Raw genomic sequence first — 447,288 nt, forward strand, 5'->3', positions numbered from 1 at the left:
GTGCCTATCATGGCGGGGCATTCGAGGCACTCGCTTGTCGGGCGTTGCCGGTCGATTGGGTCGCCGGCTCGTCGGCGGGCGCGATCAGCGCGGCGCTGATCGCGGGAAGCCCCGGGCCCGATCGCCTCAAGGGCTTGCGCAGCTACTGGCATGGTGCCGGTGAGATCTCGACATGGGCCAATGTCAGTCGGCATCCGTTCGCCTGGCTAAGTTCGATCAGCACGCGGCTGTTCGGCCATCCCGGCTTCTTTCATCCGAGGCTTCCAATTCCGACGGCTCATTTCGGCGGCCTCTATGATCTCGGCCCGACGCGCGAGCGGCTGAAAAGGCTGATCGATTTCGAACGGCTGAACGCGGGCGAGCCGCGCATCACCGTCTGTGCCACGGACGTCGAAAGCGGAGATGCCGTGCTCTTCGACTCGTCGTCCGACCGGATCGAAATGGATCACATCCTGGCCAGCTGCGGATTTCTGCCGGAGTTCGCGCCGGTCCAAATCAACGGCCGCTGGCTCGTCGACGGCGGCTTCTCGTTGAACGCGCCATTCGAGCCGATGCTCGAAAGCGAGGATCCACTCAGCATCTTTATCATCGATCTCTTCGCCCGTGACGGCAAGGTCCCTGACGGCCTCGAATCCGCAGCTGAACGCAAGAGCGATCTCACCTTCGGCAACCAGACCTTCCAGCGGCTGCGCCACGCGCTGGAAGCTCGCCAGCTTCGCGCCGAGCTCCAGGGACTGGCGCGCGAAGACTTCGTCCATCTCCTGAGCTACCGGCCGGGCCTGGAAGAGGCCGGCCCCGAGAAATCCTTCGATCTGTCGGAGTCCGCGATGGCCCAAAGATGGCAAGCTGGCTTCCAGGACATGCAGCATGCCGCGAGCCTTTCTGACAGCCGGGGCGGCATCTGCAGCGTGCGCCGGGCAAAGTGATGCGGTCTCGTGCGAACGGCGTCAGCCGTCAGTATCGAGCACTGATGGATGTCGCGGAGAAACTTGATCAGGCCTCATCGGCGCAACGCCATCAGCCGGGGCAATGGTGGCCCCACCGCCATCGAGGCGCCCGCACCGGCAAAGCGGATCGCACAACGCCGCCTGATCGCAGCGGACTTCGTGTGGCGGGCGCTCTTCGGATACGAGACCGGTCGGCCGCTGGTTCATCTAAGCTTGAACGACGGGATCGTCCGCGCGTTCCTAATGCCCTGCCGCTGATGGGCTCAGGACACGAGCCCGCCCTTCTCCGTTTGCGCCGCGAAGCGCTTGATCAGCTGCCGCAGCTCGGCCTTGTGCACCAGACGCGCCGCCATCTCGGCCGAGACCCAGATCGCCTCGCGCTCGCCCTTCTCCGGCCACCAGCGCTCGCGCCCATGCACTTTCATCGGGAAGACGGCGACGTCCACGGTCCGCGTGCGCTCGCCCTTGCGTTTGCGGTGCTTGAAGCTGCCCAACGCGCGCTTTGCGATGACGCCCATCACGCCCGCCTCCTCGTAGGCTTCGAGCGCGGCCGTGCGATGTGGCGACGTATTGCGGATCAGTGAGCCCTTTGGGACGCTCCACCTGCGCTTGCGTCTGGTCGTGATCAGCATCACGCGGAGCTCGGAATTGTCCAGACGAAACGGCAAAGCGGCGAACTGTTTGTTTCCCATCGGACCTCTCCAACGGGTTGACAAGTCGACGCATTGGCCATGGTTCCTGCGGTGGATCGTGGCCGCCGCAATCAGAACTTCCGCTCCACCATCTTGAGGCGGAGGGCGGAAATTGCTTCTCCGGGATTGAGCCCCTTCGGACAAGCCTTGGCGCAGTTGAGGATGGTGTGACAGCGATAGATCCTGAAGGGGTCTTCGAGCATGTCGAGGCGCTCGCCCGTCGCCTCGTCGCGGCTGTCGTTGATCCAGCGTGCAGCCTGGATCAGAGCCGCCGGGCCGAGAAAGCGCTCGGAATTCCACCAGTAGCTGGGACACGACGTCGAGCAGCAGGCGCAGAGGATACATTCGTAGAGACCATCCAGCTTGGCCCTGTCCTCGTGGCTCTGCCGCCATTCCTTCGGCGGCGCCGGCGAGGTGGTCTGCAGCCAGGGTTCGACCAGGGCGAGCTGCGCATAGAAATTCGTCAGGTCCGGTACAAGATCCTTCACCACCGGCTGATGCGGCAAGGGCAGCACGCGCAGCGGCTCGCCGTGTACAACGTCCTCGCTCATGGATTTGGTGCAGGCGAGCGTGTTCTGGCCCGCGATGTTCATCGAGCAGGAGCCGCAAACGCCCTCCCGACAGGAGCGCCTGAACGTCAAGGTCGAGTCGATGTTGTTCTTGATCCAGATCAGGCCATCCAGCACCATCGGCCCGCAATCCGACGTGTCCACGAAATAGGTGTCGAGCCTGGGATTGCGGCCATCGTCCGGATTCCAGCGATAGACCTGAAATTCGCGCAGCGCCTTTCCGGCGGGCCTGGGCCACACCGTTCCTTTTTCAATACGCGAATGTTTCGGAAGCCTGAACTCAACCATCGGTTATCTCCGGCACGCTTGAGGACGACGATGGCCAGGCGGTGCTCGAGGACGATTTGAAAATCGGCCGTGCGCTCCTGATCGTGAACCTCACGACGACACAGACCTGGATTGGACGCCGGAGCAGCCGGCGTCCTGAACTTGCCCTTAGCACCCCTTGCAGATGCTCTTGATCTTGCGATCGACCTTGGAGTTCTGCGAGTTCTCGGAGCGAATCTGATCGTCGCCCTGCAGCGCCGGACCGGGCGTCGTCGTCCCGTCGATGCGGCCGCTGCTCGCGCCGCCTGCCAGGTTGCCGGGCCGACCGACGGTGGTCGATCCCCTGGGGCCGCTGCCGCCGCCCGACTGAGCCGTTCCGGCGCCGTTGGTGCCAGGCGCCGTCGTGCCCCGTGCCGCGTCGGCAGGATTTGTGGAATTAACCGTGCCTGATGTGGTGCCGCTGCTTTGGTTCGCGGCTCCCGAGGTGCCGCCGCTGGCAGCGTTTCCGGTTCCCGCTGTGCCGCTCGCGCTCCCGGCGCCACCGGATCCGCCCGAACCTCCCCCGCCTCCTCCACCCTGCCCGGAAGCAGGACCGATGGAAGCGTTCAAGAGGATAGCAATCAGCGCGAGTCCCAGGCTGGTCATCCGCATCGTCTCTCTCCGTTCTCGTCCGCCTGTGGCAGGTCGCGGCCATCAACGCCCGTGGCGGTCGTCATGCGTGTGGTGCTGATCGCGCTCTCCCGCCTCCGCCGGAGACCTGCGTTCCCGGAGTGTTGGCTGGAGCTCTCGGCACCGCTGCATCGGGCTCGCGCCGTCCCTTTCCAGGGCTTGCGATCCTGCGCGTTCACCGGAGGAAATGAGCCGGCGCGGCGGTCGTTCCTGCAATCGTTGGCTGCAGTTCGCACGAGCTGGAACGACTGACTTTTCGGACGGTTGGTCAGAACTTGACCGCTCTCCAACACAATCGATGAGGAACACATGCCAAAGGCAGCCGAGAACGACCCGAGAGAGACGCCGCTCGACGATCCGCGCCAGCAGACGGACATGCCCACCCACAGGCAGACCGATAAGCCATGGCACGGCAACCCGGAGAAGGACCAGATCGATCCTAAGCGGCCGCCGCTCGATCTCGAGAAATGGCAGAAATCGAACACGCACTAGGCGTCGCCGACTGGAGCTGCACCTTCCGTGGAGCTCTCAGCGCGCGGCGAGGCGATGCCCTAATTCGTCCACGGGACTAACCTGTGACAATGCCAGCCTGACGACATTGGAATTATAAGGGGGCGATGGCAAAGCCGCCCGCACCGGAACTTACCTGCCCACACTGCCGCGACAGCTTGCTGACGGTGGTCAAGGTGTTTGACCCCCATAAGGACTGCCACGTTCGTTACCTCCAATGTCAAGGATGCCGCCGGCGCATATGGGAAGATGAACTCCCGTAATCAATCTGGCGATGAACACTTAAGCCGAACGGACATATCGATAGCCACAAGGCGGCCGCGGCTGTGGATGGGGTCGACGCTCAGCACGCTCCCATGGTTTCGTGCATGACCCGCGCGAGGTCCTGCTCATCAAAGGGCTTCCTGATCATGGGATACCCATCGCGCCGTCGCTCCCGGCCGGACAGTTGCAAGATCTTGAGTTCGGGTCGCAAACGCCTGGCCCTTTCGGCCAGCTCATGACCGTCCATGCCGGGCATGTTGATATCGGTGATGAGTATCGAGATTTCGTTGTTGAATTTTAGAGTGTGCAACGCCTCGTCGCCGCTCTTCGCGCTGACCGTTTCGCAGCCCAGGTCTTCCAACATGCTGACGATCACGTGGAGCACGTCCGGGTCATCATCCACGACCAATACTGCATGGGGCACGGCAAGAATCCTTGATTGCAAAAATCTAGAACGTCTGCACCGGCCAACAGTTCATCAACTCGAGCGTCATGGCGTCCACTGCAGCACTGCCGTTGCTGTGGGTGATCACGGGGCTTTTTCAGTTGCGGAAGGCCCCAACTCGGGCCGGAGGGAGCGAGCTGGGGCCAAAGTTCCCGGGCCAGGCACGGCTGAATGCGAGCCCAGGCGCAACAACCTGCACCACAGAAAGGTCACCGGCGATGGAGCAACCGGCGTACCTCGGACGGGAGTGCCCTCACTCCGGATGCAACCGAGCGCTCGCGGCGCTGTTCGTTGGCGGCCTTTGGCGCAATCTGCGCAACTGTTCCAGCCCCTCCTCGATCAACTTGAGATCACGTTGGATGTGCTCCAACGCAGAGGCGGAAGCAACCTGGAGCAATTCACGCCGAAGACGTCGCATATCTTCGAGCGCCTGCTGGTTCCTCAAACGTACATAAGCCGAGACGAGTGCTTTACAGGACATGGGCGTTCCAAATGCGTTTGCAAAATGAGCTCTCAAAAACAGACTGAACTGCAATGACCCAGCGAGCACATAATCGCGGGTCCCAACTCTCAATATCACGTGCCTCAAGGCACGGGGAGATTGTAACGCGGGGCAGCAATATATTGCAAGCAGCACGAGTTGGTGCGCCCGGAGGACACCGGGCGGAATTGAACCCCGGCGGGATGTCATTGCACTCGGCTGGCTTGCCGCCGAGCCGCCCCGGCCATTACTGCCCCTGTGAGCGGCGGCCGCCTCGCCGGGGGACCACATCGGCCCCAGCCTGGAGGTTTTTCCGGATCGAAAAACGAGCTGGGACCGAGGGGTCTGCCGCTGTCTGGTCGGCAAACGTCGGCAAACACCGCTTCATCCCAAAAAACGATCCCGGAGGGATTCACATTTGTGAATCCGACACAAAAAGCGAACGCCCCGGCCCGCCGGGGGCGCTCGCTGGAGCTTAGTCGCGGCAACAAGGGACGGCACCGAAGACTGATCACTGACCCCATCGACGGGGGTAGGGTCGTTCCTGACGAGCGATGGCCGAACGGCCTCCTCACCGGCCGAGGCGCCGCTCAACCTTCTTGCGGCTGCTGCCTACCTTCTTGACCGCTTTTTTCACCGCGGACGCCGAGCGGCCAGTCTTCTTCGCCTCGTAGCGAACCTCGTAAGGCTGTCCGCCCGCGACCCGTGCCCGGTCCTGCTTGCGGCCGCGCGTCGTCTGCTTTTTCGACTTTGCCATGCTGATTCCTCCATGTTGGCACCGCGGCAACGCCAGGAAGGATTCGCAGGTTCCGCTTCGCCATTCGGCCAGAGGCGCCCGGGTGACCGAACTTTAGGCGAGAGGTGGCGTTGAACGACATCATGTCGGACGCGTTTGACTACTTTCGGGGCTACGTCGTTCGAGTTCCTTGGCTCGATGGATGCCGCAGGGCAGAATGAAGCATCTGCAGCTGGTCGCCAGCCGAATTGAGATTCTCCTCGATAAAGAGGCAGCCCATGGCCACGCAGCACCTTGAGGACTTCCGGGCGGCGCAGAAGCTCGAGAGATCTCTGGATCCCGAAGACGCCCCCACTGCTCAAAGTCGGTCCGCCCTGTCGGGGCCGCAGAGCGCGCGACGGGAGGCTCGCTGAGTGCCTTCCCTCGATTCGCGCGCCGTAGCAGGTCTCCTGCGAGAGTACGCACAGCGCGCCGCGTTGCGTGGCGGCAACCCCTACAGGGCGAAGGCCTATGCGCGCGCCGCCGACAGTTTGGCAGCCCTCGCGGTCCCACTCCATGTGCTCGTCGCCGAAGGCCGGCTGACGGAGATTCCCGGCGTCGGCGAGGCGATCGCCGACATCATCACCAAGCTTCACAAGACGGGTACTCATCCAAGCCTTGAAAAGCTGCGGAAGGAGACACCCGCGGGCGTGCTCGAGATGCTTGGCGTGCCCGGTCTGCGCCCAGAAAAAGTGCTGCGTCTCTACAGGGATCTCGGGATCGCCTCGCTCGCCGAATTGGAGGCAGCCGCCAAAGACGACCGCATCAAGAAGGCCAAAGGACTGGGCGCTGCGCTGCAGAGCAAGATTCTGCAGAACCTGGCTATCGCGAAAAGCGGAGAGGGCCGCCTCCACCTTCACCGTGCCGCCGCCCTGCTCGCGCACGCAGAGAAGTCGGTGCGCAAGGCTCGGCCGGAACTCAGGCGCGTGACGATCGCTGGCGATTTCCGCCGAGGCTGCGAGCTCGTTGGCGACCTCACGATCGTTGCGGAAGCTCCCAAGGCCGCCAAGACGCCGAAAGCGACCGCAGCGGACGGACTGCAGATCCGCCTGTCCGACCGCAGACATTTCGGCGCCACCCTTCTCTTCGCCACCGGCTCCGCTGCTCACATCGAGAAACTTCAATCTTTGGCCGCGGAGAAAGGAATGCGGTTGGAGGCCGACGGCTTGCACGAGGGCCGCACCCTGGTCGCCGGCGAGGAGGCCGATATCTATCGCGCCCTCGGTTTGCCATTCATCGACCCCGAACTCAGGGAGGGGCGCGGCGAGGTCGAACTGGCTCTGAAGGGCAAGCTGCCGAAGCTCGTCACCGACGAGGATCTCCGCGGAATAATCCACTGCCACACCGATGCTTCCGACGGCACCGAGACGCTTGAAACCATGGCCGAAGCAACCCGCCAGCGCGGCTTCGACTATTTCGGCGTCGCCGACCACTCCAAGTCCGCGCACTATGCGGGCGGTCTCTCCGTGGACGAGATCACGCAGCAGCATCGTGATGCCGACCGGTTGAACAAGCGCTTCGGCGAGGATTTCCGGATCCTCAAAGGTATCGAATCCGACATTCTGGCGGACGGGTCGCTGGACTATGCGGACGACGTGCTGCGGCGCTTCGATTTCGTGGTCGCGAGCATCCACGGCCGTTTCAAGCTGGACCGCAAGGCACAGACGCAGCGCCTGCTTCGGGCCATCTCCAATCCTCACGCTACCATCATCGGCCACATGACCGGACGGCAGCTCCAGCGGCGGCCCGGCTACGAAATCGACATCGAGAAGATCCTTCGCGCATGCGCCAAGCATGACGTTGTCGTCGAGATCAATGCCCATCCGTGGCGCCTCGACCTCGACTGGCGTTGGCACCAAGCGGCCCTTGAGTTCGGCTGCATGATGAGCATCAACCCGGACGCCCACTCGATCCCCGAGCTTGACCACATGCACTGGGGCGTTGAGATGGCGCGCAAGGGCGGGGTGCCTCCGGACAGGGTGCTGAACGCGATGCCGCTCCCGGAGATCACACGTTACCTCCGCCAGAAGCGCCGCTCGCTCCTTCGCGCCGCCTGACGCCGTCGGCGCACGATCTCACGCTACGGGATAAGTCGTGTCGCGGCCGTTCGCGGTCACCCCTTCAGCAAGTCGCCGCAGAACCAAATCGTGCTTTTGGAAGACCACGGCGTCGACGTCGATGCACACGCCGGCGCGGTCTACAAACGCCGGCGGCTTTTTTCTTGTTCGCAAATTTATCTTACGAGGCGTTCGCCCTAGCCCGCTCGCGCGCCTCCCGACGCCGTTCGTGGCGTTCGCGGCGCCTGGCACGATCGGCCGGCTGCGGCAGCGGCGGCACGGGCGCCGACGCCAATATCGTTGCCGGAGGCTCCCCGACGAAAGGCGCTTGGACCGGTTCGGGCGCGGCCGGGCGGGCTTCCATCAATTCGAGCACTTCCCGCCCCTTGAACGTCAGCCTCCACCCGCCGCTTATGCGTTCGACCAGTCCTTGTGAAAAGATGTCGAGATCCGGCACCCGTGCCGCGAGGCGCCTGGTCCGGTCAGCCCAATCGCGGCCGCTGGTCGCCAGGATGGCCATGTCCCGCTTGAGATCCTCCATGACGGCGAAGCCATCCGGATAGCTCGCCAGGATCTTCAGGACCGTCACCTGGAAATTCACGCGCCCGCTCCGGATCAATCAGCGCCACATCGTGGGCGCGTGCGAGAGAGCGTCACGGCCGATCTGCCTGAGCCCCTCGGGACGGACCTCGCCCCTTTTTGCAGCCTCCAGGATCTTCGAGGCGACGTGCGTACGTGTTCCGATCTCGCGCTGCGAGACCTCTTCGCAGACTTCATCAAGGACCGCGCGCAAAAGCGCGGTGGTGGCCGTGTCGAACATAAGATGCCCCCATGCTGGAAAGCCCCAGTTTATCGTGGTTCTTTCGGCTTTGCGATTCAGGAATGTTAAGCTTTTCAGAGAAAGCGGCGGTAATTGTTGCGGCCTGGGGGCAGAGGCCCCGCGGGCGGGCGGGATGTGCGACATTGCTGCAATGCGGCAGTCATGCGTTGCACGCTTCGCAGCCCGAGCCTTCGATATCCCGAGCCGACTTGAGCCAGCGCGGGGTACCCGCTCAACCGAGGCGGATTACGAAGGACGAAGCTCCCGAAAGGCGATCTCCGAGATCGCGACAGCATTGGTCACGCCCGTGGCTCCGACCTCAATGACCTTGCGCGCGACGATCTCGCAGATCGGATCGTTGCGATCTACCAAGTTAAGCTTGCGTAGAGTGCGCCTGAAGGCGAGTTCGAGAACGTGCCGCTGCTCTGGAGTCAAATCGACACTCCCGGAAATGAGCGAGTTGATGGGCAAGGTGCGACTCCCTGTTTGATGGTGCGGAAGCGCAACTGGCGATCTCATCACCGAGAACAAAACGACTCTCCTGGCCGACTACTCAATCATGGAAACTTCGAGAGACATTCCGAGTTTAGATCGGCGAGGACCGCGCCGTCGTATCAGGTGATACGGGTCCGGAGGAAAAGTTTGGAGAGCAATGGACCGCCCACACGAGACGCTGATACGTAACCTGAAGGAGCATTCACGGCTCCGGGAGGAAGACATTGCGGAAATCGGCAGCTTCTCGTTGACCACCAAGGAGCTGTCACCCGATGAAGACTTCATTCATCAGGGAGACCATCCGAAACACGCGGTTCTGGTGGTATCTGGAATGATCGCCCGCTATCACCTCCTCAAAGGAGGGCATCGACAATACTTGTCGTTTCACATGTCGGGCGATCTGCCCGATGCACAGGGGCTTTTCATCGAGAGAATGGATCATGCACTTTGCTCGATTGGTCCCGCGTGCGTCGCCTTCATACCGCACAAGGAAATCCTGAAGGCTTTCGAACGACGTCCCTCGCTCGGTATCGCCATCTGGAGAGAAACGCTGCTGGATGCCGCAATCTTTCGGGAAGCCATCACGAACAACAGCGCGAGGCTCAAGCCGACCCGAATGGCGCATCTGTTCTGCGAACTCTTCTATCGGGCACGCCTCTCCAAGCTCAACGACGGGAACAGATGCTCGATTCCGCTGACGTTGCCCCAGCTCGGCGAGACACTCGCCATGGCGATCGCCTCGGTCAACCGCGCACTTCAACAATTGCGTTCGTCGGGTAGCATGGATTTCCGCGACGGCAAGTTGATCGTTCTGAACTGGGGAGAGCTCAAGCGACTTGGTGACTTCAATCCAGATTATTTGCACATGAAGAGCCGTTGAAGGTTCGTGCGGGCATCTGCGAATCTCGGACGCGAACACTTCCAGGCGCCGATACCACGGCGTGGGACCGATATGAAATCTCGGGTTTCCGCCGTGCGTTTGACCGCGTCGATCACTCCAAGGGTCTTCAGCCCTTCATGCCCGCTCACCACGGGCCGCGGCCGCGAGCCACGATGCAATCCATGCCGTTGGCCGCGTGCATCTGGTTGGGGGCGACAGCCACCCCTTCCGGCCGTTTCCGGAGAGCATGTCAAGGACGGAAACCAGTCCACCTTGTGCGAAACTGCCAGCTCTCGGGCCGCGGGCGCCGGATCGACGATCGACGATCGACGACAGTGCCGCCTCCGCCGCGCGAGAATGTGTTCGATATGTCGCTTGCCGATGAGGCCCGCTCCCATCACCGAGAGGCGGACGGGTACACTCATCCGATGCTATCCCTTGTTCTCATCAAGCAGCTTGGCCACGCGGCGCAGGCCGAGCAGATAACCTTGCGTGCCGAAGCCTGCGATGACCCCATCGGCCCGTTTGGAGACAAACGAGTGGTGACGGAATTCCTCGCGTTTGTGCACGTTGGAGATATGGACCTCGATCACTGTCCCCTCGAACGTGTTCAAAGCATCCAGGATGGCGACTGACGTATGGGTGAAAGCCGCAGGATTCATCACGATCCCGGCAGCCGTCTCGCGCGCCTCGTGGATCCAGTCGATCAGCTCGTATTCCCGGTTGGATTGATGGAAGCGAATCTCCAGGCCAAGCTCTTTAGCCAACGCTAGACAGTCCCGCTCCACGTCCGCAAGCGTCTCGTGACCATAGATGTGGGGCTGGCGCTTGCCGAGCAAGTTGAGATTTGGTCCGTTGAGGACGTAGACAAGGCGACTCATCGAAGAACTCCGTTCAGTGATGGGCGAGGATCTCGCCAAGGAATTGCCTGGTGCGGGCGTGTTGGGGATTGCGGAAGAAAGCGTCGGGCGCGCCTTCTTCGATGATCTGGCCTTCCGCCATGAAGATGACCCGGTCGGCAACCTGGCGGGCAAAGCCCATCTCGTGGGTGACGCAAATCATGGTCATACCGTCGTTGGCAAGGCCTATCATCGTATCGAGCACCTCCTTGACCATCTCGGGATCGAGCGCCGAGGTCGGCTCGTCAAACAGCATCACCTTGGGCTGCATGCAGAGCGCGCGCGCGATCGCGACGCGCTGTTGCTGACCGCCCGAAAGCTGAGCCGGATACTTCTCGGCCTGGTCACCGATGCGCACGCGCTCGAGGTATTTCCGCGCAATCGTTTCCGCCTCGGTCTTGCCGATGCGGCGCGCGCGAATGGGCGCGAGCATGCAATTCTGCAAGACCGTCATATGCGGAAACAGGTTGAAGCTCTGAAAGACCATGCCGACGTCCTGGCGTACGACATCAATAGCCTTGATGCTGTCGTCAAGCCGATGACCGTTCACCACGATGCTGCCCTGCTGGATCGCCTCGAGGCGGTTGATACAGCGGATCAGCGTCGATTTGCCCGACCCGGATGGACCGCAGAGCACGATCTTCTCGCCCTTGCGCACGGTGAGATCGACGTCGCGGAGAGCCTGGTACGCGCCGTACCACTTCTGCACGCCCTTCATTTCGATCAGGATCTGGTCCTGCATGCTGGTCTCCGCCGATGGGCGGCAGCCAACGCGGATCGCGTCGGCCGCTCGCGGTGGTTACTGGACGGTGAAGGGAACGCCGGGGAGGGAGTCCGGGAAGACAGGGACCGGGACCTTCATCCATTTGGCGTAGAAACGGGCCAACTTGCCGTTCGACTTGATCTCGTCGATGAACTTGTTGGCTGCCTCGTTCCACTCCCTGTCGCCCAGTCGTGTGCAAGCGCCGTTGTAAAGAGCGGTGAAGTGAAGCTTGGGCTCGAACCCCAGTTCCGGCTTTGCCGCGTTGAGGCGCTGCGGATAAAACAGATTGGCGCCGACTGCCTGGACTTGGCCAGAGAGCAGCGCCTGGATGGTGGCGGCGTCATCGTCGAATCTGCGGATCTCGGTCCCGGGCGGGGCGTTGTTGGTCACCTGAGTATCCTGCGTGGAAGACCTCGGAACGCCGATGACGAACTTGGCCATATCGGCGTTGCTGTTGATCGGGGTTGCCTGGGCGGCGACAAGCGTAATCTCGTTGGCAACATACGGCTTGGAATACTGGACCGCCTTCGCACGCTCGGGCAGCATGGCCATGGTTGCAAACAGAATGTCGACCCGGCCTGTGGTCAGCGCCGGAATTCGATTGGCCACCGCCAGCGGGACGAACTCGGCTTTCACGCCGAGATATTCAGCAAAGGCGCGCCCCATGTCGGCATCGATGCCGTCCTGCTTTCCCGAGCTATCGACATAGCCCCAGGGAGGATTGTCGCCCTGAATGCCGATGACGACGACGCCCTTCTTCTTCACGTCTTCCAGGGTGCCCGCCTGCGATTGGCCTGCGACGGCAATTGCCCCGAGCGTCAGCAGCGCCATGCCGAAACGGCGACGATTGAGTGAAAACAACATTGGGGTTCCTCCTCCTGGTGATGGCTGTATTTGACTGGGCAGGTGCGCCATACTACCTTTGACTGGCCAGGGCCAGCCGGGCCTCCATCCGACTGCCCCACCACGAGAGTGGCCAGCAGAGGACGAAATACATTGCGCCGACCACGCCGAAGACGAGCAACGGCTGGAAAGTCTGGTTCGAAACGATCTGACCGGCGCGGGCGAGTTCGATGAAGCCGACGATGGCCGCGAGCGACGTGCCCTTGATGAGTTGCACGAGATAGCCGATGGTCGCCGGCAGCGAGATGCGAATCGCCTGCGGCAGCACGATGTCGCGCATGCGGGACGAATAGTGCAGGCCAAGCGCCATCGCCGCTTCGGTCTGGCCGCGCGGCACGGCCTGGATCGCGCCGCGCCAGATCTCACCCAGGAAGGCGGAGGCATTCACGGTGAAACCGATCGCCACCGCGACGAAGGCGTCGAGCTTCAGCCCGGTGAGCGCCAATCCGTAATACACGACGAAGAGCTGCAGCAGCAGCGGCGTGCCCTGGAATATCCCGATGTAGATGCGGGTGACCCATTCCACGCCCTTGTGACCACAGGTGCGGAGCAATGCGACGGCCAGCCCAGCCGTGCAGCCGCCCACAAAGGCGACCAGCGTCAGCAGCACCGTCCATTGCAGCCCACGCAGCAGGAAGCCGAACTCGGCAAGACCAAAATGCGGTGTCATGATCGCTCCCTCAGCGTGTCGGATAGGAGAAGAAGCGGTGGGAGACGGCCGCGAAGCCCAGCATCAGCAGCCAGGAGATCGCGAGATAGAGGAAGGTGACGGAGAAATAGACCTCGAAGCTGCGGAACGTGTCGCTTTCGATGCGCTGCGCAACCGACGTCAATTCGTAGGCCGATACCGCCGAACAGATCGATGAGGTCAGCGTCAGCATGATGAACTGCCCCGTGAGCGATGGGTAGATCGCGCGAAGCGCGGGCTTGAGCACGATGAACCGGAATACCTGCCCTTTGTGCAGGCCGAGCGCGTAACCGGCTTCTATTTGTCCCTTGTGAATGGATTGCACCCCGCCGCGGATGATCTCGATGGCGTAGGCACCGCCATTGACACCGAGCGCGATGACGGCCGTGGCCGTCGGATTGAGCTTCAATCCGATCAGCGGCAGGGCGAAGAACAGGAAGAATATCTGCACCAGGAAAGGCGTATTGCGCACGATCTCGACGAAGCCGATTACGAGAGCACGCAACCAAGCCGCCTTGGCATCGCGTGCTGCGACGCCGGCGACACCGATCACCATTGCGAGTGCCATGCCGGCCAGCGCCAGGGCCAACGTGCCCACGCACCCCCACAGCAAGGCGGGCATCGCATGCCAAACCACCGAGAAATCGAGCGTATAGCCCATCTTGCGTTTCCTCTGGGGCGTTGTGCGTGCCGCTCGCCCAACGGCCGGGTGTCACCCGCCCAAGGACGCAAAGGTGGCGAAGAAGACGGCTGGATCAGGTGAGATGCCCGTGAACAGGCGAAATGCTTCGGTCCCCTGGAAGATCGCCATGCCACCACCATCGACGGTGCGGCAGCCGAGGGCGCGCGCCGCGCGCAGCAGGGCGGTTTCCAGCGGGAAGTAGACGATCTCGGCGACCCACAGATCGGGACGCAGCAACGCCGTCGGCAGCGGCGTGCCCGGATATTTGTCCATGCCGATCGGCGTCGCGTTGACAATTCCGTCTGCGGCAGCAACGGCGGCCGCGACATCCTGGCCGACGTTCAAGCGCGCTTCTGCAAATCGGGGGGACAAGCTATCCACCAAACTCTGCGCCTTGGCCGAGTCGACGTCGATGATGGTTAGTTCCCGCACGCCGAGCTTCATGAGCCCGAAAGCGACCGCCGCGCCTGCCCCGCCGGCGCCGAATTGGACGACACGACCGAGCGATGCACCCTGCATGTTGCGGCGAAAGTTCTCGGCGAAGCCGAACCAGTCGGTGTTGTGGCCGATCATTCGGCCATTCCTCACGACCACGGTGTTCACGGCACCAAGCGCCTCCGCGTCAGGCGAAAGCTCATCCAGGAGTGGAATGATCGCCTGCTTGCAGGGATGGGTCACGTTCAGCCCGTCAAAGCCCATCCGCTTTGCCGCCGTCAGCAATTCCGGCAGCGCTTCGGCACCAAGTTTCAACTCGGTCAGGTCAATCTTCCTGTAGAGATAGCGGATGCCCGCAGCGTCAGCGGCCGCCTCATGCATGGGCGGAGTGCGTGACGCGGCGATGCCGCTCCCGATCAGGCCGACGAGAAAGCTGGACTTCTGATGCATGGCGCCGTCAGCTCAAAGGGACAGTCAGCTCGGCGATGACCTCAGCCGTGCTCGGTCGAACGCCGCGCCACCAGGAAAAAGCTTCGGCCGCCTGCTCGACCAGCATGCCGACGCCGTCGGCCAGCTTGGCTACACCTTCGGCGCGGGCCGCTCGCAGAAAGGGGGTCAATCCCTTGCCGTAGGCAAGTTCGTACGCCAGCTCCGCACCGCGGAAGACATTGCCTGGAAGCGGCGGCACTTCACCGCGCAGGCTGGCCGATGTCGCGTTGACCACGACGTCGTAGCCCTCGGCAAGATCGGCCAGCTCGGCATAGCCGCTGACGATCAGGGGACCACAACCGGCAAACTCTTCAGCCAATGCAATTGCTTTCGACAGTGTTCGGTTGACGAGAACCAGCTCGGACGGCTCCTGGCGCAGGAACGGCAGCAGCGCGCCACGCGCCGCGCCCCCGGCACCGAGGATCAGGACGCGCTGGCCGGCCATTTTTACACCGAGATTGGTGGTGATGTCACGCACAAGGCCGATCCCGTCAAAATTCTCGCCGATGATCCGATCGCCGTCGAACTTCAGGCAGTTTACGGCGCCAGCTCGGTCGGCGCTCTCTGAAAGCTCGTTTGCGTAGGCGAAGGCATCGAGCTTGAACGGGGCAGTGATGTTCAGCCCCTTGGCGCCCTCCGTCCGGAATTGATCAACCCGTTCTCTGAAGCCATTGAGGGGACCCTCAATCGCCTCATAGACGAGGTCCTGCCCCGTCATTCTGGCGAAAGTGCCGTGGATGAGAGGTGATTTGCTGAAGCCGATCGGATTGCCGATCACCGCGTAACGATCGCTCATGGCTCACTCCTGCACTGCGGCTTCGTTGTAGAGAACGCCGTCACGCACCATCGCCTCGATAGTTTCGGCCGGCACTCCCAGCGAGGCGGCAATGCGGCGATTGTCCTGGCCTAGCAGCGGCGCCGGAGTACGCACGGTGGTGTCGCAATCGGAGAACCGGAACGGCAGGTTCGGCAACGTCACCTTGCCGAGCACAGGATGCTCCTGCTCCACCAGCATGCCACGCGCGTGGATCTGCGGATCCTTCACGACCTCTTCGATCGTCTGCACGGGAGCCGACGGCACACCTGCCTCCTCGAGTGCCGCAAGACAGGCGTCCCGAGATGGTTGCGACAGCGTCCAGCTGCGCACAATCTCCATCGCTTCGGCATAATGGTCGTTGCGCCCGGCAGGCGTGGTGAAGCGTTCGTCGGATACCAACGCGCTTCCTCCGATCAACGTCGCCAAGCGCCGCCACGCATCATCGACTTGCGCGGCGATGACGAGATTGCCGTCCTTGGCCGGAAAGACGCCGTAGACGGTCGAGTCCGGCTGTCCGCTGCCGGTCTGCTTCGGCAGGTCGGTCCCGCCGGAGAGAAAGTAGCGCTGCACCGCATAGTCGTGCATCGAGACCATGCAGTCGTACAGCGCCAGATCGATGTGTTGACCGCGCCGGGACGACGCGCGGCCGACCAGCGCGGCATTGATGGCAGCCACGCCGTGAATGCCGGTATACATGTCGGCGAGTGGCATGTGCAGCAGCGGCGGCGCTTCGCCGGGATTGCCCAGTTGCGCCAGAGCGCCCGACATCGCCTCTGCGATCAGACCGAAGCCCGGACGGTCGGCATAGGGACCCGTGTGACCATAGGCGGAGACCGAGCAGTAGATCAGCCCGGGATTGCGTGCCGAGAGCGCCTTATAGCCAAGCCCGAGGCGCTCGAGTGCGCCGGGGCGGTAGTTCTCGATGAAGACGTCGGCCGTGTCGACCAGCTTCATCATCAGGTCGAGGCCACGCGTATCGCGCAGGTCGATGCACAACCCCTGCTTGCCCATGTTCTGCTGCAGGAAGTAACCGGATTGTCCCTCCTTGAAATAGCCATGGGCGCGGCCCGCATCGCCTGCCTTCGGACGCTCCACCTTGATGACGTCCGCACCCATTGCGGCGAGGCAACGGCCCATGAACGGGCCTGCCAGGAAATGGCTGTAGTCGATGACGCGAATGCCCTTGAGCGGCAGATCTTGCACGGTCATGCCTGCTCTCCTGCGGCGCTGGTCTTCGGGCGCATCGGGATCATCAGCCGGTGCTCGCCGAGCTGCACAACTTCGCCGCGCTGGTTGATCAACTCGGAGGGCAGCACCACGATGCCCCACCCTTCCCGCTTCGTGGCGCGCATTGAACCAACGCGGAACTTCACATGGACGGTATCGCCGAGCTTGATCGGCAGCTTGAAATCCCAAGTCCAGCCCAGCGACATTCCAGGAAGGAAGCGGTAGTCGGCACGGGTCTTCAAACCATCTGCCAGCGACAGACCAAACAGCCCGTGCGCGACGCGCGTGCCGAATGGTGTGGTCTTGGCGTATTCCTCGTCGACATGGACCGGCGTGAAATCGCCCGTCAGCTCGGCGTAGGCATTCACCATCGTTTCGGTAACCGTCACTGAGGGAGTGACGCATTCGTCCCCGACCTTGGCATCGTCCCAGTAGCGCTCATCCGTCATGTCGCGTGTTCCTTAGGCCCGTGGATTGATCGCCAGCGCCGCTTCCACGGCACCAGCACTGGCTTGCAAGATTTCGACGTTCAGGCCGCCCGGCAGCTCGAGCCAGTTCGGCCCGGCGGGGAGTGCCTTGGCTCCCCACGCCGCAGCACGGGCGAGCACACCTTCGTAATCGTCGACCATGATGCCGAGATGAGCGAGGCGCCCCTCTGGCCCGGCAAAATGTGGATCCTCGATCAGCTGCACGCTTCCGAGCACCCATACCTGACGCGGGCGGGCACCATCGGCGGGTTGCTCGTCGCGGATAGTGAGACCAAGCACCTCACGAAAGAAGTCGACGTGACGATCGACGTCCGGCACACGGATCGCGACGTGTTCGACATAGGCGCGCGGCAGCGACATCGTCTCAGGCCTTTCCTGGATAATCGCTGCGGGCGTATTCGAGCCCCTTGATCAACGCGACGAGGGTCGAGTTGACGGGAGTCGGGACATTGAACTTCGCCCCCCAACGCACGACGGAGCCGTGAATGTAATCGACCTCGGTCAGATTGCCGGCCTGCAAGCTCTGCAACATCGAGGTCTTGAACTCGGGCGGCAGCCCAGCGGATGCCATCGTCCAGGCCCGGCGCGGATCGGCGATCGAGATCTTCACGCCGGCGGCCTGCGCGACCGCGATGCCCTCCGAGATTGCGGCCAGCGCGCAATCCTCCAGGATCGGCAGCGAATAGAGACCACCATAAGTCAGCCCGGTAATGGCGGTGATTCCGCCTCCGGCGACGTTGATGAACAACTTGTCCCACATCGTGCCCAGGATGTTGTCGCTGAGCAGCGTGAGAATGCCGGCACGATTGAACGTCTCGGAAATCCGCTGTGCGCGTTCCGTCAAGCGTCCATCAAGCTCGCCGACGATGGTTTCCTTGCCGACCACTCCGGAGCGAACATGACCGGGGCCGAGCAGCACGCCGCCAACATAGGTCTTGCCCGCCATGACCCTGTGACGACCGACTTCCTCCGCGAGGATGTCCTCGTGACCAAGACCGTTTTGAAGCGACATCACGACCGTCTGCGGCCCGATGATCGGCGCTGCCGCCCGGATCGCATCGCGCGTGTGATAGGATTTGACGAGGACGATGACGAGGTCCGCCACGACGCCGACCTGGTCCGCGGAGATACAGGCAGAGACCTTCACCACGGTCTCGGCGTCACCTTCGAGCATCCGCAGACCAGCAGCATTGATCGCGTCGATATGAGCCTGAAACGGGTCGATCAACCAAACCTCGGCACCACCGCGCGCCAGCGTGCCGCCGATGGTCGAGCCCAGGGCTCCCGCGCCGATAAAGCAGATCCTCATCCGAACGCTCCTCCCTCGCCCATCTTGGCATTGGAGGCGTGCTAGCAGGCTGCTCCGTATTTGGATATGCTATGGTCCTTATATCCATTATTGAAGATCGCAATGAAGCACCGGGACCTCTCCGAGACCAACCTGCTGGAGCCGCGCCTTCTCCGGCTGTTTGACGCATTGTTCTCCTCGGGCAGCGTCACCAAGGCAGCCGAAAAGCTCGGTCAAAGCCAGCCGACCATTTCGATCTGGCTGGCGCGCCTGCGAAAGGAGCTGGATGATCCGCTCTTCATTCGGTCTGCGGAGGGAATGCTGCCGACCCCGCGTGCCGAAGCTCTCATCGGCACGGCCAGGCAGGCGTTGGAGATGCTGCGTCGTCTTGCGGAGCTTCGTCCTGAGTTCGACCCGGCGACAGCAAAGCGCCGCTTCGTCATCTGCATGACGGATGCGAGCCATATCACGCTCCTTCCGGCCATCCTCGGCTACGTTCGCCGCGTTGCTCCGGGCATCCGCATCGAGGCAGCGCAGATCGGCGGCGATACGCCACGAATGCTGCAGTCCGGCGAGGCCGATCTGGCGCTCGGCTACATCTCGGACCTCGACGCCGGGCACTTCCAACAGGCACTCTTTCCGCAGGATTGGGTCTGCCTGGCGAACGCAAAACATGCCCGAATCCGCGACCGCATCACCGCAAAGGATTTCAGGCATGAGGCGCACGTCCTCATTCGATCGGGTACCGGACATCAGTTGCTCGCGGACGCGCTACAGGAGCAGCGGATAGTCCTCGACGTTGCGCTCGAGCTACCCGGCTTTTTGGGGTTACCCGCAATCATCGGGACGACCGACCTGATCGCCACCCTTCCAAGGCACATCGGCGAAACGCTGGCTCACTACTACGGACTGCGCGTGCTCGACTGCCCGCTGGCGATCGCCGGCTTCACGGTGAAGCAATATTGGCATGCCCGCTTCCATCACGACCCGGCAAGCCAATGGTTGCGAGACGTATGCGGGGAGCTTTTTCAACAGCAGAAAGTGCGGGGTCTGCATCGTTCCGGTCGGCCAAGAAAACGAAGGCCACGCGATGTGCAGCCGTAATTGTCCCCGATGGAAGGGGCAACGACCGTCGCCCGAGGCCGCCGGCTGGGCGGAGTGCGGCACGGCTGCAATTCCGCAGAAGCGCATCTCGAGCGGTCGTCCGCTTCGTTCGCCGTGGCGGCCCATTCTACGATGAGGGCAAAACAGACCTGCCCGGACGGCTTCCGCGTTATAGGTTGGGATGGAAGCCTCGCAACCAGCACGGCCAGGCCGGTTAGCTCCAGCCTGGACCGCGCCCTAGAATCTCTGTTTCCAAACGCGCCCAAAAGACCTGACCGGGATGAAACTGCTTAACGAATGAAACGCAACAGCTTGAGCCGCTGGCTGGGGCGGGAGGGATCGAACCTCCGAATGGCGGAATCAAAATCAGTTTGATTATTCAACGATTTCAACGCGCATTTGGAAAAAAATGACGGAAATGCCGTCTAGCCAACTCAATAGCTTACCGGCCGTTTCCAAACAAAGCCCGCACGGATACCGCCTTGCGCAACACCGGGCGCCGCGCCTCTTCATCGACCACTGATCTCCAGGTTCTCTGTGGAGCAAGTACCTCGGATGGCGATCGCTGTCGGCCGCAGGGATCAGCACCTCGTCCACCCCTCGCTTTGAAAGCGAATAGCAGTCGCGCTCATCTGCCTTTGCCCAGCGCATTTGTTACCCGTCTCAAACGAAATTTGGAATGGCAAAGCCCTTCCATTTCGCTTCTCCTGTCGATTGAAGATAACTGGCACGTCCAGAACCGACAGGAGTATTCGTGACCGAACGCTTTTCTTTGCTCGCGCTGTCCCGACGCCGCCTGTTGATCACAACGTTTGCACTGGGAGCCGGCGCGCTGGTGGCGCTGGCAGACATCACTTCCGCGCGAAGCGCCGACACTCCACCAACAGGCGGTGACATCACCTTCCTCATCGACTCGCTCGGCAGCACCTGGATTCCGAACAACAGTGCGATCTCCAGCTTCCAGGGCCACATCTGGGGCCATGTCACCGACAAGCTCGTCTATGTCGACGCCGACGGCAAGGTCAGCCCCTGGATCGCCGAGCGCTGGGAGCAGAACGGCGAGGCCACCCAGTTCACCCTGCACCTCAAAAAGGGCGTGACCTTCTCCGACGGCACTCCGCTCGATGCGTCGGCCGTCGTTGCCAATCTCGACATCTGGTATGCCGGCCGCAAGAACGATGGCATCAACCCGATTGGACTGTTTCCGAAGACCTACGAGCGCGCCGAGGCTGTCGACGCGGCCACTGTGAAGGTCTTCTTCAAGGCGCCGACGCTCGGCTTCATCCCGACGCTCGGGTACCATGGCTCGATCCTGATCTCACCGAAAACCATCGCGCAGCCTGCGGCCCAGCAGGCCGACCTCTCCAAGACATCCGGCAGCGGACCGTACGTGGTCGCCTCCTGGAAGGAGGGCGATTTCGTCAAGTTGGTCAAGCGCAAGGACTACAATTGGGGTCCCGCCGCCGTCGGCCACACCGGCCCGGCCTATCTCAATTCGATCACCTATAAGCTTGTATCGGAGCCGTCGCTGCGGGTCGCCGCTGTCCAGTCGGGACAGGCCGATGTTGCCTACAGCCCCTCACCGCAGGAATTGAAGTCTCTCAAGGAGGCCGGGTTCACGATCGCGACGCCGCGCTATCTCGGCTTCGTCAACGGCCTCGCCATCAACACCAAGCTGGAGCCGTACAATGACTTGAAGGTGCGACAGGCGCTCCAGGCCGGCATCGACCGGAAGGAGATCATCGACACGGTCTATACGCCTGACTGGAAGCTGGCGACGTCTTTCATCCAGAGTAACGTGCCCGGTGCGACCGACCACAGCGACCTCCTGGCCTACAACCCCGGCAAGGCCGAGAAGCTTCTCGACGAAGCTGGCTGGATCAAGGGGGCCAATGGCATCCGCACCAAGGACGGCAAGCAGCTGTCGCTGACGCTTCACTCCAACCCCTACCTCGCGACGGCGAAGTCGATCGACGAGCTCATCGCCCAGCAACTTGGCAAGATCGGATGGAAGGTCACCATCCGGGCCTACGACGTCGTGACGTTCGGCGAGAAGGTCCGGTTCGGCGGCCCGGCGGTGCCGGCCTACGAGGTGACGCGCAGTTTCATCGATGCCGGCACGGTCGCCAGCATCCTCACCGATGCCAACAACGGCGAGAATTGGTTCAATCTCGGCGACAGTGACGCGAAGCTCAACTCGCTGCGCGACAAGATCGCGGGCGCGGCCACTCTCGACATCCGCAATCCACTGCTCGACGAGTTGCAGACCTACGTTCTCGAGCAAGGCTACTTCATTCCGCGCACGCAGATCGTCCAGCGGATCTACGCGCAATCCCCAAAGCTCAAGGGAGAGGTCTACAACGGCATCGCCTATGCCAGCTATTACACGGCGACGATCGGCGAATAGGGCGCCGTGCAACCGAGCAATGTGAGGAGTCGACCGGCATGAGAGGCGCCTACCTGTCCTATGCCGCAAAGCGTTTCGCTCAGGCCGTCGTGGTCATTCTCCTGGCTTACGTCTTCACCTTCGTTGTCGTCAGCATCCTCCCCGGCGATCCCATCACCAACGTGCTACGCGACCCGCAGAACGGGTTCAGTGAGGAGCAGATCAGGCAGATCATCGCCGCGCAGGGTTTAGACAGGCCGATTCCAGTCCAGCTCTGGACGTCCTTGTCCAACTTCGTGACAGGCGACCTCGGCCTGTCGATGCGGTCCAGCCGGCCGGTGACAACCCTGATCGCCGAGGTTCTCCCTTCGACGCTGATCCTTGCGTCAGCGGCGTTCGCCATCGCGCTGCTGCTGGCCCTGACGATCGCCTACGGCACGCAGTTTGTTCCCAAACGCTTCGGCCAGGGCTTGCTGCGTGGTTTCCCCTCGTTGTTCCTGTCAGTGCCCAATTTCGTGATCGGCCTGGTGCTGATCCATATTTTCGGGTTTCAGCTCGGGCTGTTTCGCGTGATTGCGCCTGATAGCTTCTGGGCAACCTTTTTCGCCGCGATCGCGCTCGGAGTGCCCATCTCCGCGCGGATCACCGAGGTGTTGATCGCGAACCTCGATAAGGAGTCCGAGCAGGAATACGCCGCCGTTGCGCGCAGCCGTGGACTCGGACAGGCGCGTCTGTTTGCCAGGCATTTGCTCAAGCCCTCTTCGCTCCCGGTCGTCACCGTCATTGCACTCGCCATCGGTGAACTGCTGGGCGGTTCGCTGATCACCGAGACGGTGTTCGGACGCACCGGCATCGGCAGCCTGGTGCAGCGCTCGGTGAGCACGCAGGACCTGCCTGTGCTGCAGGCGGTCGTCTCGCTCGCCGCAGTCGTGTTCGTGCTGGTCAATTTGATCGCCGACCTCGTCTACCCGCTGCTCGATCCGCGCGTGAAGCTGATCGGTGGTCGCAGGGTGCGACCGACCACCGCTGACGACAGCGCGACTGCCACATCAGCGGCGGTGACATCATGACCCTCGCCTCCTTCTCCTCTGCTTCGCGCGTCACGTCGATCGGCCGGCTGGCTGCTCTTCGGCTGCCGCCGACCGTCGCCCTTTCTTTCGTGGTCATCGCGCTCGTGATCGCATGGTCGCTGGCGCCGGGCTTGTTCACGAGTCATAGCCCGATCGTCGGTGTTCCCGCTGAGAAACTGCTCAGCCCGAGCGCCGCGCACTGGTTCGGCACCGATCACCTCGGCCGCGACCTCTATACCCGCGTCGTCTACGGCACCGCGTCCTCGGTGACGAGCGCGCTCATCGCCGTCGGCATTGCCGCTGTTGCAGGCGGACTCATCGGCCTCGTGGCAGGCTTCCTTGGCGGCTGGGTGGACATCGTGCTCGCCCGCCTGGTCGACGTGCTGCTGGCGATCCCGAACTTCCTGCTGGCGGTCATCGTCGTCACCGCGATCGGTTTCGACACGACGAACGCCGCCATTGCGACCGGCGTCTCGGCAGTGGCCGTGTTCGCGCGGGTGATGCGCTCTGAAGTGATCAAGACCCGGCAGGCGATTTTCGTCGAGGCGGCGTTCCTGATGGGCGGCTCGCGCTGGCACATCCTGCTGCGGCACGTGCTGCCGAACGCGTCGCGCTCGGTGCTCCCGCTCGCGGTCTTGCAATTCGGCCTGTCGATCCTGGTGATCGCGAGCCTTGCCTTCCTCGGCTACGGCGATCCGCCGCCCGCCTCCGATTGGGGCCTGCTGATCTCGATCGGCAAGGACTACCTCAAATGGCCGTGGCTGGTCTACGCGCCCGCCTTCGTCACGATCGCGACCGTCCTCTCCGTGAACAGGATCAGCCGATGGCTGCGCAAGACAGACTGACCGCCAACACATTCACGCGCGCCGAGCTCACCGCGCCAGTGCCGCTGCGCCCGCTTCCGCTGCTCCAGGTCGGTGGTCTCTCGGTCTCCTACGGGCCGCACGAGGTCGTGACCAATGTCGGGTTTGAACTCGGTCGCGGCGACAGCCTCGCCCTCATCGGGGAGTCCGGCTCCGGCAAATCGACGATCGCCCGCGCGGTGCTGCGGCTGCTCCCGACCGGAGGGCGCGCCACCGGCCGCGTCGCGTTCGACGGCCAGGAGGTGCTTGATATCTCCGAGCGCGGCTTCCGGCCGCTGCGGGGACGCGCCATCGGGTTCGTGCCGCAGGACCCCGCCAACTCGCTCAACCCGGTGCGGACGATCGGCGCCCAGGCACACGAGGCCGCCGCGCTGCTCGACGAGCCCGACAGGGCTGTCCGCAAGCAGCTCATCCTGGAGACCTTCGCCGAGGTTGGGCTCGACAACCCGCAGCGTGTCTACGGCTCCTATCCGCACCAGCTCTCCGGCGGCATGCTCCAGCGCGTGCTGATCGGCCTCGCAATCCTTCCGCGGCCGGCCCTGCTGGTGGCGGACGAACCGACCTCGGCGCTCGACGTCACGATCCAGAAGCGCATCCTCGACCTGCTCACGCGGCTGCAGCAGGACCTCAAGGTCAGCCTGCTGCTCATCACCCACGATCTGGCGATCGCCGCCGAACGGGCGAACGCACTGGTGGTGCTCAAAGACGGCGTCGTCCAGGAAGCCGGCCGGACCGCTTCCGTCTTCTCCTCGCCGGCGTCGGCCTACGCGAGAAAGCTGCGCGCCGACGTTCCGGCCCTCAATCCTGACCGCTACGCCGCCCTGCGCGACGTCGGCTGTCGAACCGTCAGGACCGGCGACGCTGCGACACCAAAGATCGAGATCAGTGCCGTCACGAAGACCTTCACCGTCGACGGCAAGACGCTGACGGCTGCCAGCGATCTGTCGTTCACCGTTCCGGCCGGCACCACGCACGCGCTGGTCGGCGAGTCCGGCTCGGGCAAGACGACGGCGGTCCGCCTGCTGCTCGGTCTCGAGCAACCCGACAGCGGGACCATCTCGGTCGCAGGCGAGCAGATCACCGGTCGCTCGCCGCAGGCGCTACGCTCAGCGTGGCGCCACCTTCAACTGGTCTACCAGAACCCGTTCACTTCTCTGGATCCGACCTGGACGGTCGAGCAGCTGGTGCGCGAACCACTCGACCGCTTCAAGATCGGAACGCGCAAGGAGCGCGACGAGCGGGTACGCGAAGCTTTTGCCGACATCGGTCTAGGCGAACATCTGTTGTCCCGCAAGCCAGGAGCCCTCTCGGGCGGCCAGCGCCAGCGCGTTGCCATCGCCCGGTCGCTGGTCCTCAAGCCTGACGTGATCGTGCTCGACGAGCCCACCTCCGCACTCGATGTCAGCGTCCAGGCCGGCATCGTTGAGGTCCTGCTCACGCTACAGGCCAATCTCGGCCTCACCTATGTCTTCGTCTCGCACGACCTGGCGCTGGTGCGCCAGCTCGCTCACACCGTCTCGGTGATGCACCGTGGGCGCATTGTTGAGCACGGGACCGTCGCCAAGATTTTCGACAATCCACGGCAGCCCTATACGAGGTCGTTGCTGGAATCGATCCCGTCGGGTGGCGCTGCTGTTCCGCTGGCGACGCACGCGCGTCCGCGCGTGACCGCGGGCTGAAGTCCGCCGAGCGGATGTGCCGCGATCGCCGCACTCCGCGGGATGCGCTGCTCGTAACACGATACCATCGACGATCATCGTGCCTGCCGGCGCGGCGGCAAGGAATTGTCCCACACATGGCCAATACCGAAATGTCGTTCTCGAGAATTTGTCGCGCTCGCAGAGATCCTGCCAAACTCGATTCCGACGCGAGTATCCTGTGTCCGGCACGGCGTTGACCGTGATATTTGCTGGCGCAGCGCATGTTGTACATGCCTCGTCGGCAAGAAGAGAGATACCGTGACAGTCCAGACATCGCAGCGCACGAACCGTGTCGCTGACCACCCGGCCGAGCGCGTCTTCGTCGATCGCTGGTCCCCCCGGGGATTTTCCCAGGAGCAGATCCCGGAAAGCGAATTGCGGACGTTGTTCGAGGCGGCCAGGTGGGCGCCCTCCGCCTACAACTCACAGCCCTGGCATTTTCTCTACGCGCTCAGAGGCGAGACGGAATTTGATACCTTTCTTGCTCCATTGATCGAGTTCAATCGCGGATGGGCTCAACATGCGGCGGCCCTGATCTACCTTCTCTCCAAAAAGGAGTTCACGCCGCCCGGCAAGACCGAGGCACAATTCTCGCAGACCCACTCCTTCGATGCAGGCGCCGCATGGGCCAATTTCGCCAACCAGGCTGCAATCGGCGGCTGGGCTGCTCATGGCATGAGCGGGTTCGACGTCGAGAAGGCGCGCACGCTTCTCGGCGTCCCCCAGGGATTTGACGTGGAGATTGTGGTCGCGCTCGGTCGCAAGGGCGATGGAGCGCATCTGGCGCCCGCCCTGCTTCAACGCGAGCAGCCGAGTCCGCGCGCATCCGTCGACGAATTCGCCGCGCGCGGTCTGTTTCCAAAGCGGTTCGAGGCCGCACGATGACTGGCCTGCCCAAGCTCCGAACCTTCGTCGCCGAGGTCGCACGGGTCGTCGATGCGAAGCTGGATGAGCGCGCCACCCTTGCTCGCCTTGTGCCGAAGCTCAAGGAACTGGTCACCACGGACGACTGGCTGCCGGACGCCTACGCTGCAGCTGATGGCAAGGCCTATCGGCAATACCTGCTCTACGCCGATCCGCTCGACCGTTTCTCCATCATCAGCTTCGTCTGGGGACCCGGACAGGGCACCCCGATCCACGACCATCGTGTCTGGGGACTGGTCGGCGTATTGCGGGGAGAAGAGCTCTCGGTGAGCTACGCGCGGCAACCCGATGGCTCGTTGCGGCCCGGCGCCACCGAGCGCCTGGCGAAAGGCACCGTGGCCGCCGTCTCGCCCGATATCGGCGACATTCATGCGATTTCGAATGGCTTGGCGGACAAGTCGTCGATCAGCATTCACGTCTATGGCGGCAACATCGGCAGGATCCACCGCTCCGTCTTCGATGCTACGACCGGGGCCGAGCACGAGTTCGTCTCCGGATATTCAAACGAATTCGTGCCCAATCTCTGGGTCTGAAGCCCGCCAACAGCCTCGGCAGATCTGTTCCGCCGCTCTGACGGCGGTCTTCTGCGTCCGCAGGGACGCTCTCGACACGATGCGATCACCCCGGATCGCCGGAGAAGAAAATACCATGCTTGTCTGACTATCAACGCATTTGGCCTGTAGAACTTCCCCGTCCTGCGACGTTGACCGAGCGACCAGAACGGGGGCGGCACGATGGGTCCGGAGGGGCGGCACGCGATCGTCATCGGGGGAGGCGCCAGCGGCGTCATCCTCGCCTTTCAGCTCCTGAAGAACAATCCATCTGATCTCCGCGTGACCCTGATTGAAAAGCGGCCCGAGATCGGACGCGGACTTGCCTATCATGCAGGCAATCCCGAACATCTCCTCAATGTGCGCGTGACGAATATGAGCGCGCTTCCCGACGATTCCGAACATTTCTGGAACTGGCTGTGTGCGCGGCCCGGCGGACCACTATGTCCCGATCCCTATTGCTTCATTCCACGGCAGACCTACGGGGACTATCTCGCCGATCTGATCGCGCCCCTGAGATCGCGCGACGGGACGCAAGGCCTGACCATCGTGCGCGGCGAGTGCGCGGCGATCCGGGAAAATCCGTCCGACGTCGCAGTCACCCTTGCAGACGGAACATGCATCAGCGGGAGCACGGCCATTCTCGCGACCGGCCACGACGCCGCAGCCCCGCTGCTAGCCGGCCATGCCGAACCCTGGGCCTCACCCGCCGAGGCCGGCATCGACACAAACGCCACCGTGCTCATCCTTGGCACCGGCCTCTCGATGGTCGACTATGTCTTGTCGCTGCTTCGCTACGGACACCAGGGGCGGATCGTTGCCATGTCGCGGCGCGGCCTGCTGCCGAGAGCTCACCGACGCGTCGATCCGATGCGCTTCGCCGAGAACGAGATTCCGTTCGGCGCCGAGATCGGGCCCCTGCTGCGCTGGTTTCGCCGCCGCATCGAGTTGCACGTCGCCGAGGGCGGCGACTGGCGCAGTGCCATCGATGCGATCAGGCCTTTCACCCAGCGGCTTTGGCAGGAACTGCCGTTGAGCTCCAGGCGCCGCTTCCTGGAACACGCCCGCGCCTGGTGGGACGTCCATCGCCACCGCACCGCGCCGGAGGTCGAGGCTCGCATTGCGGAGGCTCTCGCGACGAAGCGGCTGACGGTCATTGCCGGCAAGCTCGCTACCATCGCCCCGAACTCCGGCGGCGCTATTGTTCGCTACCGCAGGCGCGGCCAGAGCGAGACGTCCGAGCTGCAGGTCGGAGCCATCGTCGACTGCACCGGCATCGTCCGGGATCCCGGTGCCAGCACCAACCCGGCCGTCCGCAGTCTGCTCGACCAAGGCCTTGCCCGCATCGATCCGCTGCGGATCGGCATCGACGTCACACGCGAGTGCGCGATCGTCAATCGTGACGGATCTCCCTCTCGCCGCCTCTACGCCGTCGGCCCACTCACGCGGGCGGCGTTCTGGGAGATCATTGCCGTTCCGGACATCCGCCAGCAATGTGCGGAGCTAGCGACGCGCCTCCGGGGCCGAGATCCCTAATTAGTTGAACAGGTCCGGCTCCGCTGCGGTGATCCAGTCCCACAGCGGCTGGAAGCTGAAATAGCCGCCCTTGTGCGTGCCGACCTGCCGCGCAGTCAGGCTGGCGATCTCATGCGGGATCGGCTTCGGCGCGCCCGCGGCCTCGGCAAGCAGCTGGGCGCGCGCGGCATTGTCCATCGCGATGTACCACCAGGCTGCCGCCTCGATGGTCGGCCCGACCGTGAGCAGGCCGTGGTTTTGCAAGATGGCGGCCTTCTTCGATCCCAGCGCTTGCGCGATCTTGCGGCCCTCTTCCGCTTCCAGCACGACGCCGGAGAAGGGATCGAACAGCACGTGATCGTCGTAGAATGCGCAGGAATCCTGCGTTAGCGGATCGAGCAGGCGGCCGAGCGCCGACCAGGCCTTGCCGTAGGTCGAATGGGTGTGGGCGGCCGCGATCACCTCCGGATGCGCGGCGTGGATCGCCGAGTGAATCACGAAGCCGGCCTGGTTGATCGGCTTGTCGCCGATCAGGATGTTGCCGTCGTGGTCGACTAGCTGAAGGTCGGACACCTTGATCTGGCTGAAATGCTTCGCGAGCGGGTTGATCCAGAACCGATCAGGAAACTCCGGATCACGCACGGTGACATGGCCCGCGAGACCCTGGTCGAAACCGTAGCGCGAAAACAGCCGGAACGTCGCAGCAAGCCGCTGCTTGCGGTGCAGCCGCTCTTCCTCGAACGTCGCTGCCGGCGTGCGCTCGACCAGGGAGTACTTCTTGGGTTTCTCGACGACCTTGTTCATTGTTGCGGCTCCTTTTCTAGTATTCGAGGTTCTTGTCGAAGACATCGGCCAGCGCCACGCCATGCGCATAGGCGTCGAGATTGACCAGCGTCTTGTCGGCCAGCCGCTTGGCATCCTCGCCACCCGTCCATGACACGTGCGGGGTCAGGACGACCTTGGGATGGCCAAAGATCGGATCGCCTTCCGGCGGCGGCTCGGGATCGGTGACATCGAGCGTCGCCCCGGCAATCCGTCCCTCGTCGAGCGCTTGCAACAGCGCGACCTGATCGACGATCCGGCCGCGCGCGACATTGATCAGGTGCAGCGATGGCTTGGCGCGTGCCAGCAGGTCGGCGTTGATCAGACGCGCCGTCTTCGTCGTCGCCGGCAGGGCGAGGACGAGATGATCGGAGACTTCGACCAGCTGCTCGATGCTGTCAACCGGCTGGATGCCCGGAAGGACATAGGGCCAGGCCGAGCGCCGCAAGACTCTGATGTCGACGTCGAAGGGCTTGACGCGCTCGACGACGGCGCGGCCGATGGCACCGAAGCCCGCGATTCCGATTGTCTTGCCGCTCAGCGAGCCCAGCGGCGTGATCTTCCATTCTGCACGGCTGCGCGGCCGGACGTCGTGGATGCGCTTCTCGAAGCCGAGGATCGCCGCAACGACATACTCCGCGATCGGATCGGCCGAGATGCCCCGGCCGACCGTGACCACGGGACCGTCGAGCAGCCAGGCCGGAAAGAAATCGACGCCCGTCGAAGCGGTCTGGATCCAGCGCAGGCCGAACGGCCAGCCGGCCGGCTTCTCCGCGGGCGCCTTGTGCCAGCCCGCCAGCGGCCGCGTCAACAGCACGTCCGCCTCCGGAGCAACCTCCCATGGCGCGCGATCGGCAGGATGATCGATGATCAGCGGACGCGACCAGTGATCGGCCAGGACGGCACGAACCTCCGCGCCGAGCTGATTGACGATGATCGGCGACCGCACGCTGGTTGAGGCGCGCCTGCTTTCAATTCGCGGAGTGTTCATGTCCGGCCGCTTTGCGATGGCAATAACGAGGACATGCTAGGCGCTCGGACCAAGATAGTCTTTTCAAAGATCGCCGCTGTCCTGCAACAACAGGACGACGCATCTCGGCACGACAAAAGAGTTTGTCTCTCCGGACTCACCTGGTGCGGACAATTTCAGCCGACGTCACCTTGGCCTGCGCCGCGGCCTCGCCGGCGCGGCGGAACACGGTTTCCATCAGCCATTGCTCGTTGGGAAAGCGGTCGGACCATTCGTCCCAACCGGAATGCTTGCGGTATTGGCCGAGCCGGCCGGAGGCCACGACATCCTCGGCTTTCACGGCGACGCGACGGTCACAATCGGGCGCGACGTAGATCGCATCCGCTTGGCAATAGAGCTCGCACATGAAGCAGGTCTGGCAATCCTCCACACGCGCCAGAATTGGCAGACCGTCCTGCCCGGGATCGAGCACATTGGCCGGACAGACCTCGATACATTTCCCACAATCCGTGCAGCGGTCCGCGACGATCAGCTCGATCATGATGCTGTCTCGAGTTGCGCGGTGTTGGCGCCCGCAGCTTCACCGTCGGCCGTGACCCAGACCTGGTCCAGACCGCCGCTGAGCAGACGGACTGCAAGTCCGGGATCCCGCGAGGAAAAGTCCTCGCGGCGGTGCAGGCCCCTGCTCTCCTTGCGCGCCGCCGCCGTGGCGACGGACCAGCGTGCCGTTGCCAGCAGCGCCGCCGTCTCGCGCGAGGCGATCGTGCCTGTGGCGGCGTGATCGGCCAACTCGGTCCACAGATGGCCGAGGGCGCGCGCGGATGCTGCAAGTCCTTGTCCGGTGCGGAACAGATTCTTGTCGAACGGATGCATCTCGGCGCGCGCGCCGTCCCGAAGCGCGGCGAGATCGATGGTCCGTGCGCCCTTTCGCGGCTGGTGCCCGACGCGGCCCAGTGGCCGCAACCGGTCTGCACGGCTCTTCCCGCTACGCGCGAGACGCGCGGCTGCGCGTCCGGCGAACACACCGGACGAAAGTGCCCAGGCCGAGTTGACATTGCCGCCGCCGGAGATCGCTCCCGCCACCTTCTCGCGCGAGGCGTTGTCGCCGGCCACGAACAGTCCCGGAACCGATGTCGTGCCATCCACATCGTGCACCCGCACCCCGCCGATGCCGCGGATGGTGCCGTCATTGTGCAGCGTGACCTCGAAGCGGTCGCGATAGGAATCGATACCCCAGCGATCGAACACCAATGGCACGTTCGGCGAGATCGTGTGCAGCCGCGCCTTGATGTCGTCGGGCAAACGATGCAGCGAGCAATAGACCGGCCCGCGCTGAAGCGCGCGCGCCAGGCGGATGGTCTGATCGGGCCCGAACGGAAGATCGAGCTCGTGTCCTTCAGCGTCGTAATAGGTCGCGAACGCATAGGCCATGCTTCGCGTCATCGTCGAATGCGCCGGCGCAATGGTGTAGGCCGCCGTGAACTCCATGCCGGACATCTCTGCGCCGGCCTCGGCTGCCATGAGATAGCCGTCGCCCGTATTGGTGCGCGATCCCAGCAGATGAGATAGGAAGCTGGTCCCGCCGGCCGCGAGGATCACCGCCCCGGCCTCGATCCGATAGGCTCTTCCGCCGTCCTGCCGGCGCTGACCGCGGGCACCGCCGATCGAGCCGTCGGAGCGCGCCAGGAGTTCGAGGACGGGTGAATGATCGAGGATGGTGACGCCGTGGTCCAGCACCTGCTGCCGCAGGGCGCGCATATATTCGGGCCCGCGGACGGCGCGGTAGTTCACCCGTCCCTCATCGTCAGCGCCGAACTTGTAGTAGCGCGCAAGCGTCGGCAGCGTGCGCCAGGTCTGGTCGAGGATGCGATACATCCAGTCTGCTTCGCCGAGGCCGAGCCCGGCGGCAATCCGATTGGCGACGGCCGCCTCGCGCGCCGCAGGAGGATCCGGCGGCACCCACCAATGGCCCGGCCCCGCAGCCGCCGTAACACCGCTGGTGCCGCAATAGCCCTTGTCAGCCAGGACCACCGTGGCCCCCGCCTGCGCCGCCGAGGTCGCCGCCCAGGCGCCCGCCATCCCGCCGCCGACGATCAACACATCGGCCGTCAGCGACAGTTCTTCGAGCGACGACGAAATCACATTTGCCTCACTTTATCTCCAATCCCAAAACATGCGGGAAAGAGTAGCGATGGGCCAGATAGCGGAGTATTCGCTCCGCGGAATCGATGAAGCGCCGGCCGTTGGCGACGCCTGCGTCCTCAGGCACCGGCCGGCTCTCATCAAAGACCAGAACCGGAAGCGATTGATGCTGCTCGCCCAGGATGTCGACCAGCGCCGTTCGCGGACGCGCGAAGGGCAGGCGGTGCACCTCGATCTGCGTCGCCAGCCCGGGAAAGGACGCCAGCAATCCCTCGATTGCATTGCAGTCCGGGCAGACGAAGAAGCGGCCCGGCTGCTCGGGATCTTCAAATCCCGGCTTCAACAGAAAGAGGCGATCTCCGCTCATGGTCGGCCTCCAAAGACGACATGATTTTCAATGGCCGAACAGCCGGAAGCTTCGATCCGCCGCCCGCAGGTGGCGGCTGTCCTCGACCCAACCCACCGCTCGCCTATAACTGCCCAGCAGGGTCGCCTCCTTCAACGCCGCGACGTCGACCGCTTGGGGCACATCGGCGAACGGCGAGACGAACAGCGCATCCTCGGGACAATAGAGCTCGCACAGGAAGCAGGTCTGGCAATCGCTCTGGCGCGCGATCCTGGGAATGCCGTCGGTCTTGTCGAAGACATTGGTCGGGCACACGCTCACGCAGATGTCGCAGGCCGTGCACTGTTCCGCATCGATGACCTCGATCATTCCGCGGCCTCCGCATATTGCTTAGACGCCAACGGGCGCGCCGATGTCCAGACGTCGTCAAGCCCGCCGGTCGTCACGAAATGGAGGTAACTGTCGTCCTGTTCGGGGTAGTCGTCGCGACGGTGCATGCCCCGGCTTTCCTGACGCGCCAGGGCGCTGCGATACATCCAGCGTGCGGTCGCCAGCATGGCAGCCGCTTCGCGTACACGCAGCAGTTCCTGCTCGTCCGGCGCATCGGCGGCGGAGGCATCCGACCACAACGCATCCAGCCGGCGGAGCGACTCGTCCAGTCGCCCGGCCTCGCGGAAGTAGTTCAGCTCGTAGGGGAACACCTCGTCCTGAACGCTCCGCGCGAGCGCGCCGCCCTGCAATGGCCGACCATTGCCGGAGCGCAGACCAACAGTGCCGCGCCGGAAAGCCTGACGCCCGATGGTTGCGCCCAATTGTCGCGTGAATTCCGCGGCGCCCTGGCCTGCCCAGTACCCCGAGGACATCGCCCAGGCGGCGTTGTGGCTGCCGCCACCGGTGAAGCCGCCGCAGATCAGTTCGCGCGTCGCGGCATCGCCTGCGGCGTAGAGACCCGGCACGGTGGTCGCGCAGCTGTCGTCGATGATCCGCAGGCCCCCCGTGCCGCGAACGGTCCCCTCGAGGCGCAACGTGATCGGAAAACGTTGCGTGAAGGGATCGATTCCGGTGCGATCGAACGGAAGAAAGAAGTTCGGCTGGGACGCGCGCATGTGCCGCCGGGTCTCGCCGTCGGCCTGGTCAAGCTGCGCGTATACGGGGCCCTTGCGGAGCGCGCGCGCGATCACCGAGCGTCCGCCCTTCGAGGATGCCCCCGGGATGACGCTGCCCTCTTCATCGGTGAAGCTCGCCCAGCTGTAGAACAGGGTCTTGGTCACCGATCCGAACGCCGGCGAGATGGCGTAGGCGTTGGAGAACTCCATGCTGGTGAATTCCGCACCTGCTTCCCCGGCAAGAAGATAGCCGTCGCCGGTCAGCACGTTCGAACCGAGTGTCTTGCTGAGGAACGCGCATCCGCCGGTGGCGATCACCACGGCCTTGGCGTTCACGACCCAGCGGTCTCCTTTTTGCCGGCGCAAGCCTGCCGCACCGGCCACGACGCCATTCCCGTCGACCAGCAGCTCCAGCGCCGGCGAATGATCGAGGATGGTCACGCCGGCCTGCTTGGTCCGCTTGCGCATGAGGCGCATATATTCCGGGCCCTGGAGCGAATTTCGCTGCGGCCTGCCGTCGTCATCGCTGGGGTAAGGATAGCCCCAATCAGCAAGCCGGTTGCTCTGGGCATAGGTCTGGTCCAGCACGCGCGCCATCCAGCGGCGATCCTGGAGATATCCGCCCAGCTTTTCGCGGCTGGCCATCGCGGCCTCGCGGCGTTCGGGATTTGGGTCGACGTACCACACACCCGTGCCGGCCGCCGCCGTCGCGCCGGAGGTGCCGCAAAAACCCTTGTCCGCGAGCACGACGCGGGCGCCATGCTCGGCGGCACTGACCGCAGCCCATGTGCCGGCAGGACCACCGCCGAGCACCAGCACGTCAGCGTCGAACACGACTGATCCTGCCGAACTCGACAGTTTCTCGGCACGACCAGGTGAGTTTGTCATCGCTCGTCTCCGGATTGAAGCTGTTCGTTTGATTCAGCCAGCTACCCGATACGGGCAACCAGGATATCGGCCGTTGAATCCGCGAATTCGGCGGACACATAGTAGAAGGCGACACGTTCCTGAACCGTCGCGACGCGCGGCTGATAGTTTGAACTCTCGGCGCCACGTCGATCCGGGCAGGACCGGCTGATCGCGCGGGCAAACTGCCGTGAGCCCGCAATCTCAGCAGCCTGCATCTCGCTTCCAGCCACGAACGCAAGGCTCATGTGGTCGACGTCGACGACATAGATCATGACGCGATGTCCCGCGCAGGGCGCTTGCCTGACTGCCGAATGCCTCTCAGGCCGCCTTGCGCGCACCGGCGTCGGCCTGCGCCAGCGCCTGACCGAGATCCGCCAGGATATCGTCGGAATGCTCGATCCCGACGGACAGACGAACGTAGCCGGGTGTGACGCCGGCAGCGAGCTGCTCGGCTGCGGTCAGTTGCTGATGCGTCGTCGAGGCCGGGTGGATTGCCAGCGAGCGGGCGTCGCCGATATTGGCGACGTGATAGAACAGCTTTAGCGCATCGATGAAGCGACGGCCGGCCTCGATGCCCCCTTTAAGCTCGAAGCCGACCAGCCCGCCAAAGCCGCCCTTCAGATAAGCGTCCGCCCTGCGCCGGTTCTCCCCGCTTTGCAGGCCGGGGAAGATCACGTTCGAGACCGAGCTGTGCTTGGCCAGGAAGTTCGCGACCTTCACCGCGTTCTCGTTGTGCTGGCGGATGCGCAGCGGCAAGGTCTCGAGACCCTGGATGAATTGGAAGGCATTTTGTGGTGCGATCGACGCGCCAAGGTCACGCAGCAGCTTGACGCGGGCGCGCAGGATATAGGCGATCGGACCAAGCGGCTTGGCCGCCTCGGTCCAGATCGCACCGTGATAGGCCTCGTCAGGTTTGTTCAGCAGCGGGAAGCGCTCGGCATGCGCGGTCCAATCGAAATTGCCGCCGTCGACGATGGCGCCACCGATCGCGGTGCCATGGCCGCCGATATACTTGGTCGTGGAATAGACCACCACCGCTGCGCCGTGCTCGAACGGGCGCGCGATCAGCGGCGAGGCCGTGTTGTCGAGAATGAGCGGCACGCCCAGCGAGCGGCCGATATCCGCGACCTCCTTGATCGGGAACACGTTCAGCTTGGGATTCGGCAGCGTCTCGCCGAAATAGGCCCGCGTCTTTGCGTCGGTCGCGCGGCGGAAGTTTTCGGGATCGGCAGGATCGACGAACCGCACCTCGATGCCGAACTGCTTCAGGGTTTGCGAGAGCAGCGTCCAGGTTCCGCCGTAGAGGTCGGTCGAGGACACGATGTTGTCGCCGGCCTGCGCGATGTTGAAGATCGCGAAGGCGGAGGCAGTTTGTCCCGAGGCGACTGCAAGGGCGGCCGCCCCACCCTCCAATGCGGCAAGCCGCGTCTCGAACGCCTCCTGCGTCGGATTGCCGATGCGGGTATAGATCGGGCCCAGTTGCTCCAGCGCGAACAGGCGCGAGGCGTGATCGGTGTTCTCGAACTGGAATGACGTGGTCTGATAGATCGGAACCGCTACGGCGCCAGTCGCGGGATCGGTGCGGTACGATCCGCCATGCAACGCGAGTGTCTCGAAGTTCCGCGTCTCCAAGGCCATCTGCAATTCCCCTATCATCTCGAGAGCGCGCATCGTGCGCGGCAAGCCATGCTTGGCGACGAAAATGATGCGGTCGGATTCTGCCTCTGTCGAGCGGTTCAGGAAAATAGCGATGCGCGTGCTGCTACGTCATCGCCGCGCAACGCGTTTGTTTCCACGCCCTCACTGAATTGGAAACAAACTCGCTCTGGCAAAATACCAATAACGGTCACGCGCAGCGGATCTGCTTCGCAATAGGCAATCGGCCCCGGTCATGACGAGACCGCGCGAGCTGGGCTTCAACACCTTCAACTCGACCCCGTCCAGCCATAACAGGGCTGGAGAAACTCCGTTCTCAGATTGAAGCCGACTGGAGAATGTTCGTGCCGCGCGGAGCGATACCTTGAAATTGCAAGGTGGCGTCGATTGCCGGCACATTGCGGGCATACCGCCTTGTCCATATGAGCTGCTCAAGGCGGCTGAGCCCAAAGGATAGCCCTTCATGCCTCGCCCCATCTCCCGCCTGCGAACCCTCGCCGCGGTTGCGCTCGGCTTCTTCACCATGGCGTTCGTTCAGCCCGCGATGTCCGAGGAGCTTCGCATTGGCTATCAAAAATCCTCGACGCTGACGGCGATCCTGAAGACCAATGGCGAGCTGGAAAAGGCGCTCGCGCCACTTGGCGTCACCATCTCCTGGCACGAGTTCACCAGCGGCTTGCCCCTGCTCGAAGCCATCAACATCGGCAGCATCGATTTCGGCGCTGATGTCGCCGACACCGTGCCGATCTTTGCGCAGGCCGCCGGCGCCAAGCTCGCTTATGTCGCCGAGGAAGCCGCCTCGCCGGCAGCGCAGGCGATCGTCGTTCCGCAGTCTACAACCATCAAGACCGTTGCCGATCTCAAGGGCAAGAAGATCGCGGTGACCAAGGGTGCCGGCAGCCACTATCTACTGCTTGCGGCGCTGGCGAAATCCGGGCTCAGCTTCAAGGACATCACGCCCGCCTATCTGACGCCGGCGGACGGCCGTGCGGCGTTTGTCAGCAACAATGTCGATGCCTGGGTCGCCTGGGATCCGTTCCTGACCAGCGCCCTGCATCAGACCAAGGGCCGCATCCTGTCCGACGGCAGTAACGGGCTCGCCAGCTACAAGCGTTACTATCTCGCCTCGGCCGCCTATGCGGACAAGCACGCCGAAGTGCTCAATGTGATCTTCGCAAAACTCTCCGCGACCGGAAAATGGGTGAAGGCCCAGCCGAAGGACGCCGCCACATTGCTGGCGGGCCTCTGGGGTATCGATGCGGCCATCGTCGAGGAAGCCAACAGCCATCGTTCCTATCAGGTGGGCGCGGTCACCGGAACGGGCCTGTCGGAGCAGCAGCGCATTGCGGACGCATTCCACGCCGAGGGTCTGATCCCCGTGAAGATCGACACCACGGCCATCAAGATCTGGTCCCCGAAGGGGTCCTGATCTCCACTACTGCGGCTTTGGCCGCCGACTTTCGGAATGCCCATGCCGCCACGCCAATTGCACCTGAACGTCAACCTGCTTCACTCCGGCGTCTATCCGTCGGCCTGGCGTCTGCCGGACAGCGATCCGCGCGCCTTCTTCGATCTCGGTCACTACGTGCGCGTGGCCCAGATTGCCGAGCGAGGGAAGTTCGACGCGATCTTCCTGGCGGACTCGCCGGCCGTGAACGACCGCATCGACTACCGGTCGTTCACATCATTGGAGCCGACCATCGTGCTGGCAACAGTTGCAGCCGCGACCCGGCACGTCGGCCTGATCGGCACGGTATCCACGACCTATAACGAACCCTACAATATCGCGCGCCGCTTCGTGACGCTCGACCACGCGAGCGGTGGCCGCTCGGGATGGAACGCGGTCACCACCGCAGATGCCGCTTCAAGCCGCAATTTCGGCCTCTCGGGTGCGGTGGAGCACAAGGCCCGCTACGAGCGGGCCAAGGAATTCACGGAGGTCGTCCACGCGCTGTTCGACAGTTGGGAGGACGACGCCTTCGTCGGCGACAAGGCCAGCGCGCAATTTGTCGACACGTCCAAAGTGCACCCGATCGCCCACCGCGGCCCGCATTATTCAGTCGCCGGCCCCCTGAACGTACCACGCTCGCCGCAGGGGCGACCGGTGACGGTGCAGGCGGGCGGCTCAAATGACGGCCGCGACTTCGCCGCCGCCTATGCGGAAGCCGTGTTCACACTGGCGCAGTCGATCGAGGAAGGCGTCGCCTACGCGCGCGATCTGCGCACGCGCGCTGCGGCTTACGGCCGCTCCGGTGATTCCATCGTGATTCTGCCGGGACTTGCGACCGTCATCGGCAGCACGGAAGCCGAAGCAAAACGGCGGCAGGATGAGCTTTGGGAACTGGTCCCGATCGAATACAGCCTGGCGCGTCTCGCCGGCACGCTTCAGATCGACCCTGCCCTGCTCGAACTCGACAAGCCGCTTCCCGATCCCTTGCCGCTTCCGGCGAATGCCAATCACACCATGTTCCAGGGCACCGTGAGCCTTGCCCGCCGCGGAAATCTCACTGTCCGCCAGTTGATCCGCGCGCTCGGCGGCGGCGTTGGCCATCGCATCATCGTCGGGACGCCGGAGCAGATCGCGGACGATATCGAGGCCTGGTTCAAAGCCGGTGCCGCGGACGGCTTCAACCTGATGCCGGATGTTCTGCCCACGGGCCTTGAGACCTTCGTCGATACCGTCGTGCCGATCTTGCAGAAGCGCGGGCTGTTCCGGACCGAATACGCTGGCACGACACTGCGCGATCATTTTGGCCTGCAGCGGCCGACCAGCCGCTTCGCCAAGCGGGCGCCGGAGGTTGCGCCCGCCTGACTTACCCGAGGGACTGGGCCAGCCTCTCGGAAGGCCCAGTCGATTGCCTCGCCCGCACACGGGGGATCACCTCGAGCGCAAATTGCCGCATCTCGGCCTCGAACGGCTGGAATTGCAGCATGAACAGCTCGATACCAGCGGCATGGAACGCTTCGATGCGTGCGGCGACCTCGTCGTAACTGCCGACCAGGCCCGCGGCCGTGCCGCCATTGCTGCCGACCCGCGGCGTCTTCTGCATGGTCTGCATCATCACCACCTTGGGGTCGGTGTTCTGCTTCTGGATCGCCTTCATCGGCGCGTCCTTGGCCGCAAGGCTGAGCAGCCGCTCATAGGCGACCTGCGCCTGCTCCCGGGTCTCGCGTGCCACGACGAAGGCGGACAGACCGAAGCGCAATGGCGGCGCTGAACCGCGCGGCCGCGCCGCGACATCCGCAATCAGGCCGGCCACATCTTCCAACGGTTGACCGTTGATGAACCAGACGTCGCCATGACCCGCAACCAGATCGCGTGCCGGCTCGGACTCGCCGCCGACATAGATGGCCGGACGCTTGCGGTAGAGGCTGGTCGGCCGCAGCGCATAGTCCGTGACGTTGAAGTGATCGCCTTTGTAGTTGAGGCGTTCACCCTCCATCAGGCGCGAGACGACGGAGATCCATTCCTTGCCGTAAGCATAGCGCGCATCGTGCTCGGGAAAGCCGATCCCCGCCTTCTCCAGCTCCGGACGATTCCAGGCATTGACCAGATTGATCGCAAACCGGCCGCGGCTGATGTTCTCGATGCCGAGCGCCAGCTTCGCCAGCACGACCGGGTGATAGAGATACGGCTTGATCGCGGCGATGATCTCGATGCGCTTGGTCAGCGCCGCAATCGCTGCGGCAGCGCTCCAGGCTTCGAGCTGATCGAGATCCTCCTGATGCGGATTGATCGTGTGCTGCGCGATCAGCGTCGAATCGTAGCCGAGCTCCTCGGCGGCAAGAATGAGATCACGATTGCGCTCCCAGGAGGCATCATAGGGCTCTTCCGGGTCCTGATGCGCCGCACGCGGGCCATGCACCAGCGCCCAGATGCCGAAGCGAAGAGGTCCAGTCGTCATCGTGCTCTCCCGTAACTCTCTCGACTTTGAGCGTTCTCGCCAATGGCTGGCGCAAGTTCAAGCAGACCTGCATCAAAAGATTTTATTTGTCGCGCATCCACGCTGCGACGACTGCAGATCACTCCGGATCTGACGACAATTGAAATACGGCTCTATTTCTGTCGGCCCGATTTCGTGGGACATTTTGTGGAGACGGCAGGTGATTGCCGTCACGCCTCCTGCATCAAATGCAGTGCGTGAAACGAGGTCTCGCGTCTTGAGCAATGTGGAACTGAGCGGCATCGACCGCACCGTGATCGGTGCGGACAGCGCGCAATCGTCGCAAAAAGGCGGCAACGCACTCGGTCCGACCGCAGCGAAAAGCAAGCTTGGCACGCGCGGCCTTCAGTTGCTGTCGTGGCTGGCGCCGGTGGTTCTGGTCGTCGTCTGGGAATGGCTGGCGCAGGCGGGATGGCTCTCGCCGCAAGTTCTGCCCGCACCGAGCAAGGTGATCAGCACGGCTCTCAAGCTTGCAACCACGGGCACTTTGCTCAACGATCTCGGTGTGAGCCTGCTAAGGGCGGCGGCGGGATTCGCGATCGGCACGGCCGTTGGTGGTGGCCTCGGCATTCTCGTCGGCTTCTCCCGCACCGCCGAAGCTCTGATCGACCGCAGCGTGCAGATGATCAGGGCCATCCCGTTTCTGGCAGCGCTCCCCCTGGTCATCGTCTGGCTTGGGGTCGGTGAGACGCAAAAAATCTTCCTTGTCGCACTGGGCGTCACCTTCCCGATCTACATCAACACGGTCCTCGGTATTCGCCAGGTCGACCCAAAGCTGCTCGAGCTCGGCCGCGTCCAGGGCCTGAGTTCCATTCAATTGATCCGCAGGATCATCCTTCCCGGCGCGTTGCCGTCGATCCTGACCGGCGTCCGCTATGCGCTGGCGACGGCATGGCTTGCGCTGGTCGTGGCCGAAACCATCGGCGCTCAGTCGGGCATCGGCTTTCTCGCCATGGACGCGCGTGAGTTCCTGCGCACCGACGTGATCGTGCTGACCATCGTGATCTATGCGCTCATTGGCGTCGCAGCCGATGGCATCGCTCGCTTCCTCGAACGGCGCCTGCTTGCCTGGCATCCGAACTACGGGGCTGCACGATGAACGCCCACGTGGCTCCACTGTCGCCCGCTCCATTTGAAGCCGGCCCCGCTGTCGTCGTCAGCAATCTCGTGCGCAGCTACGGCAGCCGCGTGGTCATCGAGAAGCTCAACCTGCGCATCGAACGGGGCGAGTTCGTTGCCTTGCTGGGCGAGAGTGGCTGCGGCAAGACCACATTGCTGCGGGCGCTTGCGGGTCTGGACTCCATCCAGGGCGGGCGCATCGCCGCGCCGCGGCGGCCGGCGGTAGTGTTCCAGGAGCACCGGCTCCTGCCCTGGGACAGTCTCTGGCGCAACGTCTCGCTTGGCCTGCAGGTGCCGGACGCCCGCGAACGCGCCGCCGAAGCGCTGACCGAGGTCGGCCTCGGCGACCGTCTCGACGACTGGCCGCGCAATCTTTCCGGCGGACAGGCCCAGCGCGTCGCGCTTGCCCGCGCGCTGGTCCAGCAGCCCGAGCTTCTGCTCCTCGACGAGCCGTTTGCCGCACTCGATGCGCTGACCCGCATCCGCATGCATGAGCTCGTCCGCGAGCTTGTCGCCAATCATCAGCCGGGCGTTCTACTCGTCACGCATGACGTCGACGAAGCGATTGCTCTGGCGGACCGCATCCTGGTGATGCGGAACGGCGCCATCGCCTACGAGCACCGCGCGGCGCGCAACGGCTCGACACCCATCTCGCGTCGCGAGCTCCTTGCCGAGCTCGGCGTGAATTCGCGCTCCACCCACTAATTCAACGGAAGGCCATCATGTCCGAATCTTCAATCGCCAAGCCGTCCCGCCGCAGCTTCCTCGGCACCGCGGCCTTCGGCGTGGGCGCCCTCGCCGGCCTGAACATCGGCGACTTTGCCGAGGCCGCAACTGGCCGTACGACCGACACCGTGCGCCTGACCTGGGGCATGAGCGGCCTCAATCTGATCGCCAAGGAACGCGGCGAGTTCGAGAAGGTGCTGGCCAAGGACGGTATCAAGGTCGAATGGCTCGGGCCTTTCCCGAACCACGCCCCGACCCTGCAGGCGGTAACCGGCGGCAGCGCCGATTTCAGCTTCGGCGGCAGCACGACACCGGCGCTGGCCGCCATCATCGCGGGCTCGCCGCTGGTGTTCACCCAGTTCGTGGTCTACGAGCCCCGCACCACGGCGATCATCGCCAAGGACGGCTCCGGCATCGACAAGATCGAGGATCTCGTCGGCAAGTCTGTCGCGGTGAACCGCTCCGGCCTCGGCGAGTTCCTGCTGGTCGCCGCGCTCGAGAAGCACAAGGTTGACCGCTCGGCGGTGAAATTCGTCTACCTCAATCCTCCGGATGCGGCGCCCGCACTCGCCTCGGGCAAGGTGGACGCATGGTCGATGTGGAGCCCCGGCGTCGACATCGCGCGGCTCGAATTCAAGGCGCACGACATCTTCCTTGAGGGTCGCGATCTCGACTTCCAGATCGACTACACGTCTTACCTCACCACCCGCAAATTCGCGGCCGACAACCCTGCCCTCGTCCGCGCCGTGAACGATGCGTTCCGCGCCGAAGGCAAGTGGATCTCTGAGAATGGGAAGGAGGCGGAGTACATCGCCCAGAAAGCCGGCAAGTACAGCGACGAGGTGCGCGACCAGTTCATCGCGCTGAAGCGCCAGTACCGCTACTTCGCCGTCAACGACGAGCGCTTCATCAGCGAGCTGCAAAAGGCCGCCGACTGGCTTGTCGCCCGCAAGGTTTTGCCCGAGCCGGTCAAGGTGACTGACCATCTCGCCCAGCTCTAAGAACGTGACCAACAGGCCAATGATGAACAAGACCGTATCCGCCCCCTCCCTCGGCACATCGGAGCCGCTCAAGACCGGCTCGCCGGAGCTGGAGGCGCTGCTCAACCAGATCGCCGAGGGCGCAAGCGCGCGGGAACGCGACCGCGTGCTACCCTTCGAGGTCATCGACCTCATCCGCCGCGCCCGCCTCGGTGCGTTGCGGCTTCCAGTGAGCGCCGGCGGCGCCGGCAGCACCATCCGCGATCTCTTCGCTTTCGTGATCCGCCTCGGCGAGGCCGACGCCAATGTCGCTCATATCCTGCGCAACCATTTCAGCGTGGTGGAGCGGCTGGTTCGCACGCCCAGGGACGAGCAGAGCCGCGACTGGCAGAAGGCGGTCGCCGAAGGCGCCATCATCGGGCTCGCCACCACCGAACTCGAAAGTCCCCGCGTCGGCAATGTCACGCCGGGTACGACCTTCACGCCCGACGGGCAGGGCGACTACCTGTTGAACGGCACCAAATACTACAGCACCGGCACGCTGTACTCGGATTACGTCCTCGTCCGCGCCGCCGATCCTGATGGCACCAGCGGCGCGACCATCGTTCCGATCAGGCGCGACGGCATCGAGCTGGTCGACGACTGGGATGGGCTCGGACAGCGGCTCACCGCAACCGGCACGACGCATTTCCGCAACGTCAAGGTCAAGCGCCAGGAGATCGTCTTCGACACCCCTGAGACGGGCTACGGCGTGCCTTACTCCAACACGTTCGCCCAGCTGTTCCTGACCGCGATCGTTGCCGGTATCGCGCGCGCGACCCTGCGTGACGCCACTGCGCTCGTCCATTCGCGCAAGCGCACCTTCTATTATGCGCCCGCCGAAGTTCCGACCGATGATCCCCTGCTTCAGCAGACCGTCGGCCAGATCGCCAGCGGCGCTTTCGCGGCTGAAACCGTGGTTCTGGCAGCTGCCGAGGCGCTCGACGTCGCGACCGATGCTTTCGACGCGGGCGCATCGAGCGCCGCGGAGGCCGCCCACACCGCCGCGCTGCTCTCGGCCAAGGCCAAGATCATCGCCGACGATTTCGCCATCCGCGGCGGCAGCCTGCTGTTCGACGTCGGCGGCGCGTCGGCGACCAAGAAGGTCACCAATTTCGACCGGCACTGGCGCAATGCGCGGACGCTGTCCTCGCACAATCCGACCACCTACAAGGCGCGCTCTATCGGTCAGTACGAAATCAGCGGCACGCCGTTGCCGGCGAAGGGCTTCTTCTAGGCAGATGGCGCCTTCATTCGACGGTCCGATGCAAGGAGAGACAGACATGGGAAGGTCGGACATCCATCTCGTCACTGACAGCAATGAGATCGAGCACCAGTTCCGCGCCGTGATGCGACGCCTCGCCGGCGGCGTCAGCATCATCACGGCCGGGCGCGATGACGACATCACGGGGATGACGGTCACGTCCCTGACCTCCCTGAGCGCGAGCCCGCCGCGTGTGCTGGTCAGCGTCAATCGGCAGGCCTCGTCTTTTGCCCCGATCGAGCGTCACAGGGTGTTCGGGGTCAACATCCTCGGATCCGACCAGCAAGAGCTCGCGAGCCGATTCAGCAATGGCAGGCTGAAGGGGGCCCAGCGCTATGACGGCATCGCCTGGACGGCCGGGCTATCCGGCGTCCCCCTGCTTGGCAATTCATTGGCGAGGATCGAGTGCCAGGTGGAGGAGATCATCGAGCGACACTCGCATGGGATCGTCGTCGGAAGTATCTTGAGCTTCGAACTGTCGCCCCAGCTGTCGGGACTGGTATACTGGAACGGTCAATACATCGAGATAAAGCACGATTTCGACCTAGATTTGCTCGCCGAGATCAGCATCCCCCTGGCGCATGTCAGGTAGGAGCGCTCCTGCAGCTTCTCGATCTCCGGCATAAAACGAGGGCAGCATGAAACGCGAAATCCCGACATCGGACCTGGAGCCGACTGCCAGGCGGTGGCAGCTCGACCGGATCGTGGCCGAGCTACGCGTCTCCAGGGAGGAGACACACAGCATTCGCAGGGACGGCGAAGCACGCCAGGCCCCATCGCGCGAAGCGCTGGAGGCGGTCCTCGATGGCCTCACGGCAGCACTGTTTCCACGGCATTACGGTCGCTCCGAGCTCGACGGCGAGAATATCGACTATTTCGTCGGAAACACCCTCAGCGTCGCCCTGGACTCGTTATGCGACCAGATTCATCGCGGTGCCCTCTTCATCGGCGACGAGCTCACCGCCGGCTTCCGCCGCGAGGACGCCGTCGAACTGACCCGGACCTTCGGCTCGCGACTGCCGATCGTGCGCGGGCTCCTCATCAATGACCTCAGGGCCGCCTTCGTCGGTGACCCGGCCGCCCGAAATTTTCCTGAGATCCTGATCGGCTATCCCGGGATGACGGCAATCATTCATCACCGCCTCGCCCATATCCTGCACGGGCTGGGCGCCCGGCTTATCGCTCGCCTGATCGCCGAGATCGCGCATACCCGCACCGGGATCGACATTCACCCCGGCGCCAGCATCGGCTCGGGCTTCTTCATCGACCACGGCACCGGCGTGGTGATCGGCGAGACCGCAATCATAGGCGACAACGTCCGCGTCTATCAGGCCGTCACGCTCGGCGCCCGTCACTTTCCGACCGACGACGATGGCAGTTTGATCAAGGGCGACGCCCGCCATCCGATCGTTGAGGACGACGTCGTCATCTATGCCGGTGCTACGATTTTGGGCCGGATCACCATCGGTCGCGGATCGACGATCGGCGGCAATGTCTGGCTGACCCACAGTGTGCCGCCGAACAGCATCGTGACGCAGGCGACCGCCCGCAACAAGCAGGGTTAGGCGGTCGCTGGGCTCTTCCATCGCATCAGACGACGCTCCAGCGCCTCGAGGATTGTGTTGAAGGCGAGACCTATCACGGTGATTCCGAGGATGCCGAAATACATCTGCGGGATCAGGAAGCTGTACTGGCTGTTGATGATGAGATAGCCGAGCCCTGATTTCGCACCGACCATCTCGGATGCCACCAACACCAGCATCGCCGAGGCGCTCGCCAGGCGAATGCCGACGAAGATCGTCGGCAGCGACGCCGGCAGGATCACTTTTCGGAACAGCTGGCTGGGCGTCGCGCCCATCGTCCGTGCCGACTTGACCAGAAGCGGATCGACCTGGCGGACCGCGGCGATCGTGTTCAGCAGCAGCGGCCAGGCGCAGCTGTAGACCACCATCGTGACTTTCGAGAGCTCGCCGATGCCGAGCAGCAGGATGAAGACCGGCAGCAGCGCCAGCGGCGCCGTGTTGCGCGCGATTTCGATGATCTGGTTCAGGAGATTGCCCAACCCGACATACCATCCTGTCAACACACCCAACGGCACGAACAGGGCAATGGCGATCAGGAAGCCACTCAGGGCTCGAAGCAGGCTTGCGCCGACGTCGTCGTAGAGCTCTCCCGATTGGGCAAGCTGCCAGCCTGCGGCGATCACCTCGGAGAACGGCGGCAGGAACGTCACGTCGATGAGACCGAAGCGCGGCGCCGTTTCCCAGACGGCCAGGAACAGCAGCAGCAGCAGGGATCGTTGCCCGAAGATGGCGAACCATCGCACCAAGCTGCCCGTCGCCGCGGCAACTACGCCGGCGCGTTGCCTGGCCCGGTCTTTCGGGCTCCCCTCGGCGAGCTCCAGCAGCGTCAGGATCTCCAGATTAGACATGAGCCAGCTCCTTCGCCTTTGCCACGTGCTCGCCGTCCGATACAGCGGCTTGGGAGCCTTGCGCTTTCAAGACCTCGTCGCGCAGCAAGGACCACACTTCGTGCCTGACATGCCCGAACCCGGGCAGCGAGCGGACGTCCTCGGTCTCGCTGTGCAACTCATCGGGAATTTCGATGACCTGCTTGATGCGGCCGGCGCGCGAGGTCATCACCGCCACGCGCTGACCCAGGACCACGGCTTCGTCGATGCCGTGGGTGATGAACAGGATGGTCTTTCCCGTGCGGCGCCAGATCCGCAACAGCTCGCCCTGCAGTGTCTCCCGCGTCTGCGCATCGAGCGCCGCAAACGGCTCGTCCATCAGCAGCACCTCCGGATCGTAGGCAAGGCTGCGGGCGATCGCGACGCGCTGCTTCATGCCGCCGGAGAGCTCGTGAGGGTACCGATCGGCAAAGCCGGAGAGACCGACGAGATCGAGATAGTGCAGCGCCCTCTCACGCCGCTCCCTGGCTTTCAGGCCGGCAATGTCGAGCCCGAACTCGACATTCTGCGCAGCCGTGCGCCATGGAAACAGCGCATATTGCTGGAACACGATGCCGCGGTCGCGCGCTGGGCCCTTGATGACCTTGCCATCGAGCAGGATGCGACCGCTGCTCGGCGTCGTGAGGCCGCCAACCAAGTCCAGCAGAGTGGACTTGCCGCAGCCGCTCGGCCCGACCAGCGCCAGGAATTCGCCGGTCCGAACATCCAGCGTGATATCGTCGAGCGCGGTGAAGCGCTGCGCCGGCCCGCCATCCTTGCCGCGGACCAGGAATTCCTTGCGTACGTGCTCGAAGCGGATCTTGGCCGTCGTCATTTGGCCTCCGCAGTCTTGCCCGGGCGGAAATAGTTGAACGCGTTGGTGTAGACGTCCGACGGCTTGAGCTGGTCCTGCTTCAACAGACCATCCCTGACCAGCCAGTCGATCCACACCTGCAGCTCGGCATCGCCGATCACGCCGCCCTTGGTCGCGACGCCCGTGCTCTTCCAGTATTTGATCGGGGTGGCGTCCTCATTGCGCTTGCGCTCGGCGATGACGCGCTCGAAGCGGGCACGGACCTCCTCCGGAGGCGTCGTCTGAGCCCAGGCAATGGCACGAGACACGCCCTCGATCAGCTTCCGGGACGTGTTCGGATTGTCCTTGATGAACTTGTCCCGCAACACATAGGCCCCTCCGGTAAAGTTCCCGAAGACGTCCGTATCCGCAAACAGCCGCCGAATGCCGCCGCGCTCGAGTGCCTTGTCACGCAGGACGCCGCCGAGCGTGCTGAGCTCGACCTGGCCCTGCCGCAGCGCCTGCTCACCGGTGACCGGCGGGATCGCAACCAAGGTCACTTGCTTCGCCTCCGCCGGCGTCAAGCCGTTGCGAGCCAGGTACTCGCGCAGCACGAATTCATGGTGCGCTCCCAGCGTATTGACCGCCACCTTCTTGCCGATCAGGTCCCGCGCGGTCTTGATCGGACTATCCTCCTTCACGTAGTAGCCGCTGTAGGTGTTCTCGTCCGAACCGTAATAACCGATCACGGCCTTGATCGGTGCCTTGGCGGCGATCAGCTTGATGATCGCGCCGTAGAAGGCGCCACCGATGTCGATATCGCCGGTGACCACGGTCTGGATGTCCTGCGGACCGCTGATGGTGTTGCCGATCCATTTGAGCTCGAGCGGAGCGAGATAGCCGAGATCATCGGCCAGCTCGATGAAGGTCACCTGACCTGCCCACCCCTGGTAGCGGATCTCGGTCTTCTCGAGCTGCGGGTCGGCCGCAGCGCTCCCGACCAGGCTCGTCAGACCTAGAGCCGCAAGGCCAAGTTGCCGGCTTCTTGCACGGAGCCCGGCAACCAGCCGGCGCAGAGCGGAGATAGCAATTCTCATTGTATTCACTCCCTTGCTTATTTCAGGCGGCTTTTGCTTGCGGCTTGGTCGACTTGATCCGGGTGACGCTCTGGCGGCCGTCGATGCCGACCGGCACCTCGCCATCAATGGTCGCGCGCCGCACGACGCGATGCTGATCGCCGTAATCATTGACGGCGTAATGCTGGGTTGCGCGGTTGTCCCAGACGACGACATCCCCCTGCCGCCAGCTCCAGCGAACCGTGTTCTCCGGCGCCGTGATGTGCGACTGGAACAGGTCGAACAGCTTCTGGCCGTCGTACTTCGACAGTCCGACGAAGCGCTGGACGAAATTGCCGAGCACCAGTGTGCGCTCGCCGGTTTCGGGATGAACGCGGACGACGGGATGCTCGGTCTCGTAGACCGTCGCAGTGAAGACCTCCTCGAATTGCTTCCGGTCGGCTTCGCTCGCGCGGGTCTTGACCGCATAGTCATAGGCATTGCTGTGCACCGCCCAGAGCTCGTCGGCGAGCTTTCGCAACGGAGCAGGCAGGTCGAGATAGGCGGCAGCCGTGTTCGACCAGATCGTGTCGCCGCCGAACTCGGGGATCACGACGCCGCGCAGAACCGATATCTTCGGATAAGCGTCGACGAACGTGACGTCGGTGTGCCACTGATCGGCGCGCCCACCTCCGCGCGCAGAGTCGAGTTCGAGGATCGAGGCCGTGCCTTTGGTGGCGCCGACCGTCGGATGCGGCACCAGCTTGCCGAGCCGATGGGCAAAACGCTCCTGCTCGGCATCGTCGAGATGATTCTGGTCACGGAAGAAGATGACCTTGTGCTCGAGCAGCACCTGGTTGATGGCGGCAATCGTCCGATCCGGCAGATCGCCGGAAAGCTTGATGTTCCTGATCTCCGCGCCAATACGCGCCGACCGCTTGACGATATCCGCACGCGGAATGACGTTGTCGATGGTGATTCCGTCAGTCATGTCATCTTCCCCGAGACCGCGATCCGTTTGGACAAGGCTCCGCCGTTCGCCGATCGCAGTTGCGATGACGGAGTGAAGGACAGTGATGGTGCGATCGATCCTCTTGCGAGACTGCCGTCCGCTCTGGCGGCAATCCCGTCTGGCGGGACCTTTCCGTGGAGGCTGCATCGGTGCAGCCTCTTGTTCAGTCACACGATGCTAGCTCAAGGACTTCGGAAATAGCTTCCAAAGTTCGACGCAGTTGAGAAACGGACGCATCCGCGGTCATGGCGTCTCCAGTGGCAACTTATGCTTTTGCTCTATTCCGCAGCGATGATGTTGGGCGAACGCCAGACGGCCGACGCATAGAGCGAGGGCTCGAAGTCGTCGGCGATCGGCCCGTTGATCCGGGCCTCATGTGCCGGAAGGTCGTCAAGGAACAGATCCCTGCTGATCCGCGCGACGACGCCCGGAATGTCGCGCTTGAAGCTCGGCACATCCCCAATCGGCAGGCCGAAGCTGACGAATGCCGCGGGATTGAACACGTGGATGTTCCGCAAGTGAGGCGCGCGGCCGGGCTCCTTCTCCATGAATTCGTGGCCCGCACCGAGGTAGGGATGCGCGCCAAGGGTTTCGTCTTGCTCATCCGCATTCGGCGTATAGCGGTCGCGCCATAGCAGGATCGCGTCCGCGAAGCCGGCGAGCTCGGCGCGCTTTGCGAGATCGACCTGATAGCCCGTCCCGGCGATGACGAAATCGAAGGCGATGTCGCCTTGCGGCGTGGTTGCAAGCAGCCGCCGCCCGAACGGCTTGGCTGAGGTCCACGGCGCCCCCAGATGGAGGTGGAAGTTGGGGAACTTGACCGCGCACACGATCGCATCGGGCGGCGGCGTCGACCCCGCGCGACGGAAGCGGATCGCCTGATGCCAGCGGACGGCGTCCGGGAGCGCCCCATAATTGTCATATGCCCCCGGATATCCGCGCGTCCTGATCACGGGCTCCGAAGCAATCTTGTCGCGGCGTGCAAACAGGTGCACCTCCCTCGCCCCGGCCTCGAGCGCAACCGCCGCCGCATCGAACGCGGAGGCCGCGCTGCCCAGCACCGCGACCGATTTGTCGCGCAGCTTGCCGAAATCGATCGCCTCCAATGTATGCGCGTAAAGCTGCTTTGGCAGATTGCGCGAGAGCACATCGGGGACGGACGGACCGCCATTGCTTGGAAAACCGCTGGCGAGGATGATCTTGCGAGCGGTTTCGGTCCTTGCCTCGCCCGCGACGTCGAGATGAAGCCGCAAGTGATCGGCCGCCGGCTCGATACGGAGTAGCTTCGTCCGGTAGCGCACCTCGATGCCGAGCGTCTTGCGGTACCAATCGAGATAGGCCGCCCAATCGATGCGGGAAATACGATCGATCGCTTCATATGCGGCCGCGCCATTCCGCGCTTCATACCAGGCCTGAAAGCTCAATCCGGGCAAGCCAAGCTCGGGTCCGGGCAGGCTTTTCGGCGTCCGCAGCCTGTGCATGCGCGCGCTGCTGAGCCAAGGGCCGGACGACGCCGCATCCTGCGCCGCATCGATCACCGTGACCCTGCCGATGCCGGCACGGCGCAGTGCAAAGGCGAAAGCGCTTCCGGATTGACCGCCGCCGATGATTGCGACGTTGTGGTCGACCCCGTGACGATCCGGCACCCAGTTCTGGGGATCCGGCCCAATCAGACGCAAGGTCTCGCGCGCTACGGCGTCGATATCGGACTGAAACATGTTGCACCCGGATTTCTCTGCATCAGATGCGACCAAATCGTAGAAGCCAGCGACATTCAGTCAATGAAATGGAATGGGTTTTGTTTTGCGGCACGAACAACGAACCCACCGCGGGGTCACGGCGCGTTGAAAGATTTGCTTCGACTGCGCGAAGTGAGCCAGGACGGGCGACGGGACACCCGATCGCCACGTCGGTTATCAGTTGAGCCGATCGGTTCGCGACATCATCTCCTTAATGCGCTCCCGTCGCTAGATTCATGCTCGCGTGGCACCGAACAACGCAAATCCATTTCATCGACTTTTCTCGCCCCGACAACATAGAGTTCGTCTCGATCAAGCCGCCTCGGCGGCGCGTTGGAGATTTTGGAAAGCACGATGTCGACCGCCGGCGTCATCAGCCTCGAACGGGACACGCCCGAGCTTGCACGCAGCTACGAGCAGGCTGGCATCCTCCAGTTTCACCATGGCAAATTCCTCATCGGACCGCTGGCTTTGAAGTCCGGGGATCACGTGCTCGATATCGGCGCCGGCACCGGCCGCCTGACCGAATTCGTCGCGGGACTCGTCGGTCCGGCCGGCCGCGTGATCGGCATCGATCCGCTTGAGAACCGGATCGCCATCGCGCGCCTGCGCGCCTCGGAGACACTGACCTTCGATGTCGGTCGTGCCGAAGACCTTTCACGCTTTGGACCTGCGCAATTCGATGCCGTCTACCTCAACAGCGTCTTCCACTGGATCGCGGACAAGCAGCAGGCGCTGCGTGAAATCGAACGCGTCCTCAAGCCGGGCGGCCGGATCGGGCTGAACGTTCAGGACCCGACCAAACCTCACGAGTCGCGAACCCTGCTCCGCAAGGCGATCGAACAGGCCGGCTTCGGCGAGAGAAGCAGCGAGTCGCATCGCGTGCTCGGAGCCACCGACGACGAGCTCAGGGCGCTGTTCGCCGAGACCGGTTTCGTCGAATACCGGAGCGACCTGCGCTCGCTCGTCGATCTCCACGGCGACGTAAGATCGGTGCTCGGCTGGTCCGAAGCCAGCGCATTCGGCAATTTCCTCGGCGGCTTTTCGCAAGCGGAAAGGGCAGCGATCGACGCGGCCTTTGCCGCGCTGATCGAGACGAAGCGCACCCCCGAGGGGCTGCGTCTCGAACGATATCTGCGTTTCGCTTTCGCGCGCAAGCCGGGATCGCACCCCACCCCTTCCGTCTCGTAGCCGCCCCCCCGACCATCGCATCTGGACATCGAACCATGAGCAACCCACGGCAGCTTGTTCTCAACCTCTTCATCTATCCCGGCGGTCATCACGAAGCTGCGTGGCGCTACAAGGGATCGTCGGCGGAGCGCATTCTCGACATCACCTTTTACCAGGAGCTGGCACAGCGCGCTGAGGCCAGCAAGTTCGACGCCATCTTTTTCGCTGACGGGCCGGCGCTGGCCGACAACGTCCGCTACGCCCAGCGTTTTCGTTTCGAGCCGATCACCTGGCTGGCCGCGATTGCCGCAGTGACCAAGCGCATCGGCCTGATTGCGACGGCATCGACCACCTATACCGAGCCCTACAATCTCGCGCGTATGTTCGCCTCGCTCGACCATCTGAGCAAGGGCCGCGCCGGCTGGAATATCGTGACGACCAGCGCGCCACAGGCCGCGCAAAACTTTGGATTACCCGAGCACCCGCCTCACCACGAGCGCTACGAGCGCGCCCGCGAATATCTCGACGTGATCTCGCGGCTCTGGGACAGCTGGGAGGACGACGCACTCGTCAACGATCCCGCTTCCGGCGTCTTCGCCGAGACCAGTAAGATCCACACGCTCGACCATGTCGGCAAGCATTTTCGGGTGCGCGGCCCGTTGAATATCTCGCGCACGCCGCAGGGCCGGCCGGTCTATGTGCAGGCCGGCTCCTCCGACGATGGCCGCGCCTTCGCCGCGCGCTTTGCGGAAGCCATCTTCACCGCGCACCAGACGCTGGACTCCGCCAAGTCCTTCTATGCGGACATCAAGCGGCAGGCCCGCACCTTCGATCGCGGCCCCGACGAGATCAAGATCCTGCCCGGAATCAGCCCCTTCATCGGCAGCACGCAAGCCGAGGCGGACCGCCTCCAGGACGAGTTCAATGAGCTGATCCAGCCGGAATATTCCCTGACGCAGCTGCGCCAGATGATCGGAATCGATCTCACCGGCTACGATCTCGACGGTCCCGTGCCGCGCCATCTGATCGACACCGCCAGTGCGCGCGGCGTCGCCAGCCGTTTCAAGCTCGTTGTCGACATCGTCGACCGCGAGAAACCGACGATCCGCCAACTCGTCCAGCGCCTCGCCGGCGCGCGCGGCCATTGGGTCATCGCCGGCACGCCGGAGAAGATCGCCGACAACATCCAGACCTGGTTCGAGGGCGGTGCCGCGGACGGCTTCAACGTGATGCCGCCCTGGCTGCCCGGCGGGTTCGATGTCTTTGCCGAGCAGGTCGTCCCGATCCTGCGCAAGCGCGGCTTGTTCCGCGAGGACTACACCGGCACGACGCTGCGCGAGCATTACGGCCTCGCTCGCCCGGCCAGCATCTACTCCAAACAGGTCAAGGCGATCGCCTGACACCGTTCTCCCTCCAAACTGGAACCGTAAGAAGACATGAAGACCGCATTGTTTCTCCTCTCCGGCCTTTTGGCTCTCTCGCCGCTCGCCGCCGGAAACTCCCTGGCGCAGCAGCCCCCGAAGCCCGAGTTGCGGGTCGGTTTCGTGCCAGGTCCGTACATCGACGAGTTCAAGATCGGCGTCGAGCCCGAGCTGAAGCAGAAGGGCTACAAGATCCGCTACGTCGAATTCTCGACCGGCCTTGAAGCCAACAACGCGGTGTTCAAGTCCGAGATCGATGCCAATGTGATGCAGCACACGGTCTTTCTCGACTCCTACAACGAGCGCCAGAAGACCGATCTCGTCGGCATCGTCCACGTCCCGACGCCCCCGATGGGCCTCTATTCGAAGAAGCACCCGCTGGGCACGCCGATCAAGCCGGGCTCCAGCGTGGCGGTGCCGAACGATCCGGTCAATCTACAGCGCGCGCTGTGGGTGCTGCGCGATCTCGGCCTGATCGAGATACGCGACAGCAAGCCGGTCGATGTCACCGAGCTCGATGTCATCAAGAATCCCGGCGGTATCAAGCTGGTGCCGCTGGAGGCCGCGCAGGCCCCGCGGGCGCTCGACGACGTCGACTTCGCCGCCATCCAGGGCAACTTTGCGATCTTCAGCGGGCTGAAGCTGACCAACGCCTTTGCACTGGAGAAGATGACGACGCCCTATGTCAACGTGCTCGCGGTGAAGAAGGCGAACGCCAACGCCGATTGGGCCCAGGACATCGTCGCCGGCTACAAGTCCCCGGCGTTCAAGACGGCGATCAAGGCCGATCATTTCTATGACGGCTTCACCTTGCCCGACTACATGAAGTGAAGGATCCACGAAGCAGCAGCGGCACACAGGTCCACCATGTTCGAATTCACACTGGAATGGATCGGCCTTCGCTCTCCCGCTGAGCGGGCGACCTACGCGCGAGCGGTGACCGATCGCATGGGAAGGCATGAGGCATTGATCCTCCCTTTGATGCTGCTGATCGCGTTCCTGTTCGTGCTTGGCCTGTTGACGGGCGCGCACCTGCACGAGCGCGCCGACCGGACCCTTCTGTATGCCTCGTTCGGCAGCATGGGAATGCCCATGCTACCGTTGCTGGCGGACTCCTGCCGCAGGCCGCTGAACGCCGGTTCCACACGGCAGCTTCGGCACGCCGACGTTCTCGCGCTGCTCGCCAACGGCTGATCCAACGCCTCCGCACTCCCTACACCGCATGAAAATCATTCCTCGCGAAACAGCGCCATGGAATTTTCTGCTCGAACAGATGACGGTCTCAGTGCGATCCAACCAAACTGATCGTGGCCAACGGCTGGCGATGTTCAACATGTTACCGCTCGTGATAGCGTTGTCGGGTTCTCGCCCTACAATGTTGTCCGGAGTGAACATGAGCTACGTCATCTCGCTGCATTCAAGCTTCGCCAGCTGGCTCGAACAGGCACGCGGATGGTTCCGGCGCTCGCTGCGGCCGCAGACGGGCGGCCCGAACGATGACCAAGGCGGCCATCAGGATGACCTTTACGAGATCTTCCTGTTCGGACCTCACGGCTGAGAACTCTACGCAAGCGCCGGCCCCGAGCTTCCCCTGACACAAAGGTAATCAGACAATGACCGACGCTGCGTTGCAGCTCGCCGAGACTGGCCGCCGCCTCGACGCCATCGACCGCAAGATCCTGACAGTGCTTCAGGAGGACGCCTCACTCTCGGTGGCCGAAATCGGCGACCGGGTCGGCCTGTCCTCCACGCCCTGCTGGAAGCGCATCCAGCGCCTTGAGGCCGACGGCGTGATCCTGAAGCGCGTTGCGCTGGTCGACCAGAACAAGATCGGCCTCGGCCTTTCGGTGTTCGTCTCGGTGGAAAGCTCCGATCACTCCGATGCCTGGCTGAAGCGTTTCGCCACGGCGGTCAGCGCCATGCCCGAGGTGATGGAATTCTACCGCATGGCCGGCGACGTCGACTACATGCTCCGCGTCGTCATTCCGGACATGCCGAGCTACGACGTGTTCTACAAGAAGTTGATCCACGCCGTCCCGCTCAAGAACGTCACCTCGCGTTTCGCGATGGAGAAGATCAAGTCGATCACGGCTCTGCCGGTGCCAGCGGCGGTGGCGGACTAGGGCGATAGTGGGAAGCGACTCCACCCCAACGCAGCGGTTGGGCGAACTACAGCACGGTGCCGTTCCGCACACATGCATAATGCCTACCGGTGATCCGATGTGTTCGCCGCAGTACCCGATTCTACGATGAGATTGCGGCAGACCTGCTCGAGTGGGCCTCCGGGATCTATATTGGGACGAAAGCGGAAGGAAACTATTTCCAAACGCGCCAAAAGATCTCGTGGGAATGGAGCCGCTTATATAGCGAACTCAGCAGCTTAGGCGCTGGCTGGGGCGGGAGGGATCGAACCTCCGAATGGCGGAATCAAAATCCGCTGCCTTACCGCTTGGCTACGCCCCATCAGGCGACCTCGAGACGGCGGAAGAACCGGCTACCGCAGATTCCCTCGGGTCGCAGTCGGTCTATAGGGTGCGGCACGCCATTTCAACCGCCTGGAGGGGCAAACTACCACAGCCTCGGGATCGGCGGCGCCACACTCTATTATGTAGCATTATATAGGGTCCAGACGGGAGACCCCCTGTCCGGAGCCGATCCGTCCGGCGTCCGGACAGTTGAGACCGCCGGCATTTCATGGGAATACCGCGGCCCAGACCAGTCTCCGGGGAGTGAACCATGACATACCGCGTGCCGATCTCTGACATGCTGCTGTCGCTCAACCATGGCGCCGGCCTGAAGGCGGCGGTGGACGCCGGCCATTACGGCGATTTCGACGCCGACATTGCGGCCGCCGTGCTCGAGGAAGCCGGCAAGTTCGCCACCGACGTGCTGGCGCCGCTCAACAAGGTCGGCGACGAGCACGGCATCAAGCTCGACGACGGCAAGGTCACGACCGCGCCGGGCTGGCCCGACGCCTACAAGCGCTGGACCGAGGGCGGCTGGAACGCGGTCTCGGGCCCTGAGGATTTCGGCGGCCAAGGCCTGCCGCTGGCGATCAACGCCGCCTGCACCGAGATCTGGAGCGCCGCCAACGTCGCCTTCGGCCTCTGTCCGCTGCTGACGGCCTCGGCGATCGAGGCGCTGGATGCCCACGGCAGCGACGAGCTGAAGAAAATCTATCTCGAAAAGCTCGTCTCCGGCGAATGGACCGGCACCATGCAGCTGACCGAGCCGCAGGCCGGCTCCGACGTCGGCGCGCTGCGCACCCGCGCCGAAAAGCAGGCCGACGGCACCTATCGCATCAAGGGAACGAAGATCTTCATCACCTATGGCGAGCACGACATGACCGACAACATCGTGCATTTCGTGCTCGCGCGCCTGCCCGACGCGCCCGCCGGCACCAAGGGAATCTCGCTCTTCCTCGTGCCGAAATTCATGGTCAATGCAGACGGATCGCTCGGAGCACGCAACGATATTTTCGCCAGCGGCGTCGAGCACAAGCTCGGCATGCATGCCTCGCCCACCTGCACCATGACGATGGGCGACCATGGCGGCGCGATCGGCTTTTTGGTGGGCGAAGAGAACCAGGGCATGCGCTGCATGTTCACGATGATGAACCAGGCGCGGCTCGGCGTTGGCCTCGAGGGCGTCGGCGTCGCCGACCGCGCCTATCAGCAGGCGCTCGCCTATGCGCAGGAGCGCAAGCAGGGCCGCGCCATCGGCAAGAAGGGCGAAGGCTCGGACGCGATCTTCGTGCATCCCGACGTCAAGCGGATGCTGATGCGGATGCGGGCGCAGACCGCTGCCGCGCGCACCATCTGCTACGCCACCGCCGTCGCGCTCGACGTCTCCATCCGCGCGACGGATCCGAAGGTGCGCGCCGACGCGGCCGCGCGCGCGGCGCTGCTGACGCCGATGGCCAAGGGCTATTCCACCGACATTGGCAACGAGGTCGCCTATCTCGGCGTGCAGGTGCACGGCGGCATGGGTTTCATCGAGGAAACGGGCGCCGCGCAGCATTATCGCGACGCGCGCATCACCGCGATCTACGAGGGCACCAACGGCATCCAGGCGATCGACCTCGTCACGCGCAAGCTCGCCGCCAATGGCGGCGCTGCCGTGTGTGCCCTGCTCGACGAGCTCTCGGCCATCGTCAAGCAGGTCGAAGCTTCCAACGATCCCGCTTTCGGCACCACCGGCACCAAGTTGCGCGAGGCGCTGGAGGCGTTGACGCGCACCAGCAAATGGCTGCTGGAGCGCGTGACGTCCGCACCGAACGAGGCGCTGGCCGGCGCGACGCCTTACTTGCAGCAGTTCGGCGCGACGCTCGGCGGCTGCATGCTGGCCTCCGAAGCTCTCGCCGCGAAGGCTGACGGCAATACGGACGCAGCGCGCTACGTCTCGCTCGCGCGTTTCTTCGCCGAGAACATCACTGTGCAGGCCGGTGCGCTCGAGCGCACCGTGACGGAGAGCGCGGAGTCGGTCGCGGCGGCGGATGCGGTGTTGCTGGGATAAGGGGCCAACTGCCAACCCGACATCCTGAGGTGCGAGCAATGCGACGCAAAGCGTCGGGTGGGGAGCCTCGAAGGATGCACGGCCGAGATGCAGCAGCCGGGCCGTCGCCCTTCGAGGCCTCCGCTTCGCTCCGGCACCTCAGGGCGACGGTGACAGAGTGTGCGAATCTTCCGGCCTCTTCCCCGGCCGCCACAGCACGATTCCCGCGGCGACGAGATCCAGCATCACGCACATCGCAAACGCGGTCGTGTAGTTGCCCTCAAAGCTGCGCACGAGGCCGACGATGCCTGGGCCGAAGGCGCTGACGATGCCGCTGATCGAGGTGCCCAATCCCATCGCGGCGGCAAAGGCAGCGGAGCCGAGCTCGCGCTGGATGATCAGCGGCGGGAACGTGATCATGTTGCCGATCGAGAAGCCGTAGACGGCGCAGCACGCCAGCAGCACGGTCGGATTAGTGCTTTGAAGAAGCACGAACAGCGCCGCCGCCTGGCTCGTCATCGAGGCCGCACAGGTGAGCCGCGGATCGAGCCGGTCGACGAACAGGCCGAGCGACAGGCGCCCGACCACCGCCATCGCGGCCATGATCGTCACCGCAAGGCCCGCGTTGGCGCGACCGATCAGCGGTTCGAGGAACGTCACCTGGTGGATGATGAACCCCATCTGCGCCAGCAGCGCGACGGCGATCGGCAGCACCATGGTCCAGAACGCCGCATTGGCGAGCAGCGCCTTGCGCGAACGGGCCGGCGTCACCGTGCCCGCACCGGACGGTCGTCTGCCCGATGCCAGTGAGGTCCCGGCCGGCCAGCCGATGAAGCCGACGACCACCGGCAGCACCAGCACCACCATGATGATCGTTGCCGCCAGCATCGCCGAGCGGAAGCCGATGCTGCCGGTGAGCGACAGCAGCAGCGGAACGAGGATGATCCCGCCGCAGGTGGCCCCGTTGAAGGCGAGGCTGAGCGCGAGGCCGCGGCGGCGGTCGAACCAGGAATTCAGCACGGTCGCAATCACCACGGTGCCCATGCCGGTCCAGCCGACCGACATCAGCGCATAGGCGAGATAAAGCTGCCAGGGCGTCTCCATCACTGCCAGCAGCACGGTCGAAGCTCCCAGCGCGGACAGCCCGCACAGGATCAGCGAGCGCAGCCCGACGCGGGCGAGGAGATCGTCGGTGAAGATGACGAGGACGGAGGTCAGGAGAAACGAGAAGGTGCTGGCCGCGGAGACCAGCGTGCCCGGCCAGCCATGGGCGCGCTGGAGCTCGGCGAGATAGACGCCCTGGCCGTAGAGGCCGAAGCCGAACATGAAGAAGGCCATCAGGAAGCAGGCCAGCACGACGCGCCAGCCGCGGTAGGACAGCGAAGATTCGTCAACGCTCGTTGCGGCAACCATCAATCGCGCAATCGGCCAGATGGAACGGCAGAAGGCACGATCGTGCCTCACAACCAATGGTCTTTCAAACAAAACATTGTAGCCATTTGTTGCAGCGCGCAATGGAGCGTGCAAGACAATACAACCGGCGCGATCTGACGCGATGGGGCGGACGGAAGAGAGTTATGGCAGCGGTGTCATCCGCCGGGCTCACGGAATAGCTTTCGAAAAGGTCGCGCGGGCGGATTGGCACGCCTGCAAGATGATGTAGGCTGATGTTTGCGAGACTCGCCAAGGTCAAGCGTCTCGGCGAGCCCAGGGGGTCCTTATGCCGAACGGCAATATCATCGTCACTGAAGAGCGTGGAACGCGCGTGATCACGCTGCGCCGCCCTGGCAAGAAGAATGCGATCACGCAGGACATGTACCGGGAGATGAGCCACGCGATCGACACCGCGCAGAACAATCCCGACATCCGCTGCATGATCATCACCGGCGGCTCCGGCGTATTCACGGCCGGTGACGATATCGACGATTTTCTCCACGCCGATACGGCGCGCCCGGAGACGCTGTCGAACGGCGCCAAGTTTCTCTATTCGCTCGCCCTCAACACCAAGCCGATCATCGCAGCCGTGGATGGTGCGTCGATCGGAATGGGCACCGTGATGCTGTTTCATTGCGACTACGTGCTCGCCTCGACGGCCGCGACGTTCTCCGCGCCCTACATCAAGCTCGGGCTCGTTCCGGTCGGCGCGGCCAGCCTCCTGATGCCGAACACGATGGGGTACCAGCGTGCCTTCGCGATGCTGGTGATGGGGCGAACCTTCACCGCCGCGGAAGCCGAAGCCGCAGGCTTCGTCAACAGCGTGGTCTCGCCGGGACATACCGAGGTCGAGGCGCGCAAGGTGGCGCGCGAGATCTGCCGGCTGCCGGCCGAGGCCGTCGCGACCTCGCGCAAACTGCTGCGCACCCCGCCGGAAGGATTGACCCGCCGCATCGACCAGGAGGCCCATCTGTTCGGCGAGCGGCTGAAATCGGACGATGCCGTGGCTGCGTTCAACGCGTTCGCGAACAGGAAGAAGCGGTGAGCTGTTCCCTCTGCCCTAGCGGGAGAGGGTGGCTCGCCGCGTAGCGGCGAGACTGGTGAGGGGTTCTACCCGCGAGCACCTCTCTCACATTGGTACTCGCGGAGAGATACCCCTCATCCGGCGCCATAGCCGAAGCTTCGCTTCGGCGTTCCCAAGAACGGCGGCCGAAGGCCGCCTATGCCACCTTCTCCCACAAGGGGAGAAGGAAGAAAGTGCGGCACGTTCACGATAATGCATCGTGAACTCCTCGCGCGGAACGACTAGTCTCGATGCCATGCAATACCGATCCATCCTTGCTGCGCTCGCCCTCGCGCTAGCCCCCCTGCCCTCCTCCGCCCAGCCCGCCGCACCCGTCGAGCTGCGCATTCTCGCGATCAACGATTTCCACGGCAATCTGCGGCCGCCGCCGGGCGGGATCCGCATCAATGACCCCGAGGACAAGGCCAGGAAGGTGATGGTCGCGGCCGGCGGCGCCGAGTACATGGCGACGCTGGTCAAGCAGCTGCGCGAGGGGCACAAGAACACGATCTTCGTTGCCGCCGGCGATCTGATCGGGGCGAGCCCGTTCCTGTCCGCGATGTTTCACGACGAGCCCTCGATCGAGTCGCTCTCGATGATGGGCCTTGCGATCACCTCGGTCGGCAATCACGAGTTCGACGAGGGCAGGACCGAGCTCTTGCGGATGCAGAACGGCGGCTGCCATCCGGTCGACGGCTGCCAGGGGCCGCATCCGTTCCTAGGTGCCAAATTCCATTATCTCGCGGCCTCCACGGTGGAGACGGCAACCGGCAAGACCGTGCTGCCGCCTTACGAGATCAGGGAGTACGAGGGCATTCCCGTTGCCTTCATCGGACTGACGCTGAAGGAGACAGCGGGCATCGTGTCGCCATCAGGCATCGCAGGACTCGAATTCCGCGACGAGGCCGAGACGGTGAATGCGCTGGTGCCGCAATTGAAGGCGGGTGGCGTCGAGGCGATCGTGGTGCTGATCCACCAGGGCGGCGAGCCCTCGGGCGACTACAATGAATGCCCTGCGATTACCGGGCCCATCGTCGACATCGTGAGAAAGTTCGATCGCGCGGTCGACGTCGTCGTCAGCGGCCACACCCACCGCGCCTATGTCTGCGATATCGACGGCCGGCTCGTCACCAGCGGCGACAAATACGGCACGCTGGTCACGGCGATCGACCTCGAGCTCGATCCTGTGACCCGCGACATCGTCGGCGCGAAGGCCGAGAACGTCATCGTGGCCAATGCCCCGCTCGCGAAGGACCCCGAACAGACCGCGCTGATCGAGGCCTATGACAAGCTGTCCGCGCCGATCGCCAACCGGCCGGCCGGATCGGTGACGCAGACGTTGTCGCGCGTTCCGAACGAGGCCGGCGAAAGCGCGCTCGGCGATGTCATCGCGGATGCGCAGCTCGCCGCGACCAGGGACGGCAAGGATGGCGGCGCCGTCATCGCGCTCACCAATCCCGGCGGCATCCGCACCGATATCGTCCCGAAGGAGAACGGCGCGATAACTTTCGGCGATGTCTTCGCCAGCCAGCCGTTTCGCAACCGCCTTGTCACCATGACGCTGACCGGCAGCCAGCTCAAGGACATGCTGGAACAGCAATGGCTCGATCCGAAGCGGCCGCGGATCCTGCAGGTGTCGAACGGGTTCCGCTACACCTGGGACAGCGCGAAGCCGTTCGGCGAGCGCGTGATCGCAGAGAAGATGACGCTCAACGGCAGGCCGATCGAGCAGGCCAGCGGCTACCGCGTCACCCTCAATGATTATCTCGCCGTCGGCGGCGACGGCTTCACGGTCGCCAAGCAGGGCTCGGCGCCACAATATGGCGGCTACGACGCCGACGCACTGTTCGCCTTTTTCCGGGCGCACGGGCCGATCGGCCCGCTGCCTCCGACTCGCATCCTGCGCGTGAATTGATCCGGATCAAACCGGCCGGAACGGGACAACCCTTTGCCATTTGTAACCAAGCGCATAGATTGGTTTGGCATTGCGTTTTGGCGCGAGATGCGCCAAGCGACGGCAAGAGCCCGCATCCCATGAGGCCGACCTGATGAGCACGCTTCTTCTTTCCCACAAGGCCTGCCTCGACCACGTCACGCCGCCTGGACACCCCGAACGACCGGACCGCCTGCGCGCGGTGGAGGAAGCGCTGTCGCACGAGCGTTTCCAGTTTCTCGTGCGCGATCAGGCGCCGGAGGGCGATCTCGACCTCGTCTCGCTCTGCCACAACGAGCACTACGTCACAGAGCTGCGCCACATCGCGCCGACCAGCGGCCAGGTCTATATCGATGGCGACACCTCGATGTCGCCGGGCACATGGGAAGCGGTGATGCGTGGCGTCGGCGGTGCGGTGGCGGCGACCGAAGCGGTGATGGCGGGCGAGCACCGCAACGCCTTCGTCGCGGTGCGCCCGCCGGGCCATCACGCCGAGATCGGCAAGCCGATGGGCTTCTGCTTCTTCGACAACGTCGCGATCGCCGCGCGCCATGCGCAGCGCAAATACGGCATCAAGCGCGCGGCCATCGTCGATTTCGACGTGCATCACGGTAACGGCACGCAGGACATCTTCTGGTCCGACCCGACCGTGATGTACTGCTCGACGCACCAGATGCCGCTGTTTCCGGGCACCGGCGCGAAGAGCGAGCGCGGCGACCACGACACCATCGTCAACGCGCCGCTGGCCTCGGAAGACGGCGGCCCCGAGTTCCGCTCCGCGTTCGAGAATTTGATTTTGCCGCAGCTCGAAAAATTCAGCCCCGAGCTGCTCATCATCTCGGCCGGCTTCGATGCGCATTACCGCGATCCGCTGGCGTCGCTGAACCTGCGCGCGGAGGATTATGCCTGGGTGACGCGCAAGCTGATGGACCTCGCCGACAAGTCTGCCGGGGGGCGCATTGTTTCGGTGCTCGAGGGCGGCTATGACCTGCAAGGATTGAAAGAATCTGTTACGGCGCATGTCGGCGCCCTGATGGGCGCCTGAAAGCACTCGCCACATTAAGCCCGCAAAACCCGCCTTCACTCCGGGGAAAGCGAATCGGGCGATCGGAAGCGGATATGGCCGAAAGTACCCAAGTCGACGTCTCCAGGCTCACCTTCGAGCGCGCGATCGAGGAACTCGAAACGATCGTGAAGCGGCTCGAGGACGGCAAGGTGCCGCTCGAGGAATCCGTGACGATCTACGAGCGCGGCGAGGCCTTGAAGCGCCGCTGCGAGGAACTGTTGCGCCAGGCCGAGGCCCGTGTCGACAAGATCACCACCGATGCCAGTGGCCAGCCCACCGGCACCGCGCCGCTCGACGTCCAGTAACGTCGAGGGCCCCCCGCTCCAGATCTGAAGCCTGCATTTTTCATGATCGCACGCTGTTGGATTCCCGGGCGCGGCGGACCGACCGGGACAAGGATCCGGGAACCCTCTCCGGAGGGCCTCCGCCCCTGGAATCCGCCGCAAAAGCCCTTGCTTGCGGCCGAAATCCAGCCGCGGAACCGGACGAGAATGGAACCCCTCACCCGGTGCTGCGATTAACCACTTCTGGCCCGGGGGTTGCACGTGCATGCCCGTAATCGGCCCAGCGGGTTGGCTTTGGCCCAAGCTTTGGTGTAAAGCTGCGCGGAGTGTGGCTTTTTGTAAGCCTTGCGTAGGCACTGATTACCAACGACAAGCGCTTCAAATTGCTAATGAAATTGGCTGGGACGGACGAAGCCGATCTAAGTGACAGGGGTCACAGAGACTGAACCGGAGCGTACCAAAGCTCACCTAAGCTTGACGACGGGGCCTTGCCCCATGCAGGTGGCTCCGACGGTTTGAGGACTCGCGCTGCGCCGATATTGTGCAAACCCATCGCGCACCGGAACGATCTTCCGGCGCTGACAAATTGGAAATCGCCGTGAACGCATACAGTAAGACGCCGCTTCTCGACACCATCCGGACGCCGGAAGACCTGCGCAAGCTCAAGATCGAGCAGGTTCGCCAGGTCGCCGACGAGCTGCGGCAGGAGACGATCGACGCCGTCTCGGTGACCGGCGGTCACTTCGGCGCGGGCCTCGGCGTGGTCGAGCTCACGACCGCGATCCATTACGTCTTCGATACGCCGCGGGACCGCCTGATCTGGGACGTCGGCCACCAGGCCTATCCCCACAAGATCCTCACCGGCCGGCGCGACCGCATCCGCACCCTGCGCACCGGCGGCGGCCTGTCCGGCTTCACCAAGCGCAGCGAGAGCGACTACGATCCGTTCGGCGCGGCACATTCCTCGACCTCGATCTCTGCCGGCCTCGGCATGGCCGTGGCGCGCGACCTCTCCGGCGGCAAGAACAACGTTATCGCCGTGATCGGTGACGGTGCGATGTCGGCGGGCATGGCCTATGAGGCCATGAACAATGCGGGTGCGATGAACTCGCGCCTGATCGTCATCCTCAACGACAACGACATGTCGATCGCCCCGCCGGTCGGCGCCATGAGCGCCTATCTGTCGCGGCTCTACTCAGGCAAGACCTATCGCACGCTGCGCGAGGCGGCCAAGCAGATCAACAAGCGCCTGCCCAAGATCATCGCCAACCGCGCCAACCGGGTCGAGGAATATTCGCGCGGCTTCATGATGGACGGCGGCACGCTGTTCGAGGAGCTCGGCTTCTACTACGTCGGCCCGATCGACGGCCATAACCTCGACCACCTCCTGCCCGTGCTGAAGAACGTGCGCGACATGGAGGAAGGCCCGATCCTGGTTCACGTCGTGACGCAGAAGGGCAAGGGTTACGGCCCGGCGGAAGCTTCCGCGGACAAGTACCATGCCGTCGTCAAGTTCGACGTCGCGACCGGCACGCAGGCCAAGGCCAAGCCGAATGCTCCGGCCTACCAGAACGTGTTCGGCCAGAGCCTCGTCAAGGAAGCGCAGAAGGACGACAAGATCGTCGCCATCACGGCGGCGATGCCGTCCGGCACCGGCGTCGATATCTTCAACAAGGCGTTCCCGGACCGCACCTTCGACGTCGGTATCGCCGAGCAGCACGCGGTGACCTTCGCCGCCGGTCTTGCCAGCGAAGGTTACAAGCCGTTCTGCGCGATCTACTCGACCTTCCTGCAGCGCGGCTACGACCAGATCGTGCATGACGTCGCGATCCAGAATCTGCCCGTCCGCTTCGCCATCGACCGCGCCGGCCTGGTCGGCGCCGACGGCGCGACGCATGCCGGCTCGTTCGACAACGCCTATCTCGGCTGTCTGCCCAATATGGTGATCATGGCGGCGGCGGACGAGGCCGAATTGGTGCACATGGTGGCGACCCAGGTCGCGATCAACGACCGTCCGAGCTCGCTGCGCTACCCACGCGGCGAAGGCCGCGGCATCGAGATGCCAGAAGTCGGCATTCCGCTCGAGATCGGCAAGGGCCGCATGATCCGCCAGGGCAGCAAGATCGCCCTGCTCTCGTTCGGCACCCGCCTCGCCGAATGCGAGAAGGCCGCCGACGAGCTCGCCGCCCACGGCCTGTCGACCACGATCGCGGATGCGCGCTTCATGAAGCCGCTCGACACCGAGCTGGTGCTCAAGCTCGCCCGCGACCACGAAATCCTGATCACGATCGAGGAAGGCTCGATCGGCGGCTTCGGCTCGCATGTCGCGCAGTTCCTGACCGATCAGGGCGTGCTCGACACCGGCATGGTCAAGTTCCGCTCGATGGTGCTGCCGGACGTGTTCCAGGACCACGACACGCCCGCCGCGATGTACGCCCGCGCCGGCCTCGACGCCAAGGGTATCGTCGCCAAGGTGTTCGAAGCGCTCGGCAAGGACGTGAAGGCCGAGACGGTCAAGCTGGCTTGATACGTCCTAGAGGGGCACTGGACCCACCTCTCCCATAGGGAGAGGTCGGTCGCGCAAGCGATCCGGGTGAGGGGTTCAGGTCCCACGTGAGAGCGTAACCCCTCACCCGCGCCTTCGGCGCGACCTCTCCCTCCTGGAGAGGTTTTGCACCGCCGACGCCGCGGCAACTCGATGCCTCCTTGGTCGGTGGTCCCATGAAAATCTATCTGGCAGGTCCTGACGTGTTCCTGCCGGATGCGGTCGAGATCGGCCGGCGCAAGGTCGATATCTGCGCGGCGCACGGGCACACCGGCCTCTATCCCCTCGACAACGCGATCGACCTCACCGCGCCCGACGTCTCGCGGCAGATCTTTTGCGGCAACGAGGCGATGATGGATGCGGCCGATGCCATCATCGCCAACCTCACCCCGTTCCGCGGCGCCGGCGCCGATCCCGGCACCGTCTACGAGCTCGGCTACATGGCCGGCCGCCGCAAATTCTGCCTAGCCTATTCCAACGACGGCGCCGTCTATGCCGACCGCGTCGGCCGGTTCATGGAGGTCACGTCCGAAGACGGGCGGCTGCTCGATGCCCAGGGGTTGACGGTCGAGGATTTCGGCCTCGTCGACAACCTCATGATGATCCACGCGCTGGAGCTGCACGGCTGCCCGCTGGTGACGCCGGCCACGATGCCCATCGACGTCTGGCACGATCTTGCCGCGTTCGAGACTTGCGTCCGGATCGCGGCCGCGCGATTGATCGCTAAATAAGCGCAAATTCTCGTTGGAGAGCCAATGTCCCCTGCCCGCAAGCGCGCGGATGTATTGCTGGTCGAGCGCGGCCTGTTCGAGAGCCGGGCACGGGCGCGCGCGGCGATCGAGGCCGGCCTCGTCACCGCCGATGAGAAGAAGGTTTCAAGACCGTCGGAGACCATCGCCGAGGACGCAGTGATCCAGGCTGATCCCGCGCACCCCTACGTCTCGCGCGGCGGCGTCAAGCTCGCGGGCGCGCTGGAGCGTTATCCGATCGAGATCGAGGATCATGTCTGCCTCGACGTCGGTGCCTCCACCGGCGGCTTCACCGAAGTGCTGCTGGCGAACGGCGCAAGCCTGGTGTTCGCGATCGATGTCGGAACCGGCCAGCTGCATCCCTCGCTGCGCGGTCATCCCAAGATCGTGTCGATGGAGGAGACGGATATCCGCGCCTATGACGGCAGGCGCCTGCCGGCGCGGCCGGACGTCGTGGTGATCGACGTCAGCTTCATCTCGCTCAAGAGCGTGCTGCCGGTGGCGCTGTCGCTCGCGGCCGCGCCCATGAGCCTGCTGGCGCTGATCAAGCCGCAATTCGAGGCTGACAGGAAGCACAACAAGAAGGGCATCATCCGCGACGCCGCCGTGCACAAGGAGATCTGCGACGACATCGCGGCGTTTGCGGCCTCGCTCGGCTGCACCGACGTCGAGGTGTTCCCCTCCTCGATCGCGGGCGGCGACGGCAACATCGAATTCTTCCTGGGCGCGCGCCGTGGTTGAGCGCTTGACCATCGATCATGTCGGCCATCGCGGCGACGGCGTCTCGCTCACCACGCGCGATGCGGTCTATGTGCCCTATACGCTTGCCGGCGAGACCGTCGAGGTCGACCACGTCGCGGGGCACCATCCCGACCGCCGCAAGCTGCTGGCGGTGGACGTCGCCAGCCCCGAGCGCATCGAACCGTTCTGTCCGCATTTCGGCGTCTGCGGCGGCTGCGCCATCCAGCACTGGGCCGCGGAGCCGTATCATGCCTGGAAGCGCCGCATCGTGGTGGAGACGCTGGCGCAGGCCGGCCTCGACTGCGAGGTGGCACCGCTGGTCGATGCCCATGGCGCGGGGCGCAGGCGCATCACGCTGCATGGCCGCTTCGGCACGCATGACGTCCTCAAGGTCGGCTTCTCGGCGACGAGCTCGCATGACGTCATCCCGATCCATCGCTGCCCGATCCTCGATCCCGCACTCGAGGGCGCGCTCGATGCGGCCTGGGCGATCGCAGAGCCACTGACGTCGAAAATGCCGGTGACGAAGCCGCTCGACATCCAGGTCACGGCCACCATCAACGGCCTCGACGTCGACGTGCGCGGCTCCGGCCCACTGCCGACGCCGCTGGTCACCGCGCTGTCGCGCATCGCCGGACAGCATCGCCTCGCACGGCTGACGCGCCATGGCGAGTTGGTGCTGCAACGCCTCGCGCCGACGGTGCGAATGGGCCGCGCCGAGGTGACGCTGCCGCCCGGCTCGTTCCTGCAGGCCACCGTCGCCGGCGAAGAGACGCTGGCCGCGCTCGTCGCAGAGCGCGTCGGCAAGGCCAAGGAGGTCCTCGATCTCTTCTGCGGCGTCGGACCGTTTGCGTTGCGGCTCGCCGAGAAGGCGCGTGTCACCGCCTGTGACAGCGACCCCGGCGCGATCGCAGCGCTCGCAAAGGCAGCGCGCACGCCGGGGCTCAAGCCAATCAAGGCCGAGCCGCGCGACCTGTTCCGCCGCCCGCTGGTGCCGCCGGAGCTGCGCGACTTCGATGCCGTGGTGTTCGATCCCCCGCGCCAGGGCGCGCAGGCGCAGGCGCTGAAGCTTGCCGCGAGCAAAGTGCCGGCGGTGGTCGCCGTCTCCTGCAACGTCGCCACCTTCGCCCGCGACGCACGAATCCTGATCGACGGCGGCTACAGGATCGAGAGCGTGGTGCCGGTCGACCAGTTCCGGCACACGCCGCATGTGGAGCTGGTGGCGAAGTTCACACGCTGATTTTGCTAGCGGCGCAGCCCGCTCAGCGCCGGCGACTCGCCGGGCAGCATGTTCGACCTGATATCGCTGTCCATGCGGCCCGAGTCCTGCTGGATGAACCCGGCCCCGAACGACAGGCTGAGGTTGGAGGTCGGCTTGAACTCGACACCCGCGAATGCGCTGTATCCCGGTGCGGCGCCGGATGTCAGCGGCGCAATCGAGCTGCCGATGCCGTTGCCGAATTTCAGCGTGTCGAACCCGGCAAAGAACGTGACGGGCATGCCGCCCGCGGTCTTGGTGTTGTAGCCGAACTGCGTGCTGTCATAGGAGAGCGCGCTGAAATTGCCGGCGAGGCCAGTCTGGCTGAGGCCGCTCCAATTCAGGTTGCCACGCTGGCTGCCGACGAAGAAGCCGTTGGCAAAGCTGGTACGTCCACCTGCGTCACCGGCATTGAAGCCCGGATAATTGGCGTAAGCCTCGGAGCTCTGGCCATCGCTGCCGCCATAGCCGAAGGCCCCACCCGGGATCCAATATCTGAGGGGTGCGACTTGCGCATGAGCGGGCGCTCCGCAATAGCAGAGCATGGCGAAGAGAGTGGCGAGAACACAGGAACGAGCAGGGCTAGGCATTCAGGCGACCGTCAAAAAGCGCGCGAATTATACGCCCGGGAGCGTGCGAATACCAGCGACGCGGTGCCACTGATGCGGCCTCCAGTTCCCGATCACCTCTTCCTGACGCGTTGAACCTCCTCCACGTCGGATTGACCCATTTAAGGAACGCGCGCAAGCTCCCGCCCGCGCTTTGAATGCGCAGACCTGTGAAAATGCCCGTCATTGCATGGAGGCTATCATGGAGGTCAATTCCGACAGGTTGAATGCCTTTATGGGCAAGATGATCACCGAGGTGGGGGCGGCAATGAACGCCTCGCTGGTCCTGCTCGGCGACAAGCTGGGCCTTTACCGCGCCCTCGCCGCCAAGGGGCCGATGAACTCCGCCGAGCTCGCCAGCGCCACCGGGACGACCGAGCGTTATGTCCGCGAATGGCTCTCGAGCCAGGCGGCATCCGGCTACGTCGAATACGACACTGCTTCAGGAAAATTCTCGATGCTGCCGGAGCAGGCGATGGCGCTTGCGGATCAGGACAGCCCGGTATTCCTCGGCGCGGTCGGCAATGTCATTGCCGCGGCGTTTCTCGACGAGCCGAAGGTCACCGACGCGTTCAAGACCGGCAAGGGTGTCGGCTGGAACCGGCGCAGCGAGTGCCTGTTCTGCGGCACCGCCCGCTTCTTCCGCACCGGCTATATGCATCATCTCGTGCAGGAGTGGCTGCCGGCGCTCGACGGCGTCGTGGACAAGCTGACGCGCGGCGCCAAGGTCGCCGATGTCGGCTGCGGCCACGGCGTCTCGACGCGGCTGATGGCGGAAGCCTTCCCGAACTCGCGCTTCTACGGCTTCGACTATCACGAGGGCTCGATCGAGGCGGCACGGAAAGCGGCCAACGAGGCAAAGCTGGGCGACCGGGTCTCCTTCGCCGTTCACTCCGCCAAGTCCTATCCGGCCGAAGGCTACGATCTCGTCTGCTTTTTCGATTGCCTGCACGACATGGGCGATCCCGTCGGCGCCATCAGCCACGTGCGCGAGACCATGGCCAAGGACGGCACCTGCATGCTGGTCGAGCCGTTTGCAGGCGATCGCCTCGAAGACAATCTCAATCCGGTCGGGCGCGTCTACTATGCGGCCTCGACCATGATCTGCACGCCGGCCTCGCTCGACCAGGAGGTGGGCCTCGCGCTGGGCGCGCAGGCCGGCGAAGCGCGGCTGCGCAAGGTCGCGCGCGAAGGCGGCCTGTCGCGCTTCCGCCGCGCCGCGGAGACGCCGTTCAATCTGATCCTCGAAGCGCGGATCTGACGTTTCTCACACGGCCCGTGGAGGCGGCATACGGCCATGCCGATGCCGCAGCCTCGCTGCACACCGACCCTCGCGCTGCAACGTAAGCTGGCGGCCGAAGCGCCGAACGGCGGCGTGCCCCCGTTGCCGCCGCTTGCGGCGAAACCGTCGACTTGGCGCGATTCCATCATCGCTCCCCGAGGTGGCCGCCTTAGGATGACGGTGTTCTCGCCAGGGCGGCGCGTTCAGGCGGTCTTGTCGACAGAGGACGACGAATCCGCCGGCGGATATTTCGTCACGGGCACCATGAAGGACTTGCTGCCAACCCGATAGATGATCTTGCCGTTCTTGCCGTCGTCGGTCGCGATCTGCGCCTGGCCGAACATGATGGCGTTCTTGTACACGTAGCCGGTACCCTGACGGGTGACGCCGTCGGTGGTGACGATGACCTGCGCTTCCTTGCCGTTGACCGAGAGCACCTTGAAGCTCGCGCTCTTGCCGTTGTCGCTGGAATAGCCGCCCCAGCTGCCCATCAGGCGGCTGTCGGACGCCGGCGGGTCCTGCTTCTGGAGATTCGCGGTCTGCCTGCCGGCACCACTCACCGAGAACAGCAGCACCATGTTCTTGCCGTCCTTGGTGCCGACCGTGACCCCGCCGTAGGTGATGAGAGACCCGTTGACCTCGCCAAAGCCGCGCTCGGTGTGGCCGTTATGGGTGTACTCGACCTGCGCCCGGGCACCGCGGATGTTCACGACCTTGAAGCTGACATCCCGGTTGTTGCCGACCCAATTGCCCTTCCACTCACCGAGCAGCCTGCTCTGGTGAAAGACTCGCTCGTTGGCGGGCGAAATCTGGCTGGTGCTCGACGTGACGATAGCCATCGGGTTGCTCGGATACGGGTCTGACACCCCGCTTTCGTTTGCGCGCCGACCGGCCAGGATGACGGCCGGACCTGCAGAAACAATTCGATTAGGCCCGCGCCCAGTTAACGAGCGGTTAAATTCAACCGTCGGCTGAGGCGGACAAAGAGTCTGATCCAGGGCGGCTTTAGCGGCCCCAGCGGTCCGACCAGATCTTCTCGCCGATCAGGCAGTTGACGCGCGGCTCCTTGTCGGCAACGCGCACCACGGGGCGCTCCGGCGTGCGGCCGGCAACCTCCATCAGCAGCTTGGTTCGGATCGCCTCCTTGAACTTCTCGCGGTCCTTGATCGCGATCACGAAGGAGCCGGGACCGCCGACGACGCAGTCCTCGTAGTAATAGTCGAGATTGTCGATATCCATGGTCGAATAGGAGGGCTCCTTGACCATGATCGGCAGGCCGTTGATGACGATGCCCTTCTCGAGCGCGGCATCGCGCGCCACCGTCACCGGGCTGCCATTATTGTTGGGACCGTCGCCCGAGATGTCGATGACGCGGCGCAGGCCCCGATAGGGATCCTCCTCGAACAGCGGCATCGCAAAGGTGATCGCGCCGGAGATCGAGGTGCGCGAGGCGCGCCGGATCGGCGTCTTCATGATTTCGGCGGCGACCGCATCCGCGGTCTCCGGTCCGTCGATCAGCCGCCAGGGAATGATGATCTTCTGGTCGGTGGAGGCGGCCCACTCGAAATAGGTCACCGCGATCCGTCCATTCGGACCCAGCTTCAGCGCCTGCAAGAACTCCTTCGACTGGATCGCCTGCGCATAGCCTTCGCGCTGGATCGCAAGCTCGTCCATGTCCATGGAGTAGGACACGTCGACGGCGAGGATGAGCTCGACATCGACCGTCTGCGCATCCTTGTCGGCCGCCAGCCGCTGCGGCTGATTCCCGGGCGGTTCAAACTTTGGCCCTGGTGCAGCCAAGCCCGCGACGTCCCCCCCGGCGAGCACGCCGGCCACCAGCACAGCCCCGATCGAGAACAGCAAGCGCATCGCAGCAGTCTCCGTCGTATGGCGCGATGGTGACATGCAATCGCCTTGCCGCAAAGTGCGAAGATCGCCTGCGCTTCACATTCAAGTGCATCGCCGCCGCGCGTTGCCGCCGTCTGGCCATAACGCTGACACGGGAACACGCGATCGCTCGCGCAGCCATTCCGGGGCGCGCGAAGCACGAACTCCGGCGCGCCCGGCGCGCCTGACAATCTCGAGCTTCCGGGTTCGATGCTGTGCACCGCCCCGGAATGACGGCGTTAGTGGAGACACGCACCCCGCCCACTTGTCCGGCGCGATTTCCATGCTAGGCTGGCCGCACAGATGGGGATGGAGTCCCCCGACAACCGCCCGGCGGATTGACCGTAGTGGGCTGACGACTCCTGCTTGAGGTGGGGCAATCATTGAGCCTCCGCCTTTGGCGGGAGCATGGACAAACCCGCCGATGGCGGGTTTTTTGTTGCCTGAAAAGCGGAAGAAGGAGAAGGCGTGGCGACGACGACACCGAGTGCTGCACGCAGCGGACTGCCCCGGGGAATCTGGGTGCTCGGCTTCGTCTCGATGCTGATGGACATCTCCTCCGAGATGATCCATGCGCTGCTGCCGGTCTATCTCGTCACCGTGCTTGGCGCATCCACGCTCGCGGTCGGCTTCATCGAGGGCATTGCGGAGGCCACCGCCTCGATCACCAAGATCTTCTCCGGTGCGCTGTCGGACTGGCTCGGCCGCCGCAAGCTGCTTGCTGCCCTGGGCTACGGACTAGCCGCGCTGACAAAACCGCTGTTCCCGCTCGCGCCGAGCGTCGGATGGCTGGTGGCGGCGCGCTTCATCGACCGAGTCGGCAAGGGCATCCGCGGCGCACCGCGCGATGCACTGATCGCCGATATCGCACCTCGCGGCCTGCGCGGCGCGAGCTTCGGCCTGCGGCAATCGCTCGACACCATCGGCGCCTTCGTCGGCCCGCTGCTCGCGATCGGCCTGATGTGGTGGACGGCGGGCAATTTTGCCCTCGTGTTCTGGTTCGCCGTGCTGCCGGCCTTCTTCTCGTTCGGCCTGATCGCCTTTGCCGTAAGTGAGCCGGAGCCTGACGCCAGCCGGGAGCGTACCGGCAATCCGCTCAAGTTCACGGCAATGCGGCAACTCGGATCGGTGTACTGGCGCGCGGTCGCGGTCGGCGTCGTGTTCACGCTCGCACGCTTCAGCGAGGCCTTCCTGATCCTGCGCGCGCAGAACATCGGGCTCAATGCGATGTGGGTCCCGGCCGTGCTGGTGCTGATGAACATCGCCTACGCACTCTCGGCCTATCCGGCCGGCGTGCTGTCGGACCGCATCAACCGCACCGGCCTGCTCGCGCTCGGCCTCGTCTTCCTCGCCGGCGCCGACCTTGCGCTCGCGCTGCTGCCGAACCTTGGCGGCCTCGCGCTCGGCGTCCTGCTGTGGGGACTGCATATGGGATTGACGCAGGGCCTGCTCTCGGCGCTCGTCGCCGATGCTGCGCCGCCGAGCCTGCGCGGCACGGCATTCGGCTATTTCAACCTGTTCACGGGCCTTGCCCTGCTGGCGGCGAGCGTGATCGCCGGGGCGCTGTGGGATGCCTATGGCCCGGCCGGCACGTTCCTGGCCGGGCTCGGGTTTGCACTGGTGTCGCTCGCGGGCTTGCTCGCCATCGGCAACGGGCTCGCAACGGAGGGCAAATGATGACGGAAGGCGGTTCATCGTGCTGAGCGGAGTGCTTGCGATCATGATCGGCAGCGTGCTGGGCGGCTGCGCGCGCTACTTCGTCTCCGGCGCGATCGCGCGGCGGCTCGGCGAGACGTTTCCGTGGGGCACCATGACCATCAACATCACCGGCGCCTTCCTGATCGGTATCTTTGGCGCGCTGGCGACGCATCCGGGCTCGGTCTTCGCCGCGCCCAATCCCTGGCTGTTCGCGGTGACCGGGTTCCTCGGCTGCTACACCACGGTGTCCTCGTTCAGCCTGCAAACGCTGACGCTCGCCCGTAACGGCGAGCCGATCCACGCGCTCGGCAATATCGTGGCCTCGGTCGGGCTGTGCCTCACGGCCGTGACTTGCGGCTTCCTGCTTGCGGATCGTTTGGGAGGCTAGAGGCTGATGGGCTCCCCTCCCACCGAGCGCTGGCGCAGTGCGGTTCTCTATGCCTGGGTGTCCGCGGGCAGCATCGTCGGCGGGCTGACGCGCTATCTGGTCGGGCTTGCGCTCGACACCGGGCCCGGCTTTCCCACCGCGACGCTGTTCATCAACGCCACCGGCTCGCTGATCATCGGCTTTTACGCAACGCTGACCGGCCCGGACGGCCGCGTGCTGGCGCGGCCCGAGCACCGGCAATTCGTCATGACCGGGTTCTGCGGCGGCTACACCACCTTCTCGGCCTTCAGCCTGGAGACCTTCCGCCTGTTCCATGGCGGCATGAAATACACTGCGCTCGCCTATGTCGTGGCCTCCGTCGTCTGCTGGCTGGTGTCGGTGTGGGCCGGGCATATGCTGGCGAGCCGCTACAACCGCTTGACCAGGAGCTGACCATGCAAATCCCCAACCAGGCAGTTTCGCTCCGCATCTTCATCGGCGAGAGCGACCATTATGACGGCAAACCGCTTTATGAAGCGATCGTGATGAGGGCGCGCGAGCTGCACCTCGCCGGCGCCACCGTGCTGCGCGGTCCCATGGGATTCGGCAAGTCGAGCCGGCTGCACACCGCGAAAATCCTGCGTCTCTCGGAAGACCTGCCGTTGCTGATCGAGATCGTCGACAGCGAGGACAACATCAATGCATTCCTGCCCATCCTGGACGGCATGATGTCGAGCGGGCTGATCACCTTGGAGAAGGTGCAGGTCCTGCAATATGGTGCGAAGGCCGCGGGCTGACCGCTCCGGCGCAAAACCCGAGCCCGCCGTGTCCAGGAGGCGGAATGAACGACACCGTCATCAAGCCGAAAACCAGGACCAAGACCAGGGTCGAGCGACCGAAGCTGCACAAGGTCATCCTGATCAACGACGACTACACGCCGCGCGAATTCGTCACCATGGTGCTGAAGGCCGAATTCCGCATGACGGAGGATCAGGCCTACAAGGTGATGATCACCGCGCACAAGCTCGGGGCCTGCGTGGTCGCCGTGTTCACCAAGGACGTCGCCGAAACCAAGGCGACGCGCGCCACGGACGCCGGTCGTGCCAAGGGCTATCCGCTGCTGTTCACGACCGAGCCGGAAGAATAGGCCGCAGGCGTCTTTCGACTGCCATAGATCATCAGCAACACCGTGAAACCGATGCGGGCCGGACAGCGCAGCAACGCCCGCTAGGCGCCCGCCGGCGTGTCGCGCACGTTGATACGCACGCCGTCCGGCTTGCTGACATAGAGATGGCTCTCCAATACGGATTGCATGTTCTCAAACATCGAATAGAGATCGTCGCAATAGACGGACGGATTGTCGTAGCCGTTTTTCTTGGAGAAGCGATGCGGAAGATAGCCTCCCCCGCAGGCGTCCATGAACTTGCATTGGCGACACTTCGCACAAAGATTGATTGAGGCATGGCGCGCGGCTTTCCAGCGCGGCTCATTCCTGACCTCATCGATCGCGTGATCGAAGATGTTGAACCCGGTGTTGGTGAATCCGTCGCCTGCGATCCGCAGCACATCGTGGGCCTCCACGGTGCCGTCGGTCATCACGGTGCAAAGCTCGACAGGCTTGTGGCCCACGCCCTCCGTCGGTGAATTGTTGCCAAGCAGGGCGGTGATCATGTCCGAGATGATGCGGATATCGGTCGTCGGCGTCGCGCGATTTGCCTCCAGCCACAGCTCGAACAGCCCCTTGTAGAAAGCGGCGATGGATGGCGGACTCTCATCCACCGTCGCGTCGGGAATCATGATGTCGTAGTTGGAGATTCCACAGGCGGCGAAAAAATCGGCGTATTGCTGCGGCGGGTAAGCGGGATTGCAGACGGCCAGGGCAATGACGCCAATGTTGCGCGACACCAGCATGCGAACGGCACGTTCCACGGCGGCATGGGTGCCCGTCCCCTGAAACGTCCTGCGATGAAGGTCGTGAATATGTGCCGGTCCGTCCACGCTGATCGCAACCGAAATGTTGCGGGCCTCGAAGCAGGCCAGCCATTCATCGTCGATCAACACACCATTGGTCGTGACCGCGATCGGTATGCTGCATCCGGTCCGCGATGAAATGGCCTCGCAGGATTCGGCAAAGCCGTGGAAATTCTCGACGCCCCACAGCAACGGCTCACCGCCGTGCAGGATGACGGGAAACTCGGCGAGCGAGAATCTGACAACGTGCTCCTCGATGCGCTGCAGCAGACGACGCTGCACGTCAGGGCTCATCAGCTTCGGCTTGGTGTAAACGGACGCGTCGCGAAACCAGTAACAATAGGAGCAGTCGATGTTACATCTCGTTGCGACCTTGACCAGCAACTGCGTGATCGGCTGATCCTGGAAAGCGACACAATCTGAATCGTCAGCCGACATGCCGACACCGCGACGAGCTGGAAGAATTGTCGTCTAGTACCCTCGAACGAATCCACCTCGGCGGAACGCGCCGACACCCGGAGCGACCGCCCCCCTGCGGAAGGCGCCTGCGTTGGCGCCCTTGGCAAAAGCGCCTCGCCTGAAAGCAGCCTGGGTCGCCACCGGGTCGTCGGAGACGACGCCCTGCTCCGCACGCTGTCCTCGCAGATCGTTCAGCAACGCGTCGATACCCTGATGGTCGCTCTGAATGGTAGCGCCAGGCCCATGCAATTGGATGAGGCTTGCAAAAACCTTCAGCGTCGTAATCGGCATGATTATGCTCCCCTTTTCGCGACGCAAATGCAGGGACCGAACGAAAGGCCGGACGATCGGGCCGGCTGAGCAATGACGAATACTATACCTTTTCCATTGTTGCGGCAATGTGTCGGGACCGGCCGGTCTGCTCGACGTCCTCAGGGAGCAGACATCGCTCCTGGAACGACGCCCTCACGCCATCACAACCGGCGTCTCCTCGCCGAGCCCGTAAACGCGCTGCGCCTTCGAAAAGCCCGCGATCGGAAATTCGCCGAGCGCGCGCCAGTCGTGGCGGCAGGCATGGGCAAAGACTTCCGAGACCACGACGGTGCGGCCGAGCCTCCCTGCGATCTTCTCCAGCCTTGCGGCGAGATTGACGGCGGGGCCGATGCAGGTGAAGTCGAGGCGGTTGCCGCCGCCGATATTGCCGTAGAGGATGTTGCCGACATGCAGCGCGACGCCGAAGCGGAAGCGCTCGATGATGTCGCCGACCGGATAGGCGAGCGCCTCCACGCTGGCGCGGGATTCGCGCGCGGCCTCGAGCACGCGCGAACAGACATGGGCCGCATCGCCGACATATTCGTCGATCGGGAACACCGCGAGCAGGCCGTCGCCCATGAATTTCAGCACTTCGCCGCCGTGACCGCGGATCGCGGTGACCTGGCAGTCGAAATACTGGTTGAGGATCTCGACCACGGTCTCGGCCGGCAGCCGGTCGGACAGCGCGGTGAAGCCGCGAAGGTCCGAGAGCCAGATCGCGGCCTGCATGGTGTCGGTGTGGCCGCGGCGGATCTGGCCGCCGAGGATGCGCGCGCCGGCGCGGTTGCCGACATAGGTGTCGAGCAGCATCTCGGCGGTGCGGCGCAGGCTGATGATCTCGGCGACGCGCGCGAGCGGCGTCACGATGGAGCGGATTGCCGCGATGTTGTCGTCGCTGAAGCCGCCGGGATGCCGCGTCACCCAGCTGGTCGCATGGACAGAGCCGTCGAGAAACGGCATCGGCACCGCGATATAGTCGGTCGCCCCTTCGGCCCGCATGTCGTCGAGGAACGGAAACCGCTGGTTGTCGCGATCGCCGATGCGCCCCCGGACCTCCAGCCCCCGCTCGAACACGATCCGAAGCGGGCTCTTGGCGAATTCGGGCGTCTCCAGGATCTCGAAATCGACGGTGCCGATCTCGACCTCCTCGCCCTGCCGCCAGATGAAGTTGCGGCCGAAGATCTCCGGATGCAGCGTGCGGATGAAGATGCCGAACCGCCACAGCGGCAGGCCGGCCTCGACCAGATGCTCGCAGACGTCGGCGATCATCTCGGCCGGGGTTCCGGACGACCTCGCGCCGTCGATCAGCCAGTTGGTGATGCGCTGGAGCTCGGAGGTTTCCATGCGCGCATTTGCGGACGAAGTTGTGCGGACGTCAAGCTGCGCGGTGGGAGAGTACCGCGACATTAAAGTGTCACCGCAGTGTCTTCACCTCTCCCCGGCGGGGAGATGAAGAACTCAACGCCCGACCTGGCCGCGATCCCGGATGAAGTGATCCGCCAGAACGCAGGCCATCATGGCTTCGCCGACCGGAACGGCACGAATGCCGACGCAGGGATCGTGGCGGCCCTTGGTGAAGATCTCGGTGTCCGCCCCCTTGCGGTCGATGGTGAGGCGCGGCTGCAGGATCGACGAGGTCGGCTTCACCGCAAAGCGCACCACGATCGGCTGCCCCGTAGAGATGCCGCCCAGAATGCCGCCAGCATGATTGGAGAGGAAGCGCGTGCCGTCATTGCCGGTGCGCATCTCGTCGGCGTTCTCCTCGCCGGTAAGCTCGGCGGCGCCGAAGCCGGCGCCGATCTCGACGCCCTTCACCGCGTTGATCGTCATCATCGCGCCCGCCAGATCGGAATCGAGCTTGGCGTAGATCGGTGCGCCAAGACCTGCCGGTACGCCCTCGGCGACGATCTCGAGCACCGCGCCGATCGAGGAGCCGCTCTTGCGGATGCCGTCGAGATAGGTCTCGAAGAACGCGGCCTTGTCCTTGTCCGGGCAGAAGAACGGATTTTTCGCAATCTCGTCCCAGTCCCACTTCTCGCGGTCGATCTTGTGCGGACCGATCTGCACAAGCGCGCCGCGCACCTTCACGTCGGGCAGCACCTTTCGCGCGATCGCACCGGCAGCAACGCGCATCGCGGTCTCGCGCGCCGAGGAGCGGCCGCCGCCGCGATAGTCCCGCAGGCCGTATTTGGCTTCATAGGTGAAGTCGGCGTGGCCCGGGCGAAACTTGTCCTTGATCTCGGAATAGTCCTTCGAGCGCTGGTCGGTGTTCTCGATCAGAAGGCCGATCGGCGTGCCCGTCGTCACCTGCACGCCGGTCTCCGGATGCGCCATCACCCCGGACAGGATCTTCACCTGGTCCGGCTCCTGGCGCTGGGTCGTGAAGCGCGACTGGCCGGGCCGGCGGCGGTCGAGATCTCTCTGGATGTCGGCTTCGGTGAGCGGGATCATCGGCGGGCAGCCGTCGACCACGCAGCCGATCGCCACCCCATGGCTTTCGCCGAAGGTGGTGACGCGGAACATGTGGCCGAAGGTGTTGAAGGACATCCGTCTCTAGCTCGCAAGTCAGTTCTGACTTTTGGTGGTAACGCGGGGGACCACCGGGGTCAAACACACTCGGTCATTCCGGGGCGCCTGAACGGCTTAACTGAACTTCTCCAGCCGCCCGTCGCGGAACACGTAGACGGTGCCCTGCTCGATATAGAGCTCGGCGGCGCTGGCGGGGGTCTCCAGCCCCAGGGACACCATCAGGGCCCGGCAGGTCCCGCCATGGGCGACCGCGACGGTATCGGTCCGGAGCTGGTCGTACCAGGCGCGCACGCGGACCTGCACGTCCGCGTAGGTCTCCGCGCCCGCCGGCGCCACCGTCCATTTGTCGGCGAGGCGCCTGGCATAGATGTCGGGATCGGCGGCCTCGCTCTCGGCGAGCGTCAGCCCTTCCCATTTGCCATAGCCGATCTCGCGCAGGCGGTCGTCGAGCGCATAGTCGGCAGGTGGCAGCCCGAGCTTGCCCCGCGCGAGTTCCATGGTCTGGCGGGCGCGGCCGAGCGGGCTCGACACGTAGGGCAGCGCGGCCTTGTCGCGGCTGTCACCCCTGAACAGATCGGCCAGCACGAGGCCTGCCTGCACGGCCTGACTGCGGCCGCGCGCATTCAGCGGAATGTCCCTGGTGCCCTGAAGCCTGCCGAGCGCATTCCACTCGGTCTCGCCGTGGCGAAGGTAATAGATCGTGGGCCCGGGCATTGCAGGTCAGAACTAGTCCTTGCCCCCCAGCGAAATGTCCGGCGCGTCCGGCCGCTTCATGCCGAGCACGTGGTAGCCGGAATCGACGTGGTGCACCTCGCCGGTGACGCCGCGCGAGAGGTCGGAGAGGAAATACAGCGCGCTGCCGCCGACGTCCTCGGTGGAGACGTTGCGCCGCATCGGCGCATTGTACTCGTTCCACTTCAGGATATAGCGGAAGTCGCCGATGCCGGACGCCGCGAGCGTCTTGATCGGCCCCGCCGAGATCGCGTTGACGCGGATGTTCTTCTCGCCGAGGTCGGCGGCGAGATAGCGCACGCTGGCTTCCAGCGCCGCTTTCGCCACGCCCATCACATTGTAATGAGGCATCCACTTCTCGGCGCCGTAATAAGAGAGCGTGATCAACGAGCCGCCATCCGTCATCAGCTTCTCGGCGCGCTGCGCCACGGCCGTGAACGAGTAGCAGGAGATCAGCATCGACTTGGTGAAGTTCTCCTGAGTGGTGTCGACGTAGCGGCCATCGAGCTGCTCGCCATAGGCGATCGCGTGCACCAGGAAGTCGATCTTGCCCCACTTCTCCTTCAGCACCGCGAACGCGGCGTCGATGGTCGCAGCGTCAGTGACGTCGCAATGGCCGAGCACGAGGCCGCCGATCTCGGCGGCAAGCGGCTCGACGCGCTTCTTCAGCGCGTCGCCCTGATAGGTGAAGGCGAGCTCGGCGCCGGCGGCGTGGCATGCCTTGGCAATGCCCCAGGCGATCGAGCGGTTGTTGGCAACGCCGAGGATCACCCCGCGCTTGCCTTGCATCAGACCTGACTTCTGCGCCATTTTTGAACGTCCCGTCGAGCTCGCGTTGAGGTCTGGAGGTACACCAGCCCTCCCCTGCGGTACAGCCCTAATACGCGGCGTTAACGCTGTTTCGAGCGCCGGAATAGCCGTTCCATTCGGGTGTTATGATCGCTAGAGGCGCTCGCGCCGAACGGCAGGACAGCAAAGACGGCATGAGTGCGTTTCGCCAGAGTGTGGAAGCCATGATCCCGGCGTTGCGCCGCTACGCCCGCGCGCTGACACGCGATGCGGATGCGGCCGACGATCTGGTACAGGACACGTTGGTGCGTGCGCTCCGTTCGGAGCGCCTGTTTCTCGGAGGGGACGTCAGGAGCTGGCTGTATACGATCCTGACCAACCTCAACAAGAACCGGCGGCGGTCGCTGGCAAGGCGCCCGCAATTCATGCAGCTGACGGAGAACAATCCGGACGCCAGCGGGACGGAAGCGGAGGGACGCGACATCGAGAAGGCGCTGGCAACGCTGGTCGAGGAGCAACGCTCGGTGCTGCTGCTGGTGATGCTGGAAGGCATGAGCTACCGCGAGGTCGCCGATATCCAGGGCGTACCGATCGGTACCGTCATGTCGCGCCTGGCACGGGCGAGAGCCCACGTGAAAGCCTCGCTGGAGGGCGAACGCCCGGCGCTCAGGCGGGTGAAATGATGGCAGGGTTGATGCATCGCGACGCGACGTTGGGCCACGAAGGATATTTTGGGCCGCAGAGCCAGAGACGACCGATATGAACGACCGCAACATTCCCATCACCGAGGACGAGCTCCACGCCTATGTCGACGGCGAGCTGCCGGCCGAGCGGAGCGCCGACGTCGAGGCCTGGCTTGCCGCCCACCCCGACGATGCCGCGCGGGTGCAGTCCTGGCGGACCATGACCGAGATGCTGCACGCCCGCTACGATTCCGTGGCCCAGGAGCCCGTGCCGGCACGGCTCGAGCTCGATCGGCTGGAGCGCCGTCCCCGGCAATGGTTCTATGGCGCCGCCGCGGCCGTGCTGGTGGCCTTCGTCGCCGGCGGCACCGCGGGTTGGGTGGCGCATGGCGCCGCCAATGCGCCTTCGACCTTCCAGAGCTTCACGGCGGACGCGCTCGACGCTCACCGCCTCTATGTCGTCGAGGTCCGCCACCCCGTCGAAGTCGGCGGCAACGAGCGCGACCATTTGCAGGCATGGCTGACCAGGCGCTGCGGCTGGACCGTGTTCGCGCCGAACCTGGAGGCGAGCGGGCTGAAGCTCGTCGGCGGCCGGCTGCTACCGGGGCCGAACGGACCCGCATCGTTCCTGATGTATGAGAGCGCCTCGGGCGAGCGATACACGATCTACTCGGCCAAGACCGAGAATGGTGCGACGCAAATGCGCTACGCCAGGACGGACAAGGACGGCGCGCTGTTTTGGGCCGAGCGCGGTGTCGGCTACGTCGTCAGTGGCGGCGGCAATGATCGTGACCGGCTGACCAAGGTGGCGCAAGCCGTATACGACCAGGCAGAGAAAAACGGCACCTAAACAACCGCCGAATCGCGATGCCTCGATTCCGTCATCGAAAATTTCGAATCAAGACACGGGCGTGTCTCATTATCGCACCGGGTGTTCACGCGATTATGAGTGGCGTTCGATCCGCCGATCGACGCGGGCGGCCTCGATTGGGGTTTTTGGTACCGCGCTGGTCCCCCTCTCGAGGCCGCACCTTTTTATCGGCTGCCCCGCCGGACAGCCGACACGTCGGGACCATGAAGCGCTAGAGCGTTTCACATTTTGATTGAAGCATAACCGGCGCTGGCGAAGTAGTTGGCGCATTCGCGAGGCTGGATGTCTTGGACGAGGTGACCGATATGGCGCCAAGTCTCCTCGATTGAGCGCTTCTGAGCTTGCCGCATCCAGTGTTTGATCTTGGAGAAGGCCTGTTCGATTGGGTTGAGGTCGGGCGAGTATGGCGGCAGGTACCAGAGTCTGGCGCCAGCAGCCTTGATCATTTGCCTGACGGCTTTCGACTTATGGCTTCCGAGATTGTCGAGAATGACGATGTCGCCTTCACGCAGGGTTGGCAGGAGAATGTGCTTTACGTAACCACGGAAGCATTCACCGTTGATCGGGCCATCGAAGACGCAGGGTGCCGTGAGTTGGTCATGGCGGAGCGCGCCGAGGAATGTGAGGGTACGCCAGTGACCGTGCGGAGCGAAGCCGCGCAGGCGCGCCCCTTTGGGTCCTCAGCCTCGCAAAGGGGCCATGTTGGTCTTGATCCAGGTCTCATCGATGAAGACGAGCCGGCCCGGATCGAGCCCGGCCTGCCAGGCTCGCCAACGCAAGCGCCTACGAGAGACGTCGGCGCGAGCCTGTTCGAGGGCGAACAGTGTTTTTTTTGAACCGCAGCCCTTCCCGGCGCAGGAACAGCCAGACCGCATTGTGTGAGACCTTGACCCCACGGGCTGCCAGTTCCGCCTTCAGACCATGCAGCGTCAGGTGCGGCGTCTGAGTGATCCGCTCGACGATGAAGGCGCGGTGCGGATCAAGCACAGGCTTGCGGTGACCACCCATCTTGCCAGGCGCTACCGAGCCGGTCGTTCGATAACGCTGTGACCACTTCACAACTGACGAGACAGCAACGCCAAACCGTTCCGCCACAGATCGGCAGCTCTCACCTTTGGCAACAGCGGATACCGCACGCTTACGCAAATCGTTGGAAATTGGTCGGACCATCGGATGCTGGCCTCCAGCCCAGCCAGCATCTTGAATCATATTCGTCCCAGACCCGGAATCCCTTCCGATTCAATAAATCCGTGAACCGCTCTAGCGCGCCCCAGGTATATGATGAGCATCATCTCTTGGGCGATGCTTCAGGCCTTGAGGAAAAACCCCTTCACTTCGACCGCGCCCTAAAGCGCGATGGCTCGCGCTTTAGCTTCCCATTTGCGCATGATCTTTCCCGCTACACACTTTGCGCTAACGCGGCCCTCCGGGTCCGGGTCATGCTTTAGCCAAGCCCGCTACGTGGATTGTAGGGGTGCTGGTCCCGCCACTTCTCCATCAATGCTTCAAGCTCGGCGTCGTTCCCGTCCGGTAGCATAATCCTGATCGTGACGAAGAGATCCCCGGTACCGCCAGATTTCGGCAAGCCCTTACCTTTGAGACGGAAAGTCCGGCCACTCGAAGTGTTCTTGGGGACCGAAAGCTCCACGGCATTTCCGAGGGTAGGCACGCGGACCTTGGCCCCGAGCACCGCCTCGTAGAGCGTGACCGGCAGGTCGATCCTGAGGTCCGAGCCCTCCACTTTGAAGAACGGGTGCGGCGCGATGCTGATGGTGATCAGGAGGTCGCCGGGCGGGTGGCCCTGAGCGCTCTCACCCTGGCCCCGCAGCCGGATCTGCTGGCCCTCGGTGACGCCGGCCGGAATCTTGACGTTGAGCTCCTTGCCGGTCGGCAGCCGGACACGCTTCTCGCCGCCCTTGACCGCCTCTTCCAGCGAGACGGACATGGCGACGTTGACGTCGAGATCGAGCCCGATGCCGCCGGTGTCGAATTCGAACTGGGCACCGCCGCCGGCCCCGGGCCGCGCACTGCGCATCCCGCCGCCGAACATGCTGTTGAGGATATCCTCGAAGGCGCCGCCGCCGGGGCCGGCCGTACCGCCGCTCCGGAACGTATAGCTCTCGAACCCGCCGGGACCCGCGCGAGCGCGCGGCCCGCCGCCGCCCGGAAAGCCCTGGAAGCGCGGCTTGCCCTCGGCGTCGATCTCGCCGCGGTCGAACTGCTTGCGCTTGTCCTCGTCGCCGAGGATCTCGTTGGCCGAGTTGATCTCGGCGAAGCGCTGGGCGGCCTTGGGATCGCCCTTGTTGCTGTCGGGATGGTGCTTCTTGGCGAGCTTGCGATAGGCGCTCTTGATCGCGGCAGCGTTGGCGCTCCGCGGCACCCCCAAGACCTCATAGGGGTCGCGCATCCGTCACGTCTCCTTCAAGGAATCGAATTGTTCAAAGGGCTCCCCGCCCCATCTGCGATTCATGTGGGGAGAGAGTGGCATTTTTGCAACTAGGGGCGTGCGCCGAATCCTAGCTCCGCCACGGCTTTAGCGTATGAATCTCCCAACGGCCACGACTGCTTTGGCAGCCGGCGCCCTGGAGCCAGCTTTCCGTGCTGCCGTTGACGTAGCTCGCCAGGAAATCGCGGCACTTGCGGCCGTCCTCGGCGGCATAGGACTGCGCGATCGGCGTCACCGAACCCCGCGCCCCCGTCTGCGGGTTCTCCCAGTGCTGGCTGGAATCCTTGTCGCCCTTGCTCAGCACGTCCGAGGCGGCGTTGCGGGCGAAGGCGAGATCGGTCTCCGTCGGCGCGGTGTCTTTCGCCGGCCGCATGATCGAGCCGGTGAGGTCGCTGTCGTCGGCCTTGCCATAGGCGCTCTTGTCGCCCCGGGAGAAGCTGCAGCCGCCGGCACCGAGCCCGATCAGAATGATCGTCATGACAAGGCCGGACGGCCGGATCGCCGATAGGCCAACGCGTCCCCATGTCCTATATAGGGCCGTAGCGGACAACAACGCGTTTTGGGCCGCAGGACGCAACTCGGACTCCAGACATGACCGACACGACCTCGATGAAACACCAGACACCCTTAACATCCGGTGATTTCACCGCCGCCGACGAGCCCTTTGCGCTGTTCGAGGCCTGGCTTAACGAGGCAATCAAGAGCGAACCGAACGATCCGAATGCCATGGCGCTCGCAACCGTCGATCCCGACGGGCTGCCCGATGTGCGCATGGTGCTGATGAAGGGCTTCGACACCGAGGGTTATGTCTTCTACAGCCACATCGCGAGCCAAAAGGGCCGCGAACTCGCCGCAAATCCTAAGGCGGCGTTACTTTTTCACTGGAAGTCGCTGCGCCGTCAGGTCCGCATCCGCGGCAACGTGACGCCGGTGACCGACGCGGAAGCCGACGCCTATTTCGCGACGCGGCCGAAGCAGGCGCAGATCGGCGCCTGGGCGAGCAAGCAATCCGAAGCGCTGGAGAGCCGCTTCGCCTTCGAGCAGGCCATCGCCAAGGTCGCGGCCAGATATGTCATCGGCGAGGTGCCGCGGCCGCCGGGCTGGAGCGGCTGGCGCATCACGCCGATGCGCATCGAGTTCTGGCACGACCGTCCATTCCGTCTGCACGACCGCATCGAATTTCGTCGTGACGCCGCCGGCCAGCCATGGTCCAAGACGCGGATGTATCCGTGAGCCTTATCCCGAGCCTCGTCCCGAGCTTTGGGCCGACCTGAAAGATGTCCATGCCGCATTCGTCCAACCTGCCGCGTCGCACGCTGCTCCTGACCGGAGCGAGCCGCGGCATCGGCCACGCCACCGTAATCCGCTTCTCCTCGGCGGGCTGGCGCGTCATCACCTGTTCGCGGCATCCCTTTCCGGAGGATTGCCCGTGGGACGCTGGCCCTGAGGACCACATCCAGGTCGATCTCGGTGATCCCGAGGATACCGCACGCGCAATCAACGAGATCCGCAACCGGCTCGAAGGCGGCGCGCTGCATGCGCTCGTCAACAACGCCGCGATCTCGCCGAAGGGCCCCGGCGGCTCCCGGCTCGGCTCGGTCGACACCGATCTGGAGACCTGGACGCATGTCTTCCACGTCAACTTCTTCGCGCCGATCATGATGGCGCGCGGACTGATCGAGGAGCTGAAGGCGGCCAAGGGTTCCGTCGTGAACGTCACCTCGATCGCGGGCTCGCGCGTGCACCCCTTCGCGGGCGCCGCCTACGCCACCTCGAAGGCCGCGCTCGCGGCGCTGACGCGCGAGATGGCCTCCGACTTCGGCCGCGTCGGCGTGCGCGTCAACGCGATTGCGCCGGGCGAGATCGATACCTCGATCCTGTCGCCGGGGACCGAGAAGATCGTCGATCAGCAGATCCCGATGCACCGCCTCGGCACGCCGGACGAAGTGGCCAAGATCGTCTACGTGCTCTGCACGGACACCAGTTCTTACGTCAACGGCGCCGAGATCCACATCAACGGCGGCCAGCACGTCTGAGTCCGATGCTTCGCATCGCCTGGGGCGCTGCTCCCGGGGCGCTCGCTCTCTCCGAGTCGTCATTGCGAGCGCAGCGAAGCAATCCAGAGTCTCTCCGCGGTGGGATTCTGGATTGCTTCGCTGCGCTCGCAATGACGGAGTATGAGGCGGCAGCGCCGCTCTTCGTTCTTGCGTTTCGAATCGCAGACGTGCCTGTGCATCCTCGCGGCGCATTTCGCCCGAGCTTTGCTTCATCGCTCCACCCTTCGTTCGGGTTCGGTCGGGACGGCGCAAATTTCCTGACCTTGTTCTCAACCGCCTCGGGCTTTCTCGGCGCTACGGATTACAGCAACGTGTCGCAAAACTAGGACCAGGGCCTTCGACATGGCCCATTTGACATTGATACAAGCTTGGAAGAATCCCGAATATGAAGAACGGATTTTAGCCTGACGAGAACAAGCACTCCCGGCTCGTAGAGAGAAGCAAGGCGATCCAGACAACGCCGCCGCAAGACCTGGATCGCCCGCCCTTCTTTCCGCTGCTCAATCGACTCGAATCCGACGCGACCGATCGCGCAGTCTTGGAGCTGCAGCACCTGGAGCTCCGGCATTGAATGCGGTCGAGCAGTCGTCGTCGTTCTCGCCATCGAGCAGCGGAGCACCACAGTGCCGGCACAGCCGTGCCGACATCGACGACGCCTTGCCGCTCGCCAGGACCTGACGATAGTTCGCCAGATCGATGACGTTGCGGGGCGACGTTATGTGTTTTTCAACCATGGCTATTCCTCGCGGCTACGCACTACTTATCGCAGACAAGTTTCGCGCAAACGTTCAGCCCACCGCTCAAATTTTACGGGAGGAATTGGGGCAGCAAACACGCGTCACCGCGGCGCCGCAAACCCGCTCTATTCTGCGACACGATGCGCCGTGTCTCTGCGACCAGCGTAAGGTCTCGGTAGCTATTTTCGAGAGCGGGGCGAGATCAGAGCCACTTCTTGAACTTGAATATCCAGTACGGGACGATGGCCGCGATCAGCATCATCACCAGCGCCATCGGGTAGCCGTGGACCCACTCGAGTTCCGGCATGACCTTGAAGTTCATGCCGTAGATCGAGGCGATCAGCGTCGGCGGCATCAGGACAACGGCCATGACCGAAAACAGCTTGATGATGTTGTTCTGCTCGAGATTGACGACCCCAAGCATGGCGTCGAGCACGAAGGTGATCTTGTTGGAGAGATAGGAGGCGTGGTCGGTCAGGGAGGCGACGTCGCGCTGCATGGTCTTGAGCTGCTCGCGCATGTCCTTGGACCATTTCACGCCCTCGACCACCGCCGACAGGAAGGTGACGACGCGGCCGATCGAGACCAGGCTCTCGCGAACCTTGGAGGTCAAATCCCCTTTGCGGCCGATCGAGATCAGGATCTGGGAATATTGCTTGGCATGGCCGTGGCGCTCGCTCTCGGGCTCGAAGATGTCGTGCGAGACCTGGTCGATCTCGGCGCCGCAGCGCTCCAGAATGTCGGCGCAGCGGTCGATCACGGCATCCAGGAGTTCCATCAGCACCATCTCGCCGGTGATGGACGGCGTGCAGGAGCGGGCGAGCTTGGCCTCGACCAGCGCAAACGGCTTCGGCAGGTCGTAGCGCACCGTCACCAGGCGGTGGTCGCCGAGGATGAAGGTAACTGCCGTGGTCCGGGGCATGTCGGTATCGGAGTGGCACATCAGCGTCGCCGTCATGTAGCGCGCGCCGTTCTCGATATAGAGGCGGCTGGAGATCTCGATCTCCTGCATGTCTTCCCGGGTCGGGATGGCGATCCCCGCCAGCCGCTCCACTGCCTTGTCCTCGGCGGCTGAGGGGTTGATGAGGTCAATCCAGACCGCGCTCTCCGGCAGCGCCGTGAGATCCTCGATGACCGCCTTCTTGAGGGAGGACTCGGAGGGAACAAACACCGAAAACATGAACAACTCCAGAGATCCTGCGACAGAATGACAGCCCTTAGCGCGATTCTGGCAAGTTCACGATGACAACAACATTAACGGCGACCTTAACGGAGCGTTTGCATTTGTGGCGGCCAGGTGGCTCAACTGTGGCACAGACTCGACAGTTCAGGCCGTCCTCGCCCCAAAAACTCCACACATCGCAAAACTTGCGGCAGAAAAGCCACAGCTTGGGTCTTGCAGCGCGGTAAAAGGCCTTCAGCGCTGGAATTGTGGCAGCTTTCCACGATAATGGGATTAATGGAGTCGAGGAACTTGGGCGCTACGCTCAGGCCTTCCGCACGGTATTGTTTTGATTGGAACCAAACCATGTCGTCGCTGAAAGTTAAGTTGGGAATTTTGGCCGCCGGCCTGATGTTGTCGGGCTGCATGCAGGCCACGCATTTCGAGGCGACCGACACCAAGGCATTCAAGCCGAAGGACAAGGAACTCCTTGCCAAGGTTCGGTATGAAAACACCCCCGTCGCGGAGCCGTTCCGCCGTGCCATCGTCGAGTATCACCGCAAGGAATCGCCGGGCTCGATCGTGGTCGATTCCGACAATCACTACCTTTATTACGTGCTCGATGGCGGCAAGGCGATCCGTTACGGCATCACCGTCGGTGAAGAAGCCATGGCCTGGTCGGGCATCGCCAAGGTTGGCAGCATGACCGAGTGGCCGGCCTGGCATCCCACCCCGGGCGAGATTTCGCGCCTGGGCGTGCCGACCTATGTCGCGCCGGGTCCGGACAATCCGATGGGCTCCCGCGCGATGTATCTCTACTCGGGCGGCAAGGACACGCTGTTCCGCATCCACGGCACCAACCAGCCGGAATATATCGGCGCCTCGATCTCGTCGGGCTGCATCCGCCTGACCAACGAGGACGCAATCGACCTCTATAACCGGGTCAAGGTCGGCACCATCGTGGTGGTACTCGAGCCCAAGCATGGCGATTCGCCCTACAATTCGCGGCTGGCGCTCGGGGGCAGCGGCACCGGCCAAGCGGGCAGCTACTGATCGCTTCCTGATCTCTGACATCCAAAAGCGCCGGTGTTACCGGCGCTTTTTTGTTGCCGGCTTGGGCCGGTGGGCCTTCTTCCCGGTTGTCGGCTTGTCCTCAGGCGCGGAGGATTTCTCCGCCGCCTCGCCATCGGCCCCTTCCTTTGCCTCAGGCTTGGCCGCGACCTCGCGCGGCGGCGCCTCCTCGGGGCGCTCCGCCGGCGAGAGCGGCGCGACCTGCGGCAGGGGATCCCAGACGTTCCACTGGCAGATCCGGTAGTCGTTGCGCCGCTGCGCGAGATCGAGATGGATGTGGTCCTCGTGGTACCAGTCCGAGCCCGGACCGAGCACCGTGGAGAAGCGTGCGCAGACCGAATGCAGCACGCGCTCGCGCACGTCGTGCGACGTGGTGCGGTCGGTGAGGCCGATCAACTGCCCGTTGGCGAGCTTGATGGCACGGACGTCGAGCGCGTTGGCCTTGCCGTGCTCGGACAGCATCGCGCCAGCGATGCGGTTGCGGCCCCGGCACTCGAAGCTGTCGAAATTGTCGAGATCGGTGATGCTCGTCCCGAGGCTCGCGGCCAGCGGCACCAGGTCCTTGCGCACCCAGTCGGCGATCGCGGAGGCCATGGTGCAGCGGAGGATTGCCGCCGGCTTCACCGTCACCTTGCGCTTGTCCGGCAGCACGATGGCCTCGAGCCGCACCAGATCCTCGCCGCCGCAGGCGCCGGGGCCGCGGATATCCGGGATGGAGGGCGCGATCGCGATATCCTCGGTCAGCGCGAGGCGGCAGGCCGAGGCCTGCTTCTCGGGCGACCGCGCAGCCTGCGCGGGCTTGCTGTCAGCCGGCTTGTCCGCTGAAGACTTACCTTCCTCCTCCGGCGGAGCCTCGTCGGACGCTTTCGGGGCCTCGTCAGGGCGTGGTCTCGGCAGCGGGATCTTGGCGGAATGAACCTTCGCACGGGGCCGTGGTGTACCAAGGCCAAAGATATCGAGCGGCGCAGCATATTTTCGCGCCTCTGCCCGCTCGGTCAGCACAAGCGTCAGCCCCAGCGCGGCGGTAACCATTGCCGCGCTGGCGGACATATAGCCGCGACAAGACCATTTGCGGCGAAAGTCCGGCAGGCTAAAATTCATGATAAGTCTTTGGCCCAACGCTGAGAGCGATAACCCGCCCAGCGACTTCTAGGAGGAACGTCGGAATGCTTGGTTTGATGCAAGACTGGCCCCTGCTCTGCCACCGGATCATCGAACACGCCGCCAGAATTCATGGCAAGCAGGAGGTGGTCACGCGATCGGTCGAAGGACCGATCCATCGCACCAACTATGCCGAGATCCACAAGCGCGCGCTCAAGGTCTCGCAGATGCTGGAACGCGACGGCATCAAGCTCGGCGACCGGGTCGCAACGATCGCCTGGAACACCTGGCGCCATCTCGAGGTGTGGTACGGCATCATGGGGATCGGCGCCATCTGCCATACCGTCAATCCCCGCCTTTTCCCCGAGCAGATCGCCTGGATCATCAACCATGCGGAGGACCGCATCGTGATGACCGACATCACCTTCGTTCCGATCCTGGAGAAGATCGCCGACAAGCTGCCGAGCGTGGAGCACTACATCGTGCTCACCGACAAGGCGCATATGCCGCAGACCACGCTGAAGAATGCCGTGGCCTACGAGGACTGGATTGCGCAGGCCGACGGCAAATTCAAATGGAAGGACTTTGACGAGAACACGGCAGCCGCGATGTGCTACACCTCGGGCACCACGGGCGACCCGAAGGGCGTGCTGTACTCGCATCGCTCCAACGTGCTGCACGCGCTGATGGCCAACAATGTCGACGCGCTCGGCACCAGCGCCTGCGAGACCATGCTGCCGGTGGTGCCGCTGTTCCACGCCAACAGCTGGGGCATCGCGTTCTCCGCGCCCTCGCAAGGCACCAAGCTGGTGATGCCCGGCGCCAAGCTCGACGGCGCCTCGGTCTACGAGCTGCTCTCGACCGAGAAGGTGACGCATACCGCCGGCGTGCCCACGGTGTGGCTGATGCTGCTCCAGCACATGACCGCCAACAATCTGAAGCTGCCGGACCTGAAGATGGTGATCTGCGGCGGCTCGGCGATGCCGCGCTCGATGATTAAGGCCTTTCTCGACATGGGCTCGAACGTCCGCCACGCCTGGGGCATGACCGAGATGAGCCCGATCGGCAGCGTCGCGGCGCTGAAGCCGCCGTTCCAGAACGCAACCGGCGATGCCAAGCTCGACGTGCTGCAGATGCAGGGCTATGCGCCCTTCGCCGTGCAAATGAAGATCACCGACGATGCCGGCAAGGAGCTGCCCTGGGACGGCAAGACTTTCGGCCGCCTCAAGGTCTCCGGGCCGGCCGTCGCCAAGGCCTATTACCGCGTCGACGCCAACATCCTCGACGAGGAAGGCTTCTTCGACACCGGCGACGTCTCGACCATCGACGAGGACGGCTATATGCGGATCACCGACCGCTCCAAGGACGTGATCAAATCCGGCGGCGAGTGGATCTCCTCGATCGACCTCGAGAACCTCGCGGTCGGTCATCCGGCCGTGGCGGAAGCCGCCGTGATCGGCGTGTTCCACCCCAAATGGGACGAGCGGCCGCTCCTGATCGTCCAGCTCAAGCAGGGGCAGCAGGCTACGCGCGAGGACATCCTGAAATACATGGACGGCAAGATCGCCAAATGGTGGATGCCCGATGACGTCGCCTTCGTCGACGGCATCCCGCACACCGCCACCGGCAAGATCCTGAAGACGGCGCTGCGCGACCAGTTCAAGGATTACCGCTTCCCGAACGCGGCGGCGTAGAGCTTGGCGCCCCCTCCCCCTCCAGCGGCCTGGAGGGGGAGGGTGATCGACCCTTGAATTTGCCGCGGCTCCGTGGTCTCAACGGCTTATCGTCGCGGCCAGATCGGCCGGCACCAAGACCCCGGCAGAGCTTCACCCGATGGCCCGCAGGTTTTCCGCTCCCTACCAGACGGAGCCCGTGTCCAGCCTCGCCAGCTGGGCGCGCAATCTCGCCGTGTTCGCGGTGGTGGCCGTCCTGGTGTCGATCGTTGTCGTCCGCTTCGGTTTCCTGGAGCCGAAGCCGGCGCTCGTAACCTTCTTCGGGGGCCTTGCGATCGCCGGGCTCTCGATCCTGTTCGGGCTCGCGGGCTTCGCTGCGATCTGGCAGAACGGCTCGCGCGGTATGGCGCGCATCCTGCTCGCGTTCCTGATCGACGGCGCGATCCTCGCCTACCCGGCCTATCTCGCCCTGCAATACCGCAAGCTGCCGGCGATCCACGACATCACCACCGACCCGATCGATCCGCCACGCTTCGACGCATTGGCACGTCTGCGCACCGGCGACGGCGCCAACACGGCAGTCTATGCCGGCCTCTATTCGGCCGAGCAGCAGCGCCACTTCTACCCCGATATCGAACCGATCGAGCTCGAGATCCCGGTCGATCGCGCCTATGCGATCGCGCTGCAGCTGGTCAACAAGCGAAAATGGCTCGTCATCGACGAGCGCGCGCCCCAGCCGCCGCGCCGCATCGGCCGCATCGAGGCGGTGGCCCGCACGCCGATCATGGGCTTGCGCGAGGACGTTTCCATCAGGGTCGTGCCCGACGGCGAGGATTCCCGCGTCGATATCCGCTCCGCCTCGCGCTATTTCGACAGCGATCTCGGCAGCAATGCCGCACGCGTGAAGAAATTCATCGAGGATCTCAACACCGCCGCCGATGCCGACGCGCTCAAGCCGGTGAAGAAGACCCCGGTGGCGCCGCCGAAGGCTCCGGCGAAGACGGTGAAGAAATAACACCCGCCGTCATTCCGGGGCGATGCGCAGCATCGAACTATGATGCGCAATTGCGCATCAGAGAATCCATTCATCCACCAACACTGCGGCCCGATGGGTTCGGGGTTCGCGCTGACGCGCGCCCCGGAATGACGAGAATTTAGCCCGCCATCCGGTACGTCCCGGTGATCACGGGATCGCCGTCCGTCGCGACCACGCCGCGGGCGACGAGGTCTTCCAGATGTGCCAGCACGGAATAGCCGGCGGCGGTCGTCAGTCTCGGATCGATGCCGATATAGATCGCGCGCACCATGGTCGGGATGTCGGCCTCGCCCTTGGCGAGGCGGTGCAGGATCGAGGCCTCGCGCGCCTTGCGATGGCGGATCAGGAAACGCACGAAGCGCGGGCCGTCCGGGATCTCGGGGCCGTGGCCGGAGAAGTAGAGATCCTCCGCCCGCGCGGCGAGACGATCGAGCGAGTCGATGTAGTCGATCATCGAGCCGTCGGGCGGTGCCACGATCGAGGTCGACCAGCCCATCACGTGGTCGCCGACGAAATTGAACTTCCGCTCCGGCCAGGCGAAGGCGAGATGATTGGCCGTGTGGCCGGGCGTCGCCACCGCCTCGAGGCGCCAGCCTGCGCCCTCGACGACGTCGCCATGGGCGATCCTGATATCGGGCGCGAAATCCCGATCGACGCCGGATTCCGGGTTGTGCTTCTCGCTCTCGAAGCGCGGCCGCGAGGCGCGGTGCGGACCCTCGGCGTAGACCGGCGCGCCGGTCGCCTGCTTGATCCGCGCCGTGTTCGGCGAATGGTCGCGATGGGTGTGGGTGACGAAGATGTGGCTCACCGTCTCGCCGCGCACGGCATCGAGCAGCGCGGCCGCATGCACCGCATCATCAGGGCCGGGATCGATGATCGCGACGTTGCCCGTGCCGACGATGTAGCTGACCGTGCCGGTGAAGGTGAAGGGGCTCGGATTGTGACAGAGCACGCGCCGCACGCCGGGGCGGACTTCCTCGACGACGCCAGGCTGAAGCGGAAAGTTGCGGTTGAACGGGACGTCGTCGTTGTCGGACATGGCTTCTTCTTTGTTCTTTGACGTCATTCCGGGCTGGCTCGTCAGGCCAGACCCGGAATCTCGATGGAACAGGAATCGTGCGGCCCGAGATTCTCAGGTGCGCAATTGCGCAGCTGAGTTCGCGCTTCGCGCGCCGCGGACGGATGACCAGATCAGAAAAACGCCTGAATGCCCGTGATGGCGCGGCCCAGGATCAGGGCGTGGACGTCGTGGGTGCCCTCGTAGGTGTTGACCGTCTCGAGGTTATGGACGTGGCGCATCACGTGGTACTCGATCGAGATGCCGTTGCCGCCGTGCATGTCGCGGGCGGTGCGGGCGATGTCGAGCGCCTTGCCGCAATTGTTGCGCTTCATGATCGAGATCATCTCGGGGGCGAACTTGCCTTCGTCCATCAAGCGGCCGACGCGAAGCGAGCCCTGAAGGCCGAGGGCGATCTCGGTCTCCATGTCGGCGAGCTTCTTCTGCACCAGCTGGGTGGCCGCGAGCGGCTTGCCAAACTGCTTGCGGTCGAGGGTGTACTGGCGGGCGCGGTGCATGCAGTCCTCGGCCGCGCCGAGCGCGCCCCAGGAGATGCCATAGCGGGCGCGGTTGAGGCAGCCGAACGGGCCCTTGAGGCCGGAGACGTTGGGCAAGAGCGCATCTTCGGGAACCACGACGCCGTCCATCACGACCTCGCCGGTGATGGAGGCGCGAAGCGAGAGCTTGCCGCCGATCTTCGGCGCGGAGAGGCCCTTCATGCCTTTTTCCAGCACGAAGCCGCGGATCTGGTTGTCGTGCGCCGCCGACTTGGCCCAGACCACGAACACGTCGGCGATCGGCGCATTCGAGATCCACATCTTGCTGCCGGTCAGGCGATAGCCATCCGAGACCTTCTCGGCGCGGGTCTTCATGCCGGCCGGATCGGAGCCGGCGTCCGGCTCCGTCAAGCCGAAGCAGCCGACCCACTCGCCGCTGGCGAGCTTCGGCAGGTACTTCTTGCGCTGGTTCTCGTCGCCATAGGCGTAGATCGGATACATCACCAGCGAGGACTGCACCGAGTTCATCGAGCGGTAGCCGGAATCGACCCGTTCGATCTCGCGCGCGACGAGCCCGTAGGCGACGTAGCTCGCATTGGCGCAGCCATATTCCTCCGGCAGCGTAATGCCGATCAGACCGAGCTCGCCCATCTCATTGAAGATCTCGCGGTCGGTCTTCTCTTCCAGATACGCCTTGGAGACGCGGGGCAGCAGCTTGTCCTGGGCATAGGCGCGGGCGGTGTCGCGCACCATGCGCTCGTCTTCGGTCAGCTGCTCGTCGAGCAGGAACGGATCGTCCCACTGGAAAGAAGCCGCAGCCGGCTTGTCCTTGGCCTGAGGGCGCACGCTCATGAAACGTCCTTTCGCGTCTGGTTCCGTCTAAAAATTGCCCGACAAATTAAAGCGCCGGAGCAACAAGTGCAAATGCATCCTGGTTTCGGTCATTCCGGGTCGCGCAACGGCGCGAACCCGGAAACCCTTTGCCTGCCACTTCGAGATTCCGGGTCTGGCGCTTTCAGCCCCATCCCGGAATGACACTGCGTGTCAGATCTCGAGCTGCTCGTTGGCGACGATCTCGATGCCGAAGCCCGACAGGCCCTTGTAGTCGTGCACCGAGGAGGTGAGGTGCCGGATCGAGGTGACGCCGAGATCGCGCAGGATCTGCGCGCCGACGCCGATCTCGCGCCACTGGCGGTTGCGGTCCGCCTCCGTCGAGGTCTCGTCCGGCAGCGGGGACACGGGCACGCCGGCGGCGCCGTCGCGCAAATAGACCAGCACGCCGCGGCCGGTTTTCTTGAAATGCTCGAGCACGGCGGCCATGCGCTTGTGCCCGGTGAAGGTGTCCTTGACGATGTTCGGCTTGTGGAAGCGCGTCAGCACGTTCTTGCCATCGCCGACGCCGTTGTAGACGAAGGCGACGTGGGCGATGGAATCGAACGGCGAGCGGTAGGCATAGCCCTGCAAAGGGCCGATCGGGCTCTCGGTCACGAAGGTCGAGACCCGCTCGATCAGCTTCTCGCGTGCCTGGCGGTAGGCGATCATGTCCGCGATGGTGACGTGCTTGAGCTTGTGCCTGGCGGCGAACTCCGCGACCTGCTCGCCCTTCATCACGCTGCCGTCGTCATTCATCAACTCGCTGATGACGCCGACCGGCGGCAGGCCGGACAGCTTGCAGAGGTCGACCGCGGCCTCGGTATGGCCGGAGCGCAGCAGCACGCCGCCGTCCTTGGCGATCAGCGGGAAGATGTGGCCCGGCCGGGCGAAGTCGCTGGCGCCGACATTGGGATTGGCGAGCGCGCGGCAGCACGAGGCGCGCTCCTCGGCCGAGATGCCGGTGCCACCGTCGGGCTTGTAGTCGACCGAGACCGTGAAGGCGGTGGTGTGCGCGGAATCGTTGTGGGCGACCATCGGATCGAGCCGCAGGCGGCGCGCGTCCTCGGTGGTGACCGGGGCGCAGACGATGCCGGAGGTGTGGCGGATGATGAACGCCATCTTCTCGGCCGTGCAGAGCGAGGCGGCGACGATCAGGTCACCCTCGCCCTCGCGGTCCTCGTCGTCGGTGACGACGACGAGCTCGCCCCTGGCAAAGGCCTGCAAGACTTCCTGGACGGTATCGGGCATGTCCCAATCTCTATCGGTTATGGGGCCGGAGGCCTGCCGGACGCCTTAGCCGGACTTGGCGCCAAGCGCTAGTGTCCTGGACGCAACCGCATATGCCTGATGGCGGGGCGGCCTGCGGGCCTCAGGCTTGCACCGCAGATACCAGCGATATAGGTGCGCAGAGCCCGGACGGAAGACGGCAAACCGCCATCAGGGCAGCACCTCGCGCCGCTCGCCGAGCCGCAGATCGAGCTCCGCACGCTTGTCGGCGAGCAGGCCCGCCTGGGCGGCTTCGATCACGGTAAACAGCTCATGAGCATCGCTGAGGCGGGTCACGGTGACGTAGCTGGCGCCGGCCGCATAGAGCTCCTCCACATCCGACAGCAGATCGGCCGTAGCAACGATCATGGCGGTCGGATTGAGGGCGCGGACATGACGGACCAGCTTCTCGTTGCTGGCGCCCTTGAGAAGCGCGTCCGGCACGCTGAGGATGATCATCTCGGACTTGCCGACGCCGGCATGGAGCAGCGTGTCGGCGCTGCTGATGTCACCATAGATCACGTGCAGACCGCGTGAAAGCAGGGTCTGGTACACATTGGGGTTGAAATCGACCACCGTGATCTGCTCCAGCAACACCGGGGCCTGCCGCTCGATCTCCGCCAGCAGCGCGCTCGCCGCGCGGAAAAAGCCGAGGATGACGATCCGGCGGGACTCGCCATGCCCGCCCTCGTGGCTCTCCTCGGCATGGCAACCGTGATCGAGATCGCGCAGGCCGATCCGCTTCAGCGGACCGATCGCCCGGCGGGTGATCTCGTCACTGCGGGTCATCACGAAGGTCGAGAGCACGGCCAGCACCACGAAGGCAAAAGAGGCGGCATTTGCCGTCTCGGCTGCGATGTGGTGGTCATTGACGCCGGTCTGGATCACCACCAGCGAGAACTCGGAGATCTGCGCAAGGTTCAGCGCCGGCAACAGGCTCGCGCGTAGCCCCTGCTTCATCACGTAGAGCGGCGTAAAGGTGGTGACGAGCCGGCTCACCACCGTGAACGCCGCGATCATCAGGGCGAGCCCGATCACGGAGAGGCCGGGCACGGGAATGGTCATGCCGAGCGCAACGAAGAACAGCGTGATGAAGAAGTCCCGCAGCGTGGTGACCTTGGCGGTGACGTCGAGCGCGTAGGGGAAGGTCGAGAGCGAGACGCCGGCGATCAGGGCGCCCATCTCGCGCGACAGCGAGAGCCGCTCGGCGGTCTCGGCGACCAGGAAGCACCAGGCGAGCGCGCCGAGCAGGATCAGCTCGGGACGACGGGCAATCTGGTGGAACAGGCGCGGCAGCACATAACGGCTGACCAGAAGCGCGGCCGCAACCAGCACCGCGACGCGGCCGATCGAGAGCAGGATGACGGTGACTTCCAGATTGGCAAGGCTCGGCTGCACCGCCAGGAACAGGATGGCGAAGATGTCCTGCAGCACCAGCACGCCGAGCGTGATGCGGCCCGGCAGCGTATCAAGCTCGCGCTTCTCATAGAGCACCTTGACGATGATGACCGTGCTCGACAGCGCACAGGCAACGCAGAGATAGATCGCGTCGAAATGCCCGCCACCAAGCGACAGGCCGATGCCGACGAAGAACAGCACGCCGAGCAGGCAGCCGCCGAGGAGCTGGCCACCCGCCGCGAACAGGATCACCCTGCCCGCCCGCACGATCTTCTTCAGGTCTATCTCAAGGCCGATCATGAAGAGCATGAAGATCAGGCCGAGCTCGGAGATGACGCTGATCGATTCCTGCGACTTGACCCAGCCGGCACCGAATGGACCTATGCAGAAGCCGGCGATAAGGTAGGCCAGGATCAGCGGTTGTCTGGAAAAGTGTGCCAGGAGGCCCAGCATCCAGGCAAACAGGATACAGAGGGTGATGTCGCGAATGAGCTCATGCATGCCAAATTGGTCCGTTTTGCCGCACCGTAGTGGCGGGTTGCGACGCGGCAAGCGAGCAATTCGTCACATGCGGATCGTGCTCTCTGTGATAGCCCTGCTGCGTCTGTTCGCATTGCCGGCCGCCGCGCAATCCAAAGTCGATATCGAACAAAACTTTGCCGAGTCGCTGACCGCGCTGCCGAAAGAGGAACTCGCCGTGTCCGGCGGGTTCTACGTGCCGGCGTATTCAAGCGTTGCGATGAGCCAGGGCAAGCTGCGCGTCGACTTCTCGGTGACATTGAGCGTCCACAACGCCTCCGAGACGCAAGCCCTGGTACTCAAGCGCATCGCCTATTTCGACACCGCAGGCAAGCAGGTCGAGAGCTATCTGAAGGCGCCGGTGGCCTTGAGGCCGCTCGCCACCGTCTCGATCTTCATCCCGACCGACGACGTGCGCGGCGGCACAGGCGCCAATTTCATCGTCGACTGGGCCGCAACAGGCGAGATCTCCGAGCCGGTGGTCGAAGCCTTGATGGTTGGCGGCGTCGCCAATGCGCATTACGCTTTCATCAGCCAAGGCCGCCCGACCCGGACGGCCGGAAAGAAATAGGCTGCCCACCCGGGGCGGCTAGCAAGACGGAAAGCAGGCCGGTGCAACGCCGGCCGCTCAACAAAAACAAGACGAGGAACGCTTCCATGACGTCCAGCTTCGATTTCGCCCCCCTGTTTCCCGCAGGGCTGCCGGCCCCCACCGCGCGCTGGACGGGCCTTGCCAGATACAGTTTCGTGGGCGGCAATAATGATTCCGAGCAGGTGCCGCTCGACGAGCTGATCGAAGCGACCAACACGGTGCTGCGGCGCGAGGGCCGTTCGCTCGCCACCTACGGTCTGGCGCACGGCCCGCAGGGCTACCTTCCCTTGCGCGAATTCCTGGTGACAAAACTCAAGCGCGATGCCTGCATCAACTGCACGGTCGACGATCTCCTGATCGTCTCGGGCTCACTGCAGGCGCTCGATCTCGTCAACAACACGCTGCTGACGCGCGGCGACACCGTGATCTTCGAGCAGGACAGCTATCAGGGCTCGTTGACCCGCCTTGCGCGGCTCGGCGTCAATGTGGTCGGCATCCCCCTCGACAGGGACGGGATGCGAATGGACGCGCTGGCGACGGCGCTGGCCGATCTGAAAAGCCGCGGCATACGCCCGAAATACATCTACACCATCCCGACGGTGCAGAACCCGACCGGCAGCATCATGCCCGAGAGCCGCCGCGCCGAGCTGCTGCGGCTCGCCGCCGAATTCGGCGTGCCGATCTTCGAGGACGATTGCTACGCCGACCTGGTCTGGTCGGGACAGCGGCCGCCGGCGATCTACGCGATGAGCCCGAACGGCGGCGTGATCCATATCGGCTCGTTCTCGAAATCGATCGCGCCGGCGCTGCGCGTCGGCTTCATCGTCGCGCCGTGGGATGTGATGTCGCGGATGCTGTCACTGAAGACGGATGCCGGCTCGGGGGCGCTGGAGCAGATGGTGCTGGCGGCCTATTGCAAGCCACATTTCTCGACCCACGTGCCTGCGCTGACGAAGGCGCTGCGCACCAAGCTCGACACGCTGATGGAAGCCCTGAGCGAGCAGTTCGGCACCGCCGCCGAGTTCGAGGAGCCCAAGGGTGGCATCTTCCTCTGGGTCAAGCTGCCCGATCAGGTCGACACGCTCAAACTCTATCAGGCTGCGCTGGCCGCCGGCGTCTCGATCAATCCCGGGCCGGAATGGTCGACCAATAAGAGCCATTCCAGCTCGCGGCTGCGGCTGTGCTTTGCAAGCCCCACGCATCAGCAGATCCGCGAGGGCGTCGCCGTGCTGGCTGAAGTGTGCCGCAGGGAGTTTGGCGTTCCGGCGCGGAGCGCCAATGTGGAGAAGCGGGCCTGAGCTAGCGTCAGGCCGCTTGTGGCTGGCTGCCGTGGATCGCTGAGGCCAGCCGCAGCAACAGGACGATCGAGACGTTACCCTTGCCCGCCTCGATCTGTGCGATGTAGCGCTCGGAAATCCCGGAGCGGCGGGCGAGCTCCCGGCGCGACAGGTCGCAGCGGGTGCGCGAGGATCTCAGGCGGTCGCCCAGCTCGGCCAGAAACGCGGCCTCCGAATAGGGCGGCGCGGCGCAGCTCCCCGGCAGCACTTCGCCCGCAAAATCCATGACTTGATTCAGCATTGGTGTATCCACGTTCGCCTTCGGAGCTGGCATCCTACTCCCGCTGCGGCCGGCCTCATTGACGCGGATCAAATTCGCGCGCGATCGGCAGCTGGCGTGGACGACCGCGCCGGGGATGCTACACTCTGGAATTCTTCGAGGCGGGGCTTGCCGGGACATGACGCGTTGCTTGAGCCGCTGGACCACGGCTGCATTGCTATGGGTTGCCTTCATACCCCTGGCCCACGCGGAGACGCTTGCGGCGACGGTCGAGCAATGGGGCCTGCTCGGCTCCTGGGCGGTCGATTGCGCGGCCCGGCCGGACCACGACAAGGGTGCGCTCCTGACCTACGAGATCCGGAAGGACGGTCGGGTGATGTACCGGCGCAATTTCGGCGACGCCAGGGACGAGAACGAGGTGGTGTCCGCCACGGTCAACGCCGAAGGCCTGCTCAACGTGGTGGTGTACTTCCCCTCGCTGCATCAGGCCCGCGAGTTCGGGCTGCTGCTGGACAAGGACGGCAGCCTGCGCGCGATCTACAATCGGAGCGAGCGCGGCGAGTACACGATCAGGGACGGCAAATACGTCGCCACGGGCGCGCCGACGCCGGCGCAGCAGCGCTGCGATTAACCTCATCTGAACATCCGTTCAGAATTCTCCTGCGATTCCTCCGGAACGTTCATGCGGATGCGCGGTTTAGATTGGCATTCGATTGGAGGAGGACATCATGAAGAAGCTTGGTTATGTGGTTGCGGCCCTCGGCACTCTCGCGATCGCAGCGCCGACGCTGGCGAGCGCGGAGACGGTGGTGATCAAGCGCGGTCATCACCACGGCCCGTACGCTGCGCGTGCCGAATACGGCATGCATCGCGACCACGGCTGGCATCGTGGCTGGCGCCATCATGGCGACAAGGTCGTCGTGATCAAGCGCAGCCATCGTCACCACTGGGACTAATGCGTAACGCAAACGCGGAAATGGCCCCTCACGGGGCCATTTCTTTGCGTGATCGAAACGCTCGGCGAAATCAATCCCACGCCGGTGCGAAGCCCGGATTGACGCAGCGCCTGTCCTTTGGGAGCGCCGCGATTTTCTTGCGGTCGGCCTCGTCGAGCGTGATCTTCAGCGCGTCGAGATTGGCCTGCTGGCTCTCGCGGCGAGAGGCCTTCGGAATCGCGGCAACGCCGTACTGGTCGAGCAGCCATTTCAGCGCGACTTGGGCTGCGGTCGCATTGTGCCTGGCCCCGATCGCGGCGAGCACCGGGTCCGATGCGATACGCCCCTGCGCCAGCGGGCAATAGGCAACCAGCGGGATCGACTTGGCCTTGAGATAGGCCAGCACCTTCGATTGATCGAGCATCGCGTGATATTCGATCTGGGTGCAGGCGATCGGCGCCTTGATGTCCTCGACGGCGATCTTGAGCAGCGCGGTGGTGAAGTTGGCAACGCCGATCGCCCGCGTGCGTCCCTCCTCCTTCAGCTTCATCAAGGTCTCGAACACCGCGCCCCAATTCGCCGATTTCGACGGCCAGTGCACGAGATAGAGATCGACCTGATCGAGCCGCAGCTTGGTCAGGCTGGCGTCGAAGGCACGCCGGATCGCATCGGGGCTGAGGTTCTCGTGCCAGACCTTGGTCGTGACGTGCAGCTCATTGCGCGGCACGCACGCTGAGGCAAGCGCGGCGCCGATCGCCTCTTCGTTGGCGTACATCTCGGCGGTGTCGATGTGGCGATAGCCGATCGCGAGCGCGCTCTCGACCGCCACCCGGCAGGCATCGCCCTGCATGCGGAAGGTGCCGAGGCCGAGCTTGGGCATGCTGATGCCCTGTGTCTTCAGATGATCCATGAACAGGCTCCTGACGTATTCAACCCGCCGGATGCACGCGGCGATACCGCGTGGGCAGACTCTTCGGTGATGGAAGGGAGATGGCGGGAACGGCCAGCATAGCGCGGACGACGCGAGGCGGCCAATCAAGATCGGGTTAGCGCAGCTCAGGTGTGCTGGGCAGCCAGGGCCGGACGCGGCTGCGGCTGCGGCACGATATCGACCGACCAGAGATCACGATTGTCGACGTCCTTCAGGGTCACGGTCATCACGCCGCTCGGGCCGTCGATGTCAACACGGCCGAAGAATTGCAAGCCAAAACAAGGAGCGAGATTCTCGCCCTGCGCCGCGCTGCAGCCGTTCTGGTACATCGCGACCGGACCAAACGTATTGTCGAGCCCTCCCGGGCCCCAGGTACCGGCATGGAGCGGGCCGGAGACGAATTCCCAGAACGGCTCAAAATCCTGGAACTGGGCCTTGCTCGGATCGTAATAATGCGCGGCGGTGTAGTGCATGTCGGCGGTGAGCCAGACGATGTTGCGCACACCCGCGCGCTTGATCGAGGCCAGGAGATCGGCGATCTCGTGCTCACGCCGGTCCGGCGGACCATCGCCGAGCGCGACCGCGTCGAGGCTGATCAGGCCGATCGGCAGGTCGGCCGCGATCACCTTCCAGGTCGCGCGCGAGGCGGCAAGCTCGCGCTTCAGCCAGGCGAGTTGCTCGGCACCGAGGATCCAGCCGCCGTGATCATCGCCCTTGTTCCAGGTCTCGTCGCGAAAACTGCGCATGTCGATCATGAAGACATCGAGCAGCGGGCCATAGGCGATCCTGCGATAGACCCGGCCCTGCCGCGTGCAGATATCGCGGATCGGCATGAAGTCGAAGAAGGCACGGCGGGCGCGCGCGACCAGGCGCGGGGTGCCGTCGTCCTCGAAGCCTGCATCATCGTAGCTGCCGGTCGGCGACCAGTCGTTGGTGACCTCATGGTCGTCCCACTGCGCGAACATCGGCACGTGCGCGTGGAACGCGCGAAAATGCTCGTCGAGATGGTTGTATTTGTAATTGCCCCGGAACTGCGCCAGCGTGTGCGCGACCTCTGCCTTGTCCTCCGTGACGAGGTTGCGCCAGGTCTCGCCGTTCGGCAGCTTCCGCTCTGCGGGAATCGTGCAGTCGGCGTAGATGTGGTCGCCGGAGTGGATGAAGAAATCGGGACGGTTGTCGAGCATAGTGCGATAGCTGCGATAGCCCCCGCGCGAGACGTCGATGCCCCAGCCCTGCCCCGCGGTGTCGCCGGACCACAGGAACGAGATCGACCGGCCTGAGGCCGGCGCGGTGCGGAAATGGCCGATGCGGCTTTCGCCGGCGATGCCGGTGGCGATGTCGTCGAAGCGGATGCGATAGAAGATGTCCTGCCCGGTCGGCAGGTCGTTCAGCAGCAGTTTGGAGGTGAAGTCGGCATCTGGCAGCGCGTCGCGCCAAGCCGATGCGATGATGGTCTTGAAGCTCTCGACCGTCGAACACTCGACGTGCATCCGCGCCGGCCTGTCGGCGCGCGCCCAGATCACGGCGGAGTCATCCGAGACATCGCCCGACTGGATGCCGCCCGCAATCTGCGGGCGGTCTGCAGCGCGGCTGACGTGGGGCGTTGCGAGCGTGCCGAGCGAGGCAACGGCGAGGCTGGAGGTGGAGCGGACCAGGAATTGCCGCCGGCTCCATGCGCGCGGAGCGCGGAGTGTTGCCATTCAGGAGACCTTCGTCGAATCGCGACGGAAGGTGCCTGCGCCGTTTGACTCCTATCCTGATGGTTTCTTGACTCCACGCCTACGGTTCTGCGACGCGGGGATGACGGGCCGAGGTGCAGCCGCAGCCGTGGAGCGGTTCCTCGCTACGCTTGCGGGGAGAGGGTTGGGGTGAGGGGGAGTCTCCGCCCGGACGGTGAGAGTTGGACTCGCGGAGGCTCGGAATTCAAGCTTCGATCGAATTCCGGCCTCTCCCCGCGGGCGGGGAGAGGCGAAGAGAATGTCGCGCCTAGCGCTTCCAATTGCAGATGCCGCCGGAGCGGCAGGGCCAAGTCTGGATGCGGGTGTCCATCGCCTGGGCGTCGAGCGGATTGCCGCGGCGATGCGCGAGCTTCGTGCGCGCCGCACCGCGGGGCTGCGTGCCCTTGGCATGCGCGAGCTTCGGCTCCGACACGTGCACGCGTTCAGCCGCGACCTTCTTCGGCACGTCCATCGGCTCGGCCCGCGCCTGCGCCTCGTTGCCGCCCTTCGCCTCGAGCGCCACCGGCGCGAATTGCGTCTCCGGGCCGAGACGCTTCGGCGACAGCACCGCCTTGGAGAGGTCAAGACCAAGATATTCGTCAGGCTTGTAGTCGTCAGCGCGCGCGATGCCGCCCCACGCAAGGACGAGGGCTACGGCAACCGCAAAAGGAACGCCTTTCAGGACCACGGACGCCTCCTGAAACTGACTATTAAGGGGTAATTTACCCCTATTTAGGAGGCGTCGCGGGCAATTCCAGCGGCCGATTGCCGCCGTGGTTAAGAAGTTTGGCGGTGTCAGGCGACTTTTCGCGTCGCCCCCGTCCCATCCAGGAACCCCATGAGGCGGCCGCGGATGATGGTTTCCGCCTCGCCCATGATGCGATCGATGAGTTCCTTGCAGGAGGGGATGTCATGGATGAGGCCGGCGACCATGCCGCAGCTCCAGGCGCCGGCGTCCATCTGTCCCTCCAGCATGATCCTGGGATAGACGCCCGCGACCTGGTCGTGAATGTCGTCGATGGTGAGCTTGGCGCCCTTCTCGCGCTCGATCTCGAGCAGGCGATCGACATTGGCGTTCTTCAGCACGCGCTCGGTGTTGCGCAGCGCGCGCATGATCAGCCGGGTATCGAGCTCGGTGGCCGCGACAAGCGCGTTTTTCACGTTCTGATGCACCGGGGCTTCCTTGGTCGCAATGAAGCGCGTGCCCATGTTCATGCCGGCCGCCCCGAGCGAGAGTGCCGCGACGAGGCTGCGCCCGTCAGCCATGCCGCCGGAGGCGACGAACGGGATCTTCAACTCCTCAGCCGCGCGCGGCAGCAAGATCATGTTGGGGATGTCGTCCTCGCCGGGATGGCCGCCGCACTCGAAGCCGTCGACGCTGACTGCGTCGCAGCCGATACGCTCGGCCTTCAGCGAGTGACGGACCGAGGTGCATTTGTGGATCACCTTGATGCCGGCCGCCTGCAGCGCCGGCATGTATTGTTCCGGGCTGCGGCCCGCGGTCTCGACCGCCTTGATGCCGCCTTCGACGATCGCCGCGATGTATTCCGGATAAGGCGGCGCTGAGAAGGTCGGCAGGAAGGTGAGGTTCACGCCGAATGGCTTGTCGGTCATGTCGCGGCAGCGCGCGATCTCTTTCGCCAGCAACTCCGGCGTCTTCTGCGTGAGGCCCGTGATGATGCCGAGCCCGCCGGCATTGGAGACCGCGGCGGCAAGCTCGGCAAAGCCGACGAAATGCATGCCGCCCTGGATGATGGGGTGCTCGATGCCGAACAGTTCGGTGATCGCGGTCTTCACGTAAGTCGCCTCCCGGATTTGGTTTGTGTGGGATCAGTCTAACCGCAGTTTTGCGAAGCGGTCACCATTTCTCTCCGAACGGACTGATCTCCATCTCGAAGGTCCAGGCATGCACGTGCATGCAGGTCCGGGACGGAGGGTAGCGGTCGGGTGAGTGAGGCGAGCGGGCCTCTCTCCACCGTCATTGCGAGGAGCCCTTGCAACGAAGCATCCAGAGTCCGTCCGCAGGGACAGTCTGATCGCTCCGCCCGCTTGAGTGGCGACGGTCTTGTCTCAATGCCCCCGCGCCGGGCCCTCAGGTCGATCGGGCGCAGAATCATCAGTACCGCGACGAGCGCGCGCGTCCAGAACACATCGATATAGGGGAGGAAGCCGACCTGCTGCTGCAAGGTCCTGCCGACCCAGGCGACTGCCTGTGAAAGCGCGGCACTCACCGTGCCGCGCTCGCCTCTATTGCCGCTCTCGCCGCCAATTGCTCGTCAAGCGAATGGAACACCGTAGTACGAGTTGATGCCGCGAACCGCGGATTCATCACTCCAGTTCCAATCGCTTTTCGCCCCGTATTTCGGTGCGCCTTCCAGCTGCTTGGCCGTGATGCCGGTGACATATCCGCCGAGCTCCGTGTCGTATTTCAGCGACTGCCAGGGCAAGGGGTAGTGGTCGTTGCCGAGGCCGAGAAACCCGCCGAACCCAAGCACGGCGTACGAAACCTTGCCGCTGATCTTGTCGATCATGACCCGCTCGATCGAGCCGATCTTGTTGCGATCGGCACCGTATACCGATGTTCCCTCGACCTTGTCGCTGCCGATCAACCGGCCCATCTCGCTGCGGTCCAGCTCGCCTTGATTCAACATTGCAATTCTCCACTCAGCCAATGTGTGGACCAACCGGACAGCCGTGCGATCGTTCCGGCTCGGGTTCCTCCGGCAGGTCAGGAACATCGCAGGGAACGAGCGGTTCTTTGAGCTTCACAGAGGGCCATGCGGATGTCCCAGACCGTTTCCGACTTCATCGTCCAGCGCCTGCATCAATGGGGCGTGCGCCATATCTTTGGTTATCCCGGCGACGGCATCAACGGCGTCTTCGGCGCGATGAACCGCGCGGAGGGCAGGATCGGCTTCGTGCAGGCGCGGCACGAAGAAATGGCGGCGTTCATGGCAACCGCATACGCGAAATTCTCGGGCGAGCTCGGCGTATGCATCGCAACCTCGGGGCCCGGCGCCTCGCACCTCATCACCGGGCTCTACGATGCGCTGCTCGATCACCAGCCGGTGCTCGCGATCGTCGGCCAGCAGGCCCGCAACGCGCTCGGCGGGAGCTACCAGCAGGAACTCGACCTGGTTTCCATGTTCAAGGATGTCGCCGGCGCCTACGTCATGCAGGCATCTTCGCCTGCACAGGTGCGCCATCTGGTTGATCGATCCGTGCGGATTGCACTCGCCCGGCGGACCCCGACCGCGCTCATCCTGCCCAACGATCTCCAGGAAGAACCATACGAAAGTCCGCCCCGCGCCCATGGCACGCTGCATTCCGGCATCGGCTACAGTGCGCCGCGTGTCACGCCCCGCGAGGCCGAGCTCGACCGTGCCGCGGAGGTGCTCAACGCCGGCAAGAAGGTTGCAATGCTCATCGGCGCCGGCGCGCTTCACGCCACCGACGAGGTGATCGCGGTTGCCGACCGGCTGTCGGCAGGCTGCGCCAAGGCCCTGCTCGGCAAGGCCGCGTTGCCCGATGACCTGCCCTGGGTCACCGGCTCGATCGGCCTGCTCGGCACCGAGCCCAGCTACAACATGATGACGGACTGCGACACGCTGCTGCTGGTCGGCTCCGCTTTTCCCTATGCCGAATTCCTGCCGAAGGAAGGCAGCTGCCGCGGCGTGCAGGTCGACATCGACGCCAGCATGATGTCGATCCGCTTTCCCATGGAAGTCGGCCTTGTCGGCGATGCTGCCGAGACACTTCGCGCGCTGTTGCCGCGGCTCAAGCCGAAGACCGATGGTGCCTGGCGCAAGGGTATCGAGGACGATGTCGCCAGATGGTGGAAAACCCTGGATGATCGCGCGCATCAGCCGGCCACCCCGGTCAATCCGCAGCTCGTCGCCTGGGAGTTGTCCCCGCGCCTGCCCGACCGCGCCATCATTACCAGCGATTCCGGCTCCTGCGCCAACTGGTTCGCGCGCGATCTGAAGATACGGCGCGGCATGACGGCCTCGCTGTCCGGCGGCCTCGCCTCGATGGGCGCGGCGGTGCCTTATGCGCTCGCCGCGAAATATGCCCATCCTGATCGTCCCGTGATCGCGCTCGTCGGCGACGGCGCGATGCAGATGAACAACATGGCCGAGCTGATCACCGCTGCCAAATACTGGCGTTCCTGGCGCGATCCCCGTTTTGTCGTCTGCGTCTTCAACAACGAAGACCTCAACCAGGTCACGTGGGAGCAGCGCATCATCAACGGCGATCCCAAGTTCGAGGCCTCGCAGCAGATTCCGAATGTGTCCTACGCGCGCTTTGCCGAGCTGGTTGGGCTGCGCGGCATCTATGTCGACAGTCCGCAGGTCCTGGGCTCTGCCTGGGCGCAGGCGCTGGCGAGCGAGATGCCCGTGGTTCTGGAGGTGAAAACCGACCCCGAGGTGCCGCCGCTACCGCCGCACATCACCTTGCAGCAGGCCAAGAACTTCTCGCTGGCGCTGATGAAAGGCGATCCGAACGGGAGCGGCGTCATCAAAGGTGCAGCACGGCAGGTGCTCGAGACGATCCTGCCTGGAAAGGAGTGAGCCATGAGCGACTTTCGCGACATCCAGAACGGCGTCAACGATCCCGTCGACGGCGTCGACGTGAAGCAGCACTTCAACGACAACAAGACGCGGCACGAGCGCGCGCAGCGCCATGCGGACGTGCGCGCCGAGCCGTCGGCCTCGCCAGGCGAGCCGTTCCTGCCGGAAAGGCTGCGGCGCAGGGCGACCGATCCGATCAACCCGCGCACCGGCCGCAATCCGACCGATTAGGAACCCCGGTCCCGATCCCGGGTTGATCGCAAGTCGCGCGGCCAGCGGCCGCGCCGCCAATTCAGAGGACCGAACCATGAAACGAACCGTCATCGCCCTCGCCTGCGTGCTTCTCGCAGGTCCCGCGCTCGCCCAGTCGGTCGGCGAAAAGACCGGCGTCAATTCGGCGCTCGGCGTCGCGCCTGCGACTGCCGACTTCGTCAAGGAAGTCGCCATCAGCGACATGTTCGAGATCGAGTCGAGCAAGCTCGCAGAGCAGAAGGGCAACGCAAAGGAGAAATCCTTCGCACAGCAGATGGTGACCGACCACACCAAGACCAGCGGCGAACTGAAGGGTCTCGTCGGCAACGGCAAGGTCCAGGCAACGCTGCCGACGGCGCTCGACAGCTCGCACCAGAGCAAGCTCGACAAGCTCAAGGGCGCGACCGGAAAGGACTTCAGCTCCGATTACAACTCCTACCAGGTCAGTGCGCACGAGGACGCAGTTTCGCTGTTCGAGCGGTACGCCAAAGGCGGCGATAATGCCGAGCTGAAGGACTGGGCCGGCAAGACGCTGCCCGCGCTCAAGCACCATCTCCAGATGGCGAAAGAGCTCGACAAGGCGCCGAGCGTCGGCCAGTCGAAGTAATACTCTAGAGCGCCGGCTCTGCCGGCGCCCTCTCGGCCCTAAGCCGCAGGAACCATCACCGTCACACAGGCTTTACAAAAGAGTCATGGAGGACATTTCAGCAACTGCGGACCGATGGCACTCGTAACAGTCAAACCCACTCGGATCGACACGGCGATCGCGAATGAGATCGCCGACCACACCAATTCAGGGCTGGAGCAGACAGCACAGACGCTGACCTGGGCGGCCGACGAGCACGTGCTTCTGGCGCTTGCCGTTGCAGGGTGGCTGTACGCGCAATTGCGACGCCCGGAAACACGCCCCGCCGCCAATCATATTCTGGCAGTAACCCTGGCGACGGCGATGCTGCCGCACGCGCTGAAGTCCGTGTTCGACCAGACAAGACCCGATCGCACGACCATTCGCGGTCATGGACATGGCGTTCCCATCTCGGGGCGAGCGCGGGATGCCTTTCCCTCCGGCCACGCCATGCACATGGGTGCCCTCGCCTCGGCAGCGGGTCTCTTGCCGACAAGGCCGCGCCGCGCGATACGCGTCATCGCGGTCGCGCTTTCGCTGACGCGCGTTGTGCTGCTGGCGCATTGGCCGAGTGACGTGCTGGCGGGGTTCTCCCTCGGCATTGTCGTCGAACGACTCCTCAGGCCGCTCACATTGACACGGCGCCGGCACCACAAGCGGGTGCAGTCATGACCGAATACATCGTGCGCTTCATCGCCGGCGGGGTGATCGTTTCAGCTTTTGCGATCCTTGGCGACATGCTGCGGCCAAAGAGTTTTGCCGGCCTGCTCGGCGCCGCCCCGTCGGTCGCGCTCGCCACGCTCGCAATCGCGATCGTGCAGCATGGCAGAGCTTACGCCGCGGCCGAAAGCTGGACCATGATCTATGGCGCGATCGCGCTTGCCTGCTACGGCGTCGCCGTGTGCCATCTGCTGATGCGGTTTCGTCTTGCCGCGCTGCCCGCCACCATTCTCGCCTTCGCGGTATGGCTGGGCGTCGCCTTCGGCCTGCTCGCGAGCTTCGGAGGTGCCGCCTGATGCTGGTCAAGCTGTCCCCATCGGCGCTGAAGCAAACGCGCTGGTACGAATACGCTATTCGCTTCGTGCTTGGCGGACTGGCGACGGTGCTGGCGGGCATCATGGGTGCGAGCTTCGGCACCTCGATAGGCGGGCTCTTCCTTGCCCTTCCCGCGATCTTCTGCGCCAGTGCAACGCTGATCGAAAGTCATGAGCGGCGGGCCAAGGAGAAGGCAGGTCTCGACGGACGCCGGCGCGGGCAGGAGGCCGCAGCGCTCGACGCAGCCGGCGCCGGCCTGGGGAGCATCGGTCTTGCTGCGTTCGCCGCCGTCTTCTACGTCACGGTCCCACAGAGCAGCGTAGTCGCCTTCATCGGCGCCATCCTCGCCTGGGCCGTGGTATCGATGTCGACGTGGTGGATGAGACGGAAACTTCGTATCGTCTCGCATCGCGTGCCGTCCGAATCCAGGTCGCGATTAGCGCGGCGTCGAAGCGTCTCGTAGCTTGAGGAATTCGAACATCTCCGCGGCAGCATGAAGCTGTTCGATGCGCGCGGCAACGGAATCCCGCTGAACGCCCACCGGCAGACTTGCAAGTTCGTGCTCGAGCCGCAGCCTCTGCGCGTCGAGACGCTGTTCGAACGTGTGGGGTTCAGACCGTCTTCGCATCGTCCGTCCTCGGCGGTTGCAGGCCCGGGCTGTTCGCCCAGCGCTCAACTTGATCGATGACCTTCTGGTGGCTTGGCCGCACCGGCTTTGCTGCTTCTGGCTCGTCGGAAAGCTTGCGGGGTAACCTGACCTCATCCGTCATGGCCGATCTCCCTTTGAAGTAGAATGCGCCAGTACTCGACTCGTTTCAACATTAACTTATTGATTTTGCTATATCTTTTTACTCAATTGGCAGGTTCGTCGACTCTTGTGGAACTCCCACTAAGTTCGTTTGTTGAGTAGACTGCTCAAATTACTCATTTTGCGTGATCGACCATGAATGACCTTCGCGCCGAGCGCCTCCAGGTCATGCTCTCACCCGACGAGCTGGCCGCGGTTGATGATTTCCGGTTCAAGCACCGCATGCCGACCCGCGCTGCGGCAGTCCGGGAACTGCTCAAGTTTGGGCTGGCGGCAGCGGGCGTCGATGCCGCTGCAGGCGTGAAGTCGAGCAGCTTCGGCGTGTTCGGCCGCGGGCCGGACGGTCACACTCAAAGCGACCCCGAAGGCAGCAAAGAGGACTGATCAAGCCTCGCGCGGCAAAACGGCCCCGGCACGGTGGGTGCCAGGGCCGTCCCTGGAGATTGCTTCCGGCGCACCGGGGGCATGCCTACCAGAAGCAATCCGTCGACTCTTCGCGCGCGGATTCGTTCCTTGCGAGAACCTTTAGCGGATCACCCCTAGCCGGTCGGCGCGTCGCCGGAATCATCCGGCATCACGCCGGAGCCTGGCGTCTTGTTCTTGTCGGTAAGCTCAGGATCGCGCGTCGCCTCGCGCGACGGCGAGCCCTTCGGGTCCGTCTTGTGCACGGCCTGGGCGCGCTGCTTGTCGCGCGGCTGCTCCTCCGCGCGCTGGTCCTTGACGATGCCGTGGTCGGAATGGGCCATGATATTCTCCCGCTTCTATCTCGATGTATCGAAGCGGCTACGCAGGTCAGCGCCGAATGTTCCGGGCGCAAGCGACGGCGCTAGCTATGCGCGGCATGAACCGCAGCAGACGCCTTCCCGAGCTGCACCTGCCGCACCGTCGTCACCGTCGCGAACGCGACCGAGACGCCAAAGGCTAGAATGAGTGAAAGAAGGGCGAGACGTGGAGCCATTGCAAAAACTCCTTCTGGGATCAAAATCCACGCGATCGATTGCTCCCGCATGATCCTGCATTGCTCGCTTGCGGTCCGTGCTTCATCTCACACGCGGACTGACGAAGACGACAGCCGTCTATGCCCCGTTGTTTTGGGGGATGCGGACGGTCACGGGCGGGATTTCGCCATCGAGCCAATCCTGCTCCCTTGCGAGCGCCGTCCAGGCATCCGCCATGCGCGAATAGCGCCTGTAGGCGGGTTGCCCTTCCGCGCGCTCGGCGAGCTGCAGGCAGTTCTCCGCGTTATCCCTGAATACGTCAGACTGTTTCATGGCCAAGACGTGGGGACGGAACTCCTCCATCGCAACCGTCCTTTGCCGGATCGTAACGTTTGCGGAACTTCGCACCGTACGCGGGCATTGCCATGGATGCGAGTTCTTGTTGCCATCTTCCTGGTGTTCATCGGCAGCTCAGCCTTGGCCGACAGCACCGGCGAGCAAAGGCCTGATAACCGCGCGCCGGCGGCCATCGACGTCATCAGCGGCCTCTACGCGTTCAGCCGCTTTCAGCACGCCCTCCTGGAGAGCACCGAGCTGAACGGCAATGCGGAGGTGAAGAACCTTGCCGCCTTGCGCGCCGAAGAAGCTGCGAAACGGGACAAGACGCTCAAGGAAATTCAGGAGGCGATCGGCGCCGAGCCCCGCATCGGCAAGCGGGCGAGCGCTCGCCTCGCCGAGCCCGACAGTTCGGACGGACCGACTTACGTCCGGACTTTCTATGCCGCTCAGATCCCCGAATATGAAGCGACCATCGCCCTGCTCGAACGCTATCTCCGGACACCCGACAATGTCGCGCTTGCAGCGTTCGCGCGCGAACAGCTGCGGACGCTGCGCTCGCAGGTCAAGGATGCCGAGCGCACCATGGCCGATAAATAGCCGCCCTACTCGTCGTTCGGATGATGCTGCTGGCTCTCCGGTCGCACCGGGCGGTCGCTCTCCGGCATCTTGTCCCGGCCTGCATCCCCGTTATCGTCCTTTCCCCCCGAGGTCGACGTGCCGCTTCCGCTGGGGTTGGATCTGGCCGCGCTTCCCGTGGTCTGCGCATCCCCGTGCGGGGTGGCGGAGCTCGCAGCGGGATCGCCGGTGACCGCTCCGCGCCCGCTGGGCGCGCCCGCCTGCGCCAGCGCCGATCCCGCAGCAAATGTTGTAACGATCAAGACGGCGAACCCGGCTCTCATGTGCACTCTCCCTGTGTCTGCTGGCTCAACCTCGAGGGCCATTGCCCGTTCCTGAGCCGCGCGTCCGGGAGCATCGAGAATGTCGAGGGCGGGAGCCGAGAAACTTGTGAAACCCTCTGGAACCATTTGCGGTTTTCACCGTTATTTGCACCGGGCTGAGCAGAGCAGGTTCCATTTCCGGGTGCCGCGACCTTGGCGCTTGATTTCGAATTTGGCTGACGCTCTAGTTTGATCAATTGCGTCTTGCCGCAGGTCCGGCCGACGCCCGCGGGGGAATCAAGTATGAGCGACCTCGATCCCGGAACTGCATCACGCTCCGGTCGTCGTGTCCCAAAGCCAAAAAACAACGGTATGTCGGAGCCGGATTCCCGGGCGGAATTGCTACTGGCCTTACAAGCCATGCGCAGCGGCGATTTCTCGGTACGCATGAGCGGCGACTATCTCGGCATCGACGGCAAGATTGCCGACACTTTTAACGAAATCATCGCCGCCAACCAGCGCATGGCGCAGCAGCTCGAACTGGTCGGCCAAGTGGTGGGGCGTGAGGGCAAGACCCGGCAGCGCGTGAAGTTCGGCCTCGCCTCGGGCTCCTGGGCGGACATGGAAGGCTCGGTCAACACGCTGATCGACGACCTGCTGTGGCCGACTCGCGAGGTGACGCGGGCGGTCGCGGCGGTGGCGCAAGGCGACCTGCTGCAGACCGTCAAGCTCGACGTTGACGGCCGTCCGCTCCGCGGCGAGTTCCTGCAGTCGGCGAACATCGTCAACACCATGATCAAGCAGCTCGGCGTGTTCACCTCCGAGGTGACGCGCGTGGCGCGCGAAGTCGGCACCGAGGGTAAGCTCGGCGGCCAGGCCCAGGTGCCGGAGGTGACCGGCGTCTGGAAGGATCTGACCGAGAGCGTCAACTCGATGGCGAACAACCTGACCAACCAGGTTCGCAACATCGCCGAGGTGACGATCGCGGTGGCCAACGGCGACTTGTCGAAGAAGATCACCGTCGACGTCCGCGGCGAGATCCTTCAGCTCAAGGAAGCCATCAATACGATGGTGGATCAGCTCCGCTCCTTCGCCTCGGAAGTCACGCGCGTCGCGCGCGAGGTCGGGACCGACGGCAAGCTCGGCGGACAGGCGATCGTGCCCGGCGTCGCCGGCACCTGGAAGGACCTGACCGACTCCGTGAACGCGATGTGCGGCAACCTCACCGCGCAGGTCCGCAACATCGCCAACGTCACCACGGCCGTGGCGCGCGGTGACCTGTCGCGCAAGATCACAGTGGACGTGCGGGGCGAAATCCTGGAGCTGAAGGACACCATCAACACCATGGTGGACCAGCTCAACTCCTTCGCCTCGGAAGTGACGCGTGTCGCGCGCGAGGTCGGCACCGAAGGCAAGCTCGGCGGCCAGGCCCAGGTGCCCGGCGTCGCCGGCACCTGGAAGGACCTCACCGACAACGTCAACTTCATGGCCTCGAACCTCACCGCGCAGGTCCGCAACATCGCCGACGTCGCAACCGCCATCGCCGGCGGGGACTTGTCGAAGAAGATCACCGTGAACGTCTCGGGCGAGATCCTTCAGCTGAAGGAAACGCTGAACACCATGGTCGACCAGCTCAATGCCTTCGCTGGCGAAGTCACGCGCGTCGCGCGCGAGGTCGGCACCGAAGGGCGGCTCGGCGGCCAGGCCAACGTGCTCGGCGTCGCCGGCACCTGGAAGGACCTCACCGAGAGCGTCAACTCGATGGCGTCGAACCTGACCGCACAGGTTCGCAACATCGCCGAGGTGACGACGGCGGTCGCCGGCGGCGACTTGTCCAAGAAGATCACCGTGGACGTGCGCGGCGAGATCCTGGAGCTGAAGGACACCATCAACACCATGGTGGACCAGCTCAACGCATTCGCCGGCGAGGTCACGCGCGTGGCGCGCGAGGTCGGCACCGAAGGCAAGCTCGGCGGCCAGGCGCAGGTGCGCGGCGTCGCCGGCACCTGGAAGGACCTGACGGACTCGGTCAACTCGATGGCGTCGAACCTGACCGGCCAGGTCCGTAACATCGCCGAGGTCGCCACCGCCGTCGCCAAGGGCGACCTGTCGAAGAAGATCACCGTGAACGTGTCGGGCGAGATCCTTCAGCTGAAGGAGACGCTCAACACCATGGTCGATCAGCTCAATGCCTTCGCCGGCGAAGTCACGCGCGTCGCGCGCGAGGTCGGCACCGAAGGCAAGCTCGGCGGCCAGGCGCAGGTGACGGGCGTCGCCGGCACCTGGAAGGACCTCACCGACAACGTCAACTCGATGGCGGGCAACCTCACCGCCCAGGTCCGCAACATCGCCGAGGTCGCCACCGCCATCGCCGGCGGCGACCTGTCGCGCAAGATCACGGTGGACGTGCGTGGCGAGATCCTTCAGCTCAAGGACACGCTGAACACGATGGTCGACCAGCTCAACCGCTTCGCGGGCGAGGTGACGCGCGTGGCGCGCGAGGTCGGCACCGAAGGCCGCCTCGGCGGTCAGGCCAACGTGCCCGGCGTCGCCGGCACCTGGAAGGACCTCACCGACAGCGTGAACTCGATGGCAGGCAACCTCACCGCGCAGGTCCGCAACATCGCCGAAGTGACCACCGCCGTGGCGCGCGGCGACTTGTCCCGCAAGATCACCGTGGACGTGAAGGGCGAAATCCTCGAGCTGAAGAACACCATCAACACCATGGTGGACCAGCTCAACGGTTTCGCCGGCGAAGTCACCCGCGTCGCGCGCGAGGTTGGCACCGAAGGCAAGCTCGGCGGCCAGGCCGAGGTGCCCGGCGTCGCCGGCACCTGGAAGGACCTCACCGACAACGTCAACTTCATGGCGTCGAACCTGACGGCGCAGGTCCGCAACATCGCCGAGGTCGCAACTGCGATCGCCGGCGGCGACCTGTCGAAGAAGATCACGGTGGACGTGCGCGGCGAGATCCTGCTGCTGAAGGATACGCTGAACACCATGGTCGAGCAGCTGCGCTCCTTCGCCGCCGAAGTGACGCGCGTCGCGCGCGAGGTCGGCACCGAGGGCCGGCTCGGCGGCCAGGCCGTCGTGCCGGGCGTCGGCGGCACCTGGAAGGACCTCACCGACAACGTCAACCTGCTCGCTGCGAACCTCACCACGCAGGTCCGCAACATCGCCGAAGTGACCACCGCCGTGGCGCGCGGCGACCTGTCGCGCAAGATCACCGTGGACGTGAAGGGCGAGATCCTCGAGCTGAAGAACACCATCAACACCATGGTGGATCAGCTCAACGCCTTCGCCGGCGAAGTCACCCGCGTGGCGCGCGAGGTCGGCACCGAGGGCGAACTCGGCGGTCAGGCCCAGGTGCCTGGTGTGGCCGGCACATGGAAGGATCTCACCGACACCGTGAACTTCATGGCGGCAAACCTGACCGAGCAGGTGCGCGGCATCGTCAAGGTGGTGACGGCGGTCGCCAACGGCGACCTCAAGCAGAACCTCACGGTGAAATCAAAGGGCGAGGTCGCCGCGCTCGCCGACACCATCAACAACATGACCGAGACGCTCGCAACCTTCGCCGATCAGGTGTCGTCGGTGGCGCGCGAGGTGGGCGTCGAAGGGCGCCTCGGCGGCCAGGCCGACGTGCCCGGCGCGGCCGGCACCTGGAAGGACCTCACCGGCAACGTCAATCTTCTGGCAGCCAACCTCACCTCGCAGGTCCGCGCGATCGCGGAAGTGGCGACCGCCGTGACCAAGGGCGACCTGACGCGCTCGATCCAGGTCGATGCCCGCGGCGAAGTCGCGGAACTGAAAGACAACATCAACACGATGATCACGAACCTCCGTCTGACGACGGACGTGAACACCGAGCAGGACTGGCTGAAGACCAACCTCGCGAAATTCACCAACATGCTGCAGGGCCAGCGCGACCTCGCCACCGTGGGCCGGCTGCTGCTGACCGAGCTGTCGCCGCTGGTGAATGCCCATACCGGCGTGATCTATCAGGTCGAGAGCGAGGACAATCCGCAGCTCCTGCTGCTCGCCTCCTACGCCGGCGACGGCGTCTATCCCTATCAGCGCGTGGTGCAATTCGGCGAAGGCTTGATCGGCCAGTGCGCGCTCGACCGGCGGCCGCGCGTGGTCGGAGACATTCCTTCCGACGTGGTCCCGATCAACTCGGCGCTGTTCCGCGTCGCCCCGAAGAACCTCGTCGTGCTGCCGGTGTTGTTCGAAGGCCAGGTCAAGGCGGTGATCGAGCTCGCCTCGCTCACCTCCTTCACGACCTCGCAGATGACCTTCCTCGAGCAGCTCACCGACTCCATCGGCATCGTGCTCAACTCGATCGAGGCGACGATGCAGACCGAAGGCCTGCTCAAGCAGTCGCAGCAGCTCGCCACCGAGCTCCAGACCCAGCAGCGCGAATTGCAGCAGACCAACGACCAGCTCGAGCAGAAGGCGCAGCAGCTCGCCGAGCGAAACGTCGAGGTCGAGCGCAAGAACCAGGAGATCGAGCAGGCCCGCCGCGCGCTGGAGGAAAAGGCGACCGAGCTCGCGCTGACCTCGAAGTACAAGTCCGAATTCCTCGCCAATATGAGCCACGAGCTGCGCACGCCGTTGAACTCGATCCTGATCCTCGGTCAGCAGCTCACCGACAATCCTGACGGCAACCTCACGGCCAAGCAGGTCGAGTTCGCCCGCACCATCCACGGCGCCGGCACCGACCTGCTCAACCTCATCAGCGACATTCTCGACCTCTCCAAGATCGAGTCCGGCACGGTGACGGTCGATGCCGAGGAGATCCTGACCGCCAACCTGCTCGAGACCGTCGGCCGGCCGTTCAGGCACGAGGCGGAGAACCGCGGCCTCTCGTTCAAGATCGACGTCGATCCGAACCTCGCGCGCAGCATCGTCACCGACTCCAAGCGCCTGCAGCAGGTTCTGAAGAACCTGCTCTCCAACGCTTTCAAGTTCACCGCCGAAGGTGAAGTGCGCCTGAAGGTCGAGGCCGCCCTCGGCGGCTGGGGAACCGATCACCCGGTGCTGAACTCCGCGCCGGCCGTGATCGCGTTCGAGGTGTCGGATACGGGAATCGGCATTCCGCTGGAGAAGCAGAAGCTGATCTTCGAGGCGTTTCAGCAGGCCGACGCCGGCACCAGCCGCAAATATGGCGGCACCGGCCTCGGCCTTGCCATCAGCCGCGAGCTCGCGAGCCTGCTCGGCGGCGAAATCCATCTGCGCAGCGCGCCGGGCAAGGGCTCGACCTTCACGCTCTATCTGCCGCTGAAATATTCCGGGCCGACGCTGGCGTCGCGCGCCGCCCCGTCGCCGCAGCAATACAACCAGCCGCCGGCGCTGCAGGCGGCCGCGCCGGAGCAGCAGCGCGTGATCGAGCAGCTGCCTGACGACCGGCTCAACCTCGAGCCCGGCGACAGCATCCTCCTGATCGTCGAGGACGATCCGCATTATGCGCGGGTGCTGGTCGACCTCGCGCGCGACAAGGGCTTCAAGGTGCTGGTCGCCGCGCGCGGTGCGGAGGCACTCGAGCTTGCCAAGCAATACCAGCCCTGCGCGGTTTCGCTGGACGTGTTCCTGCCCGACATGCTCGGCTGGACCGTGCTGAGCCAGCTCAAGCACAATCCGCTGACCCGCCACATCCCGGTGCAGATCATCACCCTCGACGAGGACCGCCAGCATGCGCTGGCGCGCGGCGCCTTCTCCTTCGTCAACAAGCCGACAACGACCGAAGGCGTCGCGGCGGCGCTGACGCAGATCAAGGAATATGCGCGTCCCAGGCGCAAGCGACTCCTGATCGTCGAGGACAACGAAGCCGAGCAGCTCTCGATCCGCGAGCTGCTGCACCACGACGACATCGAGATCGTGGCGACCGATACCGGCGCCGGCGCGCTCTCGATGCTGCGCGAGGCGCCATGCGATTGCGTGGTGCTCGACCTCCGCCTGCCGGATATGAGCGGCTTCGAGGTGCTGGACCAGATCCGCAATGACGAAACCCTCTCGAACGTTCCGGTGGTGGTCTTCACAGGCCGCGAGCTTTCGGCGGAGGAAGATGCCGAGCTGCACACCATGGCACGCAGCATCGTGGTCAAGGGGGTGGAATCGCCGGAACGCCTGCTCGACGAAACCGCGCTGTTCCTGCACCGCGTGATCACGGAACTCCCTGCCGAGAAGCAGCGCATGTTGGAGAAGCTGAACAGTTCCGATGAGGACCTGATCGGCAAGACCGCCCTGCTCGTCGACGACGACGCCCGCAACATCTTCGCGTTGTCGAGCGTGCTGGAACGGCGCGGCATGAAGGTGCTGACGGCAACCACCGGCAGCGAAGCCGTGACGCTGGTCGAATCCAATCCGGAAATCGCCATCGTGCTGATGGACATCATGATGCCGCAGATGGATGGCTATCAGACCATCGGTGTGATCCGCGACAACCCGGCCTTCGCCCGCCTTCCGATCATCGCATTGACCGCCAAGGCGATGAAAGGCGACCGCGAGAAATGCCTGGAAGCCGGTGCCTCCGACTACCTCGCAAAACCCGTCAACACCGATCAATTGCTGCTTGCGATCCGCATGTGGCTGCACCGCTGAGCTGGATCCGCGAATGGACCACGAAAAGGTCAATATCCTCCTCGTCGACGACCAGCCGGCCAAGCTGCTCGCCTACGAGGTGATCTTGAAGGATCTCGGTGAGAACCTCGTGATCGCATCGTCCGGTCGCGAGGCGCTGGAGGTGCTGCTCAAGACCGAGGTCGCGGTGATCCTGGTCGACGTCTGCATGCCCGAACTCGACGGCTTCGAGCTTGCGGCGATGATCCGGGAACATCCGCGCTTCCAGAAGACCGCGATGATCTTCATCTCGGCCATACAAGTGAGCGACATCGACCGGCTCCGCGGCTACGAGATGGGCGCGGTCGACTACGTGCCGGTGCCCGTCGTGCCGGAGGTGCTGCGCGCCAAGATCAAGGTGTTTTCCGAACTCTACCGCAAGACCCGCGAGCTCGAACGGCTGAACCAGGAACTCGAGGACCGAGTCCGCGCCCGCACGGCGGAACTGGAGAACTCCACCGCCAAGCTGCGCGAGAGCGAGCAGCGCCGCAGCATGGCGATTGCCGCCGGCAAGATGGGGTCCTGGGACTGGGACTGGATCAACGGCGACTGGATGTGGGACGAAGGCCAGTACCGCATCTTCGGCGTGAGCCCGGAGAGCTTCGAGGTCAACCCCGCAAACGTTCAGGCACTGTTGCATCCGGACGACGTCGATCAATTGCGCAAGGCCATCGCCGAATTCAACAAGGGCACGCGCTCTTACGAGACGGAGTTCCGCATCGTGCGCCCCGATGGCGACGTCCGTTGGTGTGTCGGCACGGCCGCCGCCACGGCCGACAATAGCGGCCGCGTGGTGCGCGTGAGCGGCGTCACCGTGGACATCACCGAACGCAAGCGTGCCGAGGAACGGCAAAACCTGCTGGCGCGGGAAGTCGATCATCGCGCCAAGAATGCGCTGGCGCTGGCGCAATCGATCGTGCGCCTCACTCGTGCCGACGAAGTCAAGGCCTACGTCAACGCCGTCGAAGGGCGCATCAATGCGCTCGCGCGGGTGCACACGATCCTGTCGCTCTCGAGCTGGCAGGGCGCCGAGCTTTCCAAGCTGATCGACGAGGAGCTTGCACCCTATTCGCTCGGCGACCAGATCCGATTGGCCGGTCCCGAGGTTCAGCTGGTCCCTGCGACGGCGCAGACGTTGGCGCTGGCTCTTCACGAGCTTTTCACCAACTCCGCAAAATATGGCGCGCTCTCGACGAGATCCGGCCGGCTCTTGATCGGCTGGCAGGTCGAGGAAGGCCGCCTCGCGCTGACCTGGGAGGAATCCGGCGGTCCGCTGGTGAGGACGCCGAAGTCTCGCGGTTTCGGCACGCGGAGCCTGCTTGCGAGCGTCGAGTCCCAGCTCGGCGGACGGGCGCAATTCGATTGGCGGCCCGAGGGCCTGTTGTGCCGCCTGGAGGTGCCGCTGACCTGCAAGACGCCTGTCTCGGCAGCGCAGGATAAGTCCGAAGCCGACACCTCGCCCGAGCTGCAGCGCGCGTCGGGTTAACCGGACGCGGCGACCTTCGTGCGCAGGATCGACCGAGGTTCGTCAGCGACGCGCCCTTCGAGCCAGGCTTCCGTTGTTGCGAGATCGCGCAGCGCCCTCGCATAGCGGCGGGCGGCGCTTCGCTCCGCGCCGCGCGGCAGCTTGCGCGCCTTGCGCAACATGTCCGCGGCCGCATTCCGATAGGCCAGCGAGCGATAGAGATAGACGACCTTACCCATATCGAGTGTCCCATGTTGATGGAGCTCATCCTCGCAAGCTCCGCATGAACGCCGGATGAAGCGGCGGATGACAATTCCTTCATGCGAATGGAACCCGAGATCATCGCACGCGTTTGCATGTGCAATCGAGGGTTGGTTCCATGCGTGCGAACAAGACACCCAAGAAGCCGTCGAGCCTGCTCTCTCCCACCGGCGTCATCAAGCTGGTGACGCATGCGATGATGGGCGCAGCTCTCGGGCTCGCATTCGGTCTCGCGCTCACTCTGTCCAATCCGGCGGTCGCCAATCTGCTCAATCACGGCGGAAGCCAGGCCATTCTGGTGTTCGCCCTCACATTGGTCACAACGTTCGCGATCGGTGCGACACTCACGGGCGTCGTGTTCATCATCGACGAGGACAAGGAATTTTGAAGGTCGCGGGAAAGATGCGGGTTCTTGTCGGGAACTCCTGTGACGAACAGCAGTTGGCTGCCTGCGTCAATTTAACCCAGGGAGTTCCCGCGCATGAAGACAACCAAGCTCGCACTCGCCGTGATGTTGGCAACCGGCCTTGCCGCCGCTCCGTTTGCCGTGCAGGCCAAGTCGCACAAGGCGAAACATGGATCCTCGATGTCGTCATCGCAGACCACCGGCGCCAACACGAAAGCCAGGAGTCCCGATCCGTCCGGTCAGGGCGGCTCCGGCCCCGGCTCCGATCAGGGCGGCACGATGACCAAGGGCATGAGCACCACCAAGTAGGGCGCGCTGCTCATCGAAGGTCCCGCAATCGCGGGACCTTCTCGCTTGGGCATCCGATGCGATCCCTCTGACCCCGCATTGCGCGCGCTAGTCGCGTTGCATATCGGCGATGCTCAGTCCACCGCTCGCAGTATTCATCTTCACGAGATGGTCGAGCTGCGCCCGCTTGCGCGCAATCAGGAGCTGGGCCGCAGCGTCGTCGAGCCCCTCCCGCTGCAACTGCCGGATCGCGGAGCCCAGTTCGAGAATCTCGGCGCGCAGTCTCAGGATCCGGTACGTGTCCGGGTCTTCCTCCATGACGCACTCCCAAAGCTCTCAGCGCCGCACGATCGTCCGGCCAGGATCTGCGACTTTCTTCTTCAGCGGACGAAGCCGTACACGATCACGGACAACCGGCAGGACATCGCCACCGCCGGCCGCTCTCCATTCGCCGATCAACAGGTTGATTTTCCGGCGCAGGCCCATCTGCGTCAGGGCCATTTCCGTGCAGTCCCGACCCCGATCGACGAGGTCCCGCACGGATGCCTCGACGTCGGCCATCTCTAACCTTAAGGAGCTGATTTTACGTCGAATTTCATTAATTCTGTTGTCCATGTCTTGTTAGAACAAAATAAGAACATATAGTCAAGTCGCGATTTCAGAATGGAGAGCGGACATGCAGATTCAGGGTAAATACGACGCCAAAGCTTTTCTCATGGAGCAAATGACCCGGGCGCAGGGCCTGCGGCTGAAGCGGCTGAGTGAAGAGGCGTATCAGCCTGCGCAATATGCGCGAGATCTGTCCTTCACCGAGGCCGCGCGCCGCATCCAGGCGCTCGAAGCTGAGATCGCGCTCGCGAACTCCTTCTAGCTTCATCGGGAGCGTCGCTGACGCGCTTTCGGAACCATGGCAGTGTCGCGTGGTTTTCCCCCGGCCAAGGGAGAAAACGCATGGCACGCAAGGCAAAGAAACGACGTTACTCGCGCAGCTCCGGCAGCGATGTCGAGAGCGAAATGCGCCGCTACAAGAAAGGCACAGCCAAGAGCGGCCGCGGTGGTCGCGGCGGACGCGTGAAGAGCCGCAAGCAGGCGATCGCGATCGGACTCTCCAAGGCTCGCAAGAAGGGCAAGAAGGTCCCGAAGAAAGCGTCCAAGCGGAAGACATCCAAGAAAAAGACGTCCAAAAAGCAGTCGACCAGGAAATCGTCGAAACGCAAATCCAGCAAGCGCTGACGCTGACACCCGTCAAATCATGCTGCCCGGCATGAAGCACCGGATCGAAATCCCGAACGCCGTCTTCACCGGCCAAACCATGGTGCGCCCCGCCCGATTCGGTTCGGTGATCACGGCTTCATCCGGCACATCGACCCATTGACCGTCTAGTCGCACGCGATAATGCCCGTCGTGGGATTCCCAATCTGGATCCGAGACGGCAAATCCATCGGCGTCCGAGCAGCACGGGCCGAGATGGCTCCGCAAGCTGTCGAACCAGGGCTTGAGCGGTGAATTGGCATATCGGCCGTCGTCGCGTCCGAGGGCGCTTCCGGTCGACAGCACGAGCGGCACCAGGAGCAGCGCACGTCTCAGCGAGAGCTTCAATCGATCCATGTCGGCACCGATCAAATGCGAACACCGGCTGGTTCCAGAAAGCAGCCGGACGTTCGGAGTTCCACCCCATGCAAGCAGTATGGACTCCAAAGTCTGACGCGCGAACGCGGCTTTTTCGGACGAACCCGTCATCAATGCTGCCGTTAACGAGAATGTTATCGTGAGCCTGTGGGTATCCTCAACGCCAGCGCGAAAAAGGCGGCCCTCCGGCCGCCTTTTGGATTATGCTTCAGAGCGAAGGACTTAAGCGAGCGGCACCGCCACGAACCGGGTCGCCTCCACACCCTTCACCTGAAGCAGCACGCTGTTCTTGCCGGACGATTTTGCCTGGGCCAATTCAGCTCGGACGTCCGAGACATTGGCGACGGGCTTGCCGCCGACATTGAGGATGACGTCGCCGGTCTGGATGCCGCGCTGCGCTGCCGGCCCTTGCGGATCGACCTCGGTGACGACGACGCCCTTCTGACCGGCGCCCTGCACCTCTCCGGCCGGCGCGAGGCTAAGCCCGAGACGCGGCGTGCCCTTGTCAGGCTGCACCTTGCCCTCCTCGGCTTTACCGTTCGCCTGCCGCTCGTTCGGCAACTCGCCGAGCGTGAGTGTCACGGTCTTGCTGCCGCCATTGTGGAAGACATCGAGCTTCACGGACGTGCCCGGTGCCAGCGTCGCGATGGTGCGGGCGAGGTCGCGGGAGTCCTTGATCGCTGTGCCATTGACGGCGGTGATGACGTCGCCCGCCTCGATCCCGGCCTTCGCCGCCGGGCTGCCGTCCTGCGGATTGTCGACGATCGCACCGCGTGCCTCCTTCAGGCCGAGACTGTCGGCGATATCGGCGGTCACCGGCTGCACCTGCACGCCGAGCCAGCCGCGCGTCACCGCGCCCTTGTCCTTCAACTGCGCGACGACGAGCTTTGCGGTCGCCGCCGGGATGTCGAAGCCGATGCCGACCGAGCCTCCCGACGGTGAGAAGATCGCGGTGTTCACGCCGATCACGTTGCCGCTCATGTCGAAGGCAGGGCCGCCGGAATTGCCCTTGTTGATGGGTGCGTCGATCTGGATGAAATCGTCATAGGGCCCGTTGCCGATGTCACGGCCACTGGCAGAGACGATGCCGGCCGTCACGGTGCCCCCGAGGCCGAAGGGATTGCCGACCGCAACCACCCAGTCGCCGATCCGCGGCTTCTGCTCGGCGAAATTGACGAAGGGGAAGTCCCTCTTGCCGTCGACCTTGATCAGCGCGAGATCGGTCTTCGGATCGGTGCCGACCACCTTCGCGGTGTAGGTCGTGCCGTCATCCATGGTGACCTGCACGGACTCGGCGTGGTCGACGACGTGATTATTGGTCACGGCGTAGCCGTCGGCGGAGATGAAGAAGCCGGAGCCCTCGCCCGTGACCATCTGGTGACGCTGGCGAGGCATGCCGTTCATGCCGCCCGGAGAGCGGAAGCCGAACTGCCGCGAGAACTGGTCGAACGGAGAGTCCTCGTCGGAATCCATCCGGTTCTGCTGCAGCATCGCATTCTTGTCGTTGTCGCGGTCGATCTTGACCCGCACCGAGATCACGGCTGGTTTGACCTTGGCGACGAGGTCGCCGAAGCCCGGCGGGGTCGCGGTGCTTTCCGCGGCGTGCGCGGGCGAGATCAGGAAGGTCACGCCGAACTGCGCCGTACCGGGAGAGCCGGCCAGCACGGCCACGCCAAGCGCGGCCACGGTACCGAGCAGCGCAAGCCGGCGCGGTCCCAGGATCTTCCGGGTCGTGGTGATGTCGGAATTGACGCGATCGTTCATGTCGAAATATCCATGTTGGGTCAGGTGTCGCCTTGCACCCAACATGGGGGTTGCCACCTTACGGCGTTCCGTCCACGCGATTAAATCTTGGCAAAGGTGCTGAGGCCGGCGCCACTCAAAATCGCGGCCGCACGTTTGATGCAGCTCAAGGCCTCCCCACCGCGCAGTGGAAGACTGCGGCTGTCCAACGATGTCGATCGGAGGCGCGCCATGTACAAAGATATTCTCGTCCATATCCCGACCGAACGGCCGATGCGCGCCGTGATCGACGGTTCGATCTCGCTCGCGGCGCATCTCAACGCCCATCTCGACGCGGTCGCGGTCGGCTATGTCGCGAGCAGCGCAGCCTACGTGCTGGACGGCGGCGCCGCCGTAGCGGCCGTGTTCGAGCTGGAACGCGAGCGTGCCCTGGAGCGGGCCGAGGCCGCGCTCGAGGTGTTCAAAAGCGAAGCGGCCAACGCCGGCATTTCCTACACCTGCCATCCGCTCGGCGCGATCCCCGCGGATGCGGCCAGCTCGCTCGGCGAAATGGCGCGGCTGCACGATCTCAGCATCGTGCTCCAGCCCGATCCGGCTCAAGGTTCGTTCGACAATGTCGTGCCTGGCGAAATCCTGTTCCAGGCCGGCGGCCCGGTGCTGTTCCTGCCCTACACCTTCCGTGGTGCCTTCAAGGCGAAGCGGATCGGGATTTGCTGGGACGGCAGCCGCGTCGCCGCCCGCGCGATGCGCGACGCAGCACCATTCCTGGCGCGCGCCGAAGGGATCGTGCTCATCACGATCAACGCAGCCGATTCGGTCCCGGGCGAAGTATCGGCAAGCAATCTGGCGAGGCATCTCGGCCGGCGGGGCCTGTCGACCCGCACCGTCGGGCTGTCAGCCGCCCGATCCGACATCCAGCCGACCATCCTCTCGCTGGCGGCCGACGAGAACCTCGATCTGCTGGTGATGGGCGGCTACGGCCATTCGCGATTACAGGAGCGCTTTCTCGGCGGCGTTACCCGCGGCATGCTGGAGGCCATGACGATCCCGACGCTGATGTCGCATTAGCGAAGCCGATGCTCTCACGCCGCGGCGGGCGTCTCCCACTCCGCGGCCTCGTCGCGTTGCGCATTGCACGCGTCGAAATGCGCCTTCAGCGCCATCTCGGCGAGATATTCGAAATGTTCGGCCTGACCGAGGAGTTCCCAGTTCTGAAGCGGCCTGTAGGCGGCCTGCTGACGACAGAGGGACGCCAGCGCCCGGTAGCGACGTACGTTCTCCATGAGACCCTCCCGCGCATTCACCTGGGCTTATTGCCCTGATTTGCGTCAGGCCAATGGCGTTTATGCAAAACATTTGCTGCGTGCACAACGCGCTTAACCTGGGTTAATTTTCGAGAAAGCCGGGTAAGAATTTTGGTTCCAAACCTACAGCGAGGAGGAGCCGATGCCGAAATGGTCCATCGCCATCCGGGTGCCCCTCCCATAGTCTACCCGATACGGACTCCATCGCTTACGCGCATCCGCATCGCGGAACTATCTTGCACATGCGGAACCCGGCCGCCTTCGGCAGCGATGCGAATGGCCGCGATGTTCGCGGCGTAATCGGGATTGCTCTTGCCGCGGAACACGGCGGAGCCCGCCACCAGCGTATCGGCACCGGCGGCGGCGATCGCTGCAGCATTGTCACGCGTGATGCCGCCATCGACCTCGCGCCGGATCGGCCTAGCGCGGATAATGCTTCGAACGCGCCGGATCTTTTCGAGCTGGGACTCGATGAAGGCCTGGCCGCCGAAGCCCGGATTGACCGTCCGGTTTCGAGGGGGCAGAGGCTGACTCCGGCCTTCTTGCCGAGCGCGCGGATCGCCTGAAGCGAGCGATCGAGATGCGCGCCCGAGACGCGCGAAGTCTGCGGCCAGGATCGAGGGGGCAATAAGGATCTCGCTGGTCATGCCTTCACGCTCCTTCCCCAACCGAACCACCGCTGAAGACGCGGCTTGCAAGGACATCAGCCGGATCGATGGTTTCGAGGTCGGCGACATCGAGCATGCGGTTGAGATCGGACACCAGGCGGTCGGCCTGCCGCAGGCGGATGCGATCGACGGCGTTGCGGATCGAGCGCGCGTTGGAGAAGAACGGCTGGGTCCGGCGCAGGGCGATGTATTTCTCGAACGCCTCGCGTGCCGCTGCCGAGAAGCGATAGCCGCGCTCCTTCAGCATCAGCTCGGCAATGACGAGCAGCTCGGCCTCCGCATAATCAGGGAATTCGATGTGGTGCGCGATGCGCGAGCGAAAGCCGGGATTGGAGGCGAAGAAGCTCGTCATCCGCTCGCCATAGCCGGCGAGGATCACGACAAGATCCTCACGCTGGTTTTCCATCACCTGGAGCAGGATCTCGATCGATTCCTGGCCGTAGTCGCGCTCGTTGTCGGGACGATGCAGATAGTAGGCCTCGTCGATGAACAGCACGCCGCCCATCGCCTTCTTCAGGATCTCCTTCGTCTTCGGTGCGGTGTGGCCGATATACTGGCCGACGAGGTCGTCGCGCGTCACCGAGATCACCTGCCCGCGCCGCACGAAGCCGAGGCCATGCAGGATCTTGGCCATGCGTAGCGCGACAGTCGTCTTGCCGGTGCCGGGATTGCCGGTGAACGACATGTGCAGCGTCGGTGGCGCCGCGGCGAGGCCAGCGCGCTGCCGGATACGCTCGATCAGCAGCAGCGATGCGATCTGGCGCACGCGGTTCTTCACCGGCTTGAGCCCGATCAGCTCCTGATCGAGTTGTTGCAGCGTCTCGGTGATACCGGCCGCCTCGGCCTCCTTCCGAAGATCGAACTGCGTCTCGCTTGGATCGATCGTCGTTGCGTGGGGGACATCGAGCATCGGCACCTCGAACAAAAGGGCTTCGCCGCCGGGAAGCGGCGAAGCAGTGGTCCGCCAAGGAAACGGAGCAGGGAGCGCTCCGCGCGGAAGTGAGAATCGCTATTGCGCGGCGTGGGCGGCGGGCTTTCGTACCGTGCTGTAGCGGATCGCGCGGCCGCCAACTTCCTGCCGCACGAGCTCGAATTCCGCTTCCTGCGGGGGCCGGTTGACGAGGAAGGAGATCCGCACCGACTCCCAGCCATGGCTGGAATCGAAGCCGCTGATCCGGATGTAACGATCGCCATACACCCTGCGGCATTCGGCGAGCTCCATCATCACGCCAGCGGCGTCCTGGAGGTCGAACATCGGCAGGCCCCACATCTCCCAATAGGTGTTGCGGGGATGCGGGTCGTCGGTGAATTCGATGTTCACCGCCCAGCAATTGGCGAGGCAATACTGCACCTGGCTGGTGATCTGCTCGTCGGTCAGATCCGGCAGGTACGAGAAGCAGCCCTGGGTCAATTTCATGTCAAATCTCCTCAGACGGTTTCCAGCGCCGTCGGCACGAAGTCCGGCGTGTCGGTGGACTGATAGTTGAAGGTGACGTCCTTCCAGACATCGAGCGCGGCCTTAAGCGGCGTGCAGGTCTGGGCCGCCTCGGCCAGGATCTCCGGCCCTTCGTGGACGTAGTCGCGGCCCTCATTGCGGGCGAGGATCATCGCCTCCAGCGCCACGCGGTTGGCGGTCGCGCCGGCCGCAATGCCCATGGGATGGCCGATGGTGCCGCCGCCGAACTGCAGCACGACGTCTTCACCCAGGAGGTCGAGCAACTGGTGCATCTGGCCGGCATGGATGCCGCCGGAAGCGACCGGCATCATCTTGTTGAGGCTGGCCCAATGCTGGTCGAAGAACAGGCCGTGCTCGAGCTTGGTCGGATTGAAGTCCTCGCGGCAGACATCGTAATAGCCGCGCGTGGTATGGGGATCGCCTTCGAGCTTGCCGACCACCGTGCCGGCATGGATGTGATCGACACCGGCGAGCCGCATCCATTTGGCGATGACGCGGAACGACACGCCATGGCTCTTCTGCCGCGTGTAGGTCGAGTGACCGGCGCGATGCAGATGCAGGATCATGTCATTGCGACGGGCCCATTTCGCCATCGACTGGATCGCGGTGTAGCCGATCACGAGGTCGATCATGACGATGACCGAGCCGAGCTCCTTGGCGAACTCCGCGCGCTCGTACATGTCCTCCATGGTCCCTGCGGTGACGTTCAGGTAGGTGCCCTTGACCTCGCCGGAGACCGCCTGCGCACGGTTCACGGCCTCCATGCAATACAGGAAGCGGTCGCGCCAATGCATGAACGGCTGCGAGTTGATGTTCTCGTCGTCCTTGGTGAAGTCGAGTCCGCCCTTGAGCGCCTCGTAGACCACGCGGCCGTAGTTGCGGCCGGACAGACCGAGCTTCGGCTTCACCGTTGCGCCCAGCAGCGGCCGGCCGAACTTGTCGAGCCGCTCGCGCTCGACAACGATTCCGGTCGCCGGTCCCTGGAACGTCTTCACATGGGCGACGGGAAAGCGCATGTCCTCGAGGCGCAGCGCCTTCAACGGCTTGAAGCCGAACACGTTGCCGATGATCGAGGCCGACAGGTTGGCGATCGAACCCGGCTCGAACAGGTCGAGATCATAGGCGATGTAGGCGAAGTACGAGCCCGGCGTGCCCGGCACCGGATCGACGCGATAGCATTTCGCGCGATATTTCTCGGCCGCCGTCAGGCGATCAGTCCACACCACCGTCCAGGTCGCGGTCGAGGATTCGCCGGCGACCGCGGCCGACGCCTCGATCGGGTCGACGCCCTCCTGCGGTGTGACGCGGAACAGGGCAATGACGTCGGTGTCCTTTGGCGTATAATCGGGCTCCCAATAGCCCATGCGCTTGTACTCCATCACGCCGGAGCGATAGCGTTCCTTGCCGCGGACCGTGCCTGCATGTGCGTTCATGTCTCTCTCCTGCTCTCTCTGATTCGTTGGGCCGCCACGGACTCGCGGGCGTCGACGCGCGGATCGAGCTCGCCGGCACGGTACCGCCGCGCCATCTCGCTCAAGGGAACGACCTTGATCTTGCTGGCGTGGCCCGCAGTGCCGAATTGCTCGAACCGCTCGCGGCAGAGCTCGCGCATTGCGTCCATCGCGGGCTTGAGGAACTTGCGCGGATCGAACTCGGAGCGCGTCTGCGCGGCGACTTTCCGGAACATCGCGGTCATCGCGAGGCGGCAGTCGGTGTCGATATTGACCTTGCGCACCCCGCTCTTGATGCCGCGGACGATCTCCTCGACCGGCACGCCCCAGGTCTGCGGCATCTCGCCACCAAACTGGTTGAACATGTCCTGGAGCGGCTGCGGCACCGAGGAGGAGCCGTGCATGACCAGATGCGTATTCGGCAGCCGGCGATGGATCTCCTCGACCACCCGCATCGCCAGGATGTCGCCATCGGGCTTGCGGCTGAACTTGTAGGCGCCGTGCGAGGTGCCCATCGCGATCGCCAGCGCATCGACCTTCGTCGCGCGGACGAAATCGACAGCCTGGTCCGGATCGGTCAGCAACTGATCGTGGCTGACCTTGCCCTCGACGCCATGACCATCCTCCTGTTCACCGCCGCCATGTTCGAGCGAGCCGAGCACGCCGAGCTCGCCTTCGACCGATGCGCCGGTCCAATGAGCGAGATCGACGACGCGGCGCGTGATCGCGACGTTGTAGTCATAATCGGCCGCAGTCTTGGCGTCGGCCCTGAGCGAGCCGTCCATCATCACCGAGGTGAAACCATGGGCGATGGCGGAGGCGCAGGTCGCCTCGTCATTGCCGTGGTCCTGGTGCATGCAGAGCGGGATGTCCGGATAGGTCCGCTCCAGCGCGTCGATCATGTGCGAAAGCATGAGATCGCCGGCATAGTTGCGCGCGCCGCGCGAGGCCTGGATGATGACGGGCGCGTCGACCTCGGCCGCCGCCTGCATGATCGCGATGCCCTGCTCCATGTTGTTGATGTTGAACGCCGGCACGGCGTAGCCGTGGCTTGCGGCGTGATCGAGCAGTTGGCGAAGTGTGATACGGGCCAAGGTCGTCCTCCTTATTGGCTCTTGCGGGCGATCGCCCGGCGGGCCGATTCCGCAACACTCTGCGGCGTGATGCCGAATTCGCGGTACAGCACTGGCGCCGGCGCCGAGGCGCCGAAACCGCGCATGCCGACGAATTCACCGTCGGTACCGATCCAGCGATGCCAATCGCCGGCGACGGCCGCCTCGATGCCGACGCGCGGCGCGGTGCCGAGCACGGCGGCGCGGTAATATTCCGGCTGCTCCTCGAACAGCGCGAAGCAGGGTGCAGAGACAACGGCTGCACGGATGTTCTCAGTTGCAAGCAGGCGCGCGGCTTCCATTGCAATCGACACTTCCGAGCCGGTCGCCATCAGCGTCACGTCGCGGCCGCCGTGGGGTGAGACGATGAGATAGGCGCCGCGTGCGACGCGGTTTCTGCCGCGGACATCGCTGCGGAAGGTCGGCAGGGCCTGCCGCGACAGGCACAGCACGGACGGACGATGCTCCGCCATGAGCGCACAGTCCCAGGCCTCCAGCGTTTCCACGGCATCGGCCGGCCGGAACACGAGCAGGTTCGGAATGACCCGCAGCGCCGCGAGATGCTCCACCGGCTGGTGCGTCGGGCCGTCCTCGCCGAGGCCGATGGAGTCGTGCGTCATCACATGGATGACGCGCAGCCGCATCAGCGCCGCAAGGCGGATCGCGGGCCGGCTGTAGTCGGAGAACGCGAGGAACGCGCCGCCATAGGGAATGAAGCCGCCATGCAGCGCGAGGCCGTTCATCGCAGCGGCCATGCCGTGCTCGCGGATGCCATAGTGGATGTAGTCGCCGGCGAATGCGCCACGCCGGACGGGAGCCTGAGCCTTGGCATGCGTCAGGTTCGAATGCGTCAGGTCCGCCGAGCCGCCGACCAGGCCGGGAATTGTCCCGGCGATGCCGTCGAGCACCTGTTGCGAGGCCTGCCGCGTGGCGAGCTTCGGCCGCTCTCTGGCAAAGCGCCCGCGCAATTTCGCAGCGGCCAGCGCATAGGCGGCCGGCAGCGGGACGGTCTTGCCCTCGACGAACAGGTCGCGCTGCTCCGGCGTCGCGTCTTCGTAGCGACCGAGCCACGCGAGCCGATCGACTTGCCCGCGCTGCCCGATCATCCGCCACGCCTTGAGCACCGGGATCGGCACGACGAAGGGTTGATAGTCCCAACCGAGAGTTCGGCGCGCGGCCATCGTCTGCTCGGTGCCGAGCGGCGCGCCGTGCGCCTTCTCGGTGCCCTGCAGATCAGGCGCGCCATAGCCAATGATGGTGCGGCAGGCGATCAGCGATGGCTTTGCGGTCTCGCGCTCCTTCGCAATCGCCTGCGCAACGGCTTCGGGATCATGCCCGTCGACACGGCGCACCGACCAGCCGGAGGCGGCGAAACGCGCGAGCTGGTCATCCGACGTCGCGAGCGACGTCGGACCGTCGATGGAGATGCCGTTGTCATCGAACAGCACGATCAGCCGGCCGAGCTGGAGGTGACCCGCGAGGGAGATCGCCTCGTGGCTGATGCCTTCCATCAGGCAGCCATCGCCGGCGATGACATAGGTGAAGTGATCGACGAGGCCATCGCCATGCCGCGCATTGGCCATGCGCTCGGCGAGCGCCAGGCCGACCGCCGTTGCAATCCCCTGCCCCAGCGGTCCCGTCGTGGTCTCGACGCCGGGCGTGTGACCATATTCGGGGTGGCCCGGCGTCTTCGAGCCCCATTGCCGGAAGGCCTTGATGTCATCGAGGCTGACGTCCCCGCCGGTGAGGTGCAACAGCGCATAGAGCAGCATAGAGCCGTGGCCCGCCGACAGCACGAAGCGGTCGCGATCCGGCCAGTTTGGATGCGCCGAGTCGAATTTCAGGAAGCGCGAGAACAGCACCGTCGCGACATCGGCCATGCCCATGGGCAGTCCGGGATGGCCCGACTGCGAGGTCTCGATGGCATCGACTGCGAGGAAGCGGACGGCATTGGCGAGATCGTCGTGCGTGACCGCCGTGAGGTCGGCTTCGGCGTGGACGGAGATGTTCATCGGATTCTCTCCCTGTTCACTTCAGGCTGCGCTTCCGCTCGATCAGCTGCATGATCAGCGGCGTCAGGATCAGCTGCATCGCCAGATCGAGCTTCGCGCCGGGGCACACGATCGAATTGGCGCGGGACATCCAGCTCTGCGGCAGCATCGAGAGCAGATAGGGGAAGTCGATGCCGCGCGGGTTCTTGAAGCGGATCACGACCATCGATTCGTCCGGCGTCGGGATCCAGCGCGCGATGAACGGATTGGAAGTATCCACCGTCGGCACGCGCTGGAAGTTGATGTCGGTCTCCGTGAATTGCGGACAGATGTAATGGATGTAATCGGGCATCCGCCGCAGGATCGTGTCGGTCACGGCCTCGGTGGAATAGCCGCGCGCGCTGCGGTCGCGGTGCAGCTTCTGGATCCATTCGAGATTGATGACGGGCACGACGCCGATCTTGAGGTCGGCATAACGCGCGACGTTGACCTTGTCGGTGACGACGGCGCCGTGCAGGCCTTCGTAGAACAGCAGGTCGGAGTTCTCCGGCAGTTGCTTCCAGTCGGTGAAGGTGCCCGGTGCCGCGCCGTGCAGCGCGGATTCCTCGACGTCGTGGACGTAGTGCCGCGTCACCGCGGTGCCGGTCTCGCCATAGTCGCGGAAGGCGCGCTCCAGCTCCTCGAACAAATTGGTCTCGGGGCTGAAATGGCTGAAGTGCTTGTTGCCGCGCTCGGCTTCCTTCGCCATCTGCGTGCGCATCTCGGCGCGGTCGTAGCGGTGGAAGGCGTCGCCTTCGATGTAGGCGGCATTGACCTTGTCGCGGAAAAAGATCTGCTCGAATGTCTTCTTGACCGAGGTCGTACCGGCGCCGGAGGAGCCGGTGATGGAGATGATCGGATGCTTCCTGGACATGCGTCACCTCGCTCAGAGTCGGAAGAATCCGCGCCGCGCGAACAGCGGCGCCGAGACGCTGGCAACCAGCAGCGGATCGCAATGCAGCTCCTCGACGCGCCGCACCTCGTTGCTCGAGCCCATGATCAGCGGCACGCGCTGGTGCAGGCTTTGTGCGGAGAGGTCGAGGATGCGACCGCGCCCGGTCGAGGCCGAGCCGCCGGCCTGCTCGATGATCATGGCCATCGGATGCGCCTCGTAGGTGAGGCGCAGGCGGCCGTCGCCATAGCCGGGCCGCGCATCGGAGGGATAGAGGAACACGCCGCCGCGGGTGAGGATGCGGTAGGCTTCCGCGACCAGCGAGCCGATCCAGCGCATGTTGAAATCGCTGTTCGCGGGCCCCTCGACGCCGGCGAGGCATTCGTCGATGAAGGCGCGCACCGGCGGATCCCAGTGGCGGCGGTTCGAGGTGTTGATCGCGAACTCCTCGCAGGCCTCGGAGATCTGCACGGCGCTGCGCGCGAGGCGGAAGCAGCCGGCGTTGCGGTCGAGCGTGAAGATGTCGACGCCCTCGCCGAGCGTCAGCACCAGCGAGGTCTGCGGCCCGTAGGTGACGAAGCCGGCCGCGAGCTGCGCCGAGCCGCGCTGATGGAAGGCGAGACCGAGATCGTCGGGTGCGGGCAGGATCGAGAAGATCGTGCCGACGGTCATGTTGATGTCGATGTTGGAGGAGCCGTCGAGCGGATCGATCGCGACGCAGATGCGGCCGTCGCGGTCGCCGATCTGCGGCTCGCGCATCTCCTCCGACGCCAGCGCCGCGATCGGCAGCCTGCCGAGGCAGCGGCGCAGGATCGCATCCGCCTGCACGTCGAGATCGCGCTGGACATCGCCGTCGCTGTTGCGGCCCGTCGTCAGGCCCGAGGCGTCAGCGAGATCGCCTGTCGCGATGAGATCGGCAATCTCGATCGCCGCCACCGCGACGGCATCGACGGCGGCCGCAACGGCCAGTGCGTGGGGCCTGGTCTCTAAATACCGCGGAAGGTGGTCGTCGAGCCTGAGTTGCCCGGTCATTTGCGTCCGTCCCCTAGGCCGGCGCCGCATCCATTGCCCTCCACGCTGGAGGTCGGTGCGGTCAGTCCCGGTACGAGGAGATTGACAGCGGCGGCTTAATAAGAAAAATTTCTATTCATAATGAGCACCAAAGAATTTTCTTATAATGGCTCCGGCCATGCGGCGGCCCAGCTTCGGCATCTGACGATCCGGCAGCTTCGCTCGCTTGCGGCGTTGTCGGCCAAGGGCAGCGTGACGGCGGCCTCCGGCCACCTCGGGCTGACACAGCCAGCCGTGACCCAGCAGCTGCGGCAGCTTCAGGACCTCGCCGGCTTGCCGCTTGTGCAGCGGACCGGCGACGGCATGCTGCTGACCGAGGCGGGCGAGGAGGTGCTGGCGCTCGCCGAGCGGGTCGAAGCCGCGATCATGGATTGCCAGGGCGCGCTCGACCTGCTGGCGGGGCGGACCGGCGGCACCGTGCAGCTCGGCGCGGTCTCGACCGCGAAATATTTCGTGCCGCATGCCATCGCCGCGTTCTCGAAGCGGCATCCCAAGATCGAGATCAAGCTCACCATCGGCAATCGCGAGGAGATTCGCGAGGCCATGCACGGCTACGACCTCGATTTCGCGGTGATGGGTCGGCCACCGGCCGACGTCAGCGTCGACGTCCGCCAGCTCGGACGCAATCCGCACGTCATCGTCGCGCGCAAGGGGCACTGGCTGGAGAAGGATTCCGGGCTCAGCCTGACCGATCTCGTGCACGAGACCTTCCTCACCCGCGAGCCCGGCTCCGGCACGCGGACGCTGATGGAGGGCATGTTCCAGAGGTCGGACCTGGAGCCGATCATCGGCATGGAGATGAGCAGCAACGAGACCATCAAGCAGGCGGTGATCGCCGGGCTCGGCATCGCCTTCATCTCGGCCCACACAGTCGCGCATGAGCTCGCCGAGGGCCGGCTCGTCGTGCTCGATGTCGCCGGCCTGCCGATCGTGCGGCAATGGTACGTGATCCGCCGCAGCGACAAGGTGCTGCTGCCGCCGGCACAGGCCATGTTCGATTTTTTGGGATCGGAAGGGTCGAATTATCTGCCCGACGTGCCCGGGCTCGGCGGGCGGTAGGCAGCCCGCGTTCAGGCCATCAACTTCATCGCGATCGTCGCCGCGAGAATGACGATGATCTGCAGCAGGCGCTCTGTCGTGAAGATGCGGTTGAAGGTGGTCATCGCTCGCCCCCGCCCTCCCTGAAGGAGATCTCGATCGGGATGTTGCTAGCACAAGCGGGCGCCGAGACAATCCCGTAGTCGTCCCGGGTCGCGCGCCCGGGCGGGTCGATCGCGCTACGCCCTGCGCGGTGAACGATCAGGCCGCAAGCGGAGCGGCGTAGTCGATGCGCGTGGCGAAATAGGCCTCGAGCTCCGACAGCGCCCGCGCTTCCCACTCCCTCGCCTGCTCCAGCAGCGACCAGCTCTGGCCCGGGCGGAACGCCGCGGTTTGGCGATAGAGCGATGCGATGCCGCGATAGCGGCGCACGTTCTCCAAGATGGCGTGTCCGTTGATCTGGCCGTTCATGGTCGAAAACTCCCTCGTCATTCCCGGGGGAGAAATTGCGGCCAAAATCTTTTTCGAAAAGTTAGCGGCGCCCGGCAAGCTCGCGCATGGTTGCCGGACTGTTGCGCGTGTGCAACGCGCAGGCTGGCACAAGGCCGAACTATTGCGACTTCGTTGCCGCGCTCTCGCGTGAAGGCTTCAGCCCGCCGCGTCTGATGATCGTCGTCTCGCGGCAGAGATCGCCAAGGCCGATCAGGAGCACGGCGAGCAGGCAGAACAGGTTGATGGAATCGGCATTGGCGCTGGTCAGCGGGGTGAACTCGAAGAACGGTGGTATGAATGCCCACCACACCAGTGGAATGGTGAGCAGCGCGGCGAATGCCGCCGCCGGCGCGCCCGCGACAAGCGCGAGCACGAACAGGCTGGGCAGGAACGCTGCGAAATAAAGCTTTGCGCCAAGCGCGACGCAGATGCCCTGAAGCATGGCCGATACCGCGACGATAACCAGGCCCAGCAGAAACGCCTGCCACGACCATGGCCGTACCCGGGGTACGCCAAACAGCCCCGCTTGCCTCATCAGCCTCCCCCGCCGCCCGTTAACCAGGTCCCATTGCGACGAAAGTACAACAACCGCAACCAAACGGCGAGATGGAAATTGCGGCGCCGGGGGCTTCGTCAGACACCGGATGGCCTCTCGTCCGCCGCTTGGTAAACGCGCGCATTCCACAATCAACGATCCCGGTAACTATTCAGTGGCCGCATACAGCAGGCCCGCGACCGGCAGAGCGAGGCCAATGGCCGAGGCAAGCGTCCAGCCGCCTTGCGCGAACGCCCAGGCGCCGACCGCGGAGCCGGCAGCGCCGGCTGCGAAGAACGTCGCCATGTAGAGGCCGTTGAGGCGGCTGCGATGCTCGTGCCCAAGCGTAAAGATGGACCGGAAGCCGAGCACGACATTGCCCTGCACGCCGATATCGATGGCGATCGCGGCCACGACCAGGCAGGCGAGGTTCAGCATCGAACCTGGCGCGCCGAGATAGGTCACAAGGAAGCCGGCGGCCGCGAGCAGCATCGCAACCAGCGTCGCGATGCGGCTATGGCCGCGATCGGCGAGCCGGCCCGCAATGGGAGCTGCGAACACCCCCGCGACACCCGCCAGCGCGAACAGCGCGATGCCGCGCTGGGTGAAGCCGAACGCGCCGGCGAGTTGGAGCGGCGCCACCGTCCAGAACAGGGTGAAGCAGCTGAACAGGCTCGCCTGGTAGAGCGCGCGGCGCCGGAGCAGCGGAGTGGTTAGGGCCAGATGCGGCATCGACAGCAGCAGCGTGCCGTAATGCAGGCGCGCAACGGGCTTACGCCTGGGCAACGTCATCCAGAGCACCGTTGCGAGCACGATCATCAGCGCGGCGGAGGCGAAGAACACCGCATGCCATGACGAGGCCGCGGTGACGATGCTCGACACAGGCCGCGCCAGCATGATGCCGAGCATCAGGCCGGTCGAGACGTTGCCGACCACGCGGCCACGAATGGCTTCCGGCGCCAGATGCGCCGCATAGGGAATGATGATCTGCACCGCGACGGAGCCGAGGCCGATGAACAGCGCGGCCACCAGGAACGGCAGGGCATGGGTCGAGAACGCGGCGGCGAGCAGCGCCGCGGCGCCGAGGATGATAACCGAGCAGATCAGCGCACGATTCTCGACGAGATCGCCGAGCGGCACGATGAACAGCAGCCCCACGCCATAGCCGATCTGGGTCATGGTGACGATCAGCCCCGCCGCTGCATGCGACAGGTCGAGCGCGGCGCTGATCGGGGCGATCAGCGGCTGCGCATAGTAGATGTTGGCGGCGACCATGCCACAGGCCGCGGCAAGGACGAATGTCAGGCGCTGCGACACCGCATCCGGCTCGGGCGCGGTCTCTATGGTGGCATTCATGGTCATTTACGTGGATCTCCGATAATCGGGAACGATCGTTCCCTAATATGACATGAATTCAGGCGAGCAGCTTCATCGCGACGCCGACGAGGCGCGTCCCGTCGAGCCTCAGGCGCGCCTTGCCGACGACGCGCATACCTTGCGTGATGCAGATCATCAGCCGCGCGGTGTCGCCGGCATGGACATGGCCCGGAATCGAGCCATCGGCCTGGCCCTCGCGAATAAGGCCGGCGATGAAGTCTTCATTGGTCTTGAGCTGTGCATGGACCCGTGCACGGATCACCGGATCGACCGCCGACAATTCGACCGCACTGCCGACCACGAGGCAGCCGCGTCGCCCCTCGATGCCCTCGGAGTGTTCCACATAGGACAAGAGGACGTTGCGCAGCCGCGCGCGGCCATTCTCCCCGCGCGCCGCGGCGCTACGGGTCTGCTCCTGGCGCAAGCCGGTGTACCGCTCGAAAGCGGCGAGGAACACGGCATGCTTATCGGCAAACGCCTTGTAGACGCTGCCGGTGGCGAGCCGCATCGCGGCGGTGAGATCGCTGATCGAGGTGCCATGATAGCCGCGCTCGCGAAACACCCGAAGGGCGCGATCGAGCGCGGTGTCCATGTCGAACTCACGGGGACGGCCGGCAGGACGGGCGACAGGCGGGGATTGGCGGGCGACTTTTTGCATTGCGGTATAATAGGAAATGATTGTTCCCAAATAAAGACACGTGGCTGTGATGAGGAGGCCTTCCGGCGAACATCACAGTGCGCGCTCCGTCATCCCGAGCCCCGGAGCGGATGAACGGCCGAGATGCAGCCAGGCCGTCGCCCGTCGAAGCTTGCTCTACAGCGCTGCGCGCAGCAGAGTGACGGTGATGGAGGAGCCCATGCTGCCGCCACATCGTCATTGCGAGCGCAGCGAAGCAATCCAGAATCCCGCCGCGGAAAGACTCTGGATTTGCTTCGCTGCGCTCGCAATGACGGAGCAAGGCGCAGCGTCACCATCCTCCAATGCACATCTCAACTTGCAGACATGTCCTTCGTACTGGGCCGAGACGAGAACGGAGCGTGTGGCGGCACGAAGACAGGAGCATCATTCCTTCCGCCGCACCGGCGTGCCGTCCGCCATCGTCGTCACGCCCTTGCGCTCCACGATCATCCCGTAGGCACGCGGCTGGCGATGAACGTCGAAATTGAACGTGGTGCGCTTGTAGGAATTGCAGAGATCGAGATCGCAGCGAGCGAGCGCGACCTCGTCGCCCTTGGTCGTGCAGCGCGCGATGATCTCGCCCGAGGGCGCGATGATGCAGCTGCCGCCGATGTGGTCGACGCCCTCCTCGACGCCGGCCTTGGCGACGCCGACCACGAAGGTGCCGTTCTGATAGGCGCCGGACTGCATGACGAGATGATTGTGGAACAGCGAGAGATCGTCATGCTCCGGCGCGGGTGGGTTGTGCACCGGCGTATTGTAGCCGATCATCACCATCTCGACGCCCTGCAGGCCCATCACGCGATAGGTCTCGCTCCAGCGGCGGTCGTTGCAGATCGCCATTCCCATCGTACCGCCGAACGCATCGACCACGCCGAAGCCGCTGCCGGGCTCAAAATAGCGCTTCTCCAGATGCTGGAATTTGCGCCACGGCTCGAGCTCGGCATGGCCGGGCAGATGCACCTTGCGGTATTTCGCAACGATCGCGCCGCTCTTGTCGACGAGGATGGAGGTATTGTAGCGCTTGATATTGCCCGCCTCGACCGTCAGCTCAGCGTAGCCGAGGTAAAATCCGATGCCGAGCTGGCTCCCGAGATCGAACAGGGCTCGCGTCTCCGGGCCCGGCATCTCGCGCTCAAAAAAGCTGTCGATCTCGGCCTGATCCTCGAAATACCAGCGCGGAAAGAAGGTGGTCAGCGCGAGTTCGGGATAGACGATCAGGTCGCAGCCATTGGCCCGGGCTTGCCGCATCAACGCCATCAGGCGCGCCACCACCTCGGTCCTGCTCTCACGCCTCGCAATCGGGCCAAGCTGCCCGGCCGCCACATTCACAAATCTCGCCACGCGTCTGTCCTTCGCTCTTTCGGCCGTACGCCAACACGCCGTCGTCGCCGCGTACATGCAGATTCCGCGCCTGTGACGCGCGCTGCGCAAGAGCAAGCCGGCCTGTGTGCTCAATCGAGGAAGCTCCGTTGCCAATCTGCAACGGTTCCCCACCGTCTGAAGCCGGACAAAAGAAACTCCCATTGCGGCCACGAACCGCTCTCACAAAGCCGTGAGACTATCAGGGGAATCACGATGCGCGCACAACGCGTTTGGAAAGTGAATGGGGCCGCCAGTATCGAGCAACTCCAATCCAGGCTGGATGACCTCAACAAACGTCTCAGCCAGCTCGAAAACCAGAATCCGGAGAACTGGAAGCTCGAAGAGCTGAGATCGAGCGCTCTCGGCCTGTCGCGCGAGATCGACGACATCCGCTGCGCGGAGGCGACGGCGGCGTTGAGCGAGCTGCTGCGGCGGTAGCCGGCCTGCCGATTCGCAGTTTGCGCAGGAACCAACCTTGCGCGCCGTCATTTCCATGCTGAGCATGGAGCAAGATCATGACCAGGCACCTGACGCGAGCCCATCTCGCGCGCGGTGTGGCCGGCGCGGTATCCACGCTGGTCCTGTGCGCGACCGCGGTCTTCACCATCGCGCGCCATTTCGCGCTGTGAGGGATGATCACATGACGTCGGACCCCGAGGAGTCGGTAAGGCTGCAGGGTTTTGGCGAGATGACGTTGCGCACGGCGATCGCGACGCTGATGGCGCTCGCGCCGCGTGATCGATCGGAAGCTGCGGTCTTCCGCGTCCGCGACGGCTCGCGTTTGGCCGCGAGCGAGATCACCGATCTCGCCTCGGATTGGGGCATGACGCCGATGGTGGAAATCAGGTCGCCAAGGCTGGTCCCGGAGCAGCACTGGACGGACATCGTGCGCGGCATGGTGCGCGAGGCGCCGCTGCCATCGCTGATGCTGGCGTTTCTGGTAGGCGTGCTGGTGGTGCGGCGGTAGGCCTCTGACCTACGTACTGCACCGATGTAGTCGGCGCGGCTGAACGACCAGCCATGCCGCGCGCACAAGCGGCCCTGCCGACCCAAATCCGCCGTGGACCCGTTCCGAAAATCGTTGCAAAAAGGCGCTCCGAGGCGCCGGCGGCCGGTCCGCCAAGTCTCTGCAAAACGTCGACTTTTGGAAGAATGGTCGGAGTGGCAGGATTCGAACCTGCGACCCCTGCGTCCCGAACGCAGTGCTCTACCGGGCTGAGCCACACTCCGACAAGAAGGCGGCTTATAGCGTCGGGTTTGGCGCACCGCAAGCGGCCGAGATGAGGAATTTTATCCCTGTGAAAACGGGTCTTGAAACGCTGATTTTACCGGCTGGCGAAGCCGCCGCCGGGGCCGCCGCCCGGACGCTCGCGGGCGGCGGGCTGGTCGCGTTCCCGACCGAGACGGTCTACGGGCTCGGCGCGGACGCCGCCAACGCCAGTGCGGTCGCCCACATCTACGGCGCCAAGGGGCGGCCCGCCTTCAATCCACTGATCGCGCATGTCGCGGACATCGCCGCTGCGCGCCGGATCGGCCGGTTCGACACGCCCGCGTTCAAGCTTGCGGGGGCGTTCTGGCCGGGGCCGCTGACCCTGGTGGTGCCGAAGACCGACGACTGCCCGGTGGCGGATCTCGCCACCGCGGGCCTCGACACCGTCGCGATCCGCATTCCCGCCCACCCGGTGGCGCAGGCGATCCTGCGCGCCTTTGGCGGGCCGGTGGTGGCCCCTTCCGCCAACATCTCCGGCCATGTCTCGCCGACGCTGGCCGCCCATGTCGAGAGCGATCTTGCGGGGCGGATCGATCTGATCGTCGACGGCGGGCCGGTCGCGGTCGGCGTCGAATCGACGATTGTCGGCTGCTTCGATGCGCCGATGCTGCTGCGTCCCGGCGGGCTGTCGCGCGAACGGATCGAGGCCGTGCTCGGCATGCCCCTGGCACGGCCGCCGGTGGAGGCTGAGAACGACAACAGCCAGCCACTGGCGCCGGGCATGCTGGCCTCGCATTACGCGCCGCGCGCCAATGTGCGGCTCCGCGCGCAGGACGTCGCGCCTGATGAAGCGCTGCTGGCCTTTGGCCCCGCGCGGCTCCCCGGACTCGATGCTGCCGCGGCCGTCATGAATCTGTCACCCACCGGTGATCTCGATGAGGCCGCCGCCAATCTGTTCGGCTATCTTCGTACCCTCGATGCGAAGGCGCCGAAGGCGATCGCCGTGATGGCGATCCCCGAGGAAGGTCTGGGCGAAGCAATCAATGACCGACTGCGGCGCGCCGCGGTGGCACGATAGCGCATGATCCGGACCCGGAGGGCCGCGTTAGCGCAAAGCGTGCAGCGGTTTTCCGACAAGATCATGCGCAAGAGAGAATAAGAGCGAAGAGACGAGACAATGAACATCAACAAATCTGCCACGCCTCCGCTTGCGTCCGAGCTGATCGAGCAATTCCGCAAGATCGTCGGCGATCGCCACGCGATCACGGATGCGACCGACATCGAGCCTTACGTCACCGAGGAGCGCAATCTGTTCCACGGCCGCTCGCCACTGGTGCTGCGCCCGGGCTCGACCGCGGAAGTCTCCGCAATCTGCAAGCTCGCCTCGGAGCACAAAATCGCGCTGGTGCCGCAGGGCGGCAATACCGGGCTCGTCGGCGGCCAGACGCCGCACAATGGCGAGGTGGTCGTGTCGCTGCGGCGCCTCGACAAGATCCGCGAGGTCGACACCGCCTCCAACACCATGACCTGCGAAGCCGGCGTCGTGCTGCAAATCGCGCAGCAGAAGGCGTCCGACGCCGACCGGCTGTTTCCGCTGTCGCTCGGCGCCGAAGGCAGCTGCACCATCGGCGGCAACCTCTCCACCAATGCCGGCGGCACCGCCGCGCTTGCCTATGGTGTCGCGCGCGAGATGGCGCTCGGGCTGGAAGTGGTGCTCGCCGACGGGCGCGTGCTCAACGCGCTGTCGAAGCTAAAGAAGGACAACACCGGCTACAATCTGCACAATCTCTTCATCGGCGCGGAAGGCACGCTCGGCATCATCACGGCGGCGACGCTGAAACTGTTTCCGAAGCCGCGGGCGGTCGAGACCGCCTATGTCGGCCTGAAATCGCCGGCGGCGGCCTTGAAGCTGCTCACGATCGCGCAGGGCGAAGCCGCCAACGCGCTGACGAGTTTTGAATTGCTGTCGGAATTGGCGGTCGACTTCTCGATCCGCCACGGCATCGACGTGCGCGATCCCCTCCAAGAGAAGCATCCCTGGTACGTGCTGATGGAATTGTCCTCTCCGAGCGACGATGCCCGCACGCCGCTCGAGACGATCCTCGGCCGCGCCATGGAAGAGGAGATCGTCGACGATGCCGTGATCGCAGCCAGCCTCGCCCAGCGCAACAATTTCTGGAAGCTGCGCGAGGAGATGTCGGCGGCGCAGAAGCCGGAGGGCGGCTCGATCAAGCACGACATCTCCGTGCCCGTCGCAGCGGTGCCGGCGTTCATCGAGGAGGCGAACGCCGCCGTGGTGAAGCTGATCCCCGGCGCGCGGCCGGTGCCGTTCGGCCATCTCGGCGACGGCAACCTGCATTACAATGTCAGCCAGCCGATCGGCGCCAACACGGACGATTATCTGGCGCGCTGGCACGAGATGAACGCCGTGGTGTTCGAGATCGTGCTGCGCATGGGCGGCTCGATCTCGGCCGAGCACGGCATCGGGGTGCTCAAGCGCGACGAGCTGCCTGAAGTGAAGGACAAGACCGCGATCGAGCTGATGCGACAGGTCAAGGCGATGCTCGACCCGCTCGGCATCATGAATCCGGGGAAGGTGCTGTGAACGCTCTTGCGATCGACGCGATCGATGATGCCGATGTCGAACCCGTCGTCGCGCTGTGGCAGCGCTGCGGCCTGACGCGTCCCTGGAACGATCCGCATGCCGACATCGCGCTGGCGCGGCGGCGGGAGAACTCCACCGTGCTGGTGGGCCGCGATGGCAGCGCGATCGTCGCCACCGTCATGGTCGGCCATGACGGCCACCGCGGCTGGGTCTATTACGTCGCGGTCGATCCTGATAGCCAGAAGCGCGGCCATGGCCGCGTCATCATGGCGGCGGCGGAGGACTGGTTGCGCGCAGCCGGCATCGCAAAGCTGCAGCTTCTGGTCCGGCGCGAAAACGCGCAGGCCAGTGCGTTCTACTGCTCGCTCGGTTTCGAGCTATCCACCTCGGTGATGTTCCAGAAGTGGCTCGATGGCCGCGCAACCACGCCAAGCAACTGAGCTGCGGCCCCAAGCACAGCTGCGCTCCCTCGCCCCGTTCTTACGGGGAGAGGGTTGGGGTGAGGGGCCTCTCTCCGCAGATGCGACCGGCGAGAGACCTGCACCCCCCTCACCCGGATTGCGCCGGACGATGCCTCGCATCGCCCGGGCAATCCGACCTCTCCCCGCAAGCGGGGCGAGGTGAAGACAAGAAGGATAGCCATGACCGTTTCCGACCGCGTCCGCATCAAGGACGTCCGCGTGCTCTCGGACAACTGGACGCCGCTGAAGACCACGACGTTCGAGTACCGGCGCTCCAATGGCGCGTGGCAGACGCAGCACCGCGAGACCTATGAGCGCGACAACGCCGCCGCCGTGCTGCCTTACAACGTTGCCCGGCGCACCGTGATCCTGGTGCGCCAGTTCCGCCTGCCGGCGTTCATCCGTGGCTACGACGATCTGCTGATCGAGGCCGCCGCCGGCGTGCTGGACGATGCCTCCCCTGAGGTGCGCATCCGCGCCGAAGCCGAGGAGGAAACCGGCTATCGGCTGCACCACGTCCAAAAGGTGTTCGAGGCCTTCATGAGCCCCGGCGCCATCACCGAGAAGCTGCATTTCTTCGTCGCCGAGTACGAGCCGGAGATGCGTGTCAGCGACGGCGGCGGCCTGGAACACGAGGGCGAGGATATCGAGGTGCTGGAGCTCTCCATCGACGAGGCACTGGCGATGATCGCCGACGGCCGCATCATCGACGCCAAGGCGATCATGCTGCTGCAATACGTGGCCCTGCATGTGTTCAGGTGATTTGCTTACCCTCCCCCTGGAGGGACCTCCAGGGAGGGAGAGAGGCACCGTGCGTGTGGCTTCCTCGCCGGATGCAATTCTGTCCTGAATCGCCGCTCTGCCCGTTGAGCAACCCCAAAACTACCTCTACTCTGGCGCCAACCAAGAACCAGGAGACGCGCCTTATGTCCGCTCCGCGCGACGACGAATTCGGCTTTGCACCCGACTACGACTCCCCCGTCCCCTACATGCAGCGCACGCGCGATTATTATGCGGCGATCGGCTACACCACGCCGTACCGCTGGGCGCATTACACCGAGGCGCCGTTCCAGCCGCTGAAGAAGCCGCTGGCAAAGTCGCGCGTGACCATCATCACCACCGCGGCGCCCTACGATCCCACCAAGGGCGATCAGGGACCGGGCGCGGCCTATAATGGCAGCGCGAAGTTTTACCAGGTGTATGACGGCGACGCGTCGAAAGCGCAGGATCTGCGCATCTCACACATCGGCTACGACCGCAAGCACACCTCGGCGACCGACAGCGGCACCTGGTTTCCGCTGCCGCAACTGTTGAAGGCGTCCGCCGCCGGACGCATCGGCGAAGTCGCGCCACGCTTCTTCGGCGCGCCGACCAACCGCAGCCATCGCGTCACGATCGACGCCGACGCGCCGGAGATTCTTGCGCGCTGCATCGCCGACAAGGTCGATGTCGCGGTGCTGGTGCCGAACTGCCCCGTCTGCCACCAGACCACCGCGCTGGTGGCGCGGCACCTGGAGCGGAACGGCATTCCGACGGTGATCATGGGCTGCGCCAAGGACATCATCGAGCACGCCGCCGTACCGCGCTTTTTGTTCAGCGACTTCCCGCTCGGCAATTCCGCCGGCAGGCCGCACGACGTCGCCTCGCAGGCACAGACCCTGGAACTGGCCTTGAGGCTGCTGGAGACCGCGAGCGGCCCGCAGACCACGATGCAGTCGCCGCTGCGCTGGAGCGAGGACGCCTCCTGGAAGCTCGACTACAACAACGTCGCGCAGCTCTCCCCTGATGAGCTGGCGCGGCGCCGCGCCGAATTCGACAAGCAGAAGGAGATTGCGCGCGGCAACCGCGCCGCCTGACGTCCTCCAATAACAACAACCATCGGGAGAGAGACGTGACGCGACCGTTCGAGGGCGTGAAGATCCTGGACTTCACGCAAGTGCTGGCCGGTCCCTATGCGAGCTACCAGCTCGCGCTGCTGGGAGCCGACGTCATCAAGGTCGAGCGGCGCGAAGGCGAGGACATGCGCCGTACCCCGCTGTCCCGCGAATGGGCCGAGCGCGGGCTCGCCCCCGCATTCCAGGCCATCAACGGCAACAAGCGCAGCCTGACGCTCGATTTGCAGAAGCCAGAGGCGATCGCGATCGTGAAGAAGCTCGCCGCGCAGGTCGACGTCGTCATGGAGAACTTCCGGCCGGGCGTGATGGACAAGCTCGGCATCGGCTACGAGGCGCTGTCGGCGATCAACCCAAAACTGATCTATTGCGCGGTGTCAGGCTTCGGCCAGACCGGTCCGGATCGATTGCGGCCCGGCTACGACGGCAAGATGCAGGCGCTCTCGGGTATCATGGCGATCACCGGCCATCCCGAGACCGGGCCGACGCGCGCGGGCTTTGCGGTGTGCGACGTGCTCTCGGGCGCCACCGCAGCATTCGGCGTGTCGAGCGCGCTGTATCAGCGCGACCGCACCGCCAAGGGGCAGTTCGTCGACGTCTCCATGCTTGAGGCGACGCTGGCGTTCCTGTCGGGGCAGATCGCCGACTGGTCGGTCGCCGGCCATCGCCAACAGCTTTCGGGCAACCAGGCGGTGAGCCGCAGGACCACCGCGAACCTGTTCAAATGCGGCGACGGCCACATCCTGCTCGCCGTCAACAACGAGAAGCAGTACCGCGCGCTGATGGCCGCGCTCGGCCGCGAGGACACGCTGAGCGATCCGCGCTTTGCGGACTGGTTTTCGCGCAACGAGAACGAGCCGGCCTTGCGCGCCATCATCGAGGAGGCGCTGGCGAAACGACCGGCGCGCGAATGGGAGACGATTCTGGAGGACGCCGGGGCGCCGTGCGCCAGCATCTGGAAGGTCGAGGAGATCATCGATCACCCGCAGATCAAGGCTCGTGGCGCCATCCAGGAGCTCGACACGCCCTATGGCCGCCTGCGCTTTGCCGGCAGCGGCTTCAAATTGGCGCATGGCGGCGGCAGGCTGGACCGGATGGCCCCGGAGCTGGGGGCGGACACGGATGCGGTGCTCGGCGAGCTGGGATTCGATGCGGCAGAGATCGCGGCGTTGAGGGCAAGGGCGATCGTGTAGAAGGCGGCGCCGCACGTTCAGTGTCGTCCCGGGCAAGCGCCAGCGGCGCGCGCTTGTCCGGGACGACAGCGGAGTGAATCGCGCCAGCTTGGCTAGAACATCATTCAGCTAGTCTAGAACAACGATCCCTGCCCGTCGTCCACCGGGCTAGCGGCAACCTTCCGCGCCGCCCTCTTCGGCTTCGCCGCCTCTGCCTCCGCCTCCATCTCCTCCGCGCTGACCGGCAGCAGCAGCTGCTCGTCGTCATTGGCGACGCTGTTGACGCGGGTGGAGACGGGGTGCCAGGCAAAATCGCCGATGTGCGGGGGCCTCATCAGCGGCAGGATCGCGTCGACCTCGTCACCGCGGCTATCGAGCCAGCGCTCGAAATCGCGCGGGCTGATGGTGACGGGCACGCGGTCGTGCAACGCGGCGAGATCCTCGCCCGCCGCAGCGGTGACGATCGCGACCGTGTCGAGCTCCTCGCTGTTCGGCCCGACCCAGGTCTCGAACAAAGCGGCAAAGCCAAGCGGCTCGCCGTCGGCACGGTGGATAAAGAAGGGCTGCTTGCGGCCACCCTCGGACTTCCACTCGTAATAGCCATCGGCCGGGATCAGACCGCGGCGGCGGCGTATCGCGTTCTTGAACGCGGGCTTCTCAAGCACCGTCTCGGAGCGGGCATTGATCAGCAACGTAAATCCGCGGGGATCCTTGACCCAGCTCGGCAGCAGGCCCCAGCGCATCAGACGGAAATGGCGGGCGCCATTTTCGACCAATACGACCGGTATCGGTTGCGTCGGCGCGACATTGTACCGTGGCGGGAAATTCGGCTGCTCGACATAGCCGAACAGTTGCCGCAAAGCCGCGGGGGCCGAAGTTATGACGAAGCGTCCACACATCCTTGGGGGCCTATATAGGGTGCATTCAGGTCCTTTTAACCCCGAACGTTAACACTGCGGCAGATGAGCTCGACGGCCACCCAACCCGCGCGGACGCATGTACAGACGGGCCCCGAGGCTGCGGACTGGGCCGAACGGCTGCGCGTGGCCAACATCAACCCGCGGACCGGACTTGCCACGGACTATCTCAACCATTTCAATGAAGCGGTGATGCTGCTCGAAATGGTCCCTGACATGCCCGAATGCGCCGAGGACTTCCTGACCTGGACGCCGCTGTCCTATGCCGAGCATTTCACCGCGTCCAACTTCAAGGCACGGGATCTCGCCATCGAGGCTTATGAAAAGGCTGATCCCAACGTGCGCGCCCAGTTCGACCACATCACTGATACCATGACCTCGATCCTTATTGCGGTCGGCTCGGCCATGCGTGAGGTCGAGAAAGACACGACCCGCGTTCGCCTCGCCGAGCAGGCCACCCTCTGGGTCAAGCCGCTGATCGCCGCCTGCGGCGGCATCATCAATGGCGGCGCGGAGGCCGACGTCGACACCATCATGTCGAATTGAGCCAGGTCCCGTCAGAAAATGTCCGCGGTCGTCCAGCCCAGTCATCCCCAGATCGCGGTCAGTGCCGCGATTTTTCGCGACGGCAAGGTGCTGCTGACCCGGCGCGCCCGCTCCCCCGCAAAGGGGTTCTATTCGCTGCCCGGCGGCCGGGTCGAGTTCGGCGAATCGCTGCACCAGGCGCTCAAGCGCGAGGTCGACGAGGAAACCGGGCTCGGGATCGAGATCGTCGGCCTTGCCGGTTGGCGCGAGGTGCTGCCGGCCGCGCCCGGCGCCGGCCACTACCTGATCATGTCCTTTGCCGCCCGCTGGGCGGCCCGGGAGCCGGTCCTGAACGACGAGCTTGACGACTACCGCTGGATCGCCCCGAACGCCCTGGCGAGCCTCGGCGACCTCAAGCTGACCGGGGGGCTGGAGGAAGTCATCCAGTCTGCCCACCGGCTGCTCGGGGCCTGACGGCCCGCCTTGCGCCCGCCGTCCCGAGGGGGCATACAGCCGCCGATGTCGACGCGATTGCTGGCCATTTTCGCCCTGATTCTCGCCTGCGCCTGCCCGCCCGTCCGGGCCCAGGACGCCGCGGCGCCGTTTGACGGCGAGTTGCAGCGGCTGGCCGAGATCCTCGGCGGGCTGCACTATCTGCGCAGCATCTGCGGGTCCAATGAAGGCAACAAATGGCGCAGCGAGATGCAGGCGCTGATCGACGCCGAAACTCCGTCAGGTGAGCGCCGCACCCGCATGATCGCCGGGTTCAACCGCGGCTATAACGGTTTCCAGCAGACCTACCGGAGCTGCACGCCGGCCGCGACGGTCGCGATCCGCCGCTATATCGAGGAAGGCTCGAAGATATCGCGCGATCTAACGGCGCGCTACGCGAACTGATTTCTCGTCGGGCGGCGGAATGACGACGGCTGGAACCCTGTGATCGACTTTGTTCACAGCCGTTAACCGTTCCTAAAGATGTGGCCTAGCGGGTGTTAATACGCGTGCTACACCTTCTCGTGCAGCGCATCGCCGTGGATCGCGCCCCAGCCCTGATCGAGTTTCATGAGCCAGCCGATTTCATACGCTCCCGACCGCGCGCCGCTGCCTGATCACGAGCAGAAGCAGGCAGCCCTGAGCTATCTCAACCAGGCCTGGGCCGAAGCGCGCCATGACGGCGTCGACGGCGACTGCCTGGCGCAGGCGAGCCTGTTCGCCGCATTCGCCGAGCTCGTCGGCACCTATGGCGAGGATGCAGTGGCAAAATTCGTCGAGGGTTTTCCGGGCCGCATCCGCAACGGCGAATTCTCCGTCGACATCTCCCGGCAATAAGCGCCGTTGGCGCTTCAATCCGTCTCGATCGGCAACGATGAGTCCCTCGCCCATTCGCCCATCGAACCGTCGTAGAGCGTCAGCTTGTCGTAGCCGAGCTGCGTCAGTAGCAGCAGGTCGATCGTCGCCGAGATACCGCCGCCGCAGTAGAGAATCACATTCTTCTCGCGCGTGACGCCCTGGGCGGCGAACTTCGCTTGCGCATCCGCAAGATTCGTCAGCGTCTTGTCGGCGTTCACGAGCGTGGCGGCGGGAATGTTGACGCTGCCGGGAACGCGGCCCGGCCGGCCGTAGCGGCTCGGCTCCAAGCCTTGGTGAAATTGGGGCCCGAGCGCGTTGACGATTGCCGTTGCGGGGTCACCGATCCGCGCCTTCACGACATTCTTGTCGACGAAGAAGCCCGCGCGCGGCGCGGCCTTGAAGGCCGTGGCCGGATAGCCCTTCGGTGCGCCCGTCTCGATCGGTCGCCCCTCCTCTTTCCATTTATCGAGGCCGCCGTCGAGCACCTGCGCATCGACGCCGAGCGAGCGCAGCATCCACCAGAACCGCGTCGACCACATCATGGTGCCGATGCTGTAGAGCACGATCGTCTTGTTCGCATCGAGGCCGTGGCGGCCGAATGCCGCCACCAGCTTGGCTACCTCAGGCATCATGTAGAGCGGTCTCGCGGAGGTGTCGGAGAATTCGCCTTGCAGGTCGAGGAAATCGGCGCCGGGAATGTGGCCGGCTGCGAACGTCTTGTCGCCGGGCACCGCGCGATAAGGCGCGTCGCTGCCAGGCGGCACCGGTTCGTTGTAGGTCGTGCAGTCGTAGAGGCGGAGGCTGGGATCGCCGAGCATGGCGGCGAGTTGTTCGGTGGTGACGAGGGATGATGGCTGAGACATCGGACTCCACTCCCGTTCGAGATGAAATGTAGACCTCTCATCTCGTCATTGCGAGGAGCCCTTGCGACGCAGCAATCCAGACTGCCGCCGCGGAGAGACCCTGGATTGCTTCGCTGCGCTCGCAATGACGGGTGGGGAAGCAGTGTGCATTCCCACACATCACCTCACTGCCTCAGCGTCTCCAGAAACCGCACCGGCTCGCCTTGCGACGGCGTTACCAGCTCGCCCTGCCACATCACGCGGCGGCCACGGATGAAGGTGCCGACGGGCCAGCCCGTGACGCGCACCCCGTCGTAAGGCGTCCAGCCGGCCTTGGACGCCACCCATTTGTTGCTGATGGTCTCGCTGCGCTTGAGATCGACGACCGTGAAGTCGGCGTCGTAGCCGGCGGCGATGCGGCCCTTGCAGGCCATGTTGTAGAGACGCGCGGGGCCGGCACTCGTGAGATCGACGAATCTTGCCAGCGACAGGCGGCCGGCGTTGACGTGGTCGAGCATCAGAGGCACCAGCGTCTGCACGCCGGTCATGCCGGAGGGCGAGGCCGGATAGGTCTTCTGCTTCTCTTCCAGCGTATGCGGAGCGTGATCGGAGCCGAGCACGTCGATGATGCCCTGCTCGATGCCGCGCCAGATGCCGGCGCGATGATCGGCGCCGCGCACCGGCGGGTTCATCTGCGCGAGCGTGCCAAGTCGTTCGTAGCATTCGGGCGCGACGAGGGTGAGATGATGCGGCGTCGCTTCGCAGGACGCGACGTCCTTGTGGTCGCGCAGAAACTCGATCTCTTCCTTGGTCGAGATGTGCAGCACGTGGATGCGTTTTCCCGTCTCGCGCGCGAGCTTGACCAGGCGCTGCGTCGCCATCAGCGCCGCGGTCTCGTCGCGCCAGACCGGATGCGAGCGCGGATCGCCCTCGATGCGCAGCGGCTTGCGCTCGTTGAGACGATATTCGTCCTCGGCATGGAACGCCGCGCGCCGGCGGATCACCTGGAAGATGCGGCGCAGGCTCTCGTCGTCCTCCACCAGCAGCGCGCCAGTGGACGAGCCGATGAAGACTTTTACGCCGGCGCAGCCGGGCGCCCGTTCCAGCACCGGCAGGTCCTGCACGTTCTCGCGGGTGCCGCCGATGAAGAAGGCGAAATCGCAATGCATGCGGTGATGGGCGCGCTTCACCTTGTCCGTGAAGGTGGCCTCGGTCACCGTGAGCGGCGAGGTGTTCGGCATCTCGAACACGGCGGTGACGCCACCCATCACGGCGCTGCGCGAGCCGGTTTCGAGGTCTTCCTTCTGTTCCAGCCCGGGCTCGCGGAAATGCACCTGGGTGTCCATGACGCCAGGCAGGATGTGCAGGCCCTTGCAGTCGATAACCTCGGCCGCGGAAGCCTGCGACAGCGGCCCCAGTTCGGCGATGCGACCGCCCGTGATGCCGATATCGCGAACACCCTCGCCATCCTGGTTGACGACGGTGCCGCCTTTTAGGATCACATCGAAACGCTCGGTCATGGGGCCTCTCTCATCCCCAAGCGCAGGGCTCGAGGTCTTGTCGTTTATGCCTTGCGGGCTTACGTTCCGGAGCAACATGTCGCAAGAGATTTTCGCATGAAATCAGCGTTTCTTCCCGACCGGGGCGTGGTCAAGGTCGCGGGCGAGGATGCGCGCAACTTCCTCAACGGCCTGATCACGACCGATGTCGACAGGCTGAAGCCGGGGCTGGGGCGATTCGGCGCGCTGCTGACGCCACAAGGCAAGATCATCGTCGATTTCCTGATCACGGAGGTGCCGGCCGGCCATGGCGGCGGGTTCCTGATCGACTGTCCGAAGGCGCTGGCGGACACCCTCGCCACCAAGCTGAAGTTCTACAAGCTGCGCGCCAAGGTGAGCGTGGAAAACCTTGATCTCGGCGTGCTCGCGGCGTGGGGCGGCCAGCTTGCGGCGCAGCCGGACCTTGCCTTCGCCGATCCGCGCAATGCCGAGCTCGGCACGCGCATCCTGATCCCCGAGGATCTCAAGCAGAAACTGTCCGACCTGATCGGCGCCGACCTGGTCGATGCGGCCGACTACGAGGCGCACCGCATCGCGCTCGGCGTACCGCGCGGAGGGCTCGATTTCATGTACAGCGATGCGTTCCCGCACGAGACCAATATGGACCGCCTCGCGGGCGTCGATTTCGACAAGGGCTGCTATGTCGGTCAGGAGGTCGTCTCGCGCATGCAGCATCGCGGCACGGCGCGCACGCGCAGCATCAAGGTGCTGCTCGACGACGTCTCGCCGGAAGTCGGCGTCAGCGTGATGGCCGGCGACAAGCCGGTCGGCACCATGGGCTCGTCGGCGCAAGGCAAGGGCATCGCGCTCGTGCGCATCGACCGCGTCGCCGACGCGCTGGATGCCGGCCAGCCGCTCACCGCCGGCGGCCTCACCCTGACGCTTGCCGAACCTGAAATCGTCCGTATTCCTGCCAAGCAGCCCACCGCATGAGCCGCGCTCCCCGCCTGCATCCCGATGGCCTGACCCGCTGCCCCTGGCCCGGCGAGGATCCGCTCTATGTCGCCTATCACGACACCGAATGGGGCGTGCCCGAATATGACGACCGCGCGCTCTACGAGAAGCTGATCCTCGACGGCTTTCAGGCCGGCCTGTCCTGGATCACGATCCTGCGCAAGCGCGATAATTTCCGCAAAGCCTTCGACGATTTCCAGCCTGAGAAGATCGCGCGCTACAATGCGAAGAAGGTCCATGCACTGATGAACGATGCCGGCATCGTGCGCAACCGCGCCAAGATCGACGGCGCGATCCTGAGCGCGAAGTCGTATCTCGACATCATGGAGAAGGGCCCGGGCTTCTCGAAGCTCTTGTGGGACTTCATGGGCGGCAAGCCCAAAGTCAACAACTTCAAGACCACGGCGAGCGTGCCGGCCTCGACACCGCTGTCGGTGCAGATCTCCAAGGAGCTGTCCTCGCGCGGCTTCAAATTCGTCGGCCCGACCATCGTCTATGCCTTCATGCAGGCGACAGGCATGGTCAACGACCATCTCGTCGATTGCCATTGCCACGCGACCTGCGGCAAGACGCAGCGCAAGCAGCGCCTCAAGCCCAAATGAGCGCGAAGAAGACGACGCGCGGCGCGGAATCCCGCGCCTGGCAGCGCATGCTGTCGGGGCGGCGGCTCGACCTGCTCGATCCCTCTCCGCTCGATGTCGAGATTGCCGACATCGCCCATGGGCTGGCGCGCGTCGCGCGCTGGAACGGGCAGACCACCGGCGCGCACATCTTCTCGGTCGCGCAGCACACGCTGCTGGTAGAAACCGTGATGCGGCACGAGATGCCGCGCGTGGACCAGCGCATGCGGCTCGCCGCGTTGCTGCACGATGCACCCGAATACGTGATCGGCGACATGATCTCGCCGTTCAAGGCGGTGCTCGATGGCCATTACAAAGCGGTGGAGAAACGCCTGCTCGGCGCCATCCACATCCGCTTCGGCTTGCCGCCGGTGCTGCCTGAGGAGATCACGCAGGCCATCAAGGCCGCCGATCGCGGCGCGGCCTATCTCGAGGCGACCGAGCTCGCCGGCTTCAGCGAGAGCGAGGCGCGGCGCCTGTTCGGCAAGGATCCGGGCCTCTCCGACAGCGTCCGGCGCGACTACCTCACGCCCTGGACCGCGGCGCGGGCGGAGAAGCAGTTTCTGGAGCGGTTCGGCGCGGTGTTTGCGTAGCGTCATCGCTTCGTAGGGTAGGCAAAGCGGAAGCGTGCCCACCAAACCAGGCGCGATGCGCGCAACTGCGAGATGCTGGGCACGGCTCGATGCGCCTTTGCCCACTCTACAAGCGCTCGCTATAATCAACGGCAAAAAGGTCCGCCATGATCCACGTCTGTTCCCTCGCCGCGCTTCCCGAAACCGTCCGCCTGACCAAGGCCAGCCACGTGCTGACCGTGATGGCCAATGTCGAGCAGGTGGCACGTCCGGTATCCGTGCTGCCGGCCAACCATCTCAAGGTGTCGATGGACGACATCACCGAGGAGATGGACGGCTTCGTCGCGCCGTCCGAGACGCATATCGAGCAGGTGCTGAACTTCGTGCGCGGCTGGGACCGCAGCGCGCCGCTGGTCGTGCATTGCTATGCCGGCATCAGCCGCTCCACCGCGAGCGCCTTCGCCGCTGTCTGCGCGCTCAATCCGCACCGCGACGAGATCGAGATCGCGAAGAAGATCCGCGCCGCCTCGCCGATCGCCTCCCCGAACCGGCGTATCGTCGCCCTCGCCGACCGCGCGCTGGGACGCAACGGCCGCATGCTGCGCGCGCTCGACGAGATTGGCCCGGGCGCGATGATGGTCGAGGGCCGACCCTTCGTGATCGAGCTCGAATGACAGTTGCGCGCCACATCGCAGGTGCGCACCCTCTCCCGCTTGGAGGAGAGGGTGCCGTCTCATTGGGATTCCCCAACAGGCGAGAGCCCTCACCCGCGCCTTCGGCGCGACCTCTCCCGCAAGCGGCAGAGGTGCAGCGAGGCCGCGGAGAGGTCTGCTCGATCAACCGGCATGCCTCTCTCACAACACCCGCGACATCAGCCGCATGAGCGAGACGCTGCTGACGCCGATCGAGATCGGCCTGACCGCTGCGATCGTCGCGATCGAGGACCACGAGCCGCTGATCCTCACCGCACGCGGCAGTGACGGGCTGGCGGGCCTGCCGTTCGGGCCATTCGATGCGCTGAGCCATCGCACGTTCGAGATCGGCTTGCGCGCCTGGGTCGAGGAGCAGGCGGGCCTGCGGCTCGGCTATGTCGAGCAGCTCTACACCTTCGGCGATCGCGGCCGTCATGCCGAGGCCGGCGATACCGGCGCGCATATGGTGTCGATCGGCTATCTCGCGCTCACACGCGCCGCGCGCGGCGAGCTCGCGGCAAACGGCGCAAGCTTCGAGCCGTGGTACCGCTTCCTGCCCTGGGAGGACTGGCGCGAGGAGCCACCCGCGATCATCGCCCGCGACATCATCCCGGCGCTGACCAAGTGGGCCGAAGAAGACCCCCCCGAGACGACGCGCGCGCTGCCGCGCAAGGATCGCGTGCGGTTCTATTTCGGGCTCGAGGGTGCGCCCTGGGACGAGGAGCGCGTGCTCGACCGCTATGAGCTGTTGTACGAGGCCGGGCTGATCGAGGAGGCGCGCCGCGACGGCCGTCCTGCGGCATTAGCGCGCAAGGCGCTGCCGGCGCTCGGGACCTCGATGCGGTTCGATCACCGCAGGATTCTCGCCACGGGAATCGCGCGGCTGCGCGCGAAACTGAAGTATCGTCCTGTGGTGTTTGAACTTTTGCCCGCCGAGTTCACACTCACGGAATTGCAACATACGGTGGAGGCGATCTCCGGCCGGCATCTGCACAAGCAGAATTTCCGGCGCCTGGTCGAATCGGAAGCCTTGGTCGAACCGACCGGCGTGATGTCGACACAGACTGGCGGACGACCGGCAGCGCTCTACCGCTTCCGCCGCGAGGTGCTCCAGGAGCGGCCCGCGCCGGGCTTGCGCGTACGCTCCCGGCGCTAGATCCTGAGTTTGGTACCGGCCCCTGCCCGCCGGTTGCCTGGAGGCTTCATGTTCGACGGCCCTTTCGACGTCTTTGCGTTGATCATTGCGATCATCGCCTTCCTGATCGCGATCAAGGCGTCCAGCCAGGCGACCGAGTTGCGCCGCCGGCTGAACTTGCTTGAAGAGAAGTTTTATGCGCAGCGCCCGGTTGTGCAACCGCCGCCGCTGATGCCCGCGCAGGTGCAGGCTGAAACTCCCGCAACGCCTGCCGCAGAGCCGCCGCCGCTTGCGCCGGAAGCCGAGCCCACGCCGCCTCCGCTCGTCGCCGAGGAGGTTGCGCCGCCCCCGCTCGAACCGACCCCGGCGGCCGATACACCGCCGCCTCCGGTGCCGGAGGCAGCGCCCGCACCCGGCTTTGAAGAGCGTCTCGGCACGCGTTGGGTGGTCTGGATCGGCGGCCTTGCGCTCGCGCTCGGCGGCTTCTTCATGGTGCGCTATTCGATCGAGGCCGGCCTGGTCGGCCCTGGCGTGCGCGTCTTCCTTGGCGGCCTGTTCGCGGCCGCGCTGCTGGGGGCCGGCGAATGGACGCGGCGCAAGGAGAGCATCTCCAGCATCCACGCACTGCCGATCGCGAACATTCCCGCGATCCTCACCGCGGCCGGCACTGCGGTTGCGTTCGCGACCATCTACGCGGCCTATGCGCTGTACGGCTTCCTGGTGCCGGCAACCGCCTTCGTGCTGCTCGGCATCGTCGCGATGGGCACGCTCGCCGCCGCGCTCCTGCACGGGCCCGCGCTAGCAGGGCTTGGCGTGGTCGGCGCCTTCGTGACGCCGATCCTCGTCTCCAGCGGCAAGCCGGATTATTGGGCGCTCTACATCTATCTCGCCATCGTCACCGCCGCGAGCTTTGGTCTCGCCCGCATCCGGCTGTGGCGCTGGCTCGCGGTCACGACCATCGCCTTCGCAGTGCTCTGGATCTTCCCGGGGCTCGATACCAACGAGGTGCAGGTCGCGCCGCATGCCTTCCATGTCATCGCGGGGTTCGTGCTCGCCGCGCTGCTCGTGGTCTGCGGCTTCATGTTCGGCCCGACCATCGAGGACGGCGAGATCGAGCCGATCTCGTCGGGCGCGCTCGGCGCCTATCTGTTCGGCGCGATGCTGGTCGTGCTGTCGAGCGCGCATGCCGATCTGGCGCTGATCGCCTTCACCCTTCTGGTCGGCGGCACGCTGTTCGTCGCCTGGCGTGCTCCGGCAGCGACTGGTGCGCTGGGCGCGGCTGCTGCGACCGTGTTCGTCGTGTTCGCCGAATGGGCTGTGCGCGCCAACCCTGACATGCTGGTGCTGCCGGGCGGCCCGATGCCGGGCATCGGTCCTGTCGCGACCGACAGCTCGGTGACGCTGCATCTGGTGACGGCCGCCATCTTCGCCGCCGGCTTCGGCGTCGCGGGCTTTCTCGCGCAGGGCCGCTCGAACTGGCCGATCATTCCGGTTGTGTGGTCTGCGGCGGGCGTCGCCACGCCGATCGCGATCCTGGTTGCGCTCTATGCGCGCATCGCCCATCTCGACCGTTCGATCCCGTTCGCGATCCTCGCGGTGCTGCTCGCCGCGGCCTTTGGCGTCGCGACCGAAGCCTTGACTGGTCGCGAAGAACGACCGGGCGTTGCAACCTCGATCGCCTTGTTCGCGACGGGCACGCTCGGCGCGCTGGCGCTGGCGCTGACCTTCGCGCTGGAGAAGGGCTGGCTCACCATTGCGCTCGCGCTGATGTCGCTCGGCACCGCCTGGATCTCGTTGCAGCGCCCGATCCCGGTGCTGCGCCGGTTGGCTGCCATCTTCGCCGCGATCGTCACCGCGCGCATCGTCTATGATCCGCGCATTGTCGGCGATGCCGTCGGCACAACCCCGATCTTCAACTGGCTGCTGTGGGGTTACGGCCTGCCGGCGGCCTCGTTCTGGTGCGCGAGCGTCTTTCTGCGCCGCCGTGCCGACGACGCGCCGTTGCGCGTGGTCGAGGCAGCCGCGATCTTGTTCACCGCGCTGCTCGCCTTCATGGAGGTTCGTCACCTTGCGACCGGCGGTGACATGATTTCGCCGCCGTCGTTGCTCGAATTCGCGCTGCAGGTCTGCGTCGCGCTTGCGATGGCGATCGGGCTGGAGCGCCTGCGGCTGCGCAGCCGCAGCATCGTGCACAACGTCGGCGCGGTCGTGCTGACCGCGATCGCCGGCCTCATCAGCGTGTTCGGCCTCTTCATCCTGGAGAACCCGCTGATCTGGCGCATCGACGTCGGCGGCGCGGTGTTCAACCTGTTGCTGCTGGGCTACGCGCTGCCGGCCGTGCTGATGTTGCTATTGTCCTATGCTGTGGTCGGCAAGCGCGGCAAGGTCTACGCCAACACCATCGCCGGCGGCGCGCTGGTGTTTGCGCTCGCCTATGTCACGCTGGAGATCCGCCGCTTCTATCATGGCCCGATCCTTTCCACCGGTCCGACGACGGGGGCCGAGCAATACACCTATTCGATCGGCTGGCTCGCCTTCGGCGTGGTACTGCTCGGGGTCGGCATTCTCGTCAACTCGGAACGGGCGCGGCTGGCGTCCGCCGCCGTCATCGCGCTGACGATCCTGAAAGCCTTCGTCATCGACATGTCGACGCTGACGGGCGTCTACCGCGCGCTGTCGTTCATGTGCCTCGGCGTGGTGCTGGTCGCGATCGGCTGGCTCTACCAGCGCATCCTGTTCCGTCGGCAGGTCCCGCCGCCGGCTCCGCAGACGGGCAGCTAAAGCGTCGGGCGAGGAGCACTCCCTCTCCCGCTTGCGGGAGAGGGTCGGGGAGAGGGCGCCTCGGCAATGGGACAATCCCAAGAGGAGAAAGCCCTCACCCGGCGCTTCGCGCCGACCTCTCCCGCATGCGGGAGCGGTAAACGAGCCGCAGCGATCGATTCAACCCGGAGCCATTTCGCTCTAGGCCGCGCGGACAGATTCCAGGAACTTCGCGACCTCGACCTTGAGGCGCGTGCTGTCGGTCGCAAGCGATTTCGCCGCCGACAGCACCTCTGTCGAGGCTTCGCCGGTCTCGATCGCGCCGCGCTGCACGTCGGTGATGTTGGAGGAAACCTCCTGCGTGCCGACCGAGGCCTGCTGGACGTTGCGCGAGATCTCCTGCGTCGCCGCGCCCTGCTCCTCGATGGCGGCGGCAATCGCGGCGGACACTTCGGACAGCCGCTCGATGGTGCCGCCGATCTCCTGGATCGCGCTGACCGATTCCTGCGTTGCGGCCTGGATGCCGGACACCTGTGCGCCGATCTCGCCGGTCGCCTTCGCGGTCTGCTCGGCCAGCGCCTTGACCTCGGAGGCCACGACCGCGAAGCCGCGGCCGGCTTCGCCTGCCCGCGCCGCCTCGATGGTCGCGTTCAGCGCCAGCAGGTTGGTCTGTCCTGCAATGGTGTTGATGAGCTCGACCACGTCGCCGATGCGGGAGGCCGCCTTCGACAGCGCGTTGACGCGCTCGTTGGTCCGCGTCGCCTGCTCGACCGCTTCCGCCGCCATCCGTGCCGAATCCTGCACGCGGCGGCTGATCTCGGTGATGGAGGACGACAGCTCTTCCGAAGCGGAGGCGACCGCCTGGACGTTGGTGGAGGCTTCCTCGGAAGCCGCCGCGACGACGGTGGCGAGCTCCTGGCCGCGCTGCGCGGTGCTGGTCAGCGTCGACGCCGAGGCCTCGAGCTCGGTCGAGGCCGAGGAGACGGTGCCGACGACTTCGCCGATCATCGCCTCGAACTTGCGCGTGATGGCATCGACCCTGCGGCCGCGCTCGATCTTGGCCTCGGCGTCGAGCCTGGCGGCCTCATCGGCAGCCTTCTTGGCGATCAAGGCTTCCTTGAAGATCTGCAGCGCATCCGCCATCGAGCCGATCTCGGTCTTCTCGCCGCGATGCGGCACCTCGGCCGAGAGGTCCCCCTCGCCCAGCGACTGCATCGGCTTGATGATCGAAGCTATGCCACGCGAAACGTCGCGCACGAGATAATAGGCCGCGCTGATCGCGATCACGACCGAAAGCACGATGATGCCGACCAGGACGCGGAAGATCAGCGCATAGCTTTCGGCCGCCTGCTTCGTTTCCAGCTCGGCGCCGCTGTTGTTGAGCTCGATACCCTTCTGCAGCAGCGGATCGGCTGCCTGGGCCATCTTCGCCACCTTGGTCTGCAACATCTCATTGGCATCGGTCGGGAAACGGCCGACGCTCTTGCGCGACAGCGCCATCACGTCCTGCACGCCATTCAGATATTCGGCCCACGCCTTGGCCCACTGCTCATAGAGAGAGCGCTCCTCGGAGGAGTTGATCAGGGGCTCGTAGACCTTGCGCGTCTTCTCGATACGCTCGCGCAGTGAGGCGAGCCGCTTCTCGGCCGCGTCCTTGCCCTCGGCGCTGTCCTGCATCAGGTGCAGGCGAAGGGCAACGCGCAGCTCGTTGATGTCGGCGCGGAGCGAGCCCAGCGCACGCACGCTCGGCAGCCAGCTTTCCGCAATCTCGACCGTGTGGGCATTGATGTTCTGCATGGTGCCGATCGCCGTCACGCCGACGCCGGCGAGCGCGAGCACGAGGACTGACAACACGGTCAGAAGCTTGAAGACGATCGACAACTTCGACATCACGACAAATCCCCATGAGACCTGGCAACGCGCAAACCACCCCGCGCCGCCATCCTCACGACCGACGACAGGATGGAAGTCATTCCGACGATGCTGGCTGGTTCTTATCCGGTAAGATTGCGCACATAGTCGCAAACAGGCGTTAACAGGAACCTAGTGAAGATACGGGAGCGCAGCGATGCTTTACTGCAGCTATAAGTTGCAAACATTCGGCCGGAGCAGCTGATAGCGTCAGGCGGCGCGCACGGTGCAGAGGAACTTGCCGACCTCGAGCTTGAGGCGGTTGCTGTCGCCCGACAGCGTCTGCGCGGCGGACAGCACCTGCGAGGAGGCCGAGCCGGTCTCGGTCGCGCCGCGCTGCACGTCGGTGATGTTGGACGAGACCTGATGGGTACCTTCCGCCGCCTGCTGCACGTTGCGGGAGATTTCCTGCGTTGCCGCGCCCTGCTCTTCCACGGCGGCAGCGATCGTCGAGGAGATCTCCGACAGCTTTTCGATGGTGCCGCTGATCTCCTTGATGGCGCCGACCGAATGCTCGGTCGCGGTCTGGATGCTTGCAATCTGATGACCGATTTCGCCGGTTGCCTTCGCCGTCTGCTCCGCGAGCGCCTTGACCTCGGAGGCAACCACCGCAAAACCCTTGCCGGCCTCGCCGGCGCGAGCGGCCTCGATGGTGGCATTGAGCGCCAGCAGGTTGGTCTGGCCGGCGATGGTGTTGATCAGCTCGACGACGTCGCCGATGCGCATCGCCGCCTTGGACAGTTCGCTGACGCGCTCGGTGGTGGTGCGGGCCTGGCCCACCGCCTCATTGGCCACTCGAGCAGATTCCTGCACCTGCCGGCTGATCTCGGTGATCGACGACGACAATTCTTCCGTAGCCGATGCTACCGACTGCACGTTGGTGGACGCCTCTTCGGAAGCAGCCGCAACCATGGTGGTGAGCTGCTGGCCGCGTTCCGCGGTCGAGGTGAGCGTCGATGCCGAAGCTTCCAGCTCGGTCGCAGCCGATGACACGGTATCGACGATCTCGCCGATCGCGGCCTCGAAGCCGTCGGCAAGCCTGTGCATCTCGGCCCTGCGCTGTGCGGCTGCGGCCTGATCCTGCCTGACCTTCGCCTCGGCCTCCTCGCGCGCCTTCTGCTCCGACACAGCCTTGAACTTCTCGACGGCCGCGGCGACGCCACCGACCTCGTCCCTGCGGCCGAGCCCGGGCAGCACCACGGAGAAGTCGCCGCCGGCGAGCTTGTCCATGGCCACGGTGAGCGCGCGGATCGGCCGGGCGATGGTGAAGAAGGACATCAGCCAGGAGCCGATGAGAACGAGCATGGCGCAGATGCCGACCGCGACGCCGAGACGTTCGCTCGCGGCCATCTCCTGCGTCGCGGCGGCAAGTTCTTCCTCGCTTTTATGCCTGGCAAAATCCGCAATCTCGCTCGTAATCGTATCGAGCTGGGCAGCAATCGGCAGGGTCACCTCACGCGCCAGGCGCGTGCCTTCTTCGGAGAGCTTGGCAGCGGCGGCGGCGTCCGTCGCCGCAAGGGCGATGGCCTCGCCACGAACGGCGGCATTCTGCTGAGCGCCCTTGAGATAGCCCGCAGACAGGCTCTTGAGCTTTTCCATCCGGGTCCGGTTTTCCGGCACTTGTGACAGCTTCAGCATCGTCTCAGCGACTTTGGTCAACGTTTCGGCGCGCTCGACCAGAGCAGCGCCGGCCTTCTGCAGCTCGGCCGCGTTGCCGGCGAGCCGTATGTCGCGGACGGCGAGCTGCATGCTGCGCGCCGCGAGCTTGGCTTCCACCGCCTCGCGCGCGAGCTCGAGCTGCGCGACCGCGGCCGCGTTGGAGCCCCGCACATTGCCGTTACCGACGAGCTGACTTGCGATCATGCAAACGACCAGGATGATGCCGAGTGCCGACGCGATCGCCAGCTTTGTCCCGATCCGCAAGTTCCGAACGAGGCTCAACATTGGTGTTTCCCCAAAGCAATGCGCGCAGCCGAGTCGTTGTCGGCGGCCCCTGGCGTTGATCGCTCTTGCTCAAAAGGTGAGCGCCAGCCATTCCAAATTGGTTAACACCGCCACCGTTCAAATACTGAACTAGTGCGGAAACCCCTTGAAATTCAGCACGGAGTGCGAGCTTAACAGGTTAACCACATCCAGGGATAGGTCTCCCCTACTGCACCACCGTCTCGCCCACAATGCTGATGCGGAACACCGGCTTCTTTTTCTCGTCGAGCAGCTCCATGCTCCACTTGGCATTCGGCTTCATGCTGCGCGCGATCCCGCCGAGCAGATTGGCGCAGACCTCGGTCATCTCTGTTGAACACCTGTCGAGGGCGCGCCCCCCCCCCGGCCGCACGAAAACGGGGGCGCGAACAGCTACCGGGATGAAAGCCGCCGTCCGTATGACTAGGGCGCGCGCGGCTCGATGTTCGATGGACATATGCAACGGCAAGACGCGGATTGACCCGCACCGCCGGCTCACTGGGTGGAGCGACGCAGCTCCAGCGGACCCTCGTTCCTGGCGGGCTCCGACTTCGCTTCGGCCCTCACCGGCTCGATCCGTCTGCTCTCGACACGCGGCGTCTCGACGCGCGCGGCGACCTCGGTGTTCGGCGCACCGACCGAGCCGGTGTGCTCCGAGGAACGCAGCGAGCGCGGGCGCGCCGACGCGCGCGCCATCAGCATCTGATTGCCGCCCTGGTGGTGGAAGTCGCAATAGGCAAAGCCCATGCCCGACACCGAACCGCGGAAGCTGCGCTCGTCGGTCTTTTCCAGGTTGAAACAGGGCTCGAACGGAATGCCCTTGATTGAGGCGCAGACGTTCTGGCCGCGGATCTGGAGGGTGTTGCCGGGCAGGCGGAGATGTTTCACCGGGCCCGAGCCCGAGAACTGCACCGCACCGGCAGCGCCGAGGTCGTCGAGGATGCGGCCCGCGCCGCGGGTACCATCGAAACAGGTGAAGGCGAAGACCTTTCCGGCCACGAAGCGGCGCGCCTCGTCGGCGTTCATGCTACCTGCAATGGCCGGCGCAAACGTCGCTGCCGCCGTGACAGCCCCCAACACAATACGCGCAAGCATGCTCAACTCCGAACCGACCCCCGCAGCGGGCTATGCCTTATCTCTTTACCCGCTGCTTACCATACTAACCATGGCAACATTGGAGCAGCTTGGTTGGTAAAGTCTGAACGCCGTCAGACAATTTTTACCACGACGCGGCCGCGGACCTGGCCGGCCAGGATTTTCGCACCCCATCCCGGAACATCATCGAGCGAAATTTCCTGAGTAATTTCAGCTAGTTTTGTCCGATCCAGGTCGGAGGCCAAGCGCTGCCAGGCAGCTTTTCGCGGCTCGATCGGGCACATCACGGAATCGATGCCGAGAAGGCACACTCCGCGCAAAATGAAAGGCGCGACCGAAGACGGCAGGTCCATGCCGGCCGCCAGGCCACAGGCGGCGATCGCGCCACCGTACTTGGTCATCGAGAGGAGATTCGCCAGCGTCGTCGAGCCGACGCTGTCGACGCCGCCCGCCCAGCGCTCCTTGGCCAGGGGTTTTGCCGGGGCAGACAATTCACTGCGATCGATGACCTCGGCGGCGCCGAGGTGCTTGAGGTAGTCGGCTTCCGCCGCGCGGCCGGTCGAGGCGATGACGTGGTAGCCGAGCTTGGACAGCACGGCGGTCGCGACCGAGCCGACGCCGCCGGCTGCGCCCGTTACCACGACGGGGCCGCTCTTCGGCGACAGACCGTGCTTCTCCAGCGCCAGCACCGAGAGCATGGCGGTGAAGCCGGCGGTCCCGATCGCCATGGCGTCGCGCGCCGTCAGGCCCTGCGGCAGGGCGACCAGCCAGTCGCCCTTCACCCGCGCCTTCTCGGCATAGGCTCCCAGATGGGTCTCGCCCATGCCCCAGCCGGTGCAGACCACCTTGTCGCCCGCCTTCCATTGCGGATGCGAGGAGGCTTCGACCGTTCCGGCAAAGTCGATGCCGGCGATCATCGGGAAGCGGCGCACCACCGGCGCTTTGCCTGTCAGCGCAAGGCCGTCCTTGTAGTTCAGCGTCGACCATTCGACGCGAACGGTGACGTCGCCCTCCATCAGCTCTGCCTCGTCGAACTGCGCGAGCTGCGCGGTGGTGCCCTTGTCCGCCTTGTCGATCCGGATCGCCTTGAATGTGGCCACGGCTGCACTCCCTGACTTGTTTGTCGGGGATGTTTAGCCGATCAGGCCGGCTGCGCAACCGCCCGTGCGACAGGTTTCTCCACGATCGGAAGGTTGATCAGCGCCGAGAGCACGCCGAACAGGATCGAGAGCCACCAGATCGGCGTGTAGGAACCGAACTTCTCGAACACGATGCCACCGAGCCAGACGCCGAGGAATCCGCCGACCTGATGGCTGACGAAGGCGAAGCCATAGAGCGTCGCAAGCCAGCGCGTGCCGAACATCAGCGCCACCAGTGCCGAGGTCGGCGGCACCGTCGACAGCCAGGTCAGGCCGGAGATCGCGCCGAACGCGATCGCCGAGAACGGCGTGATCGGGAATGAGATGAAGGCGAGCGTCGCAAGCGCGCGCGTGAAATAGATGGTCGAGAGGATGTAGCGCTTGGGCAGATAGTTCTGGAGATAGCCGACGCTGAGCGAGCCGATGATGTTGAACAGGCCGATCGCCGCGATCACCCAGCCGCCGGTTTGCGTCGAGATGCCGCGATCCACCAGGAAGGCCGGCAGATGCACGGTGATGAACGCGAGCTGGAAACCGCAGGTGAAGAAACCGAGGACCAGCAGCACATAGGAGCGGTGGCCGAAGGCTTCCGCGAGCGCCTTCGTAAACGTCTGCTCATCCGCGGCCGCCGTGTTGGTCGTGCTTGCGACCGGCGGTGTGGAGAGCGCCAGCGACAGCGGAATGATCAGCAGCATCAGGAAGCCGAACACGGCGAGCGCCTGCTGCCAGCCGAAATTGTCGATGAGCGCGACGCCGATCGGCGCGAACAGGAACTGACCGAACGAACCCGCCGCGGTGCCGGCGCCGAGTGCAAGCCCGCGCCTCTCTGCCGGCAGCAGCTTGCTGAAGGCCGACAGCACCAGGTTGAACGAGCAGCCGGCAAGACCAAAGCCGACCATCACGCCCGCACCAATATTCAGGGACAACGGCGTCGAGGAGTAACGCATCAGGAGCAGGCCGCCGGCATAGAGCAGCGCGCCGACGCACATCACCCGAAAAAGGCCGAAGCGATCCGCCACCGCACCCGCAAACGGCTGCCCCAGTCCCCACAACAGATTCTGCACGGCGATCGCGAGGCCGAATACGTCGCGGCCCCAGGCAAACTCGTGGCTCATCGGCTGCACGAAGAAGCCGAGCGCCGAGCGCGGGCCGAAGCCGAGCATGCCGATGGCGCAGCCGCAAAGAATGATGATCGCCGGTGTGCGCCAGGTGGAACGTGAGACCGAACCGAGCTCGCCAATTGATGTCGACATGGTGTGTCCTTGTCTGTTGTTGGCGGTCCGGAATAGGCAGCCGCGAGCCAGCCCGTTTAATGCATTTGCATGAAAATCCCAAGTCAAAAGCGGTTGCATTCCACGAAGGGCTGTCGTGGGAGCATTGCATTTCAATGAGGCCTCACCTGACGCGATCTGACGGGAATGTGTGCGGCGGCGTCTAGCGATCCTGAGCGTCGCGTGTTATCTTCGATTTACTCATAATGAGCATATCAGGGTGAAGTCCGCTCCGGCCCTCGGGCCGGATTACTCAGACCACCAATATACTCAATATGAGTATAAATGCCATAGAAGGGAGGCTTTAATGCCGATCGCTGGAATTTACGGCCCTGCCGATTTCGCCAACCGGCCGCAGGGCCACGTCATCACCTCTCCCCGCGCCGCCCCGGCGCGGGGGCCCGCGCTGCCGATGCCTTCGCTGGAATGGACTGAGGACGTCGAGCACGCCACCGCGGCGCTCTATGAGCGCGTGAAGCACGTGATCCCGCCGATCGAGTGGCCGCTGATGGCGCCGACGATTCGCGCGATCAACGAGCTGAAGCGCGCACGGAACGCGGTGATCCTCGCCCACAACTATCAGTTGCCGGAGATCTTCCACTGCGTCGCCGATATCGGCGGCGACTCGCTCCAGCTCGCGGTCGAGGCCACCAAGGTGAAGGCCGGCATCATCGTCCAGTGCGGCGTGCACTTCATGGCGGAGACCTCGAAACTGCTCAACCCGGAGAAGACGGTACTGATCCCGGATTCGCGCGCCGGCTGCTCGCTTGCTTCCAGCATCACCGGCGCCGACGTGCGGCTGCTGCGCGAGAAGTTCCCCGGCGTGCCCGTCGTCGCGTATGTCAACACCTCGGCGGAGGTGAAGGCCGAGGTCGACATCTGCTGCACCTCGTCGAATGCGGTGCAGGTGGTCGAGAGCCTGAATGCGCCGACCGTGATCTTCCTGCCCGACCGTTATCTCGCGACCTACGTCGCCTCGAAGACAGACGTGAAGATCATCGCCTGGAAGGGCGCCTGCGAGGTGCACGAGCGTTTCAAGGGCGAGGAGCTGCGCGCGTTTCGCGAGGCCGATCCGTCCGTGCAGATCATCGCACATCCCGAATGTCCGCCGGACGTGCTGGCGGAAGCCGACTTCACCGGCTCGACCGCGCACATGATCAACTGGGTGCGCAACAAGCGGCCGCGACGGCTGGTGATGATCACGGAGTGCTCGATGGCCGACAATGTGCGAGCCGAGCTGCCTGATGTCGAGATGCTGCGCCCCTGTAATCTCTGCCCGCACATGAAGCGCATCACGCTCGCCAATATTTTACAGAGCCTGCTGATGCTCGGCGAGGAAGTCACGATCGATCCCGCGCTTGCAGAGCGGGCAAGGCGATCGGTGGAGCGGATGATCAATCTGAAGAACTAGCGACACAAGTCGCCACAACCACAGCCGTCGTCCCGGACAAGCGCGCCTCAAGCGCGCGCAGATCCGGGACCCATAACGACAGCACGATATTGGCGCGCTGGTAGCTCCAGCCTGCCGCAACAACAAACAGTCGGGGTCACGGGTCCTGGCTTTTCGCCAGGACGACAATGGAGAAAGCCATGACAGACAACATCCACCACCTCACCCGCGGCACCGACGACGTCGTCATCGTCGGCGGCGGCCTTGCCGGGCTGTTCTGCGCACTGAAGCTGGCGCCGCGGCCGGTGACGCTGATTTCGGCGGCGCCCCTTGGACAGGGCGCATCGTCCGCATGGGCTCAAGGCGGCATCGCCGCGGCGGTCGCCGAAGGCGACACGCCCGAAGCACACGCCGCGGATACGATCGGGGTCGGCGGCGGCCTCGTCGACGAAGCCGTCGCGCTCGGCATTGCCCGTGAGGCTGCGCCGCGAATCCATGACCTGCTCGCCTATGGCGTGCCGTTCGACCGCGACCTCGAAGGGAAGCTCGCCGTGGGGCGGGAAGCCGCGCATTCGGCCCGGCGCATCGTGCATGTGCGCGGCGACGGGGCGGGCGCCGCCATCATCGCGGCGCTAAGCGAAGCCGTGCGCCGGACGCCATCGATCCGCATCATCGAAGGCCTCGTCGCGGAATCTCTGCTGACCGAGAACGGTGCCGTCACCGGGCTTCAATTGCGCGAGGTCGGCAATCCCTCGGCAAAGCCCATTCTGCTGGCCTCGCGGGCGGTCGTGCTGGCGACCGGCGGCCTCGGCCATCTCTACGCCATCACCACCAATCCGCTCGAGGCCAGCGGCTCCGGCCTTGCGATCGCCGCCCGCGCCGGCGCGGTGATAGCCGACCCTGAGTTCGTGCAGTTCCACCCTACCGCTATCACGGTCGGCCGCGATCCGGCGCCGCTCGCGACCGAAGCTTTGCGCGGCGAAGGCGCGACGCTGATCAACCGCCATGGTGAGCGCTTCATGCTCGCGCGCCATCCGCTCGCCGAACTCGCGCCGCGCGACATCGTGGCCCGCGGCGTGTTCGCCGAGATCGCCGCAGGGCGCGGCGCCTTCCTCGATGCACGGGAAGCGCTGGGCACGCGTTTCGCCGAAAAATTTCCCACCGTGCATGCGAGCTGCATCGCCGCCGGGATCGATCCCGCGAGGCAAGCCATCCCGATTGCGCCGGCCGCGCATTACCACATGGGCGGCATCGCGGTGGACGCGCGCGGCCGCAGCTCGATCGACGGGCTCTGGGCCGGCGGCGAAGTGTGCTCCACCGGCGCACACGGCGCCAACCGGCTCGCCTCCAATTCGCTGCTGGAGGCGGTCGTCTACGCCGCACGCATCGCCGACGACATCGCCGGCAGCACGGTGCCCTCGCCTGCGCGCCTCCCCGATGCAGTCGTGACGCCACGCGGCGGCGCGCCGGACGCAGCTCACGTAAGACGGCTGCGCGCAGTGATGAGCGCGCATGTCGGCGTGATCCGCGATGGCGATGGGCTTGCAGAAGCAACACGCGGCTTTGCCGCGCTCGAGCGTGAGGCCGCCAGCCTCACGGTCCGCAACATGGCGATCTCAGCCCTGCTCGTCGCAGCGGCGGCCTGGATGCGGCACGAGAGCCGCGGCGCCCATTTCCGTTCCGATCATCCGGCCGACATACCTGCGCTGGCGCAGAGAACGATGACCACGCTTTCCGCAGCGCGCGAGGTCGCGCAGAGCCTGACCGAGCGTCCGCTGCCGCCCATTGCGCAATCCGTGACCGCCTGAAGGAATCCTCCATGATTACCTCGACCTCCCTGCTCTATCCGGACGCCTTCCTCTCCCCGCTCGCGATCGACGAGGCAGTGCACCGTGCGCTCGACGAAGACCTCGGCCGCGCCGGTGACATCACCTCGCTCGCGACGATTCCGGAAGCGACAAGAGCGCAGGCCATCCTGGTCGCGCGCCAGTCCGGCGTGATCGCCGGCCTGCCGCTGGCGCTGGCGACGCTGCAAAGGCTCTCGGCCGACATCGATGTGCGCGCGCATGTCCGCGACGCCGCACGGGTTGCCGGCGGACAGCAGGTGCTGGCGATCACCGGGCCCGCGCGCGCCATTCTCACCGCTGAGCGCACCGCGCTGAACTTCGTCGGCCGGCTGTCGGGCATAGCCACGCTTACGGCGGACTATGTCGCACGCACCGAAGGCACCAGGATGCGGATCTGTTGCACGCGAAAAACGACGCCGGGATTGCGCGCGCTGGAGAAATACGCGGTGCGCTGCGGCGGCGGCTTCAACCATCGCTTCGGCCTCGACGATGCGATCCTCATCAAGGACAATCACATCGCAGTCGCGGGCGGCATCCATGCCGTGCTGGAGCGCGCCCGCGCCCATGCCGGTCATCTCGTCAAGATCGAGATCGAGGTGGATACGCTGATCCAGCTGCGCGAGGTGCTCGACACCGGAATGGCCGACGCCGTGCTGCTGGATAACATGGACCTTACGACGCTGCGCGAGGCTGTCAGGATCAACGCTGGCCGTCTGAAGCTGGAGGCGTCAGGCGGCGTCACGCTGGACTCGATTGCGGCCATCGCGGAAACCGGCGTCGACTATGTGTCCTCCGGCGCACTGACGCATTCGGCGCCGAATTTCGACTGCGCGCTGGATATCGAGACTTGATGTCTTCCTTTCCCGCCTGCGGGAGAGCGCGGACTCCGGGTGAGGGGGAGTCTCCGCGAGTCCAACTGTCGCCGTCTTCGCGGAGAGTCCCCCTCACCCCAACGCTCTGCCCGCAAGCGGGGAGAGGTGAAGGACAGCTACCGCCGCTCCGTGTTGCCCATCTCGGCCGAGCTCTTGGCTTCCTGCGCGAGTGCCGCGGTGAGCGCGGCGGTCTGGGCCGGGGTGCCCCAGCTCGGTTCCTCGCTGCCGTCGCCCCAGTTGCGCGGCCGATAGAAGGTGTGCACGCCGGTCTTGTACATCTTCTTCATCTCGGCGACCCAGGACGGGCGCACCCAATAGGCGTGGTAGTGCGTCGACTTGCCGACTTCGGGCAGCCAGATCTGGCCATCGAGCATCGCCTTCGAGATCTTCTTCGCACGCTCCCACATCTCGGGCTCGCGGATGACATCGGGATTGTTGTCGCAGGCGAAGGTGAACTGGCAGGCGAAATGGCGGTGCTTGTTCTGATAGACCGCGCCGCACACGGTGTCCGGATATTTTCCGGAGAACACGCGGTTCATCACCACCTGCGCCACCGCGATCTGGCCGCGCACGGCCTCGCCGCGGGATTCGAAATAGACGGCCTCGGCGAGGCACTTCTCCGACTTCGCGCGCGATTTGTCGTCGAGCGCGAGTCGCTCCGCCGGCGACTTGGCGCGCTGGTTGTCGGCGTTGACCTCCCCCTTCGGCGCAACGCTCTCGCCGCTCTCGATGTCCTTGGCGATCTCGGCCGTCGGCGGGGTCAGCGAGGCCGTGACCTTGATGTCGGGGTCGGGCATCACGATCAGCGGCTCGGCGCCGGGCTGCCAGCTCTCGATGCTCTCGAGATTGCCGCCGAGCGAGGAGTTGCCGAAGAACAAGCTCGAGGTCTTGACGCTGAAGGGTTCGCGCACGGGCGTCGTCGGAGCAGTGGCCCGCTTCAGGGCCTCCAACGGCTGCACCGCGAACGAGCGTGCAACGTCGCCGGCCTGCGGGGGATTGGCATATTGCGGTAATGGCGGCGCGCGCATCGCTTCCGCGAGCTCCGGGTCGAGGGCGGCCGCGGACTCCGGCGACATCGCTCCCGGCAATGCAGCGGTCTTGGCGCCAAACACCGAGCTGTTCGACGTCGCGGGATCTTCCTGCGGGGGTGTCGCGGACGGAGCGACCGTCTCCGGCGTTTGTGCAGGTGTAGCGGTTGCGAGGCGATCGCCCTTCAGCGAGCGATCGACCTTGGGAAAATCTGCGGCCTGGTAGCGGGGCGGCGGCTGCAGTGCCGGATTGCGGCTGACCGCGCCGGTGACGTCGCGGCCATCGATGCTTGCGAGGCGGACCATCGCGCTCTGCGGAACCGAAGTGCCGATGGGCCGGGAGAAGCTGTAGGTGGCGAGCTGGATCGAGGACGCCGAGGAGAACACCTGCTGCTGCCAACGCTCGGCGACGCCGGGCTGACGCGCCAGCAGAGAGGCAATGTCCTGATAGCCGGTCTCTCTCGGCATCAATGCGAAGATGCAGAGACCGATGCCGAAGGACGCGAACCGCGCGCCCTTCGGATGCTTACGCAACACTGACATCGATACGCTCACGCTACGCTTACGCTCGTCTGATCGAACTCAGTACATCCGTGCAATTCGATCTTTATCGTAAGTATCCAATTTAGGTTGCCGGGGCGTTAATCGGCGTTGCGCACGCGGCACACTCAAGCGATTGCAGGGGTTTTCACGGGGCGATTGCGAGCGTGGTAAATGTCCGCTGACGTGAAGCGGTAAACAATGGGTCAACACGAATGGTGAAGGAACTCTTGCCGACGCGTCTCAATACGGGACGCGTGGTGAGTTCCGCTGTTAATGCTTTCGCAAAGCGATCCACGCCACAGCCGTCGTGCCCCCGAAGGCGGGGCATCCGCGGACTACTGGATCGCCCGGTCAGGCCGGGCGATGACACCGAGCGTGTGGCGGAGCGCGTCCCACAAACTCGTCATTGCGAGGAGCAATTGCGACGAAGCAATCCAGAGTCCCTCCGCGGAGATAGTCTGGATTGCTTCGCCGCGCTCGCAATGACGGCGTGAAGAGAGCGTCGCACAAATGAAAAGAGGCGGAGCCAAAGCCCCGCCTCTCTCGATTCGATCCTGCGCGCCGCCTTACGCCTGGCTCGCGACCGCCTTGCCGAGCGCGGCTTGCGCTGCCGCAAGGCGTGCGATCGGCACGCGATAGGGCGAGCAGGAGACGTAGTCGAGGCCGATATTGTGGCAGAAGGCAACGGAAGCGGGATCGCCGCCGTGCTCGCCGCAGATGCCGACCTTGAGCTGCGGACGCGTCTTGCGGCCGCGCGCGACGCCGATCTTGACCAGCTCGCCCACACCTTCCTGATCGAGCGCGATGAAGGGATCGACCGAAAGGATGCCCTTCGCCACGTAGGGACCGAGGAAGCTCGCCGCGTCGTCGCGGCTGATGCCGTAGGTCGTCTGCGTGAGGTCGTTGGTGCCGAACGAGAAGAACTCGGCGCTCTGCGCGATCTCCGCCGCGAGCAGGCAGGCGCGCGGCAGCTCGATCATGGTGCCGACCTGGTAGCCGATCTTGGTGTTGGTCTCGCGCATCACCGCCTTCGCGGTGGCGTCGATCCGCGCCTTGACCAGGTCGAGCTCGGCCTTGGTCGCGATCAGCGGCACCATCACCTCGAGGCCGACGGCCTTGCCAGTGCGTTTCTCGGCCTCGACCGCCGCCTCGAAGATCGCGCGTGCCTGCATTTCGGCGATCTCCGGATAGGCGATCGCGATGCGACAGCCGCGGAAGCCGAGCATCGGATTGAACTCCGAGAGCTCGCGAGCGCGGTCGGCCAGGCGCCGCGGATCGGTGTTCATGGCACGCGCCACTTCCTCGACCTCGGCATGGGTGTGCGGCAGGAACTCGTGCAGCGGCGGGTCGAGCAGACGGATCGTGACGGGCAGGCCCTTCATGATCTCGAACAGCTCGACGAAGTCAGCGCGCTGCATCGGCAGCAGCTTTGCCAGCGCGGCGCGGCGCGACTGCTCGTCCTCGGAGAGGATCATCTCGCGCACCGTGCGAATGCGCGTCTCTTCGAAGAACATGTGCTCGGTGCGGCAGAGGCCGATGCCTTCGGCGCCGAACTTGATCGCAGTGCGCGCATCATCGGGCGTGTCGCCATTGACGCGGACACCGATCTTGCGGACCTGGTCGGCCCAGTTCATCAGCGTGCCGAACTCGCCGGACAGCTCCGGCTCGATCATCGGCATGCGGCCGGCCAGCACCTGGCCGAGCGAGCCGTCGATGGTGATGACGTCGCCGGTCTTGAAGGTGCGCGAACCGATGCTCATGGTGCCGCGGCCGTAATCGACGCGGATGGTCCCGCAGCCGGAGACGCAAGGCTTGCCCATGCCGCGCGCGACGACCGCCGCGTGCGAGGTCATGCCGCCGCGGGTAGTCAGAATGCCTTCGGCTGCATGCATGCCGTGGATGTCTTCCGGGCTGGTCTCGATGCGGACCAGAATGACCTTGCGTCCGTCGGCCTGAAGTTTGGCCGCTTCATCCGAGGAGAACACGATCTCGCCGGAGGCCGCGCCCGGCGAAGCCGGCAGGCCCGTGGCGATCACGTCGCGCTTGGCGTTGGGATCGATGGTCGGATGCAGCAGCTGATCGAGCGAGGCCGGATCGATTCGCGTTACCGCTTCCTTCTTCGAGATCAGGCCTTCATTGGCGAGTTCGACCGCGATGCGCAGCGCCGCTTTCGCGGTGCGTTTGCCGCCGCGGGTCTGGAGCATCCAGAGCTTGCCCTGCTCGACCGTGAACTCCATGTCCTGCATGTCGCGGTAGTGCTTCTCCAGCAGCGTGTAGATCCGCGTCAGCTCCTTGAAGGCCTCCGGCATTGCCGATTCCATCGACGCCTTGTCGGAGCCCGACTCCTTGCGCGCTTCCTCGGTAATGTCCTGCGGCGTGCGGATGCCCGCCACCACGTCCTCGCCTTGCGCGTTGATCAGGAATTCGCCGTAGAGCTTGCTCTCGCCGGTCGAGGGGTTGCGGGTGAAGGCAACGCCGGTCGCCGAGGTTTCGCCCATGTTGCCGAACACCATGGCCTGCACGTTGACCGCGGTGCCCCACGACTCAGGGATATCGTGCAGCTTGCGATAGGTCACCGCGCGCGCGTTCATCCAGGATGAGAACACCGCGCCGACGGCGCCCCAGAGCTGGTCGTGCGGATCCTGCGGGAAGTCCTTGCCGGTCTCGCGCGCGACCGCGTCCTTGTACTTGCCGACCAGTTCGACCCAGTCGTCGGCAGAGAGGTCGGTGTCGAGCGTGTAGCCCTGGCTGTCCTTGAAGGTGTCGAGGATTTCCTCGAAGTGATGATGCTCGAAGCCGAGCACCACGTCGGAATACATGGTGATGAAGCGGCGATAGCTGTCATAGGCGAAGCGGCGGTCGCCCGACAGCTCCGACAGCGCTTCCACGGTCTGGTCGTTGAGGCCGAGATTGAGCACCGTGTCCATCATGCCCGGCATCGAGGCACGCGCACCGGAGCGCACCGAGACGAGCAGCGGGTTCTTGGTGTCGCCGAACACCTTGCCGGTCAACTTGCCGACATAGTCCAGCGCCTTCTCAACCTGCGGCTTCAGCTCCTTGGGGTAGGTTTTGCCGTGCTCGTAAAAATAGGTGCAGACCGAGGTCGGAATGGTGAAGCCGGGAGGCACCGGCAGGCCCAGATTGGCCATCTCGGCGAGGTTGGCGCCCTTGCCGCCGAGCAGGTCGCGCATCTCAGTCCGGCCCTCGGCCTTGCCGTCACCGAACGTGTAAACCCATTTGCCGGCCTTGGCCGCGGCTGGCGCCTTGGCGGGTGCGGCCTTCTTCGATGCGACCTTGGGGGCACCCTTCGGCGCGCTCTTGGCGAGCGTCTTGCGGGCCGCCGGCGCGGCTTTCGCCTTGGCGGAGGACTTTGATTTCGCTGGTATTTTCTTAGGCTTCGAGGCGGCTTTGGCCATAGCTTGCACACAACCTGCGAGAGGAAAAGGAAATCGCGGGCCTTACACCACTTTGGACGGGCCCGCGCAAGTCGAACAGTTCCGGAAAATGAACCCCTAGAGATGGAGCCACTTCAGGAGCCCGAGCCCGATCGCACCGTTGATGATGAGGAAGATCGCGACGATCAGGTTGAGCAGCCGCGGCATGATCAGGATGAGCACGCCCGCAATCAACGACAGGATCGGCGAAATGTGGGCGACGGTGATGTGCATGAACTATCTTTCTGTGGAGGTGGAGCGAATCGGCGGCGATCATAGCGATCCCGGTTCCGCGAGTAGAGACGCGGAAAGGCGCGAGCGGGTTCCCTCTTTCGCGAAAACCGCCCGAAATTGCCGCGAATGCGGCGGGCGTTTTCGCGGAACATTGCCAAGACGGATGCATTGGCAACGAGTCGCGCCACTGGCGCTTCCCGAAAATCACGTCGAAGGAGTTGCCCATGCGGAACAGGATTCTTGCCCTTGCAGCGCTCGCGGCCGCGATCGGCTCGCCCCTGGCGGCGCAGGCGCAAAGCAGCGTCACGATTGTACGCGCGCCCGTCGTGGTCGAGAGCGGCCCGACCATCGCGGTCGAACAGCGGCCGGCCTTCCGCGAGTATGTCGTCGAACAACGTGTGCCGGCCTTTCGCATTCCGGATCACGTGGTGGTCGGCGCCACCTTACCCGAAAGCGGCGTCACCTATTATGACGTGCCGCAGCGTTTCGGCCCCACTACCTATCGCTACACCGTCGTGAACGGCGAGACCGTGCTGGTCGAGCCGCGCTCGCGCCGCATCGTCGAGGTGCTGGACTAGACACTTGCCTGGACGCGTTTTCGTCACGCGAGCCGACACCGCTTCGCTTGAAAACGCTTCCGTTCCACCAGATGTCCGGCGCGTCACTTCAATCAGGCTGGCGCGAGCAGTGTTAAATCGGACATCAGGCCCTGCCCGGTCTCCCCCCGCCGGGCGGGGCTTTTTATATTCGCCATTCCGCGGCGCGCCACTTGGCGCGAGCCGGGAATGACGGCGTGCTTGCCGCGCGAGCGCGCCTCAATCCTGGATCTTCGAGAAGTCCGCCACCGCACGCGTGGCGCTGCGGATCTCATTCAGCAGCTTCAGGCGATTCTCGCGCACCTTCGGATCGTCGTCGTTGACGCGAACCTTGTCGAAGAACGCATCGACCGGGGAACGCAGCTTTGCCATCGCACGCATCGCGGCGGCAAAGTCCTCCTTGGCGACTGCTGCGCTGGCTTCCGCCTTGACCTCGTCGATCGCCTTGGCGAGCGCCTTCTCCTCGGCGAGGCTGTAGAGCGCAGCATCGGGCGGGCCGTCGAACGTGCGCTTGTCCTTCCTTTCCTCGATCGAGAGAATGTTGCTGGCGCGCTTGGTGCCGGCGAGCAGGTTCTTGCCGTCATCGCTGTCGAGGAATTTTCCGAGCGCCTCGACGCGGCGGACGATCATCAGCAGGTCGTCCTGGCCGCCGAGCGCGAACACGGCGTCGACGAGATCGTGCCGCGCGCCCTGCTCGCGGAGCTGCACTTTGAGGCGGTCAGCGAAGAAAGGAAGCAGATCAAGAGATCCCTTTCCTATGCCAAACGTCTCCCCAGCACTGCGCAAACGCTGCGCGATGGACTCGAGGACCGTATCGTAATGACGCTCAAAAAGCTTGGCGAGATTGAGTCGGATACCGTTCTCAATGAGCAGCCTAATCACACCCAATGCCGCGCGGCGCAGCGCGTATGGATCCTTGCTTCCCGTCGGCTTCTCGTCGATCGCCCAGAAGCCGACGAGCGTATCGATCTTGTCAGCAAGTGCGACTGCGACACTCACCGCATCGGTCGGCACGCGATCAGCCGGCCCTTGCGGCTTGTAGTGCTCCTCGCACGCGGCCGCCACGGATGCGTCCTCGCCCTGCGCGAGCGCATAGTACCTGCCCATCAGGCCCTGCACTTCGGGGAATTCGCCGACGACTTCGGTCAGCAAATCCGCCTTCGCCAGATGCGCGGCCCGCGAGGCCTTCGCCACATCCGCGCCGAGCAGCGGCGCGATTTCGGCAGCTAAGCGTTCAATGCGCTTGATGCGCGCAGCTTGGGTGCCGAGCTTCTCGTGGAACACGATCTCCTCGAACTTCGGCAGCCGGTCCTCGAGCTTGGTCTTGAGGTCCGTCTCGTAGAAGAACTTCGCATCGCTCAGCCGCGCGCGGATGACGCGCTCGTTGCCGGCGATGATGGTCTTGCCGCCGTCGGTCGCCTCGATATTGGCGACCAGGATGAACTTGTTGGCGAGCTTGGCCGACTTCGGGTCGCTGACGACAAAGCACTTCTGGTTGTTGCGGATGGTGGCCCGGATGACTTCCGCCGGCGTCGTCAGGAATTCCGGCTCGAACGAGCCCATCAGAACGACCGGCCATTCCACGAGACCGGCGACCTCGTCGAGCAGGTTCTGGTCCTCGACGAGTTCGAAGCCTTGCGCAAATGCAAGCTCCTTGGCGTCGGCCAGGATCGTATTCTTGCGTCGTTCCGGATCGAGCACGACTTTTGCAGCCTTCAGCTTCGCCTCGTAGTCCTCGAAGCGGCGCACGGAGATAGCTTCCGGCGCCATGAAGCGATGGCCGTAAGTGGTCTGGCCGGTCTCGATGCCGTCGACCTCGAACTTCACGAGATCGGGCTCTTCGGTCTCGAGCCCGAAGGTCGCGGTGATCGCATGCAGCGGACGCACCCAGCTCAGCGAGCCGGGCTTTCCGGAACGCGCACCCCAGCGCATCGATTTCGGCCATGGAAAGGTGCGGATGATGACGGGGAGGATCTCCGCGAGCACGTCGATCGCATCGCGGCCGGGCTTCTCGATCAATCCGATGTAGAAGTCACCCTTGGGGTCGCGCTGGATCTTGGCCTCGTCCAGCGACTTCAATCCCGTCGCTTTCAGAAAGCCCTGCACAGCCGCATCCGGCGCGCCGACCTTCGGGCCGCGGCGTTCGGTCTTCAGGTCAGGCTGGCGCGCAGGAATGCCGTGCACGGTCAGCGCAAGGCGGCGCGGCGTCGCGAACGCCTTCGCGCCTTCATAGACGAGGCCTTCGGCAACCAGCTTGTCGGTGACAATGCGGCGCAAATCGTCGGCCGCCTTGGCCTGCATGCGCGCGGGGATCTCTTCCGAGAACAGTTCAAGCAAAAGATCGGGCATCAGGCCGCTCCGCCCGCTTCAGTATGGATCCAGGCCTCGCCGCAAGCCTTGGCCAGCTCGCGCACGCGGAGAATGTAGCTCTGCCGCTCGGTCACGGAGATCACCCCGCGGGCGTCGAGCAGGTTGAAGACGTGGCTTGCCTTGATGCACTGGTCATAGGCCGGCAGCGCCATCAGGTGCGCCTCGCGCCTGTCGTCCTTCCAGCCGGCATCGAGGTACTTTCTGCACGCCGCTTCCGCCATCTTGAACTGCTCGAACAGCATCGCGGTGTCGGCGACTTCGAAGTTGTGTTTGGAATATTCGCGCTCGGCTTGCAGGAAGACGTCGCCATAGGTGACCTTGGCATCGCCCTCGCGGCCGTTGAAGTTGAGGTCGTAGACGCGGTCGACGCCCTGCACATACATCGCGAGGCGCTCGAGCCCATAGGTGAGCTCGCCCGCGACCGGCGCGCATTCGAAGCCGGCGACCTGCTGGAAATAGGTGAACTGGCTGACCTCCATCCCGTCGCACCAGCACTCCCAGCCGAGGCCCCAGGCGCCGAGCGTCGGGCTCTCCCAATCATCCTCGACGAAGCGGATGTCGTGCACGGCGGAATCGATGCCGATCGCGGCGAGCGACTTCAGGTACAGCTCCTGAAGGTTCGGCGGCGACGGCTTCATGATCACCTGGAACTGGTAGTAGTGCTGCATCCGGTTCGGATTCTCGCCATAGCGGCCGTCCTTGGGCCGGCGCGAGGGCTGCACATAGGCCGCGTTCCAGGGTTTTGGCCCGAGCGCGCGCAGCGTGGTCGCCGGATGGAAGGTGCCCGCGCCCATCTCCATGTCGTAGGGCTGCAGGATCACACAGCCCTGCTCGGCCCAGAACCGCTGGAGCGCGAGGATGAAGCCCTGGAACGAGCGTTCCGGGCGCATATGGGCATGCAATGAGGCGTCCATCGTCAGATCAGGCTCTCGCGGGGGGTTTTGAATCGCGCGGGACCGTATCGACGGCGGGGATGGGAATCAAGGCAAAGGGGGCTGCTTCTTACCCCTCCCGACTTGCGGGAGAGGTCGCGCCGAAGGCGCGGGTGAGGGCTTTATCCTCTTGGGCAGTAAGAAGAGAGCCCCTCCCCAACCCTCCCCCGCAAGCGGGAGAGGGAGCCGAGCGTGCGGCGAGAACTAGCCCGGCCGGTAAGCTCCGGTCACGGGGTCACGCTTCAACGTCCGGATTTCTCCCATAGGGCCGGCCTCAGTGACGCGCGACAGGCGCATCTCCTCCAGCTCCTGGTTGATCCGGACAGCGGTCTTGTAGGCCCAGCGGACCACGGCAAGCCCACCCAGGACGCCCGCGAAAGCGACGAACGGCGGCATCGGTCGATCCTTGTCTAGTGCTCAGCCCCCAACCGGCATTGTCGCGCAGTCGGGGCTGCGCCGCAATTGGCTCGCGCCGGACCAAATGGCGCGGGAGGGCGCCGCCTAGAACCCGAATTTCGCCCAAATCGCCCGCGTCTCGACCGCGGAGATCAGCTCATCCGGCAGCCCGGCGATTGATTCCAGCGCCGAGAGCTGTCCCGCGCCGGGCGATTTCCGCCCGAGAAGACCGGACAGCAGGCCGGTCGGCTGCGCAATCACGGGGGTGAGAACCTTCTCGCCATAGCGTCCACGAAGAGTTGAGCGGAGATCGCCGATGCCGTCGGCAAGCCCGAGCGCGATCGAGCTGTCGCCGGCCCAGTATTCGCCCGTGAACAGGGTGTCGTCCGAGCCCTTCAGGCGCGCCCCGCGGCTCTCCTTCACGAGCGAGATGAAGATCTGGTGGATTTCGCGCTGGATCGCCTTGAGCTTCGACACGTCATCCGGGTTTTCCGGGAGGAAGGGATCGAGCATCGCCTTGTGTGCGCCAGCGGTGTAGAGGCGCCGCTCGATGCCGAGCCGCTTGATCGCGTCCTGGAAGCCGAAGCTGCCGCCGACCACGCCGATCGAGCCCAGGATCGAGGACGGATCGCAGAAGATCTCGTCACCGGCGCAGGCGATCATGTAGCCGCCCGACGCCGCGACGTCCTCGACGAAGACGAGCACCGGCAGCTTCTTCTCCGCCGCGAGCTGCTTGATGCGCAGGTAGATCTGGCGCGATTGCACCGGCGAGCCGCCGGGCGAGTTGATCACCAGCGCCACCGCCTTGGCATTCCGATACGAAAATGCCCGCTCGAGTATCCGCGCGACGCCCGCGAGCGTCATGCCGGGACGTAGCGGCGTTACCGCGCCGATCACGCCCGACAGCCGCACCACCGGCACGACCGCCGCGCCGGGACGGAAGCGCGCCGGCAGATATTGCATGAGCTTGTCGGCCAGGCCGGAACTCTCACGATCGTTCAATTGTTCGGCCATGCCCTTACCTCTGATTTACCATTTCTTATCACGCGAGTGTCATTGAAGGTGCTTGGAACGTGTTTTGCAGAATCCCGGTTGGGAAGCTGCAATAGGCAGCGGAGGAAACACCATGAAGATCTATCTGCTGATGCTGCTGGTCGGTGCGCTTTTCACGGCGATTCGCGTTACGTCCCCGCAAGAACAGCAGACGGAATCGCTTCCGCAGTAAGGCCTCACGGCTCCGCCAGCGGCAATACAGCCCTCCCCTCCAGAATATCCCTCACCTCTTTTTTAGGCACGATTGACTCTTCGTTAAGCACGAGGCCCGGCAACAATCGTGTCGGCGCCCTGCCGCCTTTGACCGCGCGCACCAGCACGCGGATCGCAGGTCGTCCCGCTTCGCCATGAACCGGCAGGACCACAAGGCTGCCGAAGCCGCGTGACAGCGCTGCCATGACGTCGGCTAGGCCGTCTGCGCGCCAGATCAGGGTCAGCACGCCGTTCGATCGAAGGATCCGCCGCGCTGCATGCACCCACGCATGCAGCGTCTCCTCGGTCGCGACATGCGCGGTATGGCGGGACGGATCCGGCGAGCCACGATGCCGCGCCGGATCGTTGAAGGGCGGATTCATCAGCACCATGTCGACGCTGTCGGGCCCAAGCCCATGCGCCGCGAACGCCTGCGCCTCGGCGGTGACGTCCAGCACGATCGCCTCGGCGGCGATCGCATTCGCCGCCGCATTGACGCGCGCGAGCTCCGCCAGTTCCGGATCGATCTCGACCAGGCTGAGCCTGATCCCCGTCACCCGCCGCGCCAGCGCCAGCCCCGCCGTGCCGATGCCGGCGCCAAGATCGACCACGCGGTCACCGGCCCGGGCCTGCGTCGCCGCCGCCAGCAGGATCGCGTCGTGTCCGGCGCGATGGCCGGACCGCTTCTGCTTCAGGAGCAACTGCCCACCGAGAAAGGCGTCCTCGGTGATATCTGCTGCGGCCTCAATCATCGCCGCGCAGTTCGTGGCTGAGGCCGGCTTCGGTCAGGAGCGCCCTGGCCTCGGCGGCGTCGTCCTCGTGGACCAGGATCCGCCGCGGCAAAATGCCGAGCGAGCCCTCGATGATGCTCATGTTCTGGTCCAGCACCAGATGGTGGATGTTGGCGCCATCGAGCAGCGCGCCGATCGCCGACACCAGCACCATATCGTTGGTTCGAACCAGTTCACGCAAAACTGAGGTCTCCTCTGCCTGAAGGGGGTGAAAAGCGGCAAATGTCAATGGTTCCGCAGGCCTTGCCGCATTCGCCGCCAGTTTCTATTGTATTTCCATCAGAATAGCCCCTCCGGGGCAAATATTGGAGACCGGCGTGGCCGTCATCGTACCTTTCGAAACTCCCGGCGCGTCGATCGAAGAGCTGGTTGCCCTTGTCGCCCCTGACATGGAGCGCGTCAACGCCACCATCCTGTCGCGAACCGGCTCGGACGTGACCATGATCCCGGAGGTGGCTAACCATCTGATCTCCTCCGGCGGCAAGCGCCTGCGCCCTATGCTGACGCTCGCCATGGCCAACCTCGCCGGCTACACCGGCGACGGCCACATCAAGCTCGCCGCGTCGGTCGAGTTCATGCACACCGCGACCCTGCTCCACGACGACGTCGTCGACGAGAGCGAGATGCGCCGCGGCAAGCTCTCGGCACGCATGCTCTGGGGCAACGAGGCGAGCGTGCTGGTCGGTGACTTCCTGCTGGGACAAGCCTTCCGCATGATGGTCGAGGTCGGCTCGCTGCGCGCGCTCGACATCCTCTCCGCGGCCGCCGCCACCATCGCAGAGGGCGAGGTGATGCAGCTTGCCGCCGCCAAGAACACCGCGACCACCGAGGACGAATACCTCGCCGTGATCCGCGGCAAGACCGCCGAGCTGTTCGCCGCCGCCTGCGAGGTCGGACCCGTCATCGCCAACCGTCCCAAGGCCGAGCAGACCGCCTGCCGCTCGGTCGGCATGAATCTCGGCATCGCCTTCCAGCTCGTCGACGACGTGCTGGACTATGGCGGCAAGAGCGCCAAGCTCGGCAAGAATACCGGCGACGATTTCCGCGAGGGCAAGATCACGCTGCCCGTCGTGCTCGCCTTCCGCCGCGGCAACGACACCGAGCGCGCCTTCTGGGTCCGGGCACTGGAACGCGGCGAGATCGGCGACAGCGATCTCGATCACGCCATCGGTCTGATGAACAAGCACCGCGCGCTCGAGGACACGCTGAGCCGCGCCCAGCACTACGGCGCCATGGCGGTCGACGCGCTGGCCCTGTTCCCGCCCTCGCCGATGAAGAGCGCGCTGGAGCAGGTGGTGGCGTTCTGCCTGGCGCGGTCGCATTAGGGCGGCGCTTCGGCACTGCTTACCACGACGTCGTTGAGATAGCGTCGCTACCACCTCCACACCGTCATTGCGAGCGCAGCGAAGCACCAGAATCCTTCCGGGGAAGCAGTCGGGATTGCTTCGCTGCGCCCGCGATGACGCAGCATGGCGCGAGGCCATCGTGCGCCAACTCGCATTTTCAAATCGCGCCGGCTACGCAGTCTAGCAGCCCGCCCTCCACCCCAGTGACTTGCATTTTGCAAGTCACTGCCCTACCTTCCCGCCATGCAGCCGAAATCCCCCTCGATCCTGGAGTGCCCGGTCGGCCGCGCCGTGGAAACCGTCGGGGAGTGGTGGAGCATCCTGATCCTGCGCGATGCGTTCCAGGGCGCGACGAGGTTCGACGAATTTTCGAAAAGCCTCGGGATTGCGCCGAACATCCTGTCGCGGCGGCTTGCCCACCTCACCCACAGCGGCATGTTCGTCCGCCGCCGCTATCAGGAGCGTCCGCCGCGCTACGAATATGTGCTGACGGACAAGGCGCGGGATTTCTTCCCGGTGGTCGCGGCGCTGCTCGCCTGGGGTAACAAGCATCTCGCCCCTAAAGGTGAAGCCATCCTGCTGGCGAACCGAAGCGATGTCCGCCCGCTCGATCCCGTGGTGGTCGACGCCGCCAGCATGCAGCCGATCACGCTCGCCAATGCAGTGGTCATCGCAGGCCCGGGCGCCAGCCGCTTGATGCGCAAGCGGCTTGCCTCACTCAAGGCCATGAACCCGGCCGTTGCGCCGACGGGAGACTGACATGCGTCGTATCGTCGTAACGGGAATGGGTGCGGTGTCCCCGCTCGGCTGCGGTGTTGAACTGTCCTGGCAGCGGCTGCTCGCCGGCCAAAGTGGGCTACGACCTCTGCCTGAATGGGCGCAGGCGTTACCCGTGCGCATTGCCGGGCCCGTGCCTGACAGGTCCCATGATGCCGAAGGCGGCTTCGACCCGGCGCAGGCTGCCGCGCCAAGAGACCAGCGCAAGATGGACCGCTTCATCCTGTTCGCCCTGCTCGCCACGGCGGAAGCGGTCGCGCAGGCCAAGTGGACGCCGCAAGATGCAGGCGCGCTGGAACGCACGGCGACGATCATCGCCTCCGGCGTCGGCGGCTTCCCGGCAATGGCGGAAGCGGTGCGCATCACCGAGCAGCGTGGCGCGCGCAGGCTATCGCCTTTCACGATCCCCTCCTTCCTCGCCAATCTCGCCGCCGGCCACGTCTCGATCAAATACGGCTACAAGGGCGCGTTGGGCACGCCTGTCACCGCGTGCGCGGCCGGCGTGCAGGCGATCGGCGATGCCGCACGCATGATCCGCGCGGGCGAAGCCGACGTCGCGATCTGCGGCGGCGCGGAGGCCTGCATCGACATCGTCAGCCTCGGCGGCTTTGCCGCGGCACGCGCGCTGTCGAGCGGTTTCAACGACGAGCCCGCACGCGCCTCGCGTCCGTTCGATCGCGACCGCGACGGCTTTGTCATGGGCGAAGGCGCCGGCATCCTGGTGATCGAGGACCTCGAACATGCGCTTGCGCGCGGCGCGACGCCGATCGCGGAGATCGTCGGCTACGGCACGACGGCGGACGCCTACCACATGACGTCGGGTCCGCCCGATGGCGAGGGCGCCCGACGCGCCATGGAGATCGCGCTGCGGCAGGCGAACCTCGTGCCCGCAGATCTGCAACACCTGAACGCGCATGCAACGTCGACGCCGGCTGGCGACGAGAGCGAGCTTGGCGCGATCGCTGCGCTGTTCGGCCGCAACCGCGGCATTGCGGTGAGCGCGACCAAATCGGCGACCGGCCATTTGCTCGGCGCCGCCGGCGGCCTGGAAGCAATCTTCACCGTGCTCGCCTTGCGCGACCAGGTCGCGCCGCCGACACTCAATCTCGAAAATCCCGACGCGAGCGCCGAGGGCATCGACATCGTCTCAGGCCACGCGCGGCCGATGCCGATGCGACACGCCATCTCGAACGGTTTCGGGTTTGGCGGGGTGAATGCCAGCGTGATCATTCGCCGCATGGGCTGAGCGGAAGAACTTGCAATCGCGGCGCGCTGCGCTACGAAAACGGGATGGTTGAAACGAATTTCTGGCTGTTCCTGGCCGCAGCCTTTCTCATCGCCGCCGTTCCCGGCCCGGGCATTTTCTACGTCGCGGCACGAACCTTGTCGGAGGGACGCGCCAGCGGCTTTGCCTCGACCGCGGGCACGGCGCTGGGCGGGATGGTCCATGTCGTGGCCGGCAGTGTCGGCATCTCCGCGATCATCCTCGCCAGCGCGGAACTGTTCACTGCCGTGAAGTTCGTCGGCGCGCTCTATCTGGTCTGGCTCGGCATCAAGACGTTTCGCAGCGCCGGCCGGACGCTGTCGCTCGAGAGCGAAGCCGTCGGCGACAAGCGCGCATTTCGCGACGGCGTGCTGGTCGAGGCGCTGAACCCAAAGACCGCGGCGTTCTTCCTCGCCTTCATTCCGCAATTCCTCGATCCGGCGGGATCGAACCCGACGCTGCAATTCATCATGCTGGGCGCGATCTCGGTGACGCTGAACACGCTGGCCGATGCCGTGGTGGTGCTGATGGCCTCCGCGACGCGCACGCAGCTGATCGGACGACCGCTTCTGATGCGGCGCCTCACGCAGGGCTCCGGCGTGTTCATCGCCGGCCTCGGCCTCTCGCTCGCGCTGGCGCGGCGGCCGGCCAATGGCTAGCGTCCCGCGAGACCGCACTTACGAATCGCAAGGCCTGCGGCTGCATTACGCCGACTGGGGCAACGAGCGCGCGCCGCCCCTCATCCTGGTGCATGGCGGCCGCGATCACTGCCGCAGTTGGGATATCATCGCGCGCTCGCTGCAACCACACTATCACGTGATCGCGCCCGACCTGCGCGGTCATGGCGATTCCGACTGGACCAAAGGCGGCAGCTACGCGCTGACGGAGTATGTCTACGATCTCGTGCAGCTGGTCCGCAACATCGCCGCGCCTCAGATAACTCTCGTCGGCCATTCCATGGGCGGCATGGTGAGCTTGATCTTCTCAGGGTCATTCCCCGAGCTCGTCACCAAGCTGGTCGTGCTCGATGGCGTGACCATGCTGCCGGATGCGCCGAAGCCGCCCGTGCACGAGCGCATCGGCAAATGGGTCGGCCAGCTCGACAGACTGCACGACCGGACGCCGCGCCGCTACGCAACCCTCGCCGACGCCGCAGCACAGATGGTGCTGCACAACAAGCGGCTGTCCCGCGAGCTTGCGCTGCATCTTGCCACCCATGGCGCACGGCAGAACGAGGACGGCACCTACAGCTGGAAATTCGATCCCTATCAGCGCGCCTCTGCGCCGCACCGGCTGTGGCCGGACGATCACGTCGCATTGTGGTCGCGCATCGCCTGCCCGACCCTGCTGCTCAACGCAGGGGAAAGCTTTCTGGCCGGCGCCAGGGCCGAAGGCCTGCAGCGCTACTTCCCGCAGGCGCGTGTCGAGACCATCGCCGGCGCGGGGCATTGGCTGCAGCACGACAAGCCGCACGAGGTGTTGGGTGCGATCCGACGGTTTCTGGGATTGGCGGAGGACGGCGCGGGTTAGCTCAACTACATACCACGTCATTGCGAGCGCAGCGAAGCAATCCAGACTGTCACCGCTGAGAGATTCTGGATTTGCTTCGCTGCGCTCGCAATGACGGACAGACCTAGCTCAACGTCCCCGCATGCACCCACCAGCCGGGGTGATCGCGCCGGATCTTCTCGGCGGCGGCATGCGCATCGTTCGCTGCGCCATAGATCGCAAAGCACGTCGCACCCGAGCCCGACATACGGGCGAGCTTGACGCCGGCGGAATCGCGCAAGGCTTCCAGCACCTCGCCGATCACGGGCTCGATCCTGAGAGCGGGCGCCTCGAGATCGTTGGCGACGGTTTCGAGAACCTCGACCCAATCGGCGATTGACCCGCCCTCCTCCGGCCAGGCCGGGGCTTGGAGGACCGAGGTGGCACCGACCAGGAGCTCGCCATTGCGCAGGCCCAGCGCCTGGAACACGTCCTTGGTCGCAACGGGCACGCGCGGATTGACCATCACGCAGGGCATGCTCGGCAAGGCGAGCGGCAGCAGCTGCTCGCCGACGCCGGTCATGTCGCAGGCGCGCGAGAGCAGGCACACCGGCACGTCGGCGCCGGTCGCGAGCGCAACCTTCTGCAAACGGGGATCGTCGAGCGAAAGATTGTTGAGGCGTGCCAGGAGACGCAGCGCCGCCGCGGCATCGGCCGAGCCGCCGCCGATGCCGGCGGCCACCGGAAGCACCTTGTCGAGCGCGAAGGCGCCGAGCTTCAGGCCCGGCACGGCCTCGGCCAGAAGCTTGGCCGCCTTGATCACGAGATTATCGGAGGTCTCGCCGCAGGCCGCGGCCAGCGGCCCGGTGGTCGTGAGTTTCAGCTCACCGCCCGGCTCCAGCGTGAGCCGGTCGGCACAATCGGCGAACGCAACCACGCTTTCGAGATCATGATAGCCGTCCGCACGACGGCCGACGACGCGAAGGCTCAAATTGACCTTCGCCCGCCCTTCTTCAATCAACGCCGACATTGGCGATCAGCCCCCAAAGACTCACTTGTTTGCGCATGGTCCGATCGGAAAGCCGCTACACACTTTTCCGGATCATGCGCGTAGCTCAGCCGCCCTTGCCGTCGTCCTTCCTCTTCTCGGCCTGCGCCGCGGAAGAGTTGGAATTGTCGTCGGTCAAGCCGTTGGCGATCTTGGCCTCGATCTTCGGAAGGTCGTCCGGCTCGGGCTTGAGATCGCGCGCATGCGACCACTGGAATTTGGCTTCCAGCGTGCGGCCGACGCGCCAATAGGCATCGCCGAGGTGATCGTTGATGGTGGGATCTTCCGGCTTGAGGTCGATCGCTCGCTCGAGGTTCTTCACCGCCTCTTCGTAATTGCCGATGCGGTAATAGGCCCAGCCGAGGGAATCGACGATGTAGCCATCGTCGGGGCGCTGCTCGACGGCGCGCTTGATCATCTTCATGCCCTCGTCGAGGTTCACGCCCTGGTCGATCCAGGAATAACCGAGATAGTTGAGCACATGCGGCTGGTCGGGCTGCAGCTCGAGCGCCTTCTTCATGTCGGCTTCGGCCTTGGCCCACTGCTTGGAGCGCTCCTCGCAGATGCCGCGATAATAGTACCAGACGCTGTTGGCCTTGTCGTTGCCGGTCGTCAGCACATCGATGCCCTGCGAATAGGTTGCGCCGCAGTCGCCGAACCGCTTGCGGCCGCGCTCGATATTGCCGAGCGCCATGATGGCTTCGAGATCCTTGGCATCCTCGGTCGTGACGCTCTTGAGGATCTTGATCGCCTCGTCGGTGCGGTCGGCCGAATCGAGGTCGATGGCGAGCTGGATCTGCGCGTTGCGCTTCAGCGGCGAGCTCGACGGCACGCGCTCATAAACCTTGATCGCCATCTGCGGCCGCTTCACCGATTCATAGAGATCGGCGAGCGAAAGCAGCGCCAGCGGATGGCTGGGCTGCAGGTAGAGCGAGAGCTGGAGGTAGACCAGCGCCAGATCCTCCCCGCCGCGGCGGGTCAGCGTGGCGCCGATGCCGTAGAGGGCTTCCGCCGCGCCCGCCTGCGCGGAATCGACCAGCGGCGGCAGCTTCTTGCCGGCCTTGGTGTCGCGCAGACCTTCCACGATCAGCGGATGGCGGGCGAGCTTCTTGTCGAAGGCCTGGTAGACATTGGTCGCCGCGGCCGAATCCTTGTTGCGCGACAGCCAGCGCGCATAGGCTTCGGTGACGCGCAGCATGGAATCGTCGAGCTTGTAGGCGCGCTCGAAGCGGGTGCCGGCGTCCTTCTCCTTGCCCGAGAGTTCGAGGATCATGCCGGCGTGCAGATCCTTGAACAGCGGATACCACTCGGGGCCTGCGAGCTTGTCGATGGTGGCAACGCCGCCCTTGGCGTCGCCGGCGCCGTAGGCAGCCCAGCCCGACAGCAGCGTGGCGACGAGATCGGTGATCGGACCGCGGATCGACTGATTGATGTTGCTCTGCGCGGTCGCGTATTTCTTCAGCTTCAGATCATGCACGCCGACGACGAGACGCGCAACGCGGTTGGTCTTGTCGATGGTGAGGATGCGCTCGGCGAGCTTGACCGCCTCATCGATGTCGCCGTCGGCGACGGAGGAGATGAAGGCGCGGTCGAGCAGCTCGTTGTTCTTGGGATCGGTGCGAAGCGCCGAGCGGTAGAAGGCGGCCGCCGAAGCCGCATCGCGCTCGACGCTGGCATGGCGGGCGGCAAGATAGCTGCCGGCACCAGTGAGCGACTTCAGATCGTTTCGGGTCGGAAACTGCGCCGCCGTATCGGCCGGATGATCCGGCGTCTGCGCCAGGACCGCGCCTGGGACCGTTGCGATCGCTGTGCCCAAGAGGGCGATGGCGGCAACGGTCCAGCGGTTGAAACGATTTGAGAACATCAGGGCTCGCCTTGAGTTGGTAGTGCCTGGGTTTGCAGCAGAAGGCCGTCTCGCATGCGAACGCAGCCGATGGCATGGACCCGGAACCGTCGGGCCGACAATGCCGCTTTTGGCGGTTCACCGCAAGGATTCGGACCGGGCGATCCCCTCCGCACGCCCCAAATCGGCCAGCTGGCGGATCAAGACCGCCCCAAGACGCCGGTACTATGGCCTTATCGTGGCCGCAACGGGTAGCCGCGGCCGGGTTCTCACGCGAACGCGCGCCGGATCACCCTTTGTGACCTCGGCCGCTCTGGCTGGGCGCGTTTTACATCGCCTCGTAGTTCGGGCCACCGCCACCCTCCGGCGGAACCCAGGTGATGTTGCCGTTCGGGTCCTTCACGTCGCAGGTTTTGCAGTGGACGCAGTTCTGGGCGTTGATCTGGAAGCGCGGGCCGGAACCCTCCTCGATCCACTCGTAGACGCCGGCCGGGCAATAGCGATTCGAGGGACCGGCGAACACGTCATGCTCGGACGTCTTCTGGAGGTTCATGTCCGCAACCTTGAGATGGACCGGCTGGTCCTCTTCATGATTGGTGTTGGACAGGAACACCGAGGACAGCTTGTCGAAGGAAATCTTGCCGTCCGGCTTCGGGTAGTTCCTCGGCGCGTGGCTCTTCGCCGGATCGAGCGTGGCGCGGTCGGGCTTGCCGTGCGCCTGGGTGCCGAACAGCGAGCCGCCGAACAGCGTGTTGCACCACATGTCGAAGCCGCCGAGCGCGACGCCGAGCACGGTGCCGAACTTCGACCACAACGGCTTGACGTTGCGGACCAGGAACAGATCCTTGCCGACCGACGAGGAGCGCCAGGCATTCTCGTATTCGACGAGCTCGTCATTGGCGCGATCGGCCGCGAGCGCAGCTGCGACGTGTTCGGCCGCCAGCATGCCCGTGCCCATCGCATTGTGCACGCCCTTGATGCGCGGCACGTTGACGAAGCCCGCGGCGCAGCCGATCAGCGCGCCGCCGGGGAAGCTGAGCTTCGGCACCGACTGGTAGCCGCCCTCGGTGATGGCGCGCGCCCCGTAAGCGAGCCGCTTGGCGCCTTCGAAGATGCCGCGGATCGAGGGATGGGTCTTGAAGCGCTGGAATTCGTCGAACGGCGACAGATACGGATCGTCGTAGTTGAGATGCACGACGAAGCCGACGGCGACGAGGTTGTCGTCGTAATGATAGAGGAACGAGCCGCCGCCGGTCTTGAGGTCAAGCGGCCAGCCGAACGAATGCTGGATCAGGCCCTTCTGGTGTTTTGCGGGATCGATCTGCCAGACTTCCTTGAGCCCGATGCCGAACTTCGGCGGCTCGCTCTTGGCATCGAGCGCGAACTTGTTGATGAGCTGCTTGGTCAGGCTGCCGCGGGCGCCTTCGGCGAACAGCGTGTACTTGCCGAGCAATTCCATGCCGCGGGTGAAGGAGTCCTTCGGCTTGCCGTCGCGGCCGATGCCCATGTCGCCGGTGGCGATGCCCTTGACCTTGCCCTCCTCGTCATAGAGCACCTCGGCCGCGGCAAAGCCGGGATAGATCTCGACACCCAGCGCTTCCGCCTTGCGCGCCAGCCAGCGGCAGACATTGCCGAGCGAGCCGATATAACAGTGATGGTTGTCCATTAGCGGCGGCATCATGAAGTTCGGCAGCTTGATCGCACCGCCGCCCGTCATCCAGTAGAAGCGATCATCCTTCACCTGGGTCTTCAGCGGGCAGTCCGCATCCTCACGCCAGTCCGGGATAAGCTTGTCGAGCCCGGCCGGGTCGATCACCGCGCCCGAGAGAATATGCGCACCGACCTCGGAGCCCTTCTCCACCACGACGACGTTGAGATCGGCGTTGAGCTGCTTGAGCCGGATCGCGGCCGACAGGCCCGAGGGGCCGGCGCCGACGATGACGACGTCAAATTCCATGGATTCGCGCGGGGGAAGTTCTTCGGTGCTCATCTGATCTCAGCCCTTGAGACGGTCCTTGGTCGTTTGCGCCCTCTTGTTTCCGATTTTTCCGGGTAGGACAACCTCGGAATTACGTTCCGCCAGATGCAAGGCCGCCCAAACGGGTCCAGCCTGGTTCTGGTACGCCAGAACCGGGGAGGTCCCGATCTTTTTTGACGCGTTTTCTTCACGCGAACCGGTGTCCACTTCGCTTGAAAACGCTATGCTATAAAAGTCAGACTTTCCCATGATCCCCGAACCCGCGCCCACTGTCCGAGAGCTGCTCGCCTTCTATCTGGAGGCCGGAGTCGACTGCGCGCTGGCGGAGGAACCGATAGACCGCCTGGCGGAAATCGATGCGCCGCCACCCAGCTCGCGCGCGGCGCCGGTAGAGGCGCCCCGTCCGGTCGCCGCGCCCGCGGTGATGCGCGGCGAGGCCGCCCCTGCACCCGACGTCGCCATCGCTTCGGCGCGCGAGGCTGCGCGCACCGCGCCGACCCTGGAGGCCCTGCGCGAGCTGATGCAGAATTTCGAGGGCTGCGCGCTCAAGCACACCGCGACGCGGCTGGTGTTTGCCGACGGCAACCCGCAGGCGCGCATCATGTTCGTCGGCGAGGCGCCGGGCCGGGACGAGGACATCGAGGGGCTGCCCTTCGTCGGGCGCAGCGGCAAGCTGCTCGATCTCATGATCGGGGCGATCGGGCTCAACCGCACCACCGCCTACATCGCCAACGTCATTCCCTGGCGGCCGCCCGGCAACCGCACGCCGACGCCGCAGGAGACGCAAGTGTGCCTGCCCTTCATCCAGCGCCAGATCGAGCTGGTGAACCCGGATGTGCTGGTGACGCTCGGCAATCCCTCGACGCAGACGCTGCTGTCGACCCGCGAAGGCATCATGCGCACACGCGGGCGCTGGTTCGACTACGACACCGGCCAGCGCACGATCCGCGCGCTTCCGACGTTCCACCCCGCCTACCTGCTGCGCTCGCCGGCGTACAAGCGGCTGGCTTGGCAGGATCTGCGGGCGATCGCGAAGGTGCTGGCGGGGTAGTGAAGGGCAGAACGCTCTCTCCCCGTCATTGCGAGCGCAGCGAAGTAATCCAAAATCTTTCCGGGGAGGACTCCGGATTGCGTCGTCGCGAGGCCTCCTCGCAATGACGGTGGAGAGAGCGCGTCACGTCCCCTTCGGCCGCACGATGGCCCAGCCGATGCGCAGCAGCTGCTGGCGGCCGGTCACCAGCCATTCGAAGGCGCGCGGCACTTCCGGCACGATGCCGGGGAAGCGCTTGAGAATCTCGGGCGGCGGCGTGCCCGCCGTGTCGGAGGCGCGCCAGACCACGACGCCGCCGGTCTCGGCGAATTTGGCCTGATTCATCCACGGCGTCCGCGCCGGGTCGGCATCGATGAAGAGATGCGGCCGGCCGGAATGCAGCGTGATCAGACTGGCGAGCTGGGTCTCGCCGGCAACGGCGCGCAGGCGATGGTTGGTGCGGCGGGCAAAGCTCTCGTCGAAGAAATCCGAGATCGCGCGTGCCGGCATGGAGGTCGCAATCTCATTGGCGCCGGTCCAGGGCAGGAACAGCACCGCGAGCACCACGCCGGCGGCGGGCGCGACGACGGCGGCAGCCCAGACCATGCGCAGCATCCGCACACGGCGCATCGCGATGAGGTCGCCGGCCGCGACGATCACGGCAAGCCCGGACATGACCAGCACGACACCGGCGCCGCCGACGACGGAGTCGAGGCCGAGCACGGCCGAGATCAGCACCGCGCCGAGCGCCGGCGCCAGCGCGAAGAAATAGACGAAGTTGCGGGCGAGCGGCTCGACCGGCGGTCGGTAAATGATCGGTGCCTCCTCGCCCTTGGCGACGAACAGATGGGTGTTGAGAAAGGTCAGCGCCGGGATCGCGGCAGCCCCGAGCACCAGCCCGCCGAGCAGCCAGGCTGCGTGGATCGCACGGGTGCTCAACTCGGCCACCTGCGGCAGGGCCGGCAGCACCAGCGTCTCGGCCCGCATCAGCCAGACGGCATAGGGCAGCGCCAGCACGCCGACGACGATCAGGGCGAACAGCGGATCGAGCGCGCGCAGCGTCCGGCGGCCGCCGCTGGTTGCGAACGCAAAGATGACGACCAGTGCGAGAAGAAAGACCGCCGCGGGCGTGGTGAGCAGCAGCAGGCCCGCCTCGATCGACCAGGCGAACCAGGCATTGCCGCGGCGCTGGCCGATGATCTGCCAGGAGTGCAAGAGGAGAAGCGCCCAGAGCGGCCGCGCCAGCACCAGCGGGCCGAAGTCGAGCGCGGACGAGGAGAAGGCCAGCACCGTCATGGTCAGGAGCACGGCGAGCACCGCCTGCTGCGAGCCGACCACGGCGCGGGCGAGATGATAGAGCGCGATGAAAGTCGCGATCTCGCAGAGCTGGGCGAGCACATAGACGCCGAACATGTGGCCGCCGGCGAGGCGATAGGCGATGTCAGCGAGCCAGACCGGCAGGGGCGGCCCGAGATCGGTCCCGACCTGATATTCCCTGCCGAACGCCAGCAAGGTCGCCAGCGAGCCGGGCGGGCTGCGGTAGAACACAAGCGCCACGAAAAGCCACATCAAAGCCTGCAGCAGCACGGCGATCCACACGATCAGCCGCGGCCGGGCGCGAATGAGCTCAATGACCAGGGAGGTAAACCGCATGCAACGCCCGAAAGATGCAGCCAACCCGTCCAGCCGGCCCTATTCGCTCGCATTCGTTTTGATAATGGGCGTCGCGCGTCGTGGCAACGACCCTCTACGCTAGAGGCCCGCTCGAGCGCTGATTTCGTCGCCCGCTTCCACCTGTACCTCCACCTCGGAGACCGAGAACAGGTCCTGCACCGGCTCGACGGTCCAGGGCATGTGCTTGGCGCGGGCAGCGGCGACGGGGGCGAAGAAGCTGCGGTGATGGGCGGTGGGGCCGAGGCGGTCCAGCGCATCGAGATGCTCCGGGACGGCGTAGCCCTTGTGCTGCTCGAAACCATAGCCCGGGCAGTCCTGCGCCAGCGCGCACATCAGCCGGTCGCGTGTGACCTTGGCGACGATCGAGGCTGCCGCGATCGACAGCACGATGCCGTCGCCGCCGATCACGGCCTCGCATTCGCAGGGCGTGTCGAGCCGGTCGCGGCCGTCGACGAAGACATGCTTGGGTGCCTGGGGCAGCGCCGCCACGGCACGCTTCAGCGCCCACAGCGAGGCGCGCAGGATGTTGTCCCGGTCGATCCGGGCGCGTGAGGCGACCACCACCGAGACCTGCGCCGTGGCGCAGATCTTGTCGAACAGTCTTTCGCGCTCCTCGGCGGTCAGCCGCTTGGAATCATCGATGCCGCGCGGAATGCGGCCGGGGTCGAGAATCACGGCGGCCGCCACCACCGGGCCGGCCAGCGGGCCACGGCCGGCCTCGTCGCAGCCCGCAATCGGCCAGACGCCGCGCTTGATCAGCGCGCGCTCGCGGCGGAAGCTCGGCGGCGCAATCGCGATAACGCCTTTCTTGCCGGCCGGAACCTTGACCTCGGCAAGCTTGGCCGCCCCGGCAGGCGCTGCCTGCTTCGCAGCATCCCCTTTTGGCGCGCCTTTGGCCTGCTTCCTGGCGGACTTTTCCCGAATCATGGCCGGGATCGTGCGCAAGCGGCCCCGCCCGCGCAACCGGGAACCCCGGATAATTCCCGTTATTCAGGTCGGCCGCCCTACCCGGCCAGATGCACCCGCCGGTCGTCGCCGACCTCGATGCCGGGCGCCACCACGGCCTCCCAAGTATGACCGTCCGGATCGGCGAAGTAGCCGCGATAGCCGCCATAATCTGTCTCGCACGCAGGCCTCAGCAGCCTTGCTCCCTTGCCGACGGCGAAAGCCAGCACCGCATCGACCTCATCGCGCGTGCGGCAGTTCCAGGCGAGCGTGGTGCCGCGGAAAGCCACCGGCCTTGGCTGGTCCGGCAAGGTCGCGTCCGCCGCGAGCTGATCCCAGGGAAACAGCGCAAGCACCGGACCGCCGGTATCGTAGAACGCCACGGCCTCGCCGGTCGCCTTCAGCCGGCGCGAGAATCCGAGGGCATCATAGAAGGCCATGCTGGCGCGGACGTCGCTGACGCCGAGTGTGATGACGGTCAGCCGCGGGATCGGGGCTGGAATTTCCTTACTCATGCCGCGCCTCTTCCACTTGCCTGATCAGAACAGGCTGAGCTGCTCCCCGTTCTGCTTCGGCCGCGCAAAATGATCCGTGGTCAGCTTCGAGCGGCGCTTGTTGAGCCCGAGCCTGTCGCAGGCGATCTCGAAGCGGCGGCCGATGGTCCAGGCCATCGGTCCCGTGCCTTTCATCCGCTCGCCCCATTTCGCGTCGTAGTCGCGCCCCCCGCGCATGTCGCGGATCAGCGTGAAGACGTGGCGGTAGCGGTCCGGATAGTTCGCCATCAGCCATTCGCGGAAGAGATCGCGGACCTCGAGCGGCAGACGGAGCAGCACGTAGGAGGCTTCCTTGACGCCGGCATGAGCGGCCGCATCGAGGATCCGCTCGATCTCGGCATCGTTCAGAGCGGGGATGACAGGTGCGACCATCACGGTAGTGGGAATGCCGGCTTCCGAGAGCTGCCTCAGCGCCTCCAGCCGCTTCGGCGGCGTCGAGGCGCGCGGCTCCATGCTGCGAGCCAGCTTCGGATCGAGCGAGGTCACGGATATCGCGACCTTGGCGAGGTTGCGCCTGGCCATGCGCGAGAGAATGTCGATGTCGCGCACGACCAGCGCCGACTTGGTGACGATGCCGACGGGATGCCCGGTACGCTCCAGCACTTCCAAAATGCCGCGCATGATTTTGCGCTCGCGCTCGATCGGCTGGTAGGGGTCGGTGTTGGTGCCGATCGCGATCATCCGCGGCTCGTAGCCGGGGGCGGCGAGCTCCTTCTCCAGCAGCACCGGCGCCTCGGGCTTCACGAACAGCTTCGACTCGAAGTCGAGCCCCGGCGACAGGCCGAGATAGGCGTGGGTCGGCCGCGCGAAGCAATAGACACAGCCATGCTCGCAGCCGCGATACGGATTGATGGAACGGTCGAAGCCGATGTCGGGGGAGTCGTTGCGGGTGATCACCTTGCGCGAGGCGTCGACCGCCACCGTCGTCTTGAACGGCGGCAAATCATCCAGGCTCTGCCAGCCGTCGTCGAAGGCGACGCGCGCCTCGGCCTCGTAGCGGCCGCTGGCATTTGACTGGGCCCCCCGGCCTCGCCTGCGCTTGCGGTCGATGGCGACCGCCAGCTCAGGGAAGTCGGAAGGCGCACCCGCCGGCTCGGAGGGCGCCGTGACCGGCGGGTGCTTGAGAGCAGAAGAAGATGCTGGACTCATGCAGCCAAGATAGCACGCCAAAGGAACAAATCAAGAACACAAAGCAAAAACCTGAAAACAACCCCATGCACAGTAGAGCTGCCCAAACTTCGCGCGCCGGCCTTGACCTCGCGCAACACCGGCGTCACGGCCATCCCGTTTCATGAGCGACGGATCGATCGCGCCGGAACCGGGTTGGTGGCGATCGCTGGGTGAAGGTCGGCAGGAACATGACAATCCAACAAAAAACAGCCGCCGCGAGCGGCGACCTCGATCTCCTCGATCGCTACTGGCGCGCTGCCAACTACCTCTCGGTCGGGCAGATCTACCTCCTCGACAACCCGCTGCTGCGCGAGCCGTTGCGGCCCGAGCACATCAAGCCGCGCTTGCTCGGACATTGGGGCACGACGCCCGGCTTGAACTTCATCTATGCCCATCTCAACCGCGTGATCCGCGCGCTTGATCTCAACGTGCTCTATGTCTGCGGTCCCGGCCATGGCGGGCCGGGCATGGTCGCCAACACCTATCTCGAAGGCAGCTACACCGAGATCTATCCAGATATCGCGCGCAATGCGAACGGATTGCGCAAGCTGTTCAGGCAGTTCTCCTTCCCCGGCGGCATTCCGAGCCACGCGGCGCCCGAAACTCCCGGCTCGATCCACGAGGGCGGCGAGCTCGGCTACGCGCTGGTGCACGCCTATGGCGCGGCGTTCGACAATCCTGATTTGATCGTGGCTTGCGTCATCGGCGACGGCGAAGCCGAGACTGGTCCGCTCGCGGCGTCCTGGCACTCCAACAAATTCCTGAGCCCGGCCCATGACGGCGCGGTGCTGCCGATCCTGCATCTCAACGGCTACAAGATCGCCAACCCGACCGTGCTCGGGCGGCTGCCAGACAAAGAGATCCGCGATCTGTTCCGCGGCCTTGGCCACGAGCCGCTGTTCGTCGAGGGTGACGATCCCAAATTGATGCACCAGGCGATGGCGGACGCGCTCGACGTCGCATTCGCCAGCATCCGCTCGATCCAGCAACACGCCCGCGACGGACGCAAGACGGTCGAGCGGCCGCGCTGGCCCATGATCGTGCTGCGCAGCCCGAAGGGCTGGACCGGCCCGAAGGAGGTCGACGGCAAGAAGGTCGAGGATTTCTGGCGCGCGCATCAGGTGCCGGTTGCGAGCTGCCGCGAGAATCCGGCGCATCTGAAGATCCTCGAAGACTGGATGCGCAGCTACCAGCCGGACAAACTGTTCGACGCGAATGGTGCGCTCGTCCCCGAACTGCAGGCGCTCGCCCCTGAAGGCAGCCGCCGCATGGGCGCCAATCCGCATGCCAATGGCGGTCTGCTCAAGAAGGAGCTGAAGCTGCCGGACTTCCGCAGCTTCGCCGTGGACGTGCCGCAGCCCGGCGCCGTCATCGGAGAAGCGACACGCGAGCTCGGCAAATTCCTGCGCGACGTCATCCGCCTGAACGCGCAAGAGCGCAACTTCCGCATCATGGGTCCGGACGAGACCGCGTCAAACCGGCTGGATGCCGTGTTCGACGCGACCGAGCGGGTGTGGATGGAGCCGACGGAGCCCTACGACGTTCATCTTGCGCAGGACGGGCGCGTGATGGAGGTGCTGAGCGAGCATCTCTGCCAGGGCTGGCTCGAAGGCTACCTGCTCACCGGACGCCACGGCTTCTTCTCCTGCTACGAGGCCTTCATCCACATCGTGGATTCCATGTTCAACCAGCACGCCAAATGGCTGAAGGTGACGCGGCATCTGCCATGGCGGCGGCCGATCGCCTCGCTGAACTACCTCTTGACCTCGCATGTCTGGCGCCAGGACCACAACGGCTTCAGCCACCAGGATCCCGGCTTCGTCGATCTCGTCGCCAACAAGAAGGCCGACATCGTGCGCATCTATCTTCCGCCGGATGCCAACACGCTGCTGTGGATCGCCGACCATTGCCTGCGCACCTACAACCGCATCAACGTCATCGTCGCCGGCAAGCAGCCGGCGCCGCAATGGCTGTCGATGCAAGAGGCCGCGACGCATTGCGATGCCGGCATCGGCATCTGGGCCTGGGCCGGCAACGAGGACACGAATGCCGAGCCCGACGTGGTGATGGCCTGCGCCGGCGACGTGCCGACGCTGGAGACGCTCGCCGCCGTGGACCTGCTGCGCAAGGCGCTGCCTGACCTGAAGATCCGCGTCGTCAACGTCGTCGATCTCATGACGCTGCACCCGAACGACCAGCATCCTCATGGGCTTTCGGATCGCGACTTCGACAGCCTGTTCACGCGCGACAAGCCGGTGATCTTCGCCTACCACGGCTATCCCTATTTGATCCACCGTCTCACCTATAACCGCACCAACCATGCTGGCATGCATGTCCGCGGCTTCGCCGAGGAAGGCACCACGACGACGCCGTTCGACATGGTCGTGCTCAACGGGCTCGACCGCTTTCACCTCGCGATCGAGGCGATCGAGCGTGTGCCGGGACTCGCGACCAGGGCAGCATGGGTGAAGCAGCAGTTCCGCGACAAGCTGATCGAACACGCGCGCTATGTCCGCGAGCACGGCGAGGACATGCCCGAGATCCAGGGCTGGGTCTGGCCCAACAGCTCCGGCGGCAACACGCCGCGCGAAGCCGGCGATTGACGTCGAGACAGCGGCGCGACAGGGATCGAGCTCTTCGTCTTTCGTGTAGCCGAGGCGATCGCGACGATGGCAACCGCGCTCGGCGGGTTGGACTGCCTCGTGTTCACCGGCGGCATCGGCGAGCATGCGAAGGAGATCCGAAGCCAGATCAGCGAGCGTCTCGGCTGGCTCGGCCTGCACATCGATGCGGCCGCGAACGACGCGGCACGCGAGCTCATCAATGATGGCGATAGCGCGGCTTCATTATTCCAACGAATGAGGAACTGACGATCGCGCGGCGTTGTGCAAGGGTGCTGCGAGCCAAATGAAATATGAGGCGGCGGTTCCTTCCTTCTCCCCTTGTGGGAGAAGGTGGCGAGCGGATGAGGGGTTTCTATCCGCGCCCACGTTTGCAAATGAGTATGCGGATAGATACCCCTCACCCCATTGAGTTCTTGTCTCCTAGCGGCGCTGCCATCTCCCACAACAAGGGGAGAGGGCCCAGTAACGCGCAGCTCGCTATTGGTGAATACCCGAGAGAATCTGGACGCACCCGATCACGACCTCGATCACGATCAGCACCACCACCGCGATCTCGAGGCGAAGCGAGCGCTGGGTGTCGATGATGTCGGTGAGCGCGTTGGCGGTCTCCGACACGGCGGTGAGCTTGCGCTCGAGCGTGTCGAGGCGCTCCTTCAGTTCGTACTCGTCCTCGAGGCGGCCATAGAGCCGGTCGAGCTCGGGCTTCTCCCAAAGCACGTCGGGCTTCTCGGCCACCGCAACGCGGCCTGCGACGCGCTGCTGGACGAGAAGCGCGTTGCCAATCAGTTGCAAAATGCCCTTGCGGCGGCGCGGCGTGCGGCCGTACTCGGCAAGCTCGCGCGCGAACGGCTCGATGACGTCGAACACCGCGGCGACCCGCCGCTCGTCGCGGGCCAGCGACGTGCTTTTGGCGAGCGCGTCCGCGACCAGAAGCAGCCGGTCGTCCGAGAATTTGGAGAGGCAGATCGGCCCGCCCGGCTGGATCGCCTCGCTGTTTTCATCCTTGCACAGCTGCGCCTGTGCGATCTCCTCCTCGTAGGGGCTGAACTCGCCGATCACGCGCGACTTGAGGCTGTCGATCAGTACCTTCTCCTCCGAAGGCAGCAGGCCGATCAGCACCACGACGCCGTAGCGGAAGATCACCGCGAGGCCGGCGTGAACGCGGAAGGCGGCCGGCGTCGATGACACGAGCGTGCCGATCTCGAGGCCGGACGCATTGATGCGGTCCCCCAGCATCAGCGCTCGGATCCGCAAGCTCGGCGCGGCGTCAGCCCTGGCAGATGTTGTCGGCGCGCTAACGGCGAGTTGATCGGCGTTCATGCAAGGCCCTCGTCAGCACCGTGGATTGCCGACCCGGGTGTCGGTCCGCTCGCATCCTCCGCATGCAGGATTGCGGTGGCCTGCAGGCTGCGCAAAGATCGCAGCGAAACTCCGGGATAATACCGTCACCGCGAATTCGCGCCGAAATATTCGGCAACATTGCCACCCCGCAGGAGACAATTTGGATGTGCGATGGCTCTGGCAGTTTACCATCGAACCGCGAAGCCCTGCCCGAAAAGTTGCACTCGGCAATGCCGCGTGTTTATGACAATATCATAGCGAATTGCGCTTCTCCCGAAGCGCGGACACTGAAGCCCCAATCATGCTGAGCGTCATCATTCCGACCGAAGGCGTCGAGCAGACGACGGTCGCAACCCTGGCCGCGCTGGTGCCCGGTGCCGCCGCCGGCATCATCCGGGAAGTCCTGCTGGTCGACGGCACCCGCAACGGCGTCATCGAGCGCGTTGCCGACGTGGCAGGCTGCCGTTTCGTCAGCGTCGAGGGTTCCTCGCAGGGCGCGGCGCTCGCCGCAGGCGCGCTTCAGGCTCGTTCGTCCTGGCTGATGTTCCTCCCCGCAGGCGCGGTGCTGGAAACCGGCTGGATCGAGGAGACCACCCAGTTCATCCAGACCGTCGCGACCAGCGGCCAGGAGCGGGCGGCGGTATTCCGCTACGCACGCACGCCTTATGCCGCTACCGGATTGCGCCACGTCCTCCGGGCCGTGGCGCGCAAAGTGGTTGGCCCGTTCGGCGATCAGGGCCTTTTGATCGCCCGTGATCATTACGACCGGATCGGCGGTTATCCGCCCCAGGCCCGCCATTCCGAGGCGCAGCTGCTGCGGCGGCTCGGCCGCTCCTCTCGGACCATGTTGCGCAGCCGGATCGTCATGGTCGGCTGAGGCCAGCCGGTCTTGATACTTGCCAAAGTCAAACAATTATTTGACAATGGCAATTATCGAGGTGAGCCATGTCATTCAACGGCACAGACGACCACATCGCAGCGGTTCGCGCCTTCAACCGCTTCTATACCCGCAAGCTCGGCGTGCTCGACCAGCACCTTGGAAAAACCCCGTTTTCGCTGAGCGAGGCCCGGGTGCTCTACGAGCTCGCGCACCGCGACGACCTTGCGGCAAAGGAGATCGGAATCGAGCTTGGTCTCGACCCCGGCTATCTCAGCCGCATCGTCCAGAGCTTTGACGAAAAGGGGCTGATCACGCGCAGGCCCCTGCCCGCCGATCGCAGGCAATACCAGCTCAGCCTGACCGCCAAGGGCCGGCAGACCTTCGCCAATCTGAACCTGAGCTCGCAAAACGAGGTCGCCGCGATGCTGGCCCGGCTTTCAGCCGACGATGCGACCCGGCTCACGCAGGCCATGGCGACGATCGAGAGCGTGCTGGAGCCACGTCAAAAGCAGCCCGCTTCCGTGGTGCTGCGCAGCCATCGCGTCGGCGACATGGGCTGGGTCATCTCCCGGCAGGGCATCGCTTATGCCGCTGATTACAACTGGGACATCAGCTACGAGGCGCTGGTCGCCGAGATCTGTGCGCAGTTCATCAAGAACTACGACCCCGCGCGCGAGCACTGCTGGATCGCGGAAGTCGGTGGCGAGCCGGTCGGCTCGATCTTCCTGGTCAAGGCCACGGACGAGATCGCCAAGCTGCGCCTGTTGCAGGTGGAGAAGAAAGCACGTGGGCTCGGCGTCGGTCGCGCGCTGGTCGAGCAATGCATCCAAGGCGCCCGCGAGCGGGGCTACAAGAGAATGACGCTGTGGACGCAAAGCATCCTGGTTGCCGCGCGCGGCATCTACAAGAGCACCGGCTTCAAGCTCGTGAAGGAAGAGAAACACCACAGTTTTGGTACCGATCTGGTCGGCGAGACGTGGGAGCTGGATTTGTAACGACACGAAGCGAGAGGCGCATGAATGTGCCCTCGCCCCTCATGTCTGCCGAAGCCTCGGTGAAGGCGGATGTGGGAGAGGGCAGCGTCGCTGGTGGATGCGGGCTCGCTTGGGCGAGGGGTATCTCTCGGAGCACGCCGTGCCGATAGATACCCCTCATCGGGCGCTTCGCGCCACCTTCTCCCACAAGGGGAGAAGGGAAGAAAGCGCGCACAGCTAACGAATGCTCTTACAGCAACGCCGCTACACCGTCGCGCCTTGCGCCTTCGGCCGGCGCAGGTGCTCATCCAGCCTCGGCATGATCTCGACGAAATTGCACGGGCGCGTGCGGTAGTCGAGCTGGGCGGCGAGGATGCCGTCCCAGCCGTCGCGGCAGGCGCCGGGCGAACCTGGCAGGCAGAAGATGTAGGTCGCCCCCGCAACGCCCGCAGTGGCGCGGCTCTGGATCGTCGACGTGCCGATCTTCGCGTGGCTCAGCATGTGGAATGCAATCGAGAAGCCGTCCATGCGCTTCTCGAACAGCGGCTCGATCGCCTCTGGCGTGACGTCGCGTCCGGTAAAACCGGTGCCGCCGGTGGTGATGACGACATCGACGCTGCTGTCGGCAATCCAGCGGCGGATCACCGCGCGGATCGCCTCGACATCGTCGGTGACGATCTCGCGGGCGGCGAGATGATGGCCTGCGCCGGTGAGACGATCGGCCAGCGTCTGACCGGATTTGTCATCCGCAATCGCGCGCGTGTCGGACACGGTCAGCACCGCGATGTTGAGCGGGATGAATTGTTTTGTTTCATCGATGGACGCCATTCTTCACCCTCACTCGTCCTTCCGGGGCTCGCGAAGCGAGAACCCGGAACCTCGCGCCATCACATTCGCATTCCGGGTTCGCGCTTCGGAATGAGGCATCACGCCCCGCCGCCGAACGTGTTGCAGGCCTGGACCGTGCCCTGCTGGTAGCCGGTCATGAACCATTGCTTGCGCTGCGCGGCCGAGCCGTGGGTGAAGGAGTCGGGCACGACGCGGCCCGTGGCCTGGCGCTGCAGCGTATCGTCGCCGATGGCGCTTGCCGTGGTCAGCGCAGCGTCGATGTCGCCTGCTTCCAGGAAGTTCGGACGCTTCTTCGCCTCGCGATTGACCCAGACGCCCGAGAGACAATCCGCCTGCAGCTCGACCTTGACCTGGAGCGCGTTGGCCTCGGCCTTGCTGCCGGCCTGCTGCTGCAGCCGTGTCACGCGCGGAATGATGCCGAGCAGGTTCTGGATGTGGTGGCCGGCCTCGTGCGCAATGATGTAGGCGGTGGTGAAGTTGCACGCCGACTTGCCGGAGCAGCCGCGGAAGCGCGTCTCGACCTCGCGGAAGAAACCGGTGTCGAGGAAGATGGTGCGATCCGGCGGGCAGTAGAACGGCCCCATCGCCGACTGCGCCATGCCGCAGCGGCCGCCATTGGTGGCGTTGCGGAACAGCACGACCTTCGGACCGGTATAGTTCTGGCCCGAGGCCTGGAAGATCTCGCTCCAGCGGTCGTCGATCTCGCCGAGGATGCCGGCGATCATGCTGCCGACCTCGTCGGTCGGCGCGCCGCGCTTGGCCGAGGTCGACTGGCGATCGGTCTGATAGCTCGGCGCCTGGCCGCCGCCGGTGAGGATCTCGGCGCCGCCGATCAGAATGCGCGGGTCGATGCCGAAGGCATAGCCGATCAGGCCGAGCACGATGATGGTGCCGATGCCGAGCCCGCCACCGCCCATCGGCAAGCCGAACCCGCCGCCTCCGCCGCCGAATCCACCGCCACCCTCGTCGCGACGATCCTCGATGTCGTCGCTGCGGCGGAAATCATCGTAGCGCATGGCGGGCTTTCCCTTAAATCCTCGATTGGCATCATTTGGGCGCAGAAGCGCGAAAGCTCAACGCGCCACACACGTAAAATTTCCGTTGCCTTTATCAATATCGTGCTCGGCAAAAATTGCCTAGTGCGACAGCATGCGCCTGCCAGCAATTTTTTCCGAGGGACGTGCAATTTTTTCCGAGAGAAATTTGCAGTCCTTTTGACGTCCGCGCCGCTCCCGCAACGCGAAGAAAGGCGAAATACACTGCAAAACACGGTGAATGCGAATGGCCGGCGGCACGCGAGGTGCGACGCGCGGCCTGCTCACGAAAGCGGCGGGTTAAGTCGATTTTTACTTTGCCGCTTCAATGTAACGGTCAGTCGGTTGTTTGGTCCCGCGTCGCCGACAGCGTCGCCTGAGTCAGAGTTCTTGAGTCATGGTAGAGTCGCGTCGCGGGGCGTCTGCAAGGGCGCCCCGCACAAACTTTGAGTCCCCGTCGCATCGTGTCATCCTCGGCGATTGCGTCGCCGAGATGTCGAAGCTTCGAGCAGCCAGCGTCGATCTGGTGTTCGCAGATCCGCCGTACAATCTTCAGCTCAAGGGCGATCTCAAGCGCCCCGACGAATCCCATGTCGATGCTGTCAACGACGACTGGGACAAGTTCGATTCATTCTCCGCCTACGACGATTTCACCCGCGCCTGGCTGCTTGCCGCGCGCCGGGCGATGAAGCCGTCGGCGACGATCTGGGTGATCGGCTCCTATCACAACATCTTCCGCGTCGGCGCGATCATGCAGGACCTCGGCTTCTGGCTCCTGAACGACATCGTCTGGCGCAAGACCAACCCGATGCCGAATTTCCGCGGCCGCCGCTTCACCAACGCGCACGAAACGATGATCTGGGCCGCGCGCGACGAGAAGGCCAAGGGTTACACCTTCAATTACGAGGCGCTGAAGGCCGCCAACGAGGACGTGCAGGCACGCTCCGACTGGCTGATCCCGCTCTGCACCGGCGAGGAGCGCCTCAAGGGCGCCGACGGCAAGAAAGTGCATCCGACGCAGAAGCCGGAAGGCCTGCTCGCGCGCGTGCTGCTGTCTTCATCGAAGCCCGGCGACCTCGTGATCGACCCGTTCAACGGCACCGGCACCACCGGCGCGGTCGCCAAGCGCCTCGGCCGCTCCTATATCGGCTTCGAGCGCGACAAGACCTATGCGAAGGCGGCAGAAGCGCGCATCGCCGCGGTCGAGCCGCTGCCGGAAGAAAGCCTCGCTCCGTTCATGACCGCACGCGAAGCCCCGCGCGTCGCTTTCTCGGAGCTGATCGAGCGCGGCATGATCATGCCCGGCACGAAACTGTTCGACGCCAAGAAGAAGCTCGGCGCGCTGGTCCGTGCCGACGGCGCCATCATGCTCGGCGACAAGGTCGGCTCGATCCACCGCATCGGCGCCGTCGCGCAAGGCGCGCAGGCCTGCAACGGCTGGACCTTCTGGCATGTCGAGACCAAGAAGGGTCTCAAGCTGATCGACGAGCTCCGCGCCGAAATCCGCGCCGGCATGGCGGCGGAGTAGATCCTCTCGCCGTCATTCCGGGGCTCGCGAAGCGAGAACCCTGAATCTATCCAACCACAGCACCTGCGGCCCAATGGATTCCGGGCTCGCGACAAGAGGCGCGCCCGGGATTGACAGCAGTGATGGTTGAAAGCTGCGCCCGCCAGGACTAGATTCGTCCGATCAGCCCCGTCCTGACCGGTTGGGCCCCATGCGACGACAGTCCGAAGCATTGCTGCTGGTGCCGCTGCTGCCGATCTTCCTGCTCGGCATGTTTCCGATGTTCCTGATTGCGCTGCTCGGTTTCTTCGGCCTCGCGCTGTTCGGCGTGCTCGTGATCTGCGTCGGCCTCGCCAGCAGCAACGAGGCGCACGACAATTTCAATCACGACGTCATCGTCCACGGCTATGCGCGCGGATCGGAGCGCGCGGCGCGCGCCTCCGACATGCATCTCGCCGCGCGGCTCGGGCTGCGCCTGGAAGCCGTCGGTGCGGCGATGATCCTTACGGCGGCGATCGGCCTTTGTTACGCCGGCTGATCTGCGTGGGGCGCAGACACCGCCCGGCAAACTCGCCGGTTGCTCTCTCCGACGCGGGTCGGGCAAGAGAAGGCACCAGCGGCAATCACGCCGCGCCCGCTTTCGGCAAGAAACTTGGGGGAGATGTGTGATGCTCAAATTCTATTTCAACGGCTCGCCGAACCCGACCAAGGTCGCGCTCTATCTCGAAGAATCCGGCCTGCCTTACGAGCCGGTGAAGATCGACACCCGCAAGGGCGAGCAATTCACGCCGGAGTTCCTCAAGATCAATCCGAACGGCAAGGTGCCGGCGATCGACGACAGTGGCACGATCGTGTTCGACAGCAACGCCATCCTGCTCTATCTCGCCGAGAAGACCGGCAAGTTCCTGCCCGCCGCCGGCCTGCGCGGCGAGACGCTGTCATGGCTGATGTTCATCGCCACCGGTCTCGGCCCCTATTCGGGCCAGGCCGTGCACTTCAAGCATTTCGCGCCGAAGGACCAGAACCACGACTACGCCCATAACCGCTACCAGTACGAGACCGATCGCCACTACAAGATTCTCGACGCTCACCTCAAAGGCCGCAGCTACATGGTCGGCGACAGCTATTCGATCCTCGACATGGCGCTGTGGGGCTGGGCGCGGATGGTCCCCTTCAAGCTCGGCGACGACGCCTTTGCGCGCTACCCGAACGTGAAGCGGCTGGTGGACGAGATCTCGACGCGGCCGGCGGCGGCGCGGGCGATCGCGCTGAAGGACAAGTTCACCTTCAAGGCCGAGATGGACGATGAGGCGCGCGCCAACATGTTCAAGCACATGACGACCAAGGTCGCCTGATCACACCTCGCTGCGATTTGAAGGCCGCGCGCATGCGCGTGGCCTTCTGCTTTTATGCGGCGTGGACCGAGCTCAGGAATTTTGCGACTTCCTGCTTCAACCGGTTGCTGTCCGCCGACAGCGAGCGCGCCGCCGACAGCACCTGCGAGGACGCCGATCCCGTCTCGGACGCGCCGCGCTGCACGTCGCGGATATTGGTCGAGACGCGCTGGGTGCCGTGCGCAGCCTGCTGGACGTTGCGGGAAATTTCCTGCGTCGCGGCGCCCTGCTGCTCCACGGCGGCAGCGACCGTCGACGAGATCTCCGACAGCCGCTCGATGGTGCCGCTGATCTCCCTGATCGAGCCGACCGACTGCTCGGTGGCGGCCTGGATGTTGGAAATCTGCTGGCCGATCTCGCCGGTCGCCCGCGCCGTCTGCTCTGCCAGCGCCTTGACCTCCGAGGCGACCACGGCAAAGCCGCGGCCGGCCTCGCCCGCGCGTGCCGCTTCGATGGTGGCGTTCAGCGCGAGGAGATTGGTCTGGCCGGCGATGGTGTTGATCAGCTCGACCACGTCGCCGATGCGGGCGGCGGCCTTGGAGAGCTCGCCGACGCGCTCGTTGGTCCGGCTCGCCTGGCCGACGGCTTCGCTGGCGATGCGGGCGGATTCCTGCACCTGGCGAGCGATCTCGCTGACGGACGAAGAGAGCTCTTCGGTGGCCGAGGCAACGGCCTGCACATTGGCCGAGGCTTCCTGCGAGGCGCTGGCGACCTCCGTCGACAGGTCCTGGGCGCGCGTGGCCGTCGTGGTCAGGGTGCCGGCGGACGCCTCGAGTTCGCCGGACGCCGACGACACCGTATCCACGATCTCGCCGACCGCACGTTCGAACTGATTGGCCAGGTTTCTCATGTCCTGCTTGCGGCTCTCGGCCTGCCGGGCCTCGATCTCGGTCTGCTCGTGACGCAGGCGCTCGGTGTCGACCATGTTGTCCTTGAACACCTCGATCGCCTCGGCCATGTCGCCGATCTCGTCGGTCTTGCCACGGCCGGGAATCTCGATCGCGAGATTGCCGCCGGCCAGCAGCCCCATCGCGCGCGTCATCGAGGTCAATGGACCGACGATGCTGCGGGCGATCAGGAAGGCGACGGTCAGTCCGAACAGGACGGCGAGGCCGCCCGCGATCATCTGCACGGCCGTCGTGCCCTCGATCACGGCTTCGGCGGCGGAGCGCGACGCCGTGTAGTCCTTCTTCAACGTGGTTTCGGCGACACTGAGCTTGGCGATGCTCTCGACGATGAGCGGGGCGAGGTTCTTGTGGTAGATCTCGTCGGCCTGGAGCATCGCCGCGGAAGTCGTCTCGAACGCGGCTTTGTAGATGCCGAGCGAGGTCTTCACCGGGGCGAGCGTGGTGCGCAGCTCCGTCGCCTGCGGGCTCTTTTCGAGCGCCGAGAGGCGCTGCATCGCCCTGTCCACATTGGTCCTGAAGTTGGCGGGCCCCTTGGTGTCGCGCAGGGCGAGGAAACGCCAGTTGGCGATCTGCACCTGGAGCAAACGGGATTCGAGGTCCGCGACGAGGGCCGCGGTGTCCTCATCGACGGCCGCTCGCGCCACGTCGACCAGCTTGCCCATCTTGACGGTCAGCTCTTCTCCACTCGGCAACAGCGTCGCCTTGCCGGTTCGTGCCTCGTTGACGGCGTCCCCGAGATTGTCACGCAAGCTCCGCATCCGTGCGATGTCGCTGATGAGATCTTCGTAAAGCTTGCGCCGCTCCTCGGAGGCTGTCCCTTGCGCCCCAACCTTCAACAGCTCGGTCGCCGCGGTTTCCCGTTCCGAAGCCTCCTTCATCGCAGGTTCGCTGGCGTCGTAGATGTAGCGCAGATTGGCCCGCTGGATCGCCTGGAGGTGAGTCGATATCTCCAGCACCCGCGCGGTACTGTCCGATAGCGCCGATTGCTTTGCGACCTGATCCTGCACGGCCCGCAAATTCCAGACGGCAACCACCGCCGTCACGAGACCAACCACCACCAGGGCCATGAAGCCTGCATACAGGCGTCCCCTGATCCGCAAACGAAATTTCGGCATTCCCACTGTCCACCAGATGCATGCGACTTCGAGTGGCCGACCCGGTTCGAGGATCGTCATCGGCCACCCTGGCAGCCGCGCGTCGCGTCCTTGCGACCCACGCTGCACCGCCACACAATGGAGGACACTCGTTAATTGAACCTTCTGATTTTTCGCGGAGACTCTTTGCGACGCGCACAACTTCTGCTGATTTTATAGCCAGTTGCGCTAGGATTTGGCCTGCGACCAGCACGCCGCAAGCATTTCGACGATCGCCGTCGATCAGACGCTCGCCTGCGTCAATTTGCCGAGAGCGTTCTCGACCACTTCCAGCGTGTAGGGTTTCTGAACCACGGGCGCCGATGCGAGCTCCACCGGGATCGGCGCGCGCTCGCCATAGCCGGTGGCGAAAATGAAGGGTACGCCGATCTCGCTCAGCCTCTGCGCCACCCTGATACTGCTCTCGCTGCCGAGGTTAAGGTCGAGGAGAGCGAAGCTTGGCCGCGAACGCTCGATCGAGCGCAGGGCCTGGTCGACGGTCGCGGCCGTGTCGACGTGGCGGGCGCCGAGATCGAGCAGGATGACTTCGGCGGCCATCGCGATGATCAGATTGTCCTCGACGATCAGCGCCGTGTCGGAAATACGCGGGCGAGCGGCTTCCTGTTCTTCTATGCGCATGGCGGCTCCCGCGATGGCTGGCATCAGTTCGACGAAGTTGGGGGGAATGACGAATTTGGCTTGGACCCCCAGTAGATCGAAACGGATCTCGGCCTCGCCCTTGAGATCGAACGGCACGGAGCGTTCGATGATGGTGGTGCCGAAGCCGCGGCGCGAGGGCGGCTGCACCGGCGGACCGCCGCTTTCCTTCCACTCGATCACCAGGCTCGAGCTCGGGTCGAGTTTCCAGACCACTTCGACCTGACCCGTGGAATCGGCGAGCGCGCCGTATTTGGCGGAATTGGTCATCATCTCGTGCACGACGAGGGCGAGCGTTGCGAACGCCTTGGGGTCGAGTGCGACGTCGGGCCCACCTATCTTCACGCGCCCGGCGCGTGCGCCGAGATAGGCTCCTGCCTCCGATTCGACCAAGGTTCGTAACGCGACCGGCGCCCAGTTCAGGTTGGTGATCTGATCGTGGGCGCGCGCCAGAGCCTGGATACGGCCGCCGAGCACGCTGGCGAACTCCTCCACGCTAATCGCGGTGTCCTTGCTCTGCGCCACCAGCGCGCGGACCAGGCTCAGAATGTTGCGGACGCGATGATTCAGCTCGGCGATCATCAGCTCCTGCCGCTCCTGCGCGCCGCGGCGCTCGCGCGCGGCGAGGTCGGACAATTGCAGGATCACCTCGAGCAGCGTGACGCGCAGGCTCTCGGCAATGCGGATATCGGCTGCCGACCACGGCTTTGACTGGCCGGCCACCGTCTCCTGCCAGAGCTCGAAGCTCTTGCGCGGCGTGAGGCGCGGCCCGTGCGGACCTTCATCGTAGACCTTCTCAGGATCGCCGGCCCAGTTCACGGACCGCGTGACCTCGCGGCGGAAGAAGATCAGGCAATCGCGCGGAGTTCGCGAGATCGGAATGGCGAGAAACCCTGCCGCACGATCGCGGAAGGATCGGCCGGCCGCATAGACCTTGGCGATCTCGGCGCTGGCGAAAATACGTCCCGGCGAGGATCGGTTGATGAAGGCGACGAGATCCTTCACCTCGGCCTCGGTCGGCGTCTCCCCCTGGAGTGCGATCTCGTTGTCGGACCAGACGGCGACGCCGTCGCAGTCGATCATCTTGCGATAGTCGCCGAGGAAATCGACGATCGCGCGCCGGCTGTGCTCGTGTGAGGCCGCGATCTCGATCAGCCTCTCCTGAACCTGGTGGGCGCGGGTCTCGTAGGCAACGTCGCGCTCGCGCTCGCGCCCCTCCACGATCCAGGAGAACATCTGCCCGAACAGCTCGGCTGCCGTGCGCTTCTCGAACGAAATGTAGCGCGGCGAATAATGATGGCAGGCGAACAGGCCCCAGAGCTTGCCGTCGCGCAGGATCGACACCGACATCGAGGCCGCCACGCCCATGTTGCGCAAATACTCGATATGGATCGGCGACACCGAACGCAGCACGCTCATCGAGAGATCGAGCAGCCCGGCATTGTGCGTGGCGGTCGAGGTCAGCGCGGCGGGGCTGGCGTCGATGTCGGCAATGATGCGCAGCCAGTTGCGCTGGTAGAGGATGCGGGCCTGCCGGGGGATGTCGGAGGCCGGATAGTGCAGCCCGAGGAAGGATTCGAGCCCCACCTCCGCGGTCTCGGCGATGACCTCGCCGGACCCGTCCGGATGGAACTGATAGACCATCACGCGGTCGAAGCCCGTCAGCACCTTGAGCTGGCGCGAGGCTTCGCGGGCAAGCTCGTTCGTGCCACGCGTCTTGCGGATGCGCTCCAGCATCAGCCGGACGAGTTCGCCGGAATTGACGCCGGGCTCGTTCACACTCGGCTCCGCCTCGATGACGAGATAGGCGGCGGAGAAATGAATGGAGACGTCGTAGGGCGGCCTGCCGGCTTGGAGCTCAATCCCCAGCAGGCGCTCGGTGGCGTCCGGCCCGGTCAGATGATCGACACGGGCGCGGATGGTCTCGACGGCAGCTTCCGTAAAAACGCTCGCCAGCGGCTGCTGCAGCAGGTCGGCAACGTCCTTTCCGAGGAAGCCGCCGGCATTCTCCGATGCCATGCAGATCGTGAAATCGGAAAGCACCGTGAGCAGGAAGCCGTATGGCTGCACGCTGCCGGGAATGTGGATCGGTTCGCGATCGCAATTGGTGAGATCGACGGCCTCGTTCATGCGCGGTCTGCCGCCCGCTCGAACGTGGAGAAGGCAAGGCGCGCCGCCTCGATCGCTTCGTCCTCGTCGCAACTGCCATCGCTTGCGAGCTTCGACAGAAAGCTCTGCCAGAGCCGCTTGCCGGTGCCGTGGCGGAGATAGGCGGTCGCTTCCCGGACACGCGGATCGGCTGAATCAGCGACTGTTTTGAGCAGGAATTTCGCCCCGAGCCGGGAGCCTTCCAGCACATACATGGTGCCGAGCACGCCGCTGCGGGTCAGCGGGGACACCGATATGGTCCACGGCATGACGCTGCCAAGGCGGCCGAGGTCGGCCGCGATCGCGGCACTGCGCGACCGTTCCGGCCAGTCCGGAAATAGTCTTGCGACACCAGCATCAACGAGCGCGGCTTCGAGCGGCAGCAGGGCGGCCGCGCTGGCGTGCAGGAAGCGGTGGTAACCGGAAAGAACGGTAAGATCAAAGGATGAGAGTCGTGCGTCGAGCTCGCGATGCGCAGCCGACGTTGCGTCTCTTAACCGTTCGCGGAGTCCGGAGAAGCTGCGGCCCACCTGCGTTGAAACGTCCGAAGCCCCAGCCAGCATGAAATTCCCGAGAACGCAGGTTGCCAGAGGCGCAATTGCGCCCGGAAACCGAGGGAACGCCGGCGGAACGCAAAAGTTCCGCCGGCGCTGGCATCGTGAGAAGAACGCGACGGCCCTATCCGCTTTCTCGACGCGCTGGCGGTACGGCGCGGCCATCCCGCCGCTCATCGACACCTGGCTGCGAGCCAAGGGCATCGAGCGGCACAGCTCGCAGGTCGTGTCAGGCTATCTCGGGCGCTGCACGTCGCCGCCCGCACCGGAGAGCCGGACGGCGTCCTAGCGTCATTAGGGTGGGTTAGACCTGCGGCTGCGCAAAGCGCAGCCCCGGAGCTAACTCACCCTACAAGAGCTTACGCCTTCTGCGCGTCCATCACCTTGCGGATCGCCGGGCGATCCGACATCCGCTTGAAGTGATCCGCAATCTTCGGCGTGGCGTTGATGTCGACGCTGTCGCCCTCGAGCCAGTGCGAGAGCGTGTGGAGGTAGGGATCGCAGATCGTGAACTGATCGCCCATCACCCAGGGTCCTTTGAACATCTTCTGCTCGATGAGCTTGAAGCAGGCGGCCATGGTCTTCGGCACCATCGACTTCATGTCCGCAAACGAGCTCTCCTGTGTCGCCCAGCGCGCCCCGCGCACCTTGTGGGCGTGATTGATGTGCACGGTCGAGCAGAGATAGGAGTTGAACGACTGCACCTGGGCGAAGTCGAAGGGATCGTCCAGCGGCGCGAGCTTGGCCTTGGGGAAGGTTTGCGCGATGTAAGCCAGCATCGCCGGTGTCTCGGTCAGGACGCCGCGGTCGGTCACCAGGGCCGGCACCCGGCCCTTCGGGTTGATGGCGAGATAGTCCGGGCTGTTCTGCTGGTTGTCCTTGAAGCTCAGCCGTTCGGCGGTGTAGTCGGCGCCGGCCTCCTCCAGGGTCATGTAGGTGGCGAGCGCGCAGGTGCCGGTGGCGTAGTAGAGCTTGAGCATGTCGGACCTCATGGGGAAAGCCGGAAGCTAACGACTGTCGTCCCTAAGGTCTATAGCACACCATTCTCTTCGCAGTTGCCCACATCCGCCCGGCTGTGCCAAGACGCCTGCAATCGGAGGGGTTTTGTCATGACGGTACTCGTCGCCGGTGGCGGCATCGGCGGGCTGACGCTTGCGCTCAGCCTGCACGGAATTGGCGTTCCCGTGAAAGTGTTCGAGAGCGTCGCGGAACTGAGGCCGCTCGGCGTCGGCATCAACGTGCTGCCGCATGCTGTGCGCGAGCTGATCGAGCTCGGGCTGCTGGCCAAGCTGGATGCGAGCGGCGTGCGCACGCGCGAGCTCGCCTATTTCTCCAAGCACGGCAAGCCGATCTGGAGCGAGCCGCGCGGGCTGGAAGCCGGCTACAAATGGCCGCAATTTTCCATCCATCGCGGCACGCTGCAGCAGCTCCTGCTGGACACCGCAGTCGAGCGGCTCGGCCGCGAGAATATCCTCACCAGCCATCACCTGACCGGCTGGACCGAGACTGCGAATGGCGTGCGCGCCGACTTCATCGACAAGGCGACCGGCAAGGCCGCGGGGACCTATGACGGTGCGATCCTGATCGCCGCCGACGGCATCCATTCCGCCGCGCGAGAAAAGCTCTATCCCAACGAAGGTCCGCCGATCTGGAACGGCCGCATCCTCTGGCGCGGCGTCACGCCGGCACAGGCCTTCCTGACCGGCCGCACCATGATCATGGCCGGGCACGAGATCCTGAAATTCGTCTGTTATCCGATCTCGAAAGAGCCGGATGCGGCCGGCAACCACCTCATCAACTGGGTCGCCGAGCGCCACATGCCGCCGACCTATCAGTGGCGGCGCGAGGACTATAACCGCACAGCGCGGCTCGAAGAGTTCCTGCCCTGGTTCGAAAGCTGGCAATTCGACTGGCTCGACGTGCCTGGCCTGATCAGGAACTGCCCGCACGCCTATGAATACCCGCTGGTCGACCGCGATCCCGTCTCGCAATGGACGTTCGGCCGCGTCACGCTGATGGGCGATGCCGCGCACCCGATGTACCCGATCGGCTCGAACGGCGCCTCGCAGGCGATCCTCGATGCCCGCGTCATCGCCCGCGAGATCCTGGCGCATGGTCCGACGCAAGCCGCGCTGCTCGCTTACGAGGCGGAGCGCCGGCCCGCGACCACCGACCTCGTCCTGCTCAACCGCAGGAACGGCCCGGAGCAGGTCATGCAGCTGGTCGAAGAACGCGCGCCGGATGGCTACAAGGTCGTCACCGACGTGCTGTCGCAAAAGGAGCTGGAGGACATCGCCGCGAACTACAAGCGCGTCGCGGGATTCCAGGTCGAGGCGCTGAACGCGAAGCAGCCGATCGTGAGCGCTGGTGCGAAGCGGCTCGAGGCTTGAGCTCTCGCGCGAAGCGAGATGCGCATTGATGTGCCCTCGCCCCTTGTGGGAGGGGCAGCGACGTCGGTAGACGAGAACTCACTTGGGTGAGGGGTTGCCTCCGCGACTCCAACTCGCATTTGAATTCGCGGACAGATACCCCCTCATCCGGCGCTTCGCGCCACCTTCTCCCACAAGGGGGAGAAGGGAAGAAGAATGCGCGGCCAAACTGTATTCACTTCACCACCCTCGCCGCCTCCAGCAACCGTTCGCTCGCGCTGGCCGTCGCGAGCACCGTGCCGTCCTCCGCCATCAGCCTGGCCTCGACGAACGCGATCGTCCTGCCGAGCTGCGTCACCCTGGCTTCACCAATGATCGGGCCAGGCTTTGCAGGGCTGAGGAAATTCACGGTCATGCTGATGGTGGTGGTGTAGAGCCGCCCCTCGCTCATCACCAGCACGGCCGGACCCATGGTGTCGTCGAGCATGGCCGAGAGCATGCCGCCCTGGATGAAGCCCGCCGGATTGCAGAACTCAGGTTTGCCCTCGAAGCCGAGCCTGATCCAGCCCTCGTCGGGGCGAGCGTCGAGGAGGCGCCGTCCGAGCAGCTCGGCGCAGGGCGGCCTTGGAAAATTGTCGAGCGCGGTCTTGACCATCGGCAGCCTCCGTGTCGCGTCCTCATAGCTTAACGCTGCTGCCAGCGTGCCGTCAGGAGGATGGGCCCGACGAAAGATCCAGCGCGTGCGCAATTACCTTGCGCATGACGTTGGGCAGCGCTTCGTCGGCAAGCGCCGCGATCGGCACCCAGCGCATGCCTGTGGGCGCGCGGGTGCGGGCCTCGGCCTCCGCGGTGTAGACCACCAGCTCCAGCGGAAAGTGCGTGAAAACGTGGGTGACGACACCCACCTTGCGCTGCCAGCGCGACAGCCGCTTCAGCTCCGGCGCCTGCTGCTTCGCGGTGGCATCCTCTTGGCCGGCCAGCCAGTCCGAGCCCGGGACTTCCGTCATGCCGCCGAGCAGGCCCTTTTCGGGTCTTGAGCGGACGAGCAGCTCGTCGCCGCGTGTCACCACGAAAGCGGCGCCCCGCCGCAGCCTTCCGCTCTTCTTTGGTGCCTTGCGTGGGAACGTCTCTTGCGTTCCCTGTGCACGCCCCGTGCAATCCTCGGTGAATGGGCACAGTGAGCAGGCCGGTTTCTTCGGGGTGCAGATCGAGGCCCCGAGATCCATCAGCGCCTGGGCGCTGTCGCCGGCGCGCGAGTTGGCGAGCAGCGTCGCCGCCAATTGCTGGATCAGCGGCTTGGCCCGCGGCAGCTCGTCCTCAACGGCAAAAAGCCGCGACACCACGCGCTCGATGTTGCCATCGACCGGCATGGTGCGGCGGTCGAACGCGATCGCCGCAATCGCCGCCGCCGTGTAGGGCCCGATCCCCGGCAAGGCGCGCAGGGCTTCCTCGGTATCGGGAAAGACGCCGCCATGCTCGCGCGTCACCGCGACCGCGCAGGCGTAGAGATTGCGCGCACGCGAATAGTAACCGAGTCCCGCCCACATCCGCAGCACGTCGTCGAGCGAGGCCCGCCCGAGCGCCGTGACGTCAGGCCAGCGCGCGACGAACTTTTCGAAATAGGGCCCGACCGCCTTTACCGTGGTCTGCTGCAGCATGATCTCCGACAGCCAGACGCGATAGGGATCCGACGCCTCGCCGGGCGCGGCGCGCCAGGGCAGCCGGCGGCGATGACGGTCGTACCACTGGAGGAGCAGCGTCGGACGCGCTGAGGTCTCCGGCAGAACTGGTTCCGATTTCACGTTCGGGGCGGATCTGCGGCTCATGCGTTCACTGTAACGGCCCGACGCCGATCTCTCTACGTCATGCCCGCGCCAGTCGCGGGGATCCACGTCTTTCTTCGTGGTCGCCCGCCCGCAGTGCTATAAGGCCCCCATGTCGAAATCCGGTCCCATCTTCAAGCCCGGCCCCATCAGCGCGAAACCGCTCGGGATCCTGCTCAACGACGTATTTGCGGAGGCCTATGCCAAGCAGGGCTTTGCGGCGCGTGAGCTGGTGACGCGCTGGGCGCAGATCGCGGGGCCGGAGATCGCGGCTCATGCCGAGCCGCTCAAGATGCAATGGCCGCGGCCTGTCGAAGGCCAGCCGCAGGAGCCGGCGACGCTGGTGCTGCGGGTCGAGGGCCCGATGGCGCTGGAGATCCAGCACTCGGCCGATGTGATCCTGGAACGGGTCAACCGCTTCTTCGGCTGGAGCGCGGTCGGCAAGCTGGCCTTCCGCCAGGCCCCCCTGTCGCGGCCGAGCGGCCGGAAGCGGCCCGGACCTCCGGACCCCGAGGCGGTCGCCAAAGTGGCGGAGGGCCTGAGCGACATCGAAGATGAACAGCTCAAGTCGGCGCTGGCCCGGCTCGGGGCCGCCATCAAGCGAAATTGAGCCTCATTTCGCGGCCAAACTGGACCGGTCCCTGCCGCCCGCCATTGCCTCAGGCGACGTTTCAAGCTAGCGACAGGCCGCCCGAATGGGAACCTCGGGCAAACATCTTGCCAATTCGGGAGCCGACCTTGATCATCACCCGCCGGGCCTTCACCACGATGCTGTCGCTGACCGGGCTTGCCGCGGTCGCCGGGCTCTCGCCGCTGCGGTTCATCTCCGAGGCCATGATCCCTGAAGCGATGGCGCAGTCGGCCGCCGATGTGGCGAAGCCGGTGTCGCTGCCCGACATGGCGCTGGGCCCGAACGACGCCGCCGTCACCATCACCGAATACGCCTCGATGACCTGCCCGCACTGCGCCGCCTTCAACGAGCAGGTGTTCCCGAAGATCAAGAAGGAATACATCGACACCGGCAAGGTGCGTTACATCTTCCGCGAGTTCCCGCTCGACATCAAAGCAGCCGCCGGTTCGATGCTGTCACGCTGCATCGCCAATGGCGATGCGCCGAAATACTTCGCCGTCACCGACATGCTGTTCCGCCAGCAGAGCGACTGGGTGATGAAGAACACCACCGAGACCCTGACGCGGATCGGCAAGCAGGCCGGCCTCACCCAGCAGCAGGTCGAAGCCTGCCTGAAGGACCAGGCGCTGCTCGACAAGATCGCCGCCGACCAGAAATATGCCAGCGACGTGCTCAAGGTGGATTCGACGCCGACCTTCTTCATCAACGGCGAGAAGATCAAGGGCGAGGCCTCGTTCGAGGAGTTCGCCAAGAAGATCAACCCGCTGCTGAAGAGCTGATTCGCTCGTCAAGATCCTGATTCGCATCTCGAAAGCCGTCGCTTTCCCGGCATAAATCCCTTGGGAAAAGCAGCTTTCGCCGGTTGCCCTCGCGGCGCACCGCGGCCATTGTCCAGCCGCATGAGGCGCCTCGCGCGACTCGCCCGGATAGCGACATTGCCTTTCATGGTATTGTCCCGGCAGGGGATTCGCGCCTGCCAACAGAGATGCGTGCTTATGAAAATCACCCGCCTGCGACTTCACGGCTTCAAGTCCTTCGTTGAGCCCACGGACTTCGTCATCGAGCCCGGCCTGACCGGCGTGGTCGGCCCCAACGGCTGCGGCAAGTCGAATCTCGTCGAAGCGCTGCGCTGGGCGATGGGTGAAACCTCGTACAAGTCGCTGCGCGCCGCCGACATGGACGCGGTGATCTTCGCCGGCTCCGGCAACCGTCCGGCGCGCAACCACGCCGAAGTGACGATGACGATCGACAATGCCGATCGCACCGCGCCGGCGGCGATGAACGACAGCCAGATCCTCGAAATCTCCCGCCGCATCGAGCGCGAAGCGGGCTCGGTCTATCGCATCAACGGCCGCGACGTGCGCGCCCGCGACGTGCAGATCCTGTTCGCCGACGCCGCCACCGGCGCACGCTCGCCGGCCCTCGTCCACCAGGGCAAGATCGGCGAGATCATCCAGGCCAAGCCCGAGCAGCGCCGCCGCGTGCTGGAAGATGCCGCCGGCGTCGCCGGCCTGCACGCCCGCCGCCACGAGGCCGAGCTGCGGCTGAAGGCCGCCGAAACCAACCTCACCCGCGTCGAGGACGTCATCGGCCAGCTCTCCGGCCAGATGGAAGGCTTGAAGAAGCAGGCCCGCCAGGCCGTGCGCTACCGCGAGGTTGCCGCCAAGGTCCGCAAGGCCGAAGCCACCCTGTTCCATCTACGCTGGATCGGCGCCCATGCCGACGTCAACGAATCTGGCCAGACCCACGACCTCGCCGTGCGCGAGATGGCCGAGCGCACCCAGCACCAGGCCGAAGCCGCCCGCATCCAGGCGATCCGCGCCGCCGAAATGCCGGCGCTGCGCGATGCCGAAGCGCGCGCCGCGGCCGGCCTGCAGCGCCTCACCAATGCCCGCGAGCAGCTCGACCGCGAGGAAGAGCGCGCCAAGGAGCGCGTCGCCGAGCTCGAGCGCCGCCTCGCCCAGTTCGAAGGCGACATCTCGCGCGCCCAGCAGCAGACCATGGACGCCGATGTCGCGCTGCAGCGCCTCGACACCGAGGACGCGGAGCTGAAGGAAGAGATCAGGTCGCGCGTCGAGAAGCGCTCCGGCGTCGACGAGCGCGTGGCCGAGGCCGAGGCGGTGCTGACCGAGACCGAGCGGCAGTTCGCCGAGCTCACCACCGCGCTCGCCGACCTCACCGCCAAGCGCAACCAGCTCGAGGCCAACGTACGCACCCATCGCGACAAGCTCGCCCGGCTCGACCAGGAGATCGCGAACGTCGCCGCCGAAGAGCAGAAGCTCACCGAGGCCACCGGTGGCTTCGGCGATCTCGACGAGCTGACCGCGCTGGTCGAGACCGCGGAGCAGACGCTGGCGGCTTCGGAAGCCGCGGCGCAGGCCAGCGAAGCCGCGCATGTCGCGGCACGCCAGACGCTGGAATCCTCGCGCTCGCCGCTGAACGAAGCGGACAAGCGCGTGCAGCGCCTCGAGACCGAGGCGCGCACCATCTCCAAGATCGTCAACGGCGAGACCAAGAATCTGTGGCCGCCGATCATCGACGGCATCACCGTCGACAAGGGTTTTGAAAAGGCGATCGGCGCTGCGCTGGGCGACGATCTCGACGCGCCGATCGACCCGTCGGCGCCGATGCGCTGGACCAATGTCGGACACACCGAGGGCGATCCGGAACTGCCCGAAGGCGCCGTTCCGCTCGCGAGCCATGTGCAGGCGCCCGCCGAGCTGGCCCGCCGTCTCGCTCAGATCGGCGTGGTGCCGCGCGAGCGCGGCGCCGAGCTCGTCTCCCAGCTCAAGACCGGCCAGCGGCTGGTCTCGCCCGAGGGCGACGTCTGGCGCTGGGACGGTTTCGTCGCCGCGGCCCATGCGCCGACCGGCGCGGCACGCCGCCTCGCCGAACGCGCTCGCCTCGTCGACATCGAGAACGAGCTCGAGCAGGCCCGTATCGACGCGCAGATCAAGCGCCAGGCGCTGGAGAACGCCGAGTCCGAGCTGCAGATGGCCGCGAGCACCGAAGGTGCTGCGCGCGAAGCCTGGCGCGCCGCGCAGCGCGAGCTCAACGCCGCGCGCGAGCGCCACGCCGCCGCCGAGCGCGAGATCAGCCGCCACGCCGCCCGCAAGGCGACGCTGTCGGAAGCGCACAGCCGTCTCGCCGCCGACCGCGCCGAGGCCGAGGCCGCCTACGAATACGCCCAGGCCGGCATCTCCGAGCTGCCATCGAGCGAGGACACCGAGACCCGCCTCGCCGCCGTTCGCAGCGACATCGAAGCCCATCGCCGCATGGCCGCCCAGGTCCGCGCCGAAGCGCAGGCGCTGGCGCGCGAGGCCGAGCTCGCCGACCGCCGCGTGCAGGCGATCCTCGCCGAGCGCACCGAGTGGCAGAACCGCAAGGAGAGCGCGGCCTCCCACATCGACACCATCCAGGCCCGTATCGCCGAACTCACGATCGAGCGCAGCGAGCTCGAAAACGCGCCGCAAATGTTCGCCGAGAAGCGCAGCGCGCTGATCACCGAGATCGAATACGCCGAGAACGACCGCCGCATGGCCGCCGACGCGCTCGCCACCGCGGAGACCGCGATGGCGGAAACCGACCGGGTCGCCAAGCTGACGCTCGAAGCGCTCTCCAGCGCCCGCGAGGCCACCGCCCGCGCCGAGGAGCGCATGGAAGGCGCGCGGCGCCGGCTCGAAGACATCGAGCGCGAGATCCGCGACATGCTCGAGGTCGAACCACAGGCCGTCGCCGGTCTCGCCGAGATCGAGCCCGGCGCGGAGCTGCCGCCGCTGCACGACATCGAGGAAGACCTCGAGAAGATGCGCCGCGACCGCGAGCGCCTCGGCGCCGTCAATTTGCGCGCCGAGGAAGAGCTGCGCGAGGTCGAGACCCAGCACACGGGTCTGGTCACCGAGCGCGACGACCTGGTCGAGGCCATCAAGCGGCTGCGCCAGGGTATCCAGAGCCTCAACAAGGAAGCCCGCGAGCGGCTCCTGACGTCGTTCGAAGTCGTCAACAACCACTTCAAGCGCCTGTTCGTCGAGCTGTTCGGCGGCGGCGAGGCGGCGCTGCACCTGATCGAGAGCGACGACCCGCTCGAAGCCGGTCTCGAGATCATCGCAAAGCCCCCGGGCAAGAAGCCGCAGACGCTGTCGCTGCTCTCGGGCGGCGAGCAGGCGCTGACCGCGATGGCGCTGATCTTCGCGGTGTTCTTGACCAACCCCTCGCCGATCTGCGTGCTGGACGAAGTCGACGCGCCGCTCGACGACCACAACGTCGAACGGTACTGCAACCTCTTGCACGAGATGACCGGCTCGACCGACACGCGCTTCATCATCATCACGCACAACCCGATCACGATGGCGCGGATGAACAGGCTGTTCGGCGTCACCATGGCCGAGCGCGGCGTCTCGCAGCTGGTGTCGGTGAGCCTCGCCGAGGCCGTGGACATTCTCGACCAGAACGTGGCGTGACATCGCTTGCATGTCATTCCGGGGCTCGCGCAGCGAGACTCCGAAATGTTGGACACTCGAACTCCTCTGATGCGCGATTGCGCATCAGAGTTCGCGCCGCGCGCGCCCCGGAATGAGGGTGGGCAAACATGGTCTCTCCCACCCTCCCCGCCGAACTCAAAGCCGCGCTCGACGGCAAGCTGCAGGGCTTCTCGCGCACCGGCGCCGCACAGCGCTCGCAGAAGATCTCGACCACCTATCGCTCGGGCGGCGGCTCCGGCACGATCAAGTCGGAGGCCGATGCCCTCGCCTATGCGCTGGCGCGCATGCCCGCGACCTATGCGGCGGTCGCCGCGAGCCTGAATGCGCTGACCGAGATCGCACCTCACCTTGCGCCTGAAACGCTGCTCGATGTCGGCGCCGGCCCGGGCACCGCAAGCTGGGCTGCCGCGGAAGCGTTTCCGTCGCTGCAGGATTTCACCCTGCTCGACGCCAACGCCACGCTCAGCAGGCTCGCTCTCGAACTGGCCCGCGACAGCACGCGCCTCGCGGAGTGCCGCTATCTGCCGGGCGATGCCGGCGGTAACCTCGCCGAGGTCCCGCAAGCCGATCTCGTGATTGCCAGCTACATCATCGGCGAGCTCAACGAAGGCGATCAGCGCAAGCTTGCGGAAACGATGTGGGCCAAGGCCGGCCACGCGCTGGTCGTGATCGAGCCCGGCACGCCCGCCGGCTACGCCCGCATCCTCGCGCTGCGCCAGCAACTGATCGGCGCTGGTGCCTACGTCTCCGCCCCCTGCCCACACGAAAAACCCTGCCCGCTCGCCGCGCCCGACTGGTGCCACTTCAGCCAGCGCCTGCCGCGCTCGCAGGCGCATCGCCAGATCAAGGGTGCCGAGGTGCCGTTCGAGGACGAGCGCTTCATCTACGTCGCCCTCACCCGCAGGCCGCCCGCCACTCGCGCCGCGCGCGTGCTGGCGCCGCCGGACGTCGGCAAGGCCGAGATCGCCGCGAAGCTTTGCACCGAGGACGGAGTTGGGCTCACGAAGGTGCCCCGCCGCGACAAGGCAGCCTATGCAAGCGCCCGGCGTTGGCGCTGGGGCGATGCCGTCATTGCCGAAAGTTAACCTCATTCGTGGCCTTTGCCTTGAACTCGGACGGTTCCTGATCCGACCAAGTCTTGCCTCCCCTCCGCGCCAGGGCTCTCGTCCTGCGCCAATTTGGTCTACCCTAGCGCCCGCCTTCTTCCCTCTTCAGGAGTTCTCCATGTCGACCGGCTGGATCGTTCTCGGCGTCATCGTCGTTCTCGTGTTCCTGGCCTTCAGTGCCTACAACCGTCTGGTGGCGTTGAGCCAGCGCGTCGGCCAGGCCTTTGCCGACATCGACGTGCAGCTCAAGCAGCGCCATGACCTCGTCCCGAACCTGGTCGAGACCGTGAAGGGCTACGCCTCGCATGAGCGCGGCACGCTCGACGACGTCATCAAGGCGCGCAATTCGGCAATGTCCGCGCAGGGGCCGGCGCAGGTGTCCGCCGCCGAGACCCAGCTCTCCGGCGCGCTCGGCCGGCTGATCGCGCTGTCGGAGGCCTATCCGGACCTCAAGGCCAACGCCAATTTCCAGCAACTCGCATCCGAGCTCTCCGACCTCGAGAACAAGATCGCGGCCAGCCGCCGCTTCTTCAACAACGCGGTCCAGGAATACAACACCGGCATCCAGCAGATGCCCGCCGCGCTGTTCGCCGGCATGTTCGGGTTCACCAGGAAGGACTTCTTCGATCTCGGCGCCAGCCGTACCGAGGTCGAGGTCGCGCCTCAGGTGAAGTTCTGATTTGAACCGATAGGCCGGCAGGTCAACGCGTCATGGCCGCGTACGGTCTCTACACGCACATCGCCTCGAACAAGTTTCGTTCGATGCTGCTGCTCGCCGGCCTGTTCGCGCTGGTCTACGTGCTGGTCTATGCCGGCGCACTGGTCGCCGAAGTTCTCATCGACAGCAACGGGACCGTTGCCTTCTACCTGAGCCACGCCTTCCATGATCTGATCGTCGCAGCGCCAGTCGCGACAATCGTGACGGCGCTCTGGGTCGTGATCGCCTATTTCTTCCACCAGTCGATGATCGACGCGGTGACCGGCGGCCATGACGTCACAAGGCAGGAGGAGCCGCGGCTCTACAACCTGCTCGAAAATCTCTGCATCTCGCGCGGCATCACCATGCCGAAGCTGAAGATCATGGAGAGCCCGGCGCTGAACGCGTTCGCGACTGGCCTCAACCCGCGGCAATATTCGGTCACCGTCACCACAGGCCTCCTCAGCGCGCTGAACGACAAGGAGATCGAGGCGGTGCTGGGCCACGAGCTGACCCACATCAGGAACGGCGACGTGCAGTTGATGGTGGTCGCCGTCATCATCGCCGGCGTGGTCGGCTTCTTCGGCGAATTATTCTTCCGCCTGTTCACGAATTTGAGCTGGAACTCCGGCGGCTCGTGGTCCTCGGGCTCCTCCTCGTCGTCGCGGTCGTCCTCGTCGTCCAGCGACAGCAAGAGCTCCGGCGGCGGCGCGGTGATCGTCATCATCATCGCGGTCGTGCTGATCGTGGTGGCCTGGCTGATGTCCCAGGTGGTGAAGCTCGCGCTATCGCGCTCGCGCGAATACCTCGCCGACGCCGGCTCGGTCGAGCTGACGAAAGATCCGGACGCCATGATCTCGGCGCTGCGCAAGATCGAGAATCGCGGCGAGCTGCCAGGCGCAACCTCGGCGGTAATGGAGCTCTGCGTCGACAATCCGCGCGAGGGTTTTGCCGACCTGTTCGCGACCCACCCTTCCGTGCAGTCCCGGGTCGACGCCCTGGTCAAGTTCGCCGGCGGCCACGACCCCGGTCCGCTCCCGGACCCCACTGAGGAGACGGATCAGCCCGAGGCGGAACAAGCCGGGGCAGACGATACCCCGCCGCCGCTGTCGCAGGGGCCGTGGGGCGATGCAGCCGGTCCGGCCAATCCGCCGCCCATTCCCGCAGCGAGCCCCTCAGGAGCCCCGGCAAGCAACCCGATGGGACCGTGGGGCCGTCACTGAGCCACGCGATCGTCCGTGGTGCGTGGCGAGTTTGACACCGATCGGGAAAAACCCTCGGGAATTGCCGCAACCGGGGCGCAAGGAATTGAATTCTCCCTTGTTTCTGCCATGTTCGCGCCCAACAGCAGACTCGGGTCTTTTGGGACATCGATTTGGGGCCCGGCCGATTGCGACGTCGCGATCGGGGGCGCGCGTTAGGGGACAGCAATGGCAAAGCCGGCAGTGGTTGTGGTGGGCGCGGACAAGGGCGGGGTCGGCAAGACCACGGTATCGCGCACCCTGCTCGATTATTTCTCGGCCAACAACGTGCCGACCCGCGCGTTCGACACGGAGTCGCCGCGCGGAACCCTGAAGCGCTTCCACCCTGACATCACCGAGATCGTCGACATGACGACGACGGCCGACCAGATGAAGATCTTCGACACGCTCAACGCTGTCAGCCCTTCAGTCACCGTCATCGACGTCCGCGCCGGCCTGCTCTCGCCGGCGCTGGCTTCGCTCCGCGACATCGGCTTCCTCGACGCCGCCAAGGCCGGCCAGATCACCTTTGCGGTGTTCCATATCCTGGGACCCTCGATCGCCTCACTGGAGGAGATCGCCGAGACCGCCGGCTTCATGAGCGGCGCGAAATATTTCCTGGTGAAGAACTTCATCAATGACACCCAGTTCTTCCAGTGGGACCAGGCGACCTACAATTCCTACTTCCATCGCATCAAGGACGCGACCGAGCTCACCATCCCCAAGCTCAACGAAATGGCCTATGAGCAGGTCGAGGTGTCTTCCGTTCCGTTCCTGAAGTTCGTCGCCAACAAGGGCATCAGCGACGAGCCGGCGAACTATTCGTTCGTGCTGCGCGGCTATGTCCGGCACTGGCTGGCCAATGTCTGGAGCGAGTTCGACCGCATCCGCCTGACCGACATCGTCGGTTCGAAGCCGGCGACCCGCAGCACCGAAAAATAGTTGCGGACCCCGGTCGGATACGGCTGGATTGGGCGACAAGTTCGCTCAAATAATAGCCTGCAATGTCCCCGACCCCCGTCTACATCATCTGCTCGCCTCGCCCGCAGGTCGGCAAGACCCTGCTGGCGCGGCTGCTGAGCGAATTCCTGCTGCTCAAGAACGGCAATGTCGCGGCGTTCGACGTCAACCTGAAGGAACCGTCGCTGGTCGATTATTTGCCGAAGATCACCGAGACCGCCGACGTGATCGACACCTACGGCAAGATGCAGCTGATGGACCGCGTCATCCTCGATGACGGCCTTGCCAAGGTGATCGACCTAGGCTTCCACGCCTTCGACGAGTTCTTCAAGATGACCGAGGAGATCGGCCTGCTCAAGGAGGCGGCACGCCGCCACGTCGCGCCGCAGATCCTGTTCGTCGCCGATACCGACCGCGTCTCGGCCCGCGCCCATGAGATGCTGCGCGCGCAGATCCCGCGGATGAACCTGATTACGGTCGACAACGAGTATGTCGTGCGCGGCGAGCTGCCCCCCGCGATGGGAGGCGGCCGGCTGTTCCGCCTGCCCGCCCTGCCCGGCTTCCTCAAGACCTATATCGACCGGCTGAGCTTCTCCTTCACCGGCTATCTGCGCCAGGAAAAGGACTCCTCCACCGAGCTGCACCAGTGGACCCGGCGCAATTACCTCGCGTTCCGGGAGCTCGAGCTCAGCCTGATCCTGCAGAGGTCTTAGGCGGAAATTTCACGGGCGAAGGCCTTCGCCCGCGTGCAGCTCAGTGCCCCTCGAACGTCATCAGCGTGCGCACCGGCACGTCCATGGCGCGCAGCTTGGCGGCGCCGCCAAGCTCGGGCAGGTCGACGATGAAGCAGGCGGCGACGACGTTGGCACCGATCTGGCGCAGCAGCTTCACCGCGCCCTCGGCGGTGCCGCCGGTGGCGATGAGGTCGTCGACCAGGATCACGCGCTCGCCGGGCGCGACCGCATCGACATGCATCTCCATCTCGTCGATGCCGTATTCGAGCGAGTAGGCGATGCGCACGGTGGTGTGCGGCAGCTTGCCCTTCTTGCGGATCGGCACGAAGCCGGCCGAGAGCTGATGCGCCACCGCCCCGCCGATGATGAAGCCGCGCGCCTCCATGCCGGCGACCTTGTCGATCTTGTTGCCGGCCCAGGGATTGACGAGCTCGTCCACCGCGCGGCGGAACGCGCGCGCATCCGCAAGCAGGGTCGTGATGTCGCGGAACATGATCCCCGGCTTTGGATAGTCGGGAATGGTGCGGACGCTCGCCTTGATGTCGTGGTCAAAGGTCATGGTTATCTCGCTCTGGCTTCTCCATCGTCATTGCGAGCGAAGCGAAGCAATCCAGTTCTTCTCCGCGGCAGCAGTCTGGATTGCTTCGTCGCCTGTGCAAAATTGCTTTGCAATTTTTCGCGGGCTCCTCGCAATGACGACACTCATTCAATTTGCCCCGGCATCCAGCCGGAACGCATTCTCGACAATACGCAAGCCCACCTCGCCGCCGAGCGACATCAGCGATTCCGGATGGAATTGCACGCCGGCGACCGGCAGGGTCTTGTGCTCCAGCGCCATGGCGACGCCGTCGTCAGTGCTGGCGGTGACATCAAGCACCTCCGGCATGCTGTCGCGCTCGACAAAGAGCGAGTGATAGCGGCCGATGATGATCTCGTTCGGCAGGTTGCGCATCAGGCGGCCGCCGCGCACCTGGACCCGCGAGGGCCTGCCGTGGGCGGGATGGGTGAGCTGGCCGAGCTCGCCGCCGAAATATTCGCCGATCGCCTGCACGCCGAGGCAGACGCCGAACACCGGCAGCTTCCTCTCCAGCGCCGCATCGATGGTCTTCTTGATCCCGAAATCCTCAGGGCGCCCGGGGCCGGGCGACAGCACCAGCAAATCCCACCTCTTCTGCTTGAGCATGTCGAGCGCATGCACATAGCGGACCACGGTGACCTCGGCGCCGACCTGGCGGAAATAATCGGCGAGCATGTGCACGAAGCTGTCGTCGTGGTCGATCAGCAGCACCCGCTTGCCGGAGCCGGTGGCATCGGGCGCAAAGGTCGACAACGGTTTTGGCGGATCGCCGCGCAGCGCCTGGAACAGGGCGGCCGCCTTGACCTGGCATTCGCGGTCTTCCGCGGCGGGATCTGAATCGAACAGGCAGGTGGCACCGACACGCACTTCTGCGAGACCATCCTTCATGCGGATGGTGCGGATTGTAAGGCCGGTGTTGATGCTGCCGTCGAAATTCACAGCTCCAATGGCGCCGGCATACCAGCGCCGCGGCGAGCGCTCGTGATCCTCGACGAACTGCATCGCCCACAGCTTCGGCGCGCCGGTGACGGTGACGGCCCATGCATGGGTGAGGAAGGCATCCAGCGCATCGAAGCCGGGGCGCAGCATGCCCTCGACGTGATCGACGGTGTGGAACAGCTTCGAGTAGGTCTCGATCTGCCGGCGCGCCAAGACCTTGATCGTGCCGGGCACGCAGACGCGCGCCTTGTCGTTACGGTCGACATCGGTGCACATGTTGAGCTCGAACTCGTCCTTCTCCGAGTTCAGCAGCTGGCGGATCTGCTCGGCATCGCCGATCGCGTCGGTACCGCGTGCAATCGTGCCCGAGATCGGGCAGGTCTCGACGCGGCGTCCGTCCGAGCGCACGAACATTTCCGGCGAGGCGGAAACCAGGAATTCACCCTCACCGAGATTCATCAGCGCGCCATAGGGCGACGGGTTGATGACGCAGAGGCGCTGGAACACTTCGGCCGGCGAGCGTTCGCAGGGTTCGGCGAACAGCTGGCCCGGCACGGCTTCAAAGAGATCACCGCGTGCAAAGGCCGCGCGCGCGGTCTCGACCGTCGCCTGATATTCGCCCGGCGCGTGATCTGCAAAGCCCTGGCGCGGCGTCTTCAGGTACGGGCTGTCGGCGGTCTCGCGCGGCAGGCCCTCGGTGGACTTGCCCTTCCAGGCGAAGTCGTAGCTGAGCACGACGCCGCGACCGGTGGCGCGGTCATAGGCCAGCAGGCGATCGGGCACGTACAGCACGATGTCGCGCTGGTCGGCTTCCCGCGCGCGCTTCTGCACGAGGTCCTCGATCTGGAACACGAGGTCGTAGGCGAAGGCGCCGAACAGGCCGAGCAACCCGTCGTCACTGGCGGAGAAGGCGGCAACGAGGTCGCGCACCAGCGACATCGCGCTGGCGCGCCGCGTGCGCTGGTCTTCCTCGACCGGGGCATCGCCGCGGATGATGTGGCCGGCAAGCCGCGTCGCCGTCTTCTCGGAGATGACGACGCAGGGCTCGCGCAGGACGTCGCCGAGGAAGGCGATCAGCACCTGCCCGCGCGCATTCAGTGCTTCCAGCTTGAAATTGACGCCCGCGGTCTCGAGCTTGAGCGGCGGATCGGAAAAGCCGAGGTCAAAGCTCTCGTAGCGGCCGGGCACGGTCGTGCCCGAGGACAGCACCACGCCGCGGCGGCGGTCGAGCAGGCTGACGAGATCGTCGAGCCTGTTGGCGCCGCCGGTGAATTGCTCCGCCACGCGCGTGATCGCGAGACCCGCGCGGGTCGCGTACTCACTTCTGGCCGGGAGGGCAAAGACTGTCCTGTTCATGTGATCCTCTTGGGTCCTCTTACGAGACTTGCCGAGGGAACGCCACACAGGACAAACGATCAGGCCGCCGCGCTGTGCCGGCGACCTTCGACGATTCTGGGAAAAGAAATCGCACCGGCCACCTCGTCAGGAGGTGCGCCACCAAAGACGGGCTGGGCGGACGGCGGTGCTCATGGGGGCGATACTCACCATGGCACGGGGGCGGCGTCAAGGGTGGGCACGGTGCCGTAGCCCGGATGGAGCGCAGCGCAATTCCAGGATTCGTACCGCGGCGAGACAGCCCCGGATTACCTGCGCTCCATCCGGCCTACAGGCGCTCAACCCAGATGCTTCCTAAAAAACTCCGTCGCCCGGCCCCAGGCGAGCTCGGCGGCCTCGCGGTCATGCACGGCCTGGCGCTGCTCGTTGACGAAGGCGTGCTCGGCATCATAGCGGAACAGTTCGAGCGACTTGCCGGCGGCCTTCATGGCCTTTTCGAAACCGTTGACCAGCTCCGGCGTGCACCAATCGTCCTTATTGGCGAAATGAGCCTGGAGCGGGATCTTGACGTCGGCAGGCTTGGCCGCCTGCTCCGGCGGGATGCCGTAGAACACCACGCCGGCGGCGAGCTCCGGAATCTTGGTCGCGCCGATGATGGTGACGGCGCCGCCGAGGCAGAAGCCGGTCAGTCCGACCTTGGCGCCGTTGCGCGACAGGTACTGCGCGGCGCCGCGCACGGTCTGCGTGGTGGCGTCCATGAAGTCGAGCGAGTTCATCTCCTTGTTGGCGCTCTCCGTGTCGTGATACGGCACCACCTTGCCCTTGTAGAGATCGGGCGCCAGCGCATCGAAGCCGGCGAGCGCGAAGCGGTCGCACAGGCCCTTGATCTGGTCGGACAGGCCCCACCATTCCTGGATCACGACCACGCCCGGCGCGTTGCCGCGCGCGGCATTGGCGAGATATCCCGAGGCGTCCTTGCCGTCCGGGCGCTTGAAGGTGATGGCGGTTCCCATGGTGTCCTCCGGTGAGTTTCTGGGGAGCGGTTGGCGGTATTCTGGCCGGTGCCGGCAGATGACGCAATCCACACTCTCGTCATTCCCGGGCGCGCGATCGCGCGAGCCCGGAATCCATTGGGCCGCGGAGTTGGTGGATGAATGAATTCCGGGCTCGATGCTAACGCATCGCTCGGAATCACAGCCAACAAAAAAGCCCCCTTTGCGGGGGCTTTTTCATTTCGTCTCGCCCTTCGCCGCTCAGTGCGAGTCGGCCCAGACCTTCTTCTTGGTGAAGTACATCAGGCCAACGAAGATGATCAGGAACACGAACACCTGGAAGCCGAGGCGCTTGCGCGCTTCCATGTGCGGCTCGGCCGTCCACATCAGGAAGGTGGTGACGTCCTTGGCGTATTGCGCGACCGTGGTGGGCGAGCCGTCGTCATAGGTCACCTGGCCGTCGCTGAGCGGCTTCGGCATCTTGATGGCGTGGCCCGGGAAGTACCTGTTGAAGTACGAGCCCTCCGGGATGGTGACGCCCTCCGGCACCTTCTCCTCGAAGCCCTGAAGCACCGCCGCGACGTAGTCCGGGCCCTGCTCCTGATACTGGGTGAAGAAGTCGAAGATGAACCAGGGGAAGCCGCGCTTGTACGAGCGCGCCTTGGTGATCAGCGATAGGTCGGGCGGCGCCGCGCCGCCGTTCGCCGCACGCGCGGCCTGCTCGTTCGGGAACGGCGAGGGGAAATAGTCCGCCGGCCGGCCCGGGCGCTCGAACATATCCCCGGCGTCGTTCGGGCCGTCCTTGACCTTGTAGTCGGAGGCGAAGGCCGCCGCCTGCGCCACGGAATAGCCGGGTCCACCGGGCTCGGCGAGGTTGCGGAACGCGACGTAGGACAGGCCGTGGCAGCTGGCGCAGACTTCCTTGTAGACCTTCAGGCCGCGCTGGAGCGCGCCGCGGTCGAACTTGCCGAAGGGACCGGCGAACGACCATTTGTTGCCCGGAGGGGTGTCGCTGCCTTCGGAGGCCTTCGCGCTGTCGATCGAGCCTGCGAACAGCGAACCGGCGAGCGCCAGCACGATCGCTGTCGAGACCATCGGGGTCGATCGGCTCCCGGTCTTGGCGAGCACCGCGTCCGAAATCGAGTTCGGCACCGGCCGCGGCGTCTCGATGCGCGAGAGCAGCGGCAGCACGATCAGGAAGTAGGCGAAGTAGCAGACCGTCAGGACGCGGCCGGCTATGACATAAATGCCCTCCGGCGGCTGCGCGCCGAGATAGCCGAGCAGGATGCAGACCGCGACGAAGATCCAGAAGAACTGCTTGGCCAGCGGGCGGTACTTCGACGACCTGGTCTTGGCGGCATCGAGCCAGGGCAGGAAGCACAGGATGATGATCGCCCCGAACATCGCGATGACACCTGCGAGCTTGTTCGGGATGGAGCGCAGGATCGCGTAGAACGGCAGGTAATACCATTCCGGCACGATGTGCGGCGGCGTCACGCCCGGGTTCGCCGGAATGTAGTTGTCGGCGTCGCCGAGGTAGTTCGGCATGTAGAAGATGAACCAGGCGTAGAGCAGCATGAAGCAGGCGACGCCGAACATGTCCTTGATGGTCGCGTGCGGCGTGAACGGCACCGTGTCCTTTTCCGTCTTCGGCTCGACACCATCAGGGTTGTTCTGGCCCGCGACGTGCAGCGCCCAGACGTGGAGCACCACGACGCCTGCGATCACGAACGGCAAGAGATAGTGCAGCGAGAAGAAGCGGTTCAGCGTCGGGTTGCCGACCGAATAGCCGCCCCACAGCAGCGTCACGATGCTCTCGCCGACATAGGGAATGGCGGAGAACAGGTTGGTGATGACGGTGGCGCCCCAGAAGCTCATCTGGCCCCAGGGAAGCACGTAGCCCATGAAGCCGGTGGCCATCATCAGGAGGTAGATGATGACGCCGAGGATCCACAGCACCTCGCGCGGCTCCTTGTACGACCCGTAGTAAAGGCCGCGGAACATGTGGACGTACACGGCGACGAAGAACATCGAGGCACCGACCGCGTGCATGTTGCGCAGCAGCCAGCCGTAGTTCACGTCACGGACGATCAGCTCGACCGACTTGAAGGCGAGATCGGCATTTGGCGTGTAGTGCATCGCCAGAATCACGCCGGTGAGGATCTGCATCCCCAGCATGAAGGAGAGGATGGCGCCGAAGGTCCACCAGTAGTTCAGGTTGCGCGGGGTGGGATAAGCGACGAAGGAGGAATGGATGAGACCAAAGATCGGCAGACGTCGCTCGATCCATTGCAGGGCCGGATTGCTCGGCTGGTAGTCGGATGGTCCGCTCATGATGCGATCCTGAGGAATTAGTACGACGAGACGGCGCGAAGCTTCGGACGCGGGTCCGAGGCTCAGCCGATCTGGATTTTGGTGTCGGAAACGAACTGGTACGGCGGCACCGGCAGGTTCGCGGGCGCGGGCCCCTGGCGGATGCGGCCGGACGAATCGTACTGCGAACCATGGCAGGGGCAGAAGAACCCGTCGTAATTGCCTTCATGGGCGATCGGAATGCAGCCGAGATGGGTGCAGATGCCGATCACGACCAGCCACTGCTCGTGGCCGGGCTTGACCCGGGCCTCGTCGGACTGCGGATCGGGCAGGCTCGCCACGTTGACGGCGCGCGCCTCGTCGATCTGCTTCTTGGTGCGGTGGCTGATGTAGATCGGCTTGCCGCGCCAGAACACCTTGATGTCCTGGCCCTCGGCGATCGGGCTGAGATCGACCTCGATCGGCGCGCCGGCGGCGATGGTCGAGGCATCGGGATTCATTTGAGAGATGAAGGGCCAGAGCGCGGCCGCGCCCCCTACTGCTGCAGCTGCCCCCGTTGCAACGAATAAGAAATCACGGCGTGTCGGATGGTCCGCCGAAGACGCTGTCGTCACGATTCCAACCCTTTCTTCTTATGCTGCCGGTGGAACCGCTCCAGGAGCCCCCCAAGGTCCCCGGAACAGTGCTGCCGGCGCCCGCGGCCCCCCGCGGCGGCAGAACTTTCGCTTGTCCCGCCAAAACAGGGCGAAAACAGCAGTCCAGAATCGTTCTATTGGCACCCTTGCCGGGCGAGCGCAAGCCCGCTAACGGCGGGGAAGCGTGCAATGCACGAATTCCGGGGCAGGCGATGTTTTATTGAGACATTTCCGGCCCGCAACCCATTCGCCGCCGCCCATGCAGATCGCACTTTTCCAGCCCGACATCCCCCAGAACACCGGCACGATTCTCCGGCTCTGCGCCTGTCTGGGCATCGCCGCCCATATCATCGAACCGGCTGGGTTCCCGGTCTCCGACCGGCATTTCCGCCGGGCGGGAATGGATTACCTCGACCATGTCAGCATCGTCAGGCACGTCTCCTGGACGACATTCGAGGAGTGGCGCGCAGGCCAAGGCTACCGGCTGCTGCTGTTCACCACCAAGGCCGCCACCGACTACCGCGATTTTCATTACCAGACCTCGGACATCCTGCTATTCGGACGCGAGAGCGCCGGCGTCACCGACGCCGTGGTCGAGGCGGCCGATGCGCGGCTGGTGATCCCGGTCATGCCAGGGCTGCGATCGCTCAATGTCGCCATGAGCGCGGCGATGGCCGCAGGCGAGGCGCTGCGGCAGGTGCGGAACCGGAGTGTTCCACAGGATTGCGGTCCACAGGATTGAGGAGAGACCAGTGAGTTACGCGGTCAAGGAGATCTTCCTGACCCTGCAAGGCGAAGGCGCCCATGCCGGGCGCGCGTCCGTGTTCTGCCGCTTTGCCGGCTGCAACCTCTGGAGCGGCCGCGAGGCCGACCGTCAGGACGCGACCTGCAAGTTCTGCGACACCGATTTCGTCGGCACCGACGGCACGCTCGGCGGCCGCTACGCCTCAGCCGCTGACCTCGCCGATACCATCGCCGCGCAGTGGCGCGCGACCGCCGCCAACCGCTATGTGGTGCTGACCGGCGGCGAGCCGCTGCTGCAAGTCGATGACGCCCTGATCGAGGCGCTCCATGCGCGCGGCTTCGAGATCGGCGTCGAGACCAACGGCACGATCGAGGCGCCCGAAGGGCTCGACTGGATCTGCGTCAGCCCCAAGGGCGGCAGCGAGCTCGTGCTGCGCCGTGGCCACGAGCTGAAGCTGGTCTATCCGCAGGCCCTCGCCGCCCCGGAAGCGTTCGCGGACCTCGCCTTCGAGCGCTTCTCGCTGCAGCCGATGGACGGCCCCGAGGTCGCCGAAAACACCGCGCGGGCGATCGACTATTGCCTGCAGCATCCGCAATGGCGGCTGAGCGCGCAGACGCATAAATCGCTCGGCATCAGATAGGATCGGTTTTCGAACAGATGTGGGAATTGACGAAATCGTTCCGCTTCGAGGCGGCGCATTCGCTGTCGGGAACGACCTTTGGCGCAGCCAGCGAAGAGATCCACGGCCACTCCTTCCGCGCCGAGGTCACGTTGCGCGGCACGCCCGATCCCGACACCGGCATGGTGGTCGATCTCGGCCTGCTCCAGCGCGCCATCGAGGACGTGCGGCTCACGCTCGACCACAAGTACCTCAACAAGATCGAGGCGCTGGGCAAGCCGACGCTGGAAAACCTGTCGCGCTTCGTCTGGGAGCGGCTACAGCCTATCGGCAAGCTGGCCCGCGTCAGCATCCACCGCGACAGTTGCAACGAGAGCTGCACCTATTACGGTCCGCAGGGCTAACGGGATGACATCGACATTGGACCCAACCGTGATCGAAGAACGCAAGGCCCGCGCCCGCGCCTGGTTCGAGCGCTTGCGCGACGACATCTGCGCGAGCTTCGAGCGGCTGGAAGACGACGCACCGCGAAGCCTCTATCCCGGCGAGGCCGGCCGCTTCGAGCGCACGCCCTGGCAGCGCACCGACCACACCGGTGCGGCCGGCGGTGGCGGGGTGATGTCGATGATGCATGGCCGGCTGTTCGAGAAGGTCGGCGTGCACTGCTCGACCGTGCACGGCGAATTCGCCCCCGAGTTTCGCGCCCAGATCCCCGGCGCTGCGGAGGACCCGAAGTTCTGGGCCTCCGGCATCTCGCTGATCGCGCATATGCGCAATCCGCACGTCCCGGCCGTGCACATGAACACGCGCTTCGTCGTCACCACGAAAGCCTGGTTCGGCGGCGGCGCCGATCTCACGCCCGTGCTCGAACGCCGGCGCACACAGGAGGACGCGGACAGCATCGCCTTCCACGCCGCGATGCAGGAAGCCTGCGACCAGCCGAACGGCATCGCCGACTACGACAAGTACAGGAAATGGTGCGACGAGTATTTCTACCTGCCGCACCGGAAAGAGGCGCGCGGCGTCGGCGGCATCTTCTACGACTGGCACGACAGCGGCGACTGGGACGCCGACCTCGCCTTCACCCAGGATGTCGGCCGCGCCTTCCTGAAGATCTACCCCGACATCGTCCGGCGCAACTTCGCGAGCGCCTGGACCGCCGCGGACCGCGAGGAGCAATTGATCCGGCGCGGCCGCTATGTCGAGTTCAACCTGCTCTACGACCGCGGCACCATCTTCGGGCTCAAGACCGGCGGCAACGTGGACTCCATCCTGTCGTCGCTGCCGCCGGAGGTGAAGTGGCCATGAGTGCCGTTCGGCCGCTGCCGCGTGCCATGCTGATCGACATGGACGACACCATCCTGTCGGCCTATGGCCGGCCCGAGATCGCCTGGAACACGATCGCGAACGAGTTCGCCGAGGAGCTTGCGCCGCTGCCGCCGGCGCAGGTCGCAACCGCCGTGCTGGCGTTCGCGCGAAACTTCTGGGCCAATGCCGACGCCTCGTGGCGGATGAGGCTCGCCGAGGCGCGGCACATCACCGTCAAGGGCGGCTTTGCCGCGCTCGCGGCGGCCGGCCATCGCGCCCTGCCCGACGATCTCGCCATCCGCCTCGCCGACCGCTTCACCGCCTATCGCGAGGAGGAGATGTTCGTCTTCCCCGGCGCGCACGAGGCGATCGACAGGCTGAAGGCGCTCGGCATCAAGCTCGCGCTCGTCACCAACGGCGCCGCCGACATGCAGCGCGCCAAGGTCGAGCGCTTCGAGCTCGCGCACCGCTTCCACCACATCCAGATCGAGGGCGAGCACGGCTTCGGCAAGCCCGAGGAGCGCGCCTATCTGCACGCGATGGAAGCGCTCGGCGTCACCGCCAGGGACACCTGGATGATCGGCGACAACCTGGAATGGGAAGTCGTGACGCCGCAGCGCCTCGGCATCTATGCGATCTGGATGGACGTGCATGGCGACGGCCTGCCCGAAGGCTCGACCGTCAAGCCCGACCGCATCATCCGCTCGCTGACCGAGCTCGTGCCGGACCAGCCGTAACAGGGCACGCAAACAAGACTTGGGAAAACAACCCCATGCACAGTAGCCGGCTGCTGCAAAATGAAGGGTTTACGGATTTTACGAATCGAGTTTGACCCGTCGGGCAAAACAGGGGCATATTGCCATCGTGGGAACCTGCGATGGACCTTCGAGGAACGGGAAGCTGGCAGACACTCGGCGAAGAAGAAACCGCGGCGCCCTAGGTTGCTTCAATCGTTCTCTTGAATTCGGCAAAGGCCGGCAGTCCGCACGGGTAAGGCAGGTAGGTGTCTGGCATACGGTCCCGGAGTGAATTGGCCCCGCCGAGCGCTACATGACCGCACGAAGAGCGGACTTCGCCAAGAAATAGCTAATCGCGGAAGGCCGTGACTTGCGCCGATCTCTGAGCGCCCGCTTGCGTTGATCTGGATCAACGCCGTTTCTGGACCCGCGTGGCTTGCTTGCAAAGAACGTTTACCGAACATGCTGGAGTATTTCAAATGTACCGCATTGCATCGTCCTTCCAGCGACTGATCGAGCGGAGGGAGCAATGGCCGCAGCACAACATCTGAGACGAGCCACCGTACTCGTTCGCTGCTTCACCTTGTTCGCGATTGCGCAGATCAACCTCATCTCGCCCGCTGCTGTAGCTGGCAAGGACGTTCGGACCATCGGCGTCCAGGGCCGCCCCAGTGAAGCCGCCAGTCCGGGGGCTCCCCCGGTGCGGCGGGGCGTATTGCGACAAGACTTATTCGATCGCGCCGATCCGAACAATCACAGGTCTGACTGGCCAAGCCCGCCGGCACAGCCAGGGCAGTACTAGGAACGGACAGAGTTGCCCCTCTGTTTTCGCTCGCGCTGCTTGCGAGCCCTTGGTTGAGTTCCAGAACTCAAAGTCGAAGCTCTTTACAAGGCGACCCCTCAACGAAAGCTACTGCTTCGCCGCTCCGGCGGCGGCCGTGGCCATATATTTCGAATAGAGTTCGGCAATCCGCGCGCGCCACATTTCGACGAACGCTCCGGATGTCAGCTTGTCGACCGATTTCCACGCCTGCTTGACGGCCGGAAGAGTGTTCCGCCAGATCGCACGTTTGCACCATCTCTCGCCTTTTTCCTTGCCCTCGCCGGTGGCACACATGGATTTCCAGGCGATGCGATCCGGTTGGCTGATGTGCTCGGCGGCGCCTTCCCAGCCCTGTTGGTGGATCAGGTAAAGATCGCTCAAGGTCGGCTTCTGGTGCGTCACCCACTCGAACAGCACGCCTTCGGTAATGACCTTGTAGGCTGCTGCTACGGCATTGTCGCGGGGACTGCGAATCTGCCCCGAGCCGAACTTGTTGAACTCATATTCACTCAGTTGGAACAGGCCGATATACGACCCGGTGCGTTGCTTGGGATCGAACCCGGACTCGACCTTCGCGACCGCTTTCATGAAATTGAAATCGAGACCGAACGCATCGGACGCGCGCTTGATCTCCTCGACCGGCGTTCCGACCACAGTGTCCTTGAGCGACCTCAACACGATATCCGCCGGCTTCTCGGCGGGCGGATATTCGGACCATATATAATAGATCAGGTACCGGAAGTCCTGGCTCGCCGGCGTGGGGCTGGACGCATCATCCGATGCATCGCGCATTGCCGGCACCGGCTGCGCAGCATCGCGGCGGTCCAATGCGTTCGATTTCGTCGCGTTGGAGTCGTCATCGATCTTGGCTTGGGCAACCAATGACCGAGCAGAAGCCGCCCCGGAGACTGACCCGAGCGTTGCTCCAGGCGGCGCCCCAGCTTCTTCCGCTCCGGCGCGATGAATCGTCCCCGTGAATGCAATGACACCCACGATGCAGGCGGCCTGCAAGGCTTTCATTGCCCCCAACTCCGCGGCAGGGTCCCCGCGAAAAAGCTACACCCATATTCCCCGCCATCCAAGGCGAGGCGGGCACGCCGGCGCTTTAGCGAAGCTGACTGTTACCAAAATGCGACACCCTTATCGCCGCGGCGGGCGGCGCGTTCCTCGCCGAACAGGCGCGAGACATTCGCCGGCTCGTCGCCGAACTGAGCCTTGCAAGCTCCGACTTCGCGCACTGCTGGCAGACACAGGTGGTGCTGGCGCGCGAAGGCGGCGAACGCACGTTCAACCATCCGGCCATGGTCAGACATGTCAAAGACCGAAACATTTGATAGAGTCCGGCATTCTCAATCATGAATTTGGAGGAAGCGATGCTTGTCAGGTTATTGCTTTGCACCGCCGTAGCCTCGTTGGCGATGACTAATATCGCTGCGGCTCAGCAAAATCCGCCAGCGGCGACCCAGCAAACCGCGACAATAAAGCGGACGCCACTACAGAAGTTTGACGTGCCCGGCACGAACTATGAGACCGTAATTGGAATAGCTGAAGTCATGCCCAACGTGAATATCGGACGCCACACCCATCCAGGTCCTGAGTCAGGCTTTATGCTTGATGGCGAGATGGTGCTCATGGCGGACGGTCAACCAGACAAGACGGTGAAGACCGGGGAGAGTTACCAACTTGCACCCGGTATCATTCACGACGCCAAAGCTGGGCCGAACGGCGCGAAAGTAATCGCCACCTACGTTGTCGAGAAGGGAAAGCCGCTCGCTTCTCCGGCTCCGTAGCGATGTCCACCTAGGGGTCAGAGGACTAAACCGCTCGCGCGGAGACCGCGGTTGGCGACACGGCGAAGCAATAGGCGACGGCTCATCGTGACGCGCGGTGCAATTAGCCCGTTGCTGGCGATGATCCGATGATCGAGGACCAACTGATCTGGAAGTTCGTGGCGGAGCATTCCTGCGCAAGAGCCAACTCGAACTCGGTATTCTCGACCGTGATTGTGTGCACCCTGCGCCGACGACAAGCTCGAACTTCTCCGATGACTGCGCCCATCTGGGCTTGCCTTACGAACCCACTAACTACACGCTACCCAAATGAGCAGATTCCACGCCCGAGGCAAGGTCATGATCGGCGCCACGGCACTCCGTGCGCTTGTGCTGACTGCAGCTTTGTTCGCGGCCTTGTCGCCGGCCACCTGCCTCGGCGAAAACAGCAACCGCTTGCCGGCCAAGGCAACAAAGGAGCTACCACCCCAGTTGCTCTCGCTGCTCCGACAAAAGAAGATGCCAAAATACTCGCCTATCCTTGTGCGCGTCTTCAAGCAAGAGGCGGAGCTCGAAGTCTGGAAACAGGACACCACCGGCCTTTTCAAAATCCTCAAGGTGTACCCGATCTGTCGGTGGTCGGGGGATCTCGGGCCGAAACTGAAGGAGGGTGACCGTCAGGCTCCAGAGGGGTTCTATACGATTACTCCTGAGCTGATGAATCCCAACTCCGATTACCATCTTGCGATCAACGTCGGCTTTCCCAACAGCTTCGACAAGGCAAACAATCGCGACGGCAGCTTACTCATGATCCATGGCGACTGCTCATCGAGCGGTTGCTATGCCATGACCGACGAACAGATAAGCGAGATCTATTCGCTAGCGCGGGACTCATTCCTCGGCGGCCGCCCGTCCTTTCAGGTCCAGGCTTATCCATTCCGCCTGACGCCGGCAAACCTGGCGCAGCATCGAAATAGCCCGAACCTCTCCTTCTGGAAAATGCTCAAGGTCGGCAACGATCACTTCGAGACGACGCATCTCGAACCCAAGGTGGACGTGTGCAATCGACGCTATGTGTTCGATGCGCAAGCTCCACCAAATTCGCCTTATCCTCTCGTGTTCAGCCCCACCGATAAATGCCCCGCGTTTGTCGTGGATTCCAAAATTGCGCGGCGGGCGCTTGAGAAGCAACGCACCGACGAACTCGAATTCGCGCGATTGCTCAATGACAACGTGCCGGCAGCCCCGATCTACAGCGGACTGGACGGCGGAATGAACGAGGCTTTTCTAGCAAAGTATCTGGTCAGAGTGACGCTTGCGAAAGTGATGCCGTATGCATCTTATCTGCCGCAACTGCCGCCAATCCCTTGGGTCACCAACGATGGTTCGTTGACGAGTAGATGGTTTGGCACCTCGTTCTCAAAACCGATTGCATGTGATCTGGCTCGTTCCAGCTTCCTGTCGACCGTCGTAGAAGGAGACGACGGGTGCTAGAGCGCCCGGTCTACTACCGGCTTGCGGCGGGCCCATTACGCCGAAATTGGTGATCGAATGCGATCCGGCGTGAGGACCGGCTTGGGTCACGAGCGTCGGTCTCTGCGATTGATGACGCGCCGTCGATTTCCGCTATGCCCCGTTAGCGACCGAGTTGGTTCGCGATGCAATAGGTCGCGAAGGGCCCAACAACTGACTCACGCACCGCAGCAAACGCAGCCATCATTCGATCACCGCATCGGCGCGGCCAAGCAATGGCAGGGGCACCGTGATACCGAGCGCTTTGGCGGCCTTGAGATTCAATAGCAACTGCACTTTCGTGCGCTGTTGCACCGGCAGGTCGGCCGGCTTTTCGCCTTTCAGAATGCGAGCGGTGTAAACGCCAGCCAGCTGATAGGCGTCGGTATGGCTCCCGCCATAGCTCATGAGGCCACCGGCTGCGACGAACTCGCGGCTGTCGTAAATCGCCGGCATGGCATGCCGTGCAGCGAGCCGTGCAAGGTCCTCGCTATAACTTGTGAAAAGCGTGTCTTCGCCGATCACGAGGCCCCCTGCGCGCAACTCCGAAAGCTTTGCAAAGACGCCATCGAAGTCCCGTTTGCTGCTGGCATTCAGGACATGTAGCTCCAGCCCAAGGCTCGGGGCTGCGGCTTGCAAGTCACTGATTTGCGGCTCGGCGAGAACGGGATTGGACGGATTTATGAGAAGCGCCATGGTCGTGGCCACAGGAAGAAGCTGGCGCAGTAATTCCAGCCGCTTGGGGGTGACCTCCAGCGCCAATTGGGTCACGCCTGTAACATTGCCGCCGGGCCGGTTCAGGCTCGTGACGAGCCCGAGCTGAACTGGATTACCGGCAATTGAAAAGACGATCGGAATGCTTGTCGTTGCGGCCTTAGCCGCGACTGCAGCCGCCGTGTTGGTGGCGGCAATCACCATCACCTGACGACGCACCAATTCGCTTGCAAGTGCCGGCAGCCGCTCGTTTTGATGATCCGCAAAGCGATATTCGATTGCGATATTCTGACCTTCAACAAAGCCCAACTCCTTCAGACCTTGCCGGAAAGCCGCGAGGAGCTGCGGGGCTTCATTGGCTCCCCTGCCGTTGAGAACCCCAATCACGGGCAGGGCCTTCTGCTGCGCGCGTGCCCCGTGCGGCCACGCGGCGACAGTCCCCGCAAGAACCCTGATGAATTCTCGGCGGCGCATTTGTCCCCTCCGAGGACCAGTAAGATGGGCAGTCTAGCACTTTGAGCGGCAATTGAAGGGGGCCACGACACGGCCATGACTACTCAACACGAGAAGTCCGAGTTGGGTCAAAGGACTAAACCGCTCGCGCGGTAGAATGCCGGCCGGCATCAAGGTCCCATACCCTCGCCGCCCACCCCATAGCATCTTCACATTAGCCGCCAATGACGGCGAAGCCGGACGACTTCCGGTTTGCGCTCCGGAAGCCGACATCTGTGCATACGCGCCCCGACAGGCTTCGATCCGCATCTAGGCGACGAGCTGCCTCGCCGCAGCCGTGATCATGACCAGCCCGCCTGTGATCACGGCAACGTCGAGGATCGCGGTGTGGATATGCACCGGCATCCGCTCGACGAAGGCCTTTGCGAGAAACGCACCGGGGATCGCGATGCCGCCGATCAGCAGCGCGAAGGCGAGCACCTGCGCGGTGACGGCGCCGGCGAGGCCGAACACGGAGATCTTGATGAGGCCGGTGCCGAGCGAGATCATCGCGTCGGTCGCGATCACGGCGGCGCCCTCGAGGCCGGCGGCCATCAGCAGCGAGAGCAGGATCACGCCTGAGCCGGAGGTGCCGCCGACCAGCACGCCGTAACCGACGGAGCCGGCGGCAAGCCCGGTGTCGCCGATCCTGACCTGGCGCCGTCGCAGCACGCGGCGCAGCGGCACGCTCAGGATCAGCATGGTGCCGATAACGAGGGCGGCGCCGGCATTGGTGAGGCGCGTATAGCCGTAGGCGCCGAGCGCGGTGGTCAAGCCTGCGCAGGCCAGCACGATCAGCGCGCGGCGGCGATCGGCATAGCGCAGATAAGCGACCGCGCGGCTGCAATTGGTGAAGATCGCGGAGATGGCGATGATCGGCACCACGGGCTCGGCGCCGACCAGCGGCACCAGCACCAGCGGCATCAAGGCGCCGGTGCCGTAGCCGGCGAGACCACCGATGATCGAAGCAAACAACGCCATCAACGCGACCAGCAAAAGCTGAAGGATCGAGATGTCGGCGAAGCCTGAAACGATGGTCACGTTTTCCCGTCGCGGCTGACGCGTGCCGCAGCTTGATCGGCGATGGAAGCGAGCGCGGCTTCCTCTAGGGGAAAATCCGCCGCAAGCCAAGCGTCCTCGGCGAGCGTCAGCACATGTCCGAGCGCAGGCCCTTCGGCGAGGCCGCGCGCGATGAAGTCGGCGGCCTTCAGCGGGAATTTCGGCGCGGTCCAGCGCTGCGGCAGCTCGGCGCGCGCGCGCCAGCGCGGCGAATGCATCTCGCCGGCGGCGCGCGCCCAGCCGAGCAACACGCGATCGTGATAGCGTTCGGTGCCGAGCCGGTAGAGCAGCCGCCGCGCATGCGCGTCGTCCATGGCGGCGAAGCGCCACCAGCGATGGCCCATCGAGTCCAGCGCCTTGGCCTCGGCATTGGAGAGCCGCAGGCGCGCGGCGACGCGCTTGGCGTCCTCGGTCACGGCGACCGTCAGCGCGGCGAGGCGCCGCGTGCTGCTGGGGGTGAGGCCGAGCTCACGCTCGATCGCGATCATCGTGTCCAGCGGGCCGGTATAGGCAACGCCGCCGATCAGCGCCTGCAGCAATCCGCCGTCGGCCATCGCGAGCGCAGCCGCGGAGGCACCGCCGGCCACCAGCAGCTTCAGCATCTCCATCCGCACGCGCTCGGCCGACAGGCTGGCAAGGCCCGCACGTCCCCGGATGCAGGCGAGATAGCCGTTGCGGTCGGGCTCGCCGGCGCCGAAGGCGGCGTGGATGCGGAAGAAGCGCAGGATGCGCAGATAATCCTCGGCGATGCGCTGGTCGGGATCGCCGATGAAGCGCACGCGGCGCGCTCTGGCATCGTCGATGCCGCCGACATAGTCGTGGACGACACCCGCCGCGTCGACCGACAGGCCGTTCATGGTGAAGTCGCGCCGCTCGGCGTCCTTCACCCAGTCGCGGCCGAACGCGACCCTGGCCTTGCGGCCGAAGGTCTGGGTGTCCTCGCGCAGCGTGGTCACCTCGTAAGGATGCCGGTCGATGACGAGCGTGATGGTGCCGTGGTCGATGCCGGTCGGCACGCTCTTGATGCCGGCGGCCTTGGCGCGGCGGATCACCTCCTCCGGCAACGCCGTGGTCGCGATGTCGATGTCGCCGGGCACGAGGCCGAGCAGCGCGTTGCGCACGGCGCCGCCGACCACCCGCGCCTCTTCGCCATCAGTGCCGAGCAATTGCAGGACGCGCGCGGTCCCGCCGGCGGTCAGCCAGGGCGCATCGACAAGGATCGGCGCAAGGATCGGCTCCGCGCTCATGGTCCGGCCCCTATCTTTCCGTGCCCGGCACGAACTTGCCGTTCTCGATATGGGCGGGAACGTAGGTCGAATTCGGTCCGCCGCCGGAGAATTGTGCGAGGCCAACCAGGCCCGCGATCACCAGCGCGAGCGCAACGAGGACGAGGCGGGAGACGATCGTGACCGGCCAGGACGTCTGCACGAACAGGCCGGAGCGGGAGGCGGCCAGGAACAACGCATAGACGGCAAAGGGAATGAGGAAAATTCCGATCTCGGTCAGGACCGGCCGGATCATGACGAGTAGATCCGCTCATACAGCACACGCAGCATGCCGGCCGTCGCACCCCAGATGTAGCGCTCCGCGAACGGCATCGCGTAGTAGAAGCGCTCCATGCCGCGGAATTCCTTGCTGTGCAGCTGGTGGTTCACCGGATTCATCAGGAAGGATAGCGGCACCTCGAAGGCGTCATCAACCTCCGAATGGTTGATGGTGAGCGAAAAGCCGGGCCTGACCCTCGCGACCGTCGGCAGGATGCGGAAGCCGAAGCCGGTGCCGTAGAGATCGAGATAGCCGATCGGCTCCACGAAGTCTCTGGACAGGCCGACCTCCTCCTCGGCCTCGCGCAACGCGGCATCGAGCGGCGAGGCGTCGGTCGCGTCGATCTTGCCGCCGGGAAAGGCGATCTGACCGGCGTGATCGTTGAGATGGGCCGAGCGCTGCGTCAAGAGGATGGTCGGCTCGGGATGGTCGACCACGGCAATCAGCACCGCTGCGGGGCGCACCGGCTGCTCGCGCGCGATGATCTCCAGCATCTTGTCGGTGCCGGGATCGCCCGAGGCCGGGATGATGTTGGGATCGTAGAGGCCGGGCGGCACGTCGAAGCCGAGCCGCGCCCGCGAGCGGGCGAAGAAATCGGCAGCGCCCAGCGCGACGGGTTCGCGTTCAGGCTCGCTATTGGGGATAGGCTTGTTCAAAGCGCGGCCCTCACCTGCTCCGCGTCGGCCATGGCGAAGAATTCGCCGGCCGACTCGACGCCGAACATCGGCTGGCCATCGACCATCCGCTCCTCGCCCATGTCAACCAGATCGTAATACAGCGCCCGGGTCACCTTGGCCCAGAGATCGGCGCGGACATGCAGGTAAGGCGTGAGGCCGCCGTCCGCCGCCTGCTGGAAGCGCAGCCGGTGCGCGGCATCGCATGTCACCCAATCGTCGACATTGGTGCGGAAGCTCAGCACGCGATGGTTGTCCGCGCCGTCTTTCTGCATTTCGACCGCCATGAACGGCGCATCGTCGACGCGGATGCCGACCTTCTCCACCGGCGTCACGAGGAAGTGCTTGTCGCCCTCGCGCTTCAAGATGGTCGAGAACAGGCGAACGAGGGCGTGACGGCCGATCGGCGTGCCCATGTAGAACCAAGTACCATCGGCGGCGACTCGGATGTCGAGATCGCCGCAAAACGGCGGATTCCACAAATGCACCGGAGGCAGGCCCTTTTTGGCGCCTTCGGCACCGGCAGCACTTTTGGCGGCGGCAGTCAGCCCATCAAGACCGCGCTCGGCGCTCTGCCCTTGGTTCGCCATGGTTTGCCCTGACTTTGTCACTTGGCACGATTGGTGCAGGTCTACGTTGTCGATTGGTGCTCGGTTCCATCCGGAAAAGTCCGGTGTGGAGGTCGCCACTTCGTGATGCCCTACATACCCTTAAGCCGATAAGGTGGGGATAGGTTAATTCAACGAATACATGGCCTTCCCGCAAGTCTAGCATAGGGCCCATGTGATGGCGTGACGACGCGGCAACGTGACGACGCAAGCAAGCCGCATGGCAGGCTTAAGGAGCGAGCGAAATGGCGGAGAGTGTCGAGAAACTCGAGGACGGGATCGTTCGGTCGGCCGAGCAGGTGTCGGCCCAGATTCGCGCGGCGAAGGAGGCAATCGGCTCCGTCATCTTCGGTCAGGACCGCGTCATCGAGAACACGCTGGTCACGATCCTCTCCGGCGGCCATGCGCTGCTGATCGGCGTGCCAGGCCTTGCCAAGACCAAGCTCGTCGAGACGCTCGGCGTCACGCTCGGTCTCGATGCCAAGCGCATCCAGTTCACGCCCGACCTGATGCCGTCGGACATCCTCGGCGCCGAGGTGCTGGACGAGAGCACCGCGGGCAGGCGCGCCTTCCGCTTCATCGCCGGTCCCGTGTTCGCGCAGCTCCTGATGGCGGACGAGATCAACCGCGCCAGCCCGCGCACGCAGTCGGCGCTGTTGCAGGCGATGCAGGAGCAGCACATCACCGTGGCCGGCGCGCGCCACGATCTGCCGAAACCCTTCCACGTGCTCGCGACGCAAAACCCGCTGGAGCAGGAAGGCACCTATCCGCTGCCGGAAGCGCAACTCGACCGCTTCCTGATGGAGATCGACGTCGACTATCCCGACCGCGACGCCGAGCGCCGCATCCTGTTCGAGACGACGGGCGCCGAGGAGACGCTGGCGAAGGGCTCGATGACCGCGGATGCACTGATCACCGCGCAGCGGCTGGTCCGCCGCCTGCCGGTCGGCGATTCCGTGGTGGAGGCGATCCTGTCGCTGGTGCGCTCGGCCCGTCCGGGCGAGGAAAGCGGCGAAGCCGGCAAGTTCATCGCCTGGGGCCCCGGTCCGCGCGCCAGCCAGTCCTTGATGCTCGCCGTGCGCGCCCGCGCGCTGATGGACGGACGCCTCGCGCCCTCGATCGACGACGTGCTCGACCTCGCCGAGCCCGTGCTGAAGCACCGCATGGCACTGACGTTCCAGGCGCGCGCCGAAGGCCGCACGATTCCGGACGTGATCCGGCAATTGAAGACACGGATCGGTTGATGGCCGCAGAGACCGGGCACACAGCGAAGGAGATCATCGCGATCCGACGTGCCGATGGCGAGAGCCGCACGCTCGCCGCTTCGCTGCCGCGCCTGGTGCTGGAAGCCCGCCGCGTCGCCGCCAACGTCATCCACGGCCTGCACGGCCGGCGCCGCGCCGGCTCGGGCGAGAATTTCTGGCAGTACCGCCGCTTCGTCTCCGGCGAACCGGCGCAGAACGTCGATTGGCGCCGCTCGGCGCGCGACGACCATCTCTATGTCCGCGAGCTCGAATGGGAAGCCTCGCACACGGTCTGGATCTGGCCCGACCGCTCGCCCTCGATGGCCTTCGCCTCGAAGGCTGCGCGCGAATCCAAGCTCGAGCGCACGCTGATCGTCGCCTTCGCGCTGGCCGAGCTGCTGGTGTCGGGCGGCGAACGCGTGGGCATTCCCGGGCTGATGACGCCGACCGCGAGCCGCAGCGTCATCGACAAGATGGCGCAGGCGATGCTGCATGACGACGCCGACCGCCTCAGCCTGCCGCCCTCCTTCGTTCCGTCGGCGCTGGCCGAGATCATCGTGCTGTCGGATTTCTGGTCGCCGATCTCCGAGATCGGTGCGACGCTCGCCGGGCTGTCCGGCTCCGGCGCGCATGGCACGATGGTGCAGGTCGTCGATCCCGCCGAGGAGTCGTTCCCCTATTCCGGCCGCATCGAGTTCGTCGAGCCCGAGGGCTTCGGCGTGATCACCGCCGGCCGCGCCGAGAGCTGGGCGCAGGACTACACCGCGCGCCTCGCGCTGCATCGCGACCAGATCCGCGCCGAGACATCGAGGCTGGACTGGCTGTTCACGACCCATGCGACCGACCGCTCCGCCGCCGAGCTGCTGCTGTATCTGCACGCCGGCATGCAGGTGAGCAAATCGGGCGCGCGCACCACGACCATCAAGGCGGGGCCGGCCGCATGATGGGATTACCGCTCGCCTTCACCGAACCGCTGCTCCTGATCGGCCTCGTCAGCCTGCCGGTGCTGTGGTGGCTGTTGCGCGTGATGCCGCCGCGGCCGCGCCGGATCGAGTTTCCGCCGACCCGCCTGTTGTTCGACATCGCCCCGCGCGAGGAGACGCCGTCGCGAACGCCGTGGTGGCTGACCGCGCTGCGCCTGCTCGCTGCGGCCCTCGTCATCTTCGCCGCCGCCGGGCCGATCTGGAATCCGCAGACGGGCCTCGCCGGCAGCAAGGCGCCGCTGATGATCATGCTCGACGACGGCTGGAGCGCGGCCTCGAACTGGGACGTCAGGATCAGGGCCGCCGACGAGCTGATCGCCAACGCCGACAACGAGCGCCGCGCCATCGCGCTGGTGCCGCTGTCCGAGCCGAACCGCGACATCACCCTTATACCCGCGGGCGCGGCGCGCGTGGCGCTGCGCCAGCTCGCGCCAAAGCCCTATTCGATCGACCGCGTCGACACGCTCGCTGCCGTCGATCGTTTCCTGAAAGCGACCGGCGATTGCGAGATCGCCTGGCTGTCCGACGGCGTCGACACCGGTCGCGGCGAGGAGTTCGTGGCTGGCCTCGGCAAGACCTTGGGGGATCGCAGCCTGACCATCTTCGAAGGCGGCACCTCCTCGCCGCTGGCGCTGGCGGCGGCCGAGAACGCCGCGGCGAAGATGACCGTGAAGGTGCTGCGCACCGACAGCGGCATCGCCACCGGCACCGTGCGCGCGCTGGACCAGAAGGCCTCGCCGATCGGCGAAGCGCGCTTCTCCTTCGGCCCCCAGGACAAGGAGACCGACGCCGCATTCGACCTGCCGGTCGAGCTGCGCAACGACATCACCCGGCTCGAGATCTCGGGCGAGCGCTCCGCCGGCGCGGTGCAGCTGCTCGACAAGCGCTGGCGGCGCCGCGCCATCGGCATCGTCTCGGGCTCGACCAGCGAGACCGCGCAGCCGCTGCTGGCGCCGACCTTCTATCTCACCCGCGCGCTGGCGCCGTTCGCCGACGTGCGGCTCGCCGACAAGGGCTCGCCGCAGCAGGGCATCACGCAGTTCCTGGACCAGAAGCTGCCCATGATCATCCTCGCCGATGTCGGCACCATCGCCCCTGAAATCCGCGAGCGCCTCAATGGCTGGATCGACCAGGGCGGCGTGCTGGTGCGGTTCGCAGGGCCCCGTCTCGCACAGGCCGAAGACGACCTCGTGCCGGTGAAGCTGCGCAAGGGCGGCCGCACGCTCGGCGGCAGCCTGACCTGGGAGAAGCCGCAGCATCTCGCCTCTTTCGCTGCCGACGGCCCATTCGCCGGCGTCGCGGTGCCCAAGGACGTCACCGTGAGCCGACAGGTGCTGGCCGAGCCCGATGCCGTGCTCGCCACCAAGAGCTGGGCCTCGCTGGAAGACGGCACGCCGCTCGTCACCGGCGAGCATCGCGGCAAGGGCATCGTCAGCCTGTTCCATGTCAGCGCCGACATGCGCTGGTCGGACCTGCCGATGTCGGGCATCTTCGTCGAGATGCTCAGGCGTGTGGTCGACATGTCCGGCTACACCACCAAGCCAGGCCCCGGCGTTGCCAGTGAGGCGACCACCGAAACGGTGGCGCCGCTGCACATCCTCGACGGTTTTGGCGCGTTCGGCCCGCCGCCGGCGACCGCAAAGCCGCTGCCCGCGGATTATCGCGACCGCGCCACATCAGATCATCCGCCGGGCTTCTATGGTCCGGCAGAAGGACCGCTCGCCGTGAACACGCTTGCCAGCGCCGACCGCATCGCAGCCCTGAACACCGCGGGCCTGCGCGCCCGGCATGCCACCTACACCAATGCCGAGCCGCGCGATTTGCGCGGCTGGCTGCTGTCGACCGCGCTCGGGCTGTTCCTGATCGACGCCATCATCGTCGCGCTGCTCGGCGGCGGCCTCGCCGCGCTGCTGCGCCGCCGCGCCGCGCCTGCGATAATCCTCCTCGGCCTCGTGCTCGCCGGCGTCTCGGTGCTGCCGCCGCTGCCCGCACGCGCCGATAGCGCGTCCGACGAGTTCGCGATGAAGGCGGTGTCGCAGACCCGCCTCGCCTATGTCGTCACCGGCAATGCCGACGTCGATTCCATCGTCAAGGCCGGCCTCACCGGACTGACGTTGTTCCTGGCGCAGCGCACGGCGCTGGAGGCCGGCGATCCCGTCGGCATCGATCCGGCGCACGACGAACTCGCCTTCTTCCCGCTGATCTACTGGCCGATCGTGCCCGGCGCGCCGAAGCCTCCCCAGGACGCCATCAACAGGATCGACGCCTATATGAAGCAGGGCGGCACCGTGCTGTTCGACACCCGCGACGCCTATGAGGCGCCGCCGGGCGACAACGGCGCCTCGCAGACGCCCGGCATGCGGGCCTTGCGCGACATCCTGTCCTCGCTCGACGTGCCCGAACTCGAGCCGGTGCCGCGCGAGCACGTGCTGACCAAGACCTTCTACCTGCTGCGCGACTTCCCCGGCCGCTTCAACACCGGCCAGACCTGGGTCGAGACCCTGCCGCGCGACGAGGAGGAGGACAGCGCGCAGCGCCCGGCGCGTGGCGGCGACGGCGTCTCGCCGATCATCATCACCTCGAACGATCTTGCCGGCGCCTGGGCCGTCCGGCCCGACGGCCAGTACATGCTGCCGGTGACCAGCGGCGACCCCCGCCAGCGCGAATTCGCCTACCGCGCCGGCGCCAACATCGTGATGTACACGCTGACCGGCAACTACAAGGCCGACCAGGTGCACGCACCGGCCCTGATCGAACGGCTGGGGCAATGAGCATGATCCGGAAAAGTGGAAGCCGGTTTTCCGGCGAGATCATGCGCACAACGAATAGAAGCTCGACATGAATTACGGCATCGCGTTCACGCCGCTTGTTCCCGCGATCGTCCTGTGGCTCGCGCTGGCCGCGATCGTCGTCATCGCCATCCTGCTGCTGGTGGCGCGTGCGCGCGGTGCGGCCGTGCGCGTCGCCGCGCTGGCGCTGTTCCTGCTGGCGCTCGCCAATCCCTCCTTCACCCGCGAGGACCGCGATCCCCTCACCTCTGTCGCGGCCGTCGTCGTCGACAAGAGCCCGAGCCAGAATTTCGGCAACCGCAATCGCGAGGCCGCGCAGGCGCAGGAGGCGCTGGTCGACGGCCTGAAGAAGATCAAGGGCCTCGAGGTCCGCGTCGTGGAAGCCGGACAGGCCGACGGCGAGACCGACGGCACGAGACTGTTCGGCGCCCTCGCATCGGCGTTATCGGACGTGCCGGTCGACCGCGTGGCTGGAGCGTTCCTGATCACCGACGGCCGCGTCCATGACATTCCGGCGAGCGCCGCCGTGCTCGGCTTCCAGGCGCCGGTGCACGCGCTGATCACCGGACAGAAGGACGAGCGCGACCGCCGCATCGCGATCACGGCCGCCCCGCGCTTCGGCATCGTCGGGCAGACCCAGACCATCACCTATCGGCTCGACGATCAGGGCGTCTCCGGTGAGCGCGCCAAGGTCACGGTGCGCCGCGACGGCGAAGTCATCACCGAGCGCACGCTCTCGAGTGGCCAGAGCGCGAGTGTCGACGTCGACATCAAACATGCCGGGCCTAACATCGTCGAGATCGAGGCCTCGCCGCTCGAGCGAGAGCTGACGCCGGTCAACAACCGCGCCGTCGTCGCCATCGACGGCGTACGCGACAAGCTGCGCGTGCTGCTGGTCTCGGGCGAGCCGCATTCCGGCGAGCGCACCTGGCGCAACCTGCTGAAGTCCGACGCCAGCGTCGACCTCGTGCACTTCACGATCCTGAGGCCGCCGGAGAAGCAGGACGGCACGCCGATCAACGAATTGTCGCTGATCGCGTTTCCGACCCGCGAGCTGTTCCAGCAGAAGATCAACGAATTCCAGCTGATCATCTTCGACCGCTACGCCCGGCAGGGTGTGCTGCCGATCGCCTATTTCGACAACATCGCGCGCTATGTGCGCGCGGGCGGCGCGGTGCTGGTCTCGGCCGGGCCGGACTATGCCTCCAACACCAGCATCTGGCGCACGCCGCTGGATTCGGTGCTGCCGGCCGAACCGGTCGGCGTGACCGAGAAACCGTTCTATGCGCATCTGTCCGACCTCGGCAAACGCCATCCCGTCACGCGCGGGCTGGAAGGCTCCGCATCCGAGCCGCCGCACTGGAGCCGCTTCTTCCGCACCGTCGACACCCGCAATTCCGTCAACCCGCCGGTGATGACGGGCCTCGACGGCAAGCCGCTGCTGTTCCTGTCGAGGTTCGGCGAGGGTCGCGTCGCCCTGCTGCTCTCCGACCACATCTGGCTGTGGGCGCGCGGCTATGAGGGCGGCGGGCCGCACCTCGATCTGCTCAGGCGGATGTCGCATTGGCTGATGAAGCAGCCGGACCTCGATGAGGAAGCTCTGCGCCTTCAGGTTCAGGGCAAGAATCTCGTCGTGCTGCGCCAGACCATGGCGGACAGCGTCCAACCCGTGAGCGTGACTTCGCCCTCGGGCGTGTCGCAGGATCTGACGCTGAGCGCCGGCGATCCCGGCGAGTGGCGCGCGAGCCTGCCGGCGAACGAGCTCGGCCTGTGGCAGGCGACCGACGGCACGCTGAAGGCGCTGATCAATGTCGGCCCGACCAATCCGAAGGAGTTTTCGGAGGTCACCTCGACCATCGAGACCCTGAAACCGCTGACGCAGGCGACCGGCGGCAATGCCGTGCGCGTCGTCGACGGCAACAGCGTCGAGCTGCCGCGCATCGTGCCGTCGCGCTCGGCGAGTGTCTTCGCCGGCGACGGTTGGATGGGCGTGCGCATGCGCGACGCCAGCGTGGTGAAGGGCGTCGGCGTGCTGCCGATCTTCGCCGGCCTGATCGGCCTGCTGCTGCTGCTCGGCGCGTTTGCGGCGACCTGGGCGCGCGAGGGGCGGTGAACGCCTTGGTCGCGGGGCCGTTCAACCTCTCCCGCTTGCGGGGGAGGTCGGCGCGAAGCGCCGGGTGAGGGCTTTCCCCTCTGCGAGATTGTCTCATTGCGGAAACACCCTCCCCCCAACCCTCCCCCGCAAGCGGGAGAGGGCGCGCACCTCCGTCGTTGCTCCATCAGGCCCCTCCCCATCACGTGTTAGTTGCCCGAACGACACATCGGATCGGCCGCCCGCTGCCGCCGATCCTCCCACCATTGACATCAGCCGACCGGCCGGGCGATGTTACACTATAACATCGTAGCCGCCGCGGATTGGCGCCTCGCGATGTGGGGTGGCGTCTGCAGATGAAGTGGGTCCGGTCGCATATCAGACACGGTGCACGGTTCGCGTTGTTCGCGATGCTGGTGCAATTCGCGCTGACCTTCGGCCACAGCCACTGGTTCGCCCAGGCCGCCCCCCTCGCCCAGCTCTCGCTCCAGCAGACGAACAGCGGCAAGGACATCGCTTCGGTCGACCGTGCCGCGGTCCAGAAGCAATCGCCCTCTGCCCCCGACCGGGAGCAGCCGGGCGACGACAATTGCGCGATCTGCGCATTGGTCGCGATGGCAGGCACGGTCCTGTTCGCGACGCCGCCGCTCCTGCAGCTGCCGCAGCCGATCGAGCTGCTCCATCGCACCACTGATGCCGAGTTCATCCATCTGAAATCGGCCGGCACGGCGTTCCAGCCCCGCGCCCCTCCCGCGTCCTAACTCCAGACATCGCGTGATCGCGCCCCGGCCTCGCCGCGCATCGGCTATCGCCGGGAGAAGTTGAAGTCGAATTCCGTCGCGCCGCGACGGCAGGCCGCCTCCGATCAGCACACCCATATGCGGACGGCGCCTGATGGAATCAGGACCATGTCATTTGAATTGCTACGCGTGCAGCGTCTTGCCGGAGCGAGCCTGCTCCTGCTCGGCGCCGCCGCCACCTCGGCGCTCGCCCAAGAACCCGCACAGGCGCCCGCCCAACCACCTGCGCAAGACAAGTCGTCGACGGAGATCCCGGCCGTCACCGTGACGGCGCCGAGCCCGATCGTCCGCAGGGTGGTGCCGACCCGCAGCCCGGTGCGTGTCGCCCGCAGCGGACGCGTGCGCAGCCAGCAACGCACGGCGGAGGCAACGCCGCCAGCGCCAGCTCCCGCGACGGCCGCGCCTCAGCAGGGCGTGCTGCCGATCGTGACCAACCAGTTCGCCACGGTCACCGTGGTGCCGAACGACGAGATCCGCCGCGAGGGCGGCGGCCAGCTCGGCGATTTGCTCTTTTCCAAGCCGGGCATCACCGGCTCCAGCTTCGCGCCCGGCGCCTCCAGCCGGCCGATCATCCGAGGGCTCGACGTCAATCGCGTCGGCATCGTCGAGAACGGTACCAATGGCGGCGGCGCCTCCGACCTCGGCGAGGATCATTTCGTGCCGATCGATCCGCTAGCGACCAACCAGGTCGAGGTGGTGCGCGGGCCGGCTGCGCTGCGCTACGGCTCGACCTCGATCGGCGGCGTCGTCAGCGCCACCAACAACCGCATTCCGGATGCGCCGCCGTCCTGCGCACCGTCGTTCCAGACTTACGGCCTGCCGACCAAGGCGCCGCTCGCATCAGCCGCGACATCGCCTTGCGTCACCGCGGAGACGCGCACCGCGTTCAGCTCGGTCGATCGCGGCGTCGAGAGCGGCGTGCTGCTCGACACCGGCGGCGGCAATTTCGCCTTGCATGCCGATGCCTATGGCCGCACGACCTCGGATTATGCGATCCCGAGCTATCCCTATCTGAACGATCAGTCGCGTCCCGTGAACGGCCGCCAGCCGAATTCGGCGACGCGCTCGGACGGGGGCTCGATCGGCGGCTCCTATTTCTTCCAGGGCGGCTATATCGGGGCTGCGATCACACAGAACGACTCGCTCTACCACATCCCCGGCATCGACGGCGCCGACCACCACACGCGCATCGACGGCCACCAGACCAAGATCAACGTCAAGGGCGAGTACCGCCCTGATGCGACCGCGATCGACACGATCCGCTTCTGGGCCGGCGCGACCGACTACCGGCACAACGAGATCGGCCTTGCCAATCCCGCCGATCTCAACAGCGACGGCATCAGGCAGACCTTCACCAACAAGGAGCAGGAGATCCGCACCGAGGTGCAGCTGATGCCGTTCAACGCGCGCTTCGCCGAGGTGACGACGGCGCTGGGCTTCCAGGCCGGTCATCAGGAACTGACGGCGCCGAGCCCGGACGATCCGGGCAGCCCGCTCAATGGATTGTGGGACCCGAACAACAACAACAGGGTCGCCGGTTACGTCTTCAACGAGCTGAAATTCAGCGAGACCAGCAAGGCGCAGATTGCCGGACGCATCGAGCACGTCAACCTCGCCGGGACAACGCCGGCATTCATCCCTCCCGTGTTCGACGTCAACGTCGACCCCGCCAGTATTGGTCCCGCCACGCCGCGCAATCTGAACTTCACGCCGAAGAGCGCGAGCATCGGCCTGATCCAGAATCTGCCGTGGGATTTGACCGCCAGCGTTACCGGTCAATACGTCGAACGCGCGCCGAAGCCGGCCGAGCTGTTTTCACGCGGGGCCCATGATGCCACGGCCACCTTCGATATCGGCAATCCGAATCTCGGCATAGAAACCGCAAAATCGATCGAGGTCGGGTTACGGCGTGCGACAGGGCCGTTGCGATTCGAACTCACCGGCTACTACACGAAGTTCAACGGCTTCATATTCCGCCGGTTGACTGGCAACACATGCGACAGCGCGGCTTGTGTGGACATAGCCAATCCGGACCAGCTCGAGCTTATGCAAGCGAGATATTCACAGCGCGACGCGATCTTCCGCGGCGGCGAGTTCCAGTCGCAGCTCGATGTCGGCGCGTTCCGCGGTGGCATATGGGGCATCGAGAACCAGCTCGACCTGGTCCGCGCCACCTTCACCGACGGCACCAACGTGCCGCGCATTCCACCCGTGCGACTGGGCGGCGGCGTGTTCTGGCGCGACGACAACTGGCTGATGCGCGTCAACCTGTTGCATGCCTTCGCGCAGAACAACATCGCCCCGATCGCGGAGACGCCGACGCCGGGCTACAATCTGCTGAAGGCCGAGGTGAGCTACAAGACCAAGCTCGACCGCAACTGGTTCGGCGCGCGCGAGATGACGGCCGGCATCGTCGGCAACAATCTCCTCAACGAGAGCATCCGCAACTCCGTGTCCTACACCAAGGACGAGGTCTTGATGCCCGGCATCGGCGTGCGGGCATTCGCGAACTTCAAGTTCTGATCCGCTCCGGCCAGGACCTAAAGGGCCCCGGTAAACTTCATCCCGCGATTTGCCGGGCTGTCTCCCCGATCGTCATTGCGAGGAGCCCTTGCGACGAAGCAATCCAGACTGCCTCCGCAGAAGATTCTGGATTGCTTCGCGCGCTCGCAATGACGGAGTATGAGGCAACACCGTGCATCCAACTCACGGATTCGTAGCCCGCACGCCGTTATTTCCGCGCCTTGCTCCAGTCGGGACCGACCGCGCCCGACACGCCCTCGAAGGCGCCGTCGACGAGCTCGAACACCAGGATGCGGGCGGCATCGACCGGGCCCGGCATGGTGACGCGGCCCTTGGGCACCTGCTTGAAGCCGACGCGGCTGTAATAGGGCTCGTCGCCGACCAGCAGCACCAGGCGGTGACCCCGCTCCTTGGCGTCCTTCAGCGCGCGCTCCATCAACAGGCGGCCGATGCCGCGGTCGCGGAAAGGCGGTTCGACGGTGAGCGGACCGAGCAGCAGCGCCGGCGTGTCGCCGACCAGCACCGGCAATTGCCTGACCGAGCCCACCAGCAGCGTGCCGATGCGGGCCGTGAAGGACAGCTCAAGCAGATGGTCGACGTGCTCGCGGATGCGATAGGCGCTGAGCACGAAGCGGCCGGGGCCGAAGGTGCGCTCGTGCAGCCGTTCGATCGCCTGGGCGTCGCCGGCCGCTTCGGGAAGGATGGTCAGTGAGAGATCGTTCATGTCGGCATGCGTCTTCGAGCGAAGTGGACCCGGGCTCGCGTCATGAAAACGCGTCGATAAGGGAAGCGGAATAACATCTCGGAGGGCTGCGGTCCATCGGGCTCATACCGGGCCGAACTACCGGCCGTGCTGCGGCCGAGGATGGCCGCGAACAGCAGCGTCAAGAGCACAGCATCGCAATCGGGAGGTAATACTGCGTGAAGGATCGATCCAGTTCCGATAACGGAATGCTGCGCAACTTGCCCGCGAGCCTCACCGCCAAACCGCGTCACCGCCACGTCGCAATCAGCGGCCGGCCGTCCAGCACCTCGGCGATTCGTTGCCTTGTGCCGAGCGTCGTCCCCTCGGGAAGCGCATTGATCGCGAAGAACGCGCATTCGACGATCTCGTAGTTGGGCGCGGGCAGCCTGTCCTGGCTGAACTGCCTGACGACGTAGACCGCGACGTGGTCGCGGCGGGAGATGTGGCTGTTGAGGAAGATGCCGTGCAGCACGGGCTCGCCCGTGAGATCGATGTCGCCCTCCTCCTTGAGCTCGCGGCGCATCGCCTGCTCCATGGTCTCGCCGAGATCGACGCCGCCGCCGGGCAGATACCAGCCGCTGATGTAGCTGTGCCTGACCAGGAACACCCGGTTCTCGGCGTCCAGCACAACGGCGCGGACGCCGAGGGTCATGCCGCGCACCAGCAGGAAATAGAGGTGGAAGATCCGCCGCAGCAGCGGCTCGAATTTGCGTCGAACGCGGTTCAGGCGCTGCCCCATCAGATTCTCTCAGGTCCCCTCGTCAGGCTCGGCTTGCGCAGTCTTCGCGACCTTGCCATTACGGTGGACGAATAGCGAGGCAATCGCGCGCCATGGCCCCCTTCACGCTCGCCCATCTGTCCGACCCGCATCTGGCGCCGCTGCCGAAGCCGCGGCTGGTCGAGCTCGCCGGCAAGCGCGCGCTCGGCTACATCAACTGGACGCGCAACCGCCACAAATACCAGCGTCGCGAAGTGCTCGACGCCCTCGTTGCCGACATGAAGGCCCAGGCGCCCGACCACATCGCGGTGACAGGCGATCTCGTCAATCTGGCGCTGGAGGCCGAGTTCGCCCCCGCGCGCGCCTGGCTCGACGAGGTCGGACCGCCCGACCGCGTCACCACGATTCCCGGCAATCACGACGCCTATGTCCGCGCGACCCTTCACCGCTTCGGCGAGACCTTTGCACCCTATCTCACGGGCGACGACGGCCGCACCGGTTTTCCTAGCGTGCGCCGGCGCGGGCCGCTGGCGCTGATCAGCCTGTCGACGGCGGTGCCGACCCTGCCGCTGATGGCGACGGGCACGCTCGGGCGCGATCAGCTCGCCGCGCTCGAGCAGGTGCTCGACCGGCTCGCAGCCGAGGACGTCTTCCGCGTGTTGCTGGTGCATCATCCCCTCAAGTCTGCTGCGCGTCAGAAGCGGATGACGGACTCTGCCGATCTGCTCGCGCTGTTGAAGCGCCACGGCGCCGAACTGATCCTGCACGGGCACGACCACATCCATTCGACGATGTGGTTCGAGGGGCCCAACGGCAACATTCCCGCGGTGGGCGTGCCCTCGGCCTCCGCGCTCGCGCACGGACGCTATCCGGCGGCGGCGTACAATCTGTTCAGGATCGAGAAGGACAACGCCGGCTGGCGCTGCGAGCAGACGGTGCGAGCGCTCGGGGCGGGGTTTCAGATCGGGCCGATCAAGCAGGCGAGATTGATCTAATTCACCGTCATCGCGCGCGCAGCGAAGCAATCCAGAGTCCCTCCGTGGAAAGATTCCCGCATTGCTTCGCTGTGCTCGCAATGACGGCGGAGAGAGCGTCACCAGCCCCGCAAGACCGCCAGCGCGGCGACCCCGAACAACGCGGCCGCACCAAGCACAAAGCCGAATAGAAACGGCCAGACCCGCGAGCGGCGCGGCGGCTCGGCGGCCGGGGCTTGCGGTTCGGGCGGGACCACCATCGCATGCTCGCGCTCGATCATGCGGCGGGCGACATAGTCGGTGACGGCATCGACGATCACCGCGGTGTCGTGCGATTCGGCGAGCACGATGCGGCCGAAGCGGGTGTCCTGGACGAAACGATACATCCGCTTGTCGCGCCCCATCATGATGTGGGCGACGACATCGATCCAGAGCCTCGGCGTGTCGCCCTGGCTGATGCCGCGGTCGAACAGGTCGATCTGCTCCGGCACCTGGGCGAACAGCGGATCGAGCGCGTCGTTGAGGATCTCGAGCCGCGCCACCTCGGCGTCGCGGAGGTCGACGACGACGCCGGTCCGGTCCGCGGCCTCGATCCGTGCGCGCAGCAGCGCATCACGCAGCCGCACCGGGCGCGGCTGGCTGGGATGGGTTCCGCTGGTCTCGGGCTCTGACATTGTCGGCCTCGTCCTCGACTTATCCCCGTTAACCTATCAGCAACCAAACCCCGCGCAAAGGGCACATAATTCCAGATACTTACGGCGCCCACAGGCGACAGACCTGTGCCAAAAACAGACGATCCCACCCAGGCAGAGCCTGGATGGGACCATCCGTCCTTGGACGTCTTCTTCTTCTTAAGTCAGGTCGGCAACCGGCCCTCAGGCCGAGACGCGCGACGGCTCTTCCACGATCGAGAAGCGGACGCCGGCCTTGTGGCGGCTCTCTTCCGACACCTCGCGCCAGCAGTCCTCGGCTTCCTTGCGGGTCTTGAACGGACCTTTGACCTGGGCCGAGCCTTCCACGAGCTTGTGGAAGTTCATCGAACCGAACTCGCCGCCGATCACCCAGAAATTGCTGCCTTTGGTCATTGTCAGTCTCCTCTCGAACTCGCGTGGTGCGTTAGCCGAACTGGTTCATGGTGTTGTGGACGCCGCCCGCCTTCAGCGCGGCTTCGCCCGCGAAGTACTCCTTGTGGTCGTCGCCGATGTCGGAGCCGGCCATGTTCTGGTGCTTCACGCAGGCGATGCCCTGACGGATCTCGGCCCGCTGGACGTTCTTGACGTAGCCGAGCATGCCCTGCTCGCCGAAATACTCGCGGGCGAGGTTGTCGGTGGACAGCGCGGCCGTGTGATAGGTCGGCAGCGTGATCAGGTGGTGGAAGATGCCGGCGCGCTTGGCCGAATCCGCCTGGAAGGTGCGGATGCGCTCGTCGGCTTCCTTCGCCAGCGGGGTATCGTCGTACTCCGCCTTCATCAGCTCGGCACGGTTGTACTTGCTGACGTCCTGGCCCGCTTCCTTCATTGCGTCGTAGACCTGCCAACGGAAGTTGAGGGTCCAGTTGAACGACGGGGAGTTGTTGTAGGCGAGCTTGGCGTTCGGCACGACCTTGCGGATGCGGTCGACCATGCTGGCGATCTGCTCGATATGCGGCTTCTCGGTCTCGATCCAGAGCAGGTCGGCGCCGTTCTGCAGCGAGGTGATGCAGTCGAGCACGCAACGGTCCGCACCGGTGCCGGGACGGAACTGGTAGAGGTTGGAGGGCAGCCGCTTCGGCCGCATCATCTTGCCGTTGCGGTTGATGATGACGTCGCCGTTCCTGGCGTTCTCCGGCGTCACTTCCTCGCAATCGAGGAAGCTGTTGTACTGGTCGCCGATGTCGCCGGGCTTGTGGCTGACGGCGATCTGCTGCGTGAGGCCGGCGCCGAGCGAGTCGGTGCGGGTCACGATGATGCCGTCTTCGATGCCGAGCTCGAGGAAGGCGTGGCGGCAGGCGCGGATCTTCGCAAGGAAGACGTCATGCGGCACCGTGACCTTGCCGTCCTGGTGGCCGCACTGCTTCTCGTCCGAGACCTGGTTCTCGATCTGCAGCGCGCAGGCACCCGCCTCGATCATCTTCTTGGCGAGCAGGTAGGTCGCCTCCGCATTGCCGAAGCCGGCATCGATGTCGGCGATGACGGGGACGACATGGGTCTGGAAGTTGTCAATCTTCTCGATCAGCTCCTTCTCGCGGATCTCGTCGCCTTCCTTGCGCGCCTTGTCGAGGCTGCGGAAGATGTCATTGAGCTCGCGCGCGTCCGCCTGACGCAGGAAGGTGTAGAGCTCCTCGATCAGGGCCGGCACCGAGGTCTTCTCGTGCATCGACTGGTCGGGCAGCGGACCGAACTCGGAGCGCAGCGCCGCGATCATCCAGCCCGAGAGATACAGGTAGGTGCGATCGGTCTTGCCGCCGAAGTGCTTCTTGACCGAGATCAGCTTCTGCTGCGCGATGAAGCCGTGCCAGCAGCCGAGGGATTGCGTGTACTTGGTCGGATCGTTGTCATAGGCCGCCATGTCGGCCCGCATCAGCGCCGCGGTGTAGCGGGCGACGTCGAGGCCGGTCTTGAAGCGATTCTGCAGGCGCATGCGCGCGACCGCCTCGGCCGTCACCCCGTTCCAGGTCGGCTTGGTCTCGAGGAGCGCCTGGGCCGCCTTGATCTCGTCTTGATACGAGGCCGGGCGCTGGAGCGCGTTGATGCCGCGGGGCTGGTAATTCATGTGCCTATCCTTTCGCTGACGATGGCCGATGACAGGTCATCGACATTCTTGACAATGCATTGCGAGATGCGTGTCAGGAGCTAAACGCCAAAACGCAAACTTCGTATAGATGGCTTGTTTTTTATTGGTGATGTCATGTAACATCAGAACATGTAATAGCTGTTATTTTGTAAATCCTGTAAAGTATAGGTCAGCAGGTCTGTCCTTGATGCGTCTGGAGATCTGAGACATGCCCGCCAAGTCCGCTATTTTCCCCCTCGACGCGGGGAGAGGCGAAGAAGGGAGCCGGTGATGCCCGCCGAGTCCGGGAAGAAACTGTTCGTCGGCCCGCGCTTCCGGCGGATCCGGCAGCAATTGGGGCTGTCGCAGACCCAGATCGCCGAGGGGCTCGGGATCTCGCCGAGCTACGTCAACCTGATCGAGCGCAACCAGCGCCCGGTGACGGCGCAGATCCTGCTGCGGCTGGCCGAGACCTACGATCTCGACCTGCGCGACCTCGCCACCGCCGACGAGGACCGCTTCTTCGCCGAACTGAACGAGATCTTCTCCGACCCCCTGTTCCGCCAGATCGACGTACCCAAGCAGGAGCTGCGTGACCTCGCCGAGCTCTGCCCCGGCGTCACCCACGCGCTGCAGCGGCTCTACGCGGCCTATACCGAGGCGCGCCAGGGCGAGACGCTGGCCGCCGCCCAGATGGCCGACCGCGACGTCGGCACCCGCTACGAGGCCAATCCGGTCGAGCGCGTGCGCGAGCTGATCGAGGCCAACCGCAACTATTTTCCGGAACTGGAGCAGGCCGCGGAAAATCTGCGCGACGAGCTGAACGTGCCGGCCGAGGGCCTTTATGCGGCGCTCGCCACGCGCCTGCGCGAGAAGCATTCGATCCAGACCCGGATCATGCCGGTCGACGTGATGCGCGAGACGCTCAGGCGTTTCGACCGCCATCGCCGGCAGCTCCTGATCTCCGAGCTGGTCGATCCGCCCGGCCGCGCATTCCAGCTCGCCTTCCAGCTCGGGCTTGGCGAATGCGCGCAGCATCTGGAGACGATCATCGGCCGTGCGGGCCCGCTCGACGATGCACCGCGGCGGCTGTTCCGCATCACGCTCGGCAACTACTTCGCGGCCGCCGTGATGATGCCCTATCCCGCGTTCCTCGCGGCCGCCGAAGCGCTCAACTACGACATCCACGTGCTGGCGCAGCGCTTCAACTCCGGCTTCGAGCAGGTCTGCCACCGCCTCACCACCCTTCAGCGGCCGAACGCGCGCGGCATTCCGTTCTTTCTCCTGCGCGTCGACAATGCCGGCAACGTCTCCAAGCGCTTTTCCTCCGGCACGTTCCCGTTCTCGAAATTCGGCGGCACCTGTCCGCTGTGGAACGTGCACTCGACCTTCGACACGCCGGATCGCCTGCTCAAGCAGGTGATCGAGCTGTCCGACGGCACGCGCTATTTCTCGATCGCGCAGATGGTGCGCCGCCCGGTCGCGCCGCATCCGCTGCCGCAGCCGCGCTTCGCGATCGGCCTCGGCTGCGAGATCCGCCACGCCGCGCGCCTGACCTACGCCGCCGGCATGGATTTGGAGAAAACCGAGGGCACGCCGATCGGCGTCAACTGCCGCCTCTGCGAGCGTGAAAACTGCGCCCAGCGCGCCGAGCCGCCGATCACGCGCACGCTGATTTTGGACGAGACGACGAGAAGGGTGAGTTCGTTCGCGTTCTCGAATGCGCGGGAGTTGTGAGCGCGGCTGCATCCACGTCATTGCGAGCGAAGCGAAGCAATCCAGACTGTCTCCGCGGTGACAGCCTGGATCGCTTCGTCGCCAGCGCGCAATTGCTTCGCAATTTTGTCGCGGGCTCCTCGCAATGACGAAGGGCCTATGCCAGCGTATGCACGATCACCGGCCCGGCCACGGCGCGCGCGTCGCCGGCGAGCAGCGGGCCGAGATCCTTCTCGATCCAGGCGATGGCGCGCTTGTTCGCCTCCTCCGCCTGCTCGAACTTGTCGAAGATCGAGATCGCGGTGACCGTGTCGTCGCCGGCATAGACGACGTAATAGGCGCGGAAACCGTCGACGTCGCTAATGATCGGAACGGCGCCGTCCTTGATGCGACGGGTCAGCTCTTCCGCACTCCCGCTTTTCGCCTTGGCCTGACGGATGGCGGCATACATGGCATCCTCCCCTTCCGGCTGTCTGGACTTTCGGGCCTCGTGCCCGGCGACGATGTTACGCCGAAGTGCGTCGCCGATCCACGCTTGGTTAACCCGGGACTAATCCGCCCTCGCGATCTGCAACCAACGGTTAAGCACGCCTCAACATCGCTGCCTTAGTCTCGCCCCACTCACTTTTCGCAAACAACGGCGGCCTATCCTGCCGGGCGAAGTGACATCAGGGGGTTCATCATGCGCATTGCGTTGCTGCTGACCGCGACCATTGTCGGCGCGCTCTTTGCCAATCCATCCAATGCCGGTTCGCTCGATGCCGACGCGGCGCAGGTCCTGCCGCCGGGCTTCCAGAGCTATCGCGGCTACATGTTCGACATTTCCGAGAACCGCGACCGCAAGGACGTCGACAAGCTCACCGAGAACCTGAAGAGCCAGATCGACGTCGTCGAAGGCGTCGGCCTCTCCCCGCGGGTGCTGCGCTTCTTCCACACCGTTCCGATCGTCGCGAGCGAGCTCGCCTGCCTCGACGAAGGCGCCGCCACCGCCTGCTACGGCCGGGTCACGCCGGACATGCAGCGCACCGCGCCCCGGACCCTGACGGTCTGGGATCCCGCCAAGCAGCGCTGGACCAATCCGAATGCCGTCGACCTTGCGGTCGATTCGGGCCTCGGCGTGATCTTGCTGCGGCCGGACATGATGCGCTACGAGAAGGAAGCGGTACTGCTGCACGAGATGCTGCACGCCTTCCACGCGCGGCTGCTGCCGGACGGCTACGCCAACAAGGGCGTGATCGGCCATTATGCCCTGGCCAAGTCCAAGGACATGCTGCCCAAGGGCTCCTATGCGATGAAGAATCCGATGGAGTTCTTCGCCGTGACCGCCAGCATCTTCCTGTCCGGAAAGAGCGAATTCCACGACCCCAAGTCGCGCGAGACGCTCAAGGAGAAGATGCCGGACTATTACAAATATCTGGTCGGCGTATTCGGCTTCGACCCAGACCCGGCAGCGTCGAGCGGCCCGGTTGCCTCGCTGAAGTGAGGCGGAAACACCGCCGAGCAATAGAGCCGCGCAAAATGCGCGGCTTTGTTGTTTTGGGACCGGAAGCTGCGGATGACGGGCGGCCGCCGATTGCCAAGGCGGGGCCCGATCTGCATAGTCCCGCCCGCATCGATACCTGCTTTCAAGAGGATGGAAGAACATGGCGGACGCCGACCTGGATGTCGTGATCCGGCAACTGGCCAGACAGCTGCATACGGGCCTGATGACCCGCGCGAAGGAGCGGCGGGATCGCTTCAACGGCCTCGCGGCCAAGGCCAAGGGCAAGGAGACCGGCGACCGCTTCAAGATGATGGCCAAGGCCACCATGGAGCAGGCCACCGCCGCCGCCAAGCGACTGCAGATGTCCGCCGACAACGTCGCCGACAGCTACGCCCGCGCGATGCGCCTCGCCGCCAGCACGCCGGTTGCGGTGAAGGTCGGGAAGAAGGAAGAGAAGCCGGCGAAGAAGGCTGTCAAGGTGAAAAAGGCGAAGGCCAGGAAGGCGAAGTAAGTTCTTTCTTCCTTCTCCCCTTGCAGGGGGAGAGGGTAAGAACGCCAGAACTACGCAAATTCCATCATCGCCTCGGCACGGCGATCGGCTCGGCGCTGGCGAGTTCGGCGAGCTTGGCGCGCGCGGCTTCGCGGGTGCGGATGTCCTTGCCGGCCGGCAGCGTCAGGGCAGCTTCGAAATCGGCGCGCGCATCGTCGACCTGGCCGCGGGCGAGGAACGCAAGGCCCCGATCGAGCCGGGCTTGTGCGTCCGAGGGGTCGAGGCGCACCGCCGTGTTGTAGCTCAGGATGGCGCGATCGAGATCGCCGGTGGCCGCGAGCGCGAGGCCGCGGTGGTGATAAGGCGCGGCGTGCTTGGGATCATGCGCGATCGCCTCGTCATAATCCTCGATGGCCAGTTCCAGATCACCGTTCTGCCGGCGTGCGAGCGCGCGGTCGCGATAGAGCGAGGCGCGGTTGGGATTGAGGTGGATGGCCTCGTCGAAATCGGCGATCGCCCGACGAAAGTCGCCGTGGCGCAGCGCGATCCGCCCGCGCCCCTCATAGGCAAAGGCGATCAGCGAGCCGCGCAGCGGCGAGAAGCCGATCACGGCCGCGCAGATATCAGGATCGTCCGCGTCCCCGCAATTGACCACCATATGCGTGGACAGGCCAATGAGCACGGCCAGGACGATCAGCAATGGTACGGCAACTCTGGTCATCTTCGACGCCGGCCGACATTGCGCCGGCCACGCATCCCCTTTCGAAGCAAATCTCACGGGGGGGTGTTAACACCCGCCGCAATGATCCTGTGTGCGCCAGGTCACAAAGCCCCGCGCGAATCCCGGCCGGTTCCGTCAACCCCAGGGACCGCGTGACGGACCACGGGAAGGACCGCGCCAGGACGAGGAGCGGCCCCAGGGGCCTTGCGGCGGATAGTTCTCGTTGGCGCCCAGCGACGGCGCCGCATGCGCGCCAAGCTCGGCGGCGAGCTGTTGAAGCGCAGCGATACGGTTCTGCGTCGAGGGATGGGTGGTGAAGAGATTGTCCACGCCGTGGCCGGACAGCGGATTGATGATGAACATGTGCGCCGTCGCGGGATTGCGCTCGGCCTCGTAGTTCGGGACCTGGTGCGCGGCGCCCTCGATCTTCATCAGAGCCGAGGCGAGCCACATCGGCTGGCCGACGATGCGGCCGCCGAGATTGTCCGCCGCATATTCGCGGGTGCGGCTGATCGCCATCTGCACCAGCATGGCGCCGATCGGCGCCAGGATCATCAGCAGGATCGAGCCGACGATGCCCGGGCCGCTGTTGTTGTCGCGATGACCGCCGAAGAACATGCCGAACTGGGCGAGCATGGAGATCGCGCCAGCGATGGTCGCGGTAACAGTCATCAGCAGCGTGTCGTGATGCTTGATGTGGGCGAGCTCGTGCGCGATCACGCCGGCGAGCTCCTCGCGGCTGAGCTGGTGCATCAAGCCGGTGGTGACGGCGACCGCGGCATTCTCGGGATTGCGGCCGGTCGCGAACGCATTCGGCTGCGCTTCGTCCATCACGAACACGCGCGGCATGGGCAGCGAGGCGCGGCCGGCAAGCTCGGCGACGAGACCGAACAGCTCCGGCGCGCTGGCGCGGTCGACCTCGTGGGCCCCGTACATCGAGAGCACCATGCGGTCGGAGTTCCAGTAGGTAAAGAGATTGGTTGCGGCAGCGATCACGAGCGCGATCATGGCACCGGAGGCGCCGCCGATCAGATAGCCCACGCCCATGAACAGGGCGGTGAGGCCTGCGAGCAGCATTGCGGTACGAAGATAGTTCATGGCCGTCTCCTGGGGCGGCCGCGGGCAAGCCTCCGGCCGGCACCGTCGAGGTATGGATGCGGGCAGCCACTGCAAGGTTCGTGCGTCGCCGGGCCGCAGATAGATGGATGCCTAGCCTTTCCCGCCCAGCTATTGTAGAAAAACACACGCACAGGATTAGCAACTTGGAAAGTACAGCCTGGGCTAATCTGCGGTAACCGGGCACGCTGCACGGCCTTTGCGCATTGACCGGTTCCGTTGACCTCCCGTCAGCAAGGTGACCGTCATGGCAGACCGCTCGCGCGCCGCTTCCGTCGACCCCGCCGCTCCCTCCTCTCAAGACACAAAGACCGAGGCCAAGGGATTGCAGGAGGCGCTGCACGAGCAGCTGTTCGCCAACGGCGACCACGGTCATTCGCCCGAGGCGAAGACCACGGCGGAATCGCAGCCGCGCTGGCCGCATCTGCGGCGTGGCGCCAAGATCGCCATCGGCCTTGCCCTCCTCGCGGTCTTCGGCTGGTTGCCGCTGCGGGCGATATGGGAATATTCGAGCGTCGAGGCCGTGCTGAATTCCCGCCTCGTCACCCTGCGCACGCCGGTCGGCGGGCGCGTGGTCGCCACCCAGCGCCTGACCAATCAGGCCAGGTTAGACGCCGGCGCCGTGGTCCTGCGCGTCGTCAACTCGCGCGGCGACCGCACCCGGCTCGACGATCTCCGGCGCCAGAAATCGCGCCTCGAGAACGAGCGGCCGAGCCTCGCCGCCAAGCTTGCCTCCGCGCAGGCAGCACAGAAGGACCTGGCACGGCAGGCCGCGCAATTCCGCGACGGGCGCGTGCTGCAGCTCGAGGCCCGCATCGCGGAGATCCAGACCTCGATCGAGGCGGCCGCGGCCCGGCGGGACGAGGCCAGCGCCGCCGTCGAGCGCGCCTCCTCGCTGGCGAAAACCGGCAACGTCTCGACCGTCGAGCTGGCGCGGCTGACGCGCGAGCTCTCGGTGTCACAGCAGACCGAGCTCGGTGCGCGCAAGCGGCTGGATGCAGCGAAGGTCGAGCTCACCGCGGCACGGAGCGGCTCCTTTCTCGGCGACAGCTACAACGACCGTCCGAGCTCGGTGCAGCGCGAGGAGGAGATGCGCCAGCGTGCCGGCGATCTCGAGGCCGACCTCGCACGCATCGACACCGAGATCGCCTGGCTCGCCAACGAGATCATCGTCGAAGAGGTCCGCTTTGCCGATCTCTCCGAGGCCAACATCACGACACCTGTCGCAGGCCGCATCTGGGAGATGATGACTTCGCCGGGCGAGGACGTGCAGGCCGGACAGCCGCTGCTCAAGGTGCTCGATTGCGGCAGCGCCGTCATCACGGCCAACGTCACCGAGAATGTCTACAACCGCCTGCAGCTCGGTGACCGCGCGACGTTCGAGCCGAACGACGGCGGCGCGCCGATCTCCGGCACCGTGGTCAATCTGACCGGCGCCGCCGGCGCGCCGGCCAATCTCGCCATCAATCCCGACGCGCTGAGCAAGGAGCCGTATCGCGTAACCGTTGCGCTCGCCGATGCCGCCGCCCACGGCTGCACGGTGGGACGCACCGGCCGCGTCGTGTTTGCAAGGCAAGAGACCGCGCCGTGACGGCGGCGCTGACGCCCGGCCTGATCGCGCTCGGCGCCTTCATGGCGATCGTGCCGCTGCTCCGGCGCGAGAGCACGATGGCGCGCTCGTTTCTGGCCGTGGTATCGCTCGTTCTGCTGCTGCGCTATCTCCACTGGCGTGCGACTGCAACGCTGCCGCCACCGCACCTGACGGCGGATGCCGTGATCGGCTATCCCTTCATGCTGCTGGAGGCGGCCTCGCTGGTTGCGGTCGCGCTGTCGCTGCTGTTCCTCAGCCGCACGCTCGACCGCACCAAGGCGGCCAGGATCGACGGCCGCGCACGAGATCCGCACGCGCCGCTGATCGACGTTTTCATCTGCACCTACAACGAGGAGCGTTCGATCCTCGAGCGCACCATCATCGGCGCGACCGGCATGGAGTACGGCCATTATCGCGTCTGGGTGCTCGACGACGGCCGGCGGCCCTGGCTACGCCGGCTCGCCGGCGAACTCGGCTGCCACTACCTGACCCGGCCCGACAACCGCCACGCCAAGGCCGGCAACATCAACCATGCGCTCCGGCATGTCGGCGCGCTGCCGGAGCCGCCGGTCTTTGTGGCCATTCTCGACGCCGATTTCGTGCCGCGGCCCGATTTACTGGCGCGGACCATCTCGCTGATGGATGATCCCTCGGTCGGCGTGGTGCAGACGCCGCAGCACTTCATCAATCCCGACCCGATCCAGACCAACCTTGCCGCGACCGACGTCTGGCCGGACGAGCAGCGCTTCTTCTTCGATATCCTGATGCCGGCGAAGGACGCCTGGGGCGTCGCCTTCTGCTGCGGCACCTCATCCCTCATTCGCTATGAAGGGTTGGTGCGGATCGGCGGCTTTCCAACCGACTCGGTGACGGAAGACTATCTCGTCACGCTGCGCCTGAAGGAATGCGGCCTCACCACGATCTATCTCAACGAGCGATTGACGATCGGGCTCGCTCCGGAAGGGCTGAAGGAATACATCACCCAGCGCGCCCGCTGGTGCCTCGGCCTGATGCAGATCGTGCGCGGCCGCAGCGGACCGCTGTCGCAGCAGTCGAAGCTTTCCTTCATCGACCGGCTCTCGCTGGTCGATGCCTTCATGAGCTGGGCCGCGGTCTACACCTCGAAAGTCGCGGGCCTGATCGTGCCCTGGCTGTTCCTGTTGTTCGGCATCAAGGCGGTGCAGGCGGACCTCACCGAGCTGTTGCGCTTATTCCTACCGTTCTATGTCTGGCACGGCCTCACCATGACCTGGCTGTCGCGCGGCCGTTCGCTCGCCATGATGACCGATGTCTCGCAACTGATCGCCGCGCCCGCCGTGCTGAAGGCGGTGGCAGCCGGCCTGCTGAAGCCGCAGGGGCACAAGTTCAAGGTCACTGCGAAAGGCGGCGACCGCGACAACAGATTCGTCGAATGGCCCTTGCTGCGAATCTATGGCACCACGCTCCTCATCACGCTCGCTTCGATCGCCTATGCCTTCATCCTGCATCTGCGCGGCGAGAACATCGCCTATGGCGGGCTGGCGCTGGCATGGAGCCTCTACAACGCGGTCATCCTGACCGTGGTCTGCTTCGTCTGCATCGAGCAGCCGCGCAAGCGCAAGGCGGAGCGCTTTCAGCGCAACGAGCCGGTGCTGCTGCGCCAGGACGGCAGGTCGCATCTGGCGCGGCTCGCCGACATCTCGATCACCGGCGCCCGGCTGATCGATCCCGATCCCCCGGCGCCCGGCAGCACGATCGACTGCCGCATCTACGGCCGCTCGATCGCGGCGATCGTGGTGCGGCGGACGACCGACGGATTCGCGGTGCGCTTCGAGGAGGGCATGGACACGCGCGTGCATGCGATCAGGGCGTTCTATGCCGGCGAGTATGTGCGCGCCTACCAGGGCGTCAAGGCGCTCCCGGTCGGCAAGGCGCTGCTGATGCGGCTGTTTGGATAGGCCTGATCTTTTCGGAAAACGGCTTCGCACTTTTCCGGATCATGCTTTAGACTTCGGGCGAATCCACGCCTGCCTCCCCGCCGGAACCCCTATGCTCCAGACCCGATTTGCGATCGCGGCCGTCGCGCTCCTCGCTTGCTCCACGACCGTCTCTGCCCAGTTCGCAGCGCCTCCCGCAAGACCCGCGGCGCCCAAGGCGACCGCGCCCTCGCCGCGCGCTGCCTCGTGCCATAACGGCGCGAGCTTCGATCGCTTCCTCGCCGACGTGAAGAGCAAGGCCGTCGCGGCCGGCGTCTCGCAGCGAACGATCGCGGAGGCTTCGCCCTACCTCGTCTACGACCAGGGCATCGTCAACCGCGACCGCGGCCAGCGCGTGTTCGGCCAGCTCTTCACCGAGTTTGCGGGACGCATGGCCGCGCCCTATCGCATGCAGAACGGCCAGCAGCACATCAGGAACCACGCCTCTGCATTCGCGCGCGCCGAAAAGGAATACGGCGTGCCGCCGGCGGTGATCGCCGCGTTCTGGGGCCTGGAGAGCGATTTCGGCGCCAACATGGGCAATCTGCCGACGCTGAAATCGCTGGTCTCGCTCGCCTACGATTGCCGCCGCTCGGAGATGTTCGTGAACGAGACCATCGCCGCGCTGAAGATCATCGATCGCGGCGATCTCACACCCGAGGAGATGGTCGGCTCCTGGGCCGGCGAGCTCGGACAGACGCAATTCCTGCCGACCCACTACGTCAATTACGCCGTCGATTACGACGGCGACGGACGGCGCGATCTTCTGCGCAGCGAGGACGACGTGATCGGCTCGACCGCGAACTACATCGCCAACGGCTTGAAGTGGCGGCGCGGCGAGCCGTGGCTGGAGGAGATCAAGGTGCCGCAGAACCTGCCGTGGGAGCAGACCGATCTCAGCGTGCAAGAGCCGCGCTCGAAATGGGCGCAGCTGGGCGTCAGCTATCCCGACGGCCGGCCGCTGCCGAACGACAATCTTGCGGCCTCCGTGCTGCTGCCGATGGGACGGACCGGTCCTGCCTTCATGGCGTATGCGAATTTCGCCGCCTACACCGAGTGGAATAACTCGCTGATCTATTCGACCACCGCGGGCTATCTCGCCACCCGGATTGCGGGCGCTGCCCCGATGCGCAGGCCGGCCGCGCCGGTCGCGCAGCTGCCGTTCAACGAGCTCAAGCAATTGCAGCAGCTTCTGGTCCAGGCCGGCTTCAATGTCGGCAAGATCGATGGCGTGCTCGGCCAGCAGAGCCGCGCGGCCGTGAAAGCGATGCAGATCAAGTACGGCCTGCCTGCGGATTCCTGGCCCACCGCCGAGCTGCTCGCCCGCATGCGCGGCAGCACGGCGCAGGCGCAGCCCCAGGCGACGATCCGGTAAACCTTTCCCCTGTCATGCCCCGGCTCGACCGGGGCATCCAGTACGCGGCCTATCGATTCAACCACAGCTGTCTCGGCGTACTGGATCGCCCGGTCAAGCCGGGCGATGACAGTGAGGGTGTGGCGGCGATGACGCCGAAGAAGGTGGCGCGACAGAATTTTCGCATCGCACAATCCGCTTTCGCGATTGTATTTTTCCATGAGCCTCCCATGTGAGTGACTCAGGTTTTCTCCTGAGATTTCTCCATCATTGAAGCGAGCATCACATGTCCTTCTACGACGCCGTCGTTCCCGCCTATTTGCAAATGCTGAACAGCCTGATTGGCCTTCTCACCAAGGCCGAGGCGCATTGCGCGGCGAAGAGGATCGATCCAAGCGTGCTGCTCGGCTCCCGCCTGTTCCCAGACATGCTGCCGCTGTCGAAGCAGATCCAGCTCGTCAGCGATTTCGCCACCAAGGGCTGCGCGCGCCTCACGCACAGCGAAGTGCCTTCCAATCCCGACACGGAAAAGACGTTTGAGGAGCTGAAGCAGCGGCTGGCGAAGACGATCGACTACGTCAAATCGTTCAAGCCCGAGCAGTTCGAGGGCGCCGAGACCCGGGACGTCACCTTCCCGTCCGGGCCCGATAAGACCACGACCTTGAAGGGCCAGCAGTTCCTGAGTGCATTCTCGCTGCCAAACTTCTATTTCCACTGTGCGACCGCCCACGGCATCCTGCGCCACAACGGCGTCGAGATCGGCAAGCGCGATTTCATGGGCCTGAACTGATTTTCAAATCGTACCGCCGCGTCAGCGGAAATCCGCTGTCGCAGCCGGAATTGCACATGAATTATGCTACGCGGGCGCTGCCGCGTAGCTCGCCTGCACTTTCCGTATGGCTCATCCCTTGCGCCTGATGTCGCGATGCACAAGTGTTCGGGACCTCTCACCGCCTGGAAGCATTCCCATGAGCCGTTCGACCAAATTGTTTGAGACCTACAAGCTCGGCCCGATCACGCTGGCCAACCGCCTTGTCATGGCGCCGCTGACGCGCAACCGCGCCGTTCCCGGCACGTTCGTACCGGGCGCGCTCGCCGCCGACTATTACGGCCAGCGCGCCTCCGCAGGGCTCCTGATCACCGAAGCGAGCCAGGTCTCGCAACAAGGCCAGGGCTACCAGGACACCCCCGGCATCTACAGCAAGGAGCAGGTCGCCGGCTGGCGCAAGGTCACCGACAAGGTGCATGAGCGCGGCGGCAAGATCTTCATCCAGCTCTGGCATGTCGGCCGCATCTCGCATGTCGACCTGCAGGAGAATGGCGCAGCCCCGGTCGCGCCGAGCGCGATCCGCGCCAGGGGCAAGACGTTCGTCAACGGCGGCTTCGCCGATGTCTCCGAGCCCCGCGCGCTCGAACTCTCCGAAATTCCCGGCATCATCGACGACTTCAAGCGCGCGACGAAGAACGCGCTGGAAGCCGGCTTCGACGGCGTCGAGATCCACGGTGCCAACGGCTATTTGCTCGAGCAGTTCGCCAAGGACGGCAGCAACAAGCGCGGCGACGCCTATGGCGGCTCGATCGAGAACCGCGCACGGCTGATGCTGGAGGTCTCCAGGGCCGTGGTGGCTGAAGCCGGTGCCGACCGCACCGGCATCCGCATCTCGCCGGTGACGCCCGCCAACGACATCTCGGATTCCAACCCGCAGGCCCTGTACGACCACATCGTCGACGGCCTCAGCGCGCTGAAGCTGGTCTATCTCCACGTCGTCGAGGGCGCCACCGGCGGGCCGCGCGACATCGCGCCGTTCGACTATGCGAGCTTGCGCAAGCGCTTCAGTGGCGCCTACGTCGCCAACAACGGCTACGACTTCGATCTCGCCAGCAAGGTGCTCGAGGCGAACGCGGCCGACCTGATCGCCTTCGGCAAGCCGTTCATCTCCAACCCCGATCTCGTCGAGCGGCTGAAGCAGGGCGCGGGCCTGAACGACTGGGACAAGAACACGTTCTATGGCGGCGGCGCAAAAGGCTACACGGACTATCCGACGCTGGCGGCCGAGCCGGCGGAGTAGCCACGTCGTCGCTCTATCCCCCGTCATTGCGAGGAGCCCTTGCGACGAGGCAATCCAGGCTGCATCCGCGGAAAGACTCTGGACTGCTTCGCTGCGCTCGCAATGACGTGGAGAGGCAGCGCGCCACACGCGCCAAGCAAAAAGGCCGGGATCGCTCCCGGCCTTTCGCATTTGATGACGCTACGCGGCGCTTACTTCGCTTCCGCGCGCTTGGGCGGCGTGGCGGGCCAGGACTTGATCAGCGTGTCGTAGTCCACCGTCTCGCCCTTCGGCTTCTCGTTGGCGAGCTTGCGCTGCGGGGCGATGGTGCCGTCCTTCTGGGCCTTGGCGAACCAGTACTCGGCCGTCTCCTTCTTGTGCAGCTTCGGACCGCAGGCGCCCTGCACGCCGGACTTCTCCAGGCGCTCCATCACGGAGTCCTGAGCGGCGGCCAACGCGTCCATCGCCTGCTGCGGCGTCTTCGCACCGGACGACGCATCGCCGATGTTCTGCCACCACAGCTGCGCGAGCTTCGGATAGTCGGGCACGTTGTTGCCGGTCGGGGTCCACTGCACGCGGGCGGGCGAGCGGTAGAACTCGATCAGGCCGCCGAGCTTCGGCGCACGTTCGGTGAACGACTTGTCCCAGATGTCGGATTCACGGATGAAGGTGAGACCGACGTGGCTCTTCTTCAGGCTCACCGACTTGGAGACGATGAACTGGAGATAGAGCCAGGCTGCCTTGCGGCGATCCGCCGGCGTCGACTTCAGCAGCGTCGCGGAGCCGGCATCCTGGTAGCCGAGCTTCATGCCTTCCTTCCAGTAGGAGCCGTGCGGCGACGGAGCCATACGCCACTTCGGTGTACCGTCCGCATTCACCACCGGCAGACCCGGCTTCACCATGTCGGCGGTGAAGGCGGTGTACCAGAAGATCTGCTGGGCGATGTTGCCTTGCGCCGGCACGGGGCCTGCCTCGGAGAAGGTCATGCCCTGCGCCTGCGGCGGCGCATACTTCTTCAGCCACTCGAGATACTTGGTGATCGAGTACACCGCGGCCGGACCGTTGGTGTCGCCACCACGCTCGACCGAGGAGCCGACCGGACGGCAGCCTTCCATGCGGATGCCCCACTCGTCGACCGGCAGACCGTTCGGAATGCCCTTGTCACCGTTGCCGGCCATCGACAGCCAGGCGTCGGTGAAGCGCCATCCGAGCGAGGGGTCCTTCTTGCCATAGTCCATATGGCCGTAGACCTTGACGCCGTTGATCTCCTTGATGTCGTTGGTGAAGAACTCGGCGATGTCCTCATAGGCGGACCAGTTCACGGGCACGCCGAGCTCGTAGCCGTACTTGGCCTTGAACTTGGCCTTGTAGTCGGGGTTGGTGAACCAGTCGTAGCGGAACCAGTAGAGGTTCGCGAACTGCTGGTCGGGCAGCTGATAGAGCTTGCCGTCCGGCGCCGTGGTGAACGACTTGCCGATGAAGTCGTTGACGTCGAGCATGGGGTCGGTGACGTCCTTGCCCTCGCCGGTCATGTAGTCCGACAGGATCACGGTCTGGCCGTAGCGGAAGTGCGTTCCGATCAGGTCGCTGTCGTTGATCCAGCCGTCATAGACGTTCTTGCCGGACTGCATCTGGGTCTGCAGCTTCTCGACGACATCACCTTCCTGGATGAGGTCGTGCTTGAGCTTGATGCCGGTGAGCTCGGAGAACGCCTTGGCCAGCGTCTGCGACTCGTATTCGTGGGTGGTGATGGTCTCGGAGACGACGTTGATCTCCATGCCCTTGAAGGGCTCGGCCGCCTTGGCGAACCACTCCAGCTCCTTCTTCTGGTCTTCCTTCGACAGCGTCGAGGGCTGGAATTCCGCGATCCACTTCTGGATCACGGCCTCGTCGGCCGCGCGGACCGGCGCCGAGACGGCGAGCGACACCGCAACGATCGCGGCGACGCTGGACATGGTCAGAAAACTATTCTTGGTCAATGGACCTTTCCTTCTCCTAAACTGTCGCATGTTTTCCTCCGTTGCAGCGACAAACTTTTATACAGGCCCGGGTTGGTCCCGGATCTGGCCGTCCCTTCGCGAGCTTCAGACCGTGCGGAAAATAAGCGCGGCCGTGACCAGCGAAATTCCTGATGCGAGCCACAGGCTCGAGATCTCAAACCCTTCCTCGCCGATCGGCACCGTGGCGATCGCGTCGGTGCCGACGAAGCCGATCCAGAGCAGATGGATGACGGCCGCGGCGATCAGCGAGATGAAGAGGCGGTCGCCGCGCGTGGTCGGAATACTGAGCACGCCGATGCGCTCGGCCTCGGGGTAGACCGCGGCGAGCCACGTCATGACCGCCAGCGTGCAGGCCAGCGCCGCGAAGAAGATCGCGGTCGGCAGCGTCCAGGCCATCCATGCGATGGATTCCATCGATGCCTCCCTTACACGCGGCCGAGCGCGAAGCCGCGCGCGATGTAGTTGCGGACGAACCAGATCACCAGCGCGCCCGGGATGATGGTGAGCACGCCGGCAGCCGCGAGCAGGCCCCAGTCCATGCCCGCCGCCGACACCGTTCGCGTCATGATCGCGGCGATGGGCTTGGCCTGCACCGAGGTCAGCGTGCGCGCGAGCAGCAGCTCGACCCAGGAGAACATGAAGCAGAAGAACGCGGCGACGCCGATGCCGCTCGCGATCAGCGGCACCAGGATCTTGATGAAGAAGCGCGGGAAGGAATAGCCGTCGAGGAAGGCGGTCTCGTCGATCTCGCGCGGCACGCCGGAGACGAAGCCTTCGAGGATCCACACCGCGAGCGGAACGTTGAAGATGCAGTGCGCGAGCGCGACGGCCCATGGCGTATCGAACAGGCCGATCGCCGAATAGAGGTTGAAGAACGGCAGGGCGTAAACCGCCGCCGGCGCCATGCGGTTCGACAGCAGCCAGAAGAACAGATGCTTGTCGCCGAGGAAGCGGTAGCGCGAGAACGCGTAGGCCGCCGGCAGCGCCACCGAGATCGAGATGATGGTGTTGAGGACGACGTATTCGAGCGAGTTGATGTAGCCCGAATACCAGCTCTCGTCGGTGAAGATGCGCTTGTAGTGCTGCAGCGTCGGGGTGTGCGGCCACAGCGTCATCGTCGAGACGATCTCGCTGTTGGTCTTGAAGCTCATGTTGACCAGCCAGTAGATCGGCAGCAGCAGGAAGACCAGGAACAGCCCCATGATGAGGCGGCGGCCGGGGATCGAATGCATCAGGCCACTCCTTCCTTTGGCTTGAGCGCCGGCACCGGCTTGAGCGCGGCCGAAGGCTTCGGCTCCGCCGCCGGCTCGCTCTCAGCCTGAACTTTTCGCTCGACACCGGCATTGGTCATGACGGTGTAGAAGATCCAGCAGACGATCAGGATGATCAGGTTATAGACCAGCGACAGCGCGGCAGCCTTGCCGAGATCGAACTGGCCGAGCGCGATCTTGACGAGCTCGATCGACACGAAGGTGGTGGAGTTGCCGGGTCCGCCGCCCGTCACCACGAACGGCTCGGTGTAGATCATGAAGCTGTCCATGAAGCGCAGCAGCACCGCGATCAAGAGCACGCGGTTCATCTTCGGCAGCTGGATCGCCTTGAACACCGCCCAGCGCGAGGCGCCGTCGATCTGCGCCGCCTGATAATAGGCGTCCGGGATCGACTTCAGGCCGGCATAGCAGAGCAGCGCGACGAGGCTGGTCCAGTGCCAGACGTCCATAACGATGACCGTGACCCAGGCATCGACCTCGTTGGAGACGTAGTTGTAGTCGATGCCGACGGCGTTCAGGGCATAGCCGAGCAGGCCGATGTCGGGTCGGCCGAAGATCTGCCAGATGGTGCCGACCACGTTCCACGGAATCAGCAGCGGCAGCGCGAGGATGATCAGGCAGGCCGCTACCGTCCAGCCCTCGCGCGGCATCGACAGCGCGACGACGATTCCGAGCGGCACCTCGATGGCGAGGATCACCATCGAGAAGAACAGATTGCGGCCGAGCGAGGCGAGGAAGCGGCCGCCGAGATCGGTCGAGGGATCGAGCAGTTCCTTGAACCAGCCGACGCCATTCCAGAAGAACTGATTGTTGCCGAAAGTGTCCTGCATCGAATAGTTCACCACCGTCATCAGCGGCAGCACCGCGGAGAAGGCGACGACCAGGAACACCGGCAGCACCAGGAACCAGGCTTTTTGGTTGACGGTCTTGTCCATCAGGCGGCTCCCTCCACCCGAAGGCTGTCGGCATAGACGTGGACGTGCGACGGATCGAATTTCAGCCCGGCCGTGCTATCCTTGCTGGTGAAGCCGCCAGGTGCGCGCGCGGCGAGCTTGGCATCGCCGAGGCGCGTCCGCGCGAAACGGATGCGGCCGAGATCGTCGATGCGCTCGATCCTGGCGGTGAGCAGGCCGGGCGCAGGCGCGACCACCTCGACGAATTCGGGGCGCACGCCGATCTCGATTTTGGCACCGGCCGGAAGGCTGTCGTAGCTGCGATTCAGCGCGATGACGTGGCCGTCTATCAGCGCCTCGCGTCCCCTGACCTCCGCCGGCAGGATGTTCATGCCGGGCGAGCCGATGAAATAACCGACGAAGGTATGCGCCGGCTTGTCGAACAGCTCGGCCGGCGTGCCGCTTTGCACGACGCGGCCGTCATGCATGACGACCACGGTGTCGGCGAAGGTCAGCGCCTCGGTCTGGTCGTGGGTGACGTAGATCATCGTGAGGTCGAGCTCGCGATGCAGCGCCTTCAGCTTGGACCGGAGCTGCCATTTCAGCTCGGGATCGATCACCGTCAGCGGCTCGTCGAACAGCACGGCGGCAACGTCGTTGCGCACGAGGCCGCGGCCGAGCGAGATCTTCTGCTTGGCGTCGGCCGTGAGCCGGGTGGCCTTGCGGTTCAGATAGGGCTCGAGATCGAGCAGGCGACCGATCTCGGCGACGCGCCTGTCGATGTCGGCCTTCGCCACGCCGCGGTTCTTCAGCGGAAACGCGAGGTTCTGCCCCACCGTCATGGTGTCGTAGATCACCGGAAACTGGAACACCTGGGCGATGTTGCGCTTCTGCGTTGACAGCGGTGTGATGTCCACCCCGTCGAACAGGATTTTCCCGCGCGAGGGCGTGATGATGCCGGAGATGACGTTGAGCAGCGTGGTCTTGCCGCAGCCGCTTGGGCCGAGCAGCGCATAGGCGCCGCCCTGCCGCCAGGTCATGGTGACAGGCTTCAGCGCAAAGCTTTCCTGCGGTGCATCATTGCCGCCGTAGGAATGGGCGAGATCGACGAGGTCAATGCGGGCCATGGCGCATCTCCCTCAAGAACCAGGTGCCGCGACGAGGCGATCGGCCGCGTCGAACACAAACACATCGTCGGGATCGAGCACCGCGTCGATAGTCTGGCCCGGCTCGAACTCGTGCACACCGTGCAGCACCGCCACCCAGTTCGATCCATCGCGGGTCAGATGCACAAAACTCTCCGAACCGGTGATTTCGGTCACCGTGACAGTGGCATGGAAGGCATGGCGGTTGGTCTCGCCATTGGCAAGGGCGAGCTGATGGGCGCGGAAGCCGACGCGATAGGCGCCGTCGGCAAGCGACGAATAGAGGCCCGACGCCGGCGACGCCGTGCCGCCGGCATATTGCACAGAGCCGTTCTTCTTCTCGATGCCGACGAGGTTGAGCGGCGGATCGGAGAAGACCTGCGCGACGCGCAAGGTCTGCGGCCGGCGGTAGACGTTGGCGGTCTCGCCCATCTGCAGCGCCCGGCCCTCCCACATGCACACCGTGTTGCCGCCGAGCAAAAGCGCCTCGGTGGGCTCGGTGGTGGCATAGACGAAGATCGCGCCTGAGGCCTCGAAGATGCGCGGCAACTCGGCGCGCAGTTCCTCGCGGAGCTTGTAGTCGAGATTGGCGAGCGGCTCGTCGAGCAGCACGAGATCGGCGTCCTTGACCAGGGCGCGCGCAATCGCGGTGCGCTGCTGCTGGCCGCCGGAGAGCTGGAGCGGGGTGCGCTTCAGGAACGGCTCGAGCCGCAGCAGCTTTGCCGCTTGGGCCACGCGTGCCTCGATCTCCTCGCGCGGCTTGCCCTGCACGCGCAAGGGCGAGGCGATGTTCTCGTACACCGTGAGCGAAGGGTAGTTGATGAACTGCTGATAGACCATGGCAACGGAACGTTGGCGCACGTCGGCGCCGGTGACGTCCTTGCCGCCAACCAGCACCCTGCCCGTGGTCGGCTTGTCGAGGCCGGCGAGCAGCCGCATGATCGAGGTCTTGCCCGACAGCGTCGGCCCGAGCAGCACGTTGAGCGTGCCGCTCTCGAGCGTCAGCGAGACGTCGCGGATGTGCTCGATACCGTCGACGGTCCGGGTCACGTGGTCGAGTGTCACGCTCATGAGCGTCCTCCCGCTTCCAGCAGGGGACTTTGCGACACGGCGTGGGCCCTGATCCAGTCGTCAAGCGCCGCGATCTCGTCGGCAGATAGTCGCAGGCCCAGCTTGGAACGTCGCCAGACGATGTCCTCGGCGGTGACGGCCCATTCATTGGCCATGAGGTAGCGGACCTCGCGCTCGGTCAGGGTGGCACCGAAAGCCTGGCCGAGATCGGCGGCCGACTTGGCATCGCCGAGCAGCTTGATGGCGCGGGTGCCATAGGCGCGGGCCAGACGCCGCGCATGCTCATGGCCGAGGAAGGGATAGCCGCGCTGAAGCTCCACGATCAGCCCGTCGATATCCGACACGTTCATGTCACCGCCGGGCAGCGGCCATTTTCCGGTCCAGCCGTCGCGCGCTTTCGCACTGCGCAGATAAGGCGCAAGGCGCTCCAGCGCCTCCTCCGCGAGGCGGCGATAGGTCGTGATCTTGCCGCCATAGATCGACAGCAGCGGGGAACCGCCGGGCGTGTCGAGCTCGAAGACGTAGTCGCGCGTCGCGGCCTTGGCGTCGCTGGCGCCGTCATCATAGAGCGGCCGCACGCCGGAATAGGTCCAGACCACGTCCCCGGGCGTCACGGGCCTGGCCAGATACTCGCTGGCCGCCTTGCAGAGATACTCGATCTCCTCAGCCGTCGCCTTCACCTTGGCGGGATCGCCGTCATAGTCGCGATCGGTGGTGCCGATCAGCGTGAAATCGTCCTGGTACGGGATCACGAAGATGATGCGGCCGTCGGCATTCTGGAACATGTAGGCGCGGTCGTGGTCGTAGAGCTTCTTGACCACGATGTGCGAGCCCTGCACCAGGCGGACCTTGGCTTTCGCATTCACGCCGGCGCCACGGCCGAGCACGTCCTCGACCCAGGGACCGCCGGCATTGACCAGCGCCTTTGCCCGGATCTGCGAGCGCTCGCCGGTCAACGTGTTGAGCATGCTGACGGTCCAGACGCCGTCGGCCTGGCGGATCTCGGTGGCGCGGGTGCGGGTGCGGATCTCGGCGCCCTTGTCGGCGGCATCGCGCGCGTTGAGCACGACGAGGCGGGCATCGTCGACGAAGCAGTCGGAATATTCGAAGGCGCGGCTATAGCGGTTCGGGATCAGCGGCTTGCCGACCTCGTCGCGCTCGAGATCGACCGAGCGCGTGGCGGGCAGCAGATGGCGGCCGCCAATATGATCATAAAGGAAGAGGCCGAGCCGCAGCAGCCAGGCCGGACGCAGGCCGGCGTGATGCGGCAGGACGAAACGCAGGGGGCGGATGATGTGGGGCGCGATGCCCCAGAGGATCTCGCGCTCGATCAGCGCCTCGCGGACCAGGCGAAACTCGTAATATTCGAGATAGCGCAGGCCGCCATGCACCAGCTTGGTCGACCAGGAGGAGGTCCCGGACGCCAGATCGTTCATTTCACAAAGGAAAACCGTGTTGCCCCGGCCCACCGCGTCACGCGCGATGCCGCAGCCGTTAACACCGCCTCCGATGATGGCGAGATCGAAAATACGCTCCAACAGACGCATCCCCCGGCGACCGCCCGTTCCTTCGAGCGGCTACTTTCGTTTTTGATTAGATCACACCACAAAACGAAAGCAACATGAAAGAGAGGCGAAAGGAAGTGAAAGAGGAACTTTTTTGGTGGGCAAGAGGCCGCGGAAATAAGCAGGTTCGACGGCAATTCGAGAAGCCCCAGCGCTCTTGAATGATCAGACGCGCAGCATATAGTCATAATAGTCATATTAGTTTTCAGCCCGCATGACTGACCGAAACACTGCACCCGACGCGCTTCCGGCTGAGGACATCTGGACGCTTGCCAAGGCCAAGGCACGACTGTCCGAGGTGATCGACCGTGCCCAAGCCGGCCCGCAGGTCATCACCCGCCACGGCAAGCCGGATGCCGTGATCGTTTCCGCCGAGGAATGGGCGCGCAAGACTGCGCGAAAAGGTACTTTGGCCGAATTCCTGCTGGCATCACCGCTGCGCGGCGCCGACCTCGACCTTGAACGCGTGCACGACGCACCACGCGACGAAACGCCGTGAACCTGCTGCTCGACACCAACGTGCTGTCGGAAGTTCAGCGGCCCGCGCCTTCGCCGAACGTTTTGGCGTGGCTGGATTCGATCGACGAGGACCGTGCGTTCATCAGCGTTGCATCGATCGCCGAGCTTCGCGGCGGCATCGCGTTGCTGGAGGACGGACGCCGGCGCACCGCGCTGGCGGACTGGCTTGCCCACGATCTCCCGGCGCGTTTTGCCGCACGCGTCCTGGCGATCGATCACGCGGTGGCGGAGCGCTGGGGCGACCTGATGGCTCAGAGCCGCAGGAGCGGCGTTGCGCTGTCCGTCATGGACGGCTTCTTTGCAGCCACCGCCCTCGCGCACGGCCTCACGCTCGTCACGCGCAACGTGAAGGACTTTGCCGCGTTCGGCGTCCCACTGCTCAATCCGTGGGACGACGTCTAGCCTATCTCAACCGCACCACCGGTGCGGCTTCAGGCGCGCCATCCTGGGCATCGGCCTGCGGATCATCGATGTCAGTGCCCTTCGGCATCGCCTCGACCACCTCGATGCCCTTGCTGTGGCAGATGGTGGCGAGGCGCTCGGGCAGCTCCTGGTCGGTGACGAAGGTCTGGATCTGGGTGATATGGGCGATGCGCACCGGCGCGCTGCGGCGGAGCTTCGTGGAATCGGCGACCAGCATGACGCTGCGGGCATTGGCGATGATGGCCTGCGCCACCTGCACCTCGCGATAATCGAAGTCGAGCAGCGCACCCTCCTCGTCGATCGCCGAGGCGCCGATGATGGCGTAGTCGACCTTGAATTGGCCGATCAGCTGCGTCGCAGTCGAGCCGACCACGGCGCCATCGGCGCGCCGCACCGTGCCGCCCGCGACCACCACCTCGATGCGGGGATGGCGGTACAGCAGCATCGCGACATTGAGGTTGTTGGTGATGACGAGCAGATCCTCATGCGAGGTCAGCGCGCTCGCGACCTCCTCGGTCGTGGTGCCGATGTTGATGAAGAGCGAGCAGCCGTTCGGGATCAGCGAGGCGGCTGCAGCCCCGATCGCCTTCTTCTCGTCGGCGGCGACGAAGCGGCGCGCCTCATAGGCGAGGTTCTCCACGCCGGAGGCGATGATGGCCCCGCCGTGGATGCGGGTCAGCGATCTCCGCTCGCAGAGATCGTTGAGATCCTTGCGGATGGTCTGGGCCGAGACCTCGAACCGGCGTGCAAGCTCCTCGACCATGACGCGGCCGGAGGCGCGAGCGATGTTGAGGATTTCGGCTTGGCGATGGGTCAATCCGGTCACGGCAGAGGCCTCAAATCAGAATGATGCATGGTGCGGCGGTTCGCGCCTTCGGTCAATGCGCGCGCCGATCACGGTTAACGGATGAAGGGCCGTCACCACGCCATGCTGCCAGCAAGGCGCGCGAGCAGCGCCGGATCGTCGAAGGCGCTGGCGGAGGTGACCGCGCCGGATGCAACCAGGTCAGCATGGCTGAGGCTGGTCCGGATCCCGACGGTCGGAATTCCGGCCGCGGTGGCGGATTGCACGCCGGTGCGGGAGTCCTCGAACGCGACCGAGGTCTCCGGCCGCGCGCCGACGAAACGCAGCCCTTCCTGATAGGGCAGCGGATGCGGCTTGCCGTGCGGCAGCTCGGCGCCGATCACGAGCGCCTTGAAGCGATGCGTGATGCCGAGACCGGAAAGCAGCAGCTCGGCGTTGAGACGCGGCGCGTTGGTCACGGCGACCATGGGAATGCCGGCGCTGTCGGCCCGGTCGAGCAGGGCCATCAGGCCCGGCAGCGGCGCGATCTGCCCGGCCACGAGCGCGCGGAAGACCTTCTCCTTCTCGTCGAGGATCGCGGCGCGCCGCTCCGGCGCCTCGTGGGAAAGAAAGCGCTCGCCGATCGCGACATTGGCGAAGCCTTGCAGCTCCCTGGAGAAGCGTGCGTGATCGAAGACATGGCCGTGCGGTCCGAGCACCTGGTTGAAAGCCTTCAGGTGCAACGGATCGGTGTCGGCGAGCGTGCCGTCAATGTCGAACAACAACGCCCTGCCCATCGCATCGTAGCTGGCCTCGATCATTTCCGTACTTTCCCACATGCGCGACGCAGCGACGCGCGAGACGTATCAATACGGCTTCGATCGCGCAATGACGCATCCACATGACGACAATGCGGCACTCGACAAAGTCGCGCGCGGCTGCAACACTCCGGCCAAGACCAAAAAGGAGGAAACGATGACGATCAACCGACGCGATCTGGCTCTCTCGACTCTTGCTGTCCCGGCTCTTGCGGTTTCCACGCTAGCTCTCACCAGTTCGGCGCTGGCCGCGTCAGCGGACGAGGACGCCGTGGCGAAGAAGGTCGAGGCCTTCCGCCTCGCCCAGATCGCGGCCGACCCGAAGGCGCTCGGCGCGCTGTGCTGGGACGATCTGAGCTACAGCCATTCCAGCGGCAAGGTCGAGGATAAGGCGACCTTCATCGCCAATGCCACCGACGGCAAATCGAAATTCCTGTCGATCGAGTACAAGGACCCGACCATCAAGGTCGTCGGCCCCGCCGCCATCGTGCGGTTCCACTGGCTGGGAGAACAGGAGATGGCAGCCGATGGGAAAAAAGTATCGACCAACCTTCACATCCTGATGAACTGGCAGAAGCAGGGCGACGAGTGGAAGCTCTTGTCGCGCGCGGCGACGAAGTTGTGATGGTGCTTCCTACCTCACACCTCGCGGGAGAGGGTGGCTCGCCGCAAAGCGGCGAGACGGGTGAGGGGGTTTCTCTCCGCGGAGCGAACCCCTCAGTTCGGCGTTTTCAAGGACAACCCCTCATCCGGCGCTTCGCGCCACCTTCGCCCACGGGGGAGAAGGGAGGGCGGCAAAAATTTCCGACCACGTTTCGCGGGTCGAAATCACCAGCGGCGGGCGCTTACGCCGCCTCCTTCACATCACGGTTCAGCAGCCTGCGCGCAGCGCGCTCGGCTTCGCGGGCGTTGCGGAAGAGCTGGCCTTCGAGACGGTTGAAGCGGTGCGATGAGGCGAAGAAGCAGTAGCCTCCTTGGGAACGAACGACGATACCTGCGGTCTGCGAATCGACTTCGATGATGTAGCTGTCCGGCATGGTCCGTGGATTCCTCAGTGCGGGCAAATAACGGTGCTCCTGCCCAAAGGTTCCTCAGGCATTTGAGGCCGTTTCCACCCCGAATCGACACCCAATCGAGTACGCCGGGACCTCATCCGTTTTATGACTGGTTCTTGGCGAAGCCGCGACGCGACGACTCACGCGCGCCGCGTTTGGTATGCTGCAGGTTTTCGTGAGACGAGACCGAGCGCCGCGCGCGATCACGTCGCGATGCCAGTGCCTCCCGAACGAACCGCCTGCGGGCGGCCGTGCTCGTCGATCGAGACATAGGTGAAGTTGCCGTCGGTGACGAGGAACGGATGCTGCTCGCCGCGGCGCAAAGCCCACGCTTCCAGATGCACGGTGATGGACGTGCGCCCCACACGCACGAGGTTGGCGTAGACCGAGACGAGATCGCCGACATAGACGGCTTTTCGAAAATTCATCGCCTCGATCGCAACCGTGACCGTGCGCGACTTCGCGACCTTCGATGCAAACACGCCGCCGCCGACGTCCATCTGGCTGAGCAGCCAGCCGCCGAAGATGTCGCCGTTCGCGTTGGTATCGGCCGGCATCGCCAGCGTGCGGATGCAGAGATCCCCGCTCGGCCCGGTATTGGCTTGCTCGTTCATGCCGCTCTCACTCGAGATTGCTCACTTGAAATCGTCCCAGCCCGGGTCGGGCGCGAAGCGCCCGCCGAACCGCTCCGCCAGCGCACGCAGGGTAGATACAATGTTTTCCACGCCGCGCGTGCGCGCATAGTTCAGCGGACCGCCGCGGAACGGTGCATAACCGGTGCCGAAGATCATGGCGCCGTCGACCGCGTCGGCATCGTCGACGATGCCCTCGCGAAGGGCCGCGACGCAGACATTGGACATCGGCAGCACCAGGCGGTCGATCATCTGGTCGGTGACGCGCCGGCCGGTGTCCGGCAACGGCGCCTTCTCGGCCTTGCCGTCCTTCCAGGTGTAGAAGCCCTTGCCGGTCTTGCGGCCGAGCTCGCCCCTGGCCACCTTGTCGCGCAGCCAGGCCGGCGTCGGCGGCAGCAGGTCGCCGAACTTGGACCGCAGCATGTCGCCGACGTCGAGGCAGATGTCGAGGCCGACCTGGTCAGCCAGCTCGATCGGCCCCATCGGCATGCCGAACTGCTCGGCCGCAGCATCGATCAGCCGCTGGTCGGCCTTCTCGTCCAGCATCACCATGGCTTCGAGCATGTAGGGCGTCAGCGCGCGGTTGACGAGGAAGCCGGGCGAGCTCTTCACGCCGAGCGGCAGGCGGTCGATCGCGCCGACGAAGGCGAGCGCTCTCTTCAACACCTCTGGCTCGTTGCCGTCGTGGCTGACGACCTCGACCAGTTGCAGCCGCGAGACCGGATTGAAGAAATGCAGGCCGACCAGCCGCTCCGGCCGCGCCAGCGTGGTGCGCAGATCCTGAAGCGGGATGCTCGATGTGTTGGTCGCGAGGATCGCGCCCGACTTGATCCGCGGCTCGAGGGCGGCATAGACCTTCTGCTTCAGCTCGAGCTTTTCCGGGACCGCCTCGATGATGAGATCGGCGTTGCGGACGCCCTCGCCGTCCATGTCGGGGATCAGGCGATCGAGCGCATCGCGCACCTCGGTGGGCTTGCGGATGATCTTGCCGTAGAGATCGGCCGCGCGCTTGACCGCAGCCGCGATCGGCTCCGCCTTCATGTCGGCGAGCGAGACGCGCAGTCCCTGCCCCGCACACCACCCCGCGATGTCACCACCCATGGCGCCGGCGCCGATGACGTGGACATGCTTCACCGAATTGGCGCTTCCGGCGGCCTTCTTCATCTGCTCGCGCAGGAAGAACACGCGGATGAGGTTCTGCGCGGTCGGCGTCACCATCAGCCTGGCGAACGAGGCCTGCTCGGCCTTCAGCATCGCGGCCTTGCTGCCGCCATGTGTCTCCCAGAGATCGATCAGCGCGTAAGGCGCGGGATATTGCTCGCGGGGGGCAGCTTTCGCCGCCTCCGAGCGCATGCGCTTGGCCAGCAGCCCGCGCACCGGTCCGAGATTGGCCGCCCGCGCCAGCAGGCCAGGCTTGGCACGCTTGAGGCGACCGAACAGCACATCCTTCACGGCACCACGGACGTGGCGCTCCTGCGTCACGATGTCGACGAGGCCGAGCGATTTGGCACGGCGCGCGTCGATGGTGCGGCCGGTCAGCATCAGCGCCATGGACTGGGTCGGATTGACCAGCGCGGTGAAGCGCGCGGCGCCGCCGAGGCCGGGATGCAGGCCGAGCATCACCTCCGGGAAGCCGAAGCGCGCGCCGTCGATGGCGATGCGAGCCTGGCAGGCGAGCGCGACCTCGAGGCCGCCGCCGAGACAGAAGCCGTGGATGACCGCGACCGTCGGCAGCTTCAGCGCTTCCAGATGATCGACCACCGCATGGGCGGCGCGGATGCGCGTCTCCACCGCTTCAGGGTCGGAGGCGCCACGGAATTCGTTGACGTCGGCGCCGGCAATGAAGCCGGACGGTTTGGCCGAGCGGATCACGAGACCGGCCGGACGCTCGGTCTCGATCGCCGCGAGGGCGGCGTCGAATTCCTCCATCACGTCCGAAGAGAGCGTGTTGGCGCTCGCGCCGTCACGGTCGAATAGCAGCCAGGCAACGCCATCGGCATCGCGCGACAGCTTAAAGTGCTTGTATGGACCATCGGGCGCAGGCTGAGGCCCGAGCGTCAGGACGCGATCGCCGAGCGCGGTCATGATCTTGGAATCCATGGTCACACCGCCTCGATCAGCATGGCGCCGCCGAGCCCGCCGCCGATGCATTCGGTGGCAACGCCGCGCCGCGTGCCGAGCCGCTGCATGGCGTTGACGAGATGCAGCACGATGCGGTTGCCGGAGGTGCCGACCGGATGGCCGAGCGAGATCGCGCCGCCATCGACGTTGAGCCGCTCGCGATCGAGCTCGCCAGCGGCACCGTCCAGCTCCAGGATCTCGCGGCAGAATTTTTCGTCGTTCCATGCGGCGAGGCAGCCGAGCACCTGGGTCGCAAAGGCCTCATTCAGCTCCCAGGTCTCGACGTCCTTGATGGTGAGGTCATTGCGCTTCAGCAGCGGCGTCGCGGACATCACGGGCCCGAGTCCCATGATGCTGGGATCCAGTGCGGCCCAGTGGCTGTCGACGATCACTGCCTTCGGCTCCAGCTTGTGCTTGGCTACGGCCGCATCAGAAGCAAGGATCACCCAGGACGCGCCGTCGGTGATCTGCGAGGAATTGCCGGCGGTGACCTGGCCCCAGGGCCGCTCGAACACCGGCCTCAGTTTCGCGAGAGACTCGGCCGTCGAGTCCGGCCGCACGCCGTCGTCATGGTCGAAGAATTTGCCGTCGCGGGAGAACGCGGTCTCGACCTCGCCTTTCAGAAAGCCCTCGGCCTGCGCATGCGCAAGCCGGCGATGGCTTTCGGCCGCATAGGCGTCGGACTGTGCGCGGGTGATGCCGAAGAGATGGCCGACGACCTCGGCGGTCTGCCCCATGTTCAGGTCGGTGACGGGATCGGTCAGCCCGCGCTCGAGGCCGATGATCGGCTTGAGATCACGCGGCCGCAGCTTGAACGCGGCGGCGAACTTCGCCGCCACGCCCTTGGCGGTGGCGAGACCCGCAAACCAGCGCACACCGGAATTCGGCCAGACAAGCGGCGCGTGGCTCAGCGCCTCGGTGCCGCCGGCCAGGATCATGTCGGCATGGCCTTCGCGGATGTAGCGATAGGCGGTGTCGATCGACTGCATGCCGGAGCCGCAATTGATCTGCACGGTGAAGGCGACCATGTCCTCACCCATGCCGAGCCGGAGCGCGGCGACGCGGGCCGGGTTCGTCTCGTCCGCGATCACGTTGACGCAGCCGAGGATGACCTGGTCGAAATCAACGGGAGAAAACGGCTGCCGCGCCAGCAGCGGCCGGCCGCATTGCACGGCAAGATCGACCGGCGTGAATGGACCCGGCTCCGAACGTGCCTTCAGAAAAGGCGTCCGGCTGCCGTCGACGATGAAAACCGGTCGTGCCATCAGCTTGCCGCCCTCTGCTCACCGAGTTCCTGGAAGAACTGATGCACGTCGGCGGCTTTCCTGTAAATCGGCGACAGCGCCTCCGGCGCAAAATCGTCGACTTCGATCACTTTCGTGACGGCGTGGTGGGCGGCGGCGAGTTGCTCGCCCTCGGCCTGCGCGATCACGCCCTTCGTCACCGCGTCCTTCCAGTCGCGAATGTGCGCGGCACGCATGCGCCTGGCGATGGCGTCGGCGTCCGCGACCAGCTTGAACGCACGCTCCAGCCGGGCGAAACCGCCGTCGTCGTCGACATAAGCGAGATCCGGCGTGAGGCGTTCGCGCGCCGCCGACGGCTCGAGCACGAGGCTGGCGCATCGGTGCACGACGCGGTCGGACGGGCCGAGCACGCGCGCGCCGAAGGGCTGCACGACGAGCTTGAGGAAGCCGGCGGCGAAGCGATTGGGCAGGTTGGCGAGGATTTCGGCAAGCCGGCTCTCGATGGTCTTGAAGCCGGTCGCCATGCACCATTCCAGCGCAGCAAAGTCCTCCTTCTGCCGGCCCTCGTCCTGCCAGCGCTTCAGGACGGCTGAAAGCAGATACAGTTCGGAGAGAATGTCGCCGAAGCGTGCCGACAGCATCTCCTTGCGCTTGAGCGCGCCGCCGAGCGTCAGCAGCGCCATGTCGGCGCAGAGAGCGAAAGCCGCCGAATAGCGCGAGAGCTGGCGGTAGAATGGCGTGGCATCGCCGGCATCGGGCGCCATCGCGAAGGCGCCAAAGGTCCAGCTCCGGCCAAAGGCCCGGAACAGCGTCTGAAAACTGTGGCCGAGGTGTTTCCAGAACGCGGTATCGAACGCGGTGAGCCCTCGCTCGCGATCAGTGTCCGCCAGCGCATTCATCTCATCGAGCAGATAGGGATGGGCGCGGATGGCGCCCTGCCCGAACACGATGAGATTGCGGGTCAGGATGTTGGCGCCCTCGACCGTGATGCCGACGGGCACGGCGCGATGCAGATTGCCGAGATAGTTCTGCGGACCGTCGATCACGGCCTTGCCGCCGTGAATGTCCATGGCGTCGTCGACCGCGGTGCGCATCCGCTCCGTTGCGTGCAGCTTCATGATGCCGGAAATGACGGCGGGATGAATGCCGGCGTTCAGGGCCGCGCATGTCAGCCGACGCGCGGCATCGAGCTGGTAGGCGGTGGCGACGATGCGGGCGAGCGGCTCCTCGACGCCCTCGAACTTGGAGATCGAGACACCGAACTGCTCGCGGATGCGGGCGTAAGCACCCGTGGTGCGCGCGGCATAGGCGGCGCCGGCCGCCGAGAGCGACGGCAGCGAAATGCCGCGGCCGGCGGCAAGCGCGGTCATCAGCATCTTCCAGCCCTGTCCGAGACGCTCCTTGCCGCCGATGACGTAGTCGAGCGGGATGAAGACGTCGCGGCCCCGGTTCGGGCCGTTCTGGAACACCTGCATCGAGGGCAGATGGCGCCGGCCGATCTCGACACCGGGCAAGTTCGTCGGGATCAGCGCTACGGTGATGCCGAGCTCTTCGTGCTCGCCGACCAGATGATCGGGATCGTAGGCCTTGAAGGCGAGGCCGAGCAGCGTCGCGACCGGGCCGAGCGTGATGTAGCGCTTGTGCCAGTTGAGCCTGAGACCTGTGACCTCGCGGCCCTCGAAAATGCCTTTGCAGACGATGCCGGTGTCGACCATCGAGGCGGCATCCGAGCCGGCCTCGGGGCTGGTGAGGCCGAAGCAGGGAATGTCGCGGCCATCGGCGAGCCGGGGCAGCCAGCGCTCCTGCTGCTCTTTCGTACCGAAGCGCATCAGGAGTTCGCCGGGGCCGAGCGAGTTCGGCACCATCACCGTGACGGCGGCGGCGATTGAGCGGGTCGAGATCTTGCGCACCACTTCCGAATGCGCGTAGGGCGAGAAACCGAGGCCGCCGAACTCCTTCGGAATGATCATGCCGAAGAACTTTTCGCGCTTGACGAAATGCCAGACGTCCTGCGGCAGGTCGCGCCATTCCCAGAAGATTTTCCACTCGTCGAGCATGGCGCAGAGCGCGTCGACGGGGCCGCTCAGGAAGGCCTGCTCCTCCTCGGTCAATCTGGCCGGCGCGATTTTCAGCAATTTCGACCAGTCGGGATCGCCGGTGAAGAGATCGGCATCCCACCAGACGTCGCCCGCCTCCAGCGCCTCGCGCTCGGTGTCGGACATCGCCGGCAGCACGCCGCGTGCCCAGGAGAATATCGGCTTTGTGATGTTGTCGCGACGGAAGCTCATGGCGGACCTCATGCATCGGCGCGGTGACAGGGCATTTTAACGGAAACTGGCGGGGGTGCGTGAACACTTCGCGGGCAAAACGAAGCGAATTGGCCGCGGCCGGGCAGCCGCCCAAGCCATAACGGCCGGGGCGTGGTGGCAGTTCCGGGAGAGGAAATGACGTGGAGAGAGGCGGCCCCGCTAATCCGGCCGGATCATCTCGAACATGTTTTCCGGCTTGATCTCGAAATAATCACCGCGGCGGCCGGCGCGCACGATGGGGCGGGCGGCGGCGGTCTGGTAGACGCCGTCCTTGATCATGGCCTTGTCGATATGGACGGCGACGACCTCGCCCAGCGTCAGCCAGGCATCGGCCTCCTTGCCGTCGGCGCCCTTGAGGCGAACGATGTCGGAGACCTTGCATTCGAAGGCGACGGGGCTCTCGCCGACGCGCGGCACGTTGACGAGCTTGCCGGGGACCGCGGTGAGGCCCGCGATCTTGAACTCATCCACCTCGGGAGCGACATGCGCGGCCGTCGCGTTCATGTGCTTGGCGAGATCCATCGTGGTCAGATTCCAGACGAACTCCCGGGTCTGCTCCATGTTGGCGACCGTGTCCTTCCAGTTGGTGGAGGAGAAGCCGATGATCGGCGGCACGTAGCAGAACGCGTTGAAGAAGCTGTAGGGCGCGAGGTTGACGTGGCCCCTGGTGTCACGCGAGGAGATCCAGCCGATCGGCCGCGGCGCAATGATGGCGTTGAAGGGATCGTGCTTGAGGCCGTGGCCCTTGGAGGGCTCGTAGAAGTAAAGGTCTTTGTCGGTCACGGGCTTGCTTCCTTTTCGTCATTGCGAGCGCAGCGAAGCAAATCCAGAAGTGCTGCTCCTCACCCTGAGGAGCAGGGAGTCTGGATTGCTTCGCTGCCTCGCAATGACGGAGTATGTTGATCCGTCATGGGTCGCCATCAGCCGGCCAGTCCCGGGGTGGTCGGCCCGTTTATAGAGGAAACAGCCCCGCCCGTCAGGGGCGCGGCGACAGACCCGCGATGACGAAATCGATCATCTGGTCGATGGTCGGGCCCGGCTTGGTGGCGCACTGGGCGATCATCTGGGGGTGGAAGAAGCGGATCATCGCGGTACAGGCGCACTGCGCGGCCAGTTGCAGGTCCGGCGCCTCGAACTCGCCGGAGGCGACACCTTGCGCGATCATCTGGCCGATGACGCCGGCGATGCATTCCATATGGGCGGCGCAGACGTCCCAGTCCTCCTCCATCGCGATCGCGACCATCTCGTGCAGCTTGTTGTCGCCGACATAGCGCTCGGTGTTCATGCGGTGGATGGTGGTGAGCAACTCACGGAAGCGCGCGAGCACCGGGCCGGGCCGGGCCACGATCCGCTGCGCCTCCAGCTCGACCTCGCCCATCAGGCCTCTCGCCACCGCCTGGTGAATCGCCTTCTTCGATTCGAAGAAGCGATAGACGTTGGCGGGGCTCATCCTGAGCTCCTTGGCGATGTCCCCGACCGTCGTCTTCTGGTAGCCGATCTGGCGGAACAGCCGCTCGGCCACCTCGAGGATACGATCCCGGGTGTCGCCTTCGATATGCTCCGCAACCAGTGTCATCTGTCAGGACTCGTCGATCAGCACTCTTCTCATCTATTCAGCCGCTTCGGCAAGCGGAATTGCATGCTGGTCATCGCTCCCATGCTGCGGCGCGGCAGGCCGCTCGGGGTTCCCCGCCTCGTCCAGGCTCTTGCGGAACCACAGGGCATAGAGGCCCGGCAGGTACAGGAGCGTCAGGAACGTCGCGACAAAGAGGCCGCCCATGATGGTGATCGCCATCGGGCCCCAGAAGGCCGAGCGCGACAGCGGGATCATGGCCAGGATGGCGGCGAGCGCCGTCAGCACCACGGGGCGGGCCCGGCGGACGGTGGCTTCCACGATCGCCTCGCGCCGGGTCAGGCCGTGGCTGACGTCGGTCTCGATCTGGTCGACCAGGATGACCGTGTTGCGCATGATCATACCGGCGAGCGCGATCAGGCCGAGCAGCGCCACGAAGCCGAACGGGGCGTTGGCGACGTTGAGGCCGAGGGAGGCGCCGACGATGCCGAGCGGCGCGGTCAGGAACACCAGGATCAGGCGCGAGAAGCTCTGCAGCTGGATCATCAGCAGCGTCAGCATCACCATGACCATCACCGGGAAGAGGATGAAGATCGAGGCATTGCCCTTGGCGGATTCCTCGAACGCGCCGCCCGCCTCGATGCGGTAGGCCGGCTCGAGATGATCCTTGATCGCCTTCAGCTTCGGCGTGATCTGGTTGGTCACGTCGGGCGCCTGCACGCCGTCGACGACGTCGGAGCGCACGGTGATCGCCATGTCGCGGTTACGCCGCCACATGATCGGCTCCTCGTGGGCATATTCGATCTTGGCGATCTGCTGCAGCGGCACGGCGACGCCGTTGCGCGATGTGATGGTGAGGTCGCCGACGCCACCGAGGTCGAGGCGCTCGGACGGGATCGCACGGGCGACTACGCCGACCTTCTCGATGCCGTCGCGCACGGTGGTGACCTGCGAGCCCGAGATCAGCATCGCGAGCGCCTGCGAGACGTCCTGCGGGGTCAGGCCCATGGCGCGGGCGCGATCCTGGTCGACGACGAGCTTCAGGTAGGGCGACTGCTCGTTCCAGTCGAGCTGGACGTCCTTGACGCTCTTGTTCTGGCGCATGACGTCGCGGACCTGATAGGCGATCTCGCGCACCTTGTTGGGGTCGGGGCCGATCACGCGGAACTGCACCGGGAAGCCGACCGGCGGGCCGAAGTTGAAGCGGTCGACGCGCACGCGCGCCTCGGTGAGGAAGCCCTCGGCAGCCGCGTTCTCGATCTTGGCCTTGATGCGCTCGCGCGCCTCCACGCCCTTGGCTACGATGACGATCTCGGCGAAGGCCTCGTTCGGCAGCTGCGGGTTGAGGCCGAGCCAGAAGCGCGGCGAGCCCTGGCCGACGTAGGACGTATAGGTCTCGATGTCCGTGTCGTCCTTGAGCAGCGTCTCGGCCTTTTTAACGGCCTTCTCGGTCACGTTGAAGGCGGTGCCTTCGGGCAGGCGCAGCTGCAGGAACAGCTCGGGCCGCTCCGACAGCGGGAAGAACTGCTGCTGGACGTGGCCGAAGCCGACGATCGAGGCGACGAACACGCCGACGGTCGCGGCCACCACGGTGATGCGGTGGTTGACGCACCATTGCACGATGGCGCGCAGGCCGCGGTACATGCGGGTCTCGTAGACCGCGTGCGGATCGTGGTTGTGGTGCGCCTTCATCTCGGGCAGCAGCTTGACGCCGATATAGGGCGTGAAGATCACCGCAACGAACCAGGAGGCGACCAGCGCGATCGCCACGATCCAGAAGATGCTGCCGGCATATTCGCCGACCGCCGAATTGGCAAAGCCGATCGGGAGGAAGCCAGCGGCCGTGACCAGCGTTCCCGTGAGCATCGGAAACGCAGTTGATTCCCAGGCAAAGGATGCCGCGCGCATGCGATCCCAGCCCTGCTCCATCTTCACCACCATCATCTCGACCGCGATGATGGCATCGTCGACGAGCAGGCCGAGCGCGATGATCAGCGCGCCGAGCGTGATGCGGTGCAGGTCGAGCGACATCGTGTTCATGACGATGAAGACGATACCGAGCACCAGCGGCACCGACAGCGCGACCACGATGCCGGTGCGCCAGCCCAGCGCCAGGAACGAGACGAACAGCACGATGACGAGCGCTTCCAAGAAGGAGTGCACGAACTCGCCGACGGCGTGCTCGACCACCTTGGGCTGGTCGGCGATCAGCTTGACGTCGATGCCCTGCGGCACGGCCTTCATGAACTCGGCGGTCGCCTTTTCGACCTCCTTGCCGAGTTCGAGAATGTTGGCACCCTTGGCGGTGACGACACCGATGCCGATGGCGGCCTTGCCTTCCTGGCGGACGACGAAGCTCGGCGGATCGACATAGCCGTGGGTAACGGTGGCGATATCCCCGAGGCGGAAGACGCGGCCGTTACTCTCGACCGGGGTCTCGGCCACGGCCTTGGCGCCGTCGAGCGCACCGGTGACGCGCAGCGGCACGCGCTGCGAGGAGGTCTCCACCGTGCCGGCCGGGGTCACGTTGTTCTGCTTGGCGAGCGAATCGAACAGCGCCTGCGGCGTGATGCCGAGGGTGGCGAGCTTGGCGTGGCTGAACTCGACGAAGATGCGCTCATCCTGATTGCCGTAGACGTCGACCTTGGTGACGCCGGGTACCTTGAGCAGGCGCTGGCGGAACCCTTCGGAGACCTTCTTGAGCTGGGCGTAGTCGGCGCCGTCGCCGGTCATCATGTAGAGGATGGAATCGACGTCGGAGAACTCGTCGTTGACGACGGGTCCGAGAATGCCGGAGGGCAGCTGGCCCTGGACGTCGACCAGCTTCTTGCGCAAGAGATAGAAGAGGTAGGGCACGTCCTTCGGCGGCGTGTTGTCGCGGAAGGTGACCTGGAGCGCGGTGAAGGCTGGCTTGGAGTAGGTCTGCACCTTCTCGAAGTAAGGCAGCTCCTGGATCTTCTTCTCGATGGGATCGGCGACCTGGGTCTGCATCTCCTGCGCGGTCGCGCCCGGCCAGATCACGGAGACGTTGACCACCTTCACCGTGAAGAACGGATCCTCGGCACGGCCGAGCTTCTCATAGGAGAAGAAGCCGGCGACGCCGAGCACGAGCATCAGGAAGAGAACCAGCGTCGGATGGCTGACGGCCCAGGCCGAAAGGTTGAAGCGCTTCATCGCACTCTCCGAAGGTCGATCCAGTTAAAAACGACAGCCACTCTGTTCAAACGTCGTCGCAAGGCAGCGAAGCAATCCAGGGGGCTGGGCAGATTCTGGATCGCTTCGCCGCTTCAGCCTTTGCTTAGGGACAAGGGCCGAAACTCACCTCACAAGACGTAACTCGTAAAAAACCTAGAACGACAGCGACGACACGACCCGCACCCGCTGGCTCGGATCGAGCTTCTGCACGCCGAGGGCGACGATCTTGGCGCCCTCGTCGACACCGCCGGTGATGACGACGTCGTTGCTCTCGTAGGACTTCACCGTCACCGGCTTGAGCGTGACCGCGCCGTTTTCGTCGACGACGTAGAAAGAGGGTTTGCCGCCTTCGTTGAACAGCGCCGACAGCGGCAGCCGCGCGACGCGCTCGGTGGCAGCGTCCGACAGCGTCAGCGTCGCGGTCATACCGAGCGCGACCTTGTCGTCGGCCTCGGGCAGCGAGAATTTTGCGAGATAGGTGCGGGTGGCAGGATCCGCCGCCGGCGCGATCTCGCGCAGCTTCGCTGCGTACTTCTTGTCCGGCTCGGACCAAAGAGTGACGCTGGCGACGCCCGACTTGGCGCGTCCAACCAGCGTCTCAGGGATCGCGACGACCGCTTCCTTCTCGGCAAAGCGGGCGATACGGATCGAAGCCTGGCCCGCGGCGACCACCTGGCCGGGCTCGATCAGCGTTGCGGTGACGACGCCGCGGGCGTCGGCAACAAGCGTCGCGTAGGAAAGGGAATTCTTGGTCAGCTCGACGGACCGCACCGCGCGGTCGAGGCGCGCTCGCGCCTCATCGGCGGACGCCCTGCTCGAATCCAGCTGCGCATCGGTGGTCCAGCCCTTGGCCTTCAGGTCCTTGGCGCGCTGCTCGGCGGCCGCGGCCTGGGCCAGCACGCCGGTGGCGGCGCTCTGCTCGGCGACCGCTTGCTCGGCCTGGAGCTTCAGATCGACCTCGTCGAGGGTGGCGAGCGGCTGGCCGACCTCGACGGTCTGGCCGACTTCCACGAGGCGTTTTGCAACTTTACCGGCGACGCGGAAGCCGAGATCGCTCTCGATCCGGGGCCGGACGGTGCCGACGAAGCTCCGCTCGGGGGTCTCGGCATCATAATGGGCGGTGGCGACCAGAACGGGCCGCGGCGGCTCGGCTTTCTCGGCAACGGTGTCATTGCACCCAGCCAGGGTGGCGGCCAACAGGGCCAGCGACACACCCGCCAAAAGCTTGGAATAGCTGGACAAAACTGACCGGACGAACATCGGAGGGCACTCCTGCGGCTGCAATGAGAGGAATGTCGACTAATCACTGATAAAAGTCAATAATCGTCAGTCATCAGGAAAGCGTGATCGTTAAGGGGTGGTAACCCTCCGCTTCGCCCTGGCAAAAGCCAGGGCCCGTTACCTCGGTTAGGATTGGGGACTGCCGCCAGGAAGGTGCTATCGCAGGGTGGGCAAAGCGAAGCGTGCCCGCCAGACCATTCTCCCAGGGGAAGATGGTGGCTGGCGCGCAAAGGGCGCGCGCCACCCTGCGGGACCGTTTATTCGTTCTACCGCCCCTGTCCGGCGAACTCGTGCTTGGTGTCGTGGCCCCCCACGAACACCAGAATGCCGGCAAGCAGCGGCAGGACCGCCAGGACGAGCAGACCGGTCGAGGTCTGCCCCGTGGCCTCCTTGACCCACCCGATCAGATACGGACCGCCGAAGCCGGCGAGGTTGCCGATCGAGTTGATCAGCGCGATGGCGCCGGCGGCGGCCGTGCCGGAGAGCCAGGCCGTCGGCAGGGTCCAGAACACGCCGAAGCAGCAGAACACGCCGATTGCGGCGACCGTCAGCGCCACCATCGTCATGGTGGGATCGGTCAGATACGAGGAGATGCCGAGCGCGACGGCCGTGAGCAGCAGCGGCGCGCCGACATGCATCACGCGCTCGCGCGTCTTATCGGAATGCCGCGCCCACAGGATCATGGCGATGGTGCCGAACAGGTACGGGATCGCGGTGACGAAGCCGGTCTGCGCATTGGTGAGGCCGAACGCCTTGACGATCTGCGGCAGCCAGAACTGCATGCCGTAGAGCGCGCCGACGAAGCCGAAATAGATCAGGCTGAGTGCGATCACCTTGGGCGAGGACAGCGCCTCGGCGAGCGAGAGATGCTTCACCGCCTGCTTGGCGGCGATCTCGGAATCGAGCTTCGCCTTGAGCCAGGCCTTCTGCTCGGCCGAGAGCCAGTTCGCCTTCTCCGGCTTGTCGGTGAGGTAGAACCAGGTGACGATGCCGAGCAGCACCGAGGGGATGCCCTCGATGATGAACAGCCACTGCCAGCCCCTCAGCCCCATCAGGCCGTCGAGCCCGAGCAGCAGGCCCGAGATCGGCGCGCCGATCACGGTCGAGACCGGCACCGCGACGGCGAAGGCGGCGAGGAAGCGGGCGCGATATTCGGCCGGATACCAATAGGTGAGATAGAGGATGATGCCGGGGAAAAAGCCGGCTTCGGCGACGCCGAGCAGGAAGCGCAGGACGTAGAAGCTGGTCACGCCACTGACCATCGCCATCAGCGCCGAGATGATGCCCCAGGTCACCATGATGCGGGCGATCCAGCGGCTGGCGCCGAATTTCTCCAGCGCGAGGTTGCTCGGCACCTCGAAGATGAAATAGCCGATGAAGAAGATGCCGGCGCCCCAGGAGAAGATCAGCGGCGTGAACTTCAGCTCCGCGTTCATGGTCAGCGCGGCGAAGCCGAGATTGACGCGGTCGAGATAGGAGAAGAAGTAGGCCAGCACCAGGAACGGGATCAGGCGCCAGGAGATGGCGCGGATCGTCGAGGTCTCGATTTCGCTCTTGGCGGCGCCGGCGGAACCGGCATAGGTCGTGATCTGGCTCATGGCTTTCCCCCCGGGGTTGTTGCTTTTTATGGGCTGGTTATGGGCTGGCTCGCGGTTTTCCGGATTGCGGGCGAAGAGTCAATGGAGCGAGCAATGCACGGGACGCAACCAGTCAACTCCATTGCACCGCTCCGGACATCGCTGACCCGCGCCGCCCTCGCGCTCGTCGTGATCGCCTGCGGGCTGTCCTTGCGCTGGTATGGATTTCCGCTCGGCCTCCCCGCCTTCGTGGTGAAGTACGGCGGCTCGCTGCTGTGGGCGACGATGGTGTTCTTCCTGGTGGGGGTTTTGCTGCCGGGGCTCACGCCGGAGGCAGCTCGCGGCCATCGCGATGGTGATTGCGCTCGTGGTCGAGTTTCGCGGCTGGTGCATGTGCCGTGGCTCGATACGTTCCGGCTCACCACCGCCGGCGCGCTGCTGCTCGGGCGCATCTTCTCGCTGTGGAATCTCGTGGCATATGCTGTGGGGATAGCGTTCGGCGCCTGGATCGATCAGCTCGCCCCACTTCATAGGGTGCGTCAGCCTTGCGGCTGCGTGAAGCGCAATCCGCTGGCATAACGCACCGCTTCTGTTCCCGCGGATACGAGCAGTGGTGGACTACGCAGGGCTAATCCACCCAACGACGCTCACTCCGCCAGCTGAAACCGCTCGAAACGATCGAGCTCGTCCTCGATCACGCGCTTGAGCTCCTTTCGGCCCGCCGTCTTCCTGCCCTGCCCGACCCAGGTCCATTTCTGGATCAGCAGCTTCCTTGCCTGCCGGTCGGTCTTGAGGTCGAGCGCGGCGACGATCTCGTCGCCGACCAGCACCGGCAGCGCGAAATAGCCGAGCTTGCGCTTGGCCTTCGGCACGTAGGCCTCGAACAGATGATTGTAGCCGAAGATGAGGTTGGTGCGCTTGCGCTGGATGATCAGCGGGTCGAACGGCGAGAGGATGTGGACGAGATCGGGCGGCGGCCTCTCGCCGCCCGCCTCCAGCACCGCCGGCTGCGCCCAATGCTCCTGCTTGCCGGCCCCCTCGATCGCGACAGGGACAAGCTCGCCGCGGCGGACGCGCGCGGCAATCAGGCCCGCCACGGCCGTCTTGCGCGGCGCGTCGAGATGGCAGGTCGAATCGAGGCTGACGACACCCTGTGAGCGGAGCGCGCGATCGAGCAGATAGGCCGTGATGTCCTTGTTCGAAGCCGGCTTCGGCAGCTTGTCCCAGCCGAAATGACGCATCATGAGATCATAGGTCTTGAGCATGCCCCGGCGCTCGCTGATGGTCGCAACGCCCGTATAGAAGGCGAGCTGCAACGCCCGCTTGGAGGGTTTGCGGCTCTGCCACAGGTGCTCCTTCTCGGTGAGCACGTCGTCCTCGATGTCGCGGATCGTCAGCGGACCGGCGCGCAGCAGCCGCATCACCTTGCGCGTGTCGGCAGGCTTGACCGAGGCGTACCACTTGTGGCCCTCGCGGCGATGCTCGCGCATCGCCGGGAGAAAGAAGCGGAAATCGGCCGCCGGCACGTAGGAAAGCGCATGGGTCCAGTATTCGAACACGCTCTTGTCGACGCTCTGGGCCTGCCGCAGATCGGCGCGGCGGTAGGACGGGATGCGGCTATACAGGATGTGGTGGTGACAGCGCTCGATGACGTTGATGGTGTCGATCTGGACATAGCCGAGATGAGCGACCGCGGCCGCAACGGCCTGCGCACCCTCGCCGAACGGGGTGCGCTCGTCCAGCCGCTGGGCATGAAGCCAGATCTGCCGGGCCTGTGTGGTGGTAAGGGGGAGGAGTTTGGGCGCGCAGGACATTGCAGGACACAATGTAGCGGGATTCGCGCCAGGAGAAAGAAGGGGGCAAAGCAGCCGTCAAGGAAAGAGCCGCGTGCCATCTGCTGACAGCGCGGCCGGACGGCGCGCAGCGCGCCTACTTCATCGACATCGCCTCCTGCGACTTCATGTCGTGGCCCCCGGAGCCGGTTCCGAGGGGGTAGGCTCCAAACTTTTGGCCACCCCCTACGCGACCTGCAAGCGCCAGAAGTTCTTCTTAATCGATCCGGCGTTCAGTCATGACGCCTCCAGGGCGCGCTGCACGGTGCTGGTGCCGACGCCGATAACTCGACACCGTGTGTGGAGGGCATCATGGGCATCATGGGCATCATGGGACTCTTCGACTTCGGCAAGCTCGGCAATTTCGGCAATCTCGTCATACAGGAAAACATTGCCGTGCAGATTGCTGTGGCTATCGGCGGCGCTAGCGCCACCGCCTTCAATCTGCTCGGTGGTCAGCTGAACTCCAGCTCTATCGCCGCCGCCTAAATTGCGGATGCCCGCACCCGTGCGGACTTCGTGAGTAGGGTTGGGGAGCATCGCAACATGCAGGCGCTCTTCATCTTGCCATTGCTCATGTCGGTGTTGGCCATGGCCATTTCCTTGTTCGCCGCCATCTTGGCTGGCGTGTCGGGTGTGCCGCCCATCATGGCTGCGGTCTTCATCATGTTGTCCTTGGTCCACGCCATCATGGCGGCGGATGCGGGGGACAGCGAAAGAGTGAACGCGACAAAGGCTGCGGCCGTGAGCAAGATCTTCATCAAAAGTCTCCTCCGTAAAACGAAACCGGCGTCATGCCGGCCTACGCAATTACGTATTCTCCCGCGCAGACGTTTCGCAGAGAAGACAATTTCCTTGCTGCGGCGCGAAGGCAGAAGCGGTCAGCGACTGTTTTTCGGCGCCCCGGACCGGTCACCCAGGCTGCCCGTGGCAACGTCCGGCTCGCACGACGCCTTGCCGCGCCCTTCGGCCTGGCAGCGATAGACGCTGCCGGTGAGGCGGTCGACCAGCCACATGTTCTCCTCGGTCGGCGCTTCGAGGCCGACATAGCGCGAGGTGAGGCTCGTGATCAGGGTCGACAGCAGGATCGCCAGCGCGATCATCGCCGCCCCGATATAGATGGGCATCGAGCTCAGGGACACAGTCCGATCCGGCGGGCCGCTGCGATAGAACTGATAGTCACTGGGCCTCGGCACTGGACGGAACTCGGCTCCCTTCATTCGCTCTCGTCGGATAAGGCATCCTGCTAGGCGCGCATCTGGCCGAAAAATTGTTCGCAGACTGGCCATCGCGCGACGGCTTTGCGACGATCGATGAGCACAGGTTTCATGGTGAACCGGCCTTGCGGTTCGCGGCGGCTATCCGGGTCACGCCAGGACAACCGCAGCTCGAACCCGCGCCGGAAAGGATGCGACCACTCTCTCCCCGCGCGCCTGTCCCGGGCGGCTCGGCCGTCGTGCGCCAGAAAACCGCAAATCGCGCCGGAATGGCCTCGGAGGCGTCCACTTCCACCGTGAGCAGGATCACACTTCGGCTTTTGAACCTCCCCTATGCTCGCAGCATCAAATCGTCATCAGGCGTTACAGCGAGGAATAGGACAATGACCCGTTTTGATAAGTTTTTTGGACTGAAGGCGATCACCCTCTCCGCCGCGATGTCGATGACGGCGGGGCTGGCCCTGGCCGGCGACAACAACGTCTCGACCGACAAGATCCTGGATGCACTGAAGCCGAAGCCTGTGACCCGCGGCCTGTCCGTCGGTCCGCCGGCCGATCCGACCGCGCAGGCCAAGGAAGCGGCGTTCCTGAACACGGTACGCAACCGCTCGACCCGCTCGCTCTCGACGGGCGAGCGCGAGCAGATCGCCGAACTCGCGGCGACCAAGCCGAAGATCGATCTGGAGATCCAGTTCGACTACAACTCGGCCGACATCGCCAAGACCTCGGTGCCGTCGGTGCAGGCGCTCGGCAAGGCGCTGTCCGACCCGGCGCTGAAAGGCTCGACCTTCGTGGTCGCCGGCCACACCGATGCGGTCGGCGGCGAAGAGTATAACCAGGGCCTCTCCGAACGGCGTGCCGACACCATCAAGAAGTACCTGGTGCAGAACCACGGCCTCAACGGCAACGATCTCGTCACCGTCGGCTACGGCAAGACCAAGCTGAAGGATGCCGCCAACGGCGCCGACCCGATCAACCGCCGCGTCCAGGTCGTGAACATGGACACCAAGACCGCGTCGAAATGATCTGAAAAGTAGTCGTCAACCGAACAAGGCCGCCTGCCGCGCGAACGGCAGGCGGCCTTCTGTCGTCAAATCCAGCTCTGGAACAGCATCAGGCGATTGAACGTCTGCATCGACGTGCCGACGAAGGCCGCCGAGACCGGCAGCATGACCGCAAAGCCGATCGCGGCGACGCCGACATAGGCCCACAGCAGCCAGCGCGGCATGCCGCGCCGGCGCAGGACGTAGACAAGTGCAAGCGACGCCGCGGTGGCGGCCGGCAGGTAGTAATAGACGAACCCCAGCGTGCGCGGCAGCAACGCCCAGGCAAGCCAGGGCCCGAAGTAGAACGCCGCGATCAGGAACGCATCCCACCGGCGCGCGACGATGAAATCGCGCAGCACGATCGCGAGCGCGGCCAGCGCCGGCCACGCCACCAGAGGATTGCCGAGGAAGACGATCGCGGAGACGTTGTCCTCCGCCGTCTTGTCGAACAGGAACCACACCGGACGCGTGAGCAGCGGCCAGGACGGCCACGAGCTCATATAGGTGTGACCGGCGATCGCGGTCGTGGTGTTGTCGGCAAAGATCCGGCGCTGCGCGTCGACCAGATCCGGCAGCGACACTCCATAGAGCGGAACGAAGCTGGCGAGATAGGTCATCGCCGGCAGCACGGCGAAGCAGAGGGCGACGTGGAGCGCGCTGAAGTCCGGCCAGAGGCCGGGCCGGTACCAATCGTCCGGACTTGCGTCGGCGAACAGCGTGCGCCAGCCCTGCATCAGGCGGATCACCGCGACGATGACGATGCAGACCCCGAGGGGAAACAGGCCGCTCCATTTGCAGGCTGCGGCAAGACCGAACAGCGCGCCCGCGACTGCGAACAGCCCATGCGGGCGCTCTCTGCGAAAGCCGTGCATGAAGGCGGCGGTCGCGAGCAGACCGAAGCCGAGCGCAAAGATGTCGAGCATCGCAATGCGCGCCTGCACGTAGAGCATCTGGTTGAAGGCCGCGATCAGCGCGGCGGCGATCGCGGGCCCCTGCGCGGTGAACAGCGCGAGGCCGCACAGATAGATCGCGACGACGGCGAGTGCGCCGAACAATGTCCCGGGATAGCGCCAGCCCAGCGCGTTGTCGCCGAAGGCCGCGATAGACGCCGCGATCAGCTCCTTGGCCAGCGGCGGATGCATCGGATTGAGCATCGGCTGCGACATCACCGGCGCCAGCATCTGGCGCGCCGCCGGGACGTAATGCACCTCGTCGAAGACGAACTTTTCCGGCGTGGTGAGTCCAATCAGCAATGCCAGATGCGCGATCAGGAAAATCGCGACAGCAATCACTGCGCTTCGCGACATCTTCGGAACCGCGGACAATTCGAGCGACTGTTGTGGGGATGGTTTGCGTGGCAAATTGGCTTCACCGCGGAGAAAAACAAAGACGGCACTTTTCATTGAACGCATTCTGCCGCAACTGTCACTAAGCATAGCGCACGTCCCGCGCCGCTTGTGATAATTCCGCCACATCAGAAGCGCGCGCGATCCGGTACGATCAGGGGACACATCGATCGGTTGCGAAATGAATTTGCGTTTCTGGTTTTTCCCGACGCTGCTCTCGGCCGCCCTGTGCGCGGCGCCGTGCGCGCAGGCACAGACGCGCGTCGGCGAAGCCGTCGTGATCCAGAACGAGGTGGTGCGGGTGGCCGCGACCACGACGCCGATCAGCATCGGCGACAGCATGCTGCGCGACGAGACCGTGCGTACCGGCGCCGACAGCGCGGCCCGCTTCGTCATGGCCGACAGCACCAATCTGTCGCTCGGGCCCAGCGCCACGCTGAAGCTCGACCGCACCGTCTTCAACGACGAGCACAGCTATCGCGACGTCGCGATCCGCATGACGACCGGCGCATTCCGCTTCGTCACCGGGCATTCGGAAAAGACCGCCTACAAGATCACGACGCCGCTCGCGACCATCGGCGTGCGCGGCACCACGCTCGACATCCTCTCCCAGCGCGGCCGCTCCGTCGTCGTGCTTCAGGACGGTGCCGCCAGCGTTTGCACGACGAACTTCCAATGCGTGCAGCTCACCCAGCCCGGGGACACCGCGATCATCACCTCAACCGGCGGCAAGGTCTCCATCAGCAAGACCAGCACGCCGCCCTGGACCTTCGCCGCCAACTGCGCCGCGAGCGCCGGGCTGTGCGCGGTCAACCAATATGCCGACGCCTCGCCGACCATCACGCCCGCCGTCCATGACGACGGCATCCTGTGCGGGCGCTGACGATGGCGAAGTTCGACATCAGGCGCCTCATCCTCGCCGCTGCACTGACCGCATCCGCCGCGTTTTCGCTTGTGGCGTTCAATGCGCGGCCGGCGGCGGCAGCCCGAGCTACTGAGTGCGAGTCTGAGTGCGGCGAGCCGCATCCCTACCCGTCGCCGACGTATTCGCCGACATCGACACCGACACCGACACCCACACCCACGCCCACGCCCACATCGACGCCGACACCTTCTCCCTCGCCGTCCCCGACCCCCTATCCGTCGCCCTCGCCGAGCCCGTCTCTACCGCCGGGCCCGAGCGGCGCGGACTCCAGCGGCAATTCGATCGGCGGCCTCGCGGGTCAGCGCTTCAACCAGATGATCACCAACCGGGTGCTCGGCACGGTGCTGCTTGGCGTCAACGAGCAGATCAACTGCAGCGACTGCATCAGCGCGTTCGGCTCGGCCGGCTCGTTCTCGGCCGGCATTCACGGCCGCAAGGAGCTGACCAACAATCTGTCGCTGCTCGCCGGCATCGCCTACACGCAATACAACGAAGGCGGCTACAAGATCACCAGCGCGCCGATCGGCGCCTTTGCGCTGCGCTACGATTTCACCGATTGGGGCTCCTCGCGCCCGTTCTTCGACGTCGGCACCATCCTGACGCCATGGGAGAAGGCGCGTTACACGCGCAGCTACGATACCAGCCTCGGCCCCGTGAGCGTCACGAGCTCGACCAACGCTTCGAACTACGCGGTCTACGGCCGCGCCGGCTGGATGAGCCGCGTGTCGCCGCGCGACGAGGTCGCAGCCTCGATCGAGCTCTGGCAGCTCTGGCAACGCGTCTCCCGCTATAAAGACAGTGCGGTGGCGTTCAACCCATTCGACGCCAGCATCGCTGATGGCACCGATCGCACCAGCCTCGTCAAGATCGGCGGCCAGTGGACGCATCTGTTCGCCAGCAACATCGAGACCAACATCAACGGTGGCTGGGTGCAGTCGTTCGCCAGCCATAGCGGCATCGTGGCCACGGTAACCGGCAACGGCACGGTGGTGCCGACGATGGGCAACCAGGGCTGGTTCGAATATGGCGGCCGCCTCGGCTTCCGCGTGCAGAAGGGCTGGATCGTGGACTTGTTCGCGAACGGCACGCTGGGCCCGCAGCCGGTCGGCAACACCATCCACGGCGGCGTGGGGCTGAGGATCAATTACTAGAGGCGAAATTTCGCCTCAAATTCCGCTGTCATACCCGGCTTGACCGGGCTTCCAGTACGCCGCAGCCGATCCGTTCAATCACTGCCGTCTCGGAGTACTGGATCGCCCGGTCAAGCCGGACGATGACACCGAGGGTGTGGCGAGAGTCCAGTAGCGCGGGCAAGGCGACAGCATGCCCACCAACTCTGCCGGTTGAGGCCAGACGGCGGGCACGGCGCTTCGCGCCATTGCCCCCTGACGAACCTGGGCTGACGTCACGCCGCCGACTTGCCCTCGAACGCGCGCCGCAACGCATCGACATCCAGCTTCACCATCTTCATCATGGCCTGCATCGCGCGCGCGGCGGCGGCCTTGTCGGGGCTGGTGAGAAACTCGAACATCACCTGCGGCACCACCTGCCAGGCCACGCCCCAGCGATCCCTGAGCCAGCCGCACTGCTCCTCCTTGCCGCCATGGGCGAGGAACGCATTCCAGACACTGTCGACCTGGGCCTGGTCGTCGCAATGGATCATCAGCGAGATCGCGTGGGTGTATTCCATCTTCATGCCGCCGTTGAGCGCGACCAGGGGCTGCCCGGCCACCGTGAACTCGACCACGAGCACGGAGCCGGCCTTGCCGGACGGGCCGTCCGAAACATTGCGCTGAACGTGCGTGATCTCGGAATTCGGCACCAGCGAGGTGTAGAACTTCGCTGCTTCCTCGGCATCGCCGTTGAACCACATGCAGGGCACGAGCTTGGGCATCTTGAATGCTCCTCTTCAACTGGCTGGGTTTCGATCAGGCGCTCGCCATGTCGGACTTCGCGGCGAAGGCCGCGAGGTCCATCCAGTTCACACCCCACATGTGGCCATCCGGATCCTCGAAGCTGCGGCCGTACATGAAGCTGTATTCGTCCTTCGGGCTGGGATCGGCCACCCCGCCTGCAGCCGCGGCCCTGGCGACGATATCGTCGACCTCGCTCCGGCTGTCGGCCGACAGGCAGAACAGCGCCTGGTTCGAGGTCTTCGCGTCCGCGATCGGCTTCGGCGTGAATTGACGGAATTTGTCGTGGGTCGTCAGCATGACGAAGATGGTCTCGGAAAAGACCATGCAGCTCGCCGTCTCGTCGCTGAATTGCGGGTTCCTGGTCGCGCCGACCGCCCCGTAGAAGGCAGTGGCGCGCTTGAGGTCGGTCACCGGCAAATTGACGAAAATCATCCTGGGCATCGGAAGCTCCTTGGGCGGGGGTTCCGACCAAGGACGGACGGGCCGACGGCCGCCCGACACGGCTTCCCGGATATTTTTTTAAGGCCCCACCTGCGGGGTTCTGTCGCACAGAGCCGGCAGGCTTCCAGGCCGGCCTTACCTCTTCTCGTTCGGATCCCGGTGCACGGGGTCGATCCACAGCACGGTCTCGGGCTTCTCGACCGGCTCGATGTCGAGGTTGATCGCCACCGCCTCGCCGTCGCTGCGCACCAGCACGCATTCCAGCACCTCGTCCGGGCTGGCGTTGATCTCCTGGTGCGGCACGTAAGGGGGCACGAAAATGAAATCGCCGGGGCCGGCCTCCGCGGTGAATTGCAGCTTCTCGCCCCAGCGCATCCGCGCCTTGCCCTTCACGACGTAGATGACGCTCTCGAGATGACCGTGGTGATGCGCTCCGGTCTTGGCGTCGGGCTTGATGCTGACGGTGCCCGCCCACAATTTCTGTGCGCCGACGCGCGCGAAATTGATCGCGGCCGCACGGTCCATGCCGGCCGTGGACGGCACGTTGGTATCGAGCTGGTTGCCGGGAATGACGCGCACGCCGTCATGTTTCCAGCGATCGTCGTGATGATCGTGGTCATGGTGGGAATGTGAATGGTCATGGCCGGTCATTGGTCTTGCTTTCTGTTGGTTCCTTGCGCGGCAAACTAACCCAAAGCCGCATCCGCAAGCCATACCAAAATCGGAACTCTCGTAGCCGCCTGACGTTGTTCTCGCACGCAAAATCGAAGGAGAATTTTCATGGGTAGCACGACCGACAAGATCAAAGGCACGGCCAACGAGGCGATCGGCAAAGCCAAGCAGGGTATCGGTGAAGCCACCGGTTCCGAGCGCATGAAGGGCGAGGGCGCGGTCCAGGAAGTCAAGGGCAAGGGCCAGCAGGCCATGGGCGATGCCAAGGATGCCGCGAAGGACGCGGTCGATCGCGCCGCAGCCGCGGCACGCCGCGCGGCGGAATGACGCGCGTAGAACTGCAAACGAAAAGACCGGCCGAGAGGCCGGTCTTTTTTTGCCGTCACTTCACCGCGAGCAATTCCACGTCGAACATCAGCGTTGCGTTCGGCGGGATTACGCCGCCGGCGCCGCGCGCTCCGTAGCCGAGCTGCGGCGGAATGATCAGCGTGCGCTTGCCGCCGACCTTCATCGAGGCGACGCCCTCGTCCCAGCCCGCGATCACACGGCCCTTGCCGATCGGAAACTCGAACGGCTCCTTGCGATCGACGGACGAGTCGAATTTCTTGCCCTTCTGGCCGTTCTCATAGAGCCAGCCGGTATAATGCATCACGCAGATCTGGCCGGGCTGCGGCGAGGCGCCGGTGCCGGCGGCGGTGTCGATGATCTGCAAGCCTGAAGCTGTGGTCATGGTCTTTCCTGCGGTCTGGGCCGAGGCCGTGGTGGAAACGAAATCGGACACGCTGGCGGTCACGGTGATCGCGAGTGCCGACATGATAACGAGGAGCACGCGCTGGAAACGCTGCATTAGACACCTTCCATTTGAGGCGGGAGGTGTCTAGCCCAATGCCATCGCCGTTTCCACCCCTTTAGACCTCGATATTTTCCAGCCGGACCGGCAGCTTGCGGATGCGCTGACCGGTAGCGTGATAAAGCGCATTGCAGATCGCGGCATTGGTGCCGACATTGGCGAGCTCGCCGAGGCCCTTCGCACCCGCGGGATTGATGTGATCGTCCTGCTCGGAGAGCAGGATCACCTCGACGCCGGGGACGTCCGCACTCACCGGCACGAGATAATCGGCAAGATTATCGTTGACGTAGCGCGCATTGCGCTCGTCGATCTCGGTGGCCTCCAGCAGCGCCGAGGACATGCCCCAGATCAGGCCGCCCATCAGCTGGCTGCGGGCCGTGCGCGGGTTCATGATCCGCCCGGCCGCGAACGCGCCGACCAGACGGGGACAACGGATCTCGTGCGTGAAGCGGTTGACCCTGACCTCGACGAATTCGGCACCGAATGCGTAGGCGATCTTGTCCTTCATTTGGTGACCGCCGACCAGCCGTACGTGCCCGCTGTGCATGGCCCGGAACGAGTCGAGCGGCGCGCCCTCCGGCTTCCACTCGCCATACTCCTCGACCACGCTGACGCCGAGCGCCTCGAAGGCCTTCTCGATATCGAGCGGACGATCGCTCTTCGCGGCCTGCGTGCTCGGCGCCTGGCTGATGCCAACGGTCTCCTTGGCCTTGTCCGTGAGGCTGTCGCTCGGCATCACCGCCTTGAACAGCCGCTGGCGAATCTGGTCGCACACCATCATCACCGCCGAGCAGGTGCTGGCGGTCGAGTTAGAACCGCCCGCGACCGGGGCCGGCGGCAGATCGCTGTCGCCGATGAAAACTGCAACCTTCTCCAGGGGCACGCCGAGCCGCTCGGCCGCGGTCTGCGCGATGACCGTATAGGCGCCGGTGCCGATCTCATGGCCGGCGATCTCGACGCGGGTGCGACCGTCGCGCTGGAGGCGCACACGGGCGGCGGCCGGACCCATCTGGGTCGGATAGCAGGTGGCCGCGCAGCCATAGCCGATCAGCCAGTCGCCCTCCGCCATCGACTTCGGCCGCGGCGATCGCTGCGCCCAGCCAAAGGCTTTGGCCGCTTGGTCGAAGCATGCCATCAGCGATCGCGACGTATAGGGCTTGCCGCCGATCGGCTCATTGGTGGTGTCGTTGATGCGGCGGAGCTCGACCGGATCCATGTCGAGCTTCTCGGCGAGCTCGTCCATCGCGCTCTCCAGCGCGAACAGATACGGCACCTCGGGCGGCGAGCGCATGAACCCCGGCGTGTTGCGGTCGGCGCGCACGATCGACACCAGGCTGTCGACATTCGGGCAGGCATAGAGCCGTGTCGTGGTCTTGGTGCCGCCGACGCAATACGCGTCCGGCCGCGAGGAGACCTCGGCGCCCTCGTGCCTGAGCGCCACCAGCCTGCCCTCGCGGCTGGCACCGAGCTTGATCTCGTGGCGGGTCTCGGCGCGGTAGGTCGTGATGGTGAAGCCCTGGTCGCGGGTCGGGACCAGCTTGATCGGCCGGTTCAGACGCCTGGCGATGCTGGCAATGATCGCGGTGCGCGGCGTCATCGAGCCGCGCGAGCCGAAGCCGCCGCCGACGTAAGGGTTGACCACGCGCACCTTGTCGGCGTCGATGCCGAGCTGCTCGGCGACGCCGTTCTTGAGGCCATAGACGTACTGGCTGGGCTCGTAGATGACGAGATCGTCGCCGATCCAGGCGCAGCTCGTCGTGAACAGCTCCATCGGATTGTGGTGCTGCGTCGGCGTCTCGTAGGCGGCGGTGAGCTGTATCTCGGCTGTCTCGAACGCGTTCGCGAGGTCGCCGACCTTCGGGTCCTCCTTGAACTGCGAATTTTGCCCCTTCGCGGCGGCTGTCGTCGTGCCCGGCGAGTCGAAGGTCGCGCTGGGCGTAGCGACCGTATAGCTGACCTTGACGCGGTTGGCCGCCTCGCGCGCGGCCTCGTAGCTTTCGGCGATGACGACTGCGATGATCTGGCCGTCATGGGCGATCTCGGGCGACTTCAGCGGCTGGATCGTGGTCCCGGCATAGCCGCCATTGCTGAACAGTTTTGATTCCTTCAGCTTTGGCGCATTCTCGTGCGTGACGATGTCGATCACGCCGCGAACGGCCCTGGCGTCGTCGAGATCGAAACTGTCGATGCGGCCCTTTGCGATGGCGCTGGTGACAAGGAAGGCATAGGCCGGATTGGCCAGCGGCATGTCGGACGCGTAGGTCGCTCGCCCCGTGACCTTCGAGTGCGCGTCATAACGTGGCACGGGCTGGCCCATGTTCGCCTTCGGCTCGGGAGCAGCAGCTGTCATGGTCAGATCTCCATCGTTACGGCCTGCTGGAGCGCGCGTGCCACCACGCGCTTGCCGAGCGCGATCTTGAAGCTGTTGTGCCGGCGGCCGCGCGCGTCTGCAAAGGCGGCATCGGCAGCACGCTGCGCCAGGCCGTCATCGAACCTCTGCCCCTTCAGCAGCGCCTCCGCCTCGCGGGCGCGCCAGGGGACCGTGGCGACGCCGCCGAGCGCGACACGCGCGTCCCGGATCGCGCCATCCTGCACGTCGAGCGCGATCGCAGCGGACGACAGCGCGAATTCGTAGGACTGCCGGTCCCGCGCCTTGAGGTAGACCGAGCGCGGCCAGCGGCCGGAGACAGTAAAGGCCGAGATCAGCTCGCCGGGCTGCAGCGTGGTCTCGATGTCTGGCGAATTGCCGGGGGCCTTGTGCAGCTCCGCGAAGGGCATGCTGCGGCTGCCGGACTTTCCCGTGATCTCGACCGTCGCATCCAGCGCGATCAGGGCCTGGGCGAAATCGCCCGGATAGGTCGCGATGCACTGGTCGGAGACGCCGAGCACCGCATGCATCCGGTTGATGCCGTCCATCGCCGCGCAGCCGGAGCCCGGATTGCGCTTGTTGCAGTTCTCGTAGGAGACGTCGCGGAAATAGCTGCAGCGCGTCCGCTGCATCACATTGCCGCCGAGCGTTGCCATGTTGCGCAGTTGGGCGCTGGCGGCGAGCTTCAGCGAATCGGCGATCACGGGATAGTTGCGCTGGATTTCGTCATGCGCTGCGACGTCGGACATCTTCGCGAGCGCGCCGAGCCGCAGATTCTCGCTATCAGGCTGGATCGCCGACCAGTCTCGCGCGAGCGGATTGATGTCGACGATCGCGGTCGGCCGCATCACGTCGAGCTTCATCAGGTCGATCAGCGTGGTGCCGCCGGCGAGCGGCTGCGCCGCCGCCTGTGTCAGCGGATTGTTGGCCGGTGCAGCGGCGCTGAGCGCCTGCACCGCCATGTCGGGGTCCGTCGCCCTCTGATACAGGAAGGGTCGCATGCGCTTAGCCTTTCAAGATCTCGGGCGCAGCCTGCTTCACGGCCGCGACGATGTTGGGATAGGCGGCGCAGCGGCAGATGTTCCCGCTCATGTATTCGCGGATGTCGGCCTCGGAGCCGGCATGACCTTCCTTGACGCAGGCAATCGCCGACATGATCTGGCCGGGCGTGCAATAGCCGCATTGGAACGCGTCGTTGTCGACGAAGGCCTGCTGCATCGGATGCAGGCGATCATCTGTGGCGAGACCTTCGATCGTCGTGATCTCCTGCCCTTCGGCTGCAAGCGCCAGCGTCAGGCACGACACCACGCGGCGGTCACCGATCAGCACCGTGCATGCGCCGCACTGACCGTGATCGCAGCCCTTCTTGCTGCCGGTGAGGCCCATGTGCTCGCGCAGCGCATCGAGCACGGTCGTGCGCGCATCGATGCGCAGGCGCCGATCCTTGCCGTTCACATTGAGCGTGACTTCGACCGGCGCCGATGGATCCTGCGCGGCTGGTGCGCGTGGGTCCTGCGAGGCCGCACGCGCAGTAATCGGAACAAGCGCACTGCCGGCAGCGCCGGCCATGAAGGCGCGTCGGTCGAAGCCGGATGGTTTGGAACTCGGATTGTCGGGCATGAACGGCCTCCGCCGCTTTCGGATCAAGCAGCGCGCACCTGCGCTGCTCCGCCCTTAACTTGAAGCGATGAGTCCCGTTCCGAACGAGAACGGGCGGCGCAGCAGATGCCGCGCCGCCCTCCGTCAACTTTTCCTGATCGCCTGCAAGGAACCTGTCTCGCGGCCGGCAATCAATAGCCGAGCGCGCAGCCGTCCTTGCGCGGATCCGAGCCGCCGGTGAGCGTGCCCCTGTCCCAGTCGATCCAGATCGCCTGGGCGCCGCCGAGCGGGCCGACCACGCTGGTGGTCTTGTGGCCGAGCTTCTTCAGGCCCTCGACGATGTCGGCGGGAACGCTGTCCTCGAGCTGGTACTGGCCCTCGTAGTGCAGGCCGCGCGGCATGTCGATCGCCTCCTGCACGTCGCAGCCATAATCGAGGATGTTGGTCAGCAGATGAGTCTGACCAGTTGGCTGGTACTGGCCGCCCATCACCGCGAACGACATCGTGGAACGGCCGCCCTTGGTGAGCAGGCCCGGCATGATCGTGTGCAACGGGCGCTTGCCTCCTTCGATGCAGTTGGGGTGGCCCGGCTGGATGCGGAAGCCGCCGGCGCGGTTCTGGAACAAGACGCCGGTCTTGTTGGAGACGATCGCCGAGCCGAAGGAGTGCGCGACCGAGTTGATGAACGAGCAGACGTTGCGGTCCTTGTCCACCACGGTGATGTAGATGGTCGAGGGGTTCATCGGCGGCGCGACATTGGGCAGGTCGAGCATGCCGTCCATGCGGATCTTGCTGATGTACTCGTCGGCAAAGCCCTTCTCGAGCATCTCGGCGACGTTGATCTTCATGTGCGCAGGCGAGGCGACATGCATCTCGCGATTCATGTAGGCGATGCGCGCGGCTTCCGCCTCGAGATGGAAGCGCTCGACGCTGACGGGCGCGTATTTGGTCAGGTCAAAGCGCGACAGGATGTTGAGCATCAGGAGCGCCGTGACGCCCGGGCCGTTCGGCGGGCACTGCCAGACGTCGTAGCCCTTGTACGTGGTGCCGATCGGCGTGGTCACTTCGGTCGTGTGCGCGGCGAAGTCGTCGAGCGTGTGCAGGCCGCCGATGCCGCGCAGGGTCTCGACCATGTCCTCCGCGATCGCCCCCTTGTAGAAGGCGTCGCGGCCATCCTTGGCGATCGCGCGCAGCGTCTTGCCGAGCTCGGCCTGGCGGATGATATCGCCGGCCACCGGCGGCTTGCCACCCGGCAGCAGGTAGCGCACGGTGTTGGTGCCATTCTTCAGCTTCTCGAACTGGTTCTTCCAGTCGAAGGCGATGCGGGGGGCGACGACATAACCCTCCTCGGCCGCCTTGATCGCGGGCTGCAGCAGGCGGTCGAAGCCGAACGTGCCGTGGTCGCGCAGCACGGTCGCGAAGGCATCGATCACGCCGGGGATCGAGACCGCATGCGCCGAGGTCAGCGGAACGGAATTGATCTTGCGCTCGAGATACCAGTCGGCATTCGCCGCCTTCGGGGCGCGACCGGAGCCGTTATAGGCGATGATCTTGCCTTCGCCGCGCGCCTGGATCAGCGCAAAGCAGTCGCCGCCGATGCCGGTCGATTGCGGTTCGATCACGCCGAGCAGGGCCGAGCCCGCGACCGCCGCGTCCACCGCCGTGCCGCCCTCGCGCAGCACCTCGATCGCGGCCAGCGAGGCCTGCGGATGCGAGGTCGCGACCATCGCGTTGGTGGCGTGGACCGTGGACCTGCCGGGGAAATGGAAATTTCTCATCGAATTCTTGCTCTCGTTAGGCTTTCTTGCCCGTGGATGCGCGCCTCGCGCCCTCTCGGAAAACCGGGTCTACATGACACATTCCGGCCGGTCCGGGCAATGCTGGCATACCAGGGAAATGGCTGCCATCCGCTGGGCGTATGGACGGGAATTACCTTCGGCCATGCGGGTTTTCTGAGCGCTGGTCGCCTGCTAAACGGGCGGCATGACTTACAAGGTCTGCGCCTTCTATCAATTCGCTGCCCTGCCAGATTACCGCGAGCTGCGCGAGCCACTGCGCGCGTTCTGCGCCGGTCTTGCGCTGAAGGGCAGCGTGCTGCTGGCGGGCGAGGGCATCAACGGCACCATCGCGGGCGCCCCCGAGGCGATCGACGCGTTCGCCCACGAGCTCGCACACGGCGTCCTGTTCGGCGGCCGGCTGAACAATCTCGAATTGAAGTTCTCGACGGCGGCGAGGATGCCGTTCGGCCGGCTCAAGGTGCGGCTGAAGAAGGAGATCGTCACGCTGGGCGATGCGGCCGCCGATCCGACGCGCCGAGTCGGCACCTATGTCGACGCGCACGAATGGAACGCGCTGATCGCGGCCCCCGAAACGCTGTTGTTAGATACCCGCAACGCCTTCGAAGTGGCGATGGGAACGTTCGAGGGCGCGGTCGATCCCGACATCAAGAGCTTCGGCCAATTCAAGGAGTTTGCCACGCAGAAGCTCGATCCAGCAAAACACCGTAGGATCGCGATGTTCTGCACCGGCGGCATCCGCTGCGAGAAGGCCAGCGCCCACCTGCTCGCGCGGGGCTTTGCCGAGGTCTATCATCTGAAGGGCGGCATCCTGAAATATCTGGAGGTGGTGCCGGAAGCGCAGAGCCGCTGGCGCGGCGAATGCTTTGTGTTCGACGAGCGCGTTGCGCTTGGCCATGGCTTGCGGGAACGGGACAAGGACGCGGCACGTGACGAATGAGATCAGGACGCTGAGCGAGCGCATCGACACGCTGGAGATGCGCATTGCCTATCAGGACGAAACCATCGAGACGCTGAACCAGACCATCACCGCGCAGTGGAAGCAGATCGACATGCTGACGCGGAGGATCGCAGAGCTCGGCGAGCGACTGCAGGAGGCCGAGGCCCATGCGCCGGGCCCTGCCAACGAGCGCCCGCCGCATTATTGAGCGACATTGACGGCTCTTACTGGCCTGACGCCTTCGGCAGCAGGGTCATGACCTCGCCCGACATCATCAGGCGGTCGCGGCCGGCATCCTTGGCGGCGTAGAGCGCGCGATCGGCGGCCTCCACCAGCGAAGCGATCCCTGCGGTTCGCTCGAACGCGGGGCGGCAGGCCGCGCCGCCGAGCGATGCGCTCACGCGTCCCGAAATCGGGCTCGAGGCATGGACGAGCCCTTCCCGGTGAATGGCTTCGCGGATCCGTTCACCGATCCGGGCGCAGCCCGCGGCATCGGTGTTCGGCAGCAGCATGGCGAATTCCTCGCCGCCGTAGCGCGCCGCCAGATCACCGGCGCGCTGCATCGCGGCCGCGAGAATCCCGGCAATCACGCGCAGGCAGGCGTCGCCTGCGGGATGGCCGTATTCGTCGTTGTACGCCTTGAAGTGGTCGACGTCGATCATCAGCAAAGCGAGGCTGGAGCGGTCGCGATAGGCCCGCGCCCACTCGTCCTTCAGACGCTCGTCGAAGCGGCGACGGTTGGCAAGTCCGGTGAGGCTGTCCTCGGTCGCGAGCGTCTCGAGCCTGGTCTCCAGCGTCTTCTGCTCGGTGATGTCGCGCGAGATCGCGACCACCCCGTCGACACGGCCGTCGTCCTTGAGCGTGACCCGCATCGTCGATTCGAGCCAGACCTCACCTTTCTGCCGGTGCGAGTTGCGGTAGGTGACGCGCGCCTCCTCCTCCTCGCCGCGCTTCATGGCGTCGACGAGGGCCTGGACCTGCGGCAAGTCGTCGGCATGAATGCCGGCGAGCGCGGGCGTTCCGATCAGTTGATTGGCGCGCCAGCCGATGACGCGGACGGACGACGGCGAGACATAGCGCAGCCGCTCGTCGAGTCCAATCCGGGTCACCATGTCGCTGGATCCCTCGGCGAGCAGGCGAAAATGCGCTTCCTTCTCGACCAGCGCCGCCGCCATGCGCTGCCCACGCTGCAACTGGCGCACCAGCACCGCGCCGATGATCGCGATCAGCATGACAAGCGCAAGCACGTGGAGCATGCGGGAAACCGCGGCCGCGCGCCAGGGTGCCAGCAGTGCGTCCTTGTCGACGGTGGCGAGCAGGAAGAACGGATAGCGACCCGAGCGCTTGAAGAAGCTGAGGCGTTCGGCGCCGTCGAGCGGCGACTTGAAGTGATAGACGCCGCTGGGCCGTTGCAGGCTCGGGTTGCGAAACAGCGGCTTGTCGGCGACGCTGCGTCCGACGAATTTTTCGTTGCTCGGGTAGCGTGCGACGATCAGGCCGTCGCCATGTGTCAGCGCGACGGAGCTGTTGCGGCCGATCTCGAACTGCTCGTAGAAATGCGACAGATATCCGGAGCTGATGGTCGCGAGCACCACGCCGCCAAAGCTGCCGTCCGGCTTGTTGAAGCGGCGCGACAAAGTGACGACCCACTCGCCATCGATCAGGCTCTTCACGGGACGGCCGAGATGGGCCTCTCGTTTCGGGGAGAGCTGGTGATGGCGGAAGAATGCGTCGTCGCTGAGCGTCGAGCCGATCGTGCCGGGCGAGGTCAGCCAGTTGCCCTGGTCGTCGATGATGGCGAAGCTGTGCACGCGCTCCGTCGCCTTCTTGCGCACCTCCATCAGGTTTCTGAGCTTGGCGATCGTGGCGGGGTCGGTGCCGTCCATCTCCAGCCGGCTGACGACGCCGACGACGCCGGAATCGAGCAGATCGAGGCTGTCCTCGGCATGCTGCGTCAGCGAGCGCGCAACGTTCGCCATCTCGGTCTCGGCGCCCCTGAGCACCGCATCGCGCGCGGCCCATTCACGCCAGGCGCTGACGCCGAGGATGGTCGTGCAGGTCAGCACGACGAACGCCGCCGCACGCAGCGGCAGGCGGCTCCATCCGGCTCTTTGGGCAGCGCTCATGCGGCAGAGTTCTCCGATCGTTTCGGAAACTCTGCCGCTTCTCTTAGTGAACTCTGAAATCACTACCGCAATACGCGGTCATCTCCCCGCTTTCCAGTAGTCTTACGGACGACGGGATCAGCGCATCGCTAACAAGACCTTAGCAAGCCGATCGGAATCCGGCGTCCCACGCCGCTAGCTGAAGATCGCCTTAACCTTGTCCCAGAGCGAAGGCGCATCTGCCTCCGCATCGGCCTTCGACGGCGTCGGCTGGGCCGCGCTCACGGGATCGGAGGCGGGGAAGGTGTCTTTCAGGCCGGTATCGAGCTTGGCGTGACGATCCGCGGCAAGCGCCTCACGCAGATCGTCGGCATGCTTGTCGTGCGGGGCGGGATTGAATCTCTCGGCCATGATCTCCTCCTTTGGCTGGTCAACGCGACCCGATTGCGCTGGTTCCCCTGTTCCGCTGAGCGCCGGGGCGTTGTATCAGGAGCCATAACCTCGTTCAGGACCATTCGTGCCCCAGCCTGCAAAAAAGCCCTTCATCGACGTGCTCTCCGGCCAGCGCCAGCCCGTCCCGCCCATCTGGATGATGCGACAGGCCGGCCGCTACCTGCCGGAATATCGCGAGGTGCGCGCCAAGGCCGGCGGCTTCCTCGATCTCTGCTTCGACCCGGACCTTGCAGCCGAAGTCACGCTGCAGCCGATCCGGAGATTCGGCTTCGACGCGGCGATCATCTTCTCCGACATTCTCGTGATCCCCTATGCGCTCGGCCGCTCGGTGCGCTTCGAGGTCGGTGAAGGTCCACGGCTCGAGCCGCTGGATGATCCGGCGAAGGTCGCAACGCTGGCGCCGCACGCCGATCTCGGCAAGCTTCAACCGGTGTTCGAGGCGCTGAAGATCGTGCGCGGCGCACTCGATCCCAAGACCGCGCTGATCGGCTTCTGCGGCGCGCCGTGGACGGTGGCGACCTACGTGGTCGCAGGCCAAGGCACGCCGGACCAGGCACCCGCCCGGATGATGGCCTACCGGCATCCCGAGGCGTTTTCCAAGATCATCGACGTGCTGGTCGACAGCTCGATCGAGTATCTGCTGGCGCAGCTCGCCGCCGGCGCCGATGCCTTGCAGATCTTCGACACCTGGGCCGGCGTGCTGCCGCCGACCGAATTCGTGCGATGGTCGGTCGAGCCGACGCGGCGCATCGTGGAGGGCGTGCGCGCGAAGGTGCCGGACGCCAAGATCATCGGCTTTCCACGCGGAGCTGCCGCGCAATTGCCTGGCTACGTCGAGGCGACCGGCGTCAATGGCGTCAGCATCGACTGGACCGCGGAGCCGGCCTTCATCCGCGAGCGCGTGCAAAGCAGGGTCACCGTGCAGGGCAATCTGGACCCGCTGGTGCTGATCACCGGCGGCGCCGCGCTCGACCGCGCGGTCGACGACGTGCTGGCCAATTTCTCTGCCGGAAGGTTCATCTTCAATCTCGGTCACGGCATCCAACCGGAGACGCCGATCGCCCATGTCGAGCAGATGATCAGGCGGGTGCGGGGCTAGCGATCGGCATCTCGGTTTGCGGCCGTCCTTCGAGACGACCGCTTCCAGCGGTCTCCTCAGGATGAGGCCGGTGTTCGCGGTCTGCGCAACTCCTCATGGTGAGGAGCGCCGCGCCGGCGCGTCTCGAACCATGAGTTGAGGAAAAAGAAAGCCAGCAAACAAGAAGTGCGAAAACAACCCCATGCACAGTAGAGCGACCACGCCCGATCAACGACTTGGCATGCGCTGAAATCGGACGAGCCGGTCATCGCACCCGATCGCGCCGAGGTTTGACACGTCGGGCAAAACAGGAGCAGGATGGCATCATCGCGCCGCTGGCCGTCTTGCGAAAGGCCAGCGTGCTACCTGCTTCGCTGAAGCGGGTTAGACGACGGCTCCTCACCACACCCGTCATTGCGAGCGCAGCGAAGCAATCCAGAATCTTTCCGCGGTTGGCAGTCTGGATTGCTTCGCTGCGCTCGCAATGACGACGCCGATGGTGGAAAGCGCCTCAGCGCGGGCGGCTGCGCTCGATGATCTCCGCCGCGCCCTTCGCCAGCAGATCGAAACCCACTGCACGGCCGAGCTCGCGCGGGCGGTTGGCCGGGCCCGCGCGCGAGGCTTCGATGATGGTGTTGCCGGAGAGATCGAGCACGGATGCGGTGAGGGACATCTCATCGCCTGATATGGTCGAGAAACCCGCCACCGGCGAATTGCAGTGACCGTTGAGCACCCATAGCACCTCGCGCTCGGCATCGGCTGAGGCGTGCGCGGCGGGATCGTCGATCGATGACAGGATTTTTCGCGTCTGCCAGTCCTGCGCCGCGCATTCGACGGCAACGATGCCCTGCCCGGCCGCCGGCAGCATCTCCGCCGCGGTGAATTCGTAGGCGATGCGATCAGCCAGACCGACGCGGTCGAGGCCCGAGCGCGCCATGATCAACGCATCCGCCGGGCCCACCGCGCCGCCATCAGGCAGGCGCTGCTTCTCGCCATTGTCGAGTTTTCGCACGCGGGTGTCAGCGGCCCCACGGAAATGGATCACTTCGACATCGGGAAACAGGCGCCGCGCATAGGCGGCCCGGCGCACCGCATTGGTGCCGATCTTGAAACCCTTGCCGCGGGACTGGCGCAGCGCCTCCAGCGTCACGCCATCGCGCAGCACCAGCGCGTCGCCCGGCGGATCGCGCGACAGCGTGGCGCCGATGACGAGGCCGGGCGTGTCCTCGTTGCCCGGCATGTCCTTCAGCGAATGCATCGCCGCCTGCAGTTCGCCCGAGAGCACGGCGGCGCGAATCTGCGCCACGAAGGCACCGCCCTTGCCGCCATGCGGCAAGAGCTTGCTGGTCTGGTCGAGATCACCGGTGGTGTCGAACTTGACGATCTCGACGTCCAGATCCGGCACGGCGGCGGTCAGGCGGCGCGCGATCTCTTCCGTCTGTGCCAGCGCCATCGCGCTCTTGCGGGTGCCGATCTTCAGTCGCGTAGCCAAGTCCAAACCCTCTCGAGCGGCGTAGTTACCGTACATCCTCCAATATCATGTCGGAGGCCTTTTCGGCGATCATGATGATCGGCGCGTTGGTGTTCCCCGAGACGAGGTCCGGCATGATCGAGCCGTCGACGACGCGGAGGCCTTCGAGCCCCCTCACCTTCAGCCGCTGGTCCACCACCGCGAGCGCGTCGCTGCCCATACGACAGGTCGAGGTCGGATGATAGATGGTGCTGCCGCGCTCGCGGCAATAATCCAGGATCTCGGCATCCGTGGATACCTTCGCCCCGGGATCATACTCGCTGACCACGTACGGCTTGAGCGCCGGTGCATTCAATATCCTGCGCAGGATCTTGATGCCCTCGACGTTGGTGGTGCGGTCGGTCTCGGTCGACATGTAGTTGATGCGGATCTCCGGCGGCACGGTCGGGTCGGCGCTCTTGATGCGCAGGGAGCCGCGGCTTTCGGGACGAAGCTGGCAGATCGAGGCCGTGAAGCCGGAGAAATCGTGCAGCTTCTCGCCCATCTTGTCGGTCGAGAACGGCAGGAAGTGGACCTGGATGTCGGGCGAAGCGAGCCGCGGGCTGGTCTTGAAGAATGCACCCGCGGTACCGGCCGCAATCGTCAGCCAGCCCTTGCGGAACAGTGCATAGCGTGCGCCGGCCATGGTACGGCGGAGCGGATGATTGATGGTATCGTTCAGGGTGATCTTCTGCGAGCAGCGCATCACGATGCGAACCTGCATGTGGTCCTGGAGGTCGTGGCCGACACCTTGCGCATCGAGCACCACGTCGATGCCGTGCTTGCGCAGGAGATCGCCGGGACCGACGCCGGAGAGCTGCAGGAGCTGCGGCGAGTTGTAGGCGCCACTCGACAGCACGACCTCCCTCCGCGCCCGCGCGCGGCGCACGGTTGCGCCTTGCCGATACTCGATGCCGGCGGCGCGACGACCCTCGAACAGCACGCGCTGGCCGAGCGCCTCAGTCTCGATCTTGAGATTGCCCCGTTTCTTCGCCGGGCCGAGATAGGCGACCGACGTCGAGGCGCGGCGGCCATTGCGCGTCGTGGTCTGGAAGAGGCCGACGCCTTCCTGCGTGGCGCCGTTGAAGTCGGGATTGTAGGGCAGACCGGTCTCGACCGCGGCGTCGATGAAGGCTTTCGACAGCGGATCGGTCACGATCATGTTGGAGACCGGCAGCGGACCGCCCGTGCCATGATACTGATCCGCACCGCGCGCCTGGTTCTCGGCCTTCTTGAAGTAAGGCAGCACGTCGTCGTAACCCCAGCCGGTGTTGCCGAGCTGGCGCCAACGGTCGTAGTCCTCGTGCTGGCCGCGGACATAGAGCAGGCCGTTGATCGAGCTCGAGCCGCCCAGTGTCTTGCCGCGCGGCTGGAACACCTGGCGCCCCTTCAGCTCGGGCTCCGGCTCGGTCTGGTACATCCAGTTGACGGACTTCTCCTTGAACAGCTTGCCGTAGCCGAGCGGGACGTGGATCCAGATGTTGGAATCCCTCGGGCCCGCCTCGAGCAGGAGCACGCTGTGCTTGCCGCTCGCAGACAGGCGGTTGGCGAGCACGCAGCCGGCGGAGCCGGCGCCGACGATGATGTAGTCGAATTCGGGATCTGACGGCGTGAGGGAGGAATTTGCGTTCATGCGCTACTGTTCTTCTTGTTGGTGAGGGCGTTTCCGCTTCGTCACTAGCACAATCATGGCTTGACGCGCAGCGCCTCGACCAGCGACCTGAACGCACGGGCATATTCCGCGCCGGCCCTTGCGATATCCGGGCGGCCGGCGCAGGCGACCGCGGCCTCCGTCACCGCGCCGAGCAAAAGCCGCGCCAGCGGCTCGACCGGCTGCCGCGCGATCAGGCCGGCCTCCATCGCCGCGGAAAGCGCACGCGGCATCTTGCCACCGAAATGCTGCGCGTCGATCTCGCACCAGCGTTCCCAGCCAAGCACGGCGGGACCGGTGTCATCATCGCCCAGCATGACCGCGGAATTGGCGGCGAACATGTTCCTTGCGTTACATCCGTAACGGGGAGCGCCGCATTTGTATCGATTTGTTATCGATACCTTGCTTTGAACACGCAGAAGTGGTCACGAGCACCCCCGCCAGCGTGGATAATTCATAGTTCGTCAAAGGTTTGCGACGAATTCTCCGGGAACAAGCCGGACAAACAGCCGTGCTGCTAGGCTCTGAAATGCGGACTCAAATGACCAGCTATTTCGCGCGGCTGTTCGCCGGCGATCTGTCGGCGTTCGGCGGTCCCGCAGCGGACGAAGCCGTGGCGGGCCACATCCGCGCCGAACAGATGTCGCTGGTGCTGGGCTATTCGGTCGGCATCATGCTGGCCAACGCCTGCAATGCCATCGTGCTGGCCATCGCGCTGTGGACCTCGCCGGACCGGACATTCGCGCTGATCTGGGCGGGCACGGTCGCCGTCGCCGCGATCGCATTCGGCCTGCAATCCCACGGCGCCCGGCGCATCACCAAGCCGCAGTTCGTCTCGCAGCGCACCATGCATCGGCTGGTGCGCAACGCCTTTCTGCTCGGGGCTGCCTGGGGCATCGTCCCGGTCGCCTTCTTCGCCAACGCTTCGACCGGCGGCCAGCTCGTCATCACCTGCCTGTGCTCGGGAATGCTGGCCGGCGGCGCGCTCGCCTTCGCCACGATTCCGATCGCGGCCATCGCCTTCACGGCCCCGATCTTCGTCGGCATCGCCATCTGCCTCAGCAGGAACGGCGACCCCGCCTTCCTGCTGATTGCCTTCCTCGTCGTGGTCTATGGCAGCGTGCTGCTGCGCGGCGTGTTCGTCAATTCGTTCTCGTTCGCACGGCGCGTGATGCGGCAGATCGAGGCGGAGCGCACGGTGCGGCAGGACCCGCTGACGCAGCTGCCCAACCGCTTCGCCTTCAACGAGACGCTCGATGCCGCACTGAAGCGCCTCGCACTGTCCGGTGAGGAGTTCGCGGTGCTGCTGCTCGATCTCGATCGCTTCAAGGAGGTCAACGACAAATTGGGCCACCCCGCCGGCGACGAATTCCTGGTGCAGGTCGCAGGCCGCCTGCAGCGCTGCACCCGCGCGGCCGAGCATGTCGCTCGCATCGGCGGCGACGAGTTCGCGCTGGTGATGGCCAATCTGGCACGGCCCGAGGATGCGCTGGAGATCGCCGAGCGCTTCGTCGCGGCCTTCGACGAACCGTTCCAGATCGACGGCCGCCAGATCGTGGGCGCCACCAGCGTCGGCATCGTGCTGGCACCTCGCGACGGCAACATGGCACTCGACATCATGAAGAACGCCGACGCTGCGCTCTACCGCGCCAAGAAGGCGGGACCGGGCACCGTCTGCTTCTTCGAGCAGGCCGACGAAAGACTGTCCCGCGACCGCAAGGCGCTGCAAAGGGATCTGGAAGGCGCCATCGCGCGGGACGAGCTGTTCCTGGTGTTTCAGCCGTTCCTCGATCTCGGCAGCAACAGCATCACCGGCTTCGAGGCGCTGCTGCGCTGGCAGCATCCCTCGCGCGGGCTGGTGCCGCCGAGCGAGTTCATCGCCATTGCCGAGGAGACCGGCCTGATCCACGAGATCGGCGAATGGGTGATCCGGCGCGCCTGCGCGACGCTTTCGGACTGGCCCGAGGACATCAGGGTCGCCGTGAATTTCTCCGCGGCACAGTTTCACAACACGACCATCCTCCAGACCATCGTGCGGGCCCTCGCCGATGCGAAGGTCTCGCCCAACCGGTTCGAGATCGAGATCACGGAATCGATGCTGCTGTCGAAATACGGCTCGGCCGCCTCGATCCTGAACGCGCTGCTGCAACTCGGCGTCACCGTCGCGCTGGACGATTTCGGCACCGGCTTCTCGTCGCTGACCTACCTGCGCAAGCTGCCGTTCAGCCGCATCAAGGTCGACCAGTCCTTCATCCGCGACATGCTGGTGCAGCCGGACTGCGCCGCCATCGTGAAGTCGGTGATCTCGCTGGCGCGGGATCTCAACATCGCCGTGGTCGCCGAAGGCGTCGAGACCGTCGACCAGCTCGAATATTTGCGCCAGATCAGCTGCGACGAGGTGCAGGGTTATCTGATCAGCCGGCCGGTGTCGGCCGATCGCGTGCTGGCGCTGCTGAATACGAAGAAGTACCGGGCGATCTACGCGGCGTAGGGCCTGAGTGCCGACCACGAGGACGGTGGGCTCCCTCTCCCGGTTACGGGAGAGGGTCTCTCCGCAACGGGGGCAATCCCCCAGAGGAGAGAGCCCTCACCGGCCGTCCATTTCTCTCAACGGGCTCCGCCTCAGGCCCGATCAAACCGCATCCGCCCGCAGCAGCGTGTCCACCGTGATTGTGCCCCGCGCGCGAGAGACGCAGGCGCAGATCTTCCGGTTGCTTTGCTTCTGATGATCGCTGAAGAAGACGTCGCGATGGTCGATCTCGCCGTCGACCGCGACCACGTCGATGGCGCAGAGGCCGCATTCGCCGCGCTTGCAATCGTACATCACGTCGTGGCCGCTGGCGTTGAGCACGTCCAGCATCGAGCGCTCGCGCGGGATCTCGAGCTCGACGTCGGTGCCCTTCAGGCGCACGCGAAAACTTTCGGTCGGCAGCGTGCCGCTGGAGCCGAAGGTCTCGTAGCGGAGATCGGCCAGCGGATGGCCGGCGCCGATCCAGGCGTGACGGGCGGCATCCAACATCCGCATCGGGCCGCAGAACACCGCCAGCGCGCCTTGCGGAAGCGAAGCAAACAGCGCGTCGAGGTCGAGGCGCCTGTTTTCATCGCTGGCATGAACGACCAGGCGGTCGCCGAGCATCGCGTCGAGATCGTCGAGATAGGCGGCCTCATTGCGCGAGCGCACGGCATAATGCAGCGTGACGTTTGCGCCGCGGCGGGCCAGCGCCTGTGCGGCCCCGAGGATCGGGGTGATGCCGATGCCGCCGGCGATCAGGCAATAGTTTTCGCGCGCCCAGTCTACCGCGAGCAGCGAGGCGGGCTGGGTGATGTCGAGCCGCGCACCTGGTTGCAAGGACCACATGTAGCGCGAGCCGCCGCGGGAATCATCGGCGCGGCGCACCGCAATTCGTAGGCCCCGCGACGAGGCCTCGCCGACGAGCGAATAGGACCGCGTCTCCGGCTGGCCGTCAATGGTCACGCTGACATTGATGTGGCTGCCGACCGGATAGGCCGCACCATCGAACTGATCGGGGCGGATCAGGAATTCGCGGATGCCGGGGGCGAGATCGCGCATCGAGACGAGCGTCGCCGGAGTCCAGGTTTCGATGAAGCGCATGGTGACTGCCTCAGTCGGTTGCGGTCTTGATCAGCGCGAGCGCCGGCAACAGGTCGAGATGGGTCCGGTTGCGCAGCGCAAGCCTCAAGTTGCGAACCGCCAGCCGCGCATGCTCGCGCATGATGGCTTCGGCGCGTGCGCCCTCGCGGTTCTCGATGGCGTCGATGACGACGCGGTGGTGCTCCTGCCCGATGATCAGGATCTGCTGCGCCTCGGGGAGCGCCGACTGCGCCATCACGAACCCGCTCGGGGATGCGAACGGCAGTGCGGAGGCGCGGTCGATCTGCCGGATCAGCGGCGGGCTGCGCGACAGTTCCGTGAGCACCGCATGGAAGCGCGCGTTCAGCGTGACATAGGACGAGAAGGCTTCGATCGAGATCGGCACCTGACGCAGCAATTCGTCGATCGCGGCAAGACATTCCTTGAGCGGCTCGAGCTCGCGCGCGGAGACGCCGCGCTCGGCGGCGAAGCGCGCAGCGAGGCCCTCCAGCGTGCCGCGCAGCTCGATGGAATCGGAGATGTCGCGCTCGGAGAACGCCTTCACCATGAAGCCGCCGGAGGGGATCCCCTCCAGGAGGCCTTCCTCCTCGAGCCGCACCAAGGCCATGCGCACCGGTGTGCGCGAGGCGCCGGTGGTCTCCACCGCCTGCAGCTCGGAGATGCGCTCGCCGGGGCGCAAGGAGCCCGACAGGATCTGGTCGCGCAACGCCAGCTGCGCCTTCACGGTCTGCGAGATGGAGCGGTCGACCTCACGCTCGGGCGCTGCTTTCATTTGCCCCTACTCCGCGGCCTGAAGGCGCGGCGGCGGATTTTCCTTCGCCACCATCTTCTCGATCAGCTTGCGCGACCACATCGCGCCGGCGTCGATGTTGAGGTTGTAGAAGACGCGATCGGGGTTCTCGTCCATGGCGCGCTGCTGCGCTTCCAGTATCATCTCGTCTTCGCGGAAGATGCCGGAGACGCCCTCGCGGACCTCGGTGGTGATGCGCTGCTCGCCGATCTGGTAGTTGCGCACGAAGGCCCAGAAGTAATGGCAGGTCTTCTCGGTCTCCGGCGTGATGGTGTTGAGGACGAAACCGTTGACGCCCTGCGAGCGGTCGCCTTCCGGCGCGCCGGTGCCTGTCGGCGCCACGCCGACGTCGATCGCGATGGTGCACGGCGCTTCGAAGCGGATGATCTGCCAGCGATCGACGAGGCCGGGCTTGCCGAGCTGCTTGGCCCAGAACGGCGGCGCCTCGATGCCGCGCATCCAGCGCGTCACCGTCACCGTCTTCTCGCCATGGGTGACGTCGAACGGCGCTTCGGCCACCGCGTCGTTACCGATGGAGGAGCCGTGCACGAAGGTCTCGTGGGTGAGATCCATGAGATTGTCGAGCACGAGGCGGTAGTCGCAATTGGCGTGGATGGTCTTGCCGTCGCCGGCCCAGGCCGGATCGTGATTCCAGTGCATGTCAGGCACGAGCGCGGGATCGGCGAGCGCGGGATCGCCCATCCAGAGCCAGACGTAGCGGTGGCGCTCGACCACGGGATAGGCGCGCACGCAGGCCGACGGGTTGATGGTCTCCTGAGAGGGCATGAAGGTGCAGCGGCCCTGCGCGTTGTATTTCAGGCCGTGATAGCCGCAGACGACGGTGTCGCCCTCGAGCCGGCCCTTGGACAGCGGCACCAGCCGGTGCCAGCAGGCGTCCTCCAGCGCGGCCACCGAGCCGTCCGCCTTGCGGTACATCACGATGTGCTTGCCGCAGATCGTGCGCGGCAGCAGCGCCGGCTTCACCTCCGCATCCCAGGCGGCGGCGTACCAGGCGTTCATGGGGAAGGGTTTTGTCATTGGTCTCGCTCCCGCGGCTTATGTATGCGTTATGTATACAATAGCTGGGAGACAGAAACGTTCAAGGCCAAATTTGCTGTATTATGATACCGATTTTTAGTGCACTGTATACACCACGATCTCCACTGTCCTTCCCGCGAAAGCGGGGAATCCAGTACGCCGCGGCGGACATTGGGTTCACTCGACTTCCGCCGCGGAGTACAGGATCGCCCGCCCTGCGCGGGCGATGACACCGGGGAATACGGCGCCTCCTGCCTTGGAGAGGCGTGAAAGCAGCACCGGCCTCAGGGCCCTTCCGCAGCGAACACCTTCGACAGCCCCGCCTGCGCCTCTTCCTGAATCCGCTTCAGGTGCTCGGTGCTGCGGAAGCTTTCCGCATAGATCTTGTAGACGTCCTCCGTCCCCGACGGCCGCGCGGCGAACCAGCCGAAATCGGTCTCGACCTTGATGCCGCCGAACGGCTGGCCGTTGCCGGGCGCCTTGCTCAGCGTCGCGCGAACCGGATCGCCGGCGAGATCCTTCAGGCCGAGCTGCTCGGGCGTGACGGATTTGAGGATGTTCTTCTGCGGCGTGCTGGCGGCGACATCGATGCGCGCATAGTGCGGCACGCCGAGCTCGGCGGTGAGGTCATTGAACAGCTGGCTGGGATCGCGGCCGGTCTTCGCCATGATCTCGGCGGCGAGCAGGCCGAGGATGATGCCGTCCTTGTCGGTGGTCCACACCGTGCCGCCGCGGCGCAGGAACGAGGCCCCCGCACTCTCCTCGCCGCCGAAGCCGAAGCCGCCGCCGACCAGGCCGTCGACGAACCATTTGAAGCCGACCGGCGTCTCCACCAGCTTGCGGCCAAGCTTCTTGGCGACGCGGTCGATGATCGAGCTCGACACCACGGTCTTGCCGATCGCAGCATCCTTGCCCCAGTCCGGACGGTGCGCGAACAGATAGGAGATCGCGGTCGCCAGATAGTGGTTCGGATTCATCAGGCCGCCGGTGCGCGTGACGATGCCGTGCCGATCGGCGTCGGTGTCGTTGGCGAAGGCGACATCGAAGCGGTCGCGCATGCCGATCAGGCTCGCCATCGCGTAGGGCGAGGAGCAGTCCATGCGGATCTTGCCGTCCCAGTCCACGGTCATGAAGCGGAAGGTCGGGTCGATCGCCTCGTTGACGACGGTGGCGTTGAGGCCGTAGCGGTCGATGATCGGATGCCAGTAATGCACGGCGGCGCCGCCGAGCGGATCGATGCCGATCTTGATGCCGGCGGATTTGACGAGGTCGAGGTCGACGACACTGCCGAGATCGGCGACGTAGGGCGTGATGAAGTCGTAAGCATGCACGTTCGCGGCCTTGCGGGCCTTGGCGTAGTCGAGGCGCTTCACGCCCTTGAGGCCGTCGGCGAGATAGGCGTTGGCGCGCTTCTCGACCACGCCGGTCACGTCGGTGTCGGCGGGGCCGCCATGCGGCGGATTGTATTTGTAGCCCCCGTCCTCCGGCGGGTTGTGCGAGGGCGTGACGACGACGCCGTCGGCGAGACCGGAGGTGCGGCCCTTGTTGTAGGTGAGGATCGCGTGCGAGATCACGGGCGTCGGCGTGTAACCGCGATCCTTGTCGATCATGATGTCGACGCCGTTGGCGGCGAACACCTCGACGGCGCTGACCAGCGCCGGCTCGGCCAGCGCATGGGTGTCGATGCCGATGAAGAGCGGGCCGGTCAGCCCCTTTTCCTTCCGGTCGTCGCAGATCGCCTGCGTCGTCGCGAGGATGTGGCCCTCGTTGAACGTGTTCTTGAACGAGGTGCCGCGATGGCCGGAGGTGCCGAACGCGACCCGCTGCGCCGGATCCGCAACATCGGGCTTGTCCGCAAAATAGGCCGTCACAAGCCGTGGAATGTTGGTGAGCGCGTCCGGCGAGACCTGCTTGCCCGCCGCGGGATGAACATCAGCCACTGAATGATCCTCGTCTTGTCGTGGGTGCGCGACACCATAGCACCCGGACGGTGTCCGCCAAATGCACAACACGCGTGAGGGGGCGGGCGTTCCTTGGTCGGCGGAGGTGCTGTAGCCCGCATGAGCGAAGCGACATGCCGGACCAGCCGCCCGGATGTCGCCTTGCTCATCCGGGCGACGGGATCATGCTATGCTCGCCGCCATCGCCGCCTTCCGAATCGTCCCATGACCCCTTCGCGCATGCTGCTTCTGCTGATTGCCGGCCTCGTCGTGGCGAGCGCACCGGCGCGGGCTGCGGAATTCTATACCGAGGACCTTCGCATCCCGATGGCGGAGGCGGGACCGCAGGGCCTGGAGGCGTTCCTGGTGCGGCCAGCGGGGACGAAGCGCTATCCGCTGGCGCTGCTCAGCCACGGCTCGCCGCGCAAGTTCGAGGATCGCGCGACGATGTCGGCGCACAAATATTACGGCATCGCGCTGGAATATGCCCGGCGCGGCTTCGCCGCTTTGATCGTGATGCGGCGCGGCTATGGCACCTCGCCCGGCGGCCGCGTCGACAGCGTCGGCAGCTGCGCCAATGCCGCCTATCTACCGGCCGCGGCGGTTGCGGTCGCGGACTTGCGCGCGGCGATCGATGCGATGGCACGTCGGAGCGACGTCACGACGTCAAGCATGATCGCGGCCGGCCATTCCGCCGGCGGGCTCGCAACGGTCGCGCTCACGGCGCAGGCGCCACCCGGCCTCGTCGCTGCGATCAGTTTTGCGGGCGGCCGCGGCTCGCGCGACGACGACGACGTCTGCAACGAGGATGGGCTGGTGCAGGCCTTCGCCACCTTCGGCAAGACCTCGCGGGTACCGATGCTGTGGGTCTATGCGGCCAACGACAACTTCTTCGGTCCTGATCTGGCGCGCCGGCTCTATGACGGGTTTCGCGGCAATGGCGGCGCCGCAAAATTCGTCGCAGCGCCGGCTTATGGCGACGATGGACACTATCTCTATTCCGTGGCCGGCCGTCCGCAATGGACGCCGTATGTGGACGCGTTCCTGCGCGAGCGCGGGCTGAACCACGACATCCTGAGCGCGCCAGATCCGCTGCCGCCGCCGGCCCAGCTCAACGAGGCCGCCCGCGCCGAGTTCGCGCGCTATCTCGCCAGCACGCTGCCGCACAAGGCGTTTGCGGTGTCGCCGAACGGCGGCTACGGCTGGCGCTCGGGACGGGCCACCACTGACGAGGCCCAGCGCGATTCGCTCGCCGCCTGCCTGAAATGGTCGACGACCTGCACGCTCTATGCGGTCGACGACCGCCTGACCGGTCCTGCGCAGAAGCCACCGGCGGACCAGAGCGCACGCGCGCGATAGCGCTAGAGCCGTTCGCTGACCGCGAGCTTGTAGCCGACGCCGGTGACAGTCGCGATGACCGGCGTGCCGCTGCCGACGAGCTTGCGGCGCAGCCGCGCCACCAGCGCATCGACGGTGCGGATGTCGACCTCGACCTGGCGGTTGCTGACGACCTCGATCAGATAGTCGCGGCTGAGCGGCCGGCCGTCGGCGCCGACCAGCGCGGCGAGCAGGTCGAATTCGGCGCGCGTCAGCGCCACCGGCTTGCCGTCGGCGCCGAGCAGCTCGCGCCGCGTGAGGTCGATGATCCAGTCGCCGAAGGCGATGCAATTGTGGTTGCGCGCCGCCTTGCGGTCGATCGAGCGCCGCCGCAGCACGCTGCGCGTGCGCGCGAGCAGGTCGCGCAAATTGATCGGCTTGGTGACGTAATGGTCGCCGGCGATCTCGAGACCGAGGATGCGATCCACGTCCGTGTCGCGGCGGGTCACGAAGATGATGCCCGCGTTGCTGGACGCCTGGATTTCCTTGGCGAGCTCGAAGCCGTTGCCGTCGGGCAGCTGCACGTCCAGGAAGACGAGATCGGTGCGCGAGCGCAGCGCCTGGCGGCACTCAGCAACGGAGCCGGCGCCGACAACGTCGAAATTGTTGTCGCTGAAATAGCCGACCAGCATGGTCCGCGTCACGTGATCGTCTTCGACCACGATCAGCCGCTCGCGGCCCGCAGGACGTCCTTCCTGACGTGCTGGATCAGCCACGATGTTGGATGTCCTGTGCGCGTGCGACCCGGCCTGAAAAGTCGCGCCATCGCGCAGCGCACTGTCATGTGAACGAACATTCACAGCTGGTTCGAGCCCCCGAAATTGTCTGACCAATACTAGGCGTATTGTGCTGCCCGAACCATATTAGTCACGGTCTCGCCGCATTAAGTATGAACTACCCCACACTTCTCATCCGGCACATCATCCTTCCGGCGTGGTCCGAACGATGCGGTGCGATCCTTGCCGCCATCGTCGCACTGTCCTTCATCGCCGATCGCGCCACCGGCGGCATCTGGTCGAAGAACGTGCGACAAGATTATTCAGGTCCGGTGGTTCTCGGCGAGGACCTGACGCGGATCGAGGTCTGAGGGACCGTCGATCTCAGTCCGATGCCACCTCGATCCGGAACGACAAGCGCTCTTCCGCGCCAGGCGCGATATGCATCAGGCCGGGCTTGTCGCTGAACTCGCCGTCGAAGCCCGCGGGACTGGCATGACCACGCCAGGGCTCGATGCAGAGGAACGGTGCGCCTGACGGTTTCGACCAGACACCGAGTTCGCGAAAACCCTGCCATGACATCTCGAGCCAGGGCGCGCTCGGTGCGCCCTCGCCTGCGGCAAACCGAACCGCGGTGCTCTCGATCCGGTCGAAGATGATGGCGTCGTCGACGAACAGGGAGTCGGACAGAGGCAGCACCGTGCCTCTGACGGGAGTTGGCTCCGCCGCCTCACGCAGCAAGCCGCCGTCGAGACGACGGATCGGAGACGACTCTGCCTTCGGGAAGGTCAGCGCATAGCCTTCCTTGGGCACGCCGGGCCGAAGCGGCCAGTTGAAGGCGGGATGGCCCCCAAGCGACGCCGGCAACCTTTCCTCGCCCGTGTTCGCAACCGTAAGCGAGAGATCGAGACCGGTCTCGTCGACCGTGTAGATGGCCGTCAGGCGGAACGCGAACGGATAGAGCGCCCGCGTCGTCTCGTTGTCTTCGAGCACCAGCACGCAGCGGCTCTCGCCGCGCTGCGCCCATTGGAAGCGGCTGTCGCGCGCAAAGCCGTGCTGGGTCATCCGGTACGTCTTGCCCTTGTGCCGCAATTCGTCATTGGCGAGACGACCGACGATCGGAAACAGCAGCGGCGCATGGCGCGGCCAGACCGGTTCGGCCTGCCAGACGAATTCAACGCCGGCATCGCTCCTCAACGAGCACATTTCGGCGCCTTGCGCCTTGATGGTCGCAGTCAGCCCGCTGCTGCGGATCGTATGCGTGTCGTCAGTCATGACAATCTCCCTGGCGGCAGCGAGGCTGACGCGCCAATGCGCAGCGGCCTGATGCGACCGGATCATATCGCATTGGAGTTTGGCCCGTCTCCATCCTTCGAGACGCCCGCCCATGGCGGGCCCTCAGGATGAGGTCAGGTGGGGCGAGATATTCAACCCTCATGGTGAGGAGCCCGCCAAAGCGGGCGTCCGAACCATGCAGGTCGACGGCTAAGCCTGCGACGAGCGCCCGACGCTCTCGTAGGTGAAGCCGGCGGCCGCCATGTCTTCGGGGCGGTAGATGTTGCGGAGGTCGACGACGACGGGCTGCGCCATGGTTGCCTTCAGCCGGTCGAGATCGAGCGCGCGGAACTGCACCCATTCGGTGACGATGACCAGGCCGTCGGCGCCTTGCGCGCAGGAATAGGCGTCTTCGCAATAGGTGATGTTGGGCAGCTCACCCTTCGCCTGCTCCATGCCGACGGGATCGAAGGCCTTGACCTTCGCGCCCATGTCGAGCAGGCCCGTCACCAGCGGGATCGAGGGCGCATCGCGCATGTCGTCGGTATCGGGTTTGAAGGTGAGGCCGAGCACGGCGATGGTCTTGCCGCGCAAGCTCCCGCCGAGCGCCTGGCTCACTTTGCGTGCCATCGCGCGCTTGCGGTTCTCGTTGACCGCCAGCACGGATTCGACGATGCGCAGATTCACGTCGTAGTCCTGCGCGATCTTGATCAGCGCCTTGGTATCCTTCGGGAAGCACGAGCCGCCGAAGCCGGGACCGGCATGCAGGAACTTGGTGCCGATGCGGTTGTCGAGGCCAATGCCGCGCGCGACCTCCTGGACGTTGGCGCCGACCTTTTCCGAGAGATCGGCGATCTCGTTGATGAAGGTGATCTTGGTCGCGAGGAACGCGTTGGCGGCGTATTTGATCATCTCCGCGGTGCGGCGCGCGGTGAACATCAGCGGCGCCTGGTTCAGCGACAGCGGGCGGTAGATGTCGCCCATCACCTTGCGGCCGCGCTCGTCGGAGGTGCCGACCACGACGCGGTCGGGGAACTTGAAGTCGCGGATCGCCGCGCCCTCGCGCAGGAATTCGGGGTTGGAGGCGACCACGACGTCCGCCTTCGGATTGGTCTCGCGGATGATGCGCTCGACCTCGTCGCCGGTGCCGACCGGCACGGTCGACTTGGTCACGACCACGGTGAAGCCTTGAAGCGACTGCGCGATCTCCTTCGCGGCGGCGTAGACGTAGGACAGATCGGCGTGGCCGTCGCCGCGGCGCGAGGGCGTGCCGACCGCGATGAACACCGCATCGGCATCCGCAACCGGCTTCGACAGGTCAGTGGTGAAGTCGAGCCGCTTGGCCTTGACGTTGGTTGCAACCAGCTCGTCGAGGCCGGGCTCGTAGATCGGGATCTCGCCGCGGTGCAGGGCCGCGATCTTCCGCTCGTCCTTGTCGACGCAGGTGACGTCGTGACCGAAATCCGCAAAGCAGGCTCCGGACACCAGTCCCACATAGCCCGTCCCGATCATCGCGATTCGCATGAAAAACTCTTTCCGTTGAAGACGGATGTTCCACTGAACACCCTAGACCATTTTTCTATCAGGCCGCACGCACAACATTAGGGCAGGTTGCATCGTTGAACGAACCACTGCAAGAATGGGCATCCCCGGGCGGCACGCAAGGAGCCGCCGATCGCGGAATCAGAGGCCGTGATACTTGCGGTACCATTCGACGAAACGGCCTAGCCCGTCCGCAATCGACGTCGACGGCGAGAAACCGACGTCACGCTGGAGGGCTGAAATATCGGCGCGCGTCTCCAGCACGTCCCCGGCCTGCATCGGCAGCAACTGGCGGATCGCGGGCTTGCCGATGATCTTCTCCAGCGTCTCGACGAACTCGATCAGATTGACCGAGCGGTTGTTGCCGATGTTGTAGACGCGATACGGCGCATAGCTCGAGGAATTTTCGGGCCGCTCGGCGTTCCACGCGGGATTCGGCACCGCAGGCCGATCGAGCGTGCGGATCACGCCTTCGACGATATCGTCGACATAGGTGAAGTCGCGCCACATGTCGCCATTGTTGAAGATCTTGATCGGCTCATTGGCGAAGATCGCGCGCGTGAACAGCCAGGCGGCCATGTCGGGCCGGCCCCACGGACCATAGACCGTGAAGAAGCGAAGGCCGGTGACCGGCAGCTTGTGAACATGCGCGAAGGTGTGCGCCATCAGCTCGTTCGCCTTCTTGCTCGCGGCGTAGAGGCTGACGGGATGGTTCACCGAATGCTCGGTCGAATACGGCAAGGTGCGGTTGGCGCCGTAGACGGAGCTCGACGAGGCGTAGACGAGATGCTCGAGGCCATGGCGCCGGCCGGCCTCGAGCACGGTGACGAAGCCGTCGCAATTGGCGCGGATGCTGGTGATGGGATCGTCGATCGACGCACGCACGCCGGGCTGCGCCGCCAGATGCACGACGCGGTCGGGCGAGACCTCGTCGAACACGCGCGTCACTGCGGCGAAATCAGCAAGATCGATCTCGTCAAATTTGAAACCAGGACGGTTCTCGAGCGTTGCAAGACGCGCACGCTTCAGCGCCGGATCGTAATACGGTGTGACAGCATCGATGCCAACGACTCGCTCGCCGCGCCCCAACAGCCGTTCACAAACATGCATCCCGATAAAGCCGGCAGCACCGGTCACGATCACTGGCCGCAAAGTCGTCACCTCGTTGTGGCGAAATAGGCCGTGACAAGCCTTGGAACATTGGCAAGCGCACTCGGCGCAACCGGCTTACCCGCCGCGGGATCGACTTCTGCCACTGCAACTCCTCGTGACGTTCAACCGACAACCTCGAACAGCATACCATCGATCAGGCTGCCGCCAAGCCCGGTCAGGCTGCCGCCAAGCCGAATGCGAGACCGGCCTACAATCAACCGACAACGCTCATCCCACCGCAGGACGATCCGTTGGCAGTGGTACTTGGGCAGGTCCTCGGGCGCGGCCCCTGCGGCTCGATCGGCCCATTCCCTGGTAACAGGGAATTCTGCAGGGAAACGCGCCGGCAAAGCGCCCACAGCGCTCGCCAAAATGCAAGAAAACCGGCTACGAATTCCGGCTTCCGCGGCTGCGGAGGTGCGCAGACAGAACAGGGAAATTTCAGATCGCATCAGGGGACAATGCGCGGCCTGAACAGGGAAATCGGTAAGCGTCCAACTCTCACAATCCTGCGGCTGAAGAGCCCTTCCGGCGTTGCAATGCAGGTGATATCGCAATCGAGGCCCAGATTTCGGGTTGCAGCCCGCGACGTCGCGCGCGATCTGGGTTCGGCGCGATCGGCAGACCGTGCCGACTTGCCTTGCCGTTGCCCAACAAAGCAACGGTTCGACGTTGATTTCCCTAAGCACTCAGATTCTCCGGACGGTTCCCGCTCGAGCGGCAAAAGCTAAGAACTTGTCCAGCATACTGGACAGAACAATTGAAACCTGATACCGAGCTTCAATGGAATCCTACAAACGCAATCAGCTCGAGGACGCCATTGGTGCGCTGCTCGATGCGAGGGATGACAAATCGCGGGCGGAGCTACTGACGCGCCTCAAGCGGTTGTTGGACACCGATCGCGCGCTAGGGGTGCGGCCCAACGCAGACAGACCCGAATTCGCAAATTACGGGTTTTCTAGCGGCGACGCTCCCGGCAAGGGCGGCGAGATTCAATTTTCGGAATACGAGAGCTTTGCTCTGCTGATCGGCATGCAAATGCTCAACCATCGATGGCCGCAAAAGTTTGTCGTGGAGTCGTTACGACGGATCAGGCCTAAGCTCGAACGGCAACATAAAAAGATCATGAGGCTCGATCCGACAACATTGTTCGATCCAGATGAGATTCGGCGTCAGGCAAAACCTGGGATGCCGGCCTTTACGACCACGTCACCCGTATTTTTGCTGATTTGGTCCGACCAAAGGACCGCGGGCGACCCCTCCCCGACTGTTGAGATTTTCGATGACTATAACGCGGCGTTCGCGCGTGGCCTCGAAAAGCCGGGCCGTTCCACCACCTGGCTCGAACTCACGCGGTCGGCTCACGCCTTGTCCGAACGGTTGGCCAAATCGCTACCTCGAAAGCGAGGACGCAGCTGAACTCGAACAGAAGGAGAAGCACGATGCATTCGCGTTCAATTGAAACCCATGTCGACGCTTCAAAAGAAGGCTCGCGCGACCCCTGCCCGCAGGCGCCGCCGAAACTGCCGGTGTCGCCGAAGCTTGCAAAGACGAGCGCCGGCAAGCAGTCCGAGACGCAGATCAAGCAAGACGCGCGCCAAATTGAAACCTGTGTCGACGCTTCAAATTGCCACGAGCCACAGAAGATACGAATGGTGCCGCTTCGCGCTCTTAAGCCTGCAAAAAAGAACACACGAACCCATTCCAAAAAGCAGATCAAGCAGGTCGCAAACGCGATTGGCCGATTTGGCTGGACCTATCCCATTTTGGTTGATGAGGATCTGCAGATCATCTGCGGGCACGCCCGCTGGGAGGCGGCCCAGTACCTTGGTTTAAAGGAGGTCCCCGTCCTGGTCATGCGCGGGTTGAGCGACGCCGAGAAGCGCGCGTTGGCCCTCGCCGACAACAAGATCCCAGCCAATGCCGGTTGGGATCGCAAACTACTCGCCGAAGAGCTTGGTGAACTCGCTACGCTCCTCCCCGAATGCAATCTCAGCCTCGACATCACCGGTTTTGAGCCGGCCGAGATCGACCGCCTGATCGCTAATTTTGGCGACCACGATCCGGCCGATGTCCTCTGCAAGATTGCGGGGCAGCCCGTCAGCCGGCGGGGCGAACTGTGGCAGGCCGGGGGTCATCGCGTGCTGTGTGGCGATGCCTGCGATCAAGCGGATTGGGCCGTGCTCATGGGCCGTGATCGCGCCGCCATGGTGTTCGCCGACCCACCCTACAACGTCCGCATCGCTACGACGCTCGGCCGCGGTCACATCAAGCACCGCGAATTTGCGCGCGCCTCAGGCGAGATGTCGTCCGCCGAATTCGCCAATTTTCTTCAGAGTTGGATGCGCCTGGCCGTCCGGTTCTCTGATGACGGCTCGATCCACTACATCTTCATGGATTGGCGACACCTCGGCGAGATGCACGGCGCGGGGCATGCAGTCTTCGGCCCGCTGCAGAATCTGGTGGTCTGGAACAAAACCAATGCCGGCCAACGCAGCTTCTACCGCTCTCAGCACGAACTGATTTTCGTCTATCGAAACGGCGATGCGCCATACCTGAACAACATCGAGCTTGGCCGCCATGGCCGCAACCGCTCGAACGTCTGGACCTACGCCGGGATCAACACCTTCCGCAAAGAGCGTCTCGCCGACCTCGCGGTTCATCCCACTGTCAAACCGGTCTCCTTAATCGCAGACGCGATCAAGGATTGCACACGCCGCGGCGAGATCGTGCTCGATCCATTTCTGGGCTCTGGCACCACCCTGCTTGCGGCGGAGCGCGTCGGCCGCCGCGCCTATGGCCTGGAGATCGACCCGCTTTACGTGGATGCTGCAATCCGCCGCTGGCAGGACGTCACCAAACGCGATGCCATCCTCGTTGCGACCGGCCAGACCTTCGACGAGGTGGCCACCGAGCGCGCCGCCACATCATCGGAGAACAGCGCATGAGCCGCCGCAAGCAAAACAGACCGGCCGGCGCGGGCGGAAAGCGAACCGACGTCGGCTACGGCCGCCCGCCCTCCGAACATCGGTTCAAACCGGGTCAGTCCGGCAACAAACGCGGCCGGCCGAAGGGATCGAAAAACGAAGCGACCATCATCGACGAACTTCTCAATCGGAAGATTGCGATTCGTGAAAATGGAAGAACGCGCAAAATCACATTGCTGGAAGGTATCTTCGTCAGATTCGCGGAGGACGCCCTCAAGGGCAATTCGAAATCGGCTGCCTTCCTTCTCAGCCGCAAGCTGCTGGTTGAGTCCTCCGAACAGCCTGTAACGGCAGTCCTCGATCTGGACGACCGGAAGGTTTTGGAGGCGTACGCCCGCCAATTGGAACAGCAACTCAAAAATGAATGAGACCCCGAATGACCAATCTGGACGTTGCACTGCTGGATGCCGTTCTGCGCACTGACTTCGAGAGCTTTGTCCATCGATGCTTTCTTCATCTCAACCCCGGTGCGCAGTTCCTGCCGAACTGGCACATCCGAGCGATCGCCTACCAGCTCGAGCGCGTCCGCCGCGGAGAGATCACCCGGCTGATCATTAATATGCCGCCTCGCTATCTCAAATCCATCACGGTCTCGGTAGCGTTTCCGCTCTTCCTGCTTGGTCACGCTCCCCGGCGCCGCATCATCGCGATCAGCTATGGCGATGAGCTGTCGGCCAAGCATGCCAGCGACTTTCGTTCGATCGCGCACTCCGCTTGGTATCAGCGCGCCTTTCCGAACGTGCGCATCGTGCGTAGCACCGAAGGCGAAATGATCACCAGCGAACGAGGGTTTCGCATGTCGACGTCGGTGTCAGGGACGCTGACCGGACTTGGGGGCGATCTGGTGATTATCGATGATCCGCAAAAGCCGGTCGACGCGCAGTCGGAGGCGCGCCGGACCAGCCTCAACCAATGGGTAACGAACACGCTAATGTCGCGACTCGACAACAAGCAAACCGGCGCGATGATCGTTGTCATGCAGCGGGTGCATCTGGACGATCTATCCGGATTTCTGGCCGCCTCGTCCGACGACTGGGAGGTGCTCAGCCTGCCCGCCATCGCCGAGACCGACGCCGTGATCCCGATCGGGCCAAACCAGTTTCACCACCGCAAGGTGGGCGACGCGCTGCATCCAACCCATGAATCGATCGAGACTCTCCGCAAATTGCAGCAGATGCTCGGCCCCGATGTCTTTTCCGCGCAGTACCAGCAGGCCCCTGTTCCGGCCGGCGGCGCTATGATCAAGCGATCGTGGCTGCGCTATTACGATCACCTGCCGGCGCGCGAGCTGGGCAGCCGCATCATCCAGAGCTGGGATACTGCGGCCAAGAACGGCGCCCAGAATGACTGGTCGGTCTGTACCACCTGGATGGTCGTGGACGGCAACTTTTATCTGCTCGATCTTGTGCGCGGTCGGTTCGAGTATCCGGTTCTCCGAGACACCGCGCTCGCGCTCGCCAGGCGTTTCAAACCGCACGAAATCCTGGTCGAAGACGCCTCCACCGGAATTGCGCTCGCCCAAGAGCTCCGAGACAAAGCCGATTGCTTCGTCAATCCCATCAAAATCGAACACGATAAGATGGGGCGTCTCTACGTCCAGACGAGCAAATTTGCCGCCGGATGCGTGTGGTTTCCCAAGAACGCGCCGTTCCTGGCAGAGCTCGAGATGGAGCTCTTGACCTTCCCCCAAGGCCGTCACGACGACCAGGTCGACAGCATCAGCCAGGCTCTCGCCTATGATGACAATGGCTACGATTATACGCTGAGCTGGCTGTGATCGAGCGCGTTGCCGCTGCGCGAGCTTCGCCATGACCCAATCGTGCAATCCGAGCCGCATGAGGAGCATCACGGCAGCGCCGATGGGGCATAAATCCAGAACGAAGCCAACTGACCATGCATCACCCTCGCTCGAGGGTTAGCGAGCGAAGCGCCTGCCTCTGTTGCACCAAAGCGGCCCGCTCGTAGCGCTCAAGACCTTCGAGGCGTTTCATGCCTTCCGGAATCGGGCACGCCACGAGCGCGGCCAACATGTCCTGTCGCACGCTGCGGATGCGCAATAGCGCGAGCTTCGACTGTGCGAGCGCCATTGCCGCTTCCGGCGCAATCTGATGCCCGAGCCCCGAGGCAATCGCGACGGCAAGATTTTCGGCCGCGGCTGGATCGCCGCTATCGCTCCGCGCCAAACCATGGCGCAGCGCATTTTGGCTGGATCTGCATTTTCCGCTCGCAGTTTTCGGGCCGGTGGTGCTGCGCGCGGCGTTGCGACGATTGGCTTCGATTTGTCAATGTGACGCCATGTCCGAGGTCCTTGGCTATCGCTCGTTGCGGCAATCGAAAAGCTCGCTCCAACATCTTGTAAATTCAAGGTTTTTCTGACCGAAAAGAGCAACAAACTTGCTGCAAAAGGACTGGTATTCTGCGGCAAAAGGAGCGTTACTGAATAGACCGGGCGCAACCGATGGCCCCGGTATCTCACCCCGCAGGTGCGGGGCCTTTGCTGGTGCGGCGGCAGGCCGCGTCAACCTAAGGAGATACCGATGGCCACCATCTCAGTCCAAGACGCCGAGGCGCCACATCGCGTCATCACGTTCAATCCCAGCGACCGGCGCGCCTTTATCGGCGGCTCGGATGCCCGCATTATCATGGGTGATGACCAGGACGAACTCATTCGCTTGTGGCGGGAAAAGCGCGGCGAGATCGCGCCACAAGATTTTGCGCAGAACCTGATCGTTCGCACCGTCACCGAAGAGTTCAACCGCAGCTGGTACCGGCGTGACAGACGATCATAGACATCCGGAAGCGCGTTGGGCATCCCGTCCACTCTTGGATGGCGGCCACCCTCGACGGCATGGTCGCGCCGACCGGCGCGGTGTTCGAGGCCAAGTTCATGTTCCTCTGGTCCTTCACCGAAGAAGCCGCGGCCGAGAAGCACATGGCGCAGCTGCAGCACAAAATATGGGTGATCGCGGCGCGCTCGGCCGTGCTCTCGATCATCACCGGTGGCCGCAAGTGGGTCCCGTTCGCCCCACAGGATCCAGCTGGGCGCGCAGGGCCGAACCAGCGTCAAATAAAGAGGAAGTCGGTCGCATGAAGACTCGCCAGCGTGACGTGATTCAAGGTCAGGCTGTCCGCCTTGTCGACGGTAATGACAACGTTGCTTCCAACCTGACGGGCGTCGGCCAGTACGTGGGCGAAGTCCGGCTCCATCGTGCGGCTGAACTCGATCTGGTCGCCATGCGTCGTCGCAGTGCTCGGGGTGAAGTCGGTGATCACCTCCTTGCCGAAGCCGGTGTTGAAGACGAAAACGTCCGAGCCGGCGCCGCCGGTTAGTTTGTCCCCGCTGCGACCGATGAGCACGTCGGCACCCGCTCCCCCCGTCAGGGTCTGGTTGCTTTGGTTCGAGTAGAGGGTGACGCCAGCAGCGTTCGCTGTGTTGCCGGCGACGTCGGTCGCGGTTTCTGTCAGGCTGTGTATGGCCGAACTCGACAGCTGGCTCGTCACGCTCCACGATCCGGCTGAGGGGGACGTCGTCCCAATCAGATGGCCGTTGTCGTAGACTGACACGCTCGAGGCGGTTGCGCTGACGCCACTGATCGTGACCAAGTTCGAACCGGCCTGCACCACGTCGCTCACGACCGGGACTGGCGCAACGGTATCGACGGTCACATTGAGCGCGGTCGAAGCCGCACTCACATTGCCGGCGTTATCCACCGCCGTGCTCGTAAACGCATGGGTACCATCGGCCAGCGTTCCCGTCGCAAACGACCAGGCGCCACTGGTGCCGGCCATCGCGGTCCCGATCTGCGTGGTGCCATCGAACACCTGCACCGTGCTGCCGACGACCGCCGTCCCGGTCAGGGTCACGTGGTTGGCATTCGTAATGCCGTCACCCACAATGTTGCTGTCGGGCGAGAACGACGCTATGACCGGCGTTGCCGGGAGGACCGCCGGAATCTCGATGATAATTGGTTCGGCCCCCAATGGGAACGTAACCGAACTCGCCTTGCTAAAGGTCTGCACGGCGCTTGAGCTGACGATTGGATCATACAGATTGACGTATTGCTGTGGCGACCCGAACGTAACTTTCACTGTTGAGGTAGGCGGCTCGATATCCGCCGTCCCACTGGAGATCGTGGCGTCTCCGTTCCAGATCACAAGCTCGAACGTTCCATCCGACTTTTGCAAGAGCATCGTAGAGGCCGTGCTCGGCAGCCCGGAAATGTCATAATCCAGCTTCTCAAGCGCGGCATTGCCTTTCCCAGGGTCCGCCAAAATGGTCGTAAGGTTATGAATATCGACGGCGACGGGTTTAGCGCTGCCATCAGCGCGAAAGAGACCAAAGTGAGATTCCTGATCGGTAGCAGAGCCGGACTCATCCATCAGGTCGTAAAGGAAGGTCTTGGAAACACCGTTCTTGTACGCGTCCAAAAGAGCGTTGGTATCGACGATGCCTTGTGTGTATTCCGAAGCACACCCCCACGTCGAGCTGCCATAGCCCGAGCTAGAAATACCCGCTTCGGTAATATAAATCTTGCCGTTCGGATCAGTTGTCTCGGCCAGCGAAATTCCGGCAATCAACGTGTCATGCAATTGCTCGCCGACGCCCGCATAGACGTGCCAATTTGAACTGCTAACATAATTGCTCTCGTCTGGAAGCGCTCCATTGAGCGACCATGCCCCGCCCGTAGAGGAGGCAACGAGGTCGACTCCGGCCAGCACAGGCGTTGATTGAACTGCCTTGCTAATTGCAGCATCTACCGCCACGCTCCAGTTAAGATTTCCGTAGGAGCTTTGACCGTTGAAGTACCAATTATTGATGTTGTACTCGTTGGCGCCTTCAATGGCAAAGACGCTGCCGGGAACTGCTTTTTGGAGCAGCGCCGCATTGTTTATGTCACCGGTGACGTTGATCGCCCCGTTGGCCGCAGGGACGTATTGATTCGCAATTTGCAAATCAAACTTGATTCCAGCTTTGGCCAGAGTGACGAATGCAGACATCGTCCAGTCGAACGGCGTGCCATCTCGAACTTGATTAATGCCCAGATAGGAGAGCTCGTTCAGGATGGTTACCGTATCCATCCAGTTTGCCGCGCCAGAATCGACGTGAGTTGCTACCCCGATCGAGTCAAGAAAGCTTTGCGTGCTCTGAGCCTGAACCAGCGACACCATTTCTCTCCTTCCCAACTACACTGGGTGCAGTTAAACCCCGCGGAAGTAACAATTCCGGTTGCGCAAAGGTTAGAACTTTAGTGGCTGCTATAAGACCTTTCTTAAGAGAGGACTTCTGAAAGCGGCGATCGGCACGGTCTGGACGATCGCCATTGGACGGGATGACCAGGGAAGTTTCTGGCGAGCTATTGCTGCCGGGCAAAGCAGCGAAGAAGCCGCGCTGGAAGCCGGGGTGTGGCGGCATGCCACCAGCGATGTTCAAATCCTAGCAAGAGCGCTCTCCGGGCGATACTTATCATTCTCTGAGCGCGAAGAGATTGCGATTCTCAAGGTGCAGGGCCATTCCTTCCGGGAGATTGGGCCGTCTCGGTCGATCCGCGACACTCTCGCGAGAACTGCGGCGCAATGCAGCCACCCGCAGCGGCGGGTTGAAGTATCGGGCGACGACTGCCCAGTGGCATGCGGATCGATCGGCTCGTCGGCCGAAACTGACTAAGCTTGCACTCAACACAGCCTTGCGCACTTATGTGGAGGAGAGACTTGCCGGCGTCGGCTGGAAAACGCCGGCCGGAGCGCTGACGAGTTGTTGCCGTGAGTGAACATAGTCGGTGTTGCGACGACCGCTTGAATCCGCCCAATAAGTCTAGATCAAATACACTGAGCGCCTGCTCGGCGGACGGGGATGCTCCACAGCGGGCCCTCGGCGCGCGGCAGATTTATCCAGATGCTGGTGCTCACGGAGCCCACCAACTTTTGCCTCGTCGTCCTTCAACGCTTCCCAGCCACGGCGGCAGGATGGCCCACCGTCACAGCTACATTGCTACAGCGCACCGGCCTCCCGAGATCGCCCCAACGTAAATCACACCGTCGGACACCTCATCCCGCGGTGCTTCAGAACCTTCAGGTTCCACGCAATTCCGAATTCTATATCTGCGGTCCGGCGAGACATGACCGAACGACCATTTTCCCAGACTATGAGCTCAGCGGCCACACCGGCCAGCATCGCAAACTCTCGGAGTTCGCCAATCCCGACGCTCCCACCCCGAGCGCAAGCAATTTTTCGGCGCAGGTCCAAGGGGCGATCGACGGCTGGATCCGATTGTGAAACAATCCGCGCTTGCGACGATTGCCACCGCGTTGGTGGAGGTCCTGTTCACCTTCGATCGTGCCGGAATCCGGCGATCGCGATTTCTACTCAGTCTGGATGATTACGGCAGGCTCGGCCGAGATTGGGCCGAGACCGACGAGGAGCACACCGATTGAAACGTCGTCAATCTCGGAGTGCATTCTTTTTCAGCGGAAGCCGGTCCCCGCTGAGTAAATGCCGTCAATACGATTGCCTGTAGCACGGCTTGAAAGGGCACCGCATCGCCCGATAAGGGTCATGGTTCCGCCGTGGTCATGCGGGATCTCAAGTTCGATCCAAAACTCACGGTTCACTGAATGAAGATCAGTTACGCTCTCTCGTTGATTTCGACATGCGTGGTTCTCGCCGGATGCGCATCTGCCCCTGCATCAAAAGACGCTCCAGCGGCTTGGAACGACCTTAGTCAGGATGACGATTCGCTCGCAGCTAATGACTTACATCGGAAGACTTCTTCTCCTCGTCGCACACCAGATGGCAAGCGAGAAGCTGCATTAGCCAAGCTCGAACCTGGTTCTGCCGAGTGGCATATGCAGCATGAAGAGATAGAAGCGGAAAAAGAAAAGCGGCTCAACGCTCAGCTTCGCATTTGCGACGGCTGCTTTCCGGGTCAAGCTGCGACCAGCAACAAATCAATCAAATCGGCGAGTGATGGTTCAGCATCTATTAGCAGGTGACTTTGAGAGCGACAATGCCCTATGCCCGGCAACTAAGACAGCAACGTACCTTGCAAATGGATTCATTCCGCTTGAAACCTGCTCACAATCCCAATTCATCGCCTTGGTTTGAGCAGGGCGCATGCGCGGTCCATCGCTATTCTCATGCGATTCGGAGCTTATTGGACTGGTAATCCGCTCACCAATATCTCCCGATTACCAAGAGGACCTTCCTCCGCTTCACTGCTTCGTCTATGGCAGCAGGATCGAGATAGATGTGCCCGTGACACTTCTACGTCAGCATCGCATTGGAAACTGCAGCAGCTTAGATCTAGATGTTCATCTTCGCGAGTCGCCAATGAACCACTTGTTTAATAGACGTACCGTAATACTGGGGACAGCCGCAAGCCTGTTGTCTGAACGTCAAGCACGCGTGCTTGCCGGCGAGGCGCGCACTGAAGACCCGAAGCACGACCGAACCTTCAAAATCGTGCTGACCGATGTCAAAGGGACAACCCATCAGGATTACGGCTCGGGACAGTTCTTGGCTTTTCAGGCCGTGAACGATCCAACCGCGGATCGTCTCCAGACCGTGACGCTCACCCCTGCGACTTTTCCTCAAGGAACGATATTGAGCTGGAACTGGCCTGACGACGCGGACGACAGGGTAAAAAGCTGGAACAAGATCGACTACGGCAACTATCTCAACACGATCACGCCAGTCCCAGTCATATCGAGCAAGCTCAACGCCATATCGTCACTGATTCAAGATGCGGAGATCAGCTACGTTGCGCCGCCCGACAGCGCGAACGTAGCGCTGGACTTCTTTCTTTATACTTCCGAGTCATCGACGGAACAAACGATGGTGTGTGAGATTCAGGTATTTCTTCATACGACCCCAGGGGCAAGGCGTTTCATGAGTAGCCTGCAGTCGCTAGGGATTTATGACGCTCCGGCCATTGGGCGCAGCCCACCGATTAAATGGACGGTCGCCCGTCAGCAATCGAATTTTTTTAAGACGCCTTACTACCTGTTCCGCCCGAGCGACGAGTCTGACCAATTGACCTCGACCTTGGATGTGAAGGCACTGTTGGATTGGCTCCGATCGGCGAACCAGAGAACGGGAAGCATTTATCTGACCGGCGAAGAATACTTCAATGGACTGGCGACGGGCGTTGAACCGATTAGAAAATCGGGCTCTGTCCACTTTCACTCGCTTGCAGTCACATATGCGAGATGACCGAGCGGGCAATGAACCTCAACCTGCGATAGCGTGCGTACACCGCTCGAAATACTTCGGCTGTTGTTTCCCGATTCACAGAAGCCACAACCCCGACGAGAATTATCCAACATGGGTTGGAGCGATCGAGGATGGAGTCCTCGAGAAAATCACGAAGCACTATGAAGAAAAATAGGGCCGCCAGAGCAAATCGGTCTCTCCCTAGGTGTTCGGACGAAAATATCCCTTTTGCTGGAGCTATCACCGCGGTTATCAAAGCCAGCACAAGCCCCACTGCGCCGACCTGAAGAGCTATATTGAGATAGCCGTTGTGCGTGTGATCGATCTGCTCAGCTACCCACCCGTCGGCGTATTGAAAAATCGGGCTAGCCTTGCCGATCGCCCAGAAAGAGCCGTAGCCGGCTCCCAGATACGGGTGATCAACAAAATAGGCTGAAGCAATAGCCCATATTTGAGTTCTACCAGTGAACGCGCCGGGATCATCAAGCTTGCCAACGATTTCGGATATCTCGCGATTGTAGAAATTCAGAAACACAAGGACGCAGACGATTACTAGAGAGCAGATGACCAGCTGAAATCGACGATAAGGCCAGATCGTCACGGCGAGAACGCCGAAGGAAAGCGCGACAAAGAGCAGACCAAGAGACGTCTTTGATCCGGTTCCGATCAGACAACAAATCGACAACAGCATAAGCACCGGGCAGATGAGAAAAGATCGGTCACGTATCATTCGATCAAGAAACACGATTGTCGCGATAGCGGCGAATGCCCCCGTCTCGTTCTTGTGAATATGAGCCCCCCTCCAGTCTCCTGCCAATTCGGGTTCTGGGCCCGCCGCCGTATGAACGCCATAGGGAGACACGAATAATGCTATCCAGTCGAGAAAAAGTATTCCGATTGAAATCATGAACAGCGCATTCAAGAACTCTTCGTATTTCATGCGTCGAACAACAAGCGATACGGACACTGTGACCATCACCAACAGCATGACGCGTCTCACAGCAATCATTGGATCAATGGCCCAGGTAAGGCTCGCTAAGCACCAAAGTAAAACAACGGCCAGCCAGATCGGCACACTGGCGAGGACCTTTATCCCCTCCTCACGCCACTCTTTCCACATGACGGCAGCAAAAAGCGCAGCAAATGCGCACTGCCTGGCCAGATCACCACCTCCCGCCTCGAGGCTCACAAGCTGGGTATCGGCTTCGCCAAAGATGAAAACCGGGCTAAAGCCGACCCAAGCTACAAACAATGCGGCACATAGGATCCATTGGTGCCAATGCGAAGTATGTTGCTCAGAGCCTTGTTCAGACGGGGAGTTCAAGACACCCTGCCTCGAACGCGGTCTAGGAACGTCAAGCTGGATCCCTTAGAAGCATCGAGGTTGAACATGGAGTGCCGGTCGGATTCGGAGCCTGAGGGCCTAGGTTCGCGCCTTCTCCTTCCAAACAGAAGGACGCCTACAAAACCAAACAAGAGGGCGGCCAATTCGGCCGATCCGATCGCTAAGGTGTACCTTGGAAATGCCGGACGAACTGGAACCGTCGCGAGTTGCAGAATCTTCAAAGGCGAAATTTTGGCTGCTGAGAGCTCGGCATTGATCTGCTCCTCAACCATCCGGCGCGAATAAAGATCCGAATTGGCGGCCGCTTGATCAAGAGCTCGTTGTCTGACCAAAAACTCGCGCTCGTTATTGGATATTTTGTTCAACTGATCTGTCAGCAATGCCGCTTCCATCGCCTGCTGCTTCTCAAGGCTCTGCGCACCAATCAAATCCGCATTTATCTTGAAGAGGTTGACCATCGATTGCTGATATACCTGAATCATCAAAAGCGGAGGCGTATCACTCACTCCGAAGTTGGGCCGAGGCGCATCCTTTTTGCCCGTCGGGAACGGCAACATTGACGGGTCCTGCGAGCGATCTGGCTTAAAGCTGTCTACCAGCGACGAAAGATACGGCGAACGCGTCACAGGAGCTAGCTTTTCAAGCTGGGCGAGCATGTCTTGAAGTTCGCCCTTTTTTTGCGCAATCAATCCACGCGTGTTGGCCATCGAATTCAGCAAGTCACTATGTCGCTGGAGTAATAGCTTGCGCTGATTTTCCGCTGAATAGGTCTGAGTACGTTCCTGAAAATCGTTTAGAGATGCCGCCGCCTCCTTTAACTCGTCGTCGAATCGCTCCTTCTGACGAGTGAAAAATTCCGAGGCGCCATGGCTGCTGTACAACTCCAAATAGCGGTCGATCAGCGAGCGGGCAATTGCGTTTGCGAACGCGGCTGCTAGCGCTGGACGACTGTCCAGAAATGAAATTCGCAGTACATCACTGTTCGGCTCCGCTTGGATGGACAGACTATTCCTAAGTTGGAATGAAGCGGCATCAAGCGCGTCTGAGGCTGGAGCTGAGTAGTCTCCACCGGCGAAGAACTGCCTCAGATGAACGAAAGTTGAACCTGGCATAGTCGGGGTCCCGCCGAAAAGCTTGCTCATTCCAACCGCTTCGATTGCAGAGTGGATGACCTCATCGCTTTCAGCTATGCGAACAAGAGAAGCCCCCTTTACGGAAACCTTCTGTGTCGTGCCGCTCGCGTCCTGCGAGTTGCTTTGGCTCGCAAAAACGAGAGCTATTCCCTCGTACTTCGGTTGTAGTGCGAAGATGCCAGCCAGAAACGCAACAAAAAAGGCTACTGATATGGTGGCAAACAGAGAGTAATTGCGCCAAGCAAGCCTGAGCAGGCCCGCCGCGTGTTTTCCGATCGCCCTGTCAAACTTACCTGTATCCATTTCATGACCTTTACCGAACACTGTCGAAGAACCTGCTTCCCCTGGTCTTTTGCTTCGCGGAAACACGATCCGAAATCGCGGCGCAATTCCAAACCGCCGCGAGCGCGCCGGTCTGGACTTCGTCAATCCCAATTCTCTCGAACTAGCATGCCCAAGCTGGAGGTGAATGGTGAGCGCGGCCGTATTAGGCGGTTAGTTGAGAACGCTTGGCGGAGGTCCGCGCTTCTGCCGTAAACTGGCCCAGCTTTTCGCCGAGGGGGCGTTCCACCAGAACGTGAATGAAATATCCCACCAAATTGCAGAGCAAGATCGATACAACTACAAACGCTGCAGGATCTTGCGTTGAACGCGGCAACACACCCCAAACCGTCGCAAAGACCATCAATACGAGCGGATGGACAAGGTAGGTACTATAGGATGCATCGCCAGCTATCTCAAGTACCTGCTCAGTCCTGCCAACCGTTGCAGCGGAACCGCTCGCGCAAGCATGGACGCAGCAAATTGCCACCGCTGCGAAGAGAAGTTGCCAATAAATCTGCAATGGAAAAGTTCCACCGAGGATAACGAATGCAGACACGCAGAGAAGAATGAGAGCGAGCGAACAAACGATCGGGCAAGGTACTTCAAGCCAGCGCCCGGATCGCTGCTCCAGCTGGGCGACGATCATTCCTAGAGCAAAAAGGATTATGATCGGATCCGTCCAGAATTGAAGGGGAGTCACCGGATCCAAATAGGGGGTCGGCGGCCACAATACGAGATGACAACCCACCAGCCCAACCAGGACGATAAATATCAACGCGAGCCCCCAACCTCTTTTGAGCATTAAGGCTAAAGCAAATATCGCGTAGAACATCATCTCATAGTTGAGAGTCCACCCCTGTCCTACGATCGGCTTCATGCTTGACAATCTCGGCGACCAATATGGAACAAAGAGCAGGCTTTTAATGAACTCAGCGAGATCAACCGCATTCGTTCGCGTCAATGAAACGATCAGAAAGATTAACGTAGCCAACCAATAGAGCGGTATTATTCTAAGAATTCTTCGAGCTCCAAATCGCCGAGCCTGACTTAAGCTGCCGAAGGAATCGCGCGAGCTCCGGACCATGATTAGTCCGCTGATCGCGAAGAAAACTGCTACTCCAATCCAGCCCAGTATCCAGGCGAACGCGTAATTATCCTCACCTAATATCTGTCTGCGTATCGGGTACTCCAAAGCATGATCAGCAACCACGAGCGAAGCCGCGATCGCACGAAGGCTTTGGAGGTGGCGGACTTTTAGGCGTACGCTCATGCCTTAGGCTTGGCCCTTTGCCTTACGGTCTCCCCGGCAGATCCACGCAACACGAGCTATCCTTGCCGAGAAGATCACGCCGCCCAAAATATATCGTCGCCCCAATCTCCGAGGCTCCAAAAGAAGCCTGAAAAGCCACTCCATCCGAAAGCGTCTCAAAAGATGAGGCGCACGTGGAAAACGGTCGGCCAGAAAATCGAGTATTGCTCCACCGTTCAATATCAAACAGGCCTGTCGATCCAGTTGTTTGACGAGTTCCGCAGCAACAAACTCCTGCTTCGGCATTCCCATTCCCAGGACGACAAAATCTGGAGTGCTCTCCCGGATCTTGTGAACATAGCTCGTCAGCTGCTGAAACCCGTCGATAGCGACCACGACCCTCGCGCCAAGCTCTTCGATACGCGCGCAAGCTGTCGAAAGCCACGGCTCCTCGGTTCCTATAACAGCTACTCTCGCTCCCGGGCGAGATCGCAGGAGCTTGGGAATAAAATCGGTACCATTGTTATTGATGCCTGGTCGCAATCCTGCGGCGCGCATGATCATTTCGACACCGACGCCATCCCGCAACAGAACGTGCGAACCCAACAAAGCGCTGTTGAAGTCAGAATTTCTGCAGCACAAATTCACGGCATGAGCATTCAAAAACGAAACGATCGCTGGTCCGGAGCTCATTGAGTTCAGCCAATCTACGCAATGATTGCCGCTAGCGAAGACACGCACTTTTCTCAACAAGTCTATGAGCATCAGACTTTCACCATCGTAAGTGAGAAATCCAAACAAGCTGATATCGACGTCGAAATTGTGGCTCCTTGTCGAGCTAAACAAATTCGATTAGAGCCGGTCGGCACGGAATCATGCGCGGTGAGCTGTTTCCCCAATTGCATATCGAATGATGACAAGGAGCTTTAGTTCCATGAGAATTCTCGTCGTTGGCGGCACACGGGATCACTTGGGCGGAGTTGAAGCATTTTGTGATCGAGCCAACTTCTCGATGCAAATAAGCCGGCCGGAACTTCAGATCCAACGTCTATGGACTAGCACTGCATATCTATCGCTGAGGCGGGTCCCTGCCTTCCTGCTCGGCTTGCTGCGTTTAATTGGTTCCCGAGCTGGAGGCAGAGCCGTCGCCTGGATCCAATACGTCAACTTCCCCGATTTGATCTACGTGCTCGTTGCCAAGGCCATTGGCTATGAAACCGTCGTAACACCTCATCTGGGTCTAAACTGGAAATCGCAACGCAGTCTGCTCTTACGCACAGCATCGCTGTTGATACTGTCCTTTGCAGACCGGATCGCATTGCTCTCCCGAACCCAGGAAAGCGAAATATCGCTTCCCTCCTCGCCCCCGCGATCGCTTATCCGAACTTTTCTCCCTCGCGAAGTCCTCGTACCCAATTCGGAGCCCAGCAGCTCAGATAGCTCCGAGTTTCAGCCACCGGCGGTACTTCGGCTTATCCACGCGAGCAGGCTCTCCGTTGCGAAAGGCACCTTTTTAGTCATCGATGTTTGCTTACGCCTTCGAGAAGCCGGGGTGGCTTTTTCAGCCCAAATTATTGGCAGTGCAGACGAGCAAACTCGCTCCGCTTTGCGCAGAAGCATTGAGGAGAAAAATCTCTCCGAACAAATCCGACTGCTTGATTGGGCCTCCCCTGAAGAATTGATCGGTCATCTTCGTAGCGCAGACGTGCTGATTCATCTCTCGGTAGTGGATTCTTATCCGCTCATCGTTCTGGAGGCTCTGGCCTCGGGAACCCTGCCGCTGGCGCTGGATCTGGCCGGCGCGAGGTCAATCATTCGAGATTATGATGGATTACTTGTAAGCCATCTTCAGCCCGTCGAAGACGCTGTTGCCCACCTAACGAGCTGCTCTTTAGCGAACATTAGGTTGCGCGCCGCGGCACACGCTGAACGAGTGAGAGCGGATTTCGCGTGGTCACAAGCAGCGACTTTGCTAATCAATGCGTTGGAATCAGCGCAAAACACGCAGTAGGATCCCGTGCATAAACGCACGCCCAAGCGACCGCACCGCTCCTAAAACACAACGGGATCACGTTTCCGATGGCGATGCTGGTGTGCTTATGACATTCAAATTGAGTTCCGCCCGCGCATAGATCAGCCGGGGCAGGAATTCTATTCAAAGAAACTTAGGCTAAGAACTTCGGCAATTCGATCCCAGTTGAGCTCGTTCTGGGCAGTACGGCGAGCACCGTCGCGGAGCGTCTTCCTCAATCCAGGATCAAAAGCGACCGTGCGGATAGCCCTGACGAGCTCCTCGGCTGCACCCGACTCGAATAGAAGCCCATTGTCCATGTGCTTGACTACGTCGGGCAGCCCACCAATCCGGCTTGCGATAACGAACCGGTGGTTGGCGAATGCCGCTGCAGCAATGCCGCTTTGTGTCGCGCTCGTATAAGGCAGTACGACGCAATCCGCTTCCTGCATCGACGAAATAACGTCGAGGCGTGGCACAAATGCATTTAGGACGGTTACTTCCGGAAGTTTTTTCAAGCGATCCTGGAGTTTATCAAGCTCCGGACCTTTCCCTGCCACCTTCAGACTGAAGGGCAGTCCTTCTTTGTGCAGAATTTCGGCCGCCCTACAAAGAACCTTGAGACCTTTGTATTCTTCCATTCGACCGAAAAAATACATCTTGAGATGACCGGACGGTTCGGCTCGAAACCGCTCCGGAGACAAGATCGTCCCATGCGCACTTACGACCATCCGCCTATGGAAGCCCGGCTCACTCAGCCTGTATTGCTCACGACAATATTCCCCATGTACGATGACAACGTCCGCGCGCCGCCTGACATAGTCTCGGAACATCAATCCGCGCCGCGCCTCGTCACCGTCCCTTCCAGGATGAGGACTCGGATCGTGGATCGTCAGGGCGATCTTGGAGGACCGCTTCACGGCCATTACGAGGAGAGCATTGAATAATCTTCTGCGCGGCCCGACTGCCTCTTGAAGATGAACGACGTCAGGCCTCGCGCGTGCGACCGTACGGACCAGACGCACAAGGTCCATTGCTGTCTTGAAACGAAAGGCACGAACGTGGTTTTCAAGACGTTTCGGGATTTGCTGCCCTGAATATTCTGCTGTTAATTGCCCTTCATCAAGACAGACAAGAACCTCACAGTATCGAGATAGTGCAGCACCATATTCCAGTGAGTACTCTGGAAAATGCGGAGCCACTATAGCTACCGTTTTTCTCATTTAGTTCCCACGTAGGCAGCCAACCGCGAAAAAAGCCGTGCACGCTGAGCGGAATTGGTAAAAATGAAGAGGTAGATTGCGAGTGACAGGAAAGTATAGAGCGAAGCCTCTATAATGAGCGACACGAGCGATGGCTCCAAAACCATACTGCCGAAATGCAACACAATCCATGCCCCCACGAAAAACGTGCCAGGCGGAATGATATCCGATATCCTCAGCGGATTCATGCCTAATATCCGCACGACATAGGCGCACCTGATGGCATTGACCGTCACAAACCCAGACAGAACCGACAAAGCGGCTCCGACATCGCCGAGCATTGGAATAAGCGCAAATAGGCTCACGATGAGGATCCCGGCCCCTACGCTCAAGATCATGACTTCCGTGCGATGTCGGCCTGTCATGGAAAGTACATAGCCAAACGGAGAGAGTATTGCGCTGAAATACCAACTGCTCGCCAGCAGAACGGATAACATCCACGAAAATTGAAAACTCTTACCAAAGACCAGATCCAATTGAGTCCCAAAGACCGCGACCCCTGCAAACATGTAACCGCCTAGCATTGTCGCCCTATCGAGATAATGCCGCAGCTCATTAACAATGCCGTCGAGCGCGTGTATCCGATATGACTCTGCGATGCGCGGCCCCATCATTTGCGAAGCTGCCATCGGATATATTTGAATTATCTGCGCCACTCCGCTGATCGCATTATATTGACCGGTCACCTGAACGTTGGTCAGCGCACCCAAAACCAGGACATCCATGAACCTCATCGACTGATACACGAGGAGCGAGGCAGCCATCCAGATCGACTCACGCAATACACGCGCAGATTCTCGGATAGATTGGAGGGAGATTGTACTCGGCGGCCGCACTTCCTGGCTGTCAAGGTACGCCAGAGCCAGGAACGAGCTTATGTAAGCTATCGTATTTACCCAAACGACGCTCAGCACTTCCCCGCCCAGAAGTAACACAAAGATCAAAAGGGTTAGACGCATCAACGACTGGCTATAGCTAGCAACCAAGGAGTAGCTTTTAAGACGGCCCGCTACTCGGTACAAGGCACCAGAAATCTGCACGTCCGCGGCGAGCATGACTCCGACCATTGTCAGGACGCAGTAATATGAAAAGTGGTCGATCTCGTGATAAATCTTTTGCAGCTCTGGACCGAACCACGCTGCAGTGAGCCCGATGAGCAAGACGTTTAGCGCGGCTGCGATACTCCTTACAGACGTCGACATGGTAGCCAGCTCGGCGGAGCGAGGCGGATACAAAGTAGCGTGCTTCAACAGCGCCAAATCCAGGCCGAGCGGCATTACAAGCAAGAAGAACGTAGATATGTTCTTCAATATCGCAAGTTCGCCAAAACCAACCGAACCCAATTGTCTGGCTATCCAAACGCTGCCGACAAACGCCGTCACTTGTTGCGTTAACATTCCTCCCATCACGATGGCGATTTCAGAACGATGCATCTTGCTTAGGTCGTGTTCAGCTTTGCGGTTTAGTTGAAGGCTCGGGCCTAAATACGATTGATACCTGACATCTCAGACGTCAGTTCGTAAAGCGCCGTCTAATGATACCTACCCGATACTGATCGCCAAGTTCAATTCAAGTTCGATAAGCTAAGTTGGGCCTGGAAAGTGCGGATTGAAGTTGGAACGTCTTTCGGCGAGACTTAATTTACTTTCCAGCGGGTTTTGCCCCGCAACTTGCCTACATATCCGGACTGTTCACGCGGCATTGATCGCGACGCTGAGAGCAACATCTTCTTGCTTCAAGGCCGGCTCGCTTTTTCAGCAATGATCAGTTGCGATGCGCCAAGAGCCCGAACGATTGGAACGTGCTCTGCGATCGAAAAGCACTTGCGGAGCAGCGGCACCATCGCTGCAATGCCCCGAGGCTGATAGCCACTGTTGTTTTCGAGGGTCTGCCACACGAAGCTTTGTGAGAGAACCTTGAAGCCGGACTTGGATACGAGGTCACGCAATTCGTGCGGCCAGTAGTTTCGTGCCCAAGGTTCGAGCGATGATGGCAGCAAGCTTAGAGGAAAGTACGGTAACAGGAAGGTCTTCAGCGCTCCCGTGCCTTTGCCCGTTTTATTCGAGATGAAGCCGTGCGTTTCGAAAGGATGGAAGCGATTAGGTGTGAAGAGAAACAGTTTTCCGTCGCCTTTCAGGACGCGGCGAAGTTCGGATAAGCTGCCGTGCTCGTCCGGAACGTGCTCCAAAACCTCATTGCACAGGATGGCATCGAAGGTCTCGTCTTCATAGTTCAGCCGAACGAGATCTCCTCGCCGCACGCGAGAATCCCCGGGATGTGCCTTCTCCCATCCCTCAACTTTGTCTGAATCAAATTCGACACCTTCGGCGCGTGCACCCTGCGCGCAAAGATACTCGACGTAGCCGCCGCCGCCGCAGCCCGCGTCTAATATCCTGGCATCGTAGAGCCGAATGTGCTCGGCGATAAGAGCCACTCGCTTTGCAACTGTGAGAGGTTTCACAGTATCACTTCCACCCGGCGCAACCTGCATGGTCTCGGAATTCCTTCGCCATCTATAATGATGCGATACAAACCTCTCGCCGGGCTATTAAAAACGTTCTGATAGACTGATGCAGGTTCCGAGCGGGAAACCTCGTCGAGTTTTTTCGACCTCGCGTCTGCCGCAACGACAAGGAAGGCGCGCTGACCTGCACTTTGAGGTGACGCCTCCGGCGAATTATCACCTTATTGAGTAACTGCCTTTGTTGAGAAGAACGGAAATCAGGCACTTTGGTGACTAGCGGCCTCAAGTTCATGCGAGCGTGCGAAATGAGTGCCAGGTTATCAGTTCGGCTGAATAGCTCAGGAGTTGAGCTTGCATCGAGCGGCCCCTCCGGGCATAACCCCGCATTGAACCATAAGAGTTATGGATAATGAACTACAATCGTCGCCACTACAGAAATCACTTCCGGCGCAGGCGATTTGCCCGATTTATCCGACTAGTGGACGAAATCATTGCACACAAAGGCAAATGCCACATCGCTGACGTCGGCGGAAGATGGGAACCGTGGGAAGCATTCAAGGACGAACTCATTCCGCGCAATGTTCGCATAACGGTGCTCGACCTCGAGAAGCATGAATTCTCGGATACGCGCTTCGACAGCGTTGTGGTTGATGCCCGTGACATGGCCGGGATCGACGATAATTCGTTCGATGTTGTCCATTCGAATTCGGTGATCGAGCACGTTGGTCGGTGGCCTGACCAAAAGCGAATGGCTCGCGAAATTTGCCGGATCGCGCCGCGGCATTTTGTGCAAACACCGAACTTCTGGTTCCCTATCGAGCCGCACTACAGATTGCCATTCATTCATTGGATGCCTGAAATAGTGCGATTAAAGATGGTCCAGACCTCAAAATGCGGGTTTTACCAAAAAGCTGCTAATGTTGACGAGGCTTATAGCATTATCGAGGATGCCCGACTTCTTGATGCCCAGTCGATGGCAGCATTGTTTCCTCAATCGAAGATTGTGCGCGAGAGGTTCGGGGTAACTAAATCGCTGCTAGCAATCCGGTAGATTCTTGCTCTTAAAGTTCATTCGATTTGCGTAGCAATTTAACTGGACCGGGGGCTTGTCAGAATGGACCCGGATTAGTCACCCGCGTTTTCTACTTTAGGAAATCACGTATCCACCGCGCGCTCGCCTTCTTACTCGACTCCCGATGGCGCGGCCTCGCCAGGTCGTCGATCCTCTTATCCACCCGGCAGCGTAGTTGCCAAGCACGGATTTCCTGTCGGATGGCCTTCGTCGCGGCATTGCTGACACCGGGGCTGAAGTTGACGAAGTGCTTCTCCCAACGGTTCTTCGACCGACGGGCGCGGAACGTGTAGCGCAAAGAGTCGAATTTCTGTTCAGGATAATCACCTCGCCGGTCGTCATCCTTACAATAGACGATCTTCGTCTTGTCTGGATGAAGTTCCAATCCGCATTCGGCAAAACGCTTCGCAAGCGTCTCCTTCAGTTCTTGTGCCTGCCGCTCACGCAATGGCAGGAATATCATCGGCATAACGCCCGAACGGATGCTCGGATGATTTCTTCGCATCCACATGTAGAACGCATAGCGGAGAAAGAGATTCGCTATCAGCGGCGATACCACCGAGCCCTGCGGCGTGCCCTTCTCTGGGGGTTCAGGGTGCCGTCTTCCAGTTGAACGGGAGCTTTAAGCCACCGTTCAATGTACAACAACGCCCAAGCGCAGTCCGTGTGCTTCCGAATCGCCTTGAGCAAAAGCTCATGCGATATCGAGTCAAAATGTGTCCGAATGTCGAGATCGATCACGAAGGGATGCCGCTAGCATCGCTGGCGAGCAACCCCAACGCCATCGAGCGCCAATTTTTGGGCCGATATTCGATCGAGTCTGGATGAAAGTGTCTTCCAAATCCGGCTCCAGATATCCTTTGACGACTGCTTGAGCAACGTGATCCGACAACCGTGGGAATTCCTAGCGGCCTCTTCCCGCCGTCGCGCTTGTCGATCTGCACACGCTTGACCGGATGGAAAGTAGCTGTCCGAAGACATTCGATTCCAGAGCTTGTACAGTTGCTCTGCAACTGCCTCGAACGCCTCGATCGACTGCTGGTCCACACCGGCTGCGCCCCGGTTTGCTCTAACCTATTTTGTACGCCTCCCAAGCGCAGCGCGTGGGGATGTCATACGGCTTTGCTTGACCAAAAAGAGTCCTCCGTTTCCGGTTCTTCTCCCAATCAAGCGGAACAGTGCCGTGCCTCCGCTCCGACCCGTCACTACTACACACGGCCCCGTCCCTGCATAAGTTGCAGGCGGAAGCTCCTAATAGGCGTTCTGCTGTCGGAAGAGGGCAAGGCCGGTCAGAAGAACAATCTTTAGATCCAACGCTAGGCTCCAGTTGTTGATGTACCAGAGATCACAATCTACCCGGCCCTTCATCTGCTCAACGCGTGCCGTCTCTCCCCGAAAGCCGTTGACCTGCGCCCAGCCGGTAATACCTGGTTTGACGTGATGGCGGAACGCGTAGGCCGAAAGCAGGTCGCCATAGTAATCGTCATGTGCCAGCGCGTGCGGACGGGGACCCACCAGGGACATGTCGCCAAAGAGAACGTTGAGCAATTGCGGCACCTCATCAAGGCTCGACTTCCGTAGTATCCGGCCGACCCTGGTTACGCGCGGATCGAATCTCTTCGCCTGCACGACGGCCGCCCCATCCTCCATCACGGTCATGGTCCGAAACTTGAAGATTGGAAACTGCTTGGCGTTAAAGCCATTGCGCCGCTGTCGAAAAAACACCGGCCCCGGCGAATCGACCTTGATCGCAATCGCACTCAGCAGCATGAGCGGCATAAGGACGATGAGCCCGAGCATTGCGCCCACCACATCGACGCAACGCTTCAACAGCTGCTCGGCGCGCGAGAGTGGGCCGCGCTGGATTTCAATCGACAAGGACTTGCGCAGACGGAAAGAGGGATTTTTTCCGAGCGAACGGATGCGACCATCCGGGAGCAGCTGCACCGGCAGCGGCGAACTCCTCAAGCGATCGCGCACCAGCTCGAGCTTGCGGGTATCGCGCCAGGAAAGCGCGAGCACGATCTCATCCGCGCCCCGCTCGCGCGCAATGGCCAGCGACCTCTCCAGCGACGCCGACTCGTCCTCCGTCATCGCGAAGCGGTTGTTGCGATCACTTGGGAACACGACACGTTCGATTTCCGTGAGGCCGAACCGCTCCAGGAGATCCTCGACGCCAAGCGTCGCGAGCTCGTTGCGCGTTCCCAGGACGATCGCGCGGCGTCCCTGGACCTGACCTTGCGTCACCGCGGCGGCAACAAAAAGCGTGGAGATGCGTCGCGAGAGCAGAAGCAGGAAAGGTGCCAGCAGACTGAAGCAGATGATCGAACCGCGGGAGAAGGAGGCGCCGGTTTTCATCAGGAAGGCGAGCAGCGTGAGTAAGAGACTGACTATCGACCATTGCGTGACAATACGGCCAGCGTCCCTTTTCCGCTTCGAGAACGCAACGCGCAGATCATAGAAGCCCTCCCTCTGGCCGATCAGCACGTAAAGCAGGGCGGAGATGAGGCCGGCGCCCAGCAGCTGGTCAATGTTTCTGAAGTCGCCGTTCGCAACAAGCTGGTAGAGGCCACCACCCACCAGGCTGGACAACATGATCACGGACCCGTCCACAAGCGCCAACACATGTTGCAGGGCCGAGTACGGAATCTTAATGTTCAGGCGGGTTCGATGAGCGTTGGGCAGGCGCGGTGGATGCGTGTCCGTTTCGGCAGGCTCAGGTGCCAATTGCCTTTCCGGCGCAGCCGCGCGCCCGCTCCGTTCAGTCGAATTCCGAGGGACCAAGATCGCCTCCTGCTGTGGATGAGCAACGTGAAATTTACTGGCGTGAAGAAAACAACGTTAAAATGCAAAAATGTGCAGTGCATCAAGGTTTAACGGTATTTTAGTTCGCAAAGGAAGAAGCGAATCGTCAAGAGCAGAGAGATCACGAAACTTCAAATCGATACGATAATAGTGATGCACCGCTGCGTTCTCCCATATCTAGCTGATGGTGGCGTTCTGTTTCTCGGCACCGCCGAAACGATGCAGTCCCGCTGCAGAATTGCGTGCCGGGCACCGGTACTGCAGGCCACAAAGCCGCGATGACGAGTCTCGCAGGAGCTGAATGCATCGAATCAATCGACGCCATTCGAGGAGGGATGGCGTTTGGTCAGGACTAAAAAGCCCGGCGGCGGTAGTTGCGGCATGCGCGCGCTGATACCGCGAAATCGGACATCAATTTGGCAGGCGTAAGCTTGCGTTCATCTTGCTGAACTCGCATAGAGTTCGAAGGTTCCGGGCAATCCTATTGCCACAGGCAGCCTGAAAGGGTTGGGCCGTGCCATGACCGTGGTTGCGCGCCTCGCGAGATCATCCGATCAGACGCTTCAGGATTTCTAGGCGTTATTGCGAACTGTTTCTTAGGGAATCCCGGTGAAAGAGTGGCGGTCGGGAGACAGCAGGTGCTTCTAGTCGCCATCTTTTCATTTCTCGTGGGCGCAGTTCTCGCAGGGGCCTTTCGCGTCTGGATCATCGTGCCAACTACTCTGCTTGGGGTCACCCTCGCGGTCACCGTCGAGCTGGCACATGAAGGCCGTTTCGCGTCAGCAATCGGGCATGTGCTGCTGATTGGAGCCCTACCGCAATTCGGGTACGCCTTCGGCCTGTTCGCAGTTCACATGCTCGTGGTGCTGCGAGCCCCTTGGCCAACGGTTCGCGAAGCGCGTCAGTCGCCTCCTTGTACCGGCAGCGATCAATTAAGCGTGCATTCCCGCAATGGCGGATTGGGTAGCATTGCTGGCTCCATCGAGTATGCCGAGGGCGATGTCTCCGATGGCTCAATGGGCAGATGACTTTGGCGGATTGCGCCGGCGATGTCGGCGAACGAGTTCGCTCATTTTGCCTCATCGGCTAACTTCGGTATTCTGTATGCCGGCTTGACTCCGCCGAATTCCAGCATGAACTTTCAGCGAATGGCACACTGATTGTCGCCGCAATGGCACGCAACGGAACTGCGCAGGCTGCAGCTAGTCGCAGAGATGACTCGGAAACCAGAATCGCCATCCAACCGAACGCGAGATGGTTCATGCGACCGCGAGTGCATCAAGCATTGGAATTGAAGTCTAATTGCTGGTGATTGGCGCCACGATCTCCGGAAACCGGCCCAGCATCGCCGCCTTCACGAACTTGAAATGAGCGATCGAGGAAGAGAGCTCCTTGAGCCTTCGCTGGCCGTTCTGGATCTCCTTATCGAACAGATCCTGGTGATGACTGTCCAAGGCCTCGCGCTCGAGGTACTCATCATCGCCATTGCCGATGGTCACCGCGGCGCGCGCCAGCACGTCCTCAACGCGGCGGTTCAGGCCGTCCTGCTCGCGCTCGGCCGCCTGCAAGGCGTTCTCGATGGCGCCCATGATGGCTTGGATGCGTGCTCGGTCAGTCTCTGCGTCCCGCTCAGGTGAGCGCGCACGAAACACCTGCTCGCCGTCCAGGCGATCTCTGAGAAAACTGTGGGAACGAGCCCGCGAGAACAACTGGAACATGCGTGCATTTTCCGGTTTGAGGCGCCAGACCAGAAAATGGGTCCGACGTGGTTAATAAAGGCTAAAGCTGCCGCCCTGCTCCGCCCGGTTTTGCGCCAACGAGGCCTTCCAGGCGTCGTCGAGCTTAACGTAGAGCTCCCGCCAGCGCTCTTCGCCGCCCGCCACCCGTAGGCCATTTCGTCCGAAGCCTGCCCACTATCTCGTGCAGGGCGGTCTGGCCGTCCAGGCGCTCGAACTCCATCGTTTCCTCGGGCGTGAGTCCGATCAGCACACGCCGGCCCACCTCATCGACAAAATATCTGCGCGGGGCGTGGTTCCTCAGGCTAGTCGGCGCACCCCCTCCTTCAATCCAGGGGCCCGTCAACCTGTCGAACGTCGACGATAGGCCCTGACAAAAAGCGGAGCGGCCACCAAGGGCACGACCAGGGCAATCAGCCAGATCATCACGCAAGACCCCAATCAATGCAATACAAACGGCAATCATTTGCTTTGCAAAATTCGCGCGCAACCTAGCTACCGAGTGCCGACCGTGCAACGGCGGATATGGCTTAGCCTAACCAAATATGGTTATTCCCGATGATTGTCTCGCATCACGCGACTCCTAAGTGCAACTCTTCAGAATGCCCCGTCGGGTGCTGGTCAGCGGAGCTGCCGGGCGAGAGCCGGGGGGACTATAGGACGCATACAGACCCCCGCGCTCACGGCGCTTGCGCGACCGCCAAGCGCGCATCGCGTAACTAAGACCGAAACCAGCGAAGAAGATCGAGAGCAGGATCAGCACGGGCGCCATCGTAATCTTTCCATTTGCGGAATGTTTCGATCTTCCCGGATGCCCTCTTGATTGTCGCCATTCTCATCGTCGTTATGAAACATCATGATGAACGACGCCGAATTTTGTTGCCAGCTTAAGAAATTTGGGCGCTGCTCGCGCGGCGAGCGCCGATTCTCATCAACCAAGGAACCAGAGGCACAATTTCACCAGCAACAGCGTGATGAAATAGACCCAGCCTGCCATCGCAATAAGCATTACGCCGAAAAATGCGCCTTCGAATGCCCGCTCACTGATCTTTGTAAGCGGCAATGCCGTTAGAGCTTTCTGCAGCATGTCGGTCTTCGCGTTGTTGTTTGCGCAAAACATAGCAGAACGAATTCGACGATCTCGTGACGCAAGTTATACTGCACAAGATTCAACGCGCGGCCGGTGCGCAATTAGATTTGATGTTTCATTCTGACTTGTTGCGGGAACAATTTCGATGCGAATAGGTTGTCGCCATCTTACAGAACGCAAAGGCGACGACAGAACTCACGCGCTTGCGTAGCGCAGAGCAACAGGAACGAACTCCGCCGTCTCGCCGTCCGAACCAGACCTGCCCTGGAAAACGAACATCCCTTTATCCGTCGACACGACATCCACGTCGAAGCGCATCGTCGTTGAGCACGCGCTGGGTCGCTATTTTTTTGGCCGAATCGGGCGGGATCGCGGCCTGTAGCGGCGCCTGCAGCTTCCAGTCCGCTCGCGCCTAGTCCGCGCGCTTGCGCGCCTCGGAGATGCGGCGCTGCCAATCCTGGCGGGACGTCAAACTGTCCGGCGATGGAGCACTCTCGGCATCCACCGCATCCCCCGAAAGGGCTGGTGCCTGGCAAATCCCTCTCCGCCGCCGGCGAGCGTGCCTAGCACGAGCACGAGCACGAGCATGAGCATGAGCATGAGCATGAGCATGCCACAATGAGTTCGTTTCGCGCCATCGATCGACGTCTGCGGTCCGGAATATCCAGCCAATTTACGCCTTACCCATTCAGCTTCATCAGCCAGCTGGAACGAAGCCCATATGCTGTCAACCAGCGAGGGTTGAGACTAGCGGACACGGCCTATGCGCACTCTCAATGGCCTGATCCAGACTGACGGTTCTTCCCGTGCCATGGAGTTGAAATGACCAACCGACCGACTGTGCTCGTCACAGGAGGCGCCGGCTATATCGGCTCGCACGCCTGCCGCGGGCTCGCTGCTGCCGGCTACCAGCCCATCGTCTGCGACAATCTCTCCACGGGTCATCGCGCGCTTCGTATCTAGCCCGCTCATCATCGGTGACCTTCTGGTCGAGGCAACGCTTGCGAGGGCCTTCGCCGATCAGACTATTTCAGCCGTGATGCATTTTGCAGCCGCGAGCCTCGTTGGCGTGTCGGTCACTGACCCGCAGAAGTACTACATCAACAATGTGCAGGGCACGCTGTCGCTGCTGAAGGTCATGCGCAATGCCGGCTGCCATCGCATCGTGACTAACGGCAATGCTGATAGCAAGGCGCTGCCGGAAAATTTCACCTGCGCACCATCAACCCCTACGGCGCATCGAAATGGATGATCGAGCGCATGATCGCCGACTATCGCTCCGCCTGTGACTTCGCGCGTTCTGCCTGCGCTATTTCGATGCCAGCGGGGCTGATCCCGCTGGCGGCATCGGCGAGTTGCGCGACAACGAGACGCATCTCATCCCCCGCGCCATGATGGCGCTACAGGGACATGTCGGCGACTTCGCTGTCTTCGGCGACGACTACGACACGCCCGACGGCACCCCGATCCGCGACTACATCCATGTCACCGATCTTGCCGCCCCGCATGTCGCGGCCTTGAGGCTGCGGCTCGAAGGCATGCCGGCGGCAGCTTCAATCTCGGCACCGGCGCAGGCTTTTCGGTGCGCGAGATCTTCTCCGCAATCAAGCAGGAGACCGGGCGCGGAGGTCCCCCACGTCGTCAAGCCACGGCGGCCGGGCGACCCGACTTATCTTGTCGCCGATCCTTCCGCAGCACGCGACGTTCTGGGCTTTAAGCCACGCCAATCCGATCTGCCCACGATCATACGCCGGGGCTTGGCACCAAGCGGCATCCGCTGAAGCTGAAGTGACCCGGCGCGGTTGCGATCTGCCGAGCCAGAACAAGATCCGTGTGGGCAGCACCTCGCTCCGCAGACAACGGCGCCCACGCGATCGGCCTCGGCTAGCCAAACTCCCGTGTTTGTACGGTGCCACACGCGCTGATTTCGTTGCCGGTAAGGTTGAGCAGTTAGCTTAATCCGCGGTCTTTGTTGCGAGTTTTCGCCAATCGCTTATCCCTCTTAGCACCGGGCTTCCCCAAGGCCCGGCCCCACCCAAGCAAAGCCGCCGAGCGAACATGGGTCGCTTGGCGGCTTTGTCGTTGTGTTGACGCTTTAGAGGATCGTTTTCGTCATGCCCCGCAAGACCTGGTCGTTCAAGGAAGACCGCCGGTTAATGGAGCTAGCCAAGTCGTCAGTTACGCTGGAAGAGGCGGCGAAGCAGCTGGGACGGTCGCCCGACGCAATCAAGCGCATGGCGTTGCGACTTGGTCTGTCGCTCAAGTCCAAGAGCGCCAAGAAGAACTGAGGCCGGCAGGCCGACTCTGGAACAGCTGCGCGATTGAGCTCGATCTTGGAGTGTTGGCCGGTTTGAACGGCGCGCTTAAACCTTATCTTAGCGCCTCGGAGGGTGGGATTCGAGTTATCCTTTCTTAACCCCTCGCAGGCCGATGAGACCAGCGCGGCCACCCGTCTCGCGCGCTGCGCTCGTGCTCTCGAGCACGCTGCTCTTTGGCCGCGGGCCACCTTGCTGCGACGAGCTTCATCCGCCATCAGCAGGCGCCCCAGCTCGACGAATTGACCGAGGTGGTGCTGTGCCGTTCCGAGTTCGCGATCGACTTTGCCGCTGCGAGCCTCGACGAGCTCGCGGGCCGCGGACTTGCCGATTGCAGCCCTGCTTGGCTCCAGGCGATCCACCTCCACGTCTACCAGCGCTCCGCGGTCAAGGACGTCCGCCTCGTCAATGCCGACGGCTCGGTGATTTGCTCGGCCTATTCGGAGACGCTAGAATTCGACAAGGGTTGGGTCGACCGACGAGACATGCTGGGGTCACGCGATGTGGGACTGCTGCTGTTCCGCGTCGAGCAGTTCGGCGGCGACGCGCTCGGCGTGCTCCGGAACATCGACCGCAGTAAGGCGCGATCCTGGTGTCAATTCCAGCCTGTTCGATATCATGCCGGCCGAGCTGCGCGCGCACAGCGAGGTGCTGCTCGCGCTGAGCAATGGGGAGAAGCTGGGTGCGTTCATGCTCGATGGCGACAAGGCCCTGCGCAAAGCCACCGATTTTGACAAGAGCTCGGTGCGCTATCCGCTTCGCACCACCATTCGCGTCGAGCGCGCAGTGCTGTCGACGTGGAATTCGGAAGTCTTTTGGCCGGCCATGGCCCTCGCTCTCGCGCTCGGCGTCCTGTTCGGCATCCTCTTGTCCAGAACCTGGGGCATCGAGGGACCGGTCGCCGATCTCGACCGCGCGCTCGCGCGCGGCGAGTTCAAGCCGTATTTCCAGCCGATCTTCGCGCTGCGCACGGGCCGGATCATTGGCTGCGAGATCCTGGTGCGCTGGCTGCGCGAGGACGGCTCGGTCCGCCGATGAATTTCGTTCCGCTTGCCGAATCCAGCGGACGCATCCAGGGCATTACCTCGCAGATCCTGGGCAGCGCGCTTTCGACGTGCAGCCGCATCTGAAGGCGGACAAGGACTTCAGCTGTCGCTCAACGTGGTGCCAAAACACCTGTTGAGCGCCGGCTTCGTCGACACTGCGCATCAAGGTCCTGGCGGCAAAGGTCTCGGCGCGGCAGATCGTGGTCGAGGTGACCGAACGCGATGATCTCGACGATCTCGCACGCGCGGCATCCGTGGTGCGCGAGCTGCGCGACTATGGCTTCCGCGTCGCCATCGACGATGTTGACGTCGGCCACAGCGGCCCGTCGCGCCTGAAGAGATTGGGCGCCAACACCATCAAGATCGACAAGTTCCTCGTCGATACTATCACGGTGGATGCGTCGACAACGACCCGTCGAGATGCTGGTCGAGCTCGCGCGCGACCTGCACATGACGGTGGTCGCCGAAGGCATGGAGACCGAGGAGCAGGTCCGCGCGCTGATCCTGCGGCGTTGAGGAAGGCCAAGGCTATCTGGTTGCAGCGCCCCTGTCCTTCGACCTGCTCGACACGCGCCCGTCGATCTCCGCCAATCAGCAGCGGTGCTGGTCGCTTGAAATAAGTTCGACACAACACGAGCCCTACGGCAGTGCCGGTACGTATCCAATTGGCCTCACACCGGAACGGGTGTTCCAGGAGACCCGGCCGGTCTTCGTAGCGCTCGCAGCAAGGATCGCCGCGTTTGACCAGTGCAAATTCGCTCAGCGGGGTGAAACATTGTTGAAGTGAGTACTGGTCGCCGTACGGAGGCGGTGAACGGAAGCAAATCTTCACACCGAGCGGCACCTAATACTCCTTGCCCCCGATGGTATAGATGCATGGATCGGTTTTGGGCTGCGGCGCCTCTCTTGCGCGCGAGCCGCAACGGGAAGGAGGAGCACGGACAAAGCAATGGCGAACATGCGCATAGGGAGCCCCCTCGAGTTACCCTTTGCTGTTGCATTCTAGGGCCACATCCGCGGGCTTCGCAACGTAGAAAGCATTCGGCAGGGGTAGCGGTTAAGGATGAAAACCGATCACGGATGGCTTATGGCACGAGCAAGTCCGGCGCGCATGCCGCAGCGCGGGTCAGGACGTGTGCCTCGAAGAGCACGACATTAACGATGTCCTCAACTTCCTCCGAGGCAAGACTATCGTTGCTTTAAGATGGCCTCATGACCCGGAACAAGCTCATCGCCGCAACGGGCCTTTGCCTCGCGCTCATCGTCTACGCGGCCCTCGCCAAGCTCGCGGGCAGGCCGGTGCTCGTGGGCCACGCGGAGGCCTATTGGGTCGTCGTCATCGAGCGCTTCAGCGCCTATGGCCTGTTGGGCTTCCTTCTGTCCTTCCTGTTGCCCGGGCGGCTCAGGCTGGCTTGCATGTTCGTGCTGGCCGTCGCGATCGGAGTTGAAATTCTGCAAGCAGTCACGCCGGATCGTGACCCGCGGCTCATAGATGTGCTGCTGAAGGCCGCCGGCGGCCCCGTCGGCGTTCTTCTGGCCCAAACCACCCTGGCTTTCCTGCCGTGGCCGCGGGCCTCCTGAAGCGGCCAGTGGCGCGACGGAGCTACGCCACGCCGCGCCTGAGGCTGTCCTGTTCAGTCGCGAGAACACCGGACATCCGTCGATGGGTCTCGCGCAGCGCCGCGATTGCATCGTCGAGAGCAAAGTCGGGTTCGCGAACGGTCTCGAAGAACCGGGCCATCAATGCGGGGCTCAGCTTGACGCGGGTGTTCCCGTCGCGGCTCTTGCGGCGGTCGAGCGACAGATGCAGCGCCAGCAGCCGCGCTTCGGCAGCGCTGCAGCCGTTGAGTGTCGCGAGTTCGTCATATGTCATCCAGATCTGAGGCATGTCCCTGTCCGCCTTTTGGTATGGGCCTCAACCTAGACGTCACCTCTAAAAGCAGAGTTGCTGCAGTAAAGGCTCACGATGCTTTCGCGCCAACAGCGTCAATGCAAAGCTAAGACACCGGAGCTTCAGGACAGGGGAGTCTTGGTCGGCGTGAACCGAGGGCGTGGCCGGCCCCGGTTGTCGAGGCCCTTCGGCAGCTTGTCGGCATTGAGCTTCACCACCGCGCATCGGGCGTCGGAGGCCGGCGCATTCTCCTGGCTGTAGATCAGCGTCGCCTCGAATTTCACGTCGGGTGCTTCCCTGGCCGTTCCCGTGCAGGTCGCCAGCAGGCCGTTGCATACACCCGAGAGATCGACCTCGACCCGGTCCGGCCCGAACACGTTCGGCGGACCATCGGAGTGCCGGTTCACGGTCAAGACCGCCGAGAAGCGCTCGTCATCGACCCGGTACGAGCCGCCATAGGTGAAGAAGCTGTCGCTGCCTGAAATCCGGCCGTCGGTGAGGTCCACCAGGCCGGTGCCCTGACCACGCGGGGTCCTGAACCAGGCAGCATACTTGCCGTCTCTCAACATACGGAATTTCTCGCCGTGATTTTGACCGAGGTATTTGCAACCAACTCCGGGGCGCGACAATGACCAAACCGCCGCCGCTAACGCCAAGGTTAACGCCCTCGAAACCCGATCCGTCGAATTGCTGCCGAGGCGTGCGGTGGCGGCGCCGAGATCTCGACCGCCTCGAGGCGCCGCTCGATGCAAGCCCAAGCGTCTGCAAGAATTCGCGGTGGACGTCGCGTTCGCGTTCCAGCGTGTAGCACGCAAAGAGATCGTCGAGGTTGGCCTCGTCCTGCGGCTGCGGCCGCCGCGCGCCCGCGCTCACGCGCTCGAGGCGCGCCGCAACAGCAGGCACGCCGCCGAGCCTTCGGCAAGCCTGGTCATCAGGCGCGGCGAATTCATCAGGCCTTCGAATTCGGCGCCCTCGTCGACGAGCCGGCTGAAGGCGGTCCGGCCGAGGACCGTTCACCCGCGGCCGTGCCAGCCGCCTGACATTATCCATTCGGCCAACAGCTTGCCGCGGCGCCGTTTTCTCCGGTCGCCGGGTTGAACCTGTTCCTGCTAAGGTGGCACCAAGATTAAAGAGTGATTCTGGTCACACGTGCCTGGGCGGGCCGCTACTAAGCATCGGATCGGGGCACGACCGGCACAGCATCGGTCGAATTGGATGAGAATACCCATGAAAAGCCTGATCGGCGCCGTTGCCGGCGCGTTCTGTGTTGCGGCCCCCGCTTTGGCGGAGACCCCGGCTGCAATCGTCGAGGACGTCCAGGGCAAGGTCGACGGCATCGCGTTCATGGACTACGTGGCGGCGGGCAAGATCATCAAGCTCGGGCCCAAGGCGAGCATCACGCTCAGCTACCTGAAATCCTGCCAGCGCGAGACCATCAGTGAGGGCGTGGTGCTGGTCGGCGCCGAGCAGAGCACCGTGCAGCTCGGCGAGGTCAAGCGCGAGAAGGTGCCCTGCGACACCAATGCGGCAAAGCTGTCCGAGCGCGAGGCCAACCAGAGCGCCGCGACCACCTTCCGCACGATGCGCTCGGATGCCACGGGCGCCCCGGCCAAGCTGCCGACGCTCTACGGCACGGCCCCCCTGGTACAGGCCAAGAGCGGCAGCACGCTGGTGATCGAGCGCACCGACGGCAAGGAACCCACCATCACAGTGCCGCTCAAGAACGAGGTCATGGTTGGCGGCAAATTCTATGACTTCGCCAAGGCCGGGAAGTCGCTGACCCCCGGCGGCAGCTATCTCGCCATCCTCGGCGCCAAGCGCTACGCCTTCCAGATCGATGCCGGCGCCACGTCGTCGCCGACGCCGATCGTCGGCCGCCTGCTGCGGCTCGAATAGGCGGCTCTGCGAAGGCGCGATGCGGCGGATCGGCAGGCGGGACATCGTTGCGGCGATCCTGATTGCGCTCCTTGCGGGCGCGGTCTTCACGTCACCACCGCTTCAGGCGCTGCAAGGTCTCTCGCTCGACATCCTCACGGCGCTGCGCGGCAAGCTCGCCCCCGACCGCCGTGATCCCGCGACGTCGCCGGTCGTGGTGGTGGCGATCGACGGGGAGACGTATGAGACCCCGCCCTTCAAGGGATCGCCGACCCAGACCTGGACGCGCGAGATCGGCCGCGTGCTCGGCGGCATCACCGAGGGCGGCGCCAAGGTGATCGGCTTCGACGTCATCTTTCCGAGCTCGATCGAGCAATCGGAAATTCCCTTTGGCGAGGCGTCGTTCGGCAGCCGCGTAAGGGGATTTGACCGGGACTATCTGATTGCACTCAGGCGACTCTCCGACAGCGGCAAGCTCGTGCTCGGCGAAATCCTGAGCAACGATCATCCGGACAGACCCGATCGCGCCCAGCAGGTCGCCGTGAAATCGAATATCCGCGCCCTCAACGTCCATACCGACGGTGACGACGTGATCCGGCGGATGCCGTTGAGCTTTTCCATCGATGGCCAACCCGTGCCTGCGATGGCCGTCGAACTCGCCGCGCGCGCGCTCGGTGCGAAGCCTGAGACCGGGCCGGCCGGCGTGACGAACTTATTCGACTACGCGATCCCAAGCGCGGTCCCCAACACGCTCACGCTCAATTTCCGCGGCATGGGCCGCGACGTCCCTACCTATTCCTTCGCGGATTTGCGCGCCTGTGTCGAGAAGGGAGACACCGACTTCTTTCGTCGCGCCTTCGACGGGAAGATCGTGCTGCTCGGCAGCATCCTCACCTTCGACGATCGCAAGCTCACCTCGATGCGCCTGGCTGCCGGATACGATGGAACACCCGGGCCACGATGCGCCCTGCCCGCGCCTGCGACCAGCGCGCAACAAACCCGCAGCGCAGTCGCCGGCGTCTTCGTCCACGCCACAGTCGTGCGGAATCTGCTCGAGCATGATGCCGTCACCGAGCTCGGCTCGCCGTGGCGACCGATCCTCACAATGCTGTTCGCCGCTATCGTTGCCGGTGCCGCCTGTCTGCTCGCTCCGACCGGTGCAGCGATCACCTGGCTTTCGCTCACCATTGCCTACGCCATCGTCGCCGTCAGCACATTCGCGCATGCCATCGCGCTTCCGCTGACCGAACCCGTACTTGCCGGCCTCGCCGCGCTCGCCATGATGATCGGCTATCGCTTCGTGCTGGCCGATCGCGACGAGCGTTTCCTGCGCAAGAGCTTTGCCCTCTATCTCGCGCCCGAGGTCATCGACACCATGGTCACCTCCGGCAAGATGCCGGCGCTCGGCGGCGAGATGCGCAACGTCACCATGTTCTTCTCCGATCTCAGCGGCTTCTCCTCGATCGCGGAGACGATGACACCGGGCGAACTGGTCACGCTGATGAACGAATATCTCTCCGCCATGACCGACATCATCGAGGGCCATGGCGGCTACGTCGACAAATATATCGGCGATTCCATCGTCGCCATGTTCGGCGCACCCGCCGACGATCCTGCCCACGCCCGCAACGCGGTTCGCGCGGCGCTGAAGTGCCACGAGAAGCTCGCTGAGCTCAATGCCGGCAACCCCGCCTTCGCCGGCCACGGCCTGTCGCACCGCATCGGACTCAACAGCGGCGAAGCCGTGGTCGGCAATATCGGCTCCCGCCGCCGTTTCAACTACACCGTGATGAGCGACACCGTGAACGTCGCCTCGCGGCTCGAAGGCGCAAACAAATATTACGGCACCGCGATCATGGCCTCGGAAGCGACGGCCGCGCAGACCGGCGACTCTTTCGCCTGGCGCGAGCTGGACGCGATCAGGGTGATGGGCCGCGGCGAGGCGATCCGGGTGTTCGAGCCGCTGGCCGAGAGGGGCGCGGAGAGCGCCGCGCAGGCGAAGGTGGCGGCCACGTATGCGGAAGGGCTGGCCTGCTGGCGGGCAAGGGAGTTTGCGAAGGCAGCCGATGCGTTCGACGGCGGAGCAAAGATCGATCCGGCCGCGGCACTGTTCGCCAAGCGTGCAAGGGCGCTTGCCGCAAGTCCGCCACCTCCGGATTGGACGCCGGTCAATACGCTGGAAGGGAAGTAGCGCAGCGATTCAAGCGAGCTGAACTTCCCTTCTCCCCTTGCGGGCCGCAAGGGGAGAAGGGAAGACAGCGGCGCTGGCGCAACAGGCCTAAAACGGCAACCCCACATAATTCTCCGCAAGCAACCGCTGCGCCGTCTCCGACGAGAGCAGATAGTCGAGCTCCGTCTGCTGCAGCCGGTCCTCATATTCGATCCGGTCGGGGAAACGATGCAGCATCATCGTCATCCACCAGGAGAAGCGCTGCGCCTTCCAGATCCGCGCCAGTGCCTTGGCGGAATAGCCTTCGAGGCCGGAATCGTCACCGCGCTGATAATGCGCGAGCATGGCGTGATAGAGATAGTAGATGTCGGAGCCGGCGCTGTTCAGTCCGCGCGCGCCGGTCGGCGGCACGATGTGGGCGGCATCGCCGGCGAGGAACAGGCGGCCATAGCTCATCGGTTCGGCGACGAAGCTGCGCAACGGCGCGATGCTCTTCTCGATCGACGGCCCCATGATCAGGCGGCCTGCGACGTCGTCCGGCAGGCGGCGCTTCAGCTCGGCCCAGAACGCATCGTCGCTCCAGTCCTCCACCTTGTCGGTCAGCGGCACCTGGATGTAGTAGCGGCTGAGCACCTGCGAACGCAGGGAGCAGAGTGCAAAGCCGCGCGCGTGTTTCACATAGATCAGCTCGGGCGACACCGGCTTGGTGCGCGACAGCACCCCTAGCCAGCCGAACGGATACACCTTCTCGTATTCGCGCAGGACATCCTTCGGGATCGATTTGCGGCTGACGCCGTGGAAGCCGTCGGCGCCGACGATGTAGTCGCAATCGATGCGGATCGTCTCGCCGTTCGATCGATAGGTCACGTAAGGCCGGTCCGTAGTCAGATCGTGCGGCGTCACATCCTGCGCATTGTGCACGACCATGCCGCCAAAGCGGTCCCGCGCCTCGTAGAGATCGCGCGTCAGCTCGGTCTGGCCGTAGACCAGCACCGAATTGCCGCCGGAATGCCTGTGCAGGTCGATATGCGACAGCATGCCGTCATGGGCAATCTCGAACCCGTTGTGGATCTCGCCCTCGCGGTCCATCCGCTCGCCGCATTGCGCCTCGCGCATCAGTTTCGCAAAACCGTGCTCGAGCACGCCGGCGCGGATTCGGGCCAGCACGTGGTCGCGGCTGTATTTCTCCAGCACGACCGTGTCGATGCCCTTGAGGTGCAGCAGCTGGGACAGCAGCAGCCCGGATGGCCCACCACCGATGATACAGACCTGAACTTTCATTTTTGCGTCCTCCCCCCGGCACTTTTTTGCAGATATCACGCCGCAAACCGATGGAGGGTTTTGCCATTGTCTTGTACTATTCGAACATGAGAAGCACAGCCCCCGCCCCGGCGATCCGGGTCTACAACCTGTTCGGCGAATCCGGCGATCTGCCCGACGTCGTGCACTGCGAGACGATCGCATCCCGCTCGGTGCTGCACGACTGGACCCTGGCGGTGCACCGCCATGCCCGACTGCACCAGGTTCTGCTGATCGAGCGCGGCGGCGGCGAGGCGACGCTCGACGGGCGCGTCGCGCCCTTGAAGCCGATGCAGATCGTCAACGTGCCTGTCGGACACGTCCACGGCTTCCGCTTCGAGCCGGATACCCAGGGCTGGGTCTTGACCATCGCCGCCGAGATCCTGGACGAGGCGCTGCTCGCGGCCGAAGGCTTGCGGGGAGTCCTGTCGCGATCTGCCATCGTACGCGGCACGCCACAGATCCGCACCACCATGAAGCAGATTTTTGCTGAGCACGCGGGGCGTGATTACGGCCGCGCGCATGTTTTGCGGGCGTTGTCGGCGGCCATGATCGGACTGGTGGCCCGCGCGATCACCAGTGGGAGCGGCGGCAATGGCACTGCGGAAAGCAGCCTGTTCCGCCGCTTTGAGGCGCTGCTCGAACAGCACCATCTGCAGCGCTGGAGCGTTGCGGACTACGCAGGCGCGCTGTCGATCACGCCGACCCATCTCAACCGCGTGACGCGGGCGGCAACGGGCGACACCGCCTCGCACCTGATCCTCAACCGGCTGATCCGCGAGGCGCGGCGCAACCTCGTCTACACCAACCTGCCGGTCTCGACGATCGCCTACGCGCTCGGCTTCGAGGACCCCGCCTATTTCAGCCGGGTCTATGCGGCCGCCACAGGACTGTCGCCGCGCGCCTTTCGCACGCAGCTTCATGACGGCGAAGGCTGACCCATCGGACGAAGGACCACGCGCGCTGATGGTCGGAGGCCCCGCCGCAGTCGCGTTGGTTGCCGGTGCGCCCCACTTACCTTCGTATATGGGGTGCTATCCTTTGGATAGAGGCCCTTTACCTCCGTACAATTGAGCAGGCAATGCGCTCGCCCTACCGTGGCTGCATTCGGCGCCCTGGCGCTGGTGGCATCGACCCCTCCCTAACCTTGGCGCAAGGCGGCCACCCCTGTCCGGTCGCCGGCGCCGCTTTTTTGGCAAGCCGTCGGCGCCTTCAGTGTTTCCCGCCGAACACACGGTGCCCTGCGGCCGAACAGGCTGGCTTCGTGCGGAACTGGAGATTTGTCCATAATGTCTTCGATTGGGAAGATCGCACTCTTTATTGATGGCGCCAATCTGTATGCCACCTCCAAGGCGCTCGGCTTCGACATCGATTACCGGCGTCTGCTCGGCGAATTTCAAGGCCGAGGCACGCTGTTGCGCGCCTTCTACTACACGACCCTCATCGAGGATCAGGAATATTCGTCAATCCGCCCGTTGATCGATTGGCTCGACTACAACGGATTGACCGTCGTCACCAAGTTCACCAAGGAGTTCGTCGACGCGACTACCGGCCGCCGCAAGGTGAAGGGCAGCATGGATGTCGATCTCGCCGTGAGTGCGATGGAGCTCGCCGAACATGTCGACGAGATCGTGTTGTTCTCCGGCGATGGGGATTTTCGTTCGCTGGTGGAATCCCTGCAACGCCGCGGTGTTCGCGTGACGGTCGTCTCCACACTCTCCACTCAGCCACCCATGATCGCCGACGATTTGCGCCGGCAGGCGGACGTATTCATGGATTTGGCTGAACTGAGACAAAGAGTGGGGCGCGATCCGGTCGAGCGGCCGGGATCGCGCGAGGTGCGGCAGCCACCGCAATTCCTCGCGCGCGGAACGATCAAACGCGGCGACCGGGTGGAGTGACCCTGCAGGACACCGCCGGATCGTCACACGTCGAAGAACACCGTCTCCTCAGGCCCCTGCAAATTGATCGTGAAGGAATACACGACCTTGCCCGCGCGCTCGCTGCGCGTTGCGATCAACGTCTTGCGACGCGCCGGCGGTTCGATCAGGTTGAGCACGGGATCGGCGGCATTGACGGCCTCTTCGTCCGAGAAATAGAGCCGCGTGTTGAGACCGATATTGATGCCGCGCGCGACGATCCAGACATTGACGTGCGGCGCGCATTTGCGCCCCGCCTTGTCGGTGATCGCGCCGGGCTTGATGGTCTCGAAGGTGACGAGTCCACTGTCGAAATCGGAACCGGCGCGGCCCCAGCCACGAAACTCCTGCTCCAGCGCACCGGCCGAGCGATCCGCCGGATGGTTGTAGCGGCCGGCCGCATTGGCCTGCCAGATTTCCAGCAGCACGTCGCGCAGCGGCGCACCGCTGCCGTCGAGCACCCTGCCTTCCAGCGTGATGCGCTCGCCCTTGGTGTTCGGCCTCACCAGCACGTTGGAAAAGTTCTTCTCGAAGATGTCGAAGCCGGCCATAGCCGGGATCAGGCCGATATGGACGTAGGGTCCGGCGGTCTGCGAGGCGGTTTCCTTGAGATAGTTGAGCGGCTGCGGCATGGACTTAGTTCCCCGCGGTGCGATTTTCGAAATAGGTGGAGCGCTGGCCGCGCAGGACGATGTCGAAGCGATAGGCGAGCGAGTCGAACGGCGTCGAGGCGTTGAGGTCGAGCGGCGCAACCAGGCGGTCGAGCGCATCCTTGTCCGGGATCGTCGTCAGGATCGGGCAGACCGGGATCAGCGGGTCGCCCTCGAAATACATCTGGGTGATCAGCCGCTGCGCAAAGCCCGAGCCGAACACCGAGAAGTGGATGTGGGCGGGACGCCAGCTGTTGACGTAGTTGCGCCAGGGATAGGGGCCCGGCTTCACGGTGCGGAAATAATAGTAGCCGGTGTCGTCGGTCAGCGCCCGGCCGCAACCGCCGAAGTTCGGATCGATCGGCGCCAGATACGTGTCCTTCTTGTGCCGATAGCGGCCGCCGGCATTGGCCTGCCAGAACTCGACCAGCGTGTTCGGAACGCCGCGGCCGGTCTCATCCAGCACGCGGCCGTGGACGATGATGCGTTCGCCGACGGGATCGCCGTCCTTGGCGTAGTTGCGGATCAGGTCATTGTCGAGCGGACCGAGATCGTTGTGGCCGAACACCGGCCCCGTAATCTCCGAGACCGAGTTCTCCAGCGACAGCAGTGCCTGGCGCGGCGAGCGCAGCACCGAGGATTTGTAACCGGGCGCATGCGCCGGCGGATGGATCGAACGATCGCGCTGGAAAAAGCCGCCATCGCCGAGCGGCGGCGTGAACGGCTCGGGGCGGTTGAGGCGGGGATCCTGCAAGGCTGTCGCCTGGGCATTCATCGGCGTTGTCTCTCCCTGTGGCGCCCGGTCCGGGCGCGCGGCTTATTGGACGATAATGCCGCCACCTATTCTCAAGATAAATAGATCGATTATAATGAATTGCATGAAGAAAATCGATCATTTGGCGCTCGACGGCCACGCCCTCGAACTGTTCCTCGCGGTGCTGGAGGAGGGATCGGTGACGGCGGCGGCAACACGGCTCCGCCTGACGCAATCCGCGGTCAGCCACGGACTGAACAAGCTGCGGCGGATTGCCGGCGACCCGCTGTTCGCGAAGTCCGGTCGCGGCATCGTCGCCACCGCGCACGCCCAGGCGCTGGCTGCGAAGGCGCGCGCACTGATCGACGAGATGCGCAGCTTTGCCGGCGGCGTCAGCTTCGTGCCGGCACAGGCGCAGCTGTCGCTGACGATCGCCGCCAACGACTTCCAGCGCGACCTGTTGCTGCCACGCTTCTTCGACCATGTCGCCGGCCAGGTGAAGAAGCTGAACCTGCGCGTCATCCCCTCGCAATCCCCCTCGCCCGCGATGCTGCGCGAGAACCGCTGCGATCTCATGATCACTCCTCTGCCGCCGTCCGGTATCGACATCGTGCAGAAGCGGCTGCTCAGCGATCACTACGTCTGCTACTACGATCCCAAGGCACGCGTGGCGCCCGCCGGCCGCAGCGCATACCTCGCGGCGCGCCACATCACCGTCGTCTATACCGATAACGAGCGGCTCGACTTCGACCGCCGCCTCGCGGCCAATGGCTTCCACCGCGACATCGCCATCTCGGTGCCGAGCTTCTCGGGCGTGCCCTCGTTCCTGCGCGGATCGCAGATGCTCGCAAGCATGCCGAGCCTGCTCGCATCCGGCGTGATGGGCGGCTTCGCGCAAGCCCGCATTCCGCTGGCCTCGCGCACCCGGACGCTGGCCGAGCTGCCGATGTTCATGGTCTGGCACCAGCGCTACCAGAAGGACCCGGCCCATCGCTGGATTCGAAGCCAGCTCGAGACCGTCGCGACGACGGCGGCCGGAGACTGAACCCACGCTCCAATTTCGGGAAAGTCAGCCCCTCGCCAAACCCACTGGTTGGGCGGGGGTCACCACGCTAGAATTAGCTCCATGACAGTGACCGACATTGCGAGCCGGACCTACAATCATAGCTGGCGGCTGGATCCCATCATCCGCAGCCTGCTTGATACCGATTTCTACAAGCTATTGATGTTACAGATGATTCGGGAGGATTACCCGGATCAGCAGGTGACCTTCTCGGTCATCAACCGCTCGCGCCATGTGCGGCTCGCCGAGATCATCGATGAGGGCGAGCTGCGCGCCCAGCTCGACCACGCGCGCACCATCCGCTTCACCAAGAAAGAGCTGATCTGGCTGGCCGGTAACACGTTCTACGGCAAGACCCACATGTTCTCGGCGGATTTCATCCGCTGGCTCGCCGAATTCCGCCTTCCCGAATACGAATTGCGCAAGGTCGACGGCCAGTATGAATTGCACTTCCACGGGCCGTGGACCCACACCTCGATGTGGGAGATTCCGGCGCTCGCGATCCTGAACGAGTTGCGCTCGCGCGCCGCGATGAAGGGCCGCGGCCGATTCGAGCTCGACGTTCTCTACGCACGCGCCAAGGCCAAGCTGTGGACCAAGGTCGAGCGGCTGCGCAAGCTGGAGAATTTGCGGCTCTCCGACTTCGGCACCCGCCGCCGCCACGGCTTCCTCTGGCAGCGCTGGTGCGTCGAGGCGGTGAAGGAAGGCCTGGGCCCCTCCTTCATCGGCACGTCCAATGTGCTGCTCGCGATGGACAACGATCTCGAAGCCATCGGCACCAACGCGCACGAACTGCCGATGGTCGCGGCTGCGCTCGCAAGGGACGACGAGGAATTGCGCTGGGCCCCCTACCGCATCCTCGACCAGTGGCGCCAGACCTATGGCGGCAACCTTCTGATCGCACTGCCCGATGCCTTCGGCACCAAGGCTTTCCTCCGCGATGCGCCGGAATGGGTCGCCGACTGGACCGGCTTCCGCCCCGACAGCGCACCGCCCATCCAGGCCGGTGAGGAGATCATGGCCTGGTGGGAGAAGAAGGGTCGCAATCCCAGGGACAAGCTGCTCGTGTTTTCCGACGCGATGGACGTCGGCTCGATCGAGGAGACCTATCACCATTTCACCGGCCGCGTGCGGCTGTCGTTCGGCTGGGGTACCAACCTCACCAACGACTTCGTCGGCTGCACGCCGGACGGCTCGTTCAATCTCGATCCGATCTCGCTGGTCTGCAAGGTGTCATCGGTCGACGGCCATCCGGCCGTCAAGCTCTCCGACAATCCGGAAAAGGCAACCGGCCTGCCTTCGGAGATCGAGCGTTACCTGCGTGTGTTCGGCGATGCCGGCCGCGTACGCAAGCCGGTGCTGGTCTAGCAATTCTCTCGATCGGGTAAACAGCACGCGACGAATGCGCGGCATTGATTTGTCGATATCGCTCGAGTTCCGCTTTCTCGGCATTTGAGGCGATCTGCAGCCCTCGAGGAGGCGACGCGCCGCGCGGATGCCGCCTGCTACCGCGCCAAGGAAAAGGGCCGCAATCGGGTTCAGGTCGACAGCGTGCGGCCCGACGTCGTGCTCGTTGCGACACGGCCGCGCGAAGCTGCGCGGGCCTGACGCTGCAGGCCCCTTATCTCAGGGGCTGAATTCCAAGGCCGGCAAGATGCGTATCGATAAACTGCTCGACCTGCTGGCGCAGCATCTGTGGCGGCACGGCCACCATGCGCTCCTCGAGGCCGAGCGAGATGATGCCGTGCACGGCGGAGAACAGGGTGCGCGACAGCAGCGCGATCTTCACGTCATCCGCATTCGGTAGCACCCGCACCAAAGGCGCGTGCATCAGCGCGAAGGCGTCCATCACCATCTGAAGGATGTCGTCCGGATACGGACGATCGTCCTCCATCCGATGCTCGAACAGCGAGCGCAGCAGATTGGCGTGCTCCGCAAAGAATTCGAGATAGGTCTCGGCAAGCCCGTACAGCTGGCGGATGGGATCCTCTGCCGGAACCCCACGCAGCCGGGCCGTGAGCGCCTGAACGGTCTCCCGGTTAACGGTCAGGATGACCCCGTCGAAATCGCCGAACTCGTTATAGACGCTGCCAACCGAGCAGCCCGCGGCCTCCGCAACGTCCCGAACCTTCAGTGATCTCAAGCCCTTATGCGTAATGATGGTGCGGGCGATCTCCAGGATCTGGAGCCGGCGCCGATTTTTTTTCTGATCCCGCGGCGATTCTTCTTGAACATTGTTCATTTTCAGGCTACCAATGTGAACATTGTTCAATTTATCTCGGAGACCCGCAAAATGCAAACCCTCGCTGTTGATATCGCCGCCACCTTCGTCGATGACGCCGCAGCCCTCGTGACCGGCCTTGGCCGGGCCCTGCTCAAGTTCGTGATGGCGCCGATCGATCGCATCGCCAATGCCTGCGACATTGCCGGCGTGCTCGCCGAGCGGCGCGCCACCTTCCGGATGTGGCGGGCCAACCGTGGCCGCGTCCGTCGCGAAGGCCGTCGGTTCAGCCTGCTTGGTCGCCTCTCGCCCTTTCGCCACCTCGCCCATCTCACCTGAGACGCGCGCCGCGAAACGGCTCGAATGCAAGGAAAGGCCGCAATGATGGACTTACCATTGGCCAACATTCGCAGCCGATCTCGCGGGTCTCATCGATCCAATTCAACTTTTGCTCACGGCCGGCCGCCTATCCGGGTCAGAGTGGCCCTTTCCGCCCAAGGCTGACGCGGCCGCGCCGGGAATTGCGAACCTAACGAGACCATTTGGAGACCAACAGGATCAGAGGGACCAAGGGGACAGAGCAGACCGACCACAACAGTCATTCTGCAATCGTTCGTCCCACGCCCTTCCGGTCGTGACACTTTCACCGCCAAAGCAACAACCCAGGCTGCCTTTCCAAAACAGGACTTGTCATGATCAGGGAATTGATGTCGTCACGCCGCTTCGCGCCGCTGTTCTGGGCGCAATTCTTTTCGGCGCTCAATGACAACGTGCTTAAGAACGCACTCGTCATCATCCTGCTTTACAGTGCCGCGACCGGTCACGGCGATGCGCTGGTGACGGTGGCAGGCGCCGTCTTCATCTTCCCCTATTTCATCCTGTCCGGGCTCGGCGGCCAGCTCGCCGACAAATACGTCAAGTCCGTCGTCGCGCGGCGGCTCAAATTCGTCGAGATCTTCGCCGCGGGCTTCGCTGCCGCCGGCTTCTTCCTGCATTCGGTGCCGCTGCTGTTTGCAGCGCTCGCGCTGTTCGGCACCATCGCCGCCCTGTTCGGCCCCGTGAAATACGCCATGCTGCCGGACCAGCTCGAGCTCGGCGAGCTCGCGACCGGCAACGCGCTGGTCGAAGGCGCGACCTTCATGGCCATCCTGCTCGGCACCGTCGCCGGCGGCCAATTCGTGGCCGGCTCCGCGCATATGGGCTGGGTCGCCTCGGCCGTGGTCGTGCTGGCTCTGCTGTCCTGGGCTTTCGCTTCCCGCATTCCGCAGACGACGCCTTCCGCGCCCGACCTGCCCGTCGACGCCAATCCCTGGACCTCGACCCTCGGCCTGCTGAAGACGCTCTACGCCGATCACCGGCTCTGGGACGGCACCGTGATCGTCTCCTGGTTCTGGCTGGTCGGCGCCATCGTGCTGTCGCTGCTGCCGGCGCTGATCAAGGAGGTGGTCGGCGGCACCGAAGGCGTGGTGACGCTGTGTCTTGCGATCTTCGCGATCGGCATCGCCATCGGCTCGCTGTTTGCCGCAAGCCTGAGCCATGTTCGCCCCAACCTCGCGCTGGTGCCGATCGGCGCCATCATCATGGGCTTTGCCGGCCTCGATCTCGCCTTCGCCATCGGTGTGACCACCAAGGGCCAGGACATCACCGCGATCGATTTCGCGACCTCGTTCGCGGGGCTGCGCATGCTGGCCGACTTCGTCGCCTTCGCGTTCGGCGGCGGCCTGTTCGTGGTCCCATCCTTCGCCGCGGTTCAGGCCTGGTCGGACCCTTCCGAGCGCGCCCGCATCATCGCCGCGGGCAACGTGCTGCAGGCTGCCTTCATGGTGGTCGGCTCGCTGTTCGTCGCGCTGCTGCAGGCGGGCGGGCTGCATGTCGGCTGGATCTTCTTCGGCCTTGGCCTCGCCAGCTTCGGCGCGGTGTGGTTCGTGCTGACGAAATGGGGCAAGGAAGGCGTGCGCGATGCCGGCGGACTTTTGTTCCGCGCCCTCTTTCGCACCGAGGTGCGTGGCCTCGAGAACCTGCCGCCTCCGGGCACGCGGATGCTGATCGCGCCCAACCATGTCAGCCTGATCGACGGCCCGCTGCTGCACGCCGTACTGCCGATCGACGCGAGCTTCGCGGTCGATACCGGCATCGCCAAGGCCTGGTGGGCCAAGCCGTTCCTGCGCGTGGTCAAGCACTACACCATGGACCCGACCAAGCCGCTGGCCGCGCGCGACCTGATCAAGCTGGTCGCCGCAGGCGAGCCCGTCGTCATCTTCCCGGAGGGACGCATCACCGTCTCCGGCTCGCTGATGAAGGTCTATGATGGCACCGCGATGATCGCCGACAAGGCCGACGCGGTGGTCGTGCCGGTCCGCATCGAAGGCGCGCAGCGTTCGCATCTCAGCTATCTCAACTCCAGCCAGATCAAGCGTTCCTGGTTTCCGCGGGTGACGGTCACGATCCTGCCGCCAGTCAAGCTTCCGGTCGATGAAGCCCTGAAAGGCAAGGCGCGTCGCAATGCCGCCGGCGCCGCACTCCAGGACGTGATGATCGACGCGATGGTCAAGAACGCCATGCTCGATCACACGCTGTTCGAAGCGCTTGGCCATGCCTATCGCGACCGCGACACCGGCAAGGTGATCATCGAGGACGCGCTCGGCACCAGGCTGACCTATCGCAAGCTGATCCTCGGCGCGCAGGTTTTGAGCCGCAAGCTCGAAACCGGCACCTCCGCCGGCGAGAATGTCGGCGTGCTGCTGCCGAACTCCGCGGGTGTCGCCGTCGTCTTCATGGCATTGCAGAGCATCGGCCGCGTGCCGGCGATGCTCAACTTCTCGGCCGGGCCGGTCAACGTGCTCGCCGCGATGAAGGCCGCGCAGGTCAAGACCGTGCTGACTTCGAAGGCCTTCATCGAGAAGGGCAAGCTCGACAAGCTGATGGCCGCGATCTCCGCCGAGGCGCGCATCGTCTATCTCGAGGACGTCCGCGCCTCGATCGGGCTGGCCGACAAGATCAAGGGCCTGCTCGCGGGCACCGCGCCGCGCGTGTCCCGCCAGGCGAATGATCCCGCCGTCGTGCTATTCACCTCGGGCTCGGAAGGCACGCCCAAGGGCGTGGTGCTGTCCCACCGCAACATCCTTGCCAACGCGGCGCAGGCGCTGGCGCGGGTTGACGCCAACGCCGATGACAAGGTGTTCAACGTGCTGCCGGTGTTCCACTCCTTCGGCCTGACCGGCGGAATGATGATGCCGATGCTCGCGGGCATTCCGATCTACATGTACCCCTCGCCGCTGCACTATCGCATCGTACCCGAGTTGATCTACCAGACCGGCGCCACCATCCTGTTCGGCACCGACACGTTCCTCACCGGCTACGCCCGCTCGGCCCACGCCTATGACTTCCGGACCCTGCGTCTGGTGATCGCCGGGGCCGAGGCGGTGAAGGATCGCACGCGGCAGGTGTTCATGGAGCGCTACGGCATCCGCATCCTCGAGGGCTACGGCGTCACCGAGACTGCGCCGGTGCTGGCGATGAACACGCCGATGGCCAACCGTCCCGGCACCGTCGGTCGCCTCTCGCCGCTGATGGAAAGCCGTCTCGATCCGGTCCCAGGCATCGAGGAAGGCGGACGCCTCTCGGTGCGCGGGCCGAACGTGATGCTGGGATATCTGCGAGTCGAAAATCCCGGCGTGCTCGAGAAGCTTCCCGAAGGCTGGCACGACACCGGCGACATCGTGGCGATCGACTCGGCGGGCTTCATCACCATCAAGGGCCGCGCCAAGCGCTTTGCCAAGATCGCGGGCGAAATGGTCTCGCTGTCGGCGGTCGAAGCCATCGCGACGGCGCTGTGGCCGCAGGCCGCCTCGGTCGCGGTGTCGATCCCGGACCAGCGCAAGGGCGAACGCATCGTGCTGCTGACGACGGAGAAGAACGCCGAGCGCAGCGCGATGCAGGCCCACGCCAAGGCGATCGGTGCCTCCGAGCTGACCGTGCCCGCGACGATCATGGTGGTCGACAAGGTGCCGCTGCTCGCCACCGGCAAGACCGACTATGTCACGGCAACGACGATGGCCCGCGAGCAGGCGTCCTCGCCGGAGCGCGAGGTCGCGTAAACGAGATGGACGAGGCGCCTCGATCAGGCGACGCGCGATGCCCCGGAGTGGTTCTGCTTCACGGCATCGCGCGGACCTCGGCATCCCTGACGAAGCTGGAGCGGGCGCTCCAGTCGGGCGGATTCACGGCGCTCAGCATCGACTATCCCAGCCGCAGCAAGCCGATCGCGGCCATCGCAGACGACATTCATCCGGCGATCGCCCGTTTCGCCGAACGCGACGCACCGCTGCATTTCGTCGCGCATTCGATGGGCGGCCTGGTCGTGCGCGCTTATATCGCAAGTCACCGCCCCGCCCGGCTTGGCCGCGTCGTGATGCTGGGCACGCCGAACAGCGGCAGCGAGGTCGCCGATCTCCTGCAGGGATTTCCGCCCTACCGCGCATTCTACGGGCCGGCCGGCCTCGAGCTCACCACCACGCCTGCGACCGCGACGAACGCCCTCCCCGCCATCGACTATCCGGTCGGCGTGATCGCCGGAAACCGCTTCATCGATCCCGTCGCCGGCCACTTCGTTCTGCCAAAACCGAATGACGGGCGCGTATCGGTGCAGAGCACGATGCTGGCCGGCATGGCCGACCATGTCGTCGTGAAGGCGTCCCACACCGCGCTTCCGCGTCACCCCGCCGCGATCAAGCAGACGATCGCCTTTCTGCGCGACGGCCGCTTCCGACCGACCTGATCAGGTGGCCGAGCGGCGCTCCTGCGCATAGCGGACCAGGGCTACGAAGCGATAGATGCCATGCACGAACTTGCCGTAGGGCATGGTGATGAACAGTGCGAACACGGCGCCGAGGTGCAATGCGAGCAGCGGTCCCATTGCGGCAGTCTCGCGCAGGATCAGCAGTAGCATTCCAGTGAGCCCGGTCAGGAACAGCATGGCGATGAAGCCGACGTCCATGCCGTAGCGCCTCTCGTCAAGCAGTGCGGGATCGCGCTGCATCTTGGCCGTGAACAGGCCGATCGGCCCGACGATCAGGCCGATGCCGCCCAGCGTGCCGAGCGCGACCGGCAGGTCCCACCACGGATACGGCGCCTCGCGCCCGAGCAGATAGTGATAGAGCGTCGCGACCGAGGTCGCGGCTAAGCAGAGCAGGAAGCCGTAGAAGGTCATGTGGTGGTATAGCTTGCGCCGGTCAGTGGGCTTGTCGTCCTCGTTGTAGCAGCCGACGCCGCCGCCATGGAGATAGCGCAGCTCGCCGGCATCCCGGATTGCCTGATAGATCGAACCGCCATCGGCCCGGCCACCGATGGCTGGACCGATGTCGCGCCAGAAGGCGCGCACGCTCATGACGAGGGCCAGGATGGCGTAGAGCAAGGCGGCGCTGAACAATGCAGCCATCGCATTGTGCGGCATGAGCTTGTAGAAGGCACCGGGACCGGTGTGGACACCAAACAGAACACTGCGGTCGTTGAAGGCGGCAAAACCGAGGATGAAGGCGGCCATGCTGAGCGCGGCAACGATGCTGATGACCAGGCCGTTGCGCGCGAAGGCGCGGGACAGCGCCCGCGGCCAGGCATAGGCGGCATAGGACTCTGCCCTCGCGACCGCCAGCGTCTTGGGAACGTTGACGTTGAACTCGTGCGGCGGCGAGAACTGGCAATCGACGTAGCAGGCGCCGCAGGCATGGCAGAGATTGGCGAGATAGTTGAGGTCGCCGTCGGAGAAGGCGCGGCGCATCTCCATCGCTGGAAATACCGCACACAATCCCTCGCAGTAGCGGCAGGAATTGCACACCGTCATCAGACGGTCGGCCTCGTCGAGGATTTGGGTTCCGTGCATGGCTCTACTTCGTCAGGCCCTTTGCCTCGAGCCATTTCTGGATCAGGCCAGCCACTTCGAGGTTGTTCTTGTCCATCATCACCATGTGCGAATTGCCCTTGATGCCGGCCTGCGGGAGGTCGATGACGTCGACGCTGCCGCCGGCCGCCTTGATCGCGTCGGCGAAGGCGACGCCGTTGGCGCGGATCTTGGGCCAGCGGGCATCACTCTCGATATAGTCGCCATAGATGATGAGGGTCGGAATGTTATTCAGCACATCCGCCTTGGCGGGGTCGCCGATGCCGGCCGGCTCGATCGCGATCAGTGCCTTGACCTTGTCGGGCCGGGCCTGCGCCACCTTGAAGCCGAAGCTGCCGGCCTGGCTGTGGAACAGGATCACCGACGGGCCGACGCGATCGATCTCGGCGATGTAGGCGGCGATGGTCGCATCGTCGGTCGTGGTCCAGCGCGGCACGTTCTGCTTGACGAAGTTCTCGTAGCCCTCGACCGGAAACTGGTTGCCAGGCAGCACCTTCCGCTTGGCGGGATCGGGGTCGTAGGAGTTCGGCCCATCGCCGATGCGGAAGCGCTCGAACGGATTGGCCGTGGTGAGGAACACCGGCTCGCTCTTGAAGATATCGGGATATTGCGCCCAGCCAGCGCGTCCGCGCTCCACCGCATCGGAATTGTAGACCGCCCATCCCTTGCGCAGAAAGTAGTTCAGCCAGCCTTCGCGTCCGTCGGGCGTGGTCTCGTAGGTGACGCCGGTCAGTCCGCCGCCGTGCCACATCAGCAGCGGATAGGCCCCCTTCTGGTTGGCCGGCAGGAAGTACTGCACGTACATCTGCTCGACCTGGTAGGTGCCGTTGGGATCGACCTTGGCCGGCACGCCGCCGGGCGTGAACATGACCTCCTTCACCGGCTTGCCGGATATCTCGACGAGGCGCCCGCCGACATGGAAGGAGCCCATGTCGCGCAGGGTGATGGGCTCGGCAGCGCGGGCCTGGGCGGCGATCAGCAGCGCCGTGATCGAAGCGATGGCAATGCGCGACATGGTTTCTCCCTTTGGCTTTCTTCTTGATCCCTAGTTCTTGGCGTGGCGCGCCGCTTCCCGACCCGCGATGCGTCCGAACACGCTGCCGATGGTCATGCCCATGCCGGCCGCATAGCCCTTGCCGAGCACATTGCCCGCCATGATCTCGCCGGCCGCGAACATGTTCGCGGACGGTTTGCCGTCAGCCATCAGCATCCGTGCCTCCTTGTTCACGCGCGTGCCGAGATAGGTGAAGGTGATGCCGGGCCGCACCGGATAAGCGAGATAAGGTGGCGTCTCGATCTTGCGCGCCCAGTGCGTCTTGGGCGGCGTGATGCCCTCGGTCACGCAGTCATCCAGGATCGTGTGGTCGAAGGTGCCGGGGCGCACCGCGGCGTTGAAATCGGTGATGGTCTTTTCCAGCGCGGCCGGATCGAGCTCCAGCTTGCCGGCGAGCTCGGCGACGGTCCGTCCGGCGATCGGCGGGAACAGCGTCGGCATGAAGCTCGTCACGACGGTGGAATCGAAGATGATGTAGGCGATCTGGTCGGGCTGCGCTGCGACCAGCCGGCCCCAGATGGCGTAGCGCTTTGGCCAGATGTCCTCGCCTTCGTCGTAGAAGCGCTGGGCGTGCTTGTTGACGACGATGCCGAACACGACGGAGTCGTGGCGCGTGATGATGCCGCCATCGAATTTCGGCGCGCGGGCGTCGATCGCAACCGCATGACATTGGGTGGGATCGCCGACCTCCTGCACTCCCTTGTCGAGCAGCATCTTCAGGATCGAGCCGCGGTTATACGGCGTGCCGCGGATCAGGAAATTGTCTGCGGCATCGCCCCAATATTGCTTCAGCCATTCGATGTTCGCCTCGAAGCCGCCGGCCGCGGCGACCAGCGAGGTCGCGCGGATTTCCCTTTCGCCGTTGATCGGCCGCTTGAGGCGCGCGGCAAGGAACATGCTGTCCTCGATCACGAGGTCGGTGACCTCGGCATCGTATTCGACATCGACACCGAGCCGTTCGGCGGTGAGATACAGCGCGTTCAGCATTGCCCGGCCGCCGCCGAGGAAGAAGGAGTTGGTGCGGCCGAGGCTCAGCGTGCCGCCGAGCGACGGCTGCCAGCGCACGCCCTGCTCCACGATCCAGTTCAGGATGTCCTTGGACTCCCGGATCATGTGACGGGCCAGCTCCTCGTCGGTCTTCCCGCCGGTGACGCGCAAGAGATCCTCCCAGAACTCCTCCTCGGTGTAGGGGCCGGTCAGGATTTCGGTGGCCGCGTCATGGGCACAGCGCATGTTGCGGGTGTGGCGGGTATTGCCGCCGCGGTAGAATTTTGGCGCGCCTTCGAGCACGAGCGCCGAGGCGCCGTCGCGCCTGGCGCTGATCGCCGCGCACAGTGCCGCGTTGCCGCCGCCGATCACCAGCACGTCGTATTTGCTGCTCATGACGCCTGCCCAATGCGACGAAGTTGGAGACATTCTGCCGCCGGCCGGCGCGGACAACCGCGCCAGCCATTGCGTACTTTTGTATACAAAGATATACAGTAGGTGCGCAAGCGACATCTCTGCATGGGCAGGATGCGCTTGGCGGCAGACGAGGATGCATGGCCAGACGCCCGGCAAAGACAGGTGGATCCATCGGACGCGGCGGCGCGGTGGCGCTCGGTGAAGCCGTGTTCCGCTCGCTGTGCGAGGCGCTGCAGGCCGGCAGCTACCGGGCCGGCGACCGCCTGCGCGAGGAGGAAGTCGCGCAGCGGCTGAAAGTCAGCCGCACGCCGGTGCGCGAGGCGCTGGGCCGGCTCGCGGCGCGCGGCTTCGTCGAACCCGCCGGCGGCCGCGGCCTGATCGTGCGCAACCTCGACATCTCGGAGGTGCTCGAACTCTACGCCATGCGCGAGATCATGGAGGGCGCCGCCGCGCGCCTCGCCGCCGCGCATGCCTCCGCCCCCGAGGTCGACGCGATCAGGGATATCGAGCAGGCCTTTGTCGATGCGTCGGAGACCGACGCCGCCGAGATGGCGCGGCTCAACCGCGCCTTCCACGAGGCGATCTGCCGCGCCGCGCGCAACCGGTATCTCGACAACGCTTCGCGCGAATTGCAGGACTGGATCGCCCTGCTCGGTCCAACCACTTTCACGGTGCCCGGACGCCCCTCAACCAGCCACGGCGAGCATCAGGCAATCATTGAGGCGATCGCCGCGCGCGACGGCGACAAGGCCGAGCAATTGGCGCGGGCGCATATCCGGGAAGCGCTGCGCTGCCGGCTGAAATTGCTGCAGAAGCAATAGACGGGACGCTCACGCGAGCACGTCCGCGACGACCGCCTTCAGGACATCCCTGACGTCGCCGGGCTTCAGCCGCACCTGCAAGCCGCGCTGGCCGCCGTTGAGATAGACGAGGTCATGCAGGAGCGCGCTCTGCTCCATCACGGTGCGCACGGGCTTGCGCTGCCCGAACGGGCTGATGCCGCCGACCTTGAAACCGGTGACGCGCTCGGCCTCCGGCGGCTTCATCATCTGCGCCGACTTGCCGCTCGCCGCCGCCGCGAGCTTCTTCATCGAGACCTCCTGGTCTGACGGAACGACCACGCAAACCGGCTTGCCGTCCACCAGCGCCATCAGCGTCTTCAGGACGCGCGCGGGGTCCTCGCCGAGGGCGGCAGCCGCCTGGAGCCCGATGCTCCCGGCGTCGGGATCGTAGTCGTAGGTGTGGACGGTGAAGGCAACACCGGCGGCCGTGAGCGCGCGGGTGGCGGGGGTGACTTTGGACATGGGCCACGTTTATCACCGTCACTGCGAGGAGCGAAGCGACGAAGCAATCCGCAATCCCGCCGGAGAGGCAGTCTGGATGGCTTCACGGGGCCTGTCATCGGGCCGCGCTTCGCGCGGACCCGGTGGCTCGCAATGACGATGCACATTTGCCTACCACACCCTCGATGTCATCGCCCGGCTTGACGGGGCGATCCAGTATTCCAGAGGCGAGCTTTGAAGCGTTCGCTCCCACTACATCCGCCGCGGCGGTCTGGATGCCCCGGTCAAGCCGGAGCATGACAGCGGTGGATGTGGCAAGCCGCGTTCGCAGGGACGGCAGCGGAGTTTGGCGGTGCCATGCCGCCAAACTCCACAGAGAGGAGCCCCTACTCCGCCGCGTCCCGCATCTCCGCGCGCTCGGCCCGGGCCGCGCAGAATTTGAACTCCGGGATCTTGCCGAACGGATCGAGCGCGGGATTGGTCAACAGGTTCGCGGCCGCCTCAGCGTAGCAGAACGGCATGAACACCATGTTCTCCGGCACATCGCGATCGGACCGGACCTTGACCTCGACGGCACCGCGGCGCGTTTCCAGGCGAATGAAATCGCCCGGCGCGAGCTGCTTCTTGCGCATGTCTTTCGGCGACATGAAGGCGACCGCCTCCGGCTCGATCTGGTCGAGGACCTGGGCGCGGCGGGTCATCGAGCCGGTGTGCCAGTGCTCCAGCACGCGGCCCGTCGACAGCACCATCGGGTATTCTGCGTCGGGCAGTTCGTCCGGCGGGATCACCTTGGCCGGCACGATCTTGCCGCGGCCACTCGCGGTCGGGAAGCCCGTGGTGAAGATGATCTCGTTGCCGGGCCTGTTCGGATCGTCGGCTGGATAGGTGACGGCGCCTTCGCGCACCAGCCGCTCCCAGCTGATGTTCTTCAGCGACGGCATCAACTCCGCCATCTCTGTATAGACGTCGCCGGGGCCGGCGTAATTCCAGCGCAGCCCCATGCGCTTGCCTATCTCCTGGATGATCCAGAGATCCTGGCGCGCATCGCCCGGCGGCTTGATCACCTGGCGCGCGAGTTGCACGCGCCGGTCGGTGTTGGTGAAGGAGCCGTCCTTCTCCGCAAAGGCCGACGCCGGCAGGATGACGTCGGCGTGGAAGGCGGTCTCGGTGACGAAGAGATCCTGCACCACGAGATGATCGAGCATGGCGAGCGCATGGCGCGCATGCTGCAGATCCGGGTCGGACATCGCGGGGTTCTCGCCCTCGATGTACATGCCCTTGATCTCGCCGGCATGGATCGCATTCATGATCTCGACCACGGTCAGGCCGCGCACGGGGTCGAGATCCTGCTGCCACAGCTTCTCGAAAGCGCCGCGCATGTCGTCGCGGCCGACCGGCTGGTAGTCCGGCAGGAACATCGGGATCAGGCCGGCATCGGAGGCGCCTTGCACGTTGTTCTGGCCGCGCAGCGGATGCAGGCCGGTGCCGGGACGCCCGACCTGGCCGGTGATCAGCGCGAGCGCAATCAGGCAGCGCGCATTGTCGGTGCCGTGGACGTGCTGGCTGATGCCCATGCCCCAGAAGATGATCGACGATTTTGCCCTCGCATAGGTGCGCGCGACCTCGCGCAGCGTCTGCGCCGGGATGCCGCAGATCGGCTCCATCTTCTCCGGCGTGAACTCCTTGATCTTGTCCTTGAGGTCCTCAAAACCCTCGGTGTAGCCGGCGATGTACTGGTCGTCGGTCAGGCCCTCGGTGATGATCGTGTTGATCATCGCGTTCAGCATCGCGACGTCCGAGCCCGGCTTGAACTGCAGATGCCTGGTGGCATGACGCGACAGCGACTGCCGGCGCGGATCCATCACGAACAGTTTTGCGCCGTTCTGCTTCACCGCGTTCTTGATGAAGGTCGCGGCGACCGGATGGTTCACGGCCGGGTTGGCGCCGATCACGATGATGACTTCGGCATCCATCGCGGCGGAGAACGGCGCCGACACCGCACCGGAGCTCAGGCCTTCGAACAGCGCCGCGACCGACGAAGCGTGGCACAGGCGGGTGCAGTGATCGACATTGTTCGAACCGAAACCGGTGCGCACCAGCTTCTGGAACAAATAGGCCTCTTCGTTCGATCCCTTGGCCGAGCCGAAGCCGGCCAGCGCCTTCACACCCTTCTCGTCGCGGATCTTGACGAGACCCTTGGCGGCGATATCGAGCGCCTCTTCCCAGCTCGCTTCACGGAAATGGGTGAAGGGATTCGCGGGATCGACCTGGTCGTTGGCATGCTTGTTCGCATTCGGCAGCCGCACCAGCGGTTTTGTGAGGCGATGCGGATGGTGGATATAGTCGAAGCCGAAGCGGCCCTTCACACAAAGACGGTTGTGATTGGCGGGGCCGTCACGGCCTTCCGCGTAGATCACCTTCTCGTCCTTGACCTCGTAGGTCACCTGGCAGCCGACGCCGCAGAACGGGCAGAGCGAATCGACCTTCTTGTCCGCGTACGTCACGCGGGTCTGGTTCTCGTCGAGCATCACGGCCGGCATCAGCGCGCCGGTTGGACAGGCCTGCACGCATTCGCCGCAGGCGACGCAGGTGGACTCGCCCATGAGATCGTCGAAGTCGAACACGATCTTGGCGCCATGGTTGCGATAGGCCATGCCGATGACGTCGTTGACCTGGACCTCGCGGCAGGCCCGCACGCAGAGGCCGCACTGGATGCAGGCATCGAGATTGACGCGCATCGCCGGATGGCTGGCATCGGTCTCCCAGCGCTCGGCGGCGGGGAAGCGGCTCTCGGTGACGCCCGTGGTCTCGGCCCAGTGCCAGAACTTCGAGTCCGGATCGTGGCTGGTCTCGCGCGCCGGCTGGTCGGCAACGAGCAGCTCCATCACCATTTTTTGCGCCGACACCGCACGCGCGGATTCCGTCTTCACCTTCATGCCAACGGACGGCGTGCGCTTGCAGGATGCCGCCAGTACGCGCTCGCCCTCGATCTCGACCATGCAGGCGCGGCAATTGCCGTCGGGTCGATAGTCCGGCGCCGGCGAGTAGCAGAGATGCGGGATGTCGCGGCCCTGGCGTTTCGCGACCTGCCAGATCGTCTCGCCAGGTTTGGCTTCGACCTGCTTGCCGTCGAGCTCGAACGTAATCTTGGTCATTCGGCCGCTTCCTTGAACTCGTCAGGGAAATATTTGATCACGGAGGACAGCGGATTCGATGCGGCCTGTCCGAGCCCGCAGATCGAGGCATCGCGCATCGTCTGGCTCAATTCTTCCAGCAATGCCCGGTTCCAGACCGGCTTCTGCATCAGCAGCGCCGCCTTCTGGGTTCCGACGCGGCACGGCGTGCACTGGCCGCAGCTCTCGTCCTCGAAGAACTTCATCAGGTTCAATGCCGCTGCGCGCACGCTGTCCTTCTGCGACAGGATCACGATCGCGGCCGAGCCGATGAAGCAGCCGTATTTCTCCAGCGTGCCGAAATCGAGCGGGATGTCGTCCATCGACGCGGGCAGGATGCCGCCGGAGGCGCCGCCAGGAAGATACGCGTAGAACTGATGACCGTCGGCCATGCCGCCGCAATATTCGTCGATCAGCTCGCGCACGGTGATGCCCGCAGGCGCGAGCTTCATGCCGGGATGCTTGACGCGGCCCGAGACCGAGAAGCTGCGCAGGCCGTGGCGCTCGTGGCGGCCATGCCCCTTCCACCAGTCGGCGCCCTTCTCGACGATGTCGCGCACCCACCACAACGTCTCGACGTTGTTGATGAGCGTCGGCAGACCGAACAGGCCGACCTGAAACGGATAAGGCGGCTTGTGCCGGGGCAGGCCACGCTTGCCCTCGATGCTTTCCAGCAGCGAGGATTCTTCACCGCAGATGTATGCACCGGCGCCGCGGCGCATATGCAGCGTCGGGCCGCCGGCGGGGAGCTTTGCGATCTCGCGCTCGAGAATCTCGCGCGAGGCCGGATATTCGTCACGCAGATAGATGTAGACGTCAGAGGCCTGCACCACATGGGCGCCGATCAGCATGCCCTCGATGAAACGGTGCGGATCGGTCTCGAGATAATAGCGATCCTTGAACGTGCCGGGCTCGCCCTCGTCACCGTTGATCGCCATCAGCCGCGGACCGGGCTCGCCCAGCACCGCGCGCCATTTGCGTCCCGTCGGGAAGCCGGCGCCGCCGAGGCCGCGCAGCGAGGCATCGTCGAGCGACTTCAGGAGATCGTCCTTCGACAGTTCGCCCGAGCGCACGCGGTTCAGCAGCTTGTAGCCGCCGCCGGCAACATAGGCGTCGTAGTCGACACAATCAGGCAGATGCGCGTGAGTGTCGCCGGCCTTCGCGGCCGCCATCACATTGGCGACGGTCGCATGGTCGACGAAGTTGTGGCCGACTTCGGCGGCAGGCGCGGTATCGCAGCGCCCGACACAGGGCGCGCGCACGACGCGGATGCCGGGACCGGACGCACTCCGCAGATCCTCGAGCAGCTTCTCGCCGCCGAGCATGGCGCAAGTCAGCGAATCGCAGACACGGATCGTCAGCGGCGGAACGTTGGGCTCGCCCTCCTTCACCACGTCGAAATGCGCGTAGAAGGTCGCGGTCTCGAACACTTCGGCGAAGGCGAGCTTCATCTCGTCGGCGAGCGCGGCAAGGTGCGCGGCCGAGATCTGATGGTACTTGTCCTGGATCAGGTGCAGATATTCGATCAGGAGGTCGCGCCGCCGCGGCCTGTCGCCGAGCAACTGCTCGATCTCGTGCGCGGCGATCGGGTCGACCTGCCGCCCCTTGGGCGTGGCCTTGGCGCGTCGGCGTCCCTCGCCGGGATGCTCGAACGGGCGGACCTTCTGCGCGTCGTGGCTCATCGATTCGTCTCGATCTCGTCTTTTAGAACGGCTCCACTTCTAGCCTCTGGCATGCCAGATGCCAAGCGAATTATCATGCTCGCGGAGGCAGTTAAGCGCGTCCCCAAGGCAACCCTGGATCGCTGCCCGGACACGGCGTTGCGGTCGGTCAACGCGCCAAGCGATAGAACGAAGCCTGAATCGGTCTGGAGATCAATAAAGGCCTCCTATGCTGCGATAGCGAAATCGTATCGCGCTCCCGCTCCGAGGCGACAGGTGACGCTCCATGCCCCGATGCCGATGGGTCAGCTTTTGCCCATGCATTCCTCGATGTAGAACCAGCGATCGTCGCCCGCGAGGCCCTTGGCCTTCACGTCCTTGCGGCACTCCTTGAGCTTCGGCTTGTTGGCGCTCCACTTGGCCTTCATGTCCTTGAGCTTCTGCACGGTCAGCTTGATCTTGCCGGGTTTGGCCTCGGTCGCGGCGGGCGGCGTTGCGGCCGGTGCACCGGCGGTCTGCGCGGATGCGGATTGCAGGGCGCCGGCAATGAGCAGCATGGCGGCGCCACAAACGAGCTTACGAACCATCGAATTCCCCCAGGGGTGATTTTGAACCATCGAAATGAGCGGCGGAAGCGCGCGCATGGCGCGCTCCGCTCGCGATGAATGTGCGATCAGAATATCTTGACCGCGCTCTCCAGCGTCTTCCAGACACCCCAGAGCAGAGGACCGCCGACGATCGCCCAGAAGAACGCCGCCTTGATGTCAAGCCCACCGAACCCGATGCCGTAGGAGCCATGCGGCCCCGCAGCGGCGGCGCTGGCGCTCGCCGCCTGCAACTTGGCGACATCGGCCTCCTTCATGTGCCACTTCGACTCGACCGGCTTGACCAGATAGTTGCAGATCAGGCCCGCGATCAGCATCGCGCACAGGATGTACATCGTCGTGTTGTAGAGCTGGTCGCGCGGCACGCCCGCCGCGAGCTGGAACTCGCGGATGTAGTTCACTACGACCGGGCCGATGATGCCGGCCGTCGACCACGCCGTCAGCAGCCGGCCGTGAATCGCGCCGACGAACTGGGTGCCGAACATGTCGGCGAGATACGCCGGTACGGTGGCGAACCCGCCGCCATACATCGACAGGATGATGCCGAAGCCGAGCACGAACAGCAGCTTCGAGCCCATCGCAGCAAAGGTCGGCGCCAGCGCATAGAGCACGATGCCGAGGATGAAGAACGTGTAGTAGGTGTTCTTGCGGCCGATCTTGTCCGACAGCGACGCCCAGAAGAAGCGGCCGCCGATGTTGAACAGCGACAGCAATCCGGCGAAACCGGCGGCGATCGCCGCGATCTGCGCCTTCTGCCCGGCATCGAGCGCGTTGAAACCGACGTCCGGCAGGCCGATCAGCTTGCCGCCGAAGATCTCCTGGAGCATCGGCGAAGCCATGCCGATCACGCCGATACCCGCGGACACGTTCAGGCAGAGCACCCACCAGATCAGCCAGAACTGCGGGGTTTTGTGCGCATCGTTGAGATGGACGTTATTCTTCGAGATCATCGCGTTGGCCTTGACCGGCGGGGTCCAGCCCTCGGGCTGCCAGCCGGGCGGCGGCAAGCGATAGCGGAATGCGCCGATCATCATGAAGACGAAGTAGATGACGCCCATCGCGACGAAGGTCTCCCAGACGCCGACCGAGGTCGGCGTCTTGAAATAGTTCATCAGCAGGTTCGCCAGCGGCGCGCCGATCATGGCGCCGCCGCCGAAGCCCATGATGGCCATGCCGGTCGCCATGCCGCGGCGGTCCGGAAACCACTTCACCAGCGTCGACACCGGCGAGATATAGCCAAGGCCGAGGCCGACGCCGCCAATCACGCCCGACCCCAGCCACAATAGCCAGAGCTGATGGCTGTAGACGCCTATCGCACCGAGGAAGAGTCCGCCGCACCAGCACAGCGCCGAGACGAAGCCGGCCTTGCGCGGACCCACGCGCTCCAGCCAGCCACCCCACACCGCCGCGGCAATGCCGAGCAGCACGAAGAACAGCGTGTACATCCACCCCATGCTGGCGACCTTCCAGTCGCAGCTGGTCGTGAACAGCTCCTGCAACAGCGAAATGTCACCGCAGGTCTTCGGCGCGGTCACGCCGATCGCGCGCGACAGCGGCAGCCAGAATACCGAGAAGCCATAGGCCATGCCGATGCAGAGATGGATGCACAGCGCCGCCGGTGGCACCAGCCAGCGATTGAAGCCGGCGGTCGCGATGGTCCGCTCGCGATCAAGAAAACCCGCACCAGCGCCCGAAATTGTTCCAGCGCTCTCAATAGTAGACATACAGTCCTCCCCTAAGGCTGCCCTTCTGAGCAAGCCTGCCGCTATGATCCTGCCCCTCAGCCATTGCGGTGCAGTCAACTGTCTATGCAGCTCCGCACGATCGTCCGACGCGCGCCAGGATCGTCACGCGCGTGTTCGAAAAGTCCCTCAATGAGGGTTTGTCCCCGATGCGACCTTGCAGGCTTCGTGAGTGCAGCCGCGTCCCGCGTGTCGCAGACACGAGTCAACCTCCGCGCCTGCACGGAGACTGTCAGTGTGGACAGAAGCGGTGATTGATGTCGATAGACAAAAGGTCGGTATCAGCGCGGTAACGTGCTCAAGACCGCAGCGCACCATTGACGTTTGCTATCAAACCATTTGCTTTCTCTATCAAGAACACGATGCGCGCGTCGTTGCGCTCGGTGATCTCCACCTTGTCGCCGGTCTCGCGGATCAGGTTTGGAATATCAATCACCGACAGCGGGTCGGTGCAATGCACTTCGAGCTGATCGCCGGGCTGCAACGGCTTCAGCGCCTTGCGCGTCTTGAGCGCAGGCAGCGGGCATTTCAGCCCCGTGAGATCGAGCGTGGTTCTGGTCATGGGCGCACCATGGCGGGGTGCAGCGACGGCGTCAACGCAACCACTCACAGCAGATCGGCATAAGACAGGAAGCCGACGCTCTGCCCGGGCTCGACGACTGCGAGGGGCTCGCCGAGTTCCACCAGGCCATCCGTCTCGACCAGCGACGACAACAGTCCGGCGCCTTCGCGCGGGAACTTGATGGCCTCCAGCGCGCCGTCCTCCCCGCGCCGCAACGAGGCGCGGACATATTCGCGGCGGCCGATCTTCTTCTTGTAGGTGAATGCCGCACGCACCGGGATCGGCAACAGCGGCTCCGGGAGGGCACCCACCAGCGCCAGCACCGTCGGCCGCACCACATGGACGAAGGTGACGAAGCTGGCGACGGGATTGCCGGGCAAGCCGATCAGCGGCGTGCCGCCGATGATGCCCATCGCCACGGGCCGACCCGGCTTGATCGCCATCCGCCACAGCACCAGCGAGCCGACGCTCTCGACCGCCGCCTTGACGTGATCCTCCTCGCCGGTCGAGACGCCGCCGGTGGTGAGAATCAGATCATGCGCGCCTGCCACCTGCTTCAGGCCGCTCGCAAGCGACGCTCGCTCGTCGCGCAAAATGCCGAGGTCGCTGACCTCGCAGCCGAGCCGGCGCAGCATCGCCATCAGCATGAAGCGATTGGAATCGAACAGCTGCGAGGTCGCACGCGGCTCTCCCGGCGAAGCCAGCTCGTCGCCGGTCGAGAACACCGCGACGCGGATGCGCCTCACGACGTCGAGCCCGACAAGGCCGAACGCCGCGGCAAGCGCGACATGCTGTGGCCGCAAGCGCTGGCCGGCGCGCAGCGCAACGTGTCCCTTCGGAATGTCCTCGCCGGCGGGGCGGACATTGGCGCCCTGCTTCAGCCCCGGCGGCAGCACGATCCGGCCGGAATCATCGATGCGGACATCCTCCTGCATAAAGACGGTTTCGGCCTCGGGCGGCATCGGCGCGCCCGTGAAGATTCGCGCGGTGTGGCCGGGCTTGATCGGTGCCTGCGCAAGACCACCGGCCTGGATGCGGCCATCGAGCGGGAATGCCTGCTCCGCAGCTTGCGGAAGGTCCGCGTTGCGGACGGCGTAACCGTCGACCGCAGAGTTGGTGAACGGCGGCAGCGGCAAGGGCGCGGCAATGTCGCGCGCCAGCACGCGCCCGTCCGCATCGACGAGCGCCACGGTTTCCAGATCGGCAATCGCGTTGACGCGCGTCGTGATGAGGCCAACGGCCTCGTCGACCGACATCATCGGTCCGCCGAAGGCAAAGCAATCGTCTGACAGTTGCGCCATGGTGCCTCGTCAGCGTGTCGCGACGCTTGTTGCCACCGCTTCCTCGACCGGCATGGCCGCACGCAGCAGCAGCGCGGCCACAGCGGGGATATCATCGAGATGGACGGTCGGCAGCCGGGTTTCAATGGCGCTGTCGGTCGCGATGCCGGCAATTCCGGGATCGTCCGGAAACAGCAGCGGCTTGCCATTGGCGGCGCGATGCACCTCGATCTTGCGATGCGGCTCGCGCTTGAAGCCCTCGACCACGACAAGATCGACCGCGGAGAGCTTGCTCAATAGCTCCGGCAGCCGCGGCTCCGCCGCGCCGCGCAATTCATGCATCAAGGCCCAGCGATTCGACGAGGCCACCAGCACCTCGGCCGCCCCGGCCTCGCGATGGCGCCAGGAATCCTTGCCGGGCACGTCGACGTCGAACTGATGATGCGCATGCTTGATGACGGAGACGCGCAGGCCTTGCGCGTTGAAATGCGGGATCAGCCGCGTCAACAGCGTGGTCTTTCCCGCACCGCTCCAGCCTGCAAGGCCGATGACTTTCATAACTCTTCGATCTCCGCCAACGGCTCGCCGGCCGATGGAACCCGCCGGCTATCCCCGTCATTGCGAGCGCAGCGAAGCAATCCAGACTGTCACCGCGGATCTAGTTCTGGATTGCTTCGCTGCGCTCGCAATGACGACGAGGCGGCATTTCGCTCTCTCCCGGCCATGCTTATATCGGCTTGAGCGGAATGTCATGCTAACGTCGCGGCCATGATGAAGATCGACAAAGCCCCGGTGCCCCTGATCGTCCCCAACCCGGACGACCCGCGACTGACACGGAGCGTGACCGGCACCGACCAGACCGGCGCCAGGGTCGAGATCAAGGTGCCGATGGAGCGGCCGCTGACGCTCTACCTGAACGCCCAGGAGATCGTCACCATGATGACGATCGGCGACTATCCGGAATATCTGGCGCTCGGCTACCTGCTGAACCAGAACATGCTGAAATATAGCGACGCGGTCACCGAGGTCGAATACGACGACGATCTCCAGGTGGTCGTGGTACGCACCGAGCACCACACCAATTTCGAGGCCAAGCTGAAGAAGCGCACGCAGACCTCGGGCTGCGCGCAGGGCACCGCCTTCGGCGACCTCCTGGAGGCGGTCGAAAGCGTCGCGCTGCCGAAGGCCGAGCTGCGCACCTCCTGGCTCTATCAGTTGACGCAGACCATCAACACCATGCCCTCGCTCTACCTCGAGGCAGGGGCGATCCATGGCTGCGTGCTGTGCAAGGAGGGCACGCCGCTCTGCTACACCGAGGACGTCGGCCGGCACAACGCCGTCGACAAGATCGCCGGCTGGATGTACCGGCACGGCGTCGATCCATCCGACAAGATCCTCTACACCACCGGACGCCTCACCTCGGAGATGGTGATCAAGACCGTGCGGATGGGCATTCCGATCCTGGTGTCGCGCTCCGGCTTCACCGCCTGGGGCGTCGATCTCGCAAGACAGGTCGGGCTGACGCTGGTCGGCCGCACGCGCGGGAAGCGCTTCATCGCACTCGCGGGCGAGGAACGCATCGTCCACGACCAGAACCTCGCTTACGTCGAGGAAGAGTCGGCCAAGCACAAGCGCAAGGGTGAAGGTGGTGACGACTGAATTTCCGCTGACGCAGGGCGTGCTGCTCGCCGGCGGTCTGGCGCGGCGCATGGGCGGCGGCGACAAGCCGATGCGCACCATCGGCGGCCGCACCATTCTGGAACGCGTGATCGCGCGCCTGTCGTCCCAATGCAGCGGGCTGATCCTCAACGCGAACGGCGATCCCGCCCGTTTCGCCGCCTTCGGCCTGGAGGTCGTCGCCGACGACGTGCCTGGCTTTCCCGGCCCGCTCGCCGGCATCCTCGCCGCGCTCGACTGGACCGCGCACAACCGGCCTGACATCGCATGGGTGCTCAGCGCAGCCGGCGATTGCCCGTTCCTGCCGCGCGATCTCGTCGCGCGCCTGCACGAAGCGCGGAGCCGGGAGAACGCGCAGCTCGCGGTCGCGGCTTCAGGCGAGCAGTCGCATCCGGTGATCGGCTTGTGGCGTGTCGCCCTGCGCGACGAGCTGCGTCACGCACTCGTCGTCGAAGACCTCCGCAAGATCGACCGCTGGACCGCGCGCTACCCGCTCGCGACGGTGACCTGGCCGACCGAGCCGCTCGATCCGTTTTTCAACGCCAACACGGTCGAGGACATCGCCGAGGCGGAACGGCTCGCGGCGCTCGACGACGCGGCTTGAGCTCGCTTTACGATTTGGAAACTCGTTGAGGAGCTGCGCCCAGATGATCGCGAAGGCGATCAGGCCGCACAGACCGACCGCCGCGGTGAAACGCGGCATGTCTACGCGGGCCGGAAGCCCGCCCGCTCCAGCGCCGTACGCGCATTATTCGAGCCGAGCGCCTCGAGAAACGCCTGCACCGCCCGACGGTCCTTGCGCGTCGTCACCAGCGCGAAGTCATAATGCTCTTCGGCGAGCGGAATGAAACCGAGGCCGGCCGCATGGGCGAGCGGCGCAATGGTCATGCCCCAATCGGCGCGGTGCTGCGCGACAGCCGCGGCAACGGCGTTGTGCGAACGCGGCTGGTTCCAGTAACCTTCCGGTCGCGCAGCGCCGAGCAGCCGGTCGATCAGGATGCGCGTGCCGGCGCCCTGATTGCGGTTGACCATGATGCAGGCGGGATCGGCGAGCGCCGCAGCAACGGCCTCTTTGGCACTGAGCCTCTCGAACCGCGTGTCGCCCCGGCGGAAGACGATGCCCTGCATCCGCCGCCAGCCGGGGACGAGCTCGAGCCCCTCGACGAGGTAGGGCGTATTGTAGGTCTCGCTCCTGTCGTCGAACAGATGGATCGGCGCGAGATCGCATTCGCCGCGCCTCGCCGCCGCAAGGCCGCCGAGGCTGCCGACCGCGATCGAGCGCACCGTCAGGCCGGCATGCGCGAGCTGCGCGGTAACGAGATCGAGGCCGGTGCAATGGCTGCCGACGATGACGAGATCGGGCACGCGCACATGCGGCGTGAACAGCGTCACCTCGGTCTCCTTGCCCGCCGGCATCTGGTCCGCGAGCGCGTCGATGCGCAGGAAGCCGTCGGCCTGCGCGAACGAGGTGATCGCGCCGGAGCCTTTGCCGGTGGGATAAGCGATCAGGCCGCCCTTGCCCTCGAGCAGCGAAACCATGACGAATTCGGTGCGGCCGAGCTCGGAGGCGATGCGCACCGGCACGGTCGCACCGACCTTGGCGTCGGAGCGCGGCGGCAGCCCGGCCATCCTGCGCAGCACCGGCACGATCATGTCGTGGAAAGTGAACATCGCCGAGGTCGGAAAGCCCGGCAGGATCACCACCGGCTTGCCGTCGCACACCGCGAGACACAGCGGCTTGCCGGGCTTGAGCGCGACGCCATGCGCGATGATGCCGGGCTGACCGAGCCGGCCGATGATGCGATGGGACAGATCGCCCGCGCCTTTCGAGGTGCCGCCCGAGAGCACCAGCATGTCGGCGTCCGCAAGCGCGCGCCGCATCGCCGCTTCGAGCTTTGCTTCGTCATCTGGAATGGCACCCAGGAAGATCGCCTCGCCGCCGTTCTCGTCGATCGCGGCCGCGACGATCGCGCCGTTGGTGTCGTAGATCTCCGCGGGCGCGAGCGCCTTGCCGGGCTGGACCAGCTCGTCGCCGGTGGAGATCACCGCAACACGCGGCTTCCGCACGACGGTGACCTCCGCGATCCCGCAGGCTGCCAGCATGCCGATCTCGCGCGATCCGATGATGGTGCCCGCGCGCAGCAGCGCCTCGCCGCGCGCCATGTCGGACCCGGCGTAGGACACGAACTGCCCGGGCGAGACGGCACGGCGGACCTCGATCGCATCAGGGCCGGCCGGCTGCGTGTGCTCGACCATGACGACGGCATCGGCGCCGCGCGGCAGCGGGCCGCCGGTAGCGATCGGTGTGGCGGTGCCCGCCGCGACCTGCATCCTCGGCGCGGTGCCGCAGTGAATGGTCTCCGCATTCAACGCAAGGCGCCTCGGTGCACCTTCGCTGGCCGCAGCGAGATCCGCCGAGCGGACGGCAAAGCCGTCGACGTTTGAGCGATCGAACGGCGGCACATCGATCGGCGCAGTGACATCTTCGGCGAGCGCCGTGCCTAGCGTATCGCCAAGCTTGCGCAGCTCGCTCGGGATCGCGCGCGGGAACAGCGCGGCCTCGAAGCGCGCCAGGGCCTCCTCGCGCGAGAGGATCTTGAGGAACTGCTCCTGCTCGAGCGCGCTGCGGGCTTGCGATTGGGGAGTGGTCATGCCGGAACCCATATCACTGCCGCATCAGATAGGCATCGGCGGGCGTACCCGCCGCAAATCCCTCGTGGCTGGCGGGAATGATCAGCCATGCATCCGCACGGGCAATGACCTGGAACGGCCACTCCCCCACCGCAAGCGGCATCCAGGCACGATGTTCCTCGGCCAGCAGCGCGATTTCGGCGATGCCGACCGTGGATGCGATTTTTCGCGCGAGCGGCAGGGTCATCGGCCGACGCGGCTGCCGTGCCGACAGACGATCGATGAGCGGAAGCACCAGCGCCAGCCAGGCCGCGAGCGCATGATCCGGCGAGCCGGGCAAGGCAACGACGGGAACCTTGCCAAGCCGTCCGACCGCAGCGGTGCGGCCGGGCTGAAGTGCAAGGCCATGGGCGAGCACCTCGCCGCACCCTGCCAACGCGGTCACCGCCGCGTCCTGGCGACCGAGGCCGCTGCCTCCGACCGTCAACAACAGGTCGCAGGCGGACGCATCGAGCACATCAGCGATCGATGCTTCATCGCGCGCGGCGGCCTCAAGCGTCCGCACATCCTGTCCTGCGGCGCGGGCGATGCCCGCGATCATATGCGCCGTCGTCGTCGCGCCCGGCACGTTGACGATGCGCAGCCGCGGATGCCGCACGCTCAGCCCGCCTGCCGCCGCGACGCCCGCGATCAACAGGTCGGCCGGGCCGATCGGGTACCCCTCGGCACCGGCCGTCGTGCCAGCGGCAATATCGCCTCCGGCGCGCCGGATACCCTGCCCCGGCACGCCCTCCGCCAGCACCTGCACAAGCGGCCCCGAAACCTCCACGGCGTCGGCATCGAGCACACAGTCGCATCCCTCCGGCATCGCATCGCCGGCATCGACCCAAACAGCGGCCCTCGCCAAGGGCAGCGGCGCATAGGCGGAGCTACCGACGAGATCGTTGGCGCGCAGCGCCCAGCCGTCCGCGGCAGCGATGTCATGCGGCGGATAGGCCGCCACCTGCGGCGCGCCCGCTGCGACGCAGCCAATGGCCTCGGACAGCGGCAACACGACCGGCGCGACCGGATCAACGCCTCGCAGCAACGCGGCGAGTGCGGTATCGAGCGGCGTCAAAGAAGGCGGCAGACGCTGGGTCATGCGCCATGATGGATCATGCCTCGTCCGGTTTGGCAACCGCAGGAGATGAGGATCTCAGCCGGCCGTCTTGTCCGCATTTGGAAAGAACACCTGCTGGCCGTCGACCTTGTAGGCTGCGATCGCAGCCTGTCCCTCCGGCGAGATCAGCCAGTCGATGAAGGTTTGCCCCAGCTCCTTCTTCACGTTCGGAAACTTCTCGGGGCTCATCAGCATCACGCCGTATTGGTTGAACAGACGCTTGTCGCCTTCGACGACGACATCGAGATCACCGCGATCCCTGAAGCCGATCCAGCTGCCGCGGTCCGACAGCACATAGGCATTGGCGGCGCGCGCGGCCTCGAGTGCTGCGACCATGCCCTGCTTGGCCTCGCGATACCAGGCCCCCTTGGCGGCGGCGACGTCGATGCCGGCGACGATCCAGAGCGCGAGCTCCGCAGCATGGGTGCCGGAGCGATCGCCGCGGGTCACGAACGGCGCGCCCTTGGCCTCGATCGCCTTGAGCGCGGTCGCGATGTCCTTGCCCTTGATGCCGGCAGGATCGCTCTTCGGCCCGACCAGCACATAGTCGTTGTACATGACGTCGAAGCGCTTCACGGCAAAACCGTCGGCAACGAATTTTTCCTCCTGCGGCCGCGCATGTGTCAGCACGACGTCCGCCTCGCCCTTTCGCGCGCCGTCGAGCACCTCGTCGGCGCGCCGCGCGATCACCCTCACCTCGACACCGGTCTTGTCACGGAAGATCGGCAGCAGATGATCGAGCAGGCCGGACTCCTGTGTCGATGTCGTCGCGGCCAGCACGACCGCACGATCCTCCGCGAGAGCGGCCGCAACGCCCACAGCAAGGCCGCAGAGAAGCGCGAATGCAACGGACAGGCGGCGAGCGGCCATGAGCTGGTTCCCTTCGATATGACGCGATCATGATGATGGATTGCGCCGCACTCGTGACGCCAATCGCGCCCTGTTCGGGATATTTCGGCAAGGTATAACGCGGCTCAGCGATCGCAAAGCATTCGCGACGCCCGCAAGGTGCGCGCTTCGGGATCGTTCACCAAAGCAGAAATCGCGTGCGCGGATGTGTTGCAAAGCAACGAGATGATCGGGCATGGTTCCCGCGGACACAAGATGAACTGCAGAATTCCACCTGCGACGAACGTCCAAAATGAAGCAAGAATTTGCATAGGAATGCAGGATGGAATTCCTGACGACCAGTGAAGCCGCTGACTATCTCCGACTTGGCGAGCGCAAGCTCTACGAACTCGTCACCACCGGTGCGATCCCCTGCAGCAAGGTGACCGGCAAGTGGCTCTTCCCCCGGCACGAGCTCGACCTCTGGGTCCTCTCGGGCCTCGCGCGTCCGGCGGGCATGCTGACCACCGAGCCGCCGCCCGTCGTGGGCGGCAGCCAGGACGAGCTGCTGGATTGGAGCCTGCGCGAATCCGGCTCCGGCCTCGGCTCCATGAGCGAGGGCAGCGCGCGCGGGCTGGAGCGCCTGCAGCGCGACGAGGTGATGGCCGTGGCCGTGCACTTCCACAGCCTGGATTCCACCGGCAATCTTGCCGCCGATGCCAGTGTGACGGCTCTGCAAAACGCTCCGGACCTGCATGACGCCCTGCTGGTCGCATTCGTGCGACGCGAGCAGGGCCTGGTGCTGCCGCCGGGCAATCCGAAACAGCTGAGCGACCTCGCCGACGTGCTCGCGCTCGGCGCCAGGATGGCGATGCGACAACAGGGCACGGGCGCGCAGATGCTGCTCGAGGTGCTGCTCAAGCGCGTGGACGCCACGACGCGCGCTCTGCGCCGGGTGGAGGCGCCGGCCCTCACCGGGCCGGATCTCGCCGAAATGGTCCGTGCCGGACAAGCCGATTGCGGGATCGCGACGCGCGCAGCGGCGCGCTCGGCCGGCCTCGACTTCGTGCCGCTGGTCTGGGAGAATTTCGACCTCGCGATGCGGCAGCGCACCTACTTCCGTCCCGCCATGCAGGCACTGATCCGGTTCCTCAGCGAAAGACGGCTGCTCCAGCGCGCCGAGGAGCTGACCGGCTACGACCCCTCGCCGGCAGGACAGATCCGCTTCGCGGCCTGACGTTGACGCCCACCCCAAAATAGTTGCAAAAGAAACCAATTCAGCCGGGCCATACCCGGCGAAAGCAACACCGGCCAACGCGCCGGACCCAGGGGAGGACAAACGTGAATCGAGCGAGATTTGGACTGCCGGTCGCGGCCGCGCTGGCAGCGGCCGTTCTGCCGGGCGCTGCCATGGCGCAGGTGTCCGACAACGTCGTCAAGATCGGCGTTCTCACCGACATGAACGGTCCGGCCTCCGCGCCAACCGGCCAGGGCTCGGTGACCGCGGCGCAGATGGCAGTCGACGATTTCGGCGGCACCGTGCTCGGCAAGCCGATCAGCATCGTGGTCGGCGACCATCAGCTCAAGGCCGACATCGGCGCCTCGCTCGCGCGGCGCTGGTACGACGTCGACCAGGTCGACCTGATCGTCGACGTGCCGGTCTCGGCGGTCGGGCTCGCGGTGCAGAACATCGCCAACGAGAAGAAGCGGCTGTTCATCACCCACTCCACCGGTACCGCCGATTTCCACGGCAAGTTCTGCTCGCCTTTCGCGATCCAGTGGGTGTTCGATACCCGCGCGCTCGCGGTCGGCACCGCCGATGCCGTGGTCAAGCGCGGCGGGGACAGCTGGTTCTTCATCACCGACGACTACGCCTTCGGCCACTCGCTCGAACGCGATGCCTCCAGCGTCGTCACTGCCAATGGCGGCAAGGTGCTGGGCTCGGTGCGGCCGCCGCTGGCAACGCCTGATCTCTCCTCCTTCGTGCTGCAGGCGCAGGCCTCCAAGGCCAAGATCATCGGCATTGCCGCTGGTCCCCCCAACAACATGAACGAGATCAAGACCGGCTCGGAGTTCGGCGTGTTCAAGGGCGGCCAGCAGATGGCGGCATTGCTGGCGCTGATCACCGACATCCACGGCCTCGGCCTGCAGGCCGCGCAGGGCCTGCTGCTGACCACCTCGTTCTACTGGGACATGGACGACAAGACGCGCGAATGGTCGAAGCGCTATTTCGCCAAGATGAACAAGATGCCGTCGATGTGGCAGGCCGGCGTCTATTCCAGCGTGATGCACTATCTCAACGCCATCAAGGAGACCGGCACCGACGACCCGCTCAAGGTCGCGGCAAAGATGCGCGAGAAGCCGATCGAGGATTTCTTCGCCCGCAACGGCAAACTGCGCGAGGACAATCTGATGGTGCACGACCTCTGGCTGGTGCAGGTGAAGACGCCGGAGGAGAGCAAATATCCGTGGGACTATTACAAGATCCTCACGACGATTTCCGGCGACAAGGCGTTCGGCCCGCCGGACCCGGCGTGTCCGCTGGTGAAGAAATAGGTTTGGCGAGGATGAGGCCGCGATGACGGTGCACCCCCTAGCCCCCTCATCCGGCGCTTCGCGCCACCTTCTCCCACAAGGGGAGAAGGAAAAAGGCGCGCGCTTGGAGCGTTCCCTACTTCACCACTCCGATCTCGCGAAAATACTTCATCACACCTGGATGGATCAGCTCCGGTCGCGGCGCGGCCGCGACGGTGTTCGCGGCCGTGGTCTCGCAGGCCTGCGCAAGTGTCTTGCAGAACGTCGCCTCATTGCCATGCAGCGTCTTCGCCAGGCGATAGGCGACGTCGTCGGGCAGATCCTCGCGTGTCAGCACAAAGCTCCACGAGCCGAGCGAGGCAATGGGCTCGGACTGCTTGGGGTAGCTGCCCGCCGGCACCGTCAGCGGCTTCAGGAACGCATGCTTGGCGCGGACGCGCGTGATCTCCTCCGCGCTTGGCGCGATGAAGCGTGCGCCTGACGCGCTGGAGGCCACTGCGGCAAAGCCGGGCCAGCCAATGCCGGCTCCCCAGAGCGCGGCGACGCGGCCGTCCTCGACCATGGCAGGGCCGTCGCCGGCGCGGTCGAGATAGACCGCCTTGAAGTCCTCGTCCTGCTTCAGGCCGAGGCCATCGAGCACATAGCGCGCCAGGATCGGCAGGCCCGAGCCCTTGGCGCCGAACGCGACGGGCTGTCCGACGAGATCGGCAATCGTCTTGTAGGGACTGTCCGCGCGCACGACGAACATGCCGGGGTTGGAATAGATCGCGGTGAGAATCTTCAAGCTCACCGGCGCGCGGCCGATGCCGGCAAAAGCCTCATAGGCCGGCTCGCCTGCGACCAAAGCGAGATCGAGCTCGCCCTTCTCCAGAAGCGGAATGTTCTCGTTGCTGCCCTTGGTGTTGCGCGGGGCGATGGTGATGACGGGATCGGCCGCGTTCATCACTTCCGCGAAGGCATTGCCATAGAGCGGAAAGCCGCCGCCGGGCGTTGCGGTGCCGAGGCTGATTGTCTTGGCGGGAATGGCGTTGCCTCCGGTTTGGGCCGCGGCGGGACTGGCGAGCAGCGCCGCTGCGAGAAGGATGATTGCGAATCTCATGGTCGTTCCCGGCGGGCCTGCGTCAACACCGACTTGCGGCGATGTAGGCAGCCGCCCGTTTTTGTGAAAGCATGGAGCCCAACGACAATAGAACAATGGGAGGCGTCATGTTGCGAATTTTGCGTAACGGTGTTTTCGGGCTCGCGATTCTCCTAGGTCTTTTCAGCGCCACCCCTCCCGCCGCGGCCGCCTATCCCGACCGCCCCGTGCACTGGCTGATCGGCTTTGCCGCCGGCGGTCCGGTCGACATCGTGGCGCGGATCATGGCGCAGGCGCTCTCGGACCGGCTCGGCCAGCAATTCATCGTCGAGAACCGTACCGGCTCCGGCGGCAACATCGCGGCTGCGGCTGCGATCAACGCAGCCCCCGACGGCTACACGCTGCTGTTCGTCGCGCCCAACAACGCGATCTCGACCTCGCTCTACAAGAAGCTGCCGTTCGACTTCCTGCGCGACACCGTGCCGGTGGCGAGCATCATGCAGCTCACCAACATGCTGGTCGTCTCCAACGCGTTTCCGGCGAAGACGGTCCAGGAGTTCATCGACTATTGCAAGGCCAATCCCGGCAAGATCTCCTTCGCCTCCTCCGGCAACGGCACCTCGGTGCACATGTCGGCCGAGCTGTTCAAGGCGATGACCAAGTGCGACATGATCCACGTGCCCTATCGCGGCTCGGCGATCGCCTTCCCCGACATCATCTCCAACAAGGTGCAGCTGATCTTCGACAATTTGCCCTCCGCGCTCGAGCAGTCGCGCGGCGGCAATGTCCGCGCGCTAGGGGTGACCTCGCCGCAGCGCTGGCCGACCGTGCCCGACGTGCCCGCGATCGCCGAGACCGTGCCGGGCTTCGAATCGGTCGGCTTCTACGGCATCTCCGCGCCGAAGGGCACGCCCAACGAGCTGATCGAGATCCTCAACAAGGCCGTCGGCGAAGCGCTGAAGGACCCGAAGGTGATCGCGCGGCTGACCGAGAATGGCGGCATCCCGAGGCCCATGACGCCCGCCGAGTTCGGCAAGCTGGTCGCGGACGAGACCGAGAAATGGCGCAAGGTGGTGGAGTTCGCGGGGGTGTCGGTGGATTAGCAGCGGGGCGCCGCGAGAAGAGTTTTGAGAGGGCCAACAGGCGCTCTCAAACAAGAGTGCGAAAACAACCCCATGCACAGTAGAAGACGTGAGCAATCACAGGGGCTTAAGGAAGCGCAGAATGTGGCCCGGCCGGATGAGCGTGACGGACGTTTGACTCGTCGGGCAAAACAGTGGCAGAATGCGATTATTCCGAATTCAGCTATCATCTGGCGCGCGGCGCATTCCGCTTGATCGGCCCGGTTCGTTCGGCGCGTTGTCCCGACGCGGACCGAGCACCACTTCGCCTTGAAAACGCTTGAGGATTGCACCCCCGCCTCAGGCCCTGTAAACGAACCACGCACCGTCTGCCGGCCGCGCGTTCCCGCGGCCGTCCCGCGGCGGGGCCTGTAGCTCAATGGTTAGAGCCGGCCGCTCATAACGGTCTGGTTGCAGGTTCGAGTCCTGCCGGGCCCACCAATAAAATCAGCAACTTATCAGGCCCCGTTTCGTCTGATCGGAATCACCGCACCAGAAACCGCACCAGATACGACCGCTTTTCGTTCGCCCGCGGGATCGCGCTTGGCGATTTTCTCGACGGCGTCGGACAAATAGTCGGGATGGTGATGGCCATACGTGTTGAGCAGAACCTCAAGCGACATTCCGAGATAGCCTGCCGCCTGCCAAGGATCTGCCCCTCTCTGCATCAGCCAAGTAGCCGCAGTGTGTCGCAGAGTGTGAGGCGAGATGCCCGGACCAAGCCCTGCAAGCCTCACAGCACTCTTGAACGCCGTTTTGACCGAGGTAATCGGCCTTCCGTTGTACTCGACGAAATGCTTCGCCTCTGGATCAATCCGGTACCAGCGCCGCAGATGAGCTAGCAAGCGAAAGGGGATGGGCACCGTCGGTTGCCGCTTGTTGGTTTTGGCGCTGCCCTGTTTCAGACGGTAGTAGCGACCGCGCTCCAGGTCTACATAGGAGCGACCGATCGCCGGAATGGGAGACGAGGCTGCGATAGCTCCCGCACGGGTTCCGCTGTAGATGCCCAGCAAAATGAACCGCGCAAGATGGCGAAGGGGACGCTTGCTTGTGGGGACCTTCACGTCCTCCATCGGTCGGCGAGAGCCTTTTTGCATTTCGCGATAGCGCCAGCAGGTCCAAACCAATTTGGCCGCATCGCTGCGCGTCAGCCACTTGTCTCGGGGTTGCCCCTTCTCCGGCAGCGACACCTTCACGATTTCCCGATGATATCCTTCGCCTGCATGGTGACCAATGGCAGCGCGGAGGTCTTCAAGGTCTCTGCGCGCGCCTCCCCTTTTGCCGCGCTTCTTGGCGTACGAGCGACATGCCTCCCCATTTACCTCGCCCAGCATTTTTGCTCCCCACCACTCGTTCAACCGTTCGATCCGCTTCTTGAACTTGCGGATATCGGGGATGGTATCTTCGCTCTCGCTATCGACATTGAAACGGCCGCGAAGCTTGTCCAACTGCGCGTCCAAATAAATCGAGAGGACATCCGCAATAGCGATATCGTCTATGTGGCGAATTCGTCGTTTTGGGGTGTGTTTAGAGGTTATGTAGTCTCTTAGCTTTTCCTCCGCGGCCGCAATCTCATCTGCAGCGCAGCCTGTGCTGACATCCCGGCCATTGTCTCTGATGATCCAGGTTGCCTGGTGAGTGATTTTTCCGCTCTTGTTTCGGCGGGCAGCCTTGAGCTGAAGTCGGGCCCCCTTGCTTCTTCGCGGCATAGCTCTCTCATCCGTTCGATATGAGCCAGCGTTGTAAATTCTTTGCCGGCAATCTTCTCAATAATCAATCGACTCCGATCGCGCTCGCGACGCAAACCCGCGACCGTCATTCCCTTAAAGGAAATGCGATCTTCACGGCATCAGCAAGGCGAACAGGGGCACCAGGTGTAATTTCAGGTTGTGCCAGATCTTTTCGGACCTGTAAACCGTGCGCGGTGTGGCGAGCCTTGCAAACGACCGCCTCGAAATGAAGCCATCACTTCGCTCATCGTAACGATCGGGTATGCTATTAGTGCAATCGCGCAAGTACCTGGACGCGATCAGCGAGAGTCGCGTTGGCTGGTAGGCGCTCCAAGCATCGATTACCTGCTCCGGTGGGAATGGGTCTTCCGCATCCGGCCACTCATGGTAGGAGGCTGCAGGCTGCTTGTAAGGCCAGGTTCCGGCACTCGAATTCAGCGCGTTGAAATGGAAGGCTCTGCCGAAAAGAAGAGTCGTTTGCTGGACGACACTATCGTCATCTGGTCGAGCGGGCGGCCGACTCTATCGCGATGACGCGGCGGACCGTCTCGTTTCCGCCTCCTCACCGCTAAGAAATCAATGCCACGGTTTGTCGTTCAGGCGCGCCCTCAATCTCAGTCTCAACGTAGGGAGGCGTGCGTCAAAATGCTTGCCTTACTTAGTCGCGCCCTCGATGATCCACGCTTGGACCCAAGTTGGCGACCGAATAAGACTAACACTCGCACCTGCAACGTGCGGTGTGAGGTGTCTACTCGTAAGCGCCATCCAGAATAGACGAGGCTAATCAGAGGAGCAGCCGGTGATCTGCTGTACTCATAAAATCTGCCGCTGACAGCAGGCGTAGCTGATGTCCGCTTGTCCTCAGGAGCGGCGCGAAAGCGGACGTTGTCGGACTCCCGAGAAGGGCCACAACCCGGCATACTAGCGGCGCGCTCGTATCGAAATCGCTCAGAACATCCCGAGCCACCGCCAGTAGGTCGACGCGCAAATCGCATAGACTTTTGCAGGCGAGCAGGCTGATCGGGACACCCACCTTTGGGAAGTCGAGGACCGTCAAGCGGCCCGTACCGTAGACGATGATATTCGGCGGCGTGTTGCAAAACATGAGAACCGGGTAACCGCCGATGATCATGCCAGCCGGAAGAACGAGCACACGCGGATCCACCTGAGCGGTCTCCGCGAGAGCCAACACGATCGGAATGATGCCCGTCGCCATCGCAGTTGTCCCGACGAAGAGCACATGCAGCAACTGGATGACGATCATCACAACAAGCAGCGTGGTGAGCAGGCCTGCCCCGCCCAAACCGAGTCCATGAAATATTGCCGCTGCAATCCAGTTTGCTGCCCCCGTCTTGATCAGCAGATCGCCGAGCGTGATGCCGCCGCCGCATATGAGGATGACTTGCCAGGAGATCTCGCGGTTGGCATCGGCCCAGTCGATCACGCCGATTTTCGGCAGGAACAGCAGACCGGCACCTGTCAGGCAGACGACGGTCGTGTCGAGTTTCGACCATCCCTGGGTCGTCCACCCGACCACGACGAGTACGCAGATTGCAAGGGTTCGCCATTCCGCGGCGGAGGTGCGGCCCATCTCGGAAAGCCGCTTTGCGATAACATCGCCGGCCAGAGGCGCGTCATGTCGCTCTTCGGTCCCGACGACCATTTGAATCACGAACCATGCCAGGGAGGTCATGATCAGCGCCGGAGGAAAACCGTAGATCAGCCAGTCGACGTAGGTCACCGGCCGTGCCGCCTTGGCAAGAAAATCCGCGGTCACCGGATTCGGTACGGTCGCGGTCAGGATGCCAGCGCTGATCGTCGCATTGGTGAAGGCAAGCGTCAGGAGCAGATTGACAACGAAGCGGGTGCGGCCTTCGCCTCCGATCACAGAGCCGATGCCAAGGCACACCGGGAGCAGCACGGCAGTTCGCGCGGTTGAGGACGGGATCAGGAAGGCGAGCACGATATTGGCGATCGTTACTCCGAGGGTGATACGGGTCGTCGTCCCGCCGGCGATCTTGAGAATCTGGTATGTAATGCCCTCGGCGAGCCGGGTCTTGACCATCGCTGCGGCGAGGATGAATGCGCCGAGGATGAGATAGACGGATGGCGAAGAGAAACCACTCAAGGAACTCGCTGGCGTTGCAATGCCCAGAAGAACGGCCGCTGGCGCGATGACCAGGCTGGTGATCGCGAGCGGAATGGCTTCCGTGAGATAGAGAACGAACACCGCCGAGAACAGAGCGAGCGCCCGATGACCGCTCGGCGAGAGCCAGGCGCGCCAGCCGTCCAGGCGGCAAGCCCTATGCCCAACGCGACCGGAATACCCATCGCACGCCGTATCGTCTCGAACGAGGCATGATCCGTCGACGTCAAAGCGCTCATTGCGGGTCCCCTGCGGTTCTGAGTTGATAAAAGCCGGTCGCCGTGTCGTGGAGGGAGACGCACCTGACGCTAGGCGCTTGAACGCATTCCAGCAGACGCCGTAGGCAAAGGAGCCCTTGTCGACCGGGAAATTGCTTTCGAACATGCAGCCGGCGCCAAAAGCTTCGATACAGGTCTCGACGTAGGACGCCACGCACTCGCCAGTTGTCCGGATGCCGGAGGATCTGCTTTCTTTTCGAAGCCAAAGCCGTTGATGCGCATGCCGAGACCGCCGACTGACGAAGACGTTGTCACGCCTGGCGAGCGAGATGATCGAGCGCTTCCAACTGGCGAATATCTCGTCGCGCCGTTCGTGATAGGCACCGATACGGACGACGCCACCGCAATGCTCGAGAACGATCCTCGTTGCGGGAAAATCGGCCGCAAGGCGCGCAAGATCGTCGATCTGCGGGTGGAACAGCCAAGCGTCGAACGTCAGCCCAAGCGGCGCCAGTTCGGCAAACCCGGCACGAAAGGCGGCATCGTCCATCAGACCGGGCGGCCCGGCGCTGAGTGGGTTCATCAGTGAAGAATCCCGGTCCCAGGCCACGATGTGGCGGATACCCCTGAGCAGACCATGTCCGGCGAAGATATGTGCCTCAAGCGTTTCGCGGACCTCCGATCCTCGGCGCAGATCCGCGTGGCCGACGATGCCCATCGCAATCCGCGGATGAGTCCCGGAACTGGCGGCTGCGATGGAGGCGACATATTCCGTCTCGCCGACCGGCTTGAGGTGATCCGGTCCGCTGGTGCGATACCGGGTCTGGCACTGGACGAAGACGGAGCCGACAATGTTGTGGCCCGATGCGGTGTCCTCCAGGAACTCTTCGGCGAGATAGCGCCAGCCCGGCCGATCCCAGAGGTGATGGTGAGCGTCGACAATCGGTTCGTCGGGATCGAGCGCCGGTTCGACGCGCCGGGCGAGCCATTCGGTGCGGACAGGCAGGTAGTTCGGATTGGGGTGCGGGCTCATCGGCGATTTTGTTCCAGTCTATGATGCCAGAAAGCAGCGTGGCAGCGACAAGCGCCAGAGCGCCAGCCGTCGCGTCGATACCGGTCCAGCTCCCGGTCGCCCAGAGCGCGATCGCCGTGACAAAGAGCAGTGCGAGCAGCCGCTCCTTCCAGGTGACCGGACCGAGCTGCGCCCGACCTTCATTGGCGATCGACTTGTTGTCGAAATGCTTGAGATCCGGCGGGTAGACGAAGTAGATGACCAGCGGCAGGACGAACAGACAGAGCAGGCCGGGAAGCGCCGCGGGCTTGAACCACAGAAACCAGTCGATCTTCGTCTTGAGAATCGACTCGCCGAGCTTGATCATCAGCAGGTTCGGCGCGATCGCGGTCAGGAAGATGTAGCCGGTGGTAAGACTGATGGAATAGAGCAATACCGTCAGGTATGACCCGACCCGCCGCGCTGTTACACCGGGTACCGAGCTCAACGAAATCGCGACCGACCTGATAATAGGAAAGACGATGCCGCCCGACCGCGCGGTGTTGGACGGCGTCGCAGGCGCCAGTGCCCGACCGCCCCGACGAGGAAGAATGCGATGCGTCGACCGAGCCCGGTTTCGACGATCGCGGAACCGATCAGGAAGGCCGAGAAGCGAGCCAGACAATCGGGCTGGCATAGCCAGCCATGACGACCGGCCCGCTGCCGAGAAAAATCGCCGATACCGCTACAACCGCAAGGATGACGACCGGCTCGTTGTGTGGCCGCAGAATGAATCCCAGGATGGCTGCACGAACTGACGCCACGCTTCTAACGTCAGCCCGGCAGGGATCGGGGAGAGCAACACGATCGCCGGCGCGAGAATGCAGACCAGGAGCCGCCATTGGCCGAGCGCTTTCTTGAGCAATTTTGGCTTTAGAGCGGCCTGCGGCGCGATATCAATGGACGACATTTAGTGCTCCCTAGGATATTTGGTGACCGCGCTTCTTTTGGCGCTTGGTTCACGATCGTTAGGCCGGGCTGAAGTCGCGTGGTGGCTTGCCTGTGTAGGAATAGGGAGCACCTGGAGGCATCGGCCCCTTGATACGACCGCCCTGCTGCTTCTGCTCCCAGGCATGCGCGAGAATGCCGACCGAGCGCGACAGGATGAAAAGTCCTCGCCCGAGTGGCGGCGCAAAACCGAGTTCGGAGTAGATGAGGGCGGTGGATCCGTCGATATTCATCGGAACCTTGCGGCCCTTGCCCTGTTCCAGATGGGCTTCTACAGCGCGGCCGATGTCGGCAAACTTGCCGGAGATCACGCCGCGCTCACGAGCAGCATCGACCAGCGACAGGAGCCTCGGCGAGCGAGGATCGATCGGGTGAAAGCGATGGCCGAAGCCCGGCAAGATTTTCCCGTGTGCCTCGACGAAGGCGGCGATACCGGCCTGCGTCGCCGCTACAAGTGGCACACCTTCGTTCATCCGTCGAGCGATGTCGGCGTACAGCTCCATGCATTGCTGGCCGGCGCCTCCGTGGACGTCGTCGAGCAAATTGATGGCCGACGCCATTGCTCCATTGAGCGGCAAGCCGCAGGTGACGGACATACGGCCGACCGCGATCGAGGGCGCTTGCGGTCCATGATCGACCGCAGCCACAAGAGCGGCTTCTAGCAAAGCGGCATGATCGGACGACGGGAGATCGCCGCGCAACAGAAGCCATATCATCTGCGGAAAGCTGACTGAGCCGATCAGCTGCTCGATCGGAAAGCCACGAAAGCGGATGACGCCCGGCTTCATGTCGATAATGTCGGTCGACCACCATTTAGTTGCCTCGGTCAGGAGATCGGCGGGATTGGATTCGGGCATGACCAGGATTTCCTTTTCAAGCGACGCGGACCACGCCGCGGTCGGCCATTTCGTCGATCTGCGCGCGCGTATAGCAGAGCCGTTCGAGCCATGTCGCCGTGTCGGCGCCGAGCAGCGGGGGAGCGGACGGTTCGGGAAAGCCTTCGTCTAGAAGAAAGCCTGGGCGCGTCACCCGTAGCTGTTGCCGTTCGGCCGGTTCGACAGGCAGCTTCTCGACGAACCGGCGTTCGACCAGCTGCGGCTGCTGCAGTGCGTCCTGCACGGAGAGCACGCACCCGGCGGGAACGCCGGCGGCGTTGAAAATCTCCTCCCATTCCTCGGCGGATTTCGACGTGAGCGCCTTGTTGATCTCGTCGCTCAGGGCTGCGCGATGCAGCTTGCGCGTGTGGCGTTCACCGAACCGCTCCTCACTCAGCAAATCGGGTCGTCCGATCAGCTGGCAGAGCTTCTCGAATTGCTTCTGCTCGTTGGCGGAAATGTTGAGCGGACCCGTCTTCGTCTTGAACGTGCCGGATGGCGCCGCCGTGAAATTCTCGTTTCCCATCGGCTCGGGGAGAATGCCAGCGTTGAGGTGGTTAGAAACCACCCAGCCCATTGCCGCCAGAGTCGATTCCAGGAGCGACACATCGATGAACCGGCCTCGGCCGGTCGAACATTGCGCGACCAGCGCCGCCGAGATTGCGAAGGCTGCCGTGATGCCGGCCATGGTGTCGGAGATCGGAAAGCCGGTGCGCAACGGCGCCGATCGGTGATCGCCGGTTACGCTCATCGCGCCCGAGAGACCTTGCACGATCTGGTCGTAGGCGGGCCGGTTTGCCCAGGGGCCTTCCTGACCGAACCCAGATATGGCGCAGTAGATCAGCCGGGGATTGCGCTTCACGAGCACCGCATAGCCGAGGCCGAGCCGCTCCATGACTTTGGGCCGGAAGTTCTCGAGCAGCACGTCGGCCTGGTCAACAAGTCGAAGGAATGCATCCCGACCCTCCGGCGACTTCAAGTCGATCGCGATCGATTGTTTACAGGCGTTCACCGCAACGAAGGACAGGCCGAACAGGCGCTGTGCCATCGTCGGATCTGCCCCGAGGTGCCGAGCCAGATCGCCGCCCTTCGGATTTTCGATCTTGATCACTTCGGCGCCGAGCCGCGCCAGGTTGTAGCCACAGAAGGGACCGGCGAGCACGTTGGACAGATCGAGGACGCGCACGCCTTCAAGCGGCAAACTCATGGCGATCTCGTAAGACGCTCAGCCCTAGTTCTGTTACACAGAACTTTATTCTGTGCTGCAGACCTAATGCATGAGTTCAGGGCGCGAGTCAAGTCGGTTCTATTGTGGAGAACCCGAGGCGGCCTTTATCCCAATTGATTCTTCCGGCCACACCAACTAAGTTCTGTCCTGCAGAACTCTCCGGCTGATCCCGACCTTGGATTTTCCTTTCCGGCCCTGTTTCTTATGCGGTGCGGCCCAGGAGGTTGGCGTCGTAGTCACGGCCCTTTGCGAGCATGCTCCAGGCCATGCGCGCAAGTTTTGCGGCCAGGGCAACAACCAAGACATTGGAGTGGAGGTGATTTTTGATGACCAGAGACGGCGCGGAGTCGGTCGAGCGCGCACTCAACATCTTGCGCGCCTTCTCCGAAACGCGCCGGCAGATGAGCTTAACAGAAATCTCTCAAAGCACCGGCTTGTATAAGAGCACGGTCTTGCGTTTGACCGCATCGCTCGAAGCCTGGGACTTCCTGCAGCGAGGAGAGGACAGGCTCTATCGGCTCGGACCGGAGTTGTGGCGTCTTGGCGCTATTTACCGGCGCGGACTGGACCTCGGCGAGTTCATCCGGCCGGTTCTGCGCCGCCTCGTCGATACGACCCAGGAGAGCGCCTCATTCTATGTCCGCGACGGCGACGAGCGCATATGTCTGTATCGCCAGAATTCGCCGCGCGCGGTTCGACACCATCTTGACGAGGGAGAACGGCTCCCGCTCGATCGCGGTGCCGCGGGGCGCGTTCTGCGCGCCTACACGGCGCCGAAGTGGCCGCCAGGAGCGCAGATTCGAGAGGACGGCTTCTATATCTCGTTGGGTGAGCGCGACGCAGACGTCGCCGCCGCTTCGGTGCCGGTCATCGACAATGCAGGCCGGTTGCGCGGCGCCTTGTCTGTATCCGGATTGAAAAGCCGTTTCGATACCAAGGCGCAACACTTGGCGATCAAAGCCATGAAGATGGAGGCTGCGCGACTAGCTGACCAACTGCCCGCATCTGATTGAGTCCGGCGAACAAGCGCGAGATGTCGCGTTAGGGTCATGAGACAAAACTCAAGGAGAGGATGATGGGTCCGCTTTCCGGCGCACAGCGACCAGTTGAACCTGACAGCCGAGCTATGATTCAAGCCACCCAACGGAAGGGGCCGAATCATGCGCTACGAACTCACGGACTATGAGTGGTTTTCCATTAAAGCCGATGCTGCCGAATAAGCCGCGCGGCGTGCCACGCGTGAATGACCGTCGTGTCCTCAATGGCATCTTCTGGATCTTGCGTTCCGGAGCGCCATGGCGCGACCTGCCAGAAAACTTCGGTCCGTACACGACTTGCTACAATCGGTTTGTTCGGCTGGCGAAGGGCGGGCGTGTGGGCCAAGCTCATGAGCGTACTGGCCGGCCGCCCATGATGCTGCCGTGCAGATGATCGGCACTTCCATTGTTCGCGTACATCAACATGGGGTCTGCATCACAAGAAACCGACGCCAATCGATGGGACGGTCACGCGGCGGTCTGACGAGCAAAATCCACGCGGTGGTCGATAGCAATGGTCTACCGGTACGGCTTGCGTTGAGCCCCGGCGAGGCTCACGACGTTCGACTTGCCGGAAAACTACTGTGTCGTCTCAAATCCGGATCCATGTTGCTTGCCGATCGTGGCTACGACGCCGATTGGATCAGAGAGCTTGCCATGAAGAAAGGCGCGTGGGCCAATGTCCCGCCGAAAAGCAAGCGAAGCGAGCCGATCTGCTTTAGCCCGTACCTCTATCGCGCTCGCAACCAGGTCGAACGGTTCTTCAACAGGATCAAACAATGCCGTCGAGTGGCGACGCGGTACGACAGGCTTGCGGGAAACTACCTCGCCTTCATCCAACTCGCATCTATCCGGCTATGGCTCGCCGCGCGTTATGAGTACACGCCCTTCTGTAATGGGCCCGATGATGTCAAGCCTCCCTTTCTGAGAGGGCTCGCGTTCGCCGTGGAATCGCTCGCTTCGATACCCCTGACGCGTTGGCTCGAGCGATCGCCAAGCTAGTAACACTTAAAGATCGTTGTGCGCCAGCACCACAGGACAAGCGATCGAGACCAAAGCAGCTCAACACCAAGCACGCCCGCACGAAGCGCTGATCGGACGCAGGCACAAAACTCCGCAAAGCAGTGCTTCTTCGAGCGCCTTCACTCTTGCCGCGTGCCGCATCATGTTCCACAAGCTAAGTCCGTGATCATGCGCGCACACTGACCGATTTACACGCCAGGCTGGCCGAACATACGACAGCCGATCCCACACTCTTTGTTCAGCCGCATTTTTTCGGGTTTGCTCGAAATCCGGCGCCATTCACAGCAGTGGAGCACAGGGTGACCGAGCCGCGTGGCATCTCTAAAAAACAAGCTGCGGCCTACGCTGGCTGCGAGTCGCTTTCGGCGTTCACGGAATGGGTGCGACGCGGAATCATGCCTAAACCGATTCCCGGAACACGCAAATGGGATAGAAAAGCTATTGACGCGGCCCTTGACCGGCTATCTGGTTTACAGCCTAAGATTGAAGCTCAAGTAACACCATACGACGCATGGAAGGCTTCCCAGAATGCGGGTGCGGCTGAAAGGGATCAACCGGTCCATAAAAAAGCTCGCTGACGGTACATCGAAGACCTACTGGTACGCTTGGAAAGGAGGCCCGCGCATTGACGCGGAACCCGGCACGTCGAAGTTTATGCGCCTCTACAACGAAGCAGTGTCGTCGTACACAACAAAGAGTGCTGAGACGTTCAGCTCGCTCATTGACTACTTCAAGGACTGTAGCGAGTACAAAGATCTCGGCGACAAGAGTAAGCGCGCGTACGATGGATATCTCAGGCTCGTCGAGGCCAAGTTTGGATCGATGCCAATCGGCGCTCTCGAAGACAAGCGCGCGAGGGGTGACTTCAAAGAGTTTCGTGATTCATTCTCCGATACGCCGCGCAAGGCGGACTACGTGTGGACAACGATTGCGCGTGTTCTGTCGGTTGCGAAGGATCGCGGCAAGATCGCAGTGAACGTTTGCGAGCGCGGCGGGCGGCTTTACGGCTCTGACCGATCGGAGATCGTATGGAGCGCCGAGGACATCCGGGCCTTCTGCAGCGTTGCGTCCGTTGAACTGCAGGCCGCCCTACTACTTGCACTGTGGACGGGCCAGCGCCAAGGGGACCTGCTGCACCTAACTTGGAAGGACTACGACGGCAGGTACATCCGGATGCGTCAGTCTAAGGGACGCGGCAGCAAGGGAAGGCGCCGTGTAACCATACCGGTGGGGCCGCCGCTAAAGGCGGTGCTCGATGCTGCGCTGAAGGAAAAGCGCTCTGCAGTGACCATTTTGGTCAATTCGTTCGGACGGCCGTGGACGGACGACGGCTTCAGGACGAGCTGGGACAAGGCCTTTAAGAAAACATCCTTGAAGGACCTGCACTTCCATGATTTGCGCGGAACTGCTGTTACGCGTCTCGCGCTGTCCAACTGCTCGGTGCCGGAGATCGCCTCGATCACCGGCCACTCGATGAAGACCGTGCAGGAGATCCTGGACGCGCACTACCTGGGTGGCCGGCTCGAACTCGCGGAGTCAGCGATCAAAAAGCTGAGCGAAGTGTACGGGTCGGAACAACAGATTGGGATGTGGATCGATTCCAGGTGAAGGCGTCCTCGGTCGTCAAGGGTTCTGCGTGAGAGAGCGCTCCACGCCGCCGCGGGGACGAGCTAGCCGCTGCGGCAACGCGCGGCCATCCCGCCGTCCGCGTACGGACAATGAACAGATTTCTCAAACCGGACGTCAAACCGAATGGTCCGTTCTGACGCGCACTGCTGTAAGTGCTTGATTTGCTTGGTGGGCGCACCAGGGCTCGAACCTGGGACCCGCTGATTAAGAGTCAGCTGCTCTACCAACTGAGCTATGCGCCCGAAAGGCCGGTCAAAGCCTTGCGAGGCCGGTCGTTTAGCAAAGCGATCCGGGGATGGCAAGCGACGTGGCGCATGTTTTCCAAGGTTCTTCCACAGCCCCAAAAAGCGAAAAGCCGCTGGATTCCAGCGGCTTCGCCAAGGTTAATCCCCGTGAAATCCCGTACCGGCTCAGAGCCGGCCCTCGCCGTCCCGGTCCGGGCCGGCGTCGCGGTCGAAACGGTCGCGGTGGAAGTGCTCCATGCCCCTCTCCATCATCCGGTCCATGCCGCGCTCCATGAAGCGGCGGGGCGGTCCGTCCTCGCCGCCGCCGAACGGGCCGCGGTGGCGGGTCAGCACGGCAAGGCGCCGCTTCTGGCCCTCGTCCAGGGTTTTGTAGAGTGGATCGGCGGCATCGGCGATCTTCTTCAGGGCGACGGAACTGGCGCCCATGTCCTCGGCGCGCTGGCGCAGGCGGGCGATCGGATCGTCCGGCTTGTCGGCGTCACCGGGACCGGCATTCATGCGCGCATTGGCGCGATCGATGCGCAGCTTGGCGAAGTCGCGGACGGCGGCTTCGACCGGCGGCCACAGCTTCTCCTGATCGGCGTTGAGCTTCAGCCCGGCATGAACGGCGGCGATCCGCGCGTCGACGAAGGCGGCGCGGTCCTCCGGATTCATGCGGATGTGGCGGAAGTGCTCCATCCACGGGTGATGATATTGGGCATAGACCGCGCCCGAGCCGGCGATGCTGAGCGCGGCGATGGCGGCAATAGTGAACTTCTTCATGACGGACCTCCTCTGGAAGGATGCCCGCAAGGATGAGCGCGAGGAGGCTGACGCGCAACTTACAACTTGGACAGGAAAGCGGTTCTTGCAGAGATGTAACTGCCGTGAATGTCCGTTCAGATGCATACTGAAATGATTTGCAACAGAAAGGGCTTCCGGGCCGACACGGAAGCCCTCTTCATACACCATTTATCCGCGCGCCAAGCGCGTCAGTTCGTCGTGCTCTTGGCTTCCTTCAGGAACTCGTCGATCAGCGGCTGGCCGATGCGGCCCGCGGCGTCCTTGTAGACCGGCTCCATGGCCTTGCGCATCGCCTCGTCCTGCTCGCCCGTGAGCCTGATGATCTCGCTCTTGCCGCTCTTCCTGATCTCGGCGAGCGCGTCGTCGTTCTCCTTCTGCGACTGCGCGTTGTTGAAGTCGGTGGCTTCCTTCATCGCCTTCGACAGCTGGTCGCGGATGTCGGCCGGCAGGTCATCCCAGAACTTCTTGTTCACGATCACGACGTAGCCGATGTAACCGTGATTGGTCTCGGTGATGTACTTCTGCACCTCGTGCATCTTCTGGGTGTAGATGTTCGACCAGGTGTTCTCCTGCCCGTCCACCACGCCGGTCTGCAGCGCCTGGTAGACCTCGCCGAAAGCCATCACCTGCGGCAGCGAGCCGAGCGCCTTGAACTGGGCCTGCAGCACCCGCGAGGACTGGATGCGGAACTTGACGCCCTGATAGTCGGCGGGCGCAATCAGCTTCTTGTTCGCGCTCATCTGCTTGAAGCCGTTGTCCCAATAGGCAAGGCCGGTGATGCCCTTGGGCTCGAGCAGCTTGAGCAGGCGCGCGCCGAGCGGGCCTTCCGTCACCTTCCGCAGCGTCTTCAAATCCGGAAGGATGTAGGGCAGGTCGAACACCTCGAACTCGCGGATGCCGAGCGGGCCGAACTTGGAGTTGGATGGCGCCAGCATCTGCACGCTGCCGAGCTGAAGCGCCTCGAGCTCTTCCTTGTCCTTGTAGAGCGTCGAGTTCGGGTAGACCTCGACCTTGACCTTGCCGCCGGTGTACTTCTCGGCGAGCTCCTTGAACTTCTCCGACGCCTTGCCCTTGGGCGTGTCGGTAGCGACGACGTGGCTGAACTTGATGATGATCGGCGACTGCGCCGAGGCGGGCCCCGTCAGTGCCAAAGCCGCAATCGATGCCGCAGCCCAAATGAGTTTCCTCATGCTTCCTCCAGTAGGTTTTGCGGGACTCGGACCGCAGGGGCCAAGCCTCAATTTCTTGGAAGGCAGCTTTAAAGGGAAGCAGGGACAGGTGCTATTGGCCGTTAGCAGGGCAGCCATTCATCATGAACGCCGCTGCGCCCCCTCTCCCGCTTGCGCGAGAGGGGGCCTCCACAATCGGGCTATCCCTACGAGGAGAGAACCTTCACCCCCCCCGCCCTTCCGGCGTCGGCCTCTCCCGCAAGCGGGAGAGGCAAGGACAGGCAGCGTCAGCCCGCCGCTGCCGTCGTCACCGTATCGCGTTGGCGCTTCATGACGATCTTGTTGAGCGCGCCGAGATAGGCCTTGGCCGAGGCCACCAGCGTGTCGGGATCGGCCGCGCGCGCCGTCATCGAGCGGCCGTCCTGCGACAGCCGCACCGACACCTCCGCCTGCGCGTCGGTGCCTTCGGTCACGGCGTGGACCTGGTACAGCTCGAGCTTGGCCTCGTGCGGCACCAGGCGCTTGATGCAGTTGAACACGGCATCCACCGGACCGTTGCCCTCGGCCTCCTCGATCTTGATCTGGCCGTCGACGTCGAGCTTCATGGTCGCCCGCTGCGGGCCATGGGTGCCGGCGATCACGGTCAGCGAGGTCAGCTTGATGCGGTCGTGCGAGGCCGCCATCTCCTCGTCGACCAGCGCCTCGATGTCCTCGTCGTAGATGTCCTTCTTGCGGTCGGCGAGCGCCTTCATCCGCGTGAACGCATCTTCCAGCTGGTTCGGGCCGAGCTTGTAGCCCATCTCCTCCAGCTTGTGCACGAAGGCGTGGCGGCCGGAATGCTTGCCGAGCACCAGCGAGGACTGTTTCAGGCCGACCATCTCGGGCCGCATGATCTCGTAGGTCGAAGCGTCCTTCAGCACGCCGTCCTGATGGATGCCGCTCTCATGCGCGAAGGCGTTCCGCCCGACGATCGCCTTGTTGTACTGGACGGGAAACGAGGTCGCCGCCGACACTACCTTCGACGCGCGGGTCAGCTGCGTGGTGTCGATCTTGTTCCAGTACGGGAATTTGTCGTTGCGGACGTTGATCGCCATCACGATCTCTTCGAGCGCAGCGTTGCCGGCGCGCTCGCCGATGCCGTTGATGGTGCACTCGACCTGACGCGCGCCGCCGACGATGCCGGCCAGCGAGTTCGCTACCGCCATGCCGAGATCGTTATGGCAGTGGACCGAGAACACCGCCTTGTCCGAGTTCGGCACGCGCTCGATCAGCGTCTTCATGAAGTGGGCGTATTCCTCCGGCACCGTGTAGCCGACGGTGTCGGGGATGTTCACCGTGGTGGCGCCGGCCTTGATCACGGCCTCGACGATGCGGCAGAGAAAATCCATCTCGCTGCGCGTGCCGTCCTCGGCCGACCATTCGACGTCGTCGATCTGGTTGCGGGCTCGCGCGACCATCGCAACCGACGTCTCGATCACCTGCTCCGGGGTCTTGTTGAGCTTCACCCGCATATGCAGCGGCGAGGTCGCGATCACGGTGTGGACGCGGCCGCGCTTGGCGAATTTCACCGCCTCGGCGCAGCGGTCGATGTCGGCGGGATGCGCGCGCGACAGGCCGGCGATGACGGAGTTCTTGGAGCGGCGGGCGATCTCGCTGACGGCCTGGAAGTCGCCTTCGGAGGTGATGGGGAAGCCGGCCTCGATGACATCGACGCCCATGTCATCCAGCAGCTCCGCGACCTCGAGCTTCTCCTCGAAGGTCATGGTGGCGCCGGGGCACTGCTCGCCGTCGCGCAGCGTGGTGTCGAAAATAATGACGCGGTCCTTATCGGACTTGTTCGCGGGGGCCATTGCAAGTTTCCTTTTGAGCTTTTGCGCCGTCAGTCTTCTGGGCGCCTGAGGTGTCCGGTGATCTCGAGCAACCCCCTGAGTGCCCAGGCGCGCAGCGCCCAGCCGGCCCTCAGGGGCAGCTAAGAAGAAGCCCGCCGAGAAGGAGGGTGGGCAGCGCGGCCGGGATCGTGGCGGCGGCCAGAGCCACCTCCGTCGAAATCCCATCGATTTGGCCACGAATCAGCATTGCCGGACCCTTTTGAGCCCCAAAATCCTCGGTCAAAACCGTTGACGGTTGGTTGCCGGGAGGCTCGATGGGTCTGTTTCTAGACGAGAAATGGCCGCAACTGCAACGCCAAAAGATGGTCAGGACGGCTGACCTGGTTCGCGATTGCTGCTCGTCCTCGCGATGCAAAGGCCCTTATTGTGCTTCGCTCCTTCCGAAATAAGGAAGCTGCGACAGACTAGCCCGCGCGGCGGGCGCGCGCCCTGCTCTCCCAGCGGTCCAGCATCTGGCCGAGCTCGCCGGTGGCTAGCTTTGCAACTGCGTTGGAATTCGCGGCTTCGTTGGTGTTGGCGGGCGCGGCAGCGCGCAGCCAGCCCGGCTCGCTGTATTCCCGCCAGCGCCGCGCCTCCGCCCGACGTTTGCGGGAGGCGAGATCGCGGGTGAAATAGCCAGCGGCGAACGCGACGGCGAGTGCAATGACCAGTGCAACGACGGCTAGCACAGAGACTCCCGGTATTTGCCCCGCGCATCGTTCTGCCAGCATCGGGCACGAGGTCAAGGCTTGACACACCCCGAAATCGGCCCCGCTTGACCGCCGGCGGCCGAGGCGAATTGTCGCCGTGCAGCTTCGCACAGCCGCAATGCGGCAATGTTGCGGCGACCCCGCGGCATCGCGCTGAGGCTGCGAAGCTGCCCCTCGCAACCGAACGCGGACCGGATTAACCTTCGCCTCGCTCGGCCGGATCAACCGGCCAGCCGAACATGACCGGGAGGACGCGATGACACGCCAGGAGGCTCCTGAGCAGGAGCAGCGTGCGCAGGATGCTGCGCTTTCACGACGAACACTTGTCCGGGGACTGGCGCTCGGCGCCGCCGCCACAATGGCTGGCCCCGCGCTGGCCCAGACCGGGCCTGCCGCACCGCCGACGACGATCACCACACCGCCGCGCGATTTCGGCCCGGGCGGCGCGCCGACCACCTATTTCTGGGACCCCGACATCATCGCGGTCGATCCGTCCTTCAACGATCTCGCGCAGCCCAACACCGCGATCAAGCGTCTCTACACCGGCCTGTTGTGGGCGGAGGGTCCGGCATGGAGCGCACAGGGGCGTTATCTGCTCTGGAGCGACATTCCCAACAACCGGCAAATGCGCTGGACCGAGGACGACGGCCGCGTCAGCGTCTTCCGCTCGCCCTCCAACAATTCCAACGGCAACTCCTTCGACTTCCAGGGCCGCCAGCTCTCCTGCGAGCACCTGACGCGCCGGGTGACGCGCTACGAGCATGACGGCACCGCCACGGTGCTGGCGGATTCCTATCAGGGCAAGCGGCTGAACTCGCCGAACGACATTGCCGCGCATCCCGACGGCAGCTACTGGTTCACCGATCCGCCCTATGGCGGCCAGCTCTATGAAGGCGAGCCTGACGTCGCGGGCGGCCCGAGCAACGCGAGCGGCAAGCTCAATCCGCGGATCGGACAGCCGGCCGGCTTCGTGCCGGGCAAGCGCGAGCTGCCGACCAACTGCTATCGCATCGATCCCTCCGGCCGCATCGATCTCGTCGTCACCGAGGACCAGGTGCCCGATCCGAACGGCCTGTGCTTCTCGCCCGACTACAAGAAGCTCTACATCGCCTCGACCGGCAAGGGACCGGGCGATACCGGCCCCGGCGGCAACGGCGAAATTTTCGTCTTCGACGTCGGCACGGACAACAAGCTCTCCAATCTCAAGAAGTTCAGCGATTGCGTGATCGACGGCGTGAAGTGCGGGCCCGACGGCCTGCGCTGCGACGTCAACGGCAATGTCTGGTCCTCCAGCAATGCCGGCCGCGCCGTCGGCTACAGCGGCGTGACGGTGTGGTCGCCGGAAGGCAAGCTGCTCGGCCGCATCCGTCTGCCCGAAGTCTGCGGCAACGTCTGCTTCGGCGGTCCCAAGCGCAACCGCCTGTTCATGGCCGCGAGCCAGTCGCTCTATGCGGTGTATACGGCGACGCAGGGCGCGGGGCCGGGCTGAAACGCAGCGAGCCTTGATACGACACGGCGCCGGCGGGCCTCGCCGGCGCCGAACTATTTCGATCGATGCGCCAGCCGGGCAACAGAGGTGACTTTCGGACAGAGCACGTCATAATTGAGCCATGGCAGAGAAAATTCGGGTCGTTGTTCTCTATGGCGGCCGGTCCGGCGAGCATGAGGTCTCGCTGAAATCGGCGGCCTCCGTATTCAGGCATCTCGACCGCACCCGCTTCGAGGTGATCCCGGTCTCCATCGACAAGGAAGGTCGGTGGCAATGGAACGATCTTGGCTCGCTCGATCTGGCGCAGACGACGTCCTTGCCGATCCTGCCCGAAGCGCCCGAGATACGGCTCGCCAGAGAACCTGACGGACGCGTCGCCCTCGTGCCTGTAACCGCGGGGACGATGGACCCGATCCATATCGACGTCGTCTTTCCAGTGATCCACGGGCCGCTTTGCGAGGATGGCACCGTGCAGGGCCTGCTGGAACTGGCCGACGTCGCCTATGTCGGTTCGGGGGTGCTCGCCTCCGCCGTCAGCATGGACAAGGATGTCGCCAAGCGACTCGCCGAATTCGCCGACATTCCGGTTGCGCCCTATCGCGTGCTCACCCGCACGACCTTCGTTCAGGACCGATCGTCGTCGCTTGCGAAGGTGAGCGAGGGCCTGAGTCTGCCGGTCTTCGTCAAGCCGTGCAACATGGGCTCCAGTGTCGGCATTCACAAGGTGAAGGATTGGGATGCGCTCGCAGCCGCCCTCGACGATGCGTTCCGCTACGACGTCAAGGTGCTGGTCGAACAGGGCATCGACGCGCGCGAGATCGAGGTCGCGGTGCTCGAGGGCGAGACGCTGTTCGCCAGCCTCGCCAGCGAGCTGAATCCCAATGCGCATCACGAGTTCTATTCCTACGAGGCCAAGTATCTCGACCCTGACGGCGCCCGGGTCGACCTTCCAGCCAGGCTGGATGCCGCGCAGATGGAACGCGTGCGGTCGCTGGCGACGCGGGTGTTCGCGGCACTCGAATGCAGCGGCTTCGCGCGCGTCGACTTCTTCCTCGACCGCAAAACTGGTGAGTTCTATTTCAACGAGATCAACACCCTGCCCGGCTTCACCTCGATCAGCATGTATCCGAAGATGATGGAAGCCTCGGGCGTGCCGTATGGCGAGCTGCTGACCCGCCTCGTCGATCTGGCGCTGGACCGACACCGGCAGCGGCAATCGCTGGAGCGGGGCTACGCGAGCTAGGTTGTTTCCGCTCGAACCGAAACAGTCGCCACCGGCGAAGCGACGGCCGAGCCCATCGCCGAAGGTGCAACGCGCGAGGTTGACTTGTCGCCCTTCGATCCCGCCCGGCTGGCGGCGCTCGATCCATCGCTGCTGCAAGCACGCTGAAGTGCTCGACGACGCCGCGGCTCGCCAATCGCTCGCAGCCGACCCGCGCCGAGGTCAGGTCCATCGCTCCGCGGGGAGAGGACGGACGTTTTCCTTGGTTTTTGCCGACGCGATGGGTCTGCCGCCGGCGCCTATCGACCTTGGGCGATGTTGACTTTCCGCTACTGCACTCCCAATACTTCGCAAAAAACGACAACCAGTCATAAGACTTTTTGAGGGAGGATAGGATGCCGACTTCACGCAGGCAGCTGCTGAAGGGTACGGCGGCTGCCGCCGCTACACTCAGCCTCGATTGGACTAGGGCCCAGGCGCAAGCCGAGACATTGCGCATCGGCCTGATCTACGACCTCACCGGCCCCTTCGCCGCCGGCGGGTCGGTCGCCTCGTCGATCGGCGCGCAGATCGCGATCGATCTCGTCAACGAGAAAGGCGGCGTCGGCGGCAAGTACAAGGTTGCTCCCGTCGCTGCGGATTCCCAGAGCAAACCCGACGTCGCGATCAACGAGGCCGAGCGCCTGATCAGTCAGGAGAAGATCGACATCCTCAACGGCGTCTATGCGAGCTCGCATGCGGTGCCGCTCGCGGCCAAGGTCGAGCAGCAGAAGAAGATCCTCTGGATCACGACCGCGGTCTCAACCGCCGTGTTCAAGGACAAGAACCTGCAATACGTGTTTCGCGCGCAGATCCATTCGGATCAATACGGCCAGGCCTTCGCCGCCTTCCTCACCGAGCATGCCAAGTCCAAGCTCGGCATGGAGCCGGGCGAGGTGAAGGTCGCGCTGATCCACGAGGACGGCCCCTATGGCGTCGGCGTCGCCGCCGCCGACGAGGCCTATGCCAAGCAGGCCGGCATCCAGGTGGTTCTGCGCGAGGGCTATTCGGCCTCAGCGCCCGACCTCTCGGTGCTGGTGACGAAGATCAAGCGTGCCAAGGCCGACGTGATCTCCCATGCCGGCTACAACCCCGACATCACCCTGTTCCTGCGCCAGGCGCGCGAAAGCGGATTGCGGTTCAAGATGCTGTTCGGGGCAGGCGCCGGCTACAGCCAGCTCGACAAGCTGCGCGCCACCTTCGGCGCCGACATCGACAATTTCTGCAACATCGATCCGGTGCCGGCGCAGCTGCTCGATCCGGCCAAGCTCGCGCCGGGAATCGGCGATCTGATCAACGCGATGGTGACGCGCTACAAAACCAAGACCGGCGCCACCGACGTGCCGCCGCATTGCTCGATGGGCTTCAACCAGACCTGGGTGCTGCTCAACGACGTGCTGCCGGTCGCCAAGGAGAAATACGGCAGCTTCGAGCCCGAGGCGATCCGGAAAGCGGCGCTCGACGTCGATATCCCGGCCGGCGGCACCATCCAGGGCTATGGCGTAAAATTCTTCCCGCCGGGCACGCCGCTGTCCGGCCAGAACGAGCGCTCGACACCGGTGGTGATGCAGAACGCCGGCGAGCACATCTCGGTGGTGTGGCCGACCAACATCCGGACGCAGGACCCGGTCTTCCCGCTGCCGAAGGGCTCGACCTACGGGGCGTAGGGAGGTCTCGCTACACGAGCGGTGCACCCTCTCCCCTTGTGGGAGAGGGTGGCTCGCCGCGTAGCGGCGAGCCGGGCGAGGGGTCTCTCTCCGCACGTGAATTTCTTGCTGATGAAGCGAGTGGAGCGAGACCCCTCATCCGGCGCTCCGCACCACCTTCTCCCGCAATGGGAGAAGGGAAGACAGCGTGCCTGCGGAGACAAGTTACTTTCACAACACCACCCTTCTCCCCTCCTCCGCCGCCCAGTAACCAGCATAGTTCACCTTGATCGTCTCGTAGGCCAGCGCGAGGTCCGACAGCGGCTGGCGCTCTGTGGCGGCGCATTCCATGAAGTCCTGGATCTCCTGCAGATAGCCGCGCGTCCACTCCTCCTCGAGGCAGACATATTGCCAGCCGGTCTTGCGGTCGACCTTTTCGGTGATGTAGACGCTCGCGAGCTTCTCCTCGCTGGTCTGGTAGCTCGTCAGATGATTGTTCGGCGTGATGTTGGCGAACAGCGAGCCACCGCTCGTGTAGGTTTCGATCAAATTGCGCACGCCGCCCATGATCATGTCGCCGGAGAACACGGTGGCCTTGGTGCCGTCGGAGAAAGTCGCGGTGAGCGTGCCCCAGTCCTCGACGTCGACGGGATTGGCCTTGATGTAGCTGCGCTCCTCCGGCTTCAGCACGGCGGTGACGTTGCCGACATCACCGGTGACGCTGGCGACATGGATGCTCTCGCCGCGCGCCCTGGCTTCCACCTGTTTCAGATACAGCACGGCCGAGAGCGGATGGCAGCCCATGCGGATCAGCGAGCCGCCGCCGGTCATCGCCCATTGCGCCGCGTGCGCGGCGTGCGAGCCGGAATGGCTCTCCTCGCCCTTCATGAACAGGATCTTGTCCTTGGTCGCCGTGATGATCTCCGCGGTCTTGGTCACCGCCGGCGCGTAGATCCAGTCCTCGGCATACATGAAAAGCTTTCCGGTCCGCTCGATCGCGGCGCGCGTCCTGTCCATCTCTTCGATCACGCGCTCATACATCAGCGCCTTCGGCACGTGCTTGCCGATCGGCTGCGTGTCGCCATCGCGCCCGAAATAGCCGGCGAAGGGCTTTTCGCAGATCACGTGCTTGCCGGCCTGCATGCTGGCGACGATCATCTCCGCATGGAGGTTCGGCGGGGTGCAGATGTCGATGACGTCGAGCTCGCCGTCCGCGATCAGCTCGGCGAAGCTCCGATAGACCCGCGGGATATTGTGATGCCGGGCAAAGGCGACGACCTTGTCGCCGCGCGCGGCGACCGCCGCAACCTCGACGTCCACGCCATAGACGCGCCGGAACGCATACATGTGCAGCTCCGACACGAAGCCGCAGCCGACGAGTCCCACCCTTATCCTGGCCATAGCGCCCCCTTGCTTCGGGCGGCACTATAGCGCGCCCGGGGGCCTAATCCACCGAGACGCGCACCACGCCCGCGCTCATCATGCCGAGCGCACGAGCGGCAGGGACCGAGAGATCGACGATGCGGCCGCGGATGAAGGGGCCGCGATCATTGACGCGGCACTGGATCGTGCGCCCGCTGTAAGACACCCTGAGCACGCTGCCGAACGGGCGCGTGCGGTGGGCGCAAGTCATTTCGCCGCCTTTGCCGACCTTTCCATACCCGTAATAGGAGGCAAGGCCGCTTTCGGCTTTTGCAACGGATATCAAGGCAAGAGATAAAGTCACGAGACCAAGCAATAGAGTCGTCTGCGCGTGCACGGCACCGCTCCCGGGTTGCCTGCCCGGCGCTGCAAACGTCGCTAGTTTCCTCAGGTTCCGGGAACCCTGCCGGAAGCCGGCAGGGCCATCACACTTTGTTACTGCCGGTGGAACACCAGCGTGCGGACTTCGATGCTTTCGCGGGGCGCCGCATCGACCGGCGTGGTCGGATCGACGAAGGCGGTATGCGGCCCGAAACGGGTGCGGCCGTCGGTTGCGGAATCGTAGCACTTCAGCAGCAACGCCTCGTCCGGCGTCATCTCGGGGAAATAGAACCAGCGGTGGCTGGGATTGTATTTCACCGAATAAGTCTCGCCGCGGCGGTTGGGATAGATCAGGTCGGATGCGACGAGATCATCGGGCTTAACCGTCGTGCCGTCCGCCATCGCGAGCGGTGAATCGCGCAACGGGCCGCGGATCGGCCGCCACAGATTGATCACCTGCACGCGCCCCTTCAGCAACTCCTCGGCCTCGTCAGGCAGATGCTCGCGCACGCGGTTGGCGCCGGAGGTGACGGTCTGATCGACGTGGACGCGCGTCGCCGGCTGACGCGGACCGCCGCCACGGATATCCGGCGCACCATCGACACGCTTGCGTACCGTGTGGTCGAAGATGACGACGCGATCGGCCTTCAGCGTCGCACGCAGAAACGCCTCGACCGCGGGATAGTAGACGCTGCGGATTTCCTCCTCGTTGTAAAAGTCCTTCACCTGCGTCGGGTGACGCACCAGCGCAAAGCCCTCGCGATCCAGCGAGAAGTTCTGAGCGATCAGGCGTGCATCGAAGATCGGGACCTGGTGCGGCTCCGGCAGTGACGTGCTCTTGGGCTCGCCGGGCGGCGGATCGAAGGCATAGGTGCGCGGCTTGGCCGATGTCGGCGCGAGATAGTTGAGTTCGGCAGTGACGAAGGGAAGCGATTCGATTTTTGTTTCTTGCAGGCCCATGGCCGGTCTCCCGATGTGGTCGTCGAATTGATTTTTGCGGGGGTGCACCGTGCCGCAAGAGCTGCGGTGCAAATAGCAATGAGGGTGTTGTTGCTGGAGGGGAGCGCAGAAGAAATCCTTCGAGGGACGCAGGTGAGCGGTGGTCTCCTTCTCCCCTTGTGGGAGAAGGTGGCGCGTAGCGCCGGATGAGGGGCATCTATCCCCGCGTTCGAAATGCCAGAGATGTGATCGCGGAGAGCCCTCACCCGTCTCGCCGCTTCGCGGCGAGCCACCCTCTCCCAAGGACCCACAAGGGGAGAGGGGAAGAACCGCGTCCGCCCGACGCAAGCGCGCGCTACAACCCCGTCTTCGCGATCGCGTCCGCAAACGAGCGGTCGACGATCTCGGCTGCATCGAGCTTCTGCTTGATCAGCCCCCAGCGGAAATACAGATCGATCGTGCTCTGCTCGTCCGCGACCACGCCGTCGTCGATCGGCGCGATGCGGATCTTGGCGCGCGAGAGCCAGTTCTGCGGCACGGCTGTGGGGATGTTCATCAGCCTGCCCCAGGTCGCGGCATAGCTGTCGACATTGTTCAGCGACCACGCGCGCGCCGCGGTGAGGCGGCGGACGAAGTCCGTCAGCTCGGCGCGCTTGTCCCTGATCGCGTCGGGGCGCGCCACCTGGAAGCTCAGGCCCGGTGTCAGGCCTTCGGAGGTGATGATGCGGCGCGACTTGAATAGCACCTCCTCCTGGCTGACATAGGGCTCCCACGTCGACCACGCGTCGACCGAGCCTTGCGTGTAGGCGATCTTCGCGTCCGACGGCGCCAGGAATGCGATCTGCACGTCGCTCGCACTCCAGCCGTTCTTCTCCAGCGCGGCGAGGATCAACTGATGGCCGATCGAGCCGCGGCCGGTCGCGATCTTCTTGCCGCGCAAATCGGCAAAGCTCTTGATCGGCGAAGTCTCGGGCACAAGGATGGCGAGCCCCTCGCGCGTCTGCCGGATCGCGGCGATCGCCTTCACCGGTGCGCCGGAGGCAGCGGCAAACGTGAAGGGCGCATCCCCAACGAGGCCGGTCTCGATCGCGCCGGCACTGAGCGCTTCCAAGAGCGGCGCGGCTGCCGGAAATTCCCTCCACTCGATCTTATAGGGGACATCCTTGAGCGCGCCGGCGGCTTCCATCACGGCCTGCGAATTGCCCTTCTGGTCTCCGACCCGCAAGGTCGTTTGCGCCGCCGCCAGTTCAAGCGAACCGAACAGCAGCGCACCGGCCAGCATGAGGCGGATCATTCCGCCGCCTCGCCGCGAACCGCCTGACGCTTGGCAACCAGCTCGCGCGTCAGCGGGATCAGCTCGCGGCCGTAGTCGATGGCGTCAGGAAGCGGATCGAAGCCACGGATCAGGAAGTGGCTGACGCCGAGGTCGTAATAGTCACCGAAGACTTCGGCGACCTGCGCGGGCGTGCCGACCAGCGCCGTGGTGTTGCTGTTGGCGCCGGTGAGCTTTGCGATCTCCGTCCAGAGCCGCTTGTCGATGCGGCTGCCCTGGTCGGCCAGCGACAATAGCCGCTTTGCGCCGTCAGTGGCGTGATTGGGTCGGCGGTAACCGGTCTGATCCTGAAGCGCGGTGGCGCGTTCGAGAATGTGCTCCGCCTTCTGCCAGGCTTTCTCCTCGGTATCGGCGAGGATCGGCCGCACCGACAGACTGAAGCGCGGGCTCGGCCGCCCATGCTTGGCCGCCGCCGCACGCACGCGCGCAGTGACGTCGCGCACCTGAGCATAGGATTCGCCCCACAGGGCAAAGGTGTCGGCATGCTTGCCCGAGACCTCGATCGCCGCATCCGAGCCGCCGCCGACGAAGGTATAGATGCCGCCCTTTTGCAGCGGTTTCACCTGGGAGAAGCCGTTCTCGACGGTGTAATATCTGCCGCTGTAGTTGAACGGCTTCTCGCTGGTCCATTCCAGCCGCACCACGTCGAGGAACTCGCTGGTGCGGGCATAGCGCTCGTCCTTGTCGTCGAGCGTGTTGCCGTCCTGCCGGAGTTCGATGGCGTTGCCGCCGGTGATGACGTGCAGCGAGACGCGGCCGCCATAGAGCTGGTCGAGCGTGGCGAGTTGGCGCGCAAGCAGCGTCGGCGCGGTGAAGCCCGGGCGCTGGGCGATCATCACCTTGAGCTTTTTGGTGATGGTCAGCACGTGCTGGGCGACCTGAAGCGCATCCGGCGTGGTCGAATGGAACGCAAGCAACGCGCGGTCGAAGCCGGCGAGTTCATGCGCCTTCGCGACCGTCTCGATATAGTTCGGATCGAGCACCGGTCCCTGGCGCACGATGGTCTCGGAAGCATTGCTGTTGGCGATAAAGCCGATGAACTCGACCGACATCGGGGAACTCCTTGTAAGTGATGGGGTCAGACGTCAAGCGCTGCGCGCCCTGCGGAGATTTTCGTAGAGTCGTCCTGGGGAGTGTGAACGCGACCGCAGAGCACGTCGCGGTAATGCCGCTCCAGCGGATTTTTGCGCGACAGACCGTGATTGCTGGTCAGCGACAAGGCGTCCTCCACTGCGGCCACGGCGTTATTCGTCACCGTCAGTTTGATGATGTTGGGCTCGATCGCGCCGAGCCGCAAGCCGTCGTCGAAATCGGAAGCAAAACTGTCGATCAAGCGTGCGTTGACCGCGAGCCGCGCCTCGATGCCGCCGAGGATTTCCTGCGCCCGCGGCAAGGTCGCCAGCGGCGCGCCGAGGCTGCCGGGCACCCGTGTCTTCAGGAAGGTCACCAGCCAGTCGCGCGCCGCGCGGGCGACGCCGTCATAGATCGCGGCGACCAGGATCGTGTGGACGGTCGCCTGCGTGACGTCGGGCGCGCGCCAGTCCGCGGGCTTGCGCACATCGACCTCGGAATCCAGCGGAATCACGACGTCGTCGAAGATCACGTCATGGCTGCCGCTGGCGCGCAGGCCGTGGTGGTCCCAGGTCTCGACGATGCGCGTGCCCGGCAGGCCGGCCGGCACCAGGAACTGACCGACGCGCGGCTCGGCCTCGTCGGTTCGCGCCCACACCAGATACCATTTCAGAATCGGCGAGCCCGTCGAATAGATCTTGTGGCCGGTGAGACGCCAGCCAGTTTCGGTGCGCCGGGCGATCGTTGCCGGGAGGCCGCCGCGCGCGGGCGAGCCGAGCTCCGGCTCGACCCGAAGCGCATTGACCAGCGCAAGGCCTTCGACGCTTTCGCGCGCGAGCTTGCGCGACAGCCGCGCCGGCCAGGTCGGGCTGCGCGCCATCACCAGATGATTGATGTAATGCATCGACAGCACGAGCGCGGTCGACGGATCGGCCTTGCCGAGGATACCGATGACGCGGGCGGCGTAGCGCGCACCCGCGCCGGCGCCGCCATGGGCCGCGGGCACCGTCAGCGACAGCAGGCCGGCCTCGGACAGTTCGCGGAAATTCTGGAAGGGGAAACTGCCCGAACGGTCGTGCTCGGCCGCGCGCGTGGCAAAGGTTTCGGCCAGCGCCTCGGCACGGGCGATATAGTCGGGTTCGCGGTGAGCCGTGCGGCCCTTGGCTGCAGACGTTACCATGTGGCGTCCAGCCCCAACAGGCCAAGGATCTGGCGGCGCAGATCGGCAAGATACGGGTCGCCGCGATGGCGCGGATAGGGGCGGTCGATACGGATGTCGGCCTTCACGCGCGCGGGCCGGTCGCTGAACACGATCACGCGGTTGGCGAGAACCAGCGCTTCCTCTGCATCATGCGTCACCAGCAGCGTGGTAAAGCCTTTGCGCTGCCAGAGCGACACGAGCTCGGCCTGCATGGTGATGCGGGTCAGGGAATCCAGTTTTCCCAGCGGCTCGTCGAGGATCAGGATCTTGGGATCGTTGACCAATGCGCGCGCCAGCGCGACGCGCTGCGCCATGCCGCCGGAGAGCTGATGCGGATAGGCGCTGCGGAACGACGACAGCCCGACGAGATCGAGCGCGGCGTCGACGCGGTGACGCTGGCTCTTGAGGATGCCCTGGGCCTCGAGGCCGAGGGCGACGTTGTCCCAGACCGACCGCCAGGGAAACAGCGTCGGATCCTGGAACACGACGACGCGGGAGGGATGCGGATGTCTGATGCGCTCCTCATCCTCCCGCAGCCTGCCCGCCTTGGGCTTGTCGAGGCCAGCAACGAGGCGCAGCAAGGTCGACTTGCCACAGCCGGACGGGCCGAGCAGCGCGACGAATTCGCCGGGCTCGACCGAGATGCTGACGTCGCTGAGAACAGGCAGCTCGGCGCCGTCGATGTCGAAGGCGTGGCTGACCTGCTCGATGTCGAGCGCGGCGCCGGCGGGTGGACGCGCGATCGCCTCGGCGAAAGCTGCCTCTACCATTTGACGGTACCCTTCTGCCAGACCAGCAGGCGATCGCGGATCGAAAACAGCAGCGTGATCGCCCCGGAGCAGAGCAGCGACATCACGATCAGCGCCGCGTACATGTTGGCGTAGGCGGCCCAGCCCTGCGCCCATTGCAGGTACCAGCCGAGCCCGGCCTTGACGCCGATCATCTCCGCGACGACGAGCACGGCGAAGGAGGAGCCGAGCCCCATGAACAGGCCGACGAAGACATGCGGCAGCGCCGCGGGGATTGCGACTTTCAGCACCAGGAAGGACGGCTTTGCACCCAGCGTGCGCGCGACGTCGTAATAGGCGTTGCTGACACTCGCGACACCGGACCAGGTCAGCACCGTGACGGGAAAGCCGGTCGCCAGCGCGATCAGGAAGGTCGAGGCGCTCCAGCTCGATGGGAAGGTGAAGAAGGCAATCGGCAGCCAGGCCGTTGCCGGCAGCGGTCCGATGAAGCGCAGCACCGGATGCACCCAATAGCCGACCGCGCGCGACCAGCCGATCGAGACGCCGGTCACAAAGCCGACCGTCGCGCCGATCAGATAACCGCCGAGCTGGAGCTTGATCGAGGCGAAGACGCTGTCGAGCAGTTTTGGCAGATCGTCGGTATAGACCTCGATGATCGCCTGCGGCGGCGGAAAGAACGGCAGCGGCAGCCAGGCGAATTTCGCAGTCGCCACTTCCCACACCGTCAGGAAAGCGCCAATCGCGACCAGCCACGGCGCGCGCTTATGCAAGGCCTTGCCGGCGGAGCCGAGATAATCCGCGCCGGCGGTTCCGAACAGCGCGATCGCCGCGATAATGAAGGCGGCGATGCCGAGCGAATGCGTCCGCGACCAGTCGCCCACGTCCTCCCACCACAGGCAGGACAGGCCGAAGGCGATCCAGGCGATGCTGGCGAGCACGCCGACGCCGGACTCCCGGATCCAGGTCGCCAGCAGCGGCGCACGCGAGGCGCGCGGCGCGCCGGAGGCAAGGCCGTCAGACAGCGAATACGTCGACATAGATGCGCTCCGCGAATTTGGCGGTGTCGGTGCTCTGCTTGAAGACCTGCACGCTCTTGAGATCGTCGGCATAGGCCTTCAGTTCGCGCTTGAGCACGTCGCCGACGGGATGATGATGGTGGGTGTGGTAGCGCACCATGCCCTCGATGTCGGCGAGCGTCGCCGCCTTCGGCGCGTAGGGCTGGAACGATTTCGCCGCCACCGCCGAATTTTGCGAGGTGAACATCGCGGCGTCGAGCAGCGCCTGGGTGATGGCGCGCGCGACCTGCGGCTCCTCACGCACCAGGCCGCCGCGCAGGCCGAGGATGCAGCAGCTCTTCTCGCGGTACTCGCCATCGAGGTTCGAGGCGACTTCCTTGTATTGCGTGTCCTTGAGCCAGAGATAGGCGAGCGGATCGGAGGACAGGAAGGCCTGCACCTCGCCCTTCTCCACGGCGACGTTGAGCAGGTTGCCGGGATAGGCGCGCCAGTCGACGTCCTTCACCGGATCGATGCCGAGTTTTGCCAATTGGATCGAGAAGAAGTTCTTGTCGGGACCGGCGAGATCGCCGACCGCGACGATCTTGCCCTTGAGATCGGCGAGCTTGGCTACACCGGAGTTGGTGCGCGACAGCACGCGCATGCAGCCGCCGTGGGTGCCCGCGGCGATCTTGACGTCAAAGCCCTGCTCCAGCGGCTTCAGCCAGCGCAGCGCCATGCCGAGGCCGGCATCGCTCTTGCCCGTCGCGATCGCCTCGAGCAGCTGGTCGGTCGAGCCGGAATAATTGACGAGCTCGACGTCGAGATTGTGCTTCTGGAAGAAGCCGTGCTCGATCGCGACCGGCACCGGCGCAAGACAAACCGCGCCCGCATTCCACGACAGTTTCAGCTTGCGCGGCGCGCCCGTGAGCGCGGGCGCATCGGAAGCCGTGCGGCACAGCGGAAACTCCGAGAAGTCGACGCCGGGCGCGATGGCACGCGGTGCGAAGGCCTGAGCTGCGCCAAAGGCGCCAAGCGGCGCGGCGAACGCCGCAGCTAGGCCCGCCTGCAGCAGATGACGTCGGTCGAGGCGCGATCCGCCGCGCGTGTCATTCTTGTCCATCAGCCCCGCTCCTGAGTTGGCACGGCTCCGCCGTCCGCGCAGCGCATAGCGTTGCGCATGTTCCGTACGGAGCTGCGTCGAGAGAATATTCTTCGCTGGCGCTTTTCGCGTCGCGTTGATGCGATGCGCAAATCATGCGGCCCAGTCGCCGCATCGTCAATGAAATGGAATTTCGAATGTGAGGCGAAGCGAAGTCATTCTCTCCATCGGGGCGTGCGGGAACGATGAAGGATTTTCGCTGCCGCATCGCCTTGCAAACTGCGCGGCGACTCCGTTGCCGGCTTCATCCGTGCGCGTCTTCCGCTGCGCACGCCGCACGTTCTCGAAAGCAGCACTTCGTTGAAACGTCCTTGCCGATCGCGAGCGCAATACGGTTGGCCATTTCATTGACTGCGGACTGCGCGGCCATAGACTCGATCGTCTCGCTGCATCGTCCGCTCACGCCTCGTGAGCGACGCAACAAGACGGATCCAATGAGCATCAACTCCCACGATCATTCCATCACCCGCCGGCTCGCCACCTCGCTGCTGGCCGCCGCCATCACCCTGTCGACGGCCGTTGCATCCCTCGCGGCCGAGACCGTCGTGCTGCGCGTCGGCGACCAGAAGGGCGGCAACCGTTCGCTGCTCGAAATCTCCGGCTACGCAAAGGACCTGCCCTACAAGATCGAATGGTCGGAATTCCCCGCGGCGGCGCCGATCCTCGAGGCGCTCAATGCCGGCGCGCTCGACGTCGGCTACACCGGCGACCTCTCCTTCCTCTCGGTCTATGCGGCGGGCGCGCCGATCAAGGCGATCGGTGGCACGCGTTCGGACGCGAAGACACAGGCG

418 protein-coding genes, 4 tRNA genes, 12 pseudogenes and 1 riboswitch (2 of these 435 cut by a window edge) are annotated in these 447,288 nt (G+C 64.3%); of the genes and pseudogenes, 195 read left to right on the forward strand and 239 right to left on the reverse strand.

Annotation, left to right across the window (positions count from 1 at the left end; all coding sequences use genetic code 11):
- Positions 1-926 carry the 3' portion of a patatin-like phospholipase family protein gene (locus ACRQ5Q_RS31400; RefSeq protein ID WP_439373962.1) on the forward strand. The gene continues 109 nt to the left of window position 1, outside the view, so 926 of the gene's 1,035 nt are visible here — the last part of the coding sequence; its start codon lies off the left edge, out of view; its stop codon occupies positions 924-926.
- Positions 927-1,210: 284 nt separating this feature from the next.
- Here ACRQ5Q_RS31400 and ACRQ5Q_RS31405 read toward each other — a convergent pair whose 3' ends face one another.
- The 3 genes from ACRQ5Q_RS31405 to ACRQ5Q_RS31415 form a co-directional block, all read right to left on the reverse strand.
- Entirely contained in the window at positions 1,211-1,639 is a 429-nt protein-coding gene (locus tag ACRQ5Q_RS31405; RefSeq protein WP_439373961.1) for an NUDIX hydrolase, read from the reverse strand.
- 71 nt (positions 1,640-1,710) lie between these two features.
- Positions 1,711-2,496: a succinate dehydrogenase iron-sulfur subunit gene (locus ACRQ5Q_RS31410; RefSeq protein ID WP_439373960.1), complete on the reverse strand. Its 786-nt coding sequence runs from the start codon at positions 2,494-2,496 to the stop codon at positions 1,711-1,713.
- Positions 2,497-2,643: 147 nt separating this feature from the next.
- Positions 2,644-3,126 carry a hypothetical protein gene (locus ACRQ5Q_RS31415; RefSeq protein ID WP_439393818.1) on the reverse strand — a complete coding sequence of 161 codons (483 nt, stop codon included), beginning with the start codon at positions 3,124-3,126 and terminating at the stop codon, positions 2,644-2,646.
- Between the two features lie 327 nt (positions 3,127-3,453).
- Between ACRQ5Q_RS31415 and ACRQ5Q_RS31420 the strand changes: the two genes are divergently transcribed.
- Complete coding sequence (locus tag ACRQ5Q_RS31420; protein ID WP_439373958.1) at positions 3,454-3,636, forward strand: hypothetical protein; 183 nt, start codon at positions 3,454-3,456, stop codon at positions 3,634-3,636.
- 361 nt (positions 3,637-3,997) lie between these two features.
- Here ACRQ5Q_RS31420 and ACRQ5Q_RS31425 read toward each other — a convergent pair whose 3' ends face one another.
- Both ACRQ5Q_RS31425 and ACRQ5Q_RS31430 read right to left on the reverse strand, forming a co-directional pair.
- Positions 3,998-4,342: a response regulator gene (locus ACRQ5Q_RS31425; protein ID WP_439373957.1), complete on the reverse strand. Its 345-nt coding sequence runs from the start codon at positions 4,340-4,342 to the stop codon at positions 3,998-4,000.
- 1,073 nt (positions 4,343-5,415) lie between these two features.
- A complete protein-coding gene (locus tag ACRQ5Q_RS31430) occupies positions 5,416-5,601 on the reverse strand; it encodes a DUF3606 domain-containing protein (protein WP_439373956.1) in 186 nt (61 codons plus the stop codon).
- 392 nt (positions 5,602-5,993) lie between these two features.
- Here ACRQ5Q_RS31430 and ACRQ5Q_RS31435 point away from each other — a divergent pair, with 392 nt between their 5' ends.
- Positions 5,994-7,676 (forward strand): helix-hairpin-helix domain-containing protein, encoded by a 1,683-nt coding sequence (locus tag ACRQ5Q_RS31435; protein WP_439393820.1) that lies wholly within the window; start codon positions 5,994-5,996, stop codon positions 7,674-7,676.
- A 181-nt stretch (positions 7,677-7,857) separates the two neighbouring features.
- On the opposite strand, the gene ACRQ5Q_RS31440 is transcribed toward ACRQ5Q_RS31435, so the two are convergent.
- The 3 genes from ACRQ5Q_RS31440 to ACRQ5Q_RS31450 form a co-directional block, all read right to left on the reverse strand.
- A complete protein-coding gene (locus ACRQ5Q_RS31440; RefSeq protein ID WP_439393822.1) occupies positions 7,858-8,277 on the reverse strand; it encodes a hypothetical protein in 420 nt (139 codons plus the stop codon).
- Positions 8,278-8,295: 18 nt separating this feature from the next.
- The gene (locus ACRQ5Q_RS31445; protein WP_439373953.1) at positions 8,296-8,496 is read right to left on the reverse strand and encodes a hypothetical protein; all 201 of its coding nucleotides are present in this window, start codon (positions 8,494-8,496) and stop codon (positions 8,296-8,298) included.
- A gap of 246 nt (positions 8,497-8,742) precedes the next feature.
- On the reverse strand, positions 8,743-8,967 hold the full coding sequence (locus tag ACRQ5Q_RS31450) for a hypothetical protein (RefSeq protein ID WP_439373952.1): 225 nt from the start codon (positions 8,965-8,967) through the stop codon (positions 8,743-8,745).
- A 181-nt stretch (positions 8,968-9,148) separates the two neighbouring features.
- On the opposite strand from ACRQ5Q_RS31450, the gene ACRQ5Q_RS31455 reads away from it, so the two are divergent.
- Complete coding sequence (locus ACRQ5Q_RS31455) at positions 9,149-9,871, forward strand: Crp/Fnr family transcriptional regulator (RefSeq protein WP_439373951.1); 723 nt, start codon at positions 9,149-9,151, stop codon at positions 9,869-9,871.
- A 431-nt stretch (positions 9,872-10,302) separates the two neighbouring features.
- On the opposite strand, the gene aroQ is transcribed toward ACRQ5Q_RS31455, so the two are convergent.
- The 11 genes from aroQ to ACRQ5Q_RS31510 are packed head-to-tail and all read right to left on the reverse strand — an operon-like array spanning position 10,303 to position 18,571.
- Entirely contained in the window at positions 10,303-10,752 is a 450-nt protein-coding gene (aroQ, locus tag ACRQ5Q_RS31460) for a type II 3-dehydroquinate dehydratase (RefSeq protein ID WP_439373950.1), read from the reverse strand.
- Between the two features lie 13 nt (positions 10,753-10,765).
- Positions 10,766-11,512: an amino acid ABC transporter ATP-binding protein gene (locus tag ACRQ5Q_RS31465; RefSeq protein ID WP_439373949.1), complete on the reverse strand. Its 747-nt coding sequence runs from the start codon at positions 11,510-11,512 to the stop codon at positions 10,766-10,768.
- A 57-nt stretch (positions 11,513-11,569) separates the two neighbouring features.
- Complete coding sequence (locus tag ACRQ5Q_RS31470; protein WP_439399912.1) at positions 11,570-12,397, reverse strand: transporter substrate-binding domain-containing protein; 828 nt, start codon at positions 12,395-12,397, stop codon at positions 11,570-11,572.
- A gap of 52 nt (positions 12,398-12,449) precedes the next feature.
- On the reverse strand, positions 12,450-13,106 hold the full coding sequence (locus ACRQ5Q_RS31475; protein ID WP_439373948.1) for an amino acid ABC transporter permease: 657 nt from the start codon (positions 13,104-13,106) through the stop codon (positions 12,450-12,452).
- 10 nt (positions 13,107-13,116) lie between these two features.
- Positions 13,117-13,785, reverse strand: coding sequence for an amino acid ABC transporter permease (locus tag ACRQ5Q_RS31480; RefSeq protein ID WP_439373947.1), 669 nt, complete (start codon positions 13,783-13,785; stop codon positions 13,117-13,119).
- 51 nt (positions 13,786-13,836) lie between these two features.
- Positions 13,837-14,691 (reverse strand): shikimate dehydrogenase, encoded by an 855-nt coding sequence (locus tag ACRQ5Q_RS31485; protein ID WP_439373946.1) that lies wholly within the window; start codon positions 14,689-14,691, stop codon positions 13,837-13,839.
- Between the two features lie 7 nt (positions 14,692-14,698).
- Positions 14,699-15,526 carry a shikimate dehydrogenase gene (gene aroE, locus ACRQ5Q_RS31490; protein ID WP_439373945.1) on the reverse strand — a complete coding sequence of 276 codons (828 nt, stop codon included), beginning with the start codon at positions 15,524-15,526 and terminating at the stop codon, positions 14,699-14,701.
- Positions 15,527-15,529: 3 nt separating this feature from the next.
- Positions 15,530-16,756 carry a CaiB/BaiF CoA transferase family protein gene (locus tag ACRQ5Q_RS31495; protein WP_439393824.1) on the reverse strand — a complete coding sequence of 409 codons (1,227 nt, stop codon included), beginning with the start codon at positions 16,754-16,756 and terminating at the stop codon, positions 15,530-15,532.
- Entirely contained in the window at positions 16,753-17,223 is a 471-nt protein-coding gene (locus tag ACRQ5Q_RS31500) for a MaoC family dehydratase (RefSeq protein WP_439373943.1), read from the reverse strand. Before ACRQ5Q_RS31500 ends, ACRQ5Q_RS31495 begins: the two co-directional genes overlap by 4 nt.
- Before the next feature lie 12 nt (positions 17,224-17,235).
- Positions 17,236-17,622 carry a VOC family protein gene (locus tag ACRQ5Q_RS31505; protein ID WP_439373942.1) on the reverse strand — a complete coding sequence of 129 codons (387 nt, stop codon included), beginning with the start codon at positions 17,620-17,622 and terminating at the stop codon, positions 17,236-17,238.
- Between the two features lie 4 nt (positions 17,623-17,626).
- Entirely contained in the window at positions 17,627-18,571 is a 945-nt protein-coding gene (locus ACRQ5Q_RS31510) for a ketopantoate reductase family protein (RefSeq protein ID WP_439373941.1), read from the reverse strand.
- Positions 18,572-18,673: 102 nt separating this feature from the next.
- On the opposite strand from ACRQ5Q_RS31510, the gene ACRQ5Q_RS31515 reads away from it, so the two are divergent.
- From ACRQ5Q_RS31515 to ACRQ5Q_RS31550, 8 genes are all read left to right on the forward strand, one after another.
- Positions 18,674-19,654 carry a LysR family transcriptional regulator gene (locus ACRQ5Q_RS31515; protein WP_439393826.1) on the forward strand — a complete coding sequence of 327 codons (981 nt, stop codon included), beginning with the start codon at positions 18,674-18,676 and terminating at the stop codon, positions 19,652-19,654.
- A 754-nt stretch (positions 19,655-20,408) separates the two neighbouring features.
- A complete protein-coding gene (locus tag ACRQ5Q_RS31520; protein WP_439393828.1) occupies positions 20,409-22,061 on the forward strand; it encodes an ABC transporter substrate-binding protein in 1,653 nt (550 codons plus the stop codon).
- 38 nt (positions 22,062-22,099) lie between these two features.
- Positions 22,100-23,110: an ABC transporter permease gene (locus tag ACRQ5Q_RS31525; RefSeq protein WP_439393830.1), complete on the forward strand. Its 1,011-nt coding sequence runs from the start codon at positions 22,100-22,102 to the stop codon at positions 23,108-23,110.
- Positions 23,107-23,955: an ABC transporter permease gene (locus tag ACRQ5Q_RS31530; RefSeq protein ID WP_439393832.1), complete on the forward strand. Its 849-nt coding sequence runs from the start codon at positions 23,107-23,109 to the stop codon at positions 23,953-23,955. Before ACRQ5Q_RS31525 ends, ACRQ5Q_RS31530 begins: the two co-directional genes overlap by 4 nt.
- The gene (locus ACRQ5Q_RS31535; RefSeq protein WP_439393834.1) at positions 23,934-25,652 is read left to right on the forward strand and encodes an ABC transporter ATP-binding protein; all 1,719 of its coding nucleotides are present in this window, start codon (positions 23,934-23,936) and stop codon (positions 25,650-25,652) included. The genes ACRQ5Q_RS31530 and ACRQ5Q_RS31535 overlap by 22 nt, the downstream gene beginning before the upstream one ends.
- Before the next feature lie 279 nt (positions 25,653-25,931).
- Positions 25,932-26,558 (forward strand): nitroreductase family protein, encoded by a 627-nt coding sequence (locus ACRQ5Q_RS31540; protein ID WP_439399913.1) that lies wholly within the window; start codon positions 25,932-25,934, stop codon positions 26,556-26,558.
- On the forward strand, positions 26,555-27,130 hold the full coding sequence (locus tag ACRQ5Q_RS31545; RefSeq protein ID WP_439393835.1) for a cysteine dioxygenase: 576 nt from the start codon (positions 26,555-26,557) through the stop codon (positions 27,128-27,130). Before ACRQ5Q_RS31540 ends, ACRQ5Q_RS31545 begins: the two co-directional genes overlap by 4 nt.
- Before the next feature lie 201 nt (positions 27,131-27,331).
- Entirely contained in the window at positions 27,332-28,684 is a 1,353-nt protein-coding gene (locus ACRQ5Q_RS31550) for an FAD/NAD(P)-binding protein (RefSeq protein ID WP_439393837.1), read from the forward strand.
- Here the strand turns inward: ACRQ5Q_RS31550 and ACRQ5Q_RS31555 are convergent, their stop codons facing one another.
- From ACRQ5Q_RS31555 to ACRQ5Q_RS31595, 9 genes are all read right to left on the reverse strand, one after another.
- Positions 28,685-29,467, reverse strand: coding sequence for a class II aldolase/adducin family protein (locus ACRQ5Q_RS31555; protein ID WP_439393839.1), 783 nt, complete (start codon positions 29,465-29,467; stop codon positions 28,685-28,687).
- A 16-nt stretch (positions 29,468-29,483) separates the two neighbouring features.
- On the reverse strand, positions 29,484-30,476 hold the full coding sequence (locus tag ACRQ5Q_RS31560) for an NAD(P)-dependent oxidoreductase (protein WP_439393841.1): 993 nt from the start codon (positions 30,474-30,476) through the stop codon (positions 29,484-29,486).
- A gap of 136 nt (positions 30,477-30,612) precedes the next feature.
- Complete coding sequence (locus ACRQ5Q_RS31565) at positions 30,613-30,996, reverse strand: 4Fe-4S dicluster domain-containing protein (RefSeq protein ID WP_439393843.1); 384 nt, start codon at positions 30,994-30,996, stop codon at positions 30,613-30,615.
- Positions 30,993-32,597, reverse strand: coding sequence for an FAD-binding protein (locus ACRQ5Q_RS31570; RefSeq protein WP_439393845.1), 1,605 nt, complete (start codon positions 32,595-32,597; stop codon positions 30,993-30,995). Before ACRQ5Q_RS31570 ends, ACRQ5Q_RS31565 begins: the two co-directional genes overlap by 4 nt.
- A 7-nt stretch (positions 32,598-32,604) precedes the next feature.
- Positions 32,605-32,964, reverse strand: a complete 360-nt coding sequence (locus ACRQ5Q_RS31575; RefSeq protein ID WP_439393847.1) for a DUF3088 domain-containing protein — start codon at positions 32,962-32,964, stop codon at positions 32,605-32,607.
- A 27-nt stretch (positions 32,965-32,991) separates the two neighbouring features.
- Entirely contained in the window at positions 32,992-33,312 is a 321-nt protein-coding gene (locus ACRQ5Q_RS31580; RefSeq protein ID WP_439393849.1) for a 4Fe-4S binding protein, read from the reverse strand.
- On the reverse strand, positions 33,309-34,937 hold the full coding sequence (locus ACRQ5Q_RS31585) for an FAD-dependent oxidoreductase (protein WP_439393850.1): 1,629 nt from the start codon (positions 34,935-34,937) through the stop codon (positions 33,309-33,311). Before ACRQ5Q_RS31585 ends, ACRQ5Q_RS31580 begins: the two co-directional genes overlap by 4 nt.
- Positions 34,938-34,978: 41 nt before the next feature.
- Complete coding sequence (locus ACRQ5Q_RS31590) at positions 34,979-35,230, reverse strand: hypothetical protein (protein ID WP_439393852.1); 252 nt, start codon at positions 35,228-35,230, stop codon at positions 34,979-34,981.
- Positions 35,231-35,276: 46 nt separating this feature from the next.
- Entirely contained in the window at positions 35,277-36,596 is a 1,320-nt protein-coding gene (locus tag ACRQ5Q_RS31595; protein ID WP_439393854.1) for an O-acetylhomoserine aminocarboxypropyltransferase/cysteine synthase family protein, read from the reverse strand.
- A 481-nt stretch (positions 36,597-37,077) separates the two neighbouring features.
- On the opposite strand from ACRQ5Q_RS31595, the gene ACRQ5Q_RS31600 reads away from it, so the two are divergent.
- Both ACRQ5Q_RS31600 and ACRQ5Q_RS31605 read left to right on the forward strand, forming a co-directional pair.
- Positions 37,078-38,043, forward strand: a complete 966-nt coding sequence (locus ACRQ5Q_RS31600) for an aliphatic sulfonate ABC transporter substrate-binding protein (RefSeq protein WP_439393856.1) — start codon at positions 37,078-37,080, stop codon at positions 38,041-38,043.
- Between the two features lie 42 nt (positions 38,044-38,085).
- Positions 38,086-39,426 carry an LLM class flavin-dependent oxidoreductase gene (locus ACRQ5Q_RS31605; RefSeq protein ID WP_439393858.1) on the forward strand — a complete coding sequence of 447 codons (1,341 nt, stop codon included), beginning with the start codon at positions 38,086-38,088 and terminating at the stop codon, positions 39,424-39,426.
- 1 nt (position 39,427) lies between these two features.
- On the opposite strand, the gene ACRQ5Q_RS31610 is transcribed toward ACRQ5Q_RS31605, so the two are convergent.
- The gene (locus ACRQ5Q_RS31610) at positions 39,428-40,519 is read right to left on the reverse strand and encodes an LLM class flavin-dependent oxidoreductase (RefSeq protein WP_439393860.1); all 1,092 of its coding nucleotides are present in this window, start codon (positions 40,517-40,519) and stop codon (positions 39,428-39,430) included.
- 388 nt (positions 40,520-40,907) lie between these two features.
- On the opposite strand from ACRQ5Q_RS31610, the gene ACRQ5Q_RS31615 reads away from it, so the two are divergent.
- Genes ACRQ5Q_RS31615 through epsC form a run of 6 tightly spaced genes read left to right on the forward strand, consistent with a single transcriptional unit; the run spans position 40,908 to position 46,251 of the window.
- Positions 40,908-41,657: an ABC transporter permease subunit gene (locus ACRQ5Q_RS31615; RefSeq protein WP_439399914.1), complete on the forward strand. Its 750-nt coding sequence runs from the start codon at positions 40,908-40,910 to the stop codon at positions 41,655-41,657.
- Entirely contained in the window at positions 41,654-42,382 is a 729-nt protein-coding gene (locus ACRQ5Q_RS31620) for an ABC transporter ATP-binding protein (protein WP_439393862.1), read from the forward strand. The genes ACRQ5Q_RS31615 and ACRQ5Q_RS31620 overlap by 4 nt, the downstream gene beginning before the upstream one ends.
- A 17-nt stretch (positions 42,383-42,399) precedes the next feature.
- Entirely contained in the window at positions 42,400-43,404 is a 1,005-nt protein-coding gene (locus tag ACRQ5Q_RS31625) for an NrtA/SsuA/CpmA family ABC transporter substrate-binding protein (RefSeq protein WP_439393864.1), read from the forward strand.
- Positions 43,405-43,426: 22 nt separating this feature from the next.
- Positions 43,427-44,659: an acyl-CoA dehydrogenase gene (locus tag ACRQ5Q_RS31630; RefSeq protein ID WP_439399915.1), complete on the forward strand. Its 1,233-nt coding sequence runs from the start codon at positions 43,427-43,429 to the stop codon at positions 44,657-44,659.
- A gap of 46 nt (positions 44,660-44,705) precedes the next feature.
- A complete protein-coding gene (locus tag ACRQ5Q_RS31635) occupies positions 44,706-45,278 on the forward strand; it encodes a flavin reductase family protein (protein WP_439393866.1) in 573 nt (190 codons plus the stop codon).
- Between the two features lie 46 nt (positions 45,279-45,324).
- The gene (gene epsC / locus ACRQ5Q_RS31640; RefSeq protein WP_439393867.1) at positions 45,325-46,251 is read left to right on the forward strand and encodes a serine O-acetyltransferase EpsC; all 927 of its coding nucleotides are present in this window, start codon (positions 45,325-45,327) and stop codon (positions 46,249-46,251) included.
- Here the strand turns inward: epsC and ACRQ5Q_RS31645 are convergent.
- The 5 genes from ACRQ5Q_RS31645 to ACRQ5Q_RS31665 all read right to left on the reverse strand — a co-directional run bounded on the left by ACRQ5Q_RS31645 (position 46,248) and on the right by ACRQ5Q_RS31665 (position 51,713).
- A complete protein-coding gene (locus tag ACRQ5Q_RS31645; RefSeq protein ID WP_439393869.1) occupies positions 46,248-47,117 on the reverse strand; it encodes an ABC transporter permease in 870 nt (289 codons plus the stop codon). The genes epsC and ACRQ5Q_RS31645 overlap by 4 nt on opposite strands.
- The gene (locus tag ACRQ5Q_RS31650; RefSeq protein WP_439393870.1) at positions 47,110-47,970 is read right to left on the reverse strand and encodes an ABC transporter ATP-binding protein; all 861 of its coding nucleotides are present in this window, start codon (positions 47,968-47,970) and stop codon (positions 47,110-47,112) included. Before ACRQ5Q_RS31650 ends, ACRQ5Q_RS31645 begins: the two co-directional genes overlap by 8 nt.
- Positions 47,967-49,025: an ABC transporter substrate-binding protein gene (locus ACRQ5Q_RS31655; RefSeq protein WP_439393872.1), complete on the reverse strand. Its 1,059-nt coding sequence runs from the start codon at positions 49,023-49,025 to the stop codon at positions 47,967-47,969. The genes ACRQ5Q_RS31650 and ACRQ5Q_RS31655 overlap by 4 nt, the downstream gene beginning before the upstream one ends.
- Before the next feature lie 22 nt (positions 49,026-49,047).
- The gene (locus ACRQ5Q_RS31660) at positions 49,048-49,974 is read right to left on the reverse strand and encodes a TauD/TfdA dioxygenase family protein (protein ID WP_439393874.1); all 927 of its coding nucleotides are present in this window, start codon (positions 49,972-49,974) and stop codon (positions 49,048-49,050) included.
- A 299-nt stretch (positions 49,975-50,273) separates the two neighbouring features.
- Positions 50,274-51,713, reverse strand: coding sequence for an FAD-dependent oxidoreductase (locus ACRQ5Q_RS31665; RefSeq protein WP_439393875.1), 1,440 nt, complete (start codon positions 51,711-51,713; stop codon positions 50,274-50,276).
- Between the two features lie 375 nt (positions 51,714-52,088).
- On the opposite strand from ACRQ5Q_RS31665, the gene ACRQ5Q_RS31670 reads away from it, so the two are divergent.
- The 6 genes from ACRQ5Q_RS31670 (at position 52,089) to ACRQ5Q_RS31695 (ending at position 56,448) form a co-directional block, all read left to right on the forward strand.
- Positions 52,089-52,925, forward strand: coding sequence for a class I SAM-dependent methyltransferase (locus ACRQ5Q_RS31670; RefSeq protein ID WP_439393877.1), 837 nt, complete (start codon positions 52,089-52,091; stop codon positions 52,923-52,925).
- Between the two features lie 35 nt (positions 52,926-52,960).
- Positions 52,961-54,304, forward strand: coding sequence for an LLM class flavin-dependent oxidoreductase (locus ACRQ5Q_RS31675; RefSeq protein WP_439393878.1), 1,344 nt, complete (start codon positions 52,961-52,963; stop codon positions 54,302-54,304).
- A 36-nt stretch (positions 54,305-54,340) separates the two neighbouring features.
- The gene (locus tag ACRQ5Q_RS31680; protein ID WP_439393879.1) at positions 54,341-55,156 is read left to right on the forward strand and encodes a MetQ/NlpA family ABC transporter substrate-binding protein; all 816 of its coding nucleotides are present in this window, start codon (positions 54,341-54,343) and stop codon (positions 55,154-55,156) included.
- 36 nt (positions 55,157-55,192) lie between these two features.
- Positions 55,193-55,519: a hypothetical protein gene (locus ACRQ5Q_RS31685; protein WP_439393881.1), complete on the forward strand. Its 327-nt coding sequence runs from the start codon at positions 55,193-55,195 to the stop codon at positions 55,517-55,519.
- 199 nt (positions 55,520-55,718) lie between these two features.
- Positions 55,719-55,883, forward strand: a complete 165-nt coding sequence (locus tag ACRQ5Q_RS31690; protein ID WP_439393883.1) for a hypothetical protein — start codon at positions 55,719-55,721, stop codon at positions 55,881-55,883.
- A 55-nt stretch (positions 55,884-55,938) separates the two neighbouring features.
- Positions 55,939-56,448, forward strand: coding sequence for an Lrp/AsnC family transcriptional regulator (locus tag ACRQ5Q_RS31695; RefSeq protein ID WP_439393885.1), 510 nt, complete (start codon positions 55,939-55,941; stop codon positions 56,446-56,448).
- A gap of 265 nt (positions 56,449-56,713) precedes the next feature.
- Here the strand turns inward: ACRQ5Q_RS31695 and ACRQ5Q_RS31700 are convergent.
- Positions 56,714-56,788 (reverse strand) — tRNA-Gln (locus ACRQ5Q_RS31700).
- Between the two features lie 273 nt (positions 56,789-57,061).
- On the opposite strand from ACRQ5Q_RS31700, the gene ACRQ5Q_RS31705 reads away from it, so the two are divergent.
- Positions 57,062-58,840 (forward strand): acyl-CoA dehydrogenase, encoded by a 1,779-nt coding sequence (locus tag ACRQ5Q_RS31705; RefSeq protein WP_439393887.1) that lies wholly within the window; start codon positions 57,062-57,064, stop codon positions 58,838-58,840.
- Between the two features lie 138 nt (positions 58,841-58,978).
- On the opposite strand, the gene ACRQ5Q_RS31710 is transcribed toward ACRQ5Q_RS31705, so the two are convergent.
- Positions 58,979-60,232, reverse strand: coding sequence for an MFS transporter (locus ACRQ5Q_RS31710; RefSeq protein ID WP_439373938.1), 1,254 nt, complete (start codon positions 60,230-60,232; stop codon positions 58,979-58,981).
- A gap of 307 nt (positions 60,233-60,539) precedes the next feature.
- On the opposite strand from ACRQ5Q_RS31710, the gene ACRQ5Q_RS31715 reads away from it, so the two are divergent.
- From ACRQ5Q_RS31715 to ACRQ5Q_RS31750, 8 genes are all read left to right on the forward strand, one after another.
- Positions 60,540-61,298, forward strand: coding sequence for an enoyl-CoA hydratase-related protein (locus ACRQ5Q_RS31715; RefSeq protein WP_439373937.1), 759 nt, complete (start codon positions 60,540-60,542; stop codon positions 61,296-61,298).
- 274 nt (positions 61,299-61,572) lie between these two features.
- On the forward strand, positions 61,573-63,231 hold the full coding sequence (locus ACRQ5Q_RS31720; RefSeq protein ID WP_439373936.1) for a bifunctional metallophosphatase/5'-nucleotidase: 1,659 nt from the start codon (positions 61,573-61,575) through the stop codon (positions 63,229-63,231).
- Positions 63,232-63,364: 133 nt separating this feature from the next.
- Positions 63,365-64,294, forward strand: coding sequence for a histone deacetylase family protein (locus ACRQ5Q_RS31725; RefSeq protein WP_439373935.1), 930 nt, complete (start codon positions 63,365-63,367; stop codon positions 64,292-64,294).
- A gap of 74 nt (positions 64,295-64,368) precedes the next feature.
- On the forward strand, positions 64,369-64,620 hold the full coding sequence (locus ACRQ5Q_RS31730) for an exodeoxyribonuclease VII small subunit (RefSeq protein ID WP_439373934.1): 252 nt from the start codon (positions 64,369-64,371) through the stop codon (positions 64,618-64,620).
- 577 nt (positions 64,621-65,197) lie between these two features.
- The gene (dxs, locus tag ACRQ5Q_RS31735; RefSeq protein ID WP_439373933.1) at positions 65,198-67,126 is read left to right on the forward strand and encodes a 1-deoxy-D-xylulose-5-phosphate synthase; all 1,929 of its coding nucleotides are present in this window, start codon (positions 65,198-65,200) and stop codon (positions 67,124-67,126) included.
- Between the two features lie 194 nt (positions 67,127-67,320).
- A complete protein-coding gene (locus tag ACRQ5Q_RS31740) occupies positions 67,321-67,875 on the forward strand; it encodes a nucleoside 2-deoxyribosyltransferase (RefSeq protein ID WP_439373932.1) in 555 nt (184 codons plus the stop codon).
- A gap of 24 nt (positions 67,876-67,899) precedes the next feature.
- The gene (locus ACRQ5Q_RS31745; protein ID WP_439373931.1) at positions 67,900-68,634 is read left to right on the forward strand and encodes a TlyA family RNA methyltransferase; all 735 of its coding nucleotides are present in this window, start codon (positions 67,900-67,902) and stop codon (positions 68,632-68,634) included.
- Complete coding sequence (locus tag ACRQ5Q_RS31750) at positions 68,627-69,874, forward strand: class I SAM-dependent RNA methyltransferase (protein ID WP_439393889.1); 1,248 nt, start codon at positions 68,627-68,629, stop codon at positions 69,872-69,874. The genes ACRQ5Q_RS31745 and ACRQ5Q_RS31750 overlap by 8 nt, the downstream gene beginning before the upstream one ends.
- A 5-nt stretch (positions 69,875-69,879) precedes the next feature.
- Here ACRQ5Q_RS31750 and ACRQ5Q_RS31755 read toward each other — a convergent pair whose 3' ends face one another.
- On the reverse strand, positions 69,880-70,482 hold the full coding sequence (locus tag ACRQ5Q_RS31755; RefSeq protein ID WP_439393891.1) for a hypothetical protein: 603 nt from the start codon (positions 70,480-70,482) through the stop codon (positions 69,880-69,882).
- A gap of 220 nt (positions 70,483-70,702) precedes the next feature.
- Here ACRQ5Q_RS31755 and ACRQ5Q_RS31760 point away from each other — a divergent pair, with 220 nt between their 5' ends.
- Positions 70,703-71,761 carry a class I SAM-dependent methyltransferase gene (locus ACRQ5Q_RS31760; RefSeq protein WP_439373928.1) on the forward strand — a complete coding sequence of 353 codons (1,059 nt, stop codon included), beginning with the start codon at positions 70,703-70,705 and terminating at the stop codon, positions 71,759-71,761.
- Between the two features lie 224 nt (positions 71,762-71,985).
- Here the strand turns inward: ACRQ5Q_RS31760 and ACRQ5Q_RS31765 are convergent, their stop codons facing one another.
- Positions 71,986-72,621 (reverse strand): hypothetical protein, encoded by a 636-nt coding sequence (locus tag ACRQ5Q_RS31765; protein WP_439393892.1) that lies wholly within the window; start codon positions 72,619-72,621, stop codon positions 71,986-71,988.
- Positions 72,622-72,787: 166 nt separating this feature from the next.
- Entirely contained in the window at positions 72,788-73,651 is an 864-nt protein-coding gene (locus tag ACRQ5Q_RS31770) for a DUF1194 domain-containing protein (protein WP_439373926.1), read from the reverse strand.
- A 314-nt stretch (positions 73,652-73,965) separates the two neighbouring features.
- Positions 73,966-74,041, forward strand: a riboswitch (Fluoride riboswitch).
- Positions 74,042-74,137: 96 nt separating this feature from the next.
- On the opposite strand from ACRQ5Q_RS31770, the gene ACRQ5Q_RS31775 reads away from it, so the two are divergent.
- The 5 genes from ACRQ5Q_RS31775 to clpS are packed head-to-tail and all read left to right on the forward strand — an operon-like array spanning position 74,138 to position 76,881.
- Positions 74,138-75,346, forward strand: a complete 1,209-nt coding sequence (locus tag ACRQ5Q_RS31775; RefSeq protein WP_439393894.1) for an MFS transporter — start codon at positions 74,138-74,140, stop codon at positions 75,344-75,346.
- 19 nt (positions 75,347-75,365) lie between these two features.
- A complete protein-coding gene (gene crcB / locus ACRQ5Q_RS31780; protein WP_439373924.1) occupies positions 75,366-75,755 on the forward strand; it encodes a fluoride efflux transporter CrcB in 390 nt (129 codons plus the stop codon).
- 6 nt (positions 75,756-75,761) lie between these two features.
- Positions 75,762-76,187 (forward strand): fluoride efflux transporter CrcB, encoded by a 426-nt coding sequence (crcB, locus tag ACRQ5Q_RS31785; protein WP_439373923.1) that lies wholly within the window; start codon positions 75,762-75,764, stop codon positions 76,185-76,187.
- A gap of 2 nt (positions 76,188-76,189) precedes the next feature.
- Positions 76,190-76,531, forward strand: a complete 342-nt coding sequence (locus ACRQ5Q_RS31790) for a DUF190 domain-containing protein (RefSeq protein WP_439373922.1) — start codon at positions 76,190-76,192, stop codon at positions 76,529-76,531.
- 44 nt (positions 76,532-76,575) lie between these two features.
- A complete protein-coding gene (gene clpS / locus ACRQ5Q_RS31795; RefSeq protein ID WP_439373921.1) occupies positions 76,576-76,881 on the forward strand; it encodes an ATP-dependent Clp protease adapter ClpS in 306 nt (101 codons plus the stop codon).
- 80 nt (positions 76,882-76,961) lie between these two features.
- Here the strand turns inward: clpS and ACRQ5Q_RS31800 are convergent, their stop codons facing one another.
- The 6 genes from ACRQ5Q_RS31800 to fabI form a co-directional block, all read right to left on the reverse strand.
- Positions 76,962-78,143, reverse strand: a complete 1,182-nt coding sequence (locus ACRQ5Q_RS31800) for a radical SAM protein (RefSeq protein WP_439373920.1) — start codon at positions 78,141-78,143, stop codon at positions 76,962-76,964.
- Between the two features lie 33 nt (positions 78,144-78,176).
- Positions 78,177-78,455, reverse strand: a complete 279-nt coding sequence (locus ACRQ5Q_RS31805; RefSeq protein ID WP_439393896.1) for a hypothetical protein — start codon at positions 78,453-78,455, stop codon at positions 78,177-78,179.
- Positions 78,456-78,629: 174 nt separating this feature from the next.
- Positions 78,630-79,820, reverse strand: coding sequence for an adenylate/guanylate cyclase domain-containing protein (locus ACRQ5Q_RS31810; protein WP_439393898.1), 1,191 nt, complete (start codon positions 79,818-79,820; stop codon positions 78,630-78,632).
- Positions 79,821-79,934: 114 nt separating this feature from the next.
- On the reverse strand, positions 79,935-81,023 hold the full coding sequence (aroC, locus tag ACRQ5Q_RS31815; RefSeq protein ID WP_439373917.1) for a chorismate synthase: 1,089 nt from the start codon (positions 81,021-81,023) through the stop codon (positions 79,935-79,937).
- 96 nt (positions 81,024-81,119) lie between these two features.
- Positions 81,120-81,719 (reverse strand): histidine phosphatase family protein, encoded by a 600-nt coding sequence (locus ACRQ5Q_RS31820; RefSeq protein ID WP_439393900.1) that lies wholly within the window; start codon positions 81,717-81,719, stop codon positions 81,120-81,122.
- A gap of 12 nt (positions 81,720-81,731) precedes the next feature.
- The gene (gene fabI / locus ACRQ5Q_RS31825; RefSeq protein WP_439373915.1) at positions 81,732-82,547 is read right to left on the reverse strand and encodes an enoyl-ACP reductase FabI; all 816 of its coding nucleotides are present in this window, start codon (positions 82,545-82,547) and stop codon (positions 81,732-81,734) included.
- Positions 82,548-82,720: 173 nt separating this feature from the next.
- On the opposite strand from fabI, the gene ACRQ5Q_RS31830 reads away from it, so the two are divergent.
- Both ACRQ5Q_RS31830 and ACRQ5Q_RS31835 read left to right on the forward strand, forming a co-directional pair.
- Positions 82,721-83,209, forward strand: a complete 489-nt coding sequence (locus ACRQ5Q_RS31830) for a sigma-70 family RNA polymerase sigma factor (RefSeq protein ID WP_011085414.1) — start codon at positions 82,721-82,723, stop codon at positions 83,207-83,209.
- A gap of 76 nt (positions 83,210-83,285) precedes the next feature.
- The gene (locus tag ACRQ5Q_RS31835) at positions 83,286-84,059 is read left to right on the forward strand and encodes an anti-sigma factor family protein (protein WP_439373914.1); all 774 of its coding nucleotides are present in this window, start codon (positions 83,286-83,288) and stop codon (positions 84,057-84,059) included.
- Between the two features lie 242 nt (positions 84,060-84,301).
- On the opposite strand, the pseudogene ACRQ5Q_RS31840 reads toward ACRQ5Q_RS31835, so the two are convergent.
- The 3 genes and pseudogenes from ACRQ5Q_RS31840 to ACRQ5Q_RS31850 form a co-directional block, all read right to left on the reverse strand.
- Positions 84,302-85,250, reverse strand: a pseudogene (locus ACRQ5Q_RS31840) (IS630 family transposase).
- A 274-nt stretch (positions 85,251-85,524) separates the two neighbouring features.
- A complete protein-coding gene (locus tag ACRQ5Q_RS31845; protein WP_439393902.1) occupies positions 85,525-86,487 on the reverse strand; it encodes a DnaJ C-terminal domain-containing protein in 963 nt (320 codons plus the stop codon).
- 109 nt (positions 86,488-86,596) lie between these two features.
- Positions 86,597-87,004 (reverse strand): RT0821/Lpp0805 family surface protein, encoded by a 408-nt coding sequence (locus ACRQ5Q_RS31850; RefSeq protein ID WP_439373912.1) that lies wholly within the window; start codon positions 87,002-87,004, stop codon positions 86,597-86,599.
- A 113-nt stretch (positions 87,005-87,117) separates the two neighbouring features.
- On the opposite strand from ACRQ5Q_RS31850, the gene pdxH reads away from it, so the two are divergent.
- On the forward strand, positions 87,118-87,759 hold the full coding sequence (pdxH, locus tag ACRQ5Q_RS31855) for a pyridoxamine 5'-phosphate oxidase (protein ID WP_439373911.1): 642 nt from the start codon (positions 87,118-87,120) through the stop codon (positions 87,757-87,759).
- A 50-nt stretch (positions 87,760-87,809) separates the two neighbouring features.
- The gene (locus ACRQ5Q_RS31860) at positions 87,810-88,562 is read left to right on the forward strand and encodes an SDR family NAD(P)-dependent oxidoreductase (RefSeq protein WP_439373910.1); all 753 of its coding nucleotides are present in this window, start codon (positions 87,810-87,812) and stop codon (positions 88,560-88,562) included.
- A 521-nt stretch (positions 88,563-89,083) separates the two neighbouring features.
- Here ACRQ5Q_RS31860 and ACRQ5Q_RS31865 read toward each other — a convergent pair.
- A complete protein-coding gene (locus ACRQ5Q_RS31865; protein ID WP_439373909.1) occupies positions 89,084-89,317 on the reverse strand; it encodes a hypothetical protein in 234 nt (77 codons plus the stop codon).
- 205 nt (positions 89,318-89,522) lie between these two features.
- Positions 89,523-90,500, reverse strand: a complete 978-nt coding sequence (locus ACRQ5Q_RS31870; protein WP_439373908.1) for a magnesium transporter CorA family protein — start codon at positions 90,498-90,500, stop codon at positions 89,523-89,525.
- A 348-nt stretch (positions 90,501-90,848) separates the two neighbouring features.
- On the opposite strand from ACRQ5Q_RS31870, the gene ACRQ5Q_RS31875 reads away from it, so the two are divergent.
- Positions 90,849-91,535, forward strand: a complete 687-nt coding sequence (locus ACRQ5Q_RS31875) for a L,D-transpeptidase (protein WP_130370235.1) — start codon at positions 90,849-90,851, stop codon at positions 91,533-91,535.
- Between the two features lie 36 nt (positions 91,536-91,571).
- Here the strand turns inward: ACRQ5Q_RS31875 and ACRQ5Q_RS31880 are convergent, their stop codons facing one another.
- Positions 91,572-92,654: an extensin family protein gene (locus ACRQ5Q_RS31880; protein ID WP_439393903.1), complete on the reverse strand. Its 1,083-nt coding sequence runs from the start codon at positions 92,652-92,654 to the stop codon at positions 91,572-91,574.
- A gap of 65 nt (positions 92,655-92,719) precedes the next feature.
- On the opposite strand from ACRQ5Q_RS31880, the gene ACRQ5Q_RS31885 reads away from it, so the two are divergent.
- On the forward strand, positions 92,720-94,348 hold the full coding sequence (locus tag ACRQ5Q_RS31885) for a fatty-acid--CoA ligase (protein ID WP_439373906.1): 1,629 nt from the start codon (positions 92,720-92,722) through the stop codon (positions 94,346-94,348).
- Positions 94,349-94,487: 139 nt separating this feature from the next.
- A complete protein-coding gene (locus ACRQ5Q_RS31890; RefSeq protein WP_439393905.1) occupies positions 94,488-95,342 on the forward strand; it encodes a DUF1499 domain-containing protein in 855 nt (284 codons plus the stop codon).
- Between the two features lie 139 nt (positions 95,343-95,481).
- Here the strand turns inward: ACRQ5Q_RS31890 and ACRQ5Q_RS31895 are convergent, their stop codons facing one another.
- From ACRQ5Q_RS31895 to ACRQ5Q_RS31910, 4 genes are all read right to left on the reverse strand, one after another.
- Entirely contained in the window at positions 95,482-96,402 is a 921-nt protein-coding gene (locus tag ACRQ5Q_RS31895) for an MBL fold metallo-hydrolase (protein WP_439373904.1), read from the reverse strand.
- Between the two features lie 152 nt (positions 96,403-96,554).
- Positions 96,555-97,769 carry an acyl-CoA dehydrogenase gene (locus tag ACRQ5Q_RS31900; protein ID WP_036004014.1) on the reverse strand — a complete coding sequence of 405 codons (1,215 nt, stop codon included), beginning with the start codon at positions 97,767-97,769 and terminating at the stop codon, positions 96,555-96,557.
- A gap of 192 nt (positions 97,770-97,961) precedes the next feature.
- Entirely contained in the window at positions 97,962-99,038 is a 1,077-nt protein-coding gene (ribB, locus tag ACRQ5Q_RS31905) for a 3,4-dihydroxy-2-butanone-4-phosphate synthase (protein ID WP_439373903.1), read from the reverse strand.
- A 189-nt stretch (positions 99,039-99,227) separates the two neighbouring features.
- Entirely contained in the window at positions 99,228-100,955 is a 1,728-nt protein-coding gene (locus ACRQ5Q_RS31910) for a cation:proton antiporter domain-containing protein (protein ID WP_439393906.1), read from the reverse strand.
- Between the two features lie 67 nt (positions 100,956-101,022).
- On the opposite strand from ACRQ5Q_RS31910, the gene ACRQ5Q_RS31915 reads away from it, so the two are divergent.
- Together ACRQ5Q_RS31915 and ACRQ5Q_RS31920 are read left to right on the forward strand one after the other, a co-directional pair.
- Positions 101,023-101,544 (forward strand): DUF3124 domain-containing protein, encoded by a 522-nt coding sequence (locus tag ACRQ5Q_RS31915; protein ID WP_439373901.1) that lies wholly within the window; start codon positions 101,023-101,025, stop codon positions 101,542-101,544.
- Between the two features lie 86 nt (positions 101,545-101,630).
- Positions 101,631-102,863, forward strand: a complete 1,233-nt coding sequence (locus ACRQ5Q_RS31920; protein WP_439393908.1) for a PLP-dependent aminotransferase family protein — start codon at positions 101,631-101,633, stop codon at positions 102,861-102,863.
- A gap of 7 nt (positions 102,864-102,870) precedes the next feature.
- Here ACRQ5Q_RS31920 and ACRQ5Q_RS31925 read toward each other — a convergent pair whose 3' ends face one another.
- Positions 102,871-103,143 (reverse strand): helix-turn-helix domain-containing protein, encoded by a 273-nt coding sequence (locus tag ACRQ5Q_RS31925; RefSeq protein WP_439373899.1) that lies wholly within the window; start codon positions 103,141-103,143, stop codon positions 102,871-102,873.
- A 157-nt stretch (positions 103,144-103,300) separates the two neighbouring features.
- Here ACRQ5Q_RS31925 and ACRQ5Q_RS31930 point away from each other — a divergent pair, with 157 nt between their 5' ends.
- Both ACRQ5Q_RS31930 and ACRQ5Q_RS31935 read left to right on the forward strand, forming a co-directional pair.
- Positions 103,301-103,753 (forward strand): hypothetical protein, encoded by a 453-nt coding sequence (locus ACRQ5Q_RS31930; RefSeq protein ID WP_439373898.1) that lies wholly within the window; start codon positions 103,301-103,303, stop codon positions 103,751-103,753.
- A gap of 97 nt (positions 103,754-103,850) precedes the next feature.
- A complete protein-coding gene (locus ACRQ5Q_RS31935) occupies positions 103,851-104,078 on the forward strand; it encodes a hypothetical protein (RefSeq protein ID WP_439373897.1) in 228 nt (75 codons plus the stop codon).
- 70 nt (positions 104,079-104,148) lie between these two features.
- On the opposite strand, the gene ACRQ5Q_RS31940 is transcribed toward ACRQ5Q_RS31935, so the two are convergent.
- The 5 genes from ACRQ5Q_RS31940 to ACRQ5Q_RS31960 all read right to left on the reverse strand — a co-directional run bounded on the left by ACRQ5Q_RS31940 (position 104,149) and on the right by ACRQ5Q_RS31960 (position 109,357).
- Entirely contained in the window at positions 104,149-104,967 is an 819-nt protein-coding gene (locus ACRQ5Q_RS31940; protein WP_439373896.1) for an aldo/keto reductase, read from the reverse strand.
- 146 nt (positions 104,968-105,113) lie between these two features.
- On the reverse strand, positions 105,114-106,688 hold the full coding sequence (locus tag ACRQ5Q_RS31945; RefSeq protein WP_439393910.1) for an alkaline phosphatase D family protein: 1,575 nt from the start codon (positions 106,686-106,688) through the stop codon (positions 105,114-105,116).
- Between the two features lie 286 nt (positions 106,689-106,974).
- Positions 106,975-107,394 (reverse strand): hypothetical protein, encoded by a 420-nt coding sequence (locus ACRQ5Q_RS31950; RefSeq protein ID WP_439373894.1) that lies wholly within the window; start codon positions 107,392-107,394, stop codon positions 106,975-106,977.
- 107 nt (positions 107,395-107,501) lie between these two features.
- The gene (locus ACRQ5Q_RS31955) at positions 107,502-108,503 is read right to left on the reverse strand and encodes an NAD(P)H-dependent flavin oxidoreductase (protein ID WP_439393912.1); all 1,002 of its coding nucleotides are present in this window, start codon (positions 108,501-108,503) and stop codon (positions 107,502-107,504) included.
- A gap of 479 nt (positions 108,504-108,982) precedes the next feature.
- On the reverse strand, positions 108,983-109,357 hold the full coding sequence (locus tag ACRQ5Q_RS31960; RefSeq protein ID WP_439373892.1) for a PRC-barrel domain-containing protein: 375 nt from the start codon (positions 109,355-109,357) through the stop codon (positions 108,983-108,985).
- Between the two features lie 132 nt (positions 109,358-109,489).
- Between ACRQ5Q_RS31960 and ACRQ5Q_RS31965 the strand changes: the two genes are divergently transcribed.
- The 6 genes from ACRQ5Q_RS31965 to ACRQ5Q_RS31990 all read left to right on the forward strand — a co-directional run bounded on the left by ACRQ5Q_RS31965 (position 109,490) and on the right by ACRQ5Q_RS31990 (position 113,652).
- On the forward strand, positions 109,490-111,277 hold the full coding sequence (locus ACRQ5Q_RS31965; RefSeq protein ID WP_439393914.1) for a thiamine pyrophosphate-requiring protein: 1,788 nt from the start codon (positions 109,490-109,492) through the stop codon (positions 111,275-111,277).
- 3 nt (positions 111,278-111,280) lie between these two features.
- Entirely contained in the window at positions 111,281-111,508 is a 228-nt protein-coding gene (locus ACRQ5Q_RS31970; RefSeq protein WP_439393915.1) for a hypothetical protein, read from the forward strand.
- Positions 111,509-111,584: 76 nt separating this feature from the next.
- On the forward strand, positions 111,585-112,136 hold the full coding sequence (locus ACRQ5Q_RS31975) for a DUF4142 domain-containing protein (RefSeq protein ID WP_439373889.1): 552 nt from the start codon (positions 111,585-111,587) through the stop codon (positions 112,134-112,136).
- A gap of 114 nt (positions 112,137-112,250) precedes the next feature.
- Entirely contained in the window at positions 112,251-112,826 is a 576-nt protein-coding gene (locus tag ACRQ5Q_RS31980; protein ID WP_439373888.1) for a phosphatase PAP2 family protein, read from the forward strand.
- Positions 112,823-113,170: a DUF3147 family protein gene (locus ACRQ5Q_RS31985; protein ID WP_439373887.1), complete on the forward strand. Its 348-nt coding sequence runs from the start codon at positions 112,823-112,825 to the stop codon at positions 113,168-113,170. Before ACRQ5Q_RS31980 ends, ACRQ5Q_RS31985 begins: the two co-directional genes overlap by 4 nt.
- Complete coding sequence (locus tag ACRQ5Q_RS31990) at positions 113,170-113,652, forward strand: DUF3147 family protein (RefSeq protein ID WP_439393917.1); 483 nt, start codon at positions 113,170-113,172, stop codon at positions 113,650-113,652. Before ACRQ5Q_RS31985 ends, ACRQ5Q_RS31990 begins: the two co-directional genes overlap by 1 nt.
- A gap of 148 nt (positions 113,653-113,800) precedes the next feature.
- On the opposite strand, the gene ACRQ5Q_RS31995 is transcribed toward ACRQ5Q_RS31990, so the two are convergent.
- The gene (locus ACRQ5Q_RS31995; RefSeq protein WP_439373885.1) at positions 113,801-113,959 is read right to left on the reverse strand and encodes a hypothetical protein; all 159 of its coding nucleotides are present in this window, start codon (positions 113,957-113,959) and stop codon (positions 113,801-113,803) included.
- Positions 113,960-114,132: 173 nt separating this feature from the next.
- On the opposite strand from ACRQ5Q_RS31995, the gene ACRQ5Q_RS32000 reads away from it, so the two are divergent.
- Positions 114,133-114,381 (forward strand): hypothetical protein, encoded by a 249-nt coding sequence (locus tag ACRQ5Q_RS32000; RefSeq protein ID WP_439373884.1) that lies wholly within the window; start codon positions 114,133-114,135, stop codon positions 114,379-114,381.
- A gap of 155 nt (positions 114,382-114,536) precedes the next feature.
- Here ACRQ5Q_RS32000 and ACRQ5Q_RS32005 read toward each other — a convergent pair whose 3' ends face one another.
- The 3 genes from ACRQ5Q_RS32005 to ACRQ5Q_RS32015 all read right to left on the reverse strand — a co-directional run bounded on the left by ACRQ5Q_RS32005 (position 114,537) and on the right by ACRQ5Q_RS32015 (position 115,268).
- Positions 114,537-114,743, reverse strand: coding sequence for a hypothetical protein (locus ACRQ5Q_RS32005; RefSeq protein ID WP_439373883.1), 207 nt, complete (start codon positions 114,741-114,743; stop codon positions 114,537-114,539).
- 80 nt (positions 114,744-114,823) lie between these two features.
- Complete coding sequence (locus ACRQ5Q_RS32010; RefSeq protein ID WP_439373882.1) at positions 114,824-114,955, reverse strand: hypothetical protein; 132 nt, start codon at positions 114,953-114,955, stop codon at positions 114,824-114,826.
- Positions 114,956-115,073: 118 nt separating this feature from the next.
- On the reverse strand, positions 115,074-115,268 hold the full coding sequence (locus ACRQ5Q_RS32015) for a hypothetical protein (RefSeq protein WP_439399916.1): 195 nt from the start codon (positions 115,266-115,268) through the stop codon (positions 115,074-115,076).
- A gap of 96 nt (positions 115,269-115,364) precedes the next feature.
- On the opposite strand from ACRQ5Q_RS32015, the gene ACRQ5Q_RS32020 reads away from it, so the two are divergent.
- Positions 115,365-115,871, forward strand: coding sequence for a DUF4142 domain-containing protein (locus ACRQ5Q_RS32020; RefSeq protein WP_439393919.1), 507 nt, complete (start codon positions 115,365-115,367; stop codon positions 115,869-115,871).
- A 5-nt stretch (positions 115,872-115,876) separates the two neighbouring features.
- On the opposite strand, the gene ACRQ5Q_RS32025 is transcribed toward ACRQ5Q_RS32020, so the two are convergent.
- Positions 115,877-116,173, reverse strand: coding sequence for a hypothetical protein (locus ACRQ5Q_RS32025; protein WP_439393921.1), 297 nt, complete (start codon positions 116,171-116,173; stop codon positions 115,877-115,879).
- 282 nt (positions 116,174-116,455) lie between these two features.
- On the opposite strand from ACRQ5Q_RS32025, the gene ACRQ5Q_RS32030 reads away from it, so the two are divergent.
- Positions 116,456-122,752, forward strand: a complete 6,297-nt coding sequence (locus ACRQ5Q_RS32030; RefSeq protein ID WP_439373879.1) for a HAMP domain-containing protein — start codon at positions 116,456-116,458, stop codon at positions 122,750-122,752.
- A 13-nt stretch (positions 122,753-122,765) separates the two neighbouring features.
- On the forward strand, positions 122,766-124,256 hold the full coding sequence (locus tag ACRQ5Q_RS32035) for an HWE histidine kinase domain-containing protein (protein ID WP_439373878.1): 1,491 nt from the start codon (positions 122,766-122,768) through the stop codon (positions 124,254-124,256).
- On the opposite strand, the gene ACRQ5Q_RS32040 is transcribed toward ACRQ5Q_RS32035, so the two are convergent.
- Complete coding sequence (locus ACRQ5Q_RS32040; RefSeq protein ID WP_439393923.1) at positions 124,253-124,474, reverse strand: hypothetical protein; 222 nt, start codon at positions 124,472-124,474, stop codon at positions 124,253-124,255. The genes ACRQ5Q_RS32035 and ACRQ5Q_RS32040 overlap by 4 nt on opposite strands.
- Positions 124,475-124,614: 140 nt before the next feature.
- Between ACRQ5Q_RS32040 and ACRQ5Q_RS32045 the strand changes: the two genes are divergently transcribed.
- A complete protein-coding gene (locus ACRQ5Q_RS32045; RefSeq protein ID WP_439373876.1) occupies positions 124,615-124,884 on the forward strand; it encodes a hypothetical protein in 270 nt (89 codons plus the stop codon).
- 93 nt (positions 124,885-124,977) lie between these two features.
- Positions 124,978-125,211 carry a hypothetical protein gene (locus tag ACRQ5Q_RS32050; protein ID WP_439373875.1) on the forward strand — a complete coding sequence of 78 codons (234 nt, stop codon included), beginning with the start codon at positions 124,978-124,980 and terminating at the stop codon, positions 125,209-125,211.
- Between the two features lie 87 nt (positions 125,212-125,298).
- Here ACRQ5Q_RS32050 and ACRQ5Q_RS32055 read toward each other — a convergent pair whose 3' ends face one another.
- Both ACRQ5Q_RS32055 and ACRQ5Q_RS32060 read right to left on the reverse strand, forming a co-directional pair.
- Positions 125,299-125,508 carry a hypothetical protein gene (locus ACRQ5Q_RS32055; RefSeq protein WP_439373874.1) on the reverse strand — a complete coding sequence of 70 codons (210 nt, stop codon included), beginning with the start codon at positions 125,506-125,508 and terminating at the stop codon, positions 125,299-125,301.
- Positions 125,509-125,526: 18 nt separating this feature from the next.
- Positions 125,527-125,751, reverse strand: a complete 225-nt coding sequence (locus ACRQ5Q_RS32060) for a hypothetical protein (protein WP_439393925.1) — start codon at positions 125,749-125,751, stop codon at positions 125,527-125,529.
- Between the two features lie 115 nt (positions 125,752-125,866).
- On the opposite strand from ACRQ5Q_RS32060, the gene ACRQ5Q_RS32065 reads away from it, so the two are divergent.
- Positions 125,867-126,061: a DUF3072 domain-containing protein gene (locus ACRQ5Q_RS32065; RefSeq protein ID WP_439393926.1), complete on the forward strand. Its 195-nt coding sequence runs from the start codon at positions 125,867-125,869 to the stop codon at positions 126,059-126,061.
- Between the two features lie 80 nt (positions 126,062-126,141).
- Positions 126,142-126,423 carry a DUF6496 domain-containing protein gene (locus tag ACRQ5Q_RS32070; protein WP_439373871.1) on the forward strand — a complete coding sequence of 94 codons (282 nt, stop codon included), beginning with the start codon at positions 126,142-126,144 and terminating at the stop codon, positions 126,421-126,423.
- A gap of 12 nt (positions 126,424-126,435) precedes the next feature.
- Here ACRQ5Q_RS32070 and ACRQ5Q_RS32075 read toward each other — a convergent pair whose 3' ends face one another.
- Positions 126,436-126,798: a hypothetical protein gene (locus ACRQ5Q_RS32075; protein ID WP_439375523.1), complete on the reverse strand. Its 363-nt coding sequence runs from the start codon at positions 126,796-126,798 to the stop codon at positions 126,436-126,438.
- Between the two features lie 243 nt (positions 126,799-127,041).
- Positions 127,042-128,583, reverse strand: coding sequence for a Do family serine endopeptidase (locus ACRQ5Q_RS32080; protein ID WP_439393928.1), 1,542 nt, complete (start codon positions 128,581-128,583; stop codon positions 127,042-127,044).
- Positions 128,584-128,793: 210 nt separating this feature from the next.
- Here ACRQ5Q_RS32080 and ACRQ5Q_RS32085 point away from each other — a divergent pair, with 210 nt between their 5' ends.
- Positions 128,794-129,630: a universal stress protein gene (locus ACRQ5Q_RS32085; protein ID WP_439393930.1), complete on the forward strand. Its 837-nt coding sequence runs from the start codon at positions 128,794-128,796 to the stop codon at positions 129,628-129,630.
- Positions 129,631-129,644: 14 nt separating this feature from the next.
- On the opposite strand, the gene ACRQ5Q_RS32090 is transcribed toward ACRQ5Q_RS32085, so the two are convergent.
- From ACRQ5Q_RS32090 to ACRQ5Q_RS32130, 9 genes and pseudogenes are all read right to left on the reverse strand, one after another.
- Positions 129,645-129,845 (reverse strand): hypothetical protein, encoded by a 201-nt coding sequence (locus tag ACRQ5Q_RS32090; protein WP_439373868.1) that lies wholly within the window; start codon positions 129,843-129,845, stop codon positions 129,645-129,647.
- Between the two features lie 206 nt (positions 129,846-130,051).
- Positions 130,052-130,458: pseudogene (locus ACRQ5Q_RS32095) on the reverse strand (ribulose-phosphate 3-epimerase); the annotation flags it as partial.
- A 59-nt stretch (positions 130,459-130,517) separates the two neighbouring features.
- The gene (gene cbbX, locus ACRQ5Q_RS32100; protein ID WP_439373867.1) at positions 130,518-131,444 is read right to left on the reverse strand and encodes a CbbX protein; all 927 of its coding nucleotides are present in this window, start codon (positions 131,442-131,444) and stop codon (positions 130,518-130,520) included.
- Between the two features lie 99 nt (positions 131,445-131,543).
- Complete coding sequence (locus ACRQ5Q_RS32105; RefSeq protein ID WP_439393932.1) at positions 131,544-131,951, reverse strand: ribulose bisphosphate carboxylase small subunit; 408 nt, start codon at positions 131,949-131,951, stop codon at positions 131,544-131,546.
- An 11-nt stretch (positions 131,952-131,962) separates the two neighbouring features.
- The gene (locus tag ACRQ5Q_RS32110; RefSeq protein WP_439393934.1) at positions 131,963-133,423 is read right to left on the reverse strand and encodes a form I ribulose bisphosphate carboxylase large subunit; all 1,461 of its coding nucleotides are present in this window, start codon (positions 133,421-133,423) and stop codon (positions 131,963-131,965) included.
- Complete coding sequence (gene fba, locus ACRQ5Q_RS32115; protein WP_439393936.1) at positions 133,420-134,535, reverse strand: class II fructose-bisphosphate aldolase; 1,116 nt, start codon at positions 134,533-134,535, stop codon at positions 133,420-133,422. Before fba ends, ACRQ5Q_RS32110 begins: the two co-directional genes overlap by 4 nt.
- Positions 134,536-134,546: 11 nt before the next feature.
- Positions 134,547-136,565: a transketolase gene (tkt, locus tag ACRQ5Q_RS32120; RefSeq protein WP_439373863.1), complete on the reverse strand. Its 2,019-nt coding sequence runs from the start codon at positions 136,563-136,565 to the stop codon at positions 134,547-134,549.
- Between the two features lie 16 nt (positions 136,566-136,581).
- The gene (locus ACRQ5Q_RS32125; RefSeq protein ID WP_439393938.1) at positions 136,582-137,457 is read right to left on the reverse strand and encodes a phosphoribulokinase; all 876 of its coding nucleotides are present in this window, start codon (positions 137,455-137,457) and stop codon (positions 136,582-136,584) included.
- A gap of 12 nt (positions 137,458-137,469) precedes the next feature.
- Positions 137,470-138,507, reverse strand: coding sequence for a class 1 fructose-bisphosphatase (locus ACRQ5Q_RS32130; protein WP_439393940.1), 1,038 nt, complete (start codon positions 138,505-138,507; stop codon positions 137,470-137,472).
- A gap of 120 nt (positions 138,508-138,627) precedes the next feature.
- On the opposite strand from ACRQ5Q_RS32130, the gene ACRQ5Q_RS32135 reads away from it, so the two are divergent.
- Positions 138,628-139,605, forward strand: coding sequence for a LysR family transcriptional regulator (locus tag ACRQ5Q_RS32135; RefSeq protein ID WP_439393942.1), 978 nt, complete (start codon positions 138,628-138,630; stop codon positions 139,603-139,605).
- Between the two features lie 240 nt (positions 139,606-139,845).
- On the opposite strand, the gene ACRQ5Q_RS32140 is transcribed toward ACRQ5Q_RS32135, so the two are convergent.
- The 5 genes from ACRQ5Q_RS32140 to ACRQ5Q_RS32160 form a co-directional block, all read right to left on the reverse strand.
- Positions 139,846-140,055, reverse strand: a complete 210-nt coding sequence (locus tag ACRQ5Q_RS32140) for a hypothetical protein (protein ID WP_439373859.1) — start codon at positions 140,053-140,055, stop codon at positions 139,846-139,848.
- Positions 140,056-140,194: 139 nt separating this feature from the next.
- Positions 140,195-140,611: a DUF4118 domain-containing protein gene (locus ACRQ5Q_RS32145; protein WP_439373858.1), complete on the reverse strand. Its 417-nt coding sequence runs from the start codon at positions 140,609-140,611 to the stop codon at positions 140,195-140,197.
- A 168-nt stretch (positions 140,612-140,779) separates the two neighbouring features.
- Positions 140,780-141,973, reverse strand: a complete 1,194-nt coding sequence (locus tag ACRQ5Q_RS32150) for an MFS transporter (protein WP_439373857.1) — start codon at positions 141,971-141,973, stop codon at positions 140,780-140,782.
- A 52-nt stretch (positions 141,974-142,025) separates the two neighbouring features.
- Positions 142,026-142,646 (reverse strand): TetR/AcrR family transcriptional regulator, encoded by a 621-nt coding sequence (locus tag ACRQ5Q_RS32155; protein WP_439373856.1) that lies wholly within the window; start codon positions 142,644-142,646, stop codon positions 142,026-142,028.
- Between the two features lie 405 nt (positions 142,647-143,051).
- The gene (locus tag ACRQ5Q_RS32160; protein WP_439393944.1) at positions 143,052-144,011 is read right to left on the reverse strand and encodes an N-carbamoyl-D-amino-acid hydrolase; all 960 of its coding nucleotides are present in this window, start codon (positions 144,009-144,011) and stop codon (positions 143,052-143,054) included.
- Between the two features lie 234 nt (positions 144,012-144,245).
- On the opposite strand from ACRQ5Q_RS32160, the gene ACRQ5Q_RS32165 reads away from it, so the two are divergent.
- On the forward strand, positions 144,246-144,470 hold the full coding sequence (locus ACRQ5Q_RS32165; protein WP_439393946.1) for a hypothetical protein: 225 nt from the start codon (positions 144,246-144,248) through the stop codon (positions 144,468-144,470).
- Between the two features lie 202 nt (positions 144,471-144,672).
- On the forward strand, positions 144,673-144,999 hold the full coding sequence (locus tag ACRQ5Q_RS32170) for a hypothetical protein (RefSeq protein ID WP_439373853.1): 327 nt from the start codon (positions 144,673-144,675) through the stop codon (positions 144,997-144,999).
- 186 nt (positions 145,000-145,185) lie between these two features.
- Here ACRQ5Q_RS32170 and ACRQ5Q_RS32175 read toward each other — a convergent pair.
- Positions 145,186-145,262, reverse strand: a tRNA-Pro gene (locus ACRQ5Q_RS32175).
- A gap of 68 nt (positions 145,263-145,330) precedes the next feature.
- Between ACRQ5Q_RS32175 and ACRQ5Q_RS32180 the strand changes: the two genes are divergently transcribed.
- From ACRQ5Q_RS32180 to ACRQ5Q_RS32205, 6 genes are all read left to right on the forward strand, one after another.
- The gene (locus ACRQ5Q_RS32180; protein WP_439393947.1) at positions 145,331-146,320 is read left to right on the forward strand and encodes an L-threonylcarbamoyladenylate synthase; all 990 of its coding nucleotides are present in this window, start codon (positions 145,331-145,333) and stop codon (positions 146,318-146,320) included.
- Between the two features lie 99 nt (positions 146,321-146,419).
- Entirely contained in the window at positions 146,420-147,847 is a 1,428-nt protein-coding gene (locus ACRQ5Q_RS32185; RefSeq protein WP_439393949.1) for an FAD-binding oxidoreductase, read from the forward strand.
- Positions 147,844-148,287: a GNAT family acetyltransferase gene (locus ACRQ5Q_RS32190; RefSeq protein ID WP_439393951.1), complete on the forward strand. Its 444-nt coding sequence runs from the start codon at positions 147,844-147,846 to the stop codon at positions 148,285-148,287. The genes ACRQ5Q_RS32185 and ACRQ5Q_RS32190 overlap by 4 nt, the downstream gene beginning before the upstream one ends.
- A 201-nt stretch (positions 148,288-148,488) precedes the next feature.
- On the forward strand, positions 148,489-149,070 hold the full coding sequence (locus ACRQ5Q_RS32195; RefSeq protein WP_439393953.1) for an NUDIX domain-containing protein: 582 nt from the start codon (positions 148,489-148,491) through the stop codon (positions 149,068-149,070).
- A 164-nt stretch (positions 149,071-149,234) separates the two neighbouring features.
- Positions 149,235-150,164, forward strand: coding sequence for a glycine reductase (locus ACRQ5Q_RS32200; RefSeq protein ID WP_439373819.1), 930 nt, complete (start codon positions 149,235-149,237; stop codon positions 150,162-150,164).
- Positions 150,165-150,199: 35 nt separating this feature from the next.
- On the forward strand, positions 150,200-151,393 hold the full coding sequence (locus ACRQ5Q_RS32205; protein ID WP_439393955.1) for a CaiB/BaiF CoA transferase family protein: 1,194 nt from the start codon (positions 150,200-150,202) through the stop codon (positions 151,391-151,393).
- A gap of 113 nt (positions 151,394-151,506) precedes the next feature.
- On the opposite strand, the gene ACRQ5Q_RS32210 is transcribed toward ACRQ5Q_RS32205, so the two are convergent.
- On the reverse strand, positions 151,507-152,271 hold the full coding sequence (locus tag ACRQ5Q_RS32210) for an SOS response-associated peptidase (protein WP_439373817.1): 765 nt from the start codon (positions 152,269-152,271) through the stop codon (positions 151,507-151,509).
- A gap of 63 nt (positions 152,272-152,334) precedes the next feature.
- Between ACRQ5Q_RS32210 and ACRQ5Q_RS32215 the strand changes: the two genes are divergently transcribed.
- The 4 genes from ACRQ5Q_RS32215 (at position 152,335) to ACRQ5Q_RS32230 (ending at position 154,143) form a co-directional block, all read left to right on the forward strand.
- Complete coding sequence (locus ACRQ5Q_RS32215; protein ID WP_439393957.1) at positions 152,335-152,835, forward strand: hypothetical protein; 501 nt, start codon at positions 152,335-152,337, stop codon at positions 152,833-152,835.
- A gap of 18 nt (positions 152,836-152,853) precedes the next feature.
- Positions 152,854-153,288: an NUDIX hydrolase gene (locus ACRQ5Q_RS32220; protein WP_439393959.1), complete on the forward strand. Its 435-nt coding sequence runs from the start codon at positions 152,854-152,856 to the stop codon at positions 153,286-153,288.
- Between the two features lie 45 nt (positions 153,289-153,333).
- Positions 153,334-153,711, forward strand: a complete 378-nt coding sequence (locus ACRQ5Q_RS32225; protein ID WP_439375520.1) for a TIGR02301 family protein — start codon at positions 153,334-153,336, stop codon at positions 153,709-153,711.
- Positions 153,712-153,876: 165 nt separating this feature from the next.
- Entirely contained in the window at positions 153,877-154,143 is a 267-nt protein-coding gene (locus tag ACRQ5Q_RS32230) for a hypothetical protein (protein ID WP_439393961.1), read from the forward strand.
- A 14-nt stretch (positions 154,144-154,157) separates the two neighbouring features.
- Here ACRQ5Q_RS32230 and ACRQ5Q_RS32235 read toward each other — a convergent pair whose 3' ends face one another.
- Both ACRQ5Q_RS32235 and ACRQ5Q_RS32240 read right to left on the reverse strand, forming a co-directional pair.
- Positions 154,158-155,027, reverse strand: coding sequence for a sulfurtransferase (locus tag ACRQ5Q_RS32235; RefSeq protein WP_439393962.1), 870 nt, complete (start codon positions 155,025-155,027; stop codon positions 154,158-154,160).
- Between the two features lie 164 nt (positions 155,028-155,191).
- Complete coding sequence (locus ACRQ5Q_RS32240) at positions 155,192-156,526, reverse strand: dihydroorotase (protein ID WP_439393964.1); 1,335 nt, start codon at positions 156,524-156,526, stop codon at positions 155,192-155,194.
- Positions 156,527-156,622: 96 nt separating this feature from the next.
- On the opposite strand from ACRQ5Q_RS32240, the gene ygfZ reads away from it, so the two are divergent.
- From ygfZ to ACRQ5Q_RS32270, 6 genes are all read left to right on the forward strand, one after another.
- Entirely contained in the window at positions 156,623-157,498 is an 876-nt protein-coding gene (gene ygfZ, locus ACRQ5Q_RS32245; RefSeq protein WP_439393966.1) for a CAF17-like 4Fe-4S cluster assembly/insertion protein YgfZ, read from the forward strand.
- Complete coding sequence (locus ACRQ5Q_RS32250; protein ID WP_439373811.1) at positions 157,495-158,121, forward strand: DNA-3-methyladenine glycosylase I; 627 nt, start codon at positions 157,495-157,497, stop codon at positions 158,119-158,121. Before ygfZ ends, ACRQ5Q_RS32250 begins: the two co-directional genes overlap by 4 nt.
- Positions 158,118-158,732 (forward strand): YfbR-like 5'-deoxynucleotidase, encoded by a 615-nt coding sequence (locus ACRQ5Q_RS32255; RefSeq protein WP_439373810.1) that lies wholly within the window; start codon positions 158,118-158,120, stop codon positions 158,730-158,732. Before ACRQ5Q_RS32250 ends, ACRQ5Q_RS32255 begins: the two co-directional genes overlap by 4 nt.
- A gap of 146 nt (positions 158,733-158,878) precedes the next feature.
- The gene (locus ACRQ5Q_RS32260) at positions 158,879-159,385 is read left to right on the forward strand and encodes a tyrosine phosphatase family protein (protein WP_439373809.1); all 507 of its coding nucleotides are present in this window, start codon (positions 158,879-158,881) and stop codon (positions 159,383-159,385) included.
- 205 nt (positions 159,386-159,590) lie between these two features.
- Positions 159,591-160,559, forward strand: a complete 969-nt coding sequence (locus ACRQ5Q_RS32265; protein WP_439393968.1) for an NUDIX hydrolase — start codon at positions 159,591-159,593, stop codon at positions 160,557-160,559.
- 48 nt (positions 160,560-160,607) lie between these two features.
- Positions 160,608-163,319, forward strand: a complete 2,712-nt coding sequence (locus ACRQ5Q_RS32270; protein ID WP_439393970.1) for a DUF2339 domain-containing protein — start codon at positions 160,608-160,610, stop codon at positions 163,317-163,319.
- Positions 163,320-163,499: 180 nt separating this feature from the next.
- Here the strand turns inward: ACRQ5Q_RS32270 and ACRQ5Q_RS32275 are convergent, their stop codons facing one another.
- The 6 genes and pseudogenes from ACRQ5Q_RS32275 to ACRQ5Q_RS32300 form a co-directional block, all read right to left on the reverse strand.
- A complete protein-coding gene (locus tag ACRQ5Q_RS32275; RefSeq protein WP_439393972.1) occupies positions 163,500-165,188 on the reverse strand; it encodes a methyl-accepting chemotaxis protein in 1,689 nt (562 codons plus the stop codon).
- A 231-nt stretch (positions 165,189-165,419) separates the two neighbouring features.
- On the reverse strand, positions 165,420-167,153 hold the full coding sequence (locus ACRQ5Q_RS32280) for a methyl-accepting chemotaxis protein (protein ID WP_439393974.1): 1,734 nt from the start codon (positions 167,151-167,153) through the stop codon (positions 165,420-165,422).
- A 205-nt stretch (positions 167,154-167,358) separates the two neighbouring features.
- Positions 167,359-167,502: pseudogene (locus ACRQ5Q_RS32285) on the reverse strand (DUF6894 family protein); the annotation flags it as partial.
- A 164-nt stretch (positions 167,503-167,666) separates the two neighbouring features.
- Positions 167,667-168,266: a hypothetical protein gene (locus ACRQ5Q_RS32290; protein ID WP_439373804.1), complete on the reverse strand. Its 600-nt coding sequence runs from the start codon at positions 168,264-168,266 to the stop codon at positions 167,667-167,669.
- A gap of 113 nt (positions 168,267-168,379) precedes the next feature.
- Positions 168,380-169,366, reverse strand: coding sequence for an acrylyl-CoA reductase (NADPH) (acuI, locus tag ACRQ5Q_RS32295; protein ID WP_439373803.1), 987 nt, complete (start codon positions 169,364-169,366; stop codon positions 168,380-168,382).
- Between the two features lie 41 nt (positions 169,367-169,407).
- Positions 169,408-170,658, reverse strand: coding sequence for an MFS transporter (locus ACRQ5Q_RS32300; RefSeq protein ID WP_439393976.1), 1,251 nt, complete (start codon positions 170,656-170,658; stop codon positions 169,408-169,410).
- A gap of 325 nt (positions 170,659-170,983) precedes the next feature.
- On the opposite strand from ACRQ5Q_RS32300, the gene nadA reads away from it, so the two are divergent.
- From nadA to nadC, 3 genes are all read left to right on the forward strand, one after another.
- The gene (gene nadA / locus ACRQ5Q_RS32305) at positions 170,984-172,087 is read left to right on the forward strand and encodes a quinolinate synthase NadA (protein ID WP_439373801.1); all 1,104 of its coding nucleotides are present in this window, start codon (positions 170,984-170,986) and stop codon (positions 172,085-172,087) included.
- 179 nt (positions 172,088-172,266) lie between these two features.
- Positions 172,267-173,874 (forward strand): L-aspartate oxidase, encoded by a 1,608-nt coding sequence (locus ACRQ5Q_RS32310; protein ID WP_439393977.1) that lies wholly within the window; start codon positions 172,267-172,269, stop codon positions 173,872-173,874.
- An 11-nt stretch (positions 173,875-173,885) separates the two neighbouring features.
- Positions 173,886-174,764 carry a carboxylating nicotinate-nucleotide diphosphorylase gene (gene nadC / locus ACRQ5Q_RS32315; RefSeq protein ID WP_439373799.1) on the forward strand — a complete coding sequence of 293 codons (879 nt, stop codon included), beginning with the start codon at positions 173,886-173,888 and terminating at the stop codon, positions 174,762-174,764.
- A gap of 137 nt (positions 174,765-174,901) precedes the next feature.
- Here nadC and ACRQ5Q_RS32320 read toward each other — a convergent pair whose 3' ends face one another.
- The 3 genes from ACRQ5Q_RS32320 to ACRQ5Q_RS32330 form a co-directional block, all read right to left on the reverse strand.
- A complete protein-coding gene (locus ACRQ5Q_RS32320; protein ID WP_439393979.1) occupies positions 174,902-176,356 on the reverse strand; it encodes a cell wall hydrolase in 1,455 nt (484 codons plus the stop codon).
- 566 nt (positions 176,357-176,922) lie between these two features.
- A complete protein-coding gene (gene ppdK, locus ACRQ5Q_RS32325) occupies positions 176,923-179,772 on the reverse strand; it encodes a pyruvate, phosphate dikinase (RefSeq protein ID WP_439373797.1) in 2,850 nt (949 codons plus the stop codon).
- Positions 179,773-179,868: 96 nt separating this feature from the next.
- The gene (locus tag ACRQ5Q_RS32330) at positions 179,869-180,024 is read right to left on the reverse strand and encodes a DUF3096 domain-containing protein (protein WP_074077234.1); all 156 of its coding nucleotides are present in this window, start codon (positions 180,022-180,024) and stop codon (positions 179,869-179,871) included.
- A gap of 224 nt (positions 180,025-180,248) precedes the next feature.
- Here ACRQ5Q_RS32330 and ACRQ5Q_RS32335 point away from each other — a divergent pair, with 224 nt between their 5' ends.
- Positions 180,249-180,602: a DUF1236 domain-containing protein gene (locus ACRQ5Q_RS32335; RefSeq protein WP_439393981.1), complete on the forward strand. Its 354-nt coding sequence runs from the start codon at positions 180,249-180,251 to the stop codon at positions 180,600-180,602.
- A 237-nt stretch (positions 180,603-180,839) separates the two neighbouring features.
- Here ACRQ5Q_RS32335 and glyS read toward each other — a convergent pair whose 3' ends face one another.
- The 6 genes from glyS to ACRQ5Q_RS32365 form a co-directional block, all read right to left on the reverse strand.
- Positions 180,840-182,969, reverse strand: coding sequence for a glycine--tRNA ligase subunit beta (gene glyS / locus ACRQ5Q_RS32340; RefSeq protein ID WP_439373795.1), 2,130 nt, complete (start codon positions 182,967-182,969; stop codon positions 180,840-180,842).
- Positions 182,969-183,904 carry a glycine--tRNA ligase subunit alpha gene (locus ACRQ5Q_RS32345; RefSeq protein WP_439393983.1) on the reverse strand — a complete coding sequence of 312 codons (936 nt, stop codon included), beginning with the start codon at positions 183,902-183,904 and terminating at the stop codon, positions 182,969-182,971. The genes glyS and ACRQ5Q_RS32345 overlap by 1 nt, the downstream gene beginning before the upstream one ends.
- Before the next feature lie 222 nt (positions 183,905-184,126).
- Complete coding sequence (locus ACRQ5Q_RS32350; protein ID WP_439373793.1) at positions 184,127-184,318, reverse strand: hypothetical protein; 192 nt, start codon at positions 184,316-184,318, stop codon at positions 184,127-184,129.
- Between the two features lie 105 nt (positions 184,319-184,423).
- Entirely contained in the window at positions 184,424-185,332 is a 909-nt protein-coding gene (locus ACRQ5Q_RS32355) for a S49 family peptidase (RefSeq protein WP_439373792.1), read from the reverse strand.
- 215 nt (positions 185,333-185,547) lie between these two features.
- Positions 185,548-186,315, reverse strand: coding sequence for a tRNA1(Val) (adenine(37)-N6)-methyltransferase (locus ACRQ5Q_RS32360; RefSeq protein WP_439393985.1), 768 nt, complete (start codon positions 186,313-186,315; stop codon positions 185,548-185,550).
- The gene (locus tag ACRQ5Q_RS32365) at positions 186,308-186,535 is read right to left on the reverse strand and encodes a putative signal transducing protein (protein ID WP_439373790.1); all 228 of its coding nucleotides are present in this window, start codon (positions 186,533-186,535) and stop codon (positions 186,308-186,310) included. The genes ACRQ5Q_RS32360 and ACRQ5Q_RS32365 overlap by 8 nt, the downstream gene beginning before the upstream one ends.
- A gap of 136 nt (positions 186,536-186,671) precedes the next feature.
- On the opposite strand from ACRQ5Q_RS32365, the gene ACRQ5Q_RS32370 reads away from it, so the two are divergent.
- From ACRQ5Q_RS32370 to ACRQ5Q_RS32390, 5 genes are all read left to right on the forward strand, one after another.
- Positions 186,672-187,679 (forward strand): polyprenyl synthetase family protein, encoded by a 1,008-nt coding sequence (locus ACRQ5Q_RS32370; protein WP_439373789.1) that lies wholly within the window; start codon positions 186,672-186,674, stop codon positions 187,677-187,679.
- A 264-nt stretch (positions 187,680-187,943) separates the two neighbouring features.
- On the forward strand, positions 187,944-188,459 hold the full coding sequence (locus ACRQ5Q_RS32375; RefSeq protein ID WP_439373788.1) for a winged helix-turn-helix transcriptional regulator: 516 nt from the start codon (positions 187,944-187,946) through the stop codon (positions 188,457-188,459).
- Between the two features lies 1 nt (position 188,460).
- Positions 188,461-189,723, forward strand: a complete 1,263-nt coding sequence (gene fabF / locus ACRQ5Q_RS32380; RefSeq protein ID WP_439393987.1) for a beta-ketoacyl-ACP synthase II — start codon at positions 188,461-188,463, stop codon at positions 189,721-189,723.
- A gap of 44 nt (positions 189,724-189,767) precedes the next feature.
- Positions 189,768-190,400, forward strand: coding sequence for a LysE family translocator (locus ACRQ5Q_RS32385; protein WP_439393989.1), 633 nt, complete (start codon positions 189,768-189,770; stop codon positions 190,398-190,400).
- The gene (locus tag ACRQ5Q_RS32390) at positions 190,393-191,271 is read left to right on the forward strand and encodes an alpha/beta fold hydrolase (RefSeq protein ID WP_439373785.1); all 879 of its coding nucleotides are present in this window, start codon (positions 190,393-190,395) and stop codon (positions 191,269-191,271) included. Before ACRQ5Q_RS32385 ends, ACRQ5Q_RS32390 begins: the two co-directional genes overlap by 8 nt.
- 103 nt (positions 191,272-191,374) lie before the next feature.
- Here the strand turns inward: ACRQ5Q_RS32390 and ACRQ5Q_RS32395 are convergent, their stop codons facing one another.
- The 3 genes from ACRQ5Q_RS32395 to ACRQ5Q_RS32405 all read right to left on the reverse strand — a co-directional run bounded on the left by ACRQ5Q_RS32395 (position 191,375) and on the right by ACRQ5Q_RS32405 (position 196,110).
- Complete coding sequence (locus ACRQ5Q_RS32395; protein ID WP_439393991.1) at positions 191,375-192,259, reverse strand: 4-(cytidine 5'-diphospho)-2-C-methyl-D-erythritol kinase; 885 nt, start codon at positions 192,257-192,259, stop codon at positions 191,375-191,377.
- Between the two features lie 85 nt (positions 192,260-192,344).
- Positions 192,345-194,141 carry a tetratricopeptide repeat protein gene (locus ACRQ5Q_RS32400; RefSeq protein ID WP_439393993.1) on the reverse strand — a complete coding sequence of 599 codons (1,797 nt, stop codon included), beginning with the start codon at positions 194,139-194,141 and terminating at the stop codon, positions 192,345-192,347.
- Between the two features lie 307 nt (positions 194,142-194,448).
- Positions 194,449-196,110: an electron transfer flavoprotein-ubiquinone oxidoreductase gene (locus tag ACRQ5Q_RS32405; protein WP_439373782.1), complete on the reverse strand. Its 1,662-nt coding sequence runs from the start codon at positions 196,108-196,110 to the stop codon at positions 194,449-194,451.
- Between the two features lie 235 nt (positions 196,111-196,345).
- On the opposite strand from ACRQ5Q_RS32405, the gene ACRQ5Q_RS32410 reads away from it, so the two are divergent.
- The gene (locus ACRQ5Q_RS32410; RefSeq protein WP_439373781.1) at positions 196,346-197,149 is read left to right on the forward strand and encodes a uracil-DNA glycosylase family protein; all 804 of its coding nucleotides are present in this window, start codon (positions 196,346-196,348) and stop codon (positions 197,147-197,149) included.
- Between the two features lie 123 nt (positions 197,150-197,272).
- Here ACRQ5Q_RS32410 and ACRQ5Q_RS32415 read toward each other — a convergent pair whose 3' ends face one another.
- The 4 genes from ACRQ5Q_RS32415 to ACRQ5Q_RS32430 all read right to left on the reverse strand — a co-directional run bounded on the left by ACRQ5Q_RS32415 (position 197,273) and on the right by ACRQ5Q_RS32430 (position 201,450).
- Positions 197,273-198,781 (reverse strand): glycosyltransferase family 39 protein, encoded by a 1,509-nt coding sequence (locus ACRQ5Q_RS32415; RefSeq protein ID WP_439393995.1) that lies wholly within the window; start codon positions 198,779-198,781, stop codon positions 197,273-197,275.
- 99 nt (positions 198,782-198,880) lie between these two features.
- Positions 198,881-199,729 carry a ribonuclease HII gene (locus ACRQ5Q_RS32420; protein WP_439393997.1) on the reverse strand — a complete coding sequence of 283 codons (849 nt, stop codon included), beginning with the start codon at positions 199,727-199,729 and terminating at the stop codon, positions 198,881-198,883.
- 77 nt (positions 199,730-199,806) lie between these two features.
- Positions 199,807-200,262 (reverse strand): VOC family protein, encoded by a 456-nt coding sequence (locus ACRQ5Q_RS32425; protein ID WP_439393999.1) that lies wholly within the window; start codon positions 200,260-200,262, stop codon positions 199,807-199,809.
- A gap of 24 nt (positions 200,263-200,286) precedes the next feature.
- Entirely contained in the window at positions 200,287-201,450 is a 1,164-nt protein-coding gene (locus tag ACRQ5Q_RS32430) for a PA0069 family radical SAM protein (RefSeq protein ID WP_439394001.1), read from the reverse strand.
- Between the two features lie 209 nt (positions 201,451-201,659).
- Between ACRQ5Q_RS32430 and ACRQ5Q_RS32435 the strand changes: the two genes are divergently transcribed.
- Positions 201,660-204,074, forward strand: a complete 2,415-nt coding sequence (locus ACRQ5Q_RS32435) for a phosphoketolase family protein (protein ID WP_439394003.1) — start codon at positions 201,660-201,662, stop codon at positions 204,072-204,074.
- Between the two features lie 24 nt (positions 204,075-204,098).
- Positions 204,099-204,382, forward strand: a pseudogene (locus ACRQ5Q_RS32440) (acetate/propionate family kinase); the annotation flags it as partial.
- Between the two features lie 190 nt (positions 204,383-204,572).
- Here ACRQ5Q_RS32440 and ACRQ5Q_RS32445 read toward each other — a convergent pair.
- Complete coding sequence (locus tag ACRQ5Q_RS32445) at positions 204,573-205,415, reverse strand: RMD1 family protein (protein ID WP_439394005.1); 843 nt, start codon at positions 205,413-205,415, stop codon at positions 204,573-204,575.
- A 322-nt stretch (positions 205,416-205,737) separates the two neighbouring features.
- Here ACRQ5Q_RS32445 and ACRQ5Q_RS32450 point away from each other — a divergent pair, with 322 nt between their 5' ends.
- A complete protein-coding gene (locus ACRQ5Q_RS32450; RefSeq protein ID WP_439373774.1) occupies positions 205,738-206,313 on the forward strand; it encodes a glycosyl transferase in 576 nt (191 codons plus the stop codon).
- A gap of 68 nt (positions 206,314-206,381) precedes the next feature.
- A complete protein-coding gene (locus ACRQ5Q_RS32455; protein ID WP_439373773.1) occupies positions 206,382-207,311 on the forward strand; it encodes a bifunctional helix-turn-helix transcriptional regulator/GNAT family N-acetyltransferase in 930 nt (309 codons plus the stop codon).
- Between the two features lie 243 nt (positions 207,312-207,554).
- Here the strand turns inward: ACRQ5Q_RS32455 and moaB are convergent, their stop codons facing one another.
- Complete coding sequence (moaB, locus tag ACRQ5Q_RS32460) at positions 207,555-208,118, reverse strand: molybdenum cofactor biosynthesis protein B (RefSeq protein ID WP_439373772.1); 564 nt, start codon at positions 208,116-208,118, stop codon at positions 207,555-207,557.
- 98 nt (positions 208,119-208,216) lie between these two features.
- On the reverse strand, positions 208,217-209,155 hold the full coding sequence (gene ypfJ / locus ACRQ5Q_RS32465) for a KPN_02809 family neutral zinc metallopeptidase (RefSeq protein WP_439373771.1): 939 nt from the start codon (positions 209,153-209,155) through the stop codon (positions 208,217-208,219).
- A 415-nt stretch (positions 209,156-209,570) separates the two neighbouring features.
- Between ypfJ and ACRQ5Q_RS32470 the strand changes: the two genes are divergently transcribed.
- From ACRQ5Q_RS32470 to ACRQ5Q_RS32480, 3 genes are all read left to right on the forward strand, one after another.
- Positions 209,571-210,701, forward strand: a complete 1,131-nt coding sequence (locus tag ACRQ5Q_RS32470; RefSeq protein ID WP_439373770.1) for a site-specific DNA-methyltransferase — start codon at positions 209,571-209,573, stop codon at positions 210,699-210,701.
- Between the two features lie 190 nt (positions 210,702-210,891).
- Entirely contained in the window at positions 210,892-211,218 is a 327-nt protein-coding gene (locus tag ACRQ5Q_RS32475; RefSeq protein WP_439373769.1) for a hypothetical protein, read from the forward strand.
- 130 nt (positions 211,219-211,348) lie between these two features.
- Positions 211,349-212,035, forward strand: a complete 687-nt coding sequence (locus ACRQ5Q_RS32480; protein ID WP_439373768.1) for a glutathione S-transferase family protein — start codon at positions 211,349-211,351, stop codon at positions 212,033-212,035.
- Between the two features lie 52 nt (positions 212,036-212,087).
- Here the strand turns inward: ACRQ5Q_RS32480 and ACRQ5Q_RS32485 are convergent, their stop codons facing one another.
- The 4 genes from ACRQ5Q_RS32485 to ACRQ5Q_RS32500 form a co-directional block, all read right to left on the reverse strand.
- Entirely contained in the window at positions 212,088-214,097 is a 2,010-nt protein-coding gene (locus ACRQ5Q_RS32485) for a methyl-accepting chemotaxis protein (protein WP_439394007.1), read from the reverse strand.
- Between the two features lie 261 nt (positions 214,098-214,358).
- Entirely contained in the window at positions 214,359-216,902 is a 2,544-nt protein-coding gene (locus ACRQ5Q_RS32490) for an HWE histidine kinase domain-containing protein (protein WP_439394009.1), read from the reverse strand.
- Positions 216,899-217,672, reverse strand: a complete 774-nt coding sequence (locus ACRQ5Q_RS32495) for a biliverdin-producing heme oxygenase (RefSeq protein WP_439394011.1) — start codon at positions 217,670-217,672, stop codon at positions 216,899-216,901. Before ACRQ5Q_RS32495 ends, ACRQ5Q_RS32490 begins: the two co-directional genes overlap by 4 nt.
- 161 nt (positions 217,673-217,833) lie before the next feature.
- The gene (locus tag ACRQ5Q_RS32500) at positions 217,834-218,454 is read right to left on the reverse strand and encodes a glutathione S-transferase family protein (protein WP_439373764.1); all 621 of its coding nucleotides are present in this window, start codon (positions 218,452-218,454) and stop codon (positions 217,834-217,836) included.
- 129 nt (positions 218,455-218,583) lie between these two features.
- Between ACRQ5Q_RS32500 and ACRQ5Q_RS32505 the strand changes: the two genes are divergently transcribed.
- Positions 218,584-219,864 carry a flavin-dependent oxidoreductase gene (locus tag ACRQ5Q_RS32505; protein ID WP_439394013.1) on the forward strand — a complete coding sequence of 427 codons (1,281 nt, stop codon included), beginning with the start codon at positions 218,584-218,586 and terminating at the stop codon, positions 219,862-219,864.
- A 214-nt stretch (positions 219,865-220,078) separates the two neighbouring features.
- Here the strand turns inward: ACRQ5Q_RS32505 and ACRQ5Q_RS32510 are convergent, their stop codons facing one another.
- Both ACRQ5Q_RS32510 and mutY read right to left on the reverse strand, forming a co-directional pair.
- On the reverse strand, positions 220,079-220,498 hold the full coding sequence (locus tag ACRQ5Q_RS32510; protein ID WP_439373762.1) for a PaaI family thioesterase: 420 nt from the start codon (positions 220,496-220,498) through the stop codon (positions 220,079-220,081).
- Between the two features lie 52 nt (positions 220,499-220,550).
- Positions 220,551-221,669 (reverse strand): A/G-specific adenine glycosylase, encoded by a 1,119-nt coding sequence (gene mutY, locus ACRQ5Q_RS32515; RefSeq protein ID WP_439373761.1) that lies wholly within the window; start codon positions 221,667-221,669, stop codon positions 220,551-220,553.
- Between the two features lie 109 nt (positions 221,670-221,778).
- Between mutY and ACRQ5Q_RS32520 the strand changes: the two genes are divergently transcribed.
- The 8 genes from ACRQ5Q_RS32520 (at position 221,779) to ACRQ5Q_RS32555 (ending at position 231,495) form a co-directional block, all read left to right on the forward strand.
- Complete coding sequence (locus ACRQ5Q_RS32520) at positions 221,779-222,276, forward strand: DUF721 domain-containing protein (RefSeq protein WP_439373760.1); 498 nt, start codon at positions 221,779-221,781, stop codon at positions 222,274-222,276.
- Positions 222,277-222,404: 128 nt separating this feature from the next.
- Positions 222,405-223,076 (forward strand): DsbA family protein, encoded by a 672-nt coding sequence (locus ACRQ5Q_RS32525; RefSeq protein ID WP_439394015.1) that lies wholly within the window; start codon positions 222,405-222,407, stop codon positions 223,074-223,076.
- 216 nt (positions 223,077-223,292) lie between these two features.
- On the forward strand, positions 223,293-226,757 hold the full coding sequence (gene smc / locus ACRQ5Q_RS32530; protein WP_439373758.1) for a chromosome segregation protein SMC: 3,465 nt from the start codon (positions 223,293-223,295) through the stop codon (positions 226,755-226,757).
- Between the two features lie 128 nt (positions 226,758-226,885).
- Entirely contained in the window at positions 226,886-227,863 is a 978-nt protein-coding gene (locus ACRQ5Q_RS32535) for a small ribosomal subunit Rsm22 family protein (protein ID WP_439394017.1), read from the forward strand.
- A 139-nt stretch (positions 227,864-228,002) separates the two neighbouring features.
- Complete coding sequence (locus tag ACRQ5Q_RS32540) at positions 228,003-228,563, forward strand: LemA family protein (protein ID WP_439373756.1); 561 nt, start codon at positions 228,003-228,005, stop codon at positions 228,561-228,563.
- 32 nt (positions 228,564-228,595) lie between these two features.
- Positions 228,596-229,804, forward strand: a complete 1,209-nt coding sequence (locus ACRQ5Q_RS32545; RefSeq protein ID WP_439394018.1) for a M48 family metallopeptidase — start codon at positions 228,596-228,598, stop codon at positions 229,802-229,804.
- A 207-nt stretch (positions 229,805-230,011) separates the two neighbouring features.
- Positions 230,012-230,764: a hypothetical protein gene (locus tag ACRQ5Q_RS32550; RefSeq protein WP_439373754.1), complete on the forward strand. Its 753-nt coding sequence runs from the start codon at positions 230,012-230,014 to the stop codon at positions 230,762-230,764.
- A 62-nt stretch (positions 230,765-230,826) separates the two neighbouring features.
- Positions 230,827-231,495, forward strand: coding sequence for a hypothetical protein (locus ACRQ5Q_RS32555; RefSeq protein ID WP_439373753.1), 669 nt, complete (start codon positions 230,827-230,829; stop codon positions 231,493-231,495).
- 40 nt (positions 231,496-231,535) lie between these two features.
- Here the strand turns inward: ACRQ5Q_RS32555 and ACRQ5Q_RS32560 are convergent, their stop codons facing one another.
- From ACRQ5Q_RS32560 to petA, 5 genes are all read right to left on the reverse strand, one after another.
- A complete protein-coding gene (locus tag ACRQ5Q_RS32560) occupies positions 231,536-232,075 on the reverse strand; it encodes an adenine phosphoribosyltransferase (RefSeq protein WP_439373752.1) in 540 nt (179 codons plus the stop codon).
- 147 nt (positions 232,076-232,222) lie between these two features.
- On the reverse strand, positions 232,223-234,388 hold the full coding sequence (locus tag ACRQ5Q_RS32565) for an anthranilate synthase component I (RefSeq protein ID WP_439373751.1): 2,166 nt from the start codon (positions 234,386-234,388) through the stop codon (positions 232,223-232,225).
- A 317-nt stretch (positions 234,389-234,705) separates the two neighbouring features.
- Positions 234,706-235,380, reverse strand: a complete 675-nt coding sequence (locus ACRQ5Q_RS32570; RefSeq protein ID WP_158670283.1) for a dienelactone hydrolase family protein — start codon at positions 235,378-235,380, stop codon at positions 234,706-234,708.
- Positions 235,381-235,620: 240 nt separating this feature from the next.
- The gene (gene fbcH, locus ACRQ5Q_RS32575; RefSeq protein WP_439373750.1) at positions 235,621-237,693 is read right to left on the reverse strand and encodes a cytochrome b/c1; all 2,073 of its coding nucleotides are present in this window, start codon (positions 237,691-237,693) and stop codon (positions 235,621-235,623) included.
- Positions 237,694-237,755: 62 nt separating this feature from the next.
- A complete protein-coding gene (gene petA, locus ACRQ5Q_RS32580) occupies positions 237,756-238,286 on the reverse strand; it encodes a ubiquinol-cytochrome c reductase iron-sulfur subunit (RefSeq protein ID WP_439394020.1) in 531 nt (176 codons plus the stop codon).
- Positions 238,287-238,566: 280 nt separating this feature from the next.
- Here petA and ACRQ5Q_RS32585 point away from each other — a divergent pair, with 280 nt between their 5' ends.
- The 5 genes from ACRQ5Q_RS32585 to ACRQ5Q_RS32605 are packed head-to-tail and all read left to right on the forward strand — an operon-like array spanning position 238,567 to position 241,716.
- Positions 238,567-239,049 carry a tRNA (cytidine(34)-2'-O)-methyltransferase gene (locus ACRQ5Q_RS32585; protein WP_439373749.1) on the forward strand — a complete coding sequence of 161 codons (483 nt, stop codon included), beginning with the start codon at positions 238,567-238,569 and terminating at the stop codon, positions 239,047-239,049.
- 10 nt (positions 239,050-239,059) lie between these two features.
- Positions 239,060-239,692: a 7-carboxy-7-deazaguanine synthase gene (queE, locus tag ACRQ5Q_RS32590; protein ID WP_439373748.1), complete on the forward strand. Its 633-nt coding sequence runs from the start codon at positions 239,060-239,062 to the stop codon at positions 239,690-239,692.
- Between the two features lie 17 nt (positions 239,693-239,709).
- Positions 239,710-240,075, forward strand: a complete 366-nt coding sequence (locus ACRQ5Q_RS32595; protein WP_439373747.1) for a 6-pyruvoyl trahydropterin synthase family protein — start codon at positions 239,710-239,712, stop codon at positions 240,073-240,075.
- Between the two features lie 4 nt (positions 240,076-240,079).
- Positions 240,080-240,979: an oxygen-dependent coproporphyrinogen oxidase gene (hemF, locus tag ACRQ5Q_RS32600; protein WP_439373746.1), complete on the forward strand. Its 900-nt coding sequence runs from the start codon at positions 240,080-240,082 to the stop codon at positions 240,977-240,979.
- Entirely contained in the window at positions 240,976-241,716 is a 741-nt protein-coding gene (locus tag ACRQ5Q_RS32605) for an HAD family hydrolase (RefSeq protein WP_439373745.1), read from the forward strand. Before hemF ends, ACRQ5Q_RS32605 begins: the two co-directional genes overlap by 4 nt.
- A gap of 910 nt (positions 241,717-242,626) precedes the next feature.
- Here ACRQ5Q_RS32605 and ACRQ5Q_RS32610 read toward each other — a convergent pair.
- Entirely contained in the window at positions 242,627-243,559 is a 933-nt protein-coding gene (locus tag ACRQ5Q_RS32610) for a transglycosylase (RefSeq protein WP_439394022.1), read from the reverse strand.
- A 188-nt stretch (positions 243,560-243,747) separates the two neighbouring features.
- Between ACRQ5Q_RS32610 and ACRQ5Q_RS32615 the strand changes: the two genes are divergently transcribed.
- The 3 genes from ACRQ5Q_RS32615 to ACRQ5Q_RS32625 all read left to right on the forward strand — a co-directional run bounded on the left by ACRQ5Q_RS32615 (position 243,748) and on the right by ACRQ5Q_RS32625 (position 245,802).
- Positions 243,748-243,873 carry a hypothetical protein gene (locus tag ACRQ5Q_RS32615; RefSeq protein ID WP_439399917.1) on the forward strand — a complete coding sequence of 42 codons (126 nt, stop codon included), beginning with the start codon at positions 243,748-243,750 and terminating at the stop codon, positions 243,871-243,873.
- A 21-nt stretch (positions 243,874-243,894) separates the two neighbouring features.
- Positions 243,895-244,329, forward strand: a complete 435-nt coding sequence (locus ACRQ5Q_RS32620) for a cupin domain-containing protein (protein WP_439394024.1) — start codon at positions 243,895-243,897, stop codon at positions 244,327-244,329.
- Between the two features lie 339 nt (positions 244,330-244,668).
- Positions 244,669-245,802 (forward strand): L,D-transpeptidase family protein, encoded by a 1,134-nt coding sequence (locus tag ACRQ5Q_RS32625; protein ID WP_439394026.1) that lies wholly within the window; start codon positions 244,669-244,671, stop codon positions 245,800-245,802.
- Positions 245,803-246,024: 222 nt separating this feature from the next.
- On the opposite strand, the gene ACRQ5Q_RS32630 is transcribed toward ACRQ5Q_RS32625, so the two are convergent.
- The 6 genes from ACRQ5Q_RS32630 to ACRQ5Q_RS32655 form a co-directional block, all read right to left on the reverse strand.
- Positions 246,025-247,008, reverse strand: coding sequence for an ABC transporter substrate-binding protein (locus ACRQ5Q_RS32630; RefSeq protein ID WP_439373741.1), 984 nt, complete (start codon positions 247,006-247,008; stop codon positions 246,025-246,027).
- Positions 247,009-247,296: 288 nt separating this feature from the next.
- The gene (locus ACRQ5Q_RS32635; RefSeq protein ID WP_439394028.1) at positions 247,297-248,067 is read right to left on the reverse strand and encodes a sulfite exporter TauE/SafE family protein; all 771 of its coding nucleotides are present in this window, start codon (positions 248,065-248,067) and stop codon (positions 247,297-247,299) included.
- Positions 248,064-249,332 (reverse strand): CCA tRNA nucleotidyltransferase, encoded by a 1,269-nt coding sequence (locus ACRQ5Q_RS32640; RefSeq protein ID WP_439394030.1) that lies wholly within the window; start codon positions 249,330-249,332, stop codon positions 248,064-248,066. Before ACRQ5Q_RS32640 ends, ACRQ5Q_RS32635 begins: the two co-directional genes overlap by 4 nt.
- 10 nt (positions 249,333-249,342) lie before the next feature.
- Positions 249,343-249,606 (reverse strand): DUF6111 family protein, encoded by a 264-nt coding sequence (locus ACRQ5Q_RS32645; protein ID WP_439373738.1) that lies wholly within the window; start codon positions 249,604-249,606, stop codon positions 249,343-249,345.
- On the reverse strand, positions 249,603-250,286 hold the full coding sequence (locus tag ACRQ5Q_RS32650) for a CoA pyrophosphatase (RefSeq protein WP_439373737.1): 684 nt from the start codon (positions 250,284-250,286) through the stop codon (positions 249,603-249,605). Before ACRQ5Q_RS32650 ends, ACRQ5Q_RS32645 begins: the two co-directional genes overlap by 4 nt.
- Positions 250,283-250,894 carry a DUF1285 domain-containing protein gene (locus tag ACRQ5Q_RS32655; protein ID WP_439394032.1) on the reverse strand — a complete coding sequence of 204 codons (612 nt, stop codon included), beginning with the start codon at positions 250,892-250,894 and terminating at the stop codon, positions 250,283-250,285. Before ACRQ5Q_RS32655 ends, ACRQ5Q_RS32650 begins: the two co-directional genes overlap by 4 nt.
- A 263-nt stretch (positions 250,895-251,157) precedes the next feature.
- On the opposite strand from ACRQ5Q_RS32655, the gene ACRQ5Q_RS32660 reads away from it, so the two are divergent.
- The 6 genes from ACRQ5Q_RS32660 to ACRQ5Q_RS32685 all read left to right on the forward strand — a co-directional run bounded on the left by ACRQ5Q_RS32660 (position 251,158) and on the right by ACRQ5Q_RS32685 (position 261,343).
- Positions 251,158-252,156: an AAA family ATPase gene (locus ACRQ5Q_RS32660; protein ID WP_439394033.1), complete on the forward strand. Its 999-nt coding sequence runs from the start codon at positions 251,158-251,160 to the stop codon at positions 252,154-252,156.
- Positions 252,156-253,100, forward strand: coding sequence for a DUF58 domain-containing protein (locus ACRQ5Q_RS32665; RefSeq protein ID WP_439394035.1), 945 nt, complete (start codon positions 252,156-252,158; stop codon positions 253,098-253,100). The genes ACRQ5Q_RS32660 and ACRQ5Q_RS32665 overlap by 1 nt, the downstream gene beginning before the upstream one ends.
- Positions 253,097-255,910 carry a DUF4159 domain-containing protein gene (locus ACRQ5Q_RS32670; RefSeq protein WP_439373733.1) on the forward strand — a complete coding sequence of 938 codons (2,814 nt, stop codon included), beginning with the start codon at positions 253,097-253,099 and terminating at the stop codon, positions 255,908-255,910. Before ACRQ5Q_RS32665 ends, ACRQ5Q_RS32670 begins: the two co-directional genes overlap by 4 nt.
- A 67-nt stretch (positions 255,911-255,977) precedes the next feature.
- Positions 255,978-258,041: a hypothetical protein gene (locus tag ACRQ5Q_RS32675; RefSeq protein WP_439394037.1), complete on the forward strand. Its 2,064-nt coding sequence runs from the start codon at positions 255,978-255,980 to the stop codon at positions 258,039-258,041.
- A gap of 335 nt (positions 258,042-258,376) precedes the next feature.
- Positions 258,377-258,781, forward strand: coding sequence for a DUF2946 family protein (locus tag ACRQ5Q_RS32680; protein ID WP_439394039.1), 405 nt, complete (start codon positions 258,377-258,379; stop codon positions 258,779-258,781).
- 147 nt (positions 258,782-258,928) lie between these two features.
- The gene (locus ACRQ5Q_RS32685; RefSeq protein WP_439373730.1) at positions 258,929-261,343 is read left to right on the forward strand and encodes a TonB-dependent receptor; all 2,415 of its coding nucleotides are present in this window, start codon (positions 258,929-258,931) and stop codon (positions 261,341-261,343) included.
- A gap of 208 nt (positions 261,344-261,551) precedes the next feature.
- Here ACRQ5Q_RS32685 and ACRQ5Q_RS32690 read toward each other — a convergent pair whose 3' ends face one another.
- Complete coding sequence (locus ACRQ5Q_RS32690) at positions 261,552-262,067, reverse strand: GNAT family N-acetyltransferase (protein ID WP_439373729.1); 516 nt, start codon at positions 262,065-262,067, stop codon at positions 261,552-261,554.
- Positions 262,068-262,335: 268 nt separating this feature from the next.
- Entirely contained in the window at positions 262,336-262,827 is a 492-nt protein-coding gene (locus tag ACRQ5Q_RS32695; RefSeq protein ID WP_439373728.1) for an NUDIX domain-containing protein, read from the reverse strand.
- Between the two features lie 92 nt (positions 262,828-262,919).
- Between ACRQ5Q_RS32695 and ACRQ5Q_RS32700 the strand changes: the two genes are divergently transcribed.
- Positions 262,920-263,801: a metallophosphoesterase family protein gene (locus ACRQ5Q_RS32700; protein WP_439373727.1), complete on the forward strand. Its 882-nt coding sequence runs from the start codon at positions 262,920-262,922 to the stop codon at positions 263,799-263,801.
- 98 nt (positions 263,802-263,899) lie between these two features.
- Here the strand turns inward: ACRQ5Q_RS32700 and ACRQ5Q_RS32705 are convergent, their stop codons facing one another.
- From ACRQ5Q_RS32705 to ACRQ5Q_RS32715, 3 genes are all read right to left on the reverse strand, one after another.
- The gene (locus ACRQ5Q_RS32705; RefSeq protein ID WP_439373726.1) at positions 263,900-264,454 is read right to left on the reverse strand and encodes a hypothetical protein; all 555 of its coding nucleotides are present in this window, start codon (positions 264,452-264,454) and stop codon (positions 263,900-263,902) included.
- 201 nt (positions 264,455-264,655) lie between these two features.
- The gene (locus ACRQ5Q_RS32710) at positions 264,656-264,865 is read right to left on the reverse strand and encodes a DUF4170 domain-containing protein (RefSeq protein ID WP_008560963.1); all 210 of its coding nucleotides are present in this window, start codon (positions 264,863-264,865) and stop codon (positions 264,656-264,658) included.
- Between the two features lie 31 nt (positions 264,866-264,896).
- The gene (locus ACRQ5Q_RS32715) at positions 264,897-266,531 is read right to left on the reverse strand and encodes an isocitrate lyase (protein WP_439394041.1); all 1,635 of its coding nucleotides are present in this window, start codon (positions 266,529-266,531) and stop codon (positions 264,897-264,899) included.
- Positions 266,532-266,822: 291 nt separating this feature from the next.
- Here ACRQ5Q_RS32715 and ACRQ5Q_RS32720 point away from each other — a divergent pair, with 291 nt between their 5' ends.
- On the forward strand, positions 266,823-268,268 hold the full coding sequence (locus tag ACRQ5Q_RS32720) for a helix-turn-helix domain-containing protein (RefSeq protein ID WP_439373724.1): 1,446 nt from the start codon (positions 266,823-266,825) through the stop codon (positions 268,266-268,268).
- 136 nt (positions 268,269-268,404) lie between these two features.
- Here the strand turns inward: ACRQ5Q_RS32720 and ACRQ5Q_RS32725 are convergent, their stop codons facing one another.
- The gene (locus ACRQ5Q_RS32725) at positions 268,405-268,698 is read right to left on the reverse strand and encodes an antibiotic biosynthesis monooxygenase (RefSeq protein WP_080137665.1); all 294 of its coding nucleotides are present in this window, start codon (positions 268,696-268,698) and stop codon (positions 268,405-268,407) included.
- A 231-nt stretch (positions 268,699-268,929) separates the two neighbouring features.
- Between ACRQ5Q_RS32725 and ACRQ5Q_RS32730 the strand changes: the two genes are divergently transcribed.
- Together ACRQ5Q_RS32730 and ACRQ5Q_RS32735 are read left to right on the forward strand one after the other, a co-directional pair.
- The gene (locus tag ACRQ5Q_RS32730; protein WP_439394043.1) at positions 268,930-269,730 is read left to right on the forward strand and encodes a hypothetical protein; all 801 of its coding nucleotides are present in this window, start codon (positions 268,930-268,932) and stop codon (positions 269,728-269,730) included.
- A 160-nt stretch (positions 269,731-269,890) separates the two neighbouring features.
- On the forward strand, positions 269,891-270,241 hold the full coding sequence (locus ACRQ5Q_RS32735; protein WP_439394045.1) for a hypothetical protein: 351 nt from the start codon (positions 269,891-269,893) through the stop codon (positions 270,239-270,241).
- A gap of 64 nt (positions 270,242-270,305) precedes the next feature.
- On the opposite strand, the gene ACRQ5Q_RS32740 is transcribed toward ACRQ5Q_RS32735, so the two are convergent.
- Together ACRQ5Q_RS32740 and htpX are read right to left on the reverse strand one after the other, a co-directional pair.
- Positions 270,306-270,941 carry a tetratricopeptide repeat protein gene (locus ACRQ5Q_RS32740; protein WP_439373721.1) on the reverse strand — a complete coding sequence of 212 codons (636 nt, stop codon included), beginning with the start codon at positions 270,939-270,941 and terminating at the stop codon, positions 270,306-270,308.
- A gap of 135 nt (positions 270,942-271,076) precedes the next feature.
- Positions 271,077-272,039: a zinc metalloprotease HtpX gene (gene htpX, locus ACRQ5Q_RS32745; protein ID WP_439373720.1), complete on the reverse strand. Its 963-nt coding sequence runs from the start codon at positions 272,037-272,039 to the stop codon at positions 271,077-271,079.
- Positions 272,040-272,304: 265 nt separating this feature from the next.
- On the opposite strand from htpX, the gene ACRQ5Q_RS32750 reads away from it, so the two are divergent.
- The 6 genes from ACRQ5Q_RS32750 to ACRQ5Q_RS32775 all read left to right on the forward strand — a co-directional run bounded on the left by ACRQ5Q_RS32750 (position 272,305) and on the right by ACRQ5Q_RS32775 (position 279,026).
- On the forward strand, positions 272,305-273,648 hold the full coding sequence (locus ACRQ5Q_RS32750; protein WP_439373719.1) for an HlyD family secretion protein: 1,344 nt from the start codon (positions 272,305-272,307) through the stop codon (positions 273,646-273,648).
- Positions 273,645-275,585 carry a glycosyltransferase gene (locus ACRQ5Q_RS32755; protein WP_439373718.1) on the forward strand — a complete coding sequence of 647 codons (1,941 nt, stop codon included), beginning with the start codon at positions 273,645-273,647 and terminating at the stop codon, positions 275,583-275,585. Before ACRQ5Q_RS32750 ends, ACRQ5Q_RS32755 begins: the two co-directional genes overlap by 4 nt.
- A 91-nt stretch (positions 275,586-275,676) precedes the next feature.
- A complete protein-coding gene (locus ACRQ5Q_RS32760; protein WP_439394047.1) occupies positions 275,677-276,978 on the forward strand; it encodes a lytic murein transglycosylase in 1,302 nt (433 codons plus the stop codon).
- Positions 276,979-276,992: 14 nt separating this feature from the next.
- The gene (locus tag ACRQ5Q_RS32765) at positions 276,993-277,193 is read left to right on the forward strand and encodes a hypothetical protein (RefSeq protein WP_439373716.1); all 201 of its coding nucleotides are present in this window, start codon (positions 276,993-276,995) and stop codon (positions 277,191-277,193) included.
- A gap of 50 nt (positions 277,194-277,243) precedes the next feature.
- Positions 277,244-277,747 (forward strand): DUF1993 domain-containing protein, encoded by a 504-nt coding sequence (locus tag ACRQ5Q_RS32770; protein ID WP_439373715.1) that lies wholly within the window; start codon positions 277,244-277,246, stop codon positions 277,745-277,747.
- A 178-nt stretch (positions 277,748-277,925) separates the two neighbouring features.
- Positions 277,926-279,026 carry an alkene reductase gene (locus tag ACRQ5Q_RS32775; protein WP_439394049.1) on the forward strand — a complete coding sequence of 367 codons (1,101 nt, stop codon included), beginning with the start codon at positions 277,926-277,928 and terminating at the stop codon, positions 279,024-279,026.
- A gap of 191 nt (positions 279,027-279,217) precedes the next feature.
- Here ACRQ5Q_RS32775 and ACRQ5Q_RS32780 read toward each other — a convergent pair whose 3' ends face one another.
- The 7 genes from ACRQ5Q_RS32780 to glpD form a co-directional block, all read right to left on the reverse strand.
- Positions 279,218-280,960: an ABC transporter substrate-binding protein gene (locus tag ACRQ5Q_RS32780; RefSeq protein WP_439399918.1), complete on the reverse strand. Its 1,743-nt coding sequence runs from the start codon at positions 280,958-280,960 to the stop codon at positions 279,218-279,220.
- A gap of 129 nt (positions 280,961-281,089) precedes the next feature.
- Positions 281,090-281,419: a DUF2160 domain-containing protein gene (locus ACRQ5Q_RS32785; protein WP_439373713.1), complete on the reverse strand. Its 330-nt coding sequence runs from the start codon at positions 281,417-281,419 to the stop codon at positions 281,090-281,092.
- A gap of 11 nt (positions 281,420-281,430) precedes the next feature.
- On the reverse strand, positions 281,431-282,237 hold the full coding sequence (locus tag ACRQ5Q_RS32790; RefSeq protein ID WP_211407701.1) for a carbohydrate ABC transporter permease: 807 nt from the start codon (positions 282,235-282,237) through the stop codon (positions 281,431-281,433).
- Positions 282,237-283,211, reverse strand: a complete 975-nt coding sequence (locus ACRQ5Q_RS32795) for a carbohydrate ABC transporter permease (RefSeq protein WP_439373712.1) — start codon at positions 283,209-283,211, stop codon at positions 282,237-282,239. The genes ACRQ5Q_RS32790 and ACRQ5Q_RS32795 overlap by 1 nt, the downstream gene beginning before the upstream one ends.
- Positions 283,211-284,296, reverse strand: a complete 1,086-nt coding sequence (locus tag ACRQ5Q_RS32800; protein WP_439394051.1) for an ABC transporter ATP-binding protein — start codon at positions 284,294-284,296, stop codon at positions 283,211-283,213. The genes ACRQ5Q_RS32795 and ACRQ5Q_RS32800 overlap by 1 nt, the downstream gene beginning before the upstream one ends.
- A 12-nt stretch (positions 284,297-284,308) precedes the next feature.
- Positions 284,309-285,385 (reverse strand): ABC transporter ATP-binding protein, encoded by a 1,077-nt coding sequence (locus ACRQ5Q_RS32805; protein ID WP_439394053.1) that lies wholly within the window; start codon positions 285,383-285,385, stop codon positions 284,309-284,311.
- Positions 285,382-286,932 (reverse strand): glycerol-3-phosphate dehydrogenase, encoded by a 1,551-nt coding sequence (glpD, locus tag ACRQ5Q_RS32810; RefSeq protein WP_439373709.1) that lies wholly within the window; start codon positions 286,930-286,932, stop codon positions 285,382-285,384. Before glpD ends, ACRQ5Q_RS32805 begins: the two co-directional genes overlap by 4 nt.
- A gap of 232 nt (positions 286,933-287,164) precedes the next feature.
- Between glpD and ACRQ5Q_RS32815 the strand changes: the two genes are divergently transcribed.
- Together ACRQ5Q_RS32815 and ACRQ5Q_RS32820 are read left to right on the forward strand one after the other, a co-directional pair.
- Complete coding sequence (locus ACRQ5Q_RS32815) at positions 287,165-287,449, forward strand: type II toxin-antitoxin system Phd/YefM family antitoxin (protein ID WP_439394055.1); 285 nt, start codon at positions 287,165-287,167, stop codon at positions 287,447-287,449.
- Positions 287,446-287,871, forward strand: a complete 426-nt coding sequence (locus ACRQ5Q_RS32820; protein ID WP_439373707.1) for a type II toxin-antitoxin system VapC family toxin — start codon at positions 287,446-287,448, stop codon at positions 287,869-287,871. The genes ACRQ5Q_RS32815 and ACRQ5Q_RS32820 overlap by 4 nt, the downstream gene beginning before the upstream one ends.
- Before the next feature lies 1 nt (position 287,872).
- Here the strand turns inward: ACRQ5Q_RS32820 and ACRQ5Q_RS32825 are convergent, their stop codons facing one another.
- Both ACRQ5Q_RS32825 and ACRQ5Q_RS32830 read right to left on the reverse strand, forming a co-directional pair.
- Positions 287,873-288,718, reverse strand: a complete 846-nt coding sequence (locus tag ACRQ5Q_RS32825; protein ID WP_439373706.1) for a DeoR/GlpR family DNA-binding transcription regulator — start codon at positions 288,716-288,718, stop codon at positions 287,873-287,875.
- 92 nt (positions 288,719-288,810) lie between these two features.
- Positions 288,811-289,497 carry an HAD family hydrolase gene (locus ACRQ5Q_RS32830; protein WP_439373705.1) on the reverse strand — a complete coding sequence of 229 codons (687 nt, stop codon included), beginning with the start codon at positions 289,495-289,497 and terminating at the stop codon, positions 288,811-288,813.
- Between the two features lie 154 nt (positions 289,498-289,651).
- Here ACRQ5Q_RS32830 and ACRQ5Q_RS32835 point away from each other — a divergent pair, with 154 nt between their 5' ends.
- Positions 289,652-290,119, forward strand: a complete 468-nt coding sequence (locus tag ACRQ5Q_RS32835; protein ID WP_439375517.1) for a nuclear transport factor 2 family protein — start codon at positions 289,652-289,654, stop codon at positions 290,117-290,119.
- Positions 290,120-290,339: 220 nt separating this feature from the next.
- Here ACRQ5Q_RS32835 and ACRQ5Q_RS32840 read toward each other — a convergent pair whose 3' ends face one another.
- From ACRQ5Q_RS32840 to ACRQ5Q_RS32885, 10 genes are all read right to left on the reverse strand, one after another.
- A complete protein-coding gene (locus ACRQ5Q_RS32840) occupies positions 290,340-290,531 on the reverse strand; it encodes a hypothetical protein (protein WP_439373704.1) in 192 nt (63 codons plus the stop codon).
- A 221-nt stretch (positions 290,532-290,752) separates the two neighbouring features.
- A complete protein-coding gene (locus ACRQ5Q_RS32845) occupies positions 290,753-291,163 on the reverse strand; it encodes an acyl-CoA thioesterase (protein ID WP_439373703.1) in 411 nt (136 codons plus the stop codon).
- A gap of 21 nt (positions 291,164-291,184) precedes the next feature.
- Positions 291,185-293,281, reverse strand: coding sequence for a 3-hydroxyacyl-CoA dehydrogenase NAD-binding domain-containing protein (locus tag ACRQ5Q_RS32850; protein WP_439394057.1), 2,097 nt, complete (start codon positions 293,279-293,281; stop codon positions 291,185-291,187).
- A 2-nt stretch (positions 293,282-293,283) separates the two neighbouring features.
- Positions 293,284-294,567 (reverse strand): acetyl-CoA C-acetyltransferase, encoded by a 1,284-nt coding sequence (locus ACRQ5Q_RS32855; RefSeq protein ID WP_439394059.1) that lies wholly within the window; start codon positions 294,565-294,567, stop codon positions 293,284-293,286.
- Entirely contained in the window at positions 294,567-296,834 is a 2,268-nt protein-coding gene (locus tag ACRQ5Q_RS32860; RefSeq protein WP_439394060.1) for an acyl-CoA dehydrogenase, read from the reverse strand. Before ACRQ5Q_RS32860 ends, ACRQ5Q_RS32855 begins: the two co-directional genes overlap by 1 nt.
- Before the next feature lie 180 nt (positions 296,835-297,014).
- Positions 297,015-297,638 carry a flavin reductase family protein gene (locus ACRQ5Q_RS32865; RefSeq protein WP_439373699.1) on the reverse strand — a complete coding sequence of 208 codons (624 nt, stop codon included), beginning with the start codon at positions 297,636-297,638 and terminating at the stop codon, positions 297,015-297,017.
- A 193-nt stretch (positions 297,639-297,831) separates the two neighbouring features.
- Positions 297,832-298,431, reverse strand: a complete 600-nt coding sequence (locus ACRQ5Q_RS32870; RefSeq protein WP_439394062.1) for a TetR/AcrR family transcriptional regulator — start codon at positions 298,429-298,431, stop codon at positions 297,832-297,834.
- Positions 298,432-298,464: 33 nt separating this feature from the next.
- Positions 298,465-301,602 carry an efflux RND transporter permease subunit gene (locus ACRQ5Q_RS32875; protein WP_439373697.1) on the reverse strand — a complete coding sequence of 1,046 codons (3,138 nt, stop codon included), beginning with the start codon at positions 301,600-301,602 and terminating at the stop codon, positions 298,465-298,467.
- A gap of 174 nt (positions 301,603-301,776) precedes the next feature.
- Positions 301,777-302,883, reverse strand: coding sequence for an efflux RND transporter periplasmic adaptor subunit (locus tag ACRQ5Q_RS32880; protein ID WP_439394064.1), 1,107 nt, complete (start codon positions 302,881-302,883; stop codon positions 301,777-301,779).
- A 287-nt stretch (positions 302,884-303,170) separates the two neighbouring features.
- Positions 303,171-304,502 (reverse strand): MFS transporter, encoded by a 1,332-nt coding sequence (locus ACRQ5Q_RS32885; RefSeq protein ID WP_439373695.1) that lies wholly within the window; start codon positions 304,500-304,502, stop codon positions 303,171-303,173.
- Positions 304,503-304,595: 93 nt separating this feature from the next.
- Between ACRQ5Q_RS32885 and ACRQ5Q_RS32890 the strand changes: the two genes are divergently transcribed.
- The gene (locus ACRQ5Q_RS32890; protein ID WP_439394065.1) at positions 304,596-305,060 is read left to right on the forward strand and encodes a DUF2809 domain-containing protein; all 465 of its coding nucleotides are present in this window, start codon (positions 304,596-304,598) and stop codon (positions 305,058-305,060) included.
- Between the two features lie 68 nt (positions 305,061-305,128).
- Here the strand turns inward: ACRQ5Q_RS32890 and ACRQ5Q_RS32895 are convergent, their stop codons facing one another.
- Complete coding sequence (locus ACRQ5Q_RS32895; RefSeq protein ID WP_439394067.1) at positions 305,129-306,295, reverse strand: winged helix-turn-helix domain-containing protein; 1,167 nt, start codon at positions 306,293-306,295, stop codon at positions 305,129-305,131.
- 330 nt (positions 306,296-306,625) lie between these two features.
- On the opposite strand from ACRQ5Q_RS32895, the gene ACRQ5Q_RS32900 reads away from it, so the two are divergent.
- Positions 306,626-306,802 carry a hypothetical protein gene (locus ACRQ5Q_RS32900; RefSeq protein ID WP_439394068.1) on the forward strand — a complete coding sequence of 59 codons (177 nt, stop codon included), beginning with the start codon at positions 306,626-306,628 and terminating at the stop codon, positions 306,800-306,802.
- On the opposite strand, the gene ACRQ5Q_RS32905 is transcribed toward ACRQ5Q_RS32900, so the two are convergent.
- Both ACRQ5Q_RS32905 and ACRQ5Q_RS32910 read right to left on the reverse strand, forming a co-directional pair.
- Positions 306,799-307,074, reverse strand: coding sequence for a hypothetical protein (locus ACRQ5Q_RS32905; protein ID WP_439394070.1), 276 nt, complete (start codon positions 307,072-307,074; stop codon positions 306,799-306,801). The two genes, ACRQ5Q_RS32900 and ACRQ5Q_RS32905, sit on opposite strands and share 4 nt — an antisense overlap.
- 120 nt (positions 307,075-307,194) lie before the next feature.
- On the reverse strand, positions 307,195-307,440 hold the full coding sequence (locus ACRQ5Q_RS32910; protein WP_439373691.1) for a hypothetical protein: 246 nt from the start codon (positions 307,438-307,440) through the stop codon (positions 307,195-307,197).
- A 473-nt stretch (positions 307,441-307,913) separates the two neighbouring features.
- Between ACRQ5Q_RS32910 and ACRQ5Q_RS32915 the strand changes: the two genes are divergently transcribed.
- Positions 307,914-308,555 (forward strand): OmpA family protein, encoded by a 642-nt coding sequence (locus ACRQ5Q_RS32915; RefSeq protein ID WP_439394071.1) that lies wholly within the window; start codon positions 307,914-307,916, stop codon positions 308,553-308,555.
- A 65-nt stretch (positions 308,556-308,620) separates the two neighbouring features.
- Here ACRQ5Q_RS32915 and ACRQ5Q_RS32920 read toward each other — a convergent pair whose 3' ends face one another.
- Positions 308,621-310,051 (reverse strand): phospholipid carrier-dependent glycosyltransferase, encoded by a 1,431-nt coding sequence (locus ACRQ5Q_RS32920; protein ID WP_439394073.1) that lies wholly within the window; start codon positions 310,049-310,051, stop codon positions 308,621-308,623.
- Between the two features lie 52 nt (positions 310,052-310,103).
- On the opposite strand from ACRQ5Q_RS32920, the gene ACRQ5Q_RS32925 reads away from it, so the two are divergent.
- Both ACRQ5Q_RS32925 and ACRQ5Q_RS32930 read left to right on the forward strand, forming a co-directional pair.
- Positions 310,104-310,805 (forward strand): FecR family protein, encoded by a 702-nt coding sequence (locus ACRQ5Q_RS32925; protein WP_439394075.1) that lies wholly within the window; start codon positions 310,104-310,106, stop codon positions 310,803-310,805.
- 2 nt (positions 310,806-310,807) lie between these two features.
- Positions 310,808-311,998 (forward strand): hypothetical protein, encoded by a 1,191-nt coding sequence (locus tag ACRQ5Q_RS32930; protein WP_439394077.1) that lies wholly within the window; start codon positions 310,808-310,810, stop codon positions 311,996-311,998.
- A 254-nt stretch (positions 311,999-312,252) separates the two neighbouring features.
- Here the strand turns inward: ACRQ5Q_RS32930 and ACRQ5Q_RS32935 are convergent, their stop codons facing one another.
- The 3 genes from ACRQ5Q_RS32935 to ACRQ5Q_RS32945 form a co-directional block, all read right to left on the reverse strand.
- The gene (locus ACRQ5Q_RS32935; RefSeq protein WP_439394079.1) at positions 312,253-312,741 is read right to left on the reverse strand and encodes a VOC family protein; all 489 of its coding nucleotides are present in this window, start codon (positions 312,739-312,741) and stop codon (positions 312,253-312,255) included.
- 34 nt (positions 312,742-312,775) lie between these two features.
- A complete protein-coding gene (locus ACRQ5Q_RS32940) occupies positions 312,776-313,204 on the reverse strand; it encodes a VOC family protein (RefSeq protein WP_439394080.1) in 429 nt (142 codons plus the stop codon).
- Positions 313,205-313,339: 135 nt separating this feature from the next.
- Entirely contained in the window at positions 313,340-313,855 is a 516-nt protein-coding gene (locus tag ACRQ5Q_RS32945) for a cupin domain-containing protein (protein ID WP_439373683.1), read from the reverse strand.
- Positions 313,856-313,984: 129 nt separating this feature from the next.
- Between ACRQ5Q_RS32945 and ACRQ5Q_RS32950 the strand changes: the two genes are divergently transcribed.
- A complete protein-coding gene (locus tag ACRQ5Q_RS32950) occupies positions 313,985-314,203 on the forward strand; it encodes a CsbD family protein (RefSeq protein ID WP_439373682.1) in 219 nt (72 codons plus the stop codon).
- 55 nt (positions 314,204-314,258) lie between these two features.
- Here the strand turns inward: ACRQ5Q_RS32950 and ACRQ5Q_RS32955 are convergent, their stop codons facing one another.
- From ACRQ5Q_RS32955 to ggt, 5 genes are all read right to left on the reverse strand, one after another.
- Positions 314,259-314,723, reverse strand: coding sequence for an FKBP-type peptidyl-prolyl cis-trans isomerase (locus ACRQ5Q_RS32955; protein WP_439394081.1), 465 nt, complete (start codon positions 314,721-314,723; stop codon positions 314,259-314,261).
- A gap of 61 nt (positions 314,724-314,784) precedes the next feature.
- Positions 314,785-317,076, reverse strand: a complete 2,292-nt coding sequence (locus tag ACRQ5Q_RS32960) for a xanthine dehydrogenase family protein molybdopterin-binding subunit (protein WP_439394083.1) — start codon at positions 317,074-317,076, stop codon at positions 314,785-314,787.
- Between the two features lie 2 nt (positions 317,077-317,078).
- Positions 317,079-318,095 (reverse strand): FAD binding domain-containing protein, encoded by a 1,017-nt coding sequence (locus ACRQ5Q_RS32965; RefSeq protein ID WP_439394085.1) that lies wholly within the window; start codon positions 318,093-318,095, stop codon positions 317,079-317,081.
- A 4-nt stretch (positions 318,096-318,099) separates the two neighbouring features.
- Positions 318,100-318,663 (reverse strand): (2Fe-2S)-binding protein, encoded by a 564-nt coding sequence (locus tag ACRQ5Q_RS32970; protein ID WP_439399919.1) that lies wholly within the window; start codon positions 318,661-318,663, stop codon positions 318,100-318,102.
- Positions 318,664-318,884: 221 nt separating this feature from the next.
- A complete protein-coding gene (gene ggt, locus ACRQ5Q_RS32975) occupies positions 318,885-320,471 on the reverse strand; it encodes a gamma-glutamyltransferase (protein WP_439394087.1) in 1,587 nt (528 codons plus the stop codon).
- Between the two features lie 205 nt (positions 320,472-320,676).
- Here ggt and trhO point away from each other — a divergent pair, with 205 nt between their 5' ends.
- A complete protein-coding gene (gene trhO / locus ACRQ5Q_RS32980; RefSeq protein ID WP_439394089.1) occupies positions 320,677-321,429 on the forward strand; it encodes an oxygen-dependent tRNA uridine(34) hydroxylase TrhO in 753 nt (250 codons plus the stop codon).
- Positions 321,430-321,466: 37 nt separating this feature from the next.
- Positions 321,467-321,637, forward strand: coding sequence for a SlyX family protein (locus ACRQ5Q_RS32985; RefSeq protein ID WP_439375514.1), 171 nt, complete (start codon positions 321,467-321,469; stop codon positions 321,635-321,637).
- A 16-nt stretch (positions 321,638-321,653) separates the two neighbouring features.
- Here the strand turns inward: ACRQ5Q_RS32985 and ACRQ5Q_RS32990 are convergent, their stop codons facing one another.
- On the reverse strand, positions 321,654-323,555 hold the full coding sequence (locus tag ACRQ5Q_RS32990; RefSeq protein ID WP_439394091.1) for a sensor domain-containing diguanylate cyclase: 1,902 nt from the start codon (positions 323,553-323,555) through the stop codon (positions 321,654-321,656).
- A gap of 174 nt (positions 323,556-323,729) precedes the next feature.
- Entirely contained in the window at positions 323,730-323,945 is a 216-nt protein-coding gene (locus ACRQ5Q_RS32995; protein WP_439373675.1) for a hypothetical protein, read from the reverse strand.
- Between the two features lie 106 nt (positions 323,946-324,051).
- Here ACRQ5Q_RS32995 and hemE point away from each other — a divergent pair, with 106 nt between their 5' ends.
- Positions 324,052-325,086 (forward strand): uroporphyrinogen decarboxylase, encoded by a 1,035-nt coding sequence (gene hemE, locus ACRQ5Q_RS33000; protein WP_439373674.1) that lies wholly within the window; start codon positions 324,052-324,054, stop codon positions 325,084-325,086.
- A 490-nt stretch (positions 325,087-325,576) separates the two neighbouring features.
- On the opposite strand, the gene hemC is transcribed toward hemE, so the two are convergent.
- From hemC to ACRQ5Q_RS33015, 3 genes and pseudogenes are all read right to left on the reverse strand, one after another.
- A complete protein-coding gene (gene hemC / locus ACRQ5Q_RS33005; RefSeq protein ID WP_439373673.1) occupies positions 325,577-326,557 on the reverse strand; it encodes a hydroxymethylbilane synthase in 981 nt (326 codons plus the stop codon).
- Between the two features lie 25 nt (positions 326,558-326,582).
- Positions 326,583-328,208 carry a GMC family oxidoreductase gene (locus tag ACRQ5Q_RS33010; RefSeq protein WP_439373672.1) on the reverse strand — a complete coding sequence of 542 codons (1,626 nt, stop codon included), beginning with the start codon at positions 328,206-328,208 and terminating at the stop codon, positions 326,583-326,585.
- 53 nt (positions 328,209-328,261) lie between these two features.
- A pseudogene (locus ACRQ5Q_RS33015) lies at positions 328,262-328,522 on the reverse strand (TetR/AcrR family transcriptional regulator); the annotation flags it as partial.
- 233 nt (positions 328,523-328,755) lie between these two features.
- Between ACRQ5Q_RS33015 and ACRQ5Q_RS33020 the strand changes: the two are divergent.
- Positions 328,756-330,717, forward strand: a complete 1,962-nt coding sequence (locus ACRQ5Q_RS33020; RefSeq protein ID WP_439373671.1) for a putative bifunctional diguanylate cyclase/phosphodiesterase — start codon at positions 328,756-328,758, stop codon at positions 330,715-330,717.
- A 141-nt stretch (positions 330,718-330,858) separates the two neighbouring features.
- Here ACRQ5Q_RS33020 and ACRQ5Q_RS33025 read toward each other — a convergent pair whose 3' ends face one another.
- The 4 genes from ACRQ5Q_RS33025 to pgm form a co-directional block, all read right to left on the reverse strand.
- Positions 330,859-331,839, reverse strand: coding sequence for a PDR/VanB family oxidoreductase (locus tag ACRQ5Q_RS33025; protein ID WP_439373670.1), 981 nt, complete (start codon positions 331,837-331,839; stop codon positions 330,859-330,861).
- A 10-nt stretch (positions 331,840-331,849) separates the two neighbouring features.
- Positions 331,850-332,611: a GntR family transcriptional regulator gene (locus ACRQ5Q_RS33030; protein WP_439373669.1), complete on the reverse strand. Its 762-nt coding sequence runs from the start codon at positions 332,609-332,611 to the stop codon at positions 331,850-331,852.
- A 6-nt stretch (positions 332,612-332,617) separates the two neighbouring features.
- Positions 332,618-333,667 carry an aromatic ring-hydroxylating dioxygenase subunit alpha gene (locus tag ACRQ5Q_RS33035; protein ID WP_439394092.1) on the reverse strand — a complete coding sequence of 350 codons (1,050 nt, stop codon included), beginning with the start codon at positions 333,665-333,667 and terminating at the stop codon, positions 332,618-332,620.
- 284 nt (positions 333,668-333,951) lie between these two features.
- Entirely contained in the window at positions 333,952-335,607 is a 1,656-nt protein-coding gene (gene pgm, locus ACRQ5Q_RS33040) for a phosphoglucomutase (alpha-D-glucose-1,6-bisphosphate-dependent) (RefSeq protein WP_439394093.1), read from the reverse strand.
- A 225-nt stretch (positions 335,608-335,832) separates the two neighbouring features.
- On the opposite strand from pgm, the gene ACRQ5Q_RS33045 reads away from it, so the two are divergent.
- Positions 335,833-336,966, forward strand: a complete 1,134-nt coding sequence (locus tag ACRQ5Q_RS33045) for an alpha/beta hydrolase family protein (protein ID WP_439394095.1) — start codon at positions 335,833-335,835, stop codon at positions 336,964-336,966.
- Positions 336,967-336,968: 2 nt separating this feature from the next.
- On the opposite strand, the gene ACRQ5Q_RS33050 is transcribed toward ACRQ5Q_RS33045, so the two are convergent.
- A complete protein-coding gene (locus ACRQ5Q_RS33050) occupies positions 336,969-337,784 on the reverse strand; it encodes a winged helix-turn-helix domain-containing protein (protein WP_439394096.1) in 816 nt (271 codons plus the stop codon).
- Positions 337,785-337,873: 89 nt separating this feature from the next.
- On the opposite strand from ACRQ5Q_RS33050, the gene ACRQ5Q_RS33055 reads away from it, so the two are divergent.
- A complete protein-coding gene (locus ACRQ5Q_RS33055) occupies positions 337,874-338,071 on the forward strand; it encodes a hypothetical protein (RefSeq protein WP_439394098.1) in 198 nt (65 codons plus the stop codon).
- Between the two features lie 13 nt (positions 338,072-338,084).
- Here the strand turns inward: ACRQ5Q_RS33055 and ACRQ5Q_RS33060 are convergent, their stop codons facing one another.
- The 4 genes from ACRQ5Q_RS33060 to ACRQ5Q_RS33075 all read right to left on the reverse strand — a co-directional run bounded on the left by ACRQ5Q_RS33060 (position 338,085) and on the right by ACRQ5Q_RS33075 (position 342,358).
- Positions 338,085-338,975 (reverse strand): aldose 1-epimerase family protein, encoded by an 891-nt coding sequence (locus ACRQ5Q_RS33060; RefSeq protein ID WP_439394100.1) that lies wholly within the window; start codon positions 338,973-338,975, stop codon positions 338,085-338,087.
- A gap of 210 nt (positions 338,976-339,185) precedes the next feature.
- The gene (locus ACRQ5Q_RS33065) at positions 339,186-340,499 is read right to left on the reverse strand and encodes a UDP-glucose dehydrogenase family protein (protein WP_439394102.1); all 1,314 of its coding nucleotides are present in this window, start codon (positions 340,497-340,499) and stop codon (positions 339,186-339,188) included.
- A gap of 159 nt (positions 340,500-340,658) precedes the next feature.
- Positions 340,659-341,669: an NAD-dependent epimerase/dehydratase family protein gene (locus ACRQ5Q_RS33070; protein WP_439394104.1), complete on the reverse strand. Its 1,011-nt coding sequence runs from the start codon at positions 341,667-341,669 to the stop codon at positions 340,659-340,661.
- 122 nt (positions 341,670-341,791) lie between these two features.
- Complete coding sequence (locus ACRQ5Q_RS33075) at positions 341,792-342,358, reverse strand: hypothetical protein (RefSeq protein WP_439394105.1); 567 nt, start codon at positions 342,356-342,358, stop codon at positions 341,792-341,794.
- Between the two features lie 94 nt (positions 342,359-342,452).
- Here ACRQ5Q_RS33075 and ACRQ5Q_RS33080 point away from each other — a divergent pair, with 94 nt between their 5' ends.
- From ACRQ5Q_RS33080 to terL, 4 genes are read left to right on the forward strand one after another with little or no spacing between them, the layout of a single operon-like run.
- Complete coding sequence (locus ACRQ5Q_RS33080; protein ID WP_439394107.1) at positions 342,453-343,088, forward strand: hypothetical protein; 636 nt, start codon at positions 342,453-342,455, stop codon at positions 343,086-343,088.
- Positions 343,089-343,111: 23 nt separating this feature from the next.
- A complete protein-coding gene (locus ACRQ5Q_RS33085; RefSeq protein WP_439394109.1) occupies positions 343,112-344,617 on the forward strand; it encodes a site-specific DNA-methyltransferase in 1,506 nt (501 codons plus the stop codon).
- Positions 344,614-345,024: a DUF5681 domain-containing protein gene (locus ACRQ5Q_RS33090; protein WP_439394110.1), complete on the forward strand. Its 411-nt coding sequence runs from the start codon at positions 344,614-344,616 to the stop codon at positions 345,022-345,024. The genes ACRQ5Q_RS33085 and ACRQ5Q_RS33090 overlap by 4 nt, the downstream gene beginning before the upstream one ends.
- A gap of 8 nt (positions 345,025-345,032) precedes the next feature.
- The gene (terL, locus tag ACRQ5Q_RS33095) at positions 345,033-346,433 is read left to right on the forward strand and encodes a phage terminase large subunit (RefSeq protein ID WP_439394112.1); all 1,401 of its coding nucleotides are present in this window, start codon (positions 345,033-345,035) and stop codon (positions 346,431-346,433) included.
- Between the two features lie 121 nt (positions 346,434-346,554).
- On the opposite strand, the gene ACRQ5Q_RS33100 is transcribed toward terL, so the two are convergent.
- On the reverse strand, positions 346,555-346,743 hold the full coding sequence (locus tag ACRQ5Q_RS33100; protein WP_439394114.1) for a hypothetical protein: 189 nt from the start codon (positions 346,741-346,743) through the stop codon (positions 346,555-346,557).
- A 21-nt stretch (positions 346,744-346,764) separates the two neighbouring features.
- Between ACRQ5Q_RS33100 and ACRQ5Q_RS33105 the strand changes: the two genes are divergently transcribed.
- Together ACRQ5Q_RS33105 and ACRQ5Q_RS33110 are read left to right on the forward strand one after the other, a co-directional pair.
- Positions 346,765-346,947 carry a hypothetical protein gene (locus tag ACRQ5Q_RS33105; protein WP_439394115.1) on the forward strand — a complete coding sequence of 61 codons (183 nt, stop codon included), beginning with the start codon at positions 346,765-346,767 and terminating at the stop codon, positions 346,945-346,947.
- Positions 346,948-347,193: 246 nt separating this feature from the next.
- A pseudogene (locus tag ACRQ5Q_RS33110) lies at positions 347,194-347,672 on the forward strand (YqaJ viral recombinase family protein); the annotation flags it as partial.
- Positions 347,673-347,719: 47 nt separating this feature from the next.
- Here the strand turns inward: ACRQ5Q_RS33110 and ACRQ5Q_RS33115 are convergent.
- Complete coding sequence (locus tag ACRQ5Q_RS33115; protein ID WP_439394117.1) at positions 347,720-349,825, reverse strand: Ig-like domain-containing protein; 2,106 nt, start codon at positions 349,823-349,825, stop codon at positions 347,720-347,722.
- A gap of 115 nt (positions 349,826-349,940) precedes the next feature.
- Here ACRQ5Q_RS33115 and ACRQ5Q_RS33120 point away from each other — a divergent pair.
- The 4 genes and pseudogenes from ACRQ5Q_RS33120 to ACRQ5Q_RS33135 all read left to right on the forward strand — a co-directional run.
- A pseudogene (locus ACRQ5Q_RS33120) lies at positions 349,941-350,400 on the forward strand (transposase); the annotation flags it as partial.
- Between the two features lie 526 nt (positions 350,401-350,926).
- Positions 350,927-351,088, forward strand: coding sequence for a hypothetical protein (locus tag ACRQ5Q_RS33125; protein WP_439394119.1), 162 nt, complete (start codon positions 350,927-350,929; stop codon positions 351,086-351,088).
- 180 nt (positions 351,089-351,268) lie between these two features.
- The gene (locus ACRQ5Q_RS33130) at positions 351,269-351,646 is read left to right on the forward strand and encodes a hypothetical protein (RefSeq protein ID WP_439394121.1); all 378 of its coding nucleotides are present in this window, start codon (positions 351,269-351,271) and stop codon (positions 351,644-351,646) included.
- Positions 351,647-351,983: 337 nt separating this feature from the next.
- Positions 351,984-352,865 carry a hypothetical protein gene (locus tag ACRQ5Q_RS33135; RefSeq protein ID WP_439394123.1) on the forward strand — a complete coding sequence of 294 codons (882 nt, stop codon included), beginning with the start codon at positions 351,984-351,986 and terminating at the stop codon, positions 352,863-352,865.
- Here ACRQ5Q_RS33135 and ACRQ5Q_RS33140 read toward each other — a convergent pair.
- The 4 genes from ACRQ5Q_RS33140 to ACRQ5Q_RS33155 form a co-directional block, all read right to left on the reverse strand.
- Positions 352,849-354,189 carry an O-antigen ligase family protein gene (locus ACRQ5Q_RS33140; protein WP_439394124.1) on the reverse strand — a complete coding sequence of 447 codons (1,341 nt, stop codon included), beginning with the start codon at positions 354,187-354,189 and terminating at the stop codon, positions 352,849-352,851. The two genes, ACRQ5Q_RS33135 and ACRQ5Q_RS33140, sit on opposite strands and share 17 nt — an antisense overlap.
- Positions 354,186-355,646, reverse strand: a complete 1,461-nt coding sequence (locus ACRQ5Q_RS33145) for a hypothetical protein (RefSeq protein ID WP_439394126.1) — start codon at positions 355,644-355,646, stop codon at positions 354,186-354,188. Before ACRQ5Q_RS33145 ends, ACRQ5Q_RS33140 begins: the two co-directional genes overlap by 4 nt.
- 184 nt (positions 355,647-355,830) lie before the next feature.
- The gene (locus tag ACRQ5Q_RS33150; protein WP_439394128.1) at positions 355,831-356,937 is read right to left on the reverse strand and encodes an acyltransferase family protein; all 1,107 of its coding nucleotides are present in this window, start codon (positions 356,935-356,937) and stop codon (positions 355,831-355,833) included.
- A 3-nt stretch (positions 356,938-356,940) separates the two neighbouring features.
- Positions 356,941-357,717: a WecB/TagA/CpsF family glycosyltransferase gene (locus ACRQ5Q_RS33155; RefSeq protein WP_439394130.1), complete on the reverse strand. Its 777-nt coding sequence runs from the start codon at positions 357,715-357,717 to the stop codon at positions 356,941-356,943.
- 133 nt (positions 357,718-357,850) lie between these two features.
- On the opposite strand from ACRQ5Q_RS33155, the gene ACRQ5Q_RS33160 reads away from it, so the two are divergent.
- Positions 357,851-358,927 carry a glycosyltransferase family 4 protein gene (locus tag ACRQ5Q_RS33160; RefSeq protein ID WP_439394131.1) on the forward strand — a complete coding sequence of 359 codons (1,077 nt, stop codon included), beginning with the start codon at positions 357,851-357,853 and terminating at the stop codon, positions 358,925-358,927.
- 140 nt (positions 358,928-359,067) lie between these two features.
- Here ACRQ5Q_RS33160 and ACRQ5Q_RS33165 read toward each other — a convergent pair whose 3' ends face one another.
- From ACRQ5Q_RS33165 to ACRQ5Q_RS33175, 3 genes are all read right to left on the reverse strand, one after another.
- Positions 359,068-360,150 (reverse strand): glycosyltransferase family 4 protein, encoded by a 1,083-nt coding sequence (locus ACRQ5Q_RS33165; RefSeq protein WP_439394133.1) that lies wholly within the window; start codon positions 360,148-360,150, stop codon positions 359,068-359,070.
- Positions 360,147-361,622 carry an oligosaccharide flippase family protein gene (locus ACRQ5Q_RS33170; protein ID WP_439394135.1) on the reverse strand — a complete coding sequence of 492 codons (1,476 nt, stop codon included), beginning with the start codon at positions 361,620-361,622 and terminating at the stop codon, positions 360,147-360,149. The genes ACRQ5Q_RS33165 and ACRQ5Q_RS33170 overlap by 4 nt, the downstream gene beginning before the upstream one ends.
- A gap of 302 nt (positions 361,623-361,924) precedes the next feature.
- A complete protein-coding gene (locus tag ACRQ5Q_RS33175) occupies positions 361,925-362,680 on the reverse strand; it encodes a class I SAM-dependent methyltransferase (RefSeq protein WP_439394136.1) in 756 nt (251 codons plus the stop codon).
- A gap of 382 nt (positions 362,681-363,062) precedes the next feature.
- Here ACRQ5Q_RS33175 and ACRQ5Q_RS33180 point away from each other — a divergent pair, with 382 nt between their 5' ends.
- Complete coding sequence (locus tag ACRQ5Q_RS33180) at positions 363,063-363,704, forward strand: class I SAM-dependent methyltransferase (RefSeq protein ID WP_439394138.1); 642 nt, start codon at positions 363,063-363,065, stop codon at positions 363,702-363,704.
- Positions 363,705-363,795: 91 nt separating this feature from the next.
- Here ACRQ5Q_RS33180 and ACRQ5Q_RS33185 read toward each other — a convergent pair whose 3' ends face one another.
- Both ACRQ5Q_RS33185 and ACRQ5Q_RS33190 read right to left on the reverse strand, forming a co-directional pair.
- Positions 363,796-364,284, reverse strand: coding sequence for a hypothetical protein (locus tag ACRQ5Q_RS33185; protein ID WP_439394139.1), 489 nt, complete (start codon positions 364,282-364,284; stop codon positions 363,796-363,798).
- Positions 364,285-364,976: 692 nt separating this feature from the next.
- Positions 364,977-366,509, reverse strand: coding sequence for an undecaprenyl-phosphate glucose phosphotransferase (locus tag ACRQ5Q_RS33190; RefSeq protein WP_439394141.1), 1,533 nt, complete (start codon positions 366,507-366,509; stop codon positions 364,977-364,979).
- 659 nt (positions 366,510-367,168) lie between these two features.
- Between ACRQ5Q_RS33190 and ACRQ5Q_RS33195 the strand changes: the two genes are divergently transcribed.
- Entirely contained in the window at positions 367,169-367,558 is a 390-nt protein-coding gene (locus tag ACRQ5Q_RS33195) for a hypothetical protein (protein WP_439394143.1), read from the forward strand.
- 270 nt (positions 367,559-367,828) lie between these two features.
- Here the strand turns inward: ACRQ5Q_RS33195 and ACRQ5Q_RS33200 are convergent, their stop codons facing one another.
- Complete coding sequence (locus tag ACRQ5Q_RS33200; protein ID WP_439394144.1) at positions 367,829-368,248, reverse strand: hypothetical protein; 420 nt, start codon at positions 368,246-368,248, stop codon at positions 367,829-367,831.
- A 949-nt stretch (positions 368,249-369,197) separates the two neighbouring features.
- A complete protein-coding gene (locus ACRQ5Q_RS33205) occupies positions 369,198-369,353 on the reverse strand; it encodes a hypothetical protein (RefSeq protein ID WP_439394146.1) in 156 nt (51 codons plus the stop codon).
- A gap of 825 nt (positions 369,354-370,178) precedes the next feature.
- On the opposite strand from ACRQ5Q_RS33205, the pseudogene galE reads away from it, so the two are divergent.
- The 6 genes and pseudogenes from galE to ACRQ5Q_RS33235 all read left to right on the forward strand — a co-directional run bounded on the left by galE (position 370,179) and on the right by ACRQ5Q_RS33235 (position 374,298).
- Positions 370,179-371,137: pseudogene (galE, locus tag ACRQ5Q_RS33210) on the forward strand (UDP-glucose 4-epimerase GalE).
- A gap of 333 nt (positions 371,138-371,470) precedes the next feature.
- Positions 371,471-371,644, forward strand: a complete 174-nt coding sequence (locus ACRQ5Q_RS33215) for a hypothetical protein (protein WP_439394148.1) — start codon at positions 371,471-371,473, stop codon at positions 371,642-371,644.
- A gap of 281 nt (positions 371,645-371,925) precedes the next feature.
- Positions 371,926-372,405, forward strand: a complete 480-nt coding sequence (locus tag ACRQ5Q_RS33220; RefSeq protein ID WP_439399920.1) for a hypothetical protein — start codon at positions 371,926-371,928, stop codon at positions 372,403-372,405.
- Complete coding sequence (locus ACRQ5Q_RS33225; protein ID WP_439394150.1) at positions 372,290-372,709, forward strand: EAL domain-containing protein; 420 nt, start codon at positions 372,290-372,292, stop codon at positions 372,707-372,709. The genes ACRQ5Q_RS33220 and ACRQ5Q_RS33225 overlap by 116 nt, the downstream gene beginning before the upstream one ends.
- Before the next feature lie 217 nt (positions 372,710-372,926).
- Positions 372,927-373,061, forward strand: a pseudogene (locus ACRQ5Q_RS33230) (hypothetical protein); the annotation flags it as partial.
- Positions 373,062-373,929: 868 nt separating this feature from the next.
- Complete coding sequence (locus tag ACRQ5Q_RS33235) at positions 373,930-374,298, forward strand: VanZ family protein (RefSeq protein ID WP_439394152.1); 369 nt, start codon at positions 373,930-373,932, stop codon at positions 374,296-374,298.
- Between the two features lie 22 nt (positions 374,299-374,320).
- Here ACRQ5Q_RS33235 and ACRQ5Q_RS33240 read toward each other — a convergent pair whose 3' ends face one another.
- Positions 374,321-374,605, reverse strand: coding sequence for a hypothetical protein (locus ACRQ5Q_RS33240; RefSeq protein WP_439394154.1), 285 nt, complete (start codon positions 374,603-374,605; stop codon positions 374,321-374,323).
- A 125-nt stretch (positions 374,606-374,730) separates the two neighbouring features.
- Positions 374,731-375,177, reverse strand: a complete 447-nt coding sequence (locus ACRQ5Q_RS33245; RefSeq protein WP_439373630.1) for a hypothetical protein — start codon at positions 375,175-375,177, stop codon at positions 374,731-374,733.
- Positions 375,178-375,385: 208 nt separating this feature from the next.
- Here ACRQ5Q_RS33245 and ACRQ5Q_RS33250 point away from each other — a divergent pair, with 208 nt between their 5' ends.
- From ACRQ5Q_RS33250 to ACRQ5Q_RS33260, 3 genes are all read left to right on the forward strand, one after another.
- Positions 375,386-375,706, forward strand: coding sequence for a hypothetical protein (locus ACRQ5Q_RS33250; protein WP_439394156.1), 321 nt, complete (start codon positions 375,386-375,388; stop codon positions 375,704-375,706).
- 129 nt (positions 375,707-375,835) lie between these two features.
- Complete coding sequence (locus tag ACRQ5Q_RS33255; protein WP_439394157.1) at positions 375,836-376,504, forward strand: hypothetical protein; 669 nt, start codon at positions 375,836-375,838, stop codon at positions 376,502-376,504.
- A 19-nt stretch (positions 376,505-376,523) separates the two neighbouring features.
- Entirely contained in the window at positions 376,524-378,674 is a 2,151-nt protein-coding gene (locus ACRQ5Q_RS33260) for a CHASE2 domain-containing protein (protein WP_439394159.1), read from the forward strand.
- Positions 378,675-378,761: 87 nt separating this feature from the next.
- On the opposite strand, the gene pobA is transcribed toward ACRQ5Q_RS33260, so the two are convergent.
- Complete coding sequence (gene pobA, locus ACRQ5Q_RS33265; RefSeq protein WP_439394160.1) at positions 378,762-379,934, reverse strand: 4-hydroxybenzoate 3-monooxygenase; 1,173 nt, start codon at positions 379,932-379,934, stop codon at positions 378,762-378,764.
- Between the two features lie 50 nt (positions 379,935-379,984).
- On the opposite strand from pobA, the gene ACRQ5Q_RS33270 reads away from it, so the two are divergent.
- A complete protein-coding gene (locus ACRQ5Q_RS33270; RefSeq protein ID WP_439373626.1) occupies positions 379,985-380,890 on the forward strand; it encodes a helix-turn-helix domain-containing protein in 906 nt (301 codons plus the stop codon).
- A 351-nt stretch (positions 380,891-381,241) separates the two neighbouring features.
- Positions 381,242-381,853: a LabA-like NYN domain-containing protein gene (locus ACRQ5Q_RS33275; protein ID WP_439394162.1), complete on the forward strand. Its 612-nt coding sequence runs from the start codon at positions 381,242-381,244 to the stop codon at positions 381,851-381,853.
- Positions 381,854-381,876: 23 nt separating this feature from the next.
- Here the strand turns inward: ACRQ5Q_RS33275 and pcaG are convergent, their stop codons facing one another.
- Both pcaG and pcaH read right to left on the reverse strand, forming a co-directional pair.
- Positions 381,877-382,503 carry a protocatechuate 3,4-dioxygenase subunit alpha gene (gene pcaG / locus ACRQ5Q_RS33280; RefSeq protein WP_439373624.1) on the reverse strand — a complete coding sequence of 209 codons (627 nt, stop codon included), beginning with the start codon at positions 382,501-382,503 and terminating at the stop codon, positions 381,877-381,879.
- A gap of 4 nt (positions 382,504-382,507) precedes the next feature.
- Positions 382,508-383,296, reverse strand: coding sequence for a protocatechuate 3,4-dioxygenase subunit beta (pcaH, locus tag ACRQ5Q_RS33285; protein WP_439373623.1), 789 nt, complete (start codon positions 383,294-383,296; stop codon positions 382,508-382,510).
- A 94-nt stretch (positions 383,297-383,390) separates the two neighbouring features.
- On the opposite strand from pcaH, the gene ACRQ5Q_RS33290 reads away from it, so the two are divergent.
- From ACRQ5Q_RS33290 to ACRQ5Q_RS33300, 3 genes and pseudogenes are all read left to right on the forward strand, one after another.
- Positions 383,391-384,320, forward strand: coding sequence for a LysR family transcriptional regulator (locus tag ACRQ5Q_RS33290; RefSeq protein WP_439394163.1), 930 nt, complete (start codon positions 383,391-383,393; stop codon positions 384,318-384,320).
- A gap of 81 nt (positions 384,321-384,401) precedes the next feature.
- Positions 384,402-385,706 carry a nicotinate phosphoribosyltransferase gene (gene pncB, locus ACRQ5Q_RS33295; protein WP_439373621.1) on the forward strand — a complete coding sequence of 435 codons (1,305 nt, stop codon included), beginning with the start codon at positions 384,402-384,404 and terminating at the stop codon, positions 385,704-385,706.
- A gap of 93 nt (positions 385,707-385,799) precedes the next feature.
- Positions 385,800-385,946: pseudogene (locus ACRQ5Q_RS33300) on the forward strand (GGDEF domain-containing protein); the annotation flags it as partial.
- 13 nt (positions 385,947-385,959) lie between these two features.
- Here ACRQ5Q_RS33300 and ACRQ5Q_RS33305 read toward each other — a convergent pair.
- Positions 385,960-386,580: a TetR/AcrR family transcriptional regulator gene (locus ACRQ5Q_RS33305; protein ID WP_439399921.1), complete on the reverse strand. Its 621-nt coding sequence runs from the start codon at positions 386,578-386,580 to the stop codon at positions 385,960-385,962.
- 671 nt (positions 386,581-387,251) lie between these two features.
- On the opposite strand from ACRQ5Q_RS33305, the gene ACRQ5Q_RS33310 reads away from it, so the two are divergent.
- Entirely contained in the window at positions 387,252-390,656 is a 3,405-nt protein-coding gene (locus tag ACRQ5Q_RS33310; RefSeq protein WP_439394165.1) for an acyl-[ACP]--phospholipid O-acyltransferase, read from the forward strand.
- A gap of 5 nt (positions 390,657-390,661) precedes the next feature.
- Positions 390,662-391,336 carry an esterase/lipase family protein gene (locus tag ACRQ5Q_RS33315; RefSeq protein ID WP_439373619.1) on the forward strand — a complete coding sequence of 225 codons (675 nt, stop codon included), beginning with the start codon at positions 390,662-390,664 and terminating at the stop codon, positions 391,334-391,336.
- On the opposite strand, the gene tcuB is transcribed toward ACRQ5Q_RS33315, so the two are convergent.
- The 3 genes from tcuB to tcuA are packed head-to-tail and all read right to left on the reverse strand — an operon-like array spanning position 391,337 to position 394,892.
- Positions 391,337-392,437: a tricarballylate utilization 4Fe-4S protein TcuB gene (tcuB, locus tag ACRQ5Q_RS33320; RefSeq protein ID WP_439394167.1), complete on the reverse strand. Its 1,101-nt coding sequence runs from the start codon at positions 392,435-392,437 to the stop codon at positions 391,337-391,339.
- A 4-nt stretch (positions 392,438-392,441) separates the two neighbouring features.
- Positions 392,442-393,470, reverse strand: a complete 1,029-nt coding sequence (locus ACRQ5Q_RS33325) for an esterase (RefSeq protein ID WP_439394169.1) — start codon at positions 393,468-393,470, stop codon at positions 392,442-392,444.
- Between the two features lie 30 nt (positions 393,471-393,500).
- Positions 393,501-394,892, reverse strand: a complete 1,392-nt coding sequence (gene tcuA / locus ACRQ5Q_RS33330) for an FAD-dependent tricarballylate dehydrogenase TcuA (RefSeq protein ID WP_439394170.1) — start codon at positions 394,890-394,892, stop codon at positions 393,501-393,503.
- Positions 394,893-395,050: 158 nt separating this feature from the next.
- Between tcuA and ACRQ5Q_RS33335 the strand changes: the two genes are divergently transcribed.
- The gene (locus ACRQ5Q_RS33335; protein WP_439373615.1) at positions 395,051-395,734 is read left to right on the forward strand and encodes a GntR family transcriptional regulator; all 684 of its coding nucleotides are present in this window, start codon (positions 395,051-395,053) and stop codon (positions 395,732-395,734) included.
- A gap of 9 nt (positions 395,735-395,743) precedes the next feature.
- Here the strand turns inward: ACRQ5Q_RS33335 and ybaK are convergent, their stop codons facing one another.
- From ybaK to mobB, 8 genes are all read right to left on the reverse strand, one after another.
- Positions 395,744-396,217: a Cys-tRNA(Pro) deacylase gene (gene ybaK, locus ACRQ5Q_RS33340; RefSeq protein ID WP_439373614.1), complete on the reverse strand. Its 474-nt coding sequence runs from the start codon at positions 396,215-396,217 to the stop codon at positions 395,744-395,746.
- 365 nt (positions 396,218-396,582) lie between these two features.
- Positions 396,583-399,351, reverse strand: coding sequence for a formate dehydrogenase subunit alpha (fdhF, locus tag ACRQ5Q_RS33345; protein WP_439394172.1), 2,769 nt, complete (start codon positions 399,349-399,351; stop codon positions 396,583-396,585).
- The gene (locus ACRQ5Q_RS33350) at positions 399,348-401,051 is read right to left on the reverse strand and encodes an NADH-ubiquinone oxidoreductase-F iron-sulfur binding region domain-containing protein (protein ID WP_439373612.1); all 1,704 of its coding nucleotides are present in this window, start codon (positions 401,049-401,051) and stop codon (positions 399,348-399,350) included. The genes fdhF and ACRQ5Q_RS33350 overlap by 4 nt, the downstream gene beginning before the upstream one ends.
- A 284-nt stretch (positions 401,052-401,335) precedes the next feature.
- Complete coding sequence (locus ACRQ5Q_RS33355; protein WP_439373611.1) at positions 401,336-401,617, reverse strand: hypothetical protein; 282 nt, start codon at positions 401,615-401,617, stop codon at positions 401,336-401,338.
- Positions 401,618-401,703: 86 nt separating this feature from the next.
- On the reverse strand, positions 401,704-403,359 hold the full coding sequence (locus ACRQ5Q_RS33360; RefSeq protein WP_439373610.1) for an OFA family MFS transporter: 1,656 nt from the start codon (positions 403,357-403,359) through the stop codon (positions 401,704-401,706).
- A 316-nt stretch (positions 403,360-403,675) separates the two neighbouring features.
- The gene (locus ACRQ5Q_RS33365) at positions 403,676-403,939 is read right to left on the reverse strand and encodes a sulfurtransferase TusA family protein (RefSeq protein ID WP_439373609.1); all 264 of its coding nucleotides are present in this window, start codon (positions 403,937-403,939) and stop codon (positions 403,676-403,678) included.
- Between the two features lie 44 nt (positions 403,940-403,983).
- Positions 403,984-405,240: a molybdopterin molybdotransferase MoeA gene (locus tag ACRQ5Q_RS33370; RefSeq protein ID WP_439394173.1), complete on the reverse strand. Its 1,257-nt coding sequence runs from the start codon at positions 405,238-405,240 to the stop codon at positions 403,984-403,986.
- Positions 405,241-405,249: 9 nt separating this feature from the next.
- The gene (gene mobB / locus ACRQ5Q_RS33375) at positions 405,250-405,777 is read right to left on the reverse strand and encodes a molybdopterin-guanine dinucleotide biosynthesis protein B (protein ID WP_439373607.1); all 528 of its coding nucleotides are present in this window, start codon (positions 405,775-405,777) and stop codon (positions 405,250-405,252) included.
- Between the two features lie 210 nt (positions 405,778-405,987).
- Here mobB and fdhD point away from each other — a divergent pair, with 210 nt between their 5' ends.
- Both fdhD and mobA read left to right on the forward strand, forming a co-directional pair.
- A complete protein-coding gene (gene fdhD / locus ACRQ5Q_RS33380; RefSeq protein WP_439373606.1) occupies positions 405,988-406,878 on the forward strand; it encodes a formate dehydrogenase accessory sulfurtransferase FdhD in 891 nt (296 codons plus the stop codon).
- Positions 406,859-407,500, forward strand: coding sequence for a molybdenum cofactor guanylyltransferase MobA (gene mobA, locus ACRQ5Q_RS33385; RefSeq protein ID WP_439394175.1), 642 nt, complete (start codon positions 406,859-406,861; stop codon positions 407,498-407,500). The genes fdhD and mobA overlap by 20 nt, the downstream gene beginning before the upstream one ends.
- Positions 407,501-407,601: 101 nt before the next feature.
- On the opposite strand, the gene ACRQ5Q_RS33390 is transcribed toward mobA, so the two are convergent.
- The 3 genes from ACRQ5Q_RS33390 to ACRQ5Q_RS33400 are packed head-to-tail and all read right to left on the reverse strand — an operon-like array spanning position 407,602 to position 411,556.
- The gene (locus ACRQ5Q_RS33390; protein ID WP_439394177.1) at positions 407,602-409,560 is read right to left on the reverse strand and encodes a molybdopterin biosynthesis protein; all 1,959 of its coding nucleotides are present in this window, start codon (positions 409,558-409,560) and stop codon (positions 407,602-407,604) included.
- Between the two features lies 1 nt (position 409,561).
- Positions 409,562-410,668, reverse strand: coding sequence for a molybdopterin-binding protein (locus tag ACRQ5Q_RS33395; RefSeq protein ID WP_439394179.1), 1,107 nt, complete (start codon positions 410,666-410,668; stop codon positions 409,562-409,564).
- Between the two features lie 54 nt (positions 410,669-410,722).
- The gene (locus ACRQ5Q_RS33400) at positions 410,723-411,556 is read right to left on the reverse strand and encodes a substrate-binding domain-containing protein (RefSeq protein ID WP_439373602.1); all 834 of its coding nucleotides are present in this window, start codon (positions 411,554-411,556) and stop codon (positions 410,723-410,725) included.
- A 301-nt stretch (positions 411,557-411,857) separates the two neighbouring features.
- Here ACRQ5Q_RS33400 and ACRQ5Q_RS33405 point away from each other — a divergent pair, with 301 nt between their 5' ends.
- Both ACRQ5Q_RS33405 and ACRQ5Q_RS33410 read left to right on the forward strand, forming a co-directional pair.
- Positions 411,858-412,751 (forward strand): substrate-binding domain-containing protein, encoded by an 894-nt coding sequence (locus tag ACRQ5Q_RS33405; RefSeq protein WP_439394180.1) that lies wholly within the window; start codon positions 411,858-411,860, stop codon positions 412,749-412,751.
- A gap of 104 nt (positions 412,752-412,855) precedes the next feature.
- Positions 412,856-414,070, forward strand: coding sequence for an ABC transporter substrate-binding protein (locus tag ACRQ5Q_RS33410; protein ID WP_439394182.1), 1,215 nt, complete (start codon positions 412,856-412,858; stop codon positions 414,068-414,070).
- A 115-nt stretch (positions 414,071-414,185) separates the two neighbouring features.
- Here the strand turns inward: ACRQ5Q_RS33410 and ACRQ5Q_RS33415 are convergent, their stop codons facing one another.
- The gene (locus ACRQ5Q_RS33415; RefSeq protein WP_439394184.1) at positions 414,186-415,148 is read right to left on the reverse strand and encodes a TAXI family TRAP transporter solute-binding subunit; all 963 of its coding nucleotides are present in this window, start codon (positions 415,146-415,148) and stop codon (positions 414,186-414,188) included.
- Between the two features lie 107 nt (positions 415,149-415,255).
- On the opposite strand from ACRQ5Q_RS33415, the gene ACRQ5Q_RS33420 reads away from it, so the two are divergent.
- Together ACRQ5Q_RS33420 and ACRQ5Q_RS33425 are read left to right on the forward strand one after the other, a co-directional pair.
- On the forward strand, positions 415,256-416,230 hold the full coding sequence (locus tag ACRQ5Q_RS33420; protein ID WP_439373598.1) for a Bug family tripartite tricarboxylate transporter substrate binding protein: 975 nt from the start codon (positions 415,256-415,258) through the stop codon (positions 416,228-416,230).
- Positions 416,231-416,613: 383 nt separating this feature from the next.
- Positions 416,614-416,689, forward strand: a tRNA-Ile gene (locus ACRQ5Q_RS33425).
- 17 nt (positions 416,690-416,706) lie between these two features.
- On the opposite strand, the gene ACRQ5Q_RS33430 is transcribed toward ACRQ5Q_RS33425, so the two are convergent.
- The 6 genes and pseudogenes from ACRQ5Q_RS33430 to ACRQ5Q_RS33455 all read right to left on the reverse strand — a co-directional run bounded on the left by ACRQ5Q_RS33430 (position 416,707) and on the right by ACRQ5Q_RS33455 (position 424,423).
- On the reverse strand, positions 416,707-417,957 hold the full coding sequence (locus ACRQ5Q_RS33430) for a tyrosine-type recombinase/integrase (protein ID WP_439394186.1): 1,251 nt from the start codon (positions 417,955-417,957) through the stop codon (positions 416,707-416,709).
- Between the two features lie 805 nt (positions 417,958-418,762).
- Complete coding sequence (locus tag ACRQ5Q_RS33435) at positions 418,763-421,375, reverse strand: DASS family sodium-coupled anion symporter (RefSeq protein WP_439394188.1); 2,613 nt, start codon at positions 421,373-421,375, stop codon at positions 418,763-418,765.
- 55 nt (positions 421,376-421,430) lie between these two features.
- Positions 421,431-422,030 (reverse strand): annotated as a pseudogene (locus tag ACRQ5Q_RS33440) (anion permease); the annotation flags it as partial.
- 48 nt (positions 422,031-422,078) lie between these two features.
- Positions 422,079-422,303 (reverse strand): hypothetical protein, encoded by a 225-nt coding sequence (locus ACRQ5Q_RS33445; protein WP_439394189.1) that lies wholly within the window; start codon positions 422,301-422,303, stop codon positions 422,079-422,081.
- Positions 422,304-422,361: 58 nt separating this feature from the next.
- Entirely contained in the window at positions 422,362-423,198 is an 837-nt protein-coding gene (locus ACRQ5Q_RS33450; protein ID WP_439394191.1) for a citryl-CoA lyase, read from the reverse strand.
- Positions 423,199-423,214: 16 nt separating this feature from the next.
- A complete protein-coding gene (locus tag ACRQ5Q_RS33455; RefSeq protein ID WP_439394193.1) occupies positions 423,215-424,423 on the reverse strand; it encodes a CaiB/BaiF CoA transferase family protein in 1,209 nt (402 codons plus the stop codon).
- Positions 424,424-424,770: 347 nt separating this feature from the next.
- On the opposite strand from ACRQ5Q_RS33455, the gene ACRQ5Q_RS33460 reads away from it, so the two are divergent.
- The 4 genes and pseudogenes from ACRQ5Q_RS33460 (at position 424,771) to ACRQ5Q_RS33475 (ending at position 428,112) form a co-directional block, all read left to right on the forward strand.
- Positions 424,771-425,457 carry an IclR family transcriptional regulator gene (locus tag ACRQ5Q_RS33460; protein WP_439394195.1) on the forward strand — a complete coding sequence of 229 codons (687 nt, stop codon included), beginning with the start codon at positions 424,771-424,773 and terminating at the stop codon, positions 425,455-425,457.
- 147 nt (positions 425,458-425,604) lie between these two features.
- Positions 425,605-426,354: pseudogene (locus ACRQ5Q_RS33465) on the forward strand (IS5 family transposase); the annotation flags it as partial.
- A gap of 449 nt (positions 426,355-426,803) precedes the next feature.
- A complete protein-coding gene (locus tag ACRQ5Q_RS33470; RefSeq protein WP_439394197.1) occupies positions 426,804-427,082 on the forward strand; it encodes a helix-turn-helix transcriptional regulator in 279 nt (92 codons plus the stop codon).
- Positions 427,033-428,112 (forward strand): tyrosine-type recombinase/integrase, encoded by a 1,080-nt coding sequence (locus tag ACRQ5Q_RS33475; RefSeq protein WP_439394199.1) that lies wholly within the window; start codon positions 427,033-427,035, stop codon positions 428,110-428,112. The genes ACRQ5Q_RS33470 and ACRQ5Q_RS33475 overlap by 50 nt, the downstream gene beginning before the upstream one ends.
- 187 nt (positions 428,113-428,299) lie before the next feature.
- Here ACRQ5Q_RS33475 and ACRQ5Q_RS33480 read toward each other — a convergent pair.
- The 5 genes from ACRQ5Q_RS33480 to ACRQ5Q_RS33500 form a co-directional block, all read right to left on the reverse strand.
- Positions 428,300-428,375 (reverse strand) — tRNA-Lys (locus tag ACRQ5Q_RS33480).
- Positions 428,376-428,543: 168 nt separating this feature from the next.
- Entirely contained in the window at positions 428,544-429,140 is a 597-nt protein-coding gene (locus ACRQ5Q_RS33485) for a Spy/CpxP family protein refolding chaperone (protein ID WP_439394201.1), read from the reverse strand.
- A gap of 209 nt (positions 429,141-429,349) precedes the next feature.
- Positions 429,350-430,351 (reverse strand): TRAP transporter substrate-binding protein, encoded by a 1,002-nt coding sequence (locus tag ACRQ5Q_RS33490; protein ID WP_439394203.1) that lies wholly within the window; start codon positions 430,349-430,351, stop codon positions 429,350-429,352.
- A gap of 266 nt (positions 430,352-430,617) precedes the next feature.
- On the reverse strand, positions 430,618-432,180 hold the full coding sequence (locus ACRQ5Q_RS33495; RefSeq protein ID WP_439369868.1) for a 2-isopropylmalate synthase: 1,563 nt from the start codon (positions 432,178-432,180) through the stop codon (positions 430,618-430,620).
- 443 nt (positions 432,181-432,623) lie between these two features.
- Positions 432,624-432,887: a hypothetical protein gene (locus ACRQ5Q_RS33500; protein ID WP_439369869.1), complete on the reverse strand. Its 264-nt coding sequence runs from the start codon at positions 432,885-432,887 to the stop codon at positions 432,624-432,626.
- Positions 432,888-433,164: 277 nt separating this feature from the next.
- Here ACRQ5Q_RS33500 and ACRQ5Q_RS33505 point away from each other — a divergent pair, with 277 nt between their 5' ends.
- From ACRQ5Q_RS33505 to ACRQ5Q_RS33515, 3 genes are all read left to right on the forward strand, one after another.
- Positions 433,165-434,397, forward strand: coding sequence for an SMP-30/gluconolactonase/LRE family protein (locus tag ACRQ5Q_RS33505; protein WP_439369871.1), 1,233 nt, complete (start codon positions 433,165-433,167; stop codon positions 434,395-434,397).
- A gap of 121 nt (positions 434,398-434,518) precedes the next feature.
- Complete coding sequence (locus ACRQ5Q_RS33510) at positions 434,519-435,640, forward strand: D-alanine--D-alanine ligase family protein (protein ID WP_439369872.1); 1,122 nt, start codon at positions 434,519-434,521, stop codon at positions 435,638-435,640.
- A 374-nt stretch (positions 435,641-436,014) separates the two neighbouring features.
- Positions 436,015-437,325, forward strand: a complete 1,311-nt coding sequence (locus ACRQ5Q_RS33515; RefSeq protein WP_439394205.1) for an ABC transporter substrate-binding protein — start codon at positions 436,015-436,017, stop codon at positions 437,323-437,325.
- Between the two features lie 210 nt (positions 437,326-437,535).
- On the opposite strand, the gene ACRQ5Q_RS33520 is transcribed toward ACRQ5Q_RS33515, so the two are convergent.
- From ACRQ5Q_RS33520 to ACRQ5Q_RS33560, 9 genes are all read right to left on the reverse strand, one after another.
- Complete coding sequence (locus ACRQ5Q_RS33520; RefSeq protein WP_439394207.1) at positions 437,536-438,705, reverse strand: Gfo/Idh/MocA family protein; 1,170 nt, start codon at positions 438,703-438,705, stop codon at positions 437,536-437,538.
- 43 nt (positions 438,706-438,748) lie between these two features.
- Entirely contained in the window at positions 438,749-439,063 is a 315-nt protein-coding gene (locus ACRQ5Q_RS33525) for a septal ring lytic transglycosylase RlpA family protein (protein ID WP_439369877.1), read from the reverse strand.
- A 98-nt stretch (positions 439,064-439,161) separates the two neighbouring features.
- Positions 439,162-440,007, reverse strand: coding sequence for a CmcJ/NvfI family oxidoreductase (locus tag ACRQ5Q_RS33530; protein ID WP_439369878.1), 846 nt, complete (start codon positions 440,005-440,007; stop codon positions 439,162-439,164).
- A gap of 334 nt (positions 440,008-440,341) precedes the next feature.
- Positions 440,342-441,280, reverse strand: a complete 939-nt coding sequence (locus ACRQ5Q_RS33535; RefSeq protein ID WP_439394209.1) for an ABC transporter substrate-binding protein — start codon at positions 441,278-441,280, stop codon at positions 440,342-440,344.
- Complete coding sequence (locus tag ACRQ5Q_RS33540; RefSeq protein ID WP_439369881.1) at positions 441,277-442,371, reverse strand: LLM class flavin-dependent oxidoreductase; 1,095 nt, start codon at positions 442,369-442,371, stop codon at positions 441,277-441,279. The genes ACRQ5Q_RS33535 and ACRQ5Q_RS33540 overlap by 4 nt, the downstream gene beginning before the upstream one ends.
- 26 nt (positions 442,372-442,397) lie before the next feature.
- Positions 442,398-443,570 carry an acyl-CoA dehydrogenase family protein gene (locus ACRQ5Q_RS33545; protein ID WP_439394211.1) on the reverse strand — a complete coding sequence of 391 codons (1,173 nt, stop codon included), beginning with the start codon at positions 443,568-443,570 and terminating at the stop codon, positions 442,398-442,400.
- Positions 443,564-444,361 (reverse strand): ABC transporter ATP-binding protein, encoded by a 798-nt coding sequence (locus ACRQ5Q_RS33550; protein ID WP_439394213.1) that lies wholly within the window; start codon positions 444,359-444,361, stop codon positions 443,564-443,566. Before ACRQ5Q_RS33550 ends, ACRQ5Q_RS33545 begins: the two co-directional genes overlap by 7 nt.
- Positions 444,355-445,377: an ABC transporter permease gene (locus ACRQ5Q_RS33555; RefSeq protein WP_439369885.1), complete on the reverse strand. Its 1,023-nt coding sequence runs from the start codon at positions 445,375-445,377 to the stop codon at positions 444,355-444,357. The genes ACRQ5Q_RS33550 and ACRQ5Q_RS33555 overlap by 7 nt, the downstream gene beginning before the upstream one ends.
- The gene (locus ACRQ5Q_RS33560) at positions 445,355-446,458 is read right to left on the reverse strand and encodes an ABC transporter substrate-binding protein (protein WP_439394215.1); all 1,104 of its coding nucleotides are present in this window, start codon (positions 446,456-446,458) and stop codon (positions 445,355-445,357) included. The genes ACRQ5Q_RS33555 and ACRQ5Q_RS33560 overlap by 23 nt, the downstream gene beginning before the upstream one ends.
- A gap of 473 nt (positions 446,459-446,931) precedes the next feature.
- Between ACRQ5Q_RS33560 and ACRQ5Q_RS33565 the strand changes: the two genes are divergently transcribed.
- A protein-coding gene (locus ACRQ5Q_RS33565) for an ABC transporter substrate-binding protein (protein ID WP_439369887.1) crosses the window boundary here: on the forward strand, positions 446,932-447,288 show its 5' portion. It continues 624 nt past the right edge of the window; 357 of the gene's 981 nt are visible here — the first part of the coding sequence; the start codon lies at positions 446,932-446,934; the stop codon falls past the right edge of the window.

It is taken from the genome of Bradyrhizobium sp. PMVTL-01, assembly GCF_051861855.1.
Lineage (GTDB): Bacteria > Pseudomonadota > Alphaproteobacteria > Rhizobiales > Xanthobacteraceae > Bradyrhizobium.

What these genes read in the sequence shown, in the direction of transcription:
- ACRQ5Q_RS31405 (WP_439373961.1), bottom strand. Translation starts at nt 1,639, where the DNA reads ATGGGAAACAAACAGTTCGCCGCTTTGCCGTTTCGTCTGGACAATTCC.
- ACRQ5Q_RS31410 (WP_439373960.1), bottom strand. Translation starts at nt 2,496, where the DNA reads ATGGTTGAGTTCAGGCTTCCGAAACATTCGCGTATTGAAAAAGGAACG.
- ACRQ5Q_RS31415 (WP_439393818.1), bottom strand. Translation starts at nt 3,126, where the DNA reads ATGCGGATGACCAGCCTGGGACTCGCGCTGATTGCTATCCTCTTGAAC.
- ACRQ5Q_RS31420 (WP_439373958.1), top strand. Translation starts at nt 3,454, where the DNA reads ATGCCAAAGGCAGCCGAGAACGACCCGAGAGAGACGCCGCTCGACGAT.
- ACRQ5Q_RS31430 (WP_439373956.1), bottom strand. Translation starts at nt 5,601, where the DNA reads ATGGCAAAGTCGAAAAAGCAGACGACGCGCGGCCGCAAGCAGGACCGG.
- ACRQ5Q_RS31445 (WP_439373953.1), bottom strand. Translation starts at nt 8,496, where the DNA reads ATGTTCGACACGGCCACCACCGCGCTTTTGCGCGCGGTCCTTGATGAA.
- ACRQ5Q_RS31455 (WP_439373951.1), top strand. Translation starts at nt 9,149, where the DNA reads ATGGACCGCCCACACGAGACGCTGATACGTAACCTGAAGGAGCATTCA.
- aroQ (WP_439373950.1), bottom strand. Translation starts at nt 10,752, where the DNA reads ATGAGTCGCCTTGTCTACGTCCTCAACGGACCAAATCTCAACTTGCTC.
- ACRQ5Q_RS31465 (WP_439373949.1), bottom strand. Translation starts at nt 11,512, where the DNA reads ATGCAGGACCAGATCCTGATCGAAATGAAGGGCGTGCAGAAGTGGTAC.
- ACRQ5Q_RS31470 (WP_439399912.1), bottom strand. Translation starts at nt 12,397, where the DNA reads ATGTTGTTTTCACTCAATCGTCGCCGTTTCGGCATGGCGCTGCTGACG.
- ACRQ5Q_RS31475 (WP_439373948.1), bottom strand. Translation starts at nt 13,106, where the DNA reads ATGACACCGCATTTTGGTCTTGCCGAGTTCGGCTTCCTGCTGCGTGGG.
- ACRQ5Q_RS31480 (WP_439373947.1), bottom strand. Translation starts at nt 13,785, where the DNA reads ATGGGCTATACGCTCGATTTCTCGGTGGTTTGGCATGCGATGCCCGCC.
- ACRQ5Q_RS31485 (WP_439373946.1), bottom strand. Translation starts at nt 14,691, where the DNA reads ATGCATCAGAAGTCCAGCTTTCTCGTCGGCCTGATCGGGAGCGGCATC.
- aroE (WP_439373945.1), bottom strand. Translation starts at nt 15,526, where the DNA reads ATGAGCGATCGTTACGCGGTGATCGGCAATCCGATCGGCTTCAGCAAA.
- ACRQ5Q_RS31495 (WP_439393824.1), bottom strand. Translation starts at nt 16,756, where the DNA reads ATGACCGTGCAAGATCTGCCGCTCAAGGGCATTCGCGTCATCGACTAC.
- ACRQ5Q_RS31500 (WP_439373943.1), bottom strand. Translation starts at nt 17,223, where the DNA reads ATGACGGATGAGCGCTACTGGGACGATGCCAAGGTCGGGGACGAATGC.
- ACRQ5Q_RS31505 (WP_439373942.1), bottom strand. Translation starts at nt 17,622, where the DNA reads ATGTCGCTGCCGCGCGCCTATGTCGAACACGTCGCGATCCGTGTGCCG.
- ACRQ5Q_RS31510 (WP_439373941.1), bottom strand. Translation starts at nt 18,571, where the DNA reads ATGAGGATCTGCTTTATCGGCGCGGGAGCCCTGGGCTCGACCATCGGC.
- ACRQ5Q_RS31515 (WP_439393826.1), top strand. Translation starts at nt 18,674, where the DNA reads ATGAAGCACCGGGACCTCTCCGAGACCAACCTGCTGGAGCCGCGCCTT.
- ACRQ5Q_RS31525 (WP_439393830.1), top strand. Translation starts at nt 22,100, where the DNA reads ATGAGAGGCGCCTACCTGTCCTATGCCGCAAAGCGTTTCGCTCAGGCC.
- ACRQ5Q_RS31530 (WP_439393832.1), top strand. Translation starts at nt 23,107, where the DNA reads ATGACCCTCGCCTCCTTCTCCTCTGCTTCGCGCGTCACGTCGATCGGC.
- ACRQ5Q_RS31535 (WP_439393834.1), top strand. Translation starts at nt 23,934, where the DNA reads ATGGCTGCGCAAGACAGACTGACCGCCAACACATTCACGCGCGCCGAG.
- ACRQ5Q_RS31545 (WP_439393835.1), top strand. Translation starts at nt 26,555, where the DNA reads ATGACTGGCCTGCCCAAGCTCCGAACCTTCGTCGCCGAGGTCGCACGG.
- ACRQ5Q_RS31550 (WP_439393837.1), top strand. Translation starts at nt 27,332, where the DNA reads ATGGGTCCGGAGGGGCGGCACGCGATCGTCATCGGGGGAGGCGCCAGC.
- ACRQ5Q_RS31555 (WP_439393839.1), bottom strand. Translation starts at nt 29,467, where the DNA reads ATGAACAAGGTCGTCGAGAAACCCAAGAAGTACTCCCTGGTCGAGCGC.
- ACRQ5Q_RS31560 (WP_439393841.1), bottom strand. Translation starts at nt 30,476, where the DNA reads ATGAACACTCCGCGAATTGAAAGCAGGCGCGCCTCAACCAGCGTGCGG.
- ACRQ5Q_RS31565 (WP_439393843.1), bottom strand. Translation starts at nt 30,996, where the DNA reads ATGATCGAGCTGATCGTCGCGGACCGCTGCACGGATTGTGGGAAATGT.
- ACRQ5Q_RS31575 (WP_439393847.1), bottom strand. Translation starts at nt 32,964, where the DNA reads ATGAGCGGAGATCGCCTCTTTCTGTTGAAGCCGGGATTTGAAGATCCC.
- ACRQ5Q_RS31580 (WP_439393849.1), bottom strand. Translation starts at nt 33,312, where the DNA reads ATGATCGAGGTCATCGATGCGGAACAGTGCACGGCCTGCGACATCTGC.
- ACRQ5Q_RS31585 (WP_439393850.1), bottom strand. Translation starts at nt 34,937, where the DNA reads ATGACAAACTCACCTGGTCGTGCCGAGAAACTGTCGAGTTCGGCAGGA.
- ACRQ5Q_RS31590 (WP_439393852.1), bottom strand. Translation starts at nt 35,230, where the DNA reads ATGATCTATGTCGTCGACGTCGACCACATGAGCCTTGCGTTCGTGGCT.
- ACRQ5Q_RS31595 (WP_439393854.1), bottom strand. Translation starts at nt 36,596, where the DNA reads ATGGCCTTGGAGACGCGGAACTTCGAGACACTCGCGTTGCATGGCGGA.
- ACRQ5Q_RS31600 (WP_439393856.1), top strand. Translation starts at nt 37,078, where the DNA reads ATGCCTCGCCCCATCTCCCGCCTGCGAACCCTCGCCGCGGTTGCGCTC.
- ACRQ5Q_RS31605 (WP_439393858.1), top strand. Translation starts at nt 38,086, where the DNA reads ATGCCGCCACGCCAATTGCACCTGAACGTCAACCTGCTTCACTCCGGC.
- ACRQ5Q_RS31610 (WP_439393860.1), bottom strand. Translation starts at nt 40,519, where the DNA reads ATGACGACTGGACCTCTTCGCTTCGGCATCTGGGCGCTGGTGCATGGC.
- ACRQ5Q_RS31620 (WP_439393862.1), top strand. Translation starts at nt 41,654, where the DNA reads ATGAACGCCCACGTGGCTCCACTGTCGCCCGCTCCATTTGAAGCCGGC.
- ACRQ5Q_RS31625 (WP_439393864.1), top strand. Translation starts at nt 42,400, where the DNA reads ATGTCCGAATCTTCAATCGCCAAGCCGTCCCGCCGCAGCTTCCTCGGC.
- ACRQ5Q_RS31630 (WP_439399915.1), top strand. Translation starts at nt 43,427, where the DNA reads ATGAACAAGACCGTATCCGCCCCCTCCCTCGGCACATCGGAGCCGCTC.
- ACRQ5Q_RS31635 (WP_439393866.1), top strand. Translation starts at nt 44,706, where the DNA reads ATGGGAAGGTCGGACATCCATCTCGTCACTGACAGCAATGAGATCGAG.
- epsC (WP_439393867.1), top strand. Translation starts at nt 45,325, where the DNA reads ATGAAACGCGAAATCCCGACATCGGACCTGGAGCCGACTGCCAGGCGG.
- ACRQ5Q_RS31645 (WP_439393869.1), bottom strand. Translation starts at nt 47,117, where the DNA reads ATGTCTAATCTGGAGATCCTGACGCTGCTGGAGCTCGCCGAGGGGAGC.
- ACRQ5Q_RS31650 (WP_439393870.1), bottom strand. Translation starts at nt 47,970, where the DNA reads ATGACGACGGCCAAGATCCGCTTCGAGCACGTACGCAAGGAATTCCTG.
- ACRQ5Q_RS31655 (WP_439393872.1), bottom strand. Translation starts at nt 49,025, where the DNA reads ATGAGAATTGCTATCTCCGCTCTGCGCCGGCTGGTTGCCGGGCTCCGT.
- ACRQ5Q_RS31660 (WP_439393874.1), bottom strand. Translation starts at nt 49,974, where the DNA reads ATGACTGACGGAATCACCATCGACAACGTCATTCCGCGTGCGGATATC.
- ACRQ5Q_RS31665 (WP_439393875.1), bottom strand. Translation starts at nt 51,713, where the DNA reads ATGTTTCAGTCCGATATCGACGCCGTAGCGCGCGAGACCTTGCGTCTG.
- ACRQ5Q_RS31670 (WP_439393877.1), top strand. Translation starts at nt 52,089, where the DNA reads ATGTCGACCGCCGGCGTCATCAGCCTCGAACGGGACACGCCCGAGCTT.
- ACRQ5Q_RS31675 (WP_439393878.1), top strand. Translation starts at nt 52,961, where the DNA reads ATGAGCAACCCACGGCAGCTTGTTCTCAACCTCTTCATCTATCCCGGC.
- ACRQ5Q_RS31680 (WP_439393879.1), top strand. Translation starts at nt 54,341, where the DNA reads ATGAAGACCGCATTGTTTCTCCTCTCCGGCCTTTTGGCTCTCTCGCCG.
- ACRQ5Q_RS31685 (WP_439393881.1), top strand. Translation starts at nt 55,193, where the DNA reads ATGTTCGAATTCACACTGGAATGGATCGGCCTTCGCTCTCCCGCTGAG.
- ACRQ5Q_RS31690 (WP_439393883.1), top strand. Translation starts at nt 55,719, where the DNA reads ATGAGCTACGTCATCTCGCTGCATTCAAGCTTCGCCAGCTGGCTCGAA.
- ACRQ5Q_RS31695 (WP_439393885.1), top strand. Translation starts at nt 55,939, where the DNA reads ATGACCGACGCTGCGTTGCAGCTCGCCGAGACTGGCCGCCGCCTCGAC.
- ACRQ5Q_RS31705 (WP_439393887.1), top strand. Translation starts at nt 57,062, where the DNA reads ATGACATACCGCGTGCCGATCTCTGACATGCTGCTGTCGCTCAACCAT.
- ACRQ5Q_RS31710 (WP_439373938.1), bottom strand. Translation starts at nt 60,232, where the DNA reads ATGGTTGCCGCAACGAGCGTTGACGAATCTTCGCTGTCCTACCGCGGC.
- ACRQ5Q_RS31715 (WP_439373937.1), top strand. Translation starts at nt 60,540, where the DNA reads ATGCCGAACGGCAATATCATCGTCACTGAAGAGCGTGGAACGCGCGTG.
- ACRQ5Q_RS31720 (WP_439373936.1), top strand. Translation starts at nt 61,573, where the DNA reads ATGCAATACCGATCCATCCTTGCTGCGCTCGCCCTCGCGCTAGCCCCC.
- ACRQ5Q_RS31725 (WP_439373935.1), top strand. Translation starts at nt 63,365, where the DNA reads ATGAGCACGCTTCTTCTTTCCCACAAGGCCTGCCTCGACCACGTCACG.
- ACRQ5Q_RS31730 (WP_439373934.1), top strand. Translation starts at nt 64,369, where the DNA reads ATGGCCGAAAGTACCCAAGTCGACGTCTCCAGGCTCACCTTCGAGCGC.
- ACRQ5Q_RS31740 (WP_439373932.1), top strand. Translation starts at nt 67,321, where the DNA reads ATGAAAATCTATCTGGCAGGTCCTGACGTGTTCCTGCCGGATGCGGTC.
- ACRQ5Q_RS31745 (WP_439373931.1), top strand. Translation starts at nt 67,900, where the DNA reads ATGTCCCCTGCCCGCAAGCGCGCGGATGTATTGCTGGTCGAGCGCGGC.
- ACRQ5Q_RS31755 (WP_439393891.1), bottom strand. Translation starts at nt 70,482, where the DNA reads ATGCCTAGCCCTGCTCGTTCCTGTGTTCTCGCCACTCTCTTCGCCATG.
- ACRQ5Q_RS31760 (WP_439373928.1), top strand. Translation starts at nt 70,703, where the DNA reads ATGGAGGTCAATTCCGACAGGTTGAATGCCTTTATGGGCAAGATGATC.
- ACRQ5Q_RS31765 (WP_439393892.1), bottom strand. Translation starts at nt 72,621, where the DNA reads ATGGCTATCGTCACGTCGAGCACCAGCCAGATTTCGCCCGCCAACGAG.
- ACRQ5Q_RS31770 (WP_439373926.1), bottom strand. Translation starts at nt 73,651, where the DNA reads ATGCGCTTGCTGTTCTCGATCGGGGCTGTGCTGGTGGCCGGCGTGCTC.
- crcB (WP_439373923.1), top strand. Translation starts at nt 75,762, where the DNA reads ATGGGCTCCCCTCCCACCGAGCGCTGGCGCAGTGCGGTTCTCTATGCC.
- ACRQ5Q_RS31790 (WP_439373922.1), top strand. Translation starts at nt 76,190, where the DNA reads ATGCAAATCCCCAACCAGGCAGTTTCGCTCCGCATCTTCATCGGCGAG.
- clpS (WP_439373921.1), top strand. Translation starts at nt 76,576, where the DNA reads ATGAACGACACCGTCATCAAGCCGAAAACCAGGACCAAGACCAGGGTC.
- ACRQ5Q_RS31800 (WP_439373920.1), bottom strand. Translation starts at nt 78,143, where the DNA reads ATGTCGGCTGACGATTCAGATTGTGTCGCTTTCCAGGATCAGCCGATC.
- ACRQ5Q_RS31805 (WP_439393896.1), bottom strand. Translation starts at nt 78,455, where the DNA reads ATGCCGATTACGACGCTGAAGGTTTTTGCAAGCCTCATCCAATTGCAT.
- ACRQ5Q_RS31810 (WP_439393898.1), bottom strand. Translation starts at nt 79,820, where the DNA reads ATGGAAACCTCCGAGCTCCAGCGCATCACCAACTGGCTGATCGACGGC.
- aroC (WP_439373917.1), bottom strand. Translation starts at nt 81,023, where the DNA reads ATGTCCTTCAACACCTTCGGCCACATGTTCCGCGTCACCACCTTCGGC.
- ACRQ5Q_RS31820 (WP_439393900.1), bottom strand. Translation starts at nt 81,719, where the DNA reads ATGCCCGGGCCCACGATCTATTACCTTCGCCACGGCGAGACCGAGTGG.
- fabI (WP_439373915.1), bottom strand. Translation starts at nt 82,547, where the DNA reads ATGGCGCAGAAGTCAGGTCTGATGCAAGGCAAGCGCGGGGTGATCCTC.
- ACRQ5Q_RS31830 (WP_011085414.1), top strand. Translation starts at nt 82,721, where the DNA reads ATGAGTGCGTTTCGCCAGAGTGTGGAAGCCATGATCCCGGCGTTGCGC.
- ACRQ5Q_RS31835 (WP_439373914.1), top strand. Translation starts at nt 83,286, where the DNA reads ATGAACGACCGCAACATTCCCATCACCGAGGACGAGCTCCACGCCTAT.
- ACRQ5Q_RS31845 (WP_439393902.1), bottom strand. Translation starts at nt 86,487, where the DNA reads ATGCGCGACCCCTATGAGGTCTTGGGGGTGCCGCGGAGCGCCAACGCT.
- ACRQ5Q_RS31850 (WP_439373912.1), bottom strand. Translation starts at nt 87,004, where the DNA reads ATGACGATCATTCTGATCGGGCTCGGTGCCGGCGGCTGCAGCTTCTCC.
- pdxH (WP_439373911.1), top strand. Translation starts at nt 87,118, where the DNA reads ATGACCGACACGACCTCGATGAAACACCAGACACCCTTAACATCCGGT.
- ACRQ5Q_RS31860 (WP_439373910.1), top strand. Translation starts at nt 87,810, where the DNA reads ATGCCGCATTCGTCCAACCTGCCGCGTCGCACGCTGCTCCTGACCGGA.
- ACRQ5Q_RS31865 (WP_439373909.1), bottom strand. Translation starts at nt 89,317, where the DNA reads ATGGTTGAAAAACACATAACGTCGCCCCGCAACGTCATCGATCTGGCG.
- ACRQ5Q_RS31870 (WP_439373908.1), bottom strand. Translation starts at nt 90,500, where the DNA reads ATGTTTTCGGTGTTTGTTCCCTCCGAGTCCTCCCTCAAGAAGGCGGTC.
- ACRQ5Q_RS31875 (WP_130370235.1), top strand. Translation starts at nt 90,849, where the DNA reads ATGTCGTCGCTGAAAGTTAAGTTGGGAATTTTGGCCGCCGGCCTGATG.
- ACRQ5Q_RS31880 (WP_439393903.1), bottom strand. Translation starts at nt 92,654, where the DNA reads ATGAATTTTAGCCTGCCGGACTTTCGCCGCAAATGGTCTTGTCGCGGC.
- ACRQ5Q_RS31885 (WP_439373906.1), top strand. Translation starts at nt 92,720, where the DNA reads ATGCTTGGTTTGATGCAAGACTGGCCCCTGCTCTGCCACCGGATCATC.
- ACRQ5Q_RS31890 (WP_439393905.1), top strand. Translation starts at nt 94,488, where the DNA reads ATGGCCCGCAGGTTTTCCGCTCCCTACCAGACGGAGCCCGTGTCCAGC.
- ACRQ5Q_RS31895 (WP_439373904.1), bottom strand. Translation starts at nt 96,402, where the DNA reads ATGTCCGACAACGACGACGTCCCGTTCAACCGCAACTTTCCGCTTCAG.
- ACRQ5Q_RS31900 (WP_036004014.1), bottom strand. Translation starts at nt 97,769, where the DNA reads ATGAGCGTGCGCCCTCAGGCCAAGGACAAGCCGGCTGCGGCTTCTTTC.
- ribB (WP_439373903.1), bottom strand. Translation starts at nt 99,038, where the DNA reads ATGCCCGATACCGTCCAGGAAGTCTTGCAGGCCTTTGCCAGGGGCGAG.
- ACRQ5Q_RS31910 (WP_439393906.1), bottom strand. Translation starts at nt 100,955, where the DNA reads ATGCATGAGCTCATTCGCGACATCACCCTCTGTATCCTGTTTGCCTGG.
- ACRQ5Q_RS31915 (WP_439373901.1), top strand. Translation starts at nt 101,023, where the DNA reads ATGCGGATCGTGCTCTCTGTGATAGCCCTGCTGCGTCTGTTCGCATTG.
- ACRQ5Q_RS31920 (WP_439393908.1), top strand. Translation starts at nt 101,631, where the DNA reads ATGACGTCCAGCTTCGATTTCGCCCCCCTGTTTCCCGCAGGGCTGCCG.
- ACRQ5Q_RS31925 (WP_439373899.1), bottom strand. Translation starts at nt 103,143, where the DNA reads ATGCTGAATCAAGTCATGGATTTTGCGGGCGAAGTGCTGCCGGGGAGC.
- ACRQ5Q_RS31930 (WP_439373898.1), top strand. Translation starts at nt 103,301, where the DNA reads ATGACGCGTTGCTTGAGCCGCTGGACCACGGCTGCATTGCTATGGGTT.
- ACRQ5Q_RS31935 (WP_439373897.1), top strand. Translation starts at nt 103,851, where the DNA reads ATGAAGAAGCTTGGTTATGTGGTTGCGGCCCTCGGCACTCTCGCGATC.
- ACRQ5Q_RS31940 (WP_439373896.1), bottom strand. Translation starts at nt 104,967, where the DNA reads ATGGATCATCTGAAGACACAGGGCATCAGCATGCCCAAGCTCGGCCTC.
- ACRQ5Q_RS31945 (WP_439393910.1), bottom strand. Translation starts at nt 106,688, where the DNA reads ATGGCAACACTCCGCGCTCCGCGCGCATGGAGCCGGCGGCAATTCCTG.
- ACRQ5Q_RS31960 (WP_439373892.1), bottom strand. Translation starts at nt 109,357, where the DNA reads ATGTTGAATCAAGGCGAGCTGGACCGCAGCGAGATGGGCCGGTTGATC.
- ACRQ5Q_RS31965 (WP_439393914.1), top strand. Translation starts at nt 109,490, where the DNA reads ATGTCCCAGACCGTTTCCGACTTCATCGTCCAGCGCCTGCATCAATGG.
- ACRQ5Q_RS31970 (WP_439393915.1), top strand. Translation starts at nt 111,281, where the DNA reads ATGAGCGACTTTCGCGACATCCAGAACGGCGTCAACGATCCCGTCGAC.
- ACRQ5Q_RS31975 (WP_439373889.1), top strand. Translation starts at nt 111,585, where the DNA reads ATGAAACGAACCGTCATCGCCCTCGCCTGCGTGCTTCTCGCAGGTCCC.
- ACRQ5Q_RS31980 (WP_439373888.1), top strand. Translation starts at nt 112,251, where the DNA reads ATGGCACTCGTAACAGTCAAACCCACTCGGATCGACACGGCGATCGCG.
- ACRQ5Q_RS31985 (WP_439373887.1), top strand. Translation starts at nt 112,823, where the DNA reads ATGACCGAATACATCGTGCGCTTCATCGCCGGCGGGGTGATCGTTTCA.
- ACRQ5Q_RS31990 (WP_439393917.1), top strand. Translation starts at nt 113,170, where the DNA reads ATGCTGGTCAAGCTGTCCCCATCGGCGCTGAAGCAAACGCGCTGGTAC.
- ACRQ5Q_RS31995 (WP_439373885.1), bottom strand. Translation starts at nt 113,959, where the DNA reads ATGACGGATGAGGTCAGGTTACCCCGCAAGCTTTCCGACGAGCCAGAA.
- ACRQ5Q_RS32000 (WP_439373884.1), top strand. Translation starts at nt 114,133, where the DNA reads ATGAATGACCTTCGCGCCGAGCGCCTCCAGGTCATGCTCTCACCCGAC.
- ACRQ5Q_RS32005 (WP_439373883.1), bottom strand. Translation starts at nt 114,743, where the DNA reads ATGGCCCATTCCGACCACGGCATCGTCAAGGACCAGCGCGCGGAGGAG.
- ACRQ5Q_RS32010 (WP_439373882.1), bottom strand. Translation starts at nt 114,955, where the DNA reads ATGGCTCCACGTCTCGCCCTTCTTTCACTCATTCTAGCCTTTGGCGTC.
- ACRQ5Q_RS32015 (WP_439399916.1), bottom strand. Translation starts at nt 115,268, where the DNA reads ATGAAACAGTCTGACGTATTCAGGGATAACGCGGAGAACTGCCTGCAG.
- ACRQ5Q_RS32020 (WP_439393919.1), top strand. Translation starts at nt 115,365, where the DNA reads ATGCGAGTTCTTGTTGCCATCTTCCTGGTGTTCATCGGCAGCTCAGCC.
- ACRQ5Q_RS32025 (WP_439393921.1), bottom strand. Translation starts at nt 116,173, where the DNA reads ATGAGAGCCGGGTTCGCCGTCTTGATCGTTACAACATTTGCTGCGGGA.
- ACRQ5Q_RS32030 (WP_439373879.1), top strand. Translation starts at nt 116,456, where the DNA reads ATGAGCGACCTCGATCCCGGAACTGCATCACGCTCCGGTCGTCGTGTC.
- ACRQ5Q_RS32035 (WP_439373878.1), top strand. Translation starts at nt 122,766, where the DNA reads ATGGACCACGAAAAGGTCAATATCCTCCTCGTCGACGACCAGCCGGCC.
- ACRQ5Q_RS32040 (WP_439393923.1), bottom strand. Translation starts at nt 124,474, where the DNA reads ATGGGTAAGGTCGTCTATCTCTATCGCTCGCTGGCCTATCGGAATGCG.
- ACRQ5Q_RS32045 (WP_439373876.1), top strand. Translation starts at nt 124,615, where the DNA reads ATGCGTGCGAACAAGACACCCAAGAAGCCGTCGAGCCTGCTCTCTCCC.
- ACRQ5Q_RS32050 (WP_439373875.1), top strand. Translation starts at nt 124,978, where the DNA reads ATGAAGACAACCAAGCTCGCACTCGCCGTGATGTTGGCAACCGGCCTT.
- ACRQ5Q_RS32055 (WP_439373874.1), bottom strand. Translation starts at nt 125,508, where the DNA reads ATGGAGGAAGACCCGGACACGTACCGGATCCTGAGACTGCGCGCCGAG.
- ACRQ5Q_RS32060 (WP_439393925.1), bottom strand. Translation starts at nt 125,751, where the DNA reads ATGGCCGACGTCGAGGCATCCGTGCGGGACCTCGTCGATCGGGGTCGG.
- ACRQ5Q_RS32065 (WP_439393926.1), top strand. Translation starts at nt 125,867, where the DNA reads ATGCAGATTCAGGGTAAATACGACGCCAAAGCTTTTCTCATGGAGCAA.
- ACRQ5Q_RS32070 (WP_439373871.1), top strand. Translation starts at nt 126,142, where the DNA reads ATGGCACGCAAGGCAAAGAAACGACGTTACTCGCGCAGCTCCGGCAGC.
- ACRQ5Q_RS32075 (WP_439375523.1), bottom strand. Translation starts at nt 126,798, where the DNA reads ATGGATCGATTGAAGCTCTCGCTGAGACGTGCGCTGCTCCTGGTGCCG.
- ACRQ5Q_RS32080 (WP_439393928.1), bottom strand. Translation starts at nt 128,583, where the DNA reads ATGAACGATCGCGTCAATTCCGACATCACCACGACCCGGAAGATCCTG.
- ACRQ5Q_RS32085 (WP_439393930.1), top strand. Translation starts at nt 128,794, where the DNA reads ATGTACAAAGATATTCTCGTCCATATCCCGACCGAACGGCCGATGCGC.
- ACRQ5Q_RS32090 (WP_439373868.1), bottom strand. Translation starts at nt 129,845, where the DNA reads ATGGAGAACGTACGTCGCTACCGGGCGCTGGCGTCCCTCTGTCGTCAG.
- cbbX (WP_439373867.1), bottom strand. Translation starts at nt 131,444, where the DNA reads ATGCTCGATGTCCCCCACGCAACGACGATCGATCCAAGCGAGACGCAG.
- ACRQ5Q_RS32105 (WP_439393932.1), bottom strand. Translation starts at nt 131,951, where the DNA reads ATGAAATTGACCCAGGGCTGCTTCTCGTACCTGCCGGATCTGACCGAC.
- ACRQ5Q_RS32110 (WP_439393934.1), bottom strand. Translation starts at nt 133,423, where the DNA reads ATGAACGCACATGCAGGCACGGTCCGCGGCAAGGAACGCTATCGCTCC.
- tkt (WP_439373863.1), bottom strand. Translation starts at nt 136,565, where the DNA reads ATGAACATCTCCGTCCACGCCGAAGCCGACCTCACGGCGGTCACGCAC.
- ACRQ5Q_RS32125 (WP_439393938.1), bottom strand. Translation starts at nt 137,457, where the DNA reads ATGTCCAGGAAGCATCCGATCATCTCCATCACCGGCTCCTCCGGCGCC.
- ACRQ5Q_RS32130 (WP_439393940.1), bottom strand. Translation starts at nt 138,507, where the DNA reads ATGACCGGGCAACTCAGGCTCGACGACCACCTTCCGCGGTATTTAGAG.
- ACRQ5Q_RS32135 (WP_439393942.1), top strand. Translation starts at nt 138,628, where the DNA reads ATGAGCACCAAAGAATTTTCTTATAATGGCTCCGGCCATGCGGCGGCC.
- ACRQ5Q_RS32140 (WP_439373859.1), bottom strand. Translation starts at nt 140,055, where the DNA reads ATGAACGGCCAGATCAACGGACACGCCATCTTGGAGAACGTGCGCCGC.
- ACRQ5Q_RS32145 (WP_439373858.1), bottom strand. Translation starts at nt 140,611, where the DNA reads ATGAGGCAAGCGGGGCTGTTTGGCGTACCCCGGGTACGGCCATGGTCG.
- ACRQ5Q_RS32150 (WP_439373857.1), bottom strand. Translation starts at nt 141,973, where the DNA reads ATGACCATGAATGCCACCATAGAGACCGCGCCCGAGCCGGATGCGGTG.
- ACRQ5Q_RS32155 (WP_439373856.1), bottom strand. Translation starts at nt 142,646, where the DNA reads ATGCAAAAAGTCGCCCGCCAATCCCCGCCTGTCGCCCGTCCTGCCGGC.
- ACRQ5Q_RS32165 (WP_439393946.1), top strand. Translation starts at nt 144,246, where the DNA reads ATGCGCGCACAACGCGTTTGGAAAGTGAATGGGGCCGCCAGTATCGAG.
- ACRQ5Q_RS32170 (WP_439373853.1), top strand. Translation starts at nt 144,673, where the DNA reads ATGACGTCGGACCCCGAGGAGTCGGTAAGGCTGCAGGGTTTTGGCGAG.
- ACRQ5Q_RS32185 (WP_439393949.1), top strand. Translation starts at nt 146,420, where the DNA reads ATGAACATCAACAAATCTGCCACGCCTCCGCTTGCGTCCGAGCTGATC.
- ACRQ5Q_RS32195 (WP_439393953.1), top strand. Translation starts at nt 148,489, where the DNA reads ATGACCGTTTCCGACCGCGTCCGCATCAAGGACGTCCGCGTGCTCTCG.
- ACRQ5Q_RS32200 (WP_439373819.1), top strand. Translation starts at nt 149,235, where the DNA reads ATGTCCGCTCCGCGCGACGACGAATTCGGCTTTGCACCCGACTACGAC.
- ACRQ5Q_RS32210 (WP_439373817.1), bottom strand. Translation starts at nt 152,271, where the DNA reads ATGTGTGGACGCTTCGTCATAACTTCGGCCCCCGCGGCTTTGCGGCAA.
- ACRQ5Q_RS32215 (WP_439393957.1), top strand. Translation starts at nt 152,335, where the DNA reads ATGAGCTCGACGGCCACCCAACCCGCGCGGACGCATGTACAGACGGGC.
- ACRQ5Q_RS32220 (WP_439393959.1), top strand. Translation starts at nt 152,854, where the DNA reads ATGTCCGCGGTCGTCCAGCCCAGTCATCCCCAGATCGCGGTCAGTGCC.
- ACRQ5Q_RS32225 (WP_439375520.1), top strand. Translation starts at nt 153,334, where the DNA reads ATGTCGACGCGATTGCTGGCCATTTTCGCCCTGATTCTCGCCTGCGCC.
- ACRQ5Q_RS32230 (WP_439393961.1), top strand. Translation starts at nt 153,877, where the DNA reads ATGAGCCAGCCGATTTCATACGCTCCCGACCGCGCGCCGCTGCCTGAT.
- ACRQ5Q_RS32235 (WP_439393962.1), bottom strand. Translation starts at nt 155,027, where the DNA reads ATGTCTCAGCCATCATCCCTCGTCACCACCGAACAACTCGCCGCCATG.
- ACRQ5Q_RS32240 (WP_439393964.1), bottom strand. Translation starts at nt 156,526, where the DNA reads ATGACCGAGCGTTTCGATGTGATCCTAAAAGGCGGCACCGTCGTCAAC.
- ygfZ (WP_439393966.1), top strand. Translation starts at nt 156,623, where the DNA reads ATGAAATCAGCGTTTCTTCCCGACCGGGGCGTGGTCAAGGTCGCGGGC.
- ACRQ5Q_RS32250 (WP_439373811.1), top strand. Translation starts at nt 157,495, where the DNA reads ATGAGCCGCGCTCCCCGCCTGCATCCCGATGGCCTGACCCGCTGCCCC.
- ACRQ5Q_RS32255 (WP_439373810.1), top strand. Translation starts at nt 158,118, where the DNA reads ATGAGCGCGAAGAAGACGACGCGCGGCGCGGAATCCCGCGCCTGGCAG.
- ACRQ5Q_RS32260 (WP_439373809.1), top strand. Translation starts at nt 158,879, where the DNA reads ATGATCCACGTCTGTTCCCTCGCCGCGCTTCCCGAAACCGTCCGCCTG.
- ACRQ5Q_RS32265 (WP_439393968.1), top strand. Translation starts at nt 159,591, where the DNA reads ATGAGCGAGACGCTGCTGACGCCGATCGAGATCGGCCTGACCGCTGCG.
- ACRQ5Q_RS32270 (WP_439393970.1), top strand. Translation starts at nt 160,608, where the DNA reads ATGTTCGACGGCCCTTTCGACGTCTTTGCGTTGATCATTGCGATCATC.
- ACRQ5Q_RS32275 (WP_439393972.1), bottom strand. Translation starts at nt 165,188, where the DNA reads ATGTCGAAGTTGTCGATCGTCTTCAAGCTTCTGACCGTGTTGTCAGTC.
- ACRQ5Q_RS32280 (WP_439393974.1), bottom strand. Translation starts at nt 167,153, where the DNA reads ATGTTGAGCCTCGTTCGGAACTTGCGGATCGGGACAAAGCTGGCGATC.
- ACRQ5Q_RS32290 (WP_439373804.1), bottom strand. Translation starts at nt 168,266, where the DNA reads ATGCTTGCGCGTATTGTGTTGGGGGCTGTCACGGCGGCAGCGACGTTT.
- ACRQ5Q_RS32300 (WP_439393976.1), bottom strand. Translation starts at nt 170,658, where the DNA reads ATGTCGACATCAATTGGCGAGCTCGGTTCGGTCTCACGTTCCACCTGG.
- nadA (WP_439373801.1), top strand. Translation starts at nt 170,984, where the DNA reads ATGCCGATCGCTGGAATTTACGGCCCTGCCGATTTCGCCAACCGGCCG.
- ACRQ5Q_RS32310 (WP_439393977.1), top strand. Translation starts at nt 172,267, where the DNA reads ATGACAGACAACATCCACCACCTCACCCGCGGCACCGACGACGTCGTC.
- nadC (WP_439373799.1), top strand. Translation starts at nt 173,886, where the DNA reads ATGATTACCTCGACCTCCCTGCTCTATCCGGACGCCTTCCTCTCCCCG.
- ACRQ5Q_RS32320 (WP_439393979.1), bottom strand. Translation starts at nt 176,356, where the DNA reads ATGTCAGTGTTGCGTAAGCATCCGAAGGGCGCGCGGTTCGCGTCCTTC.
- ppdK (WP_439373797.1), bottom strand. Translation starts at nt 179,772, where the DNA reads ATGGCCAAAGCCGCCTCGAAGCCTAAGAAAATACCAGCGAAATCAAAG.
- ACRQ5Q_RS32330 (WP_074077234.1), bottom strand. Translation starts at nt 180,024, where the DNA reads ATGCACATCACCGTCGCCCACATTTCGCCGATCCTGTCGTTGATTGCG.
- ACRQ5Q_RS32335 (WP_439393981.1), top strand. Translation starts at nt 180,249, where the DNA reads ATGCGGAACAGGATTCTTGCCCTTGCAGCGCTCGCGGCCGCGATCGGC.
- glyS (WP_439373795.1), bottom strand. Translation starts at nt 182,969, where the DNA reads ATGCCCGATCTTTTGCTTGAACTGTTCTCGGAAGAGATCCCCGCGCGC.
- ACRQ5Q_RS32345 (WP_439393983.1), bottom strand. Translation starts at nt 183,904, where the DNA reads ATGGACGCCTCATTGCATGCCCATATGCGCCCGGAACGCTCGTTCCAG.
- ACRQ5Q_RS32350 (WP_439373793.1), bottom strand. Translation starts at nt 184,318, where the DNA reads ATGCCGCCGTTCGTCGCTTTCGCGGGCGTCCTGGGTGGGCTTGCCGTG.
- ACRQ5Q_RS32355 (WP_439373792.1), bottom strand. Translation starts at nt 185,332, where the DNA reads ATGGCCGAACAATTGAACGATCGTGAGAGTTCCGGCCTGGCCGACAAG.
- ACRQ5Q_RS32360 (WP_439393985.1), bottom strand. Translation starts at nt 186,315, where the DNA reads ATGATTGAGGCCGCAGCAGATATCACCGAGGACGCCTTTCTCGGTGGG.
- ACRQ5Q_RS32375 (WP_439373788.1), top strand. Translation starts at nt 187,944, where the DNA reads ATGCAGCCGAAATCCCCCTCGATCCTGGAGTGCCCGGTCGGCCGCGCC.
- fabF (WP_439393987.1), top strand. Translation starts at nt 188,461, where the DNA reads ATGCGTCGTATCGTCGTAACGGGAATGGGTGCGGTGTCCCCGCTCGGC.
- ACRQ5Q_RS32385 (WP_439393989.1), top strand. Translation starts at nt 189,768, where the DNA reads ATGGTTGAAACGAATTTCTGGCTGTTCCTGGCCGCAGCCTTTCTCATC.
- ACRQ5Q_RS32390 (WP_439373785.1), top strand. Translation starts at nt 190,393, where the DNA reads ATGGCTAGCGTCCCGCGAGACCGCACTTACGAATCGCAAGGCCTGCGG.
- ACRQ5Q_RS32395 (WP_439393991.1), bottom strand. Translation starts at nt 192,259, where the DNA reads ATGTCGGCGTTGATTGAAGAAGGGCGGGCGAAGGTCAATTTGAGCCTT.
- ACRQ5Q_RS32400 (WP_439393993.1), bottom strand. Translation starts at nt 194,141, where the DNA reads ATGTTCTCAAATCGTTTCAACCGCTGGACCGTTGCCGCCATCGCCCTC.
- ACRQ5Q_RS32405 (WP_439373782.1), bottom strand. Translation starts at nt 196,110, where the DNA reads ATGAGCACCGAAGAACTTCCCCCGCGCGAATCCATGGAATTTGACGTC.
- ACRQ5Q_RS32410 (WP_439373781.1), top strand. Translation starts at nt 196,346, where the DNA reads ATGATCCCCGAACCCGCGCCCACTGTCCGAGAGCTGCTCGCCTTCTAT.
- ACRQ5Q_RS32415 (WP_439393995.1), bottom strand. Translation starts at nt 198,781, where the DNA reads ATGCGGTTTACCTCCCTGGTCATTGAGCTCATTCGCGCCCGGCCGCGG.
- ACRQ5Q_RS32420 (WP_439393997.1), bottom strand. Translation starts at nt 199,729, where the DNA reads ATGATTCGGGAAAAGTCCGCCAGGAAGCAGGCCAAAGGCGCGCCAAAA.
- ACRQ5Q_RS32425 (WP_439393999.1), bottom strand. Translation starts at nt 200,262, where the DNA reads ATGAGTAAGGAAATTCCAGCCCCGATCCCGCGGCTGACCGTCATCACA.
- ACRQ5Q_RS32430 (WP_439394001.1), bottom strand. Translation starts at nt 201,450, where the DNA reads ATGAGTCCAGCATCTTCTTCTGCTCTCAAGCACCCGCCGGTCACGGCG.
- ACRQ5Q_RS32435 (WP_439394003.1), top strand. Translation starts at nt 201,660, where the DNA reads ATGACAATCCAACAAAAAACAGCCGCCGCGAGCGGCGACCTCGATCTC.
- ACRQ5Q_RS32445 (WP_439394005.1), bottom strand. Translation starts at nt 205,415, where the DNA reads ATGAACGCCGATCAACTCGCCGTTAGCGCGCCGACAACATCTGCCAGG.
- ACRQ5Q_RS32450 (WP_439373774.1), top strand. Translation starts at nt 205,738, where the DNA reads ATGCTGAGCGTCATCATTCCGACCGAAGGCGTCGAGCAGACGACGGTC.
- ACRQ5Q_RS32455 (WP_439373773.1), top strand. Translation starts at nt 206,382, where the DNA reads ATGTCATTCAACGGCACAGACGACCACATCGCAGCGGTTCGCGCCTTC.
- moaB (WP_439373772.1), bottom strand. Translation starts at nt 208,118, where the DNA reads ATGGCGTCCATCGATGAAACAAAACAATTCATCCCGCTCAACATCGCG.
- ypfJ (WP_439373771.1), bottom strand. Translation starts at nt 209,155, where the DNA reads ATGCGCTACGATGATTTCCGCCGCAGCGACGACATCGAGGATCGTCGC.
- ACRQ5Q_RS32470 (WP_439373770.1), top strand. Translation starts at nt 209,571, where the DNA reads ATGGTAGAGTCGCGTCGCGGGGCGTCTGCAAGGGCGCCCCGCACAAAC.
- ACRQ5Q_RS32475 (WP_439373769.1), top strand. Translation starts at nt 210,892, where the DNA reads ATGCGACGACAGTCCGAAGCATTGCTGCTGGTGCCGCTGCTGCCGATC.
- ACRQ5Q_RS32480 (WP_439373768.1), top strand. Translation starts at nt 211,349, where the DNA reads ATGCTCAAATTCTATTTCAACGGCTCGCCGAACCCGACCAAGGTCGCG.
- ACRQ5Q_RS32485 (WP_439394007.1), bottom strand. Translation starts at nt 214,097, where the DNA reads ATGCCGAAATTTCGTTTGCGGATCAGGGGACGCCTGTATGCAGGCTTC.
- ACRQ5Q_RS32490 (WP_439394009.1), bottom strand. Translation starts at nt 216,902, where the DNA reads ATGAACGAGGCCGTCGATCTCACCAATTGCGATCGCGAACCGATCCAC.
- ACRQ5Q_RS32500 (WP_439373764.1), bottom strand. Translation starts at nt 218,454, where the DNA reads ATGCTCAAGCTCTACTACGCCACCGGCACCTGCGCGCTCGCCACCTAC.
- ACRQ5Q_RS32505 (WP_439394013.1), top strand. Translation starts at nt 218,584, where the DNA reads ATGACGGTACTCGTCGCCGGTGGCGGCATCGGCGGGCTGACGCTTGCG.
- ACRQ5Q_RS32510 (WP_439373762.1), bottom strand. Translation starts at nt 220,498, where the DNA reads ATGGTCAAGACCGCGCTCGACAATTTTCCAAGGCCGCCCTGCGCCGAG.
- mutY (WP_439373761.1), bottom strand. Translation starts at nt 221,669, where the DNA reads ATGAGCCGCAGATCCGCCCCGAACGTGAAATCGGAACCAGTTCTGCCG.
- ACRQ5Q_RS32520 (WP_439373760.1), top strand. Translation starts at nt 221,779, where the DNA reads ATGTCGAAATCCGGTCCCATCTTCAAGCCCGGCCCCATCAGCGCGAAA.
- smc (WP_439373758.1), top strand. Translation starts at nt 223,293, where the DNA reads ATGAAAATCACCCGCCTGCGACTTCACGGCTTCAAGTCCTTCGTTGAG.
- ACRQ5Q_RS32535 (WP_439394017.1), top strand. Translation starts at nt 226,886, where the DNA reads ATGGTCTCTCCCACCCTCCCCGCCGAACTCAAAGCCGCGCTCGACGGC.
- ACRQ5Q_RS32540 (WP_439373756.1), top strand. Translation starts at nt 228,003, where the DNA reads ATGTCGACCGGCTGGATCGTTCTCGGCGTCATCGTCGTTCTCGTGTTC.
- ACRQ5Q_RS32545 (WP_439394018.1), top strand. Translation starts at nt 228,596, where the DNA reads ATGGCCGCGTACGGTCTCTACACGCACATCGCCTCGAACAAGTTTCGT.
- ACRQ5Q_RS32550 (WP_439373754.1), top strand. Translation starts at nt 230,012, where the DNA reads ATGGCAAAGCCGGCAGTGGTTGTGGTGGGCGCGGACAAGGGCGGGGTC.
- ACRQ5Q_RS32555 (WP_439373753.1), top strand. Translation starts at nt 230,827, where the DNA reads ATGTCCCCGACCCCCGTCTACATCATCTGCTCGCCTCGCCCGCAGGTC.
- ACRQ5Q_RS32560 (WP_439373752.1), bottom strand. Translation starts at nt 232,075, where the DNA reads ATGACCTTTGACCACGACATCAAGGCGAGCGTCCGCACCATTCCCGAC.
- ACRQ5Q_RS32565 (WP_439373751.1), bottom strand. Translation starts at nt 234,388, where the DNA reads ATGAACAGGACAGTCTTTGCCCTCCCGGCCAGAAGTGAGTACGCGACC.
- ACRQ5Q_RS32570 (WP_158670283.1), bottom strand. Translation starts at nt 235,380, where the DNA reads ATGGGAACCGCCATCACCTTCAAGCGCCCGGACGGCAAGGACGCCTCG.
- fbcH (WP_439373750.1), bottom strand. Translation starts at nt 237,693, where the DNA reads ATGAGCGGACCATCCGACTACCAGCCGAGCAATCCGGCCCTGCAATGG.
- ACRQ5Q_RS32585 (WP_439373749.1), top strand. Translation starts at nt 238,567, where the DNA reads ATGCAGATCGCACTTTTCCAGCCCGACATCCCCCAGAACACCGGCACG.
- ACRQ5Q_RS32595 (WP_439373747.1), top strand. Translation starts at nt 239,710, where the DNA reads ATGTGGGAATTGACGAAATCGTTCCGCTTCGAGGCGGCGCATTCGCTG.
- hemF (WP_439373746.1), top strand. Translation starts at nt 240,080, where the DNA reads ATGACATCGACATTGGACCCAACCGTGATCGAAGAACGCAAGGCCCGC.
- ACRQ5Q_RS32605 (WP_439373745.1), top strand. Translation starts at nt 240,976, where the DNA reads ATGAGTGCCGTTCGGCCGCTGCCGCGTGCCATGCTGATCGACATGGAC.
- ACRQ5Q_RS32610 (WP_439394022.1), bottom strand. Translation starts at nt 243,559, where the DNA reads ATGAAAGCCTTGCAGGCCGCCTGCATCGTGGGTGTCATTGCATTCACG.
- ACRQ5Q_RS32620 (WP_439394024.1), top strand. Translation starts at nt 243,895, where the DNA reads ATGAATTTGGAGGAAGCGATGCTTGTCAGGTTATTGCTTTGCACCGCC.
- ACRQ5Q_RS32625 (WP_439394026.1), top strand. Translation starts at nt 244,669, where the DNA reads ATGATCGGCGCCACGGCACTCCGTGCGCTTGTGCTGACTGCAGCTTTG.
- ACRQ5Q_RS32630 (WP_439373741.1), bottom strand. Translation starts at nt 247,008, where the DNA reads ATGCGCCGCCGAGAATTCATCAGGGTTCTTGCGGGGACTGTCGCCGCG.
- ACRQ5Q_RS32640 (WP_439394030.1), bottom strand. Translation starts at nt 249,332, where the DNA reads ATGAGCGCGGAGCCGATCCTTGCGCCGATCCTTGTCGATGCGCCCTGG.
- ACRQ5Q_RS32645 (WP_439373738.1), bottom strand. Translation starts at nt 249,606, where the DNA reads ATGATCCGGCCGGTCCTGACCGAGATCGGAATTTTCCTCATTCCCTTT.
- ACRQ5Q_RS32655 (WP_439394032.1), bottom strand. Translation starts at nt 250,894, where the DNA reads ATGGCGAACCAAGGGCAGAGCGCCGAGCGCGGTCTTGATGGGCTGACT.
- ACRQ5Q_RS32660 (WP_439394033.1), top strand. Translation starts at nt 251,158, where the DNA reads ATGGCGGAGAGTGTCGAGAAACTCGAGGACGGGATCGTTCGGTCGGCC.
- ACRQ5Q_RS32665 (WP_439394035.1), top strand. Translation starts at nt 252,156, where the DNA reads ATGGCCGCAGAGACCGGGCACACAGCGAAGGAGATCATCGCGATCCGA.
- ACRQ5Q_RS32670 (WP_439373733.1), top strand. Translation starts at nt 253,097, where the DNA reads ATGATGGGATTACCGCTCGCCTTCACCGAACCGCTGCTCCTGATCGGC.
- ACRQ5Q_RS32675 (WP_439394037.1), top strand. Translation starts at nt 255,978, where the DNA reads ATGAATTACGGCATCGCGTTCACGCCGCTTGTTCCCGCGATCGTCCTG.
- ACRQ5Q_RS32680 (WP_439394039.1), top strand. Translation starts at nt 258,377, where the DNA reads ATGAAGTGGGTCCGGTCGCATATCAGACACGGTGCACGGTTCGCGTTG.
- ACRQ5Q_RS32685 (WP_439373730.1), top strand. Translation starts at nt 258,929, where the DNA reads ATGTCATTTGAATTGCTACGCGTGCAGCGTCTTGCCGGAGCGAGCCTG.
- ACRQ5Q_RS32690 (WP_439373729.1), bottom strand. Translation starts at nt 262,067, where the DNA reads ATGAACGATCTCTCACTGACCATCCTTCCCGAAGCGGCCGGCGACGCC.
- ACRQ5Q_RS32695 (WP_439373728.1), bottom strand. Translation starts at nt 262,827, where the DNA reads ATGGGGCAGCGCCTGAACCGCGTTCGACGCAAATTCGAGCCGCTGCTG.
- ACRQ5Q_RS32700 (WP_439373727.1), top strand. Translation starts at nt 262,920, where the DNA reads ATGGCCCCCTTCACGCTCGCCCATCTGTCCGACCCGCATCTGGCGCCG.
- ACRQ5Q_RS32705 (WP_439373726.1), bottom strand. Translation starts at nt 264,454, where the DNA reads ATGTCAGAGCCCGAGACCAGCGGAACCCATCCCAGCCAGCCGCGCCCG.
- ACRQ5Q_RS32710 (WP_008560963.1), bottom strand. Translation starts at nt 264,865, where the DNA reads ATGACCAAAGGCAGCAATTTCTGGGTGATCGGCGGCGAGTTCGGTTCG.
- ACRQ5Q_RS32715 (WP_439394041.1), bottom strand. Translation starts at nt 266,531, where the DNA reads ATGAATTACCAGCCCCGCGGCATCAACGCGCTCCAGCGCCCGGCCTCG.
- ACRQ5Q_RS32720 (WP_439373724.1), top strand. Translation starts at nt 266,823, where the DNA reads ATGCCCGCCGAGTCCGGGAAGAAACTGTTCGTCGGCCCGCGCTTCCGG.
- ACRQ5Q_RS32725 (WP_080137665.1), bottom strand. Translation starts at nt 268,698, where the DNA reads ATGTATGCCGCCATCCGTCAGGCCAAGGCGAAAAGCGGGAGTGCGGAA.
- ACRQ5Q_RS32730 (WP_439394043.1), top strand. Translation starts at nt 268,930, where the DNA reads ATGCGCATTGCGTTGCTGCTGACCGCGACCATTGTCGGCGCGCTCTTT.
- ACRQ5Q_RS32735 (WP_439394045.1), top strand. Translation starts at nt 269,891, where the DNA reads ATGGCGGACGCCGACCTGGATGTCGTGATCCGGCAACTGGCCAGACAG.
- ACRQ5Q_RS32740 (WP_439373721.1), bottom strand. Translation starts at nt 270,941, where the DNA reads ATGACCAGAGTTGCCGTACCATTGCTGATCGTCCTGGCCGTGCTCATT.
- htpX (WP_439373720.1), bottom strand. Translation starts at nt 272,039, where the DNA reads ATGAACTATCTTCGTACCGCAATGCTGCTCGCAGGCCTCACCGCCCTG.
- ACRQ5Q_RS32750 (WP_439373719.1), top strand. Translation starts at nt 272,305, where the DNA reads ATGGCAGACCGCTCGCGCGCCGCTTCCGTCGACCCCGCCGCTCCCTCC.
- ACRQ5Q_RS32760 (WP_439394047.1), top strand. Translation starts at nt 275,677, where the DNA reads ATGCTCCAGACCCGATTTGCGATCGCGGCCGTCGCGCTCCTCGCTTGC.
- ACRQ5Q_RS32765 (WP_439373716.1), top strand. Translation starts at nt 276,993, where the DNA reads ATGCCCCGGCTCGACCGGGGCATCCAGTACGCGGCCTATCGATTCAAC.
- ACRQ5Q_RS32770 (WP_439373715.1), top strand. Translation starts at nt 277,244, where the DNA reads ATGTCCTTCTACGACGCCGTCGTTCCCGCCTATTTGCAAATGCTGAAC.
- ACRQ5Q_RS32775 (WP_439394049.1), top strand. Translation starts at nt 277,926, where the DNA reads ATGAGCCGTTCGACCAAATTGTTTGAGACCTACAAGCTCGGCCCGATC.
- ACRQ5Q_RS32780 (WP_439399918.1), bottom strand. Translation starts at nt 280,960, where the DNA reads ATGTCCAGCGTCGCCGCGATCGTTGCGGTGTCGCTCGCCGTCTCGGCG.
- ACRQ5Q_RS32785 (WP_439373713.1), bottom strand. Translation starts at nt 281,419, where the DNA reads ATGGAATCCATCGCATGGATGGCCTGGACGCTGCCGACCGCGATCTTC.
- ACRQ5Q_RS32790 (WP_211407701.1), bottom strand. Translation starts at nt 282,237, where the DNA reads ATGCATTCGATCCCCGGCCGCCGCCTCATCATGGGGCTGTTCCTGGTC.
- ACRQ5Q_RS32795 (WP_439373712.1), bottom strand. Translation starts at nt 283,211, where the DNA reads ATGGACAAGACCGTCAACCAAAAAGCCTGGTTCCTGGTGCTGCCGGTG.
- ACRQ5Q_RS32800 (WP_439394051.1), bottom strand. Translation starts at nt 284,296, where the DNA reads ATGGCCCGCATTGACCTCGTCGATCTCGCCCATTCCTACGGCGGCAAT.
- ACRQ5Q_RS32805 (WP_439394053.1), bottom strand. Translation starts at nt 285,385, where the DNA reads ATGAGCGTGACACTCGACCACGTGACCCGGACCGTCGACGGTATCGAG.
- glpD (WP_439373709.1), bottom strand. Translation starts at nt 286,932, where the DNA reads ATGCGTCTGTTGGAGCGTATTTTCGATCTCGCCATCATCGGAGGCGGT.
- ACRQ5Q_RS32815 (WP_439394055.1), top strand. Translation starts at nt 287,165, where the DNA reads ATGACTGACCGAAACACTGCACCCGACGCGCTTCCGGCTGAGGACATC.
- ACRQ5Q_RS32830 (WP_439373705.1), bottom strand. Translation starts at nt 289,497, where the DNA reads ATGATCGAGGCCAGCTACGATGCGATGGGCAGGGCGTTGTTGTTCGAC.
- ACRQ5Q_RS32835 (WP_439375517.1), top strand. Translation starts at nt 289,652, where the DNA reads ATGACGATCAACCGACGCGATCTGGCTCTCTCGACTCTTGCTGTCCCG.
- ACRQ5Q_RS32840 (WP_439373704.1), bottom strand. Translation starts at nt 290,531, where the DNA reads ATGCCGGACAGCTACATCATCGAAGTCGATTCGCAGACCGCAGGTATC.
- ACRQ5Q_RS32845 (WP_439373703.1), bottom strand. Translation starts at nt 291,163, where the DNA reads ATGAACGAGCAAGCCAATACCGGGCCGAGCGGGGATCTCTGCATCCGC.
- ACRQ5Q_RS32850 (WP_439394057.1), bottom strand. Translation starts at nt 293,281, where the DNA reads ATGGATTCCAAGATCATGACCGCGCTCGGCGATCGCGTCCTGACGCTC.
- ACRQ5Q_RS32855 (WP_439394059.1), bottom strand. Translation starts at nt 294,567, where the DNA reads ATGGCACGACCGGTTTTCATCGTCGACGGCAGCCGGACGCCTTTTCTG.
- ACRQ5Q_RS32860 (WP_439394060.1), bottom strand. Translation starts at nt 296,834, where the DNA reads ATGAGCTTCCGTCGCGACAACATCACAAAGCCGATATTCTCCTGGGCA.
- ACRQ5Q_RS32870 (WP_439394062.1), bottom strand. Translation starts at nt 298,431, where the DNA reads ATGACACTGGTTGCGGAGCATATCGAAGGCGACACCCGGGATCGTATC.
- ACRQ5Q_RS32875 (WP_439373697.1), bottom strand. Translation starts at nt 301,602, where the DNA reads ATGAAGCGCTTCAACCTTTCGGCCTGGGCCGTCAGCCATCCGACGCTG.
- ACRQ5Q_RS32880 (WP_439394064.1), bottom strand. Translation starts at nt 302,883, where the DNA reads ATGTTCGTCCGGTCAGTTTTGTCCAGCTATTCCAAGCTTTTGGCGGGT.
- ACRQ5Q_RS32885 (WP_439373695.1), bottom strand. Translation starts at nt 304,502, where the DNA reads ATGAGCCAGATCACGACCTATGCCGGTTCCGCCGGCGCCGCCAAGAGC.
- ACRQ5Q_RS32890 (WP_439394065.1), top strand. Translation starts at nt 304,596, where the DNA reads ATGCACGGGACGCAACCAGTCAACTCCATTGCACCGCTCCGGACATCG.
- ACRQ5Q_RS32895 (WP_439394067.1), bottom strand. Translation starts at nt 306,295, where the DNA reads ATGTCCTGCGCGCCCAAACTCCTCCCCCTTACCACCACACAGGCCCGG.
- ACRQ5Q_RS32900 (WP_439394068.1), top strand. Translation starts at nt 306,626, where the DNA reads ATGGGCATCATGGGCATCATGGGACTCTTCGACTTCGGCAAGCTCGGC.
- ACRQ5Q_RS32905 (WP_439394070.1), bottom strand. Translation starts at nt 307,074, where the DNA reads ATGAAGATCTTGCTCACGGCCGCAGCCTTTGTCGCGTTCACTCTTTCG.
- ACRQ5Q_RS32910 (WP_439373691.1), bottom strand. Translation starts at nt 307,440, where the DNA reads ATGCCCATCTATATCGGGGCGGCGATGATCGCGCTGGCGATCCTGCTG.
- ACRQ5Q_RS32915 (WP_439394071.1), top strand. Translation starts at nt 307,914, where the DNA reads ATGACCCGTTTTGATAAGTTTTTTGGACTGAAGGCGATCACCCTCTCC.
- ACRQ5Q_RS32920 (WP_439394073.1), bottom strand. Translation starts at nt 310,051, where the DNA reads ATGTGGCGGAATTATCACAAGCGGCGCGGGACGTGCGCTATGCTTAGT.
- ACRQ5Q_RS32925 (WP_439394075.1), top strand. Translation starts at nt 310,104, where the DNA reads ATGAATTTGCGTTTCTGGTTTTTCCCGACGCTGCTCTCGGCCGCCCTG.
- ACRQ5Q_RS32930 (WP_439394077.1), top strand. Translation starts at nt 310,808, where the DNA reads ATGGCGAAGTTCGACATCAGGCGCCTCATCCTCGCCGCTGCACTGACC.
- ACRQ5Q_RS32935 (WP_439394079.1), bottom strand. Translation starts at nt 312,741, where the DNA reads ATGCCCAAGCTCGTGCCCTGCATGTGGTTCAACGGCGATGCCGAGGAA.
- ACRQ5Q_RS32940 (WP_439394080.1), bottom strand. Translation starts at nt 313,204, where the DNA reads ATGCCCAGGATGATTTTCGTCAATTTGCCGGTGACCGACCTCAAGCGC.
- ACRQ5Q_RS32945 (WP_439373683.1), bottom strand. Translation starts at nt 313,855, where the DNA reads ATGACCGGCCATGACCATTCACATTCCCACCATGACCACGATCATCAC.
- ACRQ5Q_RS32950 (WP_439373682.1), top strand. Translation starts at nt 313,985, where the DNA reads ATGGGTAGCACGACCGACAAGATCAAAGGCACGGCCAACGAGGCGATC.
- ACRQ5Q_RS32955 (WP_439394081.1), bottom strand. Translation starts at nt 314,723, where the DNA reads ATGCAGCGTTTCCAGCGCGTGCTCCTCGTTATCATGTCGGCACTCGCG.
- ACRQ5Q_RS32960 (WP_439394083.1), bottom strand. Translation starts at nt 317,076, where the DNA reads ATGACAGCTGCTGCTCCCGAGCCGAAGGCGAACATGGGCCAGCCCGTG.
- ACRQ5Q_RS32965 (WP_439394085.1), bottom strand. Translation starts at nt 318,095, where the DNA reads ATGCGACCCTTCCTGTATCAGAGGGCGACGGACCCCGACATGGCGGTG.
- ACRQ5Q_RS32970 (WP_439399919.1), bottom strand. Translation starts at nt 318,663, where the DNA reads ATGGCCGGCGCTGCCGGCAGTGCGCTTGTTCCGATTACTGCGCGTGCG.
- ggt (WP_439394087.1), bottom strand. Translation starts at nt 320,471, where the DNA reads ATGAGAAATTTCCATTTCCCCGGCAGGTCCACGGTCCACGCCACCAAC.
- trhO (WP_439394089.1), top strand. Translation starts at nt 320,677, where the DNA reads ATGACTTACAAGGTCTGCGCCTTCTATCAATTCGCTGCCCTGCCAGAT.
- ACRQ5Q_RS32985 (WP_439375514.1), top strand. Translation starts at nt 321,467, where the DNA reads ATGCGCATTGCCTATCAGGACGAAACCATCGAGACGCTGAACCAGACC.
- ACRQ5Q_RS32990 (WP_439394091.1), bottom strand. Translation starts at nt 323,555, where the DNA reads ATGAGCGCTGCCCAAAGAGCCGGATGGAGCCGCCTGCCGCTGCGTGCG.
- ACRQ5Q_RS32995 (WP_439373675.1), bottom strand. Translation starts at nt 323,945, where the DNA reads ATGGCCGAGAGATTCAATCCCGCCCCGCACGACAAGCATGCCGACGAT.
- ACRQ5Q_RS33010 (WP_439373672.1), bottom strand. Translation starts at nt 328,208, where the DNA reads ATGAACGCAAATTCCTCCCTCACGCCGTCAGATCCCGAATTCGACTAC.
- ACRQ5Q_RS33020 (WP_439373671.1), top strand. Translation starts at nt 328,756, where the DNA reads ATGCGGACTCAAATGACCAGCTATTTCGCGCGGCTGTTCGCCGGCGAT.
- ACRQ5Q_RS33025 (WP_439373670.1), bottom strand. Translation starts at nt 331,839, where the DNA reads ATGCGCTTCATCGAAACCTGGACTCCGGCGACGCTCGTCTCGATGCGC.
- ACRQ5Q_RS33030 (WP_439373669.1), bottom strand. Translation starts at nt 332,611, where the DNA reads ATGAAAGCAGCGCCCGAGCGTGAGGTCGACCGCTCCATCTCGCAGACC.
- ACRQ5Q_RS33035 (WP_439394092.1), bottom strand. Translation starts at nt 333,667, where the DNA reads ATGACAAAACCCTTCCCCATGAACGCCTGGTACGCCGCCGCCTGGGAT.
- ACRQ5Q_RS33045 (WP_439394095.1), top strand. Translation starts at nt 335,833, where the DNA reads ATGACCCCTTCGCGCATGCTGCTTCTGCTGATTGCCGGCCTCGTCGTG.
- ACRQ5Q_RS33055 (WP_439394098.1), top strand. Translation starts at nt 337,874, where the DNA reads ATGAACTACCCCACACTTCTCATCCGGCACATCATCCTTCCGGCGTGG.
- ACRQ5Q_RS33060 (WP_439394100.1), bottom strand. Translation starts at nt 338,975, where the DNA reads ATGACTGACGACACGCATACGATCCGCAGCAGCGGGCTGACTGCGACC.
- ACRQ5Q_RS33065 (WP_439394102.1), bottom strand. Translation starts at nt 340,499, where the DNA reads ATGCGAATCGCGATGATCGGGACGGGCTATGTGGGACTGGTGTCCGGA.
- ACRQ5Q_RS33080 (WP_439394107.1), top strand. Translation starts at nt 342,453, where the DNA reads ATGGAATCCTACAAACGCAATCAGCTCGAGGACGCCATTGGTGCGCTG.
- ACRQ5Q_RS33085 (WP_439394109.1), top strand. Translation starts at nt 343,112, where the DNA reads ATGCATTCGCGTTCAATTGAAACCCATGTCGACGCTTCAAAAGAAGGC.
- ACRQ5Q_RS33090 (WP_439394110.1), top strand. Translation starts at nt 344,614, where the DNA reads ATGAGCCGCCGCAAGCAAAACAGACCGGCCGGCGCGGGCGGAAAGCGA.
- terL (WP_439394112.1), top strand. Translation starts at nt 345,033, where the DNA reads ATGACCAATCTGGACGTTGCACTGCTGGATGCCGTTCTGCGCACTGAC.
- ACRQ5Q_RS33100 (WP_439394114.1), bottom strand. Translation starts at nt 346,743, where the DNA reads ATGGCGCTCGCACAGTCGAAGCTCGCGCTATTGCGCATCCGCAGCGTG.
- ACRQ5Q_RS33105 (WP_439394115.1), top strand. Translation starts at nt 346,765, where the DNA reads ATGCCCGAGCCCCGAGGCAATCGCGACGGCAAGATTTTCGGCCGCGGC.
- ACRQ5Q_RS33115 (WP_439394117.1), bottom strand. Translation starts at nt 349,825, where the DNA reads ATGGTGTCGCTGGTTCAGGCTCAGAGCACGCAAAGCTTTCTTGACTCG.
- ACRQ5Q_RS33130 (WP_439394121.1), top strand. Translation starts at nt 351,269, where the DNA reads ATGAAGATCAGTTACGCTCTCTCGTTGATTTCGACATGCGTGGTTCTC.
- ACRQ5Q_RS33135 (WP_439394123.1), top strand. Translation starts at nt 351,984, where the DNA reads ATGAACCACTTGTTTAATAGACGTACCGTAATACTGGGGACAGCCGCA.
- ACRQ5Q_RS33145 (WP_439394126.1), bottom strand. Translation starts at nt 355,646, where the DNA reads ATGGATACAGGTAAGTTTGACAGGGCGATCGGAAAACACGCGGCGGGC.
- ACRQ5Q_RS33150 (WP_439394128.1), bottom strand. Translation starts at nt 356,937, where the DNA reads ATGAGCGTACGCCTAAAAGTCCGCCACCTCCAAAGCCTTCGTGCGATC.
- ACRQ5Q_RS33160 (WP_439394131.1), top strand. Translation starts at nt 357,851, where the DNA reads ATGAGAATTCTCGTCGTTGGCGGCACACGGGATCACTTGGGCGGAGTT.
- ACRQ5Q_RS33165 (WP_439394133.1), bottom strand. Translation starts at nt 360,150, where the DNA reads ATGAGAAAAACGGTAGCTATAGTGGCTCCGCATTTTCCAGAGTACTCA.
- ACRQ5Q_RS33170 (WP_439394135.1), bottom strand. Translation starts at nt 361,622, where the DNA reads ATGCATCGTTCTGAAATCGCCATCGTGATGGGAGGAATGTTAACGCAA.
- ACRQ5Q_RS33175 (WP_439394136.1), bottom strand. Translation starts at nt 362,680, where the DNA reads ATGCAGGTTGCGCCGGGTGGAAGTGATACTGTGAAACCTCTCACAGTT.
- ACRQ5Q_RS33180 (WP_439394138.1), top strand. Translation starts at nt 363,063, where the DNA reads ATGAACTACAATCGTCGCCACTACAGAAATCACTTCCGGCGCAGGCGA.
- ACRQ5Q_RS33200 (WP_439394144.1), bottom strand. Translation starts at nt 368,248, where the DNA reads ATGTTCCAGTTGTTCTCGCGGGCTCGTTCCCACAGTTTTCTCAGAGAT.
- ACRQ5Q_RS33205 (WP_439394146.1), bottom strand. Translation starts at nt 369,353, where the DNA reads ATGCTGCAGAAAGCTCTAACGGCATTGCCGCTTACAAAGATCAGTGAG.
- ACRQ5Q_RS33215 (WP_439394148.1), top strand. Translation starts at nt 371,471, where the DNA reads ATGCCCCGCAAGACCTGGTCGTTCAAGGAAGACCGCCGGTTAATGGAG.
- ACRQ5Q_RS33225 (WP_439394150.1), top strand. Translation starts at nt 372,290, where the DNA reads ATGCCGGCCGAGCTGCGCGCGCACAGCGAGGTGCTGCTCGCGCTGAGC.
- ACRQ5Q_RS33235 (WP_439394152.1), top strand. Translation starts at nt 373,930, where the DNA reads ATGACCCGGAACAAGCTCATCGCCGCAACGGGCCTTTGCCTCGCGCTC.
- ACRQ5Q_RS33240 (WP_439394154.1), bottom strand. Translation starts at nt 374,605, where the DNA reads ATGCCTCAGATCTGGATGACATATGACGAACTCGCGACACTCAACGGC.
- ACRQ5Q_RS33245 (WP_439373630.1), bottom strand. Translation starts at nt 375,177, where the DNA reads ATGTTGAGAGACGGCAAGTATGCTGCCTGGTTCAGGACCCCGCGTGGT.
- ACRQ5Q_RS33255 (WP_439394157.1), top strand. Translation starts at nt 375,836, where the DNA reads ATGAAAAGCCTGATCGGCGCCGTTGCCGGCGCGTTCTGTGTTGCGGCC.
- ACRQ5Q_RS33260 (WP_439394159.1), top strand. Translation starts at nt 376,524, where the DNA reads ATGCGGCGGATCGGCAGGCGGGACATCGTTGCGGCGATCCTGATTGCG.
- pobA (WP_439394160.1), bottom strand. Translation starts at nt 379,934, where the DNA reads ATGAAAGTTCAGGTCTGTATCATCGGTGGTGGGCCATCCGGGCTGCTG.
- ACRQ5Q_RS33270 (WP_439373626.1), top strand. Translation starts at nt 379,985, where the DNA reads ATGGAGGGTTTTGCCATTGTCTTGTACTATTCGAACATGAGAAGCACA.
- ACRQ5Q_RS33275 (WP_439394162.1), top strand. Translation starts at nt 381,242, where the DNA reads ATGTCTTCGATTGGGAAGATCGCACTCTTTATTGATGGCGCCAATCTG.
- pcaG (WP_439373624.1), bottom strand. Translation starts at nt 382,503, where the DNA reads ATGCCGCAGCCGCTCAACTATCTCAAGGAAACCGCCTCGCAGACCGCC.
- pcaH (WP_439373623.1), bottom strand. Translation starts at nt 383,296, where the DNA reads ATGAATGCCCAGGCGACAGCCTTGCAGGATCCCCGCCTCAACCGCCCC.
- ACRQ5Q_RS33290 (WP_439394163.1), top strand. Translation starts at nt 383,391, where the DNA reads ATGAATTGCATGAAGAAAATCGATCATTTGGCGCTCGACGGCCACGCC.
- pncB (WP_439373621.1), top strand. Translation starts at nt 384,402, where the DNA reads ATGACAGTGACCGACATTGCGAGCCGGACCTACAATCATAGCTGGCGG.
- ACRQ5Q_RS33305 (WP_439399921.1), bottom strand. Translation starts at nt 386,580, where the DNA reads ATGAACAATGTTCAAGAAGAATCGCCGCGGGATCAGAAAAAAAATCGG.
- ACRQ5Q_RS33310 (WP_439394165.1), top strand. Translation starts at nt 387,252, where the DNA reads ATGATCAGGGAATTGATGTCGTCACGCCGCTTCGCGCCGCTGTTCTGG.
- ACRQ5Q_RS33315 (WP_439373619.1), top strand. Translation starts at nt 390,662, where the DNA reads ATGGACGAGGCGCCTCGATCAGGCGACGCGCGATGCCCCGGAGTGGTT.
- tcuB (WP_439394167.1), bottom strand. Translation starts at nt 392,437, where the DNA reads ATGCACGGAACCCAAATCCTCGACGAGGCCGACCGTCTGATGACGGTG.
- ACRQ5Q_RS33325 (WP_439394169.1), bottom strand. Translation starts at nt 393,470, where the DNA reads ATGTCGCGCATTGCCATCGCTTCGATCACGGCGCTGCTGATCGCCGCC.
- tcuA (WP_439394170.1), bottom strand. Translation starts at nt 394,892, where the DNA reads ATGAGCAGCAAATACGACGTGCTGGTGATCGGCGGCGGCAACGCGGCA.
- ACRQ5Q_RS33335 (WP_439373615.1), top strand. Translation starts at nt 395,051, where the DNA reads ATGGCCAGACGCCCGGCAAAGACAGGTGGATCCATCGGACGCGGCGGC.
- ybaK (WP_439373614.1), bottom strand. Translation starts at nt 396,217, where the DNA reads ATGTCCAAAGTCACCCCCGCCACCCGCGCGCTCACGGCCGCCGGTGTT.
- fdhF (WP_439394172.1), bottom strand. Translation starts at nt 399,351, where the DNA reads ATGACCAAGATTACGTTCGAGCTCGACGGCAAGCAGGTCGAAGCCAAA.
- ACRQ5Q_RS33350 (WP_439373612.1), bottom strand. Translation starts at nt 401,051, where the DNA reads ATGAGCCACGACGCGCAGAAGGTCCGCCCGTTCGAGCATCCCGGCGAG.
- ACRQ5Q_RS33355 (WP_439373611.1), bottom strand. Translation starts at nt 401,617, where the DNA reads ATGGTTCGTAAGCTCGTTTGTGGCGCCGCCATGCTGCTCATTGCCGGC.
- ACRQ5Q_RS33360 (WP_439373610.1), bottom strand. Translation starts at nt 403,359, where the DNA reads ATGTCTACTATTGAGAGCGCTGGAACAATTTCGGGCGCTGGTGCGGGT.
- ACRQ5Q_RS33365 (WP_439373609.1), bottom strand. Translation starts at nt 403,939, where the DNA reads ATGACCAGAACCACGCTCGATCTCACGGGGCTGAAATGCCCGCTGCCT.
- ACRQ5Q_RS33370 (WP_439394173.1), bottom strand. Translation starts at nt 405,240, where the DNA reads ATGGCGCAACTGTCAGACGATTGCTTTGCCTTCGGCGGACCGATGATG.
- mobB (WP_439373607.1), bottom strand. Translation starts at nt 405,777, where the DNA reads ATGAAAGTCATCGGCCTTGCAGGCTGGAGCGGTGCGGGAAAGACCACG.
- fdhD (WP_439373606.1), top strand. Translation starts at nt 405,988, where the DNA reads ATGATGAAGATCGACAAAGCCCCGGTGCCCCTGATCGTCCCCAACCCG.
- ACRQ5Q_RS33390 (WP_439394177.1), bottom strand. Translation starts at nt 409,560, where the DNA reads ATGGGTTCCGGCATGACCACTCCCCAATCGCAAGCCCGCAGCGCGCTC.
- ACRQ5Q_RS33395 (WP_439394179.1), bottom strand. Translation starts at nt 410,668, where the DNA reads ATGACCCAGCGTCTGCCGCCTTCTTTGACGCCGCTCGATACCGCACTC.
- ACRQ5Q_RS33400 (WP_439373602.1), bottom strand. Translation starts at nt 411,556, where the DNA reads ATGGCCGCTCGCCGCCTGTCCGTTGCATTCGCGCTTCTCTGCGGCCTT.
- ACRQ5Q_RS33405 (WP_439394180.1), top strand. Translation starts at nt 411,858, where the DNA reads ATGGAATTCCTGACGACCAGTGAAGCCGCTGACTATCTCCGACTTGGC.
- ACRQ5Q_RS33415 (WP_439394184.1), bottom strand. Translation starts at nt 415,148, where the DNA reads ATGAGATTCGCAATCATCCTTCTCGCAGCGGCGCTGCTCGCCAGTCCC.
- ACRQ5Q_RS33420 (WP_439373598.1), top strand. Translation starts at nt 415,256, where the DNA reads ATGTTGCGAATTTTGCGTAACGGTGTTTTCGGGCTCGCGATTCTCCTA.
- ACRQ5Q_RS33430 (WP_439394186.1), bottom strand. Translation starts at nt 417,957, where the DNA reads ATGCCGCGAAGAAGCAAGGGGGCCCGACTTCAGCTCAAGGCTGCCCGC.
- ACRQ5Q_RS33435 (WP_439394188.1), bottom strand. Translation starts at nt 421,375, where the DNA reads ATGAGCCCGCACCCCAATCCGAACTACCTGCCTGTCCGCACCGAATGG.
- ACRQ5Q_RS33445 (WP_439394189.1), bottom strand. Translation starts at nt 422,303, where the DNA reads ATGTCGTCCATTGATATCGCGCCGCAGGCCGCTCTAAAGCCAAAATTG.
- ACRQ5Q_RS33450 (WP_439394191.1), bottom strand. Translation starts at nt 423,198, where the DNA reads ATGCCCGAATCCAATCCCGCCGATCTCCTGACCGAGGCAACTAAATGG.
- ACRQ5Q_RS33455 (WP_439394193.1), bottom strand. Translation starts at nt 424,423, where the DNA reads ATGAGTTTGCCGCTTGAAGGCGTGCGCGTCCTCGATCTGTCCAACGTG.
- ACRQ5Q_RS33460 (WP_439394195.1), top strand. Translation starts at nt 424,771, where the DNA reads ATGACCAGAGACGGCGCGGAGTCGGTCGAGCGCGCACTCAACATCTTG.
- ACRQ5Q_RS33475 (WP_439394199.1), top strand. Translation starts at nt 427,033, where the DNA reads ATGCGGGTGCGGCTGAAAGGGATCAACCGGTCCATAAAAAAGCTCGCT.
- ACRQ5Q_RS33485 (WP_439394201.1), bottom strand. Translation starts at nt 429,140, where the DNA reads ATGAAGAAGTTCACTATTGCCGCCATCGCCGCGCTCAGCATCGCCGGC.
- ACRQ5Q_RS33490 (WP_439394203.1), bottom strand. Translation starts at nt 430,351, where the DNA reads ATGAGGAAACTCATTTGGGCTGCGGCATCGATTGCGGCTTTGGCACTG.
- ACRQ5Q_RS33495 (WP_439369868.1), bottom strand. Translation starts at nt 432,180, where the DNA reads ATGGCCCCCGCGAACAAGTCCGATAAGGACCGCGTCATTATTTTCGAC.
- ACRQ5Q_RS33505 (WP_439369871.1), top strand. Translation starts at nt 433,165, where the DNA reads ATGACACGCCAGGAGGCTCCTGAGCAGGAGCAGCGTGCGCAGGATGCT.
- ACRQ5Q_RS33510 (WP_439369872.1), top strand. Translation starts at nt 434,519, where the DNA reads ATGGCAGAGAAAATTCGGGTCGTTGTTCTCTATGGCGGCCGGTCCGGC.
- ACRQ5Q_RS33515 (WP_439394205.1), top strand. Translation starts at nt 436,015, where the DNA reads ATGCCGACTTCACGCAGGCAGCTGCTGAAGGGTACGGCGGCTGCCGCC.
- ACRQ5Q_RS33520 (WP_439394207.1), bottom strand. Translation starts at nt 438,705, where the DNA reads ATGGCCAGGATAAGGGTGGGACTCGTCGGCTGCGGCTTCGTGTCGGAG.
- ACRQ5Q_RS33530 (WP_439369878.1), bottom strand. Translation starts at nt 440,007, where the DNA reads ATGGGCCTGCAAGAAACAAAAATCGAATCGCTTCCCTTCGTCACTGCC.
- ACRQ5Q_RS33535 (WP_439394209.1), bottom strand. Translation starts at nt 441,280, where the DNA reads ATGATCCGCCTCATGCTGGCCGGTGCGCTGCTGTTCGGTTCGCTTGAA.
- ACRQ5Q_RS33540 (WP_439369881.1), bottom strand. Translation starts at nt 442,371, where the DNA reads ATGTCGGTCGAGTTCATCGGCTTTATCGCCAACAGCAATGCTTCCGAG.
- ACRQ5Q_RS33545 (WP_439394211.1), bottom strand. Translation starts at nt 443,570, where the DNA reads ATGGTAACGTCTGCAGCCAAGGGCCGCACGGCTCACCGCGAACCCGAC.
- ACRQ5Q_RS33550 (WP_439394213.1), bottom strand. Translation starts at nt 444,361, where the DNA reads ATGGTAGAGGCAGCTTTCGCCGAGGCGATCGCGCGTCCACCCGCCGGC.
- ACRQ5Q_RS33555 (WP_439369885.1), bottom strand. Translation starts at nt 445,377, where the DNA reads ATGTCGACGTATTCGCTGTCTGACGGCCTTGCCTCCGGCGCGCCGCGC.
- ACRQ5Q_RS33560 (WP_439394215.1), bottom strand. Translation starts at nt 446,458, where the DNA reads ATGGACAAGAATGACACGCGCGGCGGATCGCGCCTCGACCGACGTCAT.